The organism is Moraxella sp. FZFQ2102 (assembly GCF_024137865.1).
Classification (GTDB): domain Bacteria; phylum Pseudomonadota; class Gammaproteobacteria; order Pseudomonadales; family Moraxellaceae; genus Moraxella.
In genome coordinates, this window is record NZ_CP099960.1 from 1,095,757 (window position 1) to 1,557,129 (window position 461,373).

403 protein-coding genes, 8 tRNA genes, 5 rRNA genes, 1 other RNA gene, 2 pseudogenes, 5 CRISPR repeat arrays and 1 riboswitch (1 of these 425 only partly in view) are annotated in these 461,373 nt (G+C 46.6%); of the genes and pseudogenes, 260 read left to right on the forward strand and 159 right to left on the reverse strand.

Annotation, left to right across the window (positions count from 1 at the left end; translation table 11 throughout):
• Positions 1 to 134: 134 nt before the first annotated feature.
• The 6 genes from rrf to tyrS form a co-directional block, all read right to left on the reverse strand.
• Positions 135 to 248: ribosomal RNA gene (gene rrf / locus NGM44_RS05245) — 5S ribosomal RNA — on the reverse strand.
• Positions 249 to 402: 154 nt separating this feature from the next.
• Positions 403 to 3,259 (reverse strand): 23S ribosomal RNA (locus NGM44_RS05250).
• A 263-nt stretch (positions 3,260 to 3,522) separates the two neighbouring features.
• Positions 3,523 to 3,598: transfer RNA gene (locus NGM44_RS05255), tRNA-Ala, on the reverse strand.
• Between the two features lie 7 nt (positions 3,599 to 3,605).
• Positions 3,606 to 3,682 (reverse strand) — tRNA-Ile (locus tag NGM44_RS05260).
• Positions 3,683 to 3,743: 61 nt separating this feature from the next.
• A 16S ribosomal RNA gene (locus tag NGM44_RS05265) occupies positions 3,744 to 5,272 on the reverse strand.
• A gap of 599 nt (positions 5,273 to 5,871) precedes the next feature.
• On the reverse strand, positions 5,872 to 7,080 hold the full coding sequence (gene tyrS, locus NGM44_RS05270) for a tyrosine--tRNA ligase (RefSeq protein ID WP_253224535.1): 1,209 nt from the start codon (positions 7,078 to 7,080) through the stop codon (positions 5,872 to 5,874).
• A 214-nt stretch (positions 7,081 to 7,294) separates the two neighbouring features.
• On the opposite strand from tyrS, the gene NGM44_RS05275 reads away from it, so the two are divergent.
• From NGM44_RS05275 to acnD, 7 genes are all read left to right on the forward strand, one after another.
• The gene (locus NGM44_RS05275) at positions 7,295 to 8,548 is read left to right on the forward strand and encodes an anhydro-N-acetylmuramic acid kinase (RefSeq protein ID WP_253224536.1); all 1,254 of its coding nucleotides are present in this window, start codon (positions 7,295 to 7,297) and stop codon (positions 8,546 to 8,548) included.
• A 345-nt stretch (positions 8,549 to 8,893) separates the two neighbouring features.
• A complete protein-coding gene (locus tag NGM44_RS05280; protein WP_253224537.1) occupies positions 8,894 to 9,844 on the forward strand; it encodes a LysR family transcriptional regulator in 951 nt (316 codons plus the stop codon).
• Positions 9,845 to 10,084: 240 nt separating this feature from the next.
• Positions 10,085 to 10,978 (forward strand): methylisocitrate lyase, encoded by an 894-nt coding sequence (gene prpB / locus NGM44_RS05285; protein WP_253224538.1) that lies wholly within the window; start codon positions 10,085 to 10,087, stop codon positions 10,976 to 10,978.
• 181 nt (positions 10,979 to 11,159) lie between these two features.
• Complete coding sequence (locus NGM44_RS05290) at positions 11,160 to 11,933, forward strand: sulfite exporter TauE/SafE family protein (RefSeq protein ID WP_253224539.1); 774 nt, start codon at positions 11,160 to 11,162, stop codon at positions 11,931 to 11,933.
• Between the two features lie 150 nt (positions 11,934 to 12,083).
• On the forward strand, positions 12,084 to 13,235 hold the full coding sequence (gene prpC / locus NGM44_RS05295) for a 2-methylcitrate synthase (RefSeq protein ID WP_253224540.1): 1,152 nt from the start codon (positions 12,084 to 12,086) through the stop codon (positions 13,233 to 13,235).
• 173 nt (positions 13,236 to 13,408) lie between these two features.
• Positions 13,409 to 14,155: a hypothetical protein gene (locus NGM44_RS05300; RefSeq protein ID WP_253224541.1), complete on the forward strand. Its 747-nt coding sequence runs from the start codon at positions 13,409 to 13,411 to the stop codon at positions 14,153 to 14,155.
• Positions 14,156 to 14,194: 39 nt separating this feature from the next.
• On the forward strand, positions 14,195 to 16,792 hold the full coding sequence (gene acnD, locus NGM44_RS05305; RefSeq protein ID WP_253224542.1) for a Fe/S-dependent 2-methylisocitrate dehydratase AcnD: 2,598 nt from the start codon (positions 14,195 to 14,197) through the stop codon (positions 16,790 to 16,792).
• Between the two features lie 29 nt (positions 16,793 to 16,821).
• Here the strand turns inward: acnD and NGM44_RS05310 are convergent, their stop codons facing one another.
• A complete protein-coding gene (locus NGM44_RS05310; RefSeq protein WP_253224543.1) occupies positions 16,822 to 17,739 on the reverse strand; it encodes a DUF4435 domain-containing protein in 918 nt (305 codons plus the stop codon).
• A gap of 223 nt (positions 17,740 to 17,962) precedes the next feature.
• On the opposite strand from NGM44_RS05310, the gene NGM44_RS05315 reads away from it, so the two are divergent.
• On the forward strand, positions 17,963 to 18,616 hold the full coding sequence (locus tag NGM44_RS05315) for an IS1595 family transposase (protein ID WP_253223938.1): 654 nt from the start codon (positions 17,963 to 17,965) through the stop codon (positions 18,614 to 18,616).
• Between the two features lie 8 nt (positions 18,617 to 18,624).
• Here NGM44_RS05315 and NGM44_RS05320 read toward each other — a convergent pair whose 3' ends face one another.
• Positions 18,625 to 19,824 (reverse strand): hypothetical protein, encoded by a 1,200-nt coding sequence (locus NGM44_RS05320; protein ID WP_253224544.1) that lies wholly within the window; start codon positions 19,822 to 19,824, stop codon positions 18,625 to 18,627.
• A gap of 99 nt (positions 19,825 to 19,923) precedes the next feature.
• Between NGM44_RS05320 and prpF the strand changes: the two genes are divergently transcribed.
• A complete protein-coding gene (gene prpF, locus NGM44_RS05325; RefSeq protein ID WP_253224545.1) occupies positions 19,924 to 21,090 on the forward strand; it encodes a 2-methylaconitate cis-trans isomerase PrpF in 1,167 nt (388 codons plus the stop codon).
• A gap of 96 nt (positions 21,091 to 21,186) precedes the next feature.
• Here prpF and NGM44_RS05330 read toward each other — a convergent pair whose 3' ends face one another.
• The 4 genes from NGM44_RS05330 to NGM44_RS05345 form a co-directional block, all read right to left on the reverse strand.
• The gene (locus NGM44_RS05330; protein ID WP_253224546.1) at positions 21,187 to 21,768 is read right to left on the reverse strand and encodes a hypothetical protein; all 582 of its coding nucleotides are present in this window, start codon (positions 21,766 to 21,768) and stop codon (positions 21,187 to 21,189) included.
• Positions 21,769 to 21,856: 88 nt separating this feature from the next.
• Positions 21,857 to 23,053, reverse strand: a complete 1,197-nt coding sequence (locus tag NGM44_RS05335) for an amino acid aminotransferase (protein WP_253224547.1) — start codon at positions 23,051 to 23,053, stop codon at positions 21,857 to 21,859.
• Positions 23,054 to 23,225: 172 nt separating this feature from the next.
• The gene (locus tag NGM44_RS05340) at positions 23,226 to 24,149 is read right to left on the reverse strand and encodes a LysR family transcriptional regulator (RefSeq protein WP_253224548.1); all 924 of its coding nucleotides are present in this window, start codon (positions 24,147 to 24,149) and stop codon (positions 23,226 to 23,228) included.
• A gap of 116 nt (positions 24,150 to 24,265) precedes the next feature.
• Entirely contained in the window at positions 24,266 to 25,348 is a 1,083-nt protein-coding gene (locus NGM44_RS05345) for a calcium:proton antiporter (protein ID WP_253224549.1), read from the reverse strand.
• Positions 25,349 to 25,739: 391 nt separating this feature from the next.
• Between NGM44_RS05345 and NGM44_RS05350 the strand changes: the two genes are divergently transcribed.
• A complete protein-coding gene (locus NGM44_RS05350) occupies positions 25,740 to 27,479 on the forward strand; it encodes an AMP-binding protein (RefSeq protein WP_253224550.1) in 1,740 nt (579 codons plus the stop codon).
• A gap of 34 nt (positions 27,480 to 27,513) precedes the next feature.
• Here the strand turns inward: NGM44_RS05350 and NGM44_RS05355 are convergent, their stop codons facing one another.
• On the reverse strand, positions 27,514 to 27,651 hold the full coding sequence (locus NGM44_RS05355; protein WP_253224551.1) for a hypothetical protein: 138 nt from the start codon (positions 27,649 to 27,651) through the stop codon (positions 27,514 to 27,516).
• Positions 27,652 to 27,765: 114 nt separating this feature from the next.
• On the opposite strand from NGM44_RS05355, the gene NGM44_RS05360 reads away from it, so the two are divergent.
• The 5 genes from NGM44_RS05360 to NGM44_RS05380 all read left to right on the forward strand — a co-directional run bounded on the left by NGM44_RS05360 (position 27,766) and on the right by NGM44_RS05380 (position 34,433).
• Positions 27,766 to 29,376, forward strand: a complete 1,611-nt coding sequence (locus NGM44_RS05360; protein WP_253224552.1) for a carboxyl transferase domain-containing protein — start codon at positions 27,766 to 27,768, stop codon at positions 29,374 to 29,376.
• Positions 29,377 to 29,395: 19 nt separating this feature from the next.
• The gene (locus NGM44_RS05365; RefSeq protein WP_253224553.1) at positions 29,396 to 30,193 is read left to right on the forward strand and encodes an enoyl-CoA hydratase/isomerase family protein; all 798 of its coding nucleotides are present in this window, start codon (positions 29,396 to 29,398) and stop codon (positions 30,191 to 30,193) included.
• 33 nt (positions 30,194 to 30,226) lie between these two features.
• Positions 30,227 to 32,263 carry an acetyl/propionyl/methylcrotonyl-CoA carboxylase subunit alpha gene (locus NGM44_RS05370; protein WP_253224554.1) on the forward strand — a complete coding sequence of 679 codons (2,037 nt, stop codon included), beginning with the start codon at positions 30,227 to 30,229 and terminating at the stop codon, positions 32,261 to 32,263.
• A gap of 9 nt (positions 32,264 to 32,272) precedes the next feature.
• Positions 32,273 to 33,193 (forward strand): hydroxymethylglutaryl-CoA lyase, encoded by a 921-nt coding sequence (locus NGM44_RS05375; RefSeq protein WP_253224555.1) that lies wholly within the window; start codon positions 32,273 to 32,275, stop codon positions 33,191 to 33,193.
• 64 nt (positions 33,194 to 33,257) lie between these two features.
• Positions 33,258 to 34,433: an isovaleryl-CoA dehydrogenase gene (locus NGM44_RS05380; RefSeq protein ID WP_253224556.1), complete on the forward strand. Its 1,176-nt coding sequence runs from the start codon at positions 33,258 to 33,260 to the stop codon at positions 34,431 to 34,433.
• A gap of 47 nt (positions 34,434 to 34,480) precedes the next feature.
• On the opposite strand, the gene NGM44_RS05385 is transcribed toward NGM44_RS05380, so the two are convergent.
• Both NGM44_RS05385 and NGM44_RS05390 read right to left on the reverse strand, forming a co-directional pair.
• On the reverse strand, positions 34,481 to 35,371 hold the full coding sequence (locus NGM44_RS05385) for a DMT family transporter (RefSeq protein ID WP_253224557.1): 891 nt from the start codon (positions 35,369 to 35,371) through the stop codon (positions 34,481 to 34,483).
• Positions 35,372 to 35,517: 146 nt separating this feature from the next.
• On the reverse strand, positions 35,518 to 37,356 hold the full coding sequence (locus tag NGM44_RS05390; RefSeq protein ID WP_253224558.1) for an ABC transporter ATP-binding protein: 1,839 nt from the start codon (positions 37,354 to 37,356) through the stop codon (positions 35,518 to 35,520).
• Positions 37,357 to 37,466: 110 nt separating this feature from the next.
• Between NGM44_RS05390 and NGM44_RS05395 the strand changes: the two genes are divergently transcribed.
• On the forward strand, positions 37,467 to 37,889 hold the full coding sequence (locus NGM44_RS05395; RefSeq protein WP_253224559.1) for a YqaA family protein: 423 nt from the start codon (positions 37,467 to 37,469) through the stop codon (positions 37,887 to 37,889).
• Between the two features lie 59 nt (positions 37,890 to 37,948).
• On the opposite strand, the gene thiC is transcribed toward NGM44_RS05395, so the two are convergent.
• Positions 37,949 to 39,943, reverse strand: coding sequence for a phosphomethylpyrimidine synthase ThiC (gene thiC, locus NGM44_RS05400; RefSeq protein WP_253224560.1), 1,995 nt, complete (start codon positions 39,941 to 39,943; stop codon positions 37,949 to 37,951).
• Between the two features lie 81 nt (positions 39,944 to 40,024).
• A riboswitch (TPP riboswitch) is annotated at positions 40,025 to 40,126 on the reverse strand.
• A 255-nt stretch (positions 40,127 to 40,381) separates the two neighbouring features.
• On the opposite strand from thiC, the gene NGM44_RS05405 reads away from it, so the two are divergent.
• The 3 genes from NGM44_RS05405 to NGM44_RS05415 all read left to right on the forward strand — a co-directional run bounded on the left by NGM44_RS05405 (position 40,382) and on the right by NGM44_RS05415 (position 43,283).
• On the forward strand, positions 40,382 to 41,635 hold the full coding sequence (locus tag NGM44_RS05405) for a D-amino acid dehydrogenase (protein WP_253224561.1): 1,254 nt from the start codon (positions 40,382 to 40,384) through the stop codon (positions 41,633 to 41,635).
• A 34-nt stretch (positions 41,636 to 41,669) separates the two neighbouring features.
• Entirely contained in the window at positions 41,670 to 42,020 is a 351-nt protein-coding gene (locus NGM44_RS05410; protein WP_253224562.1) for a RidA family protein, read from the forward strand.
• Between the two features lie 243 nt (positions 42,021 to 42,263).
• Positions 42,264 to 43,283, forward strand: a complete 1,020-nt coding sequence (locus NGM44_RS05415; RefSeq protein WP_253224563.1) for an NAD(P)-dependent alcohol dehydrogenase — start codon at positions 42,264 to 42,266, stop codon at positions 43,281 to 43,283.
• Positions 43,284 to 43,353: 70 nt separating this feature from the next.
• Here the strand turns inward: NGM44_RS05415 and NGM44_RS05420 are convergent, their stop codons facing one another.
• The 11 genes from NGM44_RS05420 to dnaA form a co-directional block, all read right to left on the reverse strand.
• Positions 43,354 to 44,637: a valine--pyruvate transaminase gene (locus NGM44_RS05420; protein WP_253224564.1), complete on the reverse strand. Its 1,284-nt coding sequence runs from the start codon at positions 44,635 to 44,637 to the stop codon at positions 43,354 to 43,356.
• A 96-nt stretch (positions 44,638 to 44,733) separates the two neighbouring features.
• Positions 44,734 to 45,909, reverse strand: coding sequence for a type III PLP-dependent enzyme (locus NGM44_RS05425; RefSeq protein WP_253224565.1), 1,176 nt, complete (start codon positions 45,907 to 45,909; stop codon positions 44,734 to 44,736).
• 172 nt (positions 45,910 to 46,081) lie between these two features.
• Positions 46,082 to 46,543, reverse strand: coding sequence for a DMT family transporter (locus NGM44_RS05430; RefSeq protein WP_253224566.1), 462 nt, complete (start codon positions 46,541 to 46,543; stop codon positions 46,082 to 46,084).
• A 152-nt stretch (positions 46,544 to 46,695) separates the two neighbouring features.
• The gene (locus NGM44_RS05435) at positions 46,696 to 47,055 is read right to left on the reverse strand and encodes an FKBP-type peptidyl-prolyl cis-trans isomerase (RefSeq protein WP_253224567.1); all 360 of its coding nucleotides are present in this window, start codon (positions 47,053 to 47,055) and stop codon (positions 46,696 to 46,698) included.
• 1 nt (position 47,056) lies between these two features.
• The gene (locus NGM44_RS05440; RefSeq protein WP_253224568.1) at positions 47,057 to 47,542 is read right to left on the reverse strand and encodes a septal ring lytic transglycosylase RlpA family protein; all 486 of its coding nucleotides are present in this window, start codon (positions 47,540 to 47,542) and stop codon (positions 47,057 to 47,059) included.
• Positions 47,543 to 47,784: 242 nt separating this feature from the next.
• On the reverse strand, positions 47,785 to 48,963 hold the full coding sequence (locus NGM44_RS05445) for an esterase-like activity of phytase family protein (RefSeq protein WP_253224633.1): 1,179 nt from the start codon (positions 48,961 to 48,963) through the stop codon (positions 47,785 to 47,787).
• 181 nt (positions 48,964 to 49,144) lie between these two features.
• Entirely contained in the window at positions 49,145 to 50,704 is a 1,560-nt protein-coding gene (gene guaA / locus NGM44_RS05450) for a glutamine-hydrolyzing GMP synthase (RefSeq protein ID WP_253224569.1), read from the reverse strand.
• Positions 50,705 to 50,805: 101 nt separating this feature from the next.
• Entirely contained in the window at positions 50,806 to 53,253 is a 2,448-nt protein-coding gene (gyrB, locus tag NGM44_RS05455) for a DNA topoisomerase (ATP-hydrolyzing) subunit B (protein ID WP_253224634.1), read from the reverse strand.
• Between the two features lie 216 nt (positions 53,254 to 53,469).
• Positions 53,470 to 54,696 carry a DNA replication/repair protein RecF gene (locus NGM44_RS05460; RefSeq protein WP_253224570.1) on the reverse strand — a complete coding sequence of 409 codons (1,227 nt, stop codon included), beginning with the start codon at positions 54,694 to 54,696 and terminating at the stop codon, positions 53,470 to 53,472.
• A 24-nt stretch (positions 54,697 to 54,720) separates the two neighbouring features.
• Positions 54,721 to 55,878, reverse strand: a complete 1,158-nt coding sequence (gene dnaN / locus NGM44_RS05465) for a DNA polymerase III subunit beta (RefSeq protein ID WP_253224571.1) — start codon at positions 55,876 to 55,878, stop codon at positions 54,721 to 54,723.
• A 30-nt stretch (positions 55,879 to 55,908) separates the two neighbouring features.
• Entirely contained in the window at positions 55,909 to 57,291 is a 1,383-nt protein-coding gene (gene dnaA / locus NGM44_RS05470; RefSeq protein WP_253224572.1) for a chromosomal replication initiator protein DnaA, read from the reverse strand.
• Positions 57,292 to 58,047: 756 nt separating this feature from the next.
• On the opposite strand from dnaA, the gene rpmH reads away from it, so the two are divergent.
• From rpmH to NGM44_RS05535, 13 genes are all read left to right on the forward strand, one after another.
• Positions 58,048 to 58,182 carry a 50S ribosomal protein L34 gene (gene rpmH / locus NGM44_RS05475; protein WP_003662232.1) on the forward strand — a complete coding sequence of 45 codons (135 nt, stop codon included), beginning with the start codon at positions 58,048 to 58,050 and terminating at the stop codon, positions 58,180 to 58,182.
• Between the two features lie 179 nt (positions 58,183 to 58,361).
• A complete protein-coding gene (gene rnpA, locus NGM44_RS05480; RefSeq protein ID WP_253224573.1) occupies positions 58,362 to 58,766 on the forward strand; it encodes a ribonuclease P protein component in 405 nt (134 codons plus the stop codon).
• Between the two features lie 29 nt (positions 58,767 to 58,795).
• Complete coding sequence (gene yidD / locus NGM44_RS05485) at positions 58,796 to 59,122, forward strand: membrane protein insertion efficiency factor YidD (protein ID WP_253224574.1); 327 nt, start codon at positions 58,796 to 58,798, stop codon at positions 59,120 to 59,122.
• Positions 59,123 to 59,284: 162 nt separating this feature from the next.
• Positions 59,285 to 60,913 (forward strand): membrane protein insertase YidC, encoded by a 1,629-nt coding sequence (gene yidC / locus NGM44_RS05490; protein WP_253224575.1) that lies wholly within the window; start codon positions 59,285 to 59,287, stop codon positions 60,911 to 60,913.
• Between the two features lie 144 nt (positions 60,914 to 61,057).
• On the forward strand, positions 61,058 to 62,455 hold the full coding sequence (mnmE, locus tag NGM44_RS05495) for a tRNA uridine-5-carboxymethylaminomethyl(34) synthesis GTPase MnmE (protein WP_253224576.1): 1,398 nt from the start codon (positions 61,058 to 61,060) through the stop codon (positions 62,453 to 62,455).
• A 164-nt stretch (positions 62,456 to 62,619) separates the two neighbouring features.
• Positions 62,620 to 63,096, forward strand: coding sequence for a transcriptional regulator NrdR (gene nrdR / locus NGM44_RS05500; protein WP_253224577.1), 477 nt, complete (start codon positions 62,620 to 62,622; stop codon positions 63,094 to 63,096).
• Positions 63,093 to 64,133, forward strand: a complete 1,041-nt coding sequence (gene ribD, locus NGM44_RS05505; protein WP_253224578.1) for a bifunctional diaminohydroxyphosphoribosylaminopyrimidine deaminase/5-amino-6-(5-phosphoribosylamino)uracil reductase RibD — start codon at positions 63,093 to 63,095, stop codon at positions 64,131 to 64,133. The genes nrdR and ribD overlap by 4 nt, the downstream gene beginning before the upstream one ends.
• A 307-nt stretch (positions 64,134 to 64,440) precedes the next feature.
• Positions 64,441 to 65,106 (forward strand): riboflavin synthase, encoded by a 666-nt coding sequence (locus NGM44_RS05510; RefSeq protein WP_253224579.1) that lies wholly within the window; start codon positions 64,441 to 64,443, stop codon positions 65,104 to 65,106.
• A 146-nt stretch (positions 65,107 to 65,252) separates the two neighbouring features.
• Positions 65,253 to 66,266: a methionyl-tRNA formyltransferase gene (gene fmt, locus NGM44_RS05515; RefSeq protein ID WP_253224580.1), complete on the forward strand. Its 1,014-nt coding sequence runs from the start codon at positions 65,253 to 65,255 to the stop codon at positions 66,264 to 66,266.
• Entirely contained in the window at positions 66,259 to 67,620 is a 1,362-nt protein-coding gene (gene rsmB / locus NGM44_RS05520) for a 16S rRNA (cytosine(967)-C(5))-methyltransferase RsmB (protein ID WP_253224581.1), read from the forward strand. Before fmt ends, rsmB begins: the two co-directional genes overlap by 8 nt.
• Positions 67,621 to 67,723: 103 nt before the next feature.
• Positions 67,724 to 69,139 (forward strand): threonine synthase, encoded by a 1,416-nt coding sequence (thrC, locus tag NGM44_RS05525; protein ID WP_253224582.1) that lies wholly within the window; start codon positions 67,724 to 67,726, stop codon positions 69,137 to 69,139.
• Positions 69,140 to 70,351 (forward strand): DNA-processing protein DprA, encoded by a 1,212-nt coding sequence (gene dprA / locus NGM44_RS05530; RefSeq protein WP_253224583.1) that lies wholly within the window; start codon positions 69,140 to 69,142, stop codon positions 70,349 to 70,351. It abuts the gene before it with no gap.
• A complete protein-coding gene (locus NGM44_RS05535; RefSeq protein ID WP_253224584.1) occupies positions 70,338 to 70,952 on the forward strand; it encodes an L-threonylcarbamoyladenylate synthase in 615 nt (204 codons plus the stop codon). The genes dprA and NGM44_RS05535 overlap by 14 nt, the downstream gene beginning before the upstream one ends.
• Positions 70,953 to 71,142: 190 nt before the next feature.
• Here the strand turns inward: NGM44_RS05535 and NGM44_RS05540 are convergent, their stop codons facing one another.
• The 5 genes from NGM44_RS05540 to NGM44_RS05560 all read right to left on the reverse strand — a co-directional run bounded on the left by NGM44_RS05540 (position 71,143) and on the right by NGM44_RS05560 (position 77,194).
• The gene (locus tag NGM44_RS05540) at positions 71,143 to 73,380 is read right to left on the reverse strand and encodes a nitric-oxide reductase large subunit (RefSeq protein ID WP_253224585.1); all 2,238 of its coding nucleotides are present in this window, start codon (positions 73,378 to 73,380) and stop codon (positions 71,143 to 71,145) included.
• Between the two features lie 162 nt (positions 73,381 to 73,542).
• On the reverse strand, positions 73,543 to 74,049 hold the full coding sequence (locus NGM44_RS05545) for an Rrf2 family transcriptional regulator (RefSeq protein WP_253222755.1): 507 nt from the start codon (positions 74,047 to 74,049) through the stop codon (positions 73,543 to 73,545).
• 125 nt (positions 74,050 to 74,174) lie between these two features.
• A complete protein-coding gene (locus tag NGM44_RS05550; protein WP_253222756.1) occupies positions 74,175 to 74,420 on the reverse strand; it encodes a GlsB/YeaQ/YmgE family stress response membrane protein in 246 nt (81 codons plus the stop codon).
• Between the two features lie 317 nt (positions 74,421 to 74,737).
• On the reverse strand, positions 74,738 to 75,841 hold the full coding sequence (ribBA, locus tag NGM44_RS05555; RefSeq protein WP_253222757.1) for a bifunctional 3,4-dihydroxy-2-butanone-4-phosphate synthase/GTP cyclohydrolase II: 1,104 nt from the start codon (positions 75,839 to 75,841) through the stop codon (positions 74,738 to 74,740).
• Between the two features lie 111 nt (positions 75,842 to 75,952).
• A complete protein-coding gene (locus tag NGM44_RS05560) occupies positions 75,953 to 77,194 on the reverse strand; it encodes a replication-associated recombination protein A (RefSeq protein ID WP_253222758.1) in 1,242 nt (413 codons plus the stop codon).
• A gap of 116 nt (positions 77,195 to 77,310) precedes the next feature.
• Here NGM44_RS05560 and NGM44_RS05565 point away from each other — a divergent pair, with 116 nt between their 5' ends.
• The 4 genes from NGM44_RS05565 (at position 77,311) to NGM44_RS05580 (ending at position 81,995) form a co-directional block, all read left to right on the forward strand.
• Positions 77,311 to 77,784, forward strand: a complete 474-nt coding sequence (locus tag NGM44_RS05565) for a type IV secretion protein Rhs (protein ID WP_253222759.1) — start codon at positions 77,311 to 77,313, stop codon at positions 77,782 to 77,784.
• Between the two features lie 213 nt (positions 77,785 to 77,997).
• Positions 77,998 to 78,861: an iron uptake system protein EfeO gene (gene efeO, locus NGM44_RS05570; protein ID WP_253222760.1), complete on the forward strand. Its 864-nt coding sequence runs from the start codon at positions 77,998 to 78,000 to the stop codon at positions 78,859 to 78,861.
• A gap of 105 nt (positions 78,862 to 78,966) precedes the next feature.
• Positions 78,967 to 80,202: an iron uptake transporter deferrochelatase/peroxidase subunit gene (gene efeB, locus NGM44_RS05575; protein ID WP_253222761.1), complete on the forward strand. Its 1,236-nt coding sequence runs from the start codon at positions 78,967 to 78,969 to the stop codon at positions 80,200 to 80,202.
• Between the two features lie 2 nt (positions 80,203 to 80,204).
• Positions 80,205 to 81,995 (forward strand): FTR1 family protein, encoded by a 1,791-nt coding sequence (locus NGM44_RS05580; protein WP_253222762.1) that lies wholly within the window; start codon positions 80,205 to 80,207, stop codon positions 81,993 to 81,995.
• A gap of 50 nt (positions 81,996 to 82,045) precedes the next feature.
• Here NGM44_RS05580 and NGM44_RS05585 read toward each other — a convergent pair whose 3' ends face one another.
• Together NGM44_RS05585 and NGM44_RS05590 are read right to left on the reverse strand one after the other, a co-directional pair.
• Positions 82,046 to 82,591 (reverse strand): cytochrome b/b6 domain-containing protein, encoded by a 546-nt coding sequence (locus tag NGM44_RS05585; RefSeq protein ID WP_253222763.1) that lies wholly within the window; start codon positions 82,589 to 82,591, stop codon positions 82,046 to 82,048.
• Between the two features lie 26 nt (positions 82,592 to 82,617).
• Positions 82,618 to 82,890 (reverse strand): PepSY domain-containing protein, encoded by a 273-nt coding sequence (locus tag NGM44_RS05590; RefSeq protein ID WP_253222764.1) that lies wholly within the window; start codon positions 82,888 to 82,890, stop codon positions 82,618 to 82,620.
• Positions 82,891 to 83,136: 246 nt separating this feature from the next.
• Between NGM44_RS05590 and NGM44_RS05595 the strand changes: the two genes are divergently transcribed.
• The gene (locus tag NGM44_RS05595; RefSeq protein ID WP_253222765.1) at positions 83,137 to 85,023 is read left to right on the forward strand and encodes an autotransporter domain-containing protein; all 1,887 of its coding nucleotides are present in this window, start codon (positions 83,137 to 83,139) and stop codon (positions 85,021 to 85,023) included.
• Positions 85,024 to 85,113: 90 nt separating this feature from the next.
• On the opposite strand, the gene NGM44_RS05600 is transcribed toward NGM44_RS05595, so the two are convergent.
• From NGM44_RS05600 to recN, 9 genes are all read right to left on the reverse strand, one after another.
• Positions 85,114 to 86,475 (reverse strand): deoxyguanosinetriphosphate triphosphohydrolase, encoded by a 1,362-nt coding sequence (locus NGM44_RS05600; RefSeq protein WP_253222766.1) that lies wholly within the window; start codon positions 86,473 to 86,475, stop codon positions 85,114 to 85,116.
• Between the two features lie 21 nt (positions 86,476 to 86,496).
• Positions 86,497 to 87,102, reverse strand: coding sequence for a class I SAM-dependent methyltransferase (locus NGM44_RS05605; protein WP_253222767.1), 606 nt, complete (start codon positions 87,100 to 87,102; stop codon positions 86,497 to 86,499).
• Between the two features lie 82 nt (positions 87,103 to 87,184).
• Positions 87,185 to 88,006, reverse strand: coding sequence for a glycosyltransferase family 2 protein (locus NGM44_RS05610; RefSeq protein WP_253222768.1), 822 nt, complete (start codon positions 88,004 to 88,006; stop codon positions 87,185 to 87,187).
• Between the two features lie 71 nt (positions 88,007 to 88,077).
• Positions 88,078 to 89,001, reverse strand: coding sequence for a site-specific tyrosine recombinase XerD (gene xerD, locus NGM44_RS05615; RefSeq protein WP_253222769.1), 924 nt, complete (start codon positions 88,999 to 89,001; stop codon positions 88,078 to 88,080).
• 50 nt (positions 89,002 to 89,051) lie between these two features.
• Positions 89,052 to 89,285 carry a sulfurtransferase TusA gene (tusA, locus tag NGM44_RS05620; protein WP_253222770.1) on the reverse strand — a complete coding sequence of 78 codons (234 nt, stop codon included), beginning with the start codon at positions 89,283 to 89,285 and terminating at the stop codon, positions 89,052 to 89,054.
• 51 nt (positions 89,286 to 89,336) lie between these two features.
• A complete protein-coding gene (locus tag NGM44_RS05625) occupies positions 89,337 to 89,795 on the reverse strand; it encodes a hypothetical protein (protein ID WP_253222771.1) in 459 nt (152 codons plus the stop codon).
• A 91-nt stretch (positions 89,796 to 89,886) separates the two neighbouring features.
• Positions 89,887 to 90,366, reverse strand: coding sequence for a Holliday junction resolvase RuvX (gene ruvX / locus NGM44_RS05630; RefSeq protein WP_253222772.1), 480 nt, complete (start codon positions 90,364 to 90,366; stop codon positions 89,887 to 89,889).
• Complete coding sequence (locus NGM44_RS05635; protein ID WP_371923462.1) at positions 90,366 to 90,929, reverse strand: YqgE/AlgH family protein; 564 nt, start codon at positions 90,927 to 90,929, stop codon at positions 90,366 to 90,368. Before NGM44_RS05635 ends, ruvX begins: the two co-directional genes overlap by 1 nt.
• Before the next feature lie 2 nt (positions 90,930 to 90,931).
• Positions 90,932 to 92,725 (reverse strand): DNA repair protein RecN, encoded by a 1,794-nt coding sequence (recN, locus tag NGM44_RS05640; protein WP_253222773.1) that lies wholly within the window; start codon positions 92,723 to 92,725, stop codon positions 90,932 to 90,934.
• A 179-nt stretch (positions 92,726 to 92,904) separates the two neighbouring features.
• Between recN and rlmB the strand changes: the two genes are divergently transcribed.
• Positions 92,905 to 93,786, forward strand: a complete 882-nt coding sequence (gene rlmB, locus NGM44_RS05645) for a 23S rRNA (guanosine(2251)-2'-O)-methyltransferase RlmB (RefSeq protein ID WP_253222774.1) — start codon at positions 92,905 to 92,907, stop codon at positions 93,784 to 93,786.
• Between the two features lie 33 nt (positions 93,787 to 93,819).
• Positions 93,820 to 94,182: a fluoride efflux transporter CrcB gene (gene crcB, locus NGM44_RS05650; RefSeq protein WP_253222775.1), complete on the forward strand. Its 363-nt coding sequence runs from the start codon at positions 93,820 to 93,822 to the stop codon at positions 94,180 to 94,182.
• An 83-nt stretch (positions 94,183 to 94,265) separates the two neighbouring features.
• On the opposite strand, the gene NGM44_RS05655 is transcribed toward crcB, so the two are convergent.
• Positions 94,266 to 94,970, reverse strand: coding sequence for a pseudouridine synthase (locus NGM44_RS05655; protein WP_253222776.1), 705 nt, complete (start codon positions 94,968 to 94,970; stop codon positions 94,266 to 94,268).
• Positions 94,971 to 95,063: 93 nt separating this feature from the next.
• Between NGM44_RS05655 and NGM44_RS05660 the strand changes: the two genes are divergently transcribed.
• Entirely contained in the window at positions 95,064 to 95,654 is a 591-nt protein-coding gene (locus NGM44_RS05660) for a YigZ family protein (protein ID WP_253222777.1), read from the forward strand.
• 427 nt (positions 95,655 to 96,081) lie between these two features.
• On the opposite strand, the gene NGM44_RS05665 is transcribed toward NGM44_RS05660, so the two are convergent.
• Positions 96,082 to 96,786 carry a VIT family protein gene (locus NGM44_RS05665; RefSeq protein WP_253222778.1) on the reverse strand — a complete coding sequence of 235 codons (705 nt, stop codon included), beginning with the start codon at positions 96,784 to 96,786 and terminating at the stop codon, positions 96,082 to 96,084.
• A 287-nt stretch (positions 96,787 to 97,073) separates the two neighbouring features.
• Here NGM44_RS05665 and NGM44_RS05670 point away from each other — a divergent pair, with 287 nt between their 5' ends.
• Entirely contained in the window at positions 97,074 to 99,695 is a 2,622-nt protein-coding gene (locus NGM44_RS05670; protein ID WP_253222779.1) for a TonB-dependent receptor, read from the forward strand.
• A 160-nt stretch (positions 99,696 to 99,855) separates the two neighbouring features.
• A complete protein-coding gene (locus NGM44_RS05675; RefSeq protein ID WP_253222780.1) occupies positions 99,856 to 100,182 on the forward strand; it encodes a TraR/DksA family transcriptional regulator in 327 nt (108 codons plus the stop codon).
• A 177-nt stretch (positions 100,183 to 100,359) separates the two neighbouring features.
• On the opposite strand, the gene NGM44_RS05680 is transcribed toward NGM44_RS05675, so the two are convergent.
• Positions 100,360 to 101,874 (reverse strand): leucyl aminopeptidase, encoded by a 1,515-nt coding sequence (locus NGM44_RS05680; RefSeq protein WP_253222781.1) that lies wholly within the window; start codon positions 101,872 to 101,874, stop codon positions 100,360 to 100,362.
• A 268-nt stretch (positions 101,875 to 102,142) separates the two neighbouring features.
• Between NGM44_RS05680 and lptF the strand changes: the two genes are divergently transcribed.
• Both lptF and lptG read left to right on the forward strand, forming a co-directional pair.
• On the forward strand, positions 102,143 to 103,345 hold the full coding sequence (lptF, locus tag NGM44_RS05685; RefSeq protein WP_253222782.1) for an LPS export ABC transporter permease LptF: 1,203 nt from the start codon (positions 102,143 to 102,145) through the stop codon (positions 103,343 to 103,345).
• Entirely contained in the window at positions 103,342 to 104,436 is a 1,095-nt protein-coding gene (lptG, locus tag NGM44_RS05690; protein ID WP_253222783.1) for an LPS export ABC transporter permease LptG, read from the forward strand. Before lptF ends, lptG begins: the two co-directional genes overlap by 4 nt.
• A gap of 103 nt (positions 104,437 to 104,539) precedes the next feature.
• Here lptG and NGM44_RS05695 read toward each other — a convergent pair whose 3' ends face one another.
• A complete protein-coding gene (locus NGM44_RS05695; RefSeq protein ID WP_253222784.1) occupies positions 104,540 to 105,718 on the reverse strand; it encodes a DUF1615 domain-containing protein in 1,179 nt (392 codons plus the stop codon).
• Between the two features lie 177 nt (positions 105,719 to 105,895).
• A complete protein-coding gene (locus NGM44_RS05700) occupies positions 105,896 to 106,852 on the reverse strand; it encodes an acyl-CoA thioesterase II (RefSeq protein ID WP_253222785.1) in 957 nt (318 codons plus the stop codon).
• 219 nt (positions 106,853 to 107,071) lie between these two features.
• On the opposite strand from NGM44_RS05700, the gene plsB reads away from it, so the two are divergent.
• From plsB to galE, 10 genes are all read left to right on the forward strand, one after another.
• A complete protein-coding gene (plsB, locus tag NGM44_RS05705; RefSeq protein WP_253222786.1) occupies positions 107,072 to 109,630 on the forward strand; it encodes a glycerol-3-phosphate 1-O-acyltransferase PlsB in 2,559 nt (852 codons plus the stop codon).
• 318 nt (positions 109,631 to 109,948) lie between these two features.
• Positions 109,949 to 111,403: a nucleoside-diphosphate sugar epimerase/dehydratase gene (locus tag NGM44_RS05710; RefSeq protein WP_253222787.1), complete on the forward strand. Its 1,455-nt coding sequence runs from the start codon at positions 109,949 to 109,951 to the stop codon at positions 111,401 to 111,403.
• A gap of 22 nt (positions 111,404 to 111,425) precedes the next feature.
• On the forward strand, positions 111,426 to 112,604 hold the full coding sequence (locus tag NGM44_RS05715; RefSeq protein WP_253222788.1) for a DegT/DnrJ/EryC1/StrS aminotransferase family protein: 1,179 nt from the start codon (positions 111,426 to 111,428) through the stop codon (positions 112,602 to 112,604).
• A gap of 52 nt (positions 112,605 to 112,656) precedes the next feature.
• A complete protein-coding gene (locus NGM44_RS05720; protein WP_253222789.1) occupies positions 112,657 to 116,469 on the forward strand; it encodes a CDP-glycerol glycerophosphotransferase family protein in 3,813 nt (1,270 codons plus the stop codon).
• A gap of 3 nt (positions 116,470 to 116,472) precedes the next feature.
• Positions 116,473 to 117,621 carry a GT-D fold domain-containing glycosyltransferase gene (locus tag NGM44_RS05725; protein WP_253222790.1) on the forward strand — a complete coding sequence of 383 codons (1,149 nt, stop codon included), beginning with the start codon at positions 116,473 to 116,475 and terminating at the stop codon, positions 117,619 to 117,621.
• 136 nt (positions 117,622 to 117,757) lie between these two features.
• On the forward strand, positions 117,758 to 118,777 hold the full coding sequence (locus NGM44_RS05730) for a Stealth CR1 domain-containing protein (protein ID WP_253222791.1): 1,020 nt from the start codon (positions 117,758 to 117,760) through the stop codon (positions 118,775 to 118,777).
• A gap of 9 nt (positions 118,778 to 118,786) precedes the next feature.
• A complete protein-coding gene (locus tag NGM44_RS05735) occupies positions 118,787 to 119,659 on the forward strand; it encodes a UTP--glucose-1-phosphate uridylyltransferase (protein ID WP_253222792.1) in 873 nt (290 codons plus the stop codon).
• 9 nt (positions 119,660 to 119,668) lie between these two features.
• A complete protein-coding gene (gene pgi, locus NGM44_RS05740; RefSeq protein WP_253222793.1) occupies positions 119,669 to 121,306 on the forward strand; it encodes a glucose-6-phosphate isomerase in 1,638 nt (545 codons plus the stop codon).
• Complete coding sequence (locus NGM44_RS05745; protein ID WP_253222794.1) at positions 121,306 to 122,550, forward strand: UDP-glucose 6-dehydrogenase; 1,245 nt, start codon at positions 121,306 to 121,308, stop codon at positions 122,548 to 122,550. Before pgi ends, NGM44_RS05745 begins: the two co-directional genes overlap by 1 nt.
• Positions 122,550 to 123,575, forward strand: a complete 1,026-nt coding sequence (gene galE / locus NGM44_RS05750; protein WP_253224636.1) for a UDP-glucose 4-epimerase GalE — start codon at positions 122,550 to 122,552, stop codon at positions 123,573 to 123,575. Before NGM44_RS05745 ends, galE begins: the two co-directional genes overlap by 1 nt.
• Before the next feature lie 87 nt (positions 123,576 to 123,662).
• Here the strand turns inward: galE and NGM44_RS05755 are convergent, their stop codons facing one another.
• The 3 genes from NGM44_RS05755 to aroE all read right to left on the reverse strand — a co-directional run bounded on the left by NGM44_RS05755 (position 123,663) and on the right by aroE (position 126,770).
• Positions 123,663 to 125,483, reverse strand: coding sequence for an acyl-CoA dehydrogenase C-terminal domain-containing protein (locus tag NGM44_RS05755; RefSeq protein WP_253222795.1), 1,821 nt, complete (start codon positions 125,481 to 125,483; stop codon positions 123,663 to 123,665).
• Positions 125,484 to 125,726: 243 nt separating this feature from the next.
• Positions 125,727 to 125,873, reverse strand: a complete 147-nt coding sequence (locus tag NGM44_RS05760) for a hypothetical protein (RefSeq protein ID WP_253222796.1) — start codon at positions 125,871 to 125,873, stop codon at positions 125,727 to 125,729.
• Positions 125,874 to 125,972: 99 nt separating this feature from the next.
• Positions 125,973 to 126,770 (reverse strand): shikimate dehydrogenase, encoded by a 798-nt coding sequence (aroE, locus tag NGM44_RS05765; RefSeq protein ID WP_253222797.1) that lies wholly within the window; start codon positions 126,768 to 126,770, stop codon positions 125,973 to 125,975.
• A gap of 193 nt (positions 126,771 to 126,963) precedes the next feature.
• On the opposite strand from aroE, the gene NGM44_RS05770 reads away from it, so the two are divergent.
• From NGM44_RS05770 to NGM44_RS05810, 9 genes are all read left to right on the forward strand, one after another.
• Positions 126,964 to 127,548: a hypothetical protein gene (locus NGM44_RS05770; protein WP_253222798.1), complete on the forward strand. Its 585-nt coding sequence runs from the start codon at positions 126,964 to 126,966 to the stop codon at positions 127,546 to 127,548.
• Complete coding sequence (locus tag NGM44_RS05775) at positions 127,545 to 128,357, forward strand: aminotransferase class IV (protein WP_253222799.1); 813 nt, start codon at positions 127,545 to 127,547, stop codon at positions 128,355 to 128,357. Before NGM44_RS05770 ends, NGM44_RS05775 begins: the two co-directional genes overlap by 4 nt.
• A 97-nt stretch (positions 128,358 to 128,454) precedes the next feature.
• Entirely contained in the window at positions 128,455 to 129,552 is a 1,098-nt protein-coding gene (gene mltG / locus NGM44_RS05780) for an endolytic transglycosylase MltG (RefSeq protein WP_253222800.1), read from the forward strand.
• 29 nt (positions 129,553 to 129,581) lie between these two features.
• Entirely contained in the window at positions 129,582 to 130,199 is a 618-nt protein-coding gene (gene tmk / locus NGM44_RS05785; RefSeq protein WP_253224637.1) for a dTMP kinase, read from the forward strand.
• A gap of 149 nt (positions 130,200 to 130,348) precedes the next feature.
• Positions 130,349 to 131,740 carry a trypsin-like peptidase domain-containing protein gene (locus NGM44_RS05790; RefSeq protein WP_253222801.1) on the forward strand — a complete coding sequence of 464 codons (1,392 nt, stop codon included), beginning with the start codon at positions 130,349 to 130,351 and terminating at the stop codon, positions 131,738 to 131,740.
• 131 nt (positions 131,741 to 131,871) lie between these two features.
• Positions 131,872 to 132,777 (forward strand): 4-hydroxy-tetrahydrodipicolinate synthase, encoded by a 906-nt coding sequence (gene dapA, locus NGM44_RS05795; protein ID WP_253222802.1) that lies wholly within the window; start codon positions 131,872 to 131,874, stop codon positions 132,775 to 132,777.
• A gap of 27 nt (positions 132,778 to 132,804) precedes the next feature.
• On the forward strand, positions 132,805 to 133,077 hold the full coding sequence (locus NGM44_RS05800; RefSeq protein ID WP_253222803.1) for a hypothetical protein: 273 nt from the start codon (positions 132,805 to 132,807) through the stop codon (positions 133,075 to 133,077).
• Between the two features lie 77 nt (positions 133,078 to 133,154).
• On the forward strand, positions 133,155 to 133,868 hold the full coding sequence (gene purC, locus NGM44_RS05805; protein ID WP_253222804.1) for a phosphoribosylaminoimidazolesuccinocarboxamide synthase: 714 nt from the start codon (positions 133,155 to 133,157) through the stop codon (positions 133,866 to 133,868).
• Between the two features lie 110 nt (positions 133,869 to 133,978).
• Positions 133,979 to 134,299 (forward strand): YqfO family protein, encoded by a 321-nt coding sequence (locus NGM44_RS05810; protein WP_253224638.1) that lies wholly within the window; start codon positions 133,979 to 133,981, stop codon positions 134,297 to 134,299.
• A 64-nt stretch (positions 134,300 to 134,363) separates the two neighbouring features.
• On the opposite strand, the gene parC is transcribed toward NGM44_RS05810, so the two are convergent.
• The 3 genes from parC to NGM44_RS05825 form a co-directional block, all read right to left on the reverse strand.
• Positions 134,364 to 136,589: a DNA topoisomerase IV subunit A gene (parC, locus tag NGM44_RS05815; protein ID WP_253222805.1), complete on the reverse strand. Its 2,226-nt coding sequence runs from the start codon at positions 136,587 to 136,589 to the stop codon at positions 134,364 to 134,366.
• 145 nt (positions 136,590 to 136,734) lie between these two features.
• A complete protein-coding gene (locus NGM44_RS05820) occupies positions 136,735 to 137,022 on the reverse strand; it encodes a 4a-hydroxytetrahydrobiopterin dehydratase (RefSeq protein WP_253222806.1) in 288 nt (95 codons plus the stop codon).
• Between the two features lie 94 nt (positions 137,023 to 137,116).
• Positions 137,117 to 137,392 (reverse strand): GNAT family N-acetyltransferase, encoded by a 276-nt coding sequence (locus tag NGM44_RS05825; protein WP_253222807.1) that lies wholly within the window; start codon positions 137,390 to 137,392, stop codon positions 137,117 to 137,119.
• 237 nt (positions 137,393 to 137,629) lie between these two features.
• Between NGM44_RS05825 and ettA the strand changes: the two genes are divergently transcribed.
• From ettA to NGM44_RS05840, 3 genes are all read left to right on the forward strand, one after another.
• Positions 137,630 to 139,291 (forward strand): energy-dependent translational throttle protein EttA, encoded by a 1,662-nt coding sequence (gene ettA, locus NGM44_RS05830; RefSeq protein WP_253222808.1) that lies wholly within the window; start codon positions 137,630 to 137,632, stop codon positions 139,289 to 139,291.
• A gap of 196 nt (positions 139,292 to 139,487) precedes the next feature.
• The gene (locus NGM44_RS05835) at positions 139,488 to 139,796 is read left to right on the forward strand and encodes a hypothetical protein (protein WP_253222809.1); all 309 of its coding nucleotides are present in this window, start codon (positions 139,488 to 139,490) and stop codon (positions 139,794 to 139,796) included.
• Between the two features lie 100 nt (positions 139,797 to 139,896).
• Entirely contained in the window at positions 139,897 to 140,109 is a 213-nt protein-coding gene (locus NGM44_RS05840; protein ID WP_253222810.1) for a hypothetical protein, read from the forward strand.
• A gap of 224 nt (positions 140,110 to 140,333) precedes the next feature.
• Here NGM44_RS05840 and ompR read toward each other — a convergent pair whose 3' ends face one another.
• Positions 140,334 to 141,068, reverse strand: coding sequence for a two-component system response regulator OmpR (gene ompR / locus NGM44_RS05845; RefSeq protein WP_253222811.1), 735 nt, complete (start codon positions 141,066 to 141,068; stop codon positions 140,334 to 140,336).
• A gap of 284 nt (positions 141,069 to 141,352) precedes the next feature.
• Here ompR and NGM44_RS05850 point away from each other — a divergent pair, with 284 nt between their 5' ends.
• Positions 141,353 to 143,698: a helix-hairpin-helix domain-containing protein gene (locus NGM44_RS05850; RefSeq protein WP_253222812.1), complete on the forward strand. Its 2,346-nt coding sequence runs from the start codon at positions 141,353 to 141,355 to the stop codon at positions 143,696 to 143,698.
• A gap of 99 nt (positions 143,699 to 143,797) precedes the next feature.
• Positions 143,798 to 145,327: direct repeats of the CRISPR family, unit length 28 nt; unit sequence TTTCTAAGCTACCTATGCGGTAGTGAAG.
• Between the two features lie 41 nt (positions 145,328 to 145,368).
• Here the strand turns inward: NGM44_RS05850 and NGM44_RS05855 are convergent.
• The 4 genes from NGM44_RS05855 to NGM44_RS05870 all read right to left on the reverse strand — a co-directional run bounded on the left by NGM44_RS05855 (position 145,369) and on the right by NGM44_RS05870 (position 149,816).
• Positions 145,369 to 146,232, reverse strand: coding sequence for an IS3 family transposase (locus NGM44_RS05855; protein ID WP_371923540.1), 864 nt, complete (start codon positions 146,230 to 146,232; stop codon positions 145,369 to 145,371).
• Positions 146,193 to 146,516 carry a transposase gene (locus NGM44_RS05860; protein ID WP_253222813.1) on the reverse strand — a complete coding sequence of 108 codons (324 nt, stop codon included), beginning with the start codon at positions 146,514 to 146,516 and terminating at the stop codon, positions 146,193 to 146,195. Before NGM44_RS05860 ends, NGM44_RS05855 begins: the two co-directional genes overlap by 40 nt.
• A gap of 72 nt (positions 146,517 to 146,588) precedes the next feature.
• Positions 146,589 to 148,661: direct repeats of the CRISPR family, unit length 28 nt; unit sequence TTTCTAAGCTACCTATGCGGTAGTGAAG.
• A gap of 7 nt (positions 148,662 to 148,668) precedes the next feature.
• A complete protein-coding gene (locus tag NGM44_RS05865) occupies positions 148,669 to 149,532 on the reverse strand; it encodes an IS3 family transposase (RefSeq protein WP_371923540.1) in 864 nt (287 codons plus the stop codon).
• Positions 149,493 to 149,816 carry a transposase gene (locus NGM44_RS05870; RefSeq protein WP_253222813.1) on the reverse strand — a complete coding sequence of 108 codons (324 nt, stop codon included), beginning with the start codon at positions 149,814 to 149,816 and terminating at the stop codon, positions 149,493 to 149,495. The genes NGM44_RS05865 and NGM44_RS05870 overlap by 40 nt, the downstream gene beginning before the upstream one ends.
• 107 nt (positions 149,817 to 149,923) lie before the next feature.
• Positions 149,924 to 150,551: direct repeats of the CRISPR family, unit length 28 nt; unit sequence TTTCTAAGCTACCTATGCGGTAGTGAAG.
• A 281-nt stretch (positions 150,552 to 150,832) separates the two neighbouring features.
• On the opposite strand from NGM44_RS05870, the gene cas1f reads away from it, so the two are divergent.
• The 16 genes from cas1f (at position 150,833) to NGM44_RS05950 (ending at position 172,326) form a co-directional block, all read left to right on the forward strand.
• On the forward strand, positions 150,833 to 151,777 hold the full coding sequence (cas1f, locus tag NGM44_RS05875; RefSeq protein ID WP_253222814.1) for a type I-F CRISPR-associated endonuclease Cas1f: 945 nt from the start codon (positions 150,833 to 150,835) through the stop codon (positions 151,775 to 151,777).
• A 116-nt stretch (positions 151,778 to 151,893) separates the two neighbouring features.
• The gene (cas3f, locus tag NGM44_RS05880) at positions 151,894 to 155,247 is read left to right on the forward strand and encodes a type I-F CRISPR-associated helicase Cas3f (protein WP_253222815.1); all 3,354 of its coding nucleotides are present in this window, start codon (positions 151,894 to 151,896) and stop codon (positions 155,245 to 155,247) included.
• Positions 155,248 to 155,423: 176 nt separating this feature from the next.
• The gene (csy1, locus tag NGM44_RS05885; RefSeq protein ID WP_253224639.1) at positions 155,424 to 156,794 is read left to right on the forward strand and encodes a type I-F CRISPR-associated protein Csy1; all 1,371 of its coding nucleotides are present in this window, start codon (positions 155,424 to 155,426) and stop codon (positions 156,792 to 156,794) included.
• On the forward strand, positions 156,791 to 157,756 hold the full coding sequence (gene csy2 / locus NGM44_RS05890; RefSeq protein WP_253222816.1) for a type I-F CRISPR-associated protein Csy2: 966 nt from the start codon (positions 156,791 to 156,793) through the stop codon (positions 157,754 to 157,756). Before csy1 ends, csy2 begins: the two co-directional genes overlap by 4 nt.
• A gap of 12 nt (positions 157,757 to 157,768) precedes the next feature.
• A complete protein-coding gene (gene csy3, locus NGM44_RS05895) occupies positions 157,769 to 158,773 on the forward strand; it encodes a type I-F CRISPR-associated protein Csy3 (RefSeq protein WP_253222817.1) in 1,005 nt (334 codons plus the stop codon).
• Complete coding sequence (gene cas6f, locus NGM44_RS05900) at positions 158,773 to 159,372, forward strand: type I-F CRISPR-associated endoribonuclease Cas6/Csy4 (protein ID WP_253222818.1); 600 nt, start codon at positions 158,773 to 158,775, stop codon at positions 159,370 to 159,372. Before csy3 ends, cas6f begins: the two co-directional genes overlap by 1 nt.
• An 89-nt stretch (positions 159,373 to 159,461) precedes the next feature.
• Entirely contained in the window at positions 159,462 to 160,265 is an 804-nt protein-coding gene (mazG, locus tag NGM44_RS05905; RefSeq protein ID WP_253222819.1) for a nucleoside triphosphate pyrophosphohydrolase, read from the forward strand.
• A gap of 38 nt (positions 160,266 to 160,303) precedes the next feature.
• On the forward strand, positions 160,304 to 160,633 hold the full coding sequence (locus tag NGM44_RS05910) for a ComEA family DNA-binding protein (RefSeq protein WP_253222820.1): 330 nt from the start codon (positions 160,304 to 160,306) through the stop codon (positions 160,631 to 160,633).
• A 206-nt stretch (positions 160,634 to 160,839) separates the two neighbouring features.
• On the forward strand, positions 160,840 to 162,699 hold the full coding sequence (pcnB, locus tag NGM44_RS05915) for a polynucleotide adenylyltransferase PcnB (protein WP_253222821.1): 1,860 nt from the start codon (positions 160,840 to 160,842) through the stop codon (positions 162,697 to 162,699).
• Positions 162,692 to 163,222, forward strand: a complete 531-nt coding sequence (gene folK / locus NGM44_RS05920; RefSeq protein ID WP_371923542.1) for a 2-amino-4-hydroxy-6-hydroxymethyldihydropteridine diphosphokinase — start codon at positions 162,692 to 162,694, stop codon at positions 163,220 to 163,222. The genes pcnB and folK overlap by 8 nt, the downstream gene beginning before the upstream one ends.
• A gap of 60 nt (positions 163,223 to 163,282) precedes the next feature.
• Complete coding sequence (gene panB, locus NGM44_RS05925; protein WP_253222823.1) at positions 163,283 to 164,110, forward strand: 3-methyl-2-oxobutanoate hydroxymethyltransferase; 828 nt, start codon at positions 163,283 to 163,285, stop codon at positions 164,108 to 164,110.
• Positions 164,111 to 164,259: 149 nt separating this feature from the next.
• Complete coding sequence (locus NGM44_RS05930) at positions 164,260 to 164,913, forward strand: IS1595-like element ISEc69 family transposase (protein ID WP_253222824.1); 654 nt, start codon at positions 164,260 to 164,262, stop codon at positions 164,911 to 164,913.
• Between the two features lie 60 nt (positions 164,914 to 164,973).
• A complete protein-coding gene (panC, locus tag NGM44_RS05935; protein WP_253222825.1) occupies positions 164,974 to 165,816 on the forward strand; it encodes a pantoate--beta-alanine ligase in 843 nt (280 codons plus the stop codon).
• Positions 165,817 to 165,851: 35 nt separating this feature from the next.
• Positions 165,852 to 166,808 (forward strand): RNase adapter RapZ, encoded by a 957-nt coding sequence (rapZ, locus tag NGM44_RS05940; protein ID WP_253222826.1) that lies wholly within the window; start codon positions 165,852 to 165,854, stop codon positions 166,806 to 166,808.
• Positions 166,809 to 166,867: 59 nt separating this feature from the next.
• Positions 166,868 to 167,371 (forward strand): ribosome biogenesis factor YjgA, encoded by a 504-nt coding sequence (gene yjgA, locus NGM44_RS05945; protein ID WP_253222827.1) that lies wholly within the window; start codon positions 166,868 to 166,870, stop codon positions 167,369 to 167,371.
• A gap of 329 nt (positions 167,372 to 167,700) precedes the next feature.
• The gene (locus tag NGM44_RS05950) at positions 167,701 to 172,326 is read left to right on the forward strand and encodes a S6 family peptidase (protein WP_253222828.1); all 4,626 of its coding nucleotides are present in this window, start codon (positions 167,701 to 167,703) and stop codon (positions 172,324 to 172,326) included.
• Positions 172,327 to 172,594: 268 nt separating this feature from the next.
• On the opposite strand, the gene NGM44_RS05955 is transcribed toward NGM44_RS05950, so the two are convergent.
• The gene (locus NGM44_RS05955; RefSeq protein WP_253224640.1) at positions 172,595 to 173,161 is read right to left on the reverse strand and encodes a cob(I)yrinic acid a,c-diamide adenosyltransferase; all 567 of its coding nucleotides are present in this window, start codon (positions 173,159 to 173,161) and stop codon (positions 172,595 to 172,597) included.
• A 133-nt stretch (positions 173,162 to 173,294) separates the two neighbouring features.
• Between NGM44_RS05955 and NGM44_RS05960 the strand changes: the two genes are divergently transcribed.
• Together NGM44_RS05960 and NGM44_RS05965 are read left to right on the forward strand one after the other, a co-directional pair.
• Positions 173,295 to 173,585: an oxidative damage protection protein gene (locus NGM44_RS05960; RefSeq protein ID WP_253222829.1), complete on the forward strand. Its 291-nt coding sequence runs from the start codon at positions 173,295 to 173,297 to the stop codon at positions 173,583 to 173,585.
• 31 nt (positions 173,586 to 173,616) lie between these two features.
• Positions 173,617 to 174,096, forward strand: a complete 480-nt coding sequence (locus NGM44_RS05965; RefSeq protein WP_253222830.1) for a thioesterase family protein — start codon at positions 173,617 to 173,619, stop codon at positions 174,094 to 174,096.
• A gap of 70 nt (positions 174,097 to 174,166) precedes the next feature.
• Here the strand turns inward: NGM44_RS05965 and mpl are convergent, their stop codons facing one another.
• The 6 genes from mpl to dgt all read right to left on the reverse strand — a co-directional run bounded on the left by mpl (position 174,167) and on the right by dgt (position 179,945).
• Positions 174,167 to 175,543 carry a UDP-N-acetylmuramate:L-alanyl-gamma-D-glutamyl-meso-diaminopimelate ligase gene (gene mpl, locus NGM44_RS05970; RefSeq protein WP_253222831.1) on the reverse strand — a complete coding sequence of 459 codons (1,377 nt, stop codon included), beginning with the start codon at positions 175,541 to 175,543 and terminating at the stop codon, positions 174,167 to 174,169.
• 34 nt (positions 175,544 to 175,577) lie between these two features.
• Positions 175,578 to 176,087 carry a disulfide bond formation protein B gene (locus NGM44_RS05975; protein ID WP_253222832.1) on the reverse strand — a complete coding sequence of 170 codons (510 nt, stop codon included), beginning with the start codon at positions 176,085 to 176,087 and terminating at the stop codon, positions 175,578 to 175,580.
• 78 nt (positions 176,088 to 176,165) lie between these two features.
• Positions 176,166 to 177,722: a glutamate--cysteine ligase gene (gene gshA, locus NGM44_RS05980; protein WP_253222833.1), complete on the reverse strand. Its 1,557-nt coding sequence runs from the start codon at positions 177,720 to 177,722 to the stop codon at positions 176,166 to 176,168.
• Between the two features lie 151 nt (positions 177,723 to 177,873).
• Entirely contained in the window at positions 177,874 to 178,206 is a 333-nt protein-coding gene (gene erpA / locus NGM44_RS05985) for an iron-sulfur cluster insertion protein ErpA (protein ID WP_253222834.1), read from the reverse strand.
• Between the two features lie 678 nt (positions 178,207 to 178,884).
• A complete protein-coding gene (locus NGM44_RS05990) occupies positions 178,885 to 179,433 on the reverse strand; it encodes a hypothetical protein (RefSeq protein WP_253222835.1) in 549 nt (182 codons plus the stop codon).
• 41 nt (positions 179,434 to 179,474) lie between these two features.
• Complete coding sequence (gene dgt, locus NGM44_RS05995) at positions 179,475 to 179,945, reverse strand: dGTP triphosphohydrolase (protein WP_253222836.1); 471 nt, start codon at positions 179,943 to 179,945, stop codon at positions 179,475 to 179,477.
• A gap of 234 nt (positions 179,946 to 180,179) precedes the next feature.
• A CRISPR array of direct repeats spans positions 180,180 to 180,568; the repeat unit is 28 nt; unit sequence TTTCTAAGCTACCTATGCGGTAGTGAAG.
• Positions 180,569 to 180,629: 61 nt separating this feature from the next.
• Here dgt and NGM44_RS06000 point away from each other — a divergent pair.
• Positions 180,630 to 180,953, forward strand: a complete 324-nt coding sequence (locus NGM44_RS06000) for a transposase (RefSeq protein ID WP_253222813.1) — start codon at positions 180,630 to 180,632, stop codon at positions 180,951 to 180,953.
• A gap of 11 nt (positions 180,954 to 180,964) precedes the next feature.
• Positions 180,965 to 181,777, forward strand: coding sequence for an IS3 family transposase (locus tag NGM44_RS06005; RefSeq protein ID WP_253224622.1), 813 nt, complete (start codon positions 180,965 to 180,967; stop codon positions 181,775 to 181,777).
• 53 nt (positions 181,778 to 181,830) lie between these two features.
• Positions 181,831 to 182,999: direct repeats of the CRISPR family, unit length 28 nt; unit sequence TTTCTAAGCTACCTATGCGGTAGTGAAG.
• A gap of 477 nt (positions 183,000 to 183,476) precedes the next feature.
• On the opposite strand, the gene fabF is transcribed toward NGM44_RS06005, so the two are convergent.
• Entirely contained in the window at positions 183,477 to 184,802 is a 1,326-nt protein-coding gene (gene fabF / locus NGM44_RS06010; protein ID WP_253222837.1) for a beta-ketoacyl-ACP synthase II, read from the reverse strand.
• A gap of 220 nt (positions 184,803 to 185,022) precedes the next feature.
• Between fabF and NGM44_RS06015 the strand changes: the two genes are divergently transcribed.
• The 4 genes from NGM44_RS06015 to NGM44_RS06030 all read left to right on the forward strand — a co-directional run bounded on the left by NGM44_RS06015 (position 185,023) and on the right by NGM44_RS06030 (position 188,511).
• A complete protein-coding gene (locus tag NGM44_RS06015) occupies positions 185,023 to 185,940 on the forward strand; it encodes a pseudouridine synthase (protein WP_253222838.1) in 918 nt (305 codons plus the stop codon).
• 108 nt (positions 185,941 to 186,048) lie between these two features.
• Positions 186,049 to 186,549, forward strand: coding sequence for a ribonuclease E activity regulator RraA (gene rraA / locus NGM44_RS06020; RefSeq protein WP_253222839.1), 501 nt, complete (start codon positions 186,049 to 186,051; stop codon positions 186,547 to 186,549).
• Between the two features lie 211 nt (positions 186,550 to 186,760).
• Positions 186,761 to 187,972 carry a serine/threonine transporter SstT gene (gene sstT, locus NGM44_RS06025; protein ID WP_253222840.1) on the forward strand — a complete coding sequence of 404 codons (1,212 nt, stop codon included), beginning with the start codon at positions 186,761 to 186,763 and terminating at the stop codon, positions 187,970 to 187,972.
• Between the two features lie 203 nt (positions 187,973 to 188,175).
• Entirely contained in the window at positions 188,176 to 188,511 is a 336-nt protein-coding gene (locus NGM44_RS06030) for a NirD/YgiW/YdeI family stress tolerance protein (protein WP_253222841.1), read from the forward strand.
• Positions 188,512 to 188,611: 100 nt separating this feature from the next.
• Here NGM44_RS06030 and def read toward each other — a convergent pair whose 3' ends face one another.
• Entirely contained in the window at positions 188,612 to 189,136 is a 525-nt protein-coding gene (gene def, locus NGM44_RS06035) for a peptide deformylase (RefSeq protein WP_253222842.1), read from the reverse strand.
• 276 nt (positions 189,137 to 189,412) lie between these two features.
• Here def and hisB point away from each other — a divergent pair, with 276 nt between their 5' ends.
• Complete coding sequence (hisB, locus tag NGM44_RS06040) at positions 189,413 to 190,006, forward strand: imidazoleglycerol-phosphate dehydratase HisB (RefSeq protein ID WP_253222843.1); 594 nt, start codon at positions 189,413 to 189,415, stop codon at positions 190,004 to 190,006.
• A gap of 10 nt (positions 190,007 to 190,016) precedes the next feature.
• On the forward strand, positions 190,017 to 190,649 hold the full coding sequence (gene hisH, locus NGM44_RS06045; protein ID WP_253222844.1) for an imidazole glycerol phosphate synthase subunit HisH: 633 nt from the start codon (positions 190,017 to 190,019) through the stop codon (positions 190,647 to 190,649).
• Positions 190,650 to 190,720: 71 nt separating this feature from the next.
• Here the strand turns inward: hisH and glmS are convergent, their stop codons facing one another.
• Positions 190,721 to 192,559 carry a glutamine--fructose-6-phosphate transaminase (isomerizing) gene (glmS, locus tag NGM44_RS06050; protein WP_253222845.1) on the reverse strand — a complete coding sequence of 613 codons (1,839 nt, stop codon included), beginning with the start codon at positions 192,557 to 192,559 and terminating at the stop codon, positions 190,721 to 190,723.
• 324 nt (positions 192,560 to 192,883) lie between these two features.
• Here glmS and NGM44_RS06055 point away from each other — a divergent pair, with 324 nt between their 5' ends.
• Positions 192,884 to 193,813 carry an Hsp33 family molecular chaperone HslO gene (locus tag NGM44_RS06055; protein WP_253222846.1) on the forward strand — a complete coding sequence of 310 codons (930 nt, stop codon included), beginning with the start codon at positions 192,884 to 192,886 and terminating at the stop codon, positions 193,811 to 193,813.
• A 99-nt stretch (positions 193,814 to 193,912) separates the two neighbouring features.
• Here the strand turns inward: NGM44_RS06055 and NGM44_RS06060 are convergent, their stop codons facing one another.
• The 7 genes from NGM44_RS06060 to NGM44_RS06090 all read right to left on the reverse strand — a co-directional run bounded on the left by NGM44_RS06060 (position 193,913) and on the right by NGM44_RS06090 (position 200,053).
• Entirely contained in the window at positions 193,913 to 194,863 is a 951-nt protein-coding gene (locus NGM44_RS06060) for a glutathione S-transferase family protein (RefSeq protein WP_253222847.1), read from the reverse strand.
• 250 nt (positions 194,864 to 195,113) lie between these two features.
• Complete coding sequence (locus NGM44_RS06065) at positions 195,114 to 195,836, reverse strand: ABC transporter permease (RefSeq protein WP_253222848.1); 723 nt, start codon at positions 195,834 to 195,836, stop codon at positions 195,114 to 195,116.
• Entirely contained in the window at positions 195,833 to 196,552 is a 720-nt protein-coding gene (locus NGM44_RS06070; RefSeq protein ID WP_253222849.1) for an ABC transporter permease, read from the reverse strand. Before NGM44_RS06070 ends, NGM44_RS06065 begins: the two co-directional genes overlap by 4 nt.
• A gap of 161 nt (positions 196,553 to 196,713) precedes the next feature.
• Complete coding sequence (locus tag NGM44_RS06075; protein WP_371923543.1) at positions 196,714 to 197,469, reverse strand: transporter substrate-binding domain-containing protein; 756 nt, start codon at positions 197,467 to 197,469, stop codon at positions 196,714 to 196,716.
• A 104-nt stretch (positions 197,470 to 197,573) separates the two neighbouring features.
• Positions 197,574 to 198,371 (reverse strand): transporter substrate-binding domain-containing protein, encoded by a 798-nt coding sequence (locus NGM44_RS06080; protein ID WP_253222850.1) that lies wholly within the window; start codon positions 198,369 to 198,371, stop codon positions 197,574 to 197,576.
• Positions 198,372 to 198,481: 110 nt separating this feature from the next.
• On the reverse strand, positions 198,482 to 199,243 hold the full coding sequence (locus tag NGM44_RS06085) for a transporter substrate-binding domain-containing protein (protein ID WP_253222851.1): 762 nt from the start codon (positions 199,241 to 199,243) through the stop codon (positions 198,482 to 198,484).
• A gap of 36 nt (positions 199,244 to 199,279) precedes the next feature.
• The gene (locus tag NGM44_RS06090) at positions 199,280 to 200,053 is read right to left on the reverse strand and encodes an ABC transporter ATP-binding protein (protein ID WP_253222852.1); all 774 of its coding nucleotides are present in this window, start codon (positions 200,051 to 200,053) and stop codon (positions 199,280 to 199,282) included.
• Positions 200,054 to 200,445: 392 nt separating this feature from the next.
• On the opposite strand from NGM44_RS06090, the gene NGM44_RS06095 reads away from it, so the two are divergent.
• Together NGM44_RS06095 and NGM44_RS06100 are read left to right on the forward strand one after the other, a co-directional pair.
• A complete protein-coding gene (locus tag NGM44_RS06095) occupies positions 200,446 to 201,726 on the forward strand; it encodes a glutamate-5-semialdehyde dehydrogenase (protein ID WP_253222853.1) in 1,281 nt (426 codons plus the stop codon).
• Between the two features lie 31 nt (positions 201,727 to 201,757).
• The gene (locus NGM44_RS06100; protein ID WP_253222854.1) at positions 201,758 to 202,144 is read left to right on the forward strand and encodes a carboxymuconolactone decarboxylase family protein; all 387 of its coding nucleotides are present in this window, start codon (positions 201,758 to 201,760) and stop codon (positions 202,142 to 202,144) included.
• A gap of 132 nt (positions 202,145 to 202,276) precedes the next feature.
• Here NGM44_RS06100 and gltA read toward each other — a convergent pair whose 3' ends face one another.
• Complete coding sequence (gene gltA, locus NGM44_RS06105; RefSeq protein ID WP_253222855.1) at positions 202,277 to 203,554, reverse strand: citrate synthase; 1,278 nt, start codon at positions 203,552 to 203,554, stop codon at positions 202,277 to 202,279.
• Positions 203,555 to 204,335: 781 nt separating this feature from the next.
• On the opposite strand from gltA, the gene sdhC reads away from it, so the two are divergent.
• The 6 genes from sdhC to NGM44_RS06135 all read left to right on the forward strand — a co-directional run bounded on the left by sdhC (position 204,336) and on the right by NGM44_RS06135 (position 209,423).
• Positions 204,336 to 204,725 carry a succinate dehydrogenase, cytochrome b556 subunit gene (gene sdhC / locus NGM44_RS06110; protein WP_253222856.1) on the forward strand — a complete coding sequence of 130 codons (390 nt, stop codon included), beginning with the start codon at positions 204,336 to 204,338 and terminating at the stop codon, positions 204,723 to 204,725.
• 17 nt (positions 204,726 to 204,742) lie between these two features.
• Positions 204,743 to 205,078: a succinate dehydrogenase, hydrophobic membrane anchor protein gene (gene sdhD / locus NGM44_RS06115; RefSeq protein ID WP_253224642.1), complete on the forward strand. Its 336-nt coding sequence runs from the start codon at positions 204,743 to 204,745 to the stop codon at positions 205,076 to 205,078.
• 108 nt (positions 205,079 to 205,186) lie between these two features.
• On the forward strand, positions 205,187 to 207,034 hold the full coding sequence (gene sdhA / locus NGM44_RS06120) for a succinate dehydrogenase flavoprotein subunit (protein ID WP_253222857.1): 1,848 nt from the start codon (positions 205,187 to 205,189) through the stop codon (positions 207,032 to 207,034).
• A 70-nt stretch (positions 207,035 to 207,104) separates the two neighbouring features.
• Complete coding sequence (locus NGM44_RS06125; protein WP_253222858.1) at positions 207,105 to 207,815, forward strand: succinate dehydrogenase iron-sulfur subunit; 711 nt, start codon at positions 207,105 to 207,107, stop codon at positions 207,813 to 207,815.
• Positions 207,816 to 207,877: 62 nt separating this feature from the next.
• Complete coding sequence (locus NGM44_RS06130) at positions 207,878 to 208,456, forward strand: GNAT family N-acetyltransferase (protein ID WP_253222859.1); 579 nt, start codon at positions 207,878 to 207,880, stop codon at positions 208,454 to 208,456.
• A gap of 91 nt (positions 208,457 to 208,547) precedes the next feature.
• Positions 208,548 to 209,423 carry an AEC family transporter gene (locus NGM44_RS06135; protein WP_253222860.1) on the forward strand — a complete coding sequence of 292 codons (876 nt, stop codon included), beginning with the start codon at positions 208,548 to 208,550 and terminating at the stop codon, positions 209,421 to 209,423.
• Here the strand turns inward: NGM44_RS06135 and NGM44_RS06140 are convergent.
• The 4 genes from NGM44_RS06140 to grpE form a co-directional block, all read right to left on the reverse strand.
• Entirely contained in the window at positions 209,412 to 210,608 is a 1,197-nt protein-coding gene (locus NGM44_RS06140; protein WP_253222861.1) for an MFS transporter, read from the reverse strand. The genes NGM44_RS06135 and NGM44_RS06140 overlap by 12 nt on opposite strands.
• 191 nt (positions 210,609 to 210,799) lie before the next feature.
• Entirely contained in the window at positions 210,800 to 211,054 is a 255-nt protein-coding gene (gene nqrM / locus NGM44_RS06145) for a (Na+)-NQR maturation NqrM (protein ID WP_253222862.1), read from the reverse strand.
• A 163-nt stretch (positions 211,055 to 211,217) separates the two neighbouring features.
• Positions 211,218 to 213,128, reverse strand: a complete 1,911-nt coding sequence (gene dnaK, locus NGM44_RS06150) for a molecular chaperone DnaK (protein WP_253222863.1) — start codon at positions 213,126 to 213,128, stop codon at positions 211,218 to 211,220.
• A 200-nt stretch (positions 213,129 to 213,328) separates the two neighbouring features.
• Complete coding sequence (gene grpE, locus NGM44_RS06155) at positions 213,329 to 213,859, reverse strand: nucleotide exchange factor GrpE (protein WP_253222864.1); 531 nt, start codon at positions 213,857 to 213,859, stop codon at positions 213,329 to 213,331.
• A 201-nt stretch (positions 213,860 to 214,060) separates the two neighbouring features.
• Between grpE and NGM44_RS06160 the strand changes: the two genes are divergently transcribed.
• Positions 214,061 to 214,360 carry a BrnT family toxin gene (locus tag NGM44_RS06160; protein ID WP_253222865.1) on the forward strand — a complete coding sequence of 100 codons (300 nt, stop codon included), beginning with the start codon at positions 214,061 to 214,063 and terminating at the stop codon, positions 214,358 to 214,360.
• Positions 214,335 to 214,562: a hypothetical protein gene (locus NGM44_RS06165; protein WP_253222866.1), complete on the forward strand. Its 228-nt coding sequence runs from the start codon at positions 214,335 to 214,337 to the stop codon at positions 214,560 to 214,562. The genes NGM44_RS06160 and NGM44_RS06165 overlap by 26 nt, the downstream gene beginning before the upstream one ends.
• A 13-nt stretch (positions 214,563 to 214,575) precedes the next feature.
• On the opposite strand, the gene NGM44_RS06170 is transcribed toward NGM44_RS06165, so the two are convergent.
• The gene (locus NGM44_RS06170; protein ID WP_253222867.1) at positions 214,576 to 215,391 is read right to left on the reverse strand and encodes a uroporphyrinogen-III synthase; all 816 of its coding nucleotides are present in this window, start codon (positions 215,389 to 215,391) and stop codon (positions 214,576 to 214,578) included.
• Positions 215,348 to 216,313, reverse strand: a complete 966-nt coding sequence (hemC, locus tag NGM44_RS06175; protein WP_253222868.1) for a hydroxymethylbilane synthase — start codon at positions 216,311 to 216,313, stop codon at positions 215,348 to 215,350. The genes NGM44_RS06170 and hemC overlap by 44 nt, the downstream gene beginning before the upstream one ends.
• A 151-nt stretch (positions 216,314 to 216,464) precedes the next feature.
• Between hemC and argH the strand changes: the two genes are divergently transcribed.
• Complete coding sequence (gene argH / locus NGM44_RS06180) at positions 216,465 to 217,847, forward strand: argininosuccinate lyase (RefSeq protein WP_253222869.1); 1,383 nt, start codon at positions 216,465 to 216,467, stop codon at positions 217,845 to 217,847.
• Positions 217,848 to 218,217: 370 nt separating this feature from the next.
• Here the strand turns inward: argH and NGM44_RS06185 are convergent, their stop codons facing one another.
• Positions 218,218 to 219,402, reverse strand: coding sequence for a mechanosensitive ion channel (locus NGM44_RS06185; RefSeq protein WP_253222870.1), 1,185 nt, complete (start codon positions 219,400 to 219,402; stop codon positions 218,218 to 218,220).
• Positions 219,403 to 219,672: 270 nt separating this feature from the next.
• On the opposite strand from NGM44_RS06185, the gene NGM44_RS06190 reads away from it, so the two are divergent.
• On the forward strand, positions 219,673 to 220,533 hold the full coding sequence (locus NGM44_RS06190; protein WP_253222871.1) for an FKBP-type peptidyl-prolyl cis-trans isomerase: 861 nt from the start codon (positions 219,673 to 219,675) through the stop codon (positions 220,531 to 220,533).
• A 79-nt stretch (positions 220,534 to 220,612) separates the two neighbouring features.
• Here NGM44_RS06190 and NGM44_RS06195 read toward each other — a convergent pair whose 3' ends face one another.
• Positions 220,613 to 221,092 (reverse strand): DsbC family protein, encoded by a 480-nt coding sequence (locus tag NGM44_RS06195; RefSeq protein WP_253222872.1) that lies wholly within the window; start codon positions 221,090 to 221,092, stop codon positions 220,613 to 220,615.
• Between the two features lie 106 nt (positions 221,093 to 221,198).
• On the reverse strand, positions 221,199 to 222,548 hold the full coding sequence (gene argA, locus NGM44_RS06200; protein WP_253222873.1) for an amino-acid N-acetyltransferase: 1,350 nt from the start codon (positions 222,546 to 222,548) through the stop codon (positions 221,199 to 221,201).
• Positions 222,549 to 222,827: 279 nt separating this feature from the next.
• Between argA and NGM44_RS06205 the strand changes: the two genes are divergently transcribed.
• The 8 genes from NGM44_RS06205 to NGM44_RS06240 all read left to right on the forward strand — a co-directional run bounded on the left by NGM44_RS06205 (position 222,828) and on the right by NGM44_RS06240 (position 232,230).
• A complete protein-coding gene (locus NGM44_RS06205; RefSeq protein WP_253222874.1) occupies positions 222,828 to 223,367 on the forward strand; it encodes a hypothetical protein in 540 nt (179 codons plus the stop codon).
• A 320-nt stretch (positions 223,368 to 223,687) separates the two neighbouring features.
• Entirely contained in the window at positions 223,688 to 224,701 is a 1,014-nt protein-coding gene (locus NGM44_RS06210; RefSeq protein WP_253222875.1) for a siderophore ABC transporter substrate-binding protein, read from the forward strand.
• 69 nt (positions 224,702 to 224,770) lie between these two features.
• The gene (locus NGM44_RS06215) at positions 224,771 to 225,760 is read left to right on the forward strand and encodes an ABC transporter permease (protein WP_253222876.1); all 990 of its coding nucleotides are present in this window, start codon (positions 224,771 to 224,773) and stop codon (positions 225,758 to 225,760) included.
• 84 nt (positions 225,761 to 225,844) lie between these two features.
• Complete coding sequence (locus tag NGM44_RS06220) at positions 225,845 to 226,840, forward strand: iron chelate uptake ABC transporter family permease subunit (protein WP_253222877.1); 996 nt, start codon at positions 225,845 to 225,847, stop codon at positions 226,838 to 226,840.
• Positions 226,837 to 227,595 (forward strand): ATP-binding cassette domain-containing protein, encoded by a 759-nt coding sequence (locus tag NGM44_RS06225; RefSeq protein ID WP_253222878.1) that lies wholly within the window; start codon positions 226,837 to 226,839, stop codon positions 227,593 to 227,595. Before NGM44_RS06220 ends, NGM44_RS06225 begins: the two co-directional genes overlap by 4 nt.
• Before the next feature lie 185 nt (positions 227,596 to 227,780).
• Positions 227,781 to 229,973 carry a TonB-dependent receptor gene (locus tag NGM44_RS06230; protein WP_253222879.1) on the forward strand — a complete coding sequence of 731 codons (2,193 nt, stop codon included), beginning with the start codon at positions 227,781 to 227,783 and terminating at the stop codon, positions 229,971 to 229,973.
• A gap of 98 nt (positions 229,974 to 230,071) precedes the next feature.
• Entirely contained in the window at positions 230,072 to 231,889 is a 1,818-nt protein-coding gene (locus tag NGM44_RS06235; protein WP_253222880.1) for an ABC transporter ATP-binding protein/permease, read from the forward strand.
• Positions 231,890 to 231,909: 20 nt separating this feature from the next.
• Positions 231,910 to 232,230, forward strand: a complete 321-nt coding sequence (locus NGM44_RS06240; RefSeq protein WP_253222881.1) for a MazG-like protein — start codon at positions 231,910 to 231,912, stop codon at positions 232,228 to 232,230.
• 23 nt (positions 232,231 to 232,253) lie between these two features.
• On the opposite strand, the gene NGM44_RS06245 is transcribed toward NGM44_RS06240, so the two are convergent.
• The 4 genes from NGM44_RS06245 to NGM44_RS06260 all read right to left on the reverse strand — a co-directional run bounded on the left by NGM44_RS06245 (position 232,254) and on the right by NGM44_RS06260 (position 236,026).
• A complete protein-coding gene (locus NGM44_RS06245) occupies positions 232,254 to 233,231 on the reverse strand; it encodes a tRNA-dihydrouridine synthase (RefSeq protein ID WP_253222882.1) in 978 nt (325 codons plus the stop codon).
• Between the two features lie 61 nt (positions 233,232 to 233,292).
• Positions 233,293 to 234,771 carry a UvrD-helicase domain-containing protein gene (locus tag NGM44_RS06250; protein ID WP_253224643.1) on the reverse strand — a complete coding sequence of 493 codons (1,479 nt, stop codon included), beginning with the start codon at positions 234,769 to 234,771 and terminating at the stop codon, positions 233,293 to 233,295.
• Between the two features lie 158 nt (positions 234,772 to 234,929).
• A complete protein-coding gene (locus NGM44_RS06255; RefSeq protein ID WP_253222883.1) occupies positions 234,930 to 235,325 on the reverse strand; it encodes a DUF4268 domain-containing protein in 396 nt (131 codons plus the stop codon).
• Positions 235,235 to 236,026 (reverse strand): hypothetical protein, encoded by a 792-nt coding sequence (locus NGM44_RS06260; protein ID WP_253222884.1) that lies wholly within the window; start codon positions 236,024 to 236,026, stop codon positions 235,235 to 235,237. The genes NGM44_RS06255 and NGM44_RS06260 overlap by 91 nt, the downstream gene beginning before the upstream one ends.
• Positions 236,027 to 236,200: 174 nt before the next feature.
• On the opposite strand from NGM44_RS06260, the gene NGM44_RS06265 reads away from it, so the two are divergent.
• The 3 genes from NGM44_RS06265 (at position 236,201) to NGM44_RS06275 (ending at position 240,213) form a co-directional block, all read left to right on the forward strand.
• Positions 236,201 to 237,625 (forward strand): phosphomannomutase CpsG, encoded by a 1,425-nt coding sequence (locus NGM44_RS06265; RefSeq protein WP_253222885.1) that lies wholly within the window; start codon positions 236,201 to 236,203, stop codon positions 237,623 to 237,625.
• A 159-nt stretch (positions 237,626 to 237,784) separates the two neighbouring features.
• On the forward strand, positions 237,785 to 238,945 hold the full coding sequence (gene dnaJ, locus NGM44_RS06270) for a molecular chaperone DnaJ (RefSeq protein WP_253222886.1): 1,161 nt from the start codon (positions 237,785 to 237,787) through the stop codon (positions 238,943 to 238,945).
• Positions 238,946 to 239,028: 83 nt separating this feature from the next.
• Positions 239,029 to 240,213 (forward strand): PLP-dependent transferase, encoded by a 1,185-nt coding sequence (locus NGM44_RS06275; RefSeq protein WP_253222887.1) that lies wholly within the window; start codon positions 239,029 to 239,031, stop codon positions 240,211 to 240,213.
• Between the two features lie 23 nt (positions 240,214 to 240,236).
• Here the strand turns inward: NGM44_RS06275 and NGM44_RS06280 are convergent, their stop codons facing one another.
• The 5 genes from NGM44_RS06280 to hisIE form a co-directional block, all read right to left on the reverse strand.
• Positions 240,237 to 240,572, reverse strand: coding sequence for a DUF4298 domain-containing protein (locus tag NGM44_RS06280; RefSeq protein ID WP_253222888.1), 336 nt, complete (start codon positions 240,570 to 240,572; stop codon positions 240,237 to 240,239).
• Between the two features lie 2 nt (positions 240,573 to 240,574).
• Positions 240,575 to 241,357 (reverse strand): twin-arginine translocase subunit TatC, encoded by a 783-nt coding sequence (gene tatC, locus NGM44_RS06285; RefSeq protein ID WP_253222889.1) that lies wholly within the window; start codon positions 241,355 to 241,357, stop codon positions 240,575 to 240,577.
• Complete coding sequence (locus tag NGM44_RS06290) at positions 241,354 to 241,869, reverse strand: twin-arginine translocase TatA/TatE family subunit (protein WP_253222890.1); 516 nt, start codon at positions 241,867 to 241,869, stop codon at positions 241,354 to 241,356. The genes tatC and NGM44_RS06290 overlap by 4 nt, the downstream gene beginning before the upstream one ends.
• Positions 241,870 to 241,909: 40 nt before the next feature.
• Positions 241,910 to 242,128, reverse strand: a complete 219-nt coding sequence (gene tatA, locus NGM44_RS06295) for a Sec-independent protein translocase subunit TatA (protein WP_253222891.1) — start codon at positions 242,126 to 242,128, stop codon at positions 241,910 to 241,912.
• 126 nt (positions 242,129 to 242,254) lie between these two features.
• On the reverse strand, positions 242,255 to 243,094 hold the full coding sequence (hisIE, locus tag NGM44_RS06300; protein ID WP_253222892.1) for a bifunctional phosphoribosyl-AMP cyclohydrolase/phosphoribosyl-ATP diphosphatase HisIE: 840 nt from the start codon (positions 243,092 to 243,094) through the stop codon (positions 242,255 to 242,257).
• A gap of 310 nt (positions 243,095 to 243,404) precedes the next feature.
• Between hisIE and NGM44_RS06305 the strand changes: the two genes are divergently transcribed.
• Both NGM44_RS06305 and NGM44_RS06310 read left to right on the forward strand, forming a co-directional pair.
• The gene (locus NGM44_RS06305; protein WP_253222893.1) at positions 243,405 to 244,718 is read left to right on the forward strand and encodes an MFS transporter; all 1,314 of its coding nucleotides are present in this window, start codon (positions 243,405 to 243,407) and stop codon (positions 244,716 to 244,718) included.
• 307 nt (positions 244,719 to 245,025) lie between these two features.
• The gene (locus tag NGM44_RS06310; RefSeq protein WP_253222894.1) at positions 245,026 to 246,699 is read left to right on the forward strand and encodes a glutamate synthase-related protein; all 1,674 of its coding nucleotides are present in this window, start codon (positions 245,026 to 245,028) and stop codon (positions 246,697 to 246,699) included.
• An 83-nt stretch (positions 246,700 to 246,782) separates the two neighbouring features.
• On the opposite strand, the gene NGM44_RS06315 is transcribed toward NGM44_RS06310, so the two are convergent.
• Complete coding sequence (locus NGM44_RS06315) at positions 246,783 to 248,294, reverse strand: aldehyde dehydrogenase family protein (protein WP_253222895.1); 1,512 nt, start codon at positions 248,292 to 248,294, stop codon at positions 246,783 to 246,785.
• A gap of 487 nt (positions 248,295 to 248,781) precedes the next feature.
• Between NGM44_RS06315 and NGM44_RS06320 the strand changes: the two genes are divergently transcribed.
• From NGM44_RS06320 to NGM44_RS06350, 7 genes are all read left to right on the forward strand, one after another.
• Complete coding sequence (locus NGM44_RS06320; protein WP_253222896.1) at positions 248,782 to 251,634, forward strand: 2-oxoglutarate dehydrogenase E1 component; 2,853 nt, start codon at positions 248,782 to 248,784, stop codon at positions 251,632 to 251,634.
• Positions 251,635 to 251,723: 89 nt separating this feature from the next.
• The gene (gene odhB / locus NGM44_RS06325; protein ID WP_253222897.1) at positions 251,724 to 252,947 is read left to right on the forward strand and encodes a 2-oxoglutarate dehydrogenase complex dihydrolipoyllysine-residue succinyltransferase; all 1,224 of its coding nucleotides are present in this window, start codon (positions 251,724 to 251,726) and stop codon (positions 252,945 to 252,947) included.
• Positions 252,948 to 253,072: 125 nt separating this feature from the next.
• Positions 253,073 to 254,521: a dihydrolipoyl dehydrogenase gene (lpdA, locus tag NGM44_RS06330; protein WP_253222898.1), complete on the forward strand. Its 1,449-nt coding sequence runs from the start codon at positions 253,073 to 253,075 to the stop codon at positions 254,519 to 254,521.
• Positions 254,522 to 254,642: 121 nt separating this feature from the next.
• Positions 254,643 to 255,623 (forward strand): YafY family protein, encoded by a 981-nt coding sequence (locus tag NGM44_RS06335; protein ID WP_253222899.1) that lies wholly within the window; start codon positions 254,643 to 254,645, stop codon positions 255,621 to 255,623.
• 60 nt (positions 255,624 to 255,683) lie between these two features.
• Entirely contained in the window at positions 255,684 to 257,021 is a 1,338-nt protein-coding gene (locus NGM44_RS06340) for a DUF262 domain-containing protein (protein ID WP_253222900.1), read from the forward strand.
• A 17-nt stretch (positions 257,022 to 257,038) separates the two neighbouring features.
• The gene (locus NGM44_RS06345) at positions 257,039 to 259,063 is read left to right on the forward strand and encodes a DUF262 domain-containing protein (RefSeq protein ID WP_253222901.1); all 2,025 of its coding nucleotides are present in this window, start codon (positions 257,039 to 257,041) and stop codon (positions 259,061 to 259,063) included.
• A 605-nt stretch (positions 259,064 to 259,668) separates the two neighbouring features.
• Positions 259,669 to 262,911, forward strand: coding sequence for a YadA-like family protein (locus NGM44_RS06350; RefSeq protein ID WP_253222902.1), 3,243 nt, complete (start codon positions 259,669 to 259,671; stop codon positions 262,909 to 262,911).
• Positions 262,912 to 262,972: 61 nt separating this feature from the next.
• Here NGM44_RS06350 and NGM44_RS06355 read toward each other — a convergent pair whose 3' ends face one another.
• Entirely contained in the window at positions 262,973 to 263,206 is a 234-nt protein-coding gene (locus NGM44_RS06355) for a YheV family putative metal-binding protein (protein WP_253222903.1), read from the reverse strand.
• Between the two features lie 9 nt (positions 263,207 to 263,215).
• Positions 263,216 to 265,333 carry a M3 family metallopeptidase gene (locus tag NGM44_RS06360; RefSeq protein ID WP_253222904.1) on the reverse strand — a complete coding sequence of 706 codons (2,118 nt, stop codon included), beginning with the start codon at positions 265,331 to 265,333 and terminating at the stop codon, positions 263,216 to 263,218.
• 104 nt (positions 265,334 to 265,437) lie between these two features.
• On the opposite strand from NGM44_RS06360, the gene NGM44_RS06365 reads away from it, so the two are divergent.
• The 5 genes from NGM44_RS06365 to clpX all read left to right on the forward strand — a co-directional run bounded on the left by NGM44_RS06365 (position 265,438) and on the right by clpX (position 270,502).
• Complete coding sequence (locus tag NGM44_RS06365; protein ID WP_253222905.1) at positions 265,438 to 266,181, forward strand: endonuclease/exonuclease/phosphatase family protein; 744 nt, start codon at positions 265,438 to 265,440, stop codon at positions 266,179 to 266,181.
• A 27-nt stretch (positions 266,182 to 266,208) separates the two neighbouring features.
• A complete protein-coding gene (gene rdgB, locus NGM44_RS06370; protein WP_253222906.1) occupies positions 266,209 to 266,802 on the forward strand; it encodes an RdgB/HAM1 family non-canonical purine NTP pyrophosphatase in 594 nt (197 codons plus the stop codon).
• A gap of 258 nt (positions 266,803 to 267,060) precedes the next feature.
• Positions 267,061 to 268,395, forward strand: a complete 1,335-nt coding sequence (tig, locus tag NGM44_RS06375; RefSeq protein ID WP_253222907.1) for a trigger factor — start codon at positions 267,061 to 267,063, stop codon at positions 268,393 to 268,395.
• Between the two features lie 121 nt (positions 268,396 to 268,516).
• Entirely contained in the window at positions 268,517 to 269,170 is a 654-nt protein-coding gene (gene clpP / locus NGM44_RS06380; RefSeq protein WP_305884145.1) for an ATP-dependent Clp endopeptidase proteolytic subunit ClpP, read from the forward strand.
• A 12-nt stretch (positions 269,171 to 269,182) separates the two neighbouring features.
• Positions 269,183 to 270,502 (forward strand): ATP-dependent protease ATP-binding subunit ClpX, encoded by a 1,320-nt coding sequence (gene clpX, locus NGM44_RS06385; RefSeq protein WP_253222908.1) that lies wholly within the window; start codon positions 269,183 to 269,185, stop codon positions 270,500 to 270,502.
• Positions 270,503 to 270,559: 57 nt separating this feature from the next.
• Here clpX and NGM44_RS06390 read toward each other — a convergent pair whose 3' ends face one another.
• The 7 genes from NGM44_RS06390 to NGM44_RS06420 all read right to left on the reverse strand — a co-directional run bounded on the left by NGM44_RS06390 (position 270,560) and on the right by NGM44_RS06420 (position 278,345).
• Complete coding sequence (locus tag NGM44_RS06390; protein WP_253222909.1) at positions 270,560 to 271,108, reverse strand: acyl-CoA thioesterase; 549 nt, start codon at positions 271,106 to 271,108, stop codon at positions 270,560 to 270,562.
• A gap of 170 nt (positions 271,109 to 271,278) precedes the next feature.
• Positions 271,279 to 271,773, reverse strand: coding sequence for a hypothetical protein (locus tag NGM44_RS06395; protein WP_253222910.1), 495 nt, complete (start codon positions 271,771 to 271,773; stop codon positions 271,279 to 271,281).
• Positions 271,774 to 271,984: 211 nt separating this feature from the next.
• Entirely contained in the window at positions 271,985 to 273,271 is a 1,287-nt protein-coding gene (locus tag NGM44_RS06400) for a DUF805 domain-containing protein (RefSeq protein WP_253222911.1), read from the reverse strand.
• Positions 273,272 to 273,342: 71 nt separating this feature from the next.
• A complete protein-coding gene (locus NGM44_RS06405) occupies positions 273,343 to 274,443 on the reverse strand; it encodes a DnaJ domain-containing protein (RefSeq protein WP_253222912.1) in 1,101 nt (366 codons plus the stop codon).
• A gap of 103 nt (positions 274,444 to 274,546) precedes the next feature.
• Positions 274,547 to 275,428 carry a bifunctional DNA-formamidopyrimidine glycosylase/DNA-(apurinic or apyrimidinic site) lyase gene (gene mutM / locus NGM44_RS06410; RefSeq protein ID WP_253222913.1) on the reverse strand — a complete coding sequence of 294 codons (882 nt, stop codon included), beginning with the start codon at positions 275,426 to 275,428 and terminating at the stop codon, positions 274,547 to 274,549.
• A 72-nt stretch (positions 275,429 to 275,500) separates the two neighbouring features.
• The gene (locus NGM44_RS06415; protein ID WP_253222914.1) at positions 275,501 to 277,867 is read right to left on the reverse strand and encodes a bifunctional (p)ppGpp synthetase/guanosine-3',5'-bis(diphosphate) 3'-pyrophosphohydrolase; all 2,367 of its coding nucleotides are present in this window, start codon (positions 277,865 to 277,867) and stop codon (positions 275,501 to 275,503) included.
• Between the two features lie 265 nt (positions 277,868 to 278,132).
• The gene (locus NGM44_RS06420) at positions 278,133 to 278,345 is read right to left on the reverse strand and encodes a hypothetical protein (RefSeq protein WP_103033636.1); all 213 of its coding nucleotides are present in this window, start codon (positions 278,343 to 278,345) and stop codon (positions 278,133 to 278,135) included.
• Between the two features lie 29 nt (positions 278,346 to 278,374).
• Between NGM44_RS06420 and NGM44_RS06425 the strand changes: the two genes are divergently transcribed.
• Positions 278,375 to 280,345 (forward strand): DEAD/DEAH box helicase, encoded by a 1,971-nt coding sequence (locus NGM44_RS06425; protein ID WP_253222915.1) that lies wholly within the window; start codon positions 278,375 to 278,377, stop codon positions 280,343 to 280,345.
• A 75-nt stretch (positions 280,346 to 280,420) separates the two neighbouring features.
• On the opposite strand, the gene rlmD is transcribed toward NGM44_RS06425, so the two are convergent.
• Positions 280,421 to 281,911 carry a 23S rRNA (uracil(1939)-C(5))-methyltransferase RlmD gene (gene rlmD, locus NGM44_RS06430; protein ID WP_253222916.1) on the reverse strand — a complete coding sequence of 497 codons (1,491 nt, stop codon included), beginning with the start codon at positions 281,909 to 281,911 and terminating at the stop codon, positions 280,421 to 280,423.
• Between the two features lie 253 nt (positions 281,912 to 282,164).
• On the opposite strand from rlmD, the gene NGM44_RS06435 reads away from it, so the two are divergent.
• Positions 282,165 to 282,893 carry a sulfite exporter TauE/SafE family protein gene (locus NGM44_RS06435; protein ID WP_253222917.1) on the forward strand — a complete coding sequence of 243 codons (729 nt, stop codon included), beginning with the start codon at positions 282,165 to 282,167 and terminating at the stop codon, positions 282,891 to 282,893.
• A 790-nt stretch (positions 282,894 to 283,683) separates the two neighbouring features.
• Positions 283,684 to 289,128 carry a YadA-like family protein gene (locus NGM44_RS06440; RefSeq protein ID WP_253222918.1) on the forward strand — a complete coding sequence of 1,815 codons (5,445 nt, stop codon included), beginning with the start codon at positions 283,684 to 283,686 and terminating at the stop codon, positions 289,126 to 289,128.
• Between the two features lie 418 nt (positions 289,129 to 289,546).
• Here the strand turns inward: NGM44_RS06440 and NGM44_RS06445 are convergent, their stop codons facing one another.
• Both NGM44_RS06445 and NGM44_RS06450 read right to left on the reverse strand, forming a co-directional pair.
• A complete protein-coding gene (locus NGM44_RS06445; RefSeq protein ID WP_253222919.1) occupies positions 289,547 to 289,972 on the reverse strand; it encodes an MAPEG family protein in 426 nt (141 codons plus the stop codon).
• Positions 289,969 to 290,382, reverse strand: coding sequence for an OsmC family protein (locus NGM44_RS06450; RefSeq protein WP_253222920.1), 414 nt, complete (start codon positions 290,380 to 290,382; stop codon positions 289,969 to 289,971). The genes NGM44_RS06445 and NGM44_RS06450 overlap by 4 nt, the downstream gene beginning before the upstream one ends.
• 520 nt (positions 290,383 to 290,902) lie before the next feature.
• On the opposite strand from NGM44_RS06450, the gene NGM44_RS06455 reads away from it, so the two are divergent.
• The gene (locus tag NGM44_RS06455; protein WP_253222921.1) at positions 290,903 to 291,397 is read left to right on the forward strand and encodes an RNA pyrophosphohydrolase; all 495 of its coding nucleotides are present in this window, start codon (positions 290,903 to 290,905) and stop codon (positions 291,395 to 291,397) included.
• Positions 291,398 to 291,616: 219 nt separating this feature from the next.
• Here NGM44_RS06455 and NGM44_RS06460 read toward each other — a convergent pair whose 3' ends face one another.
• Complete coding sequence (locus tag NGM44_RS06460; RefSeq protein ID WP_253222922.1) at positions 291,617 to 293,131, reverse strand: YihY family inner membrane protein; 1,515 nt, start codon at positions 293,129 to 293,131, stop codon at positions 291,617 to 291,619.
• 193 nt (positions 293,132 to 293,324) lie between these two features.
• Between NGM44_RS06460 and wrbA the strand changes: the two genes are divergently transcribed.
• Both wrbA and NGM44_RS06470 read left to right on the forward strand, forming a co-directional pair.
• On the forward strand, positions 293,325 to 293,924 hold the full coding sequence (gene wrbA, locus NGM44_RS06465; protein WP_253222923.1) for an NAD(P)H:quinone oxidoreductase: 600 nt from the start codon (positions 293,325 to 293,327) through the stop codon (positions 293,922 to 293,924).
• Positions 293,924 to 294,340 carry a hypothetical protein gene (locus NGM44_RS06470; protein ID WP_253222924.1) on the forward strand — a complete coding sequence of 139 codons (417 nt, stop codon included), beginning with the start codon at positions 293,924 to 293,926 and terminating at the stop codon, positions 294,338 to 294,340. Before wrbA ends, NGM44_RS06470 begins: the two co-directional genes overlap by 1 nt.
• A 94-nt stretch (positions 294,341 to 294,434) precedes the next feature.
• On the opposite strand, the gene NGM44_RS06475 is transcribed toward NGM44_RS06470, so the two are convergent.
• Positions 294,435 to 295,118, reverse strand: coding sequence for a DUF3108 domain-containing protein (locus NGM44_RS06475; protein ID WP_253222925.1), 684 nt, complete (start codon positions 295,116 to 295,118; stop codon positions 294,435 to 294,437).
• Positions 295,119 to 295,167: 49 nt separating this feature from the next.
• Here NGM44_RS06475 and NGM44_RS06480 point away from each other — a divergent pair, with 49 nt between their 5' ends.
• From NGM44_RS06480 to groL, 3 genes are all read left to right on the forward strand, one after another.
• A complete protein-coding gene (locus tag NGM44_RS06480) occupies positions 295,168 to 295,329 on the forward strand; it encodes a hypothetical protein (protein ID WP_253222926.1) in 162 nt (53 codons plus the stop codon).
• A 62-nt stretch (positions 295,330 to 295,391) separates the two neighbouring features.
• Positions 295,392 to 295,682 carry a co-chaperone GroES gene (gene groES, locus NGM44_RS06485; RefSeq protein ID WP_253224645.1) on the forward strand — a complete coding sequence of 97 codons (291 nt, stop codon included), beginning with the start codon at positions 295,392 to 295,394 and terminating at the stop codon, positions 295,680 to 295,682.
• A gap of 89 nt (positions 295,683 to 295,771) precedes the next feature.
• Entirely contained in the window at positions 295,772 to 297,412 is a 1,641-nt protein-coding gene (gene groL, locus NGM44_RS06490; RefSeq protein WP_253222927.1) for a chaperonin GroEL, read from the forward strand.
• 243 nt (positions 297,413 to 297,655) lie between these two features.
• Here groL and NGM44_RS06495 read toward each other — a convergent pair whose 3' ends face one another.
• Positions 297,656 to 297,877, reverse strand: coding sequence for a YdcH family protein (locus tag NGM44_RS06495; protein WP_253222928.1), 222 nt, complete (start codon positions 297,875 to 297,877; stop codon positions 297,656 to 297,658).
• Between the two features lie 286 nt (positions 297,878 to 298,163).
• On the opposite strand from NGM44_RS06495, the gene ahpF reads away from it, so the two are divergent.
• The 3 genes and pseudogenes from ahpF to NGM44_RS06510 all read left to right on the forward strand — a co-directional run bounded on the left by ahpF (position 298,164) and on the right by NGM44_RS06510 (position 301,294).
• Positions 298,164 to 299,720 (forward strand): alkyl hydroperoxide reductase subunit F, encoded by a 1,557-nt coding sequence (gene ahpF / locus NGM44_RS06500; RefSeq protein WP_253224646.1) that lies wholly within the window; start codon positions 298,164 to 298,166, stop codon positions 299,718 to 299,720.
• Positions 299,721 to 300,069: 349 nt separating this feature from the next.
• On the forward strand, positions 300,070 to 300,684 hold the full coding sequence (locus tag NGM44_RS06505) for a hypothetical protein (protein WP_253222929.1): 615 nt from the start codon (positions 300,070 to 300,072) through the stop codon (positions 300,682 to 300,684).
• Between the two features lie 164 nt (positions 300,685 to 300,848).
• A pseudogene (locus tag NGM44_RS06510) lies at positions 300,849 to 301,294 on the forward strand (DMT family transporter).
• Between the two features lie 43 nt (positions 301,295 to 301,337).
• Here the strand turns inward: NGM44_RS06510 and NGM44_RS06515 are convergent.
• Together NGM44_RS06515 and NGM44_RS06520 are read right to left on the reverse strand one after the other, a co-directional pair.
• Positions 301,338 to 302,276, reverse strand: a complete 939-nt coding sequence (locus tag NGM44_RS06515; protein WP_253222930.1) for a DUF5672 family protein — start codon at positions 302,274 to 302,276, stop codon at positions 301,338 to 301,340.
• A gap of 130 nt (positions 302,277 to 302,406) precedes the next feature.
• Positions 302,407 to 304,068, reverse strand: coding sequence for an electron transfer flavoprotein-ubiquinone oxidoreductase (locus tag NGM44_RS06520; RefSeq protein WP_253222931.1), 1,662 nt, complete (start codon positions 304,066 to 304,068; stop codon positions 302,407 to 302,409).
• Between the two features lie 308 nt (positions 304,069 to 304,376).
• Here NGM44_RS06520 and NGM44_RS06525 point away from each other — a divergent pair, with 308 nt between their 5' ends.
• The 4 genes from NGM44_RS06525 to NGM44_RS06540 all read left to right on the forward strand — a co-directional run bounded on the left by NGM44_RS06525 (position 304,377) and on the right by NGM44_RS06540 (position 307,778).
• Entirely contained in the window at positions 304,377 to 304,997 is a 621-nt protein-coding gene (locus tag NGM44_RS06525; RefSeq protein WP_253222932.1) for a DUF1285 domain-containing protein, read from the forward strand.
• 34 nt (positions 304,998 to 305,031) lie between these two features.
• On the forward strand, positions 305,032 to 305,886 hold the full coding sequence (murI, locus tag NGM44_RS06530) for a glutamate racemase (protein WP_253222933.1): 855 nt from the start codon (positions 305,032 to 305,034) through the stop codon (positions 305,884 to 305,886).
• A gap of 106 nt (positions 305,887 to 305,992) precedes the next feature.
• The gene (gene leuE, locus NGM44_RS06535) at positions 305,993 to 306,643 is read left to right on the forward strand and encodes a leucine efflux protein LeuE (protein WP_253222934.1); all 651 of its coding nucleotides are present in this window, start codon (positions 305,993 to 305,995) and stop codon (positions 306,641 to 306,643) included.
• Between the two features lie 130 nt (positions 306,644 to 306,773).
• The gene (locus NGM44_RS06540; protein WP_253222935.1) at positions 306,774 to 307,778 is read left to right on the forward strand and encodes a hypothetical protein; all 1,005 of its coding nucleotides are present in this window, start codon (positions 306,774 to 306,776) and stop codon (positions 307,776 to 307,778) included.
• Positions 307,779 to 307,831: 53 nt separating this feature from the next.
• Here NGM44_RS06540 and NGM44_RS06545 read toward each other — a convergent pair whose 3' ends face one another.
• Positions 307,832 to 308,863, reverse strand: a complete 1,032-nt coding sequence (locus NGM44_RS06545) for a bifunctional nicotinamide-nucleotide adenylyltransferase/Nudix hydroxylase (RefSeq protein ID WP_253222936.1) — start codon at positions 308,861 to 308,863, stop codon at positions 307,832 to 307,834.
• 110 nt (positions 308,864 to 308,973) lie between these two features.
• On the opposite strand from NGM44_RS06545, the gene nfuA reads away from it, so the two are divergent.
• Positions 308,974 to 309,582, forward strand: coding sequence for a Fe-S biogenesis protein NfuA (gene nfuA / locus NGM44_RS06550; RefSeq protein WP_253222937.1), 609 nt, complete (start codon positions 308,974 to 308,976; stop codon positions 309,580 to 309,582).
• Between the two features lie 162 nt (positions 309,583 to 309,744).
• Here the strand turns inward: nfuA and NGM44_RS06555 are convergent, their stop codons facing one another.
• Entirely contained in the window at positions 309,745 to 310,755 is a 1,011-nt protein-coding gene (locus NGM44_RS06555; RefSeq protein WP_253222938.1) for an adenosine kinase, read from the reverse strand.
• 102 nt (positions 310,756 to 310,857) lie between these two features.
• The gene (locus NGM44_RS06560) at positions 310,858 to 311,307 is read right to left on the reverse strand and encodes a universal stress protein (protein ID WP_253222939.1); all 450 of its coding nucleotides are present in this window, start codon (positions 311,305 to 311,307) and stop codon (positions 310,858 to 310,860) included.
• Positions 311,308 to 311,490: 183 nt separating this feature from the next.
• Between NGM44_RS06560 and NGM44_RS06565 the strand changes: the two genes are divergently transcribed.
• Entirely contained in the window at positions 311,491 to 314,460 is a 2,970-nt protein-coding gene (locus NGM44_RS06565) for an insulinase family protein (protein WP_253224647.1), read from the forward strand.
• Between the two features lie 94 nt (positions 314,461 to 314,554).
• Here the strand turns inward: NGM44_RS06565 and NGM44_RS06570 are convergent, their stop codons facing one another.
• Positions 314,555 to 315,778, reverse strand: a complete 1,224-nt coding sequence (locus tag NGM44_RS06570) for an NAD(P)/FAD-dependent oxidoreductase (protein ID WP_253222940.1) — start codon at positions 315,776 to 315,778, stop codon at positions 314,555 to 314,557.
• A 217-nt stretch (positions 315,779 to 315,995) separates the two neighbouring features.
• On the opposite strand from NGM44_RS06570, the gene pgsA reads away from it, so the two are divergent.
• Entirely contained in the window at positions 315,996 to 316,649 is a 654-nt protein-coding gene (gene pgsA / locus NGM44_RS06575; RefSeq protein WP_253222941.1) for a CDP-diacylglycerol--glycerol-3-phosphate 3-phosphatidyltransferase, read from the forward strand.
• 113 nt (positions 316,650 to 316,762) lie between these two features.
• Here the strand turns inward: pgsA and NGM44_RS06580 are convergent, their stop codons facing one another.
• From NGM44_RS06580 to nadR, 3 genes are all read right to left on the reverse strand, one after another.
• Entirely contained in the window at positions 316,763 to 317,197 is a 435-nt protein-coding gene (locus tag NGM44_RS06580; RefSeq protein WP_253222942.1) for a DUF962 domain-containing protein, read from the reverse strand.
• A gap of 112 nt (positions 317,198 to 317,309) precedes the next feature.
• Entirely contained in the window at positions 317,310 to 318,068 is a 759-nt protein-coding gene (gene pnuC / locus NGM44_RS06585; protein WP_253222943.1) for a nicotinamide riboside transporter PnuC, read from the reverse strand.
• Entirely contained in the window at positions 318,065 to 319,120 is a 1,056-nt protein-coding gene (gene nadR, locus NGM44_RS06590; RefSeq protein ID WP_253222944.1) for a multifunctional transcriptional regulator/nicotinamide-nucleotide adenylyltransferase/ribosylnicotinamide kinase NadR, read from the reverse strand. The genes pnuC and nadR overlap by 4 nt, the downstream gene beginning before the upstream one ends.
• A gap of 220 nt (positions 319,121 to 319,340) precedes the next feature.
• Here nadR and NGM44_RS06595 point away from each other — a divergent pair, with 220 nt between their 5' ends.
• The 5 genes from NGM44_RS06595 to NGM44_RS06615 all read left to right on the forward strand — a co-directional run bounded on the left by NGM44_RS06595 (position 319,341) and on the right by NGM44_RS06615 (position 324,040).
• Complete coding sequence (locus tag NGM44_RS06595; protein ID WP_253222945.1) at positions 319,341 to 319,574, forward strand: PspC domain-containing protein; 234 nt, start codon at positions 319,341 to 319,343, stop codon at positions 319,572 to 319,574.
• A 353-nt stretch (positions 319,575 to 319,927) separates the two neighbouring features.
• Entirely contained in the window at positions 319,928 to 320,869 is a 942-nt protein-coding gene (gene glyQ, locus NGM44_RS06600; RefSeq protein ID WP_078254010.1) for a glycine--tRNA ligase subunit alpha, read from the forward strand.
• Complete coding sequence (locus NGM44_RS06605; protein WP_253222946.1) at positions 320,869 to 321,222, forward strand: hypothetical protein; 354 nt, start codon at positions 320,869 to 320,871, stop codon at positions 321,220 to 321,222. Before glyQ ends, NGM44_RS06605 begins: the two co-directional genes overlap by 1 nt.
• 28 nt (positions 321,223 to 321,250) lie before the next feature.
• Positions 321,251 to 323,317: a glycine--tRNA ligase subunit beta gene (glyS, locus tag NGM44_RS06610; RefSeq protein ID WP_253222947.1), complete on the forward strand. Its 2,067-nt coding sequence runs from the start codon at positions 321,251 to 321,253 to the stop codon at positions 323,315 to 323,317.
• A gap of 369 nt (positions 323,318 to 323,686) precedes the next feature.
• Positions 323,687 to 324,040 (forward strand): hypothetical protein, encoded by a 354-nt coding sequence (locus tag NGM44_RS06615; RefSeq protein ID WP_253222948.1) that lies wholly within the window; start codon positions 323,687 to 323,689, stop codon positions 324,038 to 324,040.
• A gap of 271 nt (positions 324,041 to 324,311) precedes the next feature.
• Here NGM44_RS06615 and upp read toward each other — a convergent pair whose 3' ends face one another.
• The 4 genes from upp to NGM44_RS06635 form a co-directional block, all read right to left on the reverse strand.
• Entirely contained in the window at positions 324,312 to 324,956 is a 645-nt protein-coding gene (upp, locus tag NGM44_RS06620; RefSeq protein ID WP_371923471.1) for a uracil phosphoribosyltransferase, read from the reverse strand.
• Between the two features lie 129 nt (positions 324,957 to 325,085).
• Complete coding sequence (gene ispE, locus NGM44_RS06625; protein ID WP_253222949.1) at positions 325,086 to 325,979, reverse strand: 4-(cytidine 5'-diphospho)-2-C-methyl-D-erythritol kinase; 894 nt, start codon at positions 325,977 to 325,979, stop codon at positions 325,086 to 325,088.
• Positions 325,980 to 325,989: 10 nt separating this feature from the next.
• Entirely contained in the window at positions 325,990 to 326,562 is a 573-nt protein-coding gene (gene lolB, locus NGM44_RS06630; RefSeq protein ID WP_253222950.1) for a lipoprotein insertase outer membrane protein LolB, read from the reverse strand.
• A gap of 41 nt (positions 326,563 to 326,603) precedes the next feature.
• Positions 326,604 to 328,649: a hypothetical protein gene (locus NGM44_RS06635; RefSeq protein ID WP_253222951.1), complete on the reverse strand. Its 2,046-nt coding sequence runs from the start codon at positions 328,647 to 328,649 to the stop codon at positions 326,604 to 326,606.
• A gap of 246 nt (positions 328,650 to 328,895) precedes the next feature.
• On the opposite strand from NGM44_RS06635, the gene hemA reads away from it, so the two are divergent.
• Positions 328,896 to 330,230 carry a glutamyl-tRNA reductase gene (hemA, locus tag NGM44_RS06640; RefSeq protein ID WP_253222952.1) on the forward strand — a complete coding sequence of 445 codons (1,335 nt, stop codon included), beginning with the start codon at positions 328,896 to 328,898 and terminating at the stop codon, positions 330,228 to 330,230.
• A 153-nt stretch (positions 330,231 to 330,383) separates the two neighbouring features.
• Positions 330,384 to 331,880 carry an aminoacyl-histidine dipeptidase gene (locus tag NGM44_RS06645; protein ID WP_253222953.1) on the forward strand — a complete coding sequence of 499 codons (1,497 nt, stop codon included), beginning with the start codon at positions 330,384 to 330,386 and terminating at the stop codon, positions 331,878 to 331,880.
• Positions 331,881 to 331,972: 92 nt separating this feature from the next.
• Here the strand turns inward: NGM44_RS06645 and NGM44_RS06650 are convergent, their stop codons facing one another.
• Both NGM44_RS06650 and NGM44_RS06655 read right to left on the reverse strand, forming a co-directional pair.
• Positions 331,973 to 333,103 carry an aminotransferase class V-fold PLP-dependent enzyme gene (locus tag NGM44_RS06650; protein WP_253222954.1) on the reverse strand — a complete coding sequence of 377 codons (1,131 nt, stop codon included), beginning with the start codon at positions 333,101 to 333,103 and terminating at the stop codon, positions 331,973 to 331,975.
• 226 nt (positions 333,104 to 333,329) lie between these two features.
• Positions 333,330 to 334,067 carry a dienelactone hydrolase family protein gene (locus NGM44_RS06655; RefSeq protein WP_253222955.1) on the reverse strand — a complete coding sequence of 246 codons (738 nt, stop codon included), beginning with the start codon at positions 334,065 to 334,067 and terminating at the stop codon, positions 333,330 to 333,332.
• 133 nt (positions 334,068 to 334,200) lie between these two features.
• Between NGM44_RS06655 and NGM44_RS06660 the strand changes: the two genes are divergently transcribed.
• The 8 genes from NGM44_RS06660 to NGM44_RS06695 all read left to right on the forward strand — a co-directional run bounded on the left by NGM44_RS06660 (position 334,201) and on the right by NGM44_RS06695 (position 341,854).
• Positions 334,201 to 334,668, forward strand: a complete 468-nt coding sequence (locus NGM44_RS06660; RefSeq protein WP_253222956.1) for a YcgN family cysteine cluster protein — start codon at positions 334,201 to 334,203, stop codon at positions 334,666 to 334,668.
• A gap of 151 nt (positions 334,669 to 334,819) precedes the next feature.
• A complete protein-coding gene (locus NGM44_RS06665; RefSeq protein WP_253222957.1) occupies positions 334,820 to 335,692 on the forward strand; it encodes an HlyC/CorC family transporter in 873 nt (290 codons plus the stop codon).
• Between the two features lie 538 nt (positions 335,693 to 336,230).
• A complete protein-coding gene (lnt, locus tag NGM44_RS06670) occupies positions 336,231 to 337,790 on the forward strand; it encodes an apolipoprotein N-acyltransferase (RefSeq protein ID WP_371923474.1) in 1,560 nt (519 codons plus the stop codon).
• Between the two features lie 152 nt (positions 337,791 to 337,942).
• A complete protein-coding gene (locus tag NGM44_RS06675; protein WP_253222958.1) occupies positions 337,943 to 338,332 on the forward strand; it encodes a hypothetical protein in 390 nt (129 codons plus the stop codon).
• A 102-nt stretch (positions 338,333 to 338,434) separates the two neighbouring features.
• The gene (locus NGM44_RS06680) at positions 338,435 to 340,231 is read left to right on the forward strand and encodes an aminopeptidase P family protein (protein WP_253222959.1); all 1,797 of its coding nucleotides are present in this window, start codon (positions 338,435 to 338,437) and stop codon (positions 340,229 to 340,231) included.
• Positions 340,232 to 340,375: 144 nt separating this feature from the next.
• A complete protein-coding gene (locus tag NGM44_RS06685; RefSeq protein ID WP_253222960.1) occupies positions 340,376 to 340,897 on the forward strand; it encodes a hypothetical protein in 522 nt (173 codons plus the stop codon).
• Positions 340,887 to 341,579 carry a nucleotidyl transferase AbiEii/AbiGii toxin family protein gene (locus NGM44_RS06690; RefSeq protein ID WP_253222961.1) on the forward strand — a complete coding sequence of 231 codons (693 nt, stop codon included), beginning with the start codon at positions 340,887 to 340,889 and terminating at the stop codon, positions 341,577 to 341,579. Before NGM44_RS06685 ends, NGM44_RS06690 begins: the two co-directional genes overlap by 11 nt.
• Entirely contained in the window at positions 341,576 to 341,854 is a 279-nt protein-coding gene (locus NGM44_RS06695; RefSeq protein WP_253222962.1) for a hypothetical protein, read from the forward strand. The genes NGM44_RS06690 and NGM44_RS06695 overlap by 4 nt, the downstream gene beginning before the upstream one ends.
• Positions 341,855 to 341,917: 63 nt before the next feature.
• Here NGM44_RS06695 and NGM44_RS06700 read toward each other — a convergent pair whose 3' ends face one another.
• The 3 genes from NGM44_RS06700 to NGM44_RS06710 all read right to left on the reverse strand — a co-directional run bounded on the left by NGM44_RS06700 (position 341,918) and on the right by NGM44_RS06710 (position 346,318).
• Positions 341,918 to 343,312, reverse strand: coding sequence for an anthranilate synthase component I family protein (locus tag NGM44_RS06700; RefSeq protein WP_253222963.1), 1,395 nt, complete (start codon positions 343,310 to 343,312; stop codon positions 341,918 to 341,920).
• Positions 343,313 to 343,330: 18 nt separating this feature from the next.
• Positions 343,331 to 344,986 carry a hypothetical protein gene (locus NGM44_RS06705; RefSeq protein WP_253222964.1) on the reverse strand — a complete coding sequence of 552 codons (1,656 nt, stop codon included), beginning with the start codon at positions 344,984 to 344,986 and terminating at the stop codon, positions 343,331 to 343,333.
• A gap of 99 nt (positions 344,987 to 345,085) precedes the next feature.
• Positions 345,086 to 346,318 carry a beta-ketoacyl-ACP synthase II gene (locus tag NGM44_RS06710; RefSeq protein WP_253222965.1) on the reverse strand — a complete coding sequence of 411 codons (1,233 nt, stop codon included), beginning with the start codon at positions 346,316 to 346,318 and terminating at the stop codon, positions 345,086 to 345,088.
• A gap of 303 nt (positions 346,319 to 346,621) precedes the next feature.
• Between NGM44_RS06710 and NGM44_RS06715 the strand changes: the two genes are divergently transcribed.
• The 5 genes from NGM44_RS06715 (at position 346,622) to tuf (ending at position 352,714) form a co-directional block, all read left to right on the forward strand.
• Positions 346,622 to 347,917 carry a hypothetical protein gene (locus NGM44_RS06715; RefSeq protein WP_253222966.1) on the forward strand — a complete coding sequence of 432 codons (1,296 nt, stop codon included), beginning with the start codon at positions 346,622 to 346,624 and terminating at the stop codon, positions 347,915 to 347,917.
• Between the two features lie 259 nt (positions 347,918 to 348,176).
• Positions 348,177 to 348,551, forward strand: coding sequence for a 30S ribosomal protein S12 (rpsL, locus tag NGM44_RS06720; RefSeq protein WP_003656377.1), 375 nt, complete (start codon positions 348,177 to 348,179; stop codon positions 348,549 to 348,551).
• 113 nt (positions 348,552 to 348,664) lie between these two features.
• A complete protein-coding gene (rpsG, locus tag NGM44_RS06725; RefSeq protein WP_253222967.1) occupies positions 348,665 to 349,138 on the forward strand; it encodes a 30S ribosomal protein S7 in 474 nt (157 codons plus the stop codon).
• 138 nt (positions 349,139 to 349,276) lie between these two features.
• On the forward strand, positions 349,277 to 351,403 hold the full coding sequence (fusA, locus tag NGM44_RS06730; protein WP_253222968.1) for an elongation factor G: 2,127 nt from the start codon (positions 349,277 to 349,279) through the stop codon (positions 351,401 to 351,403).
• A 120-nt stretch (positions 351,404 to 351,523) separates the two neighbouring features.
• Positions 351,524 to 352,714, forward strand: a complete 1,191-nt coding sequence (gene tuf, locus NGM44_RS06735) for an elongation factor Tu (RefSeq protein ID WP_253222969.1) — start codon at positions 351,524 to 351,526, stop codon at positions 352,712 to 352,714.
• A 146-nt stretch (positions 352,715 to 352,860) separates the two neighbouring features.
• Here tuf and NGM44_RS06740 read toward each other — a convergent pair whose 3' ends face one another.
• A complete protein-coding gene (locus NGM44_RS06740) occupies positions 352,861 to 353,595 on the reverse strand; it encodes a folate-binding protein YgfZ (RefSeq protein ID WP_253222970.1) in 735 nt (244 codons plus the stop codon).
• A 197-nt stretch (positions 353,596 to 353,792) separates the two neighbouring features.
• Here NGM44_RS06740 and NGM44_RS06745 point away from each other — a divergent pair, with 197 nt between their 5' ends.
• From NGM44_RS06745 to NGM44_RS06800, 12 genes and pseudogenes are all read left to right on the forward strand, one after another.
• Positions 353,793 to 354,131: a zinc ribbon domain-containing protein YjdM gene (locus tag NGM44_RS06745; RefSeq protein WP_253222971.1), complete on the forward strand. Its 339-nt coding sequence runs from the start codon at positions 353,793 to 353,795 to the stop codon at positions 354,129 to 354,131.
• 276 nt (positions 354,132 to 354,407) lie between these two features.
• Positions 354,408 to 355,700 carry a glutamate-1-semialdehyde 2,1-aminomutase gene (gene hemL / locus NGM44_RS06750; RefSeq protein ID WP_253222972.1) on the forward strand — a complete coding sequence of 431 codons (1,293 nt, stop codon included), beginning with the start codon at positions 354,408 to 354,410 and terminating at the stop codon, positions 355,698 to 355,700.
• A gap of 188 nt (positions 355,701 to 355,888) precedes the next feature.
• On the forward strand, positions 355,889 to 358,705 hold the full coding sequence (secA, locus tag NGM44_RS06755) for a preprotein translocase subunit SecA (RefSeq protein WP_253222973.1): 2,817 nt from the start codon (positions 355,889 to 355,891) through the stop codon (positions 358,703 to 358,705).
• Positions 358,706 to 358,897: 192 nt separating this feature from the next.
• Complete coding sequence (locus NGM44_RS06760) at positions 358,898 to 359,257, forward strand: hypothetical protein (RefSeq protein ID WP_253222974.1); 360 nt, start codon at positions 358,898 to 358,900, stop codon at positions 359,255 to 359,257.
• A gap of 90 nt (positions 359,258 to 359,347) precedes the next feature.
• A complete protein-coding gene (locus NGM44_RS06765) occupies positions 359,348 to 359,596 on the forward strand; it encodes a helix-turn-helix domain-containing protein (protein WP_253222975.1) in 249 nt (82 codons plus the stop codon).
• A 40-nt stretch (positions 359,597 to 359,636) separates the two neighbouring features.
• On the forward strand, positions 359,637 to 360,035 hold the full coding sequence (locus NGM44_RS06770; RefSeq protein WP_253222976.1) for a hypothetical protein: 399 nt from the start codon (positions 359,637 to 359,639) through the stop codon (positions 360,033 to 360,035).
• A gap of 155 nt (positions 360,036 to 360,190) precedes the next feature.
• Positions 360,191 to 360,442, forward strand: coding sequence for a hypothetical protein (locus NGM44_RS06775; protein ID WP_253222977.1), 252 nt, complete (start codon positions 360,191 to 360,193; stop codon positions 360,440 to 360,442).
• Positions 360,443 to 360,619: 177 nt separating this feature from the next.
• The gene (locus NGM44_RS06780; protein ID WP_253222978.1) at positions 360,620 to 360,892 is read left to right on the forward strand and encodes a DUF1778 domain-containing protein; all 273 of its coding nucleotides are present in this window, start codon (positions 360,620 to 360,622) and stop codon (positions 360,890 to 360,892) included.
• The gene (locus NGM44_RS06785) at positions 360,892 to 361,359 is read left to right on the forward strand and encodes a GNAT family N-acetyltransferase (RefSeq protein WP_253222979.1); all 468 of its coding nucleotides are present in this window, start codon (positions 360,892 to 360,894) and stop codon (positions 361,357 to 361,359) included. Before NGM44_RS06780 ends, NGM44_RS06785 begins: the two co-directional genes overlap by 1 nt.
• Positions 361,360 to 361,503: 144 nt before the next feature.
• Positions 361,504 to 361,812 (forward strand): transposase, encoded by a 309-nt coding sequence (locus NGM44_RS06790; RefSeq protein WP_103034747.1) that lies wholly within the window; start codon positions 361,504 to 361,506, stop codon positions 361,810 to 361,812.
• On the forward strand, positions 361,812 to 362,678 hold the full coding sequence (locus tag NGM44_RS06795; protein ID WP_305884161.1) for an IS3 family transposase: 867 nt from the start codon (positions 361,812 to 361,814) through the stop codon (positions 362,676 to 362,678). The genes NGM44_RS06790 and NGM44_RS06795 overlap by 1 nt, the downstream gene beginning before the upstream one ends.
• Before the next feature lie 29 nt (positions 362,679 to 362,707).
• Positions 362,708 to 363,291: pseudogene (locus NGM44_RS06800) on the forward strand (IS3 family transposase); the annotation flags it as partial.
• 132 nt (positions 363,292 to 363,423) lie between these two features.
• Here NGM44_RS06800 and NGM44_RS06805 read toward each other — a convergent pair.
• A complete protein-coding gene (locus tag NGM44_RS06805) occupies positions 363,424 to 367,101 on the reverse strand; it encodes an Rne/Rng family ribonuclease (RefSeq protein WP_253222981.1) in 3,678 nt (1,225 codons plus the stop codon).
• A gap of 704 nt (positions 367,102 to 367,805) precedes the next feature.
• On the opposite strand from NGM44_RS06805, the gene NGM44_RS06810 reads away from it, so the two are divergent.
• From NGM44_RS06810 to NGM44_RS06845, 8 genes are all read left to right on the forward strand, one after another.
• Positions 367,806 to 369,038, forward strand: coding sequence for an RluA family pseudouridine synthase (locus NGM44_RS06810; protein WP_253222982.1), 1,233 nt, complete (start codon positions 367,806 to 367,808; stop codon positions 369,036 to 369,038).
• Between the two features lie 174 nt (positions 369,039 to 369,212).
• The gene (gene ppx / locus NGM44_RS06815; RefSeq protein ID WP_253222983.1) at positions 369,213 to 370,778 is read left to right on the forward strand and encodes an exopolyphosphatase; all 1,566 of its coding nucleotides are present in this window, start codon (positions 369,213 to 369,215) and stop codon (positions 370,776 to 370,778) included.
• A gap of 204 nt (positions 370,779 to 370,982) precedes the next feature.
• Complete coding sequence (locus tag NGM44_RS06820; RefSeq protein WP_253222984.1) at positions 370,983 to 371,780, forward strand: acetyl-CoA carboxylase carboxyltransferase subunit alpha; 798 nt, start codon at positions 370,983 to 370,985, stop codon at positions 371,778 to 371,780.
• 73 nt (positions 371,781 to 371,853) lie between these two features.
• Positions 371,854 to 373,248 (forward strand): tRNA lysidine(34) synthetase TilS, encoded by a 1,395-nt coding sequence (gene tilS, locus NGM44_RS06825; RefSeq protein ID WP_253222985.1) that lies wholly within the window; start codon positions 371,854 to 371,856, stop codon positions 373,246 to 373,248.
• 44 nt (positions 373,249 to 373,292) lie between these two features.
• Entirely contained in the window at positions 373,293 to 374,144 is an 852-nt protein-coding gene (gene proC, locus NGM44_RS06830) for a pyrroline-5-carboxylate reductase (RefSeq protein WP_253222986.1), read from the forward strand.
• A 15-nt stretch (positions 374,145 to 374,159) separates the two neighbouring features.
• Positions 374,160 to 374,726, forward strand: coding sequence for a YggT family protein (locus NGM44_RS06835; RefSeq protein WP_253222987.1), 567 nt, complete (start codon positions 374,160 to 374,162; stop codon positions 374,724 to 374,726).
• Between the two features lie 178 nt (positions 374,727 to 374,904).
• Positions 374,905 to 375,219, forward strand: coding sequence for a helix-turn-helix transcriptional regulator (locus NGM44_RS06840; RefSeq protein ID WP_253222988.1), 315 nt, complete (start codon positions 374,905 to 374,907; stop codon positions 375,217 to 375,219).
• A gap of 57 nt (positions 375,220 to 375,276) precedes the next feature.
• A complete protein-coding gene (locus tag NGM44_RS06845; protein WP_253222989.1) occupies positions 375,277 to 376,488 on the forward strand; it encodes an NADH:flavin oxidoreductase/NADH oxidase family protein in 1,212 nt (403 codons plus the stop codon).
• Between the two features lie 125 nt (positions 376,489 to 376,613).
• Here the strand turns inward: NGM44_RS06845 and NGM44_RS06850 are convergent, their stop codons facing one another.
• Entirely contained in the window at positions 376,614 to 376,976 is a 363-nt protein-coding gene (locus NGM44_RS06850) for a helix-turn-helix domain-containing protein (RefSeq protein ID WP_253222990.1), read from the reverse strand.
• Positions 376,977 to 377,154: 178 nt separating this feature from the next.
• Here NGM44_RS06850 and NGM44_RS06855 point away from each other — a divergent pair, with 178 nt between their 5' ends.
• Genes NGM44_RS06855 through maeA form a run of 3 tightly spaced genes read left to right on the forward strand, consistent with a single transcriptional unit; the run spans position 377,155 to position 378,787 of the window.
• A complete protein-coding gene (locus NGM44_RS06855) occupies positions 377,155 to 377,313 on the forward strand; it encodes a hypothetical protein (RefSeq protein WP_253222991.1) in 159 nt (52 codons plus the stop codon).
• A 55-nt stretch (positions 377,314 to 377,368) separates the two neighbouring features.
• Positions 377,369 to 377,809: a hypothetical protein gene (locus NGM44_RS06860; protein WP_253222992.1), complete on the forward strand. Its 441-nt coding sequence runs from the start codon at positions 377,369 to 377,371 to the stop codon at positions 377,807 to 377,809.
• 30 nt (positions 377,810 to 377,839) lie between these two features.
• Complete coding sequence (gene maeA / locus NGM44_RS06865; RefSeq protein ID WP_253222993.1) at positions 377,840 to 378,787, forward strand: oxaloacetate-decarboxylating malate dehydrogenase; 948 nt, start codon at positions 377,840 to 377,842, stop codon at positions 378,785 to 378,787.
• A gap of 67 nt (positions 378,788 to 378,854) precedes the next feature.
• On the opposite strand, the gene NGM44_RS06870 is transcribed toward maeA, so the two are convergent.
• A complete protein-coding gene (locus NGM44_RS06870; protein ID WP_253222994.1) occupies positions 378,855 to 379,916 on the reverse strand; it encodes an NADH:flavin oxidoreductase/NADH oxidase in 1,062 nt (353 codons plus the stop codon).
• Between the two features lie 106 nt (positions 379,917 to 380,022).
• Between NGM44_RS06870 and NGM44_RS06875 the strand changes: the two genes are divergently transcribed.
• The 5 genes from NGM44_RS06875 to NGM44_RS06895 all read left to right on the forward strand — a co-directional run bounded on the left by NGM44_RS06875 (position 380,023) and on the right by NGM44_RS06895 (position 383,645).
• Complete coding sequence (locus NGM44_RS06875) at positions 380,023 to 380,415, forward strand: helix-turn-helix transcriptional regulator (RefSeq protein WP_253222995.1); 393 nt, start codon at positions 380,023 to 380,025, stop codon at positions 380,413 to 380,415.
• A 45-nt stretch (positions 380,416 to 380,460) separates the two neighbouring features.
• Entirely contained in the window at positions 380,461 to 381,114 is a 654-nt protein-coding gene (locus NGM44_RS06880) for an IS1595-like element ISEc69 family transposase (protein ID WP_253222824.1), read from the forward strand.
• A gap of 76 nt (positions 381,115 to 381,190) precedes the next feature.
• Positions 381,191 to 381,601 carry an arsenate reductase (glutaredoxin) gene (gene arsC, locus NGM44_RS06885; protein ID WP_253222996.1) on the forward strand — a complete coding sequence of 137 codons (411 nt, stop codon included), beginning with the start codon at positions 381,191 to 381,193 and terminating at the stop codon, positions 381,599 to 381,601.
• Between the two features lie 2 nt (positions 381,602 to 381,603).
• Positions 381,604 to 382,608 carry an ACR3 family arsenite efflux transporter gene (gene arsB, locus NGM44_RS06890; RefSeq protein WP_253222997.1) on the forward strand — a complete coding sequence of 335 codons (1,005 nt, stop codon included), beginning with the start codon at positions 381,604 to 381,606 and terminating at the stop codon, positions 382,606 to 382,608.
• An 80-nt stretch (positions 382,609 to 382,688) separates the two neighbouring features.
• Entirely contained in the window at positions 382,689 to 383,645 is a 957-nt protein-coding gene (locus NGM44_RS06895) for a LysR family transcriptional regulator (protein ID WP_253222998.1), read from the forward strand.
• On the opposite strand, the gene NGM44_RS06900 is transcribed toward NGM44_RS06895, so the two are convergent.
• Positions 383,636 to 384,430, reverse strand: a complete 795-nt coding sequence (locus NGM44_RS06900; RefSeq protein ID WP_253222999.1) for a hydroxymethylpyrimidine/phosphomethylpyrimidine kinase — start codon at positions 384,428 to 384,430, stop codon at positions 383,636 to 383,638. The genes NGM44_RS06895 and NGM44_RS06900 overlap by 10 nt on opposite strands.
• A gap of 338 nt (positions 384,431 to 384,768) precedes the next feature.
• Here NGM44_RS06900 and NGM44_RS06905 point away from each other — a divergent pair.
• The 3 genes from NGM44_RS06905 to NGM44_RS06915 all read left to right on the forward strand — a co-directional run bounded on the left by NGM44_RS06905 (position 384,769) and on the right by NGM44_RS06915 (position 385,871).
• Positions 384,769 to 384,860: transfer RNA gene (locus NGM44_RS06905), tRNA-Ser, on the forward strand.
• Between the two features lie 129 nt (positions 384,861 to 384,989).
• Positions 384,990 to 385,066: transfer RNA gene (locus NGM44_RS06910), tRNA-Arg, on the forward strand.
• A gap of 184 nt (positions 385,067 to 385,250) precedes the next feature.
• Positions 385,251 to 385,871, forward strand: a complete 621-nt coding sequence (locus NGM44_RS06915; RefSeq protein WP_253223000.1) for an RDD family protein — start codon at positions 385,251 to 385,253, stop codon at positions 385,869 to 385,871.
• Positions 385,872 to 385,975: 104 nt separating this feature from the next.
• Here the strand turns inward: NGM44_RS06915 and NGM44_RS06920 are convergent, their stop codons facing one another.
• The 4 genes from NGM44_RS06920 to NGM44_RS06935 all read right to left on the reverse strand — a co-directional run bounded on the left by NGM44_RS06920 (position 385,976) and on the right by NGM44_RS06935 (position 389,894).
• Positions 385,976 to 386,554 carry a hypothetical protein gene (locus tag NGM44_RS06920; protein ID WP_253223001.1) on the reverse strand — a complete coding sequence of 193 codons (579 nt, stop codon included), beginning with the start codon at positions 386,552 to 386,554 and terminating at the stop codon, positions 385,976 to 385,978.
• Positions 386,554 to 387,966: an oxygen-independent coproporphyrinogen III oxidase gene (gene hemN / locus NGM44_RS06925; RefSeq protein ID WP_253223002.1), complete on the reverse strand. Its 1,413-nt coding sequence runs from the start codon at positions 387,964 to 387,966 to the stop codon at positions 386,554 to 386,556. The genes NGM44_RS06920 and hemN overlap by 1 nt, the downstream gene beginning before the upstream one ends.
• 224 nt (positions 387,967 to 388,190) lie before the next feature.
• Positions 388,191 to 388,267 (reverse strand) — tRNA-Pro (locus NGM44_RS06930).
• A gap of 157 nt (positions 388,268 to 388,424) precedes the next feature.
• Positions 388,425 to 389,894: an aminotransferase class III-fold pyridoxal phosphate-dependent enzyme gene (locus tag NGM44_RS06935; protein ID WP_253223003.1), complete on the reverse strand. Its 1,470-nt coding sequence runs from the start codon at positions 389,892 to 389,894 to the stop codon at positions 388,425 to 388,427.
• 325 nt (positions 389,895 to 390,219) lie between these two features.
• Between NGM44_RS06935 and NGM44_RS06940 the strand changes: the two genes are divergently transcribed.
• Positions 390,220 to 390,810 carry a hypothetical protein gene (locus NGM44_RS06940; RefSeq protein ID WP_253223004.1) on the forward strand — a complete coding sequence of 197 codons (591 nt, stop codon included), beginning with the start codon at positions 390,220 to 390,222 and terminating at the stop codon, positions 390,808 to 390,810.
• Between the two features lie 231 nt (positions 390,811 to 391,041).
• Here the strand turns inward: NGM44_RS06940 and NGM44_RS06945 are convergent, their stop codons facing one another.
• The 6 genes from NGM44_RS06945 to gatC all read right to left on the reverse strand — a co-directional run bounded on the left by NGM44_RS06945 (position 391,042) and on the right by gatC (position 395,721).
• The gene (locus NGM44_RS06945) at positions 391,042 to 391,323 is read right to left on the reverse strand and encodes a hypothetical protein (protein WP_253223005.1); all 282 of its coding nucleotides are present in this window, start codon (positions 391,321 to 391,323) and stop codon (positions 391,042 to 391,044) included.
• A gap of 28 nt (positions 391,324 to 391,351) precedes the next feature.
• Positions 391,352 to 391,795, reverse strand: a complete 444-nt coding sequence (locus tag NGM44_RS06950; RefSeq protein ID WP_253223006.1) for a hypothetical protein — start codon at positions 391,793 to 391,795, stop codon at positions 391,352 to 391,354.
• A 61-nt stretch (positions 391,796 to 391,856) separates the two neighbouring features.
• Positions 391,857 to 393,326, reverse strand: a complete 1,470-nt coding sequence (gene gatB / locus NGM44_RS06955) for an Asp-tRNA(Asn)/Glu-tRNA(Gln) amidotransferase subunit GatB (protein ID WP_253223007.1) — start codon at positions 393,324 to 393,326, stop codon at positions 391,857 to 391,859.
• A 13-nt stretch (positions 393,327 to 393,339) separates the two neighbouring features.
• Positions 393,340 to 393,876: a GNAT family N-acetyltransferase gene (locus NGM44_RS06960; RefSeq protein WP_253223008.1), complete on the reverse strand. Its 537-nt coding sequence runs from the start codon at positions 393,874 to 393,876 to the stop codon at positions 393,340 to 393,342.
• Positions 393,877 to 393,897: 21 nt separating this feature from the next.
• Entirely contained in the window at positions 393,898 to 395,376 is a 1,479-nt protein-coding gene (gene gatA / locus NGM44_RS06965) for an Asp-tRNA(Asn)/Glu-tRNA(Gln) amidotransferase subunit GatA (protein ID WP_253223009.1), read from the reverse strand.
• Positions 395,377 to 395,430: 54 nt separating this feature from the next.
• On the reverse strand, positions 395,431 to 395,721 hold the full coding sequence (gatC, locus tag NGM44_RS06970) for an Asp-tRNA(Asn)/Glu-tRNA(Gln) amidotransferase subunit GatC (RefSeq protein ID WP_253223010.1): 291 nt from the start codon (positions 395,719 to 395,721) through the stop codon (positions 395,431 to 395,433).
• A gap of 186 nt (positions 395,722 to 395,907) precedes the next feature.
• On the opposite strand from gatC, the gene NGM44_RS06975 reads away from it, so the two are divergent.
• The 30 genes from NGM44_RS06975 (at position 395,908) to rplQ (ending at position 412,555) form a co-directional block, all read left to right on the forward strand.
• Positions 395,908 to 396,552, forward strand: coding sequence for a nucleoside triphosphate pyrophosphatase (locus NGM44_RS06975; RefSeq protein WP_253223011.1), 645 nt, complete (start codon positions 395,908 to 395,910; stop codon positions 396,550 to 396,552).
• A gap of 99 nt (positions 396,553 to 396,651) precedes the next feature.
• Positions 396,652 to 398,268 carry an Rne/Rng family ribonuclease gene (locus tag NGM44_RS06980; RefSeq protein WP_253223012.1) on the forward strand — a complete coding sequence of 539 codons (1,617 nt, stop codon included), beginning with the start codon at positions 396,652 to 396,654 and terminating at the stop codon, positions 398,266 to 398,268.
• Positions 398,269 to 398,824: 556 nt separating this feature from the next.
• On the forward strand, positions 398,825 to 399,136 hold the full coding sequence (rpsJ, locus tag NGM44_RS06985; protein ID WP_003656991.1) for a 30S ribosomal protein S10: 312 nt from the start codon (positions 398,825 to 398,827) through the stop codon (positions 399,134 to 399,136).
• A gap of 52 nt (positions 399,137 to 399,188) precedes the next feature.
• Positions 399,189 to 399,827 carry a 50S ribosomal protein L3 gene (gene rplC, locus NGM44_RS06990; protein WP_078254914.1) on the forward strand — a complete coding sequence of 213 codons (639 nt, stop codon included), beginning with the start codon at positions 399,189 to 399,191 and terminating at the stop codon, positions 399,825 to 399,827.
• Positions 399,828 to 399,838: 11 nt separating this feature from the next.
• Positions 399,839 to 400,441, forward strand: a complete 603-nt coding sequence (gene rplD / locus NGM44_RS06995) for a 50S ribosomal protein L4 (RefSeq protein WP_078254913.1) — start codon at positions 399,839 to 399,841, stop codon at positions 400,439 to 400,441.
• Entirely contained in the window at positions 400,438 to 400,767 is a 330-nt protein-coding gene (gene rplW, locus NGM44_RS07000; RefSeq protein WP_078254912.1) for a 50S ribosomal protein L23, read from the forward strand. The genes rplD and rplW overlap by 4 nt, the downstream gene beginning before the upstream one ends.
• An 11-nt stretch (positions 400,768 to 400,778) precedes the next feature.
• On the forward strand, positions 400,779 to 401,606 hold the full coding sequence (rplB, locus tag NGM44_RS07005) for a 50S ribosomal protein L2 (RefSeq protein WP_078254911.1): 828 nt from the start codon (positions 400,779 to 400,781) through the stop codon (positions 401,604 to 401,606).
• 12 nt (positions 401,607 to 401,618) lie between these two features.
• Positions 401,619 to 401,894, forward strand: coding sequence for a 30S ribosomal protein S19 (rpsS, locus tag NGM44_RS07010; protein WP_036364316.1), 276 nt, complete (start codon positions 401,619 to 401,621; stop codon positions 401,892 to 401,894).
• Between the two features lie 9 nt (positions 401,895 to 401,903).
• A complete protein-coding gene (gene rplV / locus NGM44_RS07015) occupies positions 401,904 to 402,233 on the forward strand; it encodes a 50S ribosomal protein L22 (protein ID WP_253223013.1) in 330 nt (109 codons plus the stop codon).
• Between the two features lie 2 nt (positions 402,234 to 402,235).
• Entirely contained in the window at positions 402,236 to 402,958 is a 723-nt protein-coding gene (gene rpsC / locus NGM44_RS07020) for a 30S ribosomal protein S3 (RefSeq protein WP_253223014.1), read from the forward strand.
• 3 nt (positions 402,959 to 402,961) lie between these two features.
• Positions 402,962 to 403,375, forward strand: a complete 414-nt coding sequence (gene rplP, locus NGM44_RS07025) for a 50S ribosomal protein L16 (RefSeq protein WP_064603324.1) — start codon at positions 402,962 to 402,964, stop codon at positions 403,373 to 403,375.
• Positions 403,375 to 403,572, forward strand: a complete 198-nt coding sequence (gene rpmC, locus NGM44_RS07030; RefSeq protein ID WP_078254907.1) for a 50S ribosomal protein L29 — start codon at positions 403,375 to 403,377, stop codon at positions 403,570 to 403,572. The genes rplP and rpmC overlap by 1 nt, the downstream gene beginning before the upstream one ends.
• Entirely contained in the window at positions 403,569 to 403,838 is a 270-nt protein-coding gene (gene rpsQ / locus NGM44_RS07035) for a 30S ribosomal protein S17 (protein WP_253223015.1), read from the forward strand. Before rpmC ends, rpsQ begins: the two co-directional genes overlap by 4 nt.
• Before the next feature lie 112 nt (positions 403,839 to 403,950).
• Positions 403,951 to 404,319 (forward strand): 50S ribosomal protein L14, encoded by a 369-nt coding sequence (rplN, locus tag NGM44_RS07040; RefSeq protein ID WP_078254905.1) that lies wholly within the window; start codon positions 403,951 to 403,953, stop codon positions 404,317 to 404,319.
• Positions 404,320 to 404,337: 18 nt separating this feature from the next.
• Complete coding sequence (gene rplX / locus NGM44_RS07045; RefSeq protein ID WP_253223016.1) at positions 404,338 to 404,655, forward strand: 50S ribosomal protein L24; 318 nt, start codon at positions 404,338 to 404,340, stop codon at positions 404,653 to 404,655.
• Positions 404,656 to 404,675: 20 nt separating this feature from the next.
• Entirely contained in the window at positions 404,676 to 405,212 is a 537-nt protein-coding gene (gene rplE, locus NGM44_RS07050; RefSeq protein ID WP_253223017.1) for a 50S ribosomal protein L5, read from the forward strand.
• A gap of 11 nt (positions 405,213 to 405,223) precedes the next feature.
• A complete protein-coding gene (gene rpsN, locus NGM44_RS07055; protein ID WP_253223018.1) occupies positions 405,224 to 405,529 on the forward strand; it encodes a 30S ribosomal protein S14 in 306 nt (101 codons plus the stop codon).
• Between the two features lie 14 nt (positions 405,530 to 405,543).
• Positions 405,544 to 405,942 (forward strand): 30S ribosomal protein S8, encoded by a 399-nt coding sequence (rpsH, locus tag NGM44_RS07060; protein WP_253223019.1) that lies wholly within the window; start codon positions 405,544 to 405,546, stop codon positions 405,940 to 405,942.
• A 152-nt stretch (positions 405,943 to 406,094) separates the two neighbouring features.
• Positions 406,095 to 406,628: a 50S ribosomal protein L6 gene (rplF, locus tag NGM44_RS07065; protein WP_253223020.1), complete on the forward strand. Its 534-nt coding sequence runs from the start codon at positions 406,095 to 406,097 to the stop codon at positions 406,626 to 406,628.
• 11 nt (positions 406,629 to 406,639) lie between these two features.
• Positions 406,640 to 406,990: a 50S ribosomal protein L18 gene (rplR, locus tag NGM44_RS07070; protein ID WP_253223021.1), complete on the forward strand. Its 351-nt coding sequence runs from the start codon at positions 406,640 to 406,642 to the stop codon at positions 406,988 to 406,990.
• 2 nt (positions 406,991 to 406,992) lie between these two features.
• Entirely contained in the window at positions 406,993 to 407,490 is a 498-nt protein-coding gene (gene rpsE / locus NGM44_RS07075) for a 30S ribosomal protein S5 (RefSeq protein ID WP_253223022.1), read from the forward strand.
• A 16-nt stretch (positions 407,491 to 407,506) separates the two neighbouring features.
• On the forward strand, positions 407,507 to 407,686 hold the full coding sequence (rpmD, locus tag NGM44_RS07080) for a 50S ribosomal protein L30 (RefSeq protein WP_253223023.1): 180 nt from the start codon (positions 407,507 to 407,509) through the stop codon (positions 407,684 to 407,686).
• Positions 407,686 to 408,126, forward strand: a complete 441-nt coding sequence (gene rplO / locus NGM44_RS07085; protein ID WP_078318456.1) for a 50S ribosomal protein L15 — start codon at positions 407,686 to 407,688, stop codon at positions 408,124 to 408,126. The genes rpmD and rplO overlap by 1 nt, the downstream gene beginning before the upstream one ends.
• Before the next feature lie 3 nt (positions 408,127 to 408,129).
• Positions 408,130 to 409,455, forward strand: coding sequence for a preprotein translocase subunit SecY (gene secY / locus NGM44_RS07090; protein WP_253223024.1), 1,326 nt, complete (start codon positions 408,130 to 408,132; stop codon positions 409,453 to 409,455).
• A gap of 23 nt (positions 409,456 to 409,478) precedes the next feature.
• Entirely contained in the window at positions 409,479 to 409,595 is a 117-nt protein-coding gene (gene rpmJ, locus NGM44_RS07095; RefSeq protein ID WP_049236838.1) for a 50S ribosomal protein L36, read from the forward strand.
• Positions 409,596 to 409,724: 129 nt separating this feature from the next.
• Positions 409,725 to 410,081 carry a 30S ribosomal protein S13 gene (rpsM, locus tag NGM44_RS07100; protein WP_078254895.1) on the forward strand — a complete coding sequence of 119 codons (357 nt, stop codon included), beginning with the start codon at positions 409,725 to 409,727 and terminating at the stop codon, positions 410,079 to 410,081.
• 20 nt (positions 410,082 to 410,101) lie between these two features.
• Positions 410,102 to 410,494: a 30S ribosomal protein S11 gene (gene rpsK, locus NGM44_RS07105; protein ID WP_036364258.1), complete on the forward strand. Its 393-nt coding sequence runs from the start codon at positions 410,102 to 410,104 to the stop codon at positions 410,492 to 410,494.
• A 12-nt stretch (positions 410,495 to 410,506) separates the two neighbouring features.
• On the forward strand, positions 410,507 to 411,148 hold the full coding sequence (rpsD, locus tag NGM44_RS07110) for a 30S ribosomal protein S4 (protein WP_078254894.1): 642 nt from the start codon (positions 410,507 to 410,509) through the stop codon (positions 411,146 to 411,148).
• Positions 411,149 to 411,172: 24 nt separating this feature from the next.
• Entirely contained in the window at positions 411,173 to 412,177 is a 1,005-nt protein-coding gene (gene rpoA / locus NGM44_RS07115; protein ID WP_253223025.1) for a DNA-directed RNA polymerase subunit alpha, read from the forward strand.
• An 18-nt stretch (positions 412,178 to 412,195) separates the two neighbouring features.
• On the forward strand, positions 412,196 to 412,555 hold the full coding sequence (rplQ, locus tag NGM44_RS07120) for a 50S ribosomal protein L17 (RefSeq protein ID WP_078254892.1): 360 nt from the start codon (positions 412,196 to 412,198) through the stop codon (positions 412,553 to 412,555).
• A 66-nt stretch (positions 412,556 to 412,621) separates the two neighbouring features.
• Here rplQ and NGM44_RS07125 read toward each other — a convergent pair whose 3' ends face one another.
• Both NGM44_RS07125 and NGM44_RS07130 read right to left on the reverse strand, forming a co-directional pair.
• Positions 412,622 to 413,227, reverse strand: coding sequence for a Sua5/YciO/YrdC/YwlC family protein (locus NGM44_RS07125; protein ID WP_253223026.1), 606 nt, complete (start codon positions 413,225 to 413,227; stop codon positions 412,622 to 412,624).
• Between the two features lie 9 nt (positions 413,228 to 413,236).
• The gene (locus NGM44_RS07130; protein WP_253223027.1) at positions 413,237 to 413,980 is read right to left on the reverse strand and encodes an elongation factor P hydroxylase; all 744 of its coding nucleotides are present in this window, start codon (positions 413,978 to 413,980) and stop codon (positions 413,237 to 413,239) included.
• 125 nt (positions 413,981 to 414,105) lie between these two features.
• On the opposite strand from NGM44_RS07130, the gene NGM44_RS07135 reads away from it, so the two are divergent.
• From NGM44_RS07135 to fabG, 4 genes are all read left to right on the forward strand, one after another.
• Positions 414,106 to 414,648 (forward strand): DUF177 domain-containing protein, encoded by a 543-nt coding sequence (locus NGM44_RS07135; RefSeq protein ID WP_253223028.1) that lies wholly within the window; start codon positions 414,106 to 414,108, stop codon positions 414,646 to 414,648.
• A 241-nt stretch (positions 414,649 to 414,889) separates the two neighbouring features.
• A complete protein-coding gene (gene rpmF, locus NGM44_RS07140) occupies positions 414,890 to 415,072 on the forward strand; it encodes a 50S ribosomal protein L32 (protein WP_003656952.1) in 183 nt (60 codons plus the stop codon).
• 180 nt (positions 415,073 to 415,252) lie between these two features.
• Positions 415,253 to 416,212, forward strand: a complete 960-nt coding sequence (gene fabD, locus NGM44_RS07145) for an ACP S-malonyltransferase (RefSeq protein WP_253223029.1) — start codon at positions 415,253 to 415,255, stop codon at positions 416,210 to 416,212.
• Entirely contained in the window at positions 416,209 to 416,937 is a 729-nt protein-coding gene (gene fabG / locus NGM44_RS07150; protein ID WP_253223030.1) for a 3-oxoacyl-ACP reductase FabG, read from the forward strand. Before fabD ends, fabG begins: the two co-directional genes overlap by 4 nt.
• A gap of 189 nt (positions 416,938 to 417,126) precedes the next feature.
• On the opposite strand, the gene NGM44_RS07155 is transcribed toward fabG, so the two are convergent.
• A complete protein-coding gene (locus NGM44_RS07155) occupies positions 417,127 to 418,119 on the reverse strand; it encodes an IS110 family transposase (RefSeq protein WP_253223031.1) in 993 nt (330 codons plus the stop codon).
• 462 nt (positions 418,120 to 418,581) lie between these two features.
• On the opposite strand from NGM44_RS07155, the gene acpP reads away from it, so the two are divergent.
• The 3 genes from acpP (at position 418,582) to NGM44_RS07170 (ending at position 420,292) form a co-directional block, all read left to right on the forward strand.
• A complete protein-coding gene (acpP, locus tag NGM44_RS07160; protein WP_078318466.1) occupies positions 418,582 to 418,818 on the forward strand; it encodes an acyl carrier protein in 237 nt (78 codons plus the stop codon).
• 217 nt (positions 418,819 to 419,035) lie between these two features.
• A complete protein-coding gene (gene lysM, locus NGM44_RS07165; protein ID WP_253223032.1) occupies positions 419,036 to 419,533 on the forward strand; it encodes a peptidoglycan-binding protein LysM in 498 nt (165 codons plus the stop codon).
• Positions 419,534 to 419,686: 153 nt separating this feature from the next.
• Entirely contained in the window at positions 419,687 to 420,292 is a 606-nt protein-coding gene (locus NGM44_RS07170) for a hypothetical protein (RefSeq protein WP_253223033.1), read from the forward strand.
• Here the strand turns inward: NGM44_RS07170 and queG are convergent.
• Positions 420,289 to 421,467, reverse strand: a complete 1,179-nt coding sequence (gene queG, locus NGM44_RS07175) for a tRNA epoxyqueuosine(34) reductase QueG (RefSeq protein ID WP_371923544.1) — start codon at positions 421,465 to 421,467, stop codon at positions 420,289 to 420,291. The genes NGM44_RS07170 and queG overlap by 4 nt on opposite strands.
• Positions 421,445 to 421,798: a DUF4124 domain-containing protein gene (locus NGM44_RS07180; protein ID WP_253223035.1), complete on the reverse strand. Its 354-nt coding sequence runs from the start codon at positions 421,796 to 421,798 to the stop codon at positions 421,445 to 421,447. Before NGM44_RS07180 ends, queG begins: the two co-directional genes overlap by 23 nt.
• Before the next feature lie 571 nt (positions 421,799 to 422,369).
• Here NGM44_RS07180 and NGM44_RS07185 point away from each other — a divergent pair.
• The 6 genes from NGM44_RS07185 to gorA all read left to right on the forward strand — a co-directional run bounded on the left by NGM44_RS07185 (position 422,370) and on the right by gorA (position 428,433).
• Positions 422,370 to 424,097 carry an acetolactate synthase 3 large subunit gene (locus tag NGM44_RS07185; RefSeq protein WP_253224650.1) on the forward strand — a complete coding sequence of 576 codons (1,728 nt, stop codon included), beginning with the start codon at positions 422,370 to 422,372 and terminating at the stop codon, positions 424,095 to 424,097.
• Positions 424,097 to 424,612: an acetolactate synthase small subunit gene (gene ilvN, locus NGM44_RS07190; protein ID WP_078254880.1), complete on the forward strand. Its 516-nt coding sequence runs from the start codon at positions 424,097 to 424,099 to the stop codon at positions 424,610 to 424,612. Before NGM44_RS07185 ends, ilvN begins: the two co-directional genes overlap by 1 nt.
• A gap of 11 nt (positions 424,613 to 424,623) precedes the next feature.
• Positions 424,624 to 425,118 (forward strand): hypothetical protein, encoded by a 495-nt coding sequence (locus tag NGM44_RS07195; protein WP_253223036.1) that lies wholly within the window; start codon positions 424,624 to 424,626, stop codon positions 425,116 to 425,118.
• 58 nt (positions 425,119 to 425,176) lie between these two features.
• Positions 425,177 to 426,199 (forward strand): ketol-acid reductoisomerase, encoded by a 1,023-nt coding sequence (gene ilvC / locus NGM44_RS07200; RefSeq protein WP_253223037.1) that lies wholly within the window; start codon positions 425,177 to 425,179, stop codon positions 426,197 to 426,199.
• A 138-nt stretch (positions 426,200 to 426,337) separates the two neighbouring features.
• Positions 426,338 to 427,066, forward strand: a complete 729-nt coding sequence (locus NGM44_RS07205; RefSeq protein WP_253223038.1) for a class I SAM-dependent methyltransferase — start codon at positions 426,338 to 426,340, stop codon at positions 427,064 to 427,066.
• Between the two features lie 11 nt (positions 427,067 to 427,077).
• Complete coding sequence (gorA, locus tag NGM44_RS07210) at positions 427,078 to 428,433, forward strand: glutathione-disulfide reductase (RefSeq protein ID WP_253223039.1); 1,356 nt, start codon at positions 427,078 to 427,080, stop codon at positions 428,431 to 428,433.
• A gap of 93 nt (positions 428,434 to 428,526) precedes the next feature.
• On the opposite strand, the gene NGM44_RS07215 is transcribed toward gorA, so the two are convergent.
• Positions 428,527 to 430,731, reverse strand: coding sequence for a carboxy terminal-processing peptidase (locus NGM44_RS07215; RefSeq protein ID WP_253223040.1), 2,205 nt, complete (start codon positions 430,729 to 430,731; stop codon positions 428,527 to 428,529).
• A gap of 277 nt (positions 430,732 to 431,008) precedes the next feature.
• Between NGM44_RS07215 and nagZ the strand changes: the two genes are divergently transcribed.
• Positions 431,009 to 432,097, forward strand: a complete 1,089-nt coding sequence (gene nagZ, locus NGM44_RS07220; protein WP_253223041.1) for a beta-N-acetylhexosaminidase — start codon at positions 431,009 to 431,011, stop codon at positions 432,095 to 432,097.
• 60 nt (positions 432,098 to 432,157) lie between these two features.
• Here the strand turns inward: nagZ and NGM44_RS07225 are convergent, their stop codons facing one another.
• The 4 genes from NGM44_RS07225 to NGM44_RS07240 form a co-directional block, all read right to left on the reverse strand.
• Positions 432,158 to 432,595: a PACE efflux transporter gene (locus NGM44_RS07225; RefSeq protein WP_253223042.1), complete on the reverse strand. Its 438-nt coding sequence runs from the start codon at positions 432,593 to 432,595 to the stop codon at positions 432,158 to 432,160.
• A gap of 7 nt (positions 432,596 to 432,602) precedes the next feature.
• Positions 432,603 to 433,442: an N-acetylmuramoyl-L-alanine amidase gene (locus NGM44_RS07230; protein ID WP_253223043.1), complete on the reverse strand. Its 840-nt coding sequence runs from the start codon at positions 433,440 to 433,442 to the stop codon at positions 432,603 to 432,605.
• 149 nt (positions 433,443 to 433,591) lie between these two features.
• Positions 433,592 to 434,398 carry a Cof-type HAD-IIB family hydrolase gene (locus NGM44_RS07235; RefSeq protein WP_253223044.1) on the reverse strand — a complete coding sequence of 269 codons (807 nt, stop codon included), beginning with the start codon at positions 434,396 to 434,398 and terminating at the stop codon, positions 433,592 to 433,594.
• A gap of 3 nt (positions 434,399 to 434,401) precedes the next feature.
• Positions 434,402 to 435,019 carry a DedA family protein gene (locus tag NGM44_RS07240; RefSeq protein WP_253223045.1) on the reverse strand — a complete coding sequence of 206 codons (618 nt, stop codon included), beginning with the start codon at positions 435,017 to 435,019 and terminating at the stop codon, positions 434,402 to 434,404.
• A 388-nt stretch (positions 435,020 to 435,407) separates the two neighbouring features.
• Here NGM44_RS07240 and codB point away from each other — a divergent pair, with 388 nt between their 5' ends.
• The 6 genes from codB to ssrA all read left to right on the forward strand — a co-directional run bounded on the left by codB (position 435,408) and on the right by ssrA (position 443,185).
• Positions 435,408 to 436,685: a cytosine permease gene (gene codB / locus NGM44_RS07245; protein ID WP_253223046.1), complete on the forward strand. Its 1,278-nt coding sequence runs from the start codon at positions 435,408 to 435,410 to the stop codon at positions 436,683 to 436,685.
• 23 nt (positions 436,686 to 436,708) lie between these two features.
• The gene (gene codA / locus NGM44_RS07250; protein WP_253223047.1) at positions 436,709 to 437,974 is read left to right on the forward strand and encodes a cytosine deaminase; all 1,266 of its coding nucleotides are present in this window, start codon (positions 436,709 to 436,711) and stop codon (positions 437,972 to 437,974) included.
• Positions 437,975 to 438,133: 159 nt separating this feature from the next.
• A complete protein-coding gene (map, locus tag NGM44_RS07255; RefSeq protein WP_253223048.1) occupies positions 438,134 to 438,922 on the forward strand; it encodes a type I methionyl aminopeptidase in 789 nt (262 codons plus the stop codon).
• Between the two features lie 116 nt (positions 438,923 to 439,038).
• Positions 439,039 to 441,813, forward strand: a complete 2,775-nt coding sequence (gene glnD, locus NGM44_RS07260; RefSeq protein WP_253223049.1) for a [protein-PII] uridylyltransferase — start codon at positions 439,039 to 439,041, stop codon at positions 441,811 to 441,813.
• Between the two features lie 149 nt (positions 441,814 to 441,962).
• Positions 441,963 to 442,787, forward strand: a complete 825-nt coding sequence (locus tag NGM44_RS07265; protein ID WP_253223050.1) for a WG repeat-containing protein — start codon at positions 441,963 to 441,965, stop codon at positions 442,785 to 442,787.
• 39 nt (positions 442,788 to 442,826) lie between these two features.
• Positions 442,827 to 443,185, forward strand: a transfer-messenger RNA (tmRNA) gene (gene ssrA / locus NGM44_RS07270).
• Between the two features lie 212 nt (positions 443,186 to 443,397).
• On the opposite strand, the gene NGM44_RS07275 is transcribed toward ssrA, so the two are convergent.
• Positions 443,398 to 443,733, reverse strand: a complete 336-nt coding sequence (locus NGM44_RS07275) for a TIGR01244 family sulfur transferase (protein ID WP_253223051.1) — start codon at positions 443,731 to 443,733, stop codon at positions 443,398 to 443,400.
• Positions 443,734 to 443,954: 221 nt separating this feature from the next.
• Between NGM44_RS07275 and NGM44_RS07280 the strand changes: the two genes are divergently transcribed.
• On the forward strand, positions 443,955 to 446,090 hold the full coding sequence (locus NGM44_RS07280; protein ID WP_253223052.1) for an NADPH-dependent 2,4-dienoyl-CoA reductase: 2,136 nt from the start codon (positions 443,955 to 443,957) through the stop codon (positions 446,088 to 446,090).
• Positions 446,091 to 446,361: 271 nt separating this feature from the next.
• On the opposite strand, the gene glyA is transcribed toward NGM44_RS07280, so the two are convergent.
• Positions 446,362 to 447,621, reverse strand: a complete 1,260-nt coding sequence (gene glyA / locus NGM44_RS07285; protein ID WP_253223053.1) for a serine hydroxymethyltransferase — start codon at positions 447,619 to 447,621, stop codon at positions 446,362 to 446,364.
• A 125-nt stretch (positions 447,622 to 447,746) separates the two neighbouring features.
• Positions 447,747 to 448,253: a chorismate lyase gene (locus NGM44_RS07290; protein WP_253223054.1), complete on the reverse strand. Its 507-nt coding sequence runs from the start codon at positions 448,251 to 448,253 to the stop codon at positions 447,747 to 447,749.
• A 373-nt stretch (positions 448,254 to 448,626) separates the two neighbouring features.
• On the opposite strand from NGM44_RS07290, the gene NGM44_RS07295 reads away from it, so the two are divergent.
• From NGM44_RS07295 to NGM44_RS07305, 3 genes are all read left to right on the forward strand, one after another.
• On the forward strand, positions 448,627 to 450,225 hold the full coding sequence (locus NGM44_RS07295) for an isocitrate lyase (protein ID WP_103034177.1): 1,599 nt from the start codon (positions 448,627 to 448,629) through the stop codon (positions 450,223 to 450,225).
• Between the two features lie 202 nt (positions 450,226 to 450,427).
• Complete coding sequence (locus NGM44_RS07300) at positions 450,428 to 452,596, forward strand: malate synthase G (RefSeq protein WP_253223055.1); 2,169 nt, start codon at positions 450,428 to 450,430, stop codon at positions 452,594 to 452,596.
• A gap of 121 nt (positions 452,597 to 452,717) precedes the next feature.
• Positions 452,718 to 452,793, forward strand: a tRNA-Phe gene (locus tag NGM44_RS07305).
• A 50-nt stretch (positions 452,794 to 452,843) separates the two neighbouring features.
• On the opposite strand, the gene NGM44_RS07310 is transcribed toward NGM44_RS07305, so the two are convergent.
• Together NGM44_RS07310 and NGM44_RS07315 are read right to left on the reverse strand one after the other, a co-directional pair.
• Complete coding sequence (locus NGM44_RS07310) at positions 452,844 to 455,018, reverse strand: hypothetical protein (protein WP_253223056.1); 2,175 nt, start codon at positions 455,016 to 455,018, stop codon at positions 452,844 to 452,846.
• Between the two features lie 15 nt (positions 455,019 to 455,033).
• Positions 455,034 to 458,726: a hypothetical protein gene (locus NGM44_RS07315; RefSeq protein WP_253223057.1), complete on the reverse strand. Its 3,693-nt coding sequence runs from the start codon at positions 458,724 to 458,726 to the stop codon at positions 455,034 to 455,036.
• Between the two features lie 616 nt (positions 458,727 to 459,342).
• On the opposite strand from NGM44_RS07315, the gene NGM44_RS07320 reads away from it, so the two are divergent.
• The 4 genes from NGM44_RS07320 to NGM44_RS07335 form a co-directional block, all read left to right on the forward strand.
• Positions 459,343 to 460,871: ribosomal RNA gene (locus NGM44_RS07320) — 16S ribosomal RNA — on the forward strand.
• A 61-nt stretch (positions 460,872 to 460,932) separates the two neighbouring features.
• Positions 460,933 to 461,009, forward strand: a tRNA-Ile gene (locus tag NGM44_RS07325).
• A gap of 7 nt (positions 461,010 to 461,016) precedes the next feature.
• A tRNA-Ala gene (locus NGM44_RS07330) sits at positions 461,017 to 461,092 on the forward strand.
• A gap of 263 nt (positions 461,093 to 461,355) precedes the next feature.
• Positions 461,356 to 461,373: ribosomal RNA gene (locus tag NGM44_RS07335) — 23S ribosomal RNA — on the forward strand (it continues 2,839 nt past the right edge of the window).

Sequence of the window (461,373 nt, forward strand, 5' to 3'; positions counted from 1 at the left end):
TAAGAGAGCTTCATCCATACTTCTTTGAAGATTGTACCGGTACAATATTCCCAGAGCTATCACCACCCCCAACAAACCCTTTCAAGCTCTATAAACAAAACCCCCACCAATCATGGCGGGGGCTTAAAATAAGGTGCTGACGATGACCTACTCTCACATGGGCGAACCACACTACCATCGGCGCTAAGACGTTTCACTTCTGAGTTCGGGAAGGGATCAGGTGGTTCCATCTTGCTATTGTCGTCAGCGTAAAAGGATTAACAACGCTGCTTATGAGTCTGTTATTTTATCGTTGCTTTTGCTTTTTTGCATTAGCGTTATCAAGATTGATTCAAGCTTATAGGTAAAATCTTTACACTTACCATCAACACAATCAGTAGTATTAAACCACTTGGGTGTTGTATGGTCAAGCCAAACGAGCAATTAGTATTGGTTAGCTACACATGTCACCATGCTTCCACACCCAACCTATCAACGTCGTAGTCTACAACGGCTCTTTAGGGAAATCTCATCTTGAGGTGGGCTTCCCGCTTAGATGCTTTCAGCGGTTATCCCATCCGAACGTAGCTACCCGGCAATGCCACTGGCGTGACAACCGGAACACCAGAGGTTCGTCCACTCTGGTCCTCTCGTACTAGGAGCAGATCCTCTCAAATTTCCAACGCCCACGGTAGATAGGGACCGAACTGTCTCACGACGTTCTAAACCCAGCTCGCGTACCTCTTTAAATGGCGAACAGCCATACCCTTGGGACCTGCTTCAGCCCCAGGATGAGATGAGCCGACATCGAGGTGCCAAACACCGCCGTCGATATGAACTCTTGGGCGGTATCAGCCTGTTATCCCCAGAGTACCTTTTATCCGTTGAGCGATGGCCCTTCCATACAGAACCACCGGATCACTAAGACCTACTTTCGTACCTGCTCGACTTGTGGGTCTCGCAGTTAAGCGCGCTTTTGCCTTTATACTCTTTGAACGATTTCCGACCGTTCTGAGCGCACCTTCGTACTCCTCCGTTACTCTTTAGGAGGAGACCGCCCCAGTCAAACTACCCACCATACATTGTCCTTGATACTGTTATATCTAAGTTAGAACCCCAACATAACCAGGGTGGTATTTCAAGGATGGCTCCATAGGAACTGGCGTCCCTACTTCAAAGCCTCCCACCTATCCTACACAAGTTAGGTCAAAGTTCAATGTAAAGCTGTAGTAAAGGTTCACGGGGTCTTTCCGTCTAGCCGCGGGTACACAGCATCTTCACTGCGATTTCGATTTCACTGAGTCTCTGCTGGAGACAGCGCTGCCATCATTATGCCATTCGTGCAGGTCGGAACTTACCCGACAAGGAATTTCGCTACCTTAGGACCGTTATAGTTACGGCCGCCGTTTACTGGGGCTTCGATCAATAGCTTCGCTTGCGCTAACCACATCAATTAACCTTCCAGCACCGGGCAGGCATCACACCCTATACGTCCACTTTCGTGTTTGCAGAGTGCTGTGTTTTTAATAAACAGTTGCAGCAGCCTGGTATCTGCGACTGCCAGTAGCTTACACCGCGAGGGTTTCACCACCGGCAGCGTACCTTCTCCCGAAGTTACGGTACCATTTTGCCTAGTTCCTTCAGCAGAGTTCTCTCAAGCGCCTTGGTATTCTCTACCTGACCACCTGTGTCGGTTTCGGGTACGATTTGTTTATGACTATCGCTTAGAAGCTTTTCCTGGAAGCATGGTATTTGCCACTTCGCCAGTAAACTGGCTTGCTATCAGATCTCAGTAATAGCCTAGCGGATTTGCCTACTAAGCCTACCTACATCCTTCCACCTGGACAACCATCGCCAGGCTGGCATAACCTTCTCCGTCCCTCCATCGCATCATAAACAAGTATCGGAATATTAACCGATTTCCCATCGACTACGCCTTTCGGCCTCGCCTTAGGGGTCGACTCACCCAGCCCCGATTAACGTTGGACTGGAACCCTTGGTCTTCCGGCGAACGGGCTTTTCACCCGTTTTGTCGTTACTCACGTCAGCATTCGCTCTTGTGATACCTCCAGCATACCTTACGATACACCTTCACAGGCTTACACAACGCTCCCCTACCACTTAATTGAAACAATTAAATCCGCAGCTTCGGCTCCTAGTTTGAGCCCCGTTACATCTTCCGCGCAGGCCGACTCGACTAGTGAGCTATTACGCTTTCTTTAAAGGGTGGCTGCTTCTAAGCCAACCTCCTAGCTGTCTGTGCCTTCCCACATCGTTTCCCACTTAACTAGGAATTTGGGGCCTTAGCTGGCGGTCTGGGTTGTTTCCCTCTTGACGACGGACGTTAGCACCCGCCGTCTGTCTCCCGGATATCACTCATGGGTATTCGGAGTTTGCATCGGTTTGGTAAGTCGGGATGACCCCCTAGCCGAAACAGTGCTCTACCCCCCATGGTGTTCGTCCGAGGCGCTACCTAAATAGCTTTCGGGGAGAACCAGCTATCACCGAGTTTGATTAGCCTTTCACCCCTATCCACAAGTCATCCCCTACCTTTTCAACGGGAGTGGGTTCGGTCCTCCGGTGTCTGTTACGACACTTTCAACCTGCTCATGGATAGATCACTCGGTTTCGGGTCTATACCCTGCAACTGAAGTCGCCCTATTAAGACTCGGTTTCCCTACGGCTCCCCTATACGGTTAACCTTGCTACAGAATATAAGTCGCTGACCCATTATACAAAAGGTACGCCGTCACGGAACAAGTCCGCTCCGACTGCTTGTATGCACACGGTTTCAGGTTCTATTTCACTCCCCTAACAGGGGTTCTTTTCGCCTTTCCCTCACGGTACTGGTTCACTATCGGTCAGTCAGGAGTATTTAGCCTTGGAGGATGGTCCCCCCATCTTCAGACAGAATTTCTCGTGTTCCGCCCTACTTAATATGTCTCATAAACAGTTTCGCATACAGGACTATCACCTACTATGGTTGGCTTTCCCACGCCATTTTGCTACTGTAAATTCGATCGGCTCCTCCCCGTTCGCTCGCCGCTACTTGGGGAATCTCAATTGATGTCTTTTCCTCGGGGTACTGAGATGTTTCACTTCTCCCGGTTTGCCTCATAAAATAAATTATGATACCTAAGTTATCTTAGGTGGGTTTCCCCATTCAGAAATCGCCGGGTCACAGGATATTGCCACCTCACCGACGCTTATCGCAGGCTATCACGTCTTTCATCGCCTCTGACTGCCAAGGCATCCACCATGTGCACTTCATTACTTGACCATACAACCCCAAGTAGTCTTGGTGTTATAAGGGTAATGTGTAACGATCTTCACCTATGTTTACGCTTGATTCAGTTCTCTTTACTTTAGGTGATTGTATTTTGGGGTACAATCACCATGGTTAATAAATTACGTTGGATAATTTATTAACCCAGACTCATAATCATGTTGTTAAATAGTGTTATAAACTTCGTCAGTTTATAAAGTAAAAGCATAAATAAGAAATCTCTTATTAAATTGCTTATGTATGCTTTGATGTTTAAATGGTGGAGCCAAGGAGAGTCGAACTCCTGACCTCCTGCGTGCAAGGCAGGCGCTCTACCAACTGAGCTATGGCCCCAATTTAATGGTGGGTCTAATAAGACTTGAACTTATGACCCCCGCGTTATCAACACGGTGCTCTAACCAACTGAGCTATAGACCCGTTTTAAACATCTTACCAAAGAACAACTTGTTGTGGATTCTTGCCAATCAGATATCTTCATTAAGGAGGTGATCCAGCCGCAGGTTCCCCTACGGCTACCTTGTTACGACTTCACCCCAGTCATCGACCCCACCGTGGTGATCGCCCTCTTGCGTTAGGCTAACCACTTCTGGTGAGATCAACTCCCATGGTGTGACGGGCGGTGTGTACAAGGCCCGGGAACGTATTCACCGCAGCATTCTGATCTGCGATTACTAGCGATTCCGACTTCATGGAGTCGAGTTGCAGACTCCAATCCGGACTACGATTGGCTTTTTGAGATTAGCATCACATCGCTGTGTAGCAACCCTTTGTACCAACCATTGTAGCACGTGTGTAGCCCTGGTCGTAAGGGCCATGATGACTTGACGTCGTCCCCGCCTTCCTCCAGTTTGTCACTGGCAGTATCCTTAGAGTTCCCACCCGAAGTGCTGGTAACTAAGGAAAAGGGTTGCGCTCGTTGCGGGACTTAACCCAACATCTCACGACACGAGCTGACGACAGCCATGCAGCACCTGTATCAGAGTTCCCGAAGGCACTAAGCTATCTCTAGCGAATTCTCTGTATGTCAAGACCAGGTAAGGTTCTTCGCGTTGCATCGAATTAAACCACATGCTCCACCGCTTGTGCGGGCCCCCGTCAATTCATTTGAGTTTTAACCTTGCGGCCGTACTCCCCAGGCGGTCTACTTATTGCGTTAACTGCGTCACTAAGTCTTCAAGAGACCCAACGACTGGTAGACATCGTTTACGGCGTGGACTACCAGGGTATCTAATCCTGTTTGCTACCCACGCTTTCGCACCTCAGTGTCAGTATGATGCCAGGGAGCTGCCTTCGCCATCGGTATTCCTCCAGATCTCTACGCATTTCACCGCTACACCTGGAATTCTACTCCCCTCTCACCTACTCTAGTCACCCAGTATCAGATGCAGTTCCCAGGTTAAGCCCGGGGCTTTCACATCTGACTTAAGCAACCACCTACGCGCGCTTTACGCCCAGTAATTCCGATTAACGCTTGCACCCTCTGTATTACCGCGGCTGCTGGCACAGAGTTAGCCGGTGCTTATTCTGTAGGTAACGTCAGGGCTAATGGGTATTAACCATTAGCTTTTCCTCCCTACTTAAAGTGCTTTACAACCAAAAGGCCTTCTTCACACACGCGGCATGGCTGGATCAGGCTTTCGCCCATTGTCCAATATTCCCCACTGCTGCCTCCCGTAGGAGTCTGGGCCGTGTCTCAGTCCCAGTGTGGCTGATCATCCTCTCAGACCAGCTACAGATCGTCGCCTTGGTAGGCCTTTACCCCACCAACTAGCTAATCCGACTTAGGCTCATCTAATAGCGAGAGCTTGCGCCCCCTTTCACCCGTAGGTCGTATGCGGTATTAGCTTGAGTTTCCCCAAGTTATCCCCCACTACTAGGCAGATTCCTAAGCATTACTCACCCGTTCGCCACTAGGTATCAGGAGCAAGCTCCCTAACCTCGTTCGACTTGCATGTGTTAAGCCTGCCGCCAGCGTTCAATCTGAGCCATGATCAAACTCTTCAGTTTAATCTTGAGTTGCCAATAAAACAAAGATTGTTTGATTGGACTTTAATGTTGGCTCATTTATTATTACTAGCAATATTTGCTCATCGTGTAAATGAATTAACTTTGAGTATTCTTGCTGAATATAAATGATAATTTTTTTAAGATTATCTTGTATTCGCAAAAATCCACACAAGTTGTTCTTTAGTTTTGATTTTAAATAGTTGTTAGTCAAAGCATCGTCTGCTTGGTGACATAGGATGCGTATTATACGCTGAAATTTTATTAAGTCAAGCATTTTTTTCAAAGTTTTTTGATTTTTTTCAAAAACTTTCGTTTTTGAAAAGTTTTCAAAATTTTTACTTTGAAGCTCAATAACTTGCTGTAAGTTATTGATTTATCAGCATTTTTTGCTATGCTGTGCTGCTTAAGTGGTGCGTATTATAGACCCAGTATCGGCGGTTGTAAAGTGGTTTTTTGCATAAAAGGGGAGAAAGTTTGTAAGTGGTTGGTTTTTAAGGGGATTTTTTTGGGTTTGGATTATAATAAAATGGTGGTGATAAAAAAGCCAAGCGGGATACTTGGCTTTTTTGGTAGTTTTATGCAACAGTTTAATCGAATGATTAGGCTACCGTCACGCGTGCATAGGCTTTTTTGCCTGCTTGGATGACGACCGTTTGCCCTGCTGATAATGAGAAGCTGGCATCCACCACTTCACCATCGACTTTCACCGCGCCACGCGATAGCATATCTTTGGCTTGTGCGCTATTTTTCGCCAATGCTGCTTGGTTCAGCACTTGGGTGATGAATAGCTTATCTTGCTCGCCAAGGCTCAGTGTCACTTCGGGCAGATCCACTGGCAGCTCGCCATCGGCTAGGCGGTTGCCGGCTGATTTGTGCGCATTCTCGGCAGCTTCTTTACCGTGGAAACGCTCAATCAGCTCAAGCGCTAGGATGCGTTTGATCTCTTGGGGGTTGCGACCTTTTGCCATCTCATCAAGCAGCGCATTGACTTCTTCCATCGGCTTAAAGCTTAATAGCTCAAAATAGCGGGGAATCAGCGTATCTGGCATGGATAGAATTTTTTGGAACATCACGCCTGCAACATCGTCGATACCGATATAGTTGCCCAGTGATTTACTCATCTTCTGCACGCCGTCCAAGCCTTCCAGAATCGGCATGGTGATGCATACCTGCGCAGCTTGATTGTAGCGACCTTGTAGTGTGCGACCCATCAGAATATTAAAGGTCTGATCCGTACCGCCAATCTCCACATCCGCCTGTAGCGCCACCGAATCATAGCCCTGCACCAATGGGTACAAAAATTCATGAATCGCAATCGGCGTCTGCGATGCATAACGCTTGCTAAAATCATCACGCTCAAGCATACGCGACACCGTCACCTGACTTGCCAAGGCGATCATATCCCCTGCTGACATTTTGCCGAACCATTCTGAGTTAAAGACAATCTTAGTCTTGTCTTTGTCCAAAATCTTGAACACCTGCTCAGCATAGGTCTTAGCATTTTGTTGCACTTGCTCTTCAGACAGCGGCGGACGCGTGTTATTCTTGCCCGTCGGATCACCGATACGCGCGGTATAATCCCCGATCAAAAACAGCACTTCATGCCCCAAATCCTGAAAATGACGCAGTTTATTCAAAACCACCGTATGCCCAAAGTGCAAATCTGGTGCGGTCGGATCCATACCAAGTTTGATGCGCAGTGGGCGGTTTTCTTTTAATTTTGCCAATAAATCTTCTTCTGAATAAATTGCATCCGCACCGCGCTTGATCAGTGCCAATTGCTCTTCTGGGGATAAAAAATTACTCATAATCTTGCCTTAATTGTCTCAAAAATCACACATCGCTTGATTATAACAAAATTATGCACAAAGTTCACAATACATTTTTGGCAGTTTAACGCACTTTATGCCAAATCCCTGCACTGTATTTGGCATAATTTTCATCGCTGCGTGTTAATTTTTCATATCGAAATGCGTTAAAATTTGCTATGCTTATTGATAAATAATAAATTGGAAAACTGCCATGAATCCTGATATTTTTGCTGATTTGAATGCACTTTTTGATGAACAGCTTTCGTCTAACTCTGCCTTAGATGATGATCCACTTGCAGCATCGCCTTATTTTATTGGTATGATGAGCGGCACCAGCCTTGATGGCATGGATGCGGTGCTGTGTCAATTTTTTGATGATAACAATGGTCGCACGGTTGAAATCATTGGCAGTCACAGCTTACCATTTCCCGACGATCTGCGTGCAGCCTTGCTTGCCTTGACCACGCCAAATAGGGTGGCTGACTGGATTAGTGCCCATGACTTTGCCTTTGAAAGTGAGCTTGATGTCTTTGGCTGGGCGAGCGTGTATTATGGGCATTTTGCCGCGCAGGTGGTGATTGAGCTGCTTGATAAAACGGGCGTCTCTGCCGATGAAGTCTCAGCGATCGGCTGTCATGGGCAGACAGTGCGTCATCGTCCGCAATGGGCATTCAGCTTACAATTACTTGACCCTAATGTGCTTGCTGAGCAGACAGGCATCGCGGTGGTCAGTGATTTTCGCCGCCGTGATATGGCGGTGGGCGGTCAAGGCGCGCCGCTCGTGCCTGCGTTTCACCAAGCGATGTTCGGCGCGGTCGCTGACATCAAAGCAGTGCTAAACCTTGGTGGCATTGCTAATATCACCGTGCTTGATCATGATGGTTTCGGCACGCCGATGGGCTTTGATACTGGCGTGGCAAATCTGCTCATGGATGCGTGGATCGCGCGCCATACAGGACGGCTGTATGATAAAGATGGCGCGTGGGCGGCGTCGGGTGCGGTGATTGTGCCGCTGCTTGAACGCCTGCTTACTCATCCATTTTTTGCCAAAGCTGCACCAAAAAGCACAGGGCGTGAAGAATTTCACTTAGACTGGCTCGATGACAATCTGCTTGCGCTGTCGTACAATCATCCAAACTTACGCTACAGCCCTGCCGATGTACAAGCCACACTCGCTGAGCTGACCGCCATCAGCAGCGCGCGTGAGATCGCACGCTTTGGTGATACTGGCGTGCTGCTCGTCTGCGGTGGCGGCGCGCGCAATGGCTATCTGATGAGCCGCCTTGCTGCGCATCTACCGATGATGACAGTGATGCCAACAGACAGCCTTGGCGTGGATGTGTCTTTGGTCGAAGGCATGGCGTTTGCGTGGTTGGCGCGCCAAAATATCCTAGCACGCACTGGCAATGTCCCAGCCGTGACAGGCGCGGATAAGGCGGTGGTCTTGGGTCAGGTGTGTTTTTGATCGACAATACCGACACAGATTTCACTCATCAAAGCCCAAGTGACAAGCTTGGGCTTTTTGTTGGTCAAATTCTAGGGTTTTAATAGTATTTTATAATGTTAATTAAACAATGGTTTTAAAAATTTAGATGATAATGATACTTGATTTTATTGGGAATTTATTACCAAAAAGGCATTTTGTATAGTCAATTTTGATAAGATTATTTGAAAAATGAATACTGTAAAATTTATCTTTATCATAATGAAAATATATAGCGCGCAAAAGATTGGCAATTGTTGCAAATAGTGGTATTATCATAGATATAAGATGTAATATATTAACAGTATTTTTTCCAATGGAGGTTGTATGGAATTTCGGCAATTGGGTTATTTCATGCATTTGGCAGGGACAGGCAGCGTCAGTCAATCTGCAAAAGTTTTGGGTTTATCCCAGCCTTCTTTAAGCCGCCAAATCCAGCAACTTGAAGACACTTTGCAAGTCTCACTTTTTGAACGCCATCACCGTCCGATGACCTTAACGGACGCTGGTGAGTTTTTGTATCGCCATGTCAAGCAGCCTTTGCATGAGCTGGAGCAGGCGATGGCTTTGACGCGTCGATTCGGCGAAGGTCGTCAGCATCGCTTGGTTATCGGCTCGGTGGTCTCGGTGCTGTATGGGCTGTTGCCTGAAGTGATTTCACAGCTGCGCCAAAATTTGGATGTGCATCCTGATTTTGACATCAAAGTGATTGAGATGAGTTTTGCTCAGCAGATCGCCGCACTCAAATCAGGCGAGATTGATGTTGGTTTTGGGCGTTTTGCTTGCCAAGACAGCTTGGTTGAGCAGACATTCTTGCGTCACGAACCATTTGTGTTGGCTGTACCAAAATGGCATCCGCTTGCCAAGCTTACTGAGCCTGTGTCGCTGTCGATGCTGAATAATGACACGCTGATCCTGTATCACAAAACCCCAAATCCTGTGGGCAATCTGGCAGAAACCGATCCACTGCTGCAGCTGTTTGAGCAGACCCAAACTCAGCCAAAAAACAGCATCCGTGTGCGTGATATCCAAGTGGCACTGGCGATGGTGGCTGCCAGCGAAGGCTTTACCATCGTGCCTGACAGCCTAAAAACCGTGCGCACAGAACAGATCTGCTATCTGCCATTGGCGCATGATTTCACATCGCCGATGTACATCAGCACCTTGGCGCACAACCCTATCCCACACATCGACGCCCTGCACCGTGCGATCTTAAGCGTCTATGAACGCCACGGCATCAGCGCACCTAAACCATTGATGGCTAAATTTGCCGATTGATTTGTTATGTTTTTGTAACTAAATATTTCTGAATATTGCAAAAAGTATTTAATGCTTGCATAAACATGATAAATCTTATGTAAAATTCGGCTGATATTATGCATATTATGCATAAATAAGGCTTCTTTGACCGACATTCCCCAAATTTGGGCAATTTCCCCTACAGACAAATGCCAAAAATTGGGGTAATATTGCGTCATATCATAACAATTTTCGTTGATGTCACTTAAGGAAGAAGTCATGAGCCAAGTTTCTGCAGGTCGCCGTTTCCGCGACGCCATCGCTAGCGAAAAAGCCAACAACAAGCCACTGCAAATTGTCGGTACGATTAATGCCTACACTGCCATGATGGCAACCCAAGTCGGCCACAAGGCCATCTACCTATCTGGCGGCGGTGTCGCTAACGCTTCATTTGGTCTGCCTGACCTTGGCATGACCAGTCTAAACGATGTACTGACCGATGCCACTCGCATCACCAATGCTGTCGATACCCCGCTACTGGTGGACATTGACACTGGTTGGGGTGGTGCATTCAATATCGCCCAAACCATCAAACAAATGGAAAAAGCCGGTGTCGCTGCCGTGCATATCGAAGACCAAGTCGCCCAAAAACGCTGTGGTCATCGCCCAAACAAAGAAATCGTCTCAACTGCTGAGATGGTCGATCGCCTAAAAGCCGCCTTAGATGCCAAAGTTAATCCTGACTTTGTGGTGATGGCTCGTACCGATGCCCTATCTGTCGAAGGCTTGGATGCCGCCGTTGAGCGTGCTGTGGCTTTCCAAGAAGCCGGTGCCGACATGATCTTTGCCGAAGCTTTGACCGATATCTCAATGTATCGCAAATTCACAGATGTGCTAGACATTCCTGTACTTGCAAACATGACAGAGTTTGGTCAAACTGACCTGTACACCACCGATGAGCTATATGCGGTGGGTGTGGACATGGTACTGTATCCGCTATCGGCGTTTCGCGCGATGAACAAAGCAGCACTCAATGTCTATCAAGTGCTTAAGAATGAAGGCGTGCAAACATCGGTCGTCGATACCATGCAGACACGCATGGAGCTGTACGATTTTCTAAATTATCACAGCTATGAACAAAAGCTGGATGAGTTATTTGCTGCCAAGAAATAATGACAAGCAGTGATCAATCGGGTGTTAATTAATGGTCAAACCAATTTGAAATAAGACAAGCAATAACCATCATTTCAAAGTTGGCAGACCGCACGCCCACACAATGCCACTTACGCATTGAATATGATGATATAACTATGCTAAGATTTTTTAAGAAAATTATCTGTAGGAAATAGTTAGCATGAACGATGTCATCCAAATCCTGATCTTTGCCATCGCAGGCATCCTGCATGGCATGACAGGTATGGGCTTTCCGATGATCGGCACATCGGCTTTAAGCTTTGTGGTGCCATTATCCCAAGCTGTGGCAATGGTCGCTGTGCCAAGCCTATTGATGAGCCTGCTTGTGCTGTGTACCAATAATACACGCGGCATCATCGCTGAGCTTGGGTATTATCTGGATCGATATAAGCTGCTTGCCATCGCAAGTGTCATCGGTGGCATCATCGGCGTGCAGCTGCTACTGATACTGCCAGCAGCGTATCTGTATCTGATGATGGCGGCAGTGACGCTGTATTACGCAGGGCATGGGCTATTGACCGTGATAGGTAAGGCTCGCCCCATCACGGTGCCGACAGGTACGGTGAGTATGGTAATCTTTGGGCTTATCGCTGGGATCGTCGGTGGCGCAACCAATGCCATGTCGCCGATTTTGCTGATTTATCTGTTCAGCCACAGCGATGATAAGAACACCATCGCTAAAGCCAGTAACTTATGCTATCTGCTTGGCAAAGTGGTGCAGATCGTAATGCTCAAGGAGCAATATTTGGCATTTGGCAAACAAGAATTGAGCCTACTTGCCATCTTGACCATCGTATCGATGGCGGCATTGTTCATTGGCACTTATTTTCGCCAAAAGATCAGCCCAAGCGTGTTTAAACTGCTGATTTTTGGGATTTTGCTGGTTTTGGCATTGAAAATTGGACAAACTGGCATTGTAAAATTGATGGCGTAAGTAGCAAGACTGCTTAGCCAATAGAATATTGATGGCATGGTTTTGCCACAAACCCTTCGCTAAAAAAGTCTTGTCAAGGATTGCAAGCAGCTTTAAGTTTGGCAACTTCGCACACTGGCAAGGCACTGTCATTTAATAAGGAGATCAGACATGACAGACACCACCGTCACCACCCCAAAACCAAAAAAGAGCGTTGCCCTATCTGGCGTCGCTGCTGGCAACACCGCCCTATGTACCGTCGGCCGCTCGGGTAATGACCTATCTTATCGTGGCTATGACATCTTAGACCTTGCCAAGCACTGCGAATTTGAAGAAGTTGCGCACTTATTGATCCACGGTCATCTGCCGAATAAATTTGAACTGGCTGCTTATAAGGCGAAGCTTAAAGCCTACCGCAACCTACCGATGCGTGTCCGCCATGTTCTAGAGAACCTACCTGCCCACACGCACCCAATGGATGTGATGCGTACTGGCGTATCAGCACTGGGCTGTACCCTGCCTGAGCGTGAATCTCAGCCAGCATCAGAAGCTCGTGACATCGCTGACCGCTTGATCGCTTGTCTAGGCTCAATCCTGCTGTACTGGTTCCAATACACCCAAAACGGCAAAACCATCGATCTAGAGAGCGACGAAGACAGCATCGGCGGTCACTTCTTACACCTGTTGCATGACAAACGCCCAACCGAAGCACAAATCAAAGCGATGCACATCTCGCTCATCCTATATGCTGAGCATGAGTTCAACGCATCGACCTTTACCGCGCGTGTCATCGCAGGTACAGGCTCAGACATCTACTCTGCCATCTCTGGTGCAATCGGTGCACTAAAAGGCCCGAAACACGGCGGTGCCAACGAAGTCGCTTATGACATCCAAAAACGCTATCGCAGTGCCGACGAAGCTGAAGCAGACATCCGTGAGCGTATCGGCCGTAAAGAGATCGTGATTGGCTTTGGTCATCCTGTCTATACCGTCAGCGACCCACGCAATGTCGTCATCAAAGAAGTGGCTCGTGAGCTGTCACAAGAAAGTGGCGATATGCTACTGTTTGATGTCGCTGAACGCCTAGAGACCCTGATGTGGAACGAGAAAAAAATGTTCCCGAACCTAGACTGGTTCTCAGCCGTGTCATACCAAAAATTGGGTGTACCGACAGCGATGTTCACTCCGCTGTTTGTGATTGCTCGTACCACAGGCTGGTCAGCACACATCATCGAACAACGCCAAGACGGCAAAATCATCCGCCCATCAGCCAACTACACTGGCCCAGATGATTTGGCATTTGTACCGATGGATAAGCGTTAATCATTGATTAACCTGATATCATAGACAAAAGCCACCTAAAGCCCAAGTGTTTTGGGTGGCTTTTTGGATTGTTTTATTTTTATTAGCCAATTTTTTTGAAATGGGTATAATGACTAGCCAACACTACAAACCACTCGCCAACAGCAATAAACTTAAGTAACCGAAGGGTAATAATGAAAGCTATATTTTCTACTTTATTGACTTTTTTAGGGCTATCAACCGCCCATGCTGAGTCAATCAATACTAATACACCCTATCAAGAAATCAAAAGCAGTGAAGCTTTGGAAAGTTTTGGTTACAAGACAACTTGGTATGTCATCAGCAATCATGAACTAACCCGAAAAAATTTAACCCTACAAGATATTGCAAAGCATTTAAAATTGACAGAGCAAAAGCAGTTATCTTGGAATGATGGTTTAACAACGCTAAATCAAGATTATCAGCAAAGTTCTACTGTATTTATCACGCCAAATTTAAATGATTATATTTATATCATTGTTCCAGTAAATGAAGATTTAAATTTAATTCATAGTTTGGTAGATAATTATTTTGCATTTACAAGTTATCGAGTTGTTGATGCAGTTGCTTGGAAAATCGTCCAAGATAATGAAATTGTGCGATATTTTCAGTATAGCAATGATGAAGATGAACGCTATTTTTATAACATTGGTCAGCAAATTCCAGCAGAAAGGCAATTAAAACTTCCTAATCTTAGTGGTTTAAATCTAAATCAAGCCATTGAAGCGATTTATGATGATTTTGATAAAAATCAAGAAAATAGCGAGTATTTGGGCGTTAATCATGAAGACATACCCGCTAAAATCAATGAGTTATTAACAGGTCAAAATCCAACAGAGTTTAGCAAATTATCCATTCATCAAGCTCAAGGATTAGGAATCTTGGGTCAATTACCACAGTAATTAATTTTTTACCTTAGATAAAACAGGAGTATAGCCAAAATGACTAGCCAATACCGCAAACCCCTAACCGAAAACATTGATTTTTATGATGTTCGTCAAGCCGTCGAAGATGTCAAAGCAGGCAGTTATGATGGCTTGCCCTATACTTCTAAGGTCTTAGCAGAGCAGCTCGTTCGCCGTGCCGAACCTGAAAAGTTGGCTGATTATCTAGGTCAACTCATCAACCGTGAGCAGACACTGGATTTCCCTTGGTACCCTGCTCGTGTGGTGTGCCATGACATTTTAGGGCAAACGGCATTGGTTGATTTAGCAGGTTTGCGTGATGCGATTGCTGAGCAAGGGGGCGACCCTGCTAAAGTCAATCCTGTGGTACCAACACAACTGATTGTTGACCACTCATTAGCCGTAGAATATGGCGGTTTTGACCCTGACGCATTTGCTAAAAACCGTGCTGTTGAAGACCGCCGAAATGATGACCGTTTCCATTTTATTGACTGGACAAAAACCGCATTTAAAAATGTCGATGTGATTCCAGCAGGTAACGGCATTATGCACCAAATCAATTTGGAAAAAATGTCGCCTGTGATTCAAAATCGCCCAGACGAAAACGGCAGGGGTGTTGCTTTCCCTGATACTTGTGTCGGTACAGATAGCCATACGCCACATACCGACGCATTAGGGGTGATTTCTGTGGGTGTGGGCGGATTAGAAGCAGAAACAGTCATGCTTGGACATCCGTCAATGATGCGTTTGCCTGACATTATTGGTGTAGAATTGGTCGGTCAGCGTAAAGCAGGCATTACCGCAACGGATATTGTCCTTGCTTTAACTGAATTTTTGCGTAAAGAGCGTGTCGTCGGTGCGTATTTGGAATTTTTTGGTGAAGGTGCGGATAGTATGTCTGTTGGCGACCGTGCGACCATCTCCAATATGACACCTGAATATGGGGCAACCGCTGCCATGTTCTACATTGACCAAAATACCATTGATTATTTGACTTTGACTGGTCGTGAGCCTGAACAAGTTAAATTGGTTGAGCAATATGCAAAAACAACTGGTCTTTGGGCAAGTGATATGGTCAAAGCCGAATATCCAAGAGTATTGCGTTTTGATTTATCAACCGTAACACGCAATATCGCAGGCCCTAGCAACCCACACGCACGTGTCTCTACCAGTGATTTAAAAGCTAAAGGCATTGCAGGTGTCGTGGAAAATCGTGAAGATGGCTTAATGCCTGATGGTGCGGTCATTATCGCAGCGATTACGTCTTGTACCAATACATCAAACCCACGCAATACCGTTGCAGCTGGCTTGCTTGCTCGTAAAGCCAATGAGCTTGGTCTGACTCGTAAACCTTGGGTGAAATCATCGTTTGCCCCTGGGTCAAAAGCAGCGGCATTATACCTAGAAGAAGCAGGCGTACTAGGTGATTTAGAAAAATTGGGCTTTGGTATCGTGGCGTATGCGTGTACGACCTGTAACGGTATGTCAGGTGCATTAGACCCGAAAATTCAACAAGAAATTATTGACCGTGATTTATATGCAACGGCGGTACTTTCTGGTAACCGTAACTTTGACGGACGTATTCACCCATATGCAAAACAAGCTTTCTTAGCCAGTCCGCCACTTGTGGTTGCCTATGCGATTGCAGGAACGATTCGTTTTGATATTGAAAATGATGCGTTAGGTTTTGATAAAGATGGTAAGGCAATTTATCTTAAAGATATTTGGCCTTCTGATGAAGAAATTGATGCTTTGGTGCAGTCTTCTGTTAAACCTGAACAATTCCGCAAAGTCTATATCCCAATGTTTGATTTAGGTCAAGCTGAGCAAGCAGAAAGCCCATTATACAACTGGCGTGAAATGTCCACTTATATCCGCCGTCCGCCATATTGGGAAGGGGCTTTGGCTGCTCCACGCACACTCACGCATATGCGTCCGCTTGCCATTTTACCTGATAATATCACCACTGACCATTTATCACCATCAAATGCGATTGTGCGCAATTCGGCAGCAGGGGAATATTTGGAAAAAATGGGCGTACCTGAAGAAGATTTCAACAGTTATGCAACGCACCGTGGCGACCATTTAACAGCTCAACGTGCAACCCTTGCCAATCCTAAATTATTTAATGAAATGGTGTTAAATGATGATGGTTCGGTAAAACAAGGCTCGCTTGCTCGTGTTGAACCTGATGGCAAAGTCATGCGGATGTGGGAAGCGATTGAAACCTATATGAACCGTAAACAACCGTTGATTATTGTCGCAGGGGCAGATTATGGTCAAGGTTCAAGCCGTGATTGGGCAGCCAAAGGCGTGCGTTTGGCAGGGGTTGAGGCGATTGTGGCTGAAGGGTTTGAGCGTATTCACCGTACGAACTTAATTGGTATGGGCGTGTTACCACTTCAATTTAAAGATGGAGTGAATCGTAAAACGCTGAAACTTGATGGTACAGAAACTTATAGCGTGATTGGTAATTTAACACCGCGTGGTGATGTGACCCTTGTGGTGGAGCGTGCCAATGGTGAAATGGTTGAAGTGCCTGTTACTTGCCGTTTGGATAGCGATGCAGAAGTCAAAACCTATAATGCAGGTGGTGTACTTCAGCAGTTTGCAAAAGAGTTTTTGGCGAAGTAAAAAGCTAAATACAAGAAAAGACTAACAAATTAGTTAGTCTTTTCTTCCTCCAATAATGGTTTGTACTTTTTTAAGAAATCTATTAAACACTGTGGTGTTTCGGCATATTTACTATAACTAGATAACAAATTTTGAGTAGTGTATGAGATACTCATTTTTCTTGGAAAAATTTTCCTACTATTTTTCTTGTTAGCATCTTCTTGTAGTTTTGTTAAGAATTTTTCCAAAAAATGAAAATTATTTTTCCCACGAAAATGCCTTTCAGGTTCTTTGTCAGAAAAATATGTTTGAGCCATTGATAAATCAAAATTATTTAAATCGATATCTTTTAGCACTTCTGATATACAAGTATAATTTTGAGTTACAGAGTCAACCTCAATCCTAACCAAATTGAATATTTTTATATCATTATATGATATATTAGCTTGATTCATTTTTATCAAATAAACATAAAAGTTAAACTCTTCTATACACTGAAAAAACTCTCGTTTTCTTTCTTTGTATTCTGATAATATTTTAGAGAATAACTCAAATTGCTCACCATCATTTGGATTAATACCAAACTCATCACTAAGTATTTTTTCAAAAACTCTATCCGCAATATAAAGGTTTTCAATAGAGTAGCAAGGAGTGATATACACATCATCTTGATTATGTATGTCACTATTATCATCGAAATCACAATCCACAAAATAAAGGCATAACTTATCTCTATATTGTGGATTTTTGCTAATTTCTTGCCTTAATTCTAAGACTTTACTTTTGCCATTACATGGTATATATCCAAAATTTTCTGTTAAATATTGCTCTATACGACTTCTATAGTATTTAACATCTTTTCCTTCAAAACATACAGGAAGTTGATTGTTTTTAATAACACTCATAAAATTTTTAAAATTAACGGATGTAATTTGACTCTGCTCTCGCATAAATTGAACACGATTCATTTTATACCTCCCTTGAATACTCACTTAAATCTGAGGTATATTCAATCAATTGGTCAAAAATAAATGGAGAGTGTGTTGTGGCAAACAGAAATTTACATTTTCTCGAATCAATAATATCCTTTAAAATCATTTTTTGCCATTCAATAGATAGCGATAATTCAGGCTCATCGAAAAAAATTATTTTGGGGCTGTACTAGATTAGCAATAATGCTATACTAGTTTTATGAAGATAACCCGTTGTAAATTAAGTAAAAAAGTTCAAGTTAAACTGCTTGAATTTTTTGTGCTTGAAGTCACCGCAAGATCAGCTGCTGATTTGTTAGAGATACATCATAATTCAGCTGCTTTGTTTTATCATAAAATTCGCTTGGTGATTGAATATCGCTTAAACCTTGAAGCTTGTGAATTATTTGACGGTGAAGTAGAATTGGATGAAAGCTATTTCGGTGGCATTCGTAAAGGCAAGCGTGGGCGTGCTGCTGCTGGCAAAGTTGCCGTATTTGGTCTTTTAAAACGCAATGGTAAGGTTTATACTGCCTGTGTTAAAGATACCAAAGCTAAGACATTAATGCCTATTATTGCCAGTAAAATCAAACCTGATAGCGTGGTTTATACAGATAGCTATCGAAGTTATAATGCTTTAGATGTGAGTGATTTTAAACACTTTAGAATTAATCATTCCAAAGAATTTGCAAACAATCATAATCATATTAACGGCATTGAAAACTTTTGGTCGCAATCCAAACGCATTCTAAGAAAATATAACGGTATTGACAAAAAGCATTTTCATTTATTTATCAAAGAATGCGAGTTTAGATTTAACTATGGCACACCATCCAATCAATTAAGATTGTTAAGAAAATGGTGTGGGGTTTAGGGATTTATCTAGTACAGCCCCATTATTTTATTTGCTTCCTTATCAAGAAACACATCAGCAAACAGAGAAATGATTTGTTTTTCTCCAGATGATAAATTATGCATATTTATTTTTCTTTTATTATGCTTTCTAACGATATAAACCTTAATGTTAATATTGTCATAATAAAATTCTTTATTAACTAAATATTTATTACATATATTAATAAAATCAATAATCAATTGCTCTTTTTCACTTTCTGTCGAATAAACATCTACCAAACTATTTACAAAATATAACAATTGTCTATTTTCATCATTATGAATTACACCACTATCAACCATAGATAAGATGTTAGACTTCTCATCATCGGATAAATAATCTGATGACAATCTTTTTAATACCAATTTTATTTCATCTATGTTTGCATCATCTTTATTTATGGATGATTTTTGTTCATTTATCTGAACAAGTCTCGATAGCATTTGACCATTAAGTTTATTGAATTCGTACTTAAAAGACTCACTAATACTTTCAGTTAACTTACCTATTTTTCGCTCAACATCATCCATGCCGAAATTCAAAAAATTTAACTTTGGCTCATATTTTCTTTCTCCTCTGTATAAATTACTGAAACTTTCTTCAATACGACGATAAGTAGGCAAATATAATATCTTAAGCCCTATTGTTGTTATTTTTTCAAAAATTTTACTCATAACAGACGTGCTATCATCTGCTGATAATTCTTTATTCTTTATAGAATATCGCAAATCTATAATAGCCGTTTCTAATTTATTTTTAATACTTTCGGACAGATATTCGTTATCTCTAATTACTTGTATTACTGTTTGTATGTCTTTATACATGAGACTATTTACAAAATCAAACCTATCATCTTTACTTATTCCTTCAAGATTTTCATAAATATTGTATCTTTCAAAAATTCTAGACATCTTCCACAAATAAAAATCTCCATTTTCTGGAATTAAAGCATCCTTATTTATAGTGTAAATCTCTAAATCATTAAAAAACTTTATCTCTATTTGATCAAAATTTACGGTTCTTAACTTCTCAATATCATTTGCTAAAACAGCATAAAAAGCATTAAGAATGGCAGTCTTACCATACCCATTTTCTGCCACTAAGATTTTATAAGGCTTATCTTGCTCAAAGGTTATAGTTACATCACGCTCATCATGCAAACCAAAAATAGAAAAACTTTCAATCATAACCACGCCTTGAATCAAATTTAATTTACAAAATAAATGCTGTCATTATATAATGCCTGAATAGGCAAAGTAAACATTTCAACAAAAGGGATTGCAGCCATGCAAACATCAGTCAAAGCCACCTACATGCGTGGCGGTACTTCAAAAGGTACATTTTTTAACTTAACCGACTTACCAGAGCGTTGCCAAGTGGCTGGTTCTGCCCGTGATAACTTTTTATTGCGTGTGGTTGGCAGTCCAGACCCGTATGGCAAGCAAATTGACGGTTTGGGTAACGGTTCATCATCAACATCAAAAGTGGTGATTTTATCCAAATCGGACGTGGCAGGTCATGATGTCAATTATCTATTTGGGCAAGTTGCCATTGACAAGGCGATGATTGACTGGTCAGGAAACTGTGGCAATCTTACCGCAGCGGTTGGTAGTTTTGCCATCATGAATGGCTTGGTATCAGCGGATAAAATTCCTGAAAATGGCATTTGTGAAGTCAAAATTTGGCAACAAAATATTGGCAAAACCATTATCGCTCATGTACCGATAGCGGGTGGTCAAGTACAAGAAACAGGCGATTTTGAGCTTGATGGCGTCACCTTCCCTGCAGCCGAGGTCAAGATTGAATTTATTGACCCTGTGGATAGTGATGGCGATATGTTCCCAACAGGTAATTTGGTGGATGCTTTAGACGTGCCTGATGTGGGTACATTTGATGTCACCTTGATTAACGCAGGTATTCCAACGGTCTTTTTGCGTGCCAAAGACTTAGGCTTTACAGGTACGGAATTACAAAAAGACATCAACTCAAATAGCGAAATTTTAGCAAAATTGGAAAAAATCCGTGCCTACGGTGCGGTCAAAATGGGCTTAATTTCGGACATCGTCGAGGCTGAAACTCGCCAACATACGCCAAAAATTGCTTGGGTTGCGTCTCCTACCGATTATGTGGCATCAAGTGGTAAGACCGTCAAGGCAAGTGACATCAATTTGCTCGCTCGTGCCATGAGTATGGGGCAGCTGCATCATGCGATGATGGGGACAGCTTCGGTTGCGATTGGTACAGCAGCCACGATTGTGGGGACACTCGTCAATGAAGTAGCAGGCGGACAGGCTCTTACGGAAGTGCGGTTTGGGCACCCATCAGGGACGCTACTGGTTGGTGGTCAATCTGAACTCACTGATGGTAAATGGCTTGCAAAAAAGGTCTCTATGAGCCGTTCTGCTCGCCGTCTGATGACTGGTGAAGTGTGGGTGCCTGCTGATTGTTTTTAATCCAAAGTATCAATACAGGCGCCAAAACACAAGTATCAGCCCGTCAAATATTGATGGGCTGATGTTTCATGTGAAACCTGCTCAATGACAGATCGCTCACTGAGTATCTTGAGCATTCGTTGTTGGTACTGTCTGCACTTCAAAGCGGATGGGCTTATTAAGTAGTTTTTGTACTTGTTTTTTGATGGCTTCATGATCATCAGCAGGCATAATATCAATGACAATCTCGCCTGTGCGCTCATCGACACCGATGCCCTGCATGGTGGGCAGCAGCGCTTTAAGCTGCGCAAAATTATCAGGATTATCATAGCTTGCGATCAGCTCATCAATCGTATGCGCTACACCCAATTCAAAGCGCACAGGATGGTGTTTTGTAAGCGTCTCGGCGCGCTTAGGCAGCGGCTCATTACCAACCACGCGCACCACTAGTTGGTAGCTTGGCTGCCAATCGATATATACGCCTGCCAAGCGGTCTTTTAGCAGTGTACGAATTTCATCTCTGACACCGCTCATGTCAGCAGGCTCTACGCGTTGTGTGATGTCATCCGTGCTTTGTACTACCAATACATCGTTTGATACTTGGGTACTGTGTGATTGCACAGCATGATTCGCTTGATCACAGCCTGTGATACACATTACCATCAGTATGGGCATCATGATTGATGTGTGTAATTTCATCAATTTTCCATCCAATTTGGTATGACAATCCACCAAAAAACCCATTTTCACACTCGAAAATGGGTTTTTGCTTGGGTGTGATGACTGATTATTTCAACACTTCTGCCATCGCATTAGCGACATATTCGACATTGGCATTATTCAAGCCTGCGATACACATACGGCCATTTTCGACCATATACACCGCAAATTCATCACGCAGACGCACCACTTGCTCAGCAGTCAGACCTGTGAAGCTAAACATACCTTGTTGCTTGGTGAAGTAGCTGAAGTCGCGCTCAGGCAGCTTGGCCGATAGCACATCTTGTAGCTTTTGACGCATTTCGCGGATACGATCACGCATCTCATAGACTTCGCCCACCCATTGAGCGAATAGTTTTTCGTCATTCATCACAGTGTCAACGACTGCGTTACCGTGTGATGGTGGGCTTGAGTAGATGCGACGCACGGTGAATTTGAGTTGACCGTGGACTTTGTCCGACTCTTCTTTGGTTGGGCTGACGACTGACAGACCGCCGACACGCTCGCCATATAGCGATAGATTTTTTGAAAATGAGTTGCTGATAAACACAGGCAAGCCCATCTCAACCGCACGGCGGATGGCATAAGCATCACCGTCCATATCGTCGCCAAAGCCTTGATAAGCGATGTCCATAAATGGAATCAGTTTTTGGTCTTTGACGATTTGTAGTAGCACATCCCACTGCTCACGGGTCAAATCCACACCAGTTGGGTTGTGGCAGCATGGGTGCAGTAGTACGACATCATTTTCGTTGAGTGTTTTGAAAAATGCGCACAGCTCATCAAACTTCACGCCGATGGTCGCAGGGTCATAATATGGATATTTACCCACTTCCATGCCTGCACCTTCAAAGATACTGATGTGGTTGCCCCAAGTTGGGTCTGAGACATAGCATTTGGCAGTTGGGAACCATTGATGGATAAAGTCTGCACCGACTTTGAGCGCGCCAGAGCCGCCCAATGTTGCGATGGTGGCGACACGGCCTTCAGCGACGGCTGGATGGTTTTCGCCAAATAGCAAGTTTTGACACGCCTTACGATAACCTGGCAGACCATCCATCGGCAGATAGCCGCGTGGGCGTGGTGGATTGGCGATGGTCGCTTCAGCGGCCTTGACGCACTCAAGTACTGGCAATTTGCCATCTTCGGTGTAGTACACACCAACACCCAAATTCACCTTAATATCGGTGCGTGGGTCATTGGCAAATTTATCCATCAAACCCAAAATCGGGTCGCCTGCATAGGGGGTGACATGTTCGAACATGGTGTTATCCTTATAAAATTAAAAAGTTAATCAAGTAATGCCTACTCAATAACAGTGGTTAATGCTGATTAGTATAACGCAATTTGGCACATGATGGGCATAAAATTTCGCCCTTTTGCCGATTTGATTACAATAAAAACCGCCAAAGCAGGATCGCTTCGGCGGCAAGGTGTTAAAACCGCGCAGTTTTTGAATGACTGACCAAAAACTCATGCGCGTTTTGTAATAAAAACTCTTTGAACGCCAATGCCGCAGGTGACAGTGAACGGTTCTTGTGGGTGTATAATAAAAACTTGCGCTCCACCACAGGATCGGCGATCGGACGCATCACGAGCCCATACTGCTCCACCCATTCAGCGGCGTATAATAAGCACAAAGTCATGCCAAGCCCCATGCGCGTCATGCCAAGCGCGGTCGAGAGAAAATTAATCTCAAAATCAGGATTAAAAATCCTGCCTGAAATGTGGTTCGGCAACTCATTGCGAAGACTCTTGATAAATGGACCGTTCAAGGTGATCAACCGCTCATTCATCAGATCCGCCCAGCGCACGACATCTTTTTTGGCGAAAGGATGCGTCGCTGGCAGCACCAAATAAAACGGTGAGCTAAACAGCACATCAGCATTCAGATCATCAGAGTGGAATCGCTCAGGCGCAACTCCCAAATCCGCTTCTAAGTTCTCAATATGATTGACCACTTCATCGACCGAGCAGTCGGTGAGCGTGACTTGGATATTGGGGTGGATTTCGCTGAATTTGGCGATGAATCGCGGCATGGTACTGGCTGACAGCTGCTGCGATACCGCAAGGCGTACATGACCTTGGTGCAAGGATTTTAGGTTGCTCACCTTTTCGTTCAGCACGCTCATCTCGTTGAGCACGCGTTTGGCTTGGGGCAACAGACGCATCCCTGCATCCGATAGGTGTAGCTTGCGCGTGGTGCGATCGAACAGCTTGACTTCTAAGTTCTGTTCCAACTCCTTGATCAAGCCGCTCAATGCCGACTGTGTCAGGCACAATGTCTCTGCCGCCTTGGTAAAGCTGTTCTGTTCAGCGACCAACACGAAGGCGCGTAATTGTCGTAGAGTAGTGCTCACAAATATCCTTAAAAACTAATAAACCTATCAGATAATATTATAAATTAACCCTGATAAGAATACAAGCACCCTTCAAGCCAAAAAAAAACGGTCGGCATAATTTGCATCAGCACACATCATGGCACGATGATGGTGAACACATACGCCGCCAAGTTCACCAGTAGCACGATACCGTATAGGATATTGGTGCGCCCTTGGTTCAGTGACAGCATGACGATGAATGTCGATAAGCCAAGCAGAACCATCGATTTGCCATCAAGCCCCAAGACCAGCGGGATATCGTATAATAAGCAGACGATCGTCACCGCAGGAATGGTCAGACCGATACTTGCTAAGGCTGAGCCTAGGGCAAGGTTTAGACTGGTCTGAAAGCGGTTACGCGTGGCAGCGTTCAGTGCCGCTAAACCTTCGGGCAGTAGCACGACCGCTGCGATGATCACACCGACCAATGCCGCTGGCGCACCCATCGCTGCCACCATCGCTTCGATGCTTGGTGATAGGCTCTTGGCAAGTAGCACGACGATGCCCAAGCACACGAGCAAAAAGCCAAAGCTTGCTGCCGTGACCTTCGTCGATGGTGGCTCAGCATGGTGATCCAAGTCATCATCCGCCGCCAAAAAATAATCACGATGGCGCACCGTCTGCACCATGATGAACGCACCATACAGCACCAGTGACGCCACCGCCACGAACATCAGCTGCGTCGGCGAATAAGTACCTTCGGTGGTCGTGGTGGTGAAATTTGGCAAAATCAAAGTCATCACAAGAATCGACACTAGGGTAATCAGCGCAGTACTTGCCGACTTTTGACCAAAAAACTGCTCACGGTGCTTAAGCCCACCGATCATCAAAGATAAGCCCAAAATCCCGTTCAAAATCAACATGATGGCTGCAAAGACCGTATCGCGCGCAAGGTAAGCAGCATTATCCCCGCCTGCGACCATGAGCGAGATGATCAGCGCCACTTCGATGATGGTGATGGCAAGCGCAAGAATGATTGTGCCAAACGGTTCACCGACCTTGTGCGCGACCACTTCGGCATGATAAACTGCCGACAGCACGCTGCCGATGAGCATCACACCGCCTAACACCTGCAGCCAGATGCTGTCTTTGATACCAATAAAATATAACACCCACGCCACCAACGGCAATGCCATTGACCACACAGGCAAACCAAAACGCGCGTTTGCCGCCATCATTACTCCTTGGGTAATTGATTGATAATTATACTGGTTTTGATTATAACAGACTTATTTTTACATTGACAGTATTGCCGCTGGATTGTTGTGTTTTTTTATCCAAAAACCTACCAACTGGTACTTTGGCGAAATTTTTATTTTATTGATATAAACTCATTAAAATTACTTATCATAAAAGTGATTTTTGGGGCGATTTATCAGATTTTTGATAGTTAAGATAAGTTTTTATGTTAAGTGAAAAATTTTGTATAACCGTATTGACAAAGCATTTTGTAATGTAATAGTATAAAAGATAACACATGTAAACACTGATGTTAGACGCTGTGGCAATGATAAGGGATTTAAGAGTTGCCAACTTATTTTTTGCCGCTTTTTTACAAAAGGAACCTGTATGAGCGACATCATCCATGCCCTACCGCGCATCCAAATGGGTGCAAAATCCGCCAATGCACCGCTGACCATGAGCTATGATAAAGGCCCGAGCGCGCCTTTGATCGAAAGCACCATCGGTGAGTTCTTTGATGCGATGACTGCCAAAAATCCTGAGCAGACCGCCATCGTCTCCGTGCACCAAAACATCCGCATGAGCTACCGCGAGCTACAATCCAAAGCCAATCAGCTTGCCAGTGCGATGATCAATATGGGATTGCAAAAAGGTGATCGCGTCGGCATTTGGTCGCACAACAATGTCGAGTGGGTCATCATGCTGCTTGCCGCCGCCAAAGCAGGGCTTGTACTGGTCAATATTAATCCTGCCTATCGTATCTTTGAGCTTGAATACGCCTTGAACAAGGTGGACTGTCAAGTCTTGGTGCTGATGCGTCATTTCAAATCCAGCGACTATGCGCGCATGATCCAAGAGATGGCGCCAGAATCCTTGCACCAAAATTATAAAAATCTGGAACTGGTACGCTTACCGAACCTAAAACGCGTGGTGTGGATCGACAGCCCAGATTCGACTGAGAATTTCGGCTTTATGCAGCGTTTTAGCGACTGGATCACTGAAGGGGATGAGCATGACCCACGCATCGCTGAGCGCGCCAAAAAACTAAAAGCCGACAACCCTGTCAATATCCAATTCACCAGTGGCACGACAGGCACACCAAAAGGCGCGACGCTCACCCACCGCAACATTCTAAATAACGGCTATTTCATCGGCGAGATGATGAACCTGACCGATGCCGACCGCTTGTGTATTCCTGTGCCGATGTATCACTGCTTTGGCATGGTGCTTGGCGTGCTTGCCATCTTGACTCATGGCGGCACGGTGGTGTATCCAAACGATGGCTTTGATCCGATTACCGTGCTTGAGACGGTCGAAAAAGAAAAATGCACAGGGCTGCATGGTGTGCCGACGATGTTCATCGCTGAGCTTGATCATCCTGATTTTGATAAATACGACCTATCAAGCCTACGCACAGGCATCATGGCAGGCTCAAGCTGCCCAATCGAAGTGATGCGCCGCGTGATTGATAAGATGCACATGAACGAAGTCACCATCGCTTATGGCATGACTGAGACATCACCTGTGTCTTGTCAAACCAATAAATTTTCGCCACTAGAAAAACAAGTCTCTACCGTGGGTCTTGTGCAGCCGAACCTAGAAGTCAAAATCGTCGATCCTGATACTGGCGAGATTGTGCCGATTGGTGAGACGGGCGAGCTACTCACCAAGGGCTATTCAGTGATGCTTGGCTACTGGAATGACACCAGCAAGACCGCCGAAGCGATCGTCGATGGCTGGATGCACACAGGCGATCTTGCGACGATGGACGAAGATGGCTATGTCAAAATCGTCGGTCGTAGTAAAGACATGGTCATCCGCGGCGGCGAAAACATCTACCCTGTCGAGATTGAGAACTATCTGTACCGCCATCCAAAAATCCGCGATGTCCAAATCGTCGGCGTGCCTGACGAAAAATACGGCGAAGTTTTGGCGGCGTGGATCATTCCGAAAAAAGGCAAGGACATCACGGTTGATGAGATCAAAGAATTTTGCCGCGATCACATCGCCCATTATAAGATTCCGACTTACTACCGCTTTGTCGAAGAGTTTCCGATGACGGTCACGGGCAAAATCCAAAAATTCAAAATTGTTGAAGCGATGAAAGAAGAATTGGGTTTAAGCTAAGTTACTCTTAAGGATTTATCTAAAACTGATTGATCTAAGAACCTGTATTCATAACATCTTTGTCATGAAAAATAGGGCGAATCGCCAGATTTTTTAGGAAAAGTCCGCAGATGATATTAAACATATCATCAAGGGCTTTGACGACAAAAATCAAGATTTGGCTATTTTTCATACAAAAGCAAAGGGTTTATTCATAAAATTAAACACATTTTTTTGGATGCGTGATGTTGTGAATACAGGTTCTAAGACTTGCCAAATTAGGACAAAAAACATTTTAAGGATGACCATGAGTTTTGTGATTGAAAGTAAATTATCACCCAATGCTGCTGATTTTCAGCAAAACGCCGCTTTGATGCAGGGCTTGGTTGATGATTTGAAAGAAAAATTGGCAAAAATCACCCAAGGCGGCTCAGAGTCTGCACGCGCCAAGCACTTAGCACGCGGTAAACTGCTGCCGCGTGAGCGTGTCGAGCAGCTATTGGACGCAGGCTCGCCGTTTTTGGAGATCGCGCCGCTTGCTGCCTATGGCATGTACGATGCCGACATTCCTGCTGCAGGCGTGATCGCTGGCATCGGGCGTATCAATGGCACTGAGTGCATGATCGTGTGTAATGATGCCACAGTCAAGGGCGGTACTTATTATCCAATGACGGTCAAAAAGCATCTGCGCGCCCAAGAAATCGCCAAAGAAAACCGCTTGCCCTGCGTGTATTTGGTCGATTCAGGCGGTGCAAACTTGCCAAACCAAGATGAAGTATTCCCTGATAAAGAGCATTTTGGGCGGATTTTTTTTAACCAAGCCAACATGAGTGCTGACGGCATCGCCCAAATCGCTGTGGTAATGGGCAGCTGTACGGCAGGTGGCGCTTATGTGCCTGCGATGAGTGATGAGTCGATCATCGTCAAAGAGCAAGGCACGATTTTCTTGGGCGGCCCGCCACTGGTCAAAGCTGCCACAGGCGAAGAAGTCAGCAGCGAAGACTTAGGCGGTGGCGATGTACATACGCGTCTGTCAGGTGTGGCGGATCACCTTGCCCAAAACGACCTACACGCACTGGCTTTGGCGCGCCAAGTGGTTGGCAATCTCAACCAAAGCAAACCTGCCATTCCCAATCAAACCGCACCGCGTCCACCCAAATACGACGCCAAAGAACTGTACGGCATCATTCCAACCGACACGCGCAAGCCCTTTGACATCCGCGAAATCATCGCGCGTATCGTCGATGGCAGTGAGTTTGATGAATTTAAAGCGCGCTTTGGCAATACGCTGGTTTGTGGCTTTGCACGCATCGAAGGGATGCAGGTGGGTATTGTCGCCAACAACGGCATCTTGTTCAGCGAATCTGCTCAAAAAGGCACGCACTTTATTGAGCTGTGCTGTAAGCGTAAGATTCCATTGGTGTTTTTGCAAAATATCACAGGCTTTATGGTGGGTCGCAAATACGAAAATGAAGGCATCGCGCGCCACGGTGCGAAGATGGTGATGGCGGTTGCTAATGCCAAAGTGCCAAAATTCACCGTCATCGTCGGCGGCTCGTTTGGCGCAGGTAACTACGGTATGTGCGGCCGTGCCTACAGCCCAAGATTTCTGTGGATGTGGCCAAATGCGCGTATCTCAGTGATGGGTGGCGAGCAAGCAGCATCGGTACTAGCGACGGTCAAGCGCGACAACATCGAGCGCATGGGCGCGACTTGGTCAAAAGACGATGAAGAAGCGTTCAAAGATCCGATTCGCAAGCAATACGACGAGCAAGGGCATCCGTACTATGCATCCGCGCGCCTATGGGACGATGGCGTGATTGACCCTGCTGATACACGCACCGTGCTTGCGCTTGCGCTGAGCGCCGCTTATAACGCACCGATTGGTGAGACCAATTTTGGCATCTTTAGAATGTGATTTGACAAAAAGGATTTGTATGACCCACTTGGCCGAAACTTTTCATAGCCTACTGCTTGACATTGACCATCATGTCGCGACCATCACGCTAAATCGCCCTGATAAGCGCAATGCCTTTAATGATGAAGTCATCAGCGAGCTTAGTACCGCGTTTGAATTTGTCGGACAGGCGCCTGATGTGCGTGCGGTTGTCTTGGCTGCCAATGGCAAGGCGTTTTGTGCTGGGGCAGATCTTAACTGGATGCGCGCCATGGCGGATTATAGCCATGATGAGAACCTTGCCGATGCAGGCAATCTTGCCAAGATGCTATCTACCATTTATCACTGCCCAAAGCCTGTGGTGGCGATGGTGCAAGGCGATGTCTATGCTGGCGGCATGGGGCTTGTGGCGGCGTGCGACATCGCAGTGAGTGTCGATACGGCGAATTTTTGTCTGAGCGAAGTCAAGCTGGGCCTTGTGCCTGCGACCATCAGTCCTTATGTGATTCGCGCCATGGGTGCGCGCGCAGCACATCGCTATTTTTTGACCGCAGAAGTGTTTGACGCTACCAAAGCCTACGAGATCGGCTTTGTGCATCAAGTGGTCAGTCAAGACAAGCTAACAGACAGCGTGCAAAGTATCGTCAAAGCCTTGTGCAATGCTAGCCCCAATGCCGTCAAAGTGTGCAAGCAGCTCGTGCAAAAAGTCGCTTATGCCGACATCGATGAGACACTGATTGCCAATACCGTCGCTGACATCGCCAATATCCGCGCGTCAAGTGAAGGCAAAGAAGGCGTGCAGTCGTTTTTACAAAAGCGCAAACCATCTTGGTTGTAAATTTTGGATGAATTGAAAAATTAAGGGAATGCTATGTTTCACAAAATTCTAATCGCCAACCGTGGTGAAATCGCCTGCCGTGTCGCCGCCACCGCCAAGCGGCTTGGCATCAGCACAGTGGCTGTGTACTCGGATGCCGACCGCGACGCCAAGCACGCATCCGTCTGCGATGAAGCGGTGCACATCGGCGGCTCTGCGCCCAAGGACAGCTATCTAAAATGGGATGTCATCATCGATGTCGCCAAGCGCACAGGTGCACAGGCGATTCACCCTGGTTATGGGTTCTTAAGCGAAAATGATGAATTTGCCAAAGCGTGCCAAGACGCAGGGCTTGTCTTTATCGGGCCGCCAGCGTCTGCCATCACCGCAATGGGTCTAAAAGCCGAATCCAAACGCCTAATGGAATCTGCCAATGTGCCGCTGATCCCAGGTTATCATGGCGAAAACCAAGACCCTGCTTTTTTGCACGCCGAAGCTGACCGTATCGGCTATCCTGTCTTGATTAAGGCAAGCTCAGGCGGCGGCGGTAAAGGGATGCGATTGGTTGAGCAGTCGGCAGATTTTCTGGATGCTTTGGCATCATGTCAGCGTGAAGCAAGTAAAAGCTTCGGCAGTGATAAGGTCTTGATCGAAAAATACGCACTTAAGCCGCGCCATATCGAGATTCAAGTCTTTGGCGATACGCATGGCAATTATGTGTATCTGTTTGAGCGTGATTGCTCAGTGCAACGCCGCCACCAAAAAGTACTCGAAGAAGCCCCAGCACCTGATGTCAGTGAAACGATGCGCGAAGCGATGGGACAAGCGGCGATCAATGCGGCGCGTGCGGTCGGCTATGTCGGTGCTGGCACGGTGGAGTTCATCGTCGAGCAGCGCGACGGGCAGATGAATTTTTATTTCATGGAAATGAATACTCGCCTGCAGGTCGAGCACCCTGTCACCGAAGCCATCACAGGCACTGACCTTGTCGAGTGGCAGCTGCGTGTAGCGGCAGGCGAGCCTTTGCCACTGCGCCAAGATGAGCTTAGCATCAACGGACACGCCATCGAAGCGCGTATCTGTGCTGAGAATCCTGATAATAATTTTCTGCCCGCCACAGGTACGCTGATGACTTATGACAAGCCAGAGCACACCGCCTTTAGCATCTCATCGGTGCGTATCGATGATGGTGTGCGTACAGGCGATGTCATCAGTCCTTATTATGATTCGATGATTGCCAAGCTTATCGTGCATGGTAAGGACAGACAGCACGCGCTGGCACTGCTTGATCAGGCGCTTGCCGAGACGCGTATCGTCGGTTTGCCAAATAATGTCGCGTTTTTGCGCCATGTGCTTGCTACTGATTCTTTTAAATTTGCCAATCTGGATACCGCACTGATTGAGCGCGAAAAAGATGTATTGTTCCATCAGCAGCGTCTGCCGCTCAATCTTTTGGTCGCGACCGCCTTGGTACAAAATCTGCACGCTACCACAAGCACTGACCCTTTTGCCACACAGACAGGCTTTCGTGCTTACTCACGCTATCAGCCAAGCTTTGAGCTGTCGTTTGATGATACTGCCTTGCACGCGGTGATGAGTGATGTGACAGATAATAGCTTTACCCTAAGCATCGCCAAAATCATCGAAAAAGACAAAAAACAGCAAAACATTCTATCAAGCGAGACCATCTATCAAGGGCAAGTTGCTTATTTGGCAAATGCCGATAGCGAATACACGCTGTGGCTTGATGGCACACGCCTGCAGGTACACGGCACACAAGTCGGCGAAGTGGTGCATATCTTCACCCAAGCGGGCAGCGGACAGATCACACTCATCGACTGCTTGGCGCACACAGGCGAAGAGTCGGACGCTGGCGGCAGCCTAAAATCACCGATGCCAGGGCAAGTGGTGGCGTTTCGTGTTGCCGTCGGTGATACGGTCAAAAAAGGTCAGCCGCTTGCGGTGATCGAAGCGATGAAAATCGAGCACACCATCCACGCGCCGAGCGATGGCGTGGTGGCAGAGCTGCTGTTCTCTGCAGGTGATTTGGTCGCTGATGGTGATGAATTGCTCAAATTACAGACAGACTAAGGAGCGGTGATGAATTATCCAGACAAAGTGCTGATCGTCGATGTCGCTGCGCGCGATGGTCTGCAAAACGAAAAACAAACCGTACCAACCGACATCAAAGTCAAGCTTATCAATGACTTACAAGCTGCAGGCGTAAAAAAACTTGAAGCCACAAGCTTTGTATCGCCCAAATGGGTGCCGCAGATGGCGGATAATGATGCGGTGCTTGACGGTCTGTCGGTGCGTGATGATGTCGTCTATTCGGTCTTGACGCCGAACATGAAAGGCTTTGAATCGGCGCTTGCTCATCGTGCGCAATTTACCAATTATGAAGTGGTGATTTTTGGCTCAGCCAGCGAAGCTTTTAGCCAAAAAAACATCAACTGCAGCATCGATGAGAGCATCGAACGCTTTGCGCCTGTTGCCGCTGCTGCCAAGGCGCATGGCATCCGTGTGCGTGGCGTGATTTCTTGCACCGTCGGCTGTCCTTATGAAGGCGAGATCAGCCCTGATAAGGTCGCTTATGTCACCAAAAAACTAATCGACATCGGCGCAGAACACATCGGTATCGCAGACACCATCGGCGTCGGCACACCGCTTAAGGTGCAGCGTGCGATCGGTGCAGCGCTTGAATATATTGACATTGACAATGTCTCTGGGCATTTTCATGACACTTATGGGCAAGCGCTTGCCAATACTTTGGCGGCACTACAAATGGGTGTGCATCAGTTTGACACATCAGTAGCAGGACTTGGTGGCTGCCCATATGCCAAGGGCGCCACAGGCAATGTCGCCACCGAAGATGTGGTGTATATGCTGCATGGCATGGGCATCGAAACTGGCATTGATTTGGATAAGCTCATCGATGCAGGTCAAGCGATCAGCGAATTTTTGGGTCGTGCCAATGGCTCAAAAGTGGCACGAGCGATTTTGAACAAACGACAAGCTTAGCTGGTTTTGGCTAAATTTTTATCCGTTAAATGATTTTCTATAATTTTCAATAAGGAGCGTTATCATGAACCTAGGACTCGATTATCAATTGGGCGACGACATCAATGCCTTGCGCGAAGCGGTGCAAGCTTTTGCGGCAGCTGAGATCGCCCCACGCGCCGCCGAGATTGACCACACCGACCAATTCCCGATGGATCTGTGGCAAAAGATGGGGGATTTGGGCTTGCATGGCATTACAGTGCCTGAAAGCTACGGCGGTGTCGATATGGGCTATGTCGCACACATGGTGGCGATGGAAGAGATCAGCCGTGCGTCAGCGTCGGTGGCATTAAGCTATGGCGCACACTCAAACCTATGCATCAACCAAATCAAGCGCAACGGCAACGAAGCACAAAAACAAAAATACCTACCAAAACTCATCACAGGCGAGTACATCGGTGCACTGGCGATGAGTGAACCGGGCGCAGGCTCAGATGTCACGAGCATGAAGCTGCGCGCCGAAGAAAAAGACGGCGTCTATATCCTAAACGGCACTAAAATGTGGATCACCAACGGCCCTGATGCTGATGTGATGGCGGTCTATGCCAAGACCAATCCTGAGCTTGGCGCCAAGGGCATCACCGCATTTTTGGTCGAAAAAGGCATGAAAGGCTTTTATACCGCCCAAAAGCTTGATAAGTTGGGTATGCGCGGCAGTCACACAGGCGAGATGGTCTTTGAAAATGTCGAAGTCCCTGCCGAGAACATCCTAGGCGGCTTAAATAACGGCGTCAAGGTGCTGATGAGCGGTCTTGACTATGAGCGCGCGGTACTAGCAGCAGGCCCGATTGGTATCATGCAAGCGGTGATGGATAATGTCGTGCCCTACATCCACGACCGCAAACAGTTCGGTCAGCCGATTGGTGAGTTTCAACTGATCCAAGCCAAGGTCGCTGATATGTACACCACCTTGCAAGCAGGTCGCAGCTTCCTATATACCGTGGGCAAAAACCTAGATATGCTAGGCGCTGAGCATGTCCGCCAAGTGCGCAAAGACTGTGCAAGCGTGATTCTATGGACAGCAGAGAAAGCCACTTGGATGGCGGGCGAAGGCATCCAAATCTTCGGCGGTAATGGCTTTACCAACGAGTTTCCACTAGGTCGCCTATGGCGTGATGCCAAGCTGTACGAAATCGGCGCAGGCACGAGCGAGATTCGCCGTATGCTGATTGGTCGTGAGTTGTTTAACGAAACAGCGTGATGGCGTGATGGCTTGATAAAAATAAATCCTTGGGCTGGCTCAAGGATTTATTTTTTGGGTTCAGATATTGGTCTCAGCGTCGTTTTTTGGCATAGCCACACCCCTGCCAAGGCAAGCACAAAGCCAAGCATTTGGATGAATGATAAAGTTTCGCCGAACAACAGCTTAGCTTGGATAGCAGCCAAAGGTGGCGCAAGCAATAAAAACGATGTGGTCTTGACCGCGCCGATGTTTTTGATGAGCTTAATAAACAAAAACACGCCTACGCCTGACAGCACCACCACTGCCCAAAACAGCCCAAAGATCGATTGGCTGTTGATCACCAACAAATCTTCTTGCATCACCAGCATTAGTACAGCAGCGGTGAGCATGGCAGCGAAATTTTGTAGGGCAAGTGATGGGATGATGTCTGATGTACCAATGTACTGCTTTTGTAGCACCATGCCGATGGTGATGCTCAGCACCGATAAGACAGCGATGGCAAACACCACCAAAGAAAACTCTGCACCCAAGCCAAGTGACGGCGACACCACACAATAAATCCCAAGTATGCCCAAAATCATGCCAAACAGCGCGCCCATCGCAAGTTTTTCTTTAAAAAATATCAGCATAATAATCAAGGTAAAAATCGGCTGCAAACCACCAAGCAGCGCCATCAAAGATGCGCTCACTCCTTGACTGATCGCCCAATAACCACCGCCCAGATACAAACCACTGCTGAGCATGCCGACCAAAAAATGCTTGCCCCAATCACGCACCGCAGGATAGGCACGCTTTAGCACCCAAGCCACAAGCACAAACATCAAGCACGACAGCGCAAATCGCAACCCTAAGAAAATATTGGGTGACACAACACCGACAATCATCCGACCGACGATAAAGCCCGACGACCAAATGATGATAAAGACACTGGCAAGAATCAGATTGGCTGGCTGCATGGGATGTGGGTGGTAGGTTTGATGGATTGTTGGTATATTATTACAAAAAATGGGGGGGTGGCAAGGGTTGGTGGTATTGGTGTAAAAATGAAAACCCTTAATCTTACAGAGAAAACTAAGGGTTCACCCACCGAGCAGAAGTTTTTTTATTCTTCTGCCAAAAATCCCCCACTTTGGCGCGCCCACAGTGATGCATAGATGCCATCTTTGGCGATCAGCTCATCATGCGTACCCATCTCGACGATACGCCCTGCCTGCATCACCACCAGTCTGTCCATCGACGCGATGGTTGATAGGCGATGCGCGATGGCGATCACTGTCTTGCCTGCCATCATCTGATCCAGGCTTTGGGTGATGGCGAATTCCACTTCAGAATCCAGCGCACTGGTCGCTTCATCCAGCAGCAGAATCGGTGCGTTTTTGAGCATCACGCGTGCGATGGCGATACGCTGACGCTGGCCGCCAGACAGCTTGACGCCGCGTTCGCCGACTTGGGTGTCCAGCCCTGTATTGCCATATTTATCCTTGAGCGTCTGGATAAACTCCCATGCGTGCGCCGCCTTTGCCGCAGCGATGATCTCATCATCAGTCGCATCAGGCTTGCCATAGGCGATGTTCTCACGCACCGTGCGATGCAGCAAGCTTGTGTCTTGGGTAACCATGCCGATATTTTGGCGTAAGGTCTCTTGGGTGATGGTACTAATGTCCTGATCATCGATACGGATCGTACCGCCATCGACATCATAAAATCGCAGCAGTAGATTGACCAGTGTCGATTTGCCTGCGCCTGATCGCCCGACCAGACCGATTTTCTCGCCTGCTTGGATATTTAGGGTGAACTGATCCAGTAGCGGCGGATTTGTCGATTTACCATAATTAAAAGTCACCGCATCGAACGCGATCTTACCCTGTTTCACATGAAACGCCTTAGCATTAGGCGCATCGATGACAGCGTGTGGCGTAGTCAAGGTTTTCATGCCGTCTTGTACCGTGCCCAAATGCTCAAACAAACTCGCCGTCTCCCACAGCACCCAATGCGTCAAGCCCTGCAAGCGGATTGCCAACGCACCAGCGACCGCCACCGCGCCTGCACCGACCTGTCCTTGCATCCACAGATACAGACCGATCGCCACAGAGCCCGTCACCGTAATGAGCGCGATACTCGACACGCAGATCTCAAGCACACTCACCAAGCGCATTTGTTCATTGACTTTGGATAAGAAGCTTGTCATCGCTTCTTTGGCGTACACCGATTCGCGGCGCGCATGGCTAAATAGCTTGACCGTGCTGATATTGGCATAAGCATCGGTGATCCGCCCTGTCATTAGGGCGCGCGCATCGGCTTGTTCTTTTGAACTGCGCTGCAGCTTGGGTAATAAGAACGCAAGCAAGCCAATCACCATCAGCACCCATCCCACAAAAGGCACAGCCAACAGCGGATGTAGATTAACCAGTACCGCACCTGAGCCAACCAAAAAGGTGATGATAAACACGAACACGCCGATCACCGTCATCACCACATCGCGTGCCGACAGCGCCGTCTGCATTACTTTTGCCGACACACGCCCAGAGAACTCTTCTTGATAAAACTGCATCGACTGTCCCAGCATATGCTGATGAAAAATCCACCGCAGTCGCATCGGCGCAACGCCTTGTAGCACCTGATGATGCACGGTTGTCTCAAACACCATCACCACAGGCACACAGACACTGATGGCAAGCATCACCATCAGCTCATCGCGCTTATCCGCCCACAGCTGACCAGGGCTCAGCACACTCATCCAGTCGATGATCTGCCCGACCCACGCATACACGAGCGCCCAATACAGCCCTGATAACGCCGTCAGAAGCGTAAATGCCACAAGCCAACCGCGAAACCCTGTCGTGCACGCATAGATGAACGAGATGAGCGAGCCGTCGGTCTTGGGCAAGCTGACATCAGGAAAAGGATCAAGGCGTTTTTCAAAATAACCAAATAAAGACATAAGCGTTCAATGTTAAAATCAACCGAGTATTATAACAAACTTAAGCCTGTAGATGATGTTATAATTGTTTTATCAAATCTCACAGAAAAACACACCGAACCGAGCGTACCATGTCCTATCTTGGGCTATTTGTGGCGGCATTTTTGGCGGCGACTTTATTACCTGCACAGTCTGAAATGCTGCTGATTTATCTTCTGGATCAAAACCTTGTGCCGTGGCTGCTGCTACTGTGCGCAAGTCTTGGCAATGTCTTGGGTTCGTGCGTGAATTTTGTGTTGGGCAAGTTTTTACAATCATGGATCACGCATCACCGCTTTATTTTCACACCTGATGAGATCGCCAAAGCACGCCTGCGCTATCATCGCTACGGTGCATATTCGCTGCTACTAAGCTGGGTGCCGATCATCGGCGATCCATTGACTTTGATCGCAGGGATCATGAATGAGCGATTTTGGCGGTTTTTATTATTGGTCAGCATCGCCAAAGTGGGTCGATACATGGTTGTTTATGCGATTTATTTGGGCATGTTTTAAAATAAAAAATCAGGGCGAAATTTCACCCTGATTGCGTTGATTTTTCAAATAAGACTTAATCACACTTCATGATACAACTTACTGCCTTGCTTATGGTATTGCTCGGTCATTTGTAAAAATCCTTGTTCGATCTCATCATTTTGGGCGGTGTTTTTCACCCCCTTGGCATAGTCTCTGACATTTTGCGTAATTTTCATCGAACAGAATTTAGGACCACACATTGAGCAAAAATGTGCAGATTTATGGGCTTCTTTTGGCATGGTTTCATCATGCATTGAACGAGCAGTATCAGGGTCAAGGCTTAAATTAAATTGGTCTTCCCAACGGAACTCAAACCGAGCTTTAGATAAGGCATTATCACGCACTGCCGCACCAGGGTGTCCTTTGGCTAGGTCAGCCGCATGAGCCGCAATTTTATAGGTAATAATCCCATCTTTCACATCTTTTTTATTTGGTAAACCTAAATGCTCTTTTGGTGTTACATAGCATAGCATCGCCGTGCCATACCAACCAATCATAGCCGCTCCAATCGCAGATGTGATGTGGTCATAACCGGGGGCAATATCAGTGGTTAAAGGCCCAAGCGTATAGAAAGGTGCTTCGCTACACACTTCAAGCTGTAAATCCATATTTTCTTTAATCATGTGCATTGGCACATGCCCCGGGCCTTCAATCATCACTTGCACATCATGTTGCCATGCACGGTGAGTCAGCTCGCCTAAAGTTTTTAATTCGCTAAATTGGGCTTCATCATTGGCATCTTGGATACAACCGGGGCGTAAACCATCGCCTAAACTAAATGAAACATCATAGGCTTTCATGATTTCGCAAATTTCATCAAAATGGGTATAAAGGAAATTTTCTTGATGATGAGCCAAACACCATTGTGCCATAATTGAACCACCACGGCTGACAATGCCAGTTAAACGATTTGCCGTCATCGGTACATAACGCAGTAATACGCCTGCATGAATGGTAAAATAATCAACACCTTGCTCGGCTTGTTCAATCAAGGTATCTTTAAAAATTTCCCATGTTAAATCCTCGCTAATTCCACCTACTTTTTCAAGGGCTTGATAAATCGGTACGGTGCCAATCGGTACAGGAGAGTTGCGAATAATCCATTCCCTGGTTTCATGAATATTTTTCCCTGTGGATAAATCCATGATGGTATCGGCTCCCCAACGGGTCGCCCACGTCATTTTGGCGACTTCTTCGTCAATGCTAGAACCCAGTGCTGAATTACCAATATTGGCATTGATTTTGACCAAAAAATTACGCCCAATAATCATCGGTTCACATTCTGGGTGATTGATATTGGCAGGAATAATCGCGCGTCCCGCAGCCACTTCTTGACGGACAAATTCAGGGGTAATTTCGGTTAAATTTTTTGCACCAAAATTTTGCCCTGCGTGTTGTCGCATATCCACACCATCACGCTGTTTTTGATTTTCACGAATAGCGATATACTCCATTTCAGGCGTGATAATGCCTTGTCGTGCATAGTGCATTTGCGTAACATTACGACCTTGTTTGGCTCGTCTTGGGTTGGTGATGTGGGCAAAACGGATATTTTCGGTGCGAATATCATTGAGACGCTGCCGTCCAAATTCCGAGCTTAATCCGCTTAATTGTTCGGTGTCATTACGCTCGCTAATCCATGCACCACGCACACTTGGTAAGCCTTTGTTTAGGTCAATGCTGACATTTGGGTCAGTATAAACGCCCGATGTATCATACACTAAAATTGATGGATTCGGCTCACCGCCTAGACTCGTTGGCGTATCGGTTAGGCTAATTTCACGAAATGGGACTTGAATATCTGCACGAGAGCCTTGGACATAGACTTTTTTCGATGCAGGCAAGATACGGGTTAAATCTTTCGCATCTTGCTCACAGCCGTCGAACTTGGCTTGTTCTACTGCGTCAAATTCGCTCGTAGTAGCATGTGTACGACTTCGCTCATTTTCCTTGTATTCCAAGTCAATTTCTGTGGCTGTCGTGTTGGTGATTTGTTGGGAAGGTTCTAAAGATAGATTTGTTTGGCTCATCATAATATCCTTTAAAATGGCGAATAAACAAATCAAGCCATCAAAAATCTTATGATGAAAAACAAAACCATCGAAATGGCAAAAAGACTTTGAAAACTTGATTCCTACGGCAGTACGAACTGCATCAGGTTCAACGGATTGTGAAAATCACTCTCAGCGATAAGCATCGCACTCCGTCAAGTTGCGTTCAGTATATCAAAGTTTTCACCCAAAAAACAATACACCCAAAGTTTTTGCTCGTGCTACATTTTATTGCTTGTGGCGACAATTTTTCCTTGTTATCATATACATAAAAATTTGTTTTAACAAAGCAGATTTTTCTTTTTTATAAAATTTTTCTAAATAATAAAAAAGATCAAAAATAGCGAAAAATAATCACGGTAAACTTACCCAATGTCATGATTTTGGCTGTTTTTTGATCATTATAAGAAGGTTGTGGTTATGAAAGTACTCGTCTTAGGCGGTGGTGTGATCGGTGTGACTTCTGCCTATTTTCTTGCCAAACACGGTGTCGATGTCACCATCATCGACCGTCAAGCGGATGTCGCCGAAGAGACCAGTTTTGGCAATGCAGGACAAATCTCACCGGGTTATTCGACGCCGTGGGCAGCACCGGGCATTCCGACCAAGGCATTTAAATGGTTTTTCCAAAAGCACGCACCGTTTAATTTTCGCCCTGATGGCACGGCATTTCAGCTGCAGTGGATGAGCCAAATGCTTGCCAATTGCAATGACAAATCCTACGCCGTCAATAAAGCACGCATGGTGCGTGTCGCTGAGTACAGCCGTGACTGCCTGCGTAACTTGCGTGCCGATACAGGCATCGAGTACGAACAGCGCACCCAAGGCACGCTGCAGCTGTTTCGTAAGCCTGAACAGCTTGATGCGGTACATCAAGACATTAAAGTACTACAAGAGATGGGTGTGGATTATGAGCTGTACGACAACGCTGCAGGCTTAGCAAGCGTCGAACCTGCCCTAGCCAATGCCAAGGCGAACTTGCTTGGCGGTCTGCGCCTGCCTAATGACGAGACAGGCGACTGCAATCTGTTCACCAAGCGATTGGCAGCGCTTGCCAGGGATTTGGGCGTGAAATTTTTATTCAATAAAACCATCGATCGCTTGGTCGTCGATGGTGGCAGCATGACAGGCGTCATCGTTGATGGCGAGCTTGTGAGCGCGGACAATTATATCTTGGCACTGGGCAGCTACACCCCTGCGATGGTCAAATCACTGGGGCTAAAACTGCCTGTCTATCCTGTCAAAGGCTACTCACTGACCGTGCCAATCGTTGATGCCAATAACGCGCCCGTCTCAACCGTGATCGATGAAACTTATAAAATCGCCATCACACGCTTTGACAACCGTATCCGTGTCGGCGGCATGGCAGAATTATCTGGCTTTGACTTAGGACTGAACCCTGCGCGCCGTCAGACGCTTGAGATGGTGTGCGGTGAGCTGTTCAGCGGTGGCGATCTGCCGAGTGCGACCTTTTGGACAGGCTTGCGTCCGATGACACCAGATGGCACACCTGTGATCGGCGCAACCAAAATCAAAGGCTTGTACCTAAACAACGGTCATGGCACGCTGGGCTGGACGATGTCGTGTGGTTCTGGTAAATTGATCAGTGACATCGTCACAGGACAAACGCCAGAGATCAGCCTTGAAGGTTTGTCATTAGAGCGTTATAGTTAATTTTATCTTAATAATACTTGACAAGGAGTAATTTATGAGTATCCAAAAATTCGACAGCAACGAAACCCTAAGCGAAGTCGCTGTGCATAATGGCGTGGTCTATCTGGCAGGTCAAGTGCCTGATGATGACAGCCTGGACATTGCAGGTCAAGCGCGCCAAGTGTTCGCCAATATCGATAAAGCCCTTGCCCAAGCAGGCAGCGATAAAGCACATCTGCTATCAGCGCAAGTCTTCATCAAAAACCTAAGCGACTTTGAAAGCTTCAACGCCGAATGGAAAGCGTGGGTCGCAGGCACAACGCCACCTGTGCGTGCGACCATCCAAGCCAACTTGGTCAATCCAAACTGGCTGGTAGAAGTGATGGTCATCGCCGCGGTGAAATAAGTCCAAGCAAGCTAAATACCAAAACCGTCTGGGAAGCGATTCTCAGATGGTTTTTTGTTGTCAAACTACATCACAATCAACATTTTACCCCACAAAGTGTGCTATGCTACCGCTTAGCACTATGGTCGTATAAAAACAAAATAAGACTGGGCAGCGAGTTGCAGATAGTACAGCAAGACAAGCGGGCGCAGTATTATTTTGAATTTTATAGACCATAAAACACAAACCACACAAGGGAAAACTATGACCACCAACACCATCCGCGCCTATGCCGTACACGCACCACACAGCCCTGCTGAGCGTTATGACTATGACGCAGGCGCCCTAAAAGCCGATGAAGTCGAGATCAAGGTATATTACTGCGGCATCTGCCATTCTGATCTATCGATGATGGATAATGAATGGGGCACGAGCGTCTATCCACTGGTTGCAGGACATGAGATCATCGGTGAGATCATTGCACTCGGCAGTGATACCAAGGGTCTGTCCATCGGGCAGATGGTCGGTGTCGGCTGGACGGCTGAGTCGTGCCAGCACTGCGATCCATGCATCGGCGGCAAGCACCATGTCTGCAAAAGCGCCGTGCCAACTGTCCTGCACAAAGGCGGCTTTGCTGATAAAGTACGCGCGCAGTGGCAATGGGTCATCCCGATGCCTGATGGGATTGATTATGCCAAAGCAGGTCCGCTGTTGTGCGGCGGCATCACGGTATTTCAGCCACTACTACAGCACCACATCCAAGCGCATCACAAGGTCGGCGTGATCGGCGTCGGTGGTCTTGGACACATGGCGCTTGAGTTTTTTAATGCGTGGGGCTGTGAAGTGACTGCCTTTAGCTCAAATCCTAATAAATACGACGAAATCTATGCCTTAGGCGCGCATCACATCTTAGACTCGACCAATCCTGACAGCTTTGCGGACGCAAAAAACAGCCTAGATCTCATCGTCTCAACAGTCAATGTACCACTGGACTGGAAAGCGTATATGAAACTGCTTAAACCTGAAGGCAAGCTGCACATGGTCGGCGCGGTACTCGAGCCGATGTCAATCAGTGCGTTTTCGCTGATCGGTGGTGCCAAGTCGGTCACAGGCTCGCCAACAGGCTCGCCGATTCATCTGCGCACGATGATGGACTTTGCTGCACGCAAGCAGATTCATCCTGTGGTCGAAGAATTTCCGATGTCAGAGATTAATGACGCCATCCGTCATCTACAATCAGGCAAGGCACGCTATCGCGTGGTATTGAAGAACGACTTTGATTGATTAATTATACTTAACAAAAAAACCGTTTGTGCTTCATAACACAAACGGTTTTTTGGATAAATCTACACCATCACGCACCATCATACAGCTTACGCACCACTTCACCGATGGTGGTGATGCCTTTGGTGATGGTCTCATCATCTTGAGCGATTGATAAGCGGATACATTCGCGCGCGTGCGGATAATTGGCAGTCTCAACACCGACGAAAAAATGCTCCGATGGGATGATCAGCGTGCCTTGCTGTTTTAAAATCTGATACAGTTCGGTCGTTGAAATGGGCAGATTTTCAAACCACACCCATAGGAAAATCGCGCCTTCAGGCTTATGGATTTTCACAGGATAATTGGCAAAATTTTCTTGTAATAGCTTCACCGCCAAGCGCGCTTGCGTCTGATAAAACGGCTGAATCACCGTGTCCGACAGTGTCTTGATCTCATCATTGGCAAATAGTGGTGTCGCCACCGTCGCCCCAAAACGCACAGGCGACAGATTAACGATGGCATTCATATTGCTGATGGTTTTGACCACATTTTTATTGGCAACGATGATGCCCGTGCGCGTACCGGGTAGTCCGACTTTTGATAAGCTAAAGCACAGCACGGTATCATCATCCCAGCTTAAGGTAGTGTCGGTGTAGATGATGTTCGGAAATGGCATCCCATAGGCGTTATCGACGATCAATGGCACGCTGTATTTTTTGGAGATGGCGGTCAAACGCGCCATCTCATCATCAGTCAGCACATTGCCTGTGGGGTTGGTTGGGCGCGAGCAGCAGATCGCACCGATCTTGCCATTTTTTAGCTCTTCTAAATTTTCTAACACATCAAAATCAACACGATATTTGAAAAACCCTTCTTGTCCTTCGTGCGAAACCAGCTCAATGCTTGGCGGCACAGCGACAAAATGCACACCATCGATATGCACATCAGCATAGCCAACATATTCAGGCGCAAGCGGCAGCAGGATCGATTTGTCCGTGCCATCGTCGAATTTACCTGCAAATAAGTTGAACAAATAGAAAAAGGCATTTTGTGAGCCATTGGTCAAGACAATATTCTCACTGGTCAGCTGCCAATCATAATGGCGGTTAAAAAACTCCACCAAAGTCGCGATGAATTTAGCATCACCTTGCGGGTTGGAATAATTGCCCACACTGTCCAAAGCCAGCGCATTCGCTACCACAGATTTAAGCGTCTGCTGATAAACTGCGTTCAATTCAGGGATGCTAGCAGGGTTGCCACCGCCAAGCATATTGACAGGTTTGTCGCTATTGAGCGCATCACCCAGATCATCCATCAGCTGCAATATGGCGCTGTCTTTGGTGAATTTTTGACCGAATTTTGAGAATTTCATGGCAGAACTCTGACTGTATGGCGGTGGTTGTACTGATTAAAAACAGCAGCGTAAAATGGTTTCACATGAAACATCTTGTTATACTGCTTGATACCATCACTCGATGTATTTGACTTTCAGTGGTGGGAAACCGTTAAATTCTACTGAAGAATAAGAATTGGTATAAGCCCCTGTGGTCAGCCAATACAGCTTATCGCCAATCTCAAGATCTTGTGGCAGTTTATAAGCGGCGTGCTCATACATGATGTCGGTGCTGTCACAGGTTGGACCCGCCAAAATCACCGTGCCTTTTTCGGTGGCGGTTTCCATTTTTGGCGTATAAACAGGGTATTTGATCGCTTCACCCAAAGTCTCAATCAAGCCTTGGAACAAGCCAACATCGGTATAAACCCAGCGCGTCAAATCGGTGCGTGATTTGCGGCTGATCAGCACGACTTCCGACACCAACACACCGCTATCACCGACCATCGAGCGGCCCGGCTCTAGGATAATTTCAGGCATTTCATCGTCATCATAGTCTTCTGACAGATAGCGATGAATCTCTTCGGCATAGACTTTGACAGGGTTCACTTCACTGATGTAGTTGGTCGGGAAGCCGCCACCCAAGTTGATCATTTTTAACTGAATATTTTCTTCATATTTCATCCAGTCAAACATATATTTGACCTTGGCAAGCGCATCATCCCACGCCGCGACATCTTTTTGCTGACTGCCGACATGGAACGAGATACCATAAGGCACAAGCCCTAAGTTCTTGGCTTGTACAAGCAGATCCACCGCCATATCAGGGTGGCAGCCAAATTTACGCGACAATGGCCACTCGGCAGTGTCCGCGCCGTGTACAAGAATGCGCACAAAGACTTTTGAACCAGGGGCATTATTAGCAATATTGATTAGATCCGCTTTAGAATCAGTGGCGTACAAGGTGATGCCTTTTTCAAAAGCATATTTGACATGCGCGGCTTTTTTGATGGTATTGCCATAAGAAATGCGATCAGGCGAGACGCCACAGTCTAGCACACGATCAAGCTCATAAATCGATGCGCAGTCAAAATTTGAACCCAAATCCGCCAAATATTTCACCACTTCCACCGCAGGACTGGCTTTCATCGCATAATGAATTTTGGCTTTTGGGAATAAGCTGACCATCTCTTCATATTTGGTCTTGATGCGGCTGAGATCCACGACAAGCAGCGGCGTGTCTTCACCTTCGGCAGCTTGGGTGAATTTTTGCCATTGCAATTGGTCAAAATATTGATCAATCTTAATCATCTTGTTTTTTTCCTATGCGATTATTTGGATGTGTGCAACACGACAAATCAGCGTAATGCACGCATTTTTACCCAGTTATTATAACAAGCTTTTAGGGAATCAAGCTAGGATTTTGCACATTTTGATCAAACAAAATAAGCTTGTCACAATAACAAACTTACTGTTATCATCATTAAATCCCTTGACGATTTTCGGCATAAATCATCACCAAACCCCCAATGGCGATAAGTGTCAATCCCACAAGCTTAATCACATCAACCCTGCGCACTTCAAGACCTAGCCAACCAAAATGCGCAAACAAGGTGGCGAATAGCATCTGCCCCAAAAACACCCAAAGCAGTGTATTCGCTGAGCCGATTTTTGGTGCAGCAATAAACATAAATAAAATGTAAAAACTGCCGAGCAGACCAAATAACCACATCCACCAACTTGCTTGCGTCGGCATCGGTGGTCTTAGCGTTCCACTCATCAAAAATGCAAGTAAAGCAGATGCAACCATACCACCCAAATACAAATAAAAAGTCGCCTGTATTTGGCTTGCGTGTGTACTTTGGCGAAAGGCATTAACCATCGCAAGCTGTAGCGGAATGATCGCACCACCGATTAGACTAATCATGATGTAGGGTAGTTTCATAAAGCATCCCAGCGTTATTATATAGCCACATGATAATTGATGATCTGCACGACTGTCAATGTTGGTAAGTCTCGCACTTTACAAGCTTAAACACACTTTTAGGGTAACAAAAAAGCTCACCCCAAGGTAAGCTTCATCATTGGTTATTGGTATCAGTCATCGCGCGTACGCACTTCTAAGAGCTCAATCTCAAAATACAGCGTTGAGCTTGGCGGGATTTTACCCACAGCGCGCTCACCATAGGCAAGCTCGGCAGGCACGATAAGCGCACGCTTACCACCCACTTGCATTGGTGCGATGACTTGACCATCAGATTCAAAGCCAAGCACACCCAAATCCCAGCCCTTGATCACGCGCCCTGTGCCGATTACACATTCAAACGCGCGACCACGACTGATTGATGAATCAAATTCGGTACCATCGGCAAGCTTGCCCACATATTGCGTGCTAATCAGCGCGCCTTTGACAGCGGCTCTGCCTGTGCCGACGGTGATGTCAGTGACTTCGATCATATCATTCGGTCGCCGAGATATTCGCCGCTAGGCTGATGGTGGAAGTTTGGTTGATGGTGACAGGGGTAATCTCTGCCAATGCTGCGGCGATTTTTTCTTCTTTCAGCTTTTTTTGTGCCAAAGTTTCTTGCGATACTTCTGCTTGCTGATTGCCATCGACACGCTTGATGGTCACTTGGGCGCGACCTTGGCTCAGTGGTGCGATTTTGGCAAATGCACCTTTTGACAAATCTAGCGACACGCCATATTTGCTAAAGCCGCCAGTATCATTGACACGACAGACCACAGACTTGCCATTTTTGACATTGGTCACTTCAAGCAAAGTACCCATCTTGTGACTATTGCTCGCACAGGTCATGGCATTTTGGTTAAAACGCTCGCCACTGGCAGTCTTACGACCGTGGAATTTATCACCATAATAAGTGACGGTGGCAGCTTGCGCGCTTAGGCTTAATAATACGGTTGCAGCTAGTAGAAGTTTTTTCATAACGGATTTCCTTGGGGTGTTGCCCCTTGGTTGATGGTTTATTTTCTTTTACAGCAAATTTTCGTACCGCGTATCATAGCCAAAACCCTTGATGATTACAAGGATTTACAAATATTTTGACATTTTTATAACAATTGCTATTTAATGTTACTGAATTATTGCTTTTAGGGATGGTAAATGGATAAACAAAAGCCACCATTCTTTAATGATTGGCAGCTTGATATTTATTTGCTTTTATAAAATTAATACATAGGCTGATTTAACTTCAGCTGAATCACTTCATTATCATCTGCTAGGTTTGCATTACGCCCTGATGAGCTAGGGAAGTTATTATCATTTAGCACGGTGAGCGTAGTAGCATCTTCAATAATGACATCTTCAATGGTGAAAAACGGAAAGGCGAATTGCTTACCTGCGCCTATATCACCTGCACGCACAGGTTTATAAAGACGGTGCGGATTATGAATATCCATCAAATTAACCAATTCAGTGCGCGCAACTGTCTGACCTGACGATCCTAGCGTAATACGAATCAATTTTTTGTAGCCATCTAATTTATTTTCGCTATCATCTCGCTCAATTAAAATCCCCGAACGATTATCAATCATCTGAAAATCGCCAATTGCTGTTGCTTTTTCGTCCAAGTTAAACAAATAATAATTGCCAGTATAAGCTTTTTTATCCAAATCAAATTGGAATATCAACAGCTGTTTGCCTGTGGCATTGGTTAAGGGTTTTTCTAATACGGGGTACAAAAACTTACCATCAGCGGATTTTGCCATACCTTCAAAGCCACCACTACGCTGTACCAATGCAGAAGAGCTTTGAGTATTCAATGGATTTTGCGGCGAGCGCAGATATTCTCCTGTCTGATAAGGACTGGGCAAAGCAATTGGTGCATTAATTAACACACCATCTTTATCAAAATGCAATAAAAAAGGACCGAACTCTTCTCCAATCCAATAACCACCATCAGCATCACGCTGAATAGATTCAGGATCAAAATCCGCTCCTGTTAAAAGTCTATCAGGTGAATTTTGATTAACAATCTCAAAAGGAATCAGGCGATTAGGATCTTTAAGCTGAACATAATTAAGCACCTTAACTTCACCTGTACCACCTGCTTGGGTGCGAAAATCCACTGCGACCTGATAAAGTCGCAACAAAAAATCTGCCGAATTATCCTTAGCTCCAAAGCCGTTATCCGCAAGCACCGTATAACTACCATCATTGTTTTTCAGCGCACCAGAAAAGCCTTGTACTGGCTGTGCTTTAAACGGCGGTGTAATACCATTCGCCGCCTTAACTGCACTACCTGACATTGGACCATCAGCATAAGTCTCAACACCCAATTTCGCAAAGCCCGTCAATGTTGCTTTTGGAGTGGTTGCCATTGCTGGTATTGCCAAACAGCCCGCCATCAAACCAACTGCCATGTGCTTTTTCATAAAATCTCCTGTGTTATTTATGGATTGCATTCTAATGATGCAAACATTTTAACAGGCATTTATGACAAAACCATGTCGTTCATATGGCAATTTTAAGTCATTGACTTAACAATAAAAATTGCCCAGTCAATAAGACTGGGCAATTTTACAAACCTTATTCCCACTCAATCGTCGCAGGCGGTTTACTACTCACATCATAGACCACACGAGAAACATCTTTGATTTCATTCATAATACGCGTTGAGATTTTATCCACCAATTCATATGGCAAATGAGCAAAACGAGCGGTCATAAAATCCACCGTTTCCACTGCTCTGAGGGCAATCACCCACGCATAACGGCGACCATCTCCGACCACGCCGACTGATTTTACAGGTTGGAACACCGCAAAGGCTTGAGCGGTCTTATCATACCAGCCAGACGCACGCAACTCTTGCATAAAAATATCGTCTGCCAAACGCAAAATATCGGCATATTCTTTTTTGACTTCGCCCAAAATACGCACACCTAAGCCTGGGCCTGGGAATGGATGACGATAAATCATATGATGAGGAATGCCAAGTGCCACGCCAAGTTTACGCACTTCATCTTTAAACAAATCACGAAGTGGTTCAACCAATTCAAACGCCAAATCATCAGGCAAACCGCCAACATTGTGGTGCGATTTAATCACATGAGCTTTGCCTTGTTTGCTTGCCGCCGACTCAATCACATCAGGGTAAATCGTGCCTTGTGCCAAGAATTTTACACCATCTAATTTACGAGCTTCTTCGGCAAAAACTTCAATAAATTCACGCCCGATAATTTTGCGTTTGACTTCAGGGTCAGTAACACCTGCCAAAGCGGTCAAAAAGCGATTTTCCGCATCTGCACGAATTACACGAATGCCCATATTTTCGGCAAACATTTGCATGACTTGGTCGCCTTCATTAAGACGAAGTAAGCCATTATCCACAAATACGCAGGTAAGTTGGTCGCCAATGGCACGGTGTAACAAGGCCGCTACTACCGATGAATCTACACCGCCTGATAAACCTAGCAATACTTTTTGATCGCCAATTTGCTCTTGGAGTTGTTTAATGCGCAATTCAATAATATTTTCTGAATTCCACGCATTACCGCAACCACAAATAATATGTACAAAGTTTGAAATCAATTCTGTACCTTTAGCGGTATGCGTTACTTCTGGGTGAAATTGTACGCCATAAAATTTGCGATTCTCATCACTAGCAGATGCATAAGGACAGCTTGGCGTGGAAGATGTTACGCTAAACCCTTCAGGTAAACGCACCACTTTATCGCCATGACTCATCCATACTTGTGATTGATTTTTGTCATCGCCCACTTTGCTAAGTAAGCTGTCTTGATGGCTGATATTAATCTCGGCATAACCAAATTCATGTACGACACCCGCTTCAACCTTACCGCCTAATTGTTCAGACATGGTTTGGAAACCATAGCAAATGCCAAGCACAGGTACACCTAAATTAAACACAATCTCTGGTGCTCGTGGGCTTCCTTCTTCATGTACGCTTTCAGGCCCCCCTGATAAGATAATGCCTTTTGGATTAAAGGCTTTGATGTCCTCGATTGACATATCATACGCATACATTTCAGAATATACGCCTGCTTCACGTACTCGGCGGGCAATCAGTTGGCTGTATTGAGAGCCAAAGTCTAAAATTAAAATACGGTCTTGGGTGATGTTGGTCATGAGTCTTTCCTGCGATAGTAAAAGAATGATGGCAAATTATTTAAGGATAAATCATAAATGTAAAGCAATGCCCAACATCTCGTTGGGCAACACTGGGTAAATCAAGCATCAATATCCGCATTTAGGGCGTTTTCTTCGATAAAGATACGGCGTGGCTCGACATCATCGCCCATCAGACAGCTAAACAGATGGTCGGCTTTGATGGCGTCTTCGATGGTGATTTTGAGCATACGGCGATTTTCGGGGTCCATGGTAGTTTCCCACAGTTGTTCCTTGTTCATCTCGCCCAAGCCCTTATAGCGCTGAACATCGACGCCACGACGAGCCGCTTGCATCAGCTGCTCCCACAGATGGTGAAAATCTTTGATGGCGCTGTCTTTGTCGCCACGGCGTAAGAATGCTTCTTCAGTCAGCACAGTATTCCACTCACCACTTAGTCGCAGTAAGCGCGCATAGTCGGACGAACCCAAAAAGCCCAAATCCAAGAGATAATGCTGTGGCAAGCGGTGCATATAAATCGTCACTCGTGGTAGCCACTGACCTGCTTCAGACTCCGTACCTGTCATCTCGACAAGCTCAATCTTTGGCTCAAGCTTTGGTGCAATTGTGCTAAGCTTGGCTTGTAGCGCATCCGCCCAAGCTTGTACCGCAGCTTTATCATGAATGCTTACGGTGTCAAATTTCGGCACAAAAGTCAAAGCATCAAGCAGCTCAGCAGGGTATTTGCTTTGCAAGCGATTTTTCACCACTTGGCTTTGGCTATAGGCATTGAGCAGCTTTTCTAAAGCCAATCCCGTCACCGCAGGCGTATCCGCGCTCAAAAACAGCGAATGATCATCAATGGTCGATGACAGCAAGTACGCATCCAATGCTTCAGAGTCTTTAAGATACACTTCTTGCTTACCGCGTTTGACCTTATACAATGGCGGCTGCGCGATATAAATGTGCCCACGCTCAATCAGCTCAGGCATTTGACGGAAGAAGAAAGTCAATAGCAGCGTACGAATGTGCGAACCATCGACATCGGCGTCAGTCATGATGACGATTTTGTGATAGCGTAGCTTATCTGGATTGTACTCATCAGGACCGATACCTGTGCCAAGCGCAGTAATCAGCGTGCCGACTTCAGCGGATGACAGCATCTTGTCAAATCGCGCGCGCTCAACATTCAAAATCTTACCTTTCAGCGGCAAAATCGCCTGCATCTTGCGGTTGCGCCCTTGCTTAGCAGAGCCACCCGCCGAGTCACCCTCGACAATGAATAATTCAGATAATGCAGGATCTTTTTCTTGACAATCCGCCAATTTACCCGGCAAACCCGCGATGTCTAGCGAACTCTTGCGACGCGTCATCTCACGCGCCTTACGCGCCGCATCACGCGCACGCGCCGCATCGATGATTTTGGCGGCGATTGACTTGGCAGCGGTTGGATTTTCCAATAGGTATTCTGACAAGCGTTCGTGCATCGTGGTCTCAACCACAGATTTAACTTCACTTGAGACCAGCTTATCCTTGGTCTGCGAGCTGAATTTTGGATCTGGTACTTTGACAGAAATGATCGCCGTCAAGCCTTCGCGCGCATCATCGCCTGTGACTTGCACTTTTTCTTTTTTGGTTAAATTCTCAGATTCCATATAATGGTTCAAGCAGCGCGTCAAGGCTGAGCGAAAACCTGACAAGTGCGTGCCGCCGTCTTTTTGTGGAATGTTATTGGTAAAGCACAGCACTTTTTCGTTATAGCTGTCCGACCATTGCAGCGCCACTTCCACGCCGATGCCATCTGCGCCATCTGCCGTGAAATGAAAAATGTCGTTTAGGGTTTGCTTGCCGCCATTGATATAGCTGACAAATTCTGACAAGCCACCCTTATGCTCAAACACTTGGCTGACCCCTGTACGCTCATCAGTCAGCACGATGCGCACGCCAGAATTTAGAAATGACAATTCGCGCAGACGCTTGGCAAGGATGTCATAATCAAAGGTCGTCACACCCTTAAAAATCTCAAAGCTTGGATAAAAGCGTACCTGCGTGCCTGTCTGCGTCGATGGCTCAAGCTTGGCAAGCGGCGCATCTGCCACGCCATCGGTATAGCTTTGGCTGTGCGCATAACCATCACGCCAGATGTTGAGCACCAGTTTTTTGGATAGGGCATTGACCACCGACACACCCACACCATGCAGACCGCCTGAGACCTTGTAAGAATTATCATCAAACTTACCGCCTGCGTGCAACACCGTCATGATCACTTCAGCTGCCGATACACCTTCTTCAGGGTGGATATCCACAGGAATGCCGCGACCATTATCCATCACCGACACCGACTCATCATCATGAACGATGATATTGATCTCATCACAATGACCTGCCAGTGCTTCATCGATGGCATTATCCACGACTTCAAACACCATATGGTGCAAACCTGTGCCATCATCGGTATCACCAATGTACATCCCTGGGCGGACGCGCACCGCTTCCAAGCCGCGCAGGACTCGGACATTTTTGGCGGTATATTCTTCGCTGCCGCCAGTATTGTGGTTTTCGTTGGTGATCTCAGTCATGATAAATCAATCCTTCCAAGGGTATTTTTGGGGTGATTTCTACCCAAATTCTTTTGATAAAATTAGTGTTTATTATAGCATTTTTTTTATCAAAAGTCATCTTTGACGCAGGGTATTTGACACGAGCAATCGCAAGAATATGCAGCATCACCTTGGCGGGTTTTTGATAAATAAGATGAGTAGTGGCATGGGTGGAAATATGACGGTTTATACAGCGACAAACTCACCCTGTTTCACATGAAACATCTGATAGCTATTCATCGCTACAGCAGGGAGGTCAGTGGTGGTATCGAGCAGTGATTGCTGAAGTTGATTTTTAAGTTTTTGTTGAATAACAGCATGAAGATCATCATGTAAGCTTGTGATGATGATCTGACAAGGCAGGGATAATACCGCATCTAATAGCACATCGATCGCCTGCGCATCAAGCTCAGCATCGATGTCATCGATCAGTACAGTCGGTGGGTTAATTAGGTGCGTTACCGCGGCGGATTGATCGCTTTGCTGTGTGATCATTTCACAGACCAAAGTCAATTGCGATAACCGCAGTGCAGTGATGAGTAGCTTTTTTTCACCGCGTGATAAGATGTGGGTTGCCGCTTCGGTTTGTGCCGCTTCATCCGCTGCTGACATTGTCATCAGCACCAAGACATCAGCACGATGCGCACCTACGCGCGTATAGCCAAGCTCAATGTCCGCCATCGTACGCGCAGATAAAATCGCTTGCAAAGACTGACTGCTGTCAAATCCTGCATGATAGCTTAAGTGTAGCTTATCTTGATAATCTGGCAATAATTTACCCAGCATATTGGCAAAGTGTAACTGCCACTGATCAAACACCTGTCTGCGACAAACATCAATCTGCTCGGCATACAAGGACAATTGCCCATCCCACGCGGTCAGCTCTGCCAATCTTTGGCGAATGCCGCGCTGCTTAAGCAGACTGTTTCGCTGCTTGAGTAGTCGCTGATAATTGAGCCATGCTTGATAAAAATCAGGTTTCACATGAAACGCCAACCAATCGATCAGCTGACGGCGATTACTACTACCTTCATCCAATAGACTCATGCTTGACGGATCGATCAATAGCATCGGCAGATGAAAACTGAGTGCACTTTGTGATGGCAAGGGCAGCTGATTCATGCGAATCTGTGTATCGCTTTTACCTTGGGTGTCCAGCTGTTTTTTGATGGCGATGCTGGCAGTTTCACCGAAGTTTGTACTTGCCCACACCACACAGTTATCCTTGTGATGACTGATGTAACGACGCGGCTCATGATGGCGAAAACTGCGCCCGCGTGACAGCAAAAACACCGATTCTAATAAAGAAGTCTTGCCACTGCCATTTTCACCGACCACCAAATTACAACGGGCAAGTGAAAGATTCACCTGCCCCAGATTGCGAAAATGATGGATGCTCAGACGCTCAATCATGCCCTAAACCCACACAGGCACACATCAGACGCGCATCGGCATGATGACATATTGATGCAGCTCATCACCGATTTGATGGATCAAAGCAGGTGTGCTTGGCTGATTCATCTCAAGTTGAATACGCCCATCAAGCACGCCTAAGACCGCACGCAGATAGGATTCATTAAATGACAATTCAATCGGCGCGCCTTGATAGGACACAGCCAGTAATTCTTCAGCTTCGCCTTGGTCGCGATTATTTACGCCAACTTTACAAACTTCAGCTTGATCGAACTCAAGCAGCACCCCTGGTGCTTCTTTGCTATTTAACACCGAAATGCGGCGCAGTACATCGACCGCTGCTTCTTTGTCAAATTGTGCGATCTTATCATTATTAGTCGGCAAGACGCGGCGATAATCAGGGAATTTACCTTCGATCAAGCGCGCCGATAGACTAACCACCAGCTGACTGTGCGTTTCGGTATCGCTCAGCACCAAGCCCACTTGCAAAAACTCGCCATCAAAGCCCAATTCCACCACTTCAGTATCGTCATTGGTCTTAGCAAGCTCAAGCAATAGACGCTCAAGCTCAAGCACCGCCTTACCTGGAATAATCATCTGACTGGTTTCATAATTTTCTGAAAGCACGCGATGTGCCACCGCCAAGCGATGACCATCGGTTGCCACCGCAGTCAATTTATTATCTTGGATCTCAAACAGCATACCTGTCAGATAATGGCGCACATCTTGGGTCGCCATCGCAAAACGCGTATGATGAATCAGGCTTGTCAAATCACCTTGGGTGATCTTGATGATATTAGATGCGCTTGCTGTGCCGATGCTTGGGAAATCCTGCGCAGGTAGGCTGCTTAGCGTGTATTTGCCTTTGCCACTGGTGATCAAACAGCGCGTCGTCCCTTCTGGCGCATCGATGGTGACCATCTCTTCAGACAGTGATTTACAGATATTAAAAAACATCTCGGCAGGCAGCGTCGTTGAGCCTGCTTGCAAGCACGCACCTTCAGGAATCTCAAAGCGCGTGGTCAGCTCAAGCTCCAAATCCGACGCAGTCAAAGTCAGACTTTGCTGATCCAAAACCAGCTTGATATTACCCAAAATAACAAAGCGATGGCGCTTATCAGCCGCCTTCACCACCAAATTGATCGCCTTGATCAATAGCTCACGATTGATGGATAATTTCATACACACTCACTGTTTTTCTAAGGTTAATTCTTACGCGTATTCTAACATCATCTTTAGCTTATGATAATCCGTTTCGATGCTAGGATCGGTCATTTTCAGTTCTTCAATCTTCTCGCACGCGTGCATTACGGTCGTATGATCGCGTCCACCGAACACCTGCCCGATCTCAGGAAAGCTGTCGCGCGTCACTTCACGGATCAGCGCCATCGCCATTTGGCGTGGACGGGCAATATTGCGCGCGCGCTTTTTACCCATCAGATCTTTGGGCGAAATCTCATAAAATTCCGCCACCAAATCACGAATACTCTCAGCATTCAAAGCACGGGCGCGAGATTGCACTTGATCGCGAATGGCATCACGCACCAGTGCCATGGTGACAGGCACGCCTTTTAAGTCAGCAGACATACGCACATTTTTAAGCGCACCTTCAAGACCACGCACATCAGGCGGTAAGTTTTGCGCCATAAAAATCGCACAATCTCTGGGCAGATCAATCTGTAATAGGCTTGCCTTTTTCTCCAAAATCTGTACACGCATCTCCATATCAGGCGGTAAAATAGCCAAGGATAAACCACCTGATAAGCGTGAAATGCTACGATCATCAAAATTGGTCATCTGCGACGGCGGACGATTCGACGCCATCACCACCTGCTTACCAGGCTGAGAAAAATGCTCGAACAAAGTCATTAAAATCTCAGTGACTTTTGGTGCTTTTTTGCCATCGTACATGTGCATGTCATCGATGATCAACAAATCTGCGGCGCAAATCTCTTTTTTAAATTTATCAATCTTATCATTGACCACCGCTTTGAGCGTCGTGCTATAAAAATGCTCTTTGGTGAAATAAAAAAACGATTTGCCGTATTTTTGGTAGCGATGTGCCATGGCATGCATCAGGTGTGTCTTACCAAGCCCTGATGAACCATAAATAAAAATCGGACCATAGTTGTACTTGCTGTCTTTTTTGGACAGCTCATTACACGCATTGTACGCATCTTGATTAGCGCGCCCCTTGACAAAGCCATCAAAGGTAAAGGTCGGATCAATTGACAAGCTTTCAACGACTGCTGTCGATGTCTTAGTGCGCGCGGCAGCTTTTGGTTTTGCCTTAGTACTTGGTGTGGTGCTGACCACCATCTCCACACGCACATCACTGATCGCACCCTGACCATAAGTAGTTACCAATGCCTTGATGCGTGCCAAATAGCTATTGACATGATTGACAAAAATCGCATTTGGCGCAAGCAAAATCAGCACGCCATCATCCAACTGCGGACGCAGTGGTGTGATCCATTGGCGGTAGTCTTTTTCTTGCAGCTCCATCTGCAAGTCAGCCAAGCACTGTTGCCACACCTGGCTGCCATCAGCATGCTCTGACACGCTTTGACTAAATTCATCGGCAAACAAACTCATGACCCAACCTACCCAGCAATCCAAAAAAATGACGCAACCACTGCGCCATTCATCAACAGCACAATACCCTAATTAAAAAATAATTAAATTTACTCAGTATAAAAATGAAAATATGACACCAGAGACTTTGCGACCCCGATCCAAATATGGGACAAATACTACCACATTTCGCCCAAATTTCAAGCATTATTTTTTGTGGATAACTTTATGGATAAGACTGTGGATAACTAAAATCACCCAGTTTTCCACATTTTACAAACAGATTATTAACATATTTTTCCACAATATAACTTACAGATTTTAATCATAAAATATTGGTTATCCACAAAAAATCTACCACCTTATTATTATTATATTATTTTTTATTTATATAAAATAAGACAAGTAAAAATCTGTGGATAACTTTTTTGTAATCCGCTTGTCATACGCCATTATAACAGCCCTATCATTTGAGTAAAACAGCGATTTTTGACACCAAAAAACAATTTCTTTGTAAGCGATTGATCTGATTAATATAAAAAAATCTGTTGAAATTTAATCACAGTCACCAAGACCTACCAAGAACCTAATCTTGATGAGTTCTGTGAAAGACTTGACTTTGTTTATCTATTTTGATATGATTGAAAAGTTTTTTGCTGATTTTATCACAAAAACCATTAACTAGTTAATTGTAAATTGGTCGTTTGGTGGCTTTTTGGCTACTGCCGACACTCAAGTCATTACAGATTTTGTAATGCTAACATCTTAAGGTGACTTATGAAACGTACATTTCAACCAAGCGTTCTAAAGCGCAAGCGTACTCACGGTTTCCGTGCTCGTATGGCAACCAAAAAAGGCCGCCAAGTTTTGGCTCGCCGTCGTGCCAAAGGCCGTCATCGTTTGACTGTGTAATGTAAATTACAGCCAAATCCAAAAGCACCGCACTGTCGGTGCTTTTTTGTGTCCAGATTTTTTTAATCATTGTTTGGTGCGCTGTAAGATTGCCATCAAAAGTCAAATGACTGCAAAAATTTTAACAACAATTCATTCGTTTAGTGCTACAATCCTTATTATTTCTCTTGTAATTTACCATGACTGATACCAATTTTTCTACATCTGATACTTCAGTGTCTATAACCAAACCTGTGAATTTTGGCTTTGATAAATCCCAGCGTCTTTTGCGCCCAGATGAGTTCAAAACGGTGTTTGATGCACCGATCAAAAAAATTCACACACCACATTTATTGGCATTTATTGGAAAATCCGATAAGTCATCAGCGCGCTTAGGGCTTGCCATCACCAAAAAGAAACTCAAAAAGGCGGTCGATCGCAACCGTATTAAGCGCATCACGCGTGAAGCATTTCGCCATCATTGTCCCGCTCTTATACCGATCGATGTGGTGCTGATCGTCAAAGTCAGCTACGATCGTGAGTTTGACATCTCTGATGAAGTCACCCAATTGTTTAATAAAATTAACAAACAATTCTCAAAGTAAAAATCCATAATTTTTCTTATTGATAAGAAATGTTAAAAAAACTACTGCTTAGGTTTATTTACCTATATCAGCGTTATATCAGCCCAATGATGGCGCCGCGCTGTCGTTATTACCCTACTTGTTCGGCTTATGGTAGGCAAGCGCTACTGTGGCATGGGGTGCGCCGTGGTCTGCCGATGCTGATTCGGCGTGTGGCAAGTTGCCATCCTTGGGGTGGGTCAGGCATTGATTTTGTGCCCGTTCCTTTGTATCACTTGTATTTTGTGCCAAGTAACATCAAGCCACAAATGGTCTATGATGAGCCAATATTTTATGCTGATTTGCTCAATCATTATTTGTGTCATCACAGTGCGTGAGCGATTTTTGACAATTTTCCCCAAAAAATCAAACTTTTAGCAATATTTTCTAGGATTTTTAGCATAAGTCTAGTAAAATAAAGGGTTTGTTCACAAGATTTTTGGATTTTGACCTATGAACCTTGGGTTTGTGGCGTCTAGGTAGAGTTAGGATTGATAACTATGCAAAAAATTCTTCGGATTTTGATCATCATTGCGATGCTGATCACCGCCTATTTGCTGGTGCTTGCGTGGCGTGATGATTATGCGGGCAAGCCTGCAACCACGCAGCCTGTGGCGACACAGTCAGCCAGTGATGTGCCATCGGCAACCAGTGGCGATGTGCCAGCGGTGGCGGGTACGCCTGTTGCCACTGCCGCCACAAGTCAGCTTGTCAGCGTCTCAACCGACCGCCACGACATCAAGATTGACCTAAATGGTGGTGATATTGTCTATACGGCATTAAAGCAGTATCCAGCCACCAAAGATGGCAGTGATCCGTTTGTATTGCTAGAAAGCGACACAGCGCGCACTTATGTGGCTCAGACCATGGTGGTCGGCGATGGTGTGGACAGCACCGCAGGCCGTGCCAAGTACCAAGCGGATGCGACAAGCTATGAGATGACGGGTGATACCCTAACCGTGCCATTGACTTATGAAAATAATGGCGTGAAAGTCACCAAAATCTACACCTTTACCAAGGGTCAATACCCGATCGGCGTCAAGCAAATCATCAGCAATACTTCAGGCAGGGATTGGCAAGGTGAAGCTTATACGCAGCTAAAACGCGATAACAGCAGCGATCCAGGTGTTGAAAATAAAGGCATGATGAGCATGGCGACTTATCTGGGTGGTGCTTGGGGCACGCCAGATGAGCCGTATAATAAGCTTAAATTTGGCAATTTTAATGATGGCGAGCTGAATGTCTCAAGTGACAAAGGCTGGGTTGGTGTGGTGCAGCATTATTTTGTCTCTGCGTGGACGCCAAAAAATTACACCGCAACTTTCTTTAGCCGCAGCACCGCCACCGAAAACTACATCGGTTATAAGACTGCTGTCGCCGTGGCAAATGGTAAGCAAATTGAGCTTGACAGCACCTTGTACGCAGGTCCAAAAGTGCAAAAAGAGCTTGCGCCAGTGGCTGAAGGCTTGAACCAAACGGTGGATTATGGTCTATTATGGCCGATCTCAAAAGTACTGTTTGCCATCCTTGAAAATATCCATAAATTCATCGGCAACTGGGGTTGGTCAATCATCGTGCTGACTTTGATTGTTAAAGTTGCGCTGTTTTGGCTGTCAAACAAAAGCTATATGTCGATGGCAAAAATGCGCGCCATCGCACCAAAGCTACAAGCCTTAAAAGACAAGCATGGCGATGATCGTATGGCAATGAGCCAAGAGATGATGCAGCTGTATCGCGACGAGAAAGTCAATCCGATGGCAGGCTGCTTGCCGATTCTGATTCAGATGCCAATTTTCCTAGCCTTGTACTGGGTATTGGTAGAGTCGGTGGAGCTGCGTCACGCGCCGTGGATGGGCTGGATTACCGACCTATCAGCGATGGATCCGTGGTTTATTTTGCCGATTTTCATGGGTGTGACCATGTTTGTACAGCAGCTGCTAAACCCACAACCGACCGATCCAATGCAGGCGAAAATGATGAAAATCTTGCCTGTGGTCTTTGCGGTATTCATGCTGTGGTTCCCGGCAGGTCTTGTGCTGTACTGGACGGTGAATAACCTATTTAGTATGACGCATCAGCATATCGTCAATAAGCGTGTAGAAAAGCAAATGCAAGCGCGCGAAAGCTGATTAAACTAAGCATCCAATCCCATCAAGTCTGACTTGGTGGGATTTTTCTTGGCTTGATGGTGGGGAAATTTTGCCATTTTTAATACGAAAGTGATACAATAAAAGGTTAAACTAAATTTATCTTAAAATAGCAATATTCATACCATGAACACATCGACCCAACTGCCCACCATTGCCGCCATCGCCACACCCATTGGACAAGGGGGTGTGGGCGTCATTCGCCTGTCGGGTAAGGCAGCTTATGAGATTGGTTGCGCCATCACGCGCCGCGATCATCTAACGCCGCGCATGGCACATTTTGGCGGCTTTTATGGGATAGACGGCATCATTGATGAAGGGGTGGTGATTTATTTTAAAGCACCACATTCATTCACTGGTGAAGATGTGGTGGAGCTGCAGGGACATGGCGGCATGGTGTTACAAAATATGCTGCTGGCGCGCGTGTTTGAGCTTGGTGCGCGCCAAGCGACGGCGGGTGAGTTTTCTTATCGCGCCTTTGAAAATGACAAGATGGATTTGGTGCAAGCTGAAGCCATCAGCGATGCCATCGCTGCCACTTCCACCGCTCAAGCCAGCAGTGCCATTCGCTCACTGACTGGGGAATTTTCCCACAAAATCAATCACTTGGTGGATGAGCTGACGCATTTGCGTCTATATGTCGAAGCGGCGATTGACTTTCCTGATGAAGAAGATGTGGATTTTTTGGGTGATGGTGTGATCGAGTCCAAGATCAATTCGGTGCTTGGTGGCATTGATGCGATTTTGGATACTGCCAAGCAAGGACAGCTGCTTCGCGATGGTGTGCATGTGGTGCTGGCAGGTAAGCCCAATGCAGGCAAATCAAGCCTACTAAACCGCTTATCCGGCACGGAGCGCGCCATCGTCACGGACATCGCAGGGACGACACGCGATACGCTCGAAGAGACTTTGGTATTGGGTGGCTTGACCGTGCATTTGACGGACACTGCAGGGCTTCGTGATACGGTAGATAAGGTTGAGCAAATCGGTATTGCGCGCGCGTTTGATGCTATTAAAAAAGCCGATGTACTGCTGATGGTCTATGATGTCAATACCGAGCATGATCCGCTTGCCTTGGCGCATGAGCTGTTCGCTGCTGAATTGGATACCGAGATGGGTGAGATTATCCGCCAAAAGCTGATCATGGTTGCTAATAAATGCGATTTGCTGGACGCTTTGCCTGAAGCAGGTGTTTCACATGAAACAAATGATACACCAAAAATTGTCCATGTTTCATGTGAAACATCTTATGGTATTGATACACTGGTACAAGTGCTGAGTGATAAAGTGGGCTTTCATCCACCAGAAAATAGTCTGATCGCACGCACGCGTCACATTGATGCCCTAAAGCGCGCTAAAGCATTTACCTTAGAAGCGCATGAGCAGCTGACAGTGTATCATGCTGGGGAGTTGGTGGCGGACAGCCTAAGATTGTCCCAACAAGCTTTAGGTGAGATCACAGGGCAGATGAGCGCCGATGAATTATTGGGTAAAATTTTCTCAAGCTTTTGTATTGGCAAATAAGGTGAGTATGATAGAAAAATTTGTCGGTTGATAAAAGTAATATCCAATCCAAATTTATCAGCAATTACCACAAATTTTCTAATAGATCAAAATTAATCAAATCACGATAAATTTTGCCATTTGATAAAAATTTTTAAAAAATTAAAAAAATAAATGAGGTTGATATGCACTGCCCATTTTGTAATGATGAAGATACCAAAGTGATCGATTCGCGTCTGGCGGCAGAAGGGGCGCAAGTTCGTCGTCGTCGTCAGTGTGTGTCCTGCGGCGAGCGATTTGTGACTTTTGAGATTTATGAAGTGGTGATGCCGCGTATCGTCAAATCCAGTGGACGCGTTGAGCCTTATGATCAGGCCAAATTACGCCGTTCGATCGCCCTACCGCTACAAAAGCGCCCCATCAGCGCCGATGAGATCGAAGCGACCATCAGCCGTATCGAGCAAGCGGTGCGCAAGACTGGCGAGCGCGAAGTAACCAGCAAGAAGCTTGGTGAGATCGTGATGAGTGAACTTAAGGCGCTGGACGATGTGGCGTATGTTCGCTTTGCCAGCGTGTATCGCGACTTTCAGGACATCAGCGAGTTTCGCGCTGAGCTTGATAAAATCACTCCAGCTAATGCTGCGCAGATGGATGAATCATGATGCAGTCGACTGATGTGTATTATATGACGCTTGCCATCGCCGAAGCGAAAAAAGGCGAGTTCACCACGCGTCCGAATCCTGCAGTCGGCTGTGTGTTGGTCAAAGACGGCAAGGTGATTGGTGCGGGTCATCACCCCAGGGCGGGACTTCGCCATGCTGAGATTTACGCCATGCAGAATGCGACTGCGTGCGGCCATGACATTGCAGGTGCGACCGCCTATGTCACGCTTGAGCCGTGCAGTCATACGGGGCGCACGCCGCCATGTGCTGATGCACTAATCGCTGCACGCGTCGCCAAAGTGGTGATCGCCTGTCTTGACAGCAATCCAAAGGTCGCGGGCAATGGCGTAGCAAAGCTGACAGCCGCAGGTATCGAAGTTGTTGTCGGAGTTTGTGAAGCACAAGCGCGCGCCTTGAATGCAGGATTTTTAAAGGCGATGGCGACAGGTATGCCTTATGTGCGGCTGAAAGTTGGCGCAAGCCTTGATGGTCGCACGGCGATGGGATCGGGCGAGTCGAAGTGGATCACAAGCGATGCAGCGCGCGAAGATGTGCAGCGACTGCGTGCCAAAAGCGCAGCGATCATCACAGGCAGCGGCACAGTGATGGCTGATGATCCAAGTCTAAATGTGCGCAGTCCATCACTTGGCGTGCCGATAGATACCATTCCACAGCCAAAAATCATCGCCGTCGATCGCGCAGGACAGCTACAGAAGCCCAATGATTATCAAGTCTGTAAGCGAGCTGATACGCTGATTTGGCAAGGGGATTTGACGGAGCTTCTGACGACTTTGGTCAAAGAGCATCAGTGCTATGATGTGCTAGTTGAAGCAGGTGCACGACTATCTGGCGCGTTCATTGCTGCTGATTTGGTCGATGAGCTGATTGTCTATCAAGCGCCTTGTATTTTGGGTGCAGATGCCAGACCGATGTTTGATTTTACGCTTGAAACTTTGGCAGAACAAAAGCGATTTGAGCTTGTGTCTGTTGATAAAATTGGTACGGACATTCGCCAAATTTACCATAAATTAGCTTAATTGACTGTATAGTAGATTTGGCAATAAAACAAGTTATCCACAGCTTGATTTGTATGAAAATTAGACAAATGAAAGGCTTAAAATGTTTCATGTGAAACTGTGGATAACTGCTAAAACCATATGATTTTCTGAGTTAATTTTTATCATAAAATATTGATTTTTAATGATTTTATATAAAAATTAGCTCGTAGAAGTATTTTATAAATCCCTTGTGGATAACTTTGATTTTGCCAAATTGCTTGAAAAAGATACACAATAACCAAATAAAGTTATCCACAACCCAATCAATAACAATAAGAGAAAAACCATGTTTACAGGAATTATTGAAACCACAGGTACAATCAAGGCGGTCAATCAAGTTGGTGGTGATGTTGAACTTGTCATCTCTGCGCCTGATTTGGATTTTGGTGATGTGCAATTGGGCGATTCGATCGCGTCAAACGGCATCTGTCTGACGGTGGTATCCATCGGTGATAAGAGCTACGCGGTGGATGTTTCCCGTGAAACCTTGAGCAAATCGGCACTGAAAAACTGGCGTGTCGGCGATACCATCAATCTAGAAAAAGCGATGTTGCCAACCACGCGATTTGGCGGTCATATCGTCGCAGGTCATGTCGATGGTGTCGGCGTGGTGCGCCACATCGCCAAAGACGCACGCTCGATTTATATCGAGATCGAGATTCCTAGCGAGCTGATGCGCTATACAGCCGATAAAGGCTCGATCACTGTCGATGGCATCAGCCTTACCAGCAATGCCATCAAGCCTGCACAAAACTTGGTGTGTTTAAACATCATCCCACACACTGCTGAGCGCACCAACATTGCGCGTCACTGGTCGGTGGGTGCATTGGTGAATATCGAAGTGGATTTGGTCGCGCGCTACCTTGAGCGACTGCTGCTGTCGAATAAAACTGACAGCAAACCAATCAGTAATATCACCGAAGAGACATTAGCGAAAGCTGGATTTATCTGATGATTTTAAGTAAATATTTATAATAAACGCATGATTAATTATTGAAATGTTTCTAATATTATTTTAGTTAAAATTAATAATTAATCAATATTGTAATTTTAATAAATATTTTAAAATATAGAAATTCTTATCAAAAGTAGTGGATTATGAGTCTAATCAACACCCAATCAGGCAAGCTGCGCGTGGTATTTGCGGGGACACCTGAATTTGCAGCGGTCAGTCTTAAGCATCTGATTTCGCATCAAGATGATCTAAATATCGAGATCGTCGCTGTCTATACACAGCCAGATCGCAAATCAGGGCGTGGGCAAAAAGTCACCCCATCGCCTGTCAAGCAAGTGGCATTGGCACATGATATTGCTGTTGAGCAGCCTGTGAGCTTTAGCTTAAAGCATGAGTTTGGGCAAGTTTCACGTGAAACTTTAGCAGCGTATCACCCCGATGTCATGGTGGTGGCTGCCTATGGTTTGATCTTGCCGCTGGGTGTGCTTAATACGCCAAGCCTAGGTTGTATCAATATTCATGGTTCGCTGCTGCCAAAATGGCGCGGCGCTGCACCGATTCAGCGTGCGATCTTGGCAGGTGATGAGAAGACGGGCATCACCATCATGCAGATGGCACAAGGACTGGACACAGGCGATATGCTGTATAAGATGGAATGCGACATCAGTGATACCGATACCACGCAAAGTTTGCATGATAAGCTTGCGGAATTGGGCGCGCAGGCTGTTGCGACTGTCTTGGCTGATTTGCCAAAATATCAGGCAGCAGCAGTGGTGCAAGATGATGCACTTGCCAATTATGCTGAAAAAATCCATACCGCCGATGGGCAGATCAATTGGCAAAATTCTGCTTATTATATCCAGCGACAAATCCGCGCATTGAACTGCTTTACCCATCTGAATGGTGAGCGTATCAAGGTAATCTCAGCCATGCCAATTAAAGCGGATCAAGTGACAACAGTCGCCGCTGGTACGGTGATTAGTGTCGGCAAAAATGCTATCTTGGTTTCATGTGGAACAGATGATACAGGTGTACAGCATTTGATCAATATCACAAGCCTACAATGGGCAGGCGGCAAGCTGCTAACTTCAGAACAAATTGCCAATTCAGATAAAATTAATGATGGCGATGTATTCGAGATGATTGTCAATGAGTGATATTATCAAAAAACTGAACAATAAAAAGCTATCTAGCCGCGCTAAAGTTATCTTAGTTATTGAAGAAATTTTACACGGGAAGTCATTATCAACCCTGCTTGATGAATTATTGGTAGGGGTGGATGAGCAGGACCGCGGCTTTGTGCATGAGCTGACACTTGGCACGCTGCGCCATTGGTGGGCATTATCACGCATTCATGAAAGTCTGATCGAAAAAGCACCGACAGATCACGGCGTGGTCGCTGCACTAAATATTGGACTGTATCAGCTTTTGTACATGAATACCGCACATTATGCCGCGATCAATGATACGGTAGAATCGCTAAAATCTTTGGATAAAGGTTATAGCGCAGGTCTTGTTAATGCGGTATTGCGCAAGATACAAAAATCTGCTGCCAAATACCAAAAAAAGGTGCAAAAAAACCACAGCCTACCCAATTGGCTTGCCAAGCAGCTTAAGCAAGATTGGGTGGAATACTATGATGAATTGGGTGTACAGTTAAGATGCCCTGCGCCGATTTTCCTGCGCGTCAATACACGCAAAATTAGCACCACTGATTATTCACAATTACTAACAAATAATAATATCGCTCATACGCTGATGCCGTTGGGTTTGGCAGATGCTACAACCATTCGTTTGGATGAGCAGATGCGCATCACTGCCCTGCCGCATTTTGCTGATGGTTATGTCAGTGTGCAGGATATGTACGCGCAGCTGACAGCGTATTTATTGGCGGATTATCTGCCCAAATCTACCGATGACACACCTGACCACCATCCAAAACGCGTGCTGGATATGTGCTGCGCCCCTGGTGGCAAGACAGCACAGCTGCTCGAAATGTTTCACATGAAACATCTGACTGCCATCGATAATGACGCGCATCGCCTAAAGCGCGTGCATGAAAACTTATCGCGATTGGGCTTGGATGATGCGCGCGCAAGCATTGTGACGGCTGATGGTACGACTTGGCAGGCTGATGAGCCATTCGATGTTGTTGTGCTTGATGCGCCTTGCACCGCCACGGGCGTGATTCGTCGCCACCCTGACATTGCACTGCTACGAAGTGCTGATGATGTCATTAATACGGTTGAATTGCAGCGGCAAATCCTTGAAAATACTTGGCGGCAGCTGAAAACTGGTGGCGTGCTTTTGTATGTTACTTGCTCGATTTTAAAGGCGGAAAATGAGCAGCAACTAAGCAGTTTTCTAGCCAATCACAGCGATGCCAAAGCTGTGCCATTTACACTGAATCTGCCAAACCAAATCGCCCAAAGTGTCGGCTATCAATGCTTGCCAATCGATGCACAAGGCGGTGATGGCTTTTATTATGCACTGCTAGAAAAAGTGGCGTAAATCGGCAATTTTCGCTATCTTGTGATTGGCAAAATGTGCTAGAATTAATAAATTTTATTAGGCAGACGCCCAGAGCGCGCCGAAACTATAGCTTGGAGAGATTATGCAATATATCAGCACTCGTGGTCAGACCGCACCGATGCAATTTAGCGATGTGCTTTTGATGGGTCTAGCCCCAGATGGCGGCTTGATGTTACCTGAAGTGTATCCACAGATTGATGCTGCAACTTTGGATAAATGGCGTACACTTGGTTATACCGATCTTGCTTTTGAGATTATGTCACTGTTCGCAACCGATATTCCAAGCGAAGATTTGCGTAAGATTATTAATAATACCTACACAATTGAAGCGTTTGGCAGCGATGAAATTATCCCTGTGACTAAGCTTACTGACAACATCAGCTTGCTTGAATTATCAAACGGCCCGACGCTTGCTTTTAAAGATGTGGCGATGCAGTTTTTGGGCAATGCCTTTGAATATGCACTTAAGCAAAAAGGCGAGCGTCTGACCATTATCGGCGCGACATCGGGCGATACGGGCAGTGCGGCAGAATACGCTTTGCGCGGTAAAGAAAATGTCGAAGTGTTCATGATGTCGCCGCATGGCAAGATGAGTGCGTTTCAGCGTGCGCAAATGTACAGCCTAGACGATGCCAATATCCATAATATCGCCATCGAAGGGATGTTTGATGACTGTCAAGACATCGTCAAAGCTTTGCAAGAAGATGCGGCATTTAAGGCAAAATACAGCCTTGGCACGGTAAACTCAATCAACTGGGGTCGTATTCTTGCGCAGATCGTGTATTATTTTAAAGGCTATTTTGCTGCGACACAAAGCAATAATCAAAAGGTGAGCTTCTGTGTGCCATCGGGCAACTTCGGCAACATCTGCGCAGGTCATATCGCGCGCGAGATGGGCCTGCCAATCGATCGCTTGATCGTCGCGACCAATGAGAACGATGTATTGAATGAGTTTTTCAATACGGGCAAATACATTCCGCGCACATCGGATAAAACTTTTGTGACTTCAAGCCCGTCGATGGATATTTCTAAGGCGTCAAACTTTGAGCGTTTTGTGTTCTTGTTGCTTGATAAAGATGCTGATAAAGTAAATAGTCTGTTTAATGATGTGAAACAAGGTAAGGGCTTTGATTTGTCAGATAAATTATCGCAAGTCCAAGCGCAGTTTGGCTTTGTCGCTGGTAAATCAGTGCATCAAGACCGCCTAAACACCATCAAAGCAATTTATGAACAAACCCATCGCCTGATCGATCCGCACACCGCTGATGGCGTCAAAGTGGCACTGGAAGTGGCAAAAGATGGCGAAGTGATTTTGGTGGCGGAGACGGCGTTGCCTGCGAAGTTTGAAGAAACTATGCATGAAGCGGTTGGCGCAGTTGAGTTGCCACGCCCTGCGCACACGGTAGGTCTTGAAGATAAGCCACAGTATGTCACCGTGCTTGCTAATGATGCGCAAGCGGTCGCGGCATTGATCGCTGACAAGGTTGCGCCGCGCTAAATGAGCTACCAAGCCTTTGATGACAAGCAGGCGGTATTAGCGCTGTGGTATATTGTCAATACTTCGCTTGCGGCGTTTTATAAGCTTGTCGCGCACTGTGGTGATGCCAAAGCTGTTTTACTCAGTGACCCTGCTGTTTGGCAGGGTCTTGGCATTCATGCGGCACACCAAAAGCGTTGGCAGGATGCGGTCGATGTCACTGCTTTCATTGATAAAGTAGCGTATGATGTCGGCTGTGGCAGTTATGGGCTGCTAATCGTCGGTGATGCAGCTTATCCATCGGTATTGGCTGAGCTGTATGATCCGCCGCCTGTGCTGTTTTATCGTGGTAATGTCGCGCGTTTAAATGATAAACAAATCGCCATCGTCGGCAGTCGTAATCCAACTGAATCGGCGCAAAAAATCACTTTTGATTTGGCACAGTATTTGGCGCAAGCAGGCTTTGTGGTGACTAGTGGTCTTGCGCAAGGAGTGGATCGGCAGGCGCATTTGGGCGCACTGGCGCAGCTGCCAAGCCTGTCAGGGCGTACGGTGGGTGTGATGGGCACGGGCATTGATGTGATTTATCCGCGCAATCATAACGCGCTGTTTGCCCAGATTATCAAAGATGGCGGCTGCTTAATCAGTGAACTTCTGCCATCGACGCCAGCAAGCAAGCATACTTTTCCGCGGCGCAATCGCTTGGTGGCAGGCTTATCAAAAGCTGTCATCGTCACCGAAGCTGCTCTACAAAGCGGCTCGTTGATCACCGCGCGCCTGTGTGCTGAGCAAGGCAAGCAAGTGTTCGCTGTGCCAAGCAGTATCGATAATGCTAATGCTGAAGGTTGCCACCATCTGATTCGCGAAGGGGCGACGCTGATTTATCATCCTGATCAGATTTTAGAAGATGTCAATTTGCAAGATGATGAATTTTTTAGCGCGCTGCCCAAGACCTTTAGCCAAGGCAATACGCTGTATGGCGAGACGCCAAAAGCCGCTGAGACTGAAAATTCTGCTAAATCTGCACCCGCTTCAACTGCGCAAACAGCCACTCAGCCTGTTGCTATTCCTGAAAATCTGCAAGGCTTATATGCACTGATGGATACGCCCAAGGATTTGGACGCTTTGGTGATGGCAAGTGGTCAAGATGTCGGCAGTTTACTTGCAAATTTAATGGAGCTTGAGATTTTGGGTGTGATTACACAGGTGGGTGGTCGCTATGGTAGATGCTAAGATTTTTCGCCAAGAGATGCTGACTGAAGCGGCAGCATATTTGCACGCAGGTGGTGTGCTTGCCTATCCGAGCGAGAGCGTGTGGGGATTGGGCTGTGATGCCTTTGATGCTGCTGCACTTGAGCGGGTGATTGCACTGAAATCTCGTGATGTTGGCAAGGGCTTGATTGTCTTGACTGACAGCGCCGATCGGCTTGGGTCGCTGCTGAATGTTTCACATGAAACATTCCTTGATATTGACCAATTGCAGCAGTATTCGCTGAATTTTACTCAAGAACACGCGCGTGCTTTGACTTGGCTTGTACCTGTCAAATCAGGCGTTCTGCCCAAAGTCTTGACAGGTGCGCATACATCGCTTGCGGTGCGTATCACCACACATCCGCTGCTTGCCAAGCTGTGCGCCGAGATGGTAAGCGCGCACAATCCTTATGGCTTGTTGGTCTCGACCAGTTGCAATCTATCAGGACAAGCACCTGCCACGACACTTGATACTGCGATGGCAGCATTTGGCGATCGTGTGGCTTATCTGGATGCTGAAGGGCTAGGCTTTGATCAGCCAAGCTGTATCATGGATTTGGTGACGGGTAAGGTGCTGCGTTGAATTTTTTATCGTCTGCCAACTTTGAAATATACTTAAGTCAAAATCACTTGTAGTAATAACCGTACAACTTCGCTTATTCCTGATCTTTTTTCAAATTTTTTATGCTTTTAAAATGGCTGATTTTTCAGCAAAAAACACCGCCTATTCAATTAAGCGGTGTTTTGTTTTTATGTGCTAAACAAGGGGGTGGTTAGGATGGTTTTTTGGCAAAGACTAATTTGACAATCTGCCAAGCTACTGCCACCGCACCGATGATGAATACCACATCACCAAAGGTGCGCACCCAACGCAAGGTCTCAAGAAACCCTTGCTGCATAAAGCCTTCGCTACGCGCATACCACAAGCCTTCGGTGATGGCGGCGTGCGCTTGGAAGATACCGATTGGCAACAGACTGGTGGCGATCATCAGTACCAGACCAATATTCAGTGCCCAAAAACCAAGCTTCATCAGCTTATCATCAAAGCGATGCTCAGGGCGCAGATAGCGCACGATCAGCAGCACAAAGCCTAGTGCCAAGAAGCCATACACCCCGAACAAGGCAGCGTGTGCGTGCACTGCGGTGGTGTTCAAGCCTTGTAGATAGAACAGTGAGATCGGCGGATTGATCATAAAGCCGAACACGCCCGCACCAAGCATATTCCAAAACGCCACAGCGGTGAAGAATAGGATTGGCCATTTCAGTTTTTGCATCCAAGGCGCTTGATGCTGCTTAGAATAATGCTCATAGCCTTCATAGCCAAGCACCACCAATGGCACAACTTCTAAGGCTGAGAAAGACGCACCCATCGCCATAATCGGCGTGGTCGTACCTGTAAAGTACAAGTGATGGAAAGTGCCTGGAATGCCGCCGACCAAGAACAGTGCCGCTGATGCGATGGCAGAACCTGTGGCAGTGCGATAGCTGACCAAGCCCAAATTATAAAAGATAAAGGCAAATGATGCAGTGGCAAAGACTTCAAAAAAGCCTTCTACCCACAGATGCACCACCCACCAGCGCCAGTATTCCATGATGGCGATGTTGGTGCGCTCACCGTAGAACAGCCCTGAGCCATAGAACAGACCCACGCACAGCACCGATGCGACGAAGATGGCAAGTAGGTTTTTGTCGCCGTATTGTTTAAAGCCATTGACCCAGCCACGCATCATCAGTACAAGCCAAATCAGCACACCGACCCATTTTAGGATTTGCCAAAAACGACCCAAATCGACATATTCATAGCCCTGATGACCGAACCAGAAATTCAGATCGGCAGGCAAAATATGCGCGATGGCGAAGTACTGCGACGCAAACGAGCCGACACAGACAATGATGAGAGCTACCCACAGAATATCCACGCCAAGCTTTTGGAACTTAGGATCTTTACCACCATTAATAATCGGTGTCAAAAATAGACCCGCTGCCAAAAATGCTGTCGCAATCCAAAACAGCGCAAGCTGAATGTGCCATGTGCGTAGCAGTGAATAAGGCAGATAATCAGACAGCTGAATGCCGTAGAAGGCTTGACCTTCGACCGTGTAGTGTGCGACGACGCCAGCGACGAAGACTTGGGCGACGAATAATGCCGCGACCAAAAAGCCATATTTGCCCAGTGCTTTTTGTGATGGGGTTAGCGCAAGCTTGGTCAAAGGATCGGCACTTGGCGCGTGAATGACTTCTTCTTCGGGTTTTTTAAACGCCCAAATCCAAATCATAAAGCCCACACCTGCGATCAAAAATACCACCGATGCGATCGACCAAATAATATTCTCGGCGGTCGGTACATTGTCAATCAATGGCTCATGCGGCCAGTTATTGGTAAAAGTCGCATCCGTGCCAGGGCGTTCAGCTGATGCAATCCAACTGGTCCAAAAGAAAAAATCCGCCAAGCGTTCACGCGCAGTGACATCAGGTAAGGTGTTGTTTTTCATCGCGAAACTTTCGCGCGTACCGACAAGCTCAGGTGTATCACCATACAGATCGATGTAATACGGCGCAACCGCTTCGATCGCTTGGATGCGCGCATCAGACAGCACAACCGTCTCAGTGCCATTGGCAGCGCTGCTGCGATATTCTTGCTTCATCTGCTCATTGATGCCTGCTTGTTCAGCGGCACTTAGTTCATCGAATGCCTTATTGTACAGTGCTTTGGCTTGGATATTTTGATAAGCGACAAGCTCGCGATGCAGCCAGTCGGCTGTCCAGTCAGGCGCTTGATACGCACCGTGACCAAGCACAGAGCCCAGCTGCATACCGCCTGTGGTCTGCCATGCCGATTGACCATCCAAAATGTCTTTTTCGGTCATGATGACATCGCCCTGACTGCTGACGAACTGCGTAGGAATTGGTGGTGCTTGGCGATAGACCTCGACACCGCCCCAGCCCAATAGGGTAAAGGCGATGAGCAAGGTGCCGATCAGCCAATACCAATGCTTTTTATAATTACCCATCTCTTGCTCCTTGTGGCTTGATAGGGAAAAAATGATCAGAAAAAAGTGTGGATCAACTTGGAAAAATTAAAAGATATATATAAAATACATCTTTACAAGCGTAATTTTACGAGCATTGGTAGAAAAAATCAAGTAAGCGTGTTTAAAAATCTTAAAAATCGCTCAGTCAAGCAGCGCAAGCAGCTCGTCTTTATTTTTGATAAAATCATCCAGTGTATAGCGATCCAACACCGCCATAAAAGCTTCGGTGGCTTCGGCGATGGCGGATTTGAGCGTGCAGGCAGGGGCAATGACACAAAATTCATTGCTCGTGGTGCTAAAATCAACCGTCGGAATGCGCGCAGGGTTATTGCTACTGTGATCATCACGATCTTGGTACAGTTCATCAAAGCACTGTACCAGTGCAAAATCATGCTCCGTATAGCGAAACAGCTGACCGATATTGATATCACGCGGATGCATCGCCAGACGGATGCCGCCATTTTTGCCGCGCACGGTGTCGATGTAGCCAAGTTTGCTTAGCTGATGGATGATTTTGGTGAGATGGTTTTTGGAAATGTTGTACGCTTGGGCGATGTCGCTGATATTCACAATCTCATCGCTGCGTGGTTTGACCGCCAAATAAATCAACGAACGCAAAGCAAAATCACTATACTGGGTCAGTCTCATGAATATCACCAAAACAAATCAATGCACCATGATGACAAACAATGCACCAATAATCAAATGAAAATTTGTCATACCCAACAAAAAAAGCACCAATTACGGTGCTTTTTTTGTGCAAGGTGTGCGATTTATTTGCGCTTACCGGTCAATAGCTCATAGATGAACAGGATGATGATCGCGCCGATCACTGAGAAGATCAGATAGCTAAAGCCTTGTGTTGCGTCCATCCCAAAAAATCCTGAAATAAATGCACCAACATAAGCGCCCGCGATACCCAAAATGATGGTCAAAATCCAGCCCATGCTGTCTGCACCTGGTTTTAGTGCGCGTGCCAACAAACCAACAACCAAACCTACAATCAATGCCCAAATCATATACTTATCTCCAAAAAATTCAATGAGTTATCTATTTACGCTTAAGCTTATGCTTAAGATTGAGTTTTATTGTAACGAAAGATTATCTTACTGTGGGTAGTTGCTGTGTAAGTAGGGTATGCTTTCGGTAGTAGGGTCTTAATATTCTTACACAACTGTAAGTATGGTCTATGAAATTCAAAAGAATACAGCGACTGCTTGCCTTGCTGTAGGATCGAGCAAAAATTTACACCAGTAGCATCATTATGTAAAGTTAATCAATCACCCATAAAAAACAGCCATCATCTGACGGCTGTTTTTCTTTATAAATCATTCACTTAGCAAGTTTTTTCCACTGTCTCAACGACATTTAGATCAAAGCCTGAGAGTGCATTGAATTTGACTGGGCTTGATAATAGGCGCATATCTTTAACGCCAAGATGTTTTAAGATTTGTGCGCCGACACCGATAGTTTGATAAGGGGCGCGGCGGTTTTTGCTGCTGGTTTGGCTTGGGTTTTTCAAGGTATCAAACGCATCTGCCAAACCCAGTTCATCACCATGACCGATCCATACCAGTACGCCATGCTCAGCATCGCTGATTTCGGCTAGGGCGTTGTGAATCGTCCAGTGGCTGCCTGTGGTGTGGATGCCGAACAAATCTTTCATTGGGCTAAAGCTGTGCACACGCACAGTGCTGACGCCGCCTGCTGTTGGCGTGCCTTTAACGAATGCCAAATGCACATCCTCTGAGCCAAACTCACTAAAGCGATAGGCAGTGAATGCGCCGTGCGCGGTCTCGACTTCAAAATGCTCAACTTCGCTCACCGTCTGCTCGGTCGCCATGCGGTATTGGATCAGATCAGCGATCGTGCCGATTTTTAGCCCATGTTCTTTGGCGAAAATCTCCAAATCATCACGGCGCGCCATCTCGCCATCTGGCTTGATGATCTCGACGATCACAGACGCAGGCTCAAGTCCTGCTAGGCGTGCCAAATCACAGCCTGCTTCGGTGTGTCCAGCGCGGTGCAGCACGCCGCCTTTACGCGCCATGATCGGGAAGATGTGTCCTGGTTGGACGATGTCGGCAGGTTTGGCATTGGCAGCGACAGCCGCACGCACGGTAGTGGCACGATCTGATGCTGAGATGCCAGTGGTGACGCCTTCAGCCGCTTCGATGGATAGGGTGAAATTGGTGCTGAATTTCGCGCCGTTTTTGTCGCTCATCAATGGCAGATCCAGCTGTTTGCAGCGCTCTTCGGTCAAGGTTAAGCACACCAAGCCGCGCGCGTGGGTAATCATAAAGTTGATGGCTTCAGGGGTGATGTGGCTTGCCGCCATGATCAAATCGCCTTCATTTTCGCGGTCTTCATCGTCCATTAAGATGACCATTTTGCCTTGTTTGATGTCTTCGATGATCTCAGAAATGCTGTTCATAGCCATGATTTTTACCTTTTTTATTGTTGTTTATGAAAAATTTTGAAAATCAATCCAAAAAATATGCCACTACTATGGGGGCGTTTGGCTCATTATAAAGGGTTTTGGAAAAATTTGTTAGCCATTTTTTAGCCAATTAATAAAGGCATAACTCGTCTGTTCTTTTTGATTATCGCCAAATTCATAAAAGCGCGCATCCAGTAAATTATCAGGCAAATACTGCTGTGGGTAATAGTGATTGGGATAATCATGCGGATAAATATAGCCGACGCCATAGCCGTCTGATTTCATAAGCCTGGTAACACCATTTCGTAGGTGCAGCGGCACGGGCGATTGGTCGGTTTCGGCAAGTTTCATCGCGGCATTGATGGCGTTGTAGCTGGTGTTTGACTTAGGGCTATTGGCAAGATACACCACCGCTTGCCCCAGAATAATGCGCGCTTCGGGCATACCGATGGACTGCACTGAGCGCAGGGCAGTGTCGGCGATCAGTAGCGCATTGGGATTGGCAAGTCCGATGTCTTCACTGGCAGCGATTACCAGTCTGCGCGCGATAAAGGCAGGATCTTCGCCCGCGCTCAGCATTCGCGCCATCCAGTACAGCGCCGCATCCGCATCCGTGCCGCGGATGGATTTGATCATCGCTGATACCAGATCGTAGTGATTGTCCCCTGATTTGTCATAGCGCACCAGTGACTGCCCTGCCACGGCGGTGACGCTTTGATTATCGATGATCACAGGCTCAGCCCCAGCTGCCACAAGCTCCAACAAATTCAGCGCGCGCCTTCCATCGCCTTGGGATAGGTCGATGAGCGCGGTTAAGTCATTGATGATGATTTGTTTGGTTTTTAGTACGCTATCTTTATAAATAGCGCGGTCGATGAGCGCGGTGATTTCATCGGCGCTTAGGGGGTTTAATTTATACACTTGGCAGCGCGACAGCAGGGCATTATTGACGCTGAACGATGGATTTTCGGTGGTTGCACCAATAAAGGTAATCTCGCCTGTTTCGACCGCTTGTAGTAGTGCATCTTGTTGGGCTTTATTAAAGCGATGAATCTCATCGACGAAGACCACAGGCGGCTCGTGGAATAAGCCATCATCTGCCGTCAGCACTTCGCGCAGCTCTTTGACGCCGCTACTGATGGCGGATAAGGGGCGAAACGGTCGGTTTACCGCATGGGCAAGCAGCATGGCGATCGTCGTCTTGCCAATGCCTGCTGAGCCGTGTAGGATGATCGATGGCAAAAAACCTTGGCGGATGATGTTCGATAAAGGCGCGCCTTGTCCTAATAGATGGCTTTGTCCGATGACATCATCAAGGCGTGTCGGTCGCATTCGTTCGGCGAGTGGTTTCATGGTAAATTGCCCAATAGCAAAAGTTATGCTATTGTAGCATGGATTATTTTTGTGTACCAAACGCAGATATTGCCCAGTCATACTCAGCCACACCCTGTTATCATTTAACCATACCTATGTTCTCCAATCCTTTGACTTATCCTAAGCTTAGCCGTGCCTTGAGTGATGGCGAAAAAGCGATCGCCAAAAGTGTGTTTGGTGATGCCATTGATCTTGAGAGTATTCGGCTAAAGACAGCGTGGTGGGTGCTAAAGGGCTTTGCAGTGTCGCCTAATGGCAATATCTATTTTCACCCTGATGACTGGATGGAAGATGTTTCATGTGAAACATTGATGCGCCGTGCGTGGCTGATCCATGAGCTGACCCATGTGTGGCAGGTGCAGCAAGGGCGTGCGGTGTTTTGGCGAGCATTATTTAACCGCAAATACCGCTATCAATTCGATGGCAAGGATTTTGGTCGCTATGGCGTCGAGCAGCAGGCGCGCATGGTTGAAGAGTATTATATCCGCCGCGAGATGGGATTGGACTGTAGTGCGTGGCAGGCGTGTGTGCCATTTTTGCCTAATTTGCCTGATAAAGAACTTGTCTGATTCTCTAAAGGTTTTTGGCTTTGATAAGTATTTGGTTTGATTTTCTAATTAAAATAATAACAAACTACATTAATACGCTTGCCTAATACCCCAAGTGTTAATTTTTATTATTGATAATGATTTTTATTTTGAATATAATAATAACGATGGCGTGACCAGTTTTGTACCATATCTGATCACTGAATAATAACAAAAGAAAAAAGAGAGCATATTATGTCAAAACGCCTAGCACTATTATCTACAGCTGCCGCACTTGTATTGGCTGCTTGCCAACCTGCCAACCAAACCGATGCCGCCGATGCCAAAAAAAGCGAAAGTGAGCTTGCTCCTGCCATCGCTGCAGCGAGCGCTGATCTGAGCCGTGAAACTGACGCGTACAAAGCATGGGTGAGCGATGAGATCGATCAGTTGGTGACAGGCACGCAAGCTTTCGCCGATGCGCTCAAATCAGGCAATCTTGATGAAGCCAAACGCCTATATCCTTTGGTGCGTATGCACTATGAGCGCAGCGAGCCGATTGCAGAGAGCTTCGGCGATCTTGATCCGCGCATCGATAATCGCGAAGCTGATCTAGAAGCAGGAGAGACATGGACAGGCTTTCATACCATCGAAAAAATTCTTTGGACACAAAACACCACCCAAGGCACTGAAGCCTTGGCGGATCAACTGGTCAATGATGTCAAAGAGCTGCGCGCCAAAATTCCAACGGCTGAAGTCACAGGCGATCTGATGGTACAAGGTTCTGTTGATCTACTAAACGAAGTATCGACCAGTAAGATCACAGGCGAAGAAGAGATTTTCTCAAAAACGGATCTGTATGATTTTAAGGCTAACATCGAAGGTGCTGAGAAGATTTTTGAAATTTTAAAAGATAAAATCAATGCCAAAGATCCTACCTTGGTGAAGGCCTTACAAGAGCGATTCGCCGCGGTCAATGAACTGCTTGCTAAGCACCAAGTCGGCGATCAACATTATAAATCTTATACCGATCTGACCGAAGAAGACACCAAGGCGCTTGCCGAAGCGGTCAATAAATTGGGCGAACCATTGGCACAAATGGGCATTGTCCTAGAATAAACCACACAAAAGCTGGGCATGATGCTCAGCTTTTGACATTTTGGTACTTATGATAAAAAGTCTTTAAATCATCAAGCAAGAATAACAATAACAACAGGGGGTCTTATGACACAAGCACATACACCATCGCGGCGGCGGTTTTTGCAAGGGCTTGGCGCGGCTTCGTTGGCATTGGGTTCGGCATCTTTGGTGGCGTGTCACAGGCAAGATGGCAAGGCGTTAGATGCCACAAGCGATGCATCTGTGCCTGATTTTGCTCGGCTGCGTTATGACTTTTTTGGCGAGCATCAAGCAGGAATCACGACGACTGCGCAGCGGCATATTTATTTTTTGGTCGCGGATCTACATACCGATGACATCGATGCCGTGCGCCAAATGTTCAAAGACTGGACGGCTGCCGCTGCTCGACTGACCCAAGGTGAGAACATCGCTGACTACGGCAAAAATGGCTATGTGCCGCCGACTGATACCGGTGAAGCGGACAGTTTGGGTGCGTATGGCTTGACTTTGACCTTCGGTGTTAGCCGCAGTTTTTTGGATAAATTGGGTTTATCGGATAAAGCACCAGCAGAGTTTCGTGATTTGCCAAATTTTGCGCGTGATCAGATCCGACCTGAGCTATCTGGGGGTGATCTGTGTATCCAAGCCTGCGCCGATGATCCGCAAGTGGCATTCCATGCGGTACGCCAACTGGTACGCCAAGCGCGCTCAACCATCACCATGAAATGGTCGCAAGATGGCTTCACATCGTATGACGACACCGCCCAAACCTCACGCAATCTGTTCGGCTTTAAGGATGGTACCGCCAATGTACTTACGCTCAAAGACGCGGACAAATACATCTGGGCGGACTCTGCACCTTGGCTGACAGGCGGTAGTTATTTGGTGGTACGGGTGATTCAGATGCACCTTGAGACTTGGGATCGCACATCGCTAAAGGGTCAAGAAGAGACCTTCGCGCGGCATCGTGATACAGGCGCGCCACTGGGGCAGGGTGATGAATTTGCTGCCTTTGATCCTGATGCCAAAGATACCAATGGCAAACCTGTGATGCCTGCGGTGGGGCATACCACGCTTGCCAATAAAACAGGCACGCAGATCCTGCGCCGTTCGTATTCGTACGCCAGTGGCATCGATACCAAGACAGGGCAGTTCAATGCAGGATTGCTGTTTATTTCTTTTCAAAAATCCCCTGAGCAATTCATCACCATCCAAAATGCGCTAGGACGCATGGATAAGATGAATGAGTACACCACGCACATCGGCAGCGGGCTGTTTGCGTGCTTTGGTGGGGTGAAATCGGGCGAATATTTGGGTCAAGCACTGCTTGAGATGGCATAATTATGAAAAAATTTCTACACAGCGCCATCATCAGCGCAGCGATTACAGTTGGCATGACAAATACAGTGACAGGCACTGCGATGGCAAGCACACCAAGCACTGATCATACCAATACTGCCACACAAGTACAAATAAGCACCGCACAGCCGCTGAACTTCAGCCCTTTATTCATCGAATTATCCGATGCGATGAGTGCGCTAAAAAATGGCGATGATAAGAGTGCTATCGCGCATTTACAAGTGATCAAAATCGCCGTGTCCGCCATGCCGATGGATACAGCGCACGCACACAATATCAATACCGCGCTCGATGCCGCGATCAGTACACCAACGGATGCACAGCTATCGGTGGTATCGACAGCGCTGTATGCGGCTGAACAAGCCCAAAATCCTGTGGATCATGACAAGCAGCGTCACAAGTTTGCTGAGCAAATCTTGCCTGCCTATGACAAGATGCTGCCTGTACTGCACGCGATGACGCCACAAGATCCTGCCAGTGTCGATGCAGCGCGCCGTGCTTATGCAGCGTTTAACAGTGTGTGGCTTAGCAATGAGCGCATGGTGCGAAAGGCAAGTATGGCGCATTATGGCGGTATCGAGACGGCGATGGCACTGATGCGTGTCGCCATCGAAAGCACTCCTGCCAACACCGAACTGCTCAGCGCCCAAACCGATGCGCTCAAGGCGCAGCTAGACAGTTTTATTTCAGGTCAAGCGGTGCAGACACAGGCGCAGACGATGAGTTTGGCAGATGCCACACAGCTACTTAAGCAGGGCTTGAGCGCATTCCAAAATCACGATCAGAAGGTAGGCTCGGAGAAAATCGCTGAGTTTATCCGTGTCTGGAGCGGTGTCGAAGGGCAAGTCAGCACGCGTAATCCATCACTGTATGGGCGCATCGAATCACAGCTGCCGATCGTGATGGCACATGGCGATGATCCCAAGCAGCAAGCGGTACTGTCAGACTTGATCGCTGAGCTTGACGCCATCAATCCGACCACCGAATACACCGCGATCGATGCAATGCTGATTTTATTACGCGAAGGATTAGAAGCGCTGCTGATCGTCGTCGCGCTGTTATCCGCCTTGAGTGTCGCTAAGCAAAGCCGTGGCAAGGCGTGGGTCTATGCAGGCGTGGCATCGGGCTTGATCGCAAGCGTGCTTGCTGCCATCGCTCTGCAGTCGCTATTGCCTGCGACATCATCGGGTGCGGGTCGTGAAGTGTTCGAAGGAGTGATCGGTATCATCGCGGTGGTGATGATGATCGGTATCGGTGCGTGGCTGCACAGCAAATCATCAGTGCAGTCGTGGAACGCCTTTATCAAGCGGCACATGGGACAGGCACTGACCACAGGCAGTTTTGTTGGGTTATTTGGCTTGAGTTTCTTATCGGTGTTTCGCGAAGGGGCGGAGACTTTGCTGTTTTATGTGGGGATTTTGCCGAATATCAGCATGACCAATTTTCTGTTTGGTATCATGCTTGCACTTGTGGTGCTTATGGTCGTTGCCTTTGTGATGCTCAAGACTTCTGCCAAATTGCCCATCCCTAAGCTGTTTGCGATTTTGACTTGGGTTATTTACTTTTTGGGCTTTAAAATTTTGGGCGTCAGCATCTTAGCACTACAGCTGACCAATCACTTGCCGCGCCATGTCTTATCTGGTGTGCCTGCGATCGAGTGGGCGGGATTTTATCCGACGCTTGAGAGTATTGGCGCGCAGCTTTTGTATGTGATTTTGATCATTGCGCTGCAGTATTATTTGAAATACAAAACCCATGCCGCCGCCCACGCATGATCGATGATAAAAGCCGTCTTGGACGGCTTTTTGGTATGGATAAGTTGAGATTAAATTGAGAGATCTACTTTATTGCCTGTGATCATTGCCTTGATAAGGTTTTGTTTTTCAACAAAACTCATACCGATGGCGGATAGCACATGGAGCGGGATTAATAGATACAAGCTATTTGCCAAAATCTCATGCAACTCTTGTAGCCACTCTTCACCCCAATAGGCATCAAGCCCCATCAGATATCCTGTGACACCAAGAGCGATAATCACGCCCCACAGTGCAAACATCATCAGCGCGCCAAAAGGGTTATGTCCAAGGTGCGTGCCTTGTTTGCCAAAGCCTGTCAAGTGATTCTTGATACGGCGCGGCGTCGGGAAAAAATCGCTAAAGCGTGCATATTTAGTACCAATAAAGCCCCAAATTAGCCGCGACACCACCAAGGCTGCCACCGCATAGCCGACATATTCATGCCATGTGCTGCCTTCTTCGATCAGCTCGGTCAAATTGACAAAAATACCGATGGCGACAAGCCAATGCGTCAGACGCACCCAGATGTCCCAGACTTTGACAGTTTTAGCGGTTGTGGTGGCAGTGGTGTTCATGGGTTTTACTCTCTTAGATGGCCAGATTATTCGATTTCACTTTTGATGATTTTGCCAGTTTTCATGTCGAAGTACATTTCTACTTTTTTACCTTTTGGGCTTTTGCCGTACAGCTCATAGCAGTTGCCGCTGACTTTGAAATTTTTTACTGTAAAGCCTTTGTTAATCAGTGCTTGCTCAAGGGCTTTTTGGGGAATATGCTCTTTGGCAGGATAGCTTGGGCAAGTGGCAGATGCCAGTGCGCTGGTGCTGGCAATGAGTGTAGCGCAAGCGATGGCAAGGGTTTTGATGTGTTTCATGATATGCTCCCAAATGGAAAAATAAACTTAAGGGTTAAAATATCCACCATGTTTTGGTGTGAGCATAGTATAGGTGAGAAAGCTGAAGATAAGCTGAAGAAATTGAAGAATTTTAAAAAATTTATTTTCTATATACTAAATGATAACGGTTCTAAGAGTGAGAAATATTTGCATCAAAGCCACTTGTATTTTGGTAAAATTTTGCCTAGAATACATCGAATATGGAAACCCAACGATCAAGGAGAGATGATGAAAACTGCCCCATCCACACTTGCCATTGCTCTAGCCTTAGCGGTCAGTGGCACAGCGCACGCCCAGACTTATAGCCAGACAGTGTTTTTCGGTGATAGCCTGACCGATACAGGGCGACTGAAATCGATCGTAACAGGCGTAAATCCTGCTGTCGGCGAGCAGCTACAAAACTCTTTTACCACCAATCCTGATCCTGTATGGGCGACTCATTTGGCAAATAGCTTAGGCACAAGTGCAGATGCTAATACCGCTGCCAATGCAGGTGGCACTAACTATGCCGTCGGCGGCGCGCGCTCATCTGAGACGGTGAGTTGGAACGGTGTGTTCGACATCCCAACGACCAATCAACAAATCCTAACCCACCTTGCCCAAAATCAAGGCAAAGCAGATCCAAATGCACTCTATACCGTGTGGATCGGCTCAAATGACTTAATCGCCGCGGCTAATCCAGCCATCGGTCAGCTTGAAGCTTTAGAAAAAATCACCGCTGCGGTAAAAGCTACCGCCACTGATGTCGCAACACTAAAAGCCACTGGCGCGCAGCATATCTTAGTACCAAATGTGCCTGCTTTGGGTTTGACGCCGCGTGCGATTTATGCCGAAAAAGTTTTGGGCGTAGAAGGGGCGATGGATAAGGCAAATTTGGCAGCAAGCTTGTATAATGAGAATTTGTACAAGGCATTAAATGGTTTGGATGCCAATATCATCCCTGCTAATACCTTTGGGTTATTGCAAGAAGTGACGAGCGATCCGCAGGCGTTCGGCTTTAGCAATACAATGGGCGTGGCGTGTAATATGCCAGCGCGCACAGATAATGAAAACGATCCAGCATCGACATCGCTTGCCTGTACGCCAAATAACTTGGTCGCACCTGATGCCAACCAAACCCATCTGTTCGCCGATGACATTCACCCATCTGGACGCACGCATCAGATCTTGGCAGAATATTATCAATCCCTACTGACTGCGCCTACTGCGATCGGTCAGCTGCCCAATGCCATTTTACAAAGTAGCACCAATGATGCGCAGTCGCTGAACCGCCGTATGAATCAGCTGCCTGTGAGCAAAAACAGCGTCTGGGCAGATGTCAGCGCAAGTGATGTTGATAGCGGTGATGTGAGCACAGATGGTGTTAATCCAAGCGTCACCATCGGTGCAGGCTTTGGTGGTAAGGCATCGCACACAGGCGCGTATGCGAAGTTTGGCAAACAAAATTATCAGCTGGGCACACAGATCGATGCCGATGTCAAAAGCTATGGCGTCGGTGTGTATCATCGCCATGATTTTGATAAGCTGAGCGTTAATCTACAAGCAGGCGTGGATAAGCTTAAAGTTGATACCGATCGCGATATCGCTTGGGCAGGCGCACCACGCACGCACCAAGCTCGTGCCGATGGTACGCGACTGCACGCAGGGGTGCAAGCTGGTCTGATGCTCACGCACGGCGCGTTCAGCTATCGCCCTTATCTTGGGCTGACAGCACAAGAAGTGACGCTGCAGGATTTGGTCGAAGATCAAAGCACGCTTGCCACAGCCCTGCGCTTCTCGAACCAATCGCGCAAATCGCTACAGGGTGAAATCGGCGTCAATGGTGCATATCAAGTCAATGACCGCTACAGCGTGTACGGCGGTGTCGGCTATCTGCATGAGTTCAAGGATGATGATCGCACCGTGCAGGCGCGTCTGCTGTCTTTACCTGCCTATCAGCGCGACTATGGCGTAACTGTCGCGGCAGCTGATACCAGTGGCGTGACCGCGCATTTGGGGCTTGCAGCGAAGCTGAATGATGCGGTGATGCTCAATGCATCAGTTGCGACCAATCAATTAAACAGTGACGAGAAATCACTGACAGGTCTGGTCGGTATCCAAGCGCAGTTTTGATTAACCTGCTTAAATAGCAAAACCTTGCTCAAAATCATGGGCAAGGTTTTTTTAATTTTTATTAATCAATCGTTTAGCATTGCGTTTATGTCAAATCATACCAACACCTGAGATGTCACGGGCAAGCTTGGCGGCGGTATTGTCTGTTAAGCCACAAATAAAGTCCAAAACTGTCATATAGTCTTCGTACAGGCTTTGGCGATTTTCTTTATCAAAGCCCAGTAAATCAAGAGCAAGCGTATGCTTGGTAGATAAGACACTGCCATGATGATGTGCATAGATGGCAGGAATGAATAAATCCAGCAGCGTCGATAGACAGCCAAAGGCAGCGATCTCGGTGGCAAGCTTGCTGTTATGACGGAAGATTTCATCAGCGGCAAGCTTTTTGGACTTATTAAGCATATCTTTAATATCAGGATCGATGACAGCAAGCAGATCTTTATGTTCAAATTTCCCTGTCAGTAGCGCATCATGATGTGTCATAAACGCACGCGTCACTGCTTCGACCGCACGACCGATGGCTGTACCACGCATCGCACCCAGACGCTGTTCGGTGTTTTTGATATTAATCAGCTTATCATAGTCGATGATATTTTTTAATACGCCTTGAAAATCATTGACTGAGATCATCCCCATCTCGACCGCATCTTCTAGGTCTAATAGCGCGTAGCAGATGTCATCTGCCGCTTCCATCAGATAGGATAACGGATGTCTTGCCCAGTGGTCGGTGGCGATTTTTGGTAGATCGAGCGTTTCGCTGATGTGGCGAAATAGCGGCAATTCACTTTGATAAATATTGAATTTTTGCCCTTTGCCTTTGGGATTATCACTTGCCCAAGGATATTTGATCAGCGCGCCGATACTGGCAGCGGTCAGGCGCATACCACCTTGGGATTTATACATTTCAAGGTTTAATACCGTACGCAGACTGTGGGCATTGCCTTCATAAGTGCAGATGTCACTGCGCTGCTTGTCTGTTAAATTTTCTAAATAATGTGCGTGCTTAGGATCGCAGAACCATTCGCGTAATGCCTGCTCGCCTGTATGTCCAAACGGTGGATTGCCCAAATCATGCGCAAGGCACGCCACCTGCACCACCGCACCGATGCTGTTGGCGCTGAAATCTGGTGGCAGTAGTCCTGCATCATACAAAGCAGCGCCGACTTGGTTGCCGATACTGCGTCCGACGCTTGCCACTTCGACGCTGTGCGTTAGGCGGTTGTGCGTGTGGTCAGACTGCGCAAAAGGATGCACCTGTGTTTTGCGCCCAAGCTTACGAAACGCACGGCTGAACACCACGCGATCATAATCGATGTGAAAATTGCTGCGGATGTTATTGCCTGTGGCGGTGGTTTTGGGCAGGATTGCACCATCGATGACGCTAAATCGCGTCGTCGAGAGCCGCGTTTGCCACAGGTCTTTGGCAGTGGTTGTATCGAAATTTGTCGGCATCACATTCCTTGTTTGGGCTGATTATTCCTTCACCGCCATGGTGATGGTGTAGGTTTTGCCTTGTTTGATTTTATCGCTGTTGCCGAACACTTCGGTGAATGAGCGTTTCATAAAATCGCGAAGACCGTTGATGGTGACGACATAAAAACGCGCGCCCGTTTCCATCGCATTGTATGCATCTAATAGGTACAGATAGTGCTGCTCTTTGCTGGCTTTGGCGGGCAGATTGCTCATCACTAGGCTGAATTTGCGATTTTTATCGACATGATAAAAGCCATTCGACAGCATGACTTCAGCATTATTCAGACCATTTTTTTGGCAGTTTAATTTGGCATATTCGACCGCGACAAAGTCCTTGTCAATCAGCAGATGCTGACCGTTTGGGCATTCGCGCGCAGCAGTCATGCCAAGTACGCCATAGCCGCAGCCTAAATCAATCGAATTGTCATCAGCTTGAAAATCAATATAATCAAGCAGCATCAGACTGCCATCATCGAGTTTTTCTGGGCTGAAAATCCCCCAAGTGCTGGTGAAATCAAAGGGCTTGCCAAGCACTTCTTGGCGAAAGGTGATGTCATCGCGCCAGTGTTTGGATTTGGCAAGTAGATCAGGATCGATTTGGTGCATGATGGACTCTTAGAAAAATAAGGGTTGGTAACTATTGAGTAAATTTTAGCACACAATGGCGCGTGTCGCCCAAGATTTTCGCTCAATCGGCATAAGTCAAAATCAGCGGACGGCGACCGATGGCGGTTTCGTTTAAGATTGGCTTGAGACTATCTAGGCGCGCCTTGATGCGATCGGTGGTGGCGCGCGCATAGGCGGCAGCGTCAGGCGTGATGCGCGGGTCGTGTTTACCAAATAAATACGCATCGAGCAGTCGCTCAGCGTGCATTCCATCACGGCAATAATGCAGCACACCGCGATGCTCATCGTCAAACAGCGTGCCGACCGCGCTCATCTCTGCCAAGGCAATGCCAAGCGCACCATCTTCACCGCCTAAGCTGCGAAACAGCGTATCGGTCGGAAAACCACCACAGCCAAGAAACAGCGCACGGCGAAAAATCATATTCCCGCCCACTGTCATCTGTAAAATATCCCAAGCCTTGCCTAAATCAGGATGATCGGCATAGCGCGCAGGCAAATCGATGGCGCGTAGTTTGAGTCGCAGTAGGCTTAAGTTTGGCATCAAGGCAAAGATACTTGGCACGACATCGAGCGCGCCGTTTTCATACGCATCATCAGCATCGATAAAGGCGATGAGCTCAGCACTACTGCACAGCGCGCCGAAATTTCGCGCAAATGCCACGCCGCTATTGGCAGGCAGATGATGGGCGATGATGTTGTCATACTGCTTGGCAAGAGCATCAATGCGTGCTGCGGTATCATCGGTCGAGCCGTCATTGACCAGAATAATGCGCTGACAGGCAGACTGATTCAGCACACTTACCACCGTGCGATCTAGGGTATCGGCAGCGTTATAACAAGGAATGATGACATCAAGGCTTGGGGTGTTGATTGGATTGTTCATATAACTCTTTGAGTTTGTTTATGATTTTTGGAAAATAGCAAGAGATTTTTGGATAAAATCAATTTAGCAAACTAACCACGCGGATGATGTTTGGCGTGCAGATCTTGCAGTCGCTGAGTGGCGACATGGGTATAAATCTGCGTCGTGGACAGATCGCTATGCCCAAGCAAAAGCTGTACACTGCGAAGATCTGCGCCGTGATTGACCAGATGCGTGGCAAAGGCATGGCGCAAAGTGTGCGGCGAAATATCGCTTCTAATCCCTGAGATGCGCGCGTATTTTTTGATGATATGCCAAAAATTATGCCGCGTCATAAAGCCGCCTTGCTCGGTCAAAAACACCGCCTGACAGCGATTGCTATCACCCAGTAAGCTTGCGCGTATTGCCAAATATTCTTCGAGTGCGGTCTGAGCATATTCACCGAGCGGCACAAGGCGTGTCTTATTGCCTTTGCCTGTGATCACGATCCAGCCTGAGTTTAGGTTTAGCATATCCAGTGATAAGCCCACAAGCTCAGAGACACGCAGTCCGCAGGCGTAGAGCACTTCAAGCATCGCCTTGTCACGCGCGCCTAAGATGGTTGTGGTATCGGGGGCGTTTAGCAGGGCATTGACATCATGTTCGCTTAAGGATTTGGGCAGATTTTTGCTAAGCTTTGGTGATTTAAGCTGTTCGGCAGGATTGTCATCGCGCGCGCCTGTGTCGATTTGCCATAAGAAAAATTGCCGCAAGCTTGCCAAACTTCGCGCGATCGAGCGTTCGGATTTGCCTTGCTTGGATAGGTTTTGTAGGTGCAAGCTGACATCGGTGCTGTGCCACTGGGTCAAGGGCGTCGCGGATGTGCGAATACACTGGCGCAGATCTTGGCTGTAGGCGTTGCGCGTGGCGGTCGATAAGCCACGCGAGAGCATCGATGCGCGAAATTGGCTGAGATAATCGGGATCATCATCGCAGATGACGGCGATTTCTTGGCGGGCGGTGGTTGCTTTTGCCATGATGAATGCTGATCAAATTTTGAACAAATTGCAGGCGACTGTCAGGCAAATCAGCCCAATTTCTTGGCAATCACATAGCGATAACTGCCATCATCGAGCGTCTCTTGGCTAACAAGCGTATGTCCCAGATGGCGGCAAAAATTGGGAATATCGCGTGTGGTCGCAGGGTCGGTGGCAAGCACTTCGATATGCTCACCGCCTTGGGCTGTGCGTACGGCTTTGTGCAGTAGCATCACAGGCTCAGGGCAAATCAGCCCTTTGGTGTCTAAAGTGTGGTCGGTCATAACAGTTCCAAAAATGATAATAACTGATTGATTTTAAAAATATTTTGTGAATTAGGCTGCGACTTTTTCTTCCAAAAACGCCAAAAACTTGCGCAGATTCACCCGAAACAAAAACGGCATCCCAAACCATGCAATCATCGCCAAAAACAAGCCCATAAAAAACGCCGTATCCATGCCGCTCATCACAAGGCGAATTAGCGTAAAACCAAGCAAACCCACACCTGTCAATAAAATCATGCTAATAATCGAAAAATCAACGATGCGATAGCGAATCAGCAGCCACGCGTGATACAGGCTCAGCGGCATACTGATACCGATCAGTATGTAGGGCAAATAATGAAATGCATAATAAATCACGCTGCTGTCGCGAAAACTTGCCATGCTCGCGAGCGTGCCGAACGCACAAAATGCAACGATGGCAGCCAAGCCCAAATATACACTGACATTGGCAAGGGTGATGGCGTGGCGGATTTTGGGGATGAGTGTTTGATAAATGGTGGTATTTGGCATAATCTTGGCAGGTTTTGGGTTGGTGATTTGATGGATTTTATTTAAAAATCAAGGATAATTTTTGGGTTAATTGTGTAATTACTTTAAATAATCACACATCTTTGACGCTGTCTTTGTGGTTATTGACATAAATCGCCAGCTCAGGCGCGTAATAATAACCATCGATGAGCAAACACGCCGAAATGTCATCAATCGGCTCGGTAGGCGAGCTGATCCAGCCATTATCCAGAGCGATTTGTCGTGCTTCTTTTGAGCTTAGGCGTTCATCATAGATGAAGACTTTTACCGCTTGGCGGCGTTCGGCAAGGCGGTGCGCCAATCGGCGTGCGAACTTATGCGCACGCTTTGAGAGCATCGACTCTGTGCCGTCCATGTTCAGCGGCAAGCCCACTAGCACTTCGTTGATTTGCCATTCTTGGATGATGCCAAGCAGATTGTCCCAGTCGGGCTGACCGTTGTCCATCGCCAAAATATCAAAGGGGCGCGCGTCGCGGGTGATGCTGTTGCCCAGTGCCATGCCCATTTTTTTCACCCCAAAATCTAGGGCAAGGATCAAAGTCGGTGTCGTCATTAGGCATGCCCCAGTGTATCGACCAGTTTGTTTGGATTGATGCCGATTTTGCCAAGTGCGGCCGCCAAGCGATCTTCGTACGGCAAGCCAAATAAAATCGTCAAATCTGCAGGGCAGATGAACCAATCACCTGCGCGTACTTCATCATCAAGCTGCCCCTTGCCCCAGTTACAAAAACCCATACACAACAGATAATGCCTGATGGCATCTTGGGATAGGTTTTCTAAGATGTCTTTACTGGTGGTTAGGCAGACATTTTCACTGATGACAAAGGATGATTTATAATCAGGCAAACCTGTGTGCAGCACAAAGCCAGCTTCGGGGCGCACAGGGCCGCCGGCGAGCGCAGGCGTGTTCATCGCTGCTTGGCTGACTGGCAAATCAAGCTCAGACAATAGACCGCCGACACTACTGGATAAAGGGTCATTGATGATAAATCCCCATGCACCATCGGTAGTATGGCGACAGATGTAGATGATTTTATCGATGAATCGCTCATCGCGCATCTGCGGTGTCGGAACGAGAAAATGATGAACAAGCTTGTCATTGGGCATCGTGTGCATGATCATTCCTTGTCCGCCTTTGGTTTTTTGCTCTTGGCAGGTGCGGCATCATCGGCACGGTCTGCATGATCGGTGGTGAATTTTTCAAGTTTATCAATCGATGTATTCGCCGTCAGCTCATCGGTGTGGCGGATGTCATCAAGCAGGCTCTTGGCGTGCGCGCGCGTGGCTGCGGTGATATTCACGCCACCGCTCATGCGTGCCAGCTCATCGATCTGTGCTTCATCTGTGATGATACTCATATCGCTCACCGTCTGCTCGCCATGCTCTTTATGCACCAGAATGTGGCGATGGGCAGCAGCAGCGACTTGGGCTTGGTGAGTGATGGCAAGGAGCTGTTGGTGCTTGCCAAGTGTGCGTAATAGCTCACCGACCACTTGGGCAGTACCGCCACTGATACCGACATCCACTTCGTCAAACACCAGCGTCGGGCCGGTTTCACTGCCATCACCCGATGCCATTACCTGCATCACCAGTGCCATGCGCGATAATTCACCGCCTGATGCCACCTTGTGCAAAGGCTGTAGCGGCATACCGACATTGGCACTGAATAATAGGGCAATGTCATATTTGCCATGCTGATTGTACTGATCGCTCGGCTTATCACTAAAGCCAAACTCGCAGCGTGCATTGGGCAGGGCAAGTGGTAGTAGCCGCGCTTCTAGTCGCTCGCAGATGTCAGGGGTGATCGCCATGCGCGCTTGATCAAGCGTATCTGCACACGCCAAATACGCATCATAAGCGTCCTTGACCTTGGCATCCATTGTGTCATTATCAGGCAGACCACCCAGCATATCGAGCTCTTCTTGCCATGCGGCTGCATCACCGATCAGCTCGTCTATCGGCGTGTGATATTTGCTGGATAAGCGATGCGCTAATGAGAGTAGATTATTAAGCTCTTCTAATCGTGCTTCATCGGGCAGCTGCTGCTCGGCATAGTCGGCAAGCTTGGCAGCAGCGTCATTGATCTGCTCTTGGGCAAGAGCAAGCAGCTGACTGCATTCGCTGAAAGTCTTACTGGCAGATGCATTATTATCACAGATGCGCATCGCACGCCCAAGCAGGCTTGCCACCGATGGCGTATCGTCATCATTATCCAGTAGCACCGTCGCTTCGGTCGCCACGCGCATTAAGTTTTCAAGGTTTGATAATTCATCGTATTCAGCTTCCGCTTCAGCGAAATTGACCGCCAATAATGGCTCAATGTCGGCAAGCTTGGCGGATAATAATGCCATGCGATCGGCACGCTGCGCAGATTGGGCTTTGGCGTCGTCGGCTTGTTTTTTGATGGTTTGATAAGCGGTAAAGGCGTCTTTGGTGGCTTGTTTTTCTGCTGACAAGCCACCGATACGATCGAGCCAATCGATGACGAATTGGGGTTTTAATAGCTCAAGCCCTGCGTGCTGTGAGTGGATATTGACAAGGATTGCGCCTAGGCTTTTAAGCTCGCTGATACTGGCTGGCACGCCGTTGATCCATGATTTTGAGCGGCCTTGTGCGCTGATTTTACGGCGGATCAGCAGTGTGTCTTCGTCAAGCTCGCGATCATGTTCGCGAAACCATGCCGCCACTTGCGCATTACCCGTGATGTCAAATTCGCCAAAAACCGACGCTTCGTCACAGCCATGACGCACCATGCCACTGTCAGCGCGTTCGCCAGCGCACAGTGATAATGCGTCCAAAATCAAGGACTTACCTGCACCTGTCTCACCTGTGATGACATTGAACCGCCCATCAAAGCTGATTTCTTTTTTTTCGATCAAGGCAAGATTTTGTAAAGTAAGAGAAACAAGCATGCTAAATCCCATAAATACGCCAACCTTTTATCATAATCAAAGATACCGATTTTGGCAATGGAAAAAATGTTATTCACGGCAGGTTTTGCGCGTCGATACGCCATTTGGTAGGTGAAATTTCTTTACTTTATCCTGAAGTTTTGCCACAATAAGTCAGTTTTTTCATAAAGTACAGCATCATGAGCGACCGCAAGCATTCTAAGTCTTTTTATGACAAATCCATCAAAAATTCTGGCAAAAAACCCCACAGCAAATCAGGCGAGCCGTACAAGGGTAAGGTCTTTAAGGATAAAAAAGACACTAAGCCGAAAAACCCGTATTTTTATGGGATTCACGCGGTGGATATGCTGCTGAAGCGTCGCCCGATCGATGTGCTAAATCTGTTCATCCAAGCGCGCGATGATGGGCAGGTGAGCGATGAGCATACGCGCCTTATGCAGTTGGCGAGTGATTTTGGTATCAGCGTGCAGATGGCACAAAAAGAGCGACTGGCTGAGCTTGCCGACAGTCATCAGCATCAAGGCGTGGTAGCACAAGCGCGCCCCATGCCGATGGCGGATGAGAGTGTGTTGGATACCTTGGCACAAAAAGATAACGCGCTGTTTTTGGTATTAGATCAAATCACCGATGCGCACAATCTGGGCGCGTGCCTGCGCAGTGCCTGTGCGATGGGCGTGGATGCGGTGATCATTCCGCGCCATCAGTCTGCGCCGATCACGCCGACCGTCGCTAAGGTGTCGGTGGGTGCGTCTGAAGTTATTGATGTGGTGGCGGTGACCAATCTTGCGCGCACGCTTGATAAGCTAAAAAAAGCAGGCGTGTTCGTCTTTGGAACAGCGCTCGATGAGACAGCTAAGCCTTTGCATGAGTGTGATTTTGGTGGTAAAGTTGCAATCATCATGGGTTCAGAAGGTGATGGTATGCGCAGACTCACCCAAGAGCTGTGCGATACGCTCGTGTATATCCCGATGGCGAACACGCTTGATCGTCCGCAGAGCTTGAATGTCAGTGTCGCCACTGGCATGGCACTGTATGAAGTGGCACGGCAGCGGTTGGTGTAGTTTGTATTGTTTAAATATTATTTAAAATAAATCATGTTCATACAATGGTTGATGGTGGCGATCGGTGCGGTTTGTGGTGCGACATTGCGCTGGCTGATCGGTCTGTGGCTGACTGGTATGACGACTAAGCTTGCGCTTGCGACACTTGTGGTCAATGTCATCGGTTCGTTGTTGATGGGTGTGCTGATGGCGGTGAGTGTCTCAGATACGCATAAGCTGCTTTGGGTTACGGGGTTTTTGGGCAGTTTTACGACTTTTTCGGCATTTTCTGCCAATGTGCTTGAGATGCTCATTGCCCAAAAATACAGCCAAGCACTACTGATCATCATCCTACATCTGATCGGTGGTGTCACAGCGGCAGCGGTAGGGTTTTATGTGGCGCGCTCATTTGGCTGATTTGCCATGATTTTTCTACATTTTCTAAGAAAAAAGATATGTTCCACATGAAACATATCTTTTTTATTGTCAAATTGCGATCATCAAAACTGTTCAATTTCTTCAGGTCGCAAGAATCGGCATTCGCCCATCTCAAGCCCATCAAGGGTGATGGTGCCGATACTGGCGCGGTGCAGCTCGATGACTTTATTGCCAAAATACGCCATCATGCGCTTGACTTGATGGTACTTGCCTTCGGTCAAAATCAGCACAGCGTGCGTCTCATCGACGAATGACAGCTTGGCAGGGCGCGTTTTTTCGCTTTCGCCTTCTAATAAGATGCCGTTCGCCACTTGCTTGATGGCATGGGCTTGGGCGGCTTCATCCATTGGATCGGCAAGCGTCAGCTCGTAGCGTTTGGGTTGATGGCGTTTTGGACTGGTCACACGGTGCAGCCACGCGCCATCATCGGATAATAGCAGCGCGCCTGTGGTATCGACATCGAGTCTGCCCGCCATGCGCAGGCTTGCCACTTCTGGCACAGCGATCAAATCGGTGACGATCGGATATTCTTTGGCTTTTAGGGTGCATTCAAAGCCGTCTGGCTTATACAACAAAATATAGCGACTGCCTTCAGCGACCGACAGCGGCTCACCTGCCCACAGCACTTCATCATTGGCGACATCGATGTGATGGCTTGAGTCTTTGATGACGATGTCATTGACGGTGATTTCGCCTGCGTGCAAGATTTTTTTGGCATCTTTGCGCGACAGTTCAGTGGCTTTGCTTAAAAATTTATCCAAACGCATAAAAATTTTCCAATCAGTAAACTTATGCCTAGTGTAGCATAAATCGACAAAATATGGGAAAATGACAGCATCTTTACCATCAATATCAATACCGTGAGCTACCAAACCCCAAGTGCGCCGTGTGATGCGGTCTATGAAATCAAAAAAAGCGAATTTCTTGCCTTTGCCTACCCGATCGACAGTCGTGAGCAGGCGATGGACCATGTCGCCAAGCTGCGTGCGCGTTATCCCGATGCGCGCCATCACTGCTTTGGCTATATCATCGGCGATCCGAATAACACCACGAGCGCAGGCTTTGATGATGACGGCGAGCCAAACGGCACAGCAGGCAGACCAATTTTGAATGTCTTACAGCATAAGGCGATTGGTAATTGTATCATCGTTGTTGTGCGTTATTTTGGGGGGATTAAGCTTGGTGCAGGCGGCTTGACGCGTGCTTATGGGACGGTGGCGCAGATGGCGGTGGATCAGATGGTACTGACCACTTTTATCCCAAAATCAGTGCTTATGATCGCGACAAGCTTTGCTCATGAAGCACAAGTGCGCTATCTGATCGGTGCGGCAGCAGGCGAGATCAGCGCGGTCGATTATGCGGCGGATGTGATGATCACAGCACAATTGGACACCGCTAAGGTGGATGAGTTTGTGGCAAGCTTGGGTGTATATGGAGCGGTGGTTGAGTAGGTTTATTTTAAGTAGCTAGATTAATTAATATGATAAATTAGTAGGGTGCGGCATCCGCACCAATACACCAAAAGTATTTGATCTTTATGATAAAATCTTCAAAAATCCGTTACTTTTCGACAAGCTGAAGGACGAACGGTTTTTGAAGTTCTTTGATATCAATTCGCATAATTCACAATTTTAAACACAAATCATCATAAACCCCAAAAGCAAAAGCCACAAGTTTTCACCTGTGGCTTTTTGGTGCATTTCCTGCAGTTTCCTTACGAGTCATCCGTGTAACAGCGTTTCATCCATGCCGACACACCCTGTGTCACTTTCCTGTGCTGTTGGGTGTATTATGCCAAAACTGGCTGTGTGCGAAAAGTGGCAAATTTCGCCAATATTTGTAAGAAATTTCGTACACAGCTTTGGACATCGTACGCCATCACGCCACCGCCACACCAAATGCCTTGCCGATCAGCGCTGTCGCCGCCATCGCAAAAACACCCCAAATCAGCACACGCGCCATCGCTGGCACAACGCGCGCACCGCCGAGTTTGGCTGAAGTGTAGCCAAGCAGTGCCAAACCTACTAAAGTCGTCCCTGCCAAAATCACCCCCAAATCCGTGCCGAATTTTGCACCCAACCACAGGCTGATCAGTGGCAGTACTGCCCCGATGATAAAGGATGCTGCCGATGCCATCGCTGCTTCTAAGGGTTTGGCGGATAAGGCATCACTCAGACCGATCTCATCGCGTGCGTGCGCTTCGAGCGCGTCATGCTTGGTGAGTGCGACCGCGACCTGATGCGCAAGATCATCATCCAGACCGCGTGCCTTATAGATATTGGTCAGCTCGACAAGCTCACGCTCAGGATTGTGCTTAAGCTCGTAGGCTTCTTTGGCAAGGTCGCTTTTTTCGGTGTCGGCTTGGGATGATACCGAGATGTATTCGCCTGCCCCCATCGACAGTGCACCGCCGATGATCGCCGCCAATGCTGTTAAGGTCAAAACATCCATGCTTGCCTGACCTGCAACCATACCCATCAGCAGACTGGCTGTCGAGATTAGACCGTCATTTGCGCCTAGGACGCCTGCGCGCAGCCAGTTATTGCGCGAGCTAAGATGCGGTTCTGAATGTGCTGAGTACATAGGATTTCACTTATTAACTATTGTGGATGCCCTTATTATACGCCACGCCGATGTTACACGCACCAATATTTTATTTTTAAATTTTACTTAATAATAACTCTATTTTGTGCCCAAATTCTTATCCAAGAGTGATTCTTGTTCAAGAGCGTGTTGCAATTTTATCCAACGATCAGAAAAATTACTTGACGATAGTTATATAATAATATAACATTATGTGATTTTTATCACAAACTTAATACAATTTTGAAATAATTGTTATACTTTATCAAATCATCAAGGAATAAATCATGCAAAAACACTCATGGCAACTCACCCCATTGCTGCTGGCGATGGCAACCGTATTGGCGATGCAAGGTGCGCACGCTGATGATGACGCAGTCCAAGCAGTATCCGAGATGGCGCCCAAAACAGCGGATACACCGACAGTGATGCTCGATGCCGAAGAGATCGTGGTGCAGCGTGGCGCGCGTGTTCATAGTGCGTTTGGCGGTGCGAAGCCATCGGATATCGTGGTCACAGCCGATCAGCTGCGCAGCCGTGCGGCGACTTTGGGTGATGCGCTGTCAGGCGAGTTGGGCGTGCGTTCAAGCCACTTTGGTGGTGGTGCGTCTGCGCCAATCATTCGTGGGCAAGAGGGTAAGCGATTGAAGATTTTGCAAAATGGCAGTGATGTCATCGACATGGCAAGCCTATCGCCTGATCATGCGGTGATGGTCGATCCGCTGTTGGCAGGGCAAGTTGAGATCGTGCGCGGTCCAAGTACTTTATTGTACAGCTCGGGCAATGTCGCAGGTCAGATTAATGTGGTCGATGATGTGATCTTGGATCATGTGCCAGATGCACCGACAGGCGATGCGACGCTGCGCTTTAATACAGGCAGTGATGAGAAAGTGGCAAGCGTCGGTGTGTCACTGCCGATCGGTTCACAAGTAGCAATCAGCGCCAAGGGTATCACGCGCCGCGCGAACGATTATCAGACGCCTGAATATCAGCGTTATCAATTTGACAATGAAAAAGCACTCAAAGAGCATTTGGCAGCGCCTGAGAATCTGGCAAGCTTAGAATCAGAATATCAGCACTGGCTTGCCAATCATCATCAACAGCCGTATTTTCGTTATCGTCCTGCCAATGAGCGACATTTCATCCGCAGCGAATCGCAGTATCTGGAACAAAAGCAGCGTTATACTGATGCCATCGTAACGCCTAAGCATTTAGATTATCTGCCTGACAGCTGGGCGAATGCTGATGCGCTGTCACTGGGCGTATCGTGGGTGGGCACATCAGGATATGTGGGCGCATCGGTGAGTCATCGCGAAGATGAATACGGCTTACCTGCGCACAATCCGATGTACGAAGGCTGTGGCGCGTATGTCATCTCACCTGCGTCCGAGCGCGACAAGCCTTATCTGATGAGCTATCCGCAGCTGATGGGCGAAGATGATGTCAATTATCTCAATCCGCGCGCCGACTGCCTACAGGCTGAAGTGTTCGACTCCAGTGGTGGGCATACACACAGCACCAAAGAACACACGCACGGCGCACCGCACATCACGCTGACCAATCGCCGATATGATCTTAAAGGTGAGCTGTACGATCCGATCGCAGGCATCAATACGGTAAAACTATCGGTAGGACACAGTGATTATCAGCACCAAGAAAAAGAAGGCGACACCATCAGCAGTGATTTTAAAAATAAAGCCACGACAGCACGGTTGGAAATGATCCAAACACCAACTGAGAAACTCTCAGGCACTTGGGGTGTGCGCTATTTGACATCCAAAAACAGTGCGCTGTCACCGAGTATCGCCAAAGGTCGGCAGACACTGGGTGAGAACCGTACGGATAATATCGCCTTGTTTGGCTTGCAGCAATACGAACTGAGCGATGCGCTAAGCCTGCAGGCATCGGCACGCGCCGAACGCCAGCGCATTAAGATGGATTATGATCTTGATAAGATCACAAGCGTCATGCAGCCAGTGCCGAACCGCTACAACAGCTCATACATCGACGCTGCCAACCAAAAACGCGCCGAGCATTTAGCCCAAGCACTCAATGACACCAAAGCCAATCAAGACACTGCCTATTCTTATGCACTGGGTGCAACTTGGAAATTTGCCCCTAAGCACAGACTAACCGTGACGGCATCGCACCAAGAACGCTTGCCCAACGCCCAAGAACTGTACACGCATGGTGCGCATTTAGCGACCAATTCATTTGAAGTGGGGAATAAGAATTTAACCAAAGAAAAGTCGAATAACCTTGAGATCGCGTTGGATTATCAAGGGGAGAAATTGGATTATCAATTGGCGGCGTATCATTATGATTTTGATAATTATATTTACTTACAGACGCTCAATGCATCACTGGGCAATAGTGCGGTGATCGCGCCTTATTCCTTGAGAATCAACCGCTACAGCCAAGCCAAAGCCAAGTTCTCTGGCTTAGAAGGTAGTATCGGCTATCAGTTCACGCCTGTGTATCATGCGTCACTGTTTGGCGATGTCATCACAGGCAAGCTGACCGATTTGCCTGATGAAGTGGTCGCTTATGATAATTGGACGGATGAAAGAACCTACGCTGCCCAAGTAGATCGCTACACCCCGCGCCTACCGCCAGCACGATTGGGCGCGCGTATCAAGGCAGATGTCGCCGATGGTGTGTCGGGCGAGCTTGAGTATTATCATGTCTTTGACCAAAATAAACTGTCAAAATTCGAGCAGCCGACCCAAGGGCATCATATGCTCAATCTTGGCGTGAATTATCGTAACGATTGGGGCGCAGGCGAGTATGAACTGTTCTTGCGCGGCAATAACCTGCTCGATGAGCCTGTGTATGCGCACGAGACTTTTTTGCCCTACATTCCGCAGATGGGGCGTAATTTTAGCCTAGGCGCGACTTATCGCTTTTAAGTGTGCGACCAAAAAATCGGAGTGTGATGCTTCGATTTTTTTGTGTAAATTTGGGGTGATGTGATAAGAAATCCGCTTGAGTTTTGATAAGATTTGGTGAATAATAAAGGTGAAAAGATGGGATTTTTTCAACAGGTCAATCAAGCAAAGGAGTCAGACAATGAAAAGCGTTGAACATTATCAAGCGGCGCTCTTGAGCCTAAAACAAGAATACCAAGCGCGCATCGAGAAAATCAAAGATCGCATTGCCCACCCAGAAGATAACAGCAATCAAGACTGGGATGATCAAGCCGTCGCCGCCACGCGTGATGAGATGCGCATGAAGCTTGTGCAGGAAGCCGAAGAAGGTCTCACCCAAGTCAATGCAGCACTACGCCGTATCGAAGAAGGTGGCTATGGGGTGTGTAGCGAGTGCGGCGAAGACATCGAAGAAGGGCGATTGGATGCAGTGCCATTTGCAACTTTGTGCGTGGCTCATGCTAAGTGAGTGATGATAAAAATGCGGCTGATGGGTCGCATTTTTATTGCTCATTTCACTGAGCGATTAGTGGGTTTGTGCTGTGCTCTGTTGGTGGATTTTGGCGTTAAACGGCAATATCATGAAGCACAAAAAACAAAAGCACAGCTTTAATAAACCGTGCTTTTATTGATTAATCGCGCAAATTTAATCTGCTTGGCTGCGTAGATACTGCGCCAACAATGCCACAGGGCGACCTGTTGCGCTATTGGTGCTGCCACTCTTCCATGCTGTGCCTGCGATGTCTAAGTGCGCCCATGCTTGATTTTCTTTGATAAAGCGCTGCAAGAAGCACGCCGCAGTCACTGAACCAGCTTCACGGCCGCCGATGTTTTGGACATCTGCGATTTTTGAGTTCAGCTGTTCGTTGTAGCTATCGTCCAGTGGCATATGCCACACCAGATCATTGGTAAATTCGCTCGCACTTTCTAGGGCGAACAGTAGATCTTCATCATTACTGTACAGACCTGAGCGCACGCTGCCCAAGGCGATCACGCACGCGCCTGTTAAGGTTGCGGTATCGATGATGGCTTTTGGCTTGTAGTTTTCTTGGACATAGCACAGCGCATCGCACAGCACCAAGCGACCTTCGGCATCGGTATTCAGCACTTCGACGCTCATGCCATTCATCGCTGTGACTACATCACCGGGGCGAGTGGCGCGCGCCGATGGCATATTTTCAGCACAAGCCAGTACCGCCACGACATCGATGGCAAGATTTGCTTCTGCGATGGCTTTGATGGTACCTAGAATCGATGCAGCACCGCCCATGTCAAATTTCATCTCTTCCATGCCGGCAGCAGGCTTTAATGAAATACCACCTGTATCAAAGGTCAGACCCTTGCCCACCAGTGCGATCGGGTTCGACAGGCGCGATTTTTTGCCAGCGCGACCAGTTTTGCCATAGTATTCGATGACGGCGAGTTTGCCTTCTTCGTCTGAGCCTTGCGAGACGGCGAGAAAGCAACCCATGCCCATTTTTTGCATTTCTTTTTCGCCAAGGATGCTGACGCTGATCTTTTCGGCGTAGTCTTTGGCGAGCTGTTTTGACTTTTTTGCCAGTTCAGATGGCGTTAGGACATTCGGTGCTTCGTTGGCGACATCGCGCGCGACGCTCACTCCTTTGGCAGTAGCAAGCACGAACGCTAGCGCGGCTTGATAGGCGTCAAGCTCATCACGGTTTGAGATGATGGTGATGTCTTTGATGGCGTCGCTGTCGGCAGCTTTTGCCTTGTGATGATCGAAGCGATAGCTTGCAGCAAGTAGCGCAAGACCAAACTGTGTAAAGTGCTTGTGGCAGATGGTATCACCCCATAGGATCACCGCGCGCGGTGCGTTTTTGATCGCGGTATAGGTGGCAGCAGCGACTTTGGCGATATTACCCGCAAGCTTATCAAGCTTACCCACGCCGATCACGGTCAGCACAGGCAGCTCTTTGGCGTGAATGGCATAATCAGTCACACTCTCGCCAAGACCACCCTTGAAGCTGCTTTGGCTGATCAGATCTTGGGCGCGTGTAAGATATTCGGCATCACCCAAGCCACCAAGCACAGTGCCGTCATCGGTCACATAGGCGATGATGGTCGGTATGGGGTTGTTTTTGGTGGCTTTTTTGGCGGTGTATTCTGTCTGAACAGACACGCTGAGCGCGATATTTGGCATGATCATTCCTTAGGTTTATTTTATAAATATCGAGAAAAATACTCGATGGCGATGGGTTTAGTGTAGCATAATTTTTGGGTCTAGCAACTTAAAAATCACAACGAGTTTGTAAAATCTGAATCAGGCTGCCTGACAGACGATCCATTCAGTTGCCAATTGGTTTGGCGATTAATGAATGATGAAAATAAACTTGCCAAATCGCTTAAAACTACCGCGATTTTTTGGTATGATAAGCGGTTTATCTTATTGAATTTTTGGAATCGTATTTGTGATTTTGCGTCGCTATCTGACCAATCAAGTTGCTATCACCACCGCCTTAGTTGTCGGTTTTTTGGTGGTGATGCTGCTTGGCGGTCGTTTAATTCGCTATTTTGGCATGGCGGCAGAAGGCGGCTTGGATGTCAGTGTGCTGTTTAGCCTGATTGGTTATAATTTGCCGTATTTTCTTGAGCTGATTTTGCCTTTGTCATTTTTCATCGGCTTGATGTTGGTGCTTGGGCGACTTTATACCGATCATGAGATGGCGGTGATTAATAGCAGTGGTATCAGTCGTGGGCGATTGGCACGGATGCTGTCGATGCTTGTGATCGTGATGATGCTGATCGAAGCAGCGATCACGCTATTTGCCAAGCCATGGGGCATGGAGCGCGCGACCAATATCTGGACTGAGCAGTCGATGACGCAGGTGTTCGACATCATTCAGCCCAAGCAGTTCATCAGTAGCGGCGATTATCATCTGTATGTCAATGAAATCGGCGCGCGCCGTGAGTCGCTGCATGATGTCATCGTCGTGCAGATGCCCAAGGACAAGGCAAGCGCACCGATCGCTCACCAAGAGCTACAAGGCGATGACGCGGCTGCCTTACAGAATATTCCAGAGAATTATAAAAGCCAATACGATTCGCTGATTTTCGCGCGCTCTGCCACCCAAGTCGCAAGCTCGGACGGCTCAATCCAGCTGGATCTGCACCAAGGTCGCCGCTATGAAGTCGATCCGCTGACACGCCGCTATAGCCAAATCGGCTTTGAACGCTATCGCATCACCATCGCAACAGGCGCACTGCCTGATACCGAAGCGATGCGCATCGAAGGCATCGCCACGCCATCACTGATCGGCATGATCACAGGCGACATCAGCCGTGAGAATGTCAATGAAGCCTATGCTGAGCTTGGCTATCGGCTGAGTCTGCCGTGGATGATGCTGCTTGCGGTGATGCTTGCGACACCACTGTCCTATGTGCGTCCGCGCCAAGGCAGATGGCTAAAGCTTGTGCCTGCTTTGTTTATTTACATTGCTTGTGTGATGGTGATTATTTCGCTCAAAGACACCGTGTCCAAAGGCAAAATCTCGGTCGCAATCTACCCTGTAGCGATCGTGCTGATGTTCGCTTTTGCACTGTATTTGAATTATCATGAACGCCTGATGGCAAGAATGCGCCTAAGTCGCCATACCAGTGAGAAGTTATCATGAAAGCTTGGCTATTACCCCGATATGTGATGCGTTCGGCGCTGCTTTCGATGACGGCGGCGGTGATTGGCTTGTGGCTTTTGCAGATTCTGTTTGCGTATTTGGCAGAGATTGAAGATGTCAGTGATACTTATACGCTGATGGATGCGATGACCTTTATTTATTATCGCGCGCCGTATTTTTTGACGCAGTTTTTGCCGACTGGGACGCTGCTTGGCGCGGTGGTGGGCTTGGGTTTGCTTGCTAATCACAGTGAGCTTGTGGTGATGCGTGCAGCAGGTTTGAGCATTTATCGCATCATCGGCTGGGTGATGATTCCTGCGATGTTGTTTGTGCTGATTTCGCTTGGCGTGGGGCAGTTTGTCGTGCCAAGTGCCAATCATCAAGCGTCTTTGGTGGGCAAAAACCAAACCGATCAGCGGCTGATTACCATCAATGGCTACTGGACGGTCAATCAGCATGACAAGACCGAAGACATCACCTACATCAGCTATGCCGATAGCGATGGCAAGCTCGGTGAAGTCAAGCGTTATCAGCGTATCGATGGCAATCTGACCACAGTGATGCGCGCCCAAAGCGGTGTGTATCAACCACAAGCCGATGCGGGCGGTCGCTATACTTGGCAGCTTAATAACATCAATCATCTGAGCATTCATCCGACAGGTGTCAGCCAAAGCCACAGCGATTATGCGACCTTATCTTTGCCGCTTGCGCCGATGGACATTTATCTACTCACGCGTGACCCTGAAGAGCTGTCGATGACTGATCTGTACGCGCATCGTCAGCTGATGAAAAGCCAAGGCACGCGCTCGCTTCGTCATGAAGTCACCTTTTGGCAAAAGCTGTTCATGCCGTTCTCGGTGCTGTCATTGGTACTGCTTGCATCGTCCTTTGTCTTTGGTTCATTGCGATCCCAAAGCTTGGGTTTGCGCATTGTCTTGGCATTATTAACAGGGCTATTGTTCAGTTATTTGACCGATTTGGTAGGCTTTATCGCGTTGGCAACTGGATTTTCGCCGATGTTGATGGCGTTTTTGCCCATTGTCATCAGTGCATTGGCAGGCGTGTATTTATTGAATAAGCGTTCTGGCTAAGAAGATAAGTTGTTGATTTGAAAATAAAGCAATCTTTTGGTATCAAGATTGCTTTTTTTGTGGATGAGTTTTTTAAACCATTTTTCAAACATTTTAAAAATCATCAAACCAGCTTTAACTGCTTAGCCGTCGCCATGCAAGTCTGATAGCGTTTATCGACGCGTGTGGCGAACCAATTGGTATTATAATCTTGCGACAGTTTCGGCCCTGAGATGGTGACTTGTGGCATGATCGCATAGCTTGGGTTTTTACCCATTTTTTTGGTGAACAGATCGCTGACAGCTTGATAAGTGCGCGTATTTTCGAAATCTTGGCGTTTTTCTTTACGCAGATCGGCGCGGATTTGTCGCTCGCTTAAGCCTGATTGATTGGCGGTGAGTAGCTTGATCACTGCTTGTTCGGTGGTGGATTTTTGGCTGATGGCATCACCGTCTTTATACAGTAAAAGATCGCCATCAATGGCAAGCTTGATACCGCTCAAAGTCGCCACACGCTGCTGAAAGGCAGCATTGCGGCTAGAGTACATCCCAGAATTATAATCAGCAAAGCGGTACAAGGGCTTATCATAATCTGCCTGATACACCATCAAGCGGTGAATACCGTAGTACAGCCCGCCGTACTGCGTGTACAAATCATTGCGTAGCTCACGATCACCCATGCTCATCCGGCGATGCGCTCGTGCGTAGTCGATATGCACCTGCATCGAGCCGAGCGTGGTCACGGGGTTGATGCGCTCATCGATGCCTTGACCAGATAGCTTGGTGATATTAGCGATACCCGATACTTTATAAGTCTTTGTAAAATAATCAAAAATTTCTTGGTATAGCTCATCAAGCTGCTTCTCGGTTTTGACCGCTTGGATTTGTTTGATGAAGTTGTTTTGTTTGGTGGGGCGGGTTTCGAGCATATTGCGAAACACTGGCGCCAGATTTTTGCCAAGTTTGTCTTCAAGCTTATCATCGATGGCGGATAAGGCAGCCTTACCAAGATTGGGCACGCTGGGGTTGGCATGAAAGTTGGATTCTTGGTCGATGATGGCGATGGCGGTGCAGACATTTTGGGTGCTTAACGGAATGTTAAGCTCGCCATAGATGCGAGCGATATCCGATGCCCAGCTGTCACGAGCGCTGACACGATGTGGGATGAGTTTGGCGATTTGTTTGTCGCTGAGTGCGCTGCTGTTGCTTGGGACGGCATTTTGGATAAAATCACAACCGCCTAGCAGAGTCATCACTGCAAGTGGTAGGGTTAGTTTTAGTGTGTGAATAAGAGGCTTGGTCATCGGTCATCACCACGGAAAGTCAGCGCCAATCGGCACAAGGTGATATATCTTAAGGGATGCAAAAAAAGCGGTCAAGACATCGGCACAAAATTTAACCAATGCGTAAGATTCTAAAGCTGGTAGTCGGCAGACGCCTTGCGATTGGGCATCTGCCAAGTTGTTTTGGTTATTTTGCCATCAGGCATCTGTGACAGGGTGCTTTCGCATCAGACATTCTTGCTGAGTACTGGCGACGAGATGACCGTTTTGCCAAAACTGACCATGATTGAGCCCTTTGGCATGGCTTGTGGTGTCGCTCCACATATCATAAAGCAAAAATTCTGTGACATCAAAGGGGCGATGAAAGTGCATGCTGTGATCGATACTCGCCATCTGCATACCGGGGGTGGTGAGTGTCAGTCCATGACCAAGTAGTGATGTCCCTGCCAAATAATAATCCGAAATGAATGCCAGTACTGCTTGATGAATGGCGACAGGTTGTTCGCCAAGCTTATACGCACGCACCCAAAACGCATGGCGGGGATAAGTTGGTGCCGGATTGATCGGATCTTGGGGATGGATTGGACGCATCTCAATCGGACGCTCACGCATGAAGCGAAGTTTGAGTGGCTCTGGCACCTTATCGACCAAAGTGTGTTTGAGTTGCTGCTCGGTCTGGAGTGTCTCGGGCGCAGGATAGCTTGGCATCCGACCTTGGTACTCAAGACCACCTTCCATTGGCGAAAATGATGCAATCATCGAAAAAATCACTTGCTCTTTGGTCACCTTTTGACCATTTTTATCCAGTCCTTCGACATACTGCACAGCGATGACTTCACGAGCTGACAGGCTGCGACCATCTCTCAGACGACGCACTTGATAAGTAATAGGCAGACGAATATCACCACCACGCAAAAAATAGCCATGCAGACTATGGCAAGGCTTATCATACTCCAAGGTATATGCCGCTGATAGCAGTGCCTGTGCCAACACCTGACCACCAAAGACACGCGGCCCAACAAAATCAATGCTATCGCCCACAAAGGTATCATCGCCATCTTGGCGCAGTTTAAGCACTTCTAGCAGTGCATCGATGCCAGTTTCGGGCAGGGTGGTATCGTTGAGATAGTTTTCATAAGCGGTTTTGGCAGCCATGACACATCCTTTATGCGAAATAAAAATCAATACAAATCAAAATTTAGCAAAAAGTATAGCATTTTTTGACCCAAAATCAGCCAAAAAACACAAAAAAATGTTAGAATGAAAAGTCATTTTGGTACAAACAAATCTAGCAGAGTCGTACGGATTGCCATCGACATCCGCCGCAGATTCATCGGATTGTATTATTTATCGCACAGTTTTTGGTGACTTTTTATGTTCAAATTGCCCAATTGGTTGTCGTCGAAGATATCGACGGCTGACAAGCCTGCCGCAAGCAAAGCGCCCAGCAACCAAACGCCGAGCTCCTATCGACAGCTATCCGCCAAAGGCCTATCCTTGGCGGTCAAGCCGACGGTCATCGGCGAAATTCCTGTGCTTGATCCGACGATTCCGACCTTTTATGTGATCCGTACTTATTCTCGATCAAACAGCCTGCTTGTTGGGATGCAGACTGATGAACTTGGCTTGCCATCGGCACTGGCCGAAGTGCGTGCCGATGGCATTCATGAGACTTCGGCGATGATTTTTTTGAAAGATCGTCGCTCGGACAGCACGCGCCAGACGACGGTGCCACGATTGGAGCGCTTGATTCAGGCGTGCTTGGCAAATCCTGAGCTCAAGGTGCAAGTCGTGCCTGTGACCATCTTGTGGGGGCGTGCACCTGACAAGGAAGAATCGCTGTTTCGCTTGATGATGGCGGATGAATGGGCATCACCATCCAAGACCAAGCAGCTGTTTAATATCGGTGTGATGGGGCGTGATACCTTTGTGCGATTTAGCGAGCCTAAGGATCTACAATCACTCATCAATGACGCCAAAGCAGGCGTGGGTGATGATTTGACCACGACCATCGCCATGCGCCTAAAAGGCTATCTGGATAAACAGCGCACGAGCATCATCGGTCCTGATCTGTCAGATAAGCGTAATATCGCCGGCACGATCCTGTCATCACCAGTGGTGACTGATGCCATCGAAAAGCACGCCGCCGAGACCGGCAAATCCATCGCTGCTGTCAAAGCTGAAGCCCAAGGCTATTTGGGCGAGATCACGAGCGACTATTCGCATTCGGTGGTGCGTTTTTTTGATCATTTCCTGACATGGCTATGGACACGACTGTATGACGGCGTGGAAGTGCGTCATTTTGAGCGTGTGCGTGCTTTGGCGCCTGATTTTCAGATTGTCTATGTGCCATGCCATCGTAGCCACATCGATTATCTATTATTGTCTTATGTGATTTATAAGCGTGGCCTGCGAATCCCGCATGTCGCTGCCGGTGAGAACCTAAATATCCCGATCCTAGGTGAGATCTTACGCAGTGGCGGGGCGTTCTTTATGCGTCGTAGCTTTAAGGGCAATGCTTTATACAGCACGGTGTTCAAAGAATATGTACACAGCCTGATGCAGCGCCAAGCACCGATTGAGTACTTCATCGAAGGTGGTCGCTCTCGCTCGGGTCGTCTGCTGCCACCGAAACTTGGGATGCTGGCAATGACGGTCAATAGCCATCTGCGTGAGCCTGCCAAACCTGTGGTATTTATCCCAACTTATATCAGCTATGAGCGTATCATGGAAGGGGCGACTTATGTCGGTGAGCTCAAAGGCAAGCCAAAAGAAAGTGAGAATTTATTAGGCCTACTAAAAACTGCCCGTAAGATTGAGCGGATTTTTGGTACGGTGCATCTAGCTTTTGGTGAGCCGTTGTATCTCAATGATTTTATGGCTAAATTCGATGTCGCCATCCAAGATGGTAGTGATGAGAATACCGCTAAGACGCACGCCATGGTACAAAACCTTGGCGTCAAAGTGATGCAAAACATCAACAAAGCCGCCGTGGTCAATCCTGTGTCGCTGCTGGCACTGGTGCTACTGTCCACACCCAATGCTGCACTTGATGAAGCGCAGTGCCTAGAGCAGATCAAGCTGTATCAGCACATCGCCCAAGCGCTGCCTTATGATCCTGATACTCATGTCACCGACATGAGCCCAAAAGAGATCTTAGAATACGGCATTAAGCTAAAGCTCATCGAGCGTACACCGCATATCCTAGGCGATATGATTCGTGTGGCGGATAAGCAAGCACCGCTACTGAGTTATTTTAGAAATAATATCTTGCATGTGTTTATCATCGCAAGCTTCCTTGCGGCACTGGTGCAGCGAAATGGCCGTATCTACCGTGAGAAGCTTGAGAGTATCACCGAGCTTTTGTATCCATTTTTACAAAGTGAGCTGTTCCTAAAAACTGCCCTACGCAATATCGCCACCCAAGCCGAACGCGTGCTAAATCTGCTCATCGAGCGTGGTGTCATCGTCGATTTGGGAGATGGCGTGGTCGGTAGCCCCGAGGGCAACTCTGAAGCGTATCAGCAGCTGATGGTACTGGCAAGCCCCGCCCAGCAGAGCCTTGAGCGCTATTTTATGGCGCTGACATTGCTGTCTGAGCAAGGTTCAAACCGCCTAAACACCGAACAAGTGGTCAATCTGTGCTATGTGCTTGGTCAGCGTGTGTCAGTGCTACATGCTGATGATCTGCCAGATATGTTTGATAAGGCATTGTTCACAAGCTTTATCGATACCTTAGTGCGCGTGGGCTATGTCACCATCGATGGCAAGACGGGGCTGCTGACCTTCGATGAACGCATCGATAAGATCGCTGAGCATGCCAAGTTCGTCCTGCATCCTGATATGATGCAGCTATTGCGCCACACGGCAAGCCTAAGCCATGATGAAATCACCCTTGCGATGCAGGAGATTAAGAAGAAGCGGTGGCGGTAGGATTGCCATGCAAACAGCTTATTAGATGGCTTATTGTGATGATGTTTGCTAACTTTGTTGTTTGTGTGTTAATGTAGGCTGGGTAAAGGATGTATGTTCCTAAAAGTTTGTTTATAATAAGCTTATTTTCAGCTTGAAACTATTTTGCTATAGATAAAATAGTTTTGACCGTTTTTTAATATTGGCTGATAAGTAGTCAGAGCTAAATCCTAAACGGTTGATGGTTTGTCAATTTACAACAGCTTGTTTTGCATTTCTTAATATAATGAACAAGCATTAATTTGGTGTATTTTTAATTTCGATTGGCGGTAATAAGGTATGGAATCTGTTCAGCGTTATAAAGCAGCAGTCCTAATTTACGGTGCGGGCGTTGGCGGTCAAGAGCTGCTCCAACATCTTGAAAACAAAAAAGAATATCGTACTGTTGGGTTTATTGATGATAATGCAGATTTGATTGGTAGGACAATCATGAATTTGCCCGTCTATTCACCTAATGATATTCAAGGGCTAATTGATAAATATGCCATCGGAATTATTATTCTGGCAATTCCCTCTTTGGGTGAATTCCGTAGATATGAAATTTATGAGTTGCTTGAAAAGTTTGAGGTTCAAATTCTGACTTTGCCGAATTTAACCGACATTTTGCTTGGTAAGGCCAGTACAGCGCAGACAACAACAATTTCTCCAGAATACTTGCTAGATCGCTCAAGTGTTCAGCCAATAGGGGATTTATTGGTTAAGAACGTCACTGGCAAGTCTGTTTTGGTGACAGGTGGCGGCGGTTCCATCGGTAGTGAGCTGGCTCGTCAGGTGGTAAAGTTGAAACCTAAGCAGCTGATTATTTTAGAGCTATCGGAGTATGCTCTATATAATATTGAAAGTGAATTGTCTATTATGTCAGATGTGCCAGTGATCACAATGATTGGCAGTGTACTAGACTTGATAAAGCTACAACAAATCTTTTCTCAATATCAGGTCGATACTGTATATCATGCTGCCGCCTACAAACATGTGCCAATTGTTGAAAAAAACCCTTTTGTGGGAGTGATTAACAACTTTATCGGTACAGCAAATTGCGTTAAACAGGCGGTTGAGCATGGTGTGGAAACTTTTGTGCTAATCTCTACTGATAAAGCGGTTCGCCCAACCAATGTAATGGGTTGTAGTAAGCGATTGTCAGAGTTGGTTTGTCAAGCAATGGCAGATGTTCAATCAAAAACCACTATTTCTATGGTGAGATTTGGTAACGTGCTCGGTTCTTCAGGTTCGGTAATCCCATTGTTTGCTAAGCAATTGCAGGAGGGAGGACCGATTACGGTAACACATCCTGATATCACTCGATATTTTATGACTATTCCAGAGGCGTCTCAGCTAGTCATTCAGGCAGGCGCTATGGCGGTTGGAGGGGATGTTTTTTTGTTAGATATGGGCAAGCCTGTTAAAATTAACGATTTAGCTAAGCGGATGATAAAGCTAAGCGGTTTGCAACTAAAAAGTGACAAATATCCAACAGGTGTTGAGATCGTTTATACAGGGCTTCGACCTGGTGAAAAGCTTTATGAAGAACTATTGATTAGTGGTGATAATTTGGAGCGCACAGAGCACCCAAGAATCATTAAAGCGCACGAAAGACATTTTTCTCTAACAGAAATCGATGAGTTGCTCGCTGGCATACTGAATGCGTATGGCAATAATGATGTAACATGGTTATTAGACAAATTAAAATATTTTGTAGATGGCTATAAACAAAGTGAATTTATCCAAAATTCTTGATTAAATATTAAAGAGTACTAATATGAGTGAAAATCAGCGTTTTTTACCGTTTTCTTTACCAGACATCACCGAGCAGGAGATTCAAGAAGTTGTAAAAACTTTGCGCTCTGGTTGGGTAACAACAGGGCCAAAAACCAAACAGTTTGAGCAGGATTTTGTTGCTTATTTGGGTGATAATAGTTTGGAGGCGATTGCTGTCAATTCTGCGACATCTGGGTTGCATTTGGCTCTGGAGGCGCTTGGTATCACTACAGGGGATGAGGTAATTGTACCAACTTATACCTTTACGGCAACTGCTGAGGTAGTGCGTTATTTGGGAGCAGACCCGATTTTTGTTGATTCAGATCCTGTGACTTATTGTATTGATCCTGCCTGTGTTGAGGCTGCGATTACTCCAAAAACCAAAGCTATCATTCCTGTGCATTTTGCAGGCTTGACGGCTGAAATGGATAATATTTTGGCAATTGCGAAAAAACACGGTTTAAAAGTGATTGAAGATGCAGCACATGCATTCCCAACTAAGTACAAAGGCAAGCTGATTGGAACCCTAGAGAGTGATGTGACGGTATTTAGCTTTTATGCTAATAAGACAATGACCACGGGAGAGGGCGGTATGTTGGTTTCTCGGAATCCCGAGCTTATCAAACGTGCCAAGATTATGCGCCTGCATGGTATCAGCCGTGATGCATTTGATCGCTATCAGTCCAAAACTCCCGCATGGTTTTATGAAGTTATTGAGCCAGGCTTTAAGTATAATCTACCAGATATTTGTTCAGCGATTGGCTTGGTACAATTAAAACGCATTGATGAATTTCAGCAAAAGCGAGAAGCGTTAGCAAGCGTCTATCAAGAGGCTTTAAAAGATTTGCCGATCAAACTGCCTCATTATGAGAGCAAAGAGATGGGACATCAGCATGCGTGGCATTTATACCCAATTCAGCTGACTAACAAGGCCAGCATTACTCGTGAAGATTTTATCTTGAAAATGTCGGAATTTGGTATTGGTTGCTCAGTGCATTTTATTCCACTGCATAGACACCCAGTTTGGCGAGATATGTATCAGTTGGCGCCAGAGCAATTTCCTGTGGCGGAGCAGCTCTATCAAAATGAGGTATCTATTCCTTTGTTCACAAAAATGACAATGGATGACCAGGCGTATGTGATTGATGCTATAAAAAAGGTATTGGGCGCGTCATCATAAATGAACACTTGCCCAATATTTGACAGTAGTTTTTTAAGCGGTTGGTAATGGTATGAGTATATTTGATAAATTAAATCGTAATGATGTTGAAAGAACGTTCAATAAGGTCGTCAAAAACAAAAACGATCTGATTAGAAAAACCAAAAAATTAAGAAGAGATCCGGAATTGTTTTTTAAGGATATGTATGTCAAAAGAACCAGGCAATTAATTTCTAAAATTCCTGTCAAATATGAAGGCCAACACCAATTTACGGTGGTATCGGCAGTTTATAATGTTGAAAAATACTTAGATGAATATTTTTCGTCATTAGTTAATCAAAGCTTGGATTTTAAAAAGCATATTCAGCTTATTTTGGTGGATGATGGCTCTACGGATAGCTCCGCCAAAATCATTAAAAAATGGCAAAAGAAATACCCAAAAAACATTCACTATTATTATAAAGAAAATGGTGGACAGGCATCTGCCCGAAACTTTGGTATTAACTATATCCAAACAGATTGGTGTACTTTTATTGATCCTGATGATTTTGTTGATGTTAACTATTTTTATGAAGTGGATCGGCGTTTACAAAAAGACCAAGACTTGTGGATGGTGTCATGCAATTTTATTTTCTATTATGAAGAAAGTAAGAGAATTAAAGATACCCATCCACAAAACTACCGCTTTAAAGAGAAAGTGAGTTATTTTGATGTGCGAGACCAAAATCAGCACATTCAATTATCGGTTAATTCTTCATTTGTAAAAAAACAGATTATTGATAAGCATAATTTGCGTTTTGATGTGCGTGTTAAGCCATCGTTTGAAGATGCAACTTTTATGATTAATTACGCATTATTCTTGCATGAGCAAGTGGGTAGAGTTGCATTTATTAAAGATGCCAAATATTACTATCGGAAAAGAGCCGATGGTTCTAGTACGCTAGATACAGGTTGGGTTAAGCCATCTGGATATGATGAAGTATTGCGTTATGGTTGCTTGCAAACGCTCAGAAGTTACCATGAGACATTGGGATACGTGCCAGAATATGTTCAAAAAACAGTGATGTATTATCACATTTGGCAAATTCATCGCATTATTAATGATAACAATGCTTTGAATTTCTTGACCAAGGGGCAAAAAGATAAATATTTACAACTACTAAAAGAAATCTTTACATATATTGATGAGGATGCAATCGATCGTTTTAATTTAGCGAGTGCTTGGTTCTTTCACAAGGCTGGCATGCTCAATCTCTATAAGAATCAATCGCCTAGAAAGGATTTGCAAATTGGTTATATTGAAAAATATGATGCAACCAAAGATGAAATCTTGCTGTATTATTTTGCACCAGAAGGCAGTATGGCTGCTTTTTATGATAATGATACACTAATTCAGCCATCAAATAAAAAAATCCTTCGTCATAGCTTTTTAGATGAAGCTTTCATTTATGAATACCGCTATTGGTTGCCATTGTCCGACAGAGGTGATATTAGCTTTGAGGTGGATGGCAATCCTACCAAAATCGGTTTTGCAGGCAAGCACATTCGCACGCCAATCGAAGCACAAGATATCCGTCAGTATTTTCAAGCGCAATACAGATATCCAAATGTAAATGACGTTTGGATTATTATGGATCGTGATGTGCAAGCAGACGATAATGCCGAGCATTTTTATCGCTATGTGATGAATAACCATCCAGAGCAAAAAATCTATTTTGCTCTGCGCAAAAGTTCGCACGATTGGGCTAGATTGGAGGCTGAGGGCTTTAATTTGCTTGATTTTGGCTCAGTAAGATTTGAGACTGAGTTGAAAAATTGCTCAAAAATTATCAGTTCGCACATTGATAATTACATCGTGGATTATTTTGGCGATAAGGGCTTGCTGGCAAAAGATTTTGTATTCTTACCCCATGGCGTCACTCAAAATGACCTGTATTCTTGGTACAATTCAAAAATTCAATACATGAGTCTGATGGCAGTCGCCACATATGATGAGTATGACTCCATAGCAGGTGATAATAATCATTATAAATATAGTAAAAAGGAAATTAAACTGACAGGCTTTCCGCGTCATGATGCTTTGTTGAAAGGCAATGTGGCAAATACTAAGCGCATCGTAGTTATGCCAACTTGGCGTAAATATTTACTTGGTAGTCATGATAAGCAAACAGGGCAGTTTCTTAAAAATCCTAAATTTATGCAATCAGAATATGCTCAGAAATGGCAATCATTTTTGGCAAGTGCTGAATTGCAGCGTTTGATACGTGAGCATGGCTATGAGGTGGTGTTTGCACCACATAAAAATACAGAAGCATATTTGGATGAGTTTAATATTCCAAGCAATATTAAGATTTGGCGAGCTAATCCAGATGAAAGCATTCAAAAACTGTTCCAAACAGCAGATTTGATGATTACGGATTATTCAAGCGTTGCTTTTGAGATGGGATATCTTGGGAAGACCGTTCTGTATTATCAATTTGATTTCGAAGAGTTTTTTGCCGAACAGTGGCAGAGGGGTTATTTTGAATATGAGACTCACGGCTTTGGGGCGGTTTCGACTGATGAAGATAAACTATTGTCTGATTTGGCAGCGGTGCTTGCTAATGATGGCCGCGCTTTGCCAGAATATCAAAAGCGTATTGATGATACTTTTGCGCATCGTGATGATAAAAACTGTGAAAGAGTATATCAAGAAATTTTAGCATTAGATAATACTCAAAGCCAGCCATCTATTATGGCTGATGATTTTGTGCAACAAATGCTGTCCTATGCACATACCTATCGGTCTTGGCCGGTACTTGAGAGGGTTTTAACTAAACAATCATCAGAAACTCTCCAGCCAGAACTGTATCAAGCATTATATATGCAAGGTAAATACCAAACACTGTTTAAGCTGTTGGCACAAGAAACGACCGACGAACAGACGCGCAATCAATGGCAAGCATTAATAGATTTTTGGTTGCAGGATTATGCAGGTATTTCGGAATATTTTACAAATAACCAAACCCAAAATGTACACAATGTAATTATTGGCCTGTTGGCACATGCTTATTTGCAAGACAAACTGAAGTTTGATGTCACAAAGGAACTATTAGCATCATATTCTCTTTCGGCAGGCGAACTGGTTATTGTGGCAATATCTCAAGCCATTCTAGAGCAAGATCAAGGGCGTATTGTAGAACTGGTTGAGACTACCATTCGTGATGAAATTTGGACTAAAGATGAAATGTATCTTTACAAACCAAACCTGTTAGCAGCTCGGGCGTTGATTGCATTGGAGTTATATGACAGAGGTTATGGGCACATTAGATTGCATAGTGCGATAGCTAATAATGACTATGCAGCCCATCTGTTAAACGCACAATTGGATTATGCTCAAGGTAGTTATCAGTACAGCATCGATCATTTTCAAATTTTAAAAGATATGGGTGTAAGTTTGCCTATTCCAGATAATCTTTGTTATATTAAGTCTTTGTGCAAAACTAGATCATTGGCTAAATTAGCAGAAGAAATTACCAATGATTCGAACTTGTTGCACTTAATTTGCGCAGATAATGAATTATTGACATTATGGATTGATGTACAATTATCGCAAAAAAACTGGAGTGAAATTATTCGCATAGATTCGATGCTTAAGCAGGAGTGGCGAACCCAGTTTTTGCATCCTGTAATTTTGGCCTATTATCGCCTAGGTAAAATTGAAGAAGCATATCAGCTATTGCAAAAACCAACAGTTGACCATTCCTATGATTATTGGGAGTTGGTTGCTGAATTGGCAATTCTGATGGGAGATAAGAGTTTGGCAAAATATTGTTATCGAATAATGGTGGCTGTTTATCCTGATATGAATAAAGATAAAAATTTGGCCAGCTTAAAAGGAGTGTGAGAAATGATTATTTCCAAGAATGTACTATTAAACGAATTAAAAAGACACTATAAGGATCACTATTTTATTAACAGAATAGATATATATCGTCACGTTGTATTTTGTGAATTGAAAACTCCATCCTTGCATTGCGCTGTTGAAATTTCCGAGGATTTAAGCATAGAGTTGGTTTTTAGAAATGAAACCAGTAGGATTAAATTTTCTGAATTTTTTGGTTTTAATTTTATGACAGGAAATCGGTTGCATCCGACACTTGAACTTGATTCAGTTTTTTCGATCAAATCTAAAAAGTTAGAAAACAATCATGATTTATTATGGTATTTAGATGAGATCTTTGGGGCGTGTATTAGGGTTGAAAAAGATATTCTTAGTCGATTATCCGTAATTGAAAAAAGTTTGTGTCAAATAAATAATTCAACTTTATTAAGCTTGCGCAATCAAGTATTTTTAAACATGGGGGAGTTTATGGCGGAGAGGCTTCTCTCCATGAAAGAAACTTTAATGAAAATTTCTCAAGATAAATTAAGCATAGCTCGTTTCGGAGATGGCGAAATAACTTTGATGACAACGCGCCGCAGCCTCACATTTCAAAAAAGCAATTGGTCTTTAACCCAAGAATTACAAGATATATGCCAACAAAATAATTCAAACTCTCTCTTAGTTTGTATGCCTGGTTTAATGATAGAAAATCCTTGGTGGGCTGAATATTGGACAAAGCATTGGTATCAGTGTAAATTTCTTTTATCAAAGCAATGCATTTTAGGTGATTCGTTTATTACGAGGCCGGAAGCTTTTTACAAATACGGAAATGCAATGGTGAATCTTTGGAAAGATTTATGGGATGGTAAAAAAGCTTGCTTTGTTACCGGCATCTCTTCAAAGATGAATGTTAGTCATTTCATGTTTGATAATTTGTCCGATTCAAAACATATCTATTCTTTGCCAGCAAATGCTTATGATGAGATAAATGAACTTGTGGAAAAGTGTATTGCTAGCTCTGATATTGATGTTTTTTTAATAGCACTTGGTCCGACAGGAACTGTGTTAGCCAGTCGGCTAGCAAAACTAGGTTATTGGGCTTTGGATATAGGCCATCTTAATAATAGTTATGATACGGTTTTTAATAATATGCCAACACCGGAAAAGTTATAACTCTTATTTAATTAGATATTTTCCTTATAATAATTGTGATATGAAAAACCCTCTAGGTATATACAAAAAAAAAGCCAAAAAGCTTATCCAAAATCCTCCCATCTTTTTTCGGGATTATTTTAATAAGCATTACCCCTTGACACATACTGAGCTTGGTGTGGATGAAGCAACCGAGTCGGCATTTATTGCCTACTCGGGCGTCAATGATGTTGTAACAGCAGGTAATGTGCCAGTGGATGTGGTATTTACTTGGGTGGATAATACTGATCCAGCTTGGCAGGCCAAATATCAAAAGTATGTCCAACAGGTCAGCGGAGATAATGTTGGTCAGTTTGCCACTGATATTGCACGGTTTGACAATCATAATGAGCTGTATTATTCGGTCAAGGCGGTCAAAAAATACCTACCTTGGGTGAATCATGTTTATATCGTGACGGACAGTCAGGTGCCAAGCTGGCTTGGTGAGTTTGATGGTATATCAGTTGTTGATCATCGGCAAATTATTGACGAGCAGTATTTGCCGACATTTAATTCTCATGTGATTGAAGCGTTTTTGCATAAAATCCCAAATCTATCAGAGAATTTTATTTATTTTAATGATGACGTCTTTGTGGCAAGATCCTTACCAAAAGAACACTTCTTTTCAGCAAATAATCTGGCATCGATTTTTATTTCTTCCAAAAGCTTGTCCGAGATGTTTCATCGAGGGGTGCAGACACCGACACTGCTTGCTTCACTTAAGAGCCTAGAGTTGTTAGCTCGGTTGCATCACCATGCGGTAACCAATGCACTGGTGCATACGTATTATCCACTGAAGCGTTCGGTATATGAACAGGCATGGCAGGCATTTGAAGGTGAAATACGACAGTTTTTGCCCAATCGTTTTCGTGGTAATAATGACATTAATATGGCAACTTGCCTTGTGCCGTGGCTGATGTATTATGAGGGCAAGGCGGCTGAGCGAATTGATGTATGTTATTATTTTAATATCCGATCTCGCAAGGCATTAACCTGTTATGATAAATTGGAAAGGTTAAAACGGCTAGATGCTTCACCGCATTCGTTTTGCGCTAATGATTTTAATACCGAATTAAAAAATCCAGTTCCAGATTATCGTGAGCGATTGCTTGCGATGCTAGAAAGTTATTATAAGTAAGAGAAGATTATGAAAAATATCACCCACGCCATTATCCCTGTTGCAGGCTTTGGTACGCGTATGCTACCGCTATCCAAGGCAGTGCCAAAAGAGCTGCTGCCACTGGGTAATAAACCTGCCATCCAATATGTCATCGAAGAAGCCATCGCTGCTGGGATCAAAAATATCGTCCTAGTCAATCATGCCCAAAAGATGGCGATTGAGAACTATTTTGATATCAACAGCGAACTGGATACCCAGCTGCGCTCTAAGGGTAAGGATAGTTTGGCTGACAGCCTAAGCTTCTTGCCTGATGATGTCACCATCACTAGCGTCCGCCAAGGTAAGCCATTGGGTCTAGGTCATGCAGTTCTACAGGGTCGTGCGGTGGTAGGTGATAACCCATTTGCCGTGCTGCTACCTGATGTGGTGCTAAACCCTTATGCGTCTGATTATGAGATGCATAACCTTGCCTTTATGATGGCTGAATTTGCCAAGACAGGTCGCAGTCAGATTTTGGTTGATCCTGTGGCGACGGCAGACATTCATAAATATGGCATCGCTCGCCTAGCTGATACCCAAACCATTGAAAAATCAGATAACAATATCTGCTTTGATGTCAAAGGCTTTGTCGAAAAGCCTTCGGCTGATGTCGCACCGTCAAATTTGGCTGTGGTGGGTCGCTATGTGTTTGATAATGCGATTTTTGAGTATCTTGCCAAGACCGCCCCAAGCGTCGGCGGCGAGATTCAGCTCACCGATGCCATTGATGCACTGATCGGCACGCAAGGCATGGATGTGGTGACGATGGTGGGTAACAGCTTTGATGCTGGCGATATGACCAGCTATATGCAGGCCTTTGTGTATTTTGCTGATAAATTGGGTGTCAAGTCTGCGAATTAAGGATAATTCATGAGCCATACCACCAATACCGCTTGGCAAGCCCTACTAAATCTTGCTGCCACCACGCCAAATATCGGTGAATTATTTGCCGATAGCAGTCGCAGTGAGCAATTTAGTGCAGCCGCCTGTGGGATTTATATGGATTATAGTAAGCAGGCGCTGGATAATGAGCGTCTGTCGGCATTGATAACCCTTGCCAAATCCAAAAATTTATCCCATAAAATCAATGAGTTATTATCAGGTGTCAAGGTCAACGACACCGAAAATCGTGCTGCTTTGCACACGGCTCTACGCTTGCCAAAGGGTGAGCCTTTGTTGGTGGATGGTGTGGATGTCGGTGGGCAGGTGCATGATAGTCTAGATAAGTGCGAAGCGATCGTCAGCCGTATCCGTACAGGTGTGTGGCGTGGCTATTCAGGCAAGGCAATCACTGATGTGGTCAATATCGGGGTTGGTGGTTCGGATTTGGGTCCGCTTATGGCGGCGACAGCACTGGAGGAATGGGCAGATACGGACATTCGGGTGCATTTTGTTTCCAATATGGACGGCACACAGCTTGATGGCTTGCTTAAAAAACTCAATCCGCAAACGACACTGTTTATCATCTCGTCCAAATCTTTTGGCACGATTGACACATTATCAAACGCCAAAACTGCCAAAGCGTGGCTACTCTCCACCGGTGCCAAAGAACAAAGCCTATTGCGTCGGCATTTTATCGGTATCTCGACTCGCACCGATAAGATGAGTGCGTGGGGCATTCATCCGGACAATCAGCTCTTGCTGTGGGACTGGGTGGGTGGTCGTTTTAGTATGTGGTCGGCCATCGGGCTTGCCATTGCTATTCGTATTGGCATGACGGGTTTTCGTGCACTGCTGGCGGGTGCTTATGCGATGGATACACACTTTGCCACCGCTGACTTTGAGCACAATTTGCCTGTACTGCTTGGCTTGATTGGTGTGTGGAATTCTACCTTTTTGGGGATCAATGCCCATACGGTGTTGCCTTATGATGGGCGATTGTCATTTTTTCCCAATTATCTGACCCAGCTTGAGATGGAGTCCAACGGCAAATCGGTGGCGCGTGATGGCGTGGCGGTGGATTATGACACCTGTCCGATTTTGTGGGGGGATATTGGTTCAAACGCTCAGCACGCTTTTTATCAGCTACTACACCAAGGCACGCAAAGGGTGTCGTGCGATTTTATCACGCCGATTCGTCGATATGATAATCAGCAGCACCATCACGATGCCTATTTAGAAGAACAGCACAAATTATCCTTGGCAAACTGTCTTGCGCAGTCACAGGTGCTTGCCTTTGGTAATGGGGCGCTTGGCGAAACCGCTCAAGATGAATTGAATGAGTTTAAACGCTATCGCGGTAATCAGCCATCTACAACCTTATTATTAGACAGCTTAAGCCCATCTACTTTGGGTGCACTGATTGCCTTATACGAGCATAAAGTGTATGTGATGAGTGTACTGTGGGGGATTAATCCTTTTGACCAATGGGGCGTGGAAGTGGGCAAAGTGATGGCAAACAGTGTGTTTGATGCCCTAAATGATGGCAAGGCGGACGGCTTTGATGGCTCAACCAATGCGTTGCTTGCCAAGATTTTACAGGCTCAAGCCGTACAAGGGGGTGTGTGATGACTGATTCTATCCTACTCATCGGCTGTACTAATGAGTCTATCAACACTGCCATTTGGCTGGCCAGTCTAAATAAATCGGTGCAGTTGTTGGCTGATGAAAGTGCAGTGTCGCACACATTGGCAAGCTACAAGTTTGACCATCAGATGTCAGCCCTGTGGCAAATGTACACGCAAACAGGGCAAATCACCGTGGTGGATACGCCTAGTGTTGCCGCCTATGTGTGGCTGTTTTTGGATGCCCAAGGCGTGGATAAGCAGTTGTCATCGTTATTTGACACGACAGCCCAAGTCATCTTAAGTGGTTCGGTGGCTATCGGTGATGTGGCAAGCTTGGCAAATGAGTTTGCTACCAGCCAAGTCTGCTATGTGCCGTTTGTCTTTATGAAAGATGGTACGGGTTTTGGTTCATTATCATCGCCTGATATGATGATGATCGGTGAGAAGAGCTTGGACGTGCATACAACCAATGAGCTGCTACTCATGCTGTTATCTCGCACGGATAAGCAGTTTGTTGGTGATGTTAAGACGGTGGAATTTGCCCGTGCAGGGATTATGGCGATGCTTGCCACGCGTCTAAGCTTTGTCAATGAGATGGCGCGCCTAGCGGATGCCAGTGGCGTGGATATGACAACGGTGCAGACAGTGATGGGGATGGATAAGCGTATCGGCAAGGATTATCTGTCGGCAGGGTGGGGCTTTGGCGGTCAGACACTGCCTACCGAAGTTGAGTTACTTGATCAATTTTTTAAACAAAATCATGTCCAAAGCCGTCTATTGTCCACCGTATCGCAGATTAACGAAGACCAAAAAGAGCTGATTTTCCGTAAATTTTGGCGATATTTTGATGGCTTTATTGATGGTAAATCAGTGATGATTTGGGGTGCAGGCTATCGCACAGGTACAGGCCGCACGACCAATTCGGCCATTCATCCGCTCCTAAAGCTGTTATGGTCATATGGCATCAAGACAAGCATTTATGCCCCAAATGCAGGCTTTGAGCTGACGGAAATTTATGGCGATGAGCCGTTGTTTGGTCTGTGCGATGATGCTTATGAGTTAAGTGGGTGCGATGCACTGTTTATTCTTAACTGGTCAGAAGTGGTGCTGCCAAATATTGAGCAATTAAACCAGTTTGGCTTACCGATTTTTGATGCCAAAAATATCTTGAATAATCAATTGGTCGCACAGTATGCAGGCGATTATCATGGCATCGGCCGTAATCACACTAAGGGTGAAGTATGATGAAAAAAATTCTCGTAACCGGTGGCGCAGGCTATATCGGCTCGCATACCTTAATTGAATTGATTGCAGCAGGATTTACACCTGTGGTGTATGACAATCTGTCCAATTCAAGTCCAGTGGCGCTTGCGCGAGTGGAACAGATTGTGGGGCAACGCATCCAATTTATCCAAGGTGATATTTTGGATAAAGATTTGCTTGCCAAAACCTTTGCTGAGCATGATTTTTTTGGCGTGATTCATTTTGCTGGACTAAAAGCAGTGGGTGAGTCGGTCGCAAAGCCCGTCAAATATTACCAAAACAATGTCGCAGGCACGCTCAACTTGCTAGAAGTCATGCAAGAATATGGGGTGAAAAACTTTATTTTTTCATCATCGGCAACTGTCTATGGCGACCCTGAAGTATTGCCAATTGTCGAAACCGCCAAGCGCTCATGTACCAATCCGTACGGACAGTCTAAATTGACCGTTGAGTACATTTTGGAAGATTTGGCAAAATCGGATGGTGAGTTCAATGCTGTGTCATTGCGTTATTTTAACCCTATTGGTTCGCACAAAAGCGGTCTGATTGGTGAAGATCCAAGTGATATTCCCAATAATTTAATGCCCTATATCAGCCAAGTGGCGGTCGGTAAATTACAAAAGCTGTCTGTTTTTGGTAATGATTATGACACCATTGATGGCACGGGTGTGCGTGATTATATTCATGTGGTGGATTTGGCAAAAGGTCATGTGGCAGCACTGGAATATCTGGTCAATACCCCAAGCGGTGTCGGCTTTTGCCCTGTTAATCTAGGCACAGGTAATGGCACGTCGGTATTGCAGCTTGTGGATGCTTTTGTAGCAAATACAGGGCAGTCGGTGCCTTATGCCATCGTTGATCGCAGACCTGGTGATGTGGCGGCTTGCTATGCCAGCAGTGACAAGGCGCGTGAGCTGTTCGGCTGGACGGCGACACTGGGCATCAATGAGATGTGTGCTGATGCATGGCGTTGGCAAAGTGGCAACCCCAATGGCTACCGTCACTGATATAGCGGATGGCGTCATATACAAACAAGCCCATGCAACCATCTGCATGGGCTTGTTGTTTGTGGGCTGGTTGTTTAAGTTTGGGCATTATTCCAAAAACGCAAAATGCTCAATATCCATCTGCATCATGATTTCGCTTGGTACAGTCATGCTCTCAGCGTGTGCCGAGCTTCTTGGTAGCAGTTTTTCAAAATAAAACTCCGCCGTTTGAGTTTTGGCAAGATAAAACTCTTTTGGCTGCTCGCCACCATTTTTGAGCTTATCAAAACTCACCGCCGCCATGCGAGCCCAGTGATACGCCATCATCACATAGCCTGAATACATCAAAAAGTCATCTGATGCTGCCGAGACGATATCACGGTCTTTGCGAGCGGTTAGTAGTAGGCGTGCGGTCAGCATATTCCACTCAGCACACAGCTTGGTGAGTGTCCAGACGAATTTACGCATATCTTTGTCCAGTGCATATTCACCACACCATTTCATAATGCCTGCTGTATAGTCACGGATGACCTTGCCACCGCCATGCAATAGCACCTTGCGACCGAGTAGGTCAAGTGCTTGCACGCCTGTAGTGCCTTCGTACAGTGTTGAGATGCGGGCATCACGAGCAATCAGCTCCATGCCTGATTCTTTGATATAGCCATGACCGCCGTAGATTTGCTGACCATGTTTGGCACATTCGATGCCAAGCTCAGTCAAGAATCCCTTAAGAATGGGTGTATAAAAACCAATCTTATCATCCCATTGTTTGATGGCTTCTTCATCACCTTTTGCCACCGCTTCGGCAAGCTTATCCGCATAGCGTGCGGTGTGATAGATCATCGAGCGCGCACCTTCGGTAAATGCCTTTTGGGTGAGTAGCATACGGCGTACATCCGCATGGTGGATGATGGCATCGGCAGGCTGATTTGGCTCTTTGGTGCCTGATAACGCACGCATCGAGCGGCGTTCTTTGGCGTATGGCAGGGCGTTTTGGAACGACAGCTCCATGTGTGATAGGCCTTGGATGCCTGTGCCGATACGCGCGGTGTTCATGTAGGTGAACATGGCTTTTAGGCCTTTGTTTGGCTCGCCGATGAGAAAACCTGTCGCGCCATCAAAGTTGATCACGCAAGTGGCTGATGAGGTGATGCCCATCTTATGCTCAATCGAGCCACAAGTCACCGCATTGCGCGCGCCGACTTCACCAGTGTCGGTCGGCAAAAATTTCGGTACGATAAACAGCGAAATGCCTTTGGTGCCAGCAGGCGCATCGGGTAGGCGAGCCAGCACGATATGCACGATATTTTCGGTCAAATCATGCTCACCGGCTGAGATAAAGATCTTACTGCCTGTGATGGCATAAGTGCCGTCATCGTTTGGCACGGCACGGGTTTTCATTTGGTTTAGGTCAGTACCACACTGTGCTTCGGTCAAGCACATCGTACCTGACCATTCGCCTGAGATGAGCTTGGGTAGATAAGTGGCCTTTTGAGCGTCATCGCCATACTGCAAGATGGTGTTCACCGAGCCTGTGGTCAGACCTGGATACATCGCCCACGGCCAGTTGGCAGTACCCATCATTTCAGATTTGATGAGGTTTAATGACATTGGCAGGTTCATACCGCCAAATTCTTCAGGATAGCTGATGCCTTGCCAGCCGCCTTCTACGAACTGCTGATAGGCTTCTTTAAAGCCAGTTGGTGTGGTGACTTCACCATCTTTGAAGGTACATCCTTCGGCATCGGCAGGCTGATACAGCGGTGATAGCACATTTTCGGCAAAGTCGGCAAAACCTGACAAAATCATGTCCACCGTCTCAGGATCGGCAGCCGAGCCGTTTTCAAGCGTCTGATAATGCGCCTGAAAATCCAGCATCTCATTCATCAAAAATTTAATATCACGCAGGGGGGCTTTATAAGTTAACATAAGTCATCCTTGTTAGAGTATCAGTCGATACGATTTGCAATGAAAATTGACAAGCCATCAGCATGGCTGTTAACAACACTATACAACAAATCGGATGAAGAAAAAGGATTTTTTGGCTTATGATAACTTATTTTCATAAGAAAATTTATTTTGGCAAATTTTTTGTTATTATTTGATAATCATTCATCCATAAAAAAGCGATTATTACGCATCGAATAATCGCTTTGTCTTGCCATGCTTTGCTTATAGCTTGCAGGCACCACCTTCACAGCCCTCATCATTGATGCTATCGACGCCACCTTCGACAGCCATGCCATCAAAGTCATCAAATAGATTATCCAAATCGTCAAAATCGACCTCAAAATCGTCTGTCATCTGCTCGCTCATCATCTGCTCCTATCTACAGTTTTAAAATTTAAATTTGCCTAAGGTTCGCCTAAGATGGTGCTGCTTACCAAAAATTCAAGGTGTAATCAGCCGTCACCTGCATCACTCGGGCAGTACCACCGCTGACAAATCTACCGCTGCCCCTGTCCACAGTTCAAAGGCAAGCTTGGCTTGATGAATCAGCATCCCATAGCCATCAGAGGTGCGTGCGCCTTGCTTGGCAAAATGCGCTAAAAATGCCGATGGCTTGCCATACATCATGTCATAAGCAAAATCTGCCGTGACGCGCCCAAAATCCAGCGACTGACCTGTGGTGGTTGTCGAAGTGGCATTGATGATGACATCAAAGTGGGTGGTATGTTGTAGTTCATCTAAACTGTGTGCAGATAGATTAGGGTGATCAAAGTCTTGCACCAGTTGCTCAGCTTTGGCAAGCGTGCGATTATAAATCGCCAAGTGCGCACCATGAGACAGCAAGGGTAAAATCGCCCCACGAGTCGCACCGCCTGCACCCAAGATGGCGATTTTTTTATGAGTTAAATCAACATCTTGGCTAATCAGATCTGCCACCAAGCCACGGCCATCGGTATTATCGCCGTACAGTTTGCCATCACGCATCATCAGGGTATTGACCGCGCCTGCCATCTTGGCATCATCGCTCATTGCACCTGTATCTTGGCATAGCTGATGTGCGATCTCCTTAAAAGGCAAAGTGACATTGGCGCCCACACCGCCACCAGCAAAGAATGCTGATACCACCGCTTCAAAACTGTCCTGATTATCAGGACAAAACTGCCGTTGATAACAGATATCCAGTCCTACGCTGTCAGCAAAGGCGTGATGGATGGCAGGGCTTTTTGAATGACTAATTGGATTGCCAATGACGATAAAATGCTGCATAAAATTGTCCAAATCGGTGCGGTGAATCGTGGAAGTTCAGTGGTGGAAGTTTACGATAATTTTGATTGCCAATTTTATCAAAAATCCCAAGTTTTTGCTTGGGTAGTTTGCCAAAAATCCGCTTGATCATAAAATGTTTTGGGGCAAAATTGTGCTACAATGACGATATTTCATCTGTTTATCAGGACAATCTATGAGCACCGATGCGCCAAAACCGCCCAAATCCAAACTTGGCTTATTGCTGCTGGCTGCCATTTTGGCGGTGGCGGCGGTATTACTGATCACTTTTCGACCAGTGACCGATGCTGAGACGGTGGTCGCTGATGATGGCAAGCCTGTGGTCTATGAGCCTGTGGTCTATGATACCAGCACTTGGCAGAGCGTGCCGATGCGCGTATCAAGTATTGATGAGTTATCGGGTGAGCTTGGCAGGACTGCCACCGAAGAAGACGCCCTAGATTTTTATGGCAATCAAGCGACACGCTACCGCTACAGTGCCAAGCAGGGCGTGCCTTTTTATAGTATCGACTCGGCAGCTGCCTTTGAAGTGGTGTGGTATTATCCTGCGCCGACCGATGATGACGCCACCAAAAATCAAGCGGTGGAATACGCCAAGCGCGTCTATCGCATGATGGGCAGATTGGGCGGTGAGACCGGTACGGCAGTGGTCGCACAGATGCTGCGCGGTGATGCTATCGCGCCAAAGTCCGTCGGCGCGCTTAAGCTTGTGCAGGGGCGCTGTGAGCATTATCAGTGCCGTGTGGTGTTTGATAAATGACGGTACGGTTTTATCAGTTTGACGGTGCGCTACAGGCGTCTGATGCGCGCATGGATGAGCGTGCGTTTTGCTATGGCGATGGGTTTTTTAGCACCATTGGCGTGCATGATGGGCAGATGCTGTGGGCGGACGGACATCGTGTGCGTGTGATCGCAGGGCTTGGCGCACTTAAGATGGTGCTTGATATCGATGGTCTGATGGCGCAGCTACATACCTTGGCGGCAGCGATCACAGAAGGTCTCATCAAAATCATCATCACGCGCGCGCCGCAGTCTGTGCGTGGCTATGGTTATCGTGGTGGTGATAGTCGTGCCACTGCGTATATCAAATGCCAAGCGATGCCTGTGTATCAGGCGCATCAGTGGCAGGACGGATTACCGATCGCGATGCCTGTCGATATGATTTGCTTGGACAGCCAAATTGCCCACCGCCCACCGCGCCTAGCAGGGCTTAAGCTGATCGCCTGCCCTGATCAGGTGCTGGCACACGCTGAATTATTGGCGCGCCAAGATCAGGGCGCAACCGATGGCTTGGTTGCCAATGTGCATGGGCAGTATATTTGCGCGACGATGGGTAATGTGTTTTATCAAATTGATGGCGCATGGTATACGCCGCCTGTGAACCTATCTGGCGTAGCTGGCGTGATGCGCGCCCAAGTGCTGACAAGTGATTACTTTGGACATATCAGTGAGCGCGTGCTGATGCAGGGTGATTTGAGTGCGATTCAAGCGATGTTCATCACCAATGCTGTGCGCGGTATCATTCCTGTGTGGCGTTTGGATGGGCGGGTGTTGGATCAGTTTGTCTAATGATATCTATTAGCATAGTGTTGTTTCACACAGGATTTGAGTGTTAATTGGGCGAAAATTTGCTACAATTGGCTAAATTTTTTTATGAAGTATTTTTATGGCAAATTCTACGCGCAAAAAACCCGTCAGGCAACCTGTCAAATCTTCACAGAAGACCAAGCCGATCTTGATCGTGCTGATTCTTGCTGTCATCATCGCACTGATCGTGCTTTATCAGACGCTGTTTGCCGCGGCGGTGGATACCGAGCAGCAGGTCAGCGTCGAAAAAGGCGATACTTATTATAGCTTGCTTGCCAAGCAGGGCTGGACGGATAATGCGCTTGCTTTGCCTGCACTTGCCAAGGCGTATGTGTCATTGAGTGCAGATAAGCCATTGCAAGCAGGTAAGTACACCATCCCAAGTGGTGCAAGTCTTGCTAGCATCATGGACATCTTGCAGCAAGGCGGTCAATCCGAGCAAGTCGTCATCCGCATCGTTGAAGGCAAGACCATCAAGGATCTGTACCAAGCGATCAAAACTACCGATGGCGTGACGCTTGAGCTATTGACGCCACCGGCAGATGGCTATGCGTGGACAGATGTGGCGCGTGATAATGCTGCGGTTGCTGCGGCGCTTGGGATTGATGCGCCCAATCAGCATTTGGAAGGTTGGTTTGCGCCCAATACTTATCATTTCAATGCAGGCGTGAGCGATAAAGCCATTTTACAAAAGCTGTATGATGACCAAAAGCGCATCTTGGATGAAGCATGGCAAGCGCGTGATGACAATTTACCATATCAGACGCCGTATGAAGCTTTGATCATGGCAAGTATCATTGAAAAAGAGACAGGCATCGCCGATGAGCGCAGTTTGGTGTCGTCGGTATTTGTCAATCGTTTCGCCAAGGATATGAAACTGCAGACCGATCCGACCATCATTTATGGGCTGTTTGACCGCTATGATGGCAAGATTTATCGCAGTAATATCAATGAGAAAAACGAGTATAATACTTATCAAATCAATGGCTTACCGATCACGCCGATTGCACTGCCGTCCAAAGAATCCATCCTTGCGACCATGCATCCTGATAAGTCTGATGTGCTGTTTTTCGTTGCGACAGGCAATGGTGGGCATAAATTCAGTAAAACGCTCGATGAGCATAATAAAGCGGTAGAAGAATATCGCGCGGTGATGCGCCAAAAGGAAAGGCAATGACAGATACGCATAAGGCAGATGCCAAGCAATTGACAGGTAAATTCATCAGCTTTGAAGGGACAGAAGGCGTCGGCAAGACCACGGCGATCGATGGCTTGGTCGCGCGCCTACAAGCACGGGGCATACAGGTGCTGCGTACGCGCGAACCTGGGGGCAGTGTGCTTGCCGAAGAGCTGCGTGCGATGTTTTTGGATCCTAATCGCAGCATCGATGCTGATACTGAGATTTTGATGATGTTCGCTGCGCGCGCTGATCATATCCATCAGGTGATTATCCCTGCACTACAAGCGGGCAAATGGGTGATTTGCGATCGCTTTTTTGACAGTACGGTGGCGTATCAGGGCTTTGGTCGCTTTGATGGTGATCAGGCGGCGCTTGATAAGATTGAGCTGTTGATTGAGCATTTTGTGCCGATCAGTCCAGATGTGACGCTGTGGCTGGATTTGGATGTGGCGACAGGCATGATGCGCGCAGGCAAAAGAAGCGCTGCCGATCGTCTAGAAGCCAATGCGCTAAGCTTTTTTGAAAAAGTGCATCAAGGATTGAGCCATCAAGCTGCACGCCACCCACAGCGCATTCATCGCATTGATGCTGATGGGACGATTGATGAAGTGGCGGCGCGCATTGATCGGGTACTTGGGCTGTAGATTGGCAAGGATTGTTGCTGGCGCGTAGGATTTGGGCAAGGTATTGTCGCCAAAGCATACTTGACGGTAACTTTAGATTTTTGCATACTAGGCGCAATCATGCTTATCATCGCCGAGCTTGGATTTGGCAGGCGAAACAAGGATTGCTTATGAAAAAAACAGCACTGAGCGGATTGCTTGCCCTAAGCCTATGGATGCCTGTCGCCATGAGCGTGCCGATGACGGCACACGCGGTGGTGGGCGTGGATTTCTCCCAATTGGTCGAACAAGCATCGCCATCGGTGGTGCGTGTGAGCATCACCAAAAAAGTCGATACTCAAACCCTAGCCAAAGCGCAGGCGATAGAGATTTTAAAAGATTATTTGGGTCAAGATGTGCCGCTGCCTGACGCACCGATGCTTGAGCAGGGCTATGGCACGGGCTTTTTTATCAGTTCTGATGGTTATATTTTGACCAATCACCATGTCATCGCTGATGCCGAGAGTATCACCGTCACCCTAAGCGATCGCACGGAGCTGGATGCCAAATTGATCGGCAGTGATGAGAGTTCAGACATCGCGGTACTCAAGGTACAAGGCACAAACTTCCCTGCACTGCCTGTGGCAAAAGGCGATACGCTCAAAGTCGGCGAGCCTGTACTTGCCATCGGTTCGCCGTTTGGCTTTGATTATTCGGCATCGGCAGGGATTGTCTCTGCCAAATCGCGCAGCATTCCAAGCGAAGGCACAGTACCTTTTATCCAAAGTGATGTCGCCTTAAACCCCGGTAATTCAGGCGGGCCATTATTCAACCAAAAAGGCGAAGTCGTCGCGGTCAATTCGATGATTTTTAGCGGTACGGGCGGCTATATGGGGCTGTCGTTCTCGATTCCAATTGAGACGGCGATGGATATCTATCAGCAGATCCGCGATACAGGCAAGGTGACGCGCGTGCGCATGGGCGTGACCATTCAAGATCTGGATCGTAATTTGGCGCAAGTCTATGGGCTTGAGCGTCCTAAAGGCGCGCTTTTGACCAAAGTCGTGCCACAGTCGCCAGCTGATCAAGCAGGCTTACAAGCAGGCGATGTGGTCTTATCGTTCAATGATATGCCGATCAACCTGGCGCATGAATGGTTCGATTTGACCAACAAAGCCAAGCCGCACGATACTTTTTATTTGACTTATCTGCGTGATGGTAAGACTTATCAAGCCAAAGGGCAGTTCGGTGATGCAGCAGATGACATCGCCGCTGACCAAAAACGCCAACAAGACGGCGTGCGCTTGGGCGTGCGTCTGCGCAATCTGACCGTGCTTGAACGCCGCGCGCTGACAGAACAAGGCATCCAAGGCGGCGTGATGATCACTTCGGTGGATCTGGTGGGTAATGCGTCGCGCGCTGGCATCCAAACGGGGGATATCTTGGTCGGCATGAACCGTGTGCCAATCCGTGATGCCGAAAGTTTCGCCGCCCAAGTCGCTGCCTTGCCAAATAAAGGCGTGGTCGCGGTGCAGCTGATCCGCCAAGGCGAGCCGGTGATTCTTGGGATGCGCCTTGAATGAGCGTGATTGAATAATTATTTAAATGCAACAAATTTCGCTGTAACATTGACCATTAAATGTGATAAACTAAATAATCCAACAAGAAGTTGGTGTAAATTTAGACCGATTGACAGACCGAGCAAGGCTTTTGTATGACAGACGCATATCAAGACATCAAATCCAAACTTCGTGGGGCGATCACTGCCCTGATCACACCGATGACCCCAGACGGTGCGGTGGATTATGATAAGCTTGCCAAGCTGATCGAATGGCAAATCGCCGAAGGCATTCATGCTTTGGTCGCGGTCGGTACGACAGGCGAGTCAGCGACTTTGAGTGTGGCTGAACACAGCGAAGTGATTAACTTTTTTGTCAAGCAAGTGGCGGGTCGTGTGCCTGTGATCGCAGGTACGGGTGCGAATTCAACGCATGAAGCGATCGAGCTTACTCGCCATGCCAAAAACGCAGGCGCGGACTGTGCGCTACTGGTCGTACCTTATTATAATAAGCCGACCCAAGAAGGGATGTATCAGCATTTCAAAGCCATCGCCGAAGCGGTGGATATGCCACAGATGCTGTACAATGTCCCTGGTCGCACGGTCGCTGATATGAGCGAAGAGACGGTCAATCGCTTGGCGGATATCGATAATATCGTCGCGATCAAAGACGCCACAGGCGATGTCGAGCGTGGCAAAAGCCTAATTAAGCGCGTCGGTGATCGTATCGTCGTGCTATCGGGTGACGATCCGACCGCGCTTGAGCTTGTTAAGCATGGTGCAGCGGGTGATATTTCGGTGACTTCTAATGTCGCACCAAAAGCGATGAGCCAAGTATTTGGCTTGGCATTAGAAGGCAAATTCGACGAAGCGGCGGCGATTCATGACACCATCAAGCATCTGCACCAAGATCTGTTCGTTGAGTCTAGCCCACAGCCGACCAAATATGCCTTGTATAAGATGGGCAAGATTGACAAAGGTATTCGCTTGCCACTGGTATGGCTGTCGAATGAATATCACAGCGTGATCGATGCAGCATTGGCGAAAGCGAACCTGATTTAACTCACTTTTTGAGCAGTTGGAATGTGTATGAAAACTTTAAAATTGACAGCAGTTATTATGGCGGTGATGACAGCACTTACAGGCTGTGCCGCCACCAAAAGCCTACTGGCAAAGCGCGATAACGGCAGCCTAGATTATCGCACAAGCGAGAAGATTGCACCGCTACAACTGCCAGCAGAACAGCCTGCAGCAGAGTTTGTACCGCTGTATCCGACACCTACCGTTAATGAAAAATCATCAGATTTTATTAATGAAGCAGGCAAGCAGTACGAGCTGCCTAAGCCACCAAGCGTGCGTTAATTCATTAGAAGTGCGATGTCGATGCGTCGCACTTTTGTGTTTAGATTTCCTTAACTTTTAAGCATTTGAGAATTTCCATGGAAAAACAAGCCCTACTTTATACTGGTAAAGCCAAATCTGTCTATGAAACTGCCGATCCTGATTATCTGGTACTGCATTTTCGCAATGACGCCAGTGCGTTCAATGGCGAGAAGATGGCAAGTCTTGACCGCAAAGGCATGGTGAATAACCGCTTTAATGCCTTTATCATGCAAAAGCTTGCCGAAGCAGGCATTGAGACGCATTTTGAAAAGCAGCTATCAGACGATGAAGTCTTGGTAAAACGCCTAAAAATGATCCCAGTAGAAGCAGTGGTGCGTAACTATGCCGCGGGCGGCTTGATGAAGCGCCTAGGCTTGACCGAAGGTTTGCCACTGTTGCCGCCGACTTATGAGCTGTTTTATAAAGATGACAGTCTGGGCGATCCGATGCTGTCAGAATCTACCGCGATTGCGCTTGGCTATGCCACTCCTGATGAGCTGCGCCAAATGCAAGAGCTGACCTTGAAAGTCAATGCCGTGCTGTCGAAGCTATTTGATGACGCAGGTCTGATGCTGGTGGACTTTAAGCTTGAATTTGGTCTGTTCCACGGCCGTGTGGTCTTGGGCGATGAGTTCTCACCAGATGGCTGCCGCCTGTGGGACAAAGAGACTAAGAAAAAGCTGGACAAAGACCGCTTCCGTCAAGGCTTGGGCGATGTTGTCGAAGGTTATGAAGAAGTTGCGCGCCGTATCGGTGTACCGCTTGCCTAATGCTTGGCTTTTGATGACTTAATTTGATGATGGGTTGGTTAAAATTCGGTGCTGTAGCTGTATCTGTGTTTTAATCAACCTTATTTTTTGGAAAAATCATGTATTTTCAAATGTATAAAATCGTTACCTACATTCCAGAGACGCATCTGGAAGTGGTAAAAACCGCGATGTTCGCCGCTGGTGCGGGGCATTATGGTAATTATGAATGCTGCAGCTGGCAGACATTGGGCATGGGGCAGTTTCGCCCACTGGATGGCGCAAATCCGACCATCGGCGAAGTCGGTGAAATCACGCGTGTGTCTGAGTGGAAGGTGGAGATGATGGTGCCTGAGAATAAGCTGTGCGAAGTTGTGCAAGCGTACAAAGACGCGCACCCTTATGAAGTGCCTGCCTATGAAGTGTATCAGACAGTGGATGTGGAAGGGGATTGATCATCAATCCAACCAAGCACCAAAAAGCGCCCAAATCATCACGATCTGGGCGTTTTTTATTGGATCAATCAGAATTTTGGATCAGTTTTGTCATGCCCGCCACTTTACCAAAGCCCTTTGGCAATGCCGCACCACGACTGGCGCGCTTGGCGGTGTAATTGGCGACATCGCTAGGCTTTAGCGTCAAGGTGCGCTTGCCTGCGGTGATGACTAGGCTGTCATTGCTTGATAAGCTTGTGATCGCGGTGATAGTCTCATCGCCTTTTAGATTGACAAGCTTATTGCCCTTGCCCTTAGCAAGCTGTGGCAGATCATCACTTGGGAAGATGAGCAGATTGCCATTGGAGACGCTCACCGCCACCAAATCATCACCATCATCCATCACAGCGATGGGCAGCAGTGTGCCATCGCCCAGATTGATACTTGCCTTGCCTGCTTTTTGGGCGGTGTCTAGATTGGATAATTGATTGATAAAGCCATAGCCTGCGCTACTTGCCATGATGATGTGTTTATCAGTCATGAAGGCAAGCTGTTCAATCTTTGCGCCATTGGCAAGGTTTAATAGGCTTGTGATCGGATCGCCTTGACCGCGCGCCGATGGCAGATGGACGGTATCAAGCCCATAGCTGCGACCTGTGCTGTCGATGAGAATCAAGCGTTCGGTCGATTTACCCAAGGCGTGCGCCAAATAATCATCGCCCGAGCGATAGTTCATCTGCATAGGATCGGTGCTGTGACCCTTGGCAAGGCGAATCCAGCCGGCTTGTGAGATCACCACCGTCACAGGCTCGCTCGTCATCAGCTCCGTGGCTTTTAGACTGGTGGCTTCGTCGCGCTCTACCACAGGTGAGTGGCGTTCATCACCATGTTCTTTGGCATCGGCGGTCAGCTCATCGATGAGTAGGGCGGTGAGCGCATCAGGGTCGGCAAGCTGATTGGCGATCACCGCGCGCTCAGCTTCTAGGCGGTCGCGCTCGGCATTAAGCTCAATCTCTTCAAGCTTGGCAAGTTGGCGCAGTTTGATGTCTAAGATGGCATCGGCTTGAATGTCTGATAAGCCATAGCGATTCATCAGCTCAAGCTTGGGGTCATCTTCTTCGCGGATGATGCGGATGACTTCATCGATGTTCAAGTAAGCGATGAGTAAGCCTGCCAAAATATGCAGTCGCTTATCGATCTTATCCAAGCGATGCTGCAAGCGGCGAATCACCACACCGCGGCGCACAGACAGCCACTCGGTGAGAATGGTTTTTAGATTTTTGACTTCAGGTTTGCCATTGACACCGATCATGTTCATATTCACACGATAGCTCGTCTCAAGGTCAGTATTGGCAAACAGATGGCTCATGATTTTATCAATCTCAAGCTTGCCTTTTTTGAGCTCGATGACGATGCGGCAAGGGTTGTTGTTGTCCGATTCGTCGCGGATTTCGGTGACCCAAGGCAGTTTTTTATCGGTCATCAGCTTTGCGATCTGCTCAACCACTTTATTGCCTGAGACCTGATAAGGTAAGGCATTGATAATAATATGGTTTTTTTCTTTTGGGTCAAGCTGATAAGTGGCGCGCATCTTGTAGCTGCCTTTGCCCGTCTCGTACATCGCGACCAAGTCTGCCTTGGGCGTGATGATCTCGGCAGTGGTCGGCAGATCAGGGGCAAGCACGGTTTGCGCCAGTTGTTTGACGGACAATTCTGGATTTTTTAGTAAGCGAATGCAGGCTTTGACCACTTCGCCCAGATTGTGCGGTGGAATGTCTGTTGCCATACCGACGGCGATGCCGGTTGTGCCATTGAGCAAAATATTTGGCAGGCGCGCAGGCAAGGTGACAGGTTCGGTGAGTGAGCCATCGAAGTTATCCTGCCAATCGACTGTGCCTTGCTCAAGTTCAGCCAGCAAAGTATTGGCATAATTACTCATCTTCGCTTCGGTATAGCGCATCGCCGCAAAAGATTTGGGATCATCAGGAGATCCCCAGTTGCCCTGACCGCTGATCAGTGGATAACGATAGCTGAACGGCTGCGCCATCAGAACCATCGCTTCATAACAGGCAAAATCGCCGTGCGGATGATATTTACCCAAGACATCACCGACGGTACGCGCGCTTTTTTTGGGCTTGGCGGTGTGCTTAAGCCCAAGCTCGCTCATGGCATAGACGATGCGGCGCTGCACGGGCTTGAGTCCATCGGCGATGTGTGGCAAGGCGCGATCCATGATGACATACATGGCGTAGTTTAGGTAGGCGTATTCGGTGAAGTCGCTCACCGAGCGGGTGTCGATGTCTGTGGTCATAATGCATATAAACTGCTAAAAAATTACTCTATGATAACAAGTTTATACGGACAAAACAATTTGTGATTGTAAAGTTTGCCCCCAAAAGATAAGCAACAAAAAAGCAATGACCGCATCAGCCATTGCTTATTTTACTTTTAATGAATTACAACGCCTGCAGCGAGCTTTCCATACGCTTGGCAAGCTGTACATCACGGCTTTGGACAGCGTGTTGGCTTGGGTCGCCGATGCGCACACTCAGCACATTATAATCATGACTCCACACAGGATAATGCTCAAGGCTTTGGGCGAAAAACGCCACGCGTACCATGAAGCTTACCGCCGTAGCAAAGTCTTCAAAAGTATAGGTTTTGATTAGGCTGTTGCCATCTAGCGACCAATTTGGCAAACCGTCAAGCTGTAGGGCGACTTGGTCGGGAGTTAAGCTGCTCATGATATTCCTTGTAAAAAAGTTGCTTGTAAAAATCTTGTCAATTCAAGCAATTTTCAAGCGGTTGGATCGATGATAAAAGTGAATGGGTTATCGCTTATTTTAGCACATTTTGGTAATCTTGGTGCTTATTTATGTAATGCGCGACAAATGAGCAGCTTGGCACGATTTTGATGTCGTGATCACGGGCAAAATCAAGCGCTGTCTTGGCAAGTGCCGAGCCTAAGCCGCGACCGCCAAGTGCATCAGGGACGATGGTGTGGTCAATGTTCCAAGTGCGCTCATCGATGATCTGATAGCTTAGATAGGCGGTGTGTCCATCGATGGTGGTCTCAAAACGCTGAGTGGCGGCATTGTGGGCGATGGTGGTCATGGCGGTGTCCTTGGTTGTGGTTATAAAATTTGTGCTTTTGGCTTATGATAAGGCAGTTTGGTGGGATTGTAAATGGGTTTTGAAGGGTGGTGATGGGATTTTCATGGTTGTGGTTGGTGGGGGTTGAATTTATTTTGCAGATTTAATTTTCAAACCCAAAATACCTTGCCCAAATCGGGTATCAATGCGATAATATCCAGTTAAGCTTTTATTGTCATTCAACCCCACAGGAAAACTATGGCTCAATATATTTACACCATGAACAAGGTGTCAAAAATTGTTCCCCCAAAGCGTGAAATCCTAAAAGACATCAGTCTGTCATTTTTCCCAGGTGCCAAAATCGGTGTCCTAGGTCTAAACGGTGCGGGTAAATCAACGCTACTACGCATCATGGCAGGCGTGGATACCGAGTTCAGCGGTGAAGCGCGCCCGCAAGCAGGCATCAAGGTCGGCTATCTACCCCAAGAACCACAGCTAGACCCGAACAAAACCGTGCGTGAAAATGTCGAAGATGGTGTGCGTGAAGCGCTGGATGCTCTTGACCGTCTGAACCAAATTTATGCTGAATATGCCGAACCAGATGCGGACTTTGATAAGCTTGCTGCTGAGCAGGGCAAGATGGAAGACATCATCCAAGCATGGGATGCGCACAACCTAAACACCCAGCTTGAAAAAGCGGCGGATGCACTTCGCCTACCACCGTGGGACGCTGATGTCTCTAAGCTGTCAGGTGGTGAGAAACGCCGTGTCGCCTTGTGTCGTCTGCTATTGTCCAAGCCTGATATGCTGCTACTTGACGAACCGACTAACCACTTGGATGCAGAATCGGTGGCGTGGCTTGAGCGTTTCTTAAAAGACTATTCAGGTACGATTGTGGCGATTACCCACGACCGTTATTTCCTTGACAATGTCGCTGAGTGGATTTTGGAGCTGGACCGTGGCTATGGCTATCCATACCAAGGTAACTACACCGAATGGCTAGAGCAGAAGAACAAACGCCTAGAGCAAGAGCAAAAGCAAGAAGAAGCCTTTGCCAAAGCGTTGAAACAGGAATTGGAATGGGTACGCAAGAACCAAAAAGGCCAGCAAGCCAAATCTAAGTCTCGTTTAGAGCGTTTTGAAGAGATGAACTCTCGTGAATTCCAACAACGCAACGAAACCGCCGAAATCTATATTCCACCAGGCCCACGCCTAGGGAATAAGGTGATTGAAGTCAATAACATCTCAAAATCATTTGGCGATCGCTTGCTGTACGAAAACCTATCATTCACCGTGCCACCGATGGCGATCGTCGGTATCATCGGCCCAAATGGTGCAGGTAAAACCACACTGTTTAATATGATCTGTGGCAAAGATACGCCAGATACTGGCACAGTCGAAGTGGGCGAGAGCGTCAAAGTCGCCTATGTCGGTCAGGTGCGTGATGAGCTAGACGATAATAAGACGGTGTGGGAAGAAGTTTCGGACGGTCTTGATATGATCACTGTGGGTGAGTACACCACGCCAAGCCGTGCGTATATCGGCCGCTTCAACTTCAAAGGTCAAGACCAACAAAAACGCGTCGGTCAATTATCAGGTGGTGAGCGTAACCGCCTACAGCTTGCCAAGACACTCAAGCAAGGCGCCAATGTCATCTTACTTGACGAACCGTCAAACGACCTTGATGTCGAGACCTTGCGTGCGCTAGAAGATGCGGTACAAGTCTTCCCAGGCACCGTGATGGTCGTGTCGCATGACCGCTGGTTCCTTGACCGTATCGCTACACACATCCTAGCATTCGAAGAAGAAGGCCCTGTGTGGTACGATGGCAACTACACCGAGTATGAAGCCTACCGCAAAAAGACACTTGGTGCAGATGCAGGCCCTAAGCGTATGAAATATAAGAAGATTGGTGGTTAAATCCAAAAGCCCGTCGGTTCTTTAGAGTCGATGGGCTTTTTACTGCATATCGGTAGCAGCATTGATTGTATGGGTGGATATGGTTATAATCTAACTGTATTTACTCAATCAAGGCAAGCGTATGTTTGGCTCAATACTTGTGTAGTCAGATGATTTTCAAGTTGGTGATGCTCCTATTTCTTTTGGGCATATCATTTTGTATAACGCTCAAACCAACAAAAGGGTTACATACAGTTTGAATTTATTGAAGACTGTTCAGGTTATTGATGAAGAAGAAATATTAAGCGCCAGTGCTGATATTAAACGCTTTACCACCAATTTTATCGCTGGCGGTGTGTTGGTGAGTGCTGGCGTCTTGCCTGCTTTGGCAACGCTGCTCATTGGTCACAATCTACCTGATAAAACAAAATCAAGATACTTGATTTATATTGAATTTACTGATGGTAAGTCAGCGATTTTACAGACCAATCAGAAAAAGTATGATTTATTGATGAAATATCAGTAATGCTACATTGCCTTATGCAGCCCATTGTGATTGCGATGGGCTTTTTGTGTGGGTAAATAACATATTTTTTAGAGATTAATATCGTCCTTGCTGCTATACTGTGAATTTTGAGTGTAAAATCACCACTGCCTTGATTTGGCTGGGCGGCGGTGGTATGATGACAACAGTCGATATGGAGTCATTGATGCTATTTATTCTATTGCTTGGCATGGCGATTATTGCCTGTATATTAGTACCTGTGATTGCTATCCCATTGGTCATCTTGGGTGTGGTCATTTATGGCTTTACCAAGGGCTTTTTGAGTCATTGCTAGATTCCTTGACTGGTAAATAATATGTCTTTAGCGATTAATATTGCCCTTGCTGCCAATAAGGAAGAAGAATTTGAATTTCTAAGTCATCTATGCGACAGTAAATACCGACCTGTCCGAATTCGGACACTTTATAAACTCCACACCCACAAACAACAATTGGGGCAAAAAACTGCCCCAATTGCTTATGATTTGCTCATCATTTGATTAATTCACCGACTGATAAATCAACCTTCTGCCCCATCTGGAACAAACACATAACCCACGCCCCAGACGGTCTGGATATAGCGCGCTTGTGATGGATTGTCTTCGATCAGGCGGCGCAGGCGCGAGACCTGCACATCGATAGAGCGCTCCATCGCACCCCATTCGCGACCGCGTGCAAGGTTCATCAGCTTATCACGGGTCAAAGGCTCGCGCGGATGCTGCACCAAAGCTTTTAGGACGCTAAATTCGCCTGTGGTCAAAGTCACGATATTGCCATCGCGCTTTAGGGTGCGTGTCGATAGATCAAGCGTCCATGGGCCGAATTCGACCACTTCCATTTGCTGACTTGGTGCACCAGGTAGTTCACGGTTTTGGCGGCGTAGGACGGCTTTGATGCGTGCTAGCAGCTCTTTTGGATTGAATGGTTTTGGCAAGTAATCATCTGCACCTGCTTCAAGCCCTGCGATGCGGTCAGCGTCCGAGCCTTTGGCGGTCAGCATGATGATTGGAATGCTTAAGTTCTCAGCGCGCAGACGCTTACAGATGGCGATACCGTCTTCATCAGGCAACATCAAATCCAGCACGATCAGCGAAAACATCTCGCGCGCAATCAGCTTATCCATCTGCTTGCCATCGTGCGCCACACGCACCACATAGCCATCATCTTCCAAAAAGCGCTGCAACAAAGCACGCAAACGCGCATCATCATCGACGACCAAAATGCGATGGGCGATGGTATCTAGAACTTCTGTCATCTCATTATCCTTAAAAATTTGGGCAAATGAACTTATGCTTTAGTGTACAATATTGCACAAAAAAATGTAACTGGTTTTGTGTTAATTTTTGCTCAATTTGCAATCTGTTTATCATAGCATGATTGTTGGGGTTTGTATTTGGTCTTAACAAGAATTAAACAAGGGGCGCGCTTATTTTTATCCAGATTTTGCCGATTTAAGCTGCGCGATAGCTTTGGCGTTTTTGTCCAAACTTGCTATAATGGGCAAATTTGCCCCAAGCGGCGTTATATAGATGATGAATTATGACCGATTTACTTCCCCAAGAGATTGACCATCAAGCGATTTATGCCAAGCTTGCCCAAGCCCATGCCGTGCGCGCATCGCAGGTAGAAGGTTTTGCCAAGCTTTTTGATGAAGGTAACAGCGTGCCGTTCATTGCGCGTTATCGTAAGGATCAGACAGGTGGCTTGGACGATGATTTATTGCGCCAGCTTGAAAAGTCGCTCATTGCTGAGCGTGAACTTGCCGCGCGCCGTATCAAGATTTTGGAGCTTTTGGCCGCCCAAAATGTGCTCAATGCCGAGCTTAGCGAGCGCGTCAATGCAGCAGGCAGTAAGCTTGAACTTGAAGAGATTTATCAGCCTTATCGTCCGCGCCGCAGATCGAATGCGACCAAGGCAAAGCTTGCAGGGCTTGAGCCGATTGCGCGCGCTGTCTTGGATGGGGCTGATCCTGTTGATGCGCTGGCAGGCTTTGTTGCGCCAAGTACCTTGACCGATGAGACGGGCGAGACTTTCGATGCTGATTTTGGTGATTTGGACAAACAAATCGCAGGCGTGCAGGCGATTATCCTAGATGACTGGGCGACGGCACTGGATCTGTATGATGCGGTGCGCACAGGCTTTAATGCCACAGCAAGCATTCGCTCTGAGCTGATTGATGAAGATAAGCGCGAAGTAGGCGAGAAGTTCAAGGATTATTTTGAGCATACTGAGCCATTTGCCCGCCTGTCCAATCACCGCTTGCTTGCTATGCTGCGCGGTCGTCAGCAAAATGTCTTGGTGTTGCATGTCGATGGCGAAGATGAGCCATTTATCGCGATGATTATTAAGCATTTTGCTGTGGATAGTGCGAAGGCTAATGGCGAGATTTTGACCGACACCGCCAAAAAACTCTGGACAGCCAAGTGGCGCGCGCAGATTGAGCATCGCTTATTGACTGAGCGCCGCGTGCAGGCAGAGACCGATGCGATTGCGGTTTTTGCTGAGAATCTAAAGCATCTGTTGATGGTCGCACCAGCGGGTCGCAAGGTGATTTTGGGCGTCGATCCAGGCATTCGTCATGGCGTCAAAATGGCAGTGATCGACAGCACAGGCGATGTGCTGGCGACGCAGACGGCGTATCCGTTCAAGCCACAAAACCAAGTGGAACAAGCGCGTGCGGTGATCGAAGAATTGATCACGGCGCATGGCGTGCAGCTGGTTGCTATTGGTAATGGTACGGCGAGCCGCGAGACCGAAGAGCTTGTCAAATCAGTCATCGCTGAGCGTAAGCTTAATGCCACAGCGCTTGTGGTGTCTGAAGCGGGCGCGTCGGTGTATTCGGCAAGCGAGATTGCGTCTAGCGAGCTGCCTGATCTGGATGTCTCGGTGCGTGGCGCGGTGTCGATTGCTCGTCGCTTACAAGACCCTTTATCTGAGCTTGTCAAAGTCGAGCCAAAAGCCATCGGCGTGGGGCAGTATCAGCACGATGTCAATCAAGCCGAGCTTGAAGCCAGTCTTGATAAAGTCACCGAAGACTGTGTGAATGCTGTGGGCGTGGATGTCAATACCGCAAGCCCTGCAATCCTTGCGCACATCTCAGGTCTGAATAAAAATGTCGCGCAGCAAATCGTCGATTATCGCCGTGCCAATGGTGCTTTTGTCAATCGTGAGCAGCTGAAAAATGTGCCGCGCCTTGGGGTGAAGACCTTCGAGCAGGCGGCAGGCTTTTTGCGTATCAAAGATGGTGATGAGCCGCTTGATGCCACGGGCGTGCATCCTGAGAGCTATGGGCTTGTGTATGAGATTCTTGCTAAGCACGGCAAATCGCTTGGCGATGTTTTGGGCAACGAAACTGCCGCCAAAGCGCTCAATGACAGCACGGATAATTTTAGCCAGCTTGCCACCGTGACTGCTGAGCTTGCCAAGCCTGCACACGATCCGCGTGGCGAATTCCGTACTGCCAAATTCCGAGATGATGTCAATGAAATCAAGGACTTGGAAGTTGGCATGGTGCTAGAAGGGGTGGTGACCAATGTCACGGCATTTGGCTGTTTTGTCGATGTCGGCGTGCATCAAGATGGCCTTGTGCATATCTCTGAATTATCCGATGATTTCGTTGAAAATCCTGCCGATGTCGTCAAGCCCCAAGACATCGTCACGGTGCGTGTGATCTCGGTCGATGAAGCGCGTGGTCGTATCGGCTTTAGTATGAAATCTGAAAAATCTGCTAAGGTGGATAAGTCAGATAAAGCCGATAAATCCGAGCGCGCAGCTAAGGCCAAATCCGAGCGCAGACCTGCTCGACAAGATAAGGCGGACAAAGCCAAGCCTGCTGCGATGGGCAGCTTTGGCGCGCTTTTAAAGCAGGCAGGGCTTGGGAAGTAGGCAAGTAGGCAAGTAGGCTTAAGCAAGATAAATATGACAAACCCATTGAAATCAATGGGTTTTTTTGTTGGTGGTTTTGGCAATGCCACCTGCCGTAGTTTTCTAAGCTACCTATGCGGTAGTGGAGCTCACTGTTTGAGTCCACGATTACAGCCAGTATTTCTAAGCTACCTATGCGGTAGTGAAGCCACCACCAACCCCACAGGGCGAGACATTGGCTTTCTAAGCTACCTATGCGGTAGTGAAGCAGTTAATGACACCAATTCCGCCCCATCGTAATTTCTAAGCTACCTATGCGGTAGTGAAGTTTCTCGCTTGCCTTGATTTTCTTGGGCTGACTTTCTAAGCTACCTATGCGGTAGTGAAGGATGGGGCGGACATTGTCGCAGTTGGTGGGGTATTTCTAAGCTACCTATGCGGTAGTGAAGTGTGTTATGGATAGATTTACTTAACAATGATTTTTCTAAGCTACCTATGCGGTAGTGAAGGCAGTTGCCCCATCTGCTCGGGGGTGATTAAATTTCTAAGCTACCTATGCGGTAGTGAAGCCCCAATCCACGCCCACGGGCGGACGGTCAAGTTTCTAAGCTACCTATGCGGTAGTGGAGCTCACTGTTTGAGTCCACGATTACAGCCAGTATTTCTAAGCTACCTATGCGGTAGTGAAGCCACCACCAACCCCACAGGGCGAGACATTGGCTTTCTAAGCTACCTATGCGGTAGTGAAGCAGTTAATGACACCAATTCCGCCCCATCGTAATTTCTAAGCTACCTATGCGGTAGTGAAGCACAACCGACCATAACGCCTGCGATACTTCGTTTTCTAAGCTACCTATGCGGTAGTGAAGATGGGGTTGTAGGGGGTTTACCCCATGCCACGTTTCTAAGCTACCTATGCGGTAGTGAAGGAACTTAGGGACACTATCCAAGACATGAACAATTTCTAAGCTACCTATGCGGTAGTGAAGTTCTGCTAATCTGATCCGCTCCAGCTCCAGTTTTTCTAAGCTACCTATGCGGTAGTGAAGCCGACAGCGTTTTGTCACCGAATGGGTTTTTATTTCTAAGCTACCTATGCGGTAGTGAAGCACAACCGACCATAACGCCTGCGATACTTCGTTTTCTAAGCTACCTATGCGGTAGTGAAGATGGGGTTGTAGGGGGTTTACCCCATGCCACGTTTCTAAGCTACCTATGCGGTAGTGAAGTTTCTCGCTTGCCTTGATTTTCTTGGGCTGACTTTCTAAGCTACCTATGCGGTAGTGAAGGATGGGGCGGACATTGTCGCAGTTGGTGGGGTATTTCTAAGCTACCTATGCGGTAGTGAAGTGTGTTATGGATAGATTTACTTAACAATGATTTTTCTAAGCTACCTATGCGGTAGTGAAGGCAGTTGCCCCATCTGCTCGGGGGTGATTAAATTTCTAAGCTACCTATGCGGTAGTGAAGCCCCAATCCACGCCCACGGGCGGACGGTCAAGTTTCTAAGCTACCTATGCGGTAGTGAAGTTTCGCAGGGTAGTGGCTAGGTTTTTTTGATTTTTCTAAGCTACCTATGCGGTAGTGAAGTTTAATTTACTTTCCAATTCGTGATGATACTTTTTCTAAGCTACCTATGCGGTAGTGAAGCAAGCAGCATAGGGAATAAAAATGGAATTTGTAGTGGTCAACTAATTCAACAGTCCCTGATAAGTTGATTTTGCTGGAACTGGTGCCAGACCTTGATTGTATTGATGTGGACGAATGTGATTATAATACATCACATAGTCTTTGACATCATTCATTGCACTTTCAACATCACGATAACCGCCTTTTGGCATCCACTCATGTTTAAAACTACGAAACCATCGCTCCATTGGGGCATTATCCCAACAATTGCCTCGGCGACTCATGCTTTGGACTAGCTTGTGTCTGTTTACACAAGCTGTAAACTTGTCACTGCCATAAATACTGCCTTGATCGGAGTGAAAGATCATGTTTGGTGTGTGTTTGATGTTTAGCATGGCATGGTTTAATGCATCAATCACTAAATTTGCATCATGACGATTACCAAGCTTCCAGCCCACTACTTGACGATTGGATAAATTAATAACCACTGCCAAATAATGCCACACGCCGTTAACCTTCAGATAGGTTGTATCACCACAAAGCACCGTTATATGAGGCTTAGGACTAAACTGTCGCTCCAGAATATTGTCAAATATTTGGCCATTGTCTTTGTCTTGATAACGCCATTTTTGCGGTTGTTTGCTAAATAAGCCTTGCTGCTTCATAAGCTTACGCACTAAATACAAGCCAACTGTGATACCTTTTGCTTGCAATCGTGCTTTGATACTGCGTTTACCTGCTGAGCCTCTGCTTTCGTCAAAAATGGCTTTTATGTGAGTGGCGATACCAACATGCTTAGCTGGTTTATTAGCCTGTCGTAACTGGGTATAGTAAGCACTTTCACTGACGCCAAATAACTTACATAAACGCTTGATGCCGTGCGATTTTAATGTCTTAATTGCTTGGTATTTTTGCTCTCGAGAGATATTAAAATCGCTGTAGCCTTTTTTAGAATCAGCTTGTCCTCTTCTAGCACTCTGATTCTATCTTCTAGCTCACGAATACGTTGTTGATCAGGACTGATTGGTTTTGAGCCTGCAAGTACATAGCCTTGATGTTCTGCTTTGACTTGGCTTAACCAGCGTCTAAATGATGTTTCACCAACATCCAATTCCTGACAAGCCTGGGATATGCTGTAGCCTTTGTCTGTGACTAATTTTACTGCTTCTAATTTAAACTCTGCACTAAAGCTTCGTCTTGGTCGTCTCATGGTTTATCCTCATTTTTATGATATTGTACCACTTATTGAGGACTGCGGGATTAGTGTACCACTACAATTACATTTCTAAGCTACCTATGCGGTAGTGAAGCATCCGTACCCTGTTTGCCCTTTTTACTGTTCTTTCTAAGCTACCTATGCGGTAGTGAAGGTTCGAGCAAGCATCAGTAAATACAACATCTATTTCTAAGCTACCTATGCGGTAGTGAAGTGGATTGGGCGAAGATGACTATAACATTCTTTTTTCTAAGCTACCTATGCGGTAGTGAAGGTCGTCGAGCTGGAGTTTACCGATGAAGCAAGGTTTCTAAGCTACCTATGCGGTAGTGAAGGAAATAACTTGGCTTAACCATCAACAAAACATTTTCTAAGCTACCTATGCGGTAGTGAAGATCATCTGCTTGTAGTGATGGGTTCTAAATTGGTTTCTAAGCTACCTATGCGGTAGTGAAGAGAATATCGGATGATTTAGACTGTAATTGATATTTCTAAGCTACCTATGCGGTAGTGAAGCAAATTAACTTTACGACGGCTGATTTGTACTTTTTCTAAGCTACCTATGCGGTAGTGAAGGAATCAGGGTTCCGAGCATCCACGATTGGCATTTTCTAAGCTACCTATGCGGTAGTGAAGGCAGTACAAGCACCCAGTATAATTTTTTCTCTTTTCTAAGCTACCTATGCGGTAGTGAAGCCCAAGACATACCCCACGGAAATCATGTCAAGTTTCTAAGCTACCTATGCGGTAGTGAAGTTTTGGAGTGGTACATATAGCGGTGTTGGGTCTTTCTAAGCTACCTATGCGGTAGTGAAGAATCCAAATGGAACAAAAATTGGATACCATGTTTTTCTAAGCTACCTATGCGGTAGTGAAGGATTTGACATACCCCCGATAAATCATATCAAGTTTCTAAGCTACCTATGCGGTAGTGAAGGCCTTTTTCGCTCCGCCACGGCTAGGGTCTTTTTTCTAAGCTACCTATGCGGTAGTGAAGTTGCGTTTCGTGGCAACGGGCGGACTGCTCAATTTCTAAGCTACCTATGCGGTAGTGAAGATATTTCCGCCAATCCGATTTCAACATCATCGTTTCTAAGCTACCTATGCGGTAGTGAAGTGTGTTTTTAGCTTTGTTTCGTTCTCTCACTTGTTTCTAAGCTACCTATGCGGTAGTGAAGATCATAAACCATCCCTTCGATCGGACGCTTAATTTCTAAGCTACCTATGCGGTAGTGAAGAACTGCGTATATGATTATTAGCAAATTCTACGTTTCTAAGCTACCTATGCGGTAGTGAAGACCCAAGCCAACCGCCAACGCATTTTGTCGCTTTTCTAAGCTACCTATGCGGTAGTGAAGAAATTTTGGCGCGCGGCTGATGAACACGAAAGTTTCTAAGCTACCTATGCGGTAGTGAAGGGGGGCTTGTCCCCCTAAGCAAGCCGAAAAGATTTTCTAAGCTACCTATGCGGTAGTGAAGTCATTCTGTGCGTCCTGTGTGTCGTTTTTCTTTTTCTAAGCTACCTATGCGGTAGTGAAGCCCTACTTGCCAATGGCGTAGGTCATTAAGATTTTCTAAGCTACCTATGCGGTAGTGAAGTTAGAATGATTGATAGGGTGGTTTGGGTATTTTTTCTAAGCTACCTATGCGGTAGTGAAGATCAAAATGGCGTGGAAATGTGGATGGGCGTGTTTCTAAGCTACCTATGCGGTAGTGAAGCGAGAAAGCACTCACGATAGCCAAAAATCGTTTTTCTAAGCTACCTATGCGGTAGTGAAGGTTTTTCAGCGTTAGGGTTAGCAGGATAAAGCTTTCTAAGCTACCTATGCGGTAGTGAAGAGGGTACTCTTTGCGTAATTGCTCATATTTCTTTTCTAAGCTACCTATGCGGTAGTGAAGGTCTTGGTTGGTTTCATCGTCTTTTTGCCATTTTTCTAAGCTACCTATGCGGTAGTGAAGAGGTGAAAAAATAGCTGCGGTGGGAATTGGACTTTCTAAGCTACCTATGCGGTAGTGAAGAGAATTTCCCCTTGTTGGCGGTGTTTGCGTTTTTTCTAAGCTACCTATGCGGTAGTGAAGAAAAGAGTACAAAGAGCAGTTTCAGCAATGATTTTCTAAGCTACCTATGCGGTAGTGTAGTGGTCAACTAATTCAACAGTCCCTGATAAGTTGATTTTGCTGGAACTGGTGCCAGACCTTGATTGTATTGATGTGGACGAATGTGATTATAATACATCACATAGTCTTTGACATCATTCATTGCACTTTCAACATCACGATAACCGCCTTTTGGCATCCACTCATGTTTAAAACTACGAAACCATCGCTCCATTGGGGCATTATCCCAACAATTGCCTCGGCGACTCATGCTTTGGACTAGCTTGTGTCTGTTTACACAAGCTGTAAACTTGTCACTGCCATAAATACTGCCTTGATCGGAGTGAAAGATCATGTTTGGTGTGTGTTTGATGTTTAGCATGGCATGGTTTAATGCATCAATCACTAAATTTGCATCATGACGATTACCAAGCTTCCAGCCCACTACTTGACGATTGGATAAATTAATAACCACTGCCAAATAATGCCACACGCCGTTAACCTTCAGATAGGTTGTATCACCACAAAGCACCGTTATATGAGGCTTAGGACTAAACTGTCGCTCCAGAATATTGTCAAATATTTGGCCATTGTCTTTGTCTTGATAACGCCATTTTTGCGGTTGTTTGCTAAATAAGCCTTGCTGCTTCATAAGCTTACGCACTAAATACAAGCCAACTGTGATACCTTTTGCTTGCAATCGTGCTTTGATACTGCGTTTACCTGCTGAGCCTCTGCTTTCGTCAAAAATGGCTTTTATGTGAGTGGCGATACCAACATGCTTAGCTGGTTTATTAGCCTGTCGTAACTGGGTATAGTAAGCACTTTCACTGACGCCAAATAACTTACATAAACGCTTGATGCCGTGCGATTTTAATGTCTTAATTGCTTGGTATTTTTGCTCTCGAGAGATATTAAAATCGCTGTAGCCTTTTTTAGAATCAGCTTGTCCTCTTCTAGCACTCTGATTCTATCTTCTAGCTCACGAATACGTTGTTGATCAGGACTGATTGGTTTTGAGCCTGCAAGTACATAGCCTTGATGTTCTGCTTTGACTTGGCTTAACCAGCGTCTAAATGATGTTTCACCAACATCCAATTCCTGACAAGCCTGGGATATGCTGTAGCCTTTGTCTGTGACTAATTTTACTGCTTCTAATTTAAACTCTGCACTAAAGCTTCGTCTTGGTCGTCTCATGGTTTATCCTCATTTTTATGATATTGTACCACTTATTGAGGACTGCGGGATTAGTGTACCACTACAGTAGTGAAGATGAAAAACCTGCCAAACCTTACAAATGGCTTTTTCTAAGCTACCTATGCGGTAGTGAAGGCCTATGTCCGAAAGGATATAGATAAGCTGATTTTCTAAGCTACCTATGCGGTAGTGAAGCCAATTACGCATATCGACCTTTTCAGCCGATTTTTCTAAGCTACCTATGCGGTAGTGAAGAAAGAAAGGTGCGTGAACTGCTTGGGGGAATGTTTCTAAGCTACCTATGCGGTAGTGAAGGAAAAGTCAGATGATGAAATTCTACACGAAACTTTCTAAGCTACCTATGCGGTAGTGAAGATGTACACTAAGTTATTTAGGGAATTTGCCAATTTCTAAGCTACCTATGCGGTAGTGAAGGAGCGAAGTCAAATGGGGTCGTGTCAATGGATTTTCTAAGCTACCTATGCGGTAGTGAAGGTAGTTGATATGAAAAATAGTGAAACATTAAATTTCTAAGCTACCTATGCGGTAGTGAAGTTAGGTTAATTTAACGCATCTTATCAGAGTGCTTTCTAAGCTACCTATGCGGTAGTGAAGATGGTCAAACATTGGTGGGGTACTCCACTGATTTTCTAAGCTACCTATGCGGTAGTGAAGTATTGGGGTCATGAGCGAGCGTGATACAAAATTTTCTAAGCTACCTATGCGGTAGTGAAGAGTAATTATAAACAAAAAAACTAAGAAATAACAGGGGGTTATGATGGTTTTACCCTTTTTACCCAAACAAAAATCCACCTATTATAACTGATTGATTTTATTAAGTTTTTAAATAGTTATAAAAATAAAGGGTAAAACTTTATTTGTTTGTCATCCAATGATCCAAAGTATAGCATAAATCAAGATAACGGCAAAAATATAAGCTTATAAAATATCAAAACCGGCTTGACAGGGTGTTATTTTGGTGATTAAATTTGATAGTGATATAAGGAAATTTGCACATGAACTCCCTCAAACCCACCGACCTAAAAGCCATTTTACATTCCAAGCGAGCCAATATTTTCTACCTAGAACATTGCCGTGTCATGCAAAAAGACGGTCGAGTGCTATACTTAACCGAAACTAAATACGAAAATCAATATTATAATATTCCCATTGCCAATACCACTTGCATTTTGCTTGGCACAGGCACTTCCATTACGCAGGCTGCCATGCGAATGCTCGCCAGTGCAGGCGTGTTGGTCGGCTTTTGTGGGGGCGGTGCAACGCCACTTTTTTCAGGGGCGGAAATTGAATGGCTTAATCCACAAAGTGAATATCGCCCAACCGAATATGTACAAGGGTGGCTGTCTTTTTGGTTTGATGAACAAAAACGGCTGACCATCGCCAAAGAATTTCAACAAAAACGCATTGAATTTATTCAAAAAATTTGGTCAAAGGACAAGGAGTTACACGAAGCAGGATTTGCCATTGATGACCATGATGTTTTGCAAGCTTATACTAGTTTTCAACATAAAATTTCTACGGTAAACTGTGTCAATGAGTTGCTATTGGCAGAAGCACAAATGACCAAGCAGTTATATAAATATTCTGCAAATCATTGCGGATTGTCATTTGAACGCAATTTTGAAGCGGGAGATTTGGCGAATAATTTTCTCAATCATGGCAATTATTTGGCCTATGGGCTTGGGGCGACAACGCTGTGGGTGCTCGGCATTCCGCACGGCTTTGCGGTTATGCACGGTAAGACACGGCGTGGGGCGTTGGTGTTTGATGTGGCGGATTTAATCAAAGACGCGATTGTGCTTCCTTGGGCGTTTGTTTGTGCTAAAGATGATTTTAGTGAACAAGAATTTCGTCAAAAAATCTTGCAAAAATTCACACAACATAAAGCACTCGATTTTATGTTTGAGCAAGTGAAATCGGCTTCACAATACTTTTCATAGTCATTTGATTCAAAACAATACTTCGTTACCAACGCCCTGATGTACTACTTGTACACTGCGGTCGTTGTCGCCTAGTCTTGTTTTGAATCAAAAAGCCTATGACCAAGGATATAGAAATGATTGTTACCTTTATTTCTCAATGTGAAAAAAAGGCACTCCCACGCACTCGGCAGGTATTGGACGCATTTGCCAATCGGATTGGCGATAATACTTGGCAGACGGTCATTACCGAAGATGGCTTGGCGATGGTCAAAAAATTACTTGCTCGCAGTGCAAGCAAAAGCACGGCGGTCAGTTGTTACCGATTTCATACTCGCAAACACAGCGAATTGGTATGGATTGTCGGCAATCGTCATAAATTTAATGAATGGGGCTATGTGCCTGTGAATCGCACCAAACGCAATATTTTGCACAGCGAATGGCAAAATGATTGGCAATATATCAGTGCCATTCAAATTATGGCGACTTTGTCCGCTTTATTGCACGATTTGGGTAAATCTACACTTGGTTTTCAACACAAACTCACGCACGGCAGTACACAAGGCGACCCTTATCGTCATGAATGGATTTCTTTAAAAATTTTGCTGTGGCTTTGTCAAGATTGCCAAACCGATAATGATTGGTTGCAACGCTTTGGGCAAATTGATGAATGGCTTGCCAAGCAAAACTTATCGGCATTAAATGCCTATTTACAATCTAATCAAGACCACGCCAATTTAGCTCAATTACCCCCATTGGGACAATGGCTAGCTTGGCTTGTGGTCAGTCATCATCGCTTGCCTCCTTTGACCGATGTGTTTTTAAAAGAACAAGTTCGCACCCAATTTCAAAAAGATACCTCAATCTTATATCTTGAACGCTCGCTTGCCAAAATCTATGCAGAGTTTACCGCCAAAGATTATTGGGTCAAAAATCCCAATGTCGTCAATTCTGAAAATTTCTTTAAATTTCAACAATGTGTCATTAATAGTAAAACTTGGCAAAACAGCCTAAAACGCTGGGCAAGAAAAACCCTGCAAGACCCTACATTGCAAGCCTTATCCGCCCAAAATCAGCCGATTGATAACGCCATTTTGCTGTATTTATCACGGCTGTGCTTGATGGTAGGCGACCATAATTATTCATCATTAAAAGACAATGATCCTCGCCGTGTCGCCACAAAATCCACACTTTCTTTACTTGCCAATACTGACCGCAAAACACGCACGCCCAAGCAATTTTTAGATGAACATTTGTTGGGTGTGGCATCATTTACCGCCCATTTTGCACGGTATTTGCCAACCATCAGCGAGCAATTACCGACATTACTCAAACATCGCCCTTTGAGCAAAAACACCGAGATTGAGCGATTTTCTTGGCAAAATCACGCCTTTAAAATCGCCAAAAGTGTGCAAGCTGACAGTGATACGCATGGCTTTTTTGGGGTGAATATGGCGTCCACAGGCTGTGGTAAAACCATCAGCAACGCTCGCATTATGTATGGATTATCGGACGAGAAAAAAGGGGCAAGATTGACCATTGCATTAGGTTTGCGAGTTTTGACTTTGCAAACAGGGTTGAGTTTACGCCAAGATTTGCAGTTAAATGACGAGCAATTAGCGATTTTGGTCGGTGGTGGCGGTGTTCGGCAATTATTTGAAATCAATGAACAAAAAAATCAGGCTGAAACAACTTCCGCTTACGGTAGTGAATCGGCAGAGGAATTGGTGGACGGCTTTGTGGACGGTTCGCCTGATTATCATGCGTTGAATGAACTCAATATTGATACTTTACTGGCGGATAATAAAGCAAAAGATCTGTTGTTTTCGCCTGTGGTTACTTGCACCATTGACCATCTTATGCAAGCTTGTGAATGCAAACGGGGCGGTGGTTACATTGCTCCAATGCTTCGTTTATTGAGTAGCGATTTGATTTTGGACGAACCTGATGATTTTGACCACAATGATTTGCCTGCGTTGGCACGACTTGTGCATTTGGCAGGTGTGTTTGGCTCAAAAGTGTTGTTGTCATCGGCAACGCTACCGCCTGATTTGATTGCAGGCTTATTTGAAAGCTATTTGGCAGGGCGAAAATTGTTCAATCAAAGCCAAAATAAACCCACACCGCAAGTGGTCTGTGCGTGGTTTGATGAACAAAAAAATGGCTCAACAGTCGCACCTTGTGGAGAGATGGAAAATTTCAGACAGCAACATCAAGCCTTTGTTAATAAACGCACCAAATTTTTGCACGCCCAGCCCATTCGCCGTAAAGCTGATGTGTTGCCTGTTAATATTGCCTATCATCAAGATAAACAAGCAAAATTTTATACCGAATTGGGACAAAAAATCATTGATGGAGCAAGCCAATTACATCAATCTTATCATACCGTTGATGAAAAATCAGGCAAATGCGTGAGTATTGGTTTGGTACGACTTGCCAATATCAAACAACTAACACGCCTTGCGTTTTATTTGCAAAATGCCCAACTCCCTGCCGATACGCACATTCATGTGGTGTGCTATCACGCAAGACAGCTTTTGATTTTGCGAAACCATGTGGAATATGCTTTGGACAAAATCTTAAAACGCAATGGCGATGAACAAGCGATTTTTGCTCACGATGAAATCCGTCAAGCGATGGCAAAAAGTCATGCCAAACAGCATATTTTTATGGTGCTGGCAACGCCTGTGGCGGAAGTGGGACGAGACCATGATTATGATTGGGCGATTGTTGAGCCAAGCTCTATGCGGTCAATCATTCAACTGGCTGGGCGAGTGTGGCGACACCGTCCGCAAAAGTTAGCAACTTTCCCTAATTTATTGATATGGCAGAAAAATATCCGCCATTTGCAAGGGCAAACGCCTGTTTTTACCAAGCCGGGATTTGAAGTACCTGAATTGAAATTGCCAAGTTATGAATTTAATGCTTTGATAAATCAAGAATTTTTGGATAAAGTGGATGCTTGTCCAAGAATTGACAAACCGAGTCCATTAAAGCCGACTTTGGCAGGCTTGGAACATCGTTTGATGACGCATTTATTTTCATCAAAAACAACCAATTATGTCAATGCCTATTGGCGAGACGCAGGCGTATCCAATCGGATACACACGCATTTACAGCAAGTTTCGCCTTTTCGCCACAGCACACAGCAAGATGAAGAATGGATACTCATTCCCAAGCAAATTCTTGATGAGAGCGAAACTGGCTTTGATGTGTATGCAAGCGAAAACATTCGTGAACATGGCTTGCATCATGCGAGTAAACACAATCACTATATTCAAATACTGAATTTTGAGTATCAGCACCCACAAATTGATACTTGGCTAGTCGGTGATGTGTATGCGGAAATGGTGCAACTGCACACGCATTTGTCCGAGCAAAGCCTGTCGTATATTGCCATACAGTTTAGCAAAGTGCGACTGAATAGCAACAAACAACAATGGTATTTTTGCCCATTTTTGGGCGTGGTGTCGGAGCGGTTTAGCTCCTAGCCGTATTAAGCAACCTATGCGGTTGAGACATTCAAAACACTATTTTCTAAGCCATCTATGCGATGATTAATTATTGTATCACAACTTTAAATTTTATACAAAATACTATGGTTGATTTTTGTTTTTAAATATGGTGTAATAAAATATCAATAGAAAATAAAAAGGAAGTTTTCGTGATGATAACAAACGACCTTGCCAAAACCGCAGTCAGCCGATTTTTGCAACATCAAATTGACAGCAAGTCAGAAAAATTGCAAAAACAGCTTGCAGTAGCAACAGAAAATGGCGATAAAGCCACGATTGCCGATTTAAACAGTCAAATTCAAGAGATTGAGCAAAAATTTGAAAAAACTGCTTGGCTTGATTTGGCGGTGCATAGCATGGCAAAACAGCTCAAATTTGGCACACACATTTCCAAAGGCATACACCCCGATGCTAAAGGCGACAATGTCAATTTTATCGCCACCGCCCAACGCCCACACACTTTAATTGGTACGCACAGTCTTGCCAATCCTGCATTAGATGCCAATGGGAATGCGGCGGCGTTGCCATTGGCTTCATTTTTTGATTTTGATGTGGCGGACGGTGTTAAAGTGCGTGATTTGATTTTGGCGGATAATGCTGAATTTATTGCGTCTTTGTCTGATAATACAGATACCGCAAGCGAATATCACGCACATTTTAAGCAAATTTTGCAAAATAACATGGAAAATCCAACCACGCATGAACGCAATAAACAGTTGCTTTGGTATACGAGTGGCGACACGGCGGACGGCTTGGACGCACTTCAATATATGACGATTATTCCGCTTTATCCGTCAGCATTAACTTATGAAGTTTATCTAAAAATTAATCAATTAAGATATTCTGATGACAATAAAAAGGCTTTGGAAAATCGCTTTAAACCCAACGCAGAACATACGCCTTATGTGAGTATGCCCAATTTGGCAACTGTGCAATTAGGCGGCTCAAAACCGCAAAATATCAGCCAACTGATGAGCAGACAAGGCGGACGCAATTATTTATTGCCATCACTACCGCCCAAAATTCGCCAAAGTCGTGAATTTGCGTTATCTAAATTTAGCGAAAACTTTTTTGATAGCAAAACTTTAAAATATCATGTTCAAGATGATTTTAAGTATGTCATTGAAGTAGTTCAAGATATTAGAAATAATATTGATGTGCGAGACAAGCGCAAAGACGCGATAGACCGCATTTTGCATACTATTTTTGCCATCGCCCATGAATTGCAAGACAGACCAGCAGGTTGGTCAAAAGAATATGCTTTATCTTTACCGCAAAAATTTTGGCTTGACCCTTATCGTAGCGAACTGGACGGCGAAGAAGAATTTGCCCAAGAAAAAGCCAAAAACGAATGGCAAAAAGTGATTTTAGATGATTTTGCGTCATGGTTTAATCATGAATTGCGTACGACTTTTAAAGAACTTAAATTTGATTTTGCCGATGCCGAGTACATTGAATGGAAACGAGAAATTGACGATATGCAGAAATTTTATGGGCGTGCAGGCAAAGGGGTATTTTTATGAGCAAGCGAGTTGTCGGTTATGCGTTATTGCACAAAGTGGTCATCAATAATGCCAATGCTATTTCTAGCCCCATTACTTTTGGCTTTCCTGCGGGTACGGGGTTTACAGGGGCGATTCACGCTTTATCACGCACCATGATGGCAGATGAGCGATTTGCCAATTTATCTTTGGGCGGTGTGTTGCTCGCGTGTTTTGATTGCACACCCAAAATTTATCGTGAAAGCCCATATCGTGATTACACTTTTAATCAAACACGCAATCCACTCAAAAAAGATGGCAGTACCGCTTCTATTGTAGAAGAAGGTAAATGCAACTTGGTTATGAGTTTTGTCATTGAAGTGTTAGCAGACGATTTACTTTCGCAAGAATTAAGCCAATCATTATGCCAATTTTTATCGCAAGCGATTTTCAGACAGCGTGTGGCAGGCGGAAGTGTGATGGGAATAGGCAAACGGGGCGTGCAATATATTAGCTCGGTACACAAAGATGAAATCATTGCTTTGCTCATGCCTGCGTTTGTACTCATGGACGCAAGCGATGAATTTGGTCAATTGATTGACAACGCCAAAAGCAAAAATCCAAGCGTAACATCGCTTGATGTGTTGCTTGATGTGTGTACATTGCACCATATTCCAGAGTTGGACAAAGATGGCAATACCAAATGGCATACCGAATCCATCAAAACAGGGCATGGTTGGCTGGTGCCTATGCCGATAGGTTATCAGGCAATTAGCGAAATTTTTCAGGCAGGCAAAATGGCAAATGTACGCAATCTGGAATATCCAAGCCAATATGTAGAAGCGATTTATGGCTTGGGCAAATGGGTCTATCCACATCATTTAAAAGACAACATTGACACCGCTTTTTGGCGACAAGCATATGACGAAACAGGCTTGTATTTCATTACCCAAGCGAATTTAGACAAACAGCAAAACACCCTTTCTTGGCAATTTTTAAAATAAACGGAGTATCTTATGAGCAAATTAACCACCGCCAGCGTTTTGGCATTTGAACGCAATTTGGACATTTCTGATGGCTTTATGGCACAAAAAAATAGCCAAGATGATAACAGCCCAGTTGTGCCTGTGCGTATTCAAGAAAAATCCATTCGTGGCACGATTAGCAATCGTTTGAAAAATGCCATCACCAATGACCCTGCCAAATTGGACGCTGAAATTGAAAAAGCCAATTTGCAAAAAGTGGATTCTGCGTCTTTGTTGGAAGAAAATGATACGCTCGTTGTGTCGTGGACTTGTAAAGTATTACCCTTTGATGGCAAGCCCAATGTGTGCAATAAGCAAGATTATCAAGCCAAATTATTGGGAGTGGTGCAAGGTTATCTGCAAGAACATGGCGTAAAGACATTGGCACATCGCTATGCAACCAATATCGCCAATGCTCGTTGGTTGTGGCGTAACCGTGTCGGCGCAGAAAAAATCACGGTTAGCGTAACATGCAAATTAGCCGACAAAGAGCAAACTTTAACCTTTAATGCAAAGGATATTTTGGTACGCAATTTTGAAACAAATAATGATGATTTGGCGACTTTGGCAAATTGGATTGAACAAGGTCTGACCAATCAAGCCTTTATTATTTTGAATATTAAAGCAGAAGCGATTGTGGGCTTTGGTCAAGAAGTCTATCCATCACAAGAATTGATTTTGGATACAGGCAAAACCAAAAGCAAAGAATTGTATAAAATCAATGACAAAGCAGGTATGCACTCGCAAAAAATCGGCAATGCCATTCGCACGATTGATGATTGGTATCCGAATGCTGAATTTCCGATTGCGGTTGAGCCGTATGGTGCAGTTACAACAATGGGAACAGCATTTCGCCAGCCCAAACAAAAGCAGGATTTCTACACGCTTTTTGATAATTGGGTATTAAAAGATGAAAAACCAAGCGTTGAAAATCAGCATTATGTGATGGCGGTTTTGATTCGTGGCGGTGTATTTGGAGCGAGTGGGAAGGAATAATGAAATTTTATCAAGAAATGACCTTATTGCCCGATTCGGAAATTAGTCCTTATTTTTTGTGGACAAAGGTTTATACTCAATTACATATTGCGATTGCCGATGTCAAAAATACGCATGGTGTTCATGCGATTGGCGTAAGTTTTCCCAATTATCGCTATAGCAATGATAATGGCAAAATCTCAGGCACTTTGGGGCGTAAATTGCGTGTCTTTGCCCAAAGCGAAGATGAATTGGTCAAGCTGGATTTAAGCAAACAGCTTGAACGCTTGACAGACTATGTACACATCATCAGTATCAAACCAGTTCCTATCGACAAAATTACAGGTTATGCACAGTATTATCGCGTGATGCCGAAAATGCCACTTGAGCAGCGCATCGCGCACCAAGCCAAGCGACACGGCGTGTCATTAGAAGAAGCCACCGCGCATCTGAAAAACTACCAAACGCCGCCCACCAGTGAGCCGTTTATCCGCCTGACTAGCCACAGTACAGGGCATGAGTTTTCGCTGTATATTGGCAAGACTATCACAGATAGCACAGGCGATGGTCATTTTGGTACTTATGGGCTCAGCCGTAGCGCAGGCGTGCCTGAGTTTTGATTGTAAGGTTTAAAAAGCAAATCAGCTTAAAAATACCAAGAAAATGGTGTAAAATTTAGCAGTTATCAAAACCCAAAAAAGGACAACACATGACCCCAAGCCGTGATATTGCTGATTTGCTTGATTTGATGGCGCGCCTTCGTAGCGACTGCCCGTGGGATGCCAAGCAGACCAACCAAAGCCTTACGCCTTATGCCATCGAAGAAGCTTATGAGCTTGCCGAAGCGATCGCGCTTGGAGATATGGACGATGTCAAAGGCGAGCTTGGCGATGTGCTGTTGCAGGTCGTATTTCACGCGCATCTATATGCCGAGCAGGACAAGTTTGATTTTGGTGATGTGATTTATACCTTGATGGAGAAATTGATCCGCCGCCATCCCCATGTTTTTGATAAAGAAAATCTAAAAACTGATGAAGATGTCAAACGCCGCTGGGATGAGATCAAAGCCATCGAAAATCAAGGCAAGCCGCCACGCCGAGTTCTTGATATCAAAGCAGGCAGCAGTCTGATGCAAGCGCAAGCGGTACAAAAAGCAGCGGTTAAAGTTGGCTTTGATTGGGACGACATCAGTGGCGCGGTACAAAAGCTGCATGAAGAGATTAGCGAGCTGACCGAGCTGATCTGTGATACAGATGGCAATTATCTGGATAAAAAAGACATTGATAAACAAAAGGCTAGCGATGAATTGGGCGATTGTTTCTTAAGCCTTGTCAATATCGCGCGCAAGCTTGACATCGACAGCGAGATGGCGGCATTGGGCGCGGTGATGAAGTTCAAGCGACGCTTTGGCTTTATCGAAGATGAGCTAGCAAAGCGTGGCAAGCGACCCAAAGACAGTGATTTATCCGAGATGGATCGGCTGTGGGATTTGGCAAAGACGCAGGGCTTGTAATGACTTTGCTGACTGTTTATCGATTTACTATAGGATTATTGTTAATAATTTCTCATCAATCCATCGCACAATCCATCATCAAAACCACCGAGCAGACCGCTGCCAAATGCTATCCTGATGTGATGAGCGCGTATCAAGTCTTGGTGCAAAACGAGCGTAAGGCAAGCGCAGGCGTGGTGAATATCAATACCGCAAGCGTCGCAGACTTGGTGGCTTTGACTGGTATCGGGCATAACAGCGCGGCTGCCATCGTCGAGTACCGTAACAAGCACGGACGATTTACTTCAGTGGATGAATTAGCCAAAATCAAAGGCATCGGCAAGGCGACGATTGACAAAAATCGCCACAGACTTGCCGTAATGCACTGAGTTTCAATGGCTGATCATTCATCATTTTTTAGCCAAATTTCACCCATTTTCCATCCAGCTTTGATCATCGTCCAAAAATTGTATAAAAAATTTTGCAAATGCCCGACAAATCACCTTTTTTATTCGCTTTTTTGGTGCAAACGCGTTAAAATAAAGGGTTTGATAAGAGTTATTAATCAGGGTAAATCCCACCACAAGGAGTAGGCATGGGCAGATCGCCTAAAAAGCCAAAACAACATAAAATCATCCGCACCACGCATTCGGCGAAATCCTTGCAGCTGCAAAAAGGCAGTCTGCCGCACAGCATCGTCGAAGTGGTCGGCACACTACAAAAAGCAGGCTTTGAAGCATATATCGTCGGTGGCGGTGTGCGCGATAGCCTGCTTGGGCTTTTGCCCAAAGATTTTGATGCGGTGACGGACGCGCGCCCCCACGAGATTAAGGCGATTTTTGGGGGTCGCTGCCGTATCATCGGGCGTCGTTTTCAGCTTGCCCATGTTTATTCGGGTCGTGAGATGATCGAAGTGGCGACTTTTCGTGCGCCGCCGAAGGACGACACACACACCACCGATGAAGGAATGCTGACGCGTGACAATGTCTGGGGGACGATTGAGCAGGATTTTGCGCGCCGAGATTTTAGTATCAATGCCTTGTATTATCAGCCGCTGAAGGGCGAAGTGATCGACTTTTGTGGCGCACTTGATGATGTGGAAAATAAGGTGCTGCGTCTGCTTGGCGATGCGCGAGTGCGTATCGAAGAAGACCCTGTGCGCCTACTGCGTGCTTTGCGATTCAAGGCGAAATTGGGCTTTGAATTTGATCGCGATTTGGCGGCGCAGTTTCACGCGGAGAACTGGGCATTGCTTGAGCAGGTGTCTGCGCATCGACTGTATGATGAGACCCAAAAAATGTTCGGCGGTGGCTATTTGACGCCATTGCTGCCGCTGTTGTTCGATTCAGGCGCGATGGCAAGTTTGATGACTTATCCGCCTGAAGCGCCGTCGGCACTGATGATGGCGGTTGCCAAAAATACCGATCGCCGTATCAATGGCGGCAAAAGTGTCAATCCTGCCTTTGTTTATGCGGTGTTGCTGTGGGGTAATTATCTATATCAATTGGCGAAGTTTAAAAAGCGTGGCTTGCCATTTCATGAAGCGCAGCTTAAGGCGGCTGAAAAAACCATCGACACCCAAAGGCTTAAAACCGCGATTCCAAAATTCGCCGAGCAGTTCATCACCGATATTTGGATGCTGCAGCCTAAGCTTGTCAATCCGCGCATTAAGGACATTGCCAACCTTGAGCGACTGCCGAAATTTCGCGCGGCATTTGACTTTTTGGTCTTGCGCGAAAGCTTTGATGATCATCCGCTGACCGAGCCAACCAATGGCATGGCGGCATGGTGGCAAACTTATCAAGATGCTGGCAGTGGACATCGTGCGATGATGATCGAAGAATTTGGCAATGATGTCAATGCGCCAAAACGCCGCCGTAATCGCGGTAAAGCCAGTCAAAATCCTGAGCTTGAGCAGCTGCGAGAGCTGTCACTGCGTGATGAAGTCATCACCACGCGCCCTGAGCCGCTGTTTGTGATTGATGATAAATCAGCCAAAGCCAATAAAGATACGATTCAAAGCACCGAGCGATATGCGCCGCCTGCGCCTGTGTTTGCCACGGTGACTTATAGCGAAGAAGATTTTGCCAAATTGCTTGCCAATGATGAGCCGTACATTCCGCCATCGCGCCATCGTAAGCGCAAGCCATCGTCAAGCTTATCCTTGGTCGAAAAAGCTGCTGGCATAAGCGAAGAGATGCTTGAAAATACCGATACGCCCAAGCACCACCGCAAAAGCGCTGCGACAAAGACAGTGACAAAGGCAACGGTAAAGACAGTAGCGAAAGCTGCCGAGATCATCGCTGATGCTGCTGAACTGACCGCGCAAGGCGATGTCTTGGCTGCACCCAAAAAACGCAGCAAAAAACAAGCGGTAGAAGAAGCAGCTGACAAGCCCAAACGCCGCCGCAGCCGCAAATCCAATGCCAAGCCAAAGGCGGATGATGATGTCTAAAATCACTTGCTTTATCGGCTTGGGTGGTAATATCAGCAATGAGCTGGGCAGCCCTGTGGATCATATTCGCCATGCGGTGCAAGCTTTTGAAAATGCTGAAGATTTTAGCAATGTCGTCGTATCGTCCCTGTACCGATCAGCGGCGTATGGCGTGACTGATCAGCCTGATTTTTATAATGCGGTGCTGATGGCGCAGACGACGCTTGAGCCGCTAGCTTTGCTTGATTTTTGTCAAAGTCTTGAGCAAGGTGCGGGGCGTGTGCGCCTGCGTCATTGGGGAGAGCGCAGCCTAGATGTCGATGTGCTGCTGTATGGTGATCAGCATATTGATACCGAGCGGCTGACCGTGCCACATCGTGAGCTGTATCTGCGTAATTTTGTGCTGATTCCACTGCTTGAGATCGCACCCAGTACGCAAATCAATGGCGCGCCACTTGCTGATCTGCCTGCTGCCAAGGACATGGCAGGGATTGAAATATTGACCGATACCTCCATAAAGGGAATTCATGACGCTGTGATTTGATGCCTTAGGCGTTGTTTCACTGTGTGGCGACCATCACTCATTTACCCAAGGATACCATCCATGAGCTATCTAGCCGATGCCCCAAAGCCGCCAGTTAATTTATCTACACTAAAAAAACTCAAAGCCAATGGTGAGAAATTCTCTTGCCTAACTTGCTATGATGCCAGCTTTGCCCATGCGATGAACCAAGCGGGGATTGAGACGATTTTGGTCGGTGATAGCCTTGGCATGGTGGTGCAAGGACATGATTCTACCTTGCCTGTCAGTGTCGCGGACATGGCGTATCATACCGCGAATATCAAGCGCGCGAACACTTCAGCGCTGATCTTGTGCGATTTGCCATTTTTAAGCTATTCTACATTAAATGATGCCATCGAGAGCAGCCGTGCGGTAATGCAAGCAGGCGCAAATGTTGTCAAAATTGAAGGCGGTCGCGAGCTTGCTGAGACAGTCAAGGTGCTTGCCGCAGCAGGCGTGCCAACTTGTGTGCATCTAGGGCTAACACCACAGCTGGTGAATGTCTTTGGCGGTTATAAGGTGCAGGGCAAAACCGATGCTGCCGCTGCCAAGCTTTTAGAAGATGTTAAGATCTTGGTCGCGGCAGGCGCAGCGATGGTACTGCTTGAGTGTGTGCCTGCTGCCCTTGCCAAGCAAGTTACCGAGATGGTTGCTGTGCCTGTGATCGGTATCGGCGCAGGTGTGGATACAGACGGTCAGGTGCTGGTCATGCATGATATGCTCGGCATTTATACGCGTAAGCCTGCCAAGTTTGTCAAAAATTTCATGACTGACAGCAGTAACCAAACAGGTGACATCACAGGGGCGTTCGCTGCGTATCATCAAGCGGTGAAAGATAAGCGCTTCCCGAGCGTTGAACACACCTTTTAATTATTTATTATAACTATAGGGTCTATAAAATTCAAAATAATACTGCGTTGGCTCGTCTTGCTGTACTAATGTACTATCGTAGGCTTGCCGCCTAGTCTTATTTTGTTTTTGGGGCTGTACTAGATTAGCAATAATGCTATACTAGTTTTATGAAGATAACCCGTTGTAAATTAAGTAAAAAAGTTCAAGTTAAACTGCTTGAATTTTTTGTGCTTGAAGTCACCGCAAGATCAGCTGCTGATTTGTTAGAGATACATCATAATTCAGCTGCTTTGTTTTATCATAAAATTCGCTTGGTGATTGAATATCGCTTAAACCTTGAAGCTTGTGAATTATTTGACGGTGAAGTAGAATTGGATGAAAGCTATTTCGGTGGCATTCGTAAAGGCAAGCGTGGACGGGGTGCTGCTGGCAAAGTTGCCGTATTTGGTCTTTTAAAACGCAATGGTAAGGTTTATACTGCCTGTGTTAAAGATACCAAAGCTAAGACATTAATGCCTATTATTGCCAGTAAAATCAAACCTGATAGCGTGGTTTATACAGATAGCTATCGAAGTTATAATGCTTTAGATGTGAGTGATTTTAAACACTTTAGAATTAATCATTCCAAAGAATTTGCAAACAATCATAATCACATTAACGGCATTGAAAACTTTTGGTCGCAATCCAAACGCATTCTAAGAAAATATAACGGTATTGACAAAAAGCATTTTCATTTATTTATCAAAGAATGCGAGTTTAGATTTAACTATGGCACACCATCCAATCAATTAAGATTGTTAAGAAAATGGTGTGGGGTTTAGGGGTTTATCTAGTACAGCCCCTTGTTTTTTATACGACCATAAAATAAACAGGATAGGTTCATGCAAATTTTTCACAGCATTGATAAGCTGCGCCAAGCATTATCTCAAGCATCTGGCAAGATCGCACTTGTGCCGACGATGGGCAATCTGCACGCAGGTCATTTAAATTTGGTTAAGATTGCCAAGGCGCACGCCGATGTCGTGGTGGTGAGTATTTTTGTCAATCCGACGCAGTTTGGTGCAGGTGAAGATTTTGACAGTTATCCGCGCACGCTCGATGCTGATGTCACCGCGCTAGAGACGGTGGCGGCTGACTTTGTATTCGCGCCAAGTGTTGATGAGATGTATCCGACTTATCCGCCGAGTGTGCAGGTTTTATCAGGCGAGATCACCAAGCTGTTGTGCGGTAAATCGCGCCCGACGCACTTTGATGGCGTGGGCTTGGTGGTGAGCAAACTGTTTAACATCGTGCGTCCTGACATCGCTGTCTTTGGCAAAAAAGACTATCAGCAGCTTGCCATCATTCGTCAGCTGAACGATGAGCTGAATTTTGGCATCGACATCATCGGTGCTGAGATCGTCCGTGCTGATGATGGGCTTGCCTTATCATCGCGCAATCAGTATCTGACCGCCGATGAGCGCGCGGTCGCCCCTGTGTTATCACAAACCTTGCAAGCGGTGGCAAAAGCGCTACAAACTGCCGACATCATGGATTATGATGCTCTGATCGATGCCGCCAAAGCCAAGCTGCAAGATGCAGGCTTTGTGGTGGATTATTTAGAAATTTATAACCAATCGCTCAAAACCGTCAGCCAAAGCGATGACAAACTGGTGATTTTGGCGGCGGCGTGGCTTGGTAAGGCGCGACTTTTGGATAATCTAGAAGTGGTGCTTGCGCGCTGATAAGCGATCAAAAACATGAATAAAATTGGTAAGTTATGGACAATATCAGCACAAACAGCTTCCAAGATGACTTAAATAATACTGCCATCACAGGTTGCGCAGCTCATGCGCCGACATCGATTGTCATTGTTTCAGGTCGTAGCGGCTCGGGCAAGACATCGGTGCTGAATATTTTAGAAGATTTTGGCTATTATGTGATTGATAATCTGCCATTGTCGCTCGTGGTGGATGCTTTTGCGCGTCTAACTTGCGAAAATGGTGTCATCAAAATCGCACTGGGCGTCGATGCGCGCGTACCACAGGCGGATCTGTCCAGCTTCCCAAGCGTGCATGAGCAGCTGGTGCAAAGCTATGGCGAGCATGTGGTCAAGGTGTTGTACACCACAGCGAGTGAAGCGGTATTGGTTGCGCGCTTTGGGGCGACGCGCCGTGTGCATCCCTTGGTGATGGCAGGTGTGGCGGGCAATCTGCCTAAGGCGATCCATAGCGAGATTGCGCTGCTTGAGCCGATTGCGCAGTTTGCTGATATTAAGATTGACACAAGCCAATTGAACACCCACGAGCTTAAAGAAAAAATCCGCGATCACTTGGGTGTAGATACGGCGGTGACGGTCAATTTATTGTCGTTTGGCTTTAAATATGGCGCACCGATTGATTCGGACTTTGTGTTTGATGTGCGCATTTTGCCCAATCCGCATTGGGATGAGCATTTGCGCGAGCAGACGGGCGAAGATGCGGCGGTTCAGGCATTTTTTGCCAAGTATCCACAAGTCGATGCCATGGCAGATGACATTGCCGATTTTCTTGCCAAGTGGCTGCCTGAGTTTGTGCATAATAATCGCCACAGCGTCACGGTTTCTATCGGCTGCACAGGCGGCAAACACCGCTCAGTCTATGTGCTGCGCGCGGTGGAAGCGCGACTTGCCACGCGTCTGCCTGCGACGATGAAGATTAAGGCGAAGCACCGTGAGAAGCGTTTTTGGTGCTGTTAGGTTGTGATGATTATATTTGATAAATTGATGAAAAATTAAGATAAACTTTTGAGAAACTTATGATTGACTGGTCAAAAATGGATATGCGAGTCTCTCGCACCGAAATCAAAAAATCCCACGAACGCTTGCAGGCGTTGGCGCTGCCATTGGCAAATTTGTCAAAAAAACAACAAAAAACCCTGCCAGTGAGCGAATATTTTTTGGATGAATTATCACAATTATCCAGCATCACTGCCGCTGCCGCAAAAAACCGCCAAATCAAGCGCGTGGGCAAATTGATCGTCGAAGAAGACCGTCACAGCTTGACCGCGGCACTGTTCGCGTGCAAATTCACCCCAGAGCAGATCGCCAAGATCGAGACTTGGTACAGCCGCCTAAACCTATCGGACGAAGCGACGATCAAGCAGTTTGTCAAGCAGTTTAACGCCAGTGAATTTAACAGCGTCTATCAGCTGCTATTGTGGATCGAATACGCCAAGCACCTAAACGATGATGAGCTGCTGGAAGAAAGCCTTGCTGATTTTCACAGTTATGTCAAGGAAGTAGCGATTTTATCGACTTAAACTGTGATGTAGTCACTGCCCCGATGCGATGCATTGGGGTTTTTGTTTTTTTGGGTATATAAATCAAGGATAAAGCCACAGCCAGCAGCACACAACACAAATCACCCAAAAGGATGTTATAAAATATTACTAAATAATTATAATAAAAAATTATTAGTATAATCGACAGTTACATTGGTGAAAAAATGACTGTAGAGTATTCTTTTTTATTGGATTTTTTAGAAAAAAGTGCTAAGATGACGATATAAGCATTTATTAGTTTATTAAGAAAATGTAATTTCATAACAGGCTAAGCCATTTGGCTTAAGCCGATCCGTGTGGGGTGTTCTATGTCCACCAATACTTTTCGATTATCCATTCTGTCTGCTGCCATCTGTACGGTCTTTGCGCATACCGCGTACGCATCCATCGTCCCAAACGATATCCCTTACCAAGACTTCCGCGACTTTGCCGAAAATAAGGGCAGATTCACCGTCGGGGCGACGAACATCCCGATTTATAATACCAACAATGTCTATCTTGGCACAGCGATCAAGAATGCGCCGATGCCTGATTTTAGTGCGATGGCGACCGATGGGCGGGCGACACTGGTCAGTGCACAATATGTCGCAGGCGTGGCGCACAACACGCATACCAGTATGAGCTTTGGGCATCATGGGGCAGTGCCGAATTTCAGCTATAAGATCGTCGCGCGCAATAATCTGGCTGAGCCAATGACCAACACCACTGACTATCACGCACCACGACTGCATAAGCTTGTGACAGAAGTTGCGCCGATACCGATCCATTATGCAGGCGAGCAGCAGACGGCTTATGAAGATGCCAATCGCTTCAGTGCCTATGCGCGCGCAGGCTCAGGGCGGCAGTACATCGGTACAGGGGCAGAAGATGACCAAAAGACTGCTATGGCGTGGGCGTACAAATACTTAACAGGTGGCGGCGTGCCGAATTTTAGCCGTAATAAAGGCAATGGCACGATCGTCTTTGAGCGAAATATAAGCACCGATAATGGTGTCTTGCCGACCATCATCGAACCAGGTGACAGTGGCTCACCACTGTTGGCTTACGATCGTAACACAGGGCGGTGGGGCATTATTGGCGTGACGCGTGCTTATTCGAGCAATGAGTTTTGGTATGTGACGATGAAGCCTGAGTTCCACACCCAAAAGCTCAACAAGTCGCACACAGGTACATTGACCAACAACCAAGCAGGCAGCCAATTGCGATGGACGAAGCAAGGCGATACGAGCAGCCTTGTTGGTAATGGTAAATCGATCAGTGTACCGCTTAAAGCCAATACTGGCAATGAAATCAATGACTTAGATCACGGCAAATCGGTGCGTATCGACGGGCAAGACAGCACAGTGACGCTTGGCGAATCACTCGATCAAGGGGCGGGGGCGCTTGAGATCGGGGCGAATGTTACCCTGAAAGGCAGTAATCCAAATACCACTTGGACAGGGGCAGGCGTGGTGGTCGATGCGGGTAAAGTCGCCACTTGGCAGCTGAAAAATCCTGACAATGATCGCCTATCAAAACTCGGTCAAGGCACGCTATTTGTCAATGGCATTGGTGTCAATCAAGGCGACATCAGCGTCGGCGATGGGCGTGTGGTGCTAGCGATGCAGCCTGATGCTACGGGCAACAAGCAAGCCTTTGAAAACCTTGAAATTGTCAGCGGTCGCGGCACGGTGGTACTGAATGATAATGGGCAAATCAAGCCTGAAAATATCCGCTTTGGCTATCGTGGCGGTCGCTTGGATTTGAACGGCACGCAGCTTGATACACAGCATTTGTTTGCATTAGACGATGGGGCGAAAATCGTCAATCACGACAGCGGCCGCATCGCCGACATCACTTGGCGTGGACAGGGCAAGGTCGATCATCGTATCTTTGCCACAGGCACACGCCAAACCCAAGCCGACAAGCTTGGCAGTACGCTGACTTGGGGCAGATGGGGTACGGCAGGGGCGGACATTTATGAGTATGTGAATCCTTATGCGAATAATCGCAAAGATTATTTTATGCTCAATGATGGCGGCAATGCAGGCAGCTATTTCCCGACCAGCCAAAGCAGTAACAGCAGTTGGACATTCATCGGCACGGACAAGACCGCCGCCATCGAAACGGCATTTACCCAAAAACAAGCCGACCGCTTGGTGTGGGGCAAGTGGGGCGTGGCAGGTGCGGATATTTATGAATACATTAACACGCACGCAGGTAACCGCAAGGATTACTTTATCCTAAAAGACGGCGGTAACGCACGCCGCTATTTCCCAACGCAGCAGACGGATAATGACAGCTGGATTTATCTTGGCAGTGATAAATTTACCGCCATCAAAAACGCCTTACGCTATTATGATGCCAAGAATTTAACTTGGGGTGACTGGGGCAAAGCGGGCGCGGATATTTATGAATACATTAACACGCACGCAGGTAACCGCAAAGATTATTTTGTGCTAAAAGACGGCGGTAATGCCGGTAAATATTTCCCAACCAATCAAACAAGCAATGCCGACTGGGAATATCTGGGTTCGGATAAGAGCCAAGCAGAAAATACCGTACTGGCACGCTTACAAGCGGTCGGATTGACGACACTTTTTGCAGGGCATTTGGGTGAAGATAATGGCGTCAATGGTGCGATGAATTTTACCTTTAAGCCGACCAATGCTCAAGATCACTTGGCGCTGACTGGTGGAATGAAATTGGTAGGTGAGTTCAAGGTCAATGATGGCACGGTGCTTTTGACTGGCAAACCTGTGCCTTATGCCTACGACCATCTGGGCAAACAAGAAGTCATCAAGGATAACGAATGGATTAACCGCGATTATCGTGCCAATGTTTTTTCGGTCAATCATGATGGCAAGCTGATTTTTGGGCGAAATGTGGCATTGGCAACGGGCAGTTTTAACGCCGCTCAGCAAGGCTTGCTACAATTTGGCTTTGTGCAAGGTATGACACCAAGCTGCATTCAGTCGGAGCATACGGGCAAAGTCGGCTGTAGCACACCGACACTGTCGCAAGTGGTCTACGGCAGTATGCCAACCCTGCAAGCCCAAGGCAATATCCGCGCGCAGCACAATGCCAAGATCCATATCGGTAAAGCGACGCTGACAGGTGCGATCACCGCGGATAACGGCACGCACACCACCATCGAGCAAGACGGCAAATGGCTGATGACGGGCAATAGCAGCATCGGCTCATTGCAGATGAATGGTGGTGAAGTGGATCTTAATGCCGCGAACAACCACGGTCGTTATCAAAGCCTAACTATTAATGGCAATTTGTCAGGGCAGGGTAAATTTCATTATCTGACCAATGCCGCAGCGCGCACAGGCGATCATGTCACGGTCAATGGCACAGCCCAAGGCACATTCAATCTTGTGATGAATAACACGGGCGCTGAGCCTAATGAAGTCAGCCCGATCAGCTTATTGCGCGTCAAAGGAGCAAATCAAGATCCGAGCAAGCTGAACTTATCGCTCAATGGTGGCTATGTCGATCTGGGTGCGTATCGTTATATTCTTGCCAATGATCGCAATGATTATCGCCTGTACAGTCCGCTAAGAGATGTGCAGATTGCGCGTAATTATGAACAGATCCAGACGCTGCTCAATGAAGCGCAGCAGTCAGCGCAGGAATATCAAGCCGAAGTCGATCGCTTGACAAGCATGACGATCACGACCTTAGCTGAACAGCAGGGCGTACAAAATTCGCTACTTGCTGCCGAACAAAAAGTCGCTGAACAGCAGGCGTACATTGACAGTTTGTATTGGTATCAGTTCTTGACCCGCATTCAGGCGCGCAATCAGCTGACTGAATTGCAGCGACAATTGGCAGGTTATAGCCAATTACAAAGTCAGTTACAAACCACCATCGAAGCACTAAACCGTTCGCTTGAACACGCCCAAGATCAGCTTGGCAATGCTCAAGCACAGACTGAAGTGGTGGATTTGATGGTGGCTGATATTTATAAACAAGCCGATGCGATTTGCCGTCAGACACAGTCGGCAGAGATTTGTGAAGCGGTGGTGCATAAGGCGTCTGATGAGCTTGTCCTTGACATCGCCCAAAAAGACGGCATCAGTCGTTATAGCAATGCGGCACTGTCGGAAGTGTCGGCGCAGGTGGCAGATCTGATGCAGATTGACCGCGCGATGCACACAGAGCTGACCGATGCCAAGCATGAGCCTGTCTCGGTGTGGGTCAAGTATGACAATCAGCAAAGCCGCAGTGGTTCATCGTGGTATCGCGATTATGCTAAGGACAGTGCGCTTGTACAGTTTGGCGCAGAAGGTGCGGTGGCTGATGGCGTGCGTGCAGGCGTGGTGCTGTCTGATGTGCAAAGTGATCTGATCGCGGAGCAGGCGCAGGGCGAAAATCGCCTTAAGACCGCCACAGCTTATGCCAAGCTACAGACACCAGCAGGCTGGGTGGCAAGTGTACAAGCAGGTATCGGACAGGTGGATAATCAGCTTGTCATCGATGAAAAAACTGCCGATATTGAGCGCACGGTGCGCAGTGTGGGTGCGACTTTGGCGAAGTCTTGGCAAGTGGGCGGCGCGCGCATTCAGCCATCTGTCGGTATCAAGCATCATCAGCTGACGGGCAGCGCGTATCAGCTGTCAGGTGCGCAGGTGCAGATTCGTCCGCTTGACATCACAAGCTATCAAGCAGGTGTTAAGCTGTCATATCCACTGCAAATCGGTGCGCTTACGGTCACGCCAAGCGTCACTACCTTATTACAAGATGCCAGCGATAATGCCGTCAAGCATGGCGACATCAGCATCAATGGCAAGGTGATGGCACAAAATTTCGACCGTGTGGTATCGCATGAGCTAGGTGTCGATGCTGCTGCCAAGAATTTTTCTTTGGGTGCAAGCGTCGGTGTCATCGACGGTGAGCAGTCAGGTAAAGAACGCTATGCAGGCGTGAAAGTGGGCTATCGTTGGTAGGAATGACTCGTCCGATGGCCTAAATCAGTGTTCAAAATCACCCCAAAGACTGCAAACCTTTGGGGTGATTTTAATCGTAGTAAACTCAAAAATGCTTTTAGGTTGATTATGTGGTGGTGAAGTTGTGCGGTGTAGATGCTAAAGATGGTAAAGCTTTCTAAGCTACCTATACGATAGCAAAGAGCAAATATAAACGAAAACCCAAGCAATAACAAATCTATGCCCAAACAGACAAAATCACCCTAACCCATAGCACAGATTCAAAATTTCAACCCTTTCTCCACAGCACTTCGCTGCCGCCATCCAGCCGTGCCACAATGCGCGCAAGGATAAACAGATAATCCGATAAGCGATTCAGATAGCGCATGGTCGCGTGGCTGATATTACCATCGCGGTCATTGAGACGGACGGTCAGCCGCTCAGCATCACGGCACACGCTGCGCGCGATGTGTGCCTGTGCTGTCGCGACCGAGCCTGCCGGTAGGATGAATTCTTTTAAATACGGCAAATGCTCATTATGCGCATCCGCCCAAGTCTCAAGCACTGCCACATCATCATCGCTGATGGCGATATAGCCGATTTCACGGTGGTTGGGCAGGGCGATCTCACCACCGATATTGAATAATTTGTGCTGAATGACGCTGATTTCATCGACCGCTTTGGGTAATTTATCCGCCAAATACGCCTGCAGCAGCCCCATGTGAGCATTCAGCCCATCGACCACACCCATCGTATCAAAGCGTAAATCCGCCTTGGATAAACGGCTGCCATCGCCAAGCCCTGTCGTGCCATCATCGCCTGTGCGTGTGGTGATTTTTGATAATCGGTTGCCCATGATATTTTCCCAAGTCAAATAACTGTTATCATAGCACAAAGCCGTAAACTTCGTGGTCACAAGTTGCGCACATGAGCCGAAAATTTGTTATAATCAAACGCATCATTCATTCACCGAGAAATTTGAGAATCTTATGCAAACTTTCAATCCAGCTGATCATATGGTTTTTTGCCGTAAATATAAAGAAAATCTACCAAAACTGCCAAACCCACCATTCCCAAATGCCAAAGGTCAAGAGATCCAAAATACCGTATCGGCTAAGGCTTGGAATGAGTGGATTGAGCTTCAGACCATGCTGATTAATGAAAATCACTTAAGTATGATTGATCCAGCTGCCAAAGCATTCATCAATGAGCAGCGCGAGAAGTTTTTGGACAATGCCGAATACGAAAAGCCACAAGGCTACACTCCGCCAAAGGCTTGATTATTGCATCGAATAACATTAAGGATAATTTATGCTTGCCATCAATAATATCATTGAGCCGATTCTGACAGGGGATCAGCGTCCAGATGCCCTGAGAGACTTTCCTGTGGTCCATGTGCAGCCTGTGCAATGGGGCGATATGGATAGTTTCAATCATCTTAATAATGTTGCCTATTATCGCTATGCTGAGTCGGCGCGTATCAGCTATATGCGCGCATTGGGTGTGATGCATGAGCGCGAAGATCTGCTGACGATTTTGGCAGGATCGAGTATGCAATATCGTCGCCCTGTCACTTATCCAGATACTTTACTGATCGGCGTGCGTATCAAGCATCTAGGCAATACAAGCCTTGTGCAAGAATACACAGTGTTCAGCTATGAGCAGCAAGCGGCAGTGGCATTCGGTGAAGCGGTAATTGTCCGTACTGATGCCAATATGCAAAAAACGCCGTGGTCGGATGAAGAGCGCGCATTGATTGAAGCCTTTGAAGGCCGTAAGTTTGATAAATGATCTGAACAATTATTTATGCAAACTAAAAAATCCTGCAAGTCAGCAGGATTTCTTATTGACTAAAAACAGCTTAAGCTAGCACATCCACAATCTTGCCATGAATGCCTTCAAAGCCGCCATTGGACATGATGATGATCGCATCGCCAGCTTTGGCGTAGTCTTTGATGTGCTGAATGATACCATCGATACTGTCTAGCACCAGCTGATTTTCGGCATTGCCAATGGCATCGACCAAGCCCCAAGTCAGACCCTTTGGCTCATACCAAATCACTTGATCAGCAAGGGCAGCCGATGGCGCTAAGCTGTCGCGATGACTGCCAAGCTTCATGGTATTTGAGCGCGGTTCGATGATCGCCCAAATGCGGCGGTCCGCTAGGCGTTTTTTTGCGCCATCTAGGGTGGTAGTGATGGCGGTCGGATGATGCGCAAAATCATCAAATACCAAGATGTCATTAACATCGCCGATCAGCTCCATACGGCGTTTGATACCACCAAAGGCAGATAACGCTGCACAAGCCTGCTCAACACTGACACCGATGTGGTGCGCTGCCGCGATCGCCACTAAGCCATTATTGACATTATGCACGCCGCTCATGCCCCAGTGCACTTCGCCCGTCTTATCGCCAAAACGCACGCCAAACTTCGAGCCATCTGCCTGAATCAGCGTCGCTTGCCAATCGGCATCGGCATCAATGGCGGTACGCAGCACAGGTGTCCACACGCCTTTATCCAGTGTCTGCTCTAGGCTGTCGGTATTAGCAGGCATGATGATCTGTCCATCGCTTGGGATCATGCGGATCATGTGGTGAAACTGCGTCTGAATGGCGTTCAAATCTGCAAAAATATCCGCATGGTCAAATTCTAAGTTATTCAAAATCGCGGTCGTCGGGCGATAATGCACGAATTTTGAGCGCTTATCAAAAAATGCCGAATCATACTCATCCGCTTCGATGACGAAATACTTCTCACCCAAGTGGCTTGAGTGGGCAAAAGCCTGTTGTAAGCGCGTATCTTCTGTGGAGATCAGTGGCACACCACCGATCAAAAAGCCTGTATCGATGCCAGCGTGTTGCAAGATCCATGATAGCATAGTGGTCGTGGTGGTCTTGCCATGCGTGCCTGCCACTGCTAGGACATGGCGATTTTTTAGCACTTCTTCATAAAGAAACTGCGGGCCTGAAGTATAAGGCAGACGCTGTTTAAGCATATATTCCACCGCTTCCATGCCGCGCTTACAGGCATTGCCCACCACCACAAGATCAGGCGCAGGGTCTAGATGCTCAGCCTTATAGCCTTCCCAAATCTCAACACCTGCTTGCTCTAGCTGGGTACTCATCGGTGGGTAGATATTGGTATCTGAGCCAGTGACGGTATGACCAAGATCACGGGCAAGCAGGGCAAGAGAACCCATAAAAGTACCGCAGATGCCAAGAATATGAATGTGCATAATTTACCTTAATGTATGAAAATAGCGAGTTAAATTAACTTTTATCTTTTAAGATTTTATTTAATAAAACCACTTGGATGACCAAGATGATACTAAATAAAATCAATGCTTGTGCTGGGATAGATAAGTCAAATACCGCCCAGTCGATGATGGTGCAGTCACCTTTGGCGAATAACACTTTTGAGAACACATCGCCCATCGGCATGGTCTCAACCATATAATTTAGCCCCGGCCCACATTCCACCAGCTCTTGTGATGGAAAATAGTGAATCCAAGTATGACGCGCCGCCACACCAAAGCCCCATAATGCCCCCAAAGTGCCGCACAGCCACAAAATTAGGCGCACGGTCTTGCCTTTAGGATTGAATAATGCTGCCAAAAATGCAAACAGGCCCGAAATCCATAGCCCAATACGCTGAAAAATACACAGCGGGCAAGGGTCTAGGTACAAATAATGCTGCAAATAAGCAATGACAAAAATGCTCACCACAAGGCTTGCCAAAGCCACAAAAGCGTTCAAAATGCGATAGCTGAGTGTTTTCATATACTTTTCCTTTATTGTTGTTATAAAAAGTATTACAAAATTCAAATCCTATTTGTTAAGCTGTACGACAAACCGCGCTTATCGAAATGCTTGTACATACTCATAAAAATCAAGCGTATCGGACGCTTCTAGGCGTGCTTGTTCGGCGACAGAGTCTGCGGCGATTTGGGCGAATTTGGCTTCATCATCGATACTGAGCGCATGACCCAGTAGCTCGGTTTGGTGTTTTTGCGCAAGCAGCTTGCCCAATGCCCAAGTGCCGCCAGCACGCTGTGAGTCGGCGATGATTTGAGCAGATAGGGTAAAATCAGGATTGGTGGCTTTGCCCTGCATCATCGCAAGCGCGGTGCGGTAATCATTGCCGCCGTGGTGCGCATCAAAGGCGTCAGCGATAACTTGCATACGCGTCAGATGATCGACGATCCAGTCGTGTAGGCAGGCTTGACCTGCGTCTGTCTCGATGCTGATGCCTTTTTGTCTGCCGTGATTGACCACAGTATCGATGTTGCGATTTAGGCGTTTTTCTTCATCGGGCAGTAGGGCAGGCGAGTCATTGAGCAGGCAGTACAGTGCCAGCACTTCTAAGAAACAGGCGGTCGAGACTTTGATACCGATGTCTGAATACGGATCAAGGTCAATGGCGCGAAATTCCACATAAGCGATGCCGCGCGCTGCCAAGGCTTGTGTTGGCGTTTCGCCTGATTTGGTGGTTTGTTTTGGGCGAATTGGGCTGTAGTATTCGTTTTCGATTTGTAGAATATGGCTGTTAATCTGAATCGGATTGCCATGATCATCATCGACGCCGATGGCTTCAAAGTCCTTAAACGGCGTGCCGATCGCCTTTCTTAACCCTGCGATGTATTCATCCAGATCATTGTAGCGGATGTCTAGGTCTTCTTGCACGCTGTTGGTGTAGCCAAGCTTGCCCATGCGCAGGCTTGTGCCATCAGGCTGATGATAGCTGCAGCTGTGCTCAGATAGTGGCACCAAGTGATGCTCACGACCGCTTAAGAAAGTGCCGCAGACCGCAGGACTTGCGCCCAGTAGATACAGCACCAGTGGTGTTAGGCGTTTGAAATTGCGAATCAGTGCAAGGTATTTGGCATTTTTAAATGCTGCCAAATCGCCTGTGCCATCGGCTGTGTGCCATGCAGAAAATAAGTCATCGCCGATGGATAGATTATAGTGCAAGCCTGCGATGGTTTGCATCTTGCGACCATAGCGCACGCCTAGCCCTGAGCGGTACAAGGTCTTAAGCTTACCGATGTTCGATGAACCATAGTCAGCCAGTGGAATGTCGCTGTCGGTATCAGAGGTCATGCATGGCATGGACATCGGCCACATTAGCTCATCATTTTCAAGTGAGCGATGCACCAGTACATGCAGGTCGCGCAGCATATCCAAGGCTTGCTTGATGGTGGGCTTGGGTTCGGTAATCAGCTCAAGCAGATTCTCAGAATAATCGGTGGTGATGTACGGATGGGTCAGCTTTGAGCCCAATTTGGCAGGGTGAAAAGTCTTGGCGGTGTAGCCATCAGGCTGCATTCGCAAACCTTCTTTTTCGATGCCGCGCTGCATACCAGCGACCAGATTTGGGGTGAACCATGTCGGAAGAGTGAAAGTGGCTTGAGTCATAAGCGAACTACTTGTAATAAGGCAAGGGCTGAGCGTGATTTTTCTTATTATAAACAAGATGCCGCGCGCTTGGCAAAATAATTTGGGCGTTTGGCGCAGCTTTGTGATGAACGAACAAGGTCAAATCGGATCACAAAGCCGCACAGATGGATCAGATAGAAAAAGACGAACCACAGCCGCAAGTGGTGGTGGCGTTCGGGTTATTGACGATAAAGCGCGAGCCTTCGAGTCCTTCGGTGTAGTCGATGGTTGAGCCTGCTAAGTATTGATAGCTTAGGGCATCGACCACCAGTACTTCTGTGCCATTGTCAAATGTGGCGTCATCATCGCCCAATTCTTCAGCAAAATCAAACCCATAGCTAAAGCCCGAGCAACCGCCACCCGTCACATACACGCGCAGCATCAGCGCATCATTGCCTTCAGCGGCTTTGAGTTTGGCAAGTTTGGCAGCAGCATTGTCAGTTAGGGTAAGACCAGTATTCATAATAACCTGTCAATTATCGTAAATGTGTCAATTTAATAAGACCGATTGTCAATTATACAAGGTTTTGGCGTGGAAAATAAGTGCTTTGTTGTCACAGGGTGTAAAAATGCCGTTTGATGAATGTTAAACGGTGTTTTCACCATCAAGATTACTTGCTTGCTACGGTAAATCGCTTATGCAAATGAGCCTAATTTTCCATATCATCGGCAATCGCAATCGCCTTTTCTCCAGTCAAATGATCTTGGTGGAAAGTCAGCTGATTATAATCTGTTTTAAAGCTACTGACTATACTATCTATTGTCAAATATCTATAAAGTGAATTATATAGAAATATATCTTAAATTATTCAAATTTAAGAAAAAAGGTGTATCATATACACTTTTTTTATATGTGAGCTTTGGGCTATATCTGAATTCCAGAAAGTTTTTTGTAAAGCTCAGTGGCATATCCATCGGTCATGCCAGAGATAAAGTCTGTCACCATTAAAATCGCATAATAGCATCCATTGTCTGAGTCTTTGGTAATGGAAGATTCACAAACCTTCAATTGTGATTCAGATACCAGACCGATCAGTCGCTGCGATAAAGGGTCCGAGCATTTGCCTTGATTCTCGGCAAAATCGATCGCAGCAGGAATAAATCTATCAAGTAAAAATCTAAGCGTGGTATGTCCTGCGATCTAAAGCTCTAGAATGCTCTTATGATTAAAAATATTCTGAATACAGAAATCTTTCAAGAATTGATGTAATTTTTCACCAAAAGTTTCTTTGAATAAATCTGCATCGTAGTTGCCTTGCATGATTTGATCGTATTTATGCATAAATCGATAACTGGCACACCAAATAAGACTGTCTCTGATTGTTAAGAATAAATAATTGGGTTGACGATTTTCTTCTTTGAGTTTTTTGTAGATAGCGTTGTATGCATTATTTTCTTGCTCAATATAATTATCCAGTTGTCTTTTAAAGAAATCATAAGTGATGATTTCTTTTTTAATCGCATCTTCAATATCCGCTGTTAGATAGGCGATGTCGTCAGCCGCCTCTAGAATAAAAGTGAGCGGATATCTATTCTTGTGACATCCAGTAGCGGCAGTGATAGAGTCAAAAATATCTTGCTCGCTATAAAAATACCCTACTTTTTTATTAACGATTTTACCGTCTTTGGTTTCACTAGAGTTGCGAGTGTATTTGATGATCGTATTTAATGTCGCGCAAGACAAATCCATCCCGTGATCGCCTGAAAATTGGTGCAGTCGCGTGATGATTCTTAATGCTTGAGCATTGCCTTCGAATTCAAAAAATCGTTTAGCTGCTGTGGTGTAAGCCTTTCTTGAAGCTCATAGCGCTTCTTATTATCCTTAAACCAAGACCTAATCACCGTTTCACCAAAGTGACCAAATGGTGGATTGCCAATATCATGCAGTAAAGCAGCACATTCTAAAACGGTTTGAATGTCTAGCAAATTAGATAGCCATTGGTTTTTGTCATCATTTGATAATCGTTTCGCTTCTTTTGATGCTTTGGTTGCGATTGTTTTGGCGATGGCTGCCACTTCGAGTGAATGGGTTAATCTGGTTCTGACAAAATCACCGCGATTTAGGGGAAATACTTGTGTTTTGTCCTGCAGTCTTCGAAAGGCAGGGCTAGTAATAATTCTCTTATAATCTGACGATAAATCTATTTCGTGATTTGACAATCGTTTGCTGCTTAATAAAACATTCCAGTTTGTTATTGACATAGCAAATTCCCTTAAGTGTAAAGTGATAGAGATTGAAAATAGTCCTTTAACTGTGCTATAGCCCATGATAAGCCAATGTATAAGAGCTGTCCTAGATGACAATCACCTCCTGATTATTGCTTCAAAATGGACACTTGAGATCTAAACCACCATGATTCATAATAGCATAAATAAATCATATTGAAAATTAATCTTAGAAAAGATAAAGCAAGCAAAAACCATTTGTCAGGCAAATTTCTAAGCTACCTATGCGGTAGTGAAGAAATATTGTAGTCAGGTATCTAAGCTATCGCTATTTCTAAGCTACCTATGCGGTAGTGAAGGCAGCGGTGGCAAATTGCTGCTTGCCGTTATTTTTCTAAGCTACCTATGCGGTAGTGAAGTAGAGCCAGCCAAGCCCAAAAAGGCACAGCTGTTTCTAAGCTACCTATGCGGTAGTGAAGGCCGCCAAATATTTCAGCGAATTGGGGGGTATTTTCTAAGCTACCTATGCGGTAGTGAAGGCTCAGACACGCAGACGGTTGGACAAATCTTTTTTCTAAGCTACCTATGCGGTAGTGAAGTTCGCAAGTAGGCGTTGGCGTAAGCGTAAGTTTTTCTAAGCTACCTATGCGGTAGTGTAGTGGTACACTAATCCCGCAGTCCTCAATAAGTGGTACAATATCATAAAAATGAGGATAAACCATGAGACGACCAAGACGAAGCTTTAGTGCAGAGTTTAAATTAGAAGCAGTAAAATTAGTCACAGACAAAGGCTACAGCATATCCCAGGCTTGTCAGGAATTGGATGTTGGTGAAACATCATTTAGACGCTGGTTAAGCCAAGTCAAAGCAGAACATCAAGGCTATGTACTTGCAGGCTCAAAACCAATCAGTCCTGATCAACAACGTATTCGTGAGCTAGAAGATAGAATCAGAGTGCTAGAAGAGGACAAGCTGATTCTAAAAAAGGCTACAGCGATTTTAATATCTCTCGAGAGCAAAAATACCAAGCAATTAAGACATTAAAATCGCACGGCATCAAGCGTTTATGTAAGTTATTTGGCGTCAGTGAAAGTGCTTACTATACCCAGTTACGACAGGCTAATAAACCAGCTAAGCATGTTGGTATCGCCACTCACATAAAAGCCATTTTTGACGAAAGCAGAGGCTCAGCAGGTAAACGCAGTATCAAAGCACGATTGCAAGCAAAAGGTATCACAGTTGGCTTGTATTTAGTGCGTAAGCTTATGAAGCAGCAAGGCTTATTTAGCAAACAACCGCAAAAATGGCGTTATCAAGACAAAGACAATGGCCAAATATTTGACAATATTCTGGAGCGACAGTTTAGTCCTAAGCCTCATATAACGGTGCTTTGTGGTGATACAACCTATCTGAAGGTTAACGGCGTGTGGCATTATTTGGCAGTGGTTATTAATTTATCCAATCGTCAAGTAGTGGGCTGGAAGCTTGGTAATCGTCATGATGCAAATTTAGTGATTGATGCATTAAACCATGCCATGCTAAACATCAAACACACACCAAACATGATCTTTCACTCCGATCAAGGCAGTATTTATGGCAGTGACAAGTTTACAGCTTGTGTAAACAGACACAAGCTAGTCCAAAGCATGAGTCGCCGAGGCAATTGTTGGGATAATGCCCCAATGGAGCGATGGTTTCGTAGTTTTAAACATGAGTGGATGCCAAAAGGCGGTTATCGTGATGTTGAAAGTGCAATGAATGATGTCAAAGACTATGTGATGTATTATAATCACATTCGTCCACATCAATACAATCAAGGTCTGGCACCAGTTCCAGCAAAATCAACTTATCAGGGACTGTTGAATTAGTTGACCACTACAGTAGTGAAGGATAAAATTTGGGATAACCACAGATTTCAAGCTTTCTAAGCTACCTATGCGGTAGTGAAGTACAAGCTGTGCATCCATACCATGTGGATTGATTTCTAAGCTACCTATGCGGTAGTGAAGTAACTTGGACTTTATCTTTAGGTGCTTCGGTTTTTCTAAGCTACCTATGCGGTAGTGAAGTTCACCAATGCCATAGCGTTCCTTGAGTTTTGTTTCTAAGCTACCTATGCGGTAGTGAAGTTAATCACAATTTAACGCACTTGACGGAGTGCTTTCTAAGCTACCTATGCGGTAGTGAAGCCCCCAAAAACGGATGCCGAAAACGGGCACTTTTTCTAAGCTACCTATGCGGTAGTGAAGAAATTTTTTCATCCATCCCCTGCCATTGATGCTTTCTAAGCTACCTATGCGGTAGTGAAGGGCAATGGCTTGTAGCACTTCGGCACTGCGTGCTTTCTAAGCTACCTATGCGGTAGTGAAGGATTTGCGGTCAAAGTACGAGCAATGGAAAGCTTTCTAAGCTACCTATGCGGTAGTGAAGATACTGTTGTTTCGTTCGAGAAAAACGCCAAATTTCTAAGCTACCTATGCGGTAGTGAAGACAAGCTATATTGTCGCCCAAATTAACCATTGTTTCTAAGCTACCTATGCGGTAGTGAAGTGAGTGTCCCAAACGCTATCACGCTTGGATACTTTCTAAGCTACCTATGCGGTAGTGAAGTTGAGCGTTTCAACCACGCCCGATTTGATATCTTTCTAAGCTACCTATGCGGTAGTGAAGCTTGGGGCGAATGTTCATGGGGGTGTGGTCATTTTCTAAGCTACCTATGCGGTAGTGAAGAAAATGCCTGCGTTCATCTACATTCAGTCAATTTTCTAAGCTACCTATGCGGTAGTGAAGATTTTGATTTGGTTCTAAACCCCCCTGCTGCTTTTCTAAGCTACCTATGCGGTAGTGAAGTGAATTAATCCCTGCATACCAAAAAGCCAAGGTTTCTAAGCTACCTATGCGGTAGTGAAGAAATTGTACGAGTACCACACAAATGCGGTTGGTTTCTAAGCTACCTATGCGGTAGTGAAGCAAATTATAGGCATAGGCATGAATGTCTGTAGTTTCTAAGCTACCTATGCGGTAGTGAAGATTTGCCAATGGCGTGGGCGTAGTCAAAGTGTTTTCTAAGCTACCTATGCGGTAGTGAAGAGTAATGATAAACAAAAAAACTAAGAAATAACAGGGGGTTATGATGGTTTTACCCTTTTTACCCAAACAAAAATCCACCTATTATAACTGATTGATTTTATTAAGTTTTTAAATAGTTATAAAAATAAAGGGTAAAACTTTATTTGTTTGTCATCCAATGATCCAAAGTATAGCATAAATTAAGATATTGGCGAATAATATCCGATCATCAAAGTATTTGATAAATTCACTGAAATAAGTTTTAAGTGGGTGAAATTAACTTCTTATAGCATTGATAAACTTGTAGTATTTCTAGATACCGCAAGTTTATTTATTGCCACTTTTCTCCATGGCATTTCACTACCAGCATCCAGTCCTGCCATGACGCGCGCAAGGATAAAAGGATGACAATGAGCTCAAAAGCCATCTGTGTATCTCGCCATAAAAACCACCCCAAAGACCGCAAACCTTTGGGGTGGTTTTTATGATAAATATCAATCACTCATCCCATTTACGCAGTAGCAGTGAGCCATTGGTGCCGCCAAAGCCAAAGCTGTTAGACAGCGCGAAATTCACGCCACTCACCTTGCGCGCAGTGTGTGGAATATAGTCAAGCGTGCAGGCGTCATCGACATTGTCTAGGTTAATGGTCGGTGGCAGCAGCTGATTTTGTAGTGCCAAGACGGTAAAAATCGCTTCAATCGCCCCTGCAGCGCCCAACAGATGCCCCGTCATTGATTTGGTTGAGCTGACCAAAATGTCCTCACCAAATAAACGCTCGATCGCTTGACTTTCGGCGACATCGCCCTGTGGTGTGCTTGTGCCGTGAGCGTTGATATAGCCGACCTGATCTGCGCTGATGCCAGCATCGGCAAGGGCTGCCGCCATCGCACGCGCCGCACCTTCACCACCTGTCGATGGGCTGGTGATGTGATTGGCGTCATCACTCATGCCAAAGCCGACCAATTCTGCCAAGATGGTCGCGCCGCGTGCTTTGGCATGGGCAAGGCTTTCTAGCACCAAAGCGCCTGCGCCATCACCTAGCACAAAGCCATCACGGTCTTTGTCAAAAGGGCGGCTTGCGCGCGTCGGCTCATCATTGCGCGTCGAGAGTGCGTGCATCGCGCCAAAGCCTGACAGTCCAAGTGGCGTCGATGCTTTCTCGCTACCACCGACCAAGACCGCATCACAGTCGCCATAGGCAATCAAGCGCGCGCCTAAGCCAATAGCGTGTGTCGAAGTCGTACAAGCTGTCGCAGTGGCAAGGTTTGCGCCTTTTAGTCCATGACGCATCGCGATCAAGCCTGCCGGCATATTGACAATCGTACCAGGGATGATAAAAGGTGAGACTTTTTTGGCACCGTGATCGCGCAAGGTGTCGCGGCTATTTTCGATGGTCTGAATGCCGCCAATGCCCGAGCCCATCACCACACCAAAGCGCGTGCCATCGACATTGACAGGCAGACTATCGCCTGTGATGCCATCAATCAAGCCTGCATGATGTAGCGCTTGTGCTGCCGCGACTTGCGCATAATGCACAAAAGTATCAAAGCGGCGCGCTTCTTTGGGGTTTAGAAATTCTTTGGCATCAAAATTCTTCACAAGCCCTGCGATCTGCGCGCGAAATTCATCAATCGCCACCGTCTTATCATCAAAGCCATCAAGGCGCGTGATGCCACTGACACCATTAGTCAGATTATCCCAAATCTCATCAAGGCTTGTGCCGACAGGGGTCAATGCACCCATGCCAGTGACGACGACGCGCTCATGATCAGATTTTGCAAAATAGGCTTTTTTGTGCGGTGGTACGGTACTTGTAGTCATGACAGATCCATTCAATTATAAAAATTTGCTTTATCTTAGCATGATTTGTGATGGATTTACAGTTTACAAGTGTAAATTTTTTAAATTATAAAAAATAAATCATACATGAAGATCTGATTGATATGATTGATTAAAACGACTTATTTTATCAAAACTGCCGAGCTTGACTTTTGGACAGTGCCTACCTACAATGCCATCAAATCCATTGTCCTGCCAAATCATGACCCACGCCCCAGCAACCCGAAACGGCATTTCGCCAAGCAAGCTATACTTGCCCAAGATGGCTGTGCAGCCTGAGAGTATTTTTGCTTATATCTGTGGCAAATTCGCCCACATCAGTGCGGATGAGTGGCGCGCACGCTTTGATGATGGCTTGGTGGTGGCGACAGATGGCGCGGTGCTTGGCGTGGATGCACCTTATCAGCATGGCATGACGATTTATTATTATCGTGCGCTGCCTAGTGAGACTGTCGTGCCTTTTGTACATCGGATTGTTTTTGAAAATGATGATTTGCTTGTGGTGGATAAGCCGCATTTTCTCACTGTCGCACCTGCAGGAAACTATGTGGTGCAGACGCTGCTGACGCGGCTTAAGTGCCAATTTGACAATGATGTGATCTCGCCCATTCATCGGCTGGATCGTGAGACGGCAGGGCTTATCATGTTTGCCAAGACGCATAAGGCGCGCCAAGCTTACCAAAGCTTATTTGCCACGCGTGATGTTCATAAAGTATATCATGCCATCGCACCTGTTAGCACAAGTTTACAATTTCCCTTAGAACTAAGCCTGTATCTTGAGCGGGGTGAGCCATTTTATACCATGCAAGTCGGCAATCACACGCCCAATACACATACCAAGATCGATGTGCTTGAATATCGTGATGATGGGCGATTTGCCAAATACGAACTGCATCCAAGTACGGGTAAACTGCACCAATTGCGCGTCCATATGAATCATCTTGGCATCGCGATCGTCAATGACAGCTTTTATCCTACTGTATCGCATAAGTCCGATGATGATTTTAGCCATCCTTTACAATTACTGGCAAAAAGACTGTCCTTTATTGATCCATTGACAGGTGAGATGATGGCGTTTGAATCAGGATTTGAGCTGGATTTGGCGGCTGTGCCAAGCTGATGTGCGGCTATTTTTTGACAAAATTATGCTTATAAATTGACAAGGTTTTTGATACATTGTACAGTGAAAACTCTACAAATCTACAAACCTAAAACAAGGAGTGGTGTGATGGTGCAATTTGTCACTTGCGATTTATTGGATGATCAAGGCGATAAAGTCACAGGCGTGGTGTCGCCGTATATCGATGGCAAGAGTTTTCGTAATTTTGGCGGGCGCACAAGCTTTGGCGGGCAGGTGGTGACGGTCAAGTGCTTTGAAGATAATTCGCGCGTCAAAGAGCTGCTTGCCACCGATGGTGCAGGGCGTGTGCTGGTCGTCGATGGCGGCGGCTCGATGCGCTGTGCGCTATTGGGTGATATGATCGCAGAGTCGGCGGTCAAGCACGGTTGGACAGGCGTGATCGTCTATGGCTGCGTGCGCGATGTCGATGCGATGGCGACGATGGAGTTGGGCGTGCAGGCACTGGCGAGCATTCCCCAAAAATCCACGCGCAAAGGCGTCGGCGAAGTGGGTCTGACGCTTCAGTTTGGCGGTGTGACTATCTGCGATGGCGATTATATTTATGCAGATAATAATGGCATTATTGTCGCGTCTGAGCCGTTGGTGTGAGTAAATTTTCACCAAATTTTTGTCATTCATCGAAAAAGCTTGTCAGTTTGACAGGCTTTTTTTGTGAAAGCGCACACATATCGCACTGCAATCACCATCATTTTGCAAGAATTGTGCAACAAATTACAGATTTTATCGCCAAAAAGTGGTATAGTACACCTATTTTACAAGTAACTTTTGTCAGTGACGCTTGGCGTTATTAGGAGTCTGTATGCGTTCGATCGTGGATGCTTATTTGAAAGTGGGCTTGGTGCCGATGATTGTGTTGGCGCTGATTGTCGGTACATTGATCGGGGTGTTTGCCCCTGCAGCAGGATTGAGCCTTGGGATTTTGGGGTCGATTTTTGTTGGTGCGTTAAAGGCAGTTGCCCCTGTATTGGTCTTTGTGCTGGTGCTTGCAGCGGTCTCTGGGCATAAAGTGGGCAGCGATGTGCGCATCAAGCCGATTTTTGTGCTGTATCTGATCGGCACTTTTTCGGCGGCATTGGTGGCAGTGGGTGCAAGCTTCTTGTTCCCAACTGAGCTTGCCCTTGCCAATATGCAAGCAGTCGAACAAGCGGCACCACAAAGCCTGCGTGAAGTTTTGACCAATCTTTTGATGAACTTGGTGGCAAACCCTGTCAAGTCTTTGGCAGAAGCCAACTACATGGGCATTTTGACTTGGGCGGTGCTGATCGGTCTTGCACTGCGTCATGTGGCTGAGACCACACGCCAAGTCGTTGCCGATCTGGGCACAGCGGTCACGAGCGTGGTTAAGTGGATCATTGCACTTGCGCCATTTGGTATTTTGGGTCTTGTGGCGAGTACCGTTGCTGAGACGGGTGTCGAAGCTTTGGTTGGCTATGCACGCCTATTGCTGGTACTGGTCGGCTCGATGCTGTTTATCGCATTGGTGGTGAACCCGATCATCGTCTTTGCCATGACGCGCAAAAACCCATATCCGCTGGTATTCACCTGCTTGCGTGAGTCAGGCGTGACGGCGTTCTTTACCCGTTCATCAGCGGCGAACATCCCTGTGAACATGAACCTTGCGCGCAAATTGGGCTTGAGCGAAGACACCTATTCGATGACCATTCCACTGGGTGCGGCCATCAACATGGCAGGCGCGGCGATCACTATTAATGTACTGACCTTGGCAGCGGCGCACACACTTGGCATTGAAGTCAGCTTCGGCTCAGCGCTGCTACTTGCCATCGTCGGCTCGCTATCGGCGTGCGGTGCATCAGGCGTGGCAGGTGGCTCATTGCTACTGATTCCATTGGCGTGTAGTCTATTTAACATCCCAAATGACATCGCCATGCAAGTGGTCGCCATCGGCTTTATCATCGGTGTGATCCAAGACTCAGCCGAGACTGCGCTGAACTCATCGACCGATGTGCTGTTCACCGCAGCGGCAGATCCGAAGTTCGCTCATAAGGGCTAAATTTCATCAATACACAAAAAACCTGTCACTTGGCAGGTTTTTTCTATGATAAATCAAAAACTTGACAGAAAATTGATAAAAAATTCTCTGTCAAATGTCTGCCTTAAGCTTAATTTAAGCTTGGTGTGGTGTAATACACACATCGGCAGGGCAAGATAAGCTTTGCCAAAGAAAACCTAAGTTTATCATTTCAGGAGTTTTTTATGAAATCATTCGCTAAGCTATCGACCGCGTTACTTGCCGCTGCTGTATTGGTCTCAGGTGCAGCGCACGCACAGGCCACCCAAGTCATCACCGCTGCCACCGCCAAAAATCTAAGCGATGAGATGCCAGTCACCATCAAAGGCAAAATCATCCGTAAGCTTGCCAAAGAAAGCTATGAGCTACAAGACGCCAGTGGCAAAGTGCGCGTCGATATCGATGATGACGAAACGCGTGGCAGCAACATCATCGGCAAGACTGTGACCATCACAGGCGAACTGGACAAAAAACGCGATGGCAGCGTCGAGATTGAGACCGATTATCTGCAGATTCATTGATGGTTAATCATTATAGATAACCCGCCCATGTGGTGGGTTTTTCTTTTTTTCATTTTGGATGCTCAACAAAAAAGCCATCAATGATGGCTTTAGATGGTAATCACGCTGATTGTTTTTCGCGTGCTTTTAGTACTTTTTTGACTTTATCGCGCGCGCGGCTTTGCTTGAGCGTCGAGAGATAATCGACGAACAATTTACCGTTTAGATGATCCATCTCATGCTGAATGCACACCGCCAACAGCCCGTCGGCATCAATGCTGAACGCCTTGCCATCACGATCCAGCGCATCAATATGCACGCGGCTTGGGCGTTCGACATCATCATATACTTCAGGTACAGACAGGCAGCCTTCTTGATATGGCTTAAGTTCATCGGTCAGCGGCGTCACCACAGGATTGATGAACACTTGCGGCGCAGGCTCTTCGCCATCACGCGCCAAATCCATCACGATCAGCTGCACATGGCGATCGACTTGCGTGGCGGCAAGCCCGATGCCGTTGGCGTGATACATGGTTTCAAACATATCATCGATTAAAGTTTTGATCGTGTCATCCACAGCAGCCACAGGCGCAGCGATGGTGCGCAGACGCGGATCAGGATAAGCCAAAATTGGTAATAATGCCATAATTTACCCTTAAAAATTTTTAAACATATATCATCTGTCCAAACAGATGAATTGATCATAAGATGGGGACGGATGCCAAATTTTTAAATCATGCATGGTGGATTTTGGCGGCAAATTGCCCAAAAGCGAATAAATTTGCCATTATACCCCAATTAGCAGTTGGCAAGGGGTGTATTTTATGTAAAAATATCAAAATTATCGTCGTAAGATGCAATACAAGATAAATGTCAGCGATTGCCATTGCGACCTAAATTGATTCATTTGCAAGGATTTACCATGACCGCACGCACTGCCACCATCACTCGCAACACCGCCGAGACGCAAATCAGCGTCAGCATCAACCTTGACGGCACAGGTCAAGGCGTCCTAGATACGGGCGTGCCGTTTTTGGATCATATGCTTGATCAGATTAAGCGCCACGGCTTGATTGATCTGGATGTCAAATGTGTCGGCGATACGCACATTGATGATCATCACAGCGTCGAAGATGTCGGCATCGCCATCGGTCAGGCGCTAAAAGCTGCCCTAGGCGATAAAAAAGGCATCCGCCGCTATGGGCATTTTTACGCGCCACTGGATGAGAGCCTAAGTCGCGTGGTGGTAGACATTTCGGGTCGTCCGGGCTTGCACATGGACATTCCGTTTACGCGCTCACACATTGGCAAGATGGATGTCGATCTGTTTTCTGAGTTTTTCTATGGCTTGGTCAATCATGCTTTCATCACTTTACACATTGATAATTTAAAAGGCAAAAACAGCCACCATCAGATCGAAAGTGTGTTTAAAGCCTTGGCAAGAGCCTTACGCATGGCAGTCGAATACGATGAGCGCGCGCTGAATCAGCTGCCATCGACCAAAGAAATGCTATAAGGGGATGACGATGACTGCCCCAAAAATTGCACTGCTTGATTATGGCGTGGGTAATCTGTATTCTGTGGCAAATGCCCTGAGTGTCGCTGGTGGTGATGTTGTCATCACAAGCGATCCAAAAGTCATCCAGTCAGCGGATAAAGTCATGCTCCCTGGTGTTGGTGCGATGCGTGATGCGATGGCAAATATGGTCGCACATGGCATTGATATCGCGGTCAAGGATGCACTAGCAAATAAGCCTGTGATGGCCATCTGTGTCGGTATGCAGGCGATGTTTGATTATTCTGAAGAAGGGGATGTGCCATGTCTTGGTATCATTAAAGGGGCGGTGCGTCTGTTTGATGAGACTTGGGTCGAGAATGGCCATCCGATCAAAATCCCCCATGTCGGCTGGAATCGTGTCGATGCTGACACTGATCATGAGTTGTGGGATGGCTGCAATCATGAGCATTTTTATTTCACGCACAGCTACTACTGCGACCCTGTGGCAGATGACAATCTGATCATCGCCACCACCGAATATGGCGAGAAATTCTGCTCAAGCATTATCCGTGACAACCTGTTCATCACGCAGTTTCACCCAGAAAAAAGCCATGACGCAGGATTAAAACTATTGTCAAACTTTATCAAATGGCAGCCTTAAGCATCCATTCAGCCAAGAAAAATCCAGCGAACAGATCATTCGCTGGATTTTTGTTTTGTTCAGAGAGCGGCTTATTCCACCGTCACCGACTTAGCTAGGTTACGAGGTTTATCGACATCGGTGCCACGCACCAAGGCAACATGATATGACAACAGCTGCACACCGATGGTGTGGACGATTGGCGATAGTACGCCGACATGACGCGGTGTGCGGATGACATGAATGCCTTCACCTGCCGTGAAGTCACTATCAAGATCAGATAGCACAAACAGCTCACCGCCACGCGCCGACACTTCTTGCATATTGGCCTTGACTTTGTCCAATAGACCATCGTTTGGTGAGATGACGACCACAGGCATATTCTCATCGACCAAGGCAAGCGGACCATGCTTAAGCTCACCAGCTGGATAGGCTTCAGCGTGGATGTAGGTCAGCTCTTTTAATTTCAATGCACCTTCTAGTGCGATCGGGTAGTGGATACCGCGACCTAGGAACAGTGCCGATGGCTTGGCTGAGAATTTTTGTGCCCATGCACCAAGCTGTGGTTCAAGGTTTAGTGCGTGCTGAATGCTGCCTGGTAGTAGGCGCAAGTCTTCGGCATAGTTTTCGGCAGTCTCATCATTGACAAAGCCGCGAATTTTACCCAAAGTCACCGCCAGACCAAACAGCACAACCAACTGCGTGGTAAATGCCTTGGTCGATGCCACGCCAATCTCCGCGCCTGCGCGCGTGTAGATGGCAAGCGTTGAATTGCGCGGTAGGGCAGATTCCATGACATTACAGATCGATAGGCTGTATTTATGCCCCTGAGTCATGGCAAATTTTAGCGCTTCCATGGTGTCAAGTGTCTCACCCGACTGACTGATGGTAACGATCAGCTCATTTTCATCACCGATGACATCGCGATAGCGATATTCGCTCGCGATCTCGACATCACAGCGGATCTTGGCGATGCTTTCAAGCCAGTATTTACCTGTCAAAGCGGCATAATACGAAGTACCGCAGGCAAGGATTTTGATGCTGTTGATTTTATTGAAAATCTCACTTGCGCCATCGCCGAAGTTTTCTGCGATAAAGCCACCTTCTAAGAAAATCTCAGCGGTGTCAGACACGGCGCGCGGCTGCTCGTAGATTTCTTTTTGCATAAAGTGGCTGTATGGGCCAAGCTCAAGCGATGCCAAAGACAGCTCAGAGGTCTTGACAATACGCGTCGCTTCCACGCCATCTTTGTCTAGTAGCTTATCAATGCCACCTGCTGACAGTAGAGCAATGTCGCCATCTTCTAGGTAAGTCACGCGGCGTGTAAAGGCAATCACCGCTGAGACATCAGATGCGATGAATACTTCATCATCACCAAAGGCGACCAGCAGTGGGCAGCCCATGCGCGCAACCACCATTTGATTCGGCTTGTCATTGGCGATCACGGCGATGGCATACGCTCCGTGAAAACGCGCGGTCGCAGCTTGTACGGCGGTGTACAGATCATGGCCATTATTGACATATTCGTGGTGCACACTGTGGGCGATGACTTCGGTGTCGGTCTGTGATTCGAACACATAACCCAGCGCTTCTAGGCGGACGCGCTCAGCTTCGAAGTTTTCGATGATGCCGTTATGCACCACCGAGATCAGACCTGCTGAGATGTGTGGATGTGCGTTCGGCTCAGTCACGCCACCGTGCGTTGCCCAGCGCGTATGACCGATGCCGGTATGACCATAAATTTCCTTATTCTTGGCAGCTTCTTCCATCAGTGCCACGCGACCGACACGGCGCACTCGGCGAATGCCTGTCTCGGTCTGCACCGCGATGCCTGATGAGTCATAGCCGCGATATTCCAGACGCTTTAGACCGTCTGTCAAAAAATCAACCACATTATGATGCGCACGAATTGCGCCAACGATACCGCACATAGCTTGTTCCTTAGTATCACAGTAGAAAAAATATCAAAGTAAAAAGTGTAAAAACTTTGCTTGCAGCCACCCCAAATCGTTAGGCGGTGCAACTGTGTGATTATATCACGGTGATTGGGGGTGAGAGTGTAAAATTTTATATCACAGCTTTGATCAATTGTATCCAATTACCCAAACCATCGCCATTGTCCCAAAGTAGCATCTTAAGATTAATTCAAATCCATTCACCAAACTAAACCCTTGGAAAAACCATCTGCCACGCCCTAGAAATTTCACCAAGCATCCCCATTAATGAGCCAATCATCTCTTATTTTGGAAAATTTTATGACTACTGATGTAAACAACTACCGTCAGCGTTTTTTTATTGATAATTCGGTGGTGCGTGGCGATGTCGTGCGTCTGACGGATGCTTATCAAACTGTCATCGCTCAAAAGGCATATCCTGCTGCGATCAAAGCACTGCTTGGCGAGATGTTGGTCTCGGCAAGTCTGCTTATTGGCACGCTAAAAATCGACGGCAAGCTGTCGATTCAGCTACAGACTTCAGACGATAACGCGCGCCTAAATTGGGCGATGGCAGAGTGCGATCACACAGGCGCAGTGCGTGCATTGGCAAGCTTTGATGCTCAAAGTGAAGACGATCAGAAGCTTTGGGCAAGTCTTGTCAGCAGCGATGATGCCTTTGCGCAATTGGGCGCAGGCGTGCTATTTATTAGCATTCATCCTGATAAGGGCGAAGCGTACCAAGGCATCGTGGAGCGAGTGAGTGATAATCTGGGCGAGTGCTTGGCGCATTATCAAAAACAATCAGCACAAATCCCAACCATCATCAAGCTTGCCACCAATGATGTCGCAGCAGGTGGTGTGTTGGTGCAGCTGCTGCCACAAAGCGATGAAGATAAAGAAAACGACCCTGATCTGTGGGATCGCTTGAGCGTCTTGACCAATACGCTAAAAGCCGATGAGATCACCGATTTACCAGCCGATGAGATCTTGTACCGCTTGTATCACGAAGAAGAAGTGGCGTTGCCTGAGAGTACACCGCTACATTTTGCGTGTACTTGTTCTCAGGAAAAATCCGAAGGGGCAATTGTGCAATTGGGTCTGGATGATGCTAAGCAAATGCTTGTCGCGCATGATGGCGCACTTGTGCTTGATTGCGGTTTTTGTGGTAAAGAATACCGCTTTGATGCCAAGGCGATCGATCAGCTGTTTGGCATCGATGATGCGCCTGTGAGCGAGACGGTGCAATAATCAGCTTTATACTTTGCCATTCAAATAGGTTTCATGTGAAACATCGGCAATAAAAACACCGTATGATCAGATGCCATGCGGTGTTTTCTTATCCAAAAATCAGTACAGCACATCAGGACCAATCGGCACAACGCCTGTTGGATTGATGGTGGTGTGGCTTTGGTAATAATGATGCTTGATGTGGTGTATATTGATGGTCTCGGCGAACTCAGGCATCTGCATTAGGCGATCAACATAGCGATGCAAGGCAGGATAGTCGCGGATGTGTTTTTTATTGCATTTAAAATGCCCATAATACACCGCATCGAAGCGGATCAGCGTGGTGAATAGGCGAATGTCCGCTTCGGTCGGCTGATTGCCCACCAGATAGTCTGTAGAGCTTAAGTGTTCATCCAGCCAATCTAGGGTCTCAAATAAAGGGTGAAACGCTTCTTCATAGGCTTCTTGGGTGGTGGCAAAACCGCAGCGATACACGCCGTTATTGACCGTCGGATAAATGCGCTCATTCATCGCATCGATCTCATCACGCAGATGAATGGGGTAGTAATCACCTGCCTTTGCGCCCAGATCATCAAATGCCGTGTTAAACATACGAATGATCTCGCTGGATTCATTACTGACGATGCGATTTTCTTGTAAATCCCACAGTACAGGCACGGTTACACGACCTGTCATGTCAGGGCGCGCTTTGGTATAAAGCTCGTGCAGATATTTGGCGTTCATCACAGGATCTGCGATCACGCCTTCACCTTCTTGGAAAGTCCAACCATGCTCGCGCATCAGCCAATGCACGACCGATACCGATACCAGATCTTCCAATCCTTTAAGCTTACGGACAATCAGCGTGCGGTTCGCCCATGGACAGGCTAGACTGACATACAGATGATAGCGACCTTTTGCGGCAGGGACGGCAGCTTCACCATTGGGACCGGGTTCGCCATTTTTGGTCAGCCAATCACGGAATCCAGATTGTTCGCGCACGAAGCGACCTTTGGTTTTGCCAGTTTCATACCAAGTGTCATGCCAGACACCATTGACTAAAAGTCCCATATCGTTTCCTTATTATTGTTATAAAAATTACCTTACCGCAGGCGCACCAATGAACGCGATGGATAAGTTTGATTGAGTGAATAATAATGTGCTGTGGATGGGGCGGGTGGTTCATTGTTATTATCAAGATCTAGTCTATCACGCCAATCGGCGTATGACAAGTTTGGGTATTTAAACCAAGCAATCATCAGCCAATAAAAAACTTGCCGATCATGACGATGGGCAAGTTTTTATGAGTGTCAATCGAACATCACGCCGAGACTTGGGTTTGGCTTGGTGGTACATAACGCTTATGGCGGTTGATGTGGCGTTCAAATTGACGGAAGATAAATAAGAAAATCCAGCTGATCACTAGGTAGATCACACCTGCCGCGAAGAACATCTCAAGGTTTAGATAAGTCACTGCGATGATGTCGCGCGCCTTGTGCGTCAGTTCAACAACCGTGATCGATGCTGCCAAGGCACTGCCTTTTAGCATAAAAATCACTTCATTGCTATAAGCAGGAATCATGATACCAAAAGCACGCGGCAGGGTGATGCGGCGCAGTTTTTGTACCCATGACATACCGATGGCATCAGCGGCTTCAAGCTCGCCCTTTGGCACAGCTTGGATCGCGCCACGAACGATCTCACCGATGTAGGCAGAAGTGTTCAGCGTAAAGGCGATGATCGCACACCAAAACGGCACACTAAATACAGGCTTCCACAGTGCTGATTCGCGCACCGCATCAAACTGACCCAAGCCATAATAAATCAAGAAAATCTGTACCAATAGCGGCGTGCCACGGAAAAAGAAAATATACGCCGCAGGAATGGCGCGCAGCCAAGCAATCGGTGATAATCGCCATAAGCCAAGCAGTACGCCAAAGACCAAGCCTAAAGCACACGACAGCACCACAAGCTCAATGGTGGTGATCGATGCCTTGAGTAGATCGGGGAAATATTGGATGATCGCTTGCCAGTTCCAGTTCATGATCTACCCCCTAGCTTACGAAGTTTTTTGGCGTAGCGCGCAGCAGGATTGGCACGATCTTCAGACCACATCATAAACAGGGTGATCACCGAAGTCAGCACCAGATAAATCAAGGCGGCTGTCAAGAAAAAGGTAAATGGCTGCTGTGTCGATTGCGCAGCACGCTGTGAAAAATACATCAAATCATGCAAACCGATCAGCGAGACCAGTGCCGTGTCTTTTAATAAGACCAGTGCCAAGTTACCAAGCCCTGGTAGCGCCACCATCCACATCTGTGGCAAGATGATACGAAAAAAGGTCTGTGTCGGACGCATACCGATACTTTGTGCCGACTCCCATTGTCCTTTTGGGATATCTTGGATCGCCATGCGAAATACTTCGGTGGCATAAGCGCCGAACATGATCGATAACGCGGCAACACCTGCCCAAAACTGGCTGATGTCCACGCGTCCAGAATAGCCAAGCTGCTTAGCAATCATTGCTAAGATAATGCCACCGCCAAAGAAGATGAAAAATACCATCAACAGCTCAGGGATGCCGCGCACCACAGTGGTGTACAGATTGGCAAGTTTTTCCAAAATCCAAATGCCTGATAATTTGGCCAAAGCACCCAACAAGCCAAACAACAGCCCAAAGACTAGGCTTGTTAAGCCAAGCTTAATGGTCAGCAGTGTGCCCTGTAATAAAATCGGGCCATAACCTTGTAAATCAAACACTGAAATACCTTATTTAAATGGTAAAAAATTAAAAATAGTCAATTATAATTCTTGTAAAAATGACGCACACCGTCTGCAATCCATGAGATGGCGTGCCAAGTTTTTACAAGCATTGACTGCTATCACATCCTTGTTTAGCCAATCACGCTTGATGAGCAAGATTACTCCATGCCAGCAGGCATGCCTTCTTCACCAAAGTGCTTGACGACGATTTGCTTATAAGTGCCGTCGGCTTTGATCGCAGCAAGTGCATCATCGATTTTGGTCAATAGCTCGGTATTGCCTTTATCGACAGCTACCGCGATCTTGTCATCGATATCGATGTCATCGCCTTTGATACTAAAGCCTTGACCTAGGTCGGATTTTAGCCAAGTCAATGCAGGCAGCTTATCAGAGATCATCGCATCAGCGCGACCATTGCCCAGATCGATGAAGGCATTATCCAAGGTGTCATACAGCTGTGGTTTGCTGTTTGGATAAGTGGCGGTCAGCCATTGGCTTGAGATGGTCGAACGCTGAGCGACGATCTTGGCAGCTTCGATGGCGGCGGCTGATGTTGGGTCAAAAGTTGAGTCATTTTTCGCCAAAAATACCAAGGTATTGACATAGTATGGTTTACTAAAATCGACCTGCTCGCTGCGCTCAGGCGTTACCGACATCGCTGAGACGATGGCGTCAAATTTGCCGGTCTTCAGTGCAGGAATGATACCGTCCCAATCTTGCGCACCGATTTCACATTTGACTCGCATCTTATCGCATAGGGCATTGGCGATATCGACATCAAAGCCGCCGACGCTGCCGTCTGGATTGGTGAAGTTAAATGGTGCATAAGCACCTTCGGTTGCGATGCGTAGCACTTCGCCGCCTTCAGCAGCTGCTTTATCGCCGCTGTTGCCGCCGCACGCGGTCAAAGTCATCGCACTGATCACAGCAGCTGCGATACCAAATTTATTGAATTTCATCATCTTCTCCTTGATTGAATGGTAACAAAGATGTTCAACTCATCTTTGTCTTTGTAAATTTATTGTACTTTTACGGTGTCGCCCAGATGCTTGGCGGCGATCTCGGCATATTTACCGTTGGTTTTTAGGCTTGCTAAGGCAGCGTCAAATTCAGCTTTTAGCGCATCTCCTTTGCGCACTGCGATACCGACTTTATCATCGATATCGATGGCATCGCCTTTGATCTCGTAGCCTTGACCTTGTTCAGTGGTCAGCCAGTCACTGACAGGCATGATGTCAGACATCATCGCATCAGCACGACCAGCGGTCAAATCCAGATAGGCATTGTCTTGCTTATCATAAGTTTTGACGATGGCATCTGGATAGTTCTTGGCAAGGTATTCGGCTGATACGGTGGCTTGTTGGGTGGCGATGGTTTTGCCTGCGATGGTGTCAAGCGAAATGTCGTCGCCTTTTTTACCGATCAAGACCAGTTTATTATCAAAATATGGCTCGCTAAAGTCCACGACATTTAGGCGATCTGGGGTGATAGACATACCCGCCATGATGGCGTCTGCTTGATTGGCTTGCAGGCTTGGGATTAAGCTGTCCCAATCTTGGCTGACGATGTCGCATTTGGCTTTCATCTCTTCGCACAGCGCATTGGCAAGGTCAATCTCAAAGCCGACGACATTGCCTTGGACATCCAGATAACTAAACGGCTTGAAGTTCGACTCAGTGACGATACGAATGTGCTTTTGTTCGCCTTCGGTAGCAGCAGGGGCGGCAGCTTGTTCAGGCTCAGCAGGTTTTTCATTGCTGCAAGCAGACAAGGCAGTGGCGGCGAACACAGCGCCGGCGATATAACTTAATTTCATGACAGTATCCTTAACGGTCAGCGCAAATGCGCTCAATGGGTAAAAGGGCAGTCAAAATATGACATGATGACTGCCGTTTTATGAACAACAAAAGTCAAATCTATGACAGATTAAAAATAAGCTTTTTCGATTTCAGCAAGTTTGCCTGATTCTTTTAGCTTAGCCAAAGCAGAGTTCAGCTCGTCTTTTAGTGCATCGCCTTTACGCACAGCGATACCTAGGTTGTCATCATTATCGATCTCATCACCGACCAAGCCGAACGCTTCATTGCCTTCTTGTTTTAGCCAGTCAGATGCTGATGCTTTTTCTGCCATGACTGCAGCGTTACGACCTGCTTTCATGTCAAGATAAGCATTGGTATAGGTGTCGTACAGCTGTACGGTGTTGCCGTCTTTGCCATCATATTTTTCGGTGATGTAGGCAGCACCTGTGGTAGAACGCTGACCGCCCAGCACTAGGTTTTTGATGTTATTTGGGTCAAAGCTGCCGTCTTTTTTGGCAAGCCAAACGATGGTGTTAGAAAAATATGGCTCGCTAAAATCCACCTGTGCTTGACGCTCTGGGGTGATTGACATGCCTGCGATGATGGCATCGTATTTATTGGCAAGCAGACCTGGAATCAGACCGTCCCAATCTTGTGCGACGATTTCGCATTTGGCTTTCATCTCAGCGCAGGCGGCGTTGATCACATCGACATCAAAGCCGACGATTTTGCCACTGGCATCCGTGTCGTTGAATGGAGGGTAAGCCGCTTCTGTTGCGATCACGATGGTGCGAACTGCGGTGCTGTCAGCAGCAGTGTCGGCAGGTTTTTGGTTACAACCGACCAAAGCAATGGTACTGATGGCGGCAAGTGCAGTAAGTTTGTGCATGGTAATGTCCTTAATAAATGATGGGCAAATTAACAATTAACGATGCGATGCCATAAATTCACGCACGCGCTCTGATTTTGGACGATCGAAGACCTCTTCGGGTGTGCCGATCTCTTCGATGCGACCTTGATGTAGAAATACGACCTTGCTAGATACTTCACGAGCAAAGCGCATTTCATGAGTGACGATCAGCATGGTGCGACCTTCGGCAGCAAGTTCACGCATGACTGCCAACACTTCATTGACCAGCTCAGGGTCCAATGCAGATGTCGGTTCATCGAACAGCAGCACTTGCGGCTTCATGGCAAGTGCGCGAGCGATGGCGACGCGCTGACGCTGACCGCCTGACAGATTGTCAGGGTAGGCATCTTTTTTGTCCAACAGACCAACCTTGGTCAATAAACGCTCAGCATCCTTGATCGCGTCTTCTTTGCTTAGACCCAATACTTGGGTTGGGCCTTCGATGATGTTTTGTAAAATGGTTTTGTGCGGCCATAGGTTGAAGCTTTGGAATACAAAGCCAATCTTTGAACGCAGTTTCTCAAGCTGACGACGGTCGGCGGCGATCAGCTCACCGTTTTTGCTTTTGAGTTTCAGCTCTTCTTGACCGACGATGATTTTGCCTGAAGTTGGGTTTTCAAGTAGGTTAATGCAGCGAAGTAGGGTTGATTTGCCTGAACCTGACGAACCTAAAATGCTGATGACATCACCATCATGGGCGGTCAGGGAAACACCTCTTAGTACATCCAAAGAGCCATAGCTCTTGTGAATGTCCTGTAAGTCCAGAGCAATTGGTCGTAAGCCGGTCATAAATCTTCCTGTCTTGTTTAATCTGTAAATAAAGCTTGTGACGATAACGCATCCTGCTGGTCACAAAAAACGAAGTTGTAATAGCATATTTTTACCCAAAACTAAAATAAAGGCAAATATTTTTCACAATTTTTTGCTGTATTTTTCATCAAAGCGGATAAAAAGCATATAAAATCGCTATTTTTATGAATAATCTGCATTTTTCTATGAAAAATTTGATGGGTATTTGTTGGTGATGATTGAATTTTATACAAATTTTCTTAGATAAAAATGGCGAGTGTGGGTGCGCTAGTTTGACAAATCGCAGTCGTGTTCGTAGTGCGGATTGCTTGCCAAATCGGAGCTGTGGTGCTATAGTCTTATCAATTTAAAATTAAAAAACAGGACACGCCATGAGCATCACCGACATCACAAGCTATATGAATCAAGTGGGTACAGCTGCCAAAGCCGCCGCTGCTCACCTTGCCGCCGCCGACACGAAGACCAAAAACCACGCCCTAAGCTGTATCAAGCAGGCTTTGATAGAGCAAAAACAAGCGGTGCTTGATGCCAATACCATCGATGTCAAAGCAGGGCAAGATAATGGGCTTGAGGCATCGCTCTTGGATCGCTTGGTGCTTAATGAAACGCGTTTTGATGGCATGATCGCATCGCTCGATGATGTGATCGCTTTGCCTGATCCTGTGGGTGAGATCAGTCACATGACCTATCGCCCATCAGGCATTCAGCTGGGCAAAATGCGTGTACCGCTTGGTGTTGTCGGTATGATCTATGAATCCCGTCCAAATGTCACCATTGAGGCGGCAAGTCTTGCCATCAAATCGGGCAATGCCATCATCTTGCGTGGTGGTTCTGAGGCGTATCATTCCAACCAAGCCATCGCTGCCTGTATCCATGCAGGGCTGACTATGGCAGGCCTGCCGCAGGATGTGGTGCAGGTGTTAGCGACCACAGATCGCTCGGCGGTGGATAGCCTAATCACTATGAAAGAGTCGGTCGATGTGATTATTCCCCGTGGTGGCAAGGGGCTGATTGAGCGAATCAGCCATGGTGCAACGGTGCCAGTGATTAAGCATTTGGATGGTAATTGCCACACTTTTATTGATAAAGATGCCAACCTTGAGATGGCGATTCAAGTCGCTACCAATGCCAAAACTTCTCGCTATGGCACCTGTAACACCATGGAGACGCTACTGGTACATGAAGCTATCGCAGAACAGCTGTTGCCTACCATCACACAGGCGATGATGGATGCAGACAGTGCCATGCAGTTTCGCTTATGCCCAGTCAGTCAAGGCATACTTGGGCAGAGTGATGCTTATCAGGCGGCAACTGAAGATGACTGGTACACAGAGTATCTGGCACCAATCTTGGCGATCAAGGTGGTAGGCAGTCTCGATGATGCCATCAGTCATATCAATCACTACGGCAGCCATCATACCGATGTCATCATCACTGAGAACTATACCACTGCCAATGCCTTTATCCGCCGTGTCGATTCGTCAAGTGTGATGGTCAATGCCTCTAGCCGATTTGCCGATGGCTTTGAATATGGCTTGGGTGCTGAAATCGGCATCTCAACGGATAAGATTCACGCTCGTGGCCCTGTGGGTCTGCATGGACTGACTTCCGAAAAATGGGTGGTCTTTGGGCATGGGGAAGTGCGAAGCTAATTAATCATCAGCATTTTAAGGAGAAATATGAATGGATAATAACCCAACCTACCAAAACGGCATCACCGTACGCAAGCAAGTGATGGGGGATGCGCATGTCGAGCGTTCTATGGGGCAGGTGACGCCATTTACCGCACCGCTACAAGACTGGATCAATGAACACGCTTGGGGTTCGACTTGGCAACGCGATGGCATCGATCGTAAAACCCGTTCATTAATTACCATGGCGTTCTTGATCGCCCAAAAAAGTCCAACCGAACTCAAAGGGCATATTCGTGGGGCGATCAATAATGGTGCAACCGTTGCAGAAATCCAAGAAGTACTGCTACACAGCTTACCCTACTGCGGCGCACCTGCGACCCAAGAAGCCTACCGTGCTGCCGTCGATGTACTGACCGAGATGGGATTGTTGCCTTAACGCCATCACCACCAAACGATAAGCTTGACACCGCTTTTGCCATGAGCTGAAGCGGTGTTTTTTGCATCACAAAAAAATTTCCCCAAGCGATCACTTGGGGAAATTTTTATAGTAAATCCGTTATGAATCGGATTATTTACGCTTGTCCACAGGTACGAACTCACGGTGTGTCTCGCCAGTGTAGCGTTGGCGTGGACGACCGATTTTGAACGGCTCTGAGTGCATTTCAGTCCAGTGGCTGATCCAGCCCACAGTACGCGCTAGAGCGAAGATTACGGTAAACATTGAGGTTGGGATACCGATTGCTTTTAGGATGATACCTGAGTAGAAGTCAACGTTTGGATATAGTTTACGCTCTACAAAGTATGGGTCTTCTAGGGCGATTTTTTCAAGTTTCATTGCAAGCTCAAGCTTCGGATCGTTGATGCCTAGCGCGCCTAGTACTTCATCACAAGTCTCTTTCATCACTTTGGCACGTGGGTCAAAGTTACGATAGACGCGGTGACCGAAGCCCATCAGCTTCACTTCTTTCTTCTTCACTTTTTCCATGAATTCTTCGACGTGCTCGACTGAGCCGATTTCGTCTAGCATCTGTAGGACAGCTTCGTTTGCACCGCCGTGTGATGGACCCCATAGTGCCACGATACCTGCTGCGATACACGCATATGGGTTGGCACCAGTTGAGCCAGCCAAACGCACGGTAGAAGTTGATGCGTTTTGTTCGTGGTCAGCGTGCAGGGTGAAGATCTTGTCCATTGCTTTGACCAGCACTGGATTGACTTTGTAGTCAGGCTCACCTGGGGTTGCAAACATCATGTATAGGAAGTTTTCAGCATAGCTGAAGTCCTTGCGTGGGTACATGAACGGTTCGCCGATTGAGTACTTGTAGCTCATCGCAGCTAGGGTTGGTACTTTTGCAATCAGATCAACCGCAGTGTTGTCACGATGCGCAGGATCAGAGATGTCTAGGTGGTTGTGGTAGAAGGCTGATAGCGCACCGACGACACCGACCATGATTGCCATTGGGTGAGCGTCACGACGGAAACCTTCGAAGAATTTACGCAGCTGGTCATGCACTGACATATGATCAGATACACGCGCGTAGAATTTTTCTTTTTCTTCGGCAGTTGGCAGGTCGCCGTATAGTAGCGCATAGCAGACTTCTAGGTAGTCAGCGTTTGACGCCAAATCATCGATCGCATAGCCACGGTGTAGCAGCTCGCCTTTTTCGCCATCAATATAAGTGATTTTTGATTCAACTGGAGCAGTCGCCATAAAGCCTGGGTCATAAGTCCATAGACCTGCTTTTGCCACCGCACTTACATCCAACACAGGGCGACCTAGCGTGCTTTCTAGCACTGGCATATCATATTCGACACCATCAACGGTCAGGGTAACTTTCTTTGACATAAAATGAACCTCGTTTCGATTGGGTTGCGTCCGAAACCTTGTATCGTACTGGCAACAGCCACCACTTCCTTGTAGCGCCAAGGTGTTTTGAACTTTTATATTTACAAGTTAAAAAGCCTTGTAAAAACTTCCAGTGGTATAAAAGTACAACACGCCCTCTGCAAGCACTCATACAATCGGACGAAATCATTCACACTCACTCGGCTAAGCCCTTAGCCAATTTTAAGTGTGGCTTCCTTGTTTTGCTTATTAAATTAAACATCTGTGAACAGATGCACTCAGCAGGAGTATTTTGGATAATACAAAAACTTTGGCAAACTTACAAGCATTATTTGCAAAATTTACCCAAATTTTAGTAAACAACCATCTACTGCTTAATCGTGATTTTAGGGCGAAGTTGGTCACTTGGCAAGCGCTTTTACCGCTGTGTTATGTTTTGTAACAATTAAATTGACTGATTTTTGGTGATTTTTTGGATATTTTTTAAAAAAATCACGGGAATTTTACCCAAAATGTAGGAATTTGTTTGTAATTATCGCCCAAGCGTTTTATAATTTAAATTATTTATCCTCGCATTTTCTTAAATGATAATCACTTGCATTTTTAAGACCTATGCTTTTTAAGTACAGTTTGAATGATATGTGATGTCGAAAATGTTTATTTTTAGTGGTGCTCGCTGTCTTGCTCAAGTTGGGCGAGTCGTGGGCGATGTTTGGGTTTGTCCTTACATTGCCTTTTTAGCCAGCTCTGATTGCCACTTTTCGGCGTAAATTAGATAAGGATGCCCGCTGTGAAAAGCAACCGACCGATTAACCTACCGTTAAGCCAAGTAATCGCGGTGAACTCAAAATCACCGATTGCGATGGCGTCTATTTTGCATCGTATTTCTGGGATTGTACTATTTTTGCTTGTCCCTGTGATGCTGTGCATTCTGCAAACTTCATTGTCATCAGCAGAAGGTTTTGCTGCTGTATTTGAAAATGCCGCCGTGCGTTTTGTTGCCTGGATTTTCGTGGCAGCGACTGCATATCACTTCGTGATGGGTATCAAGCACTTGCTTGCTGACCTTGGCATGAACGAAGAGTTCAACTCAGGCCGTACCGCTGCTGTGATCAGCTTTGTCATTGCTGCTGTACTGATTGTCGCATCGTTTGTATGGGTGATGTTCTAATGAGAAATAATTCTGGTATTAAAAGTGCGACTGGCCTAACAGGTTCAGGTTCTCGCGATTGGATCTTGCAGCGTATCAGTGCTGTGGTTTTGGCGGTTTATAGCGTTGTGATGGTAGGATTTTTCCTATTTAACGATGTGACTTTTGAAGCTTGGCAAGGTTTTATGCTAAGCCTACCAATGAAACTATTTAGCCTAGTTGCGGTGCTGTCTTTGGTATTCCACGCATGGGTGGGTATGTGGACAGTTTTGACGGACTATGTCAAATCATCAGGCCTGCGTTTGGTGATTCAGTCATTGGTGATCATCGCTGTTTTGGTGTATTTGTTCTGGGGTGTGATGATTTTTTGGTAATTGATGGTCTGTGATGATGTTTTATTGTCACGCATTTTAAGTATATTATCAAAATCAGGCGCTAAGCCAACCCATTAACACCAAATAAAACAATATTTAGGAACTAACATGGCAACACAAGATACTGTAATCAATAACATCCCTACGCTAAACTTTGACGCGGTCATCGTTGGCGGCGGTGGTTCTGGTATGCGTGCTTCTCTGCAGCTGGTCAATGGCGGTATGAAAGTCGCAGTCATCACCAAAGTATTCCCAACTCGTTCGCACACTGTCGCTGCCCAAGGTGGTATCGGTGCATCATTGGGCAATATGAGCAATGACAACTGGCATTTCCATTTTTATGACACCGTAAAAGGTTCTGACTGGCTGGGCGACCAAGACGCCATCGAATATATGTGCCGCGAAGCACCAAAAGTGGTGTATGAGCTTGAGCATATGGGTATGCCATTTGACCGTAACGCCGATGGTACGATCTATCAGCGTCCATTCGGTGGTCACAGCTCGAACTATGGCGAAAAAGCAGTGCCACGCGCGTGTGCAGCAGCTGACCGTACAGGCCATGCGCTACTACATACGCTGTACCAAAAGAACCTTGAAAAAGGCACGCAATTTTTCGTTGAATGGATCGCACTTGATCTGATCAAAGACGAAGAAGGCAACATCAACGGCGTCATCGCACTAGAACAAGAAACAGGCAATGTCTCTGTATTCCAAGCACACACTACCGTACTAGCTACAGGTGGTGCAGGTCGTATCTTCAAGGCATCGACCAATGCTTATATCAACACAGGTGACGGTCTAGGTATGGCGGTGCGTGCTGGCATTCCACTACAAGACATGGAATTTTGGCAATTCCACCCAACGGGTGTTGCAGGCGCGGGCGTACTATTGACCGAAGGCTGCCGTGGTGAAGGTGCGATCTTGCGTAACAAGCATGGCGAAGCATTCATGGAACGCTATGCACCGACGCTAAAAGACCTTGCACCGCGTGACTTCGTTTCTCGCTCAATGGACCAAGAAATCAAAGAAGGTCGCGGCTGTGGTCCAAATGGCGACTACATCGTGATGGATATGACTCACCTAGGCCATGACTCAATCATGAAGCGTCTGCCTTCAGTATTCGAAATCAGCCGTAACTTCGGTAATGTGGACATCACCAAAGAGCCAGTACCAGTTGTCCCAACCATTCACTACATGATGGGCGGTATCCCAACCAATATCCACGGTCAAGTCACTGTACCAAACCTAGAAGGCCCAGTGGATGAGCAAGGTCTATACACCGAAGGTAAAGTCGTCAAAGGTCTATATGCAATCGGCGAATGTGCGTGCGTATCTGTACACGGTGCGAACCGCCTAGGTACGAACTCACTGCTTGACCTAGTGGTATTCGGTCGCGCTGCAGGTCAGCACATCATCGATGAATTCCATCAAACTGAGCACAAGTACAAGCCACTAAGCCCACAAGTACTAGACTTTACGCTAGGTCGCTTGAACAAGCTACAAGAATCTACCGATGGCTTTAATGCACAAGAAGTGGGCGACGAAATCCGCCAAATCATGCAAGACCATGCAGGTGTATTCCGTACTCAAGAGCTGATGGACAAAGGCGTGGAGCGTATCTTGGCACTAGAGTCGAAGATCAACCAAATCCACCTAGCGGACAAATCTCAAGTCTTCAATACCGCTCGTATCGAAGCTCTAGAAGTGGCGAATCTATACGAAGTGGCAAAAGCAACCATGATCTCAGCGTCTCTTCGTCATGAGTGCCGTGGTGCACACATGGTTGTTGATTATGAACACCCAGCGGACTACGAGCCAGCACCACTTGGCCGTAATGACCGTGAGTGGATGAAGCATACACTATGGTACTCAGAAGGCAATAAAGTCGTGTACAAGCCAGTACGCAAAAAGCCACTGACTGTAGATTATTGCGAACCACGCGTGCGTACTTTCTAATCAACCCATTGACAAGATAAAGGATGGCTGGTGATATGCCAGCCAGACACAAAATTACTGGAGAAATACAATGAGTCGAGGCACCCGCATCGTAGAGATCTACCGCTACGATCCAGACAAAGACAAAGCCCCATACATGCAGACATACACCGTTGAGCTATTGGACTCAGACCGTATGCTACTGGATGTGCTATTGCGCCTAAAGCGTGAAGACGAGACCCTGACTTTCCGCCGCTCATGCCGTGAAGGTATCTGTGGTTCTGATGGTATGAACATCAATGGCAAAAACGGTCTTGCTTGCTTGATCAACATGAACACTCTGCCAAACAAGATCACCATCCGCCCGCTACCGGGCCTGCCTGTGATCAAAGATTTGGTCGTGGACATGAACCAATTCTACGCACAGTACGAAAAAGTTCATCCATATTTGATCAACAATCAACCAGCGCCACCAAAAGAGCGCCTACAATCACCAGAAGATCGCGAGAAGCTAAATGGTCTGTATGAGTGTATCCTATGTGCGTGCTGCTCAACTTCATGCCCATCATTCTGGTGGAACCCAGACAAGTTCCTAGGTCCATCAGCGCTGCTAAATGGCTATCGTTTCATTATCGACAGCCGTGACAGTGACACCCAAGCGCGCTTGGCTCGTCTGGATGACCCATTCAGCCTATTCCGCTGCCGTGGCATCATGAACTGCGTATCGGTATGTCCAAAAGGTCTAAACCCAACCAAAGCAATCGGTCATATCCGCAGTATGCTACTTGACCAAGCGGGTTGATATCAGTATGATACACAAAACCACATCACTATTGGTGTGGTTTTGTTGTCTTTGGAGTAATTATGCAAACTTTAGTCAAGCCTGTCACGCTCAAACTGCACGGCGTACGCCTAGAGCCATTGTGCTATTCACACGCCGATGGTCTGATAGCAGCTGTAGAAGATGGTAAGTTGTGGGAGATTATTGTCACTAGTGCGCCGACGCCTGAAACAATTGTTCCTTATATCCAGCAGGCTTTGGTCAATCCTGTGCGTTTTGCTTTTGCTGTCATTGATGATGCGACAAATAAAGTGCTTGGCACGACCAGTTATCATGACATTATGGAAGACATTCGCCGTGTTGAAATTGGTTGGACTTGGTATGCCAAATCGGCTCAGCGCACCCATGTGAATACAGCGTGTAAAATTATGCTTTTGACACATGCTTTTGAAACTTTGGGTTGTGATGTTGTGGGCTTGCGTACAGACTGTTTGAATTTTACCAGTCAAAAAGCCATCGAACGCTTGGGCATGAAAAAAGATGGTGTCATACGCCACCATTTATTGCGCCGTGATGGCACGGTGCGTGATACTGTGATGTACAGTATGCTCAAGGATGAATGGCAGGATAATAAGCAGCGTTTATTAGCGCGATTGCGATAGCTGTCGAAATAAAATCAAGGACTGACCACGGGTGATCAGTTTAATATTAAATAGCCTTATTCCCCTTAGCTTATGCATCATCGCAGGCAAGTTGCTGCGCCGTTATGGCTTTGTTGCGGATACAGTTTGGCAAGGGATTGATAAGTTAAACTACTATGTCCTATTTCCATCATTGCTGTTTTTGTCCATTGCGCGGGCGGATGTGGCATTGGGGGAATTTGGGCTTGTGGTGGCGGTGGTCGCTGTGGTGATGGCGATCGCGGTGGCAGGTTTATTGCTTGCCAAAATTATCCTAAAAGTCTCACATCACAACATCGGTGTCTATACCCAAAGCACCATCCGCTTTAATACTTATGTTGGCTTGGCATTGGTTGCATCATTGTTCGGTGATGATGGCATGACGCTGTTTTCATTGATCATTGCCATTTTTATTCCGATCATTAATGTGATCTCGGTGCTGTCTTTGACCGCACATCAAGGGCTATCCATCAGCGGTGTTTTGTTAAATTTATTAAAAAATCCACTGATTATCTCGTGCCTAGCTGCGATGGCATACAATGCTACATCGCTGCCTGTGCCGACGATGGCGGTGGATTTGTTATCCATGTTTGGCGCGGCAAGTTTGCCACTGGGCTTGTTGTGCATTGGTGCGGGGCTGAAGTTTGGGCGGATCAATGATCTAGGCAGTGATGTCATGACCGCGCACGCAGCGGCAGTGTGGCTTAATAGTGCGATCAGATTATTTGCCATGCCTGCGATCGCCTTTGTGCTCTGTACGGTGATGGGGCTGGTTGGGCTGGATCAGCAGGTGGTGACGCTATTTTTTGCTTTACCGACTGCGCCGACGGCGTATGTTCTGACTAAGGTTTTGGGCGGTAATCATCCTTTGATGGCGCAGATTATCAGTATGCAGACGGCGCTTGCGATGCTAAGTCTGCCTGCGGTGCTGGCGGTATTATTGGTGTGATTGATCTACTTTCTCACTGCTACCTGCCCAGATACCCATCGGAATATTAATCAGCATCAATGCGCTCATGGCAATCAATGCCCAGTACCAATCACCAAAATGCTCAAATAATTTACCCATCATCAGTGGTCCGCACATCGCGATGAAATAGCCAACCGCCTGCACCATACCTGATAAATCGCGCGCATGCTCAGTACTGGTGGTGCGTAGCGAAAATAGCATCAGGCATAGGGTGAAAATCACCGCGCAGCCAAAGCCCATCACCGCTGACCAAACCACCATCCAGTCAGGCGCGTATAATAAACCTACCACCCCAAGAAAATTGCATACGCTACCGATCAGACCGACGATCGCCGTAGAAAGACCGCGCTTGATCAGATAAGTCATCAGCAGAATCGCCACAGGCGCCATCAGCTGAAACAGCAGGGCAAATTGTGTCGATGCTGACAATTCATACCCAAAGCTCATCGCAATCGATGGCAAAAAACTCGCCACCGTATAAAATAAAAACGACTGCAAGCCCATCAGCACCGCGATCTGCCAAGCTGCTAGCGTGCGCCATGCGTTAAATGTCGCAGGGTGCTGCGCGGCTGCGTATGCTTGCGCGTGATGATTGACCCGATAAATGCCAAACCAAATCAGCGCTGCCAACGCACCAAATGCCGCCCACACACTCATCGATAGCTGCCAACCTGCCACATCTGCCATCGGTACAACCACCCACGCAGCAAAGCCTGCAAGTACCGACATACTTAAGCTAAAAACTCCAGTGGCAAGGGTGATGTGATTGGGTGCGCAGTGCTTGATAAATGGTGCGGTCAAGGCATTGAGTATACCGATGGCGAAGGATAAAATCAGCGTGCCTAAGAACAAAAATCCGACACCGAACCAGACGCGCACCGCCACACCGAGTGTGAGCAGCGCAGTCATCGCAAGCATCATTTGGTTAAGCCCAAAGCGGCGCGCAAGCATCGGTGAGAACAGCGCGCCTAGTGCAAATAACGGCATCGGTAGCGCACCAAGATAGCCGATCTGTGTGGCGGACAATCCCAAATCCTGCCCAAGCAGTGGCACGACCGAGCCAAGCATCACCAAAGGCGAGCGCATATTCACCGCGGCAAAAACCAAGCCTATGATCAGTAATAATAAAATCGTCTTATTCGCTGCGTGCGTCTGTGTGTTCATCGGTATGATTGGATTGTTATAATGTTGTGGTATTGTAGGGCTTATCGGCGGCAAACTCAAGGGTAGAACGCGGTATTAATGGTTATGGCGGGTGGGGTTTGTAAAGATGGTATCGGCAATAACCCGTCATTTTCCCAAAACAAAAAACAGCCATTTTTAAAATGACTGTTTTATCATAATAAACCCAAAGCTTAAGCAGGTTTTGACAGGCTTTGTGCTTTATTTTGGATGTCTTTATCAAGCTTAGCTTGGCTTTCGCATTTATTTGGGTCATTGCCACAAAATTGGCAATATTCGTCGCCCATCATTTTTGCCACGCCACCGCATGAGCCTTTGAGTGGTTGTTTTTTTACCATATAACCAACACCCATGAATAGGAAAAATAGGACAAATACGCCGAAAGTGACCGCAAATACAGGGATGAATTGATAAAGTAAATCGCTCATACAGTCCGCCTTATGCATACTGATACAAAATGTCAATTGGCGTATTATACCATCGTTTGCCGCTGCTGTTTGCTGATTTTTTGCAAATAAATGCTTGTTTTTGTATAAGTTTTATAAAAAAATGGCCCATCGCAGGGATGAGCCATTGTTTTGACAAAATCGATTATTTGTCTTTGACTTCGGTGTATTCGGCATCGACCACGCCATCATCAGCAGGCTTAGCGTCTTGCTGTGGCTGTGCGTCTGCGCCTTGTGCACCAGCATCGGCGTAGATTTTTTGACCGATTGGCAAGAAGGCATTGTCAAGCGCTTCAAGCTTAGCTTTGATGTCATCGACATCATCTTCTTTTGTCGCAGCTTCTAGTGCGCTGATGGCTGCTTCAACAGCGGCTTTTTCGTCATCGGTCACTTTGTCCGCAGCGTCTTTCATCGCTTTTTGGACACCGTGGATGCGGCCGTCTGCTTCGTTACGAGCATTGGCAAGAGCAGCAAATTTCTCATCTTCAGCAGCATTCGCTTCAGCGGCACGGATCATCTCTTCGATCTCGGCATCCGACAGACCTGAGTCGGCTTTGATCTGGATTGACTGTGATTTGCCAGTGCCTTTGTCTTTGGCGCTGATGTTCATGATGCCGTCAGCGTTGATGTCAAAGGTGACTTCGATTTGTGGTACGCCGCGTGGTGCAGGTGGGATGTCGGTCAAATCAAAGTTGCCAAGCAGTTTGTTTTGGTTGGCGATTTTACGCTCACCTTGATACACTTGGATTGATACCGCAGGTTGGTTGTCGGCTGCTGTTGAGAACACTTGTGATTTTTTGGTTGGAATCATGGTGTTCTTCTCGATGATGGCAGTCATCACGCCGCCCATCGTTTCGATACCTAGGGTTAGCGGGGTAACATCTAGTAGCAGGACATCTTTTTTGTCGCCTGATAGTACCGCACCTTGAACCGCTGCACCCATTGCGACCGCTTCATCAGGGTTCACATCTTTGCGTGGCTCTTTGCCAAAGAATTCTTGTACTTTTTGTTGGACAAGTGGCATACGAGTTTGACCGCCGACTAGGATGACATCATCGATGTCGCTGGTTGATAGGCCAGCATCTTCTAGTGCAGTTTTGCAAGGCAAAATCGTACGAGCTACCATCTCTTCGGTTAGGCTCTCAAGCTTAGCACGGCTGATGGTGATAACCAAGTGCTTAGGACCTGTGGCATCAGCGGTGATGTATGGCAAGTTCACTTCGGTTGATTGGCTGCTTGATAGCTCGATTTTGGCTTTTTCGGCAGCTTCTTTTAGGCGTTGCATCGCTAGCGGGTCGCCTTTTAGGTTGACATTTTGTTCTTTTTTGAACTCTTCAACCAAATAATCAATCAATGCCAAGTCAAAGTCTTCACCGCCAAGGTGGGTATCACCGTTGGTTGCTAGTACTTCAAATTGTTGTTCGCCATCGACATCAGCAATCTCGATGATTGACACGTCAAATGTACCACCACCTAGGTCATAGACAGCGATGGTCTTATCGCCGCCTTTTTTGTCCATGCCATAGGCTAGGGCAGCGGCGGTTGGTTCGTTGATGATACGCTTAACATCTAGACCTGCGATTTTACCAGCATCTTTGGTTGCTTGACGCTGTGCATCGTTGAAGTACGCAGGAACAGTCACAACTGCTTCGGTCACAGGCTCACCAAGATAATCTTCGGCGGTCTTTTTCATCTTGCGTAGTACTTCGGCGCTGATTTGTGGTGGCGCTTGTTTTTTGCCATCGACATCTACCCACGCATCGCCATTGTCAGCTTTGACGATTTTGAATGGCACAAGTGAGATGTCTTTTTGGACTTCTTTGTCTTCAAAGCGACGACCAATCAGACGCTTGATGGCAAATAGGGTGTTTTTTGGGTTGGTGACCGCTTGGCGCTTGGCCGATTGACCCACCAAAGTTTCGCCATCTTTAAAAGCGACGATTGATGGGGTGGTGCGTGCACCTTCTGCGTTTTCGATGACTTTGACTTTGTCACCTTCTAGGACAGCTACACATGAGTTGGTAGTACCTAGGTCAATACCGATTACTTTAGACATAATTTACTCCGATTTTAGATATTTTAATGTGAAAATTTTTACTGATTAGGCAAGGTTGAAATTTTGTTATTACAATCTTGCCAAGCTTAACTGCTATATTTGTGTGATTTTGTACTTTTCAAGGGAGAAAATTGAATTTTTTTCAAAAATTTTTGACTTTTAAGCCATTGAAATCATTCAATAAATCCCAAGTCAATGCATTAGCCGCCAACAAGCACCATTGCAGGGCGTAGAGTGCGTTCGTTGAGCGTATAGCCTTTTTGGAGCACTTGACCGATAGTGTCTTTTTCGGCATCAGGGAAAATGCCAACAGCTTCGTGAATATCAGGATTGAAAGCATCACCAACTTGACCGACTGCGACCACGCCATTTTTTTCAAGGACGGTAAGCAGTGATTTGTGGGTCAATTTTAGCCCTTCAAGGGTGCTGTCATCAGCGCCTGCTTTTTCGCTGGCTTCGATGGCGCGCTCAAGGTTATCGACGACATCGAGTAGTTCTTTGGCGAATTTTTGTAGGGCGTATTTTTTTGCCTTGTCCGTTTCTTGTTCCATGCGACGCTGGGCGTTGTAGGATTCGGCATTGGCACGCGCGGCGACTTCTTTGGCGTCTTTGACTTGTGCTTCAAGCTCGCTGATGGTGGCTTTGAGTGTCGCAACTTCGTCAAGCTCGGTCGCTTGCTCGGTGGTTTCTACGCTATCATCCAAGATGTCGTTGTTGGTTTGCTCGGTCATAATTACCCCAATAAATTAAACATAAAATCAAATCCCTACCTTGATAATGGTAAAGGCAGGATTTTTCAAGGGGATGGGGCGATAAAAGATGAAATTTTTGGCAAAATTATGATGATGTCGGGTAGTTAATCAAGATGAGAAATGCTTTGTGTGTCTTTTGATTGGTGCTATACTAGCAATACATATGCAAGGTGTCAAAAGATGAGTAAACATTCAGATTTGCAGTTTGATCCCAACAAAAATCGCACAAACCAAGAAAAGCACAATGACATCGATTTTTATGAAGCTGATACCGTGCTTGATGATCCCTATGCGTTGACCATTGATGATGACGGTGAGCATGATGGCGAGATGCGTTATTTTACCATTGGCATGAGCGCAAAGAATCGAGTGCTGATTGTGAATTGGACAATAAGAGATGATGATGTGCGTATCATATCATCAAGATTGGCTGAACCACGACAAAGGAAGCAATATGAAAGTAGATGCAAAACTAGATAAAAAAATGGCTGAACTGGATTTTGCAAATGCCAAACCTGTTCATGAAGTGCCTGCATTGGCACGCAGACAAGCCAAACAATCTTCAGCCCAAAGACAGCTTTTGGCAAATGATGTGCAGCAGTGGCTATCGCATCAAGATGATGCCACCATTGACCATATCAATGCGGTGATTCGCCATTTTATGGCGGTGAAAATGGCATAATTGCTCAAATTTGTTAGTCGTTGGGGTGGGCGCCAATAGCACGCCCAATCGCCTGCACGGATAAATCATCAATCATGCTGATGGTGGCGGTTGGCTCATGCGTACGGATGATACGGGCGAGTCGCTCGCCTAGTGCCAAATAATGATACGCTGTGCCGTGATGTGGTAGGCTCGCCCAAGCCTGATATGCCATCTCACTACTGATGATGACATGGGTATGGCTAGGCACAGTGGGCAATGTCGGCAAGATGGCGCTAAAGTTATCAGACAAATCAGGCGGTGTCGTCCGCTCATACCATTCGATGGCATCGATGTGCACGCCCTTTGCCACTAGCGTGTCGTGCAACAGTCGCCGTCCGCCAACTCCGCGCCAAATCAGCACTCGGTCATGCGCTGTCAGACTTGCGATTTGCGGTAGGCTTAGCATCCCTTCGTTGTTGGCGGTCTGTGGCAAGATGACATCAAAGCCATGCGCCTGCATCACTTGGGCGGTGGCAGTGCCGACGGCGATGATGGGTGTGTTTGGTAGATGGATGGGTATATCCACCTGATGTGTATGCAGATAGTCCAAGGCTCGCCGTGCTGACTCGACACTGGTGATGACCAGTGCATCATATCCCCCTTGACAAAACTGCGCCATCATTGCCCGTGCATCATCAGCGATGGGCAGTGAGCGAATCTCAAGCAATGGCAAATCCACCACCATCACGCCCACCATCTGACGGATGGCATCACCCCGATGGGCAGGGCGGGTGTTGATGAGCACGGGCAAGGTCGTTGGCATATTAGGCGTTATCAGCGGATTGATAGACTTCTTGTAAAATCGCATCCGCACCTTGGGCGAGTAGCTCACGGGCGATTTGTTCGCCAAGCGCTTCAACTGCTGTGATATTGGCAGTCTCATCATCGCCTAGGGTGATGGTGTTTTCGGCTTTTAGTAGCACCTTGCCATCGACAGAGCCGACACGACCACGCAGGCGCAGTGCTTTACCATCAATGGTGGCAAAGCCTGCAATCGGCACTTGGCAGCCGCCTTCTAGCGTACGATTCATCGCCCGCTCTGCCATCACGCACAGGGCAGTGGCGGTGTCATTGAGCGGTGCGAGTAGCGATAACATCTCATCATCACTCGCTCGACATTCGATGGCAAGCGCCCCTTGACCCACTGCAGGCAATGACAGCGATTCATCGAGCTCATGGCGAATACGAGCATCGAGTCCTAGTCGCTGAAGTCCGCTCGTGGCTAGGATAATCGCATCATACTCACCGGCATCGAGCTTGGCTAGGCGTGTGCCGACATTGCCACGCAGGCTTTTGATGATAAGGTCAGGGCGAGCTTGACGAAGCTGACATTCACGGCGTAGGCTAGATGTGCCAAGCACTGCACCACTTGGCAGCTCATCTAGGCTTGCATAGGCGTTTGACACAAAAGCATCGGTCGGTGCATGACGCTTGCAATACGCCCCAAGCGTCAAGCCTTCGGGCAGTACCATCGGCACATCTTTGAGCGAGTGCACGGCAATATCGGCACGCCCATCGTACAAAGCCTGCTCAAGCTCTTTGACAAATAGACCCTTGCCGCCAATCTTGGCAAGTGGTGTGTCTAAAATTTTATCACCACGAGTCACCATCTCAAGCAGGGTGACACTCATCTGTGGATACAGACGCTCAAGAGCATCTTTGATAAAATTGGCTTGCCATAGTGCCAATGGGCTTTGGCGAGTGGCGATGGTGAGTGTGCGAGTGGTCATGGGCTTATCCAAAATTCCAAAAAAATAATCAATAACGCTATTATAAAACCTTTGGGATATAAAAGCCATGCCACACACGGATAATTGATGAATGCGATGGCGAAGATGTGTTATACTTTGGCTAATATTTAAGTCAATCCAAGGATTTATCATGAGTGAACAAACTTCAAGTATGTGGGGCGGTCGTTTTAGTGAAGCGACCGACAGTTTTGTCGCCGAATTTACCGCATCGGTGAATTTTGACAAACGCATGGCAAAACAAGACATCCAAGGCTCTATCGCTCACGCCACCATGCTTGGTCGCTGTGGCATCATCACTATGGACGAAAGCCAAATCATCGTCGATGGACTCAAACAAGTCCAAGCTGAGATTGACAGCGGCAGTTTTGCGTGGTCGGTAGCGCTTGAAGATGTGCATATGAATGTCGAGAGCCGTCTGACTGCCATCGTCGGTGATGTCGGCAAAAAACTACACACAGGCCGCAGCCGTAACGACCAAGTCGCGACCGACATTCGTCTGTGGCTACGCGATGAGACTGATAATATCTTGGCACTACTAAAACGCTTGCAGTCAGGACTGCTGGATTTGGCGGAGAAACACACGACCACCATCATGCCCGGTTTCACCCACTTGCAGACTGCACAGCCTGTCAGCTTTGGTCATCATGTGATGGCGTGGTTTGAGATGCTGACCCGTGATAGTGAACGCTTTGCCGACACGCGTCGTCGTATCAACCAAATGCCACTTGGCAGTGCGGCACTGGCAGGCACGACTTATCCGATTGACCGTACGATTACTGCTGAGCTCTTGGGCTTTGAAGGCATTTGCCAAAATTCGCTAGACGCTGTCTCTGACCGTGATTTTGCCATTGAATTTACTGCCAATGCCAGTATTCTTATGATGCATTTATCTCGCATGAGCGAAGAGATTATCCTATGGATGAGTGCGCAATTTGGCTTTGTGGCGGTGCCTGACCGCTTCTGCACAGGCTCAAGCATTATGCCGCAAAAGAAAAACCCTGATGTGCCTGAGCTTGTGCGTGGTAAGGCGGCTCGGGTGTTTGGTCAGCTGACTACTTTACTCTCACTCATGAAAAATCAGCCGCTGGCGTACAACAAAGACAACCAAGAAGACAAAGAGCCACTGTTTGACTGCGTGGATACCTTGACAGGCTCACTGCTTGCCTTTGCTGATATGCTGCCAAATCTGGTGCCAAATAGCGACAATATGCGTGCAGCCACCATGAAAGGCTATGCCACAGCGACCGATTTGGCGGATTATCTGGTCAAAAAAGGCTTGCCATTCCGTGATGCGCATGAAGTGGTCGGTAAAGCGGTGGCACTGGGTGTGGCAAAAGGCGTGGATTTAAGTGATCTTAGCCTTGCCGAGCTACAAAGCTTTAGCGACTTAATTCATGATGATGTCTTTGAGTGCTTGACGCTAGAAGGCTCGCTAAACGCCCGTGATCATATCGGCGGCACAGCGCCAAATCAAGTCAAGGCGGCGATTGCTCGTGGTCGTACGCGTATTTGATATTGGTGTAATCTGATTAGCCGCCATACGAAAGTGTGGCGGTTTTTTATTACTATTAATATGTGGAAAGATTGGGGGTATTAACGGAAATTTGACTATAAATTTCCACTTATTGTACTTAAATTTGGCGGTTTCTTTTAATTTTATACCAAAACTGAGTGATTTTCCTGCTTTTAAGTGGAAAATATCCGACCGTTTTCCACTTATGCCACCAATTCTTCCGTTAATACTGCTTTTTGACCACCAATCTTTCCGTTTTTAAGATGATAGCTATGTTTGCGATGACTGTGGGCTAATTGATAATCGTCACCCATGCAAAAACCCCTTAAGCATCACACTTAAGGGGTTTTGGCTTATAGCTTAAAAAGGCTTATTCATCATTCTTTTCAAGCTTGTCTTGTAGGCGACGCAGATAGCGTGCTGCTGCTTCTTGACCACCTAGACCGAATGACAGAGCGAATGCCACTGCAACTGCACCAAGTGTTAGACCAAAGGCAAGGTTTACGATGCTGTCAGCGATACCCATGGCTTTTAGACCCATCGCAAGCACCAAGCCCATGATCAGCACGCGCACGATATTGGCTAGGAATTTTGAACCTTGTTCAGAACGCTCAACCGCACCTGCGATCAGGTTCGCCAACCAAAAACCGATGGTCAAAATCACCGCGCCCAAGATGATTTGCGCACCAAAGGCGATGAACATGGTGATGATATCACTGATCGGCACAAAGCCAAGCAGATCAGCCGCTGCCACGACAGCGAACAGCATGGCGAAAAATAGGATACCGCAAGCGATGACATCAGACAGTTTTTTGCTGCCTAGCACGCTTTGTAGGCCGACTTTCTCAGGCAAAGTATCCAGCTGTGTATCTGCGATCAAGCCCTTGATGATGTTGGCAACCAAGCGCACCACCAAATAAGTGATGACCAAAATCGCCAATGCCGTGAAGACATTCGGCAACGCTTCCATGATCTTATTAAGCATATTGGTCGCAGGACGAGAGATTGACTCGACTTTTAGTGCGTCCAATGCCGCGATCGAAAATGGAATGATGGTCAATAAAAAGACGATCGAGCCTGCGATGCTTGGCAAGTTGTTTTGGTCACTGACGCCTGCTTTATTGAACAAAGCTTGTAGATTCAAGCGAGAAACGACAGTTGTTACCATGCTGCGGACGATCTTGGCGACGATAAAGCCGATGAACATCACGAATGCAGCCAATAGCGCGTTTGGCATAAAGGCAAAAGTCTTATCAATCATGTTGGTCAATGGGGTGAACAAACCGTTCAAGCCTAAGCGGCCAACGGTCATGGTCAAAACGATCAAAAGAATGAACCAATAGACCAAATCAGCAATCACACCGCTGATTGGCTGAATGCCAGCGCCTTGGCTTAGACGCGTGTCAAGGCTGGTTTTTGACAGTACGGTCGCAAGCGCACGACGCACCAGACTTGCGATGATCCATCCGATAATCAGAATAATCAAAGCGCCGACGATCGAGCCGAGCGGGCCTTGTAGGGTTTGGTTAAAAATGGCGATTTTTGAGAAATCCATACCATTTACTCCGTGTTTAAAAAATGGATTGAGCTGCTGAATGGTTAGCGTGTGCAACTTGTCTTCAGCAACAAACACGCAAATTGTAGCATCAAAGCGTGCTGTATGTGCAACATCGTTAATATTTGATGACAATCTTAACAATAATTATACATCAAGGCTCGAAAAGTCGGGCTTTTTGATGGCGAAATGTGCAAAATTTTGGTATGATTGGCACTTGTTTTACCGACTGGGTAACTCACTTTTTAAATATCATTTTTGAGTATGCATATGAAAAAACAACTTTTGGTTTCTGCAGTGGCTGCGGCTTTGGTCTTGACAGGCTGTAATAAAAATTCTGAAGCTGCAGCGGGCAGCGCCGAAAAATCTACCGTCATCACCGATAAAAGCACTGAAATGCAAAAGGTGAGCTATGTTTTTGGTCATGACGCAGGTCAAGCCCTAAAGCAAGTTGAAGACAAGTTGGATTTGGATGTTTATTACAAAGCCTTTAAAGAAGGTTATGAAGGCAAAGAAAGCGCTTTAACCCCTGAGCAAGTGGCAGAATTGGGTCAAGCCTATGAAAAGCGTAAAGCTGAAGAAATGAAACAAAAAATCGCCAAAAATAAAACCGATGGCGAAAAATTCCTAGCGGACAATGCCAAAAAAGAAGGCGTGAAAACCACCGCATCTGGTCTGCAGTATAAAGTCATCACCGAAGGCAGCGGCACATCACCAAAAGCCACCGACACTGTGGTCGTGAACTATGAAGGTAAGCTGATCGACGGTACAGTATTTGACAGCTCATATGAGCGCGGTATGCCAGCGCAGTTTCAGCTGAACCAAGTGATTAAAGGCTGGACAGAAGGCTTGCAGCTGATGAAACCGGGTGCAAAGTATGAGCTATATGTCCCTGCTGAGCTTGCCTATGGCGAACAAGGCAACCAAAACATTGAGCCGAATAGCGTCTTGATCTTTACCGTTGAGCTATTAAACGAAGCGCAAATCAAAGAAGCGCAAGCGAAAATGGAAAAAATGATGCAAGAACAGGCTCGTGCGATGGAAGAAGCACAAAAAGCCGCTGCGGCACAATCAGCCGATGCCAAGCCTGCTGATGCGCAATCTGCTGAAAAGCCAGCCGAGAGCAAATAACCTAATCCACTCCAAAGGATGCAAAACCCCAAAGATAGCTTTGGGGTTTTGTTTTTGGGTTTGATTGTGTGTTACAAGCTTATCGGCGATTGATCCACGCGATCAACTCACCAAGTGGCGGTGAGCCGTACAGCACTTCACCGCTTGGCTTGATCAGCATCGGTGTGCCGCGCAGGTTGAAGCTTTGGGCGACGATCATGTTGGTGTTCAAGGGTAGTTTGCACGCTGAGCGTGGTGGCGGTGCGATGCCGTACAGCATCCAGTTGTCATAAGCCTGATTGCGGCGCGCGCTGCACCAGATGTTTTGGCTGTAGGCAGCGCTGTCAAAATAATTCACCAGATATTTATTGACCGTGATGTTATCAATTTTGGTCAATTTTCGTTCAAGGTCACGGCAGGCGGTGCATCGCGGATCGGTGATGACTGAGAATTTGATCGCGCCTGAGCCGCTTTTGTAGATCAGGGCGTTTTTTGGGTTTAGTGCGCGGTAATTGACCGTCTCAGCCAGTGCATGACTGCCGATCAGCGCAAGGCTTAAGCCAAGCAGTAGTTTGTACATTTATTTATCCAATTATCCAATGGAATTTATACCAAATTGATGACCACTCATCATCAATGAATTTTTATAAAAAACCGCCCATGATCACTCATTGGCGGCTGTGTTTTTATAGCTGTTTTTTGAGCACTTTTGAGTTGCGATCATGATTATAGGTCGCTTGACGCTCGCTCGGTAGATCGCTGACCGCCACTTCGCTAAAGCCCTGCTCAACGAACCAGTGCGCGGTGTGCGTGGTCAGTGCGAACAGCTGATGGCGACCATGACTGCGCGCTTGCAGTTCTAAGAATGCCAATAAGTCCGCACCGCGGCTGCCGTTACGGTAGTTTGGATGGATGGCAAGGCTTGCTACTTCGGCTGATGTCTGATCCAGTGGATACAAGGCAGCACAGCCAAGAATTGTGCCGTCGCGCTCGATGACATTATAGTACTCGATCTCTTGCTCAAGTCGCTCTTGGGTGCGACGGATCAAGATGCCTTGCTCTTCAAGTGGCTTCAATAACTCAAGCAGACCGATGACATCATTGACCGTGGCGCGGCGAATCTCTTCATAGGCATCGTGGCTGACCAGCGTGCCTGAGCCATCGCGAGTGAACAGCTCTTCGATCAGCGCACCATCTTTGACATAAGAGATGATGTGCGTACGATGCACACCTTCACGGCACGCCGCCGCCGCACAGCGTAAGAAATGCGCGATTTCGACATGCTTGCCTTCATCGGTGTCATGATCACGCAGCAGGCGATCGACTTCATTAGGAATCATCTCACGCAGCAGGCGACCATCGCGGCTGATGATGCCATCTTCTGCACCTAGGAAAATCAGCTTATCGGCTTTAAGTGCCACGGCTGTCTGTAGCGCGATGTCTTCGGCAAGTAAGTTGAAAATCTCACCCGTTACCGAAAAACCCGTCGGGCCAAGAATCACCACATGATCATTATCCAGATTGTGGCGGATGGCATCGACATCGATCGAGCGCACTTCACCAGTCATCTGATAATCGACGCCATCGCGTACGCCAAATGGGCGTGCGGTGACGAAATTGCCCGAAATGGCATCGATGCGCGAGCCGTACATCGGCGAGTTGGCAAGCCCCATCGACAGCTGCGCTTCGATCTGTAGACGGATAGAGCCGACCGCTTCAAGGATCGCTGGCATCGCTTCGCGTGGTGTGACGCGCACATCGTTGTGTAGGCTTGATGACAGACCGCGGCTGATGAGATTTTGTTCGACTTGTGGGCGCGCACCATGCACCAGCACAAGCTTAATGCCAAGGCTGTGCAATAGGGCGAAATCATGGATCAAGGTATGAAAACTGTCATGCGCCACCGCTTCACCACCGAACATGATGACAAAGGTTTTGCCACGGTGTGTGTTGATATAAGGGGCAGAGTTGCGGAACCAATGCACATGATTGAACTGTGTCTCGGTCGCGGTCGTCTGAGTTGAAATGGTGGTCATAAATGCTCCAAACAAGGCAAATTTTTTGGCAAAATTTTTCTTAAGATTTTTAGGCAGGATAATCTTGATACGATAGCAAAGTTTTGGGATTCTGCCAAGTGATTTTGCAACAATTTCACCAACAATTTCCTATGATGGCACAAAATCCGCTGCCAAAATCCGCCATCAGCACGCACTCATTTACTATAACTAAACAGATAAAGGGTTCATCAAACGCGCCAAGCTGTGCTATGATAGGCGAAATTTTGTAAAACTTGGTTGAACTTATAGGATGAATTTATGAAAGCATTGAAACTTTTGGCTGTGACAGCCGCCATCAGCGCTTTGGCTGCGTGTAGCACTGTACCGAGCCTATCGGGCAAAACTGGCGCAGCAAGCGAGCCTGCAGTTGCCTTACCTGCAGGTAAAGCGGTCGTTACCACCAGCGAAAATGTCGATGTCAAAGTTGTCGCCTACATCGTGCGCAATGACAACGGCTCTGAACGCCTTGATCCGATCACTGATAAGACCAGTGTCAAATCAGGTGATGTCGTTGAATATCATGGCCTATTGACCAACACAGGCACTGAGCGCGTACGCAACATGACAGCGACCTTGCTACTGCCAAGCGGTGCAACTTTCACAGGTCAAACTGATCCTGCCCTGGGTGCGCTTGCAAGCCTTGATGGCAAGCAATTCTTGCGTATGCCGATCCGTCAATCGGTCAATGGTCAAGCACAAAATGTCCCATTTGACAAATACCGCGCGCTACAGTGGACAGTGCAAGAAGTGGGCATCGGCGCGACCGCTGTGGTGAAATACCGCGCGACCATTCGCTAATGACTCGCTAAATATTTGCTGATTGTCGCTGATTTGCCATTTGTTTGGTTTATCAGCCCAAATCACCCAAAGCCGTCCAAACATGGGCGGCTTTTGTTTGGCTGTTGCTTTGTCTGACATTATCTAAACTTGCCTAAAGCTTGATAAAATAACCCAATCATTGCACAACGGTTATCGAATTGTATAAAAAATCATTCACAAATAAAAAACATTCTTATTTAGTTTGAAACCTAACGCAGGGTGATTTATAATAGCGCGGCAATAAATACTTTATCTTATAAAAATAGTGCATTCAGTCGATGGGTGCGCAAGGGGTTCTTATGAAAACAATGAAAAAATTTCTGCCAGCAAGCTTGATCGCCCTGATGACTTTAGGCGTTGTTGCTTGTAGCCAAAACAGCAATGATCAAAACACGCAAGCTGCACAAGATGCACAAACTAGCGCGCAAACAGACACCGCCCAAAGCACCGATGCTGCGCCAACAGGCGATATCACCATCAAAACTGCCACAGGTGATGTGACCATTGCGGGCAATCCACATCCACTGGCGGTGTATGATATGACAGCGATGCAAAACTTGGCAGTACTGGGCGTCGCAGTCGAGGGTATGCCAGCCGATCTTCGTCTGACCAACCTAAAAGCCGCCAACACCCCAGATGCTGCCGAGATTGGTACTGTACTTGAGCCAAATCTAGAAGGCTTGAACGCCCTACAACCAAAAGCCATCATCGTCGGCTCTCGCATGGCCGAAAAAGCCGAAGAGCTTGGCAAAATCGGCACTGTGCTGAATCTCACTATCGACACCAAAAATGCCTATGAAGCGACCAAACAGCAGCTGACTGATTTTGGTAAGCTATTTGGCAAAGAAGCTGAAGCGACCACCGCCATCAGCGACATCGATGCAGCGATTGCAGCAGCCAAGCAAGCAGCGTCAGGCAAGGGCAATGGCCTAGCCATCATGGTCAATGGCAATAAGCTGTCTGCCTATGGCGACAAATCTCGCTACGGCTTTTTGCACACGGCCTTTGGTATCCCGATGGCGGATGCCAATATCGAAGATGCACGCCACGGTCAGCCGATCAGCTTTGAATACCTACAAAAAGTCGATCCAGATTGGCTATTTGTCCTAGATCGCGGTGCTGCTATCGGTGAAGAGGGTGAGTCTGCCGAAGTGGTGTTGGATAATCCACTGATGCACGGCACCAAAGCTTGGAAAAACAAACAAATCGTCTATCTAAGCCCAGACAGCTATTTGGCATTTGGTGGTTATTATCAATGGCTCAATGATGCCCAAATCGTCACCGACGCTTTCAACGCCAAAACAGCACAATAATCCCAATGATGGCAGGTGTGATACTTGCCATCTTTTATTTCGTCAATTTGTGTGTGTCCTAAGAGTGTTATGAATACCGCTGCATCAATCAATCCTTGGCAAAAAGCCATCGGCATCAATGCAATCAGCCTAGTGCTGATGGCGGTGCTGATTTTGGTGAGTCTATCGGTGGGTGTGGCAGAGTTTAGTTGGCAAAGTCTTATATCAGGTCAAGTCAGCCAAGATGCCCAAATCCTAATCCAAAGCCGTATCCCCCGTACGCTTGCCATCATCTTGACTGGTGCAGGTATGGCGATCAGTGGCATGATGATGCAGGTGGTGCTCAAAAACCGCTTTGTCGAGCCATCGATGGTGGGTGCTACCCAAAGTGCGGCACTGGGTATGCTCATCACGGCTCTCATGCTCCCATCAGCACCCATCATCGCCAAAATCAGCATCGCCACCGTCTGTGCGATGGTGGGCATGATGATATTTATGAAACTGATTAAGCGGCTACCAGCGACGGATTATCTGATGATTCCGCTGGTGGGGATTGTCTTTAGTGGCATCATCGATGCGATGAGTACATTTATTGCTTATCAAACTGAGATGGTGCAGATGCTTGGTGTGTGGCGATTTGGCGATTTTTCCAGTATTTTGGCGGGTCGCTATGAGCTGTTATGGCTGGTTGGCGGTGTGTCGCTGATGGCTTATATTTTGGCTGATAAGCTGACCATCATTGGGCTGGGTGATCATATCGCCACAAACTTGGGTGTCAACCGTGACGCGGTACTTCGGCTGTCGGTTGTGATGGTCGCCTTGGTCAGCTCGGTGGTGGTGGCGACGGTTGGCATGATTCCTTTTGTAGAGCTTGTGGTGCCAAACATCATCAGCCGTTTGATGGGCGATCGGCTCAGACTCACTCTGCCTGCGGTGGCACTGCTTGGCGCATCCGCGGTGCTATTGTGCGACATCATCGGGCGATTGATGATTTATCCGTTTGAGATCCCGGTCACGGTGGTCTTTGGGGTGCTGGGTGCGGCGGTATTTTTATATTTATTATTAAAAAATCCCAAATAACTCTCTATCACCTTCCATAACACTCACTAAGATTTTGCCAATTTTTTTAGGCTTTTTAACGATTAACAATTAACCTGATTCATCATGCCTGCTCTTCAAATTTTTGCCCGTCCCGTTTCTCTGATCAAAAAGAGGCCGCTGACCGTGATGGCGATATTGCTTGTCATCGCCATCTTGCTGTTTATGAGTGTCAATGTCACAGGCAACTGGTCATTTATCCTAAGCTTGCGTGGCAAAAAACTGTTGGCATTGATGACTGTTGGTTTTGCCATTGGCACATCGACGCTACTGTTTCAGACCTTGACGCACAATCCGATTTTGACGCCAGCACTGCTGGGCTTTGATAGCTTATATGTGCTGATCAAGAGTCTGATGGTGTTCTTTTTGGGTGCAGTGGGGATGGCATCGATACCGACTTTGGGCAAGTTTGGCTTTGAAGTCATCATCATGCTTGGCTTGTCACTGGTGATGTTTCGCACGCTGTTTGGGCGGCATAGTCAGGATTTGACACGGCTGATTTTGGTGGGCGTGGTCTTTGGGCTGTTGTTTCGCAGTCTGTCATTTTTGGTGGCACGAATGATTGACCCAGAAGAATTTGTGACCATCCAATCGGTGAGTTATGCAGGGTTTAACACCATCAATATCCAAGTGCTCAGTGTCGGCATGGTACTGTGTGCCATCTGTGCACTGCTGATGTATCGGATGCGTCACAAGCTTGATATTCTGCTTCTTGGGCGACTGCCTGCAATCAATCTGGGCATCAATTATACGCGTCTGACGCTGGGCGTGCTTGCGATGATTGCACTGCTTGTTGCGGTATCGACGGCGATGGTGGGGCCGGTGACTTTTTTTGGGCTGCTGGTCTGCGCCTTGACCAATGCCATCAGCCCATCGATGCATCATGGCAAGCGATTGCTACTGGTTAGCCTAATCGCCATGCTGTGCTTGGTGGCAGGGCAGATGATTTTTGAGCATCTGCTCAAGATGGCAGGCGTGCTTGAGGTGGTGATTGAGCTGGTGGGCGGTTTGGCATTTTTGTGGATTATTTTTCATCAATATCAAAAGCAGGCAACACGATGATACAGGTTCAAGGTGTCGGATTTCGACTGGATAATGGCACGCAGATTTTGGATGATGTCAATCTGTCCTTACAGACAGGGCAAGTGGTGGCATTGATTGGCCCAAATGGTGCAGGCAAATCGACGCTGTTCAATCTGATGGCGCGCATCCTGCCGCTACAGTCAGGCAAGGTGAGCTTCGGTGGCTATGATGTGGCGACGACAGATGGCCGAAAGCTTGCCTGTACGCTTGCCATGCTGACCCAAGAAAATCATGTCCAAGGCAGGCTTCGGGTGCGAGAGCTACTGATGTTTGGGCGTTATCCGCATCATCAAGGCACACCAACGCCAGAGGATGTGCAGCGTGTCGAAGCGGTGTTGGCAGAGTTTGAGCTGACAGCACTGTCCGAGCGGTTCTTGTCCGATTTATCCGGTGGTCAGCGTCAGCGAGTGCTGATCGCCATGGTGGTATGCCAAGATACACCGTATCTGCTGCTTGATGAGCCATTGAATAATCTGGATATGTATCATGCAGGGCGACTGATGCGAAAACTGCGAGTGCTTGCCAAAGCGGGCAAAACCATCGTCATCGTCCTACATGACATCAACCAAGCGGCACAGTTTGCCGATACGGTGGTGATGATGAAATCGGGACAAATCATCGCCATAGGCAAACCCATCGATGTGCTGACTGCAAGCACAATGAAGCAGCTGTATCAAGTCGATGTCACTGTGCTATATCACGATGATAAGCCGGTGATTGTTGATGCGGTGTAGGGTTGGCTTTATAACAAATGGTTTGCTTTTATTAACCACCCATAATTTATTCTGACAAAAACACTAGACAATTTTACGAATAATAATTATAATGATAACCAATCTCATTAACAGCCATAATCGGAAAAGAAGTCCGTTCATCATTGAGCGGGCTTTTTTGTTGGATTTATCTTAGGAAAAAGTCTATGAAATCTGCATTTCGTCCTACCTTGATGCCTTCTACTTTGTCATTGGCGGTACTGACCGCACTGTTTGCACCATCTGCCATGGCAGAGACGACAGATCAGACGCCAAGTGTCGTCCTAGAAGGCGAGACCATCACCATCAAGCGTGACCAAAGTAAGCTCAAAGAGTCTGCCCAAAAAGTGCTGATCATTGATCGCCAAGCCATCGATGACCAACTGCTACTGAGCGATGATACCTCCGAAGCACTGTCGAAGCTGATTCCTGGCTATGCGCCAGCGAGTGAGAAGCTGGGCACGGTGGGCGAGAGCTTCCGTGGTCGTGATGTGCTGTTTATGATTGATGGCGTGCCGCAGTCCAATCCACTGCGTGATGGCAGTCGTGAAAGCCGTACCATTGATTTAGCGATGGTGGAGCGTATCGAAGTGGTCTATGGGGCATCTGCCGAACAAGGTCTGGGTGCGACAGGCGGTATTATTAATTTTATCACCAAAACCAACCGCAAAGATGGCATTGCTCAGCAGGTCGCCATCACCGCCAGCAGCGATAATCACTTTAATTCTGATGGCTTGGGCGGTAGCGTGCGTTATCAAGCAAGTTTTGGCGGTGAGAAGACAGATGCCTTATTTGCTGTCAAATATGCCAAAGAAGGTATGTATTACCAAGCTGATAACCGCATGACAGGCATCTATGGCAACCAAGGCGATGTCCAAGGTTCGCAAAGCTACGATGTATTCGCCAAAGCAGGGTATCAGATCGATGCGGATAAACGAGTCGGCGCATCGGTGAATTATTATCACCTAGATTCTGATGCGACCCTTGATTATGAAAATGTGGCAGGCAATCGTGCTACTGGCTTGACCGATACCGCTGTCAAATACACAGGTACGGCATATCGTGGCAAGACGCCTTATAATGACGCTTTGACGGTAAATGCCACTTATAGCGATGACGACTTCTTTGGCACTCGTCTGTCAGCACAAGCGTTTTATAACGACTTTACCGCGCGTTATGGGGCGAATAATGCCAATAACTACCAAGACATCAGCATCGCCCCGAATGGCACGCTTCTTGACCAATCACAAAACGAATCGACCAAAATCGGTGCAAAACTGACGCTCAACAAAGACGACCTATGGCAAGACCGTGTCTCTGTGACGGCAGGCGTGGATGCGCTACAAGATGAAACCGAACAAAAACTGATCCTAACCAATCGCAGCTGGGCACCGTTGATGCAGTATCGCAGTGTCGCACCGTTTGCACAGGCGCGCGTGCGTTTGGCTGACCGTCTCAATCTCAGTGCTGGTGTGCGTTATGAGCATGGCGAGCTTAAGGTAGATGATTTTGAGACTGTTGCAGGCTATACACGTGCAGCTAGCTTCGGTAGCCGTCGTTGGACGCAGACACCAGTTGAGGGCGGTACGGTGAAGTTCGATGAAGTCTTGCCAAGTGTCGGCTTGGTCTATGACGTCAATGACAGTACGCAAGTGTTTGCCAACTATGCCAAAGGTCTGGGTATGCCAGATGTCGGCGGTACATTGCGTGCCATCACCGCTCTAGACCAAAGTGTGTCAAGCATCAATCTTGAGCCGATTGTCACTGATAATACCGAAGTGGGCGTGCGTTATACTGGCGATAAGCTGTCAGCGGATTTGAGCGTATTCCAGTCCAAATCAGATCTTGGCTCGACGCTTGAATATGATGCGACAGTCGAAGGCTATCGTGCGGCACGCCAAGCCACCGACATCAAGGGTGCTGAAGTGGCACTGCGTTACCAAGCGACCGACAATGCCCAATTCACCGCAAGCTATGCACACACCCAAGGCGAATACGATGCCAATGGTGATGGTGTGATGGTGGATATGCCAGCACGCAACATCAGCCCTGATAAGCTATCTGTCGGCGTGAACTATCGCTTTGGAGATAGCGACAAGCGATTTGGTATGACAGCGACGCATCTGTTCTCTCGTGATTATCCTGCTGTCAATAATGCCGAATCCAAAGCCGATGCTTATACCTTGGTGGATATGACTTATAAACAGCCACTGGGCAAAGGCGTGGTCGGATTGGGCATCAATAATCTGCTGAACGAAGAGTATGATGTCTTCTTGACAGATGCCGTGTTGCCGACTTCTGATCGTTATACTGGTGGTCGTGGCCGCAACTACAATGTGAGCTATACCATTGATTTTTAATTAGAAAATTTATAAACCGTTTGTGGGTAACTACAAACGGTTTTTGTCTTTTTCTATGTGCAACTGTGTTGTTGTGATTAATTAATAAGCGGTAATTTATGGATTGGCAAAGTGAACTGACTGGCTCAGCCATGTGGTTTGTGCAGACATTGACTTGGGTGACGGCAGTGTTTGCGGTGGCGTTTTTTATCTTGACACGCTACACGGATACAGGGCGTAAGTTTTGGCATATTACTAAGCCATGCTTAACAAATACCAGCATCATCAAGACAGTGCTGATGGTCGTGGTGCTCATCGCTTTTGTGCTGATCGAAGTGCGTATCAGTGTGCTGAATACCTTTTTTTATAATGGACTTTATACATCACTACAAGAGATGAAGCCTGATGCGTTTTGGTTTTTTGCATTGATTAACGCCAGTCTGGTCGGCATCAAGGTCATCCAAGAGATCATTGATGTGCTGATTGGGCAAGTGTTTGAGATTCGCTGGCTCGAAAAATTAAACACCGTGTTATTGAATCGCTGGCTGGATAATCAAAACTACTACCGCCTAAGTCGCCCAGATAATGCCAAGCCTGATAACATTGATCAGCGTATCGAGCAAGATGCGACCGCCTTTATCACCGATACGCTTGAGATGGTGCGTGGGGTGCTAAACGCCATCTTATCATCGATTGAGTTCACCATTATCTTGTGGGGCTTGTCGGGAGTGCTGGTGCTGGCTGGCATTGAGATTCCAAAGGGCGTGGTGTTTTTGGTGTATGGATTTATCATTACTGCTACCGTCATTTCGGTATGGATTGGGCGACCACTGATTCGCCTGAATTTTGAAAAAGAGCACCGCCATGGCGACTATCGCTATGCACTGGTGCGAGTGCGTGACCATGCTGAGAGCATTGCATTTTATCAAGGTGAAAAACAAGAAAAGCTCAGCTTGAGTGCTTATTTTCGTGCCATCATTGATAATCGCTGGGCGATTGTCCGTCGTTCGCTGGGTTTGGGCGGCTTTAATACCGGGGTGACGCAGTTTGCGATGCTGTTGCCGATTATGCTGCAAGCACCGAGATTTTTTGCAGGGCAAATCAAGCTTGGTGATGTGCATCAGACGGTGCAGTCGTTCAACCGCTTGATGCGTGCTTTGTCATTTTTCCGTTTGTTTTATGAAGATTTTACCTTGTATCAAGCGCGAGTCAATCGTCTGTACGGATTTTTACATTCTTTAGATAAAATTGATAAAAAAACCAATACCGCTGAGTCAGTCAGCACCGATCTGTCTGCCCAGTCGCCATCAGAAGCAAAGCTTGCCTTGCAGCAATTTGGACTGATGAATAAACAAGGTCATCTGCTGTTTTCGCCTGTGGATGCGGTGCTCAATCGTGGTGATCGCCTATTAATCCAAGGCGAATCAGGTGTGGGCAAAACCAGTCTCTTGCGAGCGATGGCGGGGATTTATCCACTGCCGACAGTGGGTGCGATGCACATTGCCATGTCGCAAAAACTGCATTTCACACCCCAAAAAAGCTACATTCCCCAAGGTAGCCTGCGTGATGTCGTCACTTATCCTGCGATGGTGGTAGATGATGAGAGCATCGCCAAGTGGCTGAGTGTCGTGGGACTCAAACAGCTTGCCAAACGCCTAGATGACATCGAAGACTGGCAGGCGTATCTGTCCCCAGGGCAAGCACAGCGAATTGGCTTTGTGCGGATTTTGTTGGCACGTCCTGATGTGATATTTCTTGATGAAGCGACATCAGCGCTTGATGAAGCCAATGAGAAGCTGATGTACACGCTACTTGCGACGCACTTGCCTGATAGTGTGGTCGTGAGTATCGGTCATCGCAGCAGCTTGCATGAGTTTCATCATAAGACCATACAAGTAACAAGAGCGGTACACAGTAATGCTTATGATGGGCTATAATGGATGCTTTGGAGAATTTTATGACTGATTTTAAACAAATTATCGAACGCCCGATGGCAATCCGTGCCAAATATCATGCGCTAGAAGACAAGCACCATGGTTCACGCTGGACGGTCGAAGAAGATGCTTTGGCATTTTTGACCGATGCAGGCTTGGTGGGTCGCTTGACGATGGCACATGAGGGGCGTTGGACGAAGTCAGATAGCGATGTGGATAGCGAGCTTGCTCATAAACTTGCCGAAAATATTTGGTGGCAAATCGTACTTGCCGAGCGTATGGGCATTGATATTCATGGTGAGATGGAAGCATTTTTGGCAAATCTAGAGCGTCGATTATCGTAACTCACAGTCAAAGCCGACCTGTATCACTGGGTTGGCTTTTTTATACTCGCCAAAATCGTTTGCTCAATCTCACCCTTATCCTTGATTTTTTTGATGATATGCCACAGCGTGTCTGCTTCAACATAGCCTTTGGTGAGCATACCCAGCCATTGCTTATAGCGACCAATCAGCCCATTTTGGTTCTCTGTCTCATCCGCCAAAAACTGCAACTGATATTGACATAAGCTTGCCCAGTCCATACCCTTCAAGCCCGCAATGGTCGCAATCAAATCAGGACGAGTGACCGCACCACGACCAAGCATCAGATGGGGTGTGTCAGCTTCGGCGATACAGCGTTTGGCGTCATCCGCTGTCCAAATCTCGCCATTGGCGATGATGGGCATCCCAAGGGTGGTAAAAGGGGCGACCTTATCCCAATAGGCAGGGGGTTTGTAGCCGTCCACCTTGGTGCGAGCATGGATGGTCAGCCAGCTGGCATTTGCCGAGCGTACCGCATCGCCGATGTCGGTCATCAGACTCGTGTCTGTATAGCCTAGGCGGGTTTTGGCAGAGACAGGGATGTCACTTGGTACAGCTTGTCGCACAGCACTGATGATGTGGTATAGCACTTCAGGCTCTTGTAGTAGTACCGAGCCGCCTTTGTGGTTATTGACTGTCTTGGCAGGACAGCCAAAGTTTAGGTCAATCGCTGCCGCCCCAAGTCCTACCGCCGTCACGGCACTTTGTGCCATCGTCTCAGGGTTGTTGCCCAGCAGCTGAATATGCACAGGCGTACCGCTGGCAGTCCGACCGCCATGGTATAATTCTGGGACGAATTTATAAAACACGTGCGCAGGCAAAGGATAATGTGTGACACGGATAAACTCACTCACCGCCCAGTCATAAGGTGCACCTAGTGTACAAGCAATATCGGTCAAAATCCGTCGCATCAATGGGTCGGTAAGACCTTCCATTGGCGCAAGCAGGCGGACAGGATGGGGGAAAAAGTGGTCAAAATTCATAAACTAAAATGGCTGTGATTAAAATTCTTGGAATGGGGTTGATACAATCATTGATGGCAAATTAGCCATAAATCACTTTTTTGTGCACCAAGCCGTGCAGTAGATCAGTGATATGATGAATGTCCAAATTGGTCTTGCCACGAGTGCAGGCGACATAGAGTAGGCGTAGCTCTTCGGGGGTGATTTTGACGGACAAGGTATTGGTATCATACAAAAAATCATCGCTGATTTGCACGCGATTCCACTCAAGCCCCTTGGATTTATGAGCGGTGGAGACGACATAGTCAGCACGGCTTTGGGTGGTTAGGCTATTGATGGCTTTGGTGATGGTGGCGGTGCCATGCTCTTCGATGAGTTTGACCCAAGTTTTTAGGTCACTGCCTTCACCAGTTTCGCTGAACTCTTGGACTTCGCCCCAGTGATTAAAATACGCAAGCTCAGGGATGCCATAGGCGGATTTGCCATTTTTTAGGCTGTCTGCCCCTTGGCAAAACCGCAAAATCCGCTGACTGTCGGCTTGTAGAGCCACTTTATGTCCAAGCTTGAGCCCATCAAGCAGATGGCTCATGGCGGTGGCATTGGTACGACAAAGAATGGCATCTTTGGCACCATGCACAAGGCTTTTGCCGACGGTGGATGGCTGATTGGGATTGCCTTTGAGTGGAATGTCTTCTTGTAAGGCGGTCAAAAACACATTGGCAACATCAGCAATCGACTGTCCAAAGCGAAACGACTGTGTCAATAGCGTCTGCGGATAAGGCAGGCGTTTCATGGCGTTTAACGCACCCCGCCACTCATAAATCTGCTGATGCGCATCGCCGACATAGATGGTCTGCTTGTCTTGGCGAATGAGTGCGCCCATCATCAAAGGATCAGCATCTTGAGCTTCGTCAAATAGGATAAAATCAGCTGGAATGACAGGATTGGACAGTGTCCAAAGCTTTAGATAGACATCATGGCTGATGCCTGATTGATGGCGTGGATCAATCGACTGTAGCCATCGCCGCTCAAAGGCAGGATAGAGCATTTCTTGTAGGCGACTGGCATCTGCTTCATCCATCCATGATGGCGCGCTGATGTGGCGTGGTGCAGGGTAGGCAGATGAGGTCTTACAAAATGTAGTAATCGACTCGCTGATAATATTGGCAAGCTTGGCAGGTGTGAGTGTGACAGGTTTTTTGATGCCATCGACCACTCGCTCAGTACTGATGCCTTGTAAATCAAGCTCAGATGCCAGTCGTGAGGGTGTCAAGCGTGGCAAGCTGATCTTGGCGGTGATGTCGCGATTGACATGACGAAAGGCGAGCGAATGAAAGGTTTGACAGCGGACATTGGGCGGAAATTTGCCTTGTGCTTCGGCAGCGATCGCCTTATTGAATGCCAAATACAGCCCACGACCCCGTAGATTTTCGCTAATCAGCCGTAGCGTAGTCGTCTTGCCCGCTCCTGCATAAGCGACAATCTTAAACGACTGCCCTGTCATCGCCATGTCCAAGGACGCCAACTGTTCGTCAGTCGGCGTAGGCGTGGTTGTGGTCATGCCATGAATGGCGGGGCTATGATAACCACTTGATTTAGCGCTGTGTTGGCTCATAGGCGGCGTAGGCAGTCAAAAATAAGCCATTATAACATAAAAAGCGTTGTCATTTGTCAAAATCAAACGGCAGTGCCAAGCAAGAAGTGCGGATCCAAGCTGTGTTAATTGATGTTGGCTAGATATTTTTTAAACACATCATAAAACTGCTGTATATTACCAACAAAAAAGTCAATGGCGGTCTCCCAAGTTTGCTGATCAAAGGTGCCGACATCGCTCAGCTCAGCTTTGATACGGCAAGCTTTTTTATCGTCTAATGGCTCCCAAATCAGCTCACAGCCAAGTTCTTGTTCGATAGCGTCTTTGAAGTTTTGTAACCCATTGAATATTCTTGTATTTTCCATCGGATCGCTTTTGGCGATATACAGCTCAATTCTGCCTGTGTTTCTAGTCATTACAAAATTCACACTCAGCCCTGTGATGCCGATGCTTGTACCAATGTTATTAAATCTTGATGGAAAATGGCATTGGCAAATAGTGCGATGCCTGCTTGTTTGCATCGATTAATCACCGCCTGCCAAAAATCTAATAATAATCTATCTCGCTCTTTGAGCGTATCTTGCTCTTCACGATTTTTTTCCGCCATTTTAATCATGAATTCTTCGGTTTCTTTGGTAGGAATGATTTGTTCCATATCCAAGAATAGTTGCTCGCCAACTTTATAGGGCGTTGCTTTAAAGCATTGGATTGGCATTTCGTGCTTGGTCATCAGCCATAGCACGGTAGAGGTGACTTCTTTGCGATAATGATTGGCAACAAAGATAATGCGTTGATTTTGATTAAATCGCACTTCGTCCAAATCACTTGCTTGCAGAAATTTTAAAATTTCATGCTCGGCATTTTGTCCGCCATAGCGATCCAAATAGCTTTGATAAATATCCATGATTTGGGATTTGGTCAAAGTGGCACAATACGATGCATATTTTAAAGCTTGCCAAGTGACATTGCGTCCACTGTCATCGAGTTTATTTTCAATAATGACAAGATCGCCTTGCTTATCCAGTGCCAATAAATCCAAACGCTCTCTGGTGTCATCAAAGCCATCAAATTCTTTTTGAATAATCAGCAATTCTTCACCGAGTGCTGCAGGATTTTTTGCAATCCATTCTTGCAGATGGCTGCGTTCACTAAAGCCAAGATCGGAGAAGTTCGTCGGTTGAATCTTTTCAATGGTATTTTCATCTTGATTGATGCGAAACATAATGATCTCTTATAACTGTTGAAAGACATTGAATCATCATGTTATTTTAGCTTGAGTGTGACTGATGTTTCAAGGTGTTTCATTTGGGCTAACTTTTTACACTTTAGCCATACGAACCAACCAATTTTTATGCTACACTATGCTTGAAATCCAAGATTTTATTAAGGAATAGTAATGAATAAATTTGAAAAAATCAGTATCAGCTGCTTTAAAGCTTATGATGTGCGTGGCGAGCTTGGCGTCAATCTGGACGAGTCCATCGCTTATCGCATCGGCCGTGCTTTTGCACAGATTTTGGCAAATAACACCACACACAACCAGTCTGCCATCGTCATCGGTGCAGACATTCGCCCATCAAGCTTTGCCCTAAAAGCCGCTGCGATCGATGGTATCACTGACGCTGGCGTGGATGTCATTGACCTTGGCATGACAGGCACTGAAGAAGTGTATTTTGCCACTAGTCATTATCACGCCATCGGCGGCATTGAAGTCACCGCAAGCCATAACCCAATTAATTATAATGGCTTAAAAATGGTGCGCGAAAATTCTCGTCCAATCAGCGCTGATACAGGACTGGGCGAAGTGCGCGCTTTGGCAGAAAGTGGTGAGTTTATTGATGCACCAAAAGGGCGAGTGATTGAAAAATCAGACAAAACTGCCTACATCGATAAGCTGATGAGCTTTGTGGATACCGCCAAATTCACCGCCAAAAAAATCATCGTCAACAGCGGCAACGGCTCAGCAGGCCCTGTGGTCGATGCCATCGAAGCACGCTTTGCAGCCGCTGGCGCGCCGATTGAGCTCATCAAAGTGCATCATACGCCTGATGGCAGTTTCCCAAATGGCATCCCAAACCCAATGATCATCGCCAACCAAGCATCAACGCGTGATGCAGTACTGGCGCATGGGGCGGATTTTGGTGTGGCGTTCGATGGCGATTTTGACCGCTGCTTTTTGTTCGATGCCAATGGCAGATTCATCGATGGCAGCTATGTCGTCGGGATGCTTGCCGCCGCTTTTTTACAAAAACATCAAGGCGAAACCATCGTCTATGATCCGCGCGTGATTTATAACACCGAAAATGTCATCAGCGACCTAGGCGGCGTGCCTGCGCTGAGCAAATCAGGACATTCATTCATCAAGCAAGTGATGCGTGAAACGGGTGCCATCTATGGTGGCGAGATGTCAGCACATCATTATTTCAAAGAATTTTTCTACTGCGACAGCGGTATGGTGCCATGGCTGCTATTAATTGAGCTGTTATCAGTGACAGGCAAATCTTTGGCTGAGCTTGTCGATGATTATATCAGCGCATTCCCAAGCTCAGGCGAGCTCAATTTCAAGCTTGGACAGTCTGATGCAGCAACCATCAGCCAAGCTTTAGAAGATAAATATGGCTCGCTCAATCCTGCCAAAAACACGCTTGATGGCTTAAGCCTTGACTTTGGCGATTGGCGATTTAATCTGCGTTCGAGTAACACCGAGCCTTTGATTCGCCTAAATATCGAGACTCGTGGCGATGCGGACTTGCTCAAGAGTAAAACTGCTGAAATCTTGGCATTGTTGGCTGATCATGGAGCAATCGCTGCTGATCACTAATGAGTTAAGCTTTCTTGGCCAAATCCCGATGGTACTCATCGGGATTTTTTTGTGAAATACACTCTAGAATTTGTAGGTATTTAATGATTTAGGCTTGATAAATTGTGGTAATAACACCATATTTAGGGATATTTTTGTGTTTTTTATTGAGTTTTGGATATGAGTAAAGATTTTTATAGCATCTTGGGTGTGGATAAATCCGCCGACGAAAAAGAAATCAAAAAAGCCTTTCGTAAAATTGCAATGAAATACCATCCAGACCGCAACCCAGACAATCCTGAGGCCGAAGAAAAGCTCAAAGAAGCTACCCGAGCTTATGAGACGCTCAGCGATGCCGAAAAGCGTGCTGCCTATGACCGCATGGGGCATGATGCCTATGAGCAAGGCATGGGTGCAGGTGGCTTTGGTGGCGGTGGTTTCGGCGGCTTTGGCGGCGGCGATTTTAACGATATTTTTGGTGATTTATTCGGTCAAGCCTTTGGCGGTGGCGGCGGTTTCGGTGGCTTTGGTGGTGGTTCAAGTCGTCGTGCTAGCCGTGGTGCGGATTTGTTGTACAACATCAGCTTGACACTCGAAGAAGCGGTCAAAGGCTGCAAAAAACAAATCACCTTTTCAACATCTGTCACCTGTGGTACATGTCATGGTAAGGGGGCTAAGTCTGACAGCGATATCGTCACTTGTAGCCATTGCCACGGCCAAGGTCAGGTACGTATGCAGCAGGGCTTTTTCGTCATGCAGCAGACCTGTCCGCAGTGTCATGGCACAGGCAAACAAATCAAAAACCCTTGCCCCGACTGTCATGGCGAAGGCAAAAAAAGCGAACAGCAAACGCTGGAAGTCTCGATCCCTGCCGGTGTCGATGATGGCGACCGCGTGCGTCTAGCAGGTAAGGGTGAAGCAGGCGATAAAGGTATGCCAAATGGCGATCTTTATGTCGAAGTGCGTGTACAGCCACATGATGTATTCACTCGTCGTGGCGCGGATTTGCACATGGATGTCCCTGTATCTATGGCAACAGCGGCATTGGGTGATGAAGTCGAAGTGCCAACCCTAGATGGCAAAATCAAAGTCAAAATCGCTGAAGGCACACAATCAGGCAAGCTACTGCGAGTGCGTGGTAAAGGCGTTACCACCGTGCGTGGACATATGCAAGGTGATTTGATTTGCCGTATCGTGGTGCAGACCCCTGTTAATCTGACTTCTGAACAAAAAGAGCTGATGCGACAGCTACAAGCTAGCTTAGGTGAGAAAAATAGCGGCGAGCAGAAAAAAGGCTTTTTTGACAAATTCAAAGACGATGTCAAAGACCTGTTCGACTAAGCATAGGATCTCAAAGCATTTGACAAAGCCATCATATCCTCAGTATGATGGCTTTTTATTTGCCCATTAATAAAGCAGTATCTATGAAAACACAAACGGCACTGATTCATGATCCTCGTCATACACCACAAATGATCGACAGCTTGCAGCCGCCTGTCTATCGAGCATCGACGATTGTCTTTAAAGATATGGCTGCTTTGCAAAATCGACATTGGACAGATCGCTATGATTATAGCTATGGCACGCATGGCACACCAACGACTTATACGCTTGCCGATCAGATTGCACGGCTAGAAGGGGGTGAGTACTGCCTGCTTGCACCGAGTGGGCTTTCAGCGATCAATTTGGTGAATACTGCCTTATTGACCTCAGGTGATGAGGTGTGGCTTGCAGACAATATGTATGGGCCAAACCTTGAGCACCTAAGCTTCTTGCAAGCACACTATGGCATTGTGGTGAAGATTTATGATCCTACCGACATTGACAGCTTTATGCCAAGTGAGCAGTGTCGCCTCCTGTGGATTGAGGCGGCAGGCTCGGTCACGATGGAGTTTCCTGATGTTATTGGATTGATTCATAAGGCCAAAGCACACGGCATCACGGTAGCACTGGATAATACATGGGGTGCAGGACTGGCATTTAGTCCGTTTGCTATCGGTGATGAGAAACTGGCAGTAGATATTTCGGTGCATGCTTTGACCAAATATCCAAGTGGCGGCGGTGATGTGTTGATGGGTAGTGTGGTCACCAAGGAAAAGGGGCTGTATCACAAACTGCTACGCATGCACGCACTACAGGGTGTCTGCGTCTCAGGTGATGACTGTGCGACCGTGTATCGAAGCTTACCAAGCATGGCATTGCGTTATCAAAAGCAGTCACAAGCGTGTATCGAGCTATTGCAATTCTTGCAAAATCAACCGCAAATCGCACAAGTGCTTCATCCTGCTCATCCGTCAGCAGCAGGGCATGATCACTGGCAACAGGTGTGCCAAACAGGGTTATCAGCAGGGCTTGTCAGTATCATCCTTGATGATCGATACAGTTGGGCGAATGTTTGTCGTTTCGTTGATGCGTTAAAATTATTTAAAATCGGCTTTAGCTGGGGCGGAGCGACTAGCCTTGTGATGCCCTATGATCTCAATAAGATGCGTCAGTGTGAGCGTTCGCACCTTGCCAAGGGTTATTTGGTGCGGTTTTGTATCGGGCTTGAGGCAGTGGCAGACCTGCAGGCAGATATTGAGCAGGCATTAGCGACCTTGGAACAATAGGGGAAAGGCGGACTAAGAGTGGCTTAGTCATCGGCAGAGCGTGTATGATCCAGTGTCTGCACGCATAGACGCAGTAGTCGCCAAAGTAGCTCTTGCTTGGCGATTATCTCATCATACAGTGTATCTTCACTCAGTACACTATATTCGCCATCGGTGGTAGTATCAAGCAAACCTTCTGCATCAAGGGTAAGTAGCTCATGATAGTCATCACTCATGTAGGCATGCTCAAGAGATGCTATGGTTTGTAGAGCATCTGTCAGCTGCTGCTCAAATGTCTGTAGGACAGCTTTTTGGTCAAGCCATTGGCGGTAGAGTGCTTGTAGCTGGTCTAGGCGAGCTTGGGCGTCTGTCGGTGTCATTATTAAGACGCCTGCTGAAGGTGTGGCGTATCATCATCAGACGGCGTATCTTTGACCAACAGTCTTGCCATGAATAAACCCAATTCGAACAGTAAGCACATCGGAATGGCGAGCATCAGCATACTTGCGCCATCAGGCGGAGTGACGATGGCAGCGACAGCGAAGCAGCCGACGATGATATAGCGGCGTTTGTCCGCCAGACTTTTGACGCTGACCAAGCGCATCAGCACCAAAATCATCGTCGCCACAGGAATCTCGAACATCACGCCGAACACCAAGAACAGCTTGAGCACGAAGTTAAGATAACTGTCAATATCCGTCATCGGCAGTACATTATCAGGCGCGAACATCACGAAGAATTTCAGCGCAGGCACCAGCACAATAAAGTATGCAAATGCCACGCCCAAATAAAACAGCACAATGGCGCTGAGCATCAGTGGCAAGGCAGCGCGTTTTTCGTGTTTATAAAGACCAGGGGAGATAAAGCCCCAGATCTGCGCGATGATAAATGGCACGCTGGCAAACAGCGCGATAAAAAAGGTTAAGCGAATCGGCGCAAGAAAACCCGATGCGACATCGGTGGCGATCAGACTGGCTTCGGCAGGCAGTAGCGCGACCAGTGGATTGGAAATGAAATCATACAGCTGACGGCTAAATCCCACCAGTGCCAAAAAAATCCCCAATACTGCCAAAAAAATGCGAATAAAACGCGTGCGTAATTCCACAAAATGCGCCATCAAAGGCATGTCATCGCCGCGCGGCGTGGGTGTCGTCGTATTGCTCATGAGTTCACCCGATTTAGTAGTGGGTCGGCGGTGTAATTGGGCATCATCGGTGCGGCAGGCAGCCTGCGCGCGCGATCATAGTCGCCCAAGACGAACCAACGATTTGCCATTGGTTGTGTGGTGGATTGTAGCGTTTGTGCGGTGGCAGGATTGGTGTCGCTGATGGCGTCGTTTAGCTGCTCTGGTATGGTCTGCCAAGCATCCATCGCTTGAGATGTGGCGGTGTGAAATTGGCTTTCGGTACGACCCAAAGACTGTTGCAGGGCATTCATCTGCACCTTCATCTGCGCTTCAGATTCGCGGATTTTGGCAAGTTCTTTTTTGAGTTCTTCTTGGGCTTCGAGCAGCTGTAATTCACTAGCGATCTCGGACTGTAGGCGCGTGCTGGCACGGCGCAAAGTACCATACCAACGCCCCAAAGTGCGTGCAGCGACGATCAGCTTTTCAGGACCAAGCACGATGAGTGCAATGATCCCAAACAGCGTCATCTCAAATAAACCAATGTTAAACATGGCTTGATATCACAAGATAATCAGAATGAACAAAGCAAACTTAGGCTTTGTCGTCGGTTTTTTCGACTTTGACTTCTTCGGCGATGATGGTTTTTTCGTTTTGGCTGATGGCTTTGGTGTCGTCTTCTTTGACCGCGTCTTTAAAGCCCTTGACCGCTGAGCCCAAATCCTTGCCCGCGTTTTTTAGTTTACTGGTGCCAAAAATCACCACAACCACAACCAACAAAATCAACCAGTGTGTTAAAGAAAATGAACCCATGATTATTATCCTTTTTATATTCTAAGAGTTATACCGCCCATCATAGCACAATTTTATCGCGCTGTGAATGGATAATGTTAAGATATTCTGTGCTTTTTCTTGAATGACACATCGACTTTGCGGCAGTTATGCGCTTTGGTTGCGGCTGTTTTTCTCATCGATGCCAGAGACGCCGAAGCGACGCGCAAGCTCAGTGATCACCGCTTGCGAATCAAGCCCCAATGCCGACAGTGCCACCATCTGATGAAACCAAGTATCCGCCACTTCATAGACAAAATCTGTGCGCATCGCATCGATATTCTCGCCTGTGGCTTGTGCCAATTGCAATTCTTTGGCAGCTAAGATGCTTTCTACCGATTCTTCGCCGACTTTTTCTAGGATTTTATTTAAGCCTTTATGATAAAGACTTGCCACATAAGAGCTGTCTTTGTCGGCGGTTTTGCGATCGTTCAAGATGGTATCAAGCGCGCCCAAGACATCGTGGCTGTTTAGTGCGGCTTGTGCAGCAGTTTGGGCGGCTTGAGTGGCGACTTGGGCAGAACTTTGGTCAGCGTGTGCGTGTTTGTCATCTGCTTGGCCATAGATCTCATTAGGGTCTTTGATGACATCACTGATGATTTGCCAATTACCATCGGCGTCAAGCTTTTGATAAAAGCAGGATTTGCGCCCTGTGTGGCAGGCGATACCGCCCAATTGCGTGACCGATAAAATCACTGTGTCGCCATCGCAGTCGGTGTAGATATCGTGGACGATCTGGGTGTGACCTGATGTCTCGCCTTTGTGCCACAGCTTACCGCGTGAACGCGAAAAATACACCGCCATGCCTGTCTTGCGCGTCAGCTCCAGCGATTCGCGGTTTTGCCAAGCCATCATCAGCACCTGTCCTGTGGCACGGTCTTGGGCGATGGTCGGCACTAGGCCGTCAGTGTTAAATTTGATCACATCCAGCCAATTTGCTGTACTCATAGAAAATCCTTATGCATCTTGGTAAATTTTTCATAGTTTAGCACACCCACCGAGTGAAAATCAGCACAAGTTCACTTGGATATATCAAGATTTTGGTGATATTTGCAAATTATTATCATGAATATCGTATTGACTGCCGATAGCGATTCAGACACAATAATGCACCAGATGCATTTGGCACAAGCTTACCATCTCACCGCTGATGCCAAGCGTGTCACTGTGCTATTTTTATATTGAATAAAACAACACATCCCAAGCAAGTTTTTTGCACCGCAGGGCTGCTTGTACATAACAACAATAGGGATTTTTTATGACTACCATTCGATTGAACGAGCTGATCGACAGCCAACCACTGGGCCGCTACCAAAAAATCATCATCTCACTGTGCATGGCGCTGATGATCTTGGATGGATATGACATCCAAGCGATGGCGTATGCCGCGCCTTTGATCATGGAGAGCTGGCAAGTGGATAAGGCATTGCTTGGCGTGGTGTTCAGCGCGGCATTGGGTGGTCTGTTCGTTGGCTCACTGCTATTAAGTAGCTTATCGGATCGCTATGGTCGCCGTCCGATTTTATTGGTTTCGACTTTTGCTTTTGCGGTGCTGATGCTATTGACACCCCTTGCCAAGAACCTTGAGCAGCTTGCGATGATTCGCTTTGTGACGGGGATATTTTTGGGCGGCATCATGCCTAATGCCATGGCGTACAGCTCGGATATCGTACCCAAGCGTCAGCAGGTGTTCATCATGACGATGATCTCGGCAGGCTTTACGCTTGGGGCGATTTTGGGCGGCTTTGTGGCGACTGCGCTCAAGCCCTTTGGTTGGGAAGCGATCTTTTATTTCGGTGGTATTATGCCATTGATTTTATTCGTGTTTATGTATTTTTGGATTCCTGAGTCCCAAAAATTCTTGGTCGCACGCTCGCGCCACCCCAAAAAAGTACTAGAATCGCTGCGCAAGTTTTATCCATCGCTTGGCTTAAATGATGATGTCAAAATCGAGCTAGAAGACAAAACCACGCATAAGACATCGCCACTGGATCTGTTCAAACAAGGTCGTGCATTTTTCACCAGTACCATGTGGATCATCACGGTGCTAAATATGATCAGCTTGTATTTCTTGTCAAGTTGGCTGCCTGCCTTGGGCAAAGAATCAGGCTTGTCAATCAATCAAGCCTTGATGCTAGGTACAGTGCTGCAGCTGGGCGCGCTGATCGGCAGTCTGTCACAGGGCGCGATCATTCATAAATTTGGCTTTTATAAAGTCTTAATGCCAGTGTTCGTACTTGCGATCGTTACGGTCGGTTACATCGGCTACAGCGTGCATAGCGTGGCACTGCTGTTCGTTGTGGTGTTCTTGGCGGGCTTTGCGGTCATTGGTGGTCAGCCGACGCTCAATGCGTTATCAGCAAGCCACTATCCTGTGCTGCTTCGTAGTACAGGTGTGGGCTGGAGCATTGGCATTGGTCGCTTGGGTTCGGTGATTGGTCCTGTGTTGGGCGGTAGTCTGGCAGCGAGTATGAACATCGGGCCGCTGTTTTTGATCGCGGCGATTCCATCGGTATTGGTGCTAGTGATGCTGTTCGTCCAAGCGCGTGGCAACACAGGTTCAGCTGTATAAATTTATTGGTTTAAATTGGATAAACCACACATAAAATCCTGCAATCATCTTGGTTGCAGGATTTTTATTTGGGATCATTGATGACTTAAGCTTAAAAATTGTGGGCTAAGAGTGGCTTTTTTATCATATAAATCGATAGGTTTATCAATATTATCAAATTATGATGATAAATGCACTGTGGTATAATCGCCACAATCTGTCTATGCATTCATCTGTGCATCAAACACTCATTAATCCAAGAACTTATTGACCTAAGAAAAAGGCGTGCGGCTGTGCCAAAAGCGTCATCGTGTGGGAATGTCCTTTTATGACTTATCCAAAACCAAATAATCATTCAGCGAACTTCTTTTTTTTGATTTTGCCGCGCTATGTGCTGTTTTGGGTCTGCGTTGCGTTGATTCCTGTGGCGTTATTTTTGCAAATCTGGTGGTTGCTTGTGATCGCCATCGCCTTGACTTGCCTTGGGATTTATAATATCAATCAAAAACGCCACGCGATCTTGCGCAATTATCCGATCAGCGGACACATTCGCTTTTTATTTGAGAATTTCCGCCCAGAGGTGCGCCAATATTTCATCGAAGGCGATCGCGATGAAGTGCCGTTTTCGCGTCTGCAGCGCTCAATCGTTTATCAGCGTGCTAAGGATTTGGACAGCACCACCGCCTTTGGTAGCTTGAATGATTTGACCAAACCAGGTACGGATTGGTTCTTGCACTCAGGTCGCAGCCACACGATCGAAAATCACGATTTTCGCGTGCGCGTGGGCAATGAGCGCTGTTTGCAGCCTTATGAGTTGTCAGTGCTGAACATCTCGGCGATGAGTTTTGGCTCATTGTCCGCCAATGCCATCGAAGCATTGAATAAAGGCGCCAAAGAAGGCGGCTTTGCTCATGATACTGGCGAAGGGAGTATCAGTCCTTATCATCGTAAGCATGGTGGTGATTTGATTTGGGAGCTTGGCACGGGATATTTTGGCTGCCGTGATGATAATGGTCGATTCAATCCTGAGACTTTCCGTCAGCAGGCGGCATCTGAGCAGGTCAAGATGATCGAGATCAAGCTGTCACAAGGAGCGAAACCGGGTAAAGGCGGCGTACTACCTGCTGCCAAAATCACCCAAGAGATCGCTGAGACGCGCCACATTCCGATGGGTGTGGACTGCATTTCGCCAGCGACGCATCCAGAGTTTAGCACGCCGCGCGAGTTGGTACAGTTTTGGCAAAAATTGCGCGAATTATCGGGCGGTAAACCTGTGGGCTTTAAGCTGTGTATCGGTATGCCGTGGGAGTTTATGGCGATCGTCAAGGCGATGATTGAAGAAGATAATTATCCTGATTTCATTGTCGTCGATGGTGCAGAAGGCGGTACGGGTGCTGCGCCTGTGGAGTTCATGGATTCGGTGGGGATGCCGCTGGTCGATGCGCTGATTTTTGTCCAAAATACTTTGGTCGGTGCGGGCATTCGCGATAAGATCAAAATCGGCGTCAGTGGCAAAATCATCAGTGCCTTTGACATTGCCAAGATGATGAGCTTGGGGGCGGATTGGTGCAACTCGGCGCGTGGCTTTATGTTTGCGGTGGGCTGTATCCAGTCACGCTCATGCCATACCAACAAATGCCCAACTGGTGTCGCCACCCAAGACCCTGCTCGCCAAAAAGCATTGGATGTGCCTGATAAGTCGCGCCGCGTGAAAAACTTCCACGGCAATACACTAAAAGCACTGTCAGGTCTGGTCGGTGCAGCAGGGCTGAATCACCCAAGTGAACTGAAGCCACATCACATCGTCCGTCGCCAGCCAGACGGCTGGATTAAGCTGTTGTCCGAGCATTATCAGTTCATCGACTCAGGTTCGCTATTGACAGGTGATTGTGGTCGTCGTGTGCTGGATGATATGTGGAAGCTTGCCGATCCGAACAGCTTTCAGGCGATGAGCATCGCTGATGAGATCGTTGATGCTGAGAATGAGCGCCGCCGTCATTGATTGATTTTGAAATAAATCACCATCAAAAAAGCCATTGGATATTCCAAATGGCTTTTTGTTTTCTTGCTCTTCACTCCCTACTCTTAGAAAAACCCCAATGCCTTAGCCGAATAGCTGACCAATAGGTTTTTGGTTTGTTGATAATGATCAAGCATCATCTTGTGCGTCTCACGGCCAATGCCTGATTTTTTGTAGCCACCAAAAGCGGCATGGGCAGGGTAGATATGGTAGCAGTTGGTCCATACACGACCTGCTTGGATAGCACGGCCAGCACGATAAGCGGTCGTGCCGTCACGGCTCCAAACGCCTGCACCCAGACCATACATGGTGTCGTTAGCGATGGCGATGGCTTCATCAAAGTCTTTGAAAGTGGTTACTGACAGCACAGGGCCAAAGATTTCTTCTTGGAAAATCTCCATGCTGTTCTCACCCTTAAAGATGGTCGGCTCGATATAAAATCCACCATCCACTTCGCTGCGAGCTTCGCCGCCAGTCAAGACTTCCGCCCCTTCAGCTTTACCTTTGGCGATACAGCCTAAGATTTTGTCTTGTTGCTCTTGGGATGCTTGAGCGCCGATCATGGTGTCGGTATCGAGCGGATGACCAGTTTTGATGTTCTTGACACGCTCAACGGCTTTTTTCAAGAAAGCTTCGGCGATGCTTTCGTGTACCAATGCACGAGATGGGCAGGTGCAGACTTCGCCTTGGTTTAGGGCGAACATCGCAAAGCCTTCCAAAGCCTTATCCAAGAATTCATCTTCACGATCCATGACATCAGCAAAGAAGATGTTTGGCGATTTGCCGCCTAGCTCAAGCGTCACAGGGATGATATTTTCGGTGGCGTATTGCATGATTTTTTGACCGACTTCGGTTGAGCCGGTAAAGGCGACTTTGCCGATGCGTGGATTGGTCGCAAGCGGTGTGCCGACTTCAGGACCAAAGCCGTTGACCACATTGAGCACACCTTTTGGTAGCAAATCTTCAATCAGCTCAATGAGCACCATGATACTGACAGGCGTTTGCTCAGCAGGCTTAAGTACGATGCAGTTACCCGCTGCTAGCGCAGGGGCGATTTTCCATGCTGCCATCAAGATTGGGAAGTTCCAAGGGATAATCTGACCCACCACGCCAATCGGCTCGTGGAAATGATACGCGACAGTGTCATCATCGATTTGGCTGATGCTGCCTTCTTGGCTACGGATACAGCCAGCAAAATAGCGGAAATGGTCAATCGCCAGCGGAATATCAGCTGCCAAAGTCTCACGGATTGGCTTACCATTTTCCCAAGTCTCAGCGACGGCAAGCGTCTCAAGATTGGCTTCTAGGCGGTCAGCGATTTTTAATAATAAGGCTGAGCGTTCGGTCGGCGAAGTCTTGCCCCAAGCGTCCTTGGCAGCGTGTGCCGCATCAAGTGCCAGCTCAATATCTTTGGCATTGGATTTGGCGACTTTGGCAAAGGGCTTGCCATCGACTGGCGAGATGTCGTCAAAATATTCCCCATCCATAGGGGCAACCCATTGCCCACCGATGAAATTGTCATATTTTTCTTTGAAATTGACTTTACTGCCCTCGGTATTTGGATTGGCATAACGCATGATAAGTTCCTTTTTTGTTGATTGTCTGATCATCAACTGACCAAGGACGCAGTGACATCCTTGTATCACTTGATGACTTTATAATGCATGAAAATTGGTACAAATGTCCACATAATTTGTAGATAATTTGTATCCATTTATTGCAATATTCTAACTTGTGCATGCTCGTTTGGTAGTTGCTTGATTTGATACAACTTTTTGTAAAAACCACCAGAGTTGTTTAATAAAATTACAAAAACGCGAGCGATCACGAAATCAGATAAAATCAAGTAAGTAATAAGTAAGTAAAGTGTAAGCTTTGGGATTAAAAGATGAAAAATCGATGGTTTTTGTGCCGAAAAAAGCGTTTGCAACTTGTTATCTTGCAAAAAAAGGCGTACACTATAGCGTGGTATGTCTTTTATCAAGACGCACAGTTTGTCGCCACCGTTTAACAAGCTTGTTAGGCATGGCGATATAATGTTTACTAACTCATGGCGTAATAACAATGACAAACAGTAAAGAGACGGTGGCGTTTTTAAACACCGAATTGGCGGCAGACAGTGCAGCCTATGTCGAAGCACTGTATGAACAATACCTAGAAGATAAAAATAGTGTCAGCGAAGACTGGCAGACTTATTTTGCAGATTATCGTCAAGACAATGACGCACCACACAATGCCATTAAAGAGCAGTTCTTGCTTTTGGCGCGGAACCAAACCAATGCACCGCGTGCAGCAGCTGGCGCATCAAGCGAAGCCAACCCAAAACAAATGGCAGTGCAGCAGCTGATCTCATCTTATCGTCGCCGTGGTCATCGCATGGCGAACCTAGATCCACTTGGGCTACAAGATCGCCCACGCCTAGAAGAGCTGACTTTGGCTTATCATGGTCTATCTGAAGCAGATCTAGACACCGTATTCCCAACCAATGACCTTGCCATCGGCAAAGATACCGCAACCTTGCGCGAGATCATCGAAATCCTAGAGCGCGTCTATTGCGGCAGCATCGGCTATGAATATATGCATGTATTCACCGCCACCGAAAAACGCTGGTTCGAGAACTATATCGAATCAAATCACGGTCATATCCGCTTTGATAAAGCCAAAAAACTAGAAATCTTCGAGCGCCTGAACGCAGCTGAAGGCTTGGAAAAATACCTTGCGCGTAAATACACAGGTGTGAAGCGTTTCGGTCTAGAAGGTGGTGAAAGCTTCATCCCTGCAGTGCACGAGATGGTGCAGCGCGTCGGTGGCTATGGCTCAAAAGAAGCCGTCATCGGTATGGCGCACCGCGGTCGTCTGAACTTGCTTGTCAATATCTTGGGCAAAAACCCAAGCGATCTGTTCGATGAATTTGATGGTAAAGTACAACCTGTCAATGGCTCAGGCGATGTAAAGTACCACAACGGTTTTTCATCGAATGTGATGACACCAGGTGGCGAGATGCACCTTGCTTTGGCGTTCAACCCATCGCATCTAGAGATCGTCTCACCTGTACTACAAGGCTCAGTGCGTGCGCGTCAAGCTCGCCGCTCAGAAGAGTACGGCTATGACATCGACAACAGCACTGTATTGCCGATCGTTGTGCATGGTGATGCTGCCTTTGCAGGTCAAGGTGTGAACCAAGAAACTTTCCAAATGTCACAAACACGCGCCTACAAGACAGGCGGTACTGTGCATATCGTGATCAATAACCAAGTTGGTTTCACCACTTCTCGTCCAGAAGACGCGCGCTCTACTGAATATTGTACTGATGTCGCAAAAATGGTACACGCACCGATCCTTCATGTCAATGGTGATGATCCAGAAGCGGTAGTATTTGCATCGCAGCTGATGGTGGACTATCGCCGTGAATTTGGCAAAGACATCGTACTTGACATCGTCTGCTACCGCCGTAACGGTCATAACGAATCAGATGAGCCATCAGCCACTCAGCCGCTGATGTACGCTGTCATCAAAAAACTACCAACCACGCGCACCAAATATGCCGAGCAGCTGATCAAAGAAGGCGTATTGACCGCCGAAGAAAGCAGCAAGTTCGAAGATGATTATCGTGTAGCACTAGACAATGGTCAAAATGTCGCCAACGGTTGGGTCAGCGAGCCAAATACCGAACTGTTCGTGGATTGGAAACCTTACCTAGGTCATAAGCTTGTCGATGACTGGGAAACTGGTGTCGATATTGAAAAACTAAAAGCCTATGGCGAAGCGATGGCGAAGATTCCAGAAGGCTTCACCTTGCAGCGTCAAGTGGCAAAAGTCATCGAGCAACGCCTAGCCATGCAAACTGGTCAAGAGCCACTGAACTGGGGTGCGGCTGAGACTTTGGCTTATGCAAGTCTTGCCGATGAAGGTTCATTGGTGCGTATCACTGGTGAAGATGTCGGTCGTGGTACTTTCTCACACCGTCACAGCGAGCTGTACAATGTCAATGACGGCAGTATGTACATTCCGCTACAGCACATCTCTCCAAATCAAGCCCGTTTTGCAACTTATAACTCACTGCTATCGGAAGAAGCGGTATTAGCGTTCGAATACGGCTATGCGACCACTGTGCCAAATGCACTGATTGTATGGGAGGCGCAGTTCGGTGACTTCGCGAACGGTGCGCAAGTGGTCATCGACCAGTTCATCTCATCAGGTGAGACCAAGTGGCAGCGCGTCTGTGGTTTGACCATGCTATTGCCACATGGCTTTGAAGGTCAAGGCCCTGAGCATTCATCAGCGCGTCTGGAGCGTTTCTTGCAGCTGTGTGCTGAAGAAAATATGCAAGTCATCACACCAACGACACCAGCGCAGATTTTCCACGCCTTGCGCCGTCAGGTATTGCGCCCGATCCGTAAGCCATTGGTGGTAATGTCACCAAAAAGCCTACTTCGTCATCCATTAGCGACTTCTGAGCTGTCAGAATTGGCAACAGGTAAGTTTGAAACCGTATTGTCAGAGATCGATACCATCGACAACAGCAAAGTGACTCGCCTAGTGCTATGTGGTGGTAAAGTTTACTACGATCTACTGGATCAACGCCGCAAACTGGGTCAAGAGCATGTGGCGATCGTTCGTATCGAGCAGCTATATCCACTGCCAGAAGCGCGCATTCTAGAAGAGATCGCTAAGTATCCAAATCTAGAAGAGATCATCTGGTCACAAGAAGAGCCATTGAACCAAGGTGCTTGGTACTATCTAGCACCGGAACTATATCGCATCGTCGTGCCTGCGCCTACTAAGGCGAAAATCATCGCACCGTCAGCACGCCCAGCGGCGGCTGCCCCTGCGACAGGCTCACCGAAGATGCACGCAGAACAACAAAAAGCCCTGATTGCACAAGCATTGGGTGTGACTGTTGATGCACTACAATAATCGCTTGCAGCCAAATCGATGACTGTCGGTTTGGCTGTCTTTACTTTTTACAATAAAATCAAAATTTTATAAACTTGAAGGAGTTTATTATGGCTGAAATCAAAGCCCCAGTATTCCCAGAATCAGTTCAAGACGGTACGATTGTTGAGTGGCATGTTGCCGAAGGCGAAGCGGTCAGCCGTGATCAGCTGTTGGCTGAAGTTGAGACCGATAAAGTTGTTCTAGAAATCGTTGCACCAGATGACGGCGTTGTGACCAGCATCGTGAAGAAAGTTGATGACACTGTACTGTCAGCTGAAGTGGTTGCGACTTTTGAAGCGGGTGCAGCTGCACCAGCAGGCGAAACCAAAGTTGCTAGCAAAGATGAAGCTGATGGCAACACCACAGTAGATCCTGCATCTGTTGCAGCTCCAGTACAGCCAAAAGCTGACACTGGCGCTGAAGGTGATTTTAAAGATCAAAGCCCGGCTGTGCGTAAAGCTGCTAAAGAAACTGGCGTTAATCCTGCTGATGTCCAAGGCTCAGGCCGTGGCGGTCGCGTGACCAAATCAGACATGGTAAACCCAACCTTGAAATCAGACAACGGTCAAGTGATCGCAACAGCTGTTGGTCAGCGTATCGAAAAACGCGAACCAATGACGCGTCTTCGTAAGCGTATCGCTGAGCGTCTATTGTCAGCCACTCAAGAAACTGCAATGCTGACCACTTTCAACGAAGTGAACATGAAGCCATTGATGGATCTGCGTGCTAAGTACAAAGATCGCTTCGAAAAACGCCACGGCGTAAAACTTGGCTTTATGTCACTATTTGTGAAAGCTGCAACCGAAGCACTAAAACGCTTCCCAGCAGTGAACGCATCAATCGATGGCAACGACATCATCTATCATGGCTACTATGATGTGGGCGTGGCAGTATCTTCTGACCGCGGTCTGGTTGTACCTGTCCTACGCGACACCGATGTGATGAGCATGGCTGATGTCGAAGCAGGCATCCGCGACTACGCGATCAAAGCACGCGAAGGCAAGCTATCTATCGAAGAGATGACTGGCGGTACTTTCACCATCACCAATGGCGGTGTATTTGGTTCACTACTATCAACCCCAATCATCAACCCACCACAAACTGCTATCCTGGGTATGCACGCAATCAATGAGCGCCCAATGGCAGTCAATGGCGAAGTGGTGATCCTACCGATGATGTATTTGGCACTGTCTTATGACCATCGCCTAATCGACGGTAAAGAAGCGGTACAATTCTTGGTAACCATCAAAGAATTGATCGAAGACCCACAAATGCTACTATTGGATCTATAATTGATCTGATGTGATGAGTACAAAGGATTGTCGGACGAGTGCTGACAATTCTTTGTGTCTTTAAAAATTGTTTAAATTTATGATTTAATTATATCATTTAAATTTATAATAAGTTGAGAAGAACTATGAAACAATCTTATGATTTGGTCGTCATCGGCGGCGGCCCTGGCGGTTATGAAGCGGCAATCCGTGGTGCACAGCTTGGCTTTAGCGTGGCTTGTATTGAAAAACGCGTTCACAAAGGCGAGCCTGCATTGGGTGGTACTTGCTTGAATGTCGGCTGTATCCCATCAAAAGCATTGCTTGACAGCTCACATCGCTATGAAGCAACCAAGCATGAGCTGGCTGAACACGGCATCACCACTGGTGATGTAGCGATCGACATCTCAAAAATGCTTGAGCGTAAAGATGCCATCGTTAAAGGCTTGACCGCTGGTGTGGCAGGCCTACTAAAAGGCAATGGCGTTGATTGGCTACAAGGCTGGGGTACGCTAGTTGATGGTAAATCTGCTGAAAAACAAGTGAAATTCACTTCACTAGAAGGTGAAGAGTCTGCCATCACTGCTAAATACGTCATCCTAGCGGCAGGTTCTGTGCCAATCGAAATCCCAGTAGCGAAGACTGATGGCGAATACATCGTTGATTCAACAGGCGCGCTAGAGTTCGCTGAAGTGCCAAAACGTCTAGGCGTGATCGGTGCTGGTGTCATCGGTCTTGAGCTGGGTTCTGTATGGCGTCGCCTAGGCGCTGAGGTTGTCGTTTATGAAGCGATGCCTGAGTTCTTGGCAGTGGCTGATAAAGAAATCTCAAAAGAAGCAGCCAAGCTACTGAAAAAACAAGGTCTAGATATCCGTGTTGATACCAAAGTGACCAATGCTGAAGTGGTTAATGGCGAAGTTGTGGTTACCACTGATGTGAAAGGCGAAGTGAAAACTGAAACCTTTGATAAGTTGATCGTTTGTGTAGGCCGTCGTGCTTATAGCGAAAAACTACTTGCCGAAGGCTGTGGCATCGAGCTGACTGAGCGTGGCTTGGTAGCGGTTGATGATCAATGCAAAACCAACCTAGACGGCGTCTATGCCATCGGCGACCTAGTGCGTGGCCCAATGCTTGCACACAAAGCGATGGAAGAAGGCATGATGGCGGTTGAGCGTCTGCATGGCGAAAAAGCACAAGTCAACTACGACACCATCATCAGCGTCATCTATACCCATCCTGAGATTGCATGGGTAGGTCTGACCGAAGAAGCAGCCATCGCTAAGGGTTATGAAGTAAAAACTGGTAACTTTAGCCTATCAGCGAACGGCCGTGCATTGGCACAGGGCGAAGGCATGGGCTTGGTGAAAGTTGTGGCAGATGCCAAAACTGATCGCCTGCTAGGTATGCACATGGTCGGCGTTGGTGCTGGCGACATCGTCCACCAAGGCATGATTGCGATGGAATTTGTATCTAGCATCGAAGATCTACAGTTGATGACATTTGCTCACCCAACAGTCTCTGAAGCGGTACATGAGGCAGCACTATCTGCAGATGGCCGTGCGATCCACGCTATCCAACGCAAAAAACGCAAGTAATTAATGTAATACATTAATTTAACTTGAGTTTTAAACACCCCAAAAGTTTCAAGCTTTTGGGGTGTTTTTGTGGCAAAATAACATAAAAATCACGACGGTTGATAACAGGAGTCTCGATCAGATGGCGAGCACATCACGCAAATCCAATAAGCAAGGGGCGATTTACTTGCTTGAAATACTTAAGAAAATTCCCAAACAGCCCAAAAGCATCAGTTGTGGCGAGCTGCATTATGCACTGGCAGCACAGGGCTATACACAAAGCTTGCGTACACTACAACGGGATTTACAAGTACTGTGCGATGCGTTTGGGATTATGTGTGATGATCGTCAGACACCTTATCGCTATCAGTGGTCGGCGCAGTCTTCTGGAGTGAGCATCTCGCAGATGAATGACCAAGAAGCGTTGCTACTGCAGTTGGCATATCAGCATCTGAAGCATTTTTTGCCAAATTCTGCCAAGACATCGCTGGAGTCTCTCTTTGCGCAAGCAGGTTATGAGCTGTATCATCGGAATGCTGGCGATGATCATGCCAAGACATGGATGAAAAAGGTGGCGATTGCACCGATGGCTCAGCCGCTATTACCGCCCATCATTTTGCCTGAAGTGCTCGAAGCGGTCAGTGCGGCATTGTATGACAACCGATATTTGAACATCACTTATGCCAACCAGGCTCAGCGTCGCCACAATTTTTGTAGTGAGTACAGTGTGAAACCGCTAGCGCTCGTGCAGCAAGGGAGCAATCTGTATTTGGTTGCGCAGTTTGATGGCTTTGATGATATTCGCCATTTGGCACTGCATCGCTGTCAGACGGCATCGGTGTCATCATTGACATTTGAGTATCCAAGTGAGTTTGATTTATCGGAGTATATCAATCAGCAGGCGGGGTTTGGCTTTGGGCGAGAGCGGATTTGTCTTGAGTTTTGTATTGATGAGATCGAAGGATTTCATCTGACTGAGACGCCTTTGTCAGCCGACCAAGTGATACAGGCGCATGACGGCTATTACCATGTCCGTGCCACTGTGGTGGATAGTGATATGCTTGATCGCTGGCTTAATGGCTTTGGCGAGAGCGTGTGGCAGGTAAAGAAGACGGTGGTGTGATGTGCGACATAAATTGTCGCCACATGGTGTTATCATGATAAAAAATAGCAGGAGAGTGTTATGAGCAAGACAGACTCAGACCCAAAATTGGGTGTCTATAAGATCAATGAAGTGTATAAAAAAGATCTATCCATCCCTAATTATCAGCGGCCGTATAAGTGGCGTGTGGAGAATGTACGCCAGCTGCTTGATGACCTAAATCATCATTGTATCAATCAACCAAACAGCACCTATCGTCTGGGTACTTTAGTGATTCACAAAGATAAAGATAAATGTGATATCGTTGATGGTCAGCAGCGCTTGGTGACTTTGGCGTTGATTTTGCATCGTTTGAAAGATACAAGCATTGATGCATTTTTGAAAAAAGATCAATTCGCCCACCCATTCAGCCAATACAATATCTACCATAATTATCAACTGATTGGGCGGTATCTGGATATGTTGGATGGCGGCAGCCGGCAGCGATTGCTGAAGTTTATCGACGAGCAGTGTGAGTTTGTGTGGATTGAGCTGACCAATCAAAATGAAGCGTTTCAGTTTTTTGATTCACAAAATGCTCGTGGCAAAAGTCTTGCGCCGTATGATTTGCTCAAAGCGTATCATCTGCGAGCCATCCCATCCGATCACCCAAATAAGCTTGACTATGTCATGCGCTGGGAGCGGGCTATTGATGGTAAGCCAAGCTTAGATCAAGTCATTAGCAAGACATTGTTTTGCTTGCGTCAGTGGTCAAAATCTCGTCGGGCAGATGAGTTTACGGTCAAACAGCTGTCTGTGTTTAAAGGTGTGACGCTTGATGCGCCTTATCCCTATCTCAATGCTGTGCGTGCCAATTTGGCATTATACCAAGAGCATCAAGCAAATCCATGGCGTATGGTACAGCCACCACCCTCACCGTTTCAGACCACGCAGCCATTGATTGATGGTGAGTTGTTTTTTATGTATATTGACCATTATGTGCAAATGTATCATCGGTTGTTTGATAAAGATCAAGGTGTGTTAAATGGCTATTTTTTTAACCTATGGTGCATCAAAGACAAAAAGCAAATCAGCTATTTGGGTGCGATGGATTATGATGGTTCGCATCGTACAGGCGATGGCTATTTGCGCATCTTATTTTATGCGATGGTATTGATGTATTATGATAAATTTGCGACACATGGCTTGGATGTGGCGTTATCGCGGATTTTTAATTGGGTGTTTCGAGAGCGTCTAGACAAAGAACGAATTGATTGGGGTACGATTGAAAAAATCGTCGCTGAGCGTGATGGTTTGTTTGATGTTTTGTTGCACGCCATCCATCCTAAACAAATTGCCAATTTTATCGTGATGCCTTTATCTAAGAGTAATGGCAAATCCGTTCAGTTGGCAGAGTATCTATCAGTACCAAAGCCGTGATTATAAGAGGAAAAGTCATGAGTGAAGCAGTCAAATTATTAACCATCGAGCAGCTATTAAGCCAAGAAGATCACTATCTGATCCCCGTTTATCAGCGCAACTATGCATGGGGCGGTGTTGAGATTGGGCAATTGGTTCAGGATTTGTATAAAGCGTTTGAGCAGGATAAGGACAAGGCTTATTATCTCGGTACTTTAGTGGTGCATCACCGAGCTGATGGCAGGTATGAAGTCATTGATGGTCAGCAGCGATTGACGACTTTGCATATTTTAAACAAATGTTTATCAAAGTTTGATGGCGGTCTTACATTGAGTGAAATTCAATGGGATGCAGAACAAACCAACCTTGACTTTGAATCTCGTCCAGAGTCCAAAGCACAAATTGATAATCCAGCGGTGGCGATAAAAGCCGATAGCGGTATCGCTGATGGCTTTGTAGCAATGTGGCAGGCATTGATCAATCTTAAAAATTTAGAAGATGCAAATTTGAAAGATCGCGAATTAATTGATCAATTTAAAGAATTTATCAATAAGCAAGTAAAAATCTGTCGTACCATCGTACCCAAAGATACGGATCTGAACCATTATTTTGAAATCATGAACACGCGCGGCGAACAGCTTGAAAAGCATGAAATCATCAAGGCGCAGTTGATGGGTAAATTAGACCCAAAAGACCAAAAAGCGTTTGCGATGATTTGGGATGCCTGCTCGGATATGAGCCGCTTTGCGGTATCGGGCTTGCCGACAGTCATACGAGCAGAATTTTTTGTGGATCAATTACCCTGTCGCCTAGAGCAGGATTTTGACTTGGGCAAGTTTAAGAATTTGTTGATTGACAAAAAAGCAGAAGGATTAAAGGATAAAGAGCTTGAAGAAAGAAAAGCTGAAACCAAGCAAGATCTTGAAGCAGGCAATTTAGTGGGCAAGTCGATCATTAAGATCATCGATGACCCAATCAAAAACCCCAAAGATGTGGATAATACCGATGATGGCCAATACCAATCGGTGATTGATTTTCCAAACTTTTTATTGCATGTGCTAAAAGTGCGAGAAACTGACGAAGAAAAAAAAGAAAAAATCAGCTTGGATGATAAGTCTTTGCTGACAGCATTTGAATCTTTGAAGGATGCAGATGCGGTTAAGCGATTTGCGATGGATTTGTTAAAATGCCGTTTGTTGTTTGATTATTATGTGATCAAGCAGGACAACCGCAAGGCAAATGATGGCACGGATGTCAAGTGGGCGATCTTACAGCCCAAGCTAAGTAATAATAGTATCTATGCCAAAAATACTTTTCAAACCGACAAGGAGGAGTCTGAATCTAATGAGCATCTGGTGATGGTGCAGGCGATGTTTCATGTGTCGCACTCAAGTCGTATTTATAAAACTTGGCTACAAGATGTTTTGGCGTATTTGTGGAAGAATCGTACTCAGACTAAAGATAAAGATTTTGATAAGAAGTTTCTCGATGAACTGCATCGTTTGGCACATGACGACTATTACCAAAAACAGCGGGACAAGCTAAACTATCCTAATGTGTCTTATTTTATGCTTAATTATGTTGATTATCGTTTGTGGTATGAGTGGAAACAGGAATGGAAACAGGCTGGGCAGGATGAAAACGAAAGAGTTAAATTTTTTGAAAAATACGCACCAAATCAAAACTCCAGTGCCGAAGAGCTAAAAAAGGCTTTTGATAAATTTGTCTTTATGCATCGTTCATCGATTGAGCATTGCTATCCACGCAATCCAGAAGATCAATCCAATCGAAAAACAGGTGATGATTTAATAGCGCTGAATCAATTGGGCAATCTGTGTTTGGTGAGCCATAGTGAAAACTCGCGGCTATCCAATCTGCTACCTGAAGCCAAACGAGAAAAGGTCATCGCACGGCTCAATAGTGGGCGTAGCACCCAAAGTCTAAGTCAGCTGATCATGCTGATGCATGAAAAATGGGATATAAGTGCGATTGATAGTTATACAGACAAATTAGAAAAACTTGATCAAAAAATCAAATTGAACCCATTGCTCAATAATAAATAACCGCCATTGTGCGGTTATTTTTTATGCACTCTCCTGTATGCGACACAAAATGTCGCACTATGTTGTTATACTGCCCTCAGTGCCTAGTAAAAAAGTGATTGTCTCACCAATAGCAAGTCTGCGCTTAATATGATCAGCATGTGCGATCTTGATGAAAAAACTTCATCTGTTGCAGCTGATTGGGTTTGTGATGTGAGCCAAAGGTAGCGATACGCTATTAAGCGTGGTTGTTATTTATAAGATTTACCTATAAATTACAGCGCATTTCAGGCATGAGATATTAATAAACTGATGCTCTGATTATACAGATATTCCGACATATTTATCAGAAAAAACATAGAATTAACCAAAGTATGATGGCTAAAACTTTAGACAAGGGCTGATTTATAAGTTATTTTTCTGATAATAGTGAAAATATCTGAAATAGTGACAGGTGGTGCCGATGGGTGTTTTTTTTATTCCAAAATTGCATAAAAATTATAATGATTTTTTAAGAAATTGGCTTTTACTTTAGACCAAATTATGGTTTAATTTAGTAAATTTAGAAACAATTAGCAGTAATTGGCAACAATTTTTATACATATCAGCTTCAATAGGATTTTGTGATGAATAAAGTATTTAAAGTGGTGTTCAATCGAACGACTCAACAATGGACAGTGACATCTGAGCTGGCTCGTGGTGCGGTCAAATCATCAAGCAGTGAAGTCAAAAAACCATCTTTAATAAAGGCGGTGAGTACGGCTACACTGGCGATGGTGGTGGCGTCTGCATCGGTGACTGCGGTGGCTTTTGATGATCTTGAGCTTGATTTTGAAATGACGGATGAGCAGTATCATAAAAATGTCGCCGCTCAGACAACGCCTACTGCGCCAAACACGACGCCTTCGCACACCGTTGAGATCGATGGTACTGTGCTGCCGCCAGCAACCAGTCCGACGCCTGTGCATGAAGTTGTGATCGATGGTGAGGTCTTGGCACCTGCACCAAAAACCGAACCGATGCCAAGCACACCTGTGACACCACCGACTTCTGGGCATAATGTGACGATCGATGCTGATCCAAATGAAGTGACAAATCCGACGCCAAACACGATGCTTGCGACGGTGGCTTATGTCGATGCACAAAATCAAGCGCAGGATGCAGCGATCGCAACCAAGGCTGATCAAGTTACGCTGGATGCGCTGAATGAAAAAGTCAGTCAAATGGATAAGGGCAAAGCAACCAAGCAATCGGTAGGTGCTGCGACAAAAAGTATCAGTGAAATTAAGACCCAATTAACCACCTTGTCTGAACAAGTGGATGCCAAAGCAGATGCCACAACTGTCACCACATTGGCAGAAAAAGTAGATACCAAAGCAAGCAAAGATGAAGTATCAGCAGCACTAACTCAAGCGGCTTCACATGCAGAAGGTTATGCGGATCGTAAAGATGCTGTTATCAAAACACTTGCAGATGCCGCTCAAACTACTGCTAATAAAGCACAACAAACTGCTGATGCAAACACTCAAGCAATTGCAACCAAAGCAGATGCTACCACTGTCACCACATTGGCAGAAAAAGTAGACACCAAAGCAAGCAAAGATGAAGTATCAGCAGCACTAACTCAAGCGGCTTCACATGCAGAAGGTTATGCGGATCGTAAAGATGCTGTTATCAAAACACTTGCAGATGCCGCTCAAACTACTGCTAATAAAGCACAACAAACTGCTGATGCAAACACTCAAGCAATTGCCACTAAAGCAGATGTTACCACCGTCACTGCTTTGTCTGACAAGGTAAACACTAAGGCAGACACTGAAACTGTTAATGCTTTATCTACAAAAGTAGACACCAAAGCAAGCAAAGATGAAGTATCAGCAGCACTGACTCAAGTGGCTTCACATGCAGAAGGTTATGCGGATCGTCAAGATGCCGTTATCAAAGCACTGGCAGATGCCGCTCAAACTACTGCTAATAAAGCACAACAAACTGCTGATGCAAACACTCGAGCAATTGCCACTAAAGCAGATGTTACCACCGTCACTGCTTTGTCTGACAAGGTAAACACCAAAGCAGACACTGAAACTGTTAATGCTTTATCTACAAAAGTAGACACCAAAGCTGACATCAGCTATGTCGATGCTCAAAACCAAGCGCAAGATGCTGTCATTGCCACCAAAGCAGATGCCACAACTGTGACCACATTGGCTGACAAAGTAGAATCTAATACTCAAGCAATTGCCACCAAAGCAGATGCCACAACTGTCACTGCTTTATCTACAAAAGTAGATACCAAAGCCGATCAATCAGCTTTGAATGAACTTAGCCAAACTGTTGCTACCAAAGCAGATGCTACAACTGTCACTGCTTTGACAGAAACTGTGAACACTAAAGCTGACATCAGCTATGTCGATGCTCAAAACCAAGCGCAAGATGCTGTCATTGCTACCAAAGCAGATGCTATAACTGTTAATGCTTTATCTACAAAAGTAGACAGCAAAGCAAGCAAAGATGAAGTATCAGCGGCACTAACTCAAGTGGCTTCACACGCAGAAGGTTATGCGGATCGTGTTGTTCGTGATATGAAAGTGGATATTGACAAGGCTCAATCGGCTGCTGAAACTGCAGCAACAGCCGCCAAAGCTTCACAAGATGCGGCAGCTACTTCTGCGAACACTGCCAACACTTCAGCTGCCAATGCTGCTCAATCAGCGACAACTGCTGCAGAACAAGCCAAAACTGCAACTGCAGCCCAGGCTGCAGCTACCCAGTCTGCAAGCGATGCTCAAAACTCAGCCACTGCCGCACAGCAAGCACAAACTGCTGCCACTGTATCTGCGACAAAAGCAGCTGATTCAGCCCAAACTGCCCAAGTCGCTCAAGTTAAAGCAGTCGAACAAGCGGCCGCTGCTGAAAAATCAGCAACCGCTGCAACCGGCGCGCAAATCGCCGCCGCAACTTCAGCTGATAAAGCCCAGATCGCTCAATCGGCTGCTGAAACTGCAGCAACAGCCGCCAAAGCTTCACAAGATGCGGCAGCTACTTCTGCGAACACTGCCAACACTTCAGCTGCCAATGCTGCTCAATCAGCGACAACTGCTGCAGAACAAGCCAAAACTGCAACTGCAGCCCAGGCTGCAGCTACCCAGTCTGCAAGCGATGCTCAAAACTCAGCCACTGCCGCACAGCAAGCACAAACTGCTGCCACTGAGCAAGCTGCCGCTGCCAAAGCGTCACAACAAGACGCATCTGCATCGGCCGCCATTGCCACCGAACAGGCAAGCATCGCCCAAACTGCCGCAACCGTTGCCACCGACTCAGCGCAGCAAGCCAAAATCTTGGTGGCAGACGCCCAACAACTGACCAGCGAAGTACGCACCACCGCAGCCAATGCAGAGCAGCTGGCCAATCAGGCGAATACCACCGCAGCCAGCGCTTTGGCCATCGCTGAAAATAAAGCCGATGCCGGTGTGGTGGCAGCTCTGGGTCAGCAGGTGGCTGCACACGGCACAGCGATCGAGACACTAAATACCCAAACGCTGCAACACACTCAAGCCATCAGCCGCTTGGATACCCAAGTCGGTGCGCTTGACAACAAAGTCACCGCACTGTCTGGCAGAATGGATGTGCTAGAAAAAGACTTTGAAAGCGGCATGGCGGCGAACGCAGCATTGAGCGGTCTGTTCCAACCTTATGGCATCGGCAGATTTAACGCAACTGCAGCGATCGGCGGCTATCAGTCACAGCAGGCCGTCGCCGTCGGCGCAGGCTACCGCTTTAATCAAAACTTTGCTACCAAAATGGGTGTTGCCACCAGCACCAATGGTGGCGGTACAGCCTATAATGTCGGCGTTAATTTTGAATGGTAATTCGCCATCATCAAAAAAACCGAGCCATCATCAGCTCGGTTTTTTTATTTATAAATACTTATTATTTAAACTTCACCACACCCACGCCATCGGCTTTGGCATTTTGTTCTTGGATGATGGTGGTCTCATCAGGGGTGGGGCGGCGTTCGCTATGACCACAGTCGATGCACTCGATGTATTCATCAAACTGTGGGGTGAATACCTGAATCTGCACGACGACATCGACTTTTTTGCACGATGGGCAAGCGACGCCAGCCAAGAACTGGCGTTTTGGGCGATTGGATTGATAACGCATCACGACACCCTATGCCAAGCCACGATGACGAAGCAGTGCTTCATTGGTGGCCTTGCGACCGCGGAAAGCTTGATAATTGTCTTTGGCATCTCGTGAGCTGCCACGCGCCAAAATCTCGGCACGGAAGGTGCGACCAGTAGCAGAATTGAACACACCATCTTCTTCAAATTTACCAAACGCATCCGCCGATAGCACTTCAGCCCAGATATACGAATAATAGCCACAGGCATAACCACCTGCAAAAATATGACTAAAACCATTACCAAATCGCTGATAGGCAGGCGGCATCACCACGGCAATCTCTTGGCGGACGGCATCGGCGACAGATAGGATGTCTGCATAGCTGACATGGCCAAAGTTTGCCATCGACTGAGTGTGCAGACGCAAATCATACAGCCCAAACTCCATTTGGCGTAGGGTCTGTAGCCCTGTTTGGAAATTTTTGGTGCGAATCAGCGCATCTTTTTTGTCGCTTGGCAGTGGCTCACCAGTGTCGATATGACGGCTGATTTTTTGTAAGCCTTCATCAGTGATGGCAAAATTTTCCATAAACTGACTGGGTAGCTCGACCGCATCCCACTCCACGCCACTGATACCTGCCACATCCGCCACGCCGACTTCGGTCAATAGATGGTGCAAGGCATGGCCAAACTCATGGAATAAGGTATTGGCTTCGTCAAAAGATAGCAAGCTTGGCTTGTCATTCACCGGCGGGGCAAAATTCCCCACGATAAAGCCCACAGGCAAGGTGATGCTATCGCCTTGCTCGTTGCGTTTTTGGAAATCATCAAGCCATGCGCCACCTTGCTTACCACTGCGAGCGAACAGATCCAAATATAGCCCGCCCAATAGCTCACCGCTATTTTCATCGCTTAATTGACAAAATAACACATCATCATGCCAAGCGGTATATGCCTGCTTATCCGCAACACTAATCACAACGCCAAATAAAGTGCGGCAAATATCAAACAGGCCATCTAGCACCACAGGCAAAGGGAAATAAGGACGCAGCTCATCAGAGGTTAGGCTGAATTTGGCTTGGCGGATTTTTTCGCTGACATAGGCGACATCCCACGGCTTAAGCTCATCAATGCCTAACGATTTGGCAAAATCCTGCAATTCGGCATATTCTGCCAATGCTTTTGGCTTGGCTTTGTTTGATAAATCTAACAAAAACGCTTCGATTTCTTGGCTGTTTTCTGCCATCTTGGTGGCGAGCGAATATTCACTATAATCTGCCATGCCAAGCAATTTGGCTTTTTGGGTACGCAGATTGATGATGTCGGTCATGAGTGGGGAATTATCAAAGTCTTTGGTATCAGGGCTTTGGTCGGATGCACGAGTATTGTAGGCGTGATAAATCTCTTCACGCAGTGCACGGCTATCAGCAAAGCTAATCACCGCCAAATACATCGGAATATCAAGTGTCGCTACATAATCACTTGGTAAATTAACATCAGGATGGCTAGCACGATAAGCATCACCAGCGGCCTTGAGTAGTGCCAAGCCATTGTCGCTAATGCCTGATAGCTCATCAGCAGTCAGTGGGCGAGCATAGTGGCGAGTGGCATCCATCAGATTATCCGAAAATTTGGCGGATAGTAGGCTAAGCTTACTTTGAATGTCGGCAAATTCGGCTTTTTTGGCGTCATCAAGCGCCACGCCTGATAGCACAAAGCTTTGTAGGGCTTTTTTGATGGCTTGGCGTTGGGCGTCACTTTGGTGCTCATTTGGCAATTGTTCAAAGCCGTCATGCACGGTCTGATACAGCTGATACAGCGCTTTTGATTGACCCACACGAGTGCCAAAGGCAGACAGCTTGGGCAGTACTTCATGATGTGCATGGCGGATGTCGTCAGTGCTTGCCACGCTATTTAGGTGTGATAATACGCCAAACGCACGCTCAATGGTACGGCTAAGTGTATTAAAAGTTTCAATTTGTGCAAAAGCATCGCCCACGCTCACATCGCCATCCATCGCTTCGATGGCATCAAGCTTGTCGGTGGCGGTTTGTAGTGCTTGTTCGGTCAGGGTTTGTAAGGTGCTTGGTGTGGCTTTATCAAAATCCACCAATGCCAAGCGAGCATCCAGTGGGCTTGTGGTCAAATCAATCGTAGTCATCGTCATTGTATCCCAATTATCAAAAAAAGCTGGTTCTATTATGCGTCCAAATGCATATTTTACAAGACAAATTCATGCTACAATAGCCTTTTATTGCGATAAATTCACTCATGACACCCATCACGATTACCAGTTTTAATATCCATAAAGGTATGTCGCCGACCAATCGTGCCGTGCGATTGTCCGGCATGAAAGATGCTTTGGCACGCCTAAACCCTGACATCATCTGCCTACAAGAAGTCCAAGGGCAAAATCTAAAACGAGCCATCGCCTTTAATGAATTTCCATCACAGCCGCAGCATGAGTGGTTTGGCGAGTTTTTGGGTTATGCAGATAGCTATGGCAAAAATGCTGAATACGAGCATGGTCATCATGGCAATGCCGTGCTGTCACGCCATCCACTTGACCCCAAGCACAATGTCAATATCACAGTCAATCGCCTAGAAAAACGGGGCATTTTACACTGTGAAGTGATGCCTGATGGCTGGCAGACGCCTGTGATTGTGCTGTGCTGTCATTTAAATTTACTACACAAAGACAGGCTAAAACAATACCAAGCCATCCGTGAGTATATCGCCACTTTGGATAAGCAATCGCCGCTGATTTTGGCGGGGGATTTTAATGATTGGTCAAAAAAATCTTGCCAAGCGCTGTCAGGTCTTGGGCTAGATGAAGTATTTGATGTCTGTCATGGGGCGTATCCGGCGACTTATCCTGCCAAGATGCCAATGCTAAGCCTTGACCGTATCTATGTGCGTGGGCTACAGGTGCATAATGCGATGGTGCATGGCGGTGTGCCGTGGTCAAATTTATCCGATCATTTGCCGATTAGTGCAGTGGTGTCGCCACTGTAATGAGTAATTATTTATAAGGAAAAGTTTATGAAACAATGGGTCTTAGCCAGCAATAACAAAGGCAAGCTTGCCGAATTTCAAGCATTATTTGACCAAGCGAATTTGGGCGTACAAATCATCAGTCAAGGCAGTCTGGGCATCAATGATGCCATCGAAGATGGGCTTAGCTTTGTAGAAAATGCCATTATCAAAGCCCGTCATGCATCGGCTGCCAGTGGTTTGCCTGCGATTGCTGATGATAGCGGTCTGTGTGTGCCTGTGCTTGGCAATGCACCGGGGATTTATTCGGCACGCTATGCAGGCACGCATGGCGACGATCAGGCGAATAATGAGAAGCTGTTGGCAGATTTACGCCCTTATCGGGGGGATGCGCCGATTGCGGGGTTTTTTGTCTGCGTGCTTGCGATGGTGCGACATGCCGATGATCCGCTACCGCTGATTGCGATTGGCAAATGGCAGGGCGAGATTTTGGATGCACCCCGTGGCGAGCATGGCTTTGGCTATGATCCGCTGTTTTGGGTGAGTGAGCTTGGCAAGTCATCGGCTGAGCTTGAAAAGTCTGCCAAAAATGCCATCAGCCACCGTGGGCAAGCGATGGCACAGCTGTTGGCACAGCTTTAAGCGGTGCAATGTAGCCGAACATCAGCATTAGTCGATAGCGTCAATTTGCACCATTTTGCCACAATTTAATACGAAACTTTTGGCGTTTTGGTTGTAATTTTTGCAATGATTGGCTATACTGTGTTACTTTTAGTATTTTTATGTGCTTATTGTTAATTACCATTAAAAAATGGATTTAGTTAGCATTGGCACAGCCAGATTTTTGGTCAGTTTTTGACCGACCTGTTTCGTTTTTTTATTTTAATTTTAAGGTGAGTTATGAGCGATCTACAAGTATCTGTGAATGTCATCTCTGACAAAGAAACACAGCTAACCGTAAAAGTGCCAGTTGGCAATATCCAAAACAAAGTTGAAAGCCGTATCCGTAGCGTCGCTAAGACTGCGAAGATCGACGGTTTCCGCAAAGGTAAAGTGCCTGTATCACACATCCGTGCCCAATACGGCGCAGGTATCCAACAAGAAGTGATCAACGATGTCATCCGTGACACCGTATTTGAAGCACTAGCAGCCGAAAAAGTACGCGTGGTTGGCGTGCCAAACATCGATGATGTCAAGCTAGAAAATGATTTCTTGGTATATCAAGCGACAGTTGAGACTTTCCCAGAAGTGGAAGTTAAAGGTCTTGGCGAGATCGAAGTTGAGCGTCAAGTAGCGAGCGTGTCTGACGAAGATGTCGATGTGATGATCGAAAGCCTACAAAAACAACGCCAAACTTTTGAAACCAAAGATGGTGCAATCGAAGATGGCGACCAAGCAACATTTGACTTCTCAGGCTCAATCGATGGCGAAAAATTCGAAGGCGGCAGCGCTGAGAACTATAACCTAGTCATCGGCTCAGGTCGTATGATTCCAGGTTTTGAAGATGGCATGAAAGGCATGAAAGCTGGTGAAGAAAAAACCATCACCGTTACTTTCCCTGCTGACTATCAAGCAGAACACCTAGCGGGCAAAGAAGCTCAGTTTGTGATCACTGTCAAAGAAGTCAAAGCAGCAACCTTGCCTGAACTAAACGACGAATTTTTTGCACTATTTGGTGTGACCGAAGGCGGTCTTGACAAGCTAAAAGCCGATGTTCGTAAGAACATGGAGCGTGAAGTTAAGCACGCAGCACGTAACCAAGTTAAGCAAGCGGCATTTGATGCACTGCTAGAAAAGAACGAATTTGATGTGCCAAAAGCGATGCTAGATCAAGAGATCGACCGTCAGCGTCAAATGATGCTAAACCGTTTTGCACAGCAGTTCGGTGCAAACCCAGCGACTTTTGATGCAAATATGCTACCAAATGAGCTATTTGAAGACCAAGCACTTCGTTCAGTGCGTCTAGGCGTATTGGTTAGCCAAATCATTGAAGCACAAAAGCTAGAAGTGGATCAAGAGCGTGTCTCTGCGTTCATCGCTGAGGCTGCTGAAAACTACGAAGACCCACAAGAAGTCATCGACTACTACACCAACGACAAGCAACAACGCGCTCAAGTTGAGTCTGTGGTGCTAGAAGATCAAGTGGTGGATTATCTACTGGGTCAAGCCAAAGTGACTGACAAAGAAGTCAAGTACCAAGAGCTATTGGCGGCAGCACAACAACAAGCCATCTAATTGCCCAGTACTTAGACGGCTAAAAGTTGAATTTAGCAAATTGACAAATGCCCCAAAGCGTATGCATTGGGGTTTTTGTTCTCAAGTACGGCAATCAACCCAATTCACTGTTGGAAAAATTATGAATATCAAGCAAAATCCTTTTTATGATCAGTTGGCGGATGCCTATCATGCACCACAAAATACGCTCGTGCCGATGGTCATCGAGCAGTCAGGCCGTGGCGAGCGTTCATTTGACATTTTCTCTCGTCTATTGCGTGAGCGTGTGATTTTTTTGACTGGTCAAGTCGAAGACAATATGGCGAACTTAATCGTCGCTCAGCTGCTATTCCTAGAAGCGGACAATCCTGAAAAAGACATTCATCTATACATCAACTCTCCAGGGGGTGTGGTGACGGCAGGCATGGCGATTTATGATACGATGAACTTCATCAAGCCAGACGTCTCAACCATCTGCCTAGGTCAAGCTGCATCCATGGGTTCGTTCCTATTGTCAGCTGGCGAAAAGGGCAAGCGCTATGCACTGGCGAACTCTCGTGTGATGATCCATCAGCCGCTGGGCGGATTCCGTGGTCAGGCATCAGACATTGAGATTCATGCTCGTGAGATCATTGAGCTAAAAGCCAAGCTGAACCGTTTATTGGCGGAGCATACAGGTCAATCAGTTGAGACGCTTGAGCGTGATACCGATCGTGATAACTTTATGAGTGCTGAACAGGCTAAGGAATACGGCTTGGTTGATGTCGTGCTACAAAAACGCCCAAAAGGTCTGTAAGAAGAGATCGCTATGACAAAGACACAAGTACCTAGCTGCTCGTTTTGTGGCAAGAAAAAAACCGAAGTCGAAAAGCTGATCGCAGGCACTGATGCCAACATTTGTAATGAATGCGTGGAGATGTGTGGCGATTTGCTCAGCGACATTATCAAAAAAGACGGCGATAAAAAATCTGCCAAAAAACCAGTCAAATCTGCCAAAAAAGCTGATGATGATAAGGCGGATAAAGCAGAAGATAAAGCGGCGCTAGAAGCATGGCTCAATCGCCCATTGCCTAAGCCAAAAGAGCTGCGCGCGCATTTGGATGATTATGTCATCGGTCAAGATGCCGCCAAAAAAGCCCTATCGGTGGCGGTCTATAACCACTATAAGCGTCTAAAAGTCGCCCATGCTGACAGCGAGCGTGAAGCAGGCGTGGAGCTTGCCAAGAGTAATATTCTGCTGATCGGGCCGACAGGTTCGGGCAAGACCTTGCTTGCCCAGACGCTTGCCAAGATGCTTGATGTGCCGTTTGCGATGGCGGATGCGACGACTCTGACTGAAGCAGGCTATGTCGGTGAAGATGTCGAAAATATCGTCCAAAAACTGCTACAAGCAGCCGACTATGATGTCGAAAAAACCCAAAAAGGCATCATCTACATCGATGAGATTGATAAGATTTCGCGTAAAAGCGATAATCCATCGATCACGCGTGATGTCTCGGGTGAAGGCGTACAGCAAGCACTACTGAAGCTCATCGAAGGCACGGTGGCAAATATCCCACCGCAGGGCGGTCGTAAGCATCCACGCCAAGAGATGATTCAGGTGGATACCAGCAACATTTTGATGATTGTTGGTGGAGCGTTTGCAGGATTGGATAAAGTCATTCGTCAGCGTACCGAGAAGACAGGTATCGGCTTTAATGCCGATGTCAAGGCGGCGGATGAATCAAGCATCACTGAGCTGTTCCGTGAAGTGGAAGTTGAGGACTTGATTAAGTTTGGTCTGATTCCTGAGCTGATCGGTCGTCTGCCTGTGATTGCAAGTCTTGAAGAGCTGGACGAGGCGGCGTTGGTGCAGATTTTGACCGAACCAAAAAATGCACTGGTCAAGCAGTATCAGTACCTGTTTGATATGGAAGGGGTGAAATTAAGCTTTGAGCCTGATGCACTGACCGCCATCGCTAAGCGTGCCATGACTCGTAAAACTGGTGCCCGAGGTCTAAGATCGATCATCGAAAATGCCTTGATGGACACCATGTATGAGCTACCAAGCATGACCGATGTCAGCGAAGTCATCGTCACCCAAGATGTCATCGAGCAAGGTGCCAAGCCAACGATTAAGCACAAATAAGCACATCAGCTTGGTATGATTAAGCCCATCGATGGTGATATCGGTGGGCTTTGTTGGTTATTCGCCAGTCGGGAAGGGGCGTAGCTTATCGGCATCGATCCATGCCTGCACCCATGTATCAGGCGGTATGCTAAGCTCACCCATTCCAAGCGCATCCAAGACTTGCTTGGTATCAATGACTTTGCCTGTCATCAGATTGGTTACGCCAGTACGCAGCAGTGCATGAGAGGTCGGCACGCCTTTGGCATACATGGTCTGCTCGATATAAAACCAGCGTTCATCGATGGCGCAGATGCGTGTTTTGATGGTGATTTTATCAAATAGGCGGATGCGTTTGCGGTATTGGATGGTGCTACCTGCGACTACTAGCCCCCAACGGTTGGCGATGAGTTTTTTGCCAAGTCCTGTGCGGATGGCAAAGTCGTTGCGCCCAAGGTCAAACAGCGTCAAAATCCGCCCATTGTTCATTTCAAGAAAATTATCAATGTCGTTCACATTGCACACAAAGCTGACTTCGCCGGTATCGGTGACGCCAAGCGTATCGCCTTTTAGCGTGTGATAGATGCTTTTGCCAATGCCTGTGCCAAGACGGATAAAAGGATACATAAAGTGTTCCGATGCGCTTAAAAAAAGATTTGCCCATGATAGCAGATTTTGGCGGGCTAAAGCGGGCGAATGATGACTGGTGGGTCGCCCATCTTTACTAAGTTATGATAAAGTTATTATAAATCTATATATTTGCAAAAAGCTAAATTTGCCAAGTCTAATCGTATGGCTTAGCGGTCAAATGGTAGATTAGCCTGCGCCTTAACTTCATCCATCCAGCAGATCCATTGATAGACATCATAATCAGGCTTGCCTGTCACGACCGCAGTCCAGTCGGTGGCGGTGGTTGGATTGACAGATTTGGTTGCGCCATCTAGTCGCTTGCCTTTGGCATCATGCCAGCTGATTTCATCAAGCAAATAGCGGTCATTTGCACAATCCGTCAGCCAGTGCGTGCGGTCGATGGCATAGCTTGTACCAAAGTTGGTTTTTTGGAAATGTTCATGGCGTCGCTCAATCCATGCACTGGTATAAAACCCATTACGCATGGGATGGCGAGCGATACTGTCATAGTTGATTTTGATGTATTCGGCTGTATTGGGTTTGCCCAAAAATGTCTGATACCAAGTGTCATCATCGGCGTTGGTATCTGTGTTGGCATAAGCAGATGTGCCAAGTGCCACACTGAGCATCACGCCAAGCTTCAACCAAGACAGTGTTTTCATAAACTTCTCATCACTCTATACAGATAGATGAGTGTATTATACAAATCATCTTGGTGCAGTTCAATGCGTCTTGATGGCAGACCTTGGTTGATAAAGTAGATTGATAATAAATCCAAACCTATAAACAAGCTTCTTGTGCAAGCCAAAACATATAACGTGAGACAAAACTAAACGATAGGGTCAACAATAATTTCCGCATGGCTAAGAAAATCTACCTTGTTGAACGACTTGGCAAAATACAAAGTGCAAGAATCAGTATTAGATTAATGAAAGGCAACAGGGAGATTAATCCAAGCCAGGGTGAATATTGAGTATCAGATAACCGCTTCATTGAAACAAATAAGAGTAGCAAAAAGCTGAGTGGAAATAAACCTGTTATCAATCGTTGATTAATATCTGTTGGGGCAATTTGAAGCATCACCGCCCCTAAAAATACAGATATAAAAATAAAAACAATTGTCAATATGTATTGAGCTCTGCCAATAGCTGCCCATGACCAAAACGTGTTTTTGATTAACGGTAAATCCCTAGGGTTTATGCCGAAGCGATTTCTGCCTGGCGTACCTGGCGCAAAAAATAAAATCAAGCCAACAAATGGCAATAAGCACCACCACCCTTTATAATTGACATCATGTAGCCGTAAGACCATGGCATATATTTGGACCGCTGAAGCAATAATCAATATGCAGATACTGAAAAATATAGCTTCAGGCGAGCTAAATTGGTTTAACAGCCAGTATGTGGATGTTAGAGAGCCAAAAATAAACATTATTAGTGCATAGCTGCGACGAGTCATGCGCGAATTATTTATTTTATTGCTTGACATTGATGGATTTCCAGCAATAATCGGTTGCGGTTGCGGTTGCGGTTGCGGTTGCGGTTGCGGTTGCGGTTGCGGTTGCGGTTGCGGTTGCGGTTGCGGGGTTTGTATTTGATTTAAGTAATCAAATTGATGCTCAAGTTGATGCACGGCATCGATTGCCATCTGTGGAGTGATGGAAAAAATTTCCCTGGCATAAAGTGTCTGATTATGACGATTATATGATCGTTTGACTTGATATCTAATAAACTTTTGCTGCAATTGATGTTCAAATGCACCCATGTGCTGATGACTAAGGTAGGCTACCAGCTCCCAATCATCAAGATTTCCGTATGCCTGGGTGTTAAGGGTTTGTATGCGCCCGTTAGGATTGGTAGTTGAGCCGATTTTGACTAAATTTTCGGCTCTTGAATATGCGATATATACATAGCCTGCCTGCCTATTTCTTCTCAAATAGGTAAGATTTTGTGGACTGCAGACAACACAGTGTCCGTAGCGAGTGCGTAGCGTGTGCCCAAGTTGGCAAGGAGTAACACCATAAGCTACCAAAAGGTCGTGATCCTTCATGTATTGCTTATAAAATTTTGTTTGCATACCTGAAGCATCAAATACTTCATCTATTCCAATATTATGCTGAGATAGAAAATCGTATTGTTCTTTTGTTAATATAGCCATCATAGTTTTCCAATCATGTCTATCGCATTCGCTAATTGCCAAGGCGCTTTTTTTAAATCATTTTAAGTGTCTAGCTAATAATACTCTGCAAGCTCCAGCGCACGAGCATCAAGCTCGGGTACTTCGCACAAATAGCGGGCGACGGTTTGGTCGTTTTTGCTACTGTAATAGTCTTTGGCATATTGCTTACAGCGGGCTTCACGCTCGGCGTTGATGGCTCGTTGCTCGGCACGCAGAGTTTCTCGGGTGTCGTCAGATAGGTTGCTCCAGACATTGTTGATGTTTGCAACCGATGCTTCATAGAGTGCACGAGCTTCTGATGGGCTCAGGTAGTGCACAGGGTCATCACTGACATTGCTTTGGACGGGTGCTGGGGGCTGACTGCGGATGGTCTCGGCATAGACACGCAATTCTTCGGTGCGTGCATCCATGCGTGGCACTTCACAAGCAAAGCGAGCAGCTTCTTGGTCAATGGCGGCGGTGTATTGGCTAGCGGCTTGGGCTTTGCAGTCGGCTTCTCGTTTGGCATTGATGGCTCGTTGCTCGGCACGCAGGGCGTTTTGGGTGGATTTGGGTAGGCTGTTCCAAACGCTATTGATACGATTGACCGCAGCCAGATATTGGGCGTGCGCTTGGTTGCGTGCGGTCTGTTGCTCTTTAGTCACAGTGACCACAGGCTTTGGCGGGTCGATGGTGACGGGCGTGGTCGGCTCAAGTGGCTGCACTTCTTGTAGAGTGATGGTTTGGGGTTCGCTAATTACTTCTGTATTTTCTGCACTTTCTATAGTTTGCTTTTCCCCAATGGTCATAAATACAAAACCAAGAACAACCACCGCAACCAGTGTTAGGATTCCCCCAAGTAGCCAAACGAGAATGTTATTATTTTCTTGAGGCGCACGATAGCTGGGCTCAGACATCTGATACACTTGCACGGGCGGTGTATAGGGCGGTGCACTGGCAGGCTGTGACTGATTGACTCGTAGCCACGCATCATAATCGGCTCGCTTGGCGGGGTTGCTGAGCACATCATAGGCTTGATTGACCATGCCAAGCATATGCGCCTGTGCAGGGTCATGGCGATATTTATTAATTTGGGCGTGATGGGCGGCTTGGATGATGGTGATGTCTGCGCTTTGGGCGACACCTAGGATGTCATAATAGGTTTGTGTGCTCATGATATATTGGCAAGTATTTCAAAGGATTTATTACAGATATATTACAAAAATATCCGTATTTTGTAAATAAGTATCTTGCCAATCATCAAAAATTTAGACCAAATCACAAAGGCTGGCAGCCGGGGCAATACACACTGGCTCGTCCGCTGATTTTGGTGTTTTCAAGTAGGCTACCACAGTGATAACAGTGTTCACCATCACGCCCATAGACCAGTAGCGTCTGCTGAAAATAGCCCGTCTTGCCACTACCAACGGTAAAATCTTTTAGGCTTGAGCCGCCTTGAATGATGGCTTTGGCAAGGATGTGTTTGATATTGGCGATGAGTTTTTCAAGCTTGTCATCATCGATGTGGCACGCTGGTGTCAAAGGGTGAATGTGGGATAAAAACAAACTTTCAGCAGCATAAATATTACCCACGCCAACCACCACCGCCTGATCCATGATGACTGATTTGATGGGTTTGGCGATGGCTTTTTGGCGTAGATTGTCCGTGCGATGGATGATACGGCGTAGATAATCGACATCAAAGGCATCATCAAGTGGCTCAGGCCCTAGGTGTGCCAAGAACCGCTCGGTGGTGTCTGGTGTATCGATGTAGTCGTCATTGTGCGTCCACAATATCATCCCAAAGCGTCTGGGATCGTGATAATGCAGTGTTGTCACCATGCCATCATCATTGATAAAGTCGATGAGCAGATGATCGTGTTTGCGTGGCTCGATGTCGTGATGTTGCTGTAGGCTACCTGACATACCAAGGTGTACAAGCACGGTTTTGTGGCGATTATCCGCTTGATGATAAAAATCCAGCAATAGATATTTGGCACGGCGACGCACCGCCACCAGACGAAAACCAATGAGTGAATCTAAGTCCCTGGGGATGACATAACGCAAAGTCGGATAGCGAATGCTGACTTTGGATACGGTTTGGTTCAGTAGTGGCTCAAGGCTTGCCTTGGTGGTTTCGACTTCGGGTAATTCTGGCATGGTATCTGGCTGTATGGGCTAAAAAAGCCAATGCCGCTTGCTATCACGGCATTGGTCAATATTACTAAAGCGTTAGGCGGTCGCTCGACGCGCGTGTAGCACGCCTGGCTGTTGTTCGATTTTGTTGAGCAGGCGTGATAAGTGCGATATGCCTGCCACTTCCACATAAAACTTCATATGGCTCATCGCACCGTCATTGCTCACTGTTTCGGCTCGGCTGATATTAACCTTTTCGCGGTCAATGACGTGCACAAGATCTCTGAGCAGTCCTGATGTATTTTGTGCTTCGACATGAATCACCACAGGCTGATAGCGACCGAAGCTATCTTGCCAATGCGCATGAATGCCACGATCAGGTTCTTTTTCGATCAGTCTTAGGTACTCAGGACAGCCTTGATTGTGAATACTGACGCCATTTGATAAAGTCACAAAACCTGCAATCGGCTCGCCATGCACAGGATTGCAGCACTTGGCAAGGTGCATCTCGACATTATCAAAGCCATCAAGCTCAATCTTAAATTTATTGGTGCGAACGGGTGTCTTGATGTCGATGGTCGGCACATCTTGGGCAGGTTCTGCGATGTGCAGTTTTTGGGCGACCAAGTTGCTGATTTGGGTGACACTGATATCACCGATGACGAGTGCGACATACAGATCATCTTCGGATTTGACATTGAGCGTCTGAAAATAGTCGCTTAAGTTCACCTGATTGGCGGCGATGGATAGGCGATCAAATTCTTTGAGCAGTAGTCCCTTGCCTGTCTCGATATTCTTATCGCGATCTTGTTTGTTGAACCACTGACGCAGTTTGGACTTGGCACGGCTCGTGTGAATATAGCCCAAAGATGGCATCAGCCAATCACGATTCGGCTCACGGCTAGATTTGGTAATGATCTCAATCTGATCGCCTGTCTTTGGCTGATGGGTCAGCGGTACATAGCGACCATTGACACGAGCACCTTGGGCACGGTTGCCGACTTCGGTATGTACATAATAGGCAAAGTCTAGCACTGTTGAGCCTTTTGGTAGCTCGGTGATATCGCCATCACGGCTAAAGACATAAATCCGCTCGGCATTATCCACATCCAGATCGATCTCATCTTCGCCATCAGGGATGTCTTGACCTAGTAGCTGACGCAATGAGCTGATTTTTTGGGTGAGATAATCGTCTTTTTTGGCTTTTAGGCCTTCTTTATAATTGACGTGCGATGCCTTGCCAAGCTCTGCCTCAAAGTGCATATCAAAGGTACGAATCTGCACCTCAAGCGTGCGATTCTCAGCGATCACCGCTGTGTGCAGTGACTTATAGCCATTGGGCTTGGGGTTGGTGATATAGTCGTCAAACTGCTCAGGAATGTGCCGCCACAGACCATGCACGATACCCAGCGTATAGTAGCATTCGGCATTGGTATTGACCATCACTCGCAAGGCACGGATGTCATATAGCTGATCAAAAGACAGGTTCTTTGATTTCATCTTACGCCAAATGGAGTAGATGTGCTTGACACGCCCAGAGACTTCGCCTTGGATGCCAGCTCGTTCAAGCTCGGCACTGAGTTTGGCTTTGACTGACTCGATATAGGCTTCTCGTTCGCTACGCTTCTCGGCAAGTAGCGATGCGATTTTTTTGTATTCTTCGGGGGCAAGATAGCGAAATGCCAAATCTTCCAACTCCCACTTCAGCTGGGCAATCGATAGGCGATGTGCCAGTGGGGCATAGATGGTCATCACCTCACGAGCCACCCGTTTTTGGCGATCGGGCGGTGAGAATGACAGCTCACGCATCGCAAAGGTACGCTCAGCAAGTTTGATCAGCACCGCACGCACATCATTGGTGGTGCTGATGAGCATACTGTAGATATTGGATAATTGGTCTCTTTGATTGCTCTCAAAATAATCTTCAAGTCGCTTATTGCTCTCGATGCTCTCAGACAGTTTACCCATCGCAAGCGTATCCATCACCAAGTGCGCGATGTCTTCTCCGAAGTTTTTCTTAATAGTATCAATGCTCACAAGCTCACGGCGAGCGGTGCGATACAGCATGGCAGCAGCTAGGGCGTTTTCGTCTTGGAATAGATACGCCAAAATATCTGCCATGCCGATGCCTGTGATGTAGGCACCTGAGCGGGTGACATGGGGTTTGTTGACTTGGATTTGGACAAATTGGCAGGCTTTACGCAAAATGGGCAAATCATCCTTGCCGATACGAGCAGCCACTTTGGCAATCCACGCTTCGATGTCGATGTCTGAGACATTCAAATCGCTTGGATTGATGGTGCTGTTGGTATGGTCAAGGGCGCTGACCAGCTTGTGATTGGCAAGCTGTGCCTTAAAATCAGGATGCAGCTGTTTGGCGACCAAACTTGCCGCCAGTGTCGCACTATCCATGCTGCTACTGTTGCCGCCCAATAAGGGTAGGCTGTCACGAATCTGTACCACGGTTGTATCCTTGTCCAAACCAGTTTTATTTTATATAGTATATCCCATGTATTATGGCACCTAAAAGGGTAATTTTAAAGATGAAATCGATAAATTTTATGCCAAAAAGTCATGACGCATAATTTTTATAAAATAATCCAAGTAATTTTATCCAAGCTGTGCTATAATCTCATTTTTCGTGAATAATTCACACACGCTTTTGATGACATCGCACCGATTTTGATGGGTAAGTTTGATTTGACCCATGTGATGATATGATTTCTTGCTAAGTTTGTGGCTTGCCACCTGCTTTGTCTATTTTATCTTTATTAGTCCTAACTGTCGCGATGATTTTGGCTTGTTCTTTATTGTGCTTTTGCACCACGACAAGCAGTTGAGCGACAATACGCCACCCAAATCCAAAATGCAATTTTGTAGCAAGCCTTAAGCATCTGCTTAAAGTTGGCTTGTCGGTTTTTTGACCAAAAAATTGGCTCATCGTGGGGGCATGACTGATACAAGGTTCTTATGACTGATCAATTACACACCACAGACACCGCCCACGCAGACGAGCAAGCAGGCGAGTTCGTACTACAATTTTCTGACTTAGGTCTGCACAAAGGCATCATCAAAGCCCTGACCAAAAGTGGCTACACTACCCCAACACCCATCCAAGCCCAAGCCATTCCGCACGCCTTGAATGGCCGTGATTTGTTGTTATCAGCTCAGACAGGCTCTGGCAAGACAGCGGCGTTTGTACTGCCAGTACTGGATAAGATGAGCCGCTTACCAAAGCTTGAAAAGCATATCCATGCACTGATTTTGACCCCGACGCGTGAGCTTGCCTTGCAGGTGCATGACAGCGTGCGTCGCTATGGCGATGGGATGCGTGGGATGTTTAGCGTACCTTTGGTGGGCGGTGCACCTTATGGTGGGCAGCTGCGTGCACTACGCAAGGGCGTGCAGGTCATCGTCGCCACCCCAGGCCGTCTGATTGATCATATGCGTGAAGGCCGCATTGATTTATCAGGTCTGGATATGCTGATTCTCGATGAAGCCGATCGTATGCTGGATATGGGCTTTGCTGATGATATCAAAGAAATCCTAGAAAATACCCCAAGCACTCGCCAAACAGTGATGTCGTCTGCCACTTGGGATGGTGCTGTGGGCAAAATCGCTGAGAGCTTCACCACCAATCCTGAACGCGTCTCGATCAAGGTTGAGTCAGCGCATATCGATGAAAGCGTGTATTTTTGTGATGACTTTAACCACAAAAACAAAATCCTGCTTGAAGTACTGAACAACCCTGAAATCAAACAGGCAGTCATCTTTACCGCCACCAAGCTATCTACCGAAAAGCTTGCCGACACCCTAAACGAAGTCGGCTACAAGGCACGCTATCTGCATGGCGATTTGCCACAAGGCAAGCGTAACCGCATCGTCGGTGATATGAAATCAGGCAAATGCGATCTGCTCATCGCCACTGATGTCGCTGCTCGTGGTATCGATATCTCAGCCATCAGCCATGTGGTGAACTATGATTTGCCACGCCAAGTCGAAGACTATGTGCATCGTATCGGTCGTTGTGGTCGTGCAGGTCGTACAGGTGTAGCGGTGAACTTGTGTAGCCTAGATGATAATAAACAACTTGCCAATATCAACCGCTATCTTAAGCGTGATATGACCACAGCCACCATCGAAGGGCTAGAGCCACGCCGTAATTTTGGTATCATCGATGAGCCACGCCGTAAGGGTGGCCGCAACCGTCGCCGTGATGATCGTGATGGTCAAGGTCGTGGCGATCGTGGTGGATATGGTCGCAAGCCACGTTTTGAAGGTCGTTCGGATCGCTTTGAGCGTTCGGATCGCCTCGAAGCTCGTGGCGAGCGTTTCGAGCGTCAAGATCGCTTTGATGGCCGTGATCGTTCAGAGCGTTTTGACCGTGGGTTTGATCAGCCAAGATTTGACAGCCGTGAGCGTGCCGATAGCCGTGAGCGTTTCGGTGGTAATGAGCGTCGTTCATTTGATCGTGCGGAGCGTCAAGGCCGTTTCAATCGTGGCGACCGCCCAGAGCGTTTTGACCGCCAAGACCGCTCAGAGCGTCAGTTTGATCAGCCGAAGTTTGAGCGTGATCGTGATTTTGGCAAAGCTTATGACAAGCCGTACAAAGCCAAAGACAGTGCAGAGCGTCGCCCATCAGATCGTTTTGAGCATCGTGGCGATCGTGGCTATGGCCGTGAGCGTGAGTTTGGTCGCACGGAGCGTTTCGGCGGTGGTGAGCGTCGTTCATTTGATCGTGCGGAGCGTCGTACAGAGCGTGATGAGCGTTTTGATCGCCGTGAGAAGTTTGGCAAAGATAAGCCAAGCTTTGATAAAGGGGCAAAATCAAGCGGCAAGTCATTTGCCAAAGCGCGTTCATCACATCGCCCAAAAGCAGTCGAAGAAGTGTTTTTTGCCAAACGCCAAGCCAAAAAAGCCCGCAAATTTGGCGATGCTTGATTTGCTCTAAATAATAAACAAAACCCCAAGAAGTTAATTTTCTTGGGGTTTTGTTTTGGGTAAATTAAATTACCATCACGCCACTTTCTCAAACCGAGCGATACTCTCCACATGACCGGTGTGGCTAAACATATCCATCACCCCAGCATGGGTCAAGCGATAGCCAGCGTCGATGAGTGCTTTGGTATCACGGGCAAGCGTGGCAGGGTTGCATGAGACATAGACGATGCGTTTGGCGTTGAATTTAGGCAGATAAGCCATCACTTCCCATGCGCCAGAGCGGGGCGGGTCGATGAGCAGGGCATCAAACTGATGTTCGCCAGTCGCCCATGGCTTATCTGAGAAATCCTGCGTCAAATCTTGGGCATAAAATTCGGTATGATGGATGCCATTGGTGATCGCATTCATCTTGGCGCGTTCGGTCATCTGCTCTGAGCCTTCGACACCGACGACAAAGCCTGTCTCGCCTACCTTGCGGGCAAGTGCTAAGCTAAAATTCCCAAGTCCGCAGAACAAATCCAGCACCCGTTCACCAGCTTGTAGGTCCAGTAGCTCACACGCCAAATCCATCATCTTGCGGTTCACCGATAGATTCACCTGCGTGAAATCCAGTGGTGAGAATTCATAAGTCAGCTCAAAATTTGGCAAATGATAAAACAGTCCGCCAGTCGGTGGCACAGTCAATGAGCTGTTTCGAGCGCCATCGGTATCAATGCGATGCACAGTGTCTGAGCCTTTGGGCTGTAAGAACAGCTGCCAATGACGCTCGGCAAAGAAAGCTTTTAGCTTGGTAATGTCATCATCACTCAGCGGTACCATATGGCGTACGATGATGGCAACAGACTTGGCACTGTCAGGGACATGAGAGAGTATTTCGCCCATTGCCACTTCAAGCTGTGGGATATGATCACGAGCATCGAGCGTGGTGATCAGTGCTTTTAGGTTTTCGATCTCAAAGCCGATGCGTGGGTCTAAGATGTGGCATTCGTTCAGCTCGGATAGGAAGTTACTGCCGCGTTCACGAAAGCCGACCAAGGCTGATTCTTTTTTGGCAACGAAGCGTACGCCCATACGAGCCTTGGTGCGATAACCTAGGCGATCACCAACCAGTGGGGGTAGCCAATTATCTGGCTGTACACCTGCTTGATGGGTGAGCAGTTCTGAGAGTACTGATTGCTTAAAGGCGATTTGACCATCGGCATCCCAATGCTGAAGACTGCAACCACCGCAGACAGTGAAATGCGGACATGGCGGCGTCTGGCGTTGTGGATGGGGGTTTGAGATGATGGCTTTGGCATCACCTTCTTCAAAGGTCTTTTTGCTGCTGGTGACTTTGACCGAGACGGTTTCGTTTGGCAGGGCAAAGCTTACGAAGATTTTTTTGCCAGCTTTGTCGGGATTATGCGATTCGTTATCGGTTTCATAGACCGCTACGCCACGCCCATCATGGGCAAGATTGGTGATGGTAAAGTCAATCGGTGGGGCATCTGCCAAGCGTTTGCGTGCTCGAGCGGTGGGCTTGCCTTTTTTGCTTGGGCTTGCGATTAAAGAATGTTGTGCGGTCATGTGCTGCCTGTCTGATCAATAAAATAGATAGATGGGTAAACTGCTCATTATAACACAGTTTAACAGTGGCTTTTTGATGAATTTATCGTCTGCCAACTTTGAAATAATGCTTAAATCAAGCTTATGCATGTCCACTTGTACAGCTTTTCTTGTTTTTCCGATCTTTTTCAAATTTGTTTAACCATGCCATCATCTGCGTGCATTTTTGGGTATAATATAGCGATTGATAAAATGATAATGATGATAAAAATCCATGATAAATGATCTGCTTTTGGCGTTGGTCAATTTTTTGACATCCTTGCTGACAGGCATCACAGGGCTTGGCGGTGGCTCGATTTTGGTGGGGCTGTTGCCGCTGTTTTTGCCTGCGGCGGCGATCGTGCCAGTGCACGCGGCAGGGCAGCTTGCCAGTAATGCCAGTCGGGCGTGGTTTGGGCGTGATAGTCTGGATTGGCGGTATGTTACGCCTTATGTGGTGGGGTCGCTGTGTGGCATTGCGGTGTTTTGGCTGTTGGTGCGGTTCATTGATCTAGAATGGGTGCCGTTATTTATCGCGGTGTATATTTTGCTCATCGTGTGGGTTAAGCCGATTAAGCGATGGCTTGAAAATCGCCAAAATTTCTTCGTCATCGGCTTTATCCAGATGGGTATCGGGATGTTCGTCGGTAGTCCCGGCCCGCTGCATGTGCCGCCTTTGATCCAAAAATACGACGACATGAACACCGCCATCAGTACTGCTTCGGTGATGATGACCTTTTTTCATGTGCTAAAGATCATCGCCTATATGGTGTTGGGTTTTCATTTTTTGGACTATTGGCAAGTGATCGTGATGATGAGTATCTCGGCGGTGATTGGTTCGTGGCTGGGTACGATCCTACGGCATAAGATGCCGATGCCGTGGCTGACAGCGGCGATGCCGTGGATTTTGACCGCGGTGGCATTGCAAGTGTTGGTGCGCTTTGTGTGGAGTGAGTTGGGGTGATGGAGTGTTTATTCATCAATTGGATCGATGGTATAATCTATCATGCCACCATTAAGATAGCTAGTCTTGGTGAGGCACAAGGGTGCGTCACACGCGCCATTACAATAACCAATATAAAATTATAAAAAACCCATTAAAAATCAACCACCTTCACCCAAAAAGGTGCGTCCCACGCACCCTACGATGTTTAATTTTTCAAATATATTTGAGCACACCCCACGCACCATTAAACAACCAATGCGTTAATCCCAAAAAAACACCAATCCCAATCTTCAATTTTCCCAATCATGCTACAGCAACAATTCTGTAACATGATTTCACCGATACAACTGTGCACTGTATCATTAAAAATACATTAATATATCTAATAAATAAAATTAGCTTTACCCCCCCCATCGATAAAAATAGCACAAGGGCGGTTTTTGAAATATTTTATATAATTCATTGATTTCATGGTATTTTTCTCAGATAATGCACCGCGATCACAGAATTTGTATAGAATAACTCTCAACTACACCACGCACAAAAAATCGAATCCCCACCCATCTACATGATGATCATTATCATAGATTTGTATAGAAAACCGCCAAAATTTGTATATTTTATATGCAATTCATTAACAAAACACCCATAAAACACTGCTATGGATATACACGACATAGTGGTAATATAGCGCCGAAAGTTGTCAGTAGGGTTACTGTTATCTTGCTGAAAACACACGCTTCACTCCAGCTGATTTGACGATCTGATGGGGTGGAGGTTTACTTTGTTTAAGTAATGTAGAGAAATTATGAATAAAGCATTTAAAGTAATCTGGAACCACGCAACCCAAAGCTGGACAGCCGTTTCAGAGATCGCCCGCTCAAAGGGCAAAACAAAATCAGTCAAGACTGCTAAGACAGCCCTAGCGGCAGCCGTAGCAGTAGCTGCAGCAACTGCAGGTACTTCTGCTCATGCGGCGATGGCTGTGGGTGGTTATGGTGGAACTACTCAGGGTAATGGTCAGGTAACTGTCACCGGTGGTGCGGCTACAGCCCAAGCAGGCACAGCTGTTGTCACAGGTGATAGAACTGCCAAATCAATGGCTATTGGCCAAAATGCATTTGTAAAAGATTACAATGGTATTGTGATTGGTAATAATGCTAGCCTAACTGGTGCACCAGACTCATCGGGTATGGCTCGCCCTGTAACTGTTATTGGTACAGATGCACTGGTGAGAAATGTATCTAGTCATGATGCATCTTTTAACCGTGGAGCAACCGTTATCGGTGGCAATGCTTTGGCTGGTTTTTTGACGCCTGCACAAGTTCAGGGTACAAATCCTGATGGTTCGCCTATGGTGGATGCTCAAGGCAATCCAATCATGGTTCCGGCGCCTGTGGGTACGGCCATTAGTCTAAATGATGCAGACTACCAAACTTACTCAGGTCCAAATGATCTAGTCCCTGGTCCATCAATGCAGAAAGAGCACGGTGTGCTATGGCGTGCAGGTATCGTCGATGAAGGCGGTAATCTTATCCCGGGCACTTCATTGCAATCAAATGAACAAACTGCCATCGGTCTTGATGCTCGTGCAATTGGTGACCAGTCTATCGCAATCGGTGCACAAACTGTTGCAGGTCATTCTTCTGTTGCCATTGGCGGCAATGATGTAGGTCGTGTAACATCTGCTGCTAGAAATGCATATAGAAGCGTAACTGGTGTTGCATTTGGTGGTAGTACAGAGACTACTTATGCCAAAGATGGTTCTACAGCAATTGGTATAAAATCATACTCTAATTCATCATTGGGTACTGCATTGGGTACCGCTGCAATGGTAAATGCTAACTCTACTTTGGGCACTGCGATCGGTTCGGGTGCTCGCGTTGGTGTGCTTGATGGCACAACTCCTACAATGTCGGGTGTGGCAATCGGTGCAGGCGCAGTTGCTGAAACCAATAATACTACCGCTGTCGGTACTGCATCAAAGGCAAACGCTTTAAATGCCACTGCAGTGGGTTACAAAGCTCTTGCTAATGGTACAGACGCTCTTTCATATGGTGCGAATGCTACCACTTACGCAGCTAACTCTGTCGCTATCGGTACGAATGCTACTGTTACTTCTACTGGTACATCATCTATCGCATTTGGTACAGACACCAATGTCTCAGGCGAGCGTTCAGTTGCACTAGGTAATAATATCACTGCTCTAAGCACCAATGGCTCAGTCGTCCTAGGTGACAGCTCAGTCGAAGTGACTGGCGCAGGTGCAGGTGCTCCAAATGCTGTTGAGACTGTAAGCTCAGTGACCATTGGCTCAGGCGCAGCGAAATTGACCTACTCAGGCTTTGCAGGTCAAGTCAAGGACGCAGGTCAGTATGTATCTATCGGCTCAGTCGGTGCAGAGCGTCAAATCAAGAATGTCGCACCAGGTGCGATCACCAATGTATCTACCGACGCTATCAATGGCTCACAGCTGTATGCTGCGTTGGATGTTGTTGGTCAACAAATTGGTAACATCTATTTCCATACTAATGATGGCACAGGTACTCAGGCAGCAGGCGATTCTGCAACTAACCTTGGTAAAATTACCGACAAAGCAGGTGCGACGGGTGCGTATGCAGTAACTGCAGGTGTTAATAGTACAGCAATTAGTAACTCAACTATCGCTATGGGTCATGGTGCTAATGCTGGTATTAGCCGTCCAGGTGTAACAGGTGAAATGCCAACTGGTGATCATGCAATTGCTATTGGTACCAACGCTGATGCACAATCAGCAGATACTATTGCGATCGGTCGTAACGCACGCGTTTTATTTACAGAAACGAACACAAATGTTTTTGCAATTCCATTGAAATCCATTGCAATTGGTGCAGATAGTAAATCTCAAAGTGAATATTCAACCGCAATTGGTTTTGAAGCGATTGCAGGCGATAATTATCATCAAAGTAATGCAACTTCGGTAGGTGCTAGAGCAAAAGCAATCAATATTAATACCTTAGCAGTCGGTTCGAATGCTAATTCAGCAGGCCAAGGTTCAACGGTCGTAGGTGTGAGTGCTAATTCATCTTGGACACAATCAACAGCGTTAGGTTTCCAATCGAAAGTTACTGGAGATTACGGTGTAGCACTTGGTTCAGGTACTAACGCTGCATATTTAGCAACTGCAACAGGTACTGGTACTCAGGCTACTGGCAATGGCTCAACTGCAAATGGTTATCGTGCAATTGCGTCAGGTGAGAATTCTCTAGCATCAGCTCGTGGTGCTCAAGCAACAGAAACTAACGCAACCGCATTGGGTCGTTTGGCGAAAGCTACCCATGCAGATGCTGTAGCACTGGGCAGCGGCTCAACCACAACCACAGCTAACCCAACCACTGAAGGTACGGTTGCAAATATTACTTATGGTACATTTGCAGGTACAGCACCAACATCAGTAGTATCTGTTGGTTCTGAAGGTAAAGAGCGTCAAATTGTCAATGTGGCAGCAGGTCGTATTTCAGAAACTTCAACCGATGCGATTAACGGCTCACAGCTATATGCGGTATACAAGCAAGCAGCTAAACCACTAACCATCACTGCAAACACGAATGCAGATACTGATGCTGAATTGTTAGAAAAACAATATGCAGCAGGCGACGGTACACAACAACAGCTTGGCGAAACTCTTGCTATCATCGGTGCAAAAACTAATATCGCACTAGGTGAAAATACCGATGCAGCGACTGCGGGTGCTTACTCGGCTCGCAACATCCAAACTGTTGTTACCAATGGTCAAGTCCAAATCCAAATGGCAACCAACCCAGTGTTTAACAGCACAGTGATCGGTGGTACATTTGACCAAGATGGCAACCAAGTTGGTAAACCAATTACCATTGGTACAGATGCAGCTGGTAACAACACCATTAGCAATCTAACCACAACCATTCAGCCGCCTGCAGATGTCGTAGATCCTGCTACCAAGCCATCTGGTGATCAGCTAACGAACGCTGCGACTCTAGGTGATGTCCTAAATGCAGGCTGGAACCTAAAAGAAAATGGCGACCCTCGTGATGTCGTGACTCCATACGACACAGTGGACTTCGTCAATGGCAATGGTACGACTGTCAGCATCGAAACTAACGATAATGTCAGCACAGTGAAAGTCGATGTCAATCTATCTGATAGTGCGATCATCGGTGACATCACAAGCAATCCAAACGGCACAACAAGCGTCGGTACGAACAACGATGGCAATAAGCTAGCCAACATCTCAACTGTGGTTGATGCGATCAACAACTCTGGTTGGAATGTAACTTCGGGCAATGTTAGTACCGGTGTTGTATCAGGTACAACTGAAGAGCTGGTCAAACCAGGTGAGACTGTGAAGTTCATCGCTGGTAAGAACATTGAGCTAACTCAAGATGTGAACAACTTCACATTTGCAGTATCAAACAACCCAGAGTTCAACAGCACCACGATTGGCGGTACATTTGACAAAGATGGCAACCAAGTTGGTTCACCAATCGTCATCGGTACAACACCTGATGGCAAAAATGTTATCAGCAATCTAAATACTACTCTACCAGAGCCAAGCACAGTTAATGGCGGTAAATCAGGTAAGCTACCTGACAATGTCACCACTACTAACGCTGCAACGCTAGGTGATGTACTAAACGCTGGCTGGAACTTGAAGACAGCTGACCAAGGTGACCTAGACTTCGTTAAGCCATACGATACCGTTAACTTCGTAAACGGTACAGGTACTACAGTTGAATCAAGCACTAATGGCAACGTAAGCAACATTCAGTACAATGTCAATGTTGATGGCACTACTACTGAAATTACTTATGCAACCAAGGTAAATGGTAAAGATGTACCTGTATATCAACATGTAGATGGTAACTACTACACTGGTGAGAACGGTACAGGCACCAAAGTTGAGACACCTGTAACTAGCCGTGTTTCTGCGATCTTGCCAACGACTCAAGTAAACGGCGAGAATGTCACTGGTCCTGTAAATCTAGTTGATGGCGACACCACAACTGTGACCAACACACCAGAAGGCATCAAAGTTGAAGTGAACACTGGTAACACCACTGTAGGCACTGATGGTAAAGCAGCTCCGCTAGCACCTGCAGATGCAAACAAAGTTGCAACTGTTGGTGATATTGTTAATACCATTAACAACACTGGTTGGAACCTAAAAGAAAACGGTACTCAAAAAGACCTAGTCACTGCATCTAACGTAGTTAACTTCGTCGATGGTGCTGGTACAACGGCTAATATCACCACCAATCAAGATGGCACTATTAGCAATGTGACTTACAATGTGAAGTATGATGGCAAAACCATCAAGCTAAACAATGCTGGTGAGCTAACTGCAGTGGCATCTAAGCCAACCGTAACTTCAGGTGGTGATGGTGATATCAACTTTGCTAACACATCAACCACCAATGTGACTGTTGATCCAGCCACTGGTGACATCAAAGTTGATGTAGTAACGACACCGCTAACCAATGCTGCAAATGGTACAGTTAATACACCTGCTAAGCCAAATGCAATCGCAACTGCTGGTGATGTAGCAAAAGCGATCAATGGTTCAGGCTTCACTGCAGCAGTAGCAAATACTAGTACAGGCGTGTCTACTGATCTTGGTGGCGACAAAGTGGTTAACCCAGGCGATACAGTGACCATGACTGCAGGTGATAATATTTCTATCACCAAAGACGGTCTAAACTACACTGTAGCGACCAAGAAAGATGTAGCCTTTGATTCTGTCACTGTCAATAAAGACTTGACTGTAGCACCAGGTGCAAACATTGATATGGGCGGCAACGTCGTTGGCAATGTGGGTACCGGTGTGGCAGATACCGATGCAGTGAATGTTGCTCAGTTGAAAGCGACACAAACTACTGTTGGTTCAGCAGATGGCACTGTGAAAGTGAACGAAACTGTATCAGCGAACGGTCAGCGTCATTTCGACCTATCGGTAGATCCAACCATCATCCAGCCAGTTGTTGACCGTGTCAATGATCTAGAAGATGATATGCGTGCAGGTCTAGCAGGTTCGGCTGCTATGGTGAACATCCCACAAGTAACCCGTCCAGGTGCAAACCTAGTCGGTGTGGGTCTGGGTCATCATAAAGGCGAAAGTGCGATCGCGGTTGGTTTCTCTAGCGCGAGCGACAACGAACGCTTGATCTTCAAGATGACTGGTTCTGCCAATACCCAAGGTGACTTCACTATCGGTACTGGTATGGGCTGGCAGTGGTAATCTACCACTAGGACGATAGTCCAAACAAAAAACCGCCTTGTTCACTTGAACAGGGCGGTTTTTTTGTTGATAAATAGCATCATCAAGTTCAAAGCCTCAGGCTCGGTGAACACCCAAGGTGATTTCTTGGGCGTTATCGGTGCTGGCTAGGCACTGTGGTAATGCGTTTATCCATACTCTGAAATCAACAAAACCCCGAATCGATGATTTGAGGTTTTGTTTGTGTGGCATCGGAGGTAACAGAGAATGCTTGTGCGTTAACAAGTTAAGGAGAGAGTGTCATCTTCTCATAAAATCTCATCATAAAATCATGTGCTTGTGTAAAAAACAGCATGAAAAGCATGATCTTAGCCCAACCTGAAGCCGCAAAAAACAGGGCGTATCACACACCCTGTTACGCCTTACCCAATCTCACAGATTACACCCCGAACAAAAACGCAAAGGCGAATAATCCCAAGCAGCAAATCATCGACATCAGCCAAGTGATCGAGCGTACAAAAGCCAAATTCGCCGCATAGCTTGCGATAAAGCATAGGCGAAACAGCACAAAGCCTGTGGCAAGCAGATTGACAATCCCCATCGGCACAAAGGTGTACAGACACACAAGCACCGCTGCCAAAAAGATCGGCAAGGTCTCATAACCATTGGCTTGTGCATGATTAAAGCGCGCGGCGATGCCAGTGGCATTTGCCAAAAACTGGCGCGGATTTTGATTATTTTTATCAAATCGAAAACCGCCTGAGACCTTGGCAAGCACCGAGCATAGCCATGGCAACAAGGATGCGATGACCATCAACACGATGGTAAGCTTACTGGTAGTGTGGGCGAATAATGCGTAAATCATGCGGCGATAATTTCGTAATCGTGGGTGATGTTCACGCCGCCTGCTGATAGCATACGCGATGCTGAGCAGTATTTTTCGGCAGACAGTTCGATGGCTTTTGCTACTTGCGACTCTTTGACATCCTTGCCTGTCACCACAAAGTGCAGGTGAATGTCAGTAAAGACTGCAGGTACGGTATCGGCGCGGATGGCGCGCATCTCACAGCGCACATCATGGATGTCTTGGCGTGATTTTTTTAGGATGCTGACCACATCATAGCTTGCACAGCCACCTAAGCCTAATAAAATCAGCTCCATTGGGCTTGCACCTTTTTCTTTTGAGCCATCGACTTGTACGGTATGACCTGATGGTGATACGCCTTCAAAATGCACGCCATCTTGCCAAGTTAAGCTTGCGTTCAGTTCAGCCATATTATTATCCTTATTTAATTCATTTATAAAAATTTATCAAAGTTTTGCGATTAATAATCAATCTGCCGATTATCCGCTCAAAATTCATCTTGCATCATCGTGTATTGTACCGATTTTACATTACTTTGGCAAAAGCCGCCATAAAAACTGTATGCTTAATCGGGACAAAATGCTATTTTTCCAGTTATTTTGACCAAAATCGCAAATAATTTTAAAAAACTTGGGGCGTATTGAATTTCATATTTGCCATTAAAAGCGAGATAAATCGATTGATTTTCTAGAAAAATTCCGCAGGTGATATAATAATATCATCAAGGGATTTGACGAAGGAAATCAAGATTTAGCCGATTTAATGGTAAAAATGGTAAATATTGCTAAATTATTTCTAAAATGTAAATAATGTTATGAATATTCAATACGCCCTACCTTTTTGGGCGTTTTTTTGGTTTAATAGTCACTAAGTAAAGTCATCGGCAAAAACTGGTGATATTTCAATAATTTATGAATTAAGAGTTTAGTTATGATTGATGCAGACGGTTTTCGTCCCAATGTCGGCATCATCTTAGTCAATACACAAGGGCAAGTGCTGTGGGCAAAGCGCATCGGACATGACAGTTGGCAATTTCCCCAAGGGGGGATTGGACGGGGTGAGACACCGCTAGAAGCGATGTACCGCGAGCTGTATGAAGAAGTGGGTCTGTTGCCTGAGCATGTCGAAGTGCTTGCGGTGACGCGCGACTGGCTGCGGTATCGCTTGCCAAAACGCTATGTGCGTACAGGGCAAGAGCCTTTGTGTATTGGGCAGAAACAAAAATGGTTTTTGCTGCGCTTGGATGAAGCTTATACCGATTATATTCGTTTTGATGTCGGTGTGCCTGAGTTTGATGATTGGCAATGGGTGAGTTATTGGTATCCTTTGACAGGCGTCGTGCCGTTCAAGCGTAGTGTTTATCAGCGCGCTTTGGCGGAGTTGATTTCAGCAGTACCATTGGATAATAATTTAAGATTGTCTTAAATAAAAATCACCGTTCAGTTGAGCGGTGATTTTTTTTGTGGGTGGGAAAAAAGGGTTTAAATCATTATGAGTGGTTTTGGTATATGATAATTATTTAATTTAAAAAAAGTTAATAAATTAACAAACACTGTAGGGTGCACCCCACGCACCATTAAGATTTGGGATTTTAACGGTGCATATCACACACCTACATACTGGCGCTCAAATCCAATTTGCGCATCACTCTTTATCATCATCGCTGATCGCGCGTTTGATGTCGGTGATGTGTTTTTTGTTACGACCGAAAAAATGCCGCGCGCTTTTGATTAGGCGAAACACTTTGGCAAATTTGCTTTCGGTGATGCTTGCTTTGCCATCTGGAATGATGACGACATTGCCATTTTCATCGATGGTACGGCGCGCGTCATCATCAAAGCCTGCCGCGTCGGTGCTTTCGCTGGCAGCTTCATCGCTGATTTTGACGATGCGGTGCTTTTCACGCAGGGGCGTGCCGTCGAACAGCTCAGATAAGCTGATGTCAAGCTCGTCATTGGCGACTTTTTCGATGCGCGTCAGCTGCTTGTACAGCTCGACGAACCATGGATCATAATCGGCAGCTTTAAGCTCATCAAGTTCGCGGCGAATCGGCAGCGGATAGGGCAGATTTTTATAAAATTGCCATAGATTCACCGTTTTTAGATCGGTCTTGAGCGTATAGCGATTATCGCGCGTCGGGGTGATGAGATTATTATCAAGCAAAAGATTAAGATAAGTATGCCACTTCGGCAACTCTTTACGCCCCAAGGTTTTGCGCAGTTCATCTTCACTCACCGTTTGTCCTTGCTGATATTTTTTATAAGTCAAATTCAGCATGTCCAATAGGCTTAATAGCGGATGGCGCACAGGCACTTCTTGGGTGTCAAAAATCGTCAAAGTATAGCTGATCTGCACACCAAGCAAGATCAAATTCCACGACAAATAAATCCACAGCAGGAAAATCGGCAAGGCAGCGAACGCGCCATAAATCGCTTCGTAACTGGTGAAATTGGTCATCACTGTGCCGAAGATTTGCTTGAGTAGCTCAAACAATACCGCGATGATCGTGCCTGCGATGGCGGCGTTTTTGATGGGTACTTGCGCTTTTGGGATAAACCAATACATCCCGATAAAACCCACGACCATCAAGCCGAAAGACAATAGATACGCCCACACGCCCCAGTCGATGCCATAGCCTGCGATTTTTTGATTGAGAAAATTTAGACTGGCAATCGCGCTTGACGCACCAAAAATCACACCGAGTACAATCGGACCCATGGTGATCATCACCCAGTAGCGAATCAGGCTAGATACGCCGCCTGAGCGATCATCGACGCGCCAAATTTTATTGAACGCGTGCTCAATGGTGATCAAAGTCAAAATCGCCGTCACAAACAGACCAATGACACCGACGATACCAAGATTACTGGACTTTTCGGCGAAATTTTGGATATAACCGCTGATCTGCGCACCTGATGATGGCATGACATTATTATAAATCGCCGCCTGCATTTGATCGCGCACGCCTTCTAGGGCAGGCACGCTTGAGAAAATTACCAGTACCACCGTCAAGACAGGCACGATGGCAAGTAAGGTTGTGTAGGTTAGGCTTGCGGCTTTTTGTTGGCATTCATCTTCGGTAAAATGCCGAACCAGCAATCGCAAATACATGAACCACGCATGATGCGCAAAGGGTAATTTATTCAAAAAATTGGTCATAGCTCTGTATAAAATGTCTTTATAAAATTGATGGAATTTATACTAGTGTAACAAATCGAACCCCAAATGCTAACCTTTAATTTGTGAAAATATGTGACCATTGGTGCGTGATAAACGCTTGCATGGCGTTTTGGGCGGTTTTATTGGTATAATAGGCGCAAATTTGATACATTGACATAAAACGGATATTCCCATGACTTCACCGTATATTTTGGTGCTGTACGACACCAACAAAGGCTCAACCAAGCAGCTGGCTTATCTGATCGCCCAAGGCATCACCGATACAGGCATGGCGGTGAAAATTCGCCGTGTGCCAAAGGTCTCAGCAGTCACCGAACAAGTGGCGGACAGCATTCCTGATGATGGCGATCTGTACTGCACTGCTGATGAGCTGACAGGGTGCGCAGGGCTTGCGCTTGGCAGTCCGACGCATTTTGGTAATATGTCGGCAAGCATGAAATATTTTTGGGACAATACCGTCACCGCGTGGCTGGCGGGCAATCTACAAGGCAAGCCTGCGTGCGTGTTCACCAGCACAGGCAGTCAGCACGGCGGTCAAGAAAGCACACTTATCACTATGATGATGCCGCTATTGCATCACGGTATGCTTTTGATGGGTTTGCCGTACGCGCACCCTGAACTGTCCGCGACCACGCGCGGTGGCACGCCCTATGGCGCAAGCTTCGTCGCTGGCAGTCGTCATGAATACAGCCTGACCCAAGACGAAAAAACCCTAGCAATCGCCCAAGGCACACGCCTAGCCATACTGGTCAAACAGCTGCAAGGTGCGTGATGAGAGTTAAAAAAGACAAAGTCCAAAAACCTGTCGCCCCTGTGCAGCGCGCCTTGCGTATAACATGGATGGCGTGGCTAATAACAGCTGCCATCATCTATCCTGCAGCTGTGATGGCTGCGACAGGTGCAAGCCTATGGGCAGGAATTGGTGTGCAGATATTGGGCTTGATCCCTGCGCTATTATGTACTGTGAGCATCCATCGTGGCAATTCACCTTATGCGCTGATGTGGGTGAGTATGGTGGCACTGTTGTATCTGGGCGTGGCAGGCGTGATGAGCTTGTTTAAGATCTATGAAGGTGCGCCGATGGTAGTGTGGGCTGTGCAGGTGCTTGAGATGATTTTGTTGCTGATGATTAATTGTCAATTATTCGTCCTACTCAAGCGATTGCCTGCCATGCATAAATCGTTGTGATAAATCAAAACGCATAAGACAAAAAGCCTTGATGACCCAAATTCATCAAGGCTTTGTTTATGGCTATCGGTTTATAGCCGACTAAGATTACTGATTAGTTAATCTTAGTCAGTTCCATCGAATAGACCTTGCCATCATCGGTTTGGCTGACTTTGACAGGCAAATAATCTAGGCTTGGTGCTAGCCAAAAACTGGTGATGCGATCCTTGTCATCATGTACGCGGTCGATGCGCAGCACTTCATAAGTACCTGCAGGGACGGTGATTTTGCTTGTGCCTGCTTTTTTGAACTTGGTATTTTCGATATTGGTGCGCTTGACCAGTGGGTATGAGCCACTGAATTTACCTGCCATCAGCTCTTGGCGGATTTTCACTTCTAGGCTTAGATCATCATAAGCTTGGCGCGGCATACTGATGTTGGTGGTTTTGCCTTTATAGGTGCTGGCGACCGATTTTTTTGCACCATTGAACGCGATGCTATGCGTATTACCGATGCCCAAAAATTTGGTCGATGAGCTTGATTTGCTTGGTACGACGCTACTTGCACTCATCGTAAAATCCGAGCTTTGGTTGATGCTTGCACCCAGTGCCGAGCCTTTGACGCTGTAGCGATAGCCATTGCCTTGCTTGGCAAGCGTGCGCGTGGCAGTGCCTGTGATGCCTTCGGCTTGGACTTTATAGGTCGCCGAAAAGTTCGGAACGACAGCTGCTTGCGCGCTAACGGTCGTGACAGCCAGTGATGCAGCAGTGATTAGGGGTAGGGCATAAGTCATTTTCATAATTTTTCTCGTAATTAGCCAAAAGGGATGATCTTATAATGGACAAATTTTGTTACAAATTCAAGGAGAATTTTTTGGCGTTTTGTCGTTTTTGTGTCAAGTTATCGCCCAAATCAAGAAACATTGTAAATTGGTTAATTGGCAGCGCATGGCAGATTTTGGAGAAATTTTTGGCAAATTTTTACAAAACTTGCTTGAAAATTTGCCATAACAGCACCACCTAAATACTCAATATTCTTTCCACTTTTATCCTTAAAACATTGCAATGGAGTTATTATGAAAATTCGTCCACTACATGACCGTATCGTCGTTCGTCGCACCGAAGAAGAGCAAAAAACCGCAGGTGGCATCTTGCTACCGGGTTCAGCCCAAGAAAAGCCACAACAAGGCGAAGTGATCGCTGTGGGCAATGGTCAAATCACTGATGCAGGCGTGCGTGCGCTTGATGTCAAAGTTGGCGATACCGTACTATTTAGCCAGTATGCAGGTCAGACAGTGAAAGTCGATGGCGAAGAGCTGCTGATTATGAAAGAAGGCGATATATTGGGCGTGCTTGAAGCCTAATTGCTTGATTTGTACGGTATTTTGTACAAAATTCATTATCATATTTTAATAAATTTATCATTAAAAATTCAATTAACGGAGAAATTCTCATGGCAAAAGATGTAAGCTTTGGCGTATCAGCCCGTGAAAAAATGATCAACGGTGTCAATGTGTTGGCAAATGCCGTCAAAGTCACGCTAGGCCCAAAAGGTCGCAATGTGGTGATCGATAAATCATTTGGTGCACCGACCATCACCAAAGATGGCGTGAGCGTGGCAAAAGAGATCGAGCTTGAAGATAAGTTTGAAAACATGGGCGCACAGCTGGTGCGTGAAGTGGCATCAAAGACCAATGATGTTGCAGGTGACGGTACAACCACCGCAACCGTACTTGCCCAAGCCATCCTAGTCGAAGGCATGAAAACTGTCGCAGCAGGCATGAACCCAATGGATCTAAAGCGCGGCATTGATAAAGCGGTACGCGCAGCCGTTACCGAGATCAAAAACCTATCAACCCCAGCCAATGACCACAAAGCCATCGCGCAAGTCGGCTCAATCTCAGCAAACTCTGACACCACCATTGGTGAGCTGATCAGCAAAGCCATGGAAACTGTCGGCAAAGAAGGCGTGATCACTGTCGAAGAAGGTTCTGGCTTTGAAGATGCGCTGGAAGTGGTTGAAGGTATGCAGTTTGATCGTGGCTACATCAGCCCATATTTTGCCAATAAGCAAGACAGCCTAACTTGCGAATTTGACAATCCATTTATCCTACTTGTGGATAAGAAAATCAACAATATCCGCGAGATCGTGCCACTACTTGAAAAAGTGATGCAAACCAGCCGTCCGCTACTGATCATCGCTGAAGATGTTGAAAATGAAGCATTAGCAACACTGGTCGTGAACACCTTGCGTGGCGGTCTGAAGACTTGTGCGGTCAAAGCACCTGGCTTTGGTGATCGTCGTAAAGCGATGCTACAAGACATCGCAATCTTGACTGGTGGTGTGGTCGTTTCAGAAGAAGTGGGTCTAAGCCTAGAAACTGCTGAAATTGCCCATCTAGGTACTGCTAAGAAAATCACTGTCGGTAAAGAAAATACTGTCATCGTGGATGGTGCTGGCAATAAAGCTGACATCGATGCTCGTGTCGAGTCTATCAAACGCCAAGCAGAAGAATCTACTTCTGACTATGACCGTGAAAAACTACAAGAGCGTGTCGCTAAGCTATCAGGCGGCGTTGCGGTAATCAAAGTCGGTGCAGCCACCGAAACCGAAATGAAAGAGAAAAAAGACCGTGTCGATGATGCGCTACACGCTACTCGTGCCGCTGTCGAAGAAGGTGTCGTGCCAGGTGGTGGCGTTGCGCTAGTGCGTGCATTGGCAGCCTTGAGCGAGCTAAAAGGCGACAACGACGACCAAAACGCAGGCATCAACATCCTACGCCGTGCGATGGAAGCACCACTTCGCCAAATCGTTACCAATGCTGGCGAAGAAGCGTCAGTCATCATCAACCAAGTCAAAAATGGCTCAGGCAACTATGGCTATAACGCTGCCACAGGCGAATATGGCGATATGCTAGAGATGGGTATCCTTGATCCAGCTAAAGTGACTCGCTCAGCACTAGAGCACGCTGCATCTGTCGCAGGTCTGATGCTGACCACCGAAGTGATGATCACCGATCTACCAGCCAAAGATAATGGCATGGCTGCAATGGCAGGTGCTGGTGGTATGGGCGGCATGGGCGGTATGATGTAATTTTACTTGTCTATTATGGGCTATTGCGTCATCAATCTCACTCAATGTACTTATTGTACATTGAGTGAGATTGATTTAGCGCTAGTCGCATACTAGATGGCGTAAAATTCGCCGATAAAAATTCACGCATTGCGTTGATTTTTCAAAATCCCTGACTTTGTAAGTTGGGGATTTTTTTGTGTTAATTTTGGATAAAAAAATAAGCCCATCATCGACGGGCTTATTTTTTTACTTAATATCAAATTAAGCTTTGGTTTCTAGATAAGCTTTTAGCTCGTCTTTTAGATGCAGCTTTTGACGCTTCATTTCTTCAATTTCATTAGCACGGCTAACAGACGCAACTGGATCTTTTTCAAGATTTTCGATTTCGGTGTCAAGATCATTGTGCTCATTGAACAGTTTTAGAAAATGCGCATCGCCTTCTGCTTTAAGCTGAGTCATAAGCTCGCGATATTCTGGTAGCATGGTACTCTCCTGATGATTAAAAAAATTGACCAATTGTCTAGAACTTATCTTATCAAGAATGCGCCATATTATCAAGCACATTCACCAAATAGTCTGCCAAATTTCACAACTGCCAGTCCGTGCAGCAGTTTTTATTTGTATAAATCTGTATGCCATCGATTCGATGTTTAATCCGAATGATGGTAATGTTTGAAATTCCTAAATACTCAGCGCTGAGATTTTCGGTTATAATGAGCGCATCAAATGATTAATTTTTACACATCCTACAGTCACAAAGGGGATTATGATGTTAGACCAAAATCTATTAAACGCTGTCAAAACTTATAGCGAAAACATGACTCGCCCAATCCAAATGATCATCGGTGCAGGTGAGCACGAAAAGCGTGCCGAATTGGTGGATTTTTTGACCAAAATCGCTGGCACTAGCGACAAGATTGGCTTTGATGCGACCGTAGTCGATACCGATCTTAGCCCAATGAGCTTTAAGATCACCACTGAAAACAAAGACACAGGCATCGTCTTTAGCGGTATCCCAGGCGGTCATGAGTTCACTTCATTGATTCTGGCGATCCTACAAGCAGGTGGTCATACCTTGAAACTGGACGAAGGCATCCAAAGCCTAGTCAAGCGTATCCAAGCACCGCTAAAATTCCAAACTTTTGTATCGCTATCATGCCACAACTGCCCTGATGTCGTGCAGGCGTTGAACCAATTTGCCATCCTAAATGACGGCATCGAAAACGAAATGATCGACGGTGGTGTATTCCCTGAATTGGTCGCCGAAAAAGGCATCCAAGGCGTACCAGCGGTGTTCTTGAACGGTAAGCCATTTGCCAATGGTAAAGTGGATACTGCCAAGCTTATCGAAAAACTACAAGAGCAATACCCTGATTTGCTATCAGCATCGGATGAGCCACAGCTTGAGACCCAAGATGTGACCGTCATCGGCGGTGGCCCTGCAGGTAGTGCGGCGGCGATTTATACCGCTCGTAAGGGTCTGCGTGTGGCACTGGTGGCTGACCGTATCGGTGGTCAGGTCAAAGATACCCAAGATATCGAGAACCTGATTTCAATTCCGCTAACCAATGGTAATCAGCTTGCTGCCAATCTAGCGACACACATCAAAGAGTACAACATCACTGTCAAAGAGCACGTGAGTGTCAGCAGCATCGAAGAAGTCAAAGGTGGCTATCAAGTTACACTAAACACCGGTGCAAGCTGGACAACTCGCACCATCATCCTAGCCACAGGTGCCAAATGGCGTAAGCTTGGTGTCAAAGGCGAAGATGAGAACATCGGTAATGGCGTGGCGTACTGCCCACACTGTGACGGCCCATTCTTCAAGGGTAAAGATGTCGCTGTCGTCGGCGGTGGTAACTCAGGCGTCGAAGCGGCTTTGGACTTGGCAGGTATCGTCAAGCACGTGACTGTACTTGAGTTTGGTGACACCTTGCGTGCTGACCAAGTGCTGGTGGATAAGGCGATGGCAAAAGACAACATCACCATCATCAAATCAGCTGCTACCCAAGAAATCACCACTGACGGTAGCAAAGTCAATGCACTAATTTATCAAGACCGTACCACAGGCGAGAACCAAACGCTACCACTATCAGCGGTATTCGTCCAAATCGGTCTGGTGCCAAACTCTGAAGTCGCCAAAGGCTTGGTAAAAACCACCCCACAAGGTGAGATCGAAATCGACGCCAAATGCCGTACCGACAAGCCAGGCATCTTTGCTTGTGGCGATGTAACCACAGTGCCATATAAGCAAATCAACATCGCAATGGGCGAAGGCTCAAAAGCGGGTCTATCAGCCTTTGAATATCTGATGATGAACAGCTGATTGATTGCTGAATATGACAAAATCACGCCTATGATGGGCGTGATTTTTTGTTTGTGTTGGCGGGTTGTGCGTGTATCGGTACAGTGGTATGGTTTGATGATGTGTTGTGCGCACCTCTGTTCTGTTGGGTTTATCAGGCTTAACCCAACTTTCAGAGTGTAGTAGGGTTATAGCACTGGGTTTACCACGGTAGCGATACTGCAAAACAAATGCTAGCTAATTTATGCTGCTTGTAAATCGCCAATGAGATTAATTAGTAATGCACAACTATCTTTGTAAATAACTTGCCTTAACCGGCAGGCTTTGCTACAATGAACTTAGGTTAGGCAGAACTTATAGGAACAACATCATGCGCTTAACAACTTTTGGAATAACGGCAGTTTTGGCTTTATCTTCTTCATTGGCTTTAGCTAATTACAATCCGGTTTATGACCCAAATGATGAAGCCATGCCTTCTGTTGAAGATGATTTTATGGAACAACCATATAAAAAGGTTGGTAAGTATAAGGTTAGCCATTGTTTTGCAGCACAAGGTGGTTATGTGGACACTGGTGCCTATGTTCCTGATGATGAATTTGACAATTTTTGTAATTTAGAGGTTGTTGGCAAAGCTTTTGAAAAAGCTTCTAAACAAAAGGCGAATTTCAATAAAAACTATGTTCTTTATCAATATGAAGATAAATTACCAAATGAATCCACAATGTTCACTTGGTTTGCTTTGAATAAAAAAACCAATGAAGTGGTTGTTCTAGGTGCTGATGCTAGCCCTAGAGATTATACCATACCTGGTTCAGACAAGTTGAGACCAAAAACAAGCTTTAATGCAAAAAGCAATCAGTTTTGTATCACTCCACAAAAAAATCTAGGATTATATAACACTGGCGATGATTTTGAATATGAAGGAAAAACTTGTTTCTATCTGAAAAAGGGTAAATATGGTCCCTTTTGGTCAGAACTAAAATAGTTCGCACTTTTGGAATACAACCTGCTTTGATGCAGGTTGTATTAAAATCACGCCTATGATGGGCGTGATTTTTTTGTTTGTGTTGGTGGGTGGGTTGTGCTAGAGTGGCAATCTTGATACTTATCAAAATCAATAGGGTGATTATGCAGTATTTTTATTGGCTGATGGCATTTGCTATCGGTGTGGGTGTGGCAACTCAGGCAGCGATCAATGCACGTTTGGCGTTTGGGTTAGGCAGTCAGCCATTGGCGGCAGCGTTCTTTTCATTTGCCATCGGTACGCTGTGTCTAGCGGTGGTGATGCTATTTTCGAGTAATTTTGGGGCGATCGGTGGTGCGATCGGTGCTCAGCCGTGGTGGCGATGGATTGGCGGTGCGATCGGGGCGGTATTTGTTTTTGTACGGCGTTTTTGGCACCCAAGATTGGACTGGTTAATATGGCGTTTTTGATTATCCTAGGTCAGCTGATTGCAGGCATGGTGATTGATGGCTTTGGGCTGATTCAGATGCCAGTGCGGACATTGGCATGGCATAAATATCTGGGATTGGCCGTGATGATGGCGGGGCTTGTGCTGTTTATGTTTGGTGATAAGCTCAAGACAACCATCTAATCATCGGCACATTACTCACTACAAGCCATCAAGCATTATTACTTTAGTCGCTTTTCTTATCTTGACCGCCAGTATCATCCTCCAAAAATGCCCTTGGCACATCGATGGATAAGTCTGTGCCAAGCAGCCAATTGCACAGGGCATTGGTCGCTGGGTTGTTCTGACTCATACGCAATTTTTTGGCCATATAAAGCTTCTTGGCACTGGTCAGCACCAAATGCCCAAAGGCATGACAGCCAAGCACTTGTTTGCGTGGAATATCCAAAGCTTGATGTACAGTCGTCGATTCACAAGCAAAATAACAAGCTGTCTTTATTGGTGCAAAGCGAATACCTTGGGCCAATAATTGATTGCGAATCATCACGCACAGATACATATCTTCATTGTGCGATATGGATTCAAAGTCAAGTGACAAGGGCTGCGCACTAAAAAACTTAGGAATGTTCACTTGCCATTTGATGCCCAATTTTCTAGGCATACCCAGTAGTTTTTTGCTACGCAATGAAAAACCGCCATTTTGTACATCGATAAAATTGTCTGGCATATCATTCAAATATTTTTTGCACTCATCACCTTGATAATTGTTGACTATGCCATTTTCTAGAACTTCATACACACCATACACAGGTGCCCCGATATAGTCATAATCAAAAAACTCATCACGCCAGTTGTTGCCGTCCACCACAAAGCCATCGTTTTGGACGATCAATGCAAAGTCCGTCTCCACCAGCTGATCTAGTGCGTACAAAATAAACAGATTGTATTCAAGATAGCTAAACGGCTTGCACGCCAAATGCATGATGTACTCAGGCAAATGCTCAGGCTGGGTGGGTGAGACTAGGATGCAGCTTAGGTTGTCTTTGGGTAGTTTCTTTTGGAGCTCGGTATAGCTGCGTTCGATGGCATAGGCAGAGCCTTGTGCGTAGTCTTGATGACCTGTGATGCTGATGATGGTAATGCTTGGGGTGGACTTTGAACTCATGATATATCGCTTGGCAAAAATTAGTAAATCAAACCAGTATAACAAATCATACAAATATATCTATGAATAAATTGTTAAAAAAGCACGCCAATGATGACCATCAGCGTGCTTTTGATTATGTTTGATAAGCTTACATATTTGGATAGTTTGGACCACCGCCACCTTCAGGTGTCACCCAAGTGATGTTCTGTGATGGATCTTTGATGTCACAAGTTTTGCAGTGGACGCAGTTTTGGCTGTTGATGACAAACTGTGGCTCTTCACCGTCTTTTTGGACGACTTCATAGACGCCAGCAGGGCAATAACGCTGTGCAGGCTCAGCATATAGCGGCAGGTTCACCGTCGTTGGCACGCTGGCATCAGTCAAGCGTAGATGGCATGGCTGATCTTCGGCGTGGTTGGTATTTGAGATAAAAACGCTAGATAGCTTATCAAAAGTCAGCTTGCCATCTGGCTTTGGATAATCAGGCTTGTAGGCATGATCTGCTTTATCAAGTGTGCTAAAGTCAGGCGTATTATCATGGATGGTCAGTGGCATCTTGCCACCAAGCAAGTTTTGTTCGACGAAAGTGAACGCACCGCCCATCCAAGTGCCCATACGATGCAGTGATGGTGCGAAGTTGCGAGCTTGATGGGCATCTTCAAACAGCCATGAATTTTCAAAGGCGGTTTGGTACTCAACCACTTCATCACCGCTACGGCCAGCCTTGATGGCATTAAAGATGCTCTCAGCGGCAAGCATCCCTGATTTCATCGCTGTATGCGTACCTTTGATTTTGGCAGCATTTAGAAAACCTGCATCATCACCGACCAACACGCCACCAGCAAAGGTAAGCTTTGGTAGGCTATTGAGACCGCCTTTGGTCAAGGCTCGAGCACCATAAGATAGACGCTTGCCACCTTCTAGGATTGGACGGATTAGTGGGTGTAGTTTTAGGCGTTGTAGTTCATCAAACGGCGAAACGTGCGGATTATGATAAGATAAATCCACAACCAAGCCAAAACTCACTTGATTATTCTCAGCAAAATACAAGAACCAACCACCAGTTGATCCAGTCTCAGACAGCGGCCAACCTGAACCATGCATGATGACGCCTTCTTCGTGCTTGTCGGCATCGATTTCCCACAGCTCTTTTAGGCCGATACCATAGTGCTGCGGATCTTTGTCTTGATCCAGATGGAAGCGACTGATTAGGCGTTTACCCAAGTGACCACGACAGCCTTCGGCAAAGATGGTGTATTTGGCAAGTAGCTCATAACCTGGCTCAAAGCTACCTTTGGGTTCGCCTTTGGCATTGACACCCATATCGCCAGTTTGTACGCCACGCACTGAACCATCTTCGTGATATAGGATTTCGCTGGCTGCAAAGCCTGGAAACATCATCACTTCAAGCGCTTCTGCCTGCTCAGCCAGCCAACGCACGATATTACCCAGTGAGACGATGTAGTTACCTTCGTTATGCATGCTGGTTGGTACGATTGAGCTTGGTAATTTGACGCCCTTGGTGGCGCTTGAGAGCATATAGACACGGTCTTCTTTGGCGGCGACCGTCAGTGGTGCACCACGCTCTTTCCAGTCTGGGAATAGCTCATCCAATGCTCGTGGCTCAATCACAGCACCCGAAAGTGTATGCGCCCCAAATTCTGAGCCTTTTTCGATAACGCAGACAGTGAGCTCATCCATGCCGTTTGCAATAGCAAGTTGGCGTAAGCGAATGGCGGCAGACAGACCTGCTGGGCCGCCACCGACGATGACGACATCAAACTCCATAGATTCTCGTTCGATTTGCATACATTTTCCTTATCAAAGTAAATTTCAAAACATGGCGGATAAGCCATCATCCTAATGACTTACTGGCTAATGGTGGTTCTATTTTAACAAGCTTATCTAATTAGGCAAGTTAATATTGTGCAATGTACAGGATATATTACCAAATTTTATCAAAAAATGATATTAATCTTACCATAAGTTTTTATAAATCCATCAAAGACTTGTGGCAAATGACTTGCAATCTTGACCAAAACATCGCATCATAGATCCATCACTCTAAAGTCAAAAACCTAATAAGCTCCCCACTCTCCATCAACAAGGATGCGCTGATGACTACAAAAAACTCTATCAATTACAACAGCTTAAATGAACAACTATTGCCATTTTTGACCAAGTCATCCGACGGCACGACACCAAAGCGTAAGATACCGCCGCTACAGCGATGGCAGCCGACGGGCGAATCGGACATTGGCATTCATATCCGTGATAATGGTGAATGGTGGCACGAAGGTGTAAAAATGACTCGTCAGTCATTGGTGGATTTATTTGCCAGTGTGCTCTGGGTGGAAGTCATCGATGGCCAAAAAGTGCATTATCTAAAGACGCCGACGGACAAATATCGCATCCGTGTCGATGACGCACCGCTGTTTATCAATCGGGTGGATGTGGTGCGTGAAGATGGGGTGGATTGGCTGGAGTTTGGCACGACCAATGGTGATCTGATTCGCCTAGATGATGAGCATTTGCCGTATTTTTCGCACTATGGCGACGAAGAGCGGCTGTATATTGACACTCGTTTTGGGCTAACTGCCAAGGTGATGAATAATGTGATGTTTCATCTGATTAGCCTTGGCAAGCTTGATGAGCGAATTGAAAATAATCACAACAAAACCGTGCTAAAGCTCGCCAGTGGTGGTAAAATCTATGAGATTTGCCAGTCTTATAAATAAAGTGGTACTGGTGCGTTTTTTGTGAGTAATGGCGATGATTCATCCACAATCTGACCAACAGCACGCTGCTGATGCACCGATTGGAATTTTTGATTCGGGCGTCGGTGGCTTGTCGGTATTTCGGCATTTGGCACGGCTGATGCCCAATGAGCGATATGTCTATTATGCCGACACCCAAAATGTCCCTTATGGCAATAAATCAGGCGATGAGATTTTATTTTTGACCTTGCAGGCGGTGGATTGGCTGTGTAAGCAAGGCTGCAAGCTGATCGTCATTGCCTGCAACAGTGCATCAGCACACAGTCTGACTGCATTGAGAGCCAGATGTAGCGTGCCAATCGTGGGACTGGTACCAGCACTCAAGCCTGCCTGTGAGATTAGCCGAAGTAAGCAGGTGGCGGTGCTTGCCACCCAAGCGACCTTGCAGGGGCGACTGCTTGCACAAGTCATTGATGAGATTGCCACACCAAAAGGGGTGGTGGTGCATAAGCACTTTGAGCCGATGCTCGTGCCATGGGTGGAGTCAGGGATGCCGATCGATCATCATGTGGCGGATTTGCTCATTAAGCAGACTGACGAATGGCATCGGGCAGGCATTGATGTGATTGTGCTTGGCTGTACGCATTATCCGTTTTTTAAGGAATTTTTGCAGGCGTGGATTGATGAGCGACAGCTGTCGATGACACTACTGGATTCGGGGGCGGCGATTGCTGAGCGGGTGCGTTCTTTGCTTGAGTTTTTTGGGCTTGTGACGATGAGCAAGCAGACGGATGAGCCGTTGGCGTTTTATGCATCGAGCCTAGCGGGTCATGTGGCGACGACTGCCAAGCGCCTGTCGGGCGTGCCGATTCGCTTTGTGGATAGTGAGTTTACCGTCATTGATGTGTAAATTGACTTGAGCATCCTGTGGGCGTATGCAATATGCCCCTACAAATCTGTGTAAAATCAAATCGTTGTATAAAATTTCATAACTTATCCGTTTTAATAAGAGTGCGATGTTCGGCATTACTGAGATTACGACTTATTTTTTGGCAGTGGTGCTGGTGATTGCTTTACCTGGCCCAAATAGCCTGTACTGCTTGTCGGTGGCGGCATCGCATGGGCGAGCGGCAGGGTGGCGCGCGTTATCAGGCATCATCGTTGGTGATACGATTTTGATCATCGCAACAGTACTGGGCGCAGGCACGGTGCTGAAAGTTTATCCTGCCATCTTTGATGCCATCAAGCTTGTGGGTGGTGCGTATCTTGCTTATATCGGCGTGCGATTGCTTATCGTTGCTTATCACACCTTTAAAAATAGAAAACAAATTACAGCAAGCAGCGCCACGATCAAAGCGCCTGTGCGCCAAAATTATTTTTATCGCGCCTTGATGCTAAGCTTGACCAATCCAAAGGCGATTTTGTTTTTCTTGTCATTTTTTGTGCAGTTTGTCGATCCGACATATGCTCAGCCGTATTTGAGTTTTTTGATTTTAGCTTTGATTTTACAAGCGGTGAGTTTTAGCTATTTGACATTGTTGGTTTATACAGGCAAGGCATTGGCAGATAAATTCGTGCGCCGTCCGCTGCTCGGTGCGATGGCGATGTGTGCGGCGGGCGCGTTGTTTGTTGGATTTGCGGTGAATATGTGGATGCAGTCGATGTAGGCTGATATTGCGGGCGTGATTTGCGCATAAAAAAGCTTTGTTTTTTGGATAAAATCCATTATGCTAATGGGGAATTTGTGGATTTTTTTGAGTGTGGCTTTGCGGTGTAAGTTGGGGTGTAAGGATGAAAATGATCATGAATAAGCGCGGTGTGCTTGCATGCATGGCGATGATGGCTGCGCCGTGGGCGAGTGCGGAAGTGGTACAGACACCGACGCTAGCGGCAGATGAGCACGAGACAGAGGTGGAAGTATGGGTTGATGAGCGACACACACAAGCGCGTAATTGGCTGAGTCGAGCAGCGCATGGCATGGATGGTTGGTTTGGCACGCCCAATCCTGACGATCCTGCGCGTGCCAGTCTGCGAGTGATGATGGATACCACTTGGAATAGATACGATGGCACGACGATCAAGCCGCGCATTCGTGGGCGACTGAAGCTGCCTGCGCTTGAAGAGCGTTTTAGCGTGATGATCGGTGATGAAGATCTGGACTATGATCGCCCTGGTGATGGTGGCTACACCGATGAGCGACTGAACACCGCCAATGATAATAACCGTGTTTATGACCGTGAACGCGCGCGTGATAGTAATGCGTCATTGGCATTGCGTTGGTCGAAATTTCGCGAAACCACAGGGCTTGATGTCGATGTCGGTGTGCGCACTAATGATCTGTTTGTGCGTGTCAAAGGCGAGAAAAAATGGCAGCTGACCGATGATTTGAAAAGTCGCTTTGAGCAAGTTTATCGCTATGGTGTCTCAAGCGAGCACATGGCATTGACGACGCTTGAATTTGCCAAGACCCAGACCGATACGCAGATGTTGGTCAATCGCTCGCGCATTCTTTATACCAATGAAGACAACGATGAGACCATTGAGTGGAATAACAGTCTGCACCGTCGCCACGATTGGCAAGGCAAGCATGGCGCGCACGAACTCAACTACGGTGTCTATGTCGGTGGCAATATCTCAGGCGATGCGCCAAAGCTCAACAGCTACGGACCGTACATCAGCTATCGTCAGCCAGTGTGGCGCGATTGGCTGTTCTTACAAGGCGATGCTGGTTATTATAATAACAAGCATGAAGATCACAGCCATCATGTGACGCTGTTTGGGCGTGTTGAGATGGTGTTTTGAAGATAAAATTGATAAACAATGGCTTATGTTATCGCACATAAGCCATTGTTTTTTTAAATCTTTAACAACTGACAAATCACCCCATAATGATCTTCAAACATCAAACTTGCATCAAGCTTATTAAGCGGTAGCCAAAAAGCACGGCGAGCATCGTCATTGCCTTGGACTTTCGGCAAGGTAGCTTGGCTTGGCAGCTCAAAATAATACGCCATTGTCACCGTACGCGCGCGTAATGAGCGCTTGGGTGCGTCGAACAGTTGGGCGGATTTTTGACTGTTTAGCAAAGTGGCTTTGTCAATATCAATGCCTGTCTCTTCGATCAGCTCACGCACGCAAGCGGTCAGAAAATCTTCCTGCTGATCAACAAATCCCCCTGGTAGCGCGTACAGCCCGCGCCCATACTCGCCGCCGCGTTCGATCAGCAGAATATGCCCTGACTGCACCACCACCGCATCTGCTGTGATGAGGCTTGGCGGATAAGGTGCGGCTGCCCATGCGCTTTGATATGCTTGGATGTGGTCAAATTCACGCTTTAGCTCAGCGTAGGTGTCGGTTGCGATGAATGCATCCAAAAACGCGCGACTTGTGGCGGTCAGCACATCGCTGGCTACCATGCGTGCTTTGATGTCATCGCCAAAATAAGCAGCGCGCAGGGGTGTGGCTGATAAGCCCTTATAATTATCCACCATAAAGCTGCCATACTGCGGAAATAAGCTTAAGTAATACGAGCTTTCATCCTTGTCATGACCGATGATGGCGATCTTGGCGGCGGTATCATTGACAGCAGACTCAATGGCATTTTGTACGCCAATCAGCCATTTATTATCATTATAAGTGGCGTCATTGATGCCAATGCAGTGCAGGCGCGCGGCATCTTGTGGGGCGAAGCTGCCCAAAATCATCGCCGTGCGTTCGCTGACAGTGAAGGGATTTTTGGGCGTGCGTGGGGCATTTGCCGAGCCGATCAAGATGATGATTTTTTTGGCATAATGCAGCGCAGTCTCGACCACATGCTGATGCCCTTGGTGAAATGGCTGAAATCGCCCAATAAATACCAAATAATCAAATTCAAAAGCGTCGTTCATCACTGATCCAATAAAAATTTGTTGATAGCCTTGATAATGCCAACTATGTTACCATATATAATCAAACAGATTGTAAATAATTTATGCCAATACCAAATAAAGAGAACCCCATGAGCGAATTAACTAGTAACATCAAAATCACCGAATCTGCCCAAGACTATCTGGCTGAACTGCTTGCCAAGCAAGAAGTGGAAGGCATCGGCGTGCGCATCTTTGTTGAGCATGCAGGCACGCCACGCGCTGAGTGCTGTATGTCGTATTGTCAGCCTGATGAAGTGGATGAAGAAGATTTGCACATCACCTATGAGAAATTCACCGCTCATATTGATGCGCCAAGCATCCCTTATCTGCATGATGCGGTGATTGATTATAATAAAGACCGTTTTGGTGGTCAGCTGACTTTCCGTGCACCAAATTCAAAAGTGCCTCAAGTTGGCGAAAATGCCAGCATCGAAGAACGCATCAACTATATACTACAGTCAGAAATCAACCCAAATCTTGCCAGTCATGGTGGCTCAGTTGAGCTACTTGAAGTCATCGAAGATGAAGCGGGTCTGACAGCGGTCTTGAAGTTTGGCGGTGGCTGCCAAGGCTGTTCGGCGGTAGATGTCACCTTGCGTCAAGGTGTGGAAGTACAGCTTAAGCAATCTATCCCTGAGCTAACCCAAGTGGTGGATAGCACCGACCACAGCGTCGCGGATAATGCGTATTATAAGTGATTGATTTATCTTAAATGTAGCATCATTATCCAATACCCATCAATCGTAATTGGACGGTTGGTGGGTATTTGTATTTATGATAAATTACTCAGATAATATGAAAAAAATCAACCGCCCATCTTTCAAAGCGGTTGATTTTTTTGGCTTTAATTATGGCGTGTGTTATAGAGTCTTAGCCTTAATTGCTTGATAGTCCGCCACGCTTAGGCGAGGGCCGAACTGACTGACGATGGCGGCGGCGACTTCAGCGGCAAGCTTACCACAAACAGGCAACTCAAGCCCTTGGGATAGGCCGTATAAGAACGCTCCAGCATAGTTATCGCCTGCACCATTGGTATCAATCACTTGACTGACTGGGACGGCATCGATGTGATGTTCGATGATACCTGTATCGCCACGACAAGCGATGATGGTTGGCTTATCTGAGTTGGTGATGACCACGAGCTCACTGTATTTGAGTAGGGCATTGACAGGGTCAGCTTCACCATCTGCTTCGGCAAATAGACTGGCTTCTTCAAAGTTACAAAATACCGCATCCACGCCACGATCCAGCATCGCCAAGAGGCCTTCTTTGGCGAATTTGATCACGGCAGGATCAGCAAAGCTGACAGCGACTTTGACACCATGCTTGCGAGCGGTGGTGTGTAGCTGAGTCAGTGCATCACTGACCGATGGTGACATGGCAAGATAGCCTTCCAGATACAGCCATTTTGCGCCATTTAGGGTGTCGAATTTGATATTGTCCGCACAAATATCGCTGCTTGTGCCTAGGTGCGTCTGCATGGTGCGCTCGCCATCTGGCGTGACCAGTACCGCGCATGAGCCTGTTACGCCGTCATTTTGTACAGCGAAATTGACATCGGTTGCTACGCCCAGCTGCTCAAGGTCGCCCAAATAAAAATCACCCATATCATCACCACCGACGCGGCACTGATAAAAAGCTGTACCGCCCAAAGCAGCAAATGCCACCATACTATTGGCAGCACTACCGCCGCCTGCTTGCTTGGCAGGGCGGATGCCTTGCGCATCAAGGGCAGCAAACAGCGCGTTTTGGGTGTTGGTATCGGCAAGGGTCATATTGCCACGCGCAAGACCTGTGTTGGCAAGATTTTCTTCAGACAGTTTAAATTCAGTATCAACTAGGGCATTACCAATGCCAACGACATCATACATAATGTTCTCTCTTGGTTAAAAGTATGAATAAATAACAAAAAGGGCGTAGTGACACGCCCTAAAATTCTAATAAAATCAGAACTTTATAAAATAAAAATCAGCTTATTCAGCGGCAAGCTGAACCACCAAAAGATCGCTATCAACATCAGGCAAGATGCTGTCAGCAGTCGCGCCAGCAATCCATGCAGACAGGCCTGTGCGCTTATGGCGACCGATCACCACCAAGTCCACCGCGTGCTGATGGCAATAATCCACAATGCCTTTGCGTCCTGAGATGGCGGTTTTGATATTGACATGATGCGCTTCTAAGTGATTGCGACTTAGCACTTCAGCAAGGCGTACGCGCGCTTTTTGGCAGCGCGTATCATCAATCTCTTCTTGTAGCGCCGATGCAGGAATCAGCTCATAGCCAAAGCCAAGCATGGTCTCTTCGACGATGTGCAGCACCGACAGCTGAGCCTGTGGCTCAGCGTCCAAAATCCATTTGGCTTTTTGGGCGACCAAGTCGGTGTCGTCTTTTAAATCAGTAACCAGTAGTACATGTTGATACATAAATACGCTCCTTTTTTACTGGGTGGTTTACCAATTTGCTATGGTTAGTATAGCAAAATTTGCAGAATATTTTTATGATTTTATGACAAATTCCCCAAAAAAATTTGCACACTGTCTGTACATCACCTGTAGTTGTTTTTATGGTAAAATAGCCATTTTATGAATAAAATTTGGAAAAACATGATAGACGCATTACACCCAAGCTTTGAGTTGCTTGACACACGTCGCATCGAAGCACTGGATATTACCGTGTTGACCGCTCGCCATCGCACAACAGGGGCGATGCATTATCATTTGGCGTGTCAAAATAGCGAAAACGCCTTGATGATTGGCTTTGCCACCGTGCCGATGACTTCTCGTGGCGAAGCGCACATCCTAGAGCACGTGGTACTGTGCGGCTCTGAAAAATATCCTGTGCGAGATCCGTTTTTTAGTATGATTAAACGCTCGCTTAATACCTTTATGAATGCGATGACAGCCAGTGATTGGACGGTATATCCCTTTGCCAGTCAGAATAAAAAGGACTTTTTTAACCTATTATCCGTCTATGCCGACGCGGTATTTTTCCCCAACATTCATCCGCTGGATTTTGCCCAAGAAGGTATCCGCATCGAGCTCGATGATGATGGCAAACCACAGTACCACGGCATTGTGTTCAATGAGATGAAAGGGGCGATGAGTGGTGAGATTGATCAGCTGTATTATGCACTGACACCACACCTATTTCCGACGACGACTTATCATTATAATTCTGGCGGTGATCCTGCCGAGATTCCAAAGCTTAGCCATGCTGATTTGGTGGCATTTCACCAAGCGCATTATCATCCGAGCAACGCCATCATCATGAGCTTTGGTGATATTGCGGTGAGCGATATTCAAGAAAAACTTCATGACGATGCCCTAAGCCGTTTTGATGACGTTGCCCATCCTGCTCAGGGTAAAAAATTCTCATCATCACTAGAGCAGCCACTGACTGCCCCTGTGGCGGTGTCAGATACTTATAGCAGTGATAGCGATGGCAAGCAGATGACACACCATGTGCTGGCATGGCTTTTGCCAACCATCACCGATCCAAAGACTCGCTTATCATTACGCCTAGTCGAAGGGGTGCTGGCTGAGCATAGCGGTTCGCCGCTCAGAGCATATCTTGAGAGTCATCCGCATGGCACAGCACCAAGTCCGCTACTCGGCTTGGATGACAGCCATTATCAGATGGTGTTTTATGCAGGACTGCGTGGCTCAGATGCCGAGTATGCCGATGCGGTGCAGCAGGGGATTTTGGATTTATTAACTGATATTGCTAATCATCCGATTGCTGATGATGTCATTGAGACGATTTTGCACCAGATTGAGATTGATCAGCGTCATATCGGTGGTGATAGTATGCCGTATGGCTTGACCTTGATGCTTGAAGGCTTTAGTACGGCGATTCACGGTGGCGATCCGATTGATGTGTGGCAGATTGATGAGCATTTGGCATGGCTCAAGGACAAGGCATTTGAGCCAAACTGGGTGCAGTCATTGATTCGCACGCACTTGATTGACAATCCGCACCGAGTGCTACTGACCATGAGTCCTGATACGGATAAGGCGGCTCGCCTGATTCGTGATGAAGAAATGAAATTGGCAGAGCTAGATACGCAGCTTACTGATAACGACCGAGCCACAATCCGTCAGCAAAGTGCGGATCTACAGGCTCGTCAAGCCACCCCTGATGATGTCAATCTGCTGCCAAAGGTGGATCTGACCGATGTGCCAAGTGATGTGGCATTTACCCACGCCATGCATACCACGCTTGCAACAAATATGGGTGATGTGCCTGTACATCTGTATCATGCGGGTACGAATGGGCTGTATTATTATCAGCTGATTACACCATTGACCGGTGAAGTCGCTGATCAAGTGCTCAATAATCCGCTATTGCCACTGTATCTGGCACTATTATCCGAAGTGGGTACGAGTAAGCATGATGCACGCAGTTTCCAAGCGGTGCAAGCATCGCACTCATCAGGGGTGACGGCTCGTATCAGTCAGCGTACCAGTATCGATGATAAAGATCAAATGGGCAGTTATTTTGTGCTTGCCACTCGTGCACTCAATCGCAAAACCGAAGCCATTGCACTCGTGTCCGAAGTGCTAAATGATACCATCTTTAGCGAAACTGACCGCATCCGTGAACTACTTCAACAAAAACAAAGCGGCTGGCAGTCTCGTCTATCGGGCGCAGGGCACGCCTATGCCATGCAGACGGCAGTGCGTCAGATGAGCCGTCAAGCAGCGATTGAATATGCCTATTCGGGTCTGCCAGCACTCGCTACGCTCAAGGCATTTTTGGTGCAGGCAGCCCAAGATGAATCGCAGTGGCAACTGCTAACCGAGCGACTGACAGCACTGCATCAGACGATGATGAGCCTGCCAAAGCAGGTGCTACTGGTGTGCGAAGAGACAGCGAGCGAGACCCTATTGCCAATCATCGCCGATCAGCTATCGGCACAGCCAAGCAGTCAGACAAGCTCACCATCAAGCACGCCAATGCTATTTGATGAGCTTAGCCATCTACTGCATGATGATAGCCATGAAGACATCGCATGGCTGATCTCAACCAATGTCCATCATAACGCCGCTGCCTATCCTGCCACCACATCAGGTCATGCTGATACGCCTGCTTTGATGGTGCTTGCGCCATTTTTGCGTAATGGCTATCTGCACAGTGCCATCCGCGAAAAAGGCGGTGCTTATGGCGGTGGTGCAAGCTTTGATAGCAATTCGGCATCGTTTCGTTTCTACAGCTATCGAGATCCGCACTGCCAAGAGACTTTTGCGCACTTTACCAAGAGTATCGATTGGCTACTCACTACCGAGCATGATGATGAACAGCTGACCGAAGCCATCTTGGGCATCATCGCAGGCATGGATAAGCCGGGTTCGCCTGCTGGTGAAGCGGTCAAGTCCTGCTTTAGCGAGCTGCATGAACGAGACCAAGCATGGCAACAGGCGATGCGTGCCAAGATTTTGGCGGTCACTATCGATGATCTAAAACGAGTGGCGATGACTTATCTTAAGGACAAACCGCACACCAAAGCCACCCTTGCCCCGATGGAAAAAGAACAAGCCATGAGCGAGCTTGGCTTTGTGATTAAAAAATTAGCATAATAAAAAAAGCGGGCTTCGGCTCGCTTTTTTTGTGGGTTTGTAATGGGGTGATTGGTTGGGTGTGATTATTTTAAAATGCAACCCAAACACCACATCACCATTTCATCCCGATACTTTCGGCGCAGGCATAGCCACTTGCCCACGCCCAAGCAAAATTATACCCGCCAAGCCAGCCTGTCACATCGAGCACTTCACCGATGAAATATAGGTTGGGCTGCAGGCGAGATTCCATCGTCTTGCCCGAGACATCACGAGTATCGACACCGCCACGAGTGACTTCGGCGACTCGGTAGCCTTCGGTGCCACTGGGTTTGAGCGTCCAAGCGTTCAGCGTTGTGGCGATTTGGCGTAGGGTGTCATCTTTGAGATTGGCAAGCTCGGTGTCTTTGTGCGCTTGCCATAGATGGTTTTCGAGTGCGGTGAGTAGTTTTTTGGGTAGGATACCTGCCAAAGCGGTGCGTACAAGCTGTTTTGGATGTGATTTTTTGGCGGACAATAGCAGCTCGGTGATGTCTGTCTGCGGTGCTAGATTGATGGTGATGCTCTCGCCTAAGTGCCAGTAGTTGGATAGCTGGAGCATGGCAGGGCCAGATAGTCCACGATGTGTAAATAGCAGTGGCAGTGTGAAGCTTATCTTATCATTGGATGCGATGACATCTAGACTTAGCCCTGCTTGTGATTTTATCAAATCGCCTGTGGCGTCGGTAAAAGTAAACGGCACTAAGGCAGCTTCGGTGGGGACTATTGTGTGCCCAAACTGCATCGCCACCTGATAGCCAAAGCCACTCGCCCCAAGTGTCGGAATGGATAGACCACCTGTGGCAATCACCAGATGCTGACACTGATAAGTGGTGGTTGTGCCGTCTTTTTTGTGGGTGGTGCTAAGTACAAAGCCGTTATCATCAGTAGCACGAATGCTGTCGATGACGGTATGCAGATGGATACCGACGCCAAAGTCTTGGCACTGCTTTAGTAGCATATCTAAAATATCTTTGGCACTGTCATCACAAAATAGCTGTCCATGCTCTCGCTCATGATAGGCGATATGGTGCTGATTGACTAGGGCGATAAAGTCATCACTGCCGTATTTGGACAGGGCGGATTTGACAAAATGCGGATTTTGGCTGATAAAATGCCGTGGCTCAACTTGGCGATTGATAAAGTTGCACCGTCCACCGCCTGACATCAGGATTTTTTTGCCCGCTTTGTTGGCGTGGTCGAGCACGAGCACCGATTTGCCAAAGCTTGCCACATTGAACGCGCAAAACAGCCCTGATGCCCCTGCACCGATGATGATGGTATCGACTGTATGGCTCATAATGCGTGTCCTTGATGGTGGTTGGTGATGATTGATGGCGGTGGTTGGCGATGGCTTGGCAAATCTGTAAATCTTTTGGCATTTGTACTGTCGCCAAAATCGCTATGGTAACATTTTTACCACCCAAAAGCATTAACCATCATCGCCAAAATCCACAAAACTTATGGCAAATCCTGTCAAAATTAGGTATCATAAAGCAAATTTCTTGAGTGTGATTATGAGTACAGACACACCGCAGACCAAGCCTGCATCGGTTTTTAATCTGCCAAACAACCTAACCATAGCACGCATTGTGATGATTCCTTTGTTTGTGGCGATTGCCTATTGGCCGCCGGCACTCGGTATCGGCGTGCCTGCGATTTCGGATAACGCCATCGCACGGCTTGGGATGAGTGAGTTTAGCGATAGTTTATTACGCTATTTTGTGCTGACTTTGGTATTTGTGCTGGCGGCATTGACCGATTGGCTTGATGGCTATTTGGCACGCAAGATGAATATCACATCGGCATTTGGTCGCTTTCTTGACCCTGTGGCGGACAAGCTGATGGTCGCTGCGGCGCTGATTGTGCTGGTGCAGTGGCATCCAAATATCGTGATGGCGACATCGGCGATTGTCATCATCTCTCGTGAGATTGCTGTGTCGGCACTGCGTGAGTGGATGGCGGAGCTTGGTGCACGCACGAGTGTGGCGGTGTCATATGTAGGTAAGCTTAAGACCACTTTTCAGATGGTCGCCATCACCGTGCTACTGCTCAACTGGGAATCGCTTGAGATGATTGGCTATACACTGATGGTGATTGCGGTGATTTTGACCCTGTGGTCGATGATGATTTATCTCAAAGCCGCTTGGCCGTATCTTAAGCAGCCGTGATGTAGATGATAAAAAGTCGGGAGCATTGCCCGGCTTTTTGTTTGGGGATAACTTGTTTGGGGATAACTTGTTTGGTTGATAACTTGTTTGGATGACGGCTTGTTTAAGGTGCTTTAGCCGCCCAATCGTCGCCCCATATCATGCACCACCCACGCAGGGCCGATGAGCAAAAATTGCAAATCTTCAAAGAATGACGGCTTAGCACCTTCGATTTTGTGTCCGACAAATTGCCCAATCCAAGCGGCGACAAACAGCCCAACCCAAAACCACACCGACACCGGCAGATAATAGACAATCATTACGCACAGCGCCATAAACGCCAACATCTGCACAAATAGCACCAGTGATAACCGCAAATAAAAGAACAGCACGCCCACAGCAATCACCGCCAATAGCGCAATATGCACATGATACAATAGCGCCACGATACATAGGAAAATCACCGGCACGCATAGCCAATGGATGGATTTGTTGGTGGGGTTTTGATGGCTGACGGCATAGTCATCGAGCCATGATTGTAGTGATTTTTGGCTGACGAATAATGACACGGTAACTCCTTTTATTGACACTTCCAAGATTGTCTATACTGTACCAATTTTTGGGCAATTTTCAAAGGATTTTTGCAAAAAATAAAGACCGCCACAGGACGGTCTTTGGCTGTCAATGGATGCCTTTGGCGAGCTGTTCACTGCGATACCAGCCGTACAAGCCCACCACTGCATTGACTTGATAAATCACTGTCTGGATAGCAAAGATGGTGTTGCCCGTCATGATATTGACGATAAGCCACACGGCATTGACTAGAATCCACAGCCACCAGTTGAACGAATAACGCAAAATCATCGTCGCCTGTGCGGTGATGGATAGCACAAAGCCAATGACATTAATCCAAAAAAAGTCAATCATTCCCAAAAAACGACTACCATCATCACTGATGACACCATAGCCCTGCGCCTGTAGCCAGCGGTTAATCGCAGGAAATAGCAAAAGCCCTGCGATGATAAAGATGACGGTCAATAGCCAGACATATTTATTGGCGGATTTTGGCACCATATCGCCATCGGCATCGGTGTTGCTTGCCCAGTATTTGACCCCATAAGCATGGCTAAAGAAATTAAACAGTGGCGCAAGCATCAAGCCCACCGCCCCTGATGTCGCCTGCACCACCACTTCGCCTGCGGTGGCAAGCATCCCAAGCCCATTGCCTGCGATATTTTTGCGAAAGCTTAAGCCCACCACGCACAATAGACCAATGATAGATACCGCAAAATAAAACCAGTCGAGCGCTGTCTGCTCGGTCGTCGTCCAAAACCCAAAAAACAGCGCAAGCAAGCCGCAGCTGAACCAAATCAGCACCCAATACACGCTCCAGTCGTGCTTGCCAAAGCCAGTGATATTATCCAGTAATGCGATTTTCATAGGGTGGCATCCTTTGGGTGTCGTGTAGAATAAGTCGGCATCTTGCCAAGTATGTGCGTATCAATCCACAAGACGGCTTGTTGATAGCGTGCGTGATAATTATCATCATCAATCACATGATGGTGGATGTCATGCCGAGCCAAGATATCAAGGAGCGTCTGGGCAAAGTGGCTACGAGCTTTGGTATTGCCAAGACGACGCATCCCATCAGCGACCCAAGCGACATTATTATCCAAATAAATGGTGAAATCTAAGCGAAAATTATCGGCAAGGCTTGCCACCACAGGGTGCGTGCGTTTTTCATATACTTCACAAAATGCCTGCGTCGTCGCAAAATCCGTATCGACAAGCGTAATCGGTGCGGTGGCATTGGCGGTGGCATCCGTGATGGCTTTGGCGTGATTGATGGCAATCGGCAGATAATCACTGTACTGCAAGCCAAGCTCCGTACCGCCTAAGTGCGAATGTGTATAAAGCCGTCCCATCTCAAGTGCGACAGTTGCGCCATAGTGATTGGCAAGCTTATGAATGAGTGTGGTTTTGCCCGAGCTTTCGCCACCGACGATGCACACCGTCTGGGTATAAAAATAGCGACACGCAGGTGCAAGACGGTCAAAATTCATCAAAGGATTGGTCTGTATCATCAAGCCATCATCTAAGGTGGCAGCAATGATGGCGGTCGGATAGGTGGATTGGCTCAAAGGGTGCTTGCTTGCGATGATGACATCATCGAGCTGTAAGGCTTGGCAAATCGCATCAATGCTGTGATTGGCATGGCGGCTGCTACGATAATCAAAGTCCACGCTGGATAAGCCAAGACTTGTCACCGTATGCACTCGTACAAAGGCAAAATGCTGACACGCCACCTGCACCCATCGGGCGACATCACTAAGATTGGGCGTGCGACCGCTTGGCGTGGCGATGCCTGCGGGTGCGGTGATGACGATATGCAAGGTGTTGGCAAGCTTGCTGGCGTCGTTGATGTCGGCAAGATGACCCAAATGCAATGGGGCAAAATCACCGATGAGTAGGGCATTGCTCGCCTTTGTCATCTTGTCATCCTTTGTAAAGCTATGTTGTGTTTTGTATAAGGGGGTGTTTTGCGCTTGAAATTGTTGATAAGAGCTACCATCTAAGTAGCAAGTCAGCTGGCAATGCACGCTTTGTACAAATATTACAAATTAACATTATACCTAAGTTGCATATTGCTGGCAAGTCATCGTTAATAACGACTAACAATTCATTATGGCAATCATCATACGGAGTGATTATATGGCAAAACTCATCAAACTTCACCGCTCACAGAACCATCGCATGATTGCAGGGGTGATGGGTGGTATCGCTGAATATTTGGGATGGTCGCCAACGATGGTGCGCCTAGCTTTTGTGATTATCTCATGTGCAAGTGCCGCCGTGCCGGGGATTTTGATTTATTTGGTGCTGTGGCTGATGATGCCAAACGCCACACCGGCATCGTATGCAGATTATGGTGTCTATCGTTCGTAATGGATGCTAAATTTGTTCTGTGATATCCCATAAAGATGTCCCACAAAATCCACCAAAATCTTGAAAAAGAATGGAAAAAATGCCCGTTGTTTAGTACAATGGGCATTATTTTTTTATCTTAATTTTAGGGCGTGTTGAACTTTGGTATTTGCAATGAAAAATGAGAAAAATCGCACGTTTTTCAAGGAAAATCGTTTGTTAATATTAAAATATTAACAAACGATTTGATGAAGAAAAACAAGATTTAGCCATTTTTCATGCAAAAATTGATGAAAAGTATTAAATTTTTATCATATTTTATGACAATGTTATCAATGTTCAACACGCCCTACATGAAAATCGGGCGATAACTCATGACTTTTCAACAAATTATTCTCACTCTTCAAAACTACTGGGCGTCTCGTGGCTGCGTCGTGTTGCAGCCTTATGACATGGAAATGGGCGCAGGCACATTTCACACGGCGACATTTTTGCGTGCGTTGACCCCCGAAAAATGGAACGCCGCCTATGTGCAGCCATCACGCCGTCCGACCGATGGACGCTATGGCGACAACCCAAACCGCTTACAGCATTATTATCAATTCCAAGTGGTGCTAAAGCCAAACCCTGCCAATATCCAAGAGCTGTATCTCGGCTCGTTAGAAGCGTTGGGGATTGACACCTTAACCCATGATATCCGCTTTGTCGAAGATAACTGGGAATCGCCAACCTTGGGTGCGTGGGGCTTGGGCTGGGAAGTGTGGCTAAACGGCATGGAAGTCACGCAGTTTACTTATTTTCAGCAAGTCGGCGGTATCGAGTGCTTCCCTGTGACCGGCGAAATCACCTACGGGCTTGAGCGTCTTGCCATGTATATCCAAGGCGTCGATAGCGTCTATGATTTGGTCTGGACGGACGGCGAATTTGGCAAAGTGACTTATGGCGATGTGTTCCACCAAAACGAAGTGGAGCAGTCCACCTATAACTTTGAATACGCCAATGTCGATAAGCTGTTTGAATTGTTTGACTTTTATGAAGCTGAAGCGGATAGACTTGTCGCGGTGAATTTGCCATTGCCTGCTTATGAGATGGTGCTAAAAGCAAGCCATACCTTTAACTTGCTTGACGCTCGTGGGGCGATTAGTGTGACCGAACGCCAACGCTTTATTCTGCGAGTGCGTACGCTTGCCCGTAAAGTGGCGGTAAGCTATACCGAAGCCCGCGCCAAGCTTGGTTTCCCATTGGCGGACGAAGCCCATAAGGCAGAAGCGCTGGAGAAGTGGTTGCCAAAAGACGAACAAGCGGAGAATAAATAATGAAAGCAACAAAACTGATTTGGGTTCTAGGTCTATCTGTATTCCTAACTGCCTGTGGCTTTATCGGCGGTAATGATAATAGCGATGAAAAAGGCGATACTACCGAACAAACCAGCCGCCAAGACAATCAAAGCGACAACGATCGTGATAGCGACCGCACCAACGACGCTGATAATGATCGTGATAATGATGGCGATAATCAAGGCAATCAAGGTGATGACGACCGAGATAACGACCGCCAAAATGACAACGATAACGATCGTGACAATGATGATGACAATGACAGCGATCGTGATAATGAGCGTAATCAGGACAACGACCGTGACGATGACGGCGATAAAAAAGATGATTGATACTATTTGAAAAAATTTCGGAAAAGCTATGACCACAATTCTATTTGAACTTGGCACCGAAGAGTTGCCACCAAAGAACTTAAAGACCTTGCGTGATGCCTTGACGGACAATGTCAAAGCCGCCTTGGATAGCCAAAATATCACTTATCAAGCGATTAAGCCTTTTGCTGCGCCACGCCGTCTAGCACTACAAATCGTCGGCATCAGCGACAAACAGCCTGACCGCACCGAACAAAAACGCGGCCCTGCCGTCAAAGCGGCTTTTGATGCTGATGGCAATCTGACCAAAGCAGGTCTTGGCTTTGCAAGCGGACTTGGCATCACCAAAGATGACATCATCACCATCAGCACCGACAAGGGCGACTATATCGGCTATGAATTGATGGTGCAAGGCAAGTCAACCACCGAGCTGTTGCCAGCTATTTTTCAAAAAGCCCTAGATGATTTGCCGATTGCCAAGCGTATGCGTTCAGGAGCGAGCAAAGAAGAATTCGTCCGCCCTGTGCAGTGGGTGGTGCTGATGGCGGATAATGCGGTGATTGACGCCACTATCCAAGGGCATAAGGCGGGCAATCTGACTCGTGGACATCGTTTCCATGCGCCTGATTTTGTTGAAATTAGTCATGCTGATGACTATGAATCTGTGCTACATAATACCAAAGTTATCGCTGATTTTGATAAGCGTCAAGCATCTATTAAAGAACAAGTCGCCAAGCTGTCTGATGAAGTCGGTGCGGTCGCCATCGTGCCTGATGAGCTGCTTGATGAAGTCACGGCGTTGGTGGATTTGCCGGTGGCACTACGGGCAAGCTTTGAAGAGCGTTTCTTGGCAGTGCCCCAAGAAGCCCTAATCAGCACCATGCAGGCGGATCAAAAGTATTTTTGCTTGACGGATATCAATGGTAAGCTATTACCTTACTTTGTATTTATTAGCAATATTGAAAGTAAAGATCCAAGCCAAGTGATTTTTGGCAACGAAAAAGTCGTACGCCCACGCCTATCAGATGCTGAATTTTTCTTTTTACAAGACCAAAAACAGCCGTTGTTTGCCCTGACCGAAAATCTAAAAAATCGTATTTTCCAAGACAAGCTTGGCACGATTTGGGAAAAATCAGAGCGTATCGCAAGCTTGGCTGCGATGATTGCCATCCACATTGGTGCTGATTCTGAGCACGCTATCCGTGCGGCACATTTGTCAAAATGCGACCTTGCCAGTACGCTCGTTGGTGAGTTCCCTGAGCTACAAGGCGTGGCAGGTACTTACTATGCTCGCCTAAATAACGAGCCATCGGCGGTGGCGGATGCCATCGAAGAGCAATATTTGCCAAAATTTGCCGGTGATAAACTGCCTGCGACTGACATTGGCACGGCTCTTGCTTTGGCAGATCGTATTGATACGCTGGTGGGGATTTTTGGTATCGGCGAGATTCCAACAGGCTCAAAAGATCCATTCAGCTTGCGTCGTGCATCGATTGGTGTACTGCGGATTTTGATTGAAAAACGCCTAAATCTGAATCTATCAGAACTAATCAAACAAGCCTTGGCAAATTATGGCGATAAGCTTGAAAATCCTGCCAAGACTTTTGATGAAGTCAGTGAATTCATCAACGCGCGCTATCGTGCGATGTATGAAGATCAAGGCGTGGCGGTCGATACCATTCAAGCGGTACAAGCGATGCACATCGATGTGCCGATGGATTTTGATGATCGCATTCGTGCAGTGCAGGTGTTCAGAAGCTTGCCGCAGGCGGGTATTTTGGCAGAGAATAACAAGCGCGTTGCCAATATCCTTGCCAAGGCAGATGTCACGGTGAGCGATGCGGTTGATGAGTCGGTGCTGGTTGAATCTGCCGAAAAAGCCTTGTTTGATGCGGTGAAATCTGCCCAAAATGCTGTCGCACCGCTGCAAGCTGCCGCTGATTATCAGGCGATTTTGACCACTTTGGTAAGTTTATCTGAACCATTAAAAGCCTTCTTCGATGATGTGATGGTCAATAGCGATGATGCCAAGCTGAAAGCAAATCGCCTAGCGCTACTACAACAAGTGCGAAATCTGTTTATGTTGGTGGCGGATATTAGCTTGCTACAGGGTTAATCATTTAAATACAAAAATACCATCAGTGAATCGCACCCCAAAAGTTAGACAGCCTTTGGGGTGTTTTTCTTTGGTATGCCAAAGGATTGTCTAATGTGGATGGATAAGCATTGAATAGGTTCTGCAATCAATAGAAATGCTGTAGAAGTCGTCATCACCACTGGATTTGCACAGTGATGATCGATAGATAACAATCGAATAATTGTATGATATTTTTAAATAATTATTATGATAACAAAGGGTGGGTTTAAAAAATAATACCTGCAAGAATTGCCCCTAATTTGGTGCGGGTTTTTTGATTTCTAAGTGGCTGTGCGGGTTGTGAACTTATGTACAACATATGGACGACAGGGCAAAAATGATGCTATTATGTACATTGATGATAGTAAATTAAATTCTTACAGTCGTGAAGAGTTGGAGAAAGTAAAAATGGCAATTGATATTACAAAAGTATTGCATGATGTGGAAATGGTTAGAAAACAACTTGAAATGGATATACAGCGATACGAAAATGAGCGGATGGAAAGACAAGCCCAATTGGATGCTGAAGCTGAAGAACGCAAGGTAAGAGTTGCCAAAATGCAAGCTGAAATTGATGAGGCTATCAAGACAACAAAACATCGCCCATCAACATCTGTCATTGTAGCATCTATTGCTTGTTTTGGTAGTATCGTGATCGCATTGATTGCAGCGGTTACATTTTGGCTAACAAATCCAGTTTAACCATAAATAAAACGCCGTCTATATCAGTATTAATTTGGCAAGTTAAAACTGATTGTATTACCTTTTTGTTTTCTAAGTGACCCATGCGGTTGTGAACGATGCGATAACTCGTACGCATCTATAGTCGTTCGATGGTAAAGTGAATATCGCATATCCGCATTGCTCAACAAGTCAAAACGGTCGCCTAGATATCGGAAGTCTCAATGATGTGCCGAATAAAAAAGCGTAGGTTGTCTTATCATCAACCTACGCTTGATATCTTAAAAGCGTTTTACAACTGCTTTGTACCAAAAATCTTATCACCTGCATCACCAAGCCCTGGGATGATATAGCCATCTTCATTCAGGTGGCTGTCTAGGGCAGCGGTGTAGATTTTCACATCAGGATGTGCAGCATTGACCGCGCGCACGCCTTCAGGGGCGGCGACCAGCACAAGTGCTTTGATGTTGGTGCAGCCGTGCTTTTTGAGCATATCAATGGTTGCGACCATGCTGCCGCCTGTGGCAAGCATCGGATCTAGGATCAGCGCAGGGCGTTTTTCGATGTCATTGACAAATTTCTCAAAAAACGGCACAGGCTCAAGCGTCTCTTCATCGCGCTGCAAGCCCACCACAGAAATCTTAGCGGTCGGCAGCAAATCAAGCACACCATCAAGCATGCCCAAGCCTGCGCGCAAAATCGGCACGACGGTCACGGTCTTGCCCTTGATCTGCTCGCCTGTGATCTCACCACACCAGCCTTGCATGGCGAAGCTTTCGATCTCAAAATCACGGCTGGCTTCATACGCCATCAGGCGACCCAGCTCATTGGTCAGCGTGCGAAATTTATAAGTACTGCTGTCTTTTTCGCGCATCAAAGACAGCTTGTGGCGCACCAAAGGGTGGTCAATCACATGAATGTTCAAGTCGGTGGTCATAAAAATACCTTAATTTATCGTTATCAATCTGAAAACTAGGCACAGATTTACGCCGCCATGATACCAATTTTTGGCGAAAATTTCATCTACTTCTTGGTAAAAATCACAGCAAAAAGACCAAACCGCGCTTTATTCACCGTATAAGCTGACTGCGACGACACTCGGACAAGGTGATGATAGTTGCCAAGCGGTCAAAGTTGCATCATCGATCTCATCACCAATTGGCAAAAATACCGTGCTGCCCGTGCCGCTCATGCGTGCGGTCGTGCCTGTTTGCGTCCCAAGTGTGCGCAGATAACTCATCGCAGCGGCAACTTCTGCTGAATCGCTCAGAGCAATTGGCTCAAAAACATTTGTAAAATCAGCAGTTTGTACCATGCCATATTCAGCATAACGCTCATCGATACGATCTAGCAGTGGGCAGTTTTTTTGTAGCTTAGGGTGGCTAAAATAGTGCGCGGTGGCAAGGTGTGCATGGGGCAAAAGCAGCAAATAGCGCGCTGCCGGCAGATGCAAGGGGGTAAGTTTATCGCCAATTCCCATCGCCAAGGCATCGCATTGTTTCATTTGGCTAAAAATAAAAAACGGCACATCTGCACCAAGACTTGCGCCGATATTCACCAGTGTATCACAGTCTAAATCCAATGCCCATAGTGTATTGACCGCAAGTAAAGTGGCTGCGCAGTTGCTTGAGCCGCCGCCCAATCCTGCGCCGGTGGGGATTTTTTTGTCCAGATGGATGGCAATCGGTTTGGCTTGATTAGGGCATTGTGCCGCCAATGTTTGCAAGGCTTTGACGATCAAATTATCATCAATATCATCGGTCAGTGTATCTGCGCCTGTCAGTGTCACCAGTGGCGTATCGTCCGTGATGGTATCGGGATTGATAAGCTCAAAACTCAACTCATCGCCAAAATCAATAGCGCGAAATACGCTTTGTAAATCATGGTAACCATCATCACGCTTGGCGGTGATATGTAAGAATAAGTTAAGTTTGGCTGGAGAAAATACAGTCATCTGCATGGCGCACCCGCTACTGATGATTGATGGTCATGACCACGCGATGACCGTCGGTGTGGGTGATGTGCAGGCGGTTTGGCTGATTTTTGCTGTTGTATTTAAAATTGGCAGTCCACGCGCCATTGATTGCAGTGGCTAGGCGACCTTGAGCATCACGGGTATGTGCGCTGTCGCTTGGAGCGGGGCGTGCGACGATCCAGTAAGGCAGCTGCGAGATTGGCGCTTGCCAGCCTGTAGCACTGTATAATAATTCATCAGGATTGGCTGCGCTGATAGTGCCTGTGCGTTCGCTGTTGAGCGTTGCGACTTTGCCATCGTAGCTGATGTCGGTAGTACCGATGCCGAGTGCACCTGTTAAGTTAATATTAAAATGCTCGCCTTCTTGCGCCCATGCATAAAAGGCACTGCCGCCTTGTGCGCCTGTATCGGTCTGTGTGGTGATACCGATTTTACCTGAGATATGAAAACGAATGGGCGCGTCTGCTACAGATGCTATGCTTGTATTGGGTTTGACAGCCTGCGTGGTGGCACAAGCTGATAGTAGTAAGCTGCTGACAGCCAACGCGGCTAAGGCGAATTTTTTCATAAAAATCCTTGAGTAAATAATGGCTAATTAATAAGATAAGATTAATAAATCTGACTGTCTGTGCTGTTTGCTTGACCGACGCCAAAACGCGTCTGCAGATCAGCAAGTAAGCTTGTGACCATTTGGGTATCACCCAAACCTTGATAAGCGCGCAGCAGTACAATGCCTACATCAAGCGTCGGCATGACATCGTATGGTGCTTGCAGATAGTCGATGACGGTGTCGTATTGCTGATTGGCAAGGGCGGCATTGGCAAGCGCCAACAAGGCATCAAGCTGACGCTGGCTGTCGTATTCAGGATCATCGAAGCTGATGTTACTGATGCGTTCGGCGATTTCTAGCGCGTCTTTGTCGTACGAGTCTTGGCTTAGGCGGAACTTGGCATCGGCAAGCTGATAGTCGGGATTAAACTCATCAATCTCAAGCAGCTTGGCGATGGCTTGGCGTTTGTCTTCAGGCTCAAGTTCATCTTCTAAGAGCTTAAAGCTGGCATAAAGTAGGCGATCGTCATTGGGATAATCGCGGTTAGCGATGGTGAGTAAGTCCTTGGCGTGCGCCTTATCGCCTTGGCTTAGATAAATCTCAGCTTGCAGGATGTAGCTGTCTGGCGCATAGCTTTCGAGCTCATCACGCAGTCGCGTCAGTGTCGCGATGGCAGCATCGATGTTGTTTTCTGCCAAATAAAATCCCACCACTTTGGTGCGCGCATCTAGAACATTTTCATAATGCGTCACTTGCTCATAGTGGCGGCGCGCGTTTTGGATGTCGCCCAGTCGCTCATAGCCGATGCCCATATAATAATGCGCTTGACTGGCAAGGGTTGGATGTTCAAGCAATGGCTCAAGCACGCTGATGGCATCGACATAGCGCGCGCTATCAAGCCCAACCAAGCCTGATAATAGGCGAATGTCAGGATCGTTGGTGTTTTTATTGGCTTGGGCAAGCAGTGTCCATGCGCGCGACAGCTCTCCTTTTTCGATCAGATAGCGGATCTCGTACAAGTACAGATCTTTTTCTTTGGGCAGCTGTTTGCGCATTTTATGCAGATAAGTCCACAGCTCATCCATGCGATTGCTTGCGCGTAAGATGTCCAGTTTGAGCGTGATAAAGGCAAGATTTTTCGGCTCAAGACTCAAGGCTTGATTGACATGAAGACGCGCGGCGTCGTATTCATTTAGCCCCATCAAGATACCCGCGCGCAGCACTGAGATCGACGCGTTATTTTGTCCAAGGTCTTGTAAGGCGTACAACAGCGCGCGCTTGTCATCGGGATTGGTTGGGATAATGCCGTTTAGGATTTGCCCCAGATCTGCTCGCGGATCATAGTGCAAAATCATCGAAATCATGCTGGCTGCTTGATTGTATTCACCGGCTTTGAGCGCCAAATGCGTGACATAGAACCATGCAGGAATGTGCTCAGGGTTGGCGTCTTGCCAAGCAGTGGCAAAGGCAAGTGAATCGGCAGGCTGCTCAAATTCGATGGACAAGCTTAACGCACGCTCAAAGACGCTCGTGGCATTATCCTTAAAAGACTCTGCTTTATAAATGGTCAAAGCACGCTCAACATCACCGCGATCGGCAGCAAATTCAGCGTCCAATAACGCATATAAATCAGGCGTATCAAGCATCGGTAGTGTATCGCCTGCCACGAGTGTATCGCTCAATAAAATAGCAGGCACATCAGGGTGTGCGGTATCGCTAAAAGCGTGTTTGGGCGCAGCTTGTGGCGCATCTGTATTAAGCGTATCAAACGCATCATCGCCTGTATCGGGCACGGCAAGCACCGCTTCTTCATCGTGCGTGGCGGTGTCGGCGTGCGTGGCGGTGTCGGCGTGTGTGTCGGTGGTCGCAGCTGTATCAGGCGTGCTATCAGCTTTTGGTGTTGCGACAGGGTTATAAAAAGGTAAAAGAACTTTTAATAAAGGATCAAAGACATTGGCGTGCACAGCAGGGACAAAGGCAACCGCGCCAACGGCAATCAGCATAACTGCCAGTGGTCTTTTGGCAAAGCGCGACGCCTTGCCTGATGCGTGGGCAGTCAGTGCATGGGTGAGATCACGGTTGTGTGCGTGCCAAAATTTTTTCATCACTGGGCAACTTATCAAATCAATCAACCTATTATAAAAGGATTTTTGATAAGTGCAAATAAAACTTGATCAAACCCTGCCAAATGCCATCATTTTTTAACAAATGTACACCAATGATACAATATTGCGTCAAACTGCGTAAAAACTCGGTAATTTTGCCGTGAAAATTTGTACCCCAAGTTATAAAGCTGTTATAATACCCTGTTTATTTCGCTTATTTTGCACCATCTGTTTTCGGGTTTTGTTATGAAGCTTGCCGTTATCGGAGTCAATCACAAGACTGCCCCTGTTGAATTGAGGGAGCGGCTGTCGTTCGGCTCGGATATGGGGCAGGCGATCAGCGAGCTGTCCGCGCAGGTCAATGGCTGCACCATCGTCTCGACTTGTAATCGCAGTGAGCTGTATTTTGGCATTGATGATCACAGCTTGACTGATGAAGGGGACGATGATGCCCAATCATCAAAAACCCTGCAGGCGATCGGGCAGTGGCTTGCGGATTTTAAAAACATCGACTTTGAGCAGATCGCGCCTTATCTGTACATCTATGAAGATGACCGCGCGCTCAATCACTGGCTGCGTGTGGCGGCAGGGCTTGATTCGATGATCTTGGGCGAACCGCAGATTTTGGGGCAGATTCGTCAAGCGGTGGCGGTGTCGCGCGAGCATGGTGGTGTGAGCAGTGAATTTGGCTGGCTGACCCAGCAGGTATTTGCCGCTGCGCGCACGGTGCGCCGTGATACTAAGGTTGGTGCGCAGGCGGTGACTTTGGGCTTTGCGACAGCCAAGCTTGCCACGCAGATTTTTGATAATCCCAGCGATTGTACTTTTTTACTTGTCGCAGCAGGTGAGATGAACCGCCTTGTGGTGCATAATGTCGCCGCTTTGGGCGTCAAAAAAATCATCATCGTCAATCGCAGCCCTGAGCGTGCGCAAACCTTGGCAGATGAACTGGCTGAGATGGCAAAGGCTGCCAATCGCGCGCTTGAGCTTGAGATCGTTGGGCTTGATAAACTTAGCGATGTCTTGCCAAAAGCCGATATCGTCAGCAGCTGCAGCGGCAGTATGCAGGCGCTGATCAGCTTTGATATGGTAAAAAATGCCCTAAAAATCCGCCGTCATCAGCCGATGCTGTTGGTGGATTTGGCAGTGCCGCGCGACATTGAGCCTGCGGTGGGTAAGCTTGATGATGTGTATCTGTATTCGGTCGATGATCTGCAGACGGTGATTGCGGGCAATATCGCTGAGCGCAAGCAGGCGGCGGTGGAAGCAGAATTGCTCGTTGGGCAATTGGTCGCAAAAATCACTGAGCAAATGCAAGTGCAGACCGCACGCACGCAGATCAAGGAGTATCGTGCGGTGGCGGATGCGCACCGTGAGCGACTGCTTGCTAAGGCGATGGCGCGGATTGAAGATGGCGAAGATACTAAGATGGTGCTTGAGACTTTTGCCCACGAGCTTAGCCAAGCGTTAATGCACAGCCCATCGCGGCTGATTCGCCACAGCGCACAGCACAGCGACGCACAGACACTTGAGATGGTCGCGCAGACACTGATTCACAGTTATCGAGATAAACAGGTATAGGGCTTATACCTGTTTTTTGTTGGTGCGGTTTTGTGATATTGTCAATTCTATCGAGCAATCCTTCATGGATGTTTGCTAAACAACTTGGGCGCACATACCCAATCTGCTACAATACAGCTCATTACTCCATAGATATGACAATCAGGATGCCCCATGACCTTTCACTTATCTGCTTATGAAGAAAATTTAGCCGTCGTTAAGGATTTTAACCCATCGCTTTTGTGGCGATGGTTTGCGCGCATCAGTGCCACGCCACACCCAAGCTATCACGAAGAAGCGCTTGCTAATGACATCATCGCTTGGGCGACATCAAAAAACCTTGTCGCCCACCGCGATAGCGTCGGCAATGTCATCATCAAAAAACCCGCCAGTAAAGGCTATGAAAATCGCCCAACCATCGCCTTGCAAGCGCATCTGGACATGGTGCCACAAGCCAATGCCGATACCGCACATGACTTTGCCACCGATCCCATTCGCCTGCGTATCAATCCTGATGATGATGCGTGGCTGATGGCGACAGGCACGACACTTGGCGCGGATAATGGCATTGGCATGGCAAGCTGCCTTGCGGTGCTGGAAGATGACTGCCTAAGCCATCCGCCGCTTGAAGTGCTTTTGACCATGACCGAAGAGACTGGCATGGTGGGTGTATTTGGGCTGCAGCCGCATACTTTAGATGCGACGATGATGATTAATACCGACACTGAAGAGATTGGTGAAGTATATATTGGCTGCGCTGGCGGTATTGATGCAGATATTAGCCTGCCGCTGACTTGGCAAGCTGCGACAGATACTGCGGTACAAATCAGTATCAAAGGACTGCGCGGCGGGCATTCAGGCATTGATATTCATAAGAATCGCGGTAATGCCATTAAGATATTGGGGCGTGTTTTGGCGGTGCTGCAGGCGCAATTTGCCGATAAATTCAGCCTAAGCACTATTACAGGCGGCACGCTGCGTAATGCCATTCCCCGCGAAGCCAGTATCATCATCAGCTGCGCGCCAGATGCTGCCGATGCCATCATTGCCAAAGCAGAACAAACATTTGCCACCATCGCGACCGAGATGGCAGGAGTTGAGCCAAATTTCACTGCTGAAGCCGCTTTGTGTGCGCCGACCGCTCAGACACTCAGCACAGACAGCAGCCGCACCGCTATTCATCTGATCAATGCCTTGCCAAGTGGTGTGGTGCGCCATAGCGATGTCGTGGCAGATACGGTTGAGACTTCTTTGTCCTTTGGCAAGCTTGCCATCAAAGATGATCAGCTTGAATGCACCTTATTGATCCGTTCTTTGATCGAATCGGGAAAAATGGCGGTTTGTGATACCTTGCAAAGCATCGCGACATTGGCAGATGCGACCATCACGCTTGATGGCAGCTATGTCGGTTGGACACCTGATACCGACTCTGCCATCACCGCGACCACCATGAAATTATATACCCAAATCCTAGGTCATGCACCCGACATCAAGGTCATTCACGCAGGACTAGAATGCGGACTGATCAAGACCAGCCATCCACAGCTTGACATCGTCTCCATCGGCCCTACCATCAAAAATGCCCACTCGCCTGACGAAATGGTGCATATCGACTCGGTGGCGACTTATTGGACGTTATTGACACAGATTTTGGCAAGTGTTGGCGATTGAGTGATAGATATAAATTGATCAAAATTTCTAAAAAAAACAAAAACCGCTCATGGTAACTTCATCAACCATGAGCGGTTTTATATTTTTTAAAATCAGCCAAACACTTGATCAGCAGCTTTGGCAAATCGTGCGACCGTGCCATCGACATCGACAAGTTTATCTAGACCAAATAAGCCAATACGGAATGATTTATAATCGCTTGGTTCATCGACTTGTAGCGGTGTACCGGCGGCAATCTGCACGCCAGCTGCTGCAAATGCCGCGCCCTTATGCACATCATCGCTTGGTGCATGGCAGACCACCACGCCGAATGCTTGCGCTGATGGCGCAGCGACGCTTTGGATGCCTTTGTCATTGAGCACTGCTAGGATGGCTTGACCCAGTTTGATTTGATTGGACTTTAAGACATCGTAGCCGACATCACGCGCTTCAAATAAGGTATCTCTAAGCTGCTTAAGTCCATCAGTTGGCATGGTGGCATGATAAGCATGACCGCCATTTTCATAAGCGATCATGATATTAAGCCAAGCTTTTAAATCCAGTGCAAAGCTTGATGGCGTGCTTGCTAGTACCGCTTGCTTGGCAGCTTCAGATAACATCACAAGTCCTGCGCAAGGTGTGCTTGATAAGCCTTTTTGTGGTGCAGACAGCAGCACATCGATGCCAAGCGCCTGCATATCCAGCCAAATGCAGCCCGATGCGATGCAGTCAATGGCAAGCAGGCCGCCCACTTCATGTACCGCGTCACCCAAAGCGCGGATATAGTCATCTGACAGCATCATGCCCGATGCAGTCTCGACATGCGGTGCAAAGACGATTTGTGGCTTGTGCTTGCGAATATAATCCGTCACCGCAGCGATGTCAGCTGGGCGAAATTGCACCGCACCATCGACCATCTCTTGATCAGCCTTAAAGACTTCCACTGATTTGGCGACGCGTGTGGCATCCAAAATCTGCGTCCAACGATAGCTGAACCAGCCATTACGCACCACCACGCAGTCCTTGCCATCTGCCAAAGCGCGCGCCACCGCTTCCATGCCTGAAGTACCAGAACCAGGGACGATTGCCACCGCATCTGCGCGGTACAATGCCTTTAATTCACTGGATAAATCAGTCATCACTGCTCGAAACTGCGCCGACATATGATTGAGCGCGCGGTCGGTATAGACCACCGAATATTCAAGCAAACCATCAGGATCGATATCGTGTCGTAATGCAGGCATGGCGTTCTCCTTGTGTGCCAAAATGTGTCATTCCAACACTGTAGCAAGTCATCGACAAAAAATCAAGCAATCAATAGGTCATATAATGGTTATTTAGATGGGAAATGATAACAGTGGGTAAAGATGGCAGGTGAACAGTGGCTCATTTTTTTAACACTACTCAATCCACCAAATAAAAAACAGCCGCAAATTTCATGCGGCTGTTTGCTATTATAGATGATAAATCTTACAAACTCTCTTTCATAAACTGCACCATCTTATCCCAACTTGCCTTGGCAGCATCGGCATGATAGCCTAAGTCCACGCTATTTTCACGAGCGCGGTCATCGGCGTGTGGATTGCTAAAGCCGTGCTTGGCACCTTCATAGACATCGATTTCATGGCTGACTTTGGCAGCGGTCAGCTCATTACGCAGACCATCGATGGCAACCATCGGCACCATACTGTCAGCAGCACCATGAGCGACGAGTACTTTGGCGGTGAATTTACCTTCGCTGGCAGGGGTGATCGGCGTTGGGTTGCCATGGAAAGTGGCGACGGCTTTGAGCGGCGTGCCTAGGCGTGCCATGTCCAGAGCGATTTTGCCACCAAAACAAAAGCCTGCAATGCCAATGCGTGTGCCATCGACCTGTGGCAATGACGCCACCGCATCAAAAATCACTCGGCAGCGATTCATCAGCTCATCAGAATTTTCAAGCATTTGTGTCATCCATTCGTTGGCTTGATGCGCATCGGTGGTCATTTTGCCATCGCCATAGATGTCCATCACTACCGCCACGAAGCCTTCATTGGCCAAGCGTTCGGCGACTGTCTTTGGATGTTCGACCACACCCCACCACTCAGGTGCGACGAGTACGGCAGGCGATGTGCTATCAGTCGGTGTATCTATCGGCATGGCGACATAACTGTGCAGGGCAGTGCCATCTGGTGCGGTGGTGGTGAGTGTCGTAGTGCTGATTGTCATGATGCTTATCCTTAATATAAACCAAAAATTCACGGATGTGATAGGGATAACTTAACAAGGGATTTTGGGCAAGTCAAGCGGTTTTTTGGATGGATTTAGGGTACAATAGACACTTTGATGACAACCAATGATTATGATGACAGACAATCAACTTCGCCCACGATTTTGGGAGACTTATTCGCTTAATGAGCTGACCGACGATGAGTGGGAAGCGCTGTGCGATGGCTGTGGCGTGTGCTGTTTGGTGAAGTTTTTGGATGATGACGATGTCCGCTACACTGAGTACACCGATGTGGCGTGCCAACTACTTGACTGCACGACAGGACATTGCTCAGATTATGCCAATCGCCAAAAGACAGTGCCTGACTGCATTCGCTTAACCGCAGCTGATTTGCCCAATATGCTGTGGCTGCCCAGACATTGTGCGTACAAGCGGCTGTATTTGGGGCAGAAGCTGCCACCGTGGCATAAGCTATTACACGACGGCATTCATCATAAAGCAGGCTTTGCCAAGGTCTCAGCTGCACGCCGCTGCGTCAGTGAAATTGGCTTATCGGACGAGACAATCGAGACGCGCATCGTAAAATGGGTGAAGATTTGAAAAATCACCAAAAGCCACTTGAATAATTGGTCGCGATACGCTAAATTGTACAAAAACGATGCGTCTAACTGTGGTCGCTCAGGAAGAGTTGCCAAAAATACGATGTATTATTAAGATTTATAACACAATACGAGGTTAAATTATACCGCTGATGTCTGATGACAATTCGAGTAGTTGGTCAATGCGTGGGCTTAAGCGTTGGTTATCCACCGCGCCTGAGACACGAGATGATTTGTTAAAATTGGTACAGGATTCTCGCCAATTTTTAGAGCCGGATACGGTCGATATGCTAGAAGGGGTGTTGGATTTACCCGCCACCCAAGTCCGTGAAATCATGACGCCACGCCCGCAGGTACACGCTGTGGCGAGCGACGATGATTTATCCGACATCCTATCGGTGGTGCTTGAGACCGAGCATTCTCGCTATCCTGTGTTTGATAGCCTTGATGACAATGCGGTGCTGGGGATTTTGCTTGTCAAAGACTTAATCCCACTACTTAAGGCCAAAGCTGAAGGTGTAGATTTACCCCTAAAGCTTGCCGACATCGTGCGCAAACCTTTGTATATCAGTGAAACGGCGCGTTCTGATACGCTGCTGCGCTCATTACAAAAAGCTCAAGTGCATATGGCGATCGTCGTCGATGAATTTGGTTCGGTGTCAGGTGTGGTGACGATGGAAGATTTGCTCGAAGAGATCGTCGGTGACATTGTCGATGAGCATGATGACATCGATGAAGACAGCGATATCAATAATATCGTGCCACATCCTGATAAAGCAGGCGTGTGGCTTGTGCAGGCGGCGACTTTGATCAGTGACTGTAATGAAGTCTTGGGCAGTCAATTTGATGATGCGGATGTCGATACCATGGGCGGTCTTGTGATGCAGGCTTTGGGCTTTGTCAGTCATCTGGAAGGTGCGGTGGTGCAGATTGATGATTGGCAAATCACCGTCGTCGATGTCGAAGGGCGATTCATTCATCTGCTGGAACTTGAGCTTGTGCCACAAGCAAGCAGCGAAGAATAGCCAAATAAATCTAAAAAGCCAAAGCGTGTGCGTTTTGGCTTTTTTGTTGATGGTTATTTGCATAAGACCCCTCCCAACCTCCCTCTTGAAAAGGGGGAGGGGCCGCTCTTTTTTTGCTTTGGTTTGAAATATAAACCCCTTCTTCTTTATCGCCGCAAGAAAGTAGCATCTATTCTTAATTCAGTTTTGCAAGGTGTAGCTCCCTCCCCTTAATTAAGGGGAGGGCTGGGGGTGGAGTTTGGTAAAAAAGAGATATTTTTATTGATAATTTATATCAGTTAAGATAATGAATTGGGTGTGGCATCCGCACTATTTTACCGAAGATGATTGATTTTGATGACAAAACTTGCAAAGGTTTTTGTAAAATTGATACATTGGGTATTTTCATGGTGCGTATAACGCACCCTATGGCTATTTTTAAATCCAACCCATAAACCAAATTTACCCAATATTCCCCAAATCCAGCACGGCTGTCGCCAAATCACCCAAAATCTGCTAAACTACCGCCTTTATCATTTGAACCAAAAATCCTTGCCTTATGAGCCAAACCATCAGTCACGCACCACTTCGGGGGCGTAAGCCTGCCACCGCCAAAACTTTTCCACTAAGCCTTGCCATGCTTATTGCCTTGATCGCAGGGCTTGGATTTAGTCTATCGCTTGCACCTTATTATCTGTATCCGATCGCCATCATCTCGCCGATGGTGCTGTACGCACTTTTGATCGGTACGGACAGTGCCAAGCGTGCGTTTTGGATTGGTGAAGCTTATGGCTTTGGCACTTGGGCGGTGGGGGCGTTTTGGCTATATACATCGATTCATGAATATGGAGCAGTGCCATCGTGGGCGGCGTATATCCTGATTGGCTTGATGGCGTTGATCATGGGCTTATTTCATGCGGTGATGTCGTGGGCGTTTGTACGCTTTACGGCGCGGCAGCCGTTGGCATTTGCCGGGTTTTGGGTGGTGCAAGAGTGGGCGAAAACTTGGCTTTTGACTGGTTTTCCATGGCTGTTTGTTGGTTATGCGTTCACCGAAGTGACTTGGCTGAACGGACTTGCGCCGATTACAGGTGTGTTTGGCTTATCGTTTTTGGCGGTGCTGTTTGGCGCAGCGACCATTGAGCTGTTTCGGCATAAGGGCAGCTATATGCTGATCAGTGGTGTTTTGACCGCCATCGCTGCCATGACTAGCCTTGCCAATATCACATGGACGACGCCGACAGGTAAGAGTACGAGCGTGTCTTTGGTGCAGGGCAATATTCCACAAGATCTGAAGTGGCTTGCTGAATACCAAATGCAGACACTTGGCATCTATGCAGAGCTGTCACAGTCGGAGTGGGGACGTGATATCGTCATCTGGCCAGAAGCTGCCATTCCACTACTACAAGATGATGCATGGCCGTTTATCGCTCAAGTGGCAAATCATGCTTATGAGTCAAACAGTGCTTGGGTGACAGGCGTGCCATATCGTGAAATCCATCAAGACGGTGCAGGCGTGGATTTGTACAATAGCGTCATGGCATTTGATGATACCCAAGCAGGCGTGTACAAAAAACAGCGATTGGTGCCATTTGGCGAGTACATTCCCTTTGGTGGCGTGCTTGATATTTTGCCAAATCTGGCAGGTATGCAAACTGTCCAAGGCTTTAGCCGTGGTAGCGATACGCAGTCACCACTGATTGCCAATGGCGAGCAGATGGGCTTGGCGATCTGTTATGAAGTGGCGTATCCTGATACCACACGCCGTAATGCCATCGGTACAGACTTTTTATTGACTGTGTCAAATGATGCTTGGTTTGGCACATCAGCAGGTCCGATGCAGCATCTACAGATGGTGCAGATGCGTAGTCTTGAGACAGGGCGGTATTTTGTGCGAGCGACCAATAACGGCGTGACAGCCATCATCAATGACAAAGGGCAAGTCATCTCAAGTCTGCCACAGTTTGAACGAGCTGTCCTGCGTGGTGATGTGCCAAGTATGACAGGCAAGACGCCTTATATGGCGTTGGGTGCGTATCCGATTTTATTCTTATCGGCGTTATTAATTATCCTAAGTGCGATTGCTAAGCATTATAGCAAGCCTGCACACCGCCGCTGATTGTATTCGTAATCAATGGGCGAAATTGTGAAAATAATTCCATAATTGTAAAAAGGAAATGTACAAAAAGCCACAATTTGGTATATAATAGAGAAAATTTATTTCTGAAACGCTCAGATTGACCCAATTAAATAGATTTAGGCAGGTGACTTATGGCACATGATGCTTCACAAAACAACCCAGTAAAAGAATCGGTAACGGCACTTGTTGGTATTGTGCTATTGCTTGTGATGATTGGCGGTATCGCGATCTCTGCATGGCTGCGTCCTGCAGGCGAGCATCAGCCAGCTGAGACACCTGCTGCCGAAGCGCCAGCAGAACAAGCAGCTCCAACAGCTGAAGCAACCGCAGAACAAGCTGCACCTGCAGATGCTACCGCAACTGCTGAAGCGCAAGCGACCGACGCTGCACCAGCTGAGCAAGCAGCCACCGATGCAGCTGCAACTGAAACAGCACCTGCTGCTGATGCACAAGCTGACGCTCCAGCTACTGAAGCAACCACAGAACAAGCTCCAGCTGCTACTGAAGAAGCCAAAAAATAATTTTTTTGGATAATAAAAAGCTCTTAACATGGTTAAGGGCTTTTTTGTTATGGGACTATCCTGTGCTAAAATACGATAAATTTAGTTTAATAGGACAAAATAATGAATGATTCGGTGCAAATTCGTCGTGAGCGTCTGGCTGCTGCGCGTGCTTTGATGGCGGCGCATGGTGTGGATGCCTTGATTATCCCATCGGCTGATCCGCATATGTCAGAATATCTACCTGTGTATTGGCAGGGTCGTGCGTGGCTGTCTGGCTTTACAGGCTCGGTCGGCACTTTGGTAATTACCCAAGATTTTGCAGGGCTATGGACGGACAGTCGCTATTGGGTACAAGCACCAATGCAGCTTGAAGGCACGGGGATTGAGTTGCAAAAAATGCAGCGTCACAGCCCATCGCATTCAGCATTTTTGGCTGAGCGTCTGCCAGCAGGCGCGACTGTCGCCATTGATGGTGCGGTCTTGTCTGTCAATGACTGTGATACGCTAAAGGCAGCATTTGCTGATAAAAATATTCAGCTTGTCACGACGCTGGATTTGCTTGCTCAGATTTGGACAGACCGCCCAACTCTGCCTGCTGAGCCGATTTATGAGCATCCAAGTCAGTTTGTTGATACCACCGCCACTGAGAAACTTGCCAAAGTGCGCGCGGCGATGGCAGAAAAAGGTGCGACGGCACACCTAATCAGCAGCCTTGATGATGTTGCGTGGTTGGTTAATCTGCGTGGCAGTGATGTTGAATACAATCCTGTGTTTTTGTCGCACCTATTAATCACTGCAGATACGGCGACTTTATTTGTTGATCAAAATAAACTCAATGATGAGATTAAGCAGGGATTGGCAAATGCAGGCATTGCGACCGCGGACTATGTGGCAGTCATCGATGCTGTGGCAGGCGTGCAAGGCACTTTATTAATCGATCCTTCGCGCATGGCTGTCGGCACTTTGGTCAAGCTTAGCCATGATGTCACCACCGTGTATGCGATCAATCCAAGCACGCTGTTAAAAGCCATCAAATCGGATGCAGATATTGAGCATATCCGTGAAGCGATGCGTCAAGATGGTGCGGCTTTGTGCGAGTTTTTCTCAGAGTTTGAAGCAAAGCTTGCCAAGGGTGAGAAGGTGACTGAACTGGATGTCGATCGTATGCTCAACGAAGCTCGCAGCCGTCAGCCGCATCATATTTCGCCAAGCTTTGGCACGATTGCAGGTTACAGGGGTAACGGGGCGATTGTCCATTATTCAGCCACCGAAGATAATTTTGCTACCATCGAAGGTGATGGCTTGCTACTGATTGACTCAGGGGCACAGTATTATAACGGCACCACCGATATCACGCGTATGGCAAGCTGTGGCATTGTCAGCGATGACGAAAAGCGTGATGTGACTTATGTGCTCAAAGCACACATTGGACTTGCCAATGCCCACTTCCCAGAAGGACTGCCATCAGGTCAGATTGATGTGTTGGCTCGTATCCATCTATGGCAACAAGGCTTGGATTATGGTCATGGCACAGGCCATGGTGTGGGCTACTTTATGAATGTCCACGAAGGCCCACAAGTCATCTCAGTACACGCACCAGCCACCGCCGAGCGTGTGCTGAAGCGTGGCATGATCACGACCAATGAGCCAGGACTGTATCGTGAAGGCAAATGGGGTATCCGCCTAGAAAACTGCGTCGTACACGTGCCAGCACATGAGACTGAGTTTGGGACTTTCTTGAAGTTTGATGACTTGACCTTGTGCCCGTTTGATACGCGTCTGATTTTGCCAGAGCTATTGACCACCGAAGAAAAAGCATGGCTGAACAGCTACCATCAGCGTGTCCATGATGAGCTGATCGACCGTGTCTCAGGCGATGCTAAGGCGTGGTTGATTGAACGCACCAAAGCGGTGTGATTGGATAGATTCAAGCTGATTGAATGGCAAAAGCTCCATCGGGTGATGGGGCTTTTTTGTGGTGATGTCATCGAAAAAGGCAAAATTCACCAAGTGATTTTTTTTGATATAATTTAAAAAAACAAACAAAAACCAGTAGGGTTTATGCTTTACGAAGAATTATCCAAATTCCACTATTCGCCATCGCTGTATATCAGTGGCTTTAGAGCGTTAAATACGCAAGACTATGAGCGCAACACAGGCGATTGGCATAATGTTGAAACTTGGTTTCATCCAAAATCACGGATTAAACGCTACAATATAGTTGGCATCGGCCAAGAGTTAGATACCGTGCCGTATTTGGGCAGTATTGGCGTTTTTGAGAGCAGTGGAGTATTTGCAAAAATGGGCATTCCCAAATTTGCTGATACGGTGTACTGTGCAACCCATGCCAGAGCGATTGCTGATTTGGTGATTGCTGAAGCGTTTTTTGCCACGCCGTATCATGGCGCAAAGTTATTTAGAAAAATGCAACTTACTGATTTTGATGATTTTATGAGTACGCCAGCGGATAAACAGCGAGTATATGATTTATTACAAATCGCCATACCAAAGCTACCAAAGGCACAATCAGACCATGTGTCTGCATGGCTAAGGCTCGCCAAGGACAAAAATTATGATGTATAATCAGCAAACGCACACAGAATTAATGCTTGCAGTATTGGCAAAAATCCAAGATAAGCCATTGATTCTAAAGGGCGGAACGGCATTGATGTTGTGCTATGGCCTTGACCGTTTTTCAGAAGATTTGGATTTTGACATTCAGGGTGATTTTGTTGGCAAGGGCACGATTAACCTTGTTCATACGCTAAAATCTGTCACGGGACAAAATTTTGAAGTGCTTGATGTGATTATCAAAAAAGACACGCCAACTGTCACCAGATATATGCTAAGATACCATGACAGGCGTGAAAATCAGCATACAGCTTTGAAAATTGAAACATCTTACCGAACGCCAAACCATGATTATACCATCATCAATGGTCTCAAAACAGCAAAAATCCAAGATATTGCAGCGTTTAAAATCAACTGCGTGCTTGATGCACAACATGACAGCCGAACCAAAGCTAGAGATTTATATGCGACCAATTTTATCATCAGAGAATTTGCTGATGACATCTCGGTGGATATTCTCAAGCGATTGGCGGATTTGGATATTGACCAATTAAGTTCACGCTATGCTTCAGCATTTTGTGAAGATGAGTTTCTTAATGATAAGACGGATGTCGATTCTGTGGTTCTTGAATTACAACAAAATGCACAAAGGGCATTTGACCACAAAACTAAAGCGTCTGGAGCGGATATATGAAAACAGGTGAAAAGACTTATTTTGATTTGGATGTTGTCCAATTGGCTGGTAGTATTCTAGGTGTATTATTGGATGATATTGAGCATCTGCCCTGTGCTGATGAGTTTAATCAATGGATTTATGGTTCGACGCTTGGCGTGGGTGCTAATGGCGAACGGGTAGTGTATTTGCACGATTGGGAGTTTTTCGCTCGCCGCTATTTAAATGGTCAGCCTGCCAAAAGTTATCTTGAGATTCAAGGCGAAGTCATGAAACAACTATTCTCATCCAAATAATCAAAATAGCCAAAGCCAACATCCAACATTGTGATTGATTAGCAACCCGCTTGTTGGTAAAGCTCACCCATCCGCCAAAGTCTTTAAAATCATCCCAACTTTATCCATACATTCTTGATATTCATCATCGACTTGTGAACGGATGGTGATACCGCCACCTGCCCAGACACTGATGCCATCGGCATTGGCTTGGATGGTGCGAATCAGCACATTAAACTGCCCCGTCCCATCAAAATTCAAATAACCCATGCTGCCACAATACGCACCACGCGGCGCACTTTCTAGTTCAAAAATCATCTCACAAGCGCGTTTTTTGGGAGCGCCAGTGATAGAGCCTGCCGGCAATGAGCCGAACAGCACGGCAAGCGGATGGCTGTCGGCATTGAGCTTGGCGGTGATGGTGCTGACCATGTGATGCACATTGCTAAAGCTTTCGATGGCGAATTTCATAGGCGTTTTGACGCTGCCGATTTCGGCATATTTACCCAAATCATTGCGCAAAAGATCCACAATCATCAGATTTTCGCTGATGTCTTTTTGGCTGGTGGCAAGCGCTTGTTTGTACTGTTCATCAAGTACAGGATCGCTTGCACGGGGGCGCGTACCTTTGATGGGTTTGGTGATGATATGGATAGAGTTATTTTGTTTATAAAAAGTAAAAAATAGCTCAGGCGATACCGATAATAATTCAAAATCCCCCACTTGTAAAAATCCTGCAAATGGCGCTTGGCTTGCACTCATAAGATTGGGCAAGTGTGCGGATAATTTACCTGATTTGGCGGCAAGCCATGCTTGGGTGAGATTGATCTGATAGCCATCACCTGCCAGCAGATAGGCTTGTGCTTTTTCAAAGGCGGCTTGATAGTCATCTTTTGACCAGATAGGGGCAAGAGATAGCGGTTCAGCTTTTGGCAAGGCTTGATTTTGCAAGGTGTTTAACTCATTGATCAGGGTATTAAGAGTAATATCATCATCTTGACAGATCAGCACAAAGCCGCACTTGCCATCTTGGGCGACAGGCTTAAGATAAATATCATAATGCCCAAAAAAACTGGCAGGCTGATCAGATTTTAACTCAATTTCATCATTCAATGCATGGGCTGCGATGTCATACCCGACAAAGCCCATCAAGCCATGCTGATAGCCGCAAGCCTGATCAGATGAGTTGTGATTGGCTTGTTTTTCGCTGTATTTGCTTAATTTATCTAATAGATCATGATAGCTACTTGGCAAGTGCTGCTGAGTATAAGCCAAATCTGCTTGCCGCTGCATCATCGTCAGCGTCCATGATTTGCCCTGTGTATCATCCGCTGATAATCGCCAACTGACCTTGGGTAAAATACCAATCACAGGCTGATGATCATCATTTAAAAAACACGCTTGCCAATCAGGATGATGATCGGCAATCAGTGTGGTCAGTGCAGCAGCCGTCAGCGTGCTTGAGATGGTGATATTCATGCGAAATCTTATTTTCAATTACCAAAAATCCACACTGCGGACAATCACAGGATGATCGCTGCTGATGGTGACAGCGGTGATGGTGCGGTTTTGGGCAGCTTTTGGCAAATTAACCTGCACCGTGCCAAGCCGATACATGCCGCTGTCATGCTCGCTTGCGCGCTCAATTAAGGCAGGATCGGTAGGATCAAGTGTAAGGCTCACCGCATTGCCATCGTCAAGCGCAAGGGTGATATCCACCGTCGTGCCTTTGTCGCCATGACTGCCTGTTGGTGCGATTTGTAAGGCAAGGGCGGTTGCGCCTTGGATGTTGGTGGTGGCTTTGGCAGCGTTACTTAGATATGCCACAGGGGTGATGGCTTGCACCACGCCCATCTCAGGCTCAGGGCAAGCAGGCATGATGGCGGAGGCTGGATTCATCGGATCGCTGTAGGCGCAATATTTAACACCGTCTGAATCGCCGAAATCTTTGGCATCAATAAAGCCTTTGCTCTGTGCACTTAAAGCAAGCCAACGCGCAGGATAGCCTGCAACGGTTTTGGGCAAGGCTTGATGTGGCTTGGTTGGTAGGGTGCTGTCTTTGCCTTGGATAGTTGCGCCAAACCAATCATCAACTGCCGTAAGCAGCATCTTCTCGTGTGCCTTGTCATCATGACAAGTGATGATATCGCAGCCACGGCGATCGTCCATCTTAGCTTGCACTGCCGTGCGATTGATCGACATATGCCCAAAGCCAGATAATTCCACCGTACTGGCAGCGGTCTGTCTTGGCGTGGTGGTGTAGTGCGACAGCCACAGATTTGCCGACGCGCCGACATCGGTATCTAGGCTGCCGACGATGGCAAGATAAGGAATGTCTTGTGGTGCAGGCGAAATATCAGCCAACTCAAAAGTCTCATATGATGGCGCATAAGCAAAGATACTCTTAATATTATCTTTACCAAATACCTGCTCAGCCGCTGTCGTCATTTGCCCTGAGCGCGAATGCAAGAATAAGCCCACGGTGGTAAAATCCACCGCAGCCACAGGCGTGCCAAAGTGCTTATCATCTGCCGCCGCAGCTTTTAGCTCATCGCGAAAACGGCTGACGATGTCTTGCCATAGCTTAGGCTGATCATAAGGTTCGGTGACGCCAAGCCCGATAAAAGCAGGGCTAAGGTCAGGAATGATCACCGTATAACCTTGCGCGGCAAGATGTTCGCCAAGGTACTGCATCCCATGATCGAAGCGCAATTCTGCCACGCCATCATGACAAGGAAAGCGCGCATCCATATCAGCGCAGTTCGGTGCGCGCAGATGACTTAGGACGATTAGCGGCGTCGGCGTGGTAGCCTTGTTTGGCGTGATGATCAGACCGCGAATGGGCGCAGCATATTTGCCGATGGTGGCATTGCCAAAATCGACCGCGATGGTTGTCGCCTTACCATCTTGGCTTGTGCTGATGGCGGTTGGGGCAAGTGCGCGATCGGCAGCAGCTTTTGGACCTGTGGCGAATTCTTCGCTCATCTCGCCGCCCGTCTCAGTATTGGCGGTATTTTGGCTTGTGGTGTTGGTGCTTTCGGCTGCAGGTGCTGTAGCTGTCTTGTCAGCTTGTTTATCTTGACAAGCGGCAAGGGCAAGGCATAGCGTGCTTAGGGTGAATAATTTTACAAAAGGGCGCGTGGTCAGTGTCATAAGTCGATTTTGATAAAAATAAACGGATATTGTAAAGCAATGCGTGAAAAAACGAAACCCCACCGAAAGTGGGTGGGGTTGTTTGGCAGGGTTTAAAATTTAACTACCAAACTTCTGCAGTACCAAGGCTGCATTTGTACCACCAAAGCCAAAGCTATTGCTCATTGCACTATTAACTGTGGTGTGGCGCGTCTCGGTGACGATGTCAAAGTTTTTCGTGCCTTCATCCAGATTGGTGACATTAATAGTCGGAGCGATAAAGCCGTGATTGATCATCAATAGACAGTAGATCAGCTCTTGGACACCGACCGCACCTAGGCTGTGACCTGTCATGGATTTGGTTGAGCTGATGGCAGGGGTTTTCTCGACACCACCAAAGGCAGTCGCGATGGCATTCAGCTCAGTGATGTCGCCTAGTGGCGTGCTTGTGCCGTGACTATTGACATAATCAACCTGATCCAGACCTGCTTGCGCTAGGGCGATTTGCATACAGCGCACCGCACCTTCACCGCTTGGTGCGACCATTTCAGCACCATCAGAAGTTGCGCCATAGCCAGTGATTTCTGCTAGGATGGTTGCGCCGCGTGCTTGGGCAGATTCTAGACTTTCGACGATGACCATGCCGCCACCGCCAGCGATCACGAAGCCATCGCGATCAGCATCATAAGGGCGGCTTGCGGTGGTTGGGGTGTCGTTGTACTGCGTACTCATCGCGCCCATCGCATCAAACATACACGACTGTGTCCAATGCTCACCTTCGCCGCCACCTGCGATGACCATATCAGCTTTACCAAGTTGGATCAGCTCCATCGCATGACCGACGCAGTGGCTTGAAGTTGCACAAGCACTTGATAGCGAATAAGACACGCCTTTGATTTTCAGACCCGTTGCCAGTGTCGCTGAGACTGAGCTTGCCATCACTTTTGGTACAGCCATCGCGCCGACACCGCGCAGACCTTTATCGCGCATGGCATCGACAGCGGTAACGACATCGGCAGTCGATGCGCCGCCTGATGCAGCGACCACCGCCACGCGTGGATTGTCCGCGACATCTTCAGGGGTCAGCCCTGCATCTTTGATGGCTTGTAGTGCGGCGACATAGGCATATAAGCTGGCATCGCTCATAAAACGCTTCAGCTTACGATCAATACCTGTGGTATCAAGACTATTAGTATCAATGCTGCCAGAGACTTGTGATTTAAAGCCGTGATCAGCATAGCTTTGGTTGAAGGTCAGTCCTGATTGACCTGCGATCAGGGCGTTTTTTACCGTGTCCAAATCATTGCCTAGGCATGAGACAATGCCTGCGCCTGTGATGACAACTCGTTTCATAAGAAAATCCTGTTTTTAAGTTTACAGTTGTAATGCGGCTATTGTAACAAATTATTTGACCAAAAGCGGCAATTTTTTTCATAAAAATATCGCAAATTTGCCAAAAATCACCGTATATATCTGGAATTTTTGCAACTTTTAGCACAGCAGTAGGGTTTGTGTAGCATTACTCACAATGGCAAACCGATTATGCCTAGCGATGGCGCGGTTTTTGTGTTAGGCTAGTGGTCATGATGTATGAATTTGAAATATGAATGAAAAATGGAGTGTAGCATGGCAAGGGCCAATAAAAAATCAAAAAAAGTGAAACAAAAAATCAGCGAGCATAACACCAAGCTTGCCCAAGAAGTAGCAACTTTTGATGATCCTGAGATCGTCGCTGTCGTTGAGAGCAATAACGATGCGGTTGATGAAGTGCTGGTCATTCGTGATAGCGATGATCAAGCTGATTCAAAACCCGATATAAAATCCGATATAAAGGAAACCCACACTGAGCAGGCGGATAAGCCAAATATCATCGATGATGTTAAAGAAACTAAAGAAACCATTCAAGAAGTTGTCACAGAGACAGTGAATGATTTGACTGATAAAGTACAAGACGCTTTTAAAACTGATGATATTAAAAGTAATGATACAGATGAGCAGACAGCAGATGAAATGCACGCAAGTGCGAAATCTTTTGCCAAACCATTAAGCAGAGTCAAGCGCGGTGGTATCGGTGCGAAACTTGGGCAGATGGGCGCGTATTTGTCCGATTTGACCGCTGATCAAGCCAAGTCGTATGCTGCGGTGGATTTGCAGCAGACAGAATTTAAAAAAGATATGTTCCACGAGCAAAGCAGCCATCTGGCAATGCAGTTATTGGGTCCGAAAGCGGCAACTGTGCAGGGTCTAATGGGGAAGTTTATTGCACCAAATAAAGTCGATGGTGTGATGGAAATTGCTTATCAAAAAATCGCAACTTGGGCGCAGGCGTGGGCAATGAAGGATTTGCAAAAACGCGATGAGTTCGCGCAGCTTGCCACGCTTGATGATGCATCGCACGCCACGCTGCTTGCTGATGTCGTACATCAAAACCGCGCGCTTGCGACTTTGGGCGGCATTGCAGGTTTGGCAGGGCTAAAGGGCGTGGTGATTGATACCGTGTGGCTGCTGTTTGTCAGTCTGCGTACAGTGTATCAAGTGGCGGCGGTGTCAAATCAGCCATTGATCGGTAAAGACGGCATCAAAAAAGCCTACGGTATGCTCTCAGGGGCAAATTTACAAAAACTTCAAGAAAAACAAATCATTATGACTGCTCTGACCATCGGTCAAGGAATGCTTGCCAAGGCGCAAGAAACAGGGCTGCAAAGCGAGATTCAGGCATTAGGCGGCCGCTATCAAGCATCAAAAGCTTATACCGATCAATTTGTCAAGCTGCAAGATTATGTGGATTTGGATAAATTTAATCCATCGTGGCTTAACAAACTGCTGCCACTGATCGCGGTCGGTGTCGGCGCGCATTATAATCATCAGCTGATCGATGAAGTGATTGGCACGGCTTTGGCGACTTTTAACGCACCAAAAGCGCTTGAGCCAAAGGCGGCCAAAGAAGCCTAATGGCCATGCGATAGCCGTATGATGTCATCGAATTGACATATTCAGCTGCTATGATGAGTATGCCAAATTCATGGCTGATGACGATTGATAAAAACTTCAAGTTTTGACTATTTTTCGTCAAGGCTTGAAGTTTTTTTGATTTGGATTTATAATATAGTGTCCCAAAAAGGGTACATTGCGTTATTAGCTTGATTTTGCTGAGATTTCGGCAGGGTTGGCTAATGGCGAATTTTTAACAACAACGGGAGAGAATTGCCCTATGGCAACTACAAACCAGCTAATCCGCAAGGGTCGCACAACCATCAAGGAAAAATCAAAAGTTCCTGCGTTGCAAGCGTGCCCACAGCGTCGTGGCGTGTGTACTCGTGTTTACACCACCACACCAAAAAAACCAAACTCAGCAATGCGTAAAGTGTGCCGTGTGCGTTTGACTTCAGGCTATGAAGTATCAAGCTACATCGGTGGTGAAGGCCACAACCTTCAAGAGCACAGCGTTGTTCTAATCCGTGGCGGTCGTGTTAAAGACTTGCCAGGTGTGCGTTATCACACCGTGCGTGGTGCACTTGACTGTGCAGGCGTGAAAGATCGTAAGCAAGGCCGTTCTAAGTACGGTGCTAAGCGTCCTAAGGCATAAGCCTAAGACATCATTTGCATATGACGGGTTTGGTGTGTCAAACCCAAGTGTGCAGTAAGGCTGGTTAAACCTAGCTTTATACCAGACAATCCTGAAGAAATAAGGAAACTATTATGCCAAGACGTCGTGTCGTCGCTGCCCGTGAAATCCTACCAGATCCAAAATTCGGCAGCCAAACAATCGCTAAATTCATCAACCATGTAATGGTCGATGGCAAAAAATCAGTTGCAGAAAAGATCGTTTACGGTGCTCTAGAAGCAGTTGCTGCTAAAAAAGACATCGCAGATCCAGTTGCGTTCTTTGAAGAAGTGCTAGAAAATGTTCGCCCAACCGTCGAAGTTAAAGCTCGCCGTGTTGGTGGTGCTACCTACCAAGTACCTATGGAAGTACGCCCATCCCGTCGTACTGCCCTAGCAATGCGTTGGTTGGCAGACGCTGCAGCCAAGCGTTCTGAAAAATCAATGGCTCTACGCCTAGCTGGTGAGCTAAATGATGCTTCAGAAGGTAAAGGTGCAGCCATCAAGAAACGCGATGATGTTCACCGTATGGCGGACGCGAACAAAGCGTTCTCACACTATCGCTTCTAATTGGTTTTGGCTGAGTTATCAGCTGACCAAGCGATTGTTTTTGGGTAATTTCCCAAACAATACTCAAAAATCTGCCAACCAAGCTTGGGTTTGGCTGGCAGATTTACCAAATTAAACAGAATTTTTCTAGGAAAAATTATGGCTCGTACAACCCCTATTAGCCGCTACCGTAACATCGGTATCTCGGCACACATTGACGCTGGTAAGACTACCACTTCTGAGCGTATTTTGTTCTACACAGGTGTATCTCACAAGATCGGTGAAGTACATGATGGTGCTGCTACCATGGACTGGATGGAACAAGAGCAAGAGCGTGGTATTACCATTACTTCTGCTGCGACCACTGCATTCTGGTCAGGCATGGGCAACCAATTCAAAGAACACCGTATCAATGTCATTGACACCCCAGGCCACGTTGACTTCACCATCGAAGTTGAGCGTTCTATGCGTGTTCTTGATGGTGCTTGCATGGTTTACTGTGCGGTAGGTGGTGTACAGCCACAGTCTGAAACTGTATGGCGTCAGGCAAACAAATATAAAGTACCACGCCTAGCGTTCGTTAACAAAATGGACCGTACTGGTGCAAACTTCTTCCGCGTAGTTGAGCAAATGAAGACTCGCCTAGGCGGTAACCCAGTGCCTATCGTTGTACCAGTAGGTGCAGAAGATACTTTCTCTGGTGTTATCGATTTGATCGAGATGAAATCAATCATCTGGGACGAACCATCACAAGGTATGAAGTTCGAGTACGGCGATATCCCTGCTGATCTTCAAGACACTGCTGATGAATGGCGTACCAACATGGTTGAAGCTGCTGCTGAAGCATCTGAAGAGCTAATGGATAAATACCTAGAAAATGGTGATTTGACCAAAGAAGAGATCGTTCAAGGTCTACGTATCCGTACCCTAGCTTGCGAAATTCAACCAATGCTTTGTGGTTCTGCGTTCAAGAACAAAGGTGTTCAGCGTATGCTTGACGCTGTGATCGAGTTCCTGCCAGCACCAAACGATGTTGAAGCGATCAAAGGTATCCTAGACGACAAAGATGAAACTGAAGCATCTCGTGAAGCGTCTGATGAAGCACCATTTGCTGCACTAGCGTTCAAGATCATGAACGACAAATATGTGGGTAACCTAACATTCGTTCGTGTATACTCAGGTGTGGTTAAGCAAGGCGACAGCGTTTACAACCCTGTTAAGATGAAGCGTGAGCGTATCGGTCGTATCGTACAGATGCACGCAAACGAGCAAAAAGAAGTGGAAGAAATCCGCGCAGGTGATATCGCTGCCCTAGTTGGTATGAAAGATGTAACCACTGGTGATACGCTGTGTGACAACGACAACATCATCACCCTAGAGCGTATGGAATTCCCTGAGCCAGTAATCTCTCTAGCTGTTGAGCCAAAAACTAAGGCTGACCAAGAGAAGATGTCTGTTGCTCTAGGCCGTCTAGCAAAAGAAGACCCTTCATTCCGTGTACGCACTGATGAAGAATCAGGCCAAACCATCATCTCAGGTATGGGTGAGCTACATCTTGACATCATCGTTGACCGTATGAAGCGTGAATTCGGTGTTGAAGCGAATATCGGTGCACCACAGGTTGCATACCGTGAAACAATCCGTCAAACCGTCGAAGTTGAAGGCAAATTCGTTCGCCAAACTGGTGGTCGTGGTAAATTCGGTCATGTATGGCTACGCCTAGAACCGCTTGATCCTACTGGCGATGTAGAATACGAATTCGCTGAAGAGATCGTTGGTGGTGTGGTTCCAAAAGAATACCATGCAGCGGTTGATAAAGGAATCCAAGAGCGTATGAAGAGCGGTGTTATCGCAGGCTACCCAGTAGTCGGCGTAAAAGCAACGCTATACGATGGTTCGTACCACGATGTTGACTCTGACGAACTATCGTTCAAAATGGCAGGTTCAATGGCGTTCAAAAAAGGCTTCCTACAAGCAAGCCCAGCGCTACTAGAGCCTATCATGAAAGTTGAAGTAGAAACTCCAGAAGACTACATGGGCGACATCATGGGTGACTTGAACCGTCGTCGTGGTATGGTTCAAGGTATGGATGATCTACCTGGCGGCACTAAGTCTATCCGTGCAGAAGTACCACTAGCTGAGATGTTCGGCTATGCAACTCAAATGCGTTCTATGTCTCAAGGTCGTGCAACTTACTCAATGGAGTTTGTAAAATACCAAGAAACTCCGAAGAACGTTGCTGACGAGATCATCAAGAAGTTCACTGCGAAGGATGATGACGAGTAATTTATCGTCACATTCTGACAAACCTGTCAATGCTGTCTATTTGGACAGCATTGCAGATTGATTTATTAACCTTTGTGCATCGGGATACACCCAAAATGCACATTTATCGAGGAAACCATCATGGCAAAGGCCAAGTTTGAACGTAACAAGCCACACGTAAACGTTGGTACCATCGGTCACGTTGACCATGGTAAAACCACTCTAACTGCTGCGATCGCTACTGTTGCTGCTAAGCACCACGGCGGTGAAGCAAAAGACTACGCTGCAATTGACTCAGCTCCTGAAGAAAAAGCGCGTGGTATTACCATTAACACTTCTCACATCGAGTACGACACTGCAAACCGTCACTACGCACACGTTGACTGCCCAGGCCACGCTGACTATGTTAAAAACATGATCACTGGTGCTGCACAGATGGACGGCGCGATCCTAGTTGTATCTGCAACTGACGGCCCAATGCCACAAACTCGTGAGCACATCCTACTATCTCGTCAGGTTGGTGTACCATACATCATGGTATTCATGAACAAGTGCGACATGGTTGATGACGAAGAACTACTAGAGCTAGTTGAAATGGAAGTTCGTGAACTTCTATCTGACTACGACTTCCCAGGTGATGATACCCCAATCATCAAAGGTTCTGCACTAGAAGCACTAAACGGCGCTGACAGCAAGTACGGTGAGCCAGCAGTTCTAGAACTACTAGACACTCTAGATACTTACATCCCAGAGCCAGAGCGTGCTGTAGATAAAGCATTCTTGATGCCAATCGAAGACGTATTCTCAATCTCAGGTCGTGGTACTGTTGTAACTGGTCGTGTTGAATCAGGCGTCATCAAAGTTGGTGAAGAGATCGAAATCGTTGGTATCAAACCAACTCAAAAAACTACCTGTACTGGTGTTGAAATGTTCCGTAAGCTGCTAGACGAAGGTCGTGCAGGTGAGAACTGTGGTATCCTACTTCGTGGTACTAAGCGTGAAGAAGTTCAACGCGGTCAAGTACTTGCTAAGCCAGGTTCAATCACCCCACACACCAAGTTCGACGCAGAAGTATACGTACTATCAAAAGAAGAAGGTGGTCGTCACACGCCATTCCTAAATGGCTATCGCCCACAGTTCTACTTCCGTACTACTGACGTAACTGGTGCAATCACTCTACAAGAAGGCACTGAAATGGTTATGCCAGGCGATAACGTTGAGATGAGCGTTGAGCTAATCCACCCAATCGCTATGGACAAAGGTCTTCGCTTCGCGATCCGTGAAGGCGGCCGTACCGTAGGTGCTGGTGTTGTTGCTACTGTTAAAGACTAATCGTTAAACAGTCACAAACCAACCATAAAACAAAAAGGCAAACCTGAAAAGGGTTTGTCTTTTTGTTTGTCTATCAGTTTGTATAAAAGCCACGCAACAAAAAAGCCATCATCGCGATGGCTTATGCTATTTGGTCTACAAACTAATCACACCCGACCTACATCGGCTTGCAAGGCATCAGGCAGTGGCAGATTCTGTAGAGATTGAGTCGCGCCCAGAGTTTCGATGGTATCAGGGCGCGCGACGACCAAAGCTTCTGAACCATCTAAGCTACTGATGCTATTTACCACAGCCAAGCCCGATTCTTCAGCATGATGGGCAAAAAAGTCCACATCCGCACTTGCCACACGGTGCAAATAGGCTTTTGGGCTTGCCTTAAAGTACAATCGCGCAACGATTTCTTGACCCAGATAGCAGCCCTTATCATATGCCACGCCATCACGCTGATGCAGGCGCAGTTCTTGCGGTTGATATAGCTCGCTTGTGTCTTTGGTAATCCAATAATTACCCGTAGCGATACTCAAGGCTTGCCATTGCGCGGTTTGATCATGGTCGGTGGTATCAAAACTTGCCACGCCATCAATGATCGCAGGATAAATCGGCTTGGCAGCAGATAGGGTGATTTTTGAAAATGCGCCAAATTTTTTGATATGCTTGGCAAGGTCTTCTGCCAAATCACTGCTGATCACGATTTGCACACCATCATCCGCGTTATCACTGACGCGACGCACCCACAAGCCAAATTGTACGCGCCCCTTTAGATTACAAATCGCTGTCGGTACAAATGCCGTACCGATTTTACCCATATCTGCGGTGATTTGCCCTTGCAAAAATTTATCAGTATCACCGCCTGTCATCACAAAAACGCTAAAATCAGTCATTGTTTTATCCCAAATCATAATCGCTGATCGAAAGTATTGCACAGTTAATGGGGATGATTTGCAAAAATTATAAGGGTGATTGGCATAAAAATGTTAAAATTTTGTACGATTTGCCATAGAGTGCAACAAATTGACGCCGAAATCGGTTACAATAAGCAGTTAAGTTTTAATTTGTAATTTTCAACACAGAGGATGCGATGACACTACCAGTTTGCCCAAAATGCCACGAAGAATTCACCTATGCCGACGGCGATCTGCTGATTTGCCCAATGTGCGCGCATGAATGGAAAGAAGGCGAGTCAAGCGATGAGCTGCCAGTCATCAAAGATGCAGTCGGCAATGTATTGGCCGATGGCGACGCGGTAACGGTTATTAAGGATTTAAAAGTTAAAGGCTCAAGCGCGCCTATTAAAGTCGGTACCAAAGTCAAATCAATCCGCCTAATCTACGATGCGCCCGATGATCACGATATTGACTGTAAAATTGATGGCTTCGGGGCGATGAAGTTAAAATCTAGTGTGGTCAAAAAAGCCTGATTATCTTCGCCTGATGGGATATTGCGTCGTCAAGTTTCGCTCGATGTACTAATTGTACACCGTTGCTTATTTTTCTAGCACTATTTATATTAGACCACGATAATTGTACAGATTTATAGCAAAAGCCAAAGAAATTGCGGTTTATAACCGCTTTTTCCAAAATTAATTTACTGCAGATGATTTGATTGGCAGTAGTAATGAACAAAAATATCAAGCCTAAGAATTTAGCATTCTTTGGCTATAAATGTAAATTCATCCAAAAAACAAGGATTTCCCATGACTCACCAAAGTGCCGCTGACCAAATCTTGTTCGAAAAAGCCAAACGCCATATCGCTGGCGGTGTCAATTCGCCTGTGCGTGCCTTTGCGGGCGTGGGTGGAACACCTGTGTTTGTGTCGCGCGCGAAGGGTGCGTACATTTACGACACCGAAGACAATGCTTATATCGACTATGTCGGCTCATGGGGCCCGATGATTTTGGGTCATGCACATGATGAAGTGATCGCTGCGGTCAAGGCGGCGGCTGAAGACGGCCTGTCATTTGGGGCACCGACGCCATCAGAGACGACGATGGCGGATTTGATCGCTAGTATCGTGCCAAGCATTGAGCTTGTGCGCATGGTATCATCAGGCACTGAAGCGACGATGTCGGCGATTCGTTTGGCGCGTGGCTATACAGGTCGTGATAAGATTGTCAAGTTCGAAGGCTGCTATCATGGGCATTCGGACAGCTTGCTTGTCAAGGCTGGCTCTGGCATGCTGGATATTGGCGAGCCGACTTCTAAGGGTGTGCCTGCTGATTTTGCTAAGCATACCTTAACACTACCTTATAATGATATTGATGCATTAAAGGCGTGCTTTGATAAATTTGGCAGTGAGCTTGCGTGCGTGATTTTAGAGCCGATCGCGGGTAATATGAACATGGTCATCCCAAGCCAAGAATTTCACAACACCTTGCGCGCACTATGTACCGAGCATGGCGTGGTGCTGATTTTTGATGAAGTAATGACAGGCTTTCGTGTGGGTCTTGGGGGTGCGCAGGCGCATTTTGGCATCACGCCTGATTTGACAACATTTGGCAAAATCATCGGCGCAGGTCTGCCTGTCGGTGCGTTTGGCGGTAAACGAGAGATCATGGAATGCATCGCGCCATTGGGTGGAGTGTATCAAGCAGGCACGCTGTCGGGCAATCCATTGGCGATGCGCGCAGGCAAGGCGATGTTTGATAAATTGACTGCTGATGGCTTTTATCAAGAATTGACCGCTAAAACCGAATATCTGATTGCAGGGCTAAAAGCTGCCGCCGCCAAGCACAATGTGCCATTCCAAGCCTGCTCGGTGGGCGGAATGTTCGGTCTGTTCTTTAGCGAGACTCTGCCGCAGAATTTCAATAATGTCGCGACAAATTGCGATGCCAAAAAATTCGCCACTTTCTTCCATGCCATGCTTGATGAAGGCGTGTACCTTGCGCCATCGGCATTTGAAGCGGCGTTCATGTCATCGGCGCACACTTATGAAGATCTTGATAAGACCATCGCTGCGGCGGATAAAGTCTTTGCCAGTTTGTAAAATTTTGTCAAATTGTGCGGATTTATGGGATGTGTAGCTTGATTTTAGTGCATTCAAAACCATAAACCTGAGCAATATGATTAATGGTTGAAAAATTCAAAATAACACAGTGTTGAATTGGTTTACTTTGTCTTATTTTGTTTTTAAATGATGATAAATGGGCATTTCCCATTTTTACGGAAAAAATTATGTTAGCAAAAATCGTCGGTGCGGTCATCGGCACCAAAAATGAACGCGAACTTAAGCGTATGCGCAAAGCAGTCGCCAAGATCAATGCCCTAGAACCAAGCATTCAGGCACTGAGCGATGATCAGCTGCGCCAAAAAACACAAGAGTTCAAAGAGCGTCATCAGGCAGGCGAAAGCCTTGATAAGCTGTTGCCTGAAGCGTTTGCGGTGTGTCGTGAAGCGTCGCTGCGTGTCAATGGGATGCGTCACTATGATGTGCAGCTGATCGGCGGTATGACCTTGCACGAAGGCAAGATCGCTGAGATGAAGACCGGTGAAGGTAAGACTTTGATGGCAACTCTAGCGATGTATCTGAACGCCATCAGTGGTAAGGGCGTGCATGTCGTCACGGTCAATGACTATCTTGCCAAGCGTGATGCCGAGCTGAACCGTTCGTTGTTTGCATTTTTGGGCTTGACCGTTGGTGTGATTTATAGCCAGCAGCCACCACAAGAGAAGTTCGCCGCTTATCGTGCTGATATTACTTATGGCACGAATAATGAATACGGCTTTGACTATCTACGTGATAATATGGTGTTTAGCCTAGCTGAAAAAAAGCAGCGTCCGCTGAACTATTGCATCATTGACGAGATTGACTCAATTTTGATCGATGAAGCGCGTACGCCACTGATTATCTCAGGTCAAGCCGAAGATTCGGCGCATCTGTATGCCTTGATTGATAAGGTGGTTGAAAATCTTGTGCGCTCGCAAGATGAAGAAGCGAACAAGAATAATACCGATGGCGATTTTTGGATTGATGAGAAGAATCGTACCATAGAAATCAGCGAAAAAGGCTACGAGAAAATTGAGAAATTCTTAATCGAAGTCGGTGAGCTGGGCGAAAAAGAAAGCTTATACAGCCCTGCGCGTCTGCCACTGCTTGCTCATGCACAGGCGGCGATTCGTGCGCATCATTTATTTGTCAAAAATATTCACTACATCGTCCAAGATGGCGAAGTGATCATCGTCGATGAGAATACAGGTCGTACCATGCCAGGTCGTCGCTGGTCAGATGGTCTGCACCAAGCGGTAGAAGCCAAAGAAGGCGTGGAAATCCAAGCTGAAAATCAGACGATGGCGACCACCACCTTCCAGAACTATTTCCGTCTGTATGACAAGCTGTCGGGCATGACAGGTACGGCAGATACCGAAGCGGCGGAGTTGAAATCGACTTATGAGCTGGATGTTGTGATCATTCCGACACATCGTCCGATTGCGCGTATTGATATGGATGACCAGATTTTCTTGACCAAGCTTGGCAAGTACAAAGGCATCATCCGTGAGATCAAGGCAATCACCGAAAAGGGCGCGCCTGTACTGGTTGGTACAGCGACGATCGAAGCGTCCGAAGAACTGTCTTATTTGCTTGACCAAGAAGGCATCAAGCATAATGTCCTAAACGCCAAGCAGCACGAACGCGAAGCTGACATCATCGCCCAAGCAGGTCGCCCAAAGGCAGTGACTATCGCCACTAACATGGCAGGTCGTGGTACGGATATTATCCTAGGCGGTAACTGGCAAGCAGAACTTGAAGACATTGAAGGCGTGACCGATGAGATGCGCGCAGCAGCACAAGCAGCATGGCAAGAGCGTCATGATGCAGTGCTGGCGGCAGGTGGTCTGCATATCATCGGTTCAGAGCGTCATGAATCACGCCGTATCGACAACCAGTTGCGTGGTCGTGCCGGCCGTCAAGGTGACCCAGGTCAATCTCGCTTTTTCTTGTCGCTAGAAGATGATTTGATGCGTATTTTTGCTGGTGATCGCATTACCAATATGTTCCGCGCGATGGGTCTAAAAGAAGACGAAGCGATCGAGCATAAGATGGTATCGCGCTCGATCGAAGGTGCGCAAGGTAAAGTAGAAGCGCGTGACTTCGATGCGCGTAAAAGCCTGTTGAAATACGATGATGTCGCCAATGAGCAGCGTAAAGTCATCTATGGGCAGCGTGATGAGCTGCTTGCCGAGATGGATCTACAAGACGGCATCAAGGCAATGCACCATGAAGTGTATAATGCGCTGATCAATCAGTTCGTCCCACCAGGTTCGGTCGATGATCAGTGGAATATCGATGGTCTGGAAGATGAAATTGAAGAAGCATTCCGTTTTTATATGCCGATCAATGACTGGCTAGACGCTGATCGCCGCTTGGATGAAGAAGGCTTGCGCGAAAAAATCGTCAATACTGCCATCGAACGCTACGAAACACGCCGCGCGCAGATGGGCGAAGAAACTGCCGCATCGCTTGAGCGTCACTTTATGCTACAAAGCCTTGATCGTCACTGGAAAGAACATCTGACTCAGATGGATCAGCTGCGTAAAGGCATTCATCTGCGCAGTTATGCACAGAAAAATCCAGAGCAAGAGTATAAGCGCGAATCATTTGAGCTGTTCCAAGCGATGATGGGTGCGATCAAGTCTGATCTGGTACAAGACCTTGCGCGCGTACATGTGCCGACCCCAGAAGAGTTAGCAGCCTTAGAAGAAGAGCGTCGCTTGCAAGCTGAACGGATGCAGATGATGTTTGAGCATAATGAGATCAATCTAGACGGTAGCGAAAGCCGCGATCCTGAATTGACCACAGGTCCTGTGCCAAATCGCCACCGCATCAAGCAGCAAGTGACCATCACACTAGGTGGTGCAGCCGCTGCAAGTGACAGCGTACAGCCGCAAGTGGGCGATGATGAGCTCGTTATTCCTGCCAATATCAACCGCAATGCGCCATGTCCTTGTGGCTCTGGATTGAAATACAAACAATGTCACGGCAAGCTCAGCTAACCTTGTGCAGTTTGGGTAAAAAGGCGGTTTTTAATCGCCTTTTTGTTTGAATCGATGATGGGTAAGATTGGATAATCTACAGCAAGTAAAAAATACCAAGATGTCATCGTATGTAACAAAAAGTATGCTATACTAGATTTATTCAATTTAACGCATTGTCATCCATGATGGCAAAAAACTCAAGGACAACCCATGAAAAAATCATTATTCAGCGTCCTACTGTTATCTGCAACCGTTGCTTTGGCTGCTTGCAGCAAAAAAGCTGAAGAAACCGCACAAACCGCTGAGCCTGCTGATGTGCCGATGAGCGCCGCCCCTGCTGATGTCGCCATTAAGGACAACAGTGAAGATACAGCAGTTGACAGCGCACAAGCCACCGATACGGTAGCTGTAGCAGATGGCACAGCTACCGAAGCTGAGCCTGTGCCTGCTGATGAGTTAGCAGATGAAAATGGTGATATCGCTGAAGCCATCGAATTTGATGATGAAGCAGCAGCGACCGCCACAGCAGATGCTGAAGTGGTGGATGAAAGCGAAACAACCAATAAATAATCTGCTAAACAATCCGCCAATCAGTACAAAAAAACGCCAAGTTATCATTGAACCGCACCCCAAAAGTTAGACAACCTTTGGGGTGTTTTTATGACCAAATACACAATTGACTTTAAACTTGAAGTCATTGATCATTATCACAATGGACTTAGTTGTACTCAGATAGCTAATTTGTTTGGTATAGAAAGTTCTATCGTCCATAACTGGGTGAGACTCTACCAAACTCATGGTATTGATGGCATTCGTATCAGAAAGAGCAAAGCTAGTTATTCACCAGAATTCAAACACACAGCAGTATTGCTTTTCATCATGAATGCGGTAAAAAAGATGCGATTTTGATGCTGTTTTAGGTTACAATATGAATTAAGATAAGTTTACTATGCAAAAACAAACATTTGACTTGGAATTTGACCATCTGATGGGACTGTCAGATGTTGAACTCGACAAGGTACATAAGGTTATGAGCATTTTCGATGTACAGCAAACGCTGAAAAACACTGAACAAATGGTGGCATTAACTGCCGCACAAGTGGAGCGTATGGCGGCTGAAAATCAGCGGATGCAAGCGGTGAATGCAGCAGAATATGAGCGGCTTATCGCTGAAACCATGCGCATTCGTGCAGATTTCGAAAAAGCACAAGCAGAACGAGATAGAATTAATAAAGAAACTCGCTTTTACCCTGTGGTTGCCCTACTAACATCTGCCGCTTTTATCGCTTTTGCGACATCTGTAACAACCGCTTTTGGGGTTTGGTTACTTGGTTTTGTCACCAAGTGAACGCATGGTTGATATTGCAAGCCGTCCAAATGGGCGGCTTTTGCTTGTACAGAATACGCCAAGGCGTATTAATTTGTGGGTGAAGTTTTTAAAAATCCTACTTCCTGTTGGAAATATAATAACCACATCAACCAACAACACAAGGAAACTTAAAAATGCGCACTATGGCACAAGCAATGGCGCAAGCCCACATTAAAGCAATTGCTTCACTGCTCACCAACAAAGAAGCCCTAACAGCGATTGAGCAAGTTAAGCATATGCTTGATACAAAACAGCCGTTATGCAATGCAAGTTTTGCGCTACTGATGAAAGCAGGCGAAATCACAACTAACAGCTATGGCTATTGCCATTTTGCGGTTAATGGTTGTCATTATGACCTTTGGACACTATGTGAACAGCTGATGTAAAGATACAGAAAAAACATAGATCCTGTGCTACACGCCATCTACAGCGAATTGTATGAACGGGATTATTACGGCTCATCCGATGATGATGAATGATTTGGTAAACAAGGTTGATAATTTATGTTCACTATGTTAGATTGTACGCATGACAGACGCACAATATACAAAGGAAACAAAGTCATGCGATCATCAGCAAGAATTAACATTCGCACAACGCCCCACGCCAAAAGCACTGTAGAACAGGCGTGTTCTATGATGGGTGTAAGTATTAGCCATTTCATGATGACATTGGCTTATGAAAAATCCCTAGAGTTGATTAACAGTCAGCTTTATTGGGATCCAAGCGATGCCGATAAAGCATTAATGCAAGATCTTATGGAAAACCCAAGAGAACCCACGCCTGCACTTCAAGAACTCATGCATACCAATCTTGGTGTTAAGGATTTGACTTGATGCAGTTTGAGCATTTAAATAAACATCATGATAGACAGAGTTTTGATTGTGGCAATGTGCAGATCAATTCTTATTTACACCGCTTGGCTGGTCAGCACCATAAAAAAGGCATCTCTAAAGTTCATGTATTGGCGCAAGGATCGGAAATCATCGGGTTTTATACCCTATCCAATCTGATGATCAATATAAAAAGCAAGCATTATCCCAATACAGTGCCTGCGATTTTGATTGGTAGAATTGGTGTGTCTCTCAATCATCAAGGTCAAGGATTTTCCAAGATGCTGCTTACTCATGCGCTACAGAAGATTACCAAGCTTAGCCAAGATACAGGCATTGTGTTTGTTGTGGTTGATGCTAAAGATGAGAAACTTGCGGAATATTACACCAAATTCGGTTTTGTAAGAACGGAATACCCCTTAAGGCTAATACTTGAAGTCTCTACATTACACAAGACGACCCCAGATTAACATCTGGGGTTTTTGATGGTTGATGGTACGCCAAGGCGTTAATAGGTTTAGGGTTGTCCTTGTTCCTTCTACTCCCTGCACCGGTACAATATTCCCAGACACCCCATAAGAGGTTATACTACCCCAAACTAGGAGCAATCTCTCATGACAAAACAGCGTAAGCAGTACAGCAGCGAATTTAAACTAGAAATGGTCAAACTCATTGAAGAACAAAATCAGCGTGTTGTTGATGTTGCTAAGCAATATGATATCGGTAAATCGACTTTAGAAAACTGGCTTAAGCGTTATCGTCTTGAACTTCAAGGCAAGCCATTAGCCACAGGTCATGCCCTAACACCAGAACAACGAGAGCTTGAGCGTCTTCGTAAAGAAAATGCCCAGCTAAGACTTGAGCGAGATATTTTAAAAAAGGCATCCGCTCTATTAGCTCAAGACAGCTTACTATCCCGCTAATAGAGCAATTGATGGGGCAATACAGCATCAGTAAAGCAAAGCTGTGTCAGTTATTTGGTATTTGCCGAAGTACTTATTATGTCAAGCAAAAACCAAAACTACCAACACGCAAAGAGATTGAGCTACGCTTATGGGTAAAACAAGCCTTTGATTGCTCTAAAGGATCAGCAGGATCTAGAAGTATTGCTGCTATGGTTAGCCGTGCGCATCAGATTAAACTGACACGCTATAAAGCACGTCAATTGATGAGAGCACAAGGACTCATCAGTCGTCAAAGCATCAAGCATCGCTATCGTATGGCTGATCAAGCCCATACAGTGCATGACAACTTGCTTAAACGGCAGTTTGCACCAGCTGCACCCAATCAAGTATGGGTATCGGATGTGACGTATATTCACACCAAAGCAGGATTTTGTTATTTGGCAGTGGTGATGGATTTATATGCCAGACACATCATTGGCTTTGCCATGAGTGATCGCCCAAACAGTGAGTTGACCACCAAAGCATTGGCTATGGCTTATACCATACGCTTTCAACCAACCGGTGTGTTATTTCATTCAGATCAAGGATCTCATTACACCAGTCGCACCTTTGCTGATACTATTGCTAGATGTAAGATGACACACAGTATGAGCAGAAAAGGCAACTGTTGGGATAATGCACCAACAGAAAGATTCTTTCGAAGTTTTAAAACCGAATGGATGCCAAAACATGGCTATGAGAATATCCAAGAAGCAAAAGTAGATGTGGTAAATTATATCCTTGGCTATGACAGTCAACTCAGACCCCACAGCTTTAATAACTACCTAAGCCCTGTCGAAAAAGAACGACAGTTTTTTAACAAAACCCTCTTAGGGGTTGTTTGAAAATAGTTGACCGGTACAGTCGCAAGCGAAGCAAATACAGCACTTACCGTGGACAAGTAGGCAAAATCGCTGATCATGTCTTAAACCGTAATTTTAAAGCAGACAAACCTAATCATAAATGGGTAACGGATGTGACTGAGTTTAAAGTGGTGAATGAGCAAGGTAATACAAAGAAGCTTTACTTATCACCCATCATTGATTTATATAACGGTGAGATTATCAGCTATAGCATCAAAGACAGACCGACTTATGAGTTGGTACAAGAGATGCTAAACCAAGCCATAACAACACTGACAGATGACAATAAGCCCATCTTGCATTCTGACCAAGGCTGGCATTATCAAATGAAGTGCTACCAACAAAGCTTAAAAGACAATGGCATTATCCAAAGTATGTCTGATGCGGAAATTGCTTGGATAATGCTGTGATAGAGAGTTTCTTTGGGACATTAAAAGAAGAGATATTTTATGAGAAAACTAAATTTGCTTCACCAGATGAACTTAGACAAGTGATTGATGAATACATTCACTACCACAATCATGATAGAATAAAAGTAAAATTAAAAGGACTGAGTCCTGTACAGTACAGAACTCAGTCCTTGATTAAACCTTAACCGCTAATCTTAGTGTCTAAGAATTGGGGTTGGTTCATTTACTGTGGTATTTTTTATGTTTTTATCAATTATTGTCAAAAAATTCGCCAAAATGACAACTTTGGCGAATTTTTATTACTGACCATCAGCTACTTATTCAGAAGTATCAGTCGGCTCAGCAGTTTCGGTGGTTTTGCTGATTTTACGCACTTCGACCTTTGGTTTTTTGCTCGGTTTGCGCGGTGTGCGCGTTTTCGGAGCTTTTGGGGTCTTTGGTGCTTTGGCGGTCATTAGGTTTAGAATACCAACCTGTGGCTGCAGCTGACCAGCGACATTTTCGATCATGTCTTTGTAGCTGCTTGCCTTAGATTTTTTCTCCGCCTTTTGTTCGGCGGTGATTTCTTTGATCTGACTGACCTTTTTCTCAGCTTGCTCAGTGGTTTCGGTGATCTCTAGCGCTTCGCTATTTTCTGTAGTTTCGGTAATCTCTACAGCTTGAGTTTCAGTGGCTTCAACCGTTTCTACTTGAACATCACTGCGTGTCGGCTCAGTTTCTACAGCATCAGTCGCAATGGCTTCAGCTGCTGCATTATCATCACCTAGATGGGCGAACAGATCCATAGCAGCAGTTGCGATGGTAGCGACATTATCCAAAGTCTCACTCACCACTTCGCTGACGGTATCTGAGACCTGCTCGGCGGTGAGTTTTGCGACATCGATGGCATCATCGACTAAGTGTACAACCGTTTCACCGACCGTTTCAGCGGTTTCGCTATTATCAGTCTGGCTGACTGCTTCCACAGCTTGGGTACTAGTTTCAGCAGTTTTGGTAGGATAATCCGCCACAGTTTCTACAGCGGTATCAGTAGCTACCACTTCCGCGACTTCATCGGCTGCCATGTCGCTTGGCTCGATGAAATCAGGATGTTGACCGCGTGGGTCATTGGCAGCACGGCGCGCGATCGGACGCGGTGCGACAGCAGTTTTGCCTTGTGGGGCAGATGCTTGCGCGTCCGCTTGGGTCAGCTTGTCAAACTCTGCCTTGGCGACATCTGTCATCGGCGCATAACCATAGTTGCTAAAGTAGCTGCCGAAGTCAAGGGCGGTGGTCGCGCCTTGTGATTTTGCGACTGCAGCGATGAAATCAGCGACGAATTGACCGCTGGCATTAGCACCCAAGACACTTGCGATGAACTCACCTGCTGTGCCGCGAATTGGTGCTGCAGGGGCTTGCAGGGCTGCTTGCACAACGCGTGGATCGTTCACTGCCTTGTTCATCTCTTTGGCAAGTGCTGCGATGCGTGCGCTCAATACAGGATCGATTGCAGGTTTAGGCTCTGCCGCAGGCGCAGCGTCAGCCACTGGTGTAGGCTCGATAGCTTCAGGCTTAGCTACAGCTTCGTTATCGCTATCAAGCACAGTGACAGGTGCGGTATCAGCAGTGCTTTGGATTGGTGCATCTTGTACTGATTCTTGCACAGATTCGCTGACTGCTGCATCTACTACATCAGCTGTGGCAGACTTGACAGTATCATTTGGATGTTCGGTTTTCTCAGCTTTATGCTCAGTCTTGTCCGCCTTAGTGCGTGCTTTTTTTGGCTTACTGCCATCAAGTGACAGATGCACCACTTGCGTTGCTACCGCTTCTTCTTTGGTGGCGCTGACATGAAGCACGACTTCATTTGGATCGCTTGGCTTTTGGCGTGCAGGGCGTTCTGCCTTGTCCGCTTTTGGCTTATCGGTGCGCTCTTTTTTCTCTGCTTTGTCTGCTTTATCATGCTTGTCGCTCTTAGCGGTTAGGGTCTCGCCGCGTGCGATTTCACCACGTGACTCGCGGCGTGAGCCTGCTTCGCGCTTAGGATGTTGCTCGGTTGGCTTATCCTTTTTGGCTTTGCGGTCGGTTTTTTCTGCCTTTTCTACTTTCTCAGCGGTGTCTTTTTCTTCAACTTCTTTTTTGTGCTTAGGTTTTTTGCGGCGGTCATCGTGGCTGCGCGCTTCTTTTTCAGGCTGCGTGGCAGTTTCGATGATGGCATTGATATTGCCTGCTGCGCCTAGGCTGACACCACCACTATTGACCAAGGCTTCGATGGCAGACGCAGCATCGGTCGTGCCTAGGCTGCCGGCCAGTTGGGCTTGTGGTTTTGGTGCGAATAGATTTGACAGCCATGCCACAGCTTGTGGTTCTGTCTTGGTTGGTTTGGCTTGCTCTGGCTCGGCTTTGGCGGCTTTTTTATCACCTTTGTCGCTTGCTTTGTGCCAGCGTGCGCCATCCTTGCCATCATTATCGCTTTGCCAATTGACTTCATAGCCACGATCAACAGTTTCTTTTTCTTCGGTATCGGCGATGCGCTCATAGCTTGATGGGGCAAAGCCGTCAGGATTGAAATGCAGGCTGAAATTCGGGCTTTCTAGGTGTGCATGCGGCAAGATAGTGATGCGCGCGCCACTGTCTTGCTCTAGATACACCAAGCTTTCGCGTTTTTCATTCAATAAGAATGCCGCAATGTCGGTCGGTACTTCAGCTTGGATTTCACCCATGCGTTCTTTTAGAGCGATTTGTTCGATTTGGCGCATGATTGATAGTGATAATGAGCGCAAATCGCGGATCATACCATTGCCATGACAGCGTGGGCAGATGTAACCTGTGGCTTCTTCTAACGATGGGCGCAGGCGTTGGCGGCTCATTTCCATCAGGCCAAATTTACTGATCTCAGCAAACTGCACGCGCGCACGGTCATGGCGCGTGGCTTCGACCAAGCGTTTTTCGACATCTTTTTGGTGGCGCGGATCGTTCATGTCAATAAAGTCAATGACGATCAAGCCGCCCATATCACGCAGACGCAGCTGACGCGCGATCTCATCGGCCGCTTCTAGGTTAGTATGATAAGCGGTCTCGGCGACATCCGAGCCTTTGGTGGATTTTGATGAGTTGATGTCGATCGACACCAAAGCTTCGGTCTGATCGATGACGATCGAGCCTCCTGATGGCAGACGCACTTCGCGCTGATAGGCGGTTTCGATTTGGCGTTCGATGCCAAAGCGTGCAAACATCGGCTCATACTCAGTGTATTTACGCAGTTTGCTCATCTGAGCTGGCATCACCGCGCTGATGAAGTTCGCCGCTTCGTTGTAAGCATTTTCGCTGTCGATCCACACTTCGCCGATGTCATCGCGCAGATAGTCGCGCACCGCACGCGTCACCACGCCCGCTTCTTGGTGGACAAGGCAAGGGCTTGGGCGGTTTTTGTTTTGTTCTTGGATGGATTTCCAGATGTCCAGCAGATGATCAAGGTCGTTTTGTAGATCTTCAGCACCCTTGCCAAGACCTGCAGTGCGCACGATGACGCTCATGCCTTTTGGTAGGTTTAGCCCTGCGATGATTTGTTTCATCTCTTCGCGGACTTTGCCTGAGATCTGACGGCTGATACCGCCTGCTTTGGCGTTGTTTGGCATCAATACCAGATAGCGACCAGCAAGCGAGATAAAAGTCGATAACGCTGCGCCTTTGTTGCCGCGCTCTTCTTTTTCGACTTGAACGATGACTTCATCGCCTTCTTTGATCAGCTGTTTGATGTTGTCTTCGCGGAGATTGCCATGCAGATATTCGCTGGCGATTTCTCGTAGGGGCAAAAAGCCTTGGCGCGCAGAACCATACTCGACAAACGCCGCTTCTAGCGACGGCTCGACACGGGTGATGTGTCCTTTGTAGATGTTGGCTTTTTTCTGCTCACGCGTACGATTTTCTAGGTCGAAATCGTACAGGTGATTGTCTTTGCACAGTGCCACACGAATTTCTTCGTTGTGCGTGGCGTTGATTAAAATGCGTTTCATGATGTTCCTTATAAGGGCAGCTGCCCAAGTTAAGCAACATCGGTATTTTCCAAAGATTTATAAGTTATGCTAAATATCCATCCATCGACTGCAAAAGGCGCAGCACTATAAAGATGGCATAGCGGTACTGTCATTACACATCATCTACAACTTAGTAGATGATCACCTGTATTGCTTGCACCAATGCAGGAAAAATATCGTTGTAAGGCTTGAGCCGACTGGGGTTTACCTTGCAAAAGCAGAGTTTGTCTTGTGCTTTTGAACCAGTGGTACTCAACAAGTCCAAGCAGATTGTGATGCGTCTCAATGAAAGTGTCCAATGACGGCCATCACGCTTGTCAAATCTTCTACGGCAAAAAATACCGAAGTTGCGCGTTATTCGCTTATGTTAAGCTTATTAGCTTAGCTAAATTATTTGGCGGTTGCAGGGCAAATATGGGCGTTTTACACTGTGTAAATTTTGCACTGATAAACTGGCAATGGGTATCATAAGTCGTCTTAAAAAAAGATCGAAACTTTACCAAACAACTTGCCTATGCGTGCCGATTTTCAACTTGTCATCTGATAAATTATATTAATTGATAAATTTATCCAAATTTAATAAACAGAATGACAACTGCGTGAAAAACTTGCTCAGGGATTTGCACATTTTTCGGGTGAAATTTTGTTCAGATGACAAAAATTCCCCGCATACGGGTTGCAACATGCTAAACTATACCAAATCTTTTGCCAAACGCCTACAAAAATTTGACAAAACCATGAAAAATTTACAAAAAACCGCCAAAACTGCGCCCAATTCGCGTCATTTCACCAAAAAAAGCACACATCAAGGCAAATTTTCAGCCAGCACCCATGGTAAATCGACCGCCAAATCGATCACTGCTCAATCCAATAAAACTGCACCTAAGAAAAAAGCCGAGCAATCTGCCGATGTTGCGATCAGTGATTTTGGGCGAGTTAACTTCATCACCGTGACTGCCAACCAAGACGGGCAGCGCATTGATAATTTTCTATTAGCGCGCTTAAAGGGCTTGCCGCGCTCGCACCTGTATAAGCTGATTCGCTCTGATGAAGTGCGCATCAATGGCAAGCGCTGCAAGGCGTATGATAAGATCTATGCAGGGGATGTGGTGCGCGTTGCGCCGATTCGCTTGGCGGTGCGTGAAGATGTGGTGATCAGTGATGAGTTTGCCAAGGGTTTGGCGGTACGCGTGGTGCATGAAGATGATGGCTTGATTGTGCTTAATAAACCCTTTGGCATGGCGGTGCATGGCGGCAGCGGTGAGAGCTTTGGCGTGATCGAAGCGATGCGCGTGGCGATGGGTAAGAAGTATTTAGAGCTGGTGCATCGCATTGATAAAGATACCTCAGGCTTGCTTTTGATAGCCAAAAAACGCAGCACACTCAAGCACTTACAAGAGCAATTTCGCCAAAAAACCATCCACAAGCAATATCTGTGCGTGGTCAATGGCTTTGTCAAATCAGACAGCCAAACCATCGATGTGCCGTTGCTGCGCTATACGCTTGATAATGGCGAACGCCGTGTCAAAGTGGCAAAGGTCGGTACAGCACACGGCGAAGAAGTCGCCAAAGCAAGCCTGACTCGAATCAAAGTCTTGGCACGATTTGAGCTAGACGGTCAGCCAGTCAGTCTTGTGCTTGCGATGCCTGCCACAGGTCGTACGCATCAGATACGCGTGCATATGGCGTATATCGGGCACGCTTTGCTTGGCGATGATAAATATCAGATGGATAAAAACGCGCCACAGGTCAAGCGCTTATGCCTGCACGCATGGCAGCTGACTTTGGCAGATGATCACAATGCAAATACCGATGATGGCAATGATGCGCGCCCACGCCATTACACTGCGCCTGTTCCGTCTGATTTTGCAGATTTATTGCCTGAGACGGTATTAACATTGGTGCAGGCAAAGTGAGTGCTTTTTAATCAGCATTACCAAAAATCAATAGACAAATTTGGGCTTTTACCGTAAATTATTCACAAAGATAAAGCGAGTGACGGTATAGAAACTTTGCCAAAATTGGCTTGAGTTCGCACCACGCTCGCAGTAGAATGAAAATTATATCCACAAAAATTTTAAGGCTTTATCATGCAGTCAATTTTTCCTGATACCACAGCGCGCCACCAACAAATCGCCAGTGCCATCACCAGTGCGGCTGCCATTGGTCGAGATGAGCTGCTGGGCGCGATTGATTTGGGTTCGAACAGCTTTCATCTTGCCATCGCGCGCCTTGATCATGGCGAAGTGCGAAAAGTGGCATCGATTTCTGAAAAAGTACAGCTGGCGGCAGGTCTTGATGAGAATAATGTCTTGAGTGAAGAAGCTATTCAGCGGGGTCTAGACTGTTTGCATCGCTTTGCTCAGCACGTCACCGAAGTACATCCTGCGCGTCTGCGTATCGTCGCTACCAATGCGCTGCGAAAGGCGGTCAATGCCCAAGAGTTCATCCGCCGTGCCAATGCTGTACTGCCAAAGCCAATCGAAATCATCGCAGGTCGTGAAGAAGCGCGCTTGATTTATCTGGGTGTGTCGCACTCGAATGCCAGTACCGATACGCGTCTGGTCATCGACATTGGTGGTGGCTCAACTGAGTTCATCATCGGTCAAGGCTTTGAGCCGATTGAGATGGAAAGCTTACAAATGGGCTGTGTGGCTTATACCAAGAAGTTTTTTGCTGATGGGAAAATCACCGAAAAAGCCTTTGAACAAGCCGCCAAACACACCCAAACCGAGCTGCTTGCCATTGCCAAACGCTACAAAAAAGTCGGCTGGGATAATGCCATCGGTTCATCAGGTACGATCAAGGCGGCACGCTTGGTGCTCGAAGAATTGGGCTTTAGTGGTGATAGCATCACGCTTGAAGGTATGCTTAAGCTAAAAAAACACTTAATCAAACTCGGCTCAATTGACAAGATCGAATTTGAAGGTGTCAAAGCCCATCGTCAAGCGGTCTTCCCTGCAGGCGTGGCTGAGCTGCTTGCCATCATGCAGACGCTAGAGATCAGCGAGCTTGGCTATTCTGATGGTGCGCTGCGTGAAGGCGTGATGTATGATATGCTAGGTCGGCTAAACTCAGAAGATGTGCGCGATCGCTCGGTGGCGGCGCTTGCCGAACGCTACTCGGTCGATGTCAAGCAAGCAGGGCGCGTGATGACGCGTGCGGCGCGATTGTTTGATGATGTCAAAGACGAGCTTGGCTTTAGTAAAGAAGATGCCGATCTGCTGCGCCGTGCGGCGAATTTGTTCGAGATCGGTCTTGCGGTCGGTCATAGCAACTACCAACGCCACAGTGCTTATTTGCTTGAGCACTCAGACATCGCAGGTTTTTCGCAGATTGGGCAGGCGATGATGGCGCAGTTGGTGCTACATCACCGCCGTAAGCTTAAGTCAGACAGCCTTGAAGTGGTGGAAAATCTTGGCGGTCGTAAGCTTGCTTATCTGTGCTTGATTTTGCGCTTGGCGGCGCAGTCGAGCCAGTCGCGCACTACTAAGGCGGCAGCGATTGACCTTGCCATCATCGAGCCTGATCATTGGCAGGTGACGGTCGGCTTTGGTCTGCATGAAGAGCTGATCGCCACACAGCTTGAGCAGGACGCGCCGCAGTTCGCTAAGTGGGGTGTGGTGTTGGAAGTGGTGTCGAATAGCTTTGCGTAAACCCAGCCAAAATCACACGATACTTCGTTGGCTCGCCTTGCTGTATTCATGATACTATCTGCGGCTCGCCGCCTAGTCTTGTGTGATTTTTACTTGGGCTTGTCCAAGCAAATGTGCAAAATTTCACAAAAATCAGATGACGAGCCAACAAAAAAATGCTAAACTAAATCTTAGTTTACATTTGTACAATTTTTAGAGTGGAATATGAATACAGTTTGGGAAAGTGTGCAGTTGGCACGCCATGCTAAGCGTCCTTTGTTCTTGGACTATGTGGATGCCTTGTTTACCGAGTTTGACGAGCTGCACGGTGATCGTGCTTTTGCTGATGATCGCGCGATTATCGGTGGTTTGGCGCGCTTTAACGGTCAGCCTGTGATGGTCGTCGGTCAGCACCGTGGCCGCAGCACGCGTGAGCGTATCGCTCATAATTTCGGCATGGCAAATCCAGAAGGCTATCGCAAAATCATTCGCTTGGTGCAGATGGCTGAGCGATTTGGCTTGCCTGTATTTACTTTCATCGACACCCAAGGCGCATACCCCGGTGTGGGTGCAGAAGAGCGCGGTCAAGCCGAAGCCATCGCCAAGAGCATCGCAGTATTTTCAAGCCTTGGCACGCCCGTGATCGCCACCGTCATCGGTGAAGGTGGCTCAGGTGGCGCGCTTGCTATCGGCGTGGCAGACCGCGTCAATATGCTAGAAAACAGCATCTATTCGGTGATCTCGCCAGAAGGCTGTGCATCTATCCTGTGGAAAACTGCCGAAAAAGCCCCAACAGCATCAGAAGCCTTGAAACTAAATGCGGTGAACCTACATCAGCTGGGTCTGATTGATGAAGTGATCTCCGAAGGCGTGGGCGCGCACGAAGCGCCAGAGCCTGTGATGACAGCGCTAAAGGAGCTATTGACTACGCAGCTTGCCGAACTTGAACAACTGCCAAAAGATGAATTACTACAGCGACGCTATGACCGCTTGATGCAGTATAATTCAAAAGTATCTTTATAAGCATTGGGTGAATAAATTTGCTACAATTAGGGTGGAAAATTTTTCTGCCCTTTTTGTTTGATGATTATATCTTATGCCAAGCACCCTTATCCAGACGCTATCAACTGCCTTTGATACTGCCAAAGACCAACTGGCAGATACGCCGCTGTACCTTGCTTGTAGCGGTGGGCGAGATTCTTTGGCATTGGCATTTGCTTGTCATCAGCTGTACACAGCAGGGCAGATAGCGCGCTTGCCGATACTCTTGCATGTGCATCACGGTTGGCAAAGTGCCAATGATGATTGGGCGGATTTGGTGGCGAATTGGGCGGTGGAATATGGCTTTGACTGTCGGATTTTGCGAGTAAATTTACCCAAAAACAGCGAAACAGCAGCGCGCAGCGCGCGATACCAAGCCTTTGCTACAGTGATGATTGATGGTGGTGTGTTATTACTTGCCCATCATGCCAATGATCAGGCTGAGACGGTGCTGATGCGGCTGATTGATGGCGCAGGCGTGCAGGGTTTATCAGCGATGAAAATATGGCAAGATAAGACCATTGCTATTGACGAGCATTCAAATAAGACCATCAGCCTGTGGCGACCTTGGCTTGGTGTATCGCGTGATGTGATTACCCAGTTTGCACGCGCGCATCAGCTACCCTTTGTTGATGATGCGACCAATACCGATGCGGCATTTGTGCGTGGTATACTACGCGCGCAAGTTTTACCGATTTTACAAAGCATCAACCCCAAAGCCATTGATAATATCGCGCGCTCAGCACAGCTGCTTGCGCAGACTGCCGATTGGCAAGCGGAGAGCGTGGCTGAGTCTGTGGCAAGTTTTACCACAGCTCATCTGCCTTATCAAAGCGTGCTTAACATCGCTACATTTAATCAGCTTCCCAAATCCGCTCAGTCATCAAGCCTGCATCAGTGGCTACAGGGCGATGAGCCGCTGCCGCCAAGCTTTGCGACGACCCAAAGCGTGCTATCGCTACTTAATCGTGCAGATAATGATCATGAAAGCCAAATCCTATGGCAAGGCAAGCGTCATGCTTATGTGATTTGCCGTTATGATGATTATCTATATCGTTATCGCGCGGATGTTTGGCGGCTTTTTACCAGTACTGCCAAGGGTGATGACGCGCCGATGTCAAGCTGTGATGGATGGCATTGGCAGCTGATCAATGATGAGCAATGCCATCTTGTATTTAATACCAATAAACCCATCAAATCACTTGTGCCAGTTAGTCGCATGATGTCTATCACCATTGGCAAGCACAGTTATAAAGGCAAAAAACTGGCACAAAAACTGCGCCTACCACCGTGGCTGCGCACACATCTGTGGCAAGCGGTGATTGATGGCGGTGATGGCGAAGATGAAACTTGGCTAATCGCACCGATGATGGCATGGCGACTGCCAACAGGCGAGCAGGTGACGATGGATAATTTTGCACCGATTGGGACAATGGTGTACAATGAGTGAAGTTTTTTTGTCAAAATGACAGGCGAATTTTTTAAGGAATTGATATGGCTGCGGTTCAAGATTTTGGTGTATTAAATGGCAAAACCATCGCTTTTATCGGTGGTGGTAACATGGCAGGCGCGATCATTGACGGCTTATTAAAAGCAAAAGCCGAGCAGGGCGTGGCTGTCAGCCTTGCGGTATCGGATACTGATGTTGATAAGCAGGCGCAGTTTACAGCCAAGGGCGTGCGTGCTGTCAGCCCAGAGAACGCCGATAGTATCATCACAGGTGCGGATGTCGTGGTGCTTGCGGTCAAACCGCAGGTGATGCGCGCGGTGGCGGCATCGGTCGCACCACATTTGTCTGGCCAGTTGGTGCTGTCGATCGCTGCAGGATTGTCGGTGGCGACTTTGTCTGAGATGTTAGGCGGCTATGGCAATATCGTGCGCTGTATGCCGAATTTGCCTGCGTCAAAAGGCTTGGGCGCATCAGGTCTGTTCGCCGATGGCATCGCTGACGATGAGCGCGCGATGGCAGAAAAGATCATGCAAGCATCAGGCATCACCGCATGGGTAGCTGATGAAAATCTACTGCACGCGGTGACGGCGGTGGCAGGCTCTGCCCCTGCGTACTTCTTTTATGTCTTGGAAAATATGATCGCCAAGGCTGTCGAGATGGGGCTATCACCACGCGATGCGCACGCGCTGGCAGTACAAAGCCTAAGCGGTGCAGGCGCGCTTGCCATCGATCAAGACCCTGCCACATTGCGCGAGCAAGTGACTTCAAAAGGCGGTACGACAGCTGCCGCACTAGAAAGCCTATACAGCGATGATGTCGGCACGGCATTTGCCCGTGCGATGCAGGCGTGCAGCGATCGCAGTGTCGAGCTAGGCGCTGTGTTGTCGCAGGCATAAGTTGGGCGGATGATCATGACGAATGCCTTGCCTTTTGGACTTGCCATTGCTGCGATTAATTTTGCGTCGCTGCTGCTGTTTTTGCGCTTTATGATTCAGCTTGCTGAGATCGATCGGCGCGATGCCTTTGCCAAAGTCACTTATCAGCTGACCCAAGTGGTAGATATGTTCGCGCGTATTTTCCCGACGCTTGCACGCGGACGCATCAGTACGGCAGCGGTGGTGCTGCTGTTGTTGTTGTATTTGCTCAAAATCACTGTCGGCGCGATGGCGATGGGCAAATCAATGAGTCCTGTGGAGCTGTTCTTTTTGGGTTCGGTCAATGGCATTGTGCAGTTTTTGCAGATGCTGCGCTATACGATGATTGCATCGGCGGTGTGCGGCTTGCTTGTGATGTTTTTGAACATCAATCATGCGGTGATCGGCGTGATCATGCAGCTGTCCGAGCCGATTGTCGCGCCGTTTCGCCGTTTTGTGCCGAATCTTGGCATGATTGATTTGTCATTTTTGGCGGCGTTATTCAGCCTGATGCTGCTTGAGAATTTTATCAAAATCATCGCTGCAAATATTTGGCTTGGCTAATGCGCTTGATTTGATCAGAATGAACAGCTCAAATGAAATATTTGGGCTGTTTTTCTATACCAAAATGACAGCCGATGAGCAGTTTACAAAATTACCATAAAAATTACTTTATTTTAGGGTTGTTTTGGGTTATTATAAGTTCAAATTTTTAAACCTATCAACCTAAAAAAGGTCAAAAATGCCTAAGCAAACCCTATACTTACTCAAAGAGTGCATTCCGCTTTTTACGGTACTTGCCGATGAAAACCGTCATAAAATCCTATACTTATTATGGGAAAATGGCAAAATGAATGTCAATGAAATCACCGAAAAAGTGCATTTATCACGCCCTGCCGTATCGCACCATCTAAAAATTATGCTACAGGCAAACACAGTCAGCGTAGAACAAATCGGCAAAGAACGTTTTTATAGCATTGCTATGCACGATGAAATTGAAAAATTAAAGCAACTGGTTTATGCAATGGAACATCATTGCCAATCTAATCAATCTTAATTTTTTTTCATCCATATGTTTACATTTTTAAACCTTTCAACTTAATTGGAACATCTTATGTTATTTCAATCTTTTCAATTTAAAAACGGCAAAACTGCCAAAAACCGCTTTTTTAAATCGGCAATGGAAGAACAGCTTGCCAGAGCCAATCAGCCAACCGAAACGCTTGTCAATCTGTACGACACTTGGGCAAAAGGCGGTACAGGCGTACTGGTAACGGGCAATGTCATGGTGTCACAATTGGGCAAAGGCTCAATCAATGATGTGGTCGTAAGCGATGAGCGGAGCCTAGATATGCTGAAAAAATGGGCAAAAGCAGGCACGCGAAACGACACGCTTTTAATCATGCAAATCAATCACGCAGGCAAACAATCGCCTAAAGTGGTCAATCAAACGCCTGTTGCACCAAGTGCGGTCGCCTTACAAGGCATGGACGGTTTTATCAATCCGCCACGAGAATTATCGGACAATGAAATTGAGATGATTATCCGCCAATTTGTTCACACGGCACAAATCGCTGAAAAAGCTGGATTTAGCGGTGTGCAAATTCACGGCGCACACGGTTATTTAATTAGCCAATTTTTGTCGCCGCATCACAATCGCCGTAACGATAAATGGGGCGGTAGCTTGGAAAGCCGTATGCGTTTTTTGGTGGAAATTTATCAAGGCATTCGTGCGGCGGTGCAGCCTGAATTTTTGGTCGGCTTGAAACTCAATTCGGCGGATTTCCAAAAAGGCGGTTTTGACGAAAGCGACAGCATTCAAGTGGTGCAAAAAATGTCAGAGTTAGGCATGGATTTTATTGAAATTTCAGGTGGCAATTATGAAAGTCCTGAAATGTTATCCACCAAAGAAAGTACCCAAAAACGAGAAGCCTTTTTCTTGGATTATGCGGAAAAAGCTCGTGCGGTGAGCCAAGTACCGTTGATTATTACAGGCGGTTTTCGTTCGGAAAATGCAATGAATGACGCGTTGCAAAGTGGGCATTTGGATTTTGTGGGCGTGGCGCGTCCATTGGCGTTAGTGCCTGATTTGCCGAATAAAATTCAGAATGGCACTTATCAAACCATTACCACCCACCGCATTCAGACAGGCTGTAAAGCGGTGGACAGCAAAGTCGGCGCGGTGCTGGAAATGGATTGGTATATGGCGCAAATGGCATTGATTGGCAATGGAAAATCGCCTAATCCTGAATTGTCGGCGTGGAAAGTGTTGGCGAAAACGCTTTGGGAAAATGGCAAGGCAGGCTTGAGTACAGGCAGAAGCTAAGAAAATGCTTGAATGATAAAAATGCCGTTTGAGTTCATCAAACGGCATTTGTTTAGCTAGAATTTTCAGGCAGCCTGAAAACCCATTCCCTCAACCGCCAAATTTCCCTCATTTTTTACCAATTTTCACAACTGCCCTTGTTTCAAGCGCGTGGAAAACCGCTCCACAAAATGCAACATCAACAATCGGTCATCTTCATGCAAATCGCTCATCATTTTGTGAACATGGTGGGTTTGGTCAAATGTTCTGGGGCTATTTTCAGCAATCAAATCCGAAGCGGTGCAGCCGAAAATTTCCGCCAATTCCATTAAACGCATGACATTGGGCATGACAATGCTGCGTTCCATGCGTGAAACGGCTTCGTTGCCGATTTGCAGGATTTCGGCAACTTGTTCTTGGGTTAAACCGCTACTTTGGTGGTATTTGGCGATGGTTTTGCCAATGCGTTTATTGACTTCGCGGGCATTCAATGAAATGGCAGGTTGCATAAAAATTTCTCAACTCAAATAGTCTAATTATCAACTTTTTAAGCGAAATTTTAAGGGCGTACCAATACGAAAGAACAACTTTAAAAGTTGTTATTGTGGCTATACTTTGCGCTGTGTAATTGATGAATGTAATATTCCGTTTTTGCATATTATGCTTAATTAAATAAGGAAAAATCCGATGAATACCCCAGAAATCATGAAAAATCCATTGACCAACAAAGACACGGCATTCAGCTTGGCAGAACGCGCCCAATACGGCTTGATTGGTCGCTTGCCTGTGGCGGTGGAAACTTTGGACGAACAAGCCGCGCGCTTACCGTCAATTTTCATCTTATGAGTAAGATATTGAAAAATATATTTTTCTTGACCAATTGCACAACCGCAACGAAGTGTTGTATTACAAATTATTGACCGACCATTTGGCTGAAATGCTGCCTGTGGTGTATGACCCGACGGTGGGCGAAGCCATTAAAAAATGGTCGTGTGATTACCGCCGCAGCCACGCCGTGTATTTAGATGTCAATCACCCTGAACATATCCGTGCGTCATTTGAAACGCTGGGTTTGGGGGCTGATGATGTGGATTTGATTGTGGTTTCCGACGCCGAAGAAATTTTGGGGATTGGCGACTGGGGCGTGAACGGTACGGATATTTCGGTAGGAAAATTAGCGGTTTATACGGCGGCAAGCATTGACCCCAGCCGCGCGATTGCCGTGAATTTGGACGTTGGCACGGATAACGAGCAATTATTGAACGACCCCACTTATTTGGGCAACCGTCATGCGCGTGTGCGTGGCGAGCGTTACGATGCGTTAATTCAGGCATATTTATAAACCGCTTCGGAATTACTCCCCAACGCTTTGTTGCATTTTGAAGATTTCGGGCCATCTAATGCGCGTCGCATTTTGGTGCAAAATCGTGAAAAATACCGCATTTTCAACGATGATATGCAAGGAACAGGCACGATTGTGATGGCGGCGGTGATTTCAGGTTTGAAAGTAACCAAGCAGACTTTTGCCGAACAACGCCTTGTGGTGTACGGTGCTGGCACGGCTGGCACAGGCATGGCAGACCAAATCAGCACGCCAATGGAATGCAACGGATTGAGCCGTGAAGAAGCGAAAAAATGCGTTTGGTTGATTGATATCAATGGTTTGGTAACCGATGATATGGAAAACTTGCCCGATTACCAACAAGAATACGCTCGTCTAGCCAGCGAAGTTGCGGCTTGGCAACGCGACAACGGCAAAATCAATTTGTTGGAAGTGGTTAAACAAGTCAAGCCCACCATTTTGATTGGCACGTCCACCGACCATGGCGCGTTTACCGAGCCTGTGGTTCAAGCCTTGTGTGCGGGTGTGGAGCGTCCGATTTTGTTGCCATTGTCCAATCCTACCGAACGCATTGAAGTAATGCCTGATGACGCAGTGCGTTGGTCAAATGGTAAAGCATTGATTGCAACGGGCATTCCTGTTGCGCCTGTGTCTTATCAAGGCGTGGAATATGTGATTGGTCAGGGCAATAATGCTTTGCTTTACCCAGGTTTGGGCTTGGGCGTGATTGTGTCGGGCGCAAAACACGTTACCGATGGTATGTTGCTTGCGGCGGCGGAAGCGGTTGCCAGCCAAGTCAATCCACAAGATTTGGGCGCGTCATTGTTGCCGCCTGTGGACAATTTGCGTGCGTCTTCGGCAACGGTGGCGGAAGCGGTTACCAAACAAGCGGTTAAAGACGGCGTGGCAACCAAGCAGCCTGAAAATTGGGTGCAGGCGGTGCAAGATGCAATGTGGCAAGCGGTTTATGCGGCTTAATGATTTGAAATGATGGGAAATGCCGTTTGAATGAATTTCAGACGGCATTTTAATTAAGTTAAATCAATCACATAAACCCACGCTGATACTGTACTGGCACAAACTGCATTTCACTGCCATCAAATTGATTTTGTTGATATTGAGCATTGAGCACCCAATACGGGTCTCGCAACAAACCACGCCCAACGGCAACCAAATCCGCATCACCCACGCCAAGCACATGGTCAGCCACGCTTGGATTATCTAGCATACCTACCGCAATCACAGGCAAGCCTGTCGCTTGTTTGACTTGGCGAGCAAAATCCACTTGATACCCCGCATAAAATTCAGGGTGGTTGCCTGCGTGCAATACGCCATCACCGCCACCGCTGACATCAAGCACATCTGCCCCAGCTTCGGCAAAACGCTGAGCCACTTGCAAACCATACGCCAAATCAAAGCCATCTTTACCATATTCTTGAGCCGAAATTCGCACAATTAACGGCATATCCGCTGGCATAACCGCTTTTGACGCTTTAATCACTTGCTCGCCAAATAGCATTTTATCTTGACCGTATTCATCGGTGCGTTGATTGGATTTTGGCGAATAAAATTGATGAATGAGATAGCCGTGAGCACCGTGTATTTCAATGGTATCAAAGCCTGCGTCCACCGCCCGTTTGACCGAATGGGCAAACGCTTGCACCAAGTCTTTGACTTCATCGGTGGTCAATTCTCGTGGCGTAATGAGATTTTGCCCTGCGTAATCCAATTCGCCATAATGGATTGCACTAGGGGCAACGGCGTTCGGTTCATCTTGGGCTTTGCGACCTGCGTGGGCGATCTGAATGCCGATTTTTGCACCGTGTGCGTGAACGCTGTCCACCAGTTTTTTAAAGGCTTGTTGTTGTTCATCATTCCAAAGCCCTAAGCAATTTGGGCTAATGCGACCATTTGGTGCGACATTGGTCATTTCCACGATAATCAAGCCGACACCGCCAATCGCACGGCTGGTGTAATGTACCAAATGCCAGTCATTCGGCACGCCTTCGGTGGCAGAATATTGGCACATTGGGGGCATGACCACACGGTTTTTAAGTTCTAAATTTTTGATTTGCAATGGGGTAAGGAGTTTACGGAATTTTGCCATGATAAATTTACTCTTCATTGAAAGATGGCACTATCATAGGTGTTTTATGTTATTATTTCAAATTGATTATTGTGATGGGTAGGTATAAGTTAGGGTGATAAATAAGTTGGATAAATTGGCACATTTCATTTCAAACATTCTTGAAATGAAATGTGCTATTCTTTATAATAACACAACAATTGACAGGACAATACCTATGAATACCGAACAAGCCAGCCAATTATTTGAAAGTTTATCATCGCCTATTCGTTTGGCGATTTTTCAAGAACTTTCGGCAATGGGTTCGCAAGGTATGATTGCAGGCGATTTAGCCAAAGCCTTAAATCTTGCACCCAATCATTTATCATTTCATCTCAAAACCTTAACTCATGCAGGCTTGATTACCAGCCAACAAGAAGGACGATTTGTCCGCTATTATGCCAATTTAAATTTGATGATGGATTTGACCCGTTTTCTCACGCAAAATTGCTGTATTCATAGCCACGAGCAATGTTGCTAAATTTTTGGGGCTGTACTAGATTAGCAACAATGCTATACTAGTTTTATGAAGATAACCCGTTGTAAATTAAGTAAAAAAGTTCAAGTTAAACTGCTTGAATTTTTTGTGCTTGAAGTCACCGCAAGATCAGCTGCTGATTTGTTAGAGATACATCATAATTCAGCTGCTTTGTTTTATCATAAAATTCGCTTGGTGATTGAATATCGCTTAAACCTTGAAGCTTGTGAATTATTTGACGGTGAAGTAGAATTGGATGAAAGCTATTTCGGTGGCATTCGTAAAGGCAAGCGTGGACGGGGTGCTGCTGGCAAAGTTGCCGTATTTGGTCTTTTAAAACGCAATGGTAAGGTTTATACTGCCTGTGTTAAAGATACCAAAGCTAAGACATTAATGCCTATTATTGCCAGTAAAATCAAACCTGATAGCGTGGTTTATACAGATAGCTATCGAAGTTATAATGCTTTAGATGTGAGTGATTTTAAACACTTTAGAATTAATCATTCCAAAGAATTTGCAAACAATCATAATCACATTAACGGCATTGAAAACTTTTGGTCGCAATCCAAACGCATTCTAAGAAAATATAACGGTATTGACAAAAAGCATTTTCATTTATTTATCAAAGAATGCGAGTTTAGATTTAACTATGGCACACCATCCAATCAATTAAGATTGTTAAGAAAATGGTGTGGGGTTTAGGGGTTTATCTAGTACAGCCCCAAATTTTTTTATCTTATTACTTCAAAATTTCTTGAAATATTGAAAGGAAATCAAAATGCACTCCATGACTATCTACCACAACCCAAACTGTGGCACTTCACGCAATACATTGGCATTGATTCGCCACATGGGATTTGAACCGCAAGTTATTCATTATTTGGAAAATCCGCCTGATGAAACCACTTTGCGTGGGTTATTATCGGCAATGAATATTACGCCACGCCAATTGTTACGCACCAATGTGCCTGAATTTATGGCTTGCGGATTGGATAATGAACAAATGGGCGATGACGATGTGATTAAAGCGATGTTGGCAAATCCCATTTTAATCAATCGCCCCATTGTTATGACGGAAAAAGGTGTGAAATTGTGTCGTCCGTCTGAATTGTTTTTGGATATTTCGCCTGTGCCACTTTTGGCAGATTTTGTGAAAGAAAATGGCGAAATTATTGCGAAAAGGGGATAAAAATGGGTTTGTTTGAGCGTTATTTAAGTGTGTGGGTAGCATTGGCGATTGCTTGCGGTGTACTGCTTGGCGTGCTGATGCCCGATGCTTTTGGCTACATTGCCAAACTTGAGATTGCTCACATCAATTTGCCTGTGGCGGTTCTGATTTGGCTGATGATTTATCCGATGATGGTGCAAATTGATTGGTCGGCAATCAAAGATGTGGGCAAAAAACCAAAAGGTTTGGCTTTAACGATTGTTGTGAATTGGTTGATTAAGCCGTTTACGATGGCGCTCGTTGGATGGTTGTTTTTTCGGGTATTTTTCGCCAATTGGGTAGACGCACAATCGGCAACCGAATACATCGCAGGCATGATTTTGCTGGGTGTGGCACCGTGTACGGCGATGGTGTTTGTGTGGTCGCAGTTGGTCAAAGGGGACGCGAATTATACGCTGGTGCAAGTGTCTATCAATGATTTGATTATGATTTTTGCGTTTGCACCGATTGCCAGTATCTTGCTTGGCGTGAGTAATATTGATATTCCGTGGCAAACGCTGTTGTATAGCACGATTTTGTATGTGGTGTTGCCGTTGTTGGCAGGGTGGATAACACGGCATATTCTGCAAAAATCAAACCGCCCAATTACGCAATTTACGGCAAAATTAAAACCGTTTTCTATCATGGGTTTACTTTTGACGGTGGTGTTATTGTTTGCCTTTCAAGCGCAAACGATTTTGGATAATCCGCTCATTATTGTGCTGATTGCGATACCGCTTTTGGTGCAGACTTATGGGATTTTCTTTTTGGCACACGGTTTGGCGAAATGGTTGAAATTGCCCCATCAAATTGCTGCGCCTGCGTGTTTGATTGGCACGAGTAATTTTTTTGAATTGGCGGTGGCGGTGGCGATCTCACTCTTTGGTTTGCATTCAGGCGCGGCATTGGCAACGGTGGTGGGTGTGTTGGTGGAAGTGCCTGTGATGTTGTCGCTGGTGGCGTGGTTGAATCGACAGCGTAGTTTTTAGTTAGTCTGAGAATATATTTTGTTGAAAATATTATTGCAATTATGCCAAAATACCTATCATTAAACTATTTTGGCATAACCATGACTGATATTAGAACCCTGGACCTAAACTTACTCAAAGCCTTTGTGGTGTTGCTTGATGAATGCAATGTCAGCCGTTCCGCCCAGCGATTATCCATCACACAACCTGCGATGAGCGGTATTTTAAACCGCTTGCGAGAGAGTTTTCACGACCCTTTATTTGTGCGTGTACAGCACGGTATGCAACCGACCGACCGAGCACTGCAGCTTGGGCAAATCGCCAGAAAAATCCTAAACGATGTCAATACCATGCTCCAACCACCGCAGTTAGAGCCTGAACATTTGCATATGACCGTACGCATTGGTGCGATGGATTATGTACAACAAATCATTGCTTTACCGCTGATTTTGCGGTTAAGACGGCTTGCTCCTAATGTCAAAGTGGCATTATTACCCACACAAAATCAATCGGTTAAAAGTTTATTTGAGCAAAATAAAATAGATTTGGCATTGATTAGCGAGCAACATCTCACCGCCGATATGCCCCAAACCAAACTGTATGATGAGCGCTATGTGTGTGCCATGAGCAAAACGCACCCGATGGCAAATCAGCCTTTGTCTTTGGAACAATTTTGTGAATTGCCGTTTGCCATGTTGTCGTACAATGGTGGCGAATTTAGCGGTGCGACCGACATCGCCCTACAAAAATTGGGGCGCAAGCGTAAAGTGATGGTGTCGGTCAATCATATTTCGCTGTTACCGCAACTATTGCAAGATTCAGATTTGGTAGCGGTATTGCCAGAACATTTAGCGAAAACTTTGCCGAATGTGCATTTGCAAGCACCGCCGATTGATGTGGACGGTTTTACCATGATGATGGCGTGGCACGAACGCACCGAGCAAGATGTGGCGCATGAGTGGCTGCGGCAGATTGTCACAGATGTAATGCGAACGCAGCGACATCAGGGCAGTCATGAGACAGGCGCCATGATGTCGGCAGGTGTCAATCAGACATGAAAAAAGCGATTCGGCATCATCTGCGCGTCGCCATCATCAGGGTGGGGGATGTCGGCGTATTCTAGCGTACGATGAATCCATGCATCGGCATGGACGATGGCATCAACGAGATCATCGCCCATGGCAAGCTTGCCGGCGATGTGACTGGCAAGCGAGCAGCCCGAGCCGTGATATTCACCGATCAGTCGTGGCACTAGGCTTGTGTGTTCGATTTGTCCGTTGATGTACAAAAATTGCTCAATATCACCCGTTTGATAATCGTGTGAAGTCTTGACCAAGACTGCTTTGACGCCTTGATCATTGAGATATTTGGCGGCATCGTGCAGATCATCGCGACTGCTGAGCGCACGGATTTCATGGGTGTTTGGCGTGATTAAGGTGGCGTGGGGTAATAGCTTGCCAAAGGCTTTGACCAGTGTTGCAGGATCGCCAAGGCTACCGCCAGAATTGGCAACCAGTACAGGGTCAAGTACATAAGGCGTGCCGTGTCTGATCACGCGAGTGTCGAACAGCTCAGCGATAGCATGGATATTCTCCACTGTGCCCAGCATTCCTGATTTGATGGCTTGCACGGGCAGGTCGTTCAGCACGGCTTTTGCTTGCTCGATGAGCAGCGCCGATGATACTGGCTCAAAGCCAAAGACCTTTTGCGAGCTTTGTACGGTGATGGCGGTGCAGGCAATGGCGGCGTGCGCTCCTGTTGCACCGATGGATTCGATGTCGGCTTGTAGGCCTGCGCCCCCAGATGGATCAAGCCCCGAGAAGCATAATACGGTCGGTCTCATGTGATAATCCTTGATGTTGTTGTTTGTAGTGGTTTTATCGCTTTATAAATAGCCAATACATGATGGCAAGTTCTTGTAGAATATTGTAGCAAAATTTCGCTGCTGTGCGTGATGATTGGCAGAATTTGCATAAAAATTTTGGCGGAATTTGTGGCAAGTTTTGATTGGTCAATCAAGATGGCTGCTTGAAAATACACGCTTTGGGCGAATTTTAAAAATTTTCACAAAAAACGCTTGCATTCTTGCCAATCTTTGCTATAATTATCGCCCACAACGACAAGCGAAATCATCATTGATGATCTAAGATAAATATAGCAATTTATCTGAGCCAAGCGTTCGGTGAAGTGGGTGAGTGGCTGAAACCAGTTCCCTGCTAAGGAACCATACCTAATTACGGGTATCGAGGGTTCGAATCCCTCCTTCACCGCCATTTATTTTCTCAAGTTTTGATCGATATTAAAACCGAAAATAAATTAAAAAAAGTGCTTGACATACAAAATAAACACTGTATAATAGCCGCCACAACGAACGATGTTGAATAACAAAGTGAGTTGAATCCGCACCCGTAGCTCAGTTGGATAGAGCACTTGGCTACGAACTAAGGGGTCGGGAGTTCGAATCTCTCCGGGTGCGCCATATTACGAAAATCACCGAAATCAATGATTTCGGTGATTTTTTTTGCGTTTTATCATAGGTATTGGGCAGGTGTCGGGATAGGCATTGTGCAAGTCATTTGCACTGCTGGGCTTCGATTGCCAATTTCCCCAAATCCTTGCTTTTATGCTACAATAATCCCATCTTTTTCATTGTGATTGCATCCATGTCAAAACACACCAAGACCCAAGCCGTACAAACGTCCATCACCGAAACACCTACCGTTGCCAAGCCGTTGGTGCGACTGTCTGCCATCGTCTATGATGGTATGCTGATTTTGGCGATGTTGTTTTTGGTGGGGGCGGTGTTGTCCGTGGTCGGTACGCTGCTATTTTTGGATGTGGGGACAACCTCTCAGGATGCCAAGGCGTTGCCGCTGTGGTATCAAAACGGCGTGATGACACCTGCGTTTGTGCTGACTTTGGTGGGGTTTTATGGGATTTTTTGGCGTAAGTCGGGGCAGACCTTGGGTATGCAGACTTGGCGACTAAAGACTGTGGATGCCCATGGGCAGCTGCTTAGCTGGGGGCAGAGCTTTATGCGGATCATCAGTGCCTGCCTTGTGCCTGCCCTGTGTGCGGCGGTTGGTGCGTTTATCCATGGGTCGAAGCTTGCGATTTTGTTGGCGGCGTTTTTGGGTTTTTTGTTCAATTTTTTGTTTTGTGTGTTTAACACTCGGGGGCTTGCGGTGCATGATATGCTGTCAAACACCATCACGCTCAAAGTGCCAAAAATCGCCCACGAAACCCTATGGCAAAGCCTAAAACGCCGTAAATCAAAAAGCTAGATATGCCAAAGCCGTTGTCATCAACGGCTTTTTTGTGGGCGGTGTATTTATTTAAGAATTGGGCAAGAGTTACCGTGCAAGTCCTGCGATTATCACTGTCTAAATTATATGTTATCTTTGCGTGCAAGCCACTTTTTGCTTGTTAAATACCAGCCAGTCCACAACCCATGTTCGCTGTATTGTTTTTTTAGAGTATAAAGATATTGATCATACGCATAATCATAACCATCAATATCTGTATATTCCCAAGCGGTGATGACGAATTGATCATGCGATAATTGCTTGATGCTGTCAATGTGACTATATGAGATCAACTCACCTTCATCACCAAAGGCAAAATGATCGTCTAAGACCAAAAAATGATCAGTATACCTTTTAAACACTGTGGTAATAAAGTATTGGGCTGAATGATTGCTTCCTTGGCAGCCTATATCACCATGCCAGAACACATAATATGTAGTTTGTTTGGGGGTGTCGTCTGTATGTATTTCTTGATTAACCAAAAACACATCTTTGAGCGTCGTCTCAACGCCTGAGTTGCTTCTTTCGAAAGAATGGTTGCAAGCTGTTAAATTGGCATAAGCTTTCATCGTGTCATAGACGGCGTTTTTCTCCGAATTAGCATAAGCATTAACTGAACAGAATATACAAATCAGCAGTAGCAAGTAATTTAGAGTTTTCATTAAATCACCTTCGAAAATCTTCCTTGGTGCTTTTGGCTCAGATATTCATCAAACACCATCGCCACATTACGCCCAAGAATACGCCCCTTTGGTAAAATAGTGATGCCATCTTGATCAATCTGCACCAATCCATCAGCCGCCATGTCGCGTAGCGTGGCAATCTCATCGGCAAATACTTGGGTGGGCTCGATGCCAAACCGCTCACGCAAATAGCCAAAATTCATATAGTCATGGCAGAGTAGATTCATGATGACATGACGACGCAGCTCGTCTTTGGCATCGCTTTGGATATGCTTCACGGCAGGCAGCTTGCCATCGGCGATAGCAGCTTGATAATCGGCAAGCGCGGTCGGGTTCTGGGTGATGTGCGCACCGATTTGACTGATGGCGCTGACGCCAAAGCCGATCAAATCACACTCGCCCAAGATGGCATAACCCTGAAAATTACGATGAAGCTCCCCATTTCGCTGGGCGATCGCCATCTGGTCGGTCGGCTTGGCGAAATGATCAATGCCAATGTACTGATAGCCTGCCGCCCCAAGCGCGGTGATGATATTGCCAAACATCGTAAGCTTATCGGCGGCACTTGGCAGATCTTCATCACGAATGCGGCGCTGTGCGGTGAATCGCTCGGGCAGATGCGCATAATTGAACACCGACAAGCGATCAGGTGATAGGCGAATGATCTCGCGGATGGTCGCATTCATGCTGTCGATGCTCTGGTGTGGCAAGCCATAGATCAGATCGATATTGGTCGATTGATAACCCAGTCGGTTCGCTTCGTTCATCACAGCGGTGATGAGTGACAAAGGCTGCACGCGATTGACGGCGATTTGGACTTTTTCGTCCAGATCCTGCACGCCGAAACTCAAGCGATTAAAGCCAAGATTACACAGAATTTCTAAAGTATTTTCACGAAGTTCTCGCGGATCAACTTCGATGGAATAATCCCCATCAGCAGCAAAATCAAACTCTGCGTGCAGAAATTCCCATAGCTCGACTAGCTCATCATCGCTCAAAAATGTCGGCGTACCACCGCCCAGATGCAGCTGCTTGACGATGCTGCCAGCAGGCAGCAGGGATTTCTTATGGCGAATCTCTTTAAACAGATATTCTAAATAATCACCAGCATCGCTGTTTTTCTTGGTGATGATTTTGTTGCAGCCGCAGTAGTAGCATAGATGATGACAAAATGGAATGTGAATGTACAAAGACAGCGGCACAGTGGCATCACGATTTTTGAGAATATCAGCTTCCATGCCATCTGCCATCGGGGCAAATTCCAGTGCGGTCGGATAGGAAGTATAGCGTGGGCCTTGGCGGTTGTATTTTTGAATCAAGGCTTCATCAAACTCAATACCGTCAAAATGCTTGGCGGTGCGGTTGGCGTAGGGATGGTGGGTGGATGTCATGCCAAAACCTTATAAAATATAGGGAATTGGCATATTATAGCGGAAATTGGCACATTGGACAATCAGACCAATGGATAAGTAAAAGGGTATTGGGATGGGTTTTGATACCAATAATTTTCATTGCTGAATGGTGCTTTATATTGCTGCATAATACACATAAAACGGCTAAAAGCCTTGAAAATAAAGGGGTGTAGCACATTATGCAACACCCCTAAATTATTGTTTGGTCGGAATGATAGGATTTGAACCTACGACCCCTTGCACCCCATGCAAGTGCGCTACCAAGCTGCGCTACATTCCGATGTGCCTATTGTAGCCGATTTTGCCGAATTGACAAGGGGTTTGGGGAAATTTTTCGCCATTATTCTGATTGATCGAGCAAGCATAAAACAAGTCCTGCTAAGTCCAAGTGGGGTTTAGCAGGGCTTGGATTGATGAATGATTATTGTGCCAATGACTTAAGCCATCGCAACCAAGGCTTGCTCAAGCTTATCAATCACCAAATCCAGTTCAGCATCACGGATACCAAACTGTGGCGTGAATCGCAGGGCATTTTGACCACCATGAATAACACCAATGCCGTGCAAGCGTAGCCACTCTTCGACACTGCCTGTGCCATAGGCTTTGTAGCGTGGATTTAGCTCACAGCTGAACAGCAGCCCTGTGCCTTGGACATTGGTGATGACATCGCCAAGCTTGGCTTGTAGAGCGGTAAGCTTAGTAATCGCTTGTTTGCCTTGATGGACGATATTGGCGCGCACATCATCTGTCATACCAGCCAGCACCGCACAGGCGACATCCAGTGCTCGTGGATTGGTGGTCATGGTGTTGCCGTACAGTCCACGCTGATATTCACCGCTGGCATAGTCGGTCATGGCTAGGATGGATAAGGGGAATTGCCCTGCATTGATGGCCTTTGAATAGGTCTCAAAATCAGGTGGTTCAATGCCCTCAAATTCAGGCGAATCCACAATCGACAGATAGCCTGTGGTACGCAGACCTGCTTGGATTGAGTCGATGAGTAGCAGACTACCATGCTCACGGGTCAAGGCTCGTGCAGCATCATAAAATGCTCGTGGCACACTACGCCCTGGGTTGCCTTCGCCCATCACAGGCTCCATCAGCATCGCTTCGATGAACCAGCCGTTGGCATCAGCATCGGCAAAGACCGCCTTGAGTGCATCGATGTCATATGGTGCGACGGTGATGACGCTGTCTTCATCTTTGTAGCTGGCCAGATATTTGTCATAGCTACTACGGCTTGAATTTGAGTACAGAGCAGGGCGGTCGGTGCGTCCGTGAAATGAGCCTTTGATGGTCAGACGCTTGATGACTTTACCGGCATGGCGGGCCCCTGCGTCGGTTTGGCGTTTGGCATGAGCATCGATGATGCGTGTAGCAAGTCCGACCGCTTCTGAGCCTGAGTTTAGGCACATAAAGCCAGTATAAGGACAGCCGTTTTGGGTTTGTCCGATTTCCTGTTTGAGTGCTTGAATGAGCCGATATTGGGCGAGATTTGGCGTCATGATATTGGCGGTGACTTGTGGTTTTGCCATCGCATCGATGACGGCATCAGGCGTATGCCCAAAACCAAGCATCCCATAGCCGCCGGTATCATACAGCACCGCACCTTTGAGCGTGACAATCCACGAGCCACGAGCAGATAGGGCAACATAAGGATTGACAGCATCACTGGCATAAAAATTGACAAAGCCGTCTTGGATGGCAGCAATCTGCGCTTGCTCATCCAGTGCTAATAGCTCGGGATGTTGGGCTTTGATGTCTTGATAGCGAGCCAGTGCATCCGTGATGGCTTGGGTGAGTTCGGGTGTAAAGCTTGCAAATCGCTCAATGCTTGCATCATCTAGTCCTGTGCAGAGCATACCCTCATGCGAACGCAACACGGCTAAATCATGTAATACTGACATAATTTCCACTCCTTGGCTGTCTAAGTTATCTATTAAAATTTTTTGGAATTTATCTCCAAACTTTTTGTCAGTGTATCATGAAATATAACCAAAGACAGCTTTTGGGGCGGAAAATTTGTTATGCTGTAATGCCAAAAAGTTGTGGGCGGTTGGTAGCTGTGCCTAAGTTTTAACCAGTCTAGCAACACAACCACCCATTTTTTTGATTAAAATTGCCATCGTTTTATATGCGCTATATAATAAAAAACATCAAAAGACGGATGATGGGCGTGCATTGACTTATTTTGGTTAAAAGAGTTTGACCAAAATTCACAAGGAGTAAGTTATGTATTTTAAGAAAATGATGTTAGTATCTTTTTTTGCTTTGTTATCTTGCAATATTAGCCATGCACAAAATCAAGATTGGGATGAGTCACTAATCGAAGTATATGTCACAGAGTTTGATATCAGTCGTGAAGAAGCGACTAGAAGACTAGATTTAATCAGTCATAGCCAGCCCATTATTGATGAGATGCAGGCGAAATTTGGCGATGATATTGTATCCATTTATTTTGATAACAACGGCGAGTTTCGGTTGGTGGTGAGAACCACTGTGCAGGGTGCGGATTTAACAGAGCTTAGAGATCTGCAAGGCACTCAAAATAAGCTACCTGTGGCAATCTTAAAAAATAATTCCAATAATGCTCAAGCCATTGCCAATATTATCGCAAATAACAGTGTGGCACTTGCTAAGCGTATAGATGGGTTTGCCATGATGGGTTATGATCCTATTAAGGATAGAATAATCATCAGTATTTATGAACCAGATGTCGATCGACAGAATATGCTCAAGAACGATCAGTCGATTAAGAAGATATCAGGAATTGAGACAGAAATAGAATTTCTTATAGAACCGTTAAAGAAATTTTGCCCATAAGCCAAACCAAATATGGTAGATTTGTATTTTTATATAAATAAAAAGCAATAAGTCCCAAACACACAGTATTTGGGGATTAGTTGATTAACCAATCATTTTGTCAGTGTGTCATGAAATATAACCAAAGACAGCTTTTGGGGTGGAAAATTTGTTATGCTGTAATGCCAAAAAGTTGTGGGCGGTTGATAATTATTCTAAGGTCGGTGGTAAAGCGTTTATTGCATAACAATGCTAATCAATTTTCTTAATCCATTGATATTTTGGTTCAATCGGATAAATATCGTATTCAGCATTCAAAAATTTCTCTACAAAAGATTTATTCCCGCCAATAAATGTATAGGGTATATCGTGATTAGTTGCGATAACCCATGTTTCACTCTTGTCAAACAGCATGCTTGGCTGTGTAGCTATTTTTGAATACTGTTGCACTTCTTGATGTGTTAATATCTCGCCTTTAAATAATAGCTCGGATATGTTGCGATTATCGTATTCTGAATGACAGATAATTTTCAAAAGTTCATAATAATAGTAGATGTCATTATTAACCAATTTTTTTTAGAGTATTGATAATAAAGTTATATTGCACATCAGAACATTCACCGTTTGATAAATACAGTAAATTGTATTTTGAAAGACGAGATATTTTGCAATTGTTTTCCATTAACTCACCTTCCATACGATACAAATCATTCGCATGATCCAATTTAATATCGTCGTTTGTTAATACGCCAAATGCTTTAAATGCTGACTTTCTGTTATTGGTTTTTGGTTCTATGTATTGCTCATGTTGATGATAACCAATTGGATGTAAAATGATTGCATAACTTTCAAAATGATGTGGAATGATATTGACAAGCGTCCAATAATAATCATTCAATGATGGGTAATTATTTTGAAATTCTGGGTACATTTGATGCCTAGAAAAATCAAATGATAAAAATTGTGGTAATTTATCATTGGATTGGCACAATTTTTCTTTCGACATAAGAATCCTTAAACTCACTCTAATAAAAGCCCCAAACACACAGTATTTGGGGCTTAGTTGATTAACCAATCAGCTTTTTCATCAGTTCATTGACTTGGGCTGGGTTTGCCTTGCCACGAGACGCTTTCATCACTTGACCGACCAAGCCGTTAAAGGCTTTTTCTTTACCGCCTTTATATTCATCCACCATCGCTTGGTTGTTTGCCAAGACTTCTTTGATGATGGCTTCGATGGCGCCAGTGTCGGTTTCTTGTTTGAGTCCGTGCTCCGCGATGATGTCATCGGCTGATTTGTCAGATTCCCACAGATAGCCGAACACTTCTTTGGCGATTTTGCCACTGATGGTGTTATCGGTGATGCGAGCAATCATCCCTGCCAGACGCTCGGCACTGATTGGGGATTGACTGATTGTCAGCTCATTTTTATTGAGTGCGCCTGACAGCTCGCCCATCACCCAGTTGGCGGCGATTTTGGCGTGTTGATTGCCGGTGATAGCAACGACTTCCAAGAAATAATCGGACAATTCACGGCTGCCGTTTAACACATTGGCATCATAGGTAGATAGTCCAAATTCATTCACAAATCGCTCTTTACGCACGCTTGGCAGCTCTGGCATATCGGCTTTGACTTTTGCCAAAGTTTCATCACCAATCACCACAGGCAATAGGTCGGGGCAAGGGAAATAGCGATAGTCATTGGCTTCTTCTTTGGTGCGCATCGCACGGGTTTCGTCACGCTCAGGGTCGTATAGGCGAGTGGCTTGCACGACTTTACCGCCGTCTTCGATGACATCGATTTGGCGTTCGATTTCTGATTTGATGGCACGCTCGATGAAGCGGAATGAGTTTAGGTTTTTAAGCTCACAGCGTGTGCCAAATGGCGTATTTGGCTTGTGTACTGAGATATTGATATCAGCACGGAACGAGCCTTCTGCCATAATCGCATCACTGATGCCTAGCCAAGTGACCAATTCATGAATGGTCTTGACATAGGCGACCGCCTCGCCAACCGAACGCATATCAGGCTCAGAGACGATTTCGATGAGTGGCGTGCCAGCACGGTTTAAGTCCACACCTGTCATGGCTGGTACAGCGTCATGCACCGATTTGCCTGCATCTTCTTCTAGGTGGGCACGGGTGATACCGATGCGTTTGGTGTACTCGTCTTTTTGTCCTGCATTGACTAGGATGTCAATATAGCCTTTGCCGACGATGGGATTTGCCATTTGGGTGGTTTGATAGCCCTTTGGCAAATCAGGATAAAAATAGTTTTTGCGGTCAAAGGTATTGTACATACCCAGTTCAGCATTGACGCCTAGACCGAATTTGAGTGCACGCTCAATCACGCCTTCATTGAGCACAGGCAAAGCACCTGGAAAGCCCAAATCAACGATGGTGGCTTGGGTGTTTGGCTCTGCACCAAAAGCGGTGGGTGCATTTGAGAAAATTTTACTTTCGGTGTTTAATTGGCAGTGAATTTCAATGCCGATGACGACTTCATAGCCGTCGATAAGTGGAGCTTGATTGGTCATAGTGGTTCTCTTTTCAATTGGTGTCTGATGGATTTTTGGTTCTCGCCATCATATATAAATCGCACAGCTTGCCATCACGATAGGCGTAGTTTTGCAGCGTGCCTTCGTTGATAAAGCCAAATTTTTCATACAAAGCAATCGCAGGCGTGTTATCGGTATAAACTTGTAATTCCAGTCGGGATAAGTCAAGCCAATTATCCGCCAAGTCAACGATGGTCTGCATCAGCATCGTGCCGATGCCTTGTCCGTGACTGTCCGCGCTGACGGCGATGACGATTGAGCCTGCATGACGGCGACGCATGGCGGTCTCGATGGTCAAGGCGACATTACCCACGATGCGATATTCGTCATCATTATCAAGCAGTGCTACGAATGAATGCACATGGCTTGGGATGGCAGATAGCCGTTTCTCCCAACTGTGTAAGGACTGACTGGGTAAAGCAAGCGTCTGACGATAGACTTCAGGCTGTCTGTATAAGTCATAAAGTCCTTGATGGTCGTAGGGTTCGGTTGGTCGAACCACGATGTTTGTGCTGATTGCTTTGCCCATGTCCTTATCCTTGCTTATCGATTAGCCGATGCTTGGTGCTGCTTTATGAAAGTCAGTCACTTGCTGATATGCATCGGTGACGCTTAGCAGTTTGCCTTCTTGCCAATGATTACCAATCAATTGCAAGCCCACTGGCAAGCCTTGTTTATCAAAGCCAATCGGATGGCTGATGGCAGGCAGACCAGCTAGGTTTACACCGATGGTATAGACATCGCCCATATAGATTTCAGATGGGGTTAGGCTGGCACCGATTTGATAGGCAGTGGTTGGTGCTGTTGGCGTTGCGATGACATCGCAGTCGGCGAATGCTTTGGCAAAATCTTCGGCAATCAGACGGCGTACTTTTTGAGCTTTGACATAATACGCATCAAAATAACCTGCCGATAGGGCATAAGTCCCCATGATGATGCGGCGTTGTACTTCGGCACCAAAGCCTTCGGAGCGAGAGCGGGTGTATAGGTCTTGTAGATCTTTTGGATTGTCACAGCGATAACCAAAACGCACGCCATCAAAGCGAGACAGGTTTGAGCTGGCTTCGGCAGGGGCAAGCAGATAATAAGTCGCCAGCGTAATCTCAGGGCTGGTCAAGTGGATATCGACCAGTGTCGCGCCTAGGGCTTCGTATTGGGCCAGGGCAGCTTTGACGGTGCTTGAGACTTCATCGTTTAGACCTGCACCGAAGTATTCGGTTGGCACACCGATTTTTAGACCTGCCAATGGCTTATCGGCGACTCGTGATGCGTGGATTTCAGTGACCCAATCAGGGACATCTTTGGCGATGCTGGTTGAGTCTTTGGCATCATAGCCTGACATGGCTTGGAGTAGATAGGCGCAGTCTAGGGCAGATTTACCAAATGAACCTGCTTGGTCAAAGCTTGATGCATAAGCGATCATGCCATAGCGTGAGACACGGCCATAGGTTGGCTTGATGCCTGTGATACCACAGAAGCTGGCTGGCTGACGGATTGAGCCACCGGTATCCGAGCCTGTCGCCACTGGTACTAGGCTTGCTGCCACGGCTGCGGCTGAGCCACCAGATGAGCCACCTGGTACATGGCTAAGATCCCAAGGGTTATGCACAGCACCATAATAAGATTTTTCGTTATCCGAACCCATGGCGAACTCATCCATGTTCAGCTTGCCTAGGCTGATAAAGCCTGCGTTGGCGACATTGTCCACCAGTGTGGCATTGTACGGCGAGACGAAATTGTATAGCATCTTTGAGCCACAAGTGGTCAAGACGCCTTGGGTGCACAGATTGTCCTTGTGTGCCATCGGTACGCCCAGTAGGGCACGAGTATCGCCACCAGCACGCAGTGCATCCGCGGCTTTGGCTTGTTCTAAGGCTTGTTCGGCGGTGACGGTGATGAAGCTGTTTAGATCTTTATTTAAAGTATCAATACGACCCAGTAAATGCGTGGTCATCTCAAGACTGCTAAAGTCTTTATTGGCAAGACCTGTCGTGATCTCGGCAACAGATAAAGTGTGTAGGTTTGACATGGTTTATGCCTTCAATATTTTTAAATTTATAAGTGACAATCCAGTGGCAAGCGATTATTCAATCACTTGTGGGACAAGATACAGACCATCTGCCGTGCTTGGCGCTACCGATTGATTGGCGGTGCGGTCGATATCGGTGGTTGGGATATCTGCACGCAAGGTTTGGCTAGATTCGTGGATATTGGCAAGTGGGGCGATGCCGTCGGTATCTACTGAACTTAGGATATCCATCATGCTTAGGATTTTGCTGATGTCTTTGGCGTAGTCGGCTGCTAAGTTATCATCCACTTTTAGGCGTGCCAAATTGGCTACCGATAGGATATCGTCCGAGGTAAGTTGGCTCATGGTTTTTCCTTGAGTTAAAAACTTGAGATAAAAATAACAAAAAAATCAGCACCATTGTACCATAGCTTGCCATGAGTACAAAGCGATGGATAGAAATCTGTGCTGATGAGATTTGATTTGACCCATGCCATGAAAAGGTGGATAATTGCCACAATTTTTATCGGTCATTTATTGGACGCATCCACCATGAACACAGCCGCACGCCCAGCCATTATCCTAGCATCGACATCACCACGCCGTAGAGAGCTACTGAGCCAAGCAGGGATCGAGTTTATGGCGGTGGGTGTGGAGATTGATGAGTCGTGGCTGGCAGGCGAGTCGGCAGATGCCTATATTCGCCGTATGGTGATGACCAAGGCAGATGCGGTGATGACGGATGCAACTTTGCCAAGCGAGTGTATTGTCATCACTGCCGATACCATTGGTGTACTTGATGATGGTGAAGTCTTGACCAAACCTGTGGATCAGGCGGATGCCTATCGGATGTGGGATCGATTGTCGGATACGACGCATGAGATATGGACGGCGGTGTGCTTGACACGATTATCACAGGGAGAGCGCATAGATCAGCAGTATTTGTGCGAGCGTACCGAAGTTGAGTTTATCAAGCTTAGCGATACCGATAAAGCTAGCTATTGGCAGACAGGCGAGCCGCAGGATAAGGCAGGCGCATACGCCATCCAAGGCGGTGCAGCAGCATGGGTGAGTGCGATTCGTGGCAGCTATACCAATGTGGTTGGGTTGCCATTGGCGCAAGTAGTACAAAAAATCAAAGCAATGCAAGGCTTGGCTGTCGCCAATGATAGACTAATCAATCATAATAAGCCCTAAGCCAGCCTTAATTTGCGTTCACCTTGCATAAATCGGCAATATCGCTTACTATAATCGATAGCGATAAAGAATTTGAAAATTATAAAAATTGAGTAAAAAATGTCAGAAGAGTTATTGATTAATTATACGCCGATGGAATCTCGGGTGGCGGTCTTGACCGATGGTGTGACGAGCGAAATACTGATCGAACGCCACCAAAAATTGGGCTTAGTGGGTAATATTTATCTGGGTACGGTGGTACGAGTGCTACCAGGGATGCAGGCGGCGTTTGTGGATATTGGTCAGTCACGGACGGCATTTTTGCACGCCAATGATATGCAAAAACCCAAACGCATGAATGACAGCCCCGATGAGATTGTCCAAACGCCCATCACACGCCTAGCTATCGCACACAGCCCAGCACAAAGCAGTGAGCTTGAGCAAGGACATAGTGCTGTCACCGATGTCAAATCACTGACCATCTCCAAAAAACCCACGCCAAGTACCGATCTGATTCAGTATCGTCTCAGAGAAGGTGACCGCATTTTGGTACAAGTCATCAAAGATGAGCTTGGCACCAAGGGTGCGCGTTTGACCACCAATATTTCATTGCCATCTCGCTATCTTGTGTATTTACCGACCAGTGATGAATATGTCGGTGTGTCAATCCGCATCGAAGAAAGTGACGAACGCACACGCCTAAAGAACGAATTGACCAAGTTATTACAATCGGCAAATCTCAAAGGCGGACTGATTGCCCGTACTGCTGCCGAAAAGGTGAGTGAGATTAAGCTTGAAGAAGATATCTATTATTTAGTGCAACTGTGGCGGACGATTTTGACACGACAAGCTGCCGCCAAGCTACACTCAAACAAAAAATCTGAGCTGATCTATCAAGAGCTGTCCTTGCCATTTCGCTGTATCCGTGATTTGGTCAACGAAAAAACCACCAAGGTGCTGATCGACCACGAAGCGGTCTATCATGAAGTGGCACATTTTGCCCGTGAATTTGTCCCATCGATTGCACCGATGGTCGCGCATTATGCAGGTGAAGTGCCATTATTTGACTTATATCGTGTCGAAGAAGATGTCCAAAATGCCCTAAAACGCCGTGTCGATCTCAAATCTGGTGGCTATCTGATTATCGATCAAACCGAAGCGATGACCACCATCGATGTCAATACAGGCTCATATGTCGGCGCTCGCTCGCTCGAAGATACAGTATATAAGACCAACCTTGAAGCCACGCAGGTCATCGCTCGCCAAATCCGCCTACGAAACTTAGGCGGGATTATCATTCTTGATTTTATTGATATGCTCGAAGAAGCGCACCGAGCCGATGTCTTGGCAAGCTTACAAGAGCAACTCAGCCACGATTATGCCAAGACCAATATCACACAGGTGAGTGAGCTCGGTTTGGTTGAGATGACTCGCAAACGCACCCGTGAATCACTACCACAGCAGCTGTGCGAGCCATGTCCGGTCTGCGAAGGCAAGGGCTATATCAAGACCGCCGAGACCATCTGCTTTGAAATCTTTCGTGAAATCATGCGTTATGCACGCACCTTTAATGCACCGCGACAGTTCACCGTCATCGCACATAGTGCCGTGATTGATTTGATGCTCTCAAGCGAAGCGAACACCGTTGCTGATCTGGAATATCTGATTGGTAAACCAATCCGTTTTGAAATTGAACCTTTGTACCAACAAGAGCAGTATAATATTGCACTTGATTGATTAATATTTTGTAGTAAATCACAAAAAGTGATTGGTTAAATTAATGTTGGTTTAAATATTAATACATTTATTAAATTAATAAATGTATTAATATGCACAATCAATGATAACGGCAGTGACAAATTGATTAAAATTTAACCAAATTCAACACTTTGTTTGCCTTTTGTAAAATCCACAAAAAACTTAGCGAAAAACGCACAAAAAGCCAATAAATACCTTGCATTGTGCCAATTTTCGTGTATAATACACGCCATCATTGTATTGCGTTGCGCTTTTGATGGCACACATTGCCAAACAAATCAAAAGTTTACTTCATGAATGAACTAAAGTTCAACAGTTGAGGAAGTACCAAGTCAACGCCACAGCCGAAGCATCGTTTTTGGCACTATTGAACAAAACACCCCTGCTACCAGCATTTCTATGCAAGGTTGGCAGGGATAGGATTATTTTGTTTTCAGCTTTTCGAGAACAAATTTTAACGGTTTAACTGAAGTCTAAAACGCAATAAACGCATAGATGGAAGTTTTAAAAAGCACTTAATTAGGAGCTTGTTGGCATGGCTAACCAGAGAATCCGTATCCGACTAAAATCGTTCGACCATCGTCTGATTGACCAGTCGGCACAAGAGATTGTCGATACTGCAAAGCGTACAGGTGCACAAGTTTGCGGTCCTGTACCGTTGCCGACTCGTATTGAGCGGTTCAACGTATTGACATCACCACACGTCAACAAAGACGCTCGTGACCAGTACGAAATTCGCACCCATAAGCGTATGATCGACATCGTGCAACCAACTGACAAAACTGTTGATGCACTGATGAAGCTAGATCTAGCTGCTGGTGTTGATGTTCAGATCGCTTTGGGCTAATGAACATAAGTCTGGTTTGAACTATTAACTTTTAATATAAATGAGGTCTAAAATGGCGATTGGTTTAGTCGGTAAAAAATGCGGCATGACCCGAGTCTTCACTGAAGCAGGCGTATCTATCCCTGTAACAGTGGTTGAGGTTGATGCCAACCGCATCTCGCAAATCAAAACAGTAGACACCGATGGCTATAACGCGATTCAGATCACCACTGGTGAGCGTCGTGACAGCCGCGTAACTGCTGCTCAAAAAGGACACTTCGCAAAAGCTGGCGTAGCCGCTGGTCGTGGTGTTTGGGAATTCCGCGCAGAAGAAGCTGACCTAGAAGGTCGCGAAGTTGGCGGCAATATCCTAGCTGATATCTTTGAAGTTGGTCAGTTGGTTGATGTGACTGGTCAAAGCAAGGGTAAAGGTTTCCAAGGTGGTGTGAAGCGTCACAACTTCCGCACTCAAGACGCAACTCACGGTAACTCTGTTTCTCACCGTGTATTGGGTTCTACAGGTCAAAACCAAACCCCAGGTCGCGTTTTCAAAGGCAAAAAAATGCCAGGTCAAATGGGTAACAAGCGCGTTACTGTTCAAGGCTTGGAAATTGTTTCAGTTGACGCCGAAAAAGGTGTACTAGTCATCAAGGGTGCTGTTCCAGGTGCCAACGGTGGCGATGTTATCGTACGTCCGTCAGTTAAAGCCTAAGGGGATTAAACGTGAATTTAAAAACTGTTACAGGTGCAGCGGTTGAGCTTTCAGAGGTCGCATTTGGCCGTGAGTTCAATGAAGCCTTGGTACATCAAGTAGTGACCGCTTATTTGGCTGGTGCTCGTCAAGGTACTCGTGCACAAAAAACTCGTGGCGAAGTTTCTGGCGGTGGCAAGAAGCCATGGCGTCAAAAAGGTACTGGCCGTGCGCGTGCTGGTTCTATCCGTAGCCCAATCTGGGTTGGCGGTGGTCGTGCATTCGCTGCTAAGCCACAAGACTGGTCACAAAAAGTGAACCGTAAAATGTACCGCGGTGCAATGCAATGCATCCTAGCTGAGCTAGTACGCCAAGAGCGTTTGGTATTGGTTGACGAGATCTCTGTATCTTCACCAAAAACCAAAGAATTGGTTGCTAAATTGGCTGGTCTAAATGCACCACGTGCGTTGATCGTTACTCACGAAGTTGACGAAAACTTGTACCTAGCTGCACGCAACATCCCATATGTGAATGTATTGGGTACTCGTGAAGTTGATCCAGTAAGCTTGGTTTCTTTTGACAAAGTAATTATGACTGTTGAAGCAGCCAAACAATTTGAGGAGACACTTGCATGAGCAACGCAAGACTATATCAGGTACTAAAAGCACCTGTATTTTCAGAAAAATCTCAACGCCTAGGCGATACCCTTGGTGTGCAGGTTTTCAAAGTTGATGGCAAAGCTACCAAAAAAGAAATCAAACAAGCTGTTGAGCTAATGTTTGAAGGTGTTGAAGTTGTTAAAGTAAACACGCTAAACATCAAAGGCAAAACTAAGCGTTTTGGCCGTGTTGTTGGTAAGCGTAACGACATCAAAAAAGCGTATGTAACCCTAAAAGCTGGTTCAGACGTACAAATCGGTGCTGGTGAAGAAATCACTAGTGAAACAGCGACTAACGAATAAGGATTAACAAAATGCCTATCGTAAAAGCAAAACCTACATCACCAGGTCGCCGCTTTGTTGAGAAAGTAGTGCATCCACACCTTTACAAAGGTCGTCCATATGCACCGCTTGTTGAATCAAAAGCTAAAACTGGTGGTCGTAACAACAACGGTCGTATTACTACTCGCCACATCGGTGGTGGTCATAAGCAACACTATCGTCTAGTTGACTTCAAGCGCAACAAAGATGGTATCCCAGCTGTTGTTGAGCGTATCGAATACGATCCAAACCGTACCGCACACATCGCACTACTTAAGTATGCTGACGGTGAGCGTCGCTACATCATTGCGCCAAAGAAATTGAGCGTAGGTGATCAAGTAGTATCAGGTGAAGCAGCACCAATCCGTCCAGGTAACTGCTTGCCACTTAAAAATATTCCTGTTGGTACCGTGATCCACAACATCGAACTAAAAATCGGCAAAGGCGCGCAAATCGCTCGTTCAGCTGGTGCAGCAGTTCAGTTGCTAGGTCGTGATGGTGCTTATGTGATCGTTCGTTTGCGTTCAGGTGAAACTCGCCGTATCCACGCTAACTGCCGTGCGGTTATCGGTGAAGTATCAAACACTGAAAACAACCTAAAATCACTAGGTAAAGCAGGTGCAGCGCGCTGGCGTGGTGTTCGTCCTACCGTTCGTGGTACTGCGATGAACCCGATTGACCACCCACACGGTGGTGGTGAAGGCCGTAACTTCGGTAAGCACCCAACCAGCCCATGGGGTCAGAAAGCTAAGGGTCTTAAGACTCGTTCTAACAAGCGTACTGACAGTATGATCATCCGTCGCCGTCGTGCCAAGAAATAAAGGAAAAGTTTCATGCCTCGTTCATTGAAAAAAGGTCCATTTATCGATGCGCATTTGTTTGCCAAGGTTGAAGATGCTCTAGAAAGCAACAACCGCAAACCGATCAAAACTTGGTCACGTCGCTCGATGATTCTACCACAAATGGTAGGTCTAACCATCTCAGTTCACAACGGCCGCACTCATGTGCCAGTAATTGTGAACGAACAAATGGTTGGTCATAAACTAGGTGAATTCGCTCCGACCCGTTCATATCGTGGTCATGGCGTTGATAAGAAATCTAAGAGATAAGGTGCTACCATGGAAGTAACTGCAAAATTACGTGGTGCCGCCATTTCGGCACAAAAAGTAAGATTGGTTGCGGACGAAGTTCGTGGTAAGCCAATTGAACGCGCTTTAGACATTCTTACCTTCAGCAACAAAAAAGGTGCTAAATTGGTTAAGAAATGCCTAGATTCAGCGATTGCTAACGCTGAGCACAACAATGGTCTTGACATCGACAAGCTTCGTGTTACTACCATCTATGTTGATGAAGGCATCACTTTGAAGCGTATTATGCCCCGTGGCAAGGGTCATGCTCATCGCATCAGCAAACGCACTTGCCATATCACTGTTAAAGTAGGGGAATAATCATGGGTCAAAAAGTACATCCAATTGGTATCCGTCTAGGCGTGATCAAAAAGCACAACGCTAACTGGTATGCAAGTCCAAAGCAGTACTCTGAGTATCTGCTAAACGACTTCCAAGTTCGTGCTTTCCTACGCAAAAAACTTGAAGGTGCAATGGTAAGTCACATCAATATCGAGCGTCCTACTGGTGCAGCAAAAATCACCATTCACAGTGCTCGTCCTGGTGTCATCATTGGTAAAAAAGGCGAAGATATCGAAAGCCTACAAAAAGAACTAACCAAATTGATGGGCGTACCTGCACAAGTCAATATTCAAGAGATTACTTCACCAGACCTAGACGCTCGTCTAGTAGCTGAAGGTATCTCAAGCCAGCTTGAGCGTCGTGTGATGTTCCGTCGTGCGATGAAGCGCGCTGTTCAAAACAGTATGCGTTCTGGCGCACAAGGTATCAAAGTTGAACTATCAGGTCGTCTAGGCGGTGCTGAGATCGCTCGTACTGAGTGGTATCGTGAAGGTCGTGTGCCACTACACACACTTCGTGCTGATATCGACTATGCAACAGTTCGTGCAGAAACTACTTACGGTACTATCGGTGTTAAAGTTTGGATTTTCCGTGGTGAAATCCTAGATGGCATGAACAGTGCTTACAACCCAGTGGTTGAAGATAAAGCACGTGCACCAAAACGCCGTGGCCGTACTAACCGCCGCAACACAGACAGAGGTTAAGATATGTTACAACCAAAACGTACCAAGTTTCGCAAAATGCACAAAGGTCGTAACACTGGCCTAGCCCAGCGTGGTAACACAGTTGCTTTTGGTGAAATTGGTCTAAAATCTATCGGTCGTGGTCGTATGACTGCTCGTCAAATCGAAGCTGCTCGTCGTACTATCACTCGTCGCATTAAGCGTGGTGGTAAAATCTGGATCCGTGTATTCCCAGACAAACCAATTACCGAAAAACCATTGGAAGTTCGTATGGGTAAGGGTAAAGGTCCTGTTGAGTACTGGGTAGCAGAAATCAAGCCAGGCAAAATGCTTTATGAAATCCAAGGTGTTAGCGAAGAGCTAGCCCGTGAAGCGCTAACGCTAGCGGCTGCTAAGCTTCCATTCAAGACCACCATTGTTAAACGGACGATTATGTAATGAAAACCAACGAATTACGCGAAAAATCAGTAGAAGAGTTGGCTCAATTGCTTGACGAAAAGCAACTTGACGCATTTCGTCTGCGCATGGCAAAAGCAACGGGTCAGCTTGGCAACACTCACGAAATCAAAGCGAATCGTCGCACGATCGCTAAGATTTTGACTTTGATCAACGAAAAACAAAGAGGTGACGCATGAGCGAGAACACCACTCAAGAAGTTGGCGTTGTAACTGGCAAAGTAATCAGCAACAAGATGGACAAGTCTATTGTGGTGTTGGTTGAGCGCCAAATCCGTCACCCAATGTATGGCAAGCAAGTTCGCCGTTCGACTAAGCTTAAAGCACATGACGAAACGAATACTTGCCAAGAAGGTGATATCGTACGCATCAAAGAAACCCGTCCTTTCTCAAAGACCAAAACTTGGGCTTTGGTGGAAGTGGTTGAGCGTGCAGTAAAAATTTGAGCTATTTGCAATTTAAGCCATTTGCTTGTATAATGTATGTCTTTTTAGATGTATATCTGCCAATTTCGGCAGCAAATGGCTTTTATTGCTTTATTAATATTGGAGTAATGCGATGATTCAGACTGAAACAATGCTGGAAGTTGCAGATAACAGTGGTGCAAAACGCGTTCAGTGCATTAAAGTACTGGGTGGTTCTCATCGTCGTTATGCATCTGTTGGCGACATCATCAAAGTAACAGTAAAAGACGCTATTCCGCGTGGCCGTGTTAAAAAAGGTGACGTGATGAATGCAGTTGTAGTACGCACCAAAAAAGGCGTTCGTCGCCCAGATGGTTCTGTACTTCGTTTTGACGACAATGCTGCGGTATTGTTGAACAACAACAAAGCACCAATTGCAACGCGTATTTTTGGACCTGTTACTCGTGAACTGCGTGGTGAACAATTCATGAAGATTGTTTCACTTGCGCCAGAAGTACTGTAATTGTATTAGAGGCTTATTATGGCAAAGTTACGTAAAGGCGACACCGTGGTTGTGATTGCTGGCAAAGACAAAGGCAAGCAAGGCACAATTTTGGCGGTGAAAGCAGACCGTGTAAAAGTTGAAGGCGTAAACATCGTCACCAAACACCAAAAACCTAACCAAATGCTAGGTAAAGAAGGTGGCATCGTTAAGCAAGAAGCTTTCCTACATATTTCAAATGTTGCGATTTATAACGCAAAAACCCAAAAAGCTGATCGTATTGCTTACCAAGTAAACGAAGAAGGCGTAAAACAACGCATCTATCGTTCTACTGGTGAAGTAGTGGCGACTGCATAAGAGACTAAGGGTATATAGTAATGGCAAGACTTAAATCTTTATACAATGACAAGCTAAAACAGCAAATCAAAGACGAGCTGGGCTTAGAAAATGTCATGCAAGTGCCAAAAATCACCAAAATCACACTAAACATGGGTGTTGGTGGTGCTGCACAAGATAAAAAACTACTAGAAGGTGCTTTGGCTGACATGACCGCAATCGCTGGTCAAAAACCTGTCGTAACCAAAGCTCGCAAATCAGTTGCAGGCTTTAAAATTCGTGAAGAATGGCCAATCGGTTGCAAAGTTACTTTGCGTGGCGATCAAATGTATGAATTCCTAGATCGTCTAATTGCCATTGCAATTCCTCGTATTCGTGACTTCCGTGGTTTTTCTGCTAAAGCATTTGATGGTCGTGGTAACTACTCACTAGGCATCAAAGAGCAGATCGTTTTCCCTGAAGTAGATTTTGATAAAATCGACCGTATCCGTGGTCTAGATGTTACCATCACTACCACCGCAGCGAACGATGATCAAGGTCGTGCATTGCTAAAAGCATTTGGCTTCCCATTCAGATAAGGTAAAACGTTATGGCTAAAAAGAGCATGATTAATCGCGAACTAAAACGCGAAAAAACTGTCGCTAAGTATGCCGAAAAGCGTGCTAAGCTAAAAGCTATCATTAGCGATATCAATGCTAGCGAAGAAGAGCGTCTAGATGCCATGTTGGCACTACAAGCATTGCCACGCAACGCATCTCCAGTGCGCCTGCGCAATCGTTGTGGTGTCACTGGCCGTCCACACGGTTATTTCCGTAAATTTGGTCTATCACGCAACATGTTGCGTCTATATGTAATGCAAGGCGATGTGCCTGGCGTTCGTAAAGCTAGCTGGTAATAAGGAGTTAAGCTATGAGTATGCAAGATCCAGTTGCTGACATGCTAACTCGCATTCGCAACGCACAATCACGAAACAAACCATCTGTACAAATGCCAGCTTCTAAGCTACGCAAATCAATCGCTGATTTGTTGGTTGCTGAAGGTTACCTAACTTCTGCTACTGTTAGCGAAGTTGAAAACGGCAAAAAAGTATTGACTATCGAATTGAAGTACTACCAAGGCAAAGGTGTTATCGAGCAATTGAAACGCTACAGCCGTCCTGGTCTTCGTCAATACCGTGGTAAAGATGAGCTACCAAGCGTCCAAAAAGGCCTAGGTGTTGCAATCATCTCTACCAGCAAGGGCATCATGAGCGATCGTGCTGCTCGTGCCGCAGGCATCGGTGGTGAGGTTATTGCACTGGTTGCATAATCTGTAAGCGACTTGCTTGCAAAAAACTTACATTATTGATTTACTCTTTGATGTAAATGTGTTAAACTAACGGGCTTAAATGCCTGTTAGTTTTTTTGTGGCCATCCATAATTTTTATTGGATGGTGTAATTTTAAATTGAAGGAAATTCCTATGTCTCGTGTGGCTAAAGCCCCAGTAACGCTACCAGCTGGTACAAGCGTTACTTTGAACGATCGGCAGGTTGAAGTCAAAGGCAAGAATGGTACTCTGTCTTTGAGCCTGCATGAATTGGTCGAGCTAAAACAAGAAGAAGGCGTTGTTACGCTATCTCCAGTTGCTGACACCAAAGATGCGTGGATGCACACTGGTACTGTCCGTGCTCTATTGAACAACATGGTTAAAGGTGTAAGCGAAGGCTTTGAGCGTCGCCTACAACTGATCGGCGTTGGTTATCGTGCGCAAGTTGCAGGTAACAAAGTTAACCTAAGCCTTGGTTTCTCTCACCCAATCGAATATACACTTCCTGAAGGTGTTACTGCAGAAAGCCCAAGCCAAACTGAAATCGTTCTAAAATCAAGCGATAAGCAAAAACTTGGTCAAGCAGCAGCTAAGATTCGTAGCTTCCGTCCACCAGAGCCATATAAAGGTAAAGGTGTTCGTTATAGCGATGAAGTTGTTCTTCGTAAAGAAGCTAAGAAGAAATAAGGTGAGCCGAAATGTTCGATAAAAAAGCAGCTCGTCTTCGTCGAGCTAAAAAAACTCGTGCACACATCCGTCATTTGGGTGTTAATCGTTTGACTGTGACTCGCACTCCGCGTCACATCTATGCACAAATCATCTCGCCTACAGGCGGTGTTGTTGTTGCTCAAGCTTCTACTCTTGATGCAACGCTTCGTTCAGGTGCAACTGGTAATGTTGAAGCAGCAAAAGCTGTTGGTGCTTTGATTGCTGAGCGCGCAAAAGCAGCTGGCGTAACTAAAGTTGCATTTGACCGTAGTGGTTTTAAATATCATGGCCGCGTAAAAGCACTAGCTGACGCAGCTCGCGAGAACGGATTGGAGTTTTAATCATGGCAAAAGTAGAACAAACAGACGGTTTGGTTGAAAAATTGGTTGCCGTTGATCGCGTTGCTAAAGTGGTCAAAGGTGGTCGTATCTTCTCTTTCACTGCACTAACTGTTGTTGGTGATGGTAATGGTCGTGTAGGTTTTGGTCGTGGTAAAGCACGCGAAGTACCTGCTGCGATCCAAAAAGCTCTTGAAGCTGCTAAGCGCAACATGATCACTGTTGAGCTTGCTGGTACTACCATCCAGCACCCAATCAATGCTCGTCACGGCGCATCTAAAGTATATATGCAACCAGCATCTGAAGGTACTGGTGTAATTGCTGGTGGTGCTATGCGTGCAGTACTTGAAGTTGCAGGCGTTCAAAACGTATTGGCTAAGTGCTACGGCTCTACCAATGCAGCTAATGTTGTTCGCGCAACTTTCAATGGTCTGCGTGACATGACTTCTCCAGAGCAAGTTGCTGCTAAGCGTGGCAAAACTGTTGAAGAAATTTTGGGCTAAGAGTAGGTGAGTTACGATGAAAAAAATGAAAGTTACTCAAATTAAGTCGAGTGCCCATCGTTTGGCAAGCCACAAAGCTTGTTTGAAAGGCTTGGGACTTCGTCGCATCGGTCATACTGTAGAAGTAGAAGATACTCCATCTACTCGCGGTATGGTAAATCGTGTGATCTACATGGTTAAAGTGGAGGAAGTGTAATGGGTCTTAAACTAAACGAACTGTCACCAGCAGTTGGTGCTAAGAAAAAAGCACTTCGCCGTGGTCGCGGTATCGGTTCTGGCATCGGTAAAACCGGTGGCCGCGGTATCAAAGGTCAAACTTCTCGTTCAGGTTCAAGCATTCCAGCGGGTTTTGAAGGCGGTCAAATGCCAATCTACCGCCGTCTGCCTAAGTTCGGTTTTACTTCAAAAATCGCTATGACGACTGCTGAAGTTCGCCTATCTGAACTGAATAAAATCGAAGGCGATGTAGTAAGCGTTGAGACTTTGAAAGCTGCTAACATCATCCGTGGCGATATGAAACGTGCTCGTATCATCCTATCAGGTGAAGTAACTCGCGCGTTGACTTTCAAAGGCGTTAAAGTTACTAAAGGCGCAAAACAAGCAATCGAAGCTGCTGGTGGCAGCGTCGAGGAGTAATCTATGTCTAAGCAGTTGGCGTCACGCTCAAGACTACCACTCAATCCTTTTGCTTTCATTCGCAAATATGATGAACTGTGGAGTCGTTTGTTATTTTTGATTGGGGCGCTGATTGTTTATCGTCTGGGTTCGCACATTCCTGTACCGGGAATGGATCCAAATGGCTTGGCTCAATTTTTCCAAAGCAACCAAAATACTTTTTTGGGCATGGTGAATATGTTCTCAGGCGGTGCGCTTGAGCGTATGTCCATCATGGCTTTGGGTATCATGCCGTACATTTCTGCGTCGATTGTCGTGCAGATGATGTCCACGGTAGTACCGTCGCTTGAAGCGTTGAAAAAAGAAGGTGAGTCAGGTCGCCGCATTTTGAACAAATATACACGCCAAGGCACTTTGGCTTTAGCGTTTGTTCAGGCGGTAGGTATGTCCACAGGTTTGATCGCTGGTGGCTTGACCATCACGACAGGCTTGGGGTTCTATATTCCTGCGGTGACTTCATTGGTAGCAGGTTCGATGTTTTTGATGTGGTTGGGTGAGCAAATCACTGAGCGCGGTGTGGGTAATGGTATTTCGATGCTGATTTTTGCCAGTATCATTGCTTCAGCACCTACCATGATTTCTCAAGCATTGACACAAGATATGAACATGATTGTGATTTTGTTGTTCGCAATCTTGGGTCTTGCTGTGACGGCAGCGATTGTTTTTATTGAACGCGCACAACGCCGTGTCCCAGTCAATTACGCACAAAAACAGCAACAAGGTCGTAAAGTCTATGCGCAGCAGCAATCACATCTGCCATTGAAATTAAACATGGCTGGTGTTATTCCTGCGATCTTTGCAAGTTCATTATTGCTACTGCCAGCAAGTTTGGGTCAGTGGACAATGAATACAACCAATCCAACAACCACTCAAGAGGTTCTACAAACTATCTCACTGGTGTTGGCACCTGGTCAGCCTTTATACTTGCTGTTATTTGCGTTGATGATCATCTTTTTCTGTTATTTTTATACAGCTTTGATGTTCAATCCAACTGAAGTTGCTGAGAACCTAAAACGCAGTGGTGCGTACATTCCGGGCATTCGCCCAGGTTTACAAACCAGACGATATTTAGATTTTGTTTTGAACCGACTGACCTTTATCGGTGCGATGTATATGACCATCATCTGTTTGATGCCGATGATTGTTCAATACTCGTTTAATATTCCGATTCCATTGGGTGGTTCTTCTTTGTTGATTATGGTAGTTGTGTTGATGGACTTCATTGCACAGATCCAAGCGCACTTAATGTCGCATCAATACCATGATCAAGCATTAATCAAATCATCTTAACTGATGACTTTTAGGAGCATGACATGAAAGTTCAAGCATCTGTCAAAAAAATCTGTGGTAGCTGCAAAATTGTTCGTCGCAAGGGTAAAGTTCTTGTGATTTGCAGTGCAGAGCCACGCCACAAACAACGTCAAGGTTAATTTTACAAATTAATACTTGAAATTTGGTAGCGGATAATGTATTATCCGCTTCTTGCCATGCTATCATTTTTTGATGGCGGTTAAACACTTAGCAAATGCATTCGCATTTGTGCTAATGGAGAGAAATCAATGGCTCGTATTGCCGGTGTAAACATTCCGGACAACAAACACGCTGTGATTTCGCTAACTTACATTTTTGGTATTGGTCGTACTACTGCTAAGCAAATCCTTGCTAAAGTTGGTATCGCTGAAACTACCAAAATCGGTTCGTTAGATGATTCACAACTTGATGCTGTCCGTGCAGAAGTTGCAAACTACACAGTTGAAGGTGACCTTCGTCGTGAAGTTTCAATGAACATCAAGCGTTTGGTCGATCTAGGTTGCTACCGTGGTCTTCGCCACCGTCGTGGTCTGCCAGTTAATGGTCAACGCACAAAAACTAACGCGCGTACCCGTAAAGGTCCACGCAAAGCAATTAAAAAGTAACTAACTTAGGAAGCTAAAAGATGGCAAAAGACACTCGTAGCCGCAAAAAAGTGGCTCGTCGTTCGGTATCTGAAGGTATCGCCCACATTCATGCGTCTTTTAATAACACCATTGTAACGATTACTGATCGTCAAGGTAATGCATTGGCTTGGGCCACATCAGGTGGACAAGGCTTCCGCGGTTCACGCAAATCTACACCATTTGCTGCACAGGTAGCAGCTGAAGTTGCTGGTAAAGCAGCACAAGAAACTTATGGTGTTAAGAATGTTGATGTCTTGGTTAAAGGTCCAGGACCAGGTCGTGAGTCTGCGGTTCGTGCATTAGGTGCATTGGGTTATAAAATCAACAGCATCAGCGATGTCACCCCAATTCCACACAACGGCTGCCGCCCACCTAAGAAGCGCCGCGTTTAAGGAGATAGACTTATGGCCCGTTATATTGGTCCAAAACTAAAACTATCACGCCGTGAGGGCACTGATCTTCAATTGAAGTCAGGCGTTAAAGCTTACGATGTGAAGACTAAAAAAGCAGGTCGCGTACCTGGTCAGCATGGCAATAGCCAAAATAAAACTTCTGAATACGCATCACAGCTTCGTGAAAAGCAAAAAGTAAAACGTATGTATGGCGTACTAGAGCGTCAGTTCTCTAACTACTATAAAGAAGCTGCTCGCCAACGCGGTGCTACTGGTGAGAACTTGCTAGTAACTCTAGAGCGTCGTCTTGACAATGTTGTGTATCGTATGGGCTTTGGTGCAACTCGTGCAGAAGCGCGTCAGTTGGTTAGCCACCGTGCAATCCTACTTAAGAAAGCTGGTCGTGACGAATTTGTTCGTGTGAACATTCCATCAATCCAAGTTCAAGATGGTGATGTGATTGCTGTACACGAAAAATCAAAAGAGCAACTTCGTATCAAAAACGCAGTTGAGCTAGCGACACAACGCGGTATTCCTGCATGGTTGGAAGTTGATCACAGCAAACTACAAGGTACTTTCAAATCTGCGCCAGAGCGTAGCGAATTACCTGCTGAAATCAACGAACACTTGATTGTTGAGCTATATTCTAAATAATCCGAACTAATTCGAGGTGACACTATGACAAATGCAACTGAGTTTCTAACACCGAGCGCGATTAGCGTTGATACGGTTAATGAAACGACTGCTAAGGTCACGCTCGAGCCGTTAGAACGCGGTTTTGGGCATACACTAGGTAATGCTCTACGCCGCATTCTACTATCTTCTTTGTCTGGTGCTGCAGTCATTGAGGCTGAGATTGAGGGTGTGGATCATGAGTATTCTACTCTAGAAGGTCTGCAAGAAGATGTTCTAGATCTTCTACTTAACCTAAAGTCTTTGGCGATCATCCTGCACGATCAGCATGAAGCTTACTTGACTTTGGATAAAAAGGGTGCAGGCGTCGTAACAGCTGCTGACCTTGAATTGCCACATAATGTCGAAATCGCCAATCCAAACTTGGTGCTAGGTACATTGAGTGAGCGTGGTCATCTGAAGATGCGTCTTCGTGTGGTGACCGGTCGTGGCTATGAGCCTGCGAATCAGCGTCGTGAAGATGCTAATTCTAAAGTAATTGGCCGCTTGAAGTTGGATGCCAGCTTCAGCCCAATTCTACGAGTTGCATACGATGTTGAAAACGCTCGTGTTGAGCAGCGTACCGATCTTGATAAATTGATTATCGAGCTTGAGACCAATGGCACGATCGACCCAGAAGAAGCTATTCGCAAAGCTGCAACCATTCTACAACAGCAAATTGCTATTTTTGTAGATTTGGAAGCGGAAGAAGCTCCTGAACCAATCAAAGAAAAAGAAGAGATTGACCCTGTACTATTGCGTCCAGTGGATGATCTTGAGCTAACGGTTCGTTCGGCTAACTGCTTGAAAGCTGAAAATATTTATTACATCGGCGATTTGGTGCAGCGTACAGAAACTGAACTGCTGAAAACGCCAAATCTGGGTAAGAAATCATTGACCGAAATCAAAGATGTACTGGCATCTAAAGATTTGGAACTTGGTATGCGTCTAGAAAACTGGCCACCAAGCGATTTGCGTGTCGATGATCGTTTCTCTTATCGTAGCCGCTAATTTTAAGGATACTTGACCATGCGACATCGTAAAAGCGGAGTCAAGCTGGGTCGCACCAGCAGCCATCGTAAGGCTATGTTCCAGAACATGACTAACTCACTGTTCGAGCATGAGCTAATCAAAACCACTTTGCCAAAAGCAAAAGAGCTTCGCCGCGTTGCTGAGCCACTAATCACTTTGGCAAAAGAAGACAGCGTTGCAAATCGTCGTCTAGCGTTCAGCCGTATGCGTAACAAAGATATGGTAGGTAAACTATTTGCTGAGCTTGGTCCTCGCTACCAAACTCGCCCAGGTGGTTACCTACGCATCATCAAGTGCGGTTTCCGTGATGGTGACAATGCACCTATGGCATATGTAGAGCTTGTTGATCGTCCATAATCAACCGCTTTATGAGTAAAAACCCTGATTTAGCATCAGGGTTTTTCTTATTTGTAATAACTGAATTTATGCTTCAAAAGCTGCATCGCCTTGCTGCACAATGACAATGTCATCTTGGCTGATGTCAATCAAGGTTGGCACGGCTTGTGTAAGTTCGCCTGCATTCATGAAGCCATCGACCAGATTTTCTACCGCCATTTCCACTTCATAGCTGCTGTAATAGGTCAGTGCTTCATTTGCAATGATGATAGGCAGGCTTACAAATGGTTCACCCAATTTATCAAGTAATGCTGTCACAATTGGTGTAGTGGCGATGCGTACGGCGATGGTTTTGCTTTTATCATCCACAAGTTTTTTCGGGGTGGCTTTGGTGGGAATAAGTGCAAAATCAATGCCTGTGCCAAGCTTGTTTTTCATCACGCGGTGCGCAAAATTGGTCACTTCGGCATAGTGTGAAATTTGGCTTAAATCTTGGCAAATCAGTATGGCTTGGGCGAATTGTCCTGCCATGCGCTGCGCTTGTTCTAGTGCGGATTTGGCATTCAGTGATAAGGCAAGCTGATAGCCGTGTGCATCAGGATAGACGATCAGCTGATCATCCTTGAGTGCTTGTACAACTTGAGCAATGATGCGATCTTGTGGATTGTCAGGGTGAATGTAGTAGGTTTGCATAAATTATCCTTAAATATCTTGATGAAATGTCGGCTGGCTTAAGCTTAAGAATACCCAAAGCAGCCGGCGTGCATCGCGGGGTAGGCTTGTTGGATGATTCAGATAATCACTGGCTTTGGCATAGACATCAGCAGCAAAGGTGCTTTTGGATGTGTCAAAATCGGCATTAAGATTATCTTGTGAGATATAAAAATACCGCCCCAAGGCAAGGCTTAGCAAGCACTCGATCGCTTGCGGGATGACTTCCACTTGCTCAAAGATGACTTGGGTTTGCTCATTTCTGCCGTCACTTTCGTACCAGTAGCCGAAGTCATTTTGTGTGCGGCGTTCGTGTCCCGCCACGCACCAGTGGCTGATCTCATGCAGCGCACTTTGGAAAAACCCATGCGCAAATTCAATGCGTGCAGGCGCATGTTCTGATGCAGGGAAATATTCAGGCTCGCCATTACCGCGTACCAGCACGGTCGGCATCTGGGCAAGTTTTGGGTTGTTAAATAATGCATTAAATAGCTCAATCAGCCACTCGGTCAAAGCGCGCTCATCATCGGCATTACCCTTAATCGCTTGCCAATGCTGATACAGTTTTTGCCACTTGGCGGTATCGATTTGGGCAAATAATTGTTCATAATCTTTAATCAGCTGCTTTTCACAATGAAAATTTTGCCAAAGCGTATGAATGCGCGCGGCAGTCTTTTCATCATTTGCTTGGGTGCACTGTGACAAATCGGGCGAAAGTTGGTTAAAATCAATCATATTTGTGTCGTTTTAAATATTTTGCTTTATTATAATGCCTTTACTGGATTTTGGCTGATAAATTTTACTTTTGAAATCATGGAAAATATGCCATAATAATCAATCATTCACAACGATCGACAGCTATGACGCAGACGCACAAACACCCCGAACATCAGACTTTACCTAATAATATATTGCTAGAAAAATGGGCGGATATTGGCTTTCATTGGCAAGGAGAGATCGCCATCAGTGAGATGCCGCGCTTATCTGAGCAGACTGTGGGTGCAGGCGCATTGTCGGTGGTTGCAGATTTACAAAAAACTGATGGTGTTTTGTGGCTGAATTATACGGTGACAGGCGCGGTCGATGTCGGCTGTCAGCGCTGTCTTGAGCCGATGTCGTTTGATTTATCAGGCGCTTATCGCTTGGCATTGTTGCAGTCTGAAGATGAGATTGCTAAGACTGATGGCGAAGAGTTTGTGCTGATTGATGAGCTTGGCGAGTCGGCGCGCCGCCTATTGCCGATCAAAGAACTTTTGGAAGATGAGCTGATGTTGGCATTGCCGTTATCGCCACGCCATGATGATTGTGATTTGCTTATTGAGTCGGTTGGTGATGAGATCGAAGAAGAAGAGAGCGAAAATCCTTTTGCGGCTTTGGCGGCATTAAAGGGTAAATTTTCATAATTATCAAGCAGTTAATTCGCATTTCATCGGACTGGCGAATTTTTGATGAAAAGATTTGTAAATTTTTGCGATTAGGCTTTGAAATTTACAAAATTTTTGCGTATAATACAGCGTTTATTGTGCATAGGTCTATGATGGACGGCGATTGATGCTTAATCGCATTGACACAAATTGACAAAGACGCACGAACCGTTTATTTCTTGATGGGCAAACTGCCCAACTGACTTAATTAGGAGCTATCATGGCAGTTCAACAAAACCGCAAGAGCCGCTCACGCCGTGACATGCGTCGTTCACACGACCATATCGCTATTGCTGAGCTAAGCATCGATTCTACTACTGGCGAAAAACACCTTCGCCACCACGCGACCAAAGACGGTTTCTACCGTGGTCGTCAGCTATTCAAGGTTAGCCAAGATAGCTAAGCATTACCTTAAGTAATGGACAAGCCAAGCCTACATTGTCACAATGAGCTTGGCTTTTTATTTTTGCAAAATTTCCTGCATTTGGGTAAACAAATGTATTTTTTTGTCGATAAACTGTGATAAAATTAGCGCAATTAGCTTTATAAAAATCAGTTGAAACCATCGATAATTAGGTGAATAATGACTCAAGATAATTTGAATATCGCCAAGCGTTTGGCGGTGGTGTTTCCCGGACAAGGATCACAGACGGTCGGCATGATGAATGAGCTTGCTGAAAGCTTTGAGAGCGTGCGTAAGGCTTTTGACGAAGCGAGTGCGGCGCTGGGCTTTGATCTGTGGGAAGTGACGCAGGACGAAAGCCGCCTGAACAAGACCGAATACACGCAGCCTGCGCTATTGGTGTCGAGCGTGGCGATTTGGCAGATCATTGAGCCGATGCTTGCTAAGCAATCACTAAAGCCGCTGTATTTGGCGGGACATTCTTTGGGCGAGTACAGCGCGCTTGTGGCATCAGGTGTGTTGTCATTGGGCGATGCAGCTAAGCTTGTGCATGAGCGCGGCAAGCTGATGACGGCAGCGGTCAAGGGTATGGATACGCAGATGGCGGCTGTGCTCGGTCTGGAAGATGAGCAAGTGGCAAGCTTATGCGAAGAAGTCAGTAGCAGCACGGGCGTGGTCAATGCTGCCAATTTCAACAGCCCTGGTCAAGTGGTTGTCGCAGGCACGGCGGTCGGTGTGGTGGGTGTGCTGTCAGCGGTCGAAGGACTTGGCAAAAAAGCCGTACCGCTTAAGGTATCTGTGCCGTCGCATTGTCAGCTGATGAATCCTGCCAGTGATGCATTGGCAGAGCTGTTGAACGCGACCCAATTTAACGAAGCGAAAATTGCCGTCATCCAAAATCGCCATGCCAAAGTGCATACCGACATTGCTGATATCAAGCTTGCCTTGACCGAGCAGTTGTCTATGCCAGTGCAGTGGTCAAAAACCATGCAGAAGCTTGCCGATCAAGAGATTGAGCTTGTCATCGAATGCGGACCAGGCAATGTATTGTCAAACCTTGCCAAGCGTCAAGCCACCCCAATCACCGCCTTGCCAACAGATAAATTGGCACGCCTAGAAAAACTGGAGAATTTGGCATGAGTCGTAAAATTGTATTAGTCACAGGCGCAAGCCGCGGTATCGGTAAAGCCATCGCCCAACGCTTCGCGGATGAAGGGCATTTCGTCATCGGCACAGCGACCAGCGAAAAAGGCGCAGATGCCATCAGTGAATATCTGAGCGAGTCAGGCGGTATCGGTCGCGTGCTGGATGTCTGCAGTGATGAAGATATTGATAAGCTGTTTGAAGAAATTGACAGTGTCTATGGCGGCATCAATGTGCTGGTGAATAACGCAGGTATTACCAAAGATGGTCTATTAATGCGTATGAAAGATGAAGACTGGGCAAGCGTCATCGACACCAACCTAACTTCTATCTATCGTATGAGCCGCCGCGCTGTGCGTGGTATGATGAAAGCGCGTCATGGCCGCATCATCAACATCACATCAGTCGTCGGTCAAATGGGTAATGCAGGACAAACCAACTACGCCGCTACCAAAGCAGGCGTAGAAGGCTTCAGCCGTGCATTAGCGCGTGAAATTGGCTCTCGTGGCGTGACCGTGAACTGTGTCGCCCCCGGCTTTGTCGAAACCGACATGACCGAAGAGCTGGACGAGCGCCTAATCAACTCAATGCTCGACGCCGTCCCAATGGGTCGCATGGCACAGCCAGAAGAAATCGCCGCTGCTGTATCATTCCTAGCCAGTGATGAAGCGAGCTATATTACGGGGACGGTATTAGCAGTGAATGGCGGTATGTACATGTAATCGTCTTCGTACGGAGCTTGTCTTGCTGCGTTAAACTCGCTCGATGTATTACTTATACACCGCCGCTTGTTTGCCTTGCAATACAAGCTCATTACTGTGATGATTGTTAATGGTTGGGTTTATTGCGTCGTTAGATTCGCTCAATGTACTAGGTGCGTAGATACCATCTCCCAACCCCAAAGTCAAACCCTAAATTGCCTGAATTTGTGGTTGGTAGGGAGTTTGGTGCTTAATCACACCAAAACAGATTTGAACCAATTTACGCATACACGCACATAAAGCCTGCATTTTGCATTTGCCATTTTGTTGTAAGTGTTCATACTGGTCTTTAATATCAGGATTGTATTGAGTAGCCACCACTGCTGCCATGTATAATTTGGCACGAATGCTTGAATTGCCGGTTTTAGCCAGTCTTGACCTGCCCTTAAATAAGCCTGATTCTTGCTGCTTGGGAATTAGTCCTAAAAAGGCGGATACTTGCTTAGCATTATTAAATTGTTTGGTATTAAACAAAGCAAGCATTTGTCTTGAGATGACTTGTCCTACACCTTTGATGCTTTGTAGTAACGCCTGATCAGCTTTGAGTTTGGGGTGGCGTTTGATGTGATTATCTATATCGTCATTTAATGCTTTGATGGCTTGTTTCAGATAGGCAATAACCGCATCAATGGAATCTTTGACTGCCTTTGGTGTGTCAGTTGCCTCTGCTTTTTCTTTACGATTTTCCTCTCGTTGTAAGTCTTCATGTAACGCATCAAGACGAGACAGCAGAGATTTTAAATGACGAGCTTCATGACTTGGGGCAATCCAGATATCGGGCTGTGTGGTTGCACCGTATTTGGCAAGGATGATACTGTCTTTTTTATCGGTCTTTTGTCTAACACCCAAGCTGTCAGCATAGTGTTTGACAAAAGCAGGATTAATAATACTCACCTGAAAGCCTAAGTCATATAAGTAATAGGCTAGGTTTTCATGATATACTCCTGTGGCTTCTAGGACGATGTGAATGTCGTTAAAACTGACATCAGAACCCAAATTGTCTGCTAGCCAATCGCTAAGCTGTATAAAGTCTTCAAGTGTGTTGTCAAAGATTTTGGTTTTGACTTTCATGCTTGATAAGTCTTTGAGCCAAGCCACATCCAGTTTATGTTTACTGACATCAACACCGATGTAATAAGTCATTGCATCTATCCTTGTTCATTCAGCATCATTAATTGTATGACAATCAAGTGCTTGGATACCATTCAGATTTACGATGAAAAGGAAGTTACTTGGGTTTAATCTACAAAACAGCATCAAAGTACTTAGGGTGCGTAAAAACTCACAAGTAACTTAGGTTGATGGTATAATCTACCATGCTACCACCAAGATAGCTAGTCTTAGGTGGTAAGATACAAGGGTGCGTTGTACGCACCATTAAGATAAGCAATGTATCAATTTCCATAAGGTTTTAATTGCCCAAACACAAGATTGCCACAACCCAAAACCATTGACAAAGCCCAATTTTGCCATTATCCTGAATAAAAAGTGTACATCTGTATTCAAAACACTTGCACTTTTTTGTGAAATCTATTATCATAGCCCTAAGTTTCATCTTGGCCGTAGGCATCGTGCCACAGGCTTAATTATCCAAAGGAAAGTATCATGAGCGACATCGAAGCTAAAGTTAAAGACGCAGTAGCAGAGCAGTTAGGCTTGAGCGTTGACGAAATCAAAAACGACGCATCTTTTATGGATGACCTAGGCGCAGACTCACTAGACCTGGTTGAGCTAGTAATGGCATTTGAAAGCAGCTTTGGCATCACCATCCCTGATGAAGATTCAGCTGAGCTGACTACTGTTCAAAAAGCCATCGACTATGTATCTGCAAAAGTTGCATAATCTTATGCTGAGCATCAGATGATAAAAAGCCACCATTTGGTGGTTTTTTATTTGTCCAATTACAAGACTTGTGCAGTTGAGTGGCAATGCTACACAAGTTTACACATTTACTTAACTTTATAGGGTTTTCTGTCATAATTATTGGCTATTATAAACTTAACCAATCGTGATATGTGATTGGCGGAATTTTTAAGTTTACAATAATCTGGAGTGAACCATGGGTATTTTTAGCTTTGCCAAAGACATCGGCGACAAAATCTTTAATCGTGACAAAAAAGAAGCTGCAACCGAGCAAGCGCCAGTAGCCACACAAGCTGCACCAGCAGAGCCAACCGCACAAGAAATCGCCAATTTGCTATTGGCACGCATCCAAGCACAAAATGTCAATATCGCAGGCTTGAAAGTCAATTATAACGGCGACACCGACACTGTGACGCTAGAAGGTACTGCCAAGACCCAAGAAGACCGCGAGCGTGCGCGTTTGGCGGTGGGTAATGTGCAGCATGTTGAGACTGTTGTTGATAATATCGAAGTTGAAGCACCTGCTGAAGAGTCGCGTTTTTATACCGTCAAATCAGGCGACAACCTATCAAAAATCGCCAAAGAAATGTACGGCAACGCCAATGACTATATGAAAATCTTCGATGCCAACAAGCCAATGCTATCGCATCCTGACAAGATTTATGTCGGTCAAGTATTGCGTATCCCTGCTTAAGTCTAATTGGCTAAGTGATACTTTTAAAGTGTTGCGCTTCATAGTAAAAATCCCAAGTTTAATGCTTGGGATTTTTTGCATCATGCGTTTAAACCATGCGCAATTTGCTTTATATTTATTGTAAGATAAAAAATTAGGTAAGGAAACAAGATAATGAATACCAAATTTGTATTGATTGCTGTGATGACGGTTGTTGTTATGACTGCTTGTACGGCGCAAACCATTCAGTCGCCTGTGGTGAAAGATGGCACTAATCAAGCTCAAGATATAAATCCCCAAGAAGTAACTAGGCATCAAGTACAAACTGATAGCCTGTATTCTGTACAATTGGCAGATTTTCAAAATAATGCGGTGGGCTTATCGGAATATTTAAACGCCATCAATGACCCTGCTTATGTTGATATGCACTTAAAGCATGATCCGAAGCAAACAGTTGTGCTGTTTACCGATGCAAATACTGAGCGTCGGCAGATTTGGTTTGCAAATTTGCAGGATAAATTTGGCAAGCAACTTGTGCTAAAGCAAGCGACTATTAGTAAGACTCAAGCAGATGGGGAATGGGCGCAGATTTCGACTATTTTCAATAAGCAGGGTATTGCAATGAATGGTGGTTATGACATTGAGACCGAGAGACATCAAGTGAGTGTGGATGCGGCAGATGCTGAGCGAGCGGCGCAGCTGTTAAAATCTCTGCCGTATTTTTCGCGCATTGATATTAAAGCAGGTGCTTTGGCAGTTTCGGAAATGGGCACACCCTAAATCACCAACAATTCTAGTTCATTTGCCGCCCAGTGAATATGCTCATCGAGCATGGCGCTGATACCAAGGCGTGTGCGTAGGGCGGTGATAATGGCAGCGCGCGCATTGGTATCAGCAGGGCGGCTATTGCCAAGCGCGATGGCGGTATTGCGCAGAAGATTGAGATAGCCTGTGCGTCTTAGGGGCGAGCCTTCGGTCTTGGTCAGAAATTCTTCTTCGCTCCAATTCCATACTTGAAGTAGGGTAATATCATCCAGTCCATGACGCGGCGCATAATCAGGCACGGTGCTGATTTTGGCATAGCGATTCCACGGGCAGATCAGCTGACAGTCATCACAGCCGAAGATGCGATTGCCGATGGCTTTGCGGTATTTGACATTGATCGCGCCATCATGCTCAATGGTCAGGTAAGAAATGCACGCGCCAGCATCGAGTGTATGCGGTGCGATGATCGCGCGCGTGGGGCAGATGTCGATGCAGGCTTGGCAGCTGCCGCAGTGTGATTTCACCTGTGTGGAGAGATTCGGCTCGGCAAGCTCAAGGCTGATAAATAGCTCACCAAGATTAAAAAACGAACCTGCTTGTCGATTGATCAGCAAAGTATGCTTGCCTGTCCAGCCAAGCCCTGCATGATCAGCGATCGGACGCTCAAAGATCGGCGCTGAGTCGCTGAACGGTCGAAAGACAAAAGGCTTGTCTGTGCCGATGGACAGATGCGCCCAGTTGGGCAGTTCTTGCTCGATGGCGCGCGCCAATTTTTTCAGCTGCTGACGCACTGTCTTATGATAGTCGCGACCGCGCGCATAGCGGGCGATGATTGCATGATTGGGTCGCTCATTATCATCCACGCGGCGCGGCGATGGCAGCTCGTGCAAATAATCCATGCGCACACTGATGATGGTCTTAGCACCACCGACCAGCTTATGCGGATTGGCTCTAAGTTCGTGATTATCCTGCATAAAATCCAGCGTGCCGTTCAAGCCCTGATCCAGCCATGCCCTAAGCGCGGCTGTCTGCTCGGCAAACAAGGGGTGATGCACACTTAAAAAACCGCAATCAGCAAAGCCAAGCTCGAATGCTTTATCCTTAATCCATGCGCGTACGGCAGCGACATCAGGCAGTGGCGTCATCTCAATGCGATTTTCCATAGTACTAGCCACGGCACTGCTCGGCAAGTAAGGCGCGGATTTGTGCTTGGTGGGCGGCGACTTGTGCATCATCAAGCTTGATTTTGAGGCCATCTGGGGTGATTTCGTGGATGACACCGCCTGCGGATAATACTGCCAAATTCTCGGTCAGTTGCTTGCATTCGGCGGTGGAATTGGCGGTATTGGCTGATTTGGTCGGGGCGCTGGCATAAAAAACCGCCACAGGCTCAAAGCCGCGACCCACAGGCGGCGTCTGGCTATAGACGATCTCGCCGCCTTGTCCGATAGATTTATACACCATCGGCGCTGCCAGTGCAGGCGCGGTCGCGAGCATCAAGCCAAACAAGAAAAATCGCATAAACCACCAATTGATCATCAATAATTGGGCTATTTTATCATATCAAGGATTGGTGGGTGCAAACTTTATCATACAAATCCGCAAGACTATCATAAGCCTAAAGATAACCAAAACTTATGATTGAATGAAAAAATTTTCTATGAATTAAACGGGTGGATTTGACAAAAAGCACTTGGCAAGTGATCGTTTTTCGGTTAAGATAGACAGTATTGTTTTTGATAGGGTGAAAACAAACCGCCTTATCATGAAGTCGGCGTAGGTATTTTATCAGATACTGCGTTTGTGCGATTGGTGCCATCGGATTACCGTTTGATGACGCAAGATTGTACATTGCACTAGGACTTATCGGTCTGCAAGACACAAGAAATCTTCTCTCATCCTTTCTTGTTTTGGCAGCTTATGTTGTCATCTTGCCTACAAGTTCATCTGCACGCAGAGCTATTTTATCTCGCCATTCGTCTGCACATTGCCAATTGGCAAAAGGATGTAACTTATGACGCAAACTACCCAAAAAGATGCAACCGCGCAGTTCCATGATGCCCAAGAACGCTTGGCGCGTGGCGAAACTGTGATGATGTCAGGTGGCGAAATGTTGGTTCAAGCCTTGATTGATGAAGGTGTTGAGTACATTTTCGGTTATCCTGGTGGTGCGGTACTGCACATTTATGATGCCTTATTTAAACAAGATAAAATCGAACATATCCTAGTTCGTCACGAGCAAGCAGCAGGTCATATGGCAGATGCTTATAGCCGTACAACGGGCAAAACAGGCGTGGTGCTGGCGACTTCTGGTCCTGGTGCGACCAATACCGTGACCGCGATTGCCACCGCTTATATGGACTCAATCCCGATGGTCATCTTGGCAGGTCAGGTACCGACAACGCTGATCGGTGATGATGCATTCCAAGAATGTGACATGGTGGGTATCTCGCGTCCGATCGTCAAACACAGCTTCCAAGTGCGCAGCGCCGAAGAAATCCCTGCAGTGATCAAAAAAGCCTTCTATATCGCAGGCTCAGGTCGCCCAGGTCCTGTGGTGGTCGATATTCCAAAAGACATGACCAACCCGAGCGATAAATTTGCTTATCATATGCCTGAGACGGTGTCGATGCGTTCATATCAGCCGACGCACAAAGGGCATAGTGGTCAGATCAAAAAAGCCATCGAAACGCTACTGGCTGCCAAGCGTCCAGTGCTGTATTCAGGTGGCGGTGTGATTCTTGGCAATGCCAGCGATGAGCTGCGCCAATTGGCAGATCTATTAAAACTGCCAGTGACCAATACTTTGATGGGCTTGGGTGCTTATCCTGGTTCGGGCGAGCAGTTCATCGGTATGCTGGGTATGCATGGCACTTATGAAGCCAACATGACCATGCACCATGCGGATGTGATTTTGGCGATTGGTGCACGCTTTGATGACCGTGTCACCAACAATGTCAAAAAATTCTGCCCAAATGCAACCGTCATTCATATTGATGTCGATCCTGCCAGTATCTCAAAAACCATCACCGCACACATCCCTATCGTTGGTGATGTCAAGCTTGTATTGACTGAGATGTTAGCTCAGCTTGCTGAGACTGATAAGCGCATCGATGAACACGCGCTCAATGACTGGTGGCAACAAATCAACGAATGGCGTAAGCGCCACGGTCTGCGCTATGATGAAGACGACATGAGTGCTGAGATCCACGCCATCAAGCCGCAGCATGTGGTAGAGACGCTGTACAAGCTGACCAATGGTCAAGCGATCATCACATCCGATGTCGGTCAGCACCAAATGTTCGCCGCTTTGTATTATAAATATGATGAGCCGCGCCAATGGCTGAACTCAGGCGGTCTGGGCACGATGGGTGTGGGCTTGCCGTATGCAATGGCAGCCAAGCTTGCTCGTCCCGAAAAGACTGTCGTCTGTATCACGGGTGAAGGCTCGATTCAGATGAATATCCAAGAGCTGTCAACCTGCTTACAGTACAATCTACCTGTAAAAATCCTAAACCTAAACAACGCTCAACTGGGTATGGTCAAGCAGTGGCAAGATATGCTATACGAAGCACGCCATGCACAGTCGTATATGAAGTCATTGCCTGATTTTGTGAAGCTTGCCGAAAGCTATGGGCATAAAGGCGTAAAAATCACCAATCCTGCGACAATGGAAGAAGAGCTGGCAGCAGCGTTGGCGATGGAAGATAAGCTGGTATTCATCGATGTCTATGTGGATAAGAGCGAACACGTCTATCCGATGCAAGTGGCAGGTCAGTCAATGCGTGATATGTGGCTATCAAAAGGGGAGCGTACCTAATGTCAAATCAAGTCCATAAACATCTGATTTCTGTATTGATGGAAAACGAAGCAGGGTCGCTATCTCGTGTGGTTGGTCTGTTTTCACAGCGTGGCTACAACATTGATACGCTCAATGTCGCCGCAACCGATGATCCGACGATTTCTCGTTTGACGCTGACGACCATCACCACCAATGATAAGATTGAGCAAATCACCAAGCAGCTACATAAGCTCATTGAAGTGGTCAAGGTGCAAAATCTGTCTGAAATCAGTGGCGGTAGCCAAATCGAGCGTGAGCTGATGCTGATCAAAGTGCGTGCCACAGGCTCACACCGTGAAGAAGTCAAGCGTACGGCAGATATTTTCCGTGCTCAAATCGTCGATGTCACTCCAAATCTGTACACCATCTTGATCACTGGTGATGCTGGTAAGCTTGACGGCTTTATCGATGTCATTGGCCGTGATCGTATCCTAGAAGTGGTACGCTCAGGCGTGATTGGTATCGCTCGTGGTGAGAAGACATTGAGTTTGTAATTGGTGATGTTATGAAAAAATTTCTAGCAATTGCACTCTTGGGCTTTGGATTAGCAGCATCTGGTAGTGCTTTGGCTGGTGCAGCCCAGATGTTTGGCAAAACCACTTGCTATGTCTTTAGTAATGGTAAATTACAAAGCAAAGCACAATGCCAAATGTATAAAGAAGAAGGTGCCAATTCAGTTTATCCAACTTATGGTTTTGATAATTATAAGGTGAAAACGCCAAAGCATGGTGTGATTTCTGTCATTAATAGCACTTCTTGTGAGCGTGAAAATTGGTGTGAAAGCGAACATACCATCAATGGTAAGAATGCAACTTCTCAATATCGTGCAGCAACTAAAGGTTATAAAATTTTGACCGAAGATCAAGCATTCAAGACTAAAGGTGCATTGATTTGTGATAAGACAAACAATGGCAAGCTTGAAATTTGCACACCAATTGAGAAAAAAGGTCTGAGTATGGGCTTTGATTTCGACAGCCTGCCAAGTTGGACCGAAAACTAATTAACTTTAACCAACTCGTTTTAGATTTGAAAACGATTTTTAACAAAAGGAAACTCTTATGAGCCTAAATATCTATTATGACAAAGACTGTGATTTGTCAATCATCCAAAGCAAAAAAGTCGCCATCATCGGCTACGGTTCTCAAGGTCATGCACACGCATTGAACCTAAAAGACTCAGGCGTTGATGTGACCGTTGGTCTGCGTGCTGGTTCTGCTTCTTGGAAAAAAGCTGAAAACGCTGGCCTAAAAGTTGCTGAAACTGCGGACGCGGTCGCTGGTGCGGATGTGGTCATGATTTTGACCCCAGACGAATTCCAACGCCAACTTTATAAAGAAGTCATCGAGCCAAACATCAAGCAAGGTGCAACTTTGGCATTTGCGCATGGCTTTGCGATCCACTACAACCAAGTTGAGCCACGCAGCGATCTAGACGTAATCATGGTTGCACCAAAAGCACCAGGTCATACTGTACGCTCTGAGTTCACCAAAGGCGGCGGTATCCCTGATCTGATCGCGGTATGGCGTGATGCATCAGGCTCAGCTAAGCAGCTTGCACTGTCTTATGCAGCAGGCGTGGGTGGCGGCCGTTCTGGTATCATCGAAACCACTTTTAAAGACGAAACTGAAACTGACCTATTTGGTGAGCAAGCGGTTCTATGCGGTGGCGCAGTTGAGCTTGTGAAGATGGGCTTTGAAACCCTAGTAGAAGCAGGCTATGCACCAGAGATGGCATACTTTGAATGCTTGCACGAGCTTAAGCTGATTGTTGATTTGATGTACGAAGGCGGTATCGCTGACATGAACTACTCAATCTCTAACAACGCTGAATACGGCGAATATGTGACTGGTCCAGAAGTCATCAACGAACAATCACGCGCTGCCATGCGCAATGCTCTAAAACGCATCCAAGATGGCGAATATGCGAAGATGTTCATCGCTGAAGGTCAAACAAACTATCCATCAATGACTGCTCGCCGCCGTAACAACGCTGCACACCCAATCGAAACCACAGGTGCTAAGCTACGCGCGATGATGCCATGGATCGGTGGCAACAAGATCATCGATAAAGAAAAGAACTGATACTTTTAGTATTTGGTATAGTTTCGGCAACCGTAAGGATTTTTCCTTGCGGTTGTTTTGTTTTGGGATTTTGTCTGATAAACCAGGCGTGAATTTATGCTACAATAATCACTAATAATACCTTAGCAAGGAAAATCCATGGCAAAACGATCTAATGCACAAGCCAAAACCAAAGCCAAAACGCAAGCTGACGCACAAGCCGATGTGCAAAACCAAAGCACACATGATGCGCCTAGCGATACAGCGGCACAATTTCACTTTAGCCAAGATTGGTTCAGCTCCATGCAGTCCAATTTCGACTATATCTTTAATGATATCAAGCCGCGTCGAGTGCTTGAGATTGGTGCTTTTGAAGGGCGTTCGACTTGCTATTTCATCGAAAAATGCGCAAGCTTTCACGATGAAGGCGTGGAGATTGTCAGTATCGATACTTGGCAAGGCGGTCAGGAGCATGGCGATATTGACATGAATGCGGCAGAAGCGGCGTATATGCACAATGTGCAGCTGCAGGTGAATCGCTTCAGTGGCGTGACAGTCACCAAGATCAAATCCGATTCGCACTCGGCGATGATTAAGCTTTTGGCTGATGGGCAGGCGGGCAGTTTTGATTTTATTTATGTCGATGGCTCGCACGAAGCACCGGATGTACTGTTTGACGCATTATTGGCGCATCGTTTGGTGAAAGTGGATGGTGTAATTGGCTTTGATGATTATCTGTGGTCGCCTGATACAGCGCCGAACCACAACCATTATCTACTGGTCAAGCCGGCTGTGGATCATTATATCAATACTTATCAACAAAAAGTCCATGTGGTGCAGCGTTTGCCACATTTTTATCAATTATATGTCATCAAATTATCAGATTAAGGAACATAACAATGACTAAGCATTATGATTATATCGCCATCGGTGGCGGCAGCGGCGGTATCGCATCGATCAATCGCGCGGCAAGTTATGGCAAAAAATGCGCCATTATCGAAGCACGACACATCGGCGGTACTTGTGTGAATGTCGGCTGTGTACCGAAGAAAATCATGTGGCATGGTGCGCAATTGGCAGATGCGATCGCCAAGCATGCGCCTGATTATGGCTTTGATGTTACGGTTAATGGCTTTGATTTTGCAACTTTGGTCAAAAATCGACAAGCTTACATCGAGCGTGTGCATCAGTCTTATCAGCGCGGCTTTGATAATAATAAAGTGGAAGTGATCACAGGATTTGCCAAATTCATCGACAAAAACACTGTTGAAGTAAACGGCGAGCAGATCACCGCCGATCATATCTTGATCGCCACAGGCGGTCGCCCAAGTCGCCCTGACATCGAAGGTAGCGAGCTTGGCATTGATTCGGATGGATTTTTTGAGCTGACAGCACTGCCTAAGCGCATTGCGGTGGTTGGTGCAGGCTATATCGCTGTTGAGCTGGCAGGTGTGGTCAATAGCCTTGGTGCAGATACGCAGCTTTTGGTGCGTGGTGATAAGCCGCTGCGTAATTTTGATGCTGATATTGTTGAGACCTTGGTCAAGGTGATGGATAAAGATGGCATTGAGCTTGTGACGGCAGCATCGCCATCTAAGCTTAGCAAGAATGATGACGGCAACATCACCATCACACTTGCTGATGGTCGCACGATTGAGACGGACTGTGTGGTCTGGGCGATTGGGCGCGATCCTGCGACGGACGGCATTGGGCTTGACACTGTCGGCGTGGCGATGAATGACAAAGGGCAAATCATCGTCGATGAATACCAAAATACCAACATCGATGGCATCTATGCGGTCGGTGATATTATCGCAGGCGGCATTGCGCTGACGCCTGTGGCGGTAGCGGCAGGTCGTCGTCTGTCTGAGCGACTGTTCAATAACAAACCAAATGAGAAGCTTGATTATCGCCTTGTGCCGACGGTGATGTTCAGCCATCCACCGATTGGGACGATCGGCATGACCGAAGAACAGGCGGTGGCGTACTATGGCGCCGATCAGATCAAGGTCTATCATTCAAGCTTTACGCCAATGTACAGCGCGGTGACGCAGCATCGCGAGCCTTGCCGCATGAAGCTTGTGTGCCTAGGCAGTGATGAGAAAATCATCGGTCTGCATGGTATTGGCTTTGGGGTTGATGAGATGATTCAAGGCTTTGCGGTGGCGATCAAAATGGGTGCAACCAAGGCAGACTTTGATAATACCGTCGCCATCCATCCGACAGGCTCAGAAGAGTTTGTGACGATGCGATGAGTGTGTTGTTCATTTAACACCAATAAAAAATCAGCCATCATTGAAAAGATGATGGCTGATTTTTTACGGCTGTTTTTTTATTGCCAAGCAAGCTTATTTGGCAGATTTAGCCTGTGCGGTTTGTGGTTTATCCGCATCAAACATTAGATGCGCTGCTTCTAGCACATAGGCTTCGCTCTCTGGCAGTTTCGGGCGTTCGTTCTCTTTCATTGCCGCGCGCTCTTCGGCGATGGCATCTAGGTTGGCTTGATAAGTGGACCAACTGGTGAACGGTGTTTCGCCCGTGGCTTGACGGCGTGCATTTTCGGCAGCCAAGGTCTGATCTTCGATGTCTTTTAGCTTAGCACGGCGTTTGTTTAAGCTGACTTCGGCAGGTTTTTTATCATCATCAAGTGCGCGGATGTCGTTGAGTTTATTTAGGAAAATAAACTGTGGATCATGTGCTTGGCGTGCTTGTGATTGCTCGTTCAAAGTCTCGATTAATGCTTGTGAATACTTACCTTCAGCGGTGTAGTTGGTCGATGCGATGGTATCCCAAGGTAGTGGGTTTTTGTATTCGCGTTCGCCAAATTCCATACCTTTATAGATATTGACCAGTTCGACATCAGGCACGACGCCTTTGTTTTGGGTGCTGCCACCATTGACGCGGTAGAATTTGTTTTGGGTAATGGTCATTGAGCCTAATGCCAAATCATCGCGCTGTGCTTGTGCTGAGCCCTTACCTGTGGTGGTGCTACCGACGATCAGACCAAGTCCATAATCTTGAATAGCAGCAGCAAAAATCTCACTGGCAGATGCTGAGCCTAAGTTCACAAGCACCGCCATATCGCCTTGGTACAGCTGCTTGCCGCCATCACCATCGCGATAGATACGCACATTGCCGCGGTTGTCACGGATCTGTACCAGTGGGCCTTCTTTGATGAAGAAGCCGAGCATTTTGGCGACTTCATCGAGTGAGCCGCCTGGATTGTTACGCAGATCGACAACCAGACCATCAATGCCTTGGGCAGTCATGTCTTTGAGTGCTTTTTCGGTGTCATTGCTAACGCTGCGGTATTGACTGGCGTCCAAGCCTTCACGGCGCGCTTGGAAGTTTAGATAAAACGATGGAATCTCAAGCACGCCGACGCGTTTGTTCACCCCTTCATATGGCACTTCGATGATGCGATGCTGTACGCCCGATTCTTCTTGTTGGATGACATCGCGCGTGAGTGTCACGGTGCGCGCTTGTGAATCTGGGGTGTTGGGCTGTTTGACACGGATGGTAACATTGGTGCCGCGCTTACCACGGATCAAGGCGACAATCTCGCGCGTGGTATAGCCGACAGTATCGACCATCGCTTCACCATCTTGGGCGACGCCGATGATCAGATCGTTGGCACGCACTTGTCCAGACTTAGCAGCAGGGCCGCCATCGACTAGGCTGATGATGCGAATATAATCAGGATTTTTACGATCTGGGCGGATTGATACGCCAATGCCTTCAAGCTGTAGGCTGTTTTGGATCTGCATATCTTGGGCTTGTACAGGCGCAAAATAATTACTGTGCGGATCATAGGTCAGCGTCGCCGAATCTAGGATATATTCCATGATTTCGTCATTTTTTAGTCGTTGAAGTTGCTCTTGTTGGCGCGTTAGGCGGTTAAGCAAAATCTCAGTTGGCGTGCGACTTTCTGCCTTGACCAAGTCTTGACCGCGCGACAGCTCAGGATTGTCCAGATAAGCTTGGTCTTTGGCTTTGTCATCTTCTTGGCTGATGGTCAGATTGATCAGTGAATAGGTCAGCTGATTTTGCCAATAGGCGTGCTGCTCTTGCTTTGAGCCAAAGTGTGGCGCATCTTCGCGATCGATAACGATGCTTTGATCGGTATTCAGATTGATTGGTTTTGCCAAGAAGTTTTTGGCAAAGTCATAATATTCATTTGAGCGCGTGCGATAGCGTTCAAAAATCTCAATCCCTGCACTCAGATCGCCACGCAGCAGACGCTGTGCATAGCTTGCGCCGTATTTGGCGGTGAATTCATCGATGTCTGATTGTAAAAATAGTGTATGATTTGGGTCAAGTTTATCAAAATACATCGTTAAGATTTTGTTGCCCATTTGCTCATCCATGCGCTCATCCAAATAATGCGCGCGATCGAGCAAAATCCCAACTTGGCGTGCGGTGATGCGCTGTTCAGGTGATGGCGAAAAAGCGGCTTGATCGGCAGCATTGGCAACGCCAGCGTAGCTTTGGGCGATGATGACGCCAGCGACTGCGGTTGCGATGCCAGAAAGTAGATATTGGCGCTTCGACATGGGTAATCCTTATTTGAATACTTATTCAAGATCATGGTGATAAAAATAATAGATGTATCTTATCACAAAAATCCCAAGAATTTTTTGCATAAGTGATGGTTTTTGTAGAAACTGCCTAAGATGGCGTTACATTGGGGTAAATTTTTGGGCTTTGGGTGAGAATTGGGTAAGGATTTTGTTTACCAACTGATGACAATTTAATGGCGGATAGGCGTGCTATTTTGGGCGGTTTCGTGGCATAATAGCGGATATTTTGATGATTATTAAAGGTGAATGTATGGCAGTTGGCATCATTATGGCGGATGTGGCAGGCAAGGTACTGGATGACAGTGATCGCGCGTTGTTGGCGAATCCTGAAGTGGGTGGAATGATTTTGTTCGCGCGTAATGTTGAGTCGCCTGAGCAGGTGCGTGCTTTGACCGACAGTATGCGCGCGGCAAGTGCTGATGTGCTGATTGCGGTGGATCAAGAAGGTGGCCGCGTGGCGCGTTTTCGCCAAGGTTTCTCGCCGCTGCCTGCGATGGGTAAGCTTGGCAAGCTGTATGATTGTGACCCTGAGCGTGCTTTGTCTTTGGCTTATGACTGCGGCTATCTGATGGCGGCAGAAGTGCTGGCGGTGGGTGTGGATTTTAGCTTTGCGCCTGTGCTTGATGTCGATGGGGTAAGTCTTGTGATTGGTGATCGTGCTTTTCATGCGTCGCCTGATGCTATTGTCGCGCTGTCATCAGAATTTATGAAAGGCATGAAAGCAGCTGGCATGGCGACCACGGGCAAACATTTTCCAGGGCATGGCTCGATCGCGCCTGATTCTCATGTGGCAGATGCCATCGATGAGCGTAGTTTTGATGAGATTTTTAATTTCGATACCCAAACCTTTGTGCGTACGCTCGATCAGCTTGATGCTTTGATGCCTGCGCATGTGATTTTTAGCCAAGTCGATGATAAGCCTGCGGGATTTTCTAAGGTATGGCTTGGTAAGATTATTCGTGATCAGCTTGGCTATGATGGTGTGCTGTTTTCTGATGATCTCAATATGAAAGCGGCGCATGTGGCAGGTGGTGTCGGTGAGCGCGTACAAGCTGCCATCGATGCTGGCTGTGATATGGCGCTGGTGTGTAATGATCGTGATGGCGCGCTGATTGCGATTGAGACTGCCAAGCGGATGCAGACTCTGCCACACAATCGCTTTGGTCGTATGAAAGGTAAAATCCCTACATGGCAAGGTAGTCTGGATGCGACCTGTCAGCAGTTTGCCGATTATCAGCGCGCGCGTGATAGTGTGCAGGCGGCGTTTTTCTGCGAAGATACTGAAGTAGGCACAGCGGGCGTTGATCCGACTAATTATGTGAATAATACTAAGGCTTGATTGTCTTTTATGATAAATTTTTAAAAAGTCACATAACCGCTTGAATCTTCAGGCGGTTTTTTAATTTTTGATCAAAAATCTTAACCGCACATGGTCATAAACAAAGTTAAAAATCAGCGTATAAACCATCACCGCAAGGGTCATGCCAAGATCAGCGATGAATGCTTGCCATAAGCTCAATGCTAAAAAATACGCTACTACAGGCAGGGTGAACAGTAGCAAACCGCCTTCAAAGGCAATGGTATGACATAGCCGTACGCCCAGAGTGCGCGTCTGTCTGGGTGCAGTAAAAATGTGATCAAAACCTAAGTTAAACACCATATTCCACACCATCGCCATCACTGAGATCATCACGCTGATGCCGATGGCTGCCGCTGCATGGATTTGCAAAAACAACAGCACAACCACCGCCGACACACCAACTGCACCGATCTCAAATAAGACAGTGTGGATCAGTCGCTCTTTGGCGCTCATTGGGATATTGGGCGTATTTGCCATAGTTGTTTTATTGCTTTAGGGGGCGGTATTTTTTGTTCAAGGCTTGTAAAATCGCATAAGTCTCAGCGTCCATCACTCCTGTCGGCAGGCGTGGGCGAAAGTGCAGCTGAAAGGCGTAGATGACATTTTGGCTAGCTCTGTCCCATTCTGCTGTGTCATTCACCGTGTAGCCGTAGCGTTGTAGCTCAGCTTTGATCTCGGTGATGGTGGCAGGATTATTAAAATTAATCGCGCTGTGCGTGATCGCTGTCAAAAACTCTGCCTTGTCCGCATCATCATACCACGCGCCGATGCCATGCGTGCGATACAGATATTCCCATGGAAACTTCGCACCAGGGTCGATTTTGCGATTAGGCGCGATGTCTGAATGCCCCAAGATATGCGTCGGATCGATGGCGTATTTGCTGCTTAGCATACTGATGAGCTGGGCGGCTTTGGCGATTTGCTTGGGCTGAAAATCCACAAAGCCTTCATACGGGCGGTAGTTGCTGTATTTGCCTTTAATGCCATCGCTGACGATTTCGATGCCAAGTGATGTGTCATTGAGCGCGCTTTTGCCACGAAAGCTGCTGCGACCTGCGTGCCATGCGCGTTTATTATCATCAACCAGCTGATAGATCTTATCATCATCGCCATCAGGAATCAGATAGTGGCTGCTGACTTCGCCTTGGGTCAGCACCTCCAATGAACCATCGTTATCTTCGGCGGTGTAGTGCAGGATAATGAACTCAATGCGTTCAGACTGTCCGATGGCACGGTGCGTGGTATCGATCGGATAGTGCGGTATGCTTGCACAGCCTGTCAAGACCAGCGCGGTAAAGATGGTGGAAAATAAGAATTTTGACATAGGTATTTGTGTGTGGTTATTTGGGCGTTTTCAATGTTTGTGATTTAAAATTTAGAAAAATCCTGCACGGTTGTTTCATTATAATCAGATTATTTGAAAAAACCGTGAAGATTTGTGGTGATTTTCTAAATCTACACCCAAGCTTATTCTCAGGCAGGCGCGATCCAGCCCAATTGAGCCAAAATCTTGGCAATGCCATCTTCATCATGGCGCGCGCAGATGATGTCAGCGTGTGCTTTGAGCTGCTCGTGTGCATTGCCCATGGCGATCGCCGTACCGACAAGCTTCAGCATTTCGATGTCATTTAGTCCATCGCCAAAGGCACAGCTGTCTTGTGGATCGATACCAAGCTTATCCAGGACGGCACGGATGGCGCGCGCTTTTGAGCCATCTTGATCAAGAATATCCACCGCGCATTCATGCCAGCGCACGGTTTTGGTATTTGGCGGTAGAGCGGGTGTGCAAGTCCCTTCAGCATAAAAAGCTAAAATCTGATACACAGACTGTCCAAAGTCAAACTGATCTCGGTCAATGAACTGATACGGAATATGCAGAGATGCCAACGCGGTGCGCAGCTCATCGGTATCACTCATTGCAAAGATGGTGTCATGCGTCATGCAAGCATAGCCAATGCCATCGGCAGCAAGCTTGGCAGTGATGCTCTCGACCTTTTCACGGCATAAGGGAAAATCTAGAAATGGCTTGCCTTGATACAGATTATAGCCACCATTGATGGTGAGCAATAAATCGATGCCAATGTTATCAATCAAATCTTTCACCACAGGCGGAATCACGCCGATTGAGCGACCTGATGCGATGGCAACGAGCGCGCCTGTGTCTTTGAGCGCGGTCAGTGCAGACGTGATGCTCGATGGTACGCGGTTTTCATCTTTAATGTATAAAGTGTCATCGATGTCAAAAAAGACGATTTTTGGGCGGGGTAGGGATGTTGTCATGAGTTAATTTTTTAAAAATTTTTTCAAGCGAATAAGAATAATAAACAGCAAAGCCACGCCGACAATCCAGCCAACCGCACTGCTGATGGGTGCGATATAATCGGCGACTTTTTGGTAATTGGCCCCAAGCACAAAGCCTGCATAAGCAAGCAGCGCCGACCAAATGGCTGAGCCTAGCGTAGTTAGTAGCAAAAACGGCAACATCGGCATCCGCGCCATGCCTGCAGGAATCGAGATCAGCGAGCGAATGGCAGGAATCATCCGTCCAAAGAAAATCACCGAATTGCCATATCGGTCAAACCAGCTTTGGGCTTTGATGATGTCATCGCGCGTCAGCAGCAGGTATTTGCCGTATTTGTCCATCAAGGCAAACAGTCGCTGCTCATCAAGCAAAGTGCCTAAATAATATAAAGGCAGCGCGCCAATCACCGAGCCTGCCGTCCCTGCAGCAATCACAAGCCACAGCTCCATACGACCCATCGCCGCCGCAAAGCCAGCAGCAGGCATGATCAGCTCAGAAGGAATGGGCGGAAAAACATTTTCCAAAAACATCATCAGTGCCACACCGAATAAGCCAAGCTTATCCATCATCAGTAGCACCCAGTCGCTTAGGTGAGTCATGGGAGATTTGGTATTGATAAAAGTCTTTAGTATAGCATAAGGTGGTGGGTGGGATTGTAAAAAAGAGCAATGGATGAGAGTGCTATTTTGTATAGTTTTTACACGACAATTATCGCGTTTGGATCAAAGTGGGAGTATTTTAATTAACAAATTATATTTATCATAAAATCAGATAAAACAATGATAATTATAAATATGATAAACTAATTATATCATAATAAAAACCGATAAATTAAAAATCATTGACAAAAAATAACCATTTTACTCAGTAAATATAAGTATTTATAATCTTATTCATGGTTTGAGAGATAAATTTTGCGCTAAAAAATTGATCATCTCATGATATTTTGACTATGTAATCTTGTCATAATTATTTGGAGTATGCATAATGTCTGCGGTTGAACATGATGAAAGTTGGCTGAGTAAAACACCTAAGTCCAGCCGAAAAGGATTTTTGCCAATTACTTTGGTGATTTTTGGGTTTACATTTTTTACAGGCACGATGTTCGCTGGCAGTAAGATTGGTGTTGCGTTCAGCTTTGTGGATATCTTGTGGATCGCGGTACTTGGCAACTTTTTATTAGCCAGTTATGCAGCAACTTTGGGATATATCTCTGCCAAAAGCGGTCTGAACACTGTACTGATGGGGCGGTTTTGTTTTGGGAATATTGGTTCAAAGTTATCAGACATGGTGCTTGGCTTTGCTGAGCTTGGTTGGTATGCATGGGGTACGGCAACCATTGCGATTTCACTGGTAAAATTACTGAACTTATCCGAGGCGCTTACCATTCCTTTGATGGTTATATTTGGACTTGGGTTCGCAGTGACGGCGATTATCGGCTCAAAAGGCTTGGCGACTTTGGCGAAATTATCCATCCCAGTGATGGGCGTGATTTTGTTGCTGTCGGTGGTGACCGCAACCAAAGATGTTGGTGGCTTACAAGGACTGCTAACCGCTGAGCCGACTGAGAAATTGACCATCGCACAAGCACTGACCATTGTTTTTGGTACTTTTGCTTCAGGTGCAACGCAGATCACCAACTGGACACGCACCGCCAAAAGTGGCAGATCGGCGATTTGGATTTGTTTGGTGAGTTTTATGATTGGTAATGGTGCGATGGTGCTGGCAGGAGCATGGATGGCGATCGCTTATCAGCAGGCGGATATTGTTGAGGTATTGATCTTGCAAGGTTTATCAATCGCTGCTGTACTGATGCTGTGTCTGAATCTTGCCACCATCCAAGGACCAACTATTTATAATGTCTCGGCAGCTGCGTGCCATCTTGTGCGCTCAGATCGACACAAGCTGATGACTTTCGCTGCAGCGATCGTGGGTATTATCTTGGCCGTTGGTGGTATGTATGAGATGCTGATTCCGTTTTTGGTACTACTTGGGACTTTTATGCCACCGATTGGCGGTGTGATTATGGCGGACTTTTGGATTAAGCATCGTGGTCAGTATCCAGAATTATGGAGCAAGTTGCCGAATTTTAATTATCTGGGTTTGGGTGCGTATGTGGTTGGCTCGGCAGTGGCTTATACCAGTCCGTGGTTTGCGCCGATTGTCGGTATCGTAACAGCGGTGGTGGTGTATGGAGCAGGGGTCAAAGTCCAGCAACTGATGCACAAAGGTCAAAAATCATCAATGACTTTGGTCAAATCTTAATTAAATATTAAAAGGAGTATGTCATGAAAGTTATCAATGCAAGATTGCGCGGCCGCACTGGGTTATTCACCATCGAATGCGTTCAGGGCAAATTCAGCGCCATCAGCCTACAAGAAGGATTAATCCATACAGTTGATAATGAGCAAATCATCGATGCCAAGCAGAGTCTTTTGATGGCGCCATTTGTTGAGCCGCACATTCATTTGGATTATGTCTTGACGGCAGGCGAACCAGAATGGAACATGACAGGGACTTTGTTTGAGGGGATTGAGCGTTGGGGTCAGCGCAAAGCATGGGTGCAAAAATCACAAACCGATCAAATCCAAGATACCAAAAGACGAGCGCGAGAAGCGGTGCAGATGCTTGCCAGTCACGGAATTCAATATGTCAGAACGCACGCTGATACCACAGATCCTAATATGATTGGGATGCAGGCACTGCTTGAGATTAAGGATGAGGTAAAAGATTTGATGGATATTCAGATCGTTGCTTTTCCACAAGAAGGGATTGAGTCTTTTGCCAATGGTCGCGCCTTGTTAGAGCGGGCGGTGCAGATGGGTGCGGATGTGGTGGGTGGTATTCCACACTTTGAATATACGCGTGATAAAGGGGTGGAATCGGTCAAGTATTTGGTAACTTTGGCAGAAAAATATGACAAGTTAATCGATGTGCATTGTGATGAAACTGATGATCCGAACTCGCGTTTCTTAGAAGTGCTGGCTGATGAAGTACTGCAGCGCGGTATGGGCGAGCGCACCACGGCAAGTCATACGACAGCGATGGGGTCTTATGATAATGCGTATTGCTTTAAGCTATTTCGTTTGCTAAAAGAATCAAAAATCAACTTTATCAGCTGCCCAACCGAAAGTATCCATCTGCAAGGTCGGTATGACACTTATCCAAAGCGTCGCGGGCTGACACGCGTGCCAGAGATCGATGCTGCAGGTATGAATATTTGCTTTGCCCAAGATTCAATCCGAGATCCGTGGTATCCGATGGGCAATGGTAACATCATGCGTATTTTGGATGCTGGGTTGCATATTTGTCATATGTTAGGCTATCAAGACCTGTCTAGATGCTTAGATTTTATCTCAATCAATGGCGCCAAGACGCTCAATGTACTTGACCAGTACGGTGTGGAGATTGACAAGCCAGCCAATTTTATCATCTTGGATGCCAAGAATGATTATGAGGCTTTGGCAAATCAATCCAAGGCATTACTAAGCGTGCGGCATGGCAAGATCATCATGGAGCGCACTCCAGAGACGGCGTGCGTGCTGTCAGAATAAAGCTTGTTATAAACAAACCATGAGCGGTGGGTGCTGATGGTTTGTTTAAGTGTTAAGAAAAGCGAGCGTAAAACAAAAATTTCTCAGTCATTTGTGAAAATCCCGCTTTTACGGTACAATGGATGTGAAATTTCATATCCATTTTTTTATTGTACCCTTATGAGTAAAAATATCCCTATTTTAAATGCTGAGCAAATCGCAAAAATGCAAGTCGCGGGCAAGCTTGCCGCCGATGTGCTGATTATGCTTGATGAATATATCAAAGAAGGCGTCAGCACAGGCGCATTGAACGACATCGCCCATGAATATATTCTAGATCACGGCGCAATCCCTGCACCGCTGAACTACAATGGCTTCCCAAAATCCATCTGCACCAGCATCAACCATGTGGTCTGTCATGGCATTCCTGACCACGAACGCCTACTGAAAGATGGCGATATTATTAATATTGACATCACAGTGATTAAAGATGGATTTTATGGTGATACATCCAAAATGTGGATCGTCGGTCAAGGTTCGGTGATGGCTGAGCGCATTTGTCGCGTTGCCCAAGAAGCGCTGTACGCTGGCATGAAAGTGGTGAAAAACGGCGCAAGACTTGGCGATATCGGTGCTGCGATCCAAAAAGTCGTTGAGCCTGAGCGCTTTAGCATCGTCCGCGAATTTTGCGGTCATGGCATCGGCGAGACTTTCCATGCTGAGCCGCAAGTGCTACACTACGGCAAAGCAGGTACAGGCGTTGAGCTAAAAACTGGCATGGCGTTCACCATCGAACCGATGATCAACCAAGGCGTGTGGCAGACCAAAGTGATGAAAGATGGCTGGACAGCGATCACCAAAGACCGCAAGCTATCAGCACAGTGGGAGCATACGCTGATCGTCACCGATGACGGCTGTATCGTCACCACTGCGCGCCCTGAAGAAGATTTGAGCTTCTTAAACAGCTGATGGATCAAGCATCTTGGTCGATCAAAAGGGCGTGCGCTTGTTCGTATGCCCTTTTTTTACGGTTAAAATAATCTGTAAATTTTAAAAGAATTTGTCAAGTAAAATTAAGGAAAATCATGTCAACTTCATCTGCCCAACTGCTCGCCACACGCTGCCAAGCTTTGCATTTGTCCATCGCGCCGCCACCTGTCATCAGCACACGCGATTTTGATGGTGCGCTTGTCAAGCACTGGCTTGATGCTGTCAATACCGCCATTGACAAGCAAATGATCGCTTATGGCGTCGATGCGGCAGAATACATCGCTGATCTGATCACGATTCGCACGCTGGCTGTCGATACGATTTTGGCGAAGATTTTTGATGTGTTTGATTTTACTGATGATTTTGCGCTGTTTGCTGTCGGTGGCTATGGACGCGGTGAGCTTTTGCCTGCATCGGACATTGATATTTTGCTGATCGGCGATGATGTCGCCCAAGCCAAATCGACGGTGGAAGCTTTTGTTGCTAAGCTTTGGGACATTGGCGTCACGCCTGCGATCTCGGTACGCAGCCTTGATGATACTAAGGTTGCCGTCAGTGATCAGACTATCGCAAGTGCACTACTTGAAGCGCGCTTATTGGCAGGCAATGACACACTGGCGGATTTTCCTTATCAAGCGGTAAAGACGGCATGGAGCGCCAAAGCCTATTTTGATGCCAAGATGGCGGAGTCCAAAGAGCGGTATCTGTCGCACAATGCCACTGAATACAATCTTGAGCCAAACATCAAAACCGCACCAGGTGGCTTGCGTGATTTGCACATGATCACTTGGCTTGGTCGATTTTATTTTGGGCGCGAGCATGATTTGCACAGTTTGACAGCGACAGGATTTATTAGTCCTGCTGAATTTACCATTTTACAAAATGCACAGAAATTCTTATGGTGCATTCGCCATCATCTGCATATGCAAACCGCGCGCCACGAAGATCGCTTGCTGTTTGACCACCAAAAAACCATCGCTCAGCGCATGGGCTATTATCTGCAAAGCAGTAATACCACGCACAGCGATGTCACCACCGCGCTTGAAGCGATGATGCGTCTGTATTATCGCCATGCCATGCGCGTGGCGGCGATCTCTGAGATGCTGTGCAGTTATTTTTATGAAAATTATCTGAAGCCCGTGGTGACAATCACGCCGATCGATGATGATTTTTGTATCGTGCGTGAGCAGATGGACAGCAATGGCAGCTGTGATATTCATGACCGTATGCCGACATCGGTGGATAAAATCGCCATCACTCATGCTGATGTTTTTACCGATAATCCTGCCAATTTGCTTAAGGTATTTTTACTTATGGGGCAGCGTGGCATTAAGCAAATTACTGCCAGCACCTTGCGCGCCATTTATTTGGCAAGTCCTGTGATTGATGATGAATACCGCGGCAAGCCTGAACATCAAGCACTGTTTTTGGCAAATTTACAAGAAAGCAATTATCTGTTTCACCGCCTGCGCTTGATGAAGCGATTTGGTGTGTTGGGCAATTATCTGCCTGCCTTTGGCAAAATCATGGGCTTGATGCAGTACGATTTGTTCCATCGCTACACGGTCGATGCGCATACTTTGCTGCTTGTGCGGATTTTGCACCGCTTTGGTGATGAGGCGCGCGCCGATGATTTTGGCTTGGTCAGTGAAGTGTATCAAAAAATCGTCCGCAAAGACATTTTGGTACTGGCTGCGATTTTCCATGACATCGCCAAAGGTCGCGGCGGCGATCATTCTAAGCTTGGCGCGGTCGATGCATATGAATTTTGCATCGGTCATGGTATGAGTGAAGCTGACGCAAAGCTTGTGCAGTGGCTTGTGCTTGAGCATCTGACCATGTCCTTGACCGCTCAAAAACAAGACATCTCAGACCCTGAAGTCATCGCCAATTTTGCTGAATTTACCGGCAGTATCACGCGGCTCAATCACTTATATGTGCTGACCGTCGCCGACATGAATGCCACCAATTCGCAGCTGTGGAACACATGGCGTGCAGCTCTACTCAAGCAGCTGTACATCTCGGTGCACCGCGTGCATAGCCTTGGCAGTCATGTGACTGATAAAGATGTGGTGATCGAAAATCGCAAAAATAAAGCCTGTGATATTTTACCAACCATTGAGCGCGAACAATTGGATCAGCTGTGGGCGAATTTTGGCGAAGAATATTTCTTAAAACAAAAGCACTTCGACATCGCGTGGCAGTCGGCAGAGATTTTAAAAGCACAAGACAAACTTGCCAATGGCGAGCCGATTGTGGCGTTGCGCGCGCACAGTGATTTGAGCCTTGGTGGTATTCAGCTCTTGATCTGTGCGCCTGATCACGACAATCTGTTCGCCACAACCGTGTGCGTGCTTGATCAGTTGGGTTTATCAGTGCTCGATGCCAATATTTTGACTGCGACCATTGCAGATAAGACGGTGGCACTGGATTCTTATGTGGTCATCGACCGCGTCGCCAATGCACATCAGACCGATATTCTTGGCAATCCCAAGCACGCCGATGAGATCATCAGCCGCCTAAAACAAGGGCTGCGCCAAGGCGGCTGCCATGTACCGCCAAGCACTTATGGCTTTAATACCAAGCTTAAGCACTTTACTGTGCCGACGCAGGTGCAGTTCACCGCCGCGACCGCTTTGGCGCACCAAGGTCATCATCAGATGCACCTGATTACCAAAGACCGTCCATCGCTGCTTGCCAAAGTCGGCGCGGTGTTCAGTCGATTGGGACTTGAAGTGCATGGCGCACGCATTACCACGCTTGGCGAGCGCGCTGAAGATATGTTTTATTTGAGCGATAAAAATGGTCAGCGTCTTGATGATGATAAATTGGCAGTATTAAAAGCGGCGATCATTGAGACACTCAGCTGATGGCAGTTTCATTGATAGGTTCATCACTTGTGCAAACTTGCGTTAAGATTTGCCACCAAAGCCATACGAAATCTTTACCGCCAGCACTGGTAATTTGATGGATTTTGTGCCAAAATTTAGCGCAAATTTTTGGAATTATTGAGATAATTATGAAAACTTTAGCATTGTTTCGCGCACCTGTCTTGGCCGCAAGCTTGATGATGAGTGTGTCTGCTTTGGCAAATGATAACACGCTGGCAAGCTTTGGCTTTGATACCATGGATACGCCTGCTTGTGCTGAGACGAGCCTGCCTGATGAGACAAGCTTTGTCACCAGTCAGCCTGACTGTGGCTATAGCGAAGGCTTGGCTGCGGTACAAAAAGGCGATAAATACGGCTATGTCAATGCCCAAGGCAAGCTTGTGATTCCTGCAGTATATCAAGAAGCTTATCCGTTTAGCGATGGTTTGGCGCTGATCAAGCAAGGCGAGCAGTATGGCTTTATTGATAAATTTGGTAAAGTTAAAATTAAGCCACAGTACAAAGATGCGTGGAGCTTCTGGGAAGGTCGAGCCAAAATTGAGAGCAATGGCAAATACGGTTTTATTGATAAAACTGGTAAAGTTATCATCAAGCCAAACTATGAAATCACGGGCAACTGGTTCGAAGATGGTTTGGTCGTTGTCAAATCGGGCAAGAAATTTGGCTACATCAATACCGATGGCAAAATGGTGATCAAGCCTGAGTTTGACTCGGCGAAGGATTTTTCTGAAGGCTTGGCGGTTGTCACTAAAAAATCAGGCGAAACTGATGGCGATGGCGTTGAGCTGCACAAATACGGCTATATCGATAAAACCGGTGAGCTTGTGATTGATTTTAAATTTGACGATGCGTCGGATTTTGTCAAGGGTGCGGCCTATGTGGTCGAGGGCAATCAAGTGTATTTCATCGACAAAAACGGCAGCCCAACCAAAATGCCTGATTATAACGATTGAACGACGCACTCAAATCTGATATAATCAAAAATCAACATTGGGGATGTTCTGGCTTCGACGCTGGTAATGAAACTCAATAGTGCATGTCAAGAGCGTGTGACTCTTGTAAATCAACATACATTTAAAATAGTCGCAAACGACGAAACTTACGCTCTAGCAGCCTAAGGGCAGCTTGGGACGGTGCAGATTGCCTTTGGTCTGGTCACTCTCCCCGAAGCGAACGCACAAAGGATAGCCCAAGTTAGCGTTGTGATGACTTGAGCGAAACTCTCAGCAAATCGTCCAATCCATCCTGACTGTCGGTTCGGTGCGGATTAAAGCCATAGACAGATTCTAAACATGTAGAGCTATGGGCGTAGTGCTGGCGGACGCGGGTTCAACTCCCGCCATCTCCACCAAGTTACCCAAAAAATCCCAAGTAAATCAATTACTTGGGATTTTTTATTCTTGATTTGGTTGTCTGAATGCTGACTATTTTTACAGCCAAGGCTTAAGATGGCATAGAAACCAACCTCATACCATCAACTGAAAAACAACCATGAAAACGCCGTACTATGTTGATCGTGTCAGCTAAAACAGGCTGTTTTAAGCATTTATATTTAAAACCCAATCAATCTTCATCTAACAAATCTTGCTCGCGTGCTGCTTGCAGGATGATGCTTGAGCGGTTGCCACTACGGCAGAAAATGTGCAATGGGCGCTCGGTGCTATTGAAAAAGTCAGCAAATTCTTGCACATGGCGCATCTCAAGCATTCCACCACTGAATGGAATGTGGGCGTAGATGATGCCGTGTTCGGTCGCGGCAGCTTTGATTTCATCGCTGGTCGGCTGACCTGCTTCTTCGCCATCAGGGCGGTTGTTCACTAGGGTTTTGTAGCCTTGCTCAGCTAAGAATTTGACATCATCGACAGTGATTTGACCTGAGATAGTAATGGTATCTGACATAATATTTCTCGATAAAAAGTGGGTAAATTGACTGTGATTAGCTTACTCTGATTTTTGTGGTTTGGCAAATGGTTTGTGCGAAAGTTTGCAGTATTTGATGGCAAATTGGCACGCTGACCGAGCAGTCATTTATTAAAAATAATCTTTAGGCGTATGCAAAATATGATAAAATTGGCAATTCAAACCATCTTATTCGCTTGATTGCCAAACGGATTTTTGCCATGCCATTGTCATTTATCAAAAAACGCCTAAACAAACTGATTCCTACTCACACTGCACCGATCAAGCCTGAGCAGACGGCATATCCTGAGCTGTTTGAGCCGCTGGATTTGGGCTTTACGGTGCTCAAAAACCGCATTGTCATGGGATCGATGCACACAGGGCTTGAAGATCGTTTTTATCATTATGGCAAATTGGCAAGCTATTTTGAAGCGCGTGCCAAAGGTGGCGTGGGCTTGATCGTCACGGGGGGTATTTCACCGAATAAACAAGGCTGGCTGACGCCGCTTGGTGGTACACTCAATCGCCTTGCCGATGTTGTGCATCATGCGCGTGTGACGCGAGCGGTGCACAAGCATGACGCAAAAATCTTATTACAAATTCTACACTCTGGTCGCTATGGCTATCATCCGTTTGTCGTTGCGCCAAGCCCAATCAAATCACCGATTTCACCATTCAAGCCGCGGCAGATGAGTGTAAAAAATATCAAAGCCACAGTGCAGGATTTCGCCCATACCGCCACACTTGCCAAAAAAGCGGGCTATGATGGTGTGGAGATTATGGGTTCTGAAGGATATCTTATCAATCAGTTCCTATCAGCGCGCAGCAATAAGCGCAGTGACGAATATGGTGGTAGCCTTGAAAATCGGATGCGCTTTGCCATCGAGATTGTCCAAGCGGTACGCGCGGCGGCAGGTCAAGATTTCATCATCAGCTTTCGCTTATCGATGATTGAGCTTGTTGAAGATGGTGCGACGATGGCAGATGTCATCGCTGTTGCCAAAGCTCTTGAAAGTGCAGGCGTGACTTTATTAAATACAGGCATCGGCTGGCATGAAGCGCGCATTCCGACCATTGTCACCAGCGTGCCACGAGCAGCATTTGTGCGTTATACCGCTGCAGTCAAGCAAGCGGTCGGTATCCCTGTGATCGCTGCCAATCGCATCAATATGCCGAAGACCGCCGCTCATATCATCGCCAGTGGTCAAGCTGACATGGTGCAGATGGCGCGACCATTTTTGGCTGATAGCGAATGGGTTAATAAGGCATATCATAATCAAGCCAATCTTATCAATACCTGTATCGGCTGTAACCAAGCGTGCTTAGATCACACCTTTAGCGGTGAGCGTGCGTCGTGTCTGGTCAATCCTTTGGCGTGCCACGAAAGTGAAATTATCATCAAAAAAGCCAAAAAAGCCAAAAAAGTCGTCATCGTCGGCGCAGGCGTCTCAGGTCTTGCAGCGGCGGTGACGGCGGCAAGTCGTGGACATCAGGTCACTATTTATGAAGCTAAGCCTTTTATCGGTGGGCAGTTTAATTTTGCCAAGGTCATTCCAGGCAAAGAAGAATTTTTTGAGACCATTCGCTATTTTCGTGAGCAGATTGCACAGCTTGGCATCGAGCTACATCTGAATACGGCGGTGGATAAGGCGTTTTTGGACAGCTTGAACGCCGATCACATCGTCATCGCCACAGGCGTTGTGCCGCGCGAGATTGAGATTGCAGGGCGTGAGTTGCCACAGGTGATGAGCTATAGCGAGCTACTAAGCGGTGAGAAAGTCGCTGGTGAGCGCGTGGCGGTACTGGGTGCAGGGGGTATTGGCTTTGATGTCGCTGAGTTTTTGACCCATGGTGCGCGCGTATCAGCAGATGTTAATGATGCAGAGTTTGTGCCACAAGCACAGACGGCAGAAGACTTTTTTACCCAGTGGGGTGTGGATGCGGCGGCGGATTATCAGACGGCAGGCGCGCTACAGACTGCCAATCCGCATACGCCTGCGCGCCAAGTATATCTCTTGCAGCGCAGCAAGGGCAAGCTTGGCAAAAGCCTGAACAAGACCACAGGCTGGGTGCATAAAGCGGTGATTAAGCAAGCAGGCGTAATCCAAATGGCAGGAGTCAGCTATGATAAAATCACCGAAGAAGGCTTGTGGGTCACTGTCGATGGCGTATCACAACTGTTGCGTGTCGATACTGTGGTGCTGTGCGTCGGTCAGGTATCGGTGAATCACCTAATGCCGCAGCTTGGTGATACGCCAAAAGCGCAATATCATGTCATCGGTGGGGCGAAATCTGCTGAGCGTGTCGATGCCAAACGCGCGATCCGTGAAGGTTTTGAAGTGGCGGTGTATTTGTAAATTTGAAAACCGTTTCAGGATCAAAGTGCGTTTTGCACAGAGCGATTTGGCAAATGATTGGCTTTGAATAAGCCTTCTTTAAAATCTTCATCGTGGGCGTATGCAGTGCGCCCATATAAATCAGCTTAATAATTGTTAATGTTTGAAAATTGACAAAACTGTGCAGGATGACACCTGACGCCGAATTAATGACACCATCGATCAAAACCCAATCCCTAAACGAAAAAACCCGCCCAAATGGACGAGTTTTTATCATTTACACAGTCAATGATTAAGCATTGCGCTCATAGACTGGCAGTTTTTTGCAGATGGCGGCGACTTTTTCACGAGTGGCAGCGATAACAGCTTCATCACCACGAGCGTCTAGCACATCGCAGATCCAGCCTGCCAACTCACGACATTCAGCTTCGCCAAAGCCACGAGTGGTCACCGCAGGCGTACCGATACGGATACCTGAAGTGACAAATGGTGATTTTGGATCGTTTGGTACTGAGTTTTTGTTCACAGTGATGTGTGCATCACCCAGCCATTTGTCCGCTTCTTTACCAGTGATTTCTTGCTTGATTAGGCTAATTAGCATCAGATGGTTCTCTGTGCCACCTGAGACGATGTCATAGCCACGAGATTGGATGACTTCTGCCATTGCTTTGGCGTTAGCGACGACTTGCTGTTGATATGCTTTGTACTCATCGCTCATCGCTTCTTTGAAGCAGACAGCTTTGGCGGCGATGGCGTGCATCAGTGGGCCGCCTTGGTTACCTGGGAATACCGCTGATGCCAATTTTTTCTCAATCTCTTCATTGGCGCGGGCTAGGATTAGGCCTGAGCGCGGGCCGCGTAGCGTTTTGTGCGTGGTGGTGGTTGTTACATCGGCGATTTGTACTGGGCTTGGATAAACACCTGCTGCCACAAGACCTGCCACATGCGCCATATCGACCATCAGATACGCACCAACTTCATCGGCGATTTCGCGGAATTTTTGCCAATCAACCACTTGACTGTATGCTGAGAAGCCTGCGATGATCATCTTTGGCTTATGTTCACGCGCCAGACGCGCCACTTCTTCATAATCGATCAAGCCAGTTTCTGGGTTCAGACCATATTGTACCGCGTTGTAGTTACGGCCTGAGAAGTTCACTGTCGCGCCGTGTGTCAAGTGACCGCCGTGAGCTAGGCTCATGCCAAGCACGGTATCATTTGGCTTAAGCAATGCTAGGAAAACTGCGCTGTTGGCGCTTGAGCCTGAATGTGGCTGCACATTGACATAATCAGCACCAAATAGCTCTTTGGCACGATCGATGGCGATTTGTTCGATCACATCCACATGCTCACAGCCGCCGTAGTAACGCTTGCCTGGATAGCCTTCTGCATATTTGTTGGTCAGTGCTGTGCCTTGCGCTTCCATCACTGCAGGCGAGCAGTAGTTTTCTGATGCGATCAGCTCAATGTGATCTTCTTGACGCTGTGCTTCAGCATCGATATGAACTGCCAATTCTGGATCGTATTGGTGTAAAGAGATTTCTTTAAACATGAGATGTCCTTGAGTGTTGAAGGAAGGATAAAACAGTGGGCTTAGTGTAACATATTTATCAGATGATGCCTAATAGAAAGATGATTTTTCGCAGGGAAAATTCTCATCTTGACATGAATAATATTTCATTGATTTTGCAAAAATTCACAAAACTCTGCCAAAAAAAGCTCATCAATCAATAATTTTTTGCCATGATATTCATATAAAGTGCTGCGCCCATATTCGCCGTCAATGGTGTGATATAGCCTGCGTGTGTGCGGTAGGGTGCGATGTTTTTTAAACAATACATAGCCAATCGGTGTATTACCCAAATGCCTTAGGCGGTTTAGTTCGCCTTGTAAGGTTTTAAGTGGAAAAATACTGCTTGCCATCACCCAAGCGCGATCACTTGCGCCATACAGCTGCACCGTGCGCACCCAAGCGATCTGCGGGCGATTGACATCAAGCCCAAGCTGCTTTTTTTGGGCGAAAGTAAGCGCACGATGACCTTCTTGTACGATTTTGACACGCAGCGGCTGATTTGCAACTTGTTCAAGCAGTGCCGTCAGCGAGCCTTTGGCGGTCAAAAAGTTTGCCAAATTCGCATGAGTATGAGCAAAATCAGACGGTAACTGGGATAAAAACTGTGGCATAGGCGGCGAAATTTTGCGGTACAGGTGTTTTATTTTAGCATAATTGGCGCAAATATAGCGTAAAATTTATGAAATTGATAAATGTAGTTAAATAGTTTAAATTTACAAAAATTAATAAAAATTGCTATATTGGAACATTTATACTTAAAAAATCAACAAGTTAAAATGGTATAGTATGATTTATTCTATTTGTAAATGATTTTGTAATACCCATTTATTTATGAAATATCGAACATTGGCAAAGGCTATTGGATAAATGCGCAAGTTTTGGGTATTCTGTATCCATCGGAAGGCAAAGCGAATCACGCAAAGACTTGCCAACCTTTATTCAGTGCATTTATGCAAATTATGTTGTCAATGAAAGGAGTTAGCCATGACTTATCAATCAGCACTAGACCATGTTCGTAAAGTTAAGGAAAAATTGGGCGGCACTTGGGATGCCATTCGCCCAGAAGATGCGGCACGCATGATCGTCCAAAACCGCTTCAAAACTGGTCTTGATATCGCCAAATACACCGCTGCCATCATGCGTCGTGACATGGCAGAATACGATGCGGACAACAGCAAATACACCCAATCACTAGGTTGCTGGCATGGCTTTATCGCTCAGCAAAAAATGATTGCCAACAAAAAATACTTCGGCACCACCAACAAACGCTACATCTACCTATCAGGCTGGATGGTGGCAGCGCTTCGCTCAGAGTTTGGTCCACTACCTGACCAATCAATGCACGAAAAAACTGCTGTGCCTAAGCTGATCGAAGAAATCTACACATTCCTTCGCCAAGCAGACGCCAAAGAGCTAAACGACCTATTCCGTGCGATGCAAAAAGCTGAAGCAGCAGGCGACACAGCGAAAGTAAAAGAAATCGAAGCTCAAATCGACAACTTTGAAACTCATGTTGTACCAATCATCGCTGACATCGATGCAGGCTTTGGTAACGAAGAAGCGACCTACCTATTGACCAAGCAAATGATTGAAGCAGGTGCGTGTGCGATTCAAATCGAAAACCAAGTATCTGATGCTAAGCAGTGTGGCCACCAAGCAGGTAAAGTAACTGTACCGCACGAAGATTTCCTAGCCAAAATCAATGCCGTACGCTATGCATTCCTTGAGCTAGGTGTCGATGATGGCGTAATCGTGGCTCGTACCGACTCAGAAGGTGCTGACCTTACTCAAAAAATCCCTGTATCTCGTGAACCAGGTGATCTAGCGAGCAAATACATCAGCTACCTAGAGACTACTGAGATCGACATCTCTGAAGCCAAAGAAGATGAAATTCTAATCAAGCGTAATGGCAAACTACATCGCCCAACTCGCTTGCCATCAGGCTTGTATCAGTTCCGTGAAGGCACTCAGCATGACCGTGTTGTCCTTGACTGCGTAACTTCGCTACAAAATGGCGCTGACATGATTTGGATCGAGACCCCGACACCAGACGTGGCAGGTATCGCAAGCTTTGTTAATGACATCAAGAAACAAGTTCCAGACGCAAAATTGGTGTACAACAACTCACCATCATTCAACTGGACCATCAACTTCCGCCAGCAAGCGTATGACCGCTGGGTCGCTGAAGGTAAAGATGTCTCAGGCTATGAGCGTGATAAACTGATGGATGCCAAATATGACGGTTCTGAGCTTGCCAATGATGCAGACGAAAAAATCCGTACATTCCAAGCGGACGCAGCTCGTGAAGCAGGTGTATTCCATCACCTAATCACCTTGCCAACTTACCACACCGCAGCGCTATCAACGCATGAGCTTGCCAAAGGTTACTTTGGTGAAGAAGGTATGCTGGCGTATGTGGCAGGTGTACAGCGTAAAGAAATCCGCGGCGGCATCGCTTGCGTTAAGCACCAAGCCATGGCAGGTTCTGATATCGGTGACGATCACAAAGAGATCTTCTCAGGTGAGAATGCACTAAAAGCAGGGGATGCAAGTAAGAACACCATGAACCAATTTGGCGGCTAATTAAACATTTCGTGAATTGGGCTACTGCTTCGTTAGGCTCGCTTGCTGTACTACTTGTACAGCGTCGCTCCCCTGCCTAACATTAGCACCAATTCACTTGGTTTAACCGATAACGGTAATTGGTAACAAGCGGTGTTTTGACTTTTGGGTTAAAGCACCGTTTTTGATTTAGTTTAAGATAATGATTTTTAAGGATAAAACTATGGCGACACAACGCATCCAAAAAGGCAGCTTTGCCATTGACAAGATTTTGTATGATTTTATTGAAAATGAAGCTTTGCCACTATCAAATGTCTCAAGCGATGAGTTTTGGGCAGGCTTTGAGGCGATTGTCAAAGATCTCACCCCAAAAAACAAAGCCCTGCTTGCTCGCCGTGATGAGCTGCAAGCGCAGATTGATGAGTGGCATGAGAATAACACCTATGAGCTAGAAGCCTATAAAAAATTTCTCACCGACATCGGCTATCTTGAGCCAGAAGTAGCGGATTTTGAAATCACCACCGAAAATGTCGATGACGAAATCGCCACCATCGCAGGCGCACAGCTTGTTGTACCTGTGCGTAATGCTCGCTATGCACTAAACGCAGGCAACGCTCGCTGGGGCAGTCTGTATGATGCGCTGTATGGCTTTGATGTCATCAGCGAAGAAGGTGGTGCCGATAAGGGTCGTGGCTATAACCCTGTGCGTGGGGCAAAGGTGATTGAATTTGCTAAAAATTTCCTAGATGAAACCTACCCACTGGCGACAGGCTCGCACGCGGATGCTACTGCCTATGCCATCGATGGCGGTGTACTTGCCGTTACTTTGGCAGATGGCACGATCACCACACTCAAAACTGCCGAGCAGCTACAAGGCTATAACGGCAGCAGTGATGAGCCGACAGAAATTATCCTAAAAAACAATGGGCTACATACCATTATCCAAATTGACAAAACCAGCCAAATCGGTCAATCGGACAAAGCAGGCGTCAAAGATGTCATCCTAGAAGCTGCCGTAACCACCATCCAAGACCTAGAAGACTCAGTCGCTGCTGTCGATGCCGAAGAAAAAGTAGAAGGCTATCGCAACTGGCTAGGTCTGATGAAGGGTGATCTGTCTGAAGTGATGGAAAAAAATGGCAAAACCATTACCCGTACGCTGAATGCTGATCGCAGTTTTACGGATTTGTCAGGTAATACACAAACTCTGCACGGTCGCTCAGTGCTACTACTGCGTAATGTAGGTCACTTGATGACCAACCCTGCGATTTTGGTGGACGGTGAAGAGATTTTTGAAGGGATTATGGATGGGGTGATCACACCAATGCTGTCCACCATCGACATCACTGGCAAAAATACCTTGCGTAACTCTCGCACAGGCTCGATGTATATCGTCAAGCCAAAAATGCATGGCTCAGAAGAAGTTGCCTTTGCGGTGGAGTTGTTTACTCGCTCAGAAGAGCTACTCAAACTGCCAAAAAACAGCGTCAAAATGGGCATCATGGACGAAGAAAAACGCACCAGTGCCAACCTGAAAAACTGCATCTCGGTAGCTCGTGAGCGTACCATCTTTATCAATACAGGCTTTATGGATCGTACAGGTGATGAGATTCACACCGCTATGAAGGCGGGGGCATTTGTACGAAAAGGTGAAATCAAGGGTCAAAAATGGTTTGCTGCCTATGAAGATCGTAATGTCATCATCGGCCTAAAAGCAGGGCTCAAAGGCCGTGCCCAAATCGGTAAAGGTATGTGGCCTAAGCCTGATGAGCTGGCTGATATGTACCGCACCAAGATTGAGCACCCACAAGCAGGGGCAAGCTGTGCATGGGTACCAAGCCCATCAGGTGCGACCATCCATGCGATCCATTACCACAAGTGTAGTGTCGCCGAGCGTCAAGCAGCATTGCAATCTGCTCAAGTGCCGTCCATTGATGATTTGCTGACCATTCCACTGGCGACAGATACCAGCTGGAGCGATGGCGATAAGCAAAAAGAGCTTGAAAATAACTGCCAAGGTATTTTGGGTTATGTGGTGCGTTGGGTAGATTTGGGTGTTGGATGCTCAAAAGTCCCTGACATCAACAATATTGGCCTCATGGAAGACCGTGCGACCTTGCGTATCTCATCTCAGCATGTTGCCAACTGGCTGGCACACGGCATTGTCACCGAAGATGAAGTCTGGGCGGTGCTAAAACGCATGGCAAAAGTCGTTGATGAGCAAAATGCGAGCGACCCTGAATATCGCCCAATGTCGGCAGACTTTGACAATAATATCGCCTTTAATGCGGCAGCTGATTTGATCTTTAAGGGTGCAACTCAGCCATCAGGCTATACTGAGCCATTGCTGCACAAAGCACGCTTGAAATTAAAAGGCTATACTGGCGATTGATTGACGGTATGAGCACAAAACCACGATGGGGCAACTTGTCGTGGTTTTTTGCAAATTATCAAATAGCATTATAAAAATGCTTGACAAAGCCGTCAAAATGCGGTTTAATATGCACCACTTTGGCGTGATAGCTCAGTTGGTAGAGCAACGGATTGAAAATCCGTGTGTCGGCAGTTCGATCCTGCCTCTCGCCACCATATTAAGAAAGCCTTTCGAGTAATCGAAAGGCTTTTTTGTTGTGTTGCTTTCATTGTTTCTCATCTACAAACTGTTGTTGTTTGATCCATTCGCGCAAATGCTTGCATAAAAATGGCAGCACCGTACTTTGTCGATGGCGGATGTGTAGGTAATTTTCAATCAAGCCAAACACTTGTATCGGCATGTCATCACAGGGTGCAAGCTGATCAAGCTCACCTTGCAAGCCGACAACCTTTCGCATATGATTAAAGTTAGCAATCACTCCCTTTGGGCTGTCATGCAGTCCTGCGGTATAAACTTGATATTGGTGGTTATAATAAAATCCGCACGCTGCCTGTACGGTGCTTGAGTTTTGGGTTCTGAAGCTGTAATTGTACCGATAGCCATAGTTGTCATAAACCCAGTCCAAAAACACCTTGCCAGCACCTTTATATGCAATACCGATTTTATCGAATGCATCGATGGGTAAAATCGGTGCTGAATATTGGCAAATTGTCATCAGCTGCCCACGCAATTTATCAGAGATATCTGCAGTTTGAGTCAGATAATCGATCGCCCATTGTTTTTGAAAGCCAGCTTGTCGCGCCTTGGCAATATCTGTCATGATTTTGTGAATATTGTCCACATCTGCAATGGGCAGAAGATTGCTTGTACGGATCAGATAGTATTTTGGCATCATATCTCCATGCCAAATCAGCAAATGATCATCATGATGATAAACAGCAGGCATTGTACCAGTCATGACATAGCAAAGCTGCTGATACAGAAGGCTTAAATCATCAAATTGCTGATTATCCTTAGCATGGTTATCGATATCAGACTTTAGCGACCAGTGGGCAAGATGATTATCGTTGGGATTATAATCAGTGCCATGAAAGCCAACGATCTGCTTATGATAATCATCTGAAAGTGTTGGCTTGATGATTTGACAAGCTTGATTGGGTGTGTCGTCCAAGAGTAGTTTTTGTTGCTGATTTTCAAGTTTAATAAACAGCTCGCACAAGCATTTTTCAAGACCGCTGCCATTGATCTTGTCATTGGTAAATATCTGCTCATAGGTCAGGCTCTGAGCAATATCCCTATGGTGTGCGATCGCTGATTGTAGGGTATGATAAGGATCGCGCTCGCCGCGTTCATCATAATACAATGACTCATGGTGTAGCAGAAAATAAATCTTTGTGTTTGTATCATCGGTATGGATTTGTGTCATGAGCTGAGCGCAGATTTGCCATGTGTCGTACAGATATAATTGCAGCGTTTGACAAAGTGTATCACTGATATCATCGGTTTTTAACAAATAAATAGGATGCTTGCCAAGCTCATGAAGCATGATGGTAAAATGCTTATCAAACTGCTTTTTGTTCTGAATGTCCACCTGATAATCCTTATTAATCGACTGAAAATCTAGCGTCACATAATCCGATAAATACAGCCTAACATCCTGCATGAACTTTGCCAAACTGCCACTTTTGGATGCGAAAAATGCTTGGGGATTTTTGGCATTCAGCTCGATGCTGTGATTGGATGTGCGAGTTTTATAAGGTGATCGCATGATGTAATCACGGTTTGTATTGGGCGTGGTGGATTTGGACTGTTTGTTTCTGGATTTGGTTAATTGAGTGACATCACCAAAGTTTTGAATGTTAAAAGTTGGTAAGTGCGCAAATTTTGATTGAAAATCACTGCGCCAAGCAAAAGCCTGCTTGGGTGTAAAGCAGACCGATTTTATCGTCAGTACAATCTGATCGTCATGATGTGTCAGTGTCTCAGCATCGATAGCGTGCGCATGACAAACCAAAAATCCATGATAAAACGAATGCTCAAAACAATAATAAATACCCGTTTCACAAGTCATTGGCATGGCTGTGTCCAGGCTTGGGTCTGGATTTGCTGCTTGTTCCTTTGTGATGGCGAGTGTACGAAACAGTAACCGCAGCCAGTTTATAGTGGGTATTTCACCAGGGTTATCAATGATGGATGCGGTAAAATGCTTAAAACCATTCGTGGTCAAACGCTCGGTGCGTAAGATAAAAAATGTCTGCGACTCACTATGTGATTTGACCAAAGCGATTGGTGTGAGTGTCTGTTTGATTTCATCAATGATGGCGAAATAACGGCCTTGCAGGTTATCTGTGCGGATTTTATAGACATAAAAATCAGCAAAAATTTTATCAAAGTTCAGCTTAGGATCGATCAAATTGGTCAAAACTTGTGATGGTGTCATGGCAAGTGCTCCAAGTTAATTGCTAAAAGCTTCATCGGCGGACTGATTTATAAAGGTCAAAATTGCCGTTATGGCGTCTTGGTTGATTTGACCTGTGTGCCGATCGATGAGCGCAGGGATGGTGAGTACTTGACTGTGCTCATATTGCTGTATCTGCCGTGTGACATCGGATAGGATATTGCAGATGATCAAGCGCGATGGCATATCTGTGTTTGGATGGCGGTGGCGCAAGATAAAATCTCGCTTTTGTAGAATGTGCATCAGTGCCGTTTCACGCTCGGCAGTTGAGCGGCTGTCGTGACGATCCAGATTCCAGTGCTTAAAATCAATCAGGGCTTGCTTGCCTTGATAGCTGATCACATAGTCAAACAGCTCAAAATATTCTGGCGGCAAGTCGTCCAATTGACAGCCGTACTCTTCCAAGATTGCCTTGCCGGCAGCTTCACCCAGCGCGCCTTTGTAGATATTATTTGCCAAAATGGGTGTCAAAATGTATTCAGCGGCGTCATGCCAAGTGGTGGCATAGTCGTGCTTGATGAAGTAATTTTTGATAATGGAATTTTGCATAAGGATATTTAAACGCATCTCATCGGCACTGATCAGATGGCTGTTATGATCCAAGCCAAAAAAGCTGCAGGGCGTATTTTTATTTCCTTCAAAATCACCCGAAAAACGATAACTGCTGGCGGGAGTAGGTGGCTTTAGATAGTATTGAAATACTGTAGGCTCAGGCTTGATGCTGGTAGGGTGTTTTAAGCAAATTTCGCGCAAAGTGTGCCATGCATGGATTTTGGCACAGGCTTTGGCTTGGCTGTCGGTGTCATCTGGAATGCCTTGGTGTAGTTTACTAAAGTCATCCAAGAATCTTTGAATCATGACATGATGTCGATAATTGGCGGTATTGGCAGCGGTCTGTAGGCGAGCTAAAGCAAGATTTGGCAGTACAGTAGCTGTAGCAGTTTGATGCACAAAGTCAATCAAGCCGCGATATTCATGCGTGGTGATGTGCGTAGGTTTTGGCACTTGTTTGAGCAGGTCATGCAGTTTTTGACTGATAAAAATCAGCGGATTTTTGCGTTTGTGGCTGCTTCGGTTGATTCGTCCGATTGCTTGTTCAACTTGACGACAGACAGCGTGAGCGTAGTCACCATTGGCGGTATTGGTTTCACCATAGTGATTACTTTTTAATCGACTGAGTCGTTTAAATTCCATATTTAAGACAGATTTCACCCAGTCATCGCAGGCGCTGAGACTGACTTTGCCAGCATCTGTCAGGCTCATGATTTGTACTAAGGATTTTAGCTTGGTGCTGTGCAGATTTTCATCCTGATAAGATGGCACGGTGATCAGATGTGTGGGTAAGTCCAGATACAGAGTATCGATATCGCAAGTGATTTTGGGACTTGGTAGGGCTGAAGTACAGATCCAGTCGCGGTCGGCGGGGTGGATGGGATAGTCGGGATTCGCACCCGATGATAGCGTTTGGTAAGTGGTAAAAATAATTACCTTATCACTGCTTTTAGTGAGTCTATCTTTGATAATGCTGTCGAATTTATTGGATTTTAGATAGGCACTATTGACGACATCAAACACGATGTTTATTTGGTGGCGTGCTGATAATTCATCCAAAAAATTTTGGAAAAATTCACGCTCATTGTCATTAAGCAAGCGATTGAGCATTAACATCATGTAGCGATTACCGGCTGTGTGATTATCCAAAAAAGCACAAATCGCTTGGCAATAATTGTCCAGTAATCCCAAATAATACGCCACTTTGCGATGATCAACTGCGGTATCATCAAGTGATTTATCATCGCCATACAGTCGATGCCATACTTGTTGAAGCTGTGCGTTATTGGCTATGACAGGTGGCGTGTTCAAGTCCAAGAAATAGCGGTAGTGTGTACGAACAAAGCTTTCAGCTTGACCGTTCAAACTGTGAAAATCAATCTTAATCTGTGAATAATCGCGCAGTTTGTGATAATGGGCATTGATGTGCGTAAGTTCATCGCTACTAATGCGGATCAGTCTATCATCAATTCGCCGCTCAAGATACGCCATGTCAAAATTATGGATAACGCTTTGATTATTGGCAGTAGCACTGATCCCAATGATCGGCGTGCCGCGTTCGATCCAGCGTGCAATCATTGCTGTGGGCGATTCAGTAAATAATGTGGTGTGAAAGCTGACAAATTGATGCATGGCAAGGGGTGTGTAAATTTCATTGAGCTTAAAGCCATTGGTGTGAAAACTACCATCATTGGTCAAGCTTGTGATTACTAGATTTTTATAGAAATTAAGCAATGGATCAATCAGATGGCGAATGTCATCAAGGCGATAAATGTTAAACAGTAGGTTAAGCTGCATTTGCGGATCGGAGGGTAAGTTTAGTTTGTTGGCGTTGCTAACAAGTTTTTGGCAGGCGTGATTTAGAGCAAAGATAAAGTCACGACCAACAATGATGGAGAGCTGATTGAACAGTTCGTATAAAGGATATTTGTCATCAGGCAGTTCTTCGGGTGCAAAGCAAGTGTCATCAAAGATGATATTGGTGTGGCTATCTTGATCAAAATATACCCAAAATTTCTTATCCAAACTCGCGTGATGCGTGGTCTGATAATCGGTAAATAATGCTGCGGTTTGAAAATTTGACATCTTGTGATGTAAGCAAAATGAACTGGTCAAGCGATAACGATCTTTAAGCGAGTTAAGTTTGTTAAAATAATTTGTAAAAATCTTGGCAATGCCTTCATATTCGGCAGTGGTAGGTGGTGCAAAAACTGGTAATTTTACACACAGTTCACACGCAAGCTTTAGTAGATTAACCGACTGTTGATCGCATAGAAAATTAATAATCTCACCATTTTGCCGATCGATTTCATCGATCAATAGCAGATGTTGGGACATTTGTGCATCAAAATTATAGCGCGTATCAAATGGCAAACTACCACCGTGCATGAGTTTCATGGTTGTCAAAAATACTGCAAGCGTATCGGGATTTTGTAGTCGCATGGCGGGAAATAGTTGGGATAGTGCAGAAATCTGCTGCAGTGTCAAAGTCTTGAATTTAAGATGATTGGCGGTATTGATTAATTGGCAAAGACTTTTGAATACATTGGGTAGCAGCTTTTGTAGATTGGCATTTAAGGTATTGATAATGATAGGATCGGGAATTTCAATTTGTAGCATCTTGTGCAGGCTTTTGACGCTAGAAATTTGATCCGTGATGGATTGCGATGGTTTGAGCTTTAAAGTGTTTAAAATATTGGGCAGTCGATGATTGATGATTAAGTCAAGCAAAATGTCATTATTGTTTGGCAGAAGTAGGGTTTGGGTGGTGAGCCATTGTTTTTGTGGGTGATTAAGCCGTTCATCGGTATTGATCAGATCGGTGAGTTTATCATAAGCTTCGCGAACATTATCAACAGCATTGGTGATATAAAGGGGTAGATGCAAGGGGTAGGGATTTGGATCGCCATATAAGCGATGGTGTATGCGATGCAGCATATATTCGAGCAAAACCACCATGGTGCTATGCGTTTTACCAATCCCTGTTGGAAAATCAATCGGAGAGAGGCTGCCGCCATTTGTGCGGGTGAAAAGTATGCGATCAGCAAGCAGTTGTATGATAGGATTGTCAAATTCATAGGCAGACTGCTTGAGCTTGGCAAAGTCAAAATCTGCAAAAGGATGGGTAGCGATGTCCATAATAAGTTCCAATTGTACAAAATTTAATCAATTATAGATATAAATCAGCACAATGTAAATACATGATATAGACATGGATAATTCGGCTCAATACTTGAAAAAATAATAAATAAAAATCCCCTTAAAAACCAACCACTTACAAACTTTCTCCCCTTTTATGCAAAAAACCACTTTACAACCGCCGATACTGGGTCTATAATACGCACCACTTAAGCAGCACAGCATAGCAAAAAATGCTGATAAATCAATAACTTACAGCAAGTTATTGAGCTTCAAAGTAAAAATTTTGAAAACTTTTCAAAAACGAAAGTTTTTGAAAAAAATCAAAAAACTTTGAAAAAAATGCTTGACTTAATAAAATTTCAGCGTATAATACGCATCCTATGTCACCAAGCAGACGATGCTTTGACTAACAACTATTTAAAATCAAAACTAAAGAACAACTTGTGTGGATTTTTGCGAATACAAGATAATCTTAAAAAAATTATCATTTATATTCAGCAAGAATACTCAAAGTTAATTCATTTACACGATGAGCAAATATTGCTAGTAATAATAAATGAGCCAACATTAAAGTCCAATCAAACAATCTTTGTTTTATTGGCAACTCAAGATTAAACTGAAGAGTTTGATCATGGCTCAGATTGAACGCTGGCGGCAGGCTTAACACATGCAAGTCGAACGAGGTTAGGGAGCTTGCTCCTGATACCTAGTGGCGAACGGGTGAGTAATGCTTAGGAATCTGCCTAGTAGTGGGGGATAACTTGGGGAAACTCAAGCTAATACCGCATACGACCTACGGGTGAAAGGGGGCGCAAGCTCTCGCTATTAGATGAGCCTAAGTCGGATTAGCTAGTTGGTGGGGTAAAGGCCTACCAAGGCGACGATCTGTAGCTGGTCTGAGAGGATGATCAGCCACACTGGGACTGAGACACGGCCCAGACTCCTACGGGAGGCAGCAGTGGGGAATATTGGACAATGGGCGAAAGCCTGATCCAGCCATGCCGCGTGTGTGAAGAAGGCCTTTTGGTTGTAAAGCACTTTAAGTAGGGAGGAAAAGCTAATGGTTAATACCCATTAGCCCTGACGTTACCTACAGAATAAGCACCGGCTAACTCTGTGCCAGCAGCCGCGGTAATACAGAGGGTGCAAGCGTTAATCGGAATTACTGGGCGTAAAGCGCGCGTAGGTGGTTGCTTAAGTCAGATGTGAAAGCCCCGGGCTTAACCTGGGAACTGCATCTGATACTGGGTGACTAGAGTAGGTGAGAGGGGAGTAGAATTCCAGGTGTAGCGGTGAAATGCGTAGAGATCTGGAGGAATACCGATGGCGAAGGCAGCTCCCTGGCATCATACTGACACTGAGGTGCGAAAGCGTGGGTAGCAAACAGGATTAGATACCCTGGTAGTCCACGCCGTAAACGATGTCTACCAGTCGTTGGGTCTCTTGAAGACTTAGTGACGCAGTTAACGCAATAAGTAGACCGCCTGGGGAGTACGGCCGCAAGGTTAAAACTCAAATGAATTGACGGGGGCCCGCACAAGCGGTGGAGCATGTGGTTTAATTCGATGCAACGCGAAGAACCTTACCTGGTCTTGACATACAGAGAATTCGCTAGAGATAGCTTAGTGCCTTCGGGAACTCTGATACAGGTGCTGCATGGCTGTCGTCAGCTCGTGTCGTGAGATGTTGGGTTAAGTCCCGCAACGAGCGCAACCCTTTTCCTTAGTTACCAGCACTTCGGGTGGGAACTCTAAGGATACTGCCAGTGACAAACTGGAGGAAGGCGGGGACGACGTCAAGTCATCATGGCCCTTACGACCAGGGCTACACACGTGCTACAATGGTTGGTACAAAGGGTTGCTACACAGCGATGTGATGCTAATCTCAAAAAGCCAATCGTAGTCCGGATTGGAGTCTGCAACTCGACTCCATGAAGTCGGAATCGCTAGTAATCGCAGATCAGAATGCTGCGGTGAATACGTTCCCGGGCCTTGTACACACCGCCCGTCACACCATGGGAGTTGATCTCACCAGAAGTGGTTAGCCTAACGCAAGAGGGCGATCACCACGGTGGGGTCGATGACTGGGGTGAAGTCGTAACAAGGTAGCCGTAGGGGAACCTGCGGCTGGATCACCTCCTTAATGAAGATATCTGATTGGCAAGAATCCACAACAAGTTGTTCTTTGGTAAGATGTTTAAAACGGGTCTATAGCTCAGTTGGTTAGAGCACCGTGTTGATAACGCGGGGGTCATAAGTTCAAGTCTTATTAGACCCACCATTAAATTGGGGCCATAGCTCAGTTGGTAGAGCGCCTGCCTTGCACGCAGGAGGTCAGGAGTTCGACTCTCCTTGGCTCCACCATTTAAACATCAAAGCATACATAAGCAATTTAATAAGAGATTTCTTATTTATGCTTTTACTTTATAAACTGACGAAGTTTATAACACTATTTAACAACATGATTATGAGTCTGGGTTAATAAATTATCCAACGTAATTTATTAACCATGGTGATTGTACCCCAAAATACAATCACCTAAAGTAAAGAGAACTGAATCAAGCGTAAACATAGGTGAAGATCGTTACACATTACCCTTATAACACCAAGACTACTTGGGGTTGTATGGTCAAGTAATGAAGTGC

Excerpts from the sequence above, each read along its gene's own strand:
- tyrS (WP_253224535.1), bottom strand. The coding sequence starts at position 7,080 with ATGAGTAATTTTTTATCCCCAGAAGAGCAATTGGCACTGATCAAGCGC.
- NGM44_RS05275 (WP_253224536.1), top strand. The coding sequence starts at position 7,295 with ATGAATCCTGATATTTTTGCTGATTTGAATGCACTTTTTGATGAACAG.
- NGM44_RS05280 (WP_253224537.1), top strand. The coding sequence starts at position 8,894 with ATGGAATTTCGGCAATTGGGTTATTTCATGCATTTGGCAGGGACAGGC.
- prpB (WP_253224538.1), top strand. The coding sequence starts at position 10,085 with ATGAGCCAAGTTTCTGCAGGTCGCCGTTTCCGCGACGCCATCGCTAGC.
- NGM44_RS05290 (WP_253224539.1), top strand. The coding sequence starts at position 11,160 with ATGAACGATGTCATCCAAATCCTGATCTTTGCCATCGCAGGCATCCTG.
- prpC (WP_253224540.1), top strand. The coding sequence starts at position 12,084 with ATGACAGACACCACCGTCACCACCCCAAAACCAAAAAAGAGCGTTGCC.
- NGM44_RS05300 (WP_253224541.1), top strand. The coding sequence starts at position 13,409 with ATGAAAGCTATATTTTCTACTTTATTGACTTTTTTAGGGCTATCAACC.
- acnD (WP_253224542.1), top strand. The coding sequence starts at position 14,195 with ATGACTAGCCAATACCGCAAACCCCTAACCGAAAACATTGATTTTTAT.
- NGM44_RS05310 (WP_253224543.1), bottom strand. The coding sequence starts at position 17,739 with ATGAATCGTGTTCAATTTATGCGAGAGCAGAGTCAAATTACATCCGTT.
- NGM44_RS05315 (WP_253223938.1), top strand. The coding sequence starts at position 17,963 with ATGAAGATAACCCGTTGTAAATTAAGTAAAAAAGTTCAAGTTAAACTG.
- NGM44_RS05320 (WP_253224544.1), bottom strand. The coding sequence starts at position 19,824 with ATGATTGAAAGTTTTTCTATTTTTGGTTTGCATGATGAGCGTGATGTA.
- prpF (WP_253224545.1), top strand. The coding sequence starts at position 19,924 with ATGCAAACATCAGTCAAAGCCACCTACATGCGTGGCGGTACTTCAAAA.
- NGM44_RS05330 (WP_253224546.1), bottom strand. The coding sequence starts at position 21,768 with ATGAAATTACACACATCAATCATGATGCCCATACTGATGGTAATGTGT.
- NGM44_RS05335 (WP_253224547.1), bottom strand. The coding sequence starts at position 23,053 with ATGTTCGAACATGTCACCCCCTATGCAGGCGACCCGATTTTGGGTTTG.
- NGM44_RS05345 (WP_253224549.1), bottom strand. The coding sequence starts at position 25,348 with ATGATGGCGGCAAACGCGCGTTTTGGTTTGCCTGTGTGGTCAATGGCA.
- NGM44_RS05350 (WP_253224550.1), top strand. The coding sequence starts at position 25,740 with ATGAGCGACATCATCCATGCCCTACCGCGCATCCAAATGGGTGCAAAA.
- NGM44_RS05355 (WP_253224551.1), bottom strand. The coding sequence starts at position 27,651 with ATGAAAAATAGCCAAATCTTGATTTTTGTCGTCAAAGCCCTTGATGAT.
- NGM44_RS05360 (WP_253224552.1), top strand. The coding sequence starts at position 27,766 with ATGAGTTTTGTGATTGAAAGTAAATTATCACCCAATGCTGCTGATTTT.
- NGM44_RS05365 (WP_253224553.1), top strand. The coding sequence starts at position 29,396 with ATGACCCACTTGGCCGAAACTTTTCATAGCCTACTGCTTGACATTGAC.
- NGM44_RS05370 (WP_253224554.1), top strand. The coding sequence starts at position 30,227 with ATGTTTCACAAAATTCTAATCGCCAACCGTGGTGAAATCGCCTGCCGT.
- NGM44_RS05375 (WP_253224555.1), top strand. The coding sequence starts at position 32,273 with ATGAATTATCCAGACAAAGTGCTGATCGTCGATGTCGCTGCGCGCGAT.
- NGM44_RS05380 (WP_253224556.1), top strand. The coding sequence starts at position 33,258 with ATGAACCTAGGACTCGATTATCAATTGGGCGACGACATCAATGCCTTG.
- NGM44_RS05385 (WP_253224557.1), bottom strand. The coding sequence starts at position 35,371 with ATGCAGCCAGCCAATCTGATTCTTGCCAGTGTCTTTATCATCATTTGG.
- NGM44_RS05390 (WP_253224558.1), bottom strand. The coding sequence starts at position 37,356 with ATGTCTTTATTTGGTTATTTTGAAAAACGCCTTGATCCTTTTCCTGAT.
- NGM44_RS05395 (WP_253224559.1), top strand. The coding sequence starts at position 37,467 with ATGTCCTATCTTGGGCTATTTGTGGCGGCATTTTTGGCGGCGACTTTA.
- thiC (WP_253224560.1), bottom strand. The coding sequence starts at position 39,943 with ATGATGAGCCAAACAAATCTATCTTTAGAACCTTCCCAACAAATCACC.
- NGM44_RS05405 (WP_253224561.1), top strand. The coding sequence starts at position 40,382 with ATGAAAGTACTCGTCTTAGGCGGTGGTGTGATCGGTGTGACTTCTGCC.
- NGM44_RS05410 (WP_253224562.1), top strand. The coding sequence starts at position 41,670 with ATGAGTATCCAAAAATTCGACAGCAACGAAACCCTAAGCGAAGTCGCT.
- NGM44_RS05415 (WP_253224563.1), top strand. The coding sequence starts at position 42,264 with ATGACCACCAACACCATCCGCGCCTATGCCGTACACGCACCACACAGC.
- NGM44_RS05420 (WP_253224564.1), bottom strand. The coding sequence starts at position 44,637 with ATGAAATTCTCAAAATTCGGTCAAAAATTCACCAAAGACAGCGCCATA.
- NGM44_RS05425 (WP_253224565.1), bottom strand. The coding sequence starts at position 45,909 with ATGATTAAGATTGATCAATATTTTGACCAATTGCAATGGCAAAAATTC.
- NGM44_RS05430 (WP_253224566.1), bottom strand. The coding sequence starts at position 46,543 with ATGAAACTACCCTACATCATGATTAGTCTAATCGGTGGTGCGATCATT.
- NGM44_RS05435 (WP_253224567.1), bottom strand. The coding sequence starts at position 47,055 with ATGATCGAAGTCACTGACATCACCGTCGGCACAGGCAGAGCCGCTGTC.
- NGM44_RS05440 (WP_253224568.1), bottom strand. The coding sequence starts at position 47,542 with ATGAAAAAACTTCTACTAGCTGCAACCGTATTATTAAGCCTAAGCGCG.
- NGM44_RS05445 (WP_253224633.1), bottom strand. The coding sequence starts at position 48,963 with ATGGCGGGCTGTTTGGCAATACCAGCAATGGCAACCACTCCAAAAGCA.
- guaA (WP_253224569.1), bottom strand. The coding sequence starts at position 50,704 with ATGACCAACATCACCCAAGACCGTATTTTAATTTTAGACTTTGGCTCT.
- NGM44_RS05460 (WP_253224570.1), bottom strand. The coding sequence starts at position 54,696 with ATGATTGAGCGTCTGAGCATCCATCATTTTCGCAATCTGGGGCAGGTG.
- dnaN (WP_253224571.1), bottom strand. The coding sequence starts at position 55,878 with ATGAAATTATCCATCAATCGTGAGCTATTGATCAAGGCGATCAATTTG.
- dnaA (WP_253224572.1), bottom strand. The coding sequence starts at position 57,291 with ATGAGTTTGTTTGCCGATGAATTTAGTCAAAGCGTGTCAGAGCATGCT.
- rpmH (WP_003662232.1), top strand. The coding sequence starts at position 58,048 with ATGAAACGTACATTTCAACCAAGCGTTCTAAAGCGCAAGCGTACTCAC.
- rnpA (WP_253224573.1), top strand. The coding sequence starts at position 58,362 with ATGACTGATACCAATTTTTCTACATCTGATACTTCAGTGTCTATAACC.
- yidD (WP_253224574.1), top strand. The coding sequence starts at position 58,796 with ATGTTAAAAAAACTACTGCTTAGGTTTATTTACCTATATCAGCGTTAT.
- yidC (WP_253224575.1), top strand. The coding sequence starts at position 59,285 with ATGCAAAAAATTCTTCGGATTTTGATCATCATTGCGATGCTGATCACC.
- mnmE (WP_253224576.1), top strand. The coding sequence starts at position 61,058 with ATGAACACATCGACCCAACTGCCCACCATTGCCGCCATCGCCACACCC.
- nrdR (WP_253224577.1), top strand. The coding sequence starts at position 62,620 with ATGCACTGCCCATTTTGTAATGATGAAGATACCAAAGTGATCGATTCG.
- ribD (WP_253224578.1), top strand. The coding sequence starts at position 63,093 with ATGATGCAGTCGACTGATGTGTATTATATGACGCTTGCCATCGCCGAA.
- NGM44_RS05510 (WP_253224579.1), top strand. The coding sequence starts at position 64,441 with ATGTTTACAGGAATTATTGAAACCACAGGTACAATCAAGGCGGTCAAT.
- fmt (WP_253224580.1), top strand. The coding sequence starts at position 65,253 with ATGAGTCTAATCAACACCCAATCAGGCAAGCTGCGCGTGGTATTTGCG.
- rsmB (WP_253224581.1), top strand. The coding sequence starts at position 66,259 with ATGAGTGATATTATCAAAAAACTGAACAATAAAAAGCTATCTAGCCGC.
- thrC (WP_253224582.1), top strand. The coding sequence starts at position 67,724 with ATGCAATATATCAGCACTCGTGGTCAGACCGCACCGATGCAATTTAGC.
- dprA (WP_253224583.1), top strand. The coding sequence starts at position 69,140 with ATGAGCTACCAAGCCTTTGATGACAAGCAGGCGGTATTAGCGCTGTGG.
- NGM44_RS05535 (WP_253224584.1), top strand. The coding sequence starts at position 70,338 with ATGGTAGATGCTAAGATTTTTCGCCAAGAGATGCTGACTGAAGCGGCA.
- NGM44_RS05540 (WP_253224585.1), bottom strand. The coding sequence starts at position 73,380 with ATGGGTAATTATAAAAAGCATTGGTATTGGCTGATCGGCACCTTGCTC.
- NGM44_RS05545 (WP_253222755.1), bottom strand. The coding sequence starts at position 74,049 with ATGAGACTGACCCAGTATAGTGATTTTGCTTTGCGTTCGTTGATTTAT.
- NGM44_RS05550 (WP_253222756.1), bottom strand. The coding sequence starts at position 74,420 with ATGATTTGGGCATTGATTGTAGGTTTGGTTGTTGGTTTGTTGGCACGC.
- ribBA (WP_253222757.1), bottom strand. The coding sequence starts at position 75,841 with ATGGCTATGAACAGCATTTCTGAGATCATCGAAGACATCAAACAAGGC.
- NGM44_RS05560 (WP_253222758.1), bottom strand. The coding sequence starts at position 77,194 with ATGAAACCACTCGCCGAACGAATGCGACCGACACGCCTTGATGATGTC.
- NGM44_RS05565 (WP_253222759.1), top strand. The coding sequence starts at position 77,311 with ATGTTCTCCAATCCTTTGACTTATCCTAAGCTTAGCCGTGCCTTGAGT.
- efeO (WP_253222760.1), top strand. The coding sequence starts at position 77,998 with ATGTCAAAACGCCTAGCACTATTATCTACAGCTGCCGCACTTGTATTG.
- efeB (WP_253222761.1), top strand. The coding sequence starts at position 78,967 with ATGACACAAGCACATACACCATCGCGGCGGCGGTTTTTGCAAGGGCTT.
- NGM44_RS05580 (WP_253222762.1), top strand. The coding sequence starts at position 80,205 with ATGAAAAAATTTCTACACAGCGCCATCATCAGCGCAGCGATTACAGTT.
- NGM44_RS05585 (WP_253222763.1), bottom strand. The coding sequence starts at position 82,591 with ATGAACACCACTGCCACCACAACCGCTAAAACTGTCAAAGTCTGGGAC.
- NGM44_RS05590 (WP_253222764.1), bottom strand. The coding sequence starts at position 82,890 with ATGAAACACATCAAAACCCTTGCCATCGCTTGCGCTACACTCATTGCC.
- NGM44_RS05595 (WP_253222765.1), top strand. The coding sequence starts at position 83,137 with ATGATGAAAACTGCCCCATCCACACTTGCCATTGCTCTAGCCTTAGCG.
- NGM44_RS05600 (WP_253222766.1), bottom strand. The coding sequence starts at position 86,475 with ATGCCGACAAATTTCGATACAACCACTGCCAAAGACCTGTGGCAAACG.
- NGM44_RS05605 (WP_253222767.1), bottom strand. The coding sequence starts at position 87,102 with ATGCACCAAATCGATCCTGATCTACTTGCCAAATCCAAACACTGGCGC.
- NGM44_RS05610 (WP_253222768.1), bottom strand. The coding sequence starts at position 88,006 with ATGAACAATCCAATCAACACCCCAAGCCTTGATGTCATCATTCCTTGT.
- xerD (WP_253222769.1), bottom strand. The coding sequence starts at position 89,001 with ATGGCAAAAGCAACCACCGCCCGCCAAGAAATCGCCGTCATCTGCGAT.
- tusA (WP_253222770.1), bottom strand. The coding sequence starts at position 89,285 with ATGACCGACCACACTTTAGACACCAAAGGGCTGATTTGCCCTGAGCCT.
- NGM44_RS05625 (WP_253222771.1), bottom strand. The coding sequence starts at position 89,795 with ATGCCAAATACCACCATTTATCAAACACTCATCCCCAAAATCCGCCAC.
- ruvX (WP_253222772.1), bottom strand. The coding sequence starts at position 90,366 with ATGACGACACCGACTTTGATCCTTGCCCTAGATTTTGGGGTGAAAAAA.
- NGM44_RS05635 (WP_371923462.1), bottom strand. The coding sequence starts at position 90,929 with ATGCACACGATGCCCAATGACAAGCTTGTTCATCATTTTCTCGTTCCG.
- recN (WP_253222773.1), bottom strand. The coding sequence starts at position 92,725 with ATGCTTGTTTCTCTTACTTTACAAAATCTTGCCTTGATCGAAAAAAAA.
- rlmB (WP_253222774.1), top strand. The coding sequence starts at position 92,905 with ATGAGCGACCGCAAGCATTCTAAGTCTTTTTATGACAAATCCATCAAA.
- crcB (WP_253222775.1), top strand. The coding sequence starts at position 93,820 with ATGTTCATACAATGGTTGATGGTGGCGATCGGTGCGGTTTGTGGTGCG.
- NGM44_RS05655 (WP_253222776.1), bottom strand. The coding sequence starts at position 94,970 with ATGCGTTTGGATAAATTTTTAAGCAAAGCCACTGAACTGTCGCGCAAA.
- NGM44_RS05665 (WP_253222778.1), bottom strand. The coding sequence starts at position 96,786 with ATGTACTCAGCACATTCAGAACCGCATCTTAGCTCGCGCAATAACTGG.
- NGM44_RS05670 (WP_253222779.1), top strand. The coding sequence starts at position 97,074 with ATGCAAAAACACTCATGGCAACTCACCCCATTGCTGCTGGCGATGGCA.
- NGM44_RS05675 (WP_253222780.1), top strand. The coding sequence starts at position 99,856 with ATGAAAAGCGTTGAACATTATCAAGCGGCGCTCTTGAGCCTAAAACAA.
- NGM44_RS05680 (WP_253222781.1), bottom strand. The coding sequence starts at position 101,874 with ATGCCAAATATCGCGCTCAGCGTGTCTGTTCAGACAGAATACACCGCC.
- lptG (WP_253222783.1), top strand. The coding sequence starts at position 103,342 with ATGAAAGCTTGGCTATTACCCCGATATGTGATGCGTTCGGCGCTGCTT.
- NGM44_RS05695 (WP_253222784.1), bottom strand. The coding sequence starts at position 105,718 with ATGACCAAGCCTCTTATTCACACACTAAAACTAACCCTACCACTTGCA.
- NGM44_RS05700 (WP_253222785.1), bottom strand. The coding sequence starts at position 106,852 with ATGGCTGCCAAAACCGCTTATGAAAACTATCTCAACGATACCACCCTG.
- plsB (WP_253222786.1), top strand. The coding sequence starts at position 107,072 with ATGTTCAAATTGCCCAATTGGTTGTCGTCGAAGATATCGACGGCTGAC.
- NGM44_RS05710 (WP_253222787.1), top strand. The coding sequence starts at position 109,949 with ATGGAATCTGTTCAGCGTTATAAAGCAGCAGTCCTAATTTACGGTGCG.
- NGM44_RS05715 (WP_253222788.1), top strand. The coding sequence starts at position 111,426 with ATGAGTGAAAATCAGCGTTTTTTACCGTTTTCTTTACCAGACATCACC.
- NGM44_RS05720 (WP_253222789.1), top strand. The coding sequence starts at position 112,657 with ATGAGTATATTTGATAAATTAAATCGTAATGATGTTGAAAGAACGTTC.
- NGM44_RS05725 (WP_253222790.1), top strand. The coding sequence starts at position 116,473 with ATGATTATTTCCAAGAATGTACTATTAAACGAATTAAAAAGACACTAT.
- NGM44_RS05735 (WP_253222792.1), top strand. The coding sequence starts at position 118,787 with ATGAAAAATATCACCCACGCCATTATCCCTGTTGCAGGCTTTGGTACG.
- pgi (WP_253222793.1), top strand. The coding sequence starts at position 119,669 with ATGAGCCATACCACCAATACCGCTTGGCAAGCCCTACTAAATCTTGCT.
- NGM44_RS05745 (WP_253222794.1), top strand. The coding sequence starts at position 121,306 with ATGACTGATTCTATCCTACTCATCGGCTGTACTAATGAGTCTATCAAC.
- galE (WP_253224636.1), top strand. The coding sequence starts at position 122,550 with ATGAAAAAAATTCTCGTAACCGGTGGCGCAGGCTATATCGGCTCGCAT.
- NGM44_RS05755 (WP_253222795.1), bottom strand. The coding sequence starts at position 125,483 with ATGTTAACTTATAAAGCCCCCCTGCGTGATATTAAATTTTTGATGAAT.
- NGM44_RS05760 (WP_253222796.1), bottom strand. The coding sequence starts at position 125,873 with ATGATGAGCGAGCAGATGACAGACGATTTTGAGGTCGATTTTGACGAT.
- aroE (WP_253222797.1), bottom strand. The coding sequence starts at position 126,770 with ATGCAGCATTTTATCGTCATTGGCAATCCAATTAGTCATTCAAAAAGC.
- NGM44_RS05770 (WP_253222798.1), top strand. The coding sequence starts at position 126,964 with ATGAGCACCGATGCGCCAAAACCGCCCAAATCCAAACTTGGCTTATTG.
- NGM44_RS05775 (WP_253222799.1), top strand. The coding sequence starts at position 127,545 with ATGACGGTACGGTTTTATCAGTTTGACGGTGCGCTACAGGCGTCTGAT.
- mltG (WP_253222800.1), top strand. The coding sequence starts at position 128,455 with ATGGCAAATTCTACGCGCAAAAAACCCGTCAGGCAACCTGTCAAATCT.
- NGM44_RS05790 (WP_253222801.1), top strand. The coding sequence starts at position 130,349 with ATGAAAAAAACAGCACTGAGCGGATTGCTTGCCCTAAGCCTATGGATG.
- dapA (WP_253222802.1), top strand. The coding sequence starts at position 131,872 with ATGACAGACGCATATCAAGACATCAAATCCAAACTTCGTGGGGCGATC.
- NGM44_RS05800 (WP_253222803.1), top strand. The coding sequence starts at position 132,805 with ATGAAAACTTTAAAATTGACAGCAGTTATTATGGCGGTGATGACAGCA.
- purC (WP_253222804.1), top strand. The coding sequence starts at position 133,155 with ATGGAAAAACAAGCCCTACTTTATACTGGTAAAGCCAAATCTGTCTAT.
- NGM44_RS05810 (WP_253224638.1), top strand. The coding sequence starts at position 133,979 with ATGTATAAAATCGTTACCTACATTCCAGAGACGCATCTGGAAGTGGTA.
- parC (WP_253222805.1), bottom strand. The coding sequence starts at position 136,589 with ATGACCACAGACATCGACACCCGCTCGGTGAGCGACTTCACCGAATAC.
- NGM44_RS05820 (WP_253222806.1), bottom strand. The coding sequence starts at position 137,022 with ATGAGCAGCTTAACTCCCGACCAAGTCGCCCTACAGCTTGACGGTTTG.
- NGM44_RS05825 (WP_253222807.1), bottom strand. The coding sequence starts at position 137,392 with ATGACCACCATCGCCCACAATGCCGCCACTCAGCGTTTTGAGACCACC.
- ettA (WP_253222808.1), top strand. The coding sequence starts at position 137,630 with ATGGCTCAATATATTTACACCATGAACAAGGTGTCAAAAATTGTTCCC.
- ompR (WP_253222811.1), bottom strand. The coding sequence starts at position 141,068 with ATGACAGAAGTTCTAGATACCATCGCCCATCGCATTTTGGTCGTCGAT.
- NGM44_RS05850 (WP_253222812.1), top strand. The coding sequence starts at position 141,353 with ATGACCGATTTACTTCCCCAAGAGATTGACCATCAAGCGATTTATGCC.
- NGM44_RS05860 (WP_253222813.1), bottom strand. The coding sequence starts at position 146,516 with ATGAGACGACCAAGACGAAGCTTTAGTGCAGAGTTTAAATTAGAAGCA.
- NGM44_RS05870 (WP_253222813.1), bottom strand. The coding sequence starts at position 149,816 with ATGAGACGACCAAGACGAAGCTTTAGTGCAGAGTTTAAATTAGAAGCA.
- cas1f (WP_253222814.1), top strand. The coding sequence starts at position 150,833 with ATGAACTCCCTCAAACCCACCGACCTAAAAGCCATTTTACATTCCAAG.
- cas3f (WP_253222815.1), top strand. The coding sequence starts at position 151,894 with ATGATTGTTACCTTTATTTCTCAATGTGAAAAAAAGGCACTCCCACGC.
- csy1 (WP_253224639.1), top strand. The coding sequence starts at position 155,424 with ATGATAACAAACGACCTTGCCAAAACCGCAGTCAGCCGATTTTTGCAA.
- csy2 (WP_253222816.1), top strand. The coding sequence starts at position 156,791 with ATGAGCAAGCGAGTTGTCGGTTATGCGTTATTGCACAAAGTGGTCATC.
- csy3 (WP_253222817.1), top strand. The coding sequence starts at position 157,769 with ATGAGCAAATTAACCACCGCCAGCGTTTTGGCATTTGAACGCAATTTG.
- cas6f (WP_253222818.1), top strand. The coding sequence starts at position 158,773 with ATGAAATTTTATCAAGAAATGACCTTATTGCCCGATTCGGAAATTAGT.
- mazG (WP_253222819.1), top strand. The coding sequence starts at position 159,462 with ATGACCCCAAGCCGTGATATTGCTGATTTGCTTGATTTGATGGCGCGC.
- pcnB (WP_253222821.1), top strand. The coding sequence starts at position 160,840 with ATGGGCAGATCGCCTAAAAAGCCAAAACAACATAAAATCATCCGCACC.
- folK (WP_371923542.1), top strand. The coding sequence starts at position 162,692 with ATGTCTAAAATCACTTGCTTTATCGGCTTGGGTGGTAATATCAGCAAT.
- panB (WP_253222823.1), top strand. The coding sequence starts at position 163,283 with ATGAGCTATCTAGCCGATGCCCCAAAGCCGCCAGTTAATTTATCTACA.
- NGM44_RS05930 (WP_253222824.1), top strand. The coding sequence starts at position 164,260 with ATGAAGATAACCCGTTGTAAATTAAGTAAAAAAGTTCAAGTTAAACTG.
- panC (WP_253222825.1), top strand. The coding sequence starts at position 164,974 with ATGCAAATTTTTCACAGCATTGATAAGCTGCGCCAAGCATTATCTCAA.
- rapZ (WP_253222826.1), top strand. The coding sequence starts at position 165,852 with ATGGACAATATCAGCACAAACAGCTTCCAAGATGACTTAAATAATACT.
- yjgA (WP_253222827.1), top strand. The coding sequence starts at position 166,868 with ATGATTGACTGGTCAAAAATGGATATGCGAGTCTCTCGCACCGAAATC.
- NGM44_RS05950 (WP_253222828.1), top strand. The coding sequence starts at position 167,701 with ATGTCCACCAATACTTTTCGATTATCCATTCTGTCTGCTGCCATCTGT.
- NGM44_RS05955 (WP_253224640.1), bottom strand. The coding sequence starts at position 173,161 with ATGGGCAACCGATTATCAAAAATCACCACACGCACAGGCGATGATGGC.
- NGM44_RS05960 (WP_253222829.1), top strand. The coding sequence starts at position 173,295 with ATGCAAACTTTCAATCCAGCTGATCATATGGTTTTTTGCCGTAAATAT.
- NGM44_RS05965 (WP_253222830.1), top strand. The coding sequence starts at position 173,617 with ATGCTTGCCATCAATAATATCATTGAGCCGATTCTGACAGGGGATCAG.
- mpl (WP_253222831.1), bottom strand. The coding sequence starts at position 175,543 with ATGCACATTCATATTCTTGGCATCTGCGGTACTTTTATGGGTTCTCTT.
- NGM44_RS05975 (WP_253222832.1), bottom strand. The coding sequence starts at position 176,087 with ATGAAAACACTCAGCTATCGCATTTTGAACGCTTTTGTGGCTTTGGCA.
- gshA (WP_253222833.1), bottom strand. The coding sequence starts at position 177,722 with ATGACTCAAGCCACTTTCACTCTTCCGACATGGTTCACCCCAAATCTG.
- erpA (WP_253222834.1), bottom strand. The coding sequence starts at position 178,206 with ATGAATACTGGTCTTACCCTAACTGACAATGCTGCTGCCAAACTTGCC.
- NGM44_RS05990 (WP_253222835.1), bottom strand. The coding sequence starts at position 179,433 with ATGGATTTGTCTTGCGCGACATTAAATACGATCATCAAATACACTCGC.
- dgt (WP_253222836.1), bottom strand. The coding sequence starts at position 179,945 with ATGTCAATAACAAACTGGAATGTTTTATTAAGCAGCAAACGATTGTCA.
- NGM44_RS06000 (WP_253222813.1), top strand. The coding sequence starts at position 180,630 with ATGAGACGACCAAGACGAAGCTTTAGTGCAGAGTTTAAATTAGAAGCA.
- fabF (WP_253222837.1), bottom strand. The coding sequence starts at position 184,802 with ATGACTACAAGTACCGTACCACCGCACAAAAAAGCCTATTTTGCAAAA.
- NGM44_RS06015 (WP_253222838.1), top strand. The coding sequence starts at position 185,023 with ATGACCCACGCCCCAGCAACCCGAAACGGCATTTCGCCAAGCAAGCTA.
- rraA (WP_253222839.1), top strand. The coding sequence starts at position 186,049 with ATGGTGCAATTTGTCACTTGCGATTTATTGGATGATCAAGGCGATAAA.
- sstT (WP_253222840.1), top strand. The coding sequence starts at position 186,761 with ATGCGTTCGATCGTGGATGCTTATTTGAAAGTGGGCTTGGTGCCGATG.
- NGM44_RS06030 (WP_253222841.1), top strand. The coding sequence starts at position 188,176 with ATGAAATCATTCGCTAAGCTATCGACCGCGTTACTTGCCGCTGCTGTA.
- def (WP_253222842.1), bottom strand. The coding sequence starts at position 189,136 with ATGGCATTATTACCAATTTTGGCTTATCCTGATCCGCGTCTGCGCACC.
- hisB (WP_253222843.1), top strand. The coding sequence starts at position 189,413 with ATGACCGCACGCACTGCCACCATCACTCGCAACACCGCCGAGACGCAA.
- hisH (WP_253222844.1), top strand. The coding sequence starts at position 190,017 with ATGACTGCCCCAAAAATTGCACTGCTTGATTATGGCGTGGGTAATCTG.
- glmS (WP_253222845.1), bottom strand. The coding sequence starts at position 192,559 with ATGTGCGGTATCGTTGGCGCAATTCGTGCGCATCATAATGTGGTTGAT.
- NGM44_RS06055 (WP_253222846.1), top strand. The coding sequence starts at position 192,884 with ATGACTACTGATGTAAACAACTACCGTCAGCGTTTTTTTATTGATAAT.
- NGM44_RS06060 (WP_253222847.1), bottom strand. The coding sequence starts at position 194,863 with ATGGGACTTTTAGTCAATGGTGTCTGGCATGACACTTGGTATGAAACT.
- NGM44_RS06065 (WP_253222848.1), bottom strand. The coding sequence starts at position 195,836 with ATGAACTGGAACTGGCAAGCGATCATCCAATATTTCCCCGATCTACTC.
- NGM44_RS06075 (WP_371923543.1), bottom strand. The coding sequence starts at position 197,469 with ATGACTTTGACCGCGTGCGGCGGCAACAGCGGCGATAAAGCAGCTGCT.
- NGM44_RS06080 (WP_253222850.1), bottom strand. The coding sequence starts at position 198,371 with ATGAAATTAAGTTATATCGCCGGCGCTGTGTTCGCCGCCACTGCCTTG.
- NGM44_RS06085 (WP_253222851.1), bottom strand. The coding sequence starts at position 199,243 with ATGCACAAACTTACTGCACTTGCCGCCATCAGTACCATTGCTTTGGTC.
- NGM44_RS06090 (WP_253222852.1), bottom strand. The coding sequence starts at position 200,053 with ATGACCGGCTTACGACCAATTGCTCTGGACTTACAGGACATTCACAAG.
- NGM44_RS06095 (WP_253222853.1), top strand. The coding sequence starts at position 200,446 with ATGAGCATCACCGACATCACAAGCTATATGAATCAAGTGGGTACAGCT.
- NGM44_RS06100 (WP_253222854.1), top strand. The coding sequence starts at position 201,758 with ATGGATAATAACCCAACCTACCAAAACGGCATCACCGTACGCAAGCAA.
- gltA (WP_253222855.1), bottom strand. The coding sequence starts at position 203,554 with ATGTCAAAGAAAGTTACCCTGACCGTTGATGGTGTCGAATATGATATG.
- sdhC (WP_253222856.1), top strand. The coding sequence starts at position 204,336 with ATGCCCGCTGTGAAAAGCAACCGACCGATTAACCTACCGTTAAGCCAA.
- sdhA (WP_253222857.1), top strand. The coding sequence starts at position 205,187 with ATGGCAACACAAGATACTGTAATCAATAACATCCCTACGCTAAACTTT.
- NGM44_RS06125 (WP_253222858.1), top strand. The coding sequence starts at position 207,105 with ATGAGTCGAGGCACCCGCATCGTAGAGATCTACCGCTACGATCCAGAC.
- NGM44_RS06130 (WP_253222859.1), top strand. The coding sequence starts at position 207,878 with ATGCAAACTTTAGTCAAGCCTGTCACGCTCAAACTGCACGGCGTACGC.
- NGM44_RS06140 (WP_253222861.1), bottom strand. The coding sequence starts at position 210,608 with ATGAACACACAGACGCACGCAGCGAATAAGACGATTTTATTATTACTG.
- nqrM (WP_253222862.1), bottom strand. The coding sequence starts at position 211,054 with ATGAGCGATTTACTTTATCAATTCATCCCTGTATTTGCGGTCACTTTC.
- dnaK (WP_253222863.1), bottom strand. The coding sequence starts at position 213,128 with ATGTCTAAAGTAATCGGTATTGACCTAGGTACTACCAACTCATGTGTA.
- grpE (WP_253222864.1), bottom strand. The coding sequence starts at position 213,859 with ATGACCGAGCAAACCAACAACGACATCTTGGATGATAGCGTAGAAACC.
- NGM44_RS06160 (WP_253222865.1), top strand. The coding sequence starts at position 214,061 with ATGAGTAAACATTCAGATTTGCAGTTTGATCCCAACAAAAATCGCACA.
- NGM44_RS06165 (WP_253222866.1), top strand. The coding sequence starts at position 214,335 with ATGAAAGTAGATGCAAAACTAGATAAAAAAATGGCTGAACTGGATTTT.
- NGM44_RS06170 (WP_253222867.1), bottom strand. The coding sequence starts at position 215,391 with ATGCGATTTTACAAGAAGTCTATCAATCCGCTGATAACGCCTAATATG.
- hemC (WP_253222868.1), bottom strand. The coding sequence starts at position 216,313 with ATGACCACTCGCACACTCACCATCGCCACTCGCCAAAGCCCATTGGCA.
- argH (WP_253222869.1), top strand. The coding sequence starts at position 216,465 with ATGAGTGAACAAACTTCAAGTATGTGGGGCGGTCGTTTTAGTGAAGCG.
- NGM44_RS06185 (WP_253222870.1), bottom strand. The coding sequence starts at position 219,402 with ATGGATTTCTCAAAAATCGCCATTTTTAACCAAACCCTACAAGGCCCG.
- NGM44_RS06190 (WP_253222871.1), top strand. The coding sequence starts at position 219,673 with ATGAAAAAACAACTTTTGGTTTCTGCAGTGGCTGCGGCTTTGGTCTTG.
- NGM44_RS06195 (WP_253222872.1), bottom strand. The coding sequence starts at position 221,092 with ATGTACAAACTACTGCTTGGCTTAAGCCTTGCGCTGATCGGCAGTCAT.
- argA (WP_253222873.1), bottom strand. The coding sequence starts at position 222,548 with ATGACCACCATTTCAACTCAGACGACCGCGACCGAGACACAGTTCAAT.
- NGM44_RS06205 (WP_253222874.1), top strand. The coding sequence starts at position 222,828 with ATGAAAGCATTGAAACTTTTGGCTGTGACAGCCGCCATCAGCGCTTTG.
- NGM44_RS06210 (WP_253222875.1), top strand. The coding sequence starts at position 223,688 with ATGAAAACAATGAAAAAATTTCTGCCAGCAAGCTTGATCGCCCTGATG.
- NGM44_RS06215 (WP_253222876.1), top strand. The coding sequence starts at position 224,771 with ATGAATACCGCTGCATCAATCAATCCTTGGCAAAAAGCCATCGGCATC.
- NGM44_RS06220 (WP_253222877.1), top strand. The coding sequence starts at position 225,845 with ATGCCTGCTCTTCAAATTTTTGCCCGTCCCGTTTCTCTGATCAAAAAG.
- NGM44_RS06225 (WP_253222878.1), top strand. The coding sequence starts at position 226,837 with ATGATACAGGTTCAAGGTGTCGGATTTCGACTGGATAATGGCACGCAG.
- NGM44_RS06230 (WP_253222879.1), top strand. The coding sequence starts at position 227,781 with ATGAAATCTGCATTTCGTCCTACCTTGATGCCTTCTACTTTGTCATTG.
- NGM44_RS06235 (WP_253222880.1), top strand. The coding sequence starts at position 230,072 with ATGGATTGGCAAAGTGAACTGACTGGCTCAGCCATGTGGTTTGTGCAG.
- NGM44_RS06240 (WP_253222881.1), top strand. The coding sequence starts at position 231,910 with ATGACTGATTTTAAACAAATTATCGAACGCCCGATGGCAATCCGTGCC.
- NGM44_RS06245 (WP_253222882.1), bottom strand. The coding sequence starts at position 233,231 with ATGAATTTTGACCACTTTTTCCCCCATCCTGTCCGCCTGCTTGCGCCA.
- NGM44_RS06250 (WP_253224643.1), bottom strand. The coding sequence starts at position 234,771 with ATGACCACAACCACGCCTACGCCGACTGACGAACAGTTGGCGTCCTTG.
- NGM44_RS06255 (WP_253222883.1), bottom strand. The coding sequence starts at position 235,325 with ATGCAAACAAGCAGGCATCGCACTATTTGCCAATGCCATTTTCCATCA.
- NGM44_RS06260 (WP_253222884.1), bottom strand. The coding sequence starts at position 236,026 with ATGTTTCGCATCAATCAAGATGAAAATACCATTGAAAAGATTCAACCG.
- NGM44_RS06265 (WP_253222885.1), top strand. The coding sequence starts at position 236,201 with ATGAATAAATTTGAAAAAATCAGTATCAGCTGCTTTAAAGCTTATGAT.
- dnaJ (WP_253222886.1), top strand. The coding sequence starts at position 237,785 with ATGAGTAAAGATTTTTATAGCATCTTGGGTGTGGATAAATCCGCCGAC.
- NGM44_RS06275 (WP_253222887.1), top strand. The coding sequence starts at position 239,029 with ATGAAAACACAAACGGCACTGATTCATGATCCTCGTCATACACCACAA.
- NGM44_RS06280 (WP_253222888.1), bottom strand. The coding sequence starts at position 240,572 with ATGACACCGACAGACGCCCAAGCTCGCCTAGACCAGCTACAAGCACTC.
- tatC (WP_253222889.1), bottom strand. The coding sequence starts at position 241,357 with ATGAGCAATACGACGACACCCACGCCGCGCGGCGATGACATGCCTTTG.
- NGM44_RS06290 (WP_253222890.1), bottom strand. The coding sequence starts at position 241,869 with ATGTTTAACATTGGTTTATTTGAGATGACGCTGTTTGGGATCATTGCA.
- tatA (WP_253222891.1), bottom strand. The coding sequence starts at position 242,128 with ATGGGTTCATTTTCTTTAACACACTGGTTGATTTTGTTGGTTGTGGTT.
- hisIE (WP_253222892.1), bottom strand. The coding sequence starts at position 243,094 with ATGAGTACAGCAAATTGGCTGGATGTGATCAAATTTAACACTGACGGC.
- NGM44_RS06305 (WP_253222893.1), top strand. The coding sequence starts at position 243,405 with ATGACTACCATTCGATTGAACGAGCTGATCGACAGCCAACCACTGGGC.
- NGM44_RS06310 (WP_253222894.1), top strand. The coding sequence starts at position 245,026 with ATGACTTATCCAAAACCAAATAATCATTCAGCGAACTTCTTTTTTTTG.
- NGM44_RS06315 (WP_253222895.1), bottom strand. The coding sequence starts at position 248,294 with ATGCGTTATGCCAATCCAAATACCGAGGGCAGTAAAGTCAATTTCAAA.
- NGM44_RS06320 (WP_253222896.1), top strand. The coding sequence starts at position 248,782 with ATGACAAACAGTAAAGAGACGGTGGCGTTTTTAAACACCGAATTGGCG.
- odhB (WP_253222897.1), top strand. The coding sequence starts at position 251,724 with ATGGCTGAAATCAAAGCCCCAGTATTCCCAGAATCAGTTCAAGACGGT.
- lpdA (WP_253222898.1), top strand. The coding sequence starts at position 253,073 with ATGAAACAATCTTATGATTTGGTCGTCATCGGCGGCGGCCCTGGCGGT.
- NGM44_RS06335 (WP_253222899.1), top strand. The coding sequence starts at position 254,643 with ATGGCGAGCACATCACGCAAATCCAATAAGCAAGGGGCGATTTACTTG.
- NGM44_RS06340 (WP_253222900.1), top strand. The coding sequence starts at position 255,684 with ATGAGCAAGACAGACTCAGACCCAAAATTGGGTGTCTATAAGATCAAT.
- NGM44_RS06345 (WP_253222901.1), top strand. The coding sequence starts at position 257,039 with ATGAGTGAAGCAGTCAAATTATTAACCATCGAGCAGCTATTAAGCCAA.
- NGM44_RS06350 (WP_253222902.1), top strand. The coding sequence starts at position 259,669 with ATGAATAAAGTATTTAAAGTGGTGTTCAATCGAACGACTCAACAATGG.
- NGM44_RS06355 (WP_253222903.1), bottom strand. The coding sequence starts at position 263,206 with ATGCGTTATCAATCCAATCGCCCAAAACGCCAGTTCTTGGCTGGCGTC.
- NGM44_RS06360 (WP_253222904.1), bottom strand. The coding sequence starts at position 265,333 with ATGACGATGACTACGATTGATTTGACCACAAGCCCACTGGATGCTCGC.
- NGM44_RS06365 (WP_253222905.1), top strand. The coding sequence starts at position 265,438 with ATGACACCCATCACGATTACCAGTTTTAATATCCATAAAGGTATGTCG.
- rdgB (WP_253222906.1), top strand. The coding sequence starts at position 266,209 with ATGAAACAATGGGTCTTAGCCAGCAATAACAAAGGCAAGCTTGCCGAA.
- tig (WP_253222907.1), top strand. The coding sequence starts at position 267,061 with ATGAGCGATCTACAAGTATCTGTGAATGTCATCTCTGACAAAGAAACA.
- clpP (WP_305884145.1), top strand. The coding sequence starts at position 268,517 with ATGAATATCAAGCAAAATCCTTTTTATGATCAGTTGGCGGATGCCTAT.
- clpX (WP_253222908.1), top strand. The coding sequence starts at position 269,183 with ATGACAAAGACACAAGTACCTAGCTGCTCGTTTTGTGGCAAGAAAAAA.
- NGM44_RS06390 (WP_253222909.1), bottom strand. The coding sequence starts at position 271,108 with ATGTATCCTTTTATCCGTCTTGGCACAGGCATTGGCAAAAGCATCTAT.
- NGM44_RS06395 (WP_253222910.1), bottom strand. The coding sequence starts at position 271,773 with ATGAAAACACTGTCTTGGTTGAAGCTTGGCGTGATGCTCAGTGTGGCA.
- NGM44_RS06400 (WP_253222911.1), bottom strand. The coding sequence starts at position 273,271 with ATGATGGCTATATTAACAAAAGAACAATACGATTTTCTATCTCAGCAT.
- NGM44_RS06405 (WP_253222912.1), bottom strand. The coding sequence starts at position 274,443 with ATGAGCACACAAACCTATTATGACATCCTAGGTGTCGCCCAAAGCGCA.
- mutM (WP_253222913.1), bottom strand. The coding sequence starts at position 275,428 with ATGCCAGAATTACCCGAAGTCGAAACCACCAAGGCAAGCCTTGAGCCA.
- NGM44_RS06420 (WP_103033636.1), bottom strand. The coding sequence starts at position 278,345 with ATGAGCCAATTTTTTGGTCAAAAAACCGACAAGCCAACTTTAAGCAGA.
- NGM44_RS06425 (WP_253222915.1), top strand. The coding sequence starts at position 278,375 with ATGACTGATCAATTACACACCACAGACACCGCCCACGCAGACGAGCAA.
- rlmD (WP_253222916.1), bottom strand. The coding sequence starts at position 281,911 with ATGACCGCACAACATTCTTTAATCGCAAGCCCAAGCAAAAAAGGCAAG.
- NGM44_RS06435 (WP_253222917.1), top strand. The coding sequence starts at position 282,165 with ATGATAAATGATCTGCTTTTGGCGTTGGTCAATTTTTTGACATCCTTG.
- NGM44_RS06440 (WP_253222918.1), top strand. The coding sequence starts at position 283,684 with ATGAATAAAGCATTTAAAGTAATCTGGAACCACGCAACCCAAAGCTGG.
- NGM44_RS06445 (WP_253222919.1), bottom strand. The coding sequence starts at position 289,972 with ATGATTTACGCATTATTCGCCCACACTACCAGTAAGCTTACCATCGTG.
- NGM44_RS06450 (WP_253222920.1), bottom strand. The coding sequence starts at position 290,382 with ATGGCTGAACTGAACGCAAGCTTAACTTGGCAAGATGGCGTGCATTTT.
- NGM44_RS06455 (WP_253222921.1), top strand. The coding sequence starts at position 290,903 with ATGATTGATGCAGACGGTTTTCGTCCCAATGTCGGCATCATCTTAGTC.
- NGM44_RS06460 (WP_253222922.1), bottom strand. The coding sequence starts at position 293,131 with ATGACCAATTTTTTGAATAAATTACCCTTTGCGCATCATGCGTGGTTC.
- wrbA (WP_253222923.1), top strand. The coding sequence starts at position 293,325 with ATGACTTCACCGTATATTTTGGTGCTGTACGACACCAACAAAGGCTCA.
- NGM44_RS06470 (WP_253222924.1), top strand. The coding sequence starts at position 293,924 with ATGAGAGTTAAAAAAGACAAAGTCCAAAAACCTGTCGCCCCTGTGCAG.
- NGM44_RS06475 (WP_253222925.1), bottom strand. The coding sequence starts at position 295,118 with ATGAAAATGACTTATGCCCTACCCCTAATCACTGCTGCATCACTGGCT.
- groL (WP_253222927.1), top strand. The coding sequence starts at position 295,772 with ATGGCAAAAGATGTAAGCTTTGGCGTATCAGCCCGTGAAAAAATGATC.
- NGM44_RS06495 (WP_253222928.1), bottom strand. The coding sequence starts at position 297,877 with ATGCTACCAGAATATCGCGAGCTTATGACTCAGCTTAAAGCAGAAGGC.
- ahpF (WP_253224646.1), top strand. The coding sequence starts at position 298,164 with ATGTTAGACCAAAATCTATTAAACGCTGTCAAAACTTATAGCGAAAAC.
- NGM44_RS06505 (WP_253222929.1), top strand. The coding sequence starts at position 300,070 with ATGCGCTTAACAACTTTTGGAATAACGGCAGTTTTGGCTTTATCTTCT.
- NGM44_RS06515 (WP_253222930.1), bottom strand. The coding sequence starts at position 302,276 with ATGAGTTCAAAGTCCACCCCAAGCATTACCATCATCAGCATCACAGGT.
- NGM44_RS06520 (WP_253222931.1), bottom strand. The coding sequence starts at position 304,068 with ATGCAAATCGAACGAGAATCTATGGAGTTTGATGTCGTCATCGTCGGT.
- NGM44_RS06525 (WP_253222932.1), top strand. The coding sequence starts at position 304,377 with ATGACTACAAAAAACTCTATCAATTACAACAGCTTAAATGAACAACTA.
- murI (WP_253222933.1), top strand. The coding sequence starts at position 305,032 with ATGATTCATCCACAATCTGACCAACAGCACGCTGCTGATGCACCGATT.
- leuE (WP_253222934.1), top strand. The coding sequence starts at position 305,993 with ATGTTCGGCATTACTGAGATTACGACTTATTTTTTGGCAGTGGTGCTG.
- NGM44_RS06540 (WP_253222935.1), top strand. The coding sequence starts at position 306,774 with ATGATCATGAATAAGCGCGGTGTGCTTGCATGCATGGCGATGATGGCT.
- NGM44_RS06545 (WP_253222936.1), bottom strand. The coding sequence starts at position 308,863 with ATGAACGACGCTTTTGAATTTGATTATTTGGTATTTATTGGGCGATTT.
- nfuA (WP_253222937.1), top strand. The coding sequence starts at position 308,974 with ATGAGCGAATTAACTAGTAACATCAAAATCACCGAATCTGCCCAAGAC.
- NGM44_RS06555 (WP_253222938.1), bottom strand. The coding sequence starts at position 310,755 with ATGTATGATGTCGTTGGCATTGGTAATGCCCTAGTTGATACTGAATTT.
- NGM44_RS06560 (WP_253222939.1), bottom strand. The coding sequence starts at position 311,307 with ATGTATCAACATGTACTACTGGTTACTGATTTAAAAGACGACACCGAC.
- NGM44_RS06570 (WP_253222940.1), bottom strand. The coding sequence starts at position 315,778 with ATGAGCCATACAGTCGATACCATCATCATCGGTGCAGGGGCATCAGGG.
- pgsA (WP_253222941.1), top strand. The coding sequence starts at position 315,996 with ATGAGTACAGACACACCGCAGACCAAGCCTGCATCGGTTTTTAATCTG.
- pnuC (WP_253222943.1), bottom strand. The coding sequence starts at position 318,068 with ATGAAAATCGCATTACTGGATAATATCACTGGCTTTGGCAAGCACGAC.
- nadR (WP_253222944.1), bottom strand. The coding sequence starts at position 319,120 with ATGACAAAGGCGAGCAATGCCCTACTCATCGGTGATTTTGCCCCATTG.
- NGM44_RS06595 (WP_253222945.1), top strand. The coding sequence starts at position 319,341 with ATGGCAAAACTCATCAAACTTCACCGCTCACAGAACCATCGCATGATT.
- glyQ (WP_078254010.1), top strand. The coding sequence starts at position 319,928 with ATGACTTTTCAACAAATTATTCTCACTCTTCAAAACTACTGGGCGTCT.
- NGM44_RS06605 (WP_253222946.1), top strand. The coding sequence starts at position 320,869 with ATGAAAGCAACAAAACTGATTTGGGTTCTAGGTCTATCTGTATTCCTA.
- glyS (WP_253222947.1), top strand. The coding sequence starts at position 321,251 with ATGACCACAATTCTATTTGAACTTGGCACCGAAGAGTTGCCACCAAAG.
- NGM44_RS06615 (WP_253222948.1), top strand. The coding sequence starts at position 323,687 with ATGTACATTGATGATAGTAAATTAAATTCTTACAGTCGTGAAGAGTTG.
- upp (WP_371923471.1), bottom strand. The coding sequence starts at position 324,956 with ATGACCACCGACTTGAACATTCATGTGATTGACCACCCTTTGGTGCGC.
- ispE (WP_253222949.1), bottom strand. The coding sequence starts at position 325,979 with ATGCAGATGACTGTATTTTCTCCAGCCAAACTTAACTTATTCTTACAT.
- lolB (WP_253222950.1), bottom strand. The coding sequence starts at position 326,562 with ATGAAAAAATTCGCCTTAGCCGCGTTGGCTGTCAGCAGCTTACTACTA.
- NGM44_RS06635 (WP_253222951.1), bottom strand. The coding sequence starts at position 328,649 with ATGAAAAAATTTTGGCACGCACACAACCGTGATCTCACCCATGCACTG.
- hemA (WP_253222952.1), top strand. The coding sequence starts at position 328,896 with ATGAAGCTTGCCGTTATCGGAGTCAATCACAAGACTGCCCCTGTTGAA.
- NGM44_RS06645 (WP_253222953.1), top strand. The coding sequence starts at position 330,384 with ATGACCTTTCACTTATCTGCTTATGAAGAAAATTTAGCCGTCGTTAAG.
- NGM44_RS06650 (WP_253222954.1), bottom strand. The coding sequence starts at position 333,103 with ATGCCTGCATTACGACACGATATCGATCCTGATGGTTTGCTTGAATAT.
- NGM44_RS06655 (WP_253222955.1), bottom strand. The coding sequence starts at position 334,067 with ATGACAATCAGCACTACGACACTCACCACCACCGCACCAGATGGCACT.
- NGM44_RS06660 (WP_253222956.1), top strand. The coding sequence starts at position 334,201 with ATGATGACAGACAATCAACTTCGCCCACGATTTTGGGAGACTTATTCG.
- NGM44_RS06665 (WP_253222957.1), top strand. The coding sequence starts at position 334,820 with ATGTCTGATGACAATTCGAGTAGTTGGTCAATGCGTGGGCTTAAGCGT.
- lnt (WP_371923474.1), top strand. The coding sequence starts at position 336,231 with ATGAGCCAAACCATCAGTCACGCACCACTTCGGGGGCGTAAGCCTGCC.
- NGM44_RS06675 (WP_253222958.1), top strand. The coding sequence starts at position 337,943 with ATGGCACATGATGCTTCACAAAACAACCCAGTAAAAGAATCGGTAACG.
- NGM44_RS06680 (WP_253222959.1), top strand. The coding sequence starts at position 338,435 with ATGAATGATTCGGTGCAAATTCGTCGTGAGCGTCTGGCTGCTGCGCGT.
- NGM44_RS06685 (WP_253222960.1), top strand. The coding sequence starts at position 340,376 with ATGCTTTACGAAGAATTATCCAAATTCCACTATTCGCCATCGCTGTAT.
- NGM44_RS06690 (WP_253222961.1), top strand. The coding sequence starts at position 340,887 with ATGATGTATAATCAGCAAACGCACACAGAATTAATGCTTGCAGTATTG.
- NGM44_RS06695 (WP_253222962.1), top strand. The coding sequence starts at position 341,576 with ATGAAAACAGGTGAAAAGACTTATTTTGATTTGGATGTTGTCCAATTG.
- NGM44_RS06700 (WP_253222963.1), bottom strand. The coding sequence starts at position 343,312 with ATGAATATCACCATCTCAAGCACGCTGACGGCTGCTGCACTGACCACA.
- NGM44_RS06705 (WP_253222964.1), bottom strand. The coding sequence starts at position 344,986 with ATGACACTGACCACGCGCCCTTTTGTAAAATTATTCACCCTAAGCACG.
- NGM44_RS06710 (WP_253222965.1), bottom strand. The coding sequence starts at position 346,318 with ATGAAACGAGTTGTCATCACAGGCGCAGGCATTGTCTCATGCCTAGGC.
- rpsL (WP_003656377.1), top strand. The coding sequence starts at position 348,177 with ATGGCAACTACAAACCAGCTAATCCGCAAGGGTCGCACAACCATCAAG.
- rpsG (WP_253222967.1), top strand. The coding sequence starts at position 348,665 with ATGCCAAGACGTCGTGTCGTCGCTGCCCGTGAAATCCTACCAGATCCA.
- fusA (WP_253222968.1), top strand. The coding sequence starts at position 349,277 with ATGGCTCGTACAACCCCTATTAGCCGCTACCGTAACATCGGTATCTCG.
- tuf (WP_253222969.1), top strand. The coding sequence starts at position 351,524 with ATGGCAAAGGCCAAGTTTGAACGTAACAAGCCACACGTAAACGTTGGT.
- NGM44_RS06740 (WP_253222970.1), bottom strand. The coding sequence starts at position 353,595 with ATGACTGATTTTAGCGTTTTTGTGATGACAGGCGGTGATACTGATAAA.
- NGM44_RS06745 (WP_253222971.1), top strand. The coding sequence starts at position 353,793 with ATGACACTACCAGTTTGCCCAAAATGCCACGAAGAATTCACCTATGCC.
- hemL (WP_253222972.1), top strand. The coding sequence starts at position 354,408 with ATGACTCACCAAAGTGCCGCTGACCAAATCTTGTTCGAAAAAGCCAAA.
- secA (WP_253222973.1), top strand. The coding sequence starts at position 355,889 with ATGTTAGCAAAAATCGTCGGTGCGGTCATCGGCACCAAAAATGAACGC.
- NGM44_RS06760 (WP_253222974.1), top strand. The coding sequence starts at position 358,898 with ATGAAAAAATCATTATTCAGCGTCCTACTGTTATCTGCAACCGTTGCT.
- NGM44_RS06765 (WP_253222975.1), top strand. The coding sequence starts at position 359,348 with ATGACCAAATACACAATTGACTTTAAACTTGAAGTCATTGATCATTAT.
- NGM44_RS06770 (WP_253222976.1), top strand. The coding sequence starts at position 359,637 with ATGCAAAAACAAACATTTGACTTGGAATTTGACCATCTGATGGGACTG.
- NGM44_RS06775 (WP_253222977.1), top strand. The coding sequence starts at position 360,191 with ATGCGCACTATGGCACAAGCAATGGCGCAAGCCCACATTAAAGCAATT.
- NGM44_RS06780 (WP_253222978.1), top strand. The coding sequence starts at position 360,620 with ATGCGATCATCAGCAAGAATTAACATTCGCACAACGCCCCACGCCAAA.
- NGM44_RS06785 (WP_253222979.1), top strand. The coding sequence starts at position 360,892 with ATGCAGTTTGAGCATTTAAATAAACATCATGATAGACAGAGTTTTGAT.
- NGM44_RS06790 (WP_103034747.1), top strand. The coding sequence starts at position 361,504 with ATGACAAAACAGCGTAAGCAGTACAGCAGCGAATTTAAACTAGAAATG.
- NGM44_RS06805 (WP_253222981.1), bottom strand. The coding sequence starts at position 367,101 with ATGAAACGCATTTTAATCAACGCCACGCACAACGAAGAAATTCGTGTG.
- NGM44_RS06810 (WP_253222982.1), top strand. The coding sequence starts at position 367,806 with ATGCTAAACTATACCAAATCTTTTGCCAAACGCCTACAAAAATTTGAC.
- ppx (WP_253222983.1), top strand. The coding sequence starts at position 369,213 with ATGCAGTCAATTTTTCCTGATACCACAGCGCGCCACCAACAAATCGCC.
- NGM44_RS06820 (WP_253222984.1), top strand. The coding sequence starts at position 370,983 with ATGAATACAGTTTGGGAAAGTGTGCAGTTGGCACGCCATGCTAAGCGT.
- tilS (WP_253222985.1), top strand. The coding sequence starts at position 371,854 with ATGCCAAGCACCCTTATCCAGACGCTATCAACTGCCTTTGATACTGCC.
- proC (WP_253222986.1), top strand. The coding sequence starts at position 373,293 with ATGGCTGCGGTTCAAGATTTTGGTGTATTAAATGGCAAAACCATCGCT.
- NGM44_RS06835 (WP_253222987.1), top strand. The coding sequence starts at position 374,160 with ATGACGAATGCCTTGCCTTTTGGACTTGCCATTGCTGCGATTAATTTT.
- NGM44_RS06840 (WP_253222988.1), top strand. The coding sequence starts at position 374,905 with ATGCCTAAGCAAACCCTATACTTACTCAAAGAGTGCATTCCGCTTTTT.
- NGM44_RS06845 (WP_253222989.1), top strand. The coding sequence starts at position 375,277 with ATGTTATTTCAATCTTTTCAATTTAAAAACGGCAAAACTGCCAAAAAC.
- NGM44_RS06850 (WP_253222990.1), bottom strand. The coding sequence starts at position 376,976 with ATGCAACCTGCCATTTCATTGAATGCCCGCGAAGTCAATAAACGCATT.
- NGM44_RS06855 (WP_253222991.1), top strand. The coding sequence starts at position 377,155 with ATGAATACCCCAGAAATCATGAAAAATCCATTGACCAACAAAGACACG.
- NGM44_RS06870 (WP_253222994.1), bottom strand. The coding sequence starts at position 379,916 with ATGGCAAAATTCCGTAAACTCCTTACCCCATTGCAAATCAAAAATTTA.
- NGM44_RS06880 (WP_253222824.1), top strand. The coding sequence starts at position 380,461 with ATGAAGATAACCCGTTGTAAATTAAGTAAAAAAGTTCAAGTTAAACTG.
- arsC (WP_253222996.1), top strand. The coding sequence starts at position 381,191 with ATGCACTCCATGACTATCTACCACAACCCAAACTGTGGCACTTCACGC.
- arsB (WP_253222997.1), top strand. The coding sequence starts at position 381,604 with ATGGGTTTGTTTGAGCGTTATTTAAGTGTGTGGGTAGCATTGGCGATT.
- NGM44_RS06895 (WP_253222998.1), top strand. The coding sequence starts at position 382,689 with ATGACTGATATTAGAACCCTGGACCTAAACTTACTCAAAGCCTTTGTG.
- NGM44_RS06900 (WP_253222999.1), bottom strand. The coding sequence starts at position 384,430 with ATGAGACCGACCGTATTATGCTTCTCGGGGCTTGATCCATCTGGGGGC.
- NGM44_RS06915 (WP_253223000.1), top strand. The coding sequence starts at position 385,251 with ATGTCAAAACACACCAAGACCCAAGCCGTACAAACGTCCATCACCGAA.
- NGM44_RS06920 (WP_253223001.1), bottom strand. The coding sequence starts at position 386,554 with ATGAAAACTCTAAATTACTTGCTACTGCTGATTTGTATATTCTGTTCA.
- hemN (WP_253223002.1), bottom strand. The coding sequence starts at position 387,966 with ATGACATCCACCCACCATCCCTACGCCAACCGCACCGCCAAGCATTTT.
- NGM44_RS06935 (WP_253223003.1), bottom strand. The coding sequence starts at position 389,894 with ATGTCAGTATTACATGATTTAGCCGTGTTGCGTTCGCATGAGGGTATG.
- NGM44_RS06940 (WP_253223004.1), top strand. The coding sequence starts at position 390,220 with ATGTATTTTAAGAAAATGATGTTAGTATCTTTTTTTGCTTTGTTATCT.
- NGM44_RS06950 (WP_253223006.1), bottom strand. The coding sequence starts at position 391,795 with ATGTCGAAAGAAAAATTGTGCCAATCCAATGATAAATTACCACAATTT.
- gatB (WP_253223007.1), bottom strand. The coding sequence starts at position 393,326 with ATGACCAATCAAGCTCCACTTATCGACGGCTATGAAGTCGTCATCGGC.
- NGM44_RS06960 (WP_253223008.1), bottom strand. The coding sequence starts at position 393,876 with ATGGGCAAAGCAATCAGCACAAACATCGTGGTTCGACCAACCGAACCC.
- gatA (WP_253223009.1), bottom strand. The coding sequence starts at position 395,376 with ATGTCAAACCTACACACTTTATCTGTTGCCGAGATCACGACAGGTCTT.
- gatC (WP_253223010.1), bottom strand. The coding sequence starts at position 395,721 with ATGAGCCAACTTACCTCGGACGATATCCTATCGGTAGCCAATTTGGCA.
- NGM44_RS06975 (WP_253223011.1), top strand. The coding sequence starts at position 395,908 with ATGAACACAGCCGCACGCCCAGCCATTATCCTAGCATCGACATCACCA.
- NGM44_RS06980 (WP_253223012.1), top strand. The coding sequence starts at position 396,652 with ATGTCAGAAGAGTTATTGATTAATTATACGCCGATGGAATCTCGGGTG.
- rpsJ (WP_003656991.1), top strand. The coding sequence starts at position 398,825 with ATGGCTAACCAGAGAATCCGTATCCGACTAAAATCGTTCGACCATCGT.
- rplC (WP_078254914.1), top strand. The coding sequence starts at position 399,189 with ATGGCGATTGGTTTAGTCGGTAAAAAATGCGGCATGACCCGAGTCTTC.
- rplW (WP_078254912.1), top strand. The coding sequence starts at position 400,438 with ATGAGCAACGCAAGACTATATCAGGTACTAAAAGCACCTGTATTTTCA.
- rplB (WP_078254911.1), top strand. The coding sequence starts at position 400,779 with ATGCCTATCGTAAAAGCAAAACCTACATCACCAGGTCGCCGCTTTGTT.
- rpsS (WP_036364316.1), top strand. The coding sequence starts at position 401,619 with ATGCCTCGTTCATTGAAAAAAGGTCCATTTATCGATGCGCATTTGTTT.
- rplV (WP_253223013.1), top strand. The coding sequence starts at position 401,904 with ATGGAAGTAACTGCAAAATTACGTGGTGCCGCCATTTCGGCACAAAAA.
- rpsC (WP_253223014.1), top strand. The coding sequence starts at position 402,236 with ATGGGTCAAAAAGTACATCCAATTGGTATCCGTCTAGGCGTGATCAAA.
- rplP (WP_064603324.1), top strand. The coding sequence starts at position 402,962 with ATGTTACAACCAAAACGTACCAAGTTTCGCAAAATGCACAAAGGTCGT.
- rpmC (WP_078254907.1), top strand. The coding sequence starts at position 403,375 with ATGAAAACCAACGAATTACGCGAAAAATCAGTAGAAGAGTTGGCTCAA.
- rpsQ (WP_253223015.1), top strand. The coding sequence starts at position 403,569 with ATGAGCGAGAACACCACTCAAGAAGTTGGCGTTGTAACTGGCAAAGTA.
- rplN (WP_078254905.1), top strand. The coding sequence starts at position 403,951 with ATGATTCAGACTGAAACAATGCTGGAAGTTGCAGATAACAGTGGTGCA.
- rplX (WP_253223016.1), top strand. The coding sequence starts at position 404,338 with ATGGCAAAGTTACGTAAAGGCGACACCGTGGTTGTGATTGCTGGCAAA.
- rplE (WP_253223017.1), top strand. The coding sequence starts at position 404,676 with ATGGCAAGACTTAAATCTTTATACAATGACAAGCTAAAACAGCAAATC.
- rpsN (WP_253223018.1), top strand. The coding sequence starts at position 405,224 with ATGGCTAAAAAGAGCATGATTAATCGCGAACTAAAACGCGAAAAAACT.
- rpsH (WP_253223019.1), top strand. The coding sequence starts at position 405,544 with ATGAGTATGCAAGATCCAGTTGCTGACATGCTAACTCGCATTCGCAAC.
- rplF (WP_253223020.1), top strand. The coding sequence starts at position 406,095 with ATGTCTCGTGTGGCTAAAGCCCCAGTAACGCTACCAGCTGGTACAAGC.
- rplR (WP_253223021.1), top strand. The coding sequence starts at position 406,640 with ATGTTCGATAAAAAAGCAGCTCGTCTTCGTCGAGCTAAAAAAACTCGT.
- rpsE (WP_253223022.1), top strand. The coding sequence starts at position 406,993 with ATGGCAAAAGTAGAACAAACAGACGGTTTGGTTGAAAAATTGGTTGCC.
- rpmD (WP_253223023.1), top strand. The coding sequence starts at position 407,507 with ATGAAAAAAATGAAAGTTACTCAAATTAAGTCGAGTGCCCATCGTTTG.
- rplO (WP_078318456.1), top strand. The coding sequence starts at position 407,686 with ATGGGTCTTAAACTAAACGAACTGTCACCAGCAGTTGGTGCTAAGAAA.
- secY (WP_253223024.1), top strand. The coding sequence starts at position 408,130 with ATGTCTAAGCAGTTGGCGTCACGCTCAAGACTACCACTCAATCCTTTT.
- rpmJ (WP_049236838.1), top strand. The coding sequence starts at position 409,479 with ATGAAAGTTCAAGCATCTGTCAAAAAAATCTGTGGTAGCTGCAAAATT.
- rpsM (WP_078254895.1), top strand. The coding sequence starts at position 409,725 with ATGGCTCGTATTGCCGGTGTAAACATTCCGGACAACAAACACGCTGTG.
- rpsK (WP_036364258.1), top strand. The coding sequence starts at position 410,102 with ATGGCAAAAGACACTCGTAGCCGCAAAAAAGTGGCTCGTCGTTCGGTA.
- rpsD (WP_078254894.1), top strand. The coding sequence starts at position 410,507 with ATGGCCCGTTATATTGGTCCAAAACTAAAACTATCACGCCGTGAGGGC.
- rpoA (WP_253223025.1), top strand. The coding sequence starts at position 411,173 with ATGACAAATGCAACTGAGTTTCTAACACCGAGCGCGATTAGCGTTGAT.
- rplQ (WP_078254892.1), top strand. The coding sequence starts at position 412,196 with ATGCGACATCGTAAAAGCGGAGTCAAGCTGGGTCGCACCAGCAGCCAT.
- NGM44_RS07125 (WP_253223026.1), bottom strand. The coding sequence starts at position 413,227 with ATGCAAACCTACTACATTCACCCTGACAATCCACAAGATCGCATCATT.
- NGM44_RS07130 (WP_253223027.1), bottom strand. The coding sequence starts at position 413,980 with ATGATTGATTTTAACCAACTTTCGCCCGATTTGTCACAGTGCACCCAA.
- NGM44_RS07135 (WP_253223028.1), top strand. The coding sequence starts at position 414,106 with ATGACGCAGACGCACAAACACCCCGAACATCAGACTTTACCTAATAAT.
- rpmF (WP_003656952.1), top strand. The coding sequence starts at position 414,890 with ATGGCAGTTCAACAAAACCGCAAGAGCCGCTCACGCCGTGACATGCGT.
- fabD (WP_253223029.1), top strand. The coding sequence starts at position 415,253 with ATGACTCAAGATAATTTGAATATCGCCAAGCGTTTGGCGGTGGTGTTT.
- fabG (WP_253223030.1), top strand. The coding sequence starts at position 416,209 with ATGAGTCGTAAAATTGTATTAGTCACAGGCGCAAGCCGCGGTATCGGT.
- NGM44_RS07155 (WP_253223031.1), bottom strand. The coding sequence starts at position 418,119 with ATGACTTATTACATCGGTGTTGATGTCAGTAAACATAAACTGGATGTG.
- acpP (WP_078318466.1), top strand. The coding sequence starts at position 418,582 with ATGAGCGACATCGAAGCTAAAGTTAAAGACGCAGTAGCAGAGCAGTTA.
- lysM (WP_253223032.1), top strand. The coding sequence starts at position 419,036 with ATGGGTATTTTTAGCTTTGCCAAAGACATCGGCGACAAAATCTTTAAT.
- NGM44_RS07170 (WP_253223033.1), top strand. The coding sequence starts at position 419,687 with ATGAATACCAAATTTGTATTGATTGCTGTGATGACGGTTGTTGTTATG.
- NGM44_RS07180 (WP_253223035.1), bottom strand. The coding sequence starts at position 421,798 with ATGCGATTTTTCTTGTTTGGCTTGATGCTCGCGACCGCGCCTGCACTG.
- NGM44_RS07185 (WP_253224650.1), top strand. The coding sequence starts at position 422,370 with ATGATGTCAGGTGGCGAAATGTTGGTTCAAGCCTTGATTGATGAAGGT.
- ilvN (WP_078254880.1), top strand. The coding sequence starts at position 424,097 with ATGTCAAATCAAGTCCATAAACATCTGATTTCTGTATTGATGGAAAAC.
- NGM44_RS07195 (WP_253223036.1), top strand. The coding sequence starts at position 424,624 with ATGAAAAAATTTCTAGCAATTGCACTCTTGGGCTTTGGATTAGCAGCA.
- ilvC (WP_253223037.1), top strand. The coding sequence starts at position 425,177 with ATGAGCCTAAATATCTATTATGACAAAGACTGTGATTTGTCAATCATC.
- NGM44_RS07205 (WP_253223038.1), top strand. The coding sequence starts at position 426,338 with ATGGCAAAACGATCTAATGCACAAGCCAAAACCAAAGCCAAAACGCAA.
- gorA (WP_253223039.1), top strand. The coding sequence starts at position 427,078 with ATGACTAAGCATTATGATTATATCGCCATCGGTGGCGGCAGCGGCGGT.
- NGM44_RS07215 (WP_253223040.1), bottom strand. The coding sequence starts at position 430,731 with ATGTCGAAGCGCCAATATCTACTTTCTGGCATCGCAACCGCAGTCGCT.
- nagZ (WP_253223041.1), top strand. The coding sequence starts at position 431,009 with ATGGCAGTTGGCATCATTATGGCGGATGTGGCAGGCAAGGTACTGGAT.
- NGM44_RS07225 (WP_253223042.1), bottom strand. The coding sequence starts at position 432,595 with ATGGCAAATACGCCCAATATCCCAATGAGCGCCAAAGAGCGACTGATC.
- NGM44_RS07230 (WP_253223043.1), bottom strand. The coding sequence starts at position 433,442 with ATGTCAAAATTCTTATTTTCCACCATCTTTACCGCGCTGGTCTTGACA.
- NGM44_RS07235 (WP_253223044.1), bottom strand. The coding sequence starts at position 434,398 with ATGACAACATCCCTACCCCGCCCAAAAATCGTCTTTTTTGACATCGAT.
- NGM44_RS07240 (WP_253223045.1), bottom strand. The coding sequence starts at position 435,019 with ATGACTCACCTAAGCGACTGGGTGCTACTGATGATGGATAAGCTTGGC.
- codB (WP_253223046.1), top strand. The coding sequence starts at position 435,408 with ATGTCTGCGGTTGAACATGATGAAAGTTGGCTGAGTAAAACACCTAAG.
- codA (WP_253223047.1), top strand. The coding sequence starts at position 436,709 with ATGAAAGTTATCAATGCAAGATTGCGCGGCCGCACTGGGTTATTCACC.
- map (WP_253223048.1), top strand. The coding sequence starts at position 438,134 with ATGAGTAAAAATATCCCTATTTTAAATGCTGAGCAAATCGCAAAAATG.
- glnD (WP_253223049.1), top strand. The coding sequence starts at position 439,039 with ATGTCAACTTCATCTGCCCAACTGCTCGCCACACGCTGCCAAGCTTTG.
- NGM44_RS07265 (WP_253223050.1), top strand. The coding sequence starts at position 441,963 with ATGAAAACTTTAGCATTGTTTCGCGCACCTGTCTTGGCCGCAAGCTTG.
- NGM44_RS07275 (WP_253223051.1), bottom strand. The coding sequence starts at position 443,733 with ATGTCAGATACCATTACTATCTCAGGTCAAATCACTGTCGATGATGTC.
- NGM44_RS07280 (WP_253223052.1), top strand. The coding sequence starts at position 443,955 with ATGCCATTGTCATTTATCAAAAAACGCCTAAACAAACTGATTCCTACT.
- glyA (WP_253223053.1), bottom strand. The coding sequence starts at position 447,621 with ATGTTTAAAGAAATCTCTTTACACCAATACGATCCAGAATTGGCAGTT.
- NGM44_RS07290 (WP_253223054.1), bottom strand. The coding sequence starts at position 448,253 with ATGCCACAGTTTTTATCCCAGTTACCGTCTGATTTTGCTCATACTCAT.
- NGM44_RS07295 (WP_103034177.1), top strand. The coding sequence starts at position 448,627 with ATGACTTATCAATCAGCACTAGACCATGTTCGTAAAGTTAAGGAAAAA.
- NGM44_RS07300 (WP_253223055.1), top strand. The coding sequence starts at position 450,428 with ATGGCGACACAACGCATCCAAAAAGGCAGCTTTGCCATTGACAAGATT.
- NGM44_RS07310 (WP_253223056.1), bottom strand. The coding sequence starts at position 455,018 with ATGACACCATCACAAGTTTTGACCAATTTGATCGATCCTAAGCTGAAC.
- NGM44_RS07315 (WP_253223057.1), bottom strand. The coding sequence starts at position 458,726 with ATGGACATCGCTACCCATCCTTTTGCAGATTTTGACTTTGCCAAGCTC.